The organism is Pseudomonas sp. URMO17WK12:I12 (genome assembly GCF_000514395.1).
Taxonomy (GTDB): domain Bacteria; phylum Pseudomonadota; class Gammaproteobacteria; order Pseudomonadales; family Pseudomonadaceae; genus Aquipseudomonas; species Aquipseudomonas mucoides.
In genome coordinates, this window is sequence record NZ_AZVV01000004.1 from 115344 (window position 1) to 556115 (window position 440772).

The 440772-nt window shown below is 59.8% G+C and carries 382 protein-coding genes, 5 tRNA genes, 1 rRNA gene, 8 pseudogenes and 1 riboswitch (1 of these 397 cut by a window edge); of the genes and pseudogenes, 186 read left to right on the forward strand and 210 right to left on the reverse strand.

Annotation, left to right across the window (positions count from 1 at the left end):
* From urtA to ureC, 11 genes are all read left to right on the forward strand, one after another.
* Positions 1–403, forward strand: the final stretch of a protein-coding gene (gene urtA / locus D882_RS0103380; RefSeq protein WP_027921927.1) for an urea ABC transporter substrate-binding protein. It extends 863 nt beyond the left edge of the window; only the last 403 of its 1266 coding nucleotides appear in the window; the start codon falls outside the window, past its left edge; it ends in the stop codon at positions 401–403.
* 161 nt (positions 404–564) lie between these two features.
* Positions 565–2067, forward strand: coding sequence for an urea ABC transporter permease subunit UrtB (gene urtB / locus D882_RS0103385; RefSeq protein ID WP_027921928.1), 1503 nt, complete (start codon positions 565–567; stop codon positions 2065–2067).
* Complete coding sequence (urtC, locus tag D882_RS0103390) at positions 2067–3146, forward strand: urea ABC transporter permease subunit UrtC (protein ID WP_027921929.1); 1080 nt, start codon at positions 2067–2069, stop codon at positions 3144–3146. The genes urtB and urtC overlap by 1 nt, the downstream gene beginning before the upstream one ends.
* On the forward strand, positions 3143–4012 hold the full coding sequence (gene urtD, locus D882_RS0103395) for an urea ABC transporter ATP-binding protein UrtD (RefSeq protein ID WP_027921930.1): 870 nt from the start codon (positions 3143–3145) through the stop codon (positions 4010–4012). Before urtC ends, urtD begins: the two co-directional genes overlap by 4 nt.
* Positions 4013–4151: 139 nt before the next feature.
* The gene (gene urtE, locus D882_RS0103400) at positions 4152–4850 is read left to right on the forward strand and encodes an urea ABC transporter ATP-binding subunit UrtE (RefSeq protein ID WP_027921931.1); all 699 of its coding nucleotides are present in this window, start codon (positions 4152–4154) and stop codon (positions 4848–4850) included.
* Between the two features lie 43 nt (positions 4851–4893).
* On the forward strand, positions 4894–5733 hold the full coding sequence (locus tag D882_RS0103405) for an urease accessory protein UreD (RefSeq protein WP_027921932.1): 840 nt from the start codon (positions 4894–4896) through the stop codon (positions 5731–5733).
* Positions 5734–5802: 69 nt separating this feature from the next.
* Entirely contained in the window at positions 5803–6105 is a 303-nt protein-coding gene (locus D882_RS0103410) for an urease subunit gamma (protein WP_007945249.1), read from the forward strand.
* 9 nt (positions 6106–6114) lie between these two features.
* Positions 6115–6648: a GNAT family N-acetyltransferase gene (locus tag D882_RS0103415; protein WP_027921933.1), complete on the forward strand. Its 534-nt coding sequence runs from the start codon at positions 6115–6117 to the stop codon at positions 6646–6648.
* A gap of 6 nt (positions 6649–6654) precedes the next feature.
* Positions 6655–7188, forward strand: coding sequence for a GNAT family N-acetyltransferase (locus tag D882_RS0103420; protein ID WP_027921934.1), 534 nt, complete (start codon positions 6655–6657; stop codon positions 7186–7188).
* Complete coding sequence (locus D882_RS0103425) at positions 7188–7496, forward strand: urease subunit beta (protein ID WP_027921935.1); 309 nt, start codon at positions 7188–7190, stop codon at positions 7494–7496. Before D882_RS0103420 ends, D882_RS0103425 begins: the two co-directional genes overlap by 1 nt.
* A gap of 172 nt (positions 7497–7668) precedes the next feature.
* Entirely contained in the window at positions 7669–9369 is a 1701-nt protein-coding gene (gene ureC, locus D882_RS0103430; RefSeq protein WP_027921936.1) for an urease subunit alpha, read from the forward strand.
* A gap of 62 nt (positions 9370–9431) precedes the next feature.
* On the opposite strand, the gene D882_RS0103435 is transcribed toward ureC, so the two are convergent.
* Entirely contained in the window at positions 9432–14717 is a 5286-nt protein-coding gene (locus tag D882_RS0103435) for an NEL-type E3 ubiquitin ligase domain-containing protein (RefSeq protein WP_027921937.1), read from the reverse strand.
* 237 nt (positions 14718–14954) lie between these two features.
* Between D882_RS0103435 and D882_RS0103440 the strand changes: the two genes are divergently transcribed.
* Positions 14955–16082, forward strand: coding sequence for a sensor histidine kinase KdpD (locus D882_RS0103440; RefSeq protein ID WP_027921938.1), 1128 nt, complete (start codon positions 14955–14957; stop codon positions 16080–16082).
* 115 nt (positions 16083–16197) lie between these two features.
* Here D882_RS0103440 and D882_RS0103445 read toward each other — a convergent pair whose 3' ends face one another.
* Positions 16198–16503 (reverse strand): chaperone modulator CbpM, encoded by a 306-nt coding sequence (locus tag D882_RS0103445; protein WP_027921939.1) that lies wholly within the window; start codon positions 16501–16503, stop codon positions 16198–16200.
* A 23-nt stretch (positions 16504–16526) separates the two neighbouring features.
* On the reverse strand, positions 16527–17474 hold the full coding sequence (locus D882_RS0103450; RefSeq protein ID WP_027921940.1) for a DnaJ C-terminal domain-containing protein: 948 nt from the start codon (positions 17472–17474) through the stop codon (positions 16527–16529).
* Positions 17475–17767: 293 nt separating this feature from the next.
* On the opposite strand from D882_RS0103450, the gene D882_RS0103455 reads away from it, so the two are divergent.
* Positions 17768–19042 carry an Hsp70 family protein gene (locus D882_RS0103455; RefSeq protein ID WP_027921941.1) on the forward strand — a complete coding sequence of 425 codons (1275 nt, stop codon included), beginning with the start codon at positions 17768–17770 and terminating at the stop codon, positions 19040–19042.
* A gap of 56 nt (positions 19043–19098) precedes the next feature.
* Here D882_RS0103455 and D882_RS0103460 read toward each other — a convergent pair whose 3' ends face one another.
* The 3 genes from D882_RS0103460 to D882_RS0103470 form a co-directional block, all read right to left on the reverse strand.
* Complete coding sequence (locus D882_RS0103460; protein WP_027921942.1) at positions 19099–20112, reverse strand: AI-2E family transporter; 1014 nt, start codon at positions 20110–20112, stop codon at positions 19099–19101.
* A 239-nt stretch (positions 20113–20351) separates the two neighbouring features.
* Positions 20352–20798, reverse strand: coding sequence for a phosphate starvation-inducible protein PsiF (locus D882_RS0103465; RefSeq protein WP_027921943.1), 447 nt, complete (start codon positions 20796–20798; stop codon positions 20352–20354).
* 64 nt (positions 20799–20862) lie between these two features.
* Positions 20863–21657: a helix-turn-helix transcriptional regulator gene (locus D882_RS0103470; RefSeq protein WP_027921944.1), complete on the reverse strand. Its 795-nt coding sequence runs from the start codon at positions 21655–21657 to the stop codon at positions 20863–20865.
* A gap of 98 nt (positions 21658–21755) precedes the next feature.
* Between D882_RS0103470 and D882_RS0103475 the strand changes: the two genes are divergently transcribed.
* Positions 21756–22643, forward strand: a complete 888-nt coding sequence (locus D882_RS0103475) for a DMT family transporter (protein WP_027921945.1) — start codon at positions 21756–21758, stop codon at positions 22641–22643.
* 33 nt (positions 22644–22676) lie between these two features.
* Here D882_RS0103475 and D882_RS0103480 read toward each other — a convergent pair whose 3' ends face one another.
* The 3 genes from D882_RS0103480 to D882_RS0103490 form a co-directional block, all read right to left on the reverse strand.
* A complete protein-coding gene (locus tag D882_RS0103480) occupies positions 22677–23567 on the reverse strand; it encodes a triacylglycerol lipase (protein WP_027921946.1) in 891 nt (296 codons plus the stop codon).
* Between the two features lie 119 nt (positions 23568–23686).
* On the reverse strand, positions 23687–23992 hold the full coding sequence (locus D882_RS0103485; protein WP_007947555.1) for a multidrug efflux SMR transporter: 306 nt from the start codon (positions 23990–23992) through the stop codon (positions 23687–23689).
* Positions 23993–24631 carry an FMN-dependent NADH-azoreductase gene (locus tag D882_RS0103490; protein ID WP_027921947.1) on the reverse strand — a complete coding sequence of 213 codons (639 nt, stop codon included), beginning with the start codon at positions 24629–24631 and terminating at the stop codon, positions 23993–23995.
* A gap of 120 nt (positions 24632–24751) precedes the next feature.
* On the opposite strand from D882_RS0103490, the gene D882_RS0103495 reads away from it, so the two are divergent.
* Together D882_RS0103495 and D882_RS0103500 are read left to right on the forward strand one after the other, a co-directional pair.
* A complete protein-coding gene (locus D882_RS0103495) occupies positions 24752–25654 on the forward strand; it encodes a LysR substrate-binding domain-containing protein (RefSeq protein ID WP_027921948.1) in 903 nt (300 codons plus the stop codon).
* A gap of 114 nt (positions 25655–25768) precedes the next feature.
* Positions 25769–26299, forward strand: a complete 531-nt coding sequence (locus D882_RS0103500) for a bacterioferritin (protein ID WP_027921949.1) — start codon at positions 25769–25771, stop codon at positions 26297–26299.
* Positions 26300–26356: 57 nt separating this feature from the next.
* Here D882_RS0103500 and D882_RS0103505 read toward each other — a convergent pair whose 3' ends face one another.
* Positions 26357–28432, reverse strand: coding sequence for an AsmA family protein (locus tag D882_RS0103505; RefSeq protein WP_027921950.1), 2076 nt, complete (start codon positions 28430–28432; stop codon positions 26357–26359).
* Positions 28433–28821: 389 nt separating this feature from the next.
* On the opposite strand from D882_RS0103505, the gene D882_RS0103510 reads away from it, so the two are divergent.
* The 7 genes from D882_RS0103510 (at position 28822) to D882_RS0103540 (ending at position 33989) form a co-directional block, all read left to right on the forward strand.
* Positions 28822–29292 carry a hypothetical protein gene (locus D882_RS0103510; RefSeq protein WP_027921951.1) on the forward strand — a complete coding sequence of 157 codons (471 nt, stop codon included), beginning with the start codon at positions 28822–28824 and terminating at the stop codon, positions 29290–29292.
* A 158-nt stretch (positions 29293–29450) separates the two neighbouring features.
* Positions 29451–30083 carry a TetR family transcriptional regulator gene (locus D882_RS0103515; protein WP_027921952.1) on the forward strand — a complete coding sequence of 211 codons (633 nt, stop codon included), beginning with the start codon at positions 29451–29453 and terminating at the stop codon, positions 30081–30083.
* Between the two features lie 198 nt (positions 30084–30281).
* Positions 30282–30782: an urease accessory protein UreE gene (gene ureE / locus D882_RS0103520; RefSeq protein ID WP_027921953.1), complete on the forward strand. Its 501-nt coding sequence runs from the start codon at positions 30282–30284 to the stop codon at positions 30780–30782.
* On the forward strand, positions 30779–31453 hold the full coding sequence (locus tag D882_RS0103525; protein ID WP_027921954.1) for an urease accessory protein UreF: 675 nt from the start codon (positions 30779–30781) through the stop codon (positions 31451–31453). Before ureE ends, D882_RS0103525 begins: the two co-directional genes overlap by 4 nt.
* 23 nt (positions 31454–31476) lie before the next feature.
* Positions 31477–32091 (forward strand): urease accessory protein UreG, encoded by a 615-nt coding sequence (gene ureG, locus D882_RS0103530; protein ID WP_007947546.1) that lies wholly within the window; start codon positions 31477–31479, stop codon positions 32089–32091.
* A gap of 29 nt (positions 32092–32120) precedes the next feature.
* Positions 32121–32693, forward strand: coding sequence for a HupE/UreJ family protein (locus D882_RS0103535; protein ID WP_027921955.1), 573 nt, complete (start codon positions 32121–32123; stop codon positions 32691–32693).
* A 168-nt stretch (positions 32694–32861) separates the two neighbouring features.
* Complete coding sequence (locus D882_RS0103540) at positions 32862–33989, forward strand: AGE family epimerase/isomerase (protein WP_027921956.1); 1128 nt, start codon at positions 32862–32864, stop codon at positions 33987–33989.
* Between the two features lie 94 nt (positions 33990–34083).
* Here D882_RS0103540 and D882_RS0103545 read toward each other — a convergent pair whose 3' ends face one another.
* The 8 genes from D882_RS0103545 to D882_RS0103580 all read right to left on the reverse strand — a co-directional run bounded on the left by D882_RS0103545 (position 34084) and on the right by D882_RS0103580 (position 43929).
* Positions 34084–34851, reverse strand: a complete 768-nt coding sequence (locus tag D882_RS0103545; protein ID WP_027921957.1) for an SDR family oxidoreductase — start codon at positions 34849–34851, stop codon at positions 34084–34086.
* A 759-nt stretch (positions 34852–35610) separates the two neighbouring features.
* Positions 35611–36327: an ABC transporter ATP-binding protein gene (locus D882_RS0103550; protein WP_027921958.1), complete on the reverse strand. Its 717-nt coding sequence runs from the start codon at positions 36325–36327 to the stop codon at positions 35611–35613.
* Entirely contained in the window at positions 36324–37199 is an 876-nt protein-coding gene (locus D882_RS0103555; protein ID WP_027921959.1) for an ABC transporter ATP-binding protein, read from the reverse strand. The genes D882_RS0103550 and D882_RS0103555 overlap by 4 nt, the downstream gene beginning before the upstream one ends.
* Positions 37196–38479 carry a high-affinity branched-chain amino acid ABC transporter permease LivM gene (gene livM / locus D882_RS0103560; RefSeq protein WP_027921960.1) on the reverse strand — a complete coding sequence of 428 codons (1284 nt, stop codon included), beginning with the start codon at positions 38477–38479 and terminating at the stop codon, positions 37196–37198. Before livM ends, D882_RS0103555 begins: the two co-directional genes overlap by 4 nt.
* Positions 38480–38482: 3 nt before the next feature.
* Positions 38483–39397: a branched-chain amino acid ABC transporter permease gene (locus D882_RS0103565; protein WP_027921961.1), complete on the reverse strand. Its 915-nt coding sequence runs from the start codon at positions 39395–39397 to the stop codon at positions 38483–38485.
* A 170-nt stretch (positions 39398–39567) separates the two neighbouring features.
* Entirely contained in the window at positions 39568–40701 is a 1134-nt protein-coding gene (locus D882_RS0103570; RefSeq protein WP_027921962.1) for a branched-chain amino acid ABC transporter substrate-binding protein, read from the reverse strand.
* Positions 40702–41065: 364 nt separating this feature from the next.
* Complete coding sequence (locus D882_RS0103575) at positions 41066–42349, reverse strand: FAD-binding oxidoreductase (protein ID WP_027921963.1); 1284 nt, start codon at positions 42347–42349, stop codon at positions 41066–41068.
* A gap of 89 nt (positions 42350–42438) precedes the next feature.
* Positions 42439–43929, reverse strand: coding sequence for an aldehyde dehydrogenase family protein (locus tag D882_RS0103580; protein ID WP_027921964.1), 1491 nt, complete (start codon positions 43927–43929; stop codon positions 42439–42441).
* Positions 43930–44104: 175 nt separating this feature from the next.
* On the opposite strand from D882_RS0103580, the gene D882_RS0103585 reads away from it, so the two are divergent.
* The 3 genes from D882_RS0103585 to nadE all read left to right on the forward strand — a co-directional run bounded on the left by D882_RS0103585 (position 44105) and on the right by nadE (position 47204).
* The gene (locus D882_RS0103585) at positions 44105–45016 is read left to right on the forward strand and encodes a LysR family transcriptional regulator (RefSeq protein WP_027921965.1); all 912 of its coding nucleotides are present in this window, start codon (positions 44105–44107) and stop codon (positions 45014–45016) included.
* A 129-nt stretch (positions 45017–45145) separates the two neighbouring features.
* Positions 45146–46372: a nicotinate phosphoribosyltransferase gene (gene pncB / locus D882_RS0103590; RefSeq protein ID WP_027921966.1), complete on the forward strand. Its 1227-nt coding sequence runs from the start codon at positions 45146–45148 to the stop codon at positions 46370–46372.
* Between the two features lie 4 nt (positions 46373–46376).
* Complete coding sequence (gene nadE / locus D882_RS0103595; protein WP_027921967.1) at positions 46377–47204, forward strand: ammonia-dependent NAD(+) synthetase; 828 nt, start codon at positions 46377–46379, stop codon at positions 47202–47204.
* A 190-nt stretch (positions 47205–47394) separates the two neighbouring features.
* Here nadE and azu read toward each other — a convergent pair whose 3' ends face one another.
* Complete coding sequence (gene azu / locus D882_RS0103600; protein ID WP_027921968.1) at positions 47395–47841, reverse strand: azurin; 447 nt, start codon at positions 47839–47841, stop codon at positions 47395–47397.
* Positions 47842–48185: 344 nt separating this feature from the next.
* On the opposite strand from azu, the gene D882_RS0103610 reads away from it, so the two are divergent.
* Together D882_RS0103610 and D882_RS0103615 are read left to right on the forward strand one after the other, a co-directional pair.
* Positions 48186–48773 (forward strand): TIGR00730 family Rossman fold protein, encoded by a 588-nt coding sequence (locus D882_RS0103610; RefSeq protein ID WP_027921969.1) that lies wholly within the window; start codon positions 48186–48188, stop codon positions 48771–48773.
* A gap of 68 nt (positions 48774–48841) precedes the next feature.
* Positions 48842–49030 carry a hypothetical protein gene (locus D882_RS0103615; protein ID WP_007947526.1) on the forward strand — a complete coding sequence of 63 codons (189 nt, stop codon included), beginning with the start codon at positions 48842–48844 and terminating at the stop codon, positions 49028–49030.
* Between the two features lie 137 nt (positions 49031–49167).
* On the opposite strand, the gene D882_RS0103620 is transcribed toward D882_RS0103615, so the two are convergent.
* The 11 genes from D882_RS0103620 to rnr form a co-directional block, all read right to left on the reverse strand.
* Positions 49168–50058, reverse strand: a complete 891-nt coding sequence (locus D882_RS0103620; protein WP_027921970.1) for a transglutaminase family protein — start codon at positions 50056–50058, stop codon at positions 49168–49170.
* The gene (locus D882_RS0103625) at positions 50058–52544 is read right to left on the reverse strand and encodes a circularly permuted type 2 ATP-grasp protein (RefSeq protein ID WP_027921971.1); all 2487 of its coding nucleotides are present in this window, start codon (positions 52542–52544) and stop codon (positions 50058–50060) included. Before D882_RS0103625 ends, D882_RS0103620 begins: the two co-directional genes overlap by 1 nt.
* 88 nt (positions 52545–52632) lie before the next feature.
* Positions 52633–55908, reverse strand: a complete 3276-nt coding sequence (locus D882_RS0103630; protein ID WP_027921972.1) for a DUF2126 domain-containing protein — start codon at positions 55906–55908, stop codon at positions 52633–52635.
* Positions 55909–56151: 243 nt separating this feature from the next.
* A complete protein-coding gene (locus D882_RS0103635) occupies positions 56152–58455 on the reverse strand; it encodes a YgiQ family radical SAM protein (RefSeq protein WP_027921973.1) in 2304 nt (767 codons plus the stop codon).
* 187 nt (positions 58456–58642) lie between these two features.
* Positions 58643–60037, reverse strand: coding sequence for a replicative DNA helicase (gene dnaB, locus D882_RS0103640; protein ID WP_007947521.1), 1395 nt, complete (start codon positions 60035–60037; stop codon positions 58643–58645).
* Between the two features lie 122 nt (positions 60038–60159).
* Complete coding sequence (rplI, locus tag D882_RS0103645) at positions 60160–60606, reverse strand: 50S ribosomal protein L9 (RefSeq protein WP_003197251.1); 447 nt, start codon at positions 60604–60606, stop codon at positions 60160–60162.
* Between the two features lie 19 nt (positions 60607–60625).
* On the reverse strand, positions 60626–61519 hold the full coding sequence (locus D882_RS0103650; RefSeq protein ID WP_027921974.1) for a hypothetical protein: 894 nt from the start codon (positions 61517–61519) through the stop codon (positions 60626–60628).
* 36 nt (positions 61520–61555) lie between these two features.
* Entirely contained in the window at positions 61556–61786 is a 231-nt protein-coding gene (gene rpsR / locus D882_RS0103655; protein ID WP_002551829.1) for a 30S ribosomal protein S18, read from the reverse strand.
* Between the two features lie 28 nt (positions 61787–61814).
* Positions 61815–62237, reverse strand: coding sequence for a 30S ribosomal protein S6 (gene rpsF / locus D882_RS0103660; protein ID WP_003217491.1), 423 nt, complete (start codon positions 62235–62237; stop codon positions 61815–61817).
* Between the two features lie 316 nt (positions 62238–62553).
* Entirely contained in the window at positions 62554–63321 is a 768-nt protein-coding gene (gene rlmB, locus D882_RS0103665) for a 23S rRNA (guanosine(2251)-2'-O)-methyltransferase RlmB (RefSeq protein ID WP_027921975.1), read from the reverse strand.
* Positions 63318–65948, reverse strand: a complete 2631-nt coding sequence (gene rnr, locus D882_RS0103670; protein ID WP_027921976.1) for a ribonuclease R — start codon at positions 65946–65948, stop codon at positions 63318–63320. Before rnr ends, rlmB begins: the two co-directional genes overlap by 4 nt.
* Positions 65949–66174: 226 nt before the next feature.
* Between rnr and D882_RS0103675 the strand changes: the two genes are divergently transcribed.
* From D882_RS0103675 to D882_RS0103690, 4 genes are all read left to right on the forward strand, one after another.
* Positions 66175–66261: transfer RNA gene (locus tag D882_RS0103675), tRNA-Leu, on the forward strand.
* A 167-nt stretch (positions 66262–66428) separates the two neighbouring features.
* Positions 66429–66515 (forward strand) — tRNA-Leu (locus D882_RS0103680).
* Between the two features lie 258 nt (positions 66516–66773).
* Positions 66774–67784: an extracellular solute-binding protein gene (locus D882_RS0103685; RefSeq protein ID WP_027921977.1), complete on the forward strand. Its 1011-nt coding sequence runs from the start codon at positions 66774–66776 to the stop codon at positions 67782–67784.
* Positions 67784–69349 (forward strand): iron ABC transporter permease, encoded by a 1566-nt coding sequence (locus D882_RS0103690; RefSeq protein ID WP_027921978.1) that lies wholly within the window; start codon positions 67784–67786, stop codon positions 69347–69349. Before D882_RS0103685 ends, D882_RS0103690 begins: the two co-directional genes overlap by 1 nt.
* A 121-nt stretch (positions 69350–69470) precedes the next feature.
* Here the strand turns inward: D882_RS0103690 and D882_RS0103695 are convergent, their stop codons facing one another.
* The 12 genes from D882_RS0103695 to D882_RS0103750 all read right to left on the reverse strand — a co-directional run bounded on the left by D882_RS0103695 (position 69471) and on the right by D882_RS0103750 (position 84471).
* The gene (locus D882_RS0103695) at positions 69471–71405 is read right to left on the reverse strand and encodes a methyl-accepting chemotaxis protein (RefSeq protein ID WP_027921979.1); all 1935 of its coding nucleotides are present in this window, start codon (positions 71403–71405) and stop codon (positions 69471–69473) included.
* 150 nt (positions 71406–71555) lie between these two features.
* The gene (locus D882_RS0103700) at positions 71556–72845 is read right to left on the reverse strand and encodes an adenylosuccinate synthase (RefSeq protein ID WP_027921980.1); all 1290 of its coding nucleotides are present in this window, start codon (positions 72843–72845) and stop codon (positions 71556–71558) included.
* Between the two features lie 54 nt (positions 72846–72899).
* A complete protein-coding gene (locus D882_RS0103705; protein WP_027921981.1) occupies positions 72900–74087 on the reverse strand; it encodes an ATP phosphoribosyltransferase regulatory subunit in 1188 nt (395 codons plus the stop codon).
* Between the two features lie 299 nt (positions 74088–74386).
* Positions 74387–75256 carry a protease modulator HflC gene (gene hflC, locus D882_RS0103710; protein ID WP_027921982.1) on the reverse strand — a complete coding sequence of 290 codons (870 nt, stop codon included), beginning with the start codon at positions 75254–75256 and terminating at the stop codon, positions 74387–74389.
* Entirely contained in the window at positions 75256–76428 is a 1173-nt protein-coding gene (gene hflK / locus D882_RS0103715) for an FtsH protease activity modulator HflK (RefSeq protein WP_027921983.1), read from the reverse strand. Before hflK ends, hflC begins: the two co-directional genes overlap by 1 nt.
* Before the next feature lie 96 nt (positions 76429–76524).
* Positions 76525–77826 (reverse strand): ribosome rescue GTPase HflX, encoded by a 1302-nt coding sequence (gene hflX, locus D882_RS0103720; RefSeq protein WP_027921984.1) that lies wholly within the window; start codon positions 77824–77826, stop codon positions 76525–76527.
* A gap of 12 nt (positions 77827–77838) precedes the next feature.
* Positions 77839–78099: an RNA chaperone Hfq gene (gene hfq / locus D882_RS0103725; RefSeq protein WP_007902656.1), complete on the reverse strand. Its 261-nt coding sequence runs from the start codon at positions 78097–78099 to the stop codon at positions 77839–77841.
* Positions 78100–78192: 93 nt separating this feature from the next.
* Entirely contained in the window at positions 78193–79164 is a 972-nt protein-coding gene (miaA, locus tag D882_RS0103730; protein WP_027921985.1) for a tRNA (adenosine(37)-N6)-dimethylallyltransferase MiaA, read from the reverse strand.
* Complete coding sequence (gene mutL / locus D882_RS0103735) at positions 79164–81074, reverse strand: DNA mismatch repair endonuclease MutL (RefSeq protein WP_027921986.1); 1911 nt, start codon at positions 81072–81074, stop codon at positions 79164–79166. Before mutL ends, miaA begins: the two co-directional genes overlap by 1 nt.
* Positions 81071–82483, reverse strand: a complete 1413-nt coding sequence (locus D882_RS0103740) for an N-acetylmuramoyl-L-alanine amidase (protein ID WP_371258934.1) — start codon at positions 82481–82483, stop codon at positions 81071–81073. The genes mutL and D882_RS0103740 overlap by 4 nt, the downstream gene beginning before the upstream one ends.
* A gap of 30 nt (positions 82484–82513) precedes the next feature.
* A complete protein-coding gene (tsaE, locus tag D882_RS0103745; RefSeq protein WP_027921988.1) occupies positions 82514–82984 on the reverse strand; it encodes a tRNA (adenosine(37)-N6)-threonylcarbamoyltransferase complex ATPase subunit type 1 TsaE in 471 nt (156 codons plus the stop codon).
* Positions 82972–84471, reverse strand: coding sequence for a bifunctional ADP-dependent NAD(P)H-hydrate dehydratase/NAD(P)H-hydrate epimerase (locus tag D882_RS0103750; RefSeq protein WP_027921989.1), 1500 nt, complete (start codon positions 84469–84471; stop codon positions 82972–82974). The genes tsaE and D882_RS0103750 overlap by 13 nt, the downstream gene beginning before the upstream one ends.
* Positions 84472–84534: 63 nt before the next feature.
* On the opposite strand from D882_RS0103750, the gene queG reads away from it, so the two are divergent.
* Positions 84535–85599 (forward strand): tRNA epoxyqueuosine(34) reductase QueG, encoded by a 1065-nt coding sequence (gene queG / locus D882_RS0103755; protein ID WP_027921990.1) that lies wholly within the window; start codon positions 84535–84537, stop codon positions 85597–85599.
* Between the two features lie 121 nt (positions 85600–85720).
* Here queG and D882_RS0103760 read toward each other — a convergent pair whose 3' ends face one another.
* Positions 85721–86332 (reverse strand): trimeric intracellular cation channel family protein, encoded by a 612-nt coding sequence (locus D882_RS0103760; RefSeq protein ID WP_027921991.1) that lies wholly within the window; start codon positions 86330–86332, stop codon positions 85721–85723.
* 194 nt (positions 86333–86526) lie between these two features.
* Positions 86527–87069, reverse strand: coding sequence for an oligoribonuclease (gene orn / locus D882_RS0103765; RefSeq protein ID WP_007995036.1), 543 nt, complete (start codon positions 87067–87069; stop codon positions 86527–86529).
* Positions 87070–87176: 107 nt separating this feature from the next.
* Here orn and rsgA point away from each other — a divergent pair, with 107 nt between their 5' ends.
* The 4 genes from rsgA (at position 87177) to D882_RS0103785 (ending at position 90275) form a co-directional block, all read left to right on the forward strand.
* Entirely contained in the window at positions 87177–88208 is a 1032-nt protein-coding gene (gene rsgA / locus D882_RS0103770; RefSeq protein ID WP_027921992.1) for a small ribosomal subunit biogenesis GTPase RsgA, read from the forward strand.
* A gap of 212 nt (positions 88209–88420) precedes the next feature.
* On the forward strand, positions 88421–88828 hold the full coding sequence (locus tag D882_RS0103775; protein WP_027921993.1) for a TIR domain-containing protein: 408 nt from the start codon (positions 88421–88423) through the stop codon (positions 88826–88828).
* Between the two features lie 2 nt (positions 88829–88830).
* Complete coding sequence (locus tag D882_RS0103780; protein WP_027921994.1) at positions 88831–89790, forward strand: caspase family protein; 960 nt, start codon at positions 88831–88833, stop codon at positions 89788–89790.
* Entirely contained in the window at positions 89790–90275 is a 486-nt protein-coding gene (locus tag D882_RS0103785; protein WP_027921995.1) for a toll/interleukin-1 receptor domain-containing protein, read from the forward strand. Before D882_RS0103780 ends, D882_RS0103785 begins: the two co-directional genes overlap by 1 nt.
* Positions 90276–90320: 45 nt before the next feature.
* On the opposite strand, the gene motB is transcribed toward D882_RS0103785, so the two are convergent.
* On the reverse strand, positions 90321–91364 hold the full coding sequence (motB, locus tag D882_RS0103790) for a flagellar motor protein MotB (RefSeq protein WP_027921996.1): 1044 nt from the start codon (positions 91362–91364) through the stop codon (positions 90321–90323).
* Between the two features lie 162 nt (positions 91365–91526).
* Entirely contained in the window at positions 91527–92378 is an 852-nt protein-coding gene (gene motA, locus D882_RS0103795; RefSeq protein WP_027921997.1) for a flagellar motor stator protein MotA, read from the reverse strand.
* Positions 92379–92544: 166 nt separating this feature from the next.
* On the opposite strand from motA, the gene D882_RS0103800 reads away from it, so the two are divergent.
* Genes D882_RS0103800 through asd form a run of 3 tightly spaced genes read left to right on the forward strand, consistent with a single transcriptional unit; the run spans position 92545 to position 95818 of the window.
* Positions 92545–94083, forward strand: a complete 1539-nt coding sequence (locus D882_RS0103800) for an HDOD domain-containing protein (RefSeq protein WP_027921998.1) — start codon at positions 92545–92547, stop codon at positions 94081–94083.
* Between the two features lie 42 nt (positions 94084–94125).
* Positions 94126–94941, forward strand: coding sequence for a thiosulfate sulfurtransferase (rhdA, locus tag D882_RS0103805; protein ID WP_027921999.1), 816 nt, complete (start codon positions 94126–94128; stop codon positions 94939–94941).
* A gap of 16 nt (positions 94942–94957) precedes the next feature.
* Positions 94958–95818, forward strand: coding sequence for an archaetidylserine decarboxylase (gene asd, locus D882_RS0103810; protein ID WP_027922000.1), 861 nt, complete (start codon positions 94958–94960; stop codon positions 95816–95818).
* Positions 95819–97312: 1494 nt separating this feature from the next.
* On the opposite strand, the gene D882_RS1000000133425 is transcribed toward asd, so the two are convergent.
* A complete protein-coding gene (locus tag D882_RS1000000133425) occupies positions 97313–97426 on the reverse strand; it encodes a hypothetical protein (RefSeq protein WP_371258935.1) in 114 nt (37 codons plus the stop codon).
* A 340-nt stretch (positions 97427–97766) separates the two neighbouring features.
* Complete coding sequence (gene serB, locus D882_RS0103820) at positions 97767–98981, reverse strand: phosphoserine phosphatase SerB (RefSeq protein ID WP_027922002.1); 1215 nt, start codon at positions 98979–98981, stop codon at positions 97767–97769.
* Between the two features lie 135 nt (positions 98982–99116).
* Between serB and D882_RS0103825 the strand changes: the two genes are divergently transcribed.
* Positions 99117–100649: an AhpA/YtjB family protein gene (locus D882_RS0103825; protein ID WP_027922003.1), complete on the forward strand. Its 1533-nt coding sequence runs from the start codon at positions 99117–99119 to the stop codon at positions 100647–100649.
* A gap of 252 nt (positions 100650–100901) precedes the next feature.
* On the opposite strand, the gene D882_RS0103830 is transcribed toward D882_RS0103825, so the two are convergent.
* From D882_RS0103830 to D882_RS0103870, 9 genes are all read right to left on the reverse strand, one after another.
* Positions 100902–101615, reverse strand: coding sequence for a membrane integrity-associated transporter subunit PqiC (locus tag D882_RS0103830; RefSeq protein WP_027922004.1), 714 nt, complete (start codon positions 101613–101615; stop codon positions 100902–100904).
* Between the two features lie 176 nt (positions 101616–101791).
* The gene (gene parC / locus D882_RS0103835; protein WP_027922005.1) at positions 101792–104059 is read right to left on the reverse strand and encodes a DNA topoisomerase IV subunit A; all 2268 of its coding nucleotides are present in this window, start codon (positions 104057–104059) and stop codon (positions 101792–101794) included.
* Positions 104060–104066: 7 nt separating this feature from the next.
* Complete coding sequence (locus tag D882_RS0103840; protein WP_027922006.1) at positions 104067–104591, reverse strand: TIGR02281 family clan AA aspartic protease; 525 nt, start codon at positions 104589–104591, stop codon at positions 104067–104069.
* Complete coding sequence (locus D882_RS0103845) at positions 104588–105577, reverse strand: esterase-like activity of phytase family protein (protein WP_027922007.1); 990 nt, start codon at positions 105575–105577, stop codon at positions 104588–104590. The genes D882_RS0103840 and D882_RS0103845 overlap by 4 nt, the downstream gene beginning before the upstream one ends.
* Entirely contained in the window at positions 105577–107481 is a 1905-nt protein-coding gene (gene parE, locus D882_RS0103850) for a DNA topoisomerase IV subunit B (RefSeq protein ID WP_027922008.1), read from the reverse strand. The genes D882_RS0103845 and parE overlap by 1 nt, the downstream gene beginning before the upstream one ends.
* Before the next feature lie 54 nt (positions 107482–107535).
* Positions 107536–108144, reverse strand: a complete 609-nt coding sequence (locus D882_RS0103855) for a YqiA/YcfP family alpha/beta fold hydrolase (protein ID WP_027922009.1) — start codon at positions 108142–108144, stop codon at positions 107536–107538.
* A gap of 184 nt (positions 108145–108328) precedes the next feature.
* Positions 108329–109144, reverse strand: coding sequence for a 3',5'-cyclic-AMP phosphodiesterase (cpdA, locus tag D882_RS0103860; RefSeq protein ID WP_027922010.1), 816 nt, complete (start codon positions 109142–109144; stop codon positions 108329–108331).
* Positions 109145–109243: 99 nt separating this feature from the next.
* Positions 109244–109696: a DUF1249 domain-containing protein gene (locus D882_RS0103865; protein ID WP_027922011.1), complete on the reverse strand. Its 453-nt coding sequence runs from the start codon at positions 109694–109696 to the stop codon at positions 109244–109246.
* Positions 109687–110304, reverse strand: a complete 618-nt coding sequence (locus D882_RS0103870) for an NUDIX domain-containing protein (protein ID WP_027922012.1) — start codon at positions 110302–110304, stop codon at positions 109687–109689. The genes D882_RS0103865 and D882_RS0103870 overlap by 10 nt, the downstream gene beginning before the upstream one ends.
* Positions 110305–110532: 228 nt before the next feature.
* Between D882_RS0103870 and D882_RS0103875 the strand changes: the two genes are divergently transcribed.
* Complete coding sequence (locus D882_RS0103875) at positions 110533–111279, forward strand: RsiV family protein (RefSeq protein WP_027922013.1); 747 nt, start codon at positions 110533–110535, stop codon at positions 111277–111279.
* Here D882_RS0103875 and cytX read toward each other — a convergent pair.
* Positions 111248–112540, reverse strand: coding sequence for a putative hydroxymethylpyrimidine transporter CytX (gene cytX / locus D882_RS0103880; RefSeq protein WP_027922014.1), 1293 nt, complete (start codon positions 112538–112540; stop codon positions 111248–111250). The two genes, D882_RS0103875 and cytX, sit on opposite strands and share 32 nt — an antisense overlap.
* Positions 112541–112646: 106 nt before the next feature.
* On the reverse strand, positions 112647–114536 hold the full coding sequence (gene thiC / locus D882_RS0103885; RefSeq protein ID WP_027922015.1) for a phosphomethylpyrimidine synthase ThiC: 1890 nt from the start codon (positions 114534–114536) through the stop codon (positions 112647–112649).
* Between the two features lie 168 nt (positions 114537–114704).
* Positions 114705–114810, reverse strand: a riboswitch (TPP riboswitch).
* Between the two features lie 192 nt (positions 114811–115002).
* Between thiC and D882_RS0103890 the strand changes: the two genes are divergently transcribed.
* Positions 115003–116442 carry a TolC family outer membrane protein gene (locus D882_RS0103890; protein ID WP_027922016.1) on the forward strand — a complete coding sequence of 480 codons (1440 nt, stop codon included), beginning with the start codon at positions 115003–115005 and terminating at the stop codon, positions 116440–116442.
* Positions 116443–116493: 51 nt separating this feature from the next.
* On the opposite strand, the gene waaA is transcribed toward D882_RS0103890, so the two are convergent.
* Together waaA and D882_RS0103900 are read right to left on the reverse strand one after the other, a co-directional pair.
* A complete protein-coding gene (gene waaA, locus D882_RS0103895; protein WP_027922017.1) occupies positions 116494–117777 on the reverse strand; it encodes a lipid IV(A) 3-deoxy-D-manno-octulosonic acid transferase in 1284 nt (427 codons plus the stop codon).
* 11 nt (positions 117778–117788) lie between these two features.
* The gene (locus tag D882_RS0103900) at positions 117789–118685 is read right to left on the reverse strand and encodes a LysR family transcriptional regulator (RefSeq protein WP_027922018.1); all 897 of its coding nucleotides are present in this window, start codon (positions 118683–118685) and stop codon (positions 117789–117791) included.
* A gap of 103 nt (positions 118686–118788) precedes the next feature.
* On the opposite strand from D882_RS0103900, the gene D882_RS0103905 reads away from it, so the two are divergent.
* From D882_RS0103905 to D882_RS0103920, 4 genes are all read left to right on the forward strand, one after another.
* Positions 118789–119121 (forward strand): multidrug efflux SMR transporter, encoded by a 333-nt coding sequence (locus D882_RS0103905; RefSeq protein WP_015093202.1) that lies wholly within the window; start codon positions 118789–118791, stop codon positions 119119–119121.
* Between the two features lie 205 nt (positions 119122–119326).
* Positions 119327–120502, forward strand: coding sequence for an FAD-binding oxidoreductase (locus tag D882_RS0103910; RefSeq protein WP_027922019.1), 1176 nt, complete (start codon positions 119327–119329; stop codon positions 120500–120502).
* Positions 120499–121311: an aldo/keto reductase gene (locus D882_RS0103915; protein ID WP_027922020.1), complete on the forward strand. Its 813-nt coding sequence runs from the start codon at positions 120499–120501 to the stop codon at positions 121309–121311. Before D882_RS0103910 ends, D882_RS0103915 begins: the two co-directional genes overlap by 4 nt.
* 32 nt (positions 121312–121343) lie before the next feature.
* Complete coding sequence (locus D882_RS0103920) at positions 121344–122312, forward strand: hypothetical protein (RefSeq protein WP_027922021.1); 969 nt, start codon at positions 121344–121346, stop codon at positions 122310–122312.
* Between the two features lie 61 nt (positions 122313–122373).
* Here the strand turns inward: D882_RS0103920 and hldE are convergent, their stop codons facing one another.
* The 4 genes from hldE to msbA all read right to left on the reverse strand — a co-directional run bounded on the left by hldE (position 122374) and on the right by msbA (position 127164).
* Positions 122374–123798 (reverse strand): bifunctional D-glycero-beta-D-manno-heptose-7-phosphate kinase/D-glycero-beta-D-manno-heptose 1-phosphate adenylyltransferase HldE, encoded by a 1425-nt coding sequence (gene hldE / locus D882_RS0103925; RefSeq protein WP_027922022.1) that lies wholly within the window; start codon positions 123796–123798, stop codon positions 122374–122376.
* A gap of 102 nt (positions 123799–123900) precedes the next feature.
* Complete coding sequence (cysC, locus tag D882_RS0103930; protein WP_027922023.1) at positions 123901–124506, reverse strand: adenylyl-sulfate kinase; 606 nt, start codon at positions 124504–124506, stop codon at positions 123901–123903.
* Positions 124499–125203, reverse strand: coding sequence for a sulfotransferase family 2 domain-containing protein (locus D882_RS0103935; RefSeq protein ID WP_027922024.1), 705 nt, complete (start codon positions 125201–125203; stop codon positions 124499–124501). Before D882_RS0103935 ends, cysC begins: the two co-directional genes overlap by 8 nt.
* A gap of 158 nt (positions 125204–125361) precedes the next feature.
* Positions 125362–127164 (reverse strand): lipid A export permease/ATP-binding protein MsbA, encoded by a 1803-nt coding sequence (gene msbA / locus D882_RS0103940; protein WP_027922025.1) that lies wholly within the window; start codon positions 127162–127164, stop codon positions 125362–125364.
* A gap of 156 nt (positions 127165–127320) precedes the next feature.
* Between msbA and D882_RS0103945 the strand changes: the two genes are divergently transcribed.
* Both D882_RS0103945 and D882_RS0103950 read left to right on the forward strand, forming a co-directional pair.
* A complete protein-coding gene (locus D882_RS0103945) occupies positions 127321–129183 on the forward strand; it encodes a bifunctional O-antigen ligase/aminoglycoside phosphotransferase family protein (RefSeq protein WP_027922026.1) in 1863 nt (620 codons plus the stop codon).
* The gene (locus tag D882_RS0103950; RefSeq protein ID WP_027922027.1) at positions 129183–130400 is read left to right on the forward strand and encodes an acyltransferase; all 1218 of its coding nucleotides are present in this window, start codon (positions 129183–129185) and stop codon (positions 130398–130400) included. Before D882_RS0103945 ends, D882_RS0103950 begins: the two co-directional genes overlap by 1 nt.
* Before the next feature lie 61 nt (positions 130401–130461).
* On the opposite strand, the gene D882_RS0103955 is transcribed toward D882_RS0103950, so the two are convergent.
* The 15 genes from D882_RS0103955 to glnE all read right to left on the reverse strand — a co-directional run bounded on the left by D882_RS0103955 (position 130462) and on the right by glnE (position 148673).
* Positions 130462–131346 carry a glycosyltransferase gene (locus tag D882_RS0103955; protein WP_027922028.1) on the reverse strand — a complete coding sequence of 295 codons (885 nt, stop codon included), beginning with the start codon at positions 131344–131346 and terminating at the stop codon, positions 130462–130464.
* Positions 131343–132497 carry a glycosyltransferase family 4 protein gene (locus D882_RS0103960; protein ID WP_027922029.1) on the reverse strand — a complete coding sequence of 385 codons (1155 nt, stop codon included), beginning with the start codon at positions 132495–132497 and terminating at the stop codon, positions 131343–131345. The genes D882_RS0103955 and D882_RS0103960 overlap by 4 nt, the downstream gene beginning before the upstream one ends.
* Positions 132494–133936, reverse strand: coding sequence for a PIG-L deacetylase family protein (locus D882_RS0103965; protein WP_027922030.1), 1443 nt, complete (start codon positions 133934–133936; stop codon positions 132494–132496). The genes D882_RS0103960 and D882_RS0103965 overlap by 4 nt, the downstream gene beginning before the upstream one ends.
* A gap of 8 nt (positions 133937–133944) precedes the next feature.
* Positions 133945–134841: an antimicrobial resistance protein Mig-14 gene (locus D882_RS0103970; protein WP_027922031.1), complete on the reverse strand. Its 897-nt coding sequence runs from the start codon at positions 134839–134841 to the stop codon at positions 133945–133947.
* Positions 134841–135971 carry a glycosyltransferase gene (locus tag D882_RS0103975; protein ID WP_027922032.1) on the reverse strand — a complete coding sequence of 377 codons (1131 nt, stop codon included), beginning with the start codon at positions 135969–135971 and terminating at the stop codon, positions 134841–134843. Before D882_RS0103975 ends, D882_RS0103970 begins: the two co-directional genes overlap by 1 nt.
* Positions 135955–137712, reverse strand: coding sequence for a carbamoyltransferase (locus D882_RS0103980; RefSeq protein ID WP_027922033.1), 1758 nt, complete (start codon positions 137710–137712; stop codon positions 135955–135957). Before D882_RS0103980 ends, D882_RS0103975 begins: the two co-directional genes overlap by 17 nt.
* Before the next feature lie 164 nt (positions 137713–137876).
* A complete protein-coding gene (locus D882_RS0103985; protein WP_032833434.1) occupies positions 137877–138212 on the reverse strand; it encodes a YceK/YidQ family lipoprotein in 336 nt (111 codons plus the stop codon).
* Between the two features lie 235 nt (positions 138213–138447).
* Positions 138448–139899 (reverse strand): lipopolysaccharide kinase InaA family protein, encoded by a 1452-nt coding sequence (locus D882_RS0103990; protein WP_027922035.1) that lies wholly within the window; start codon positions 139897–139899, stop codon positions 138448–138450.
* The gene (locus D882_RS0103995; protein ID WP_027922036.1) at positions 139899–140651 is read right to left on the reverse strand and encodes a lipopolysaccharide kinase InaA family protein; all 753 of its coding nucleotides are present in this window, start codon (positions 140649–140651) and stop codon (positions 139899–139901) included. The genes D882_RS0103990 and D882_RS0103995 overlap by 1 nt, the downstream gene beginning before the upstream one ends.
* A complete protein-coding gene (locus D882_RS0104000) occupies positions 140648–141382 on the reverse strand; it encodes a lipopolysaccharide kinase InaA family protein (RefSeq protein ID WP_027922037.1) in 735 nt (244 codons plus the stop codon). The genes D882_RS0103995 and D882_RS0104000 overlap by 4 nt, the downstream gene beginning before the upstream one ends.
* Positions 141382–142188, reverse strand: coding sequence for a lipopolysaccharide core heptose(I) kinase RfaP (gene rfaP, locus D882_RS0104005; protein ID WP_027922038.1), 807 nt, complete (start codon positions 142186–142188; stop codon positions 141382–141384). The genes D882_RS0104000 and rfaP overlap by 1 nt, the downstream gene beginning before the upstream one ends.
* The gene (locus D882_RS0104010; RefSeq protein WP_027922039.1) at positions 142188–143309 is read right to left on the reverse strand and encodes a glycosyltransferase family 4 protein; all 1122 of its coding nucleotides are present in this window, start codon (positions 143307–143309) and stop codon (positions 142188–142190) included. The genes rfaP and D882_RS0104010 overlap by 1 nt, the downstream gene beginning before the upstream one ends.
* Positions 143309–144370, reverse strand: coding sequence for a lipopolysaccharide heptosyltransferase I (waaC, locus tag D882_RS0104015; RefSeq protein ID WP_027922040.1), 1062 nt, complete (start codon positions 144368–144370; stop codon positions 143309–143311). Before waaC ends, D882_RS0104010 begins: the two co-directional genes overlap by 1 nt.
* A 1-nt stretch (position 144371) precedes the next feature.
* The gene (gene waaF / locus D882_RS0104020; RefSeq protein WP_027922041.1) at positions 144372–145406 is read right to left on the reverse strand and encodes a lipopolysaccharide heptosyltransferase II; all 1035 of its coding nucleotides are present in this window, start codon (positions 145404–145406) and stop codon (positions 144372–144374) included.
* Between the two features lie 327 nt (positions 145407–145733).
* The gene (gene glnE, locus D882_RS0104025) at positions 145734–148673 is read right to left on the reverse strand and encodes a bifunctional [glutamate--ammonia ligase]-adenylyl-L-tyrosine phosphorylase/[glutamate--ammonia-ligase] adenylyltransferase (RefSeq protein ID WP_027922042.1); all 2940 of its coding nucleotides are present in this window, start codon (positions 148671–148673) and stop codon (positions 145734–145736) included.
* Between the two features lie 383 nt (positions 148674–149056).
* On the opposite strand from glnE, the gene aceE reads away from it, so the two are divergent.
* From aceE to msrA, 5 genes are all read left to right on the forward strand, one after another.
* Positions 149057–151702 (forward strand): pyruvate dehydrogenase (acetyl-transferring), homodimeric type, encoded by a 2646-nt coding sequence (gene aceE, locus D882_RS0104030; RefSeq protein WP_027922043.1) that lies wholly within the window; start codon positions 149057–149059, stop codon positions 151700–151702.
* Positions 151703–151713: 11 nt separating this feature from the next.
* Complete coding sequence (aceF, locus tag D882_RS0104035) at positions 151714–153690, forward strand: dihydrolipoyllysine-residue acetyltransferase (protein WP_027922044.1); 1977 nt, start codon at positions 151714–151716, stop codon at positions 153688–153690.
* Positions 153691–153961: 271 nt separating this feature from the next.
* Entirely contained in the window at positions 153962–155356 is a 1395-nt protein-coding gene (locus tag D882_RS0104040) for an alkaline phosphatase D family protein (RefSeq protein WP_027922045.1), read from the forward strand.
* A gap of 192 nt (positions 155357–155548) precedes the next feature.
* A complete protein-coding gene (locus D882_RS0104045; RefSeq protein ID WP_027922046.1) occupies positions 155549–158242 on the forward strand; it encodes a bifunctional diguanylate cyclase/phosphodiesterase in 2694 nt (897 codons plus the stop codon).
* Positions 158243–158334: 92 nt separating this feature from the next.
* Positions 158335–158982, forward strand: coding sequence for a peptide-methionine (S)-S-oxide reductase MsrA (gene msrA / locus D882_RS0104050; RefSeq protein WP_027922047.1), 648 nt, complete (start codon positions 158335–158337; stop codon positions 158980–158982).
* Positions 158983–159147: 165 nt separating this feature from the next.
* Here the strand turns inward: msrA and D882_RS0104055 are convergent, their stop codons facing one another.
* The 8 genes from D882_RS0104055 to putP all read right to left on the reverse strand — a co-directional run bounded on the left by D882_RS0104055 (position 159148) and on the right by putP (position 171626).
* The gene (locus tag D882_RS0104055) at positions 159148–159987 is read right to left on the reverse strand and encodes a 23S rRNA (adenine(2030)-N(6))-methyltransferase RlmJ (protein ID WP_027922048.1); all 840 of its coding nucleotides are present in this window, start codon (positions 159985–159987) and stop codon (positions 159148–159150) included.
* A 306-nt stretch (positions 159988–160293) separates the two neighbouring features.
* Complete coding sequence (locus D882_RS0104060; RefSeq protein ID WP_027922049.1) at positions 160294–160617, reverse strand: hypothetical protein; 324 nt, start codon at positions 160615–160617, stop codon at positions 160294–160296.
* Positions 160618–160983: 366 nt separating this feature from the next.
* Positions 160984–161619 carry a hypothetical protein gene (locus tag D882_RS0104065; protein WP_027922050.1) on the reverse strand — a complete coding sequence of 212 codons (636 nt, stop codon included), beginning with the start codon at positions 161617–161619 and terminating at the stop codon, positions 160984–160986.
* Between the two features lie 262 nt (positions 161620–161881).
* Positions 161882–162235, reverse strand: coding sequence for a hypothetical protein (locus D882_RS0104070; RefSeq protein ID WP_027922051.1), 354 nt, complete (start codon positions 162233–162235; stop codon positions 161882–161884).
* Positions 162236–162237: 2 nt separating this feature from the next.
* Positions 162238–167031 carry an RHS repeat-associated core domain-containing protein gene (locus tag D882_RS0104075; RefSeq protein WP_027922052.1) on the reverse strand — a complete coding sequence of 1598 codons (4794 nt, stop codon included), beginning with the start codon at positions 167029–167031 and terminating at the stop codon, positions 162238–162240.
* Positions 167031–167768, reverse strand: coding sequence for a DUF4123 domain-containing protein (locus D882_RS0104080; RefSeq protein WP_027922053.1), 738 nt, complete (start codon positions 167766–167768; stop codon positions 167031–167033). Before D882_RS0104080 ends, D882_RS0104075 begins: the two co-directional genes overlap by 1 nt.
* Positions 167758–169776 (reverse strand): type VI secretion system tip protein VgrG, encoded by a 2019-nt coding sequence (locus D882_RS0104085; RefSeq protein ID WP_027922054.1) that lies wholly within the window; start codon positions 169774–169776, stop codon positions 167758–167760. Before D882_RS0104085 ends, D882_RS0104080 begins: the two co-directional genes overlap by 11 nt.
* A gap of 365 nt (positions 169777–170141) precedes the next feature.
* On the reverse strand, positions 170142–171626 hold the full coding sequence (putP, locus tag D882_RS0104090) for a sodium/proline symporter PutP (protein WP_027922055.1): 1485 nt from the start codon (positions 171624–171626) through the stop codon (positions 170142–170144).
* Positions 171627–172089: 463 nt separating this feature from the next.
* On the opposite strand from putP, the gene putA reads away from it, so the two are divergent.
* On the forward strand, positions 172090–176040 hold the full coding sequence (putA, locus tag D882_RS0104095) for a trifunctional transcriptional regulator/proline dehydrogenase/L-glutamate gamma-semialdehyde dehydrogenase (protein ID WP_027922056.1): 3951 nt from the start codon (positions 172090–172092) through the stop codon (positions 176038–176040).
* 254 nt (positions 176041–176294) lie between these two features.
* Complete coding sequence (locus D882_RS0104100; RefSeq protein WP_027922057.1) at positions 176295–178097, forward strand: acyl-CoA dehydrogenase; 1803 nt, start codon at positions 176295–176297, stop codon at positions 178095–178097.
* A gap of 109 nt (positions 178098–178206) precedes the next feature.
* Here D882_RS0104100 and D882_RS1000000133430 read toward each other — a convergent pair whose 3' ends face one another.
* The 4 genes and pseudogenes from D882_RS1000000133430 to D882_RS0104115 all read right to left on the reverse strand — a co-directional run bounded on the left by D882_RS1000000133430 (position 178207) and on the right by D882_RS0104115 (position 180775).
* The gene (locus D882_RS1000000133430; protein WP_371258936.1) at positions 178207–179052 is read right to left on the reverse strand and encodes a methyl-accepting chemotaxis protein; all 846 of its coding nucleotides are present in this window, start codon (positions 179050–179052) and stop codon (positions 178207–178209) included.
* 18 nt (positions 179053–179070) lie between these two features.
* Positions 179071–180144, reverse strand: a pseudogene (locus tag D882_RS1000000133435) (cache domain-containing protein); the annotation flags it as partial.
* Between the two features lie 101 nt (positions 180145–180245).
* Entirely contained in the window at positions 180246–180548 is a 303-nt protein-coding gene (locus D882_RS0104110) for a cell division protein ZapA (protein WP_027922059.1), read from the reverse strand.
* A complete protein-coding gene (locus D882_RS0104115; protein ID WP_027922060.1) occupies positions 180545–180775 on the reverse strand; it encodes a hypothetical protein in 231 nt (76 codons plus the stop codon). The genes D882_RS0104110 and D882_RS0104115 overlap by 4 nt, the downstream gene beginning before the upstream one ends.
* 291 nt (positions 180776–181066) lie before the next feature.
* On the opposite strand from D882_RS0104115, the pseudogene D882_RS1000000133440 reads away from it, so the two are divergent.
* The 5 genes and pseudogenes from D882_RS1000000133440 to selO all read left to right on the forward strand — a co-directional run.
* Positions 181067–181822: pseudogene (locus D882_RS1000000133440) on the forward strand (MCP four helix bundle domain-containing protein); the annotation flags it as partial.
* Positions 181814–182677: a methyl-accepting chemotaxis protein gene (locus tag D882_RS1000000133445; RefSeq protein ID WP_370741086.1), complete on the forward strand. Its 864-nt coding sequence runs from the start codon at positions 181814–181816 to the stop codon at positions 182675–182677. The pseudogene D882_RS1000000133440 and the gene D882_RS1000000133445, both read left to right, overlap by 9 nt.
* Positions 182678–182953: 276 nt before the next feature.
* Positions 182954–184696 carry a potassium/proton antiporter gene (locus D882_RS0104125; protein ID WP_027922062.1) on the forward strand — a complete coding sequence of 581 codons (1743 nt, stop codon included), beginning with the start codon at positions 182954–182956 and terminating at the stop codon, positions 184694–184696.
* A 34-nt stretch (positions 184697–184730) separates the two neighbouring features.
* Positions 184731–188081 (forward strand): mechanosensitive channel MscK, encoded by a 3351-nt coding sequence (gene mscK, locus D882_RS0104130; RefSeq protein WP_027922063.1) that lies wholly within the window; start codon positions 184731–184733, stop codon positions 188079–188081.
* A gap of 48 nt (positions 188082–188129) precedes the next feature.
* Positions 188130–189593 (forward strand): protein adenylyltransferase SelO, encoded by a 1464-nt coding sequence (gene selO / locus D882_RS0104135; protein WP_027922064.1) that lies wholly within the window; start codon positions 188130–188132, stop codon positions 189591–189593.
* A gap of 6 nt (positions 189594–189599) precedes the next feature.
* Here selO and D882_RS0104140 read toward each other — a convergent pair whose 3' ends face one another.
* Both D882_RS0104140 and D882_RS0104145 read right to left on the reverse strand, forming a co-directional pair.
* On the reverse strand, positions 189600–189962 hold the full coding sequence (locus D882_RS0104140) for a type II toxin-antitoxin system PemK/MazF family toxin (protein ID WP_027922065.1): 363 nt from the start codon (positions 189960–189962) through the stop codon (positions 189600–189602).
* Complete coding sequence (locus D882_RS0104145; protein ID WP_027922066.1) at positions 189962–190231, reverse strand: PbsX family transcriptional regulator; 270 nt, start codon at positions 190229–190231, stop codon at positions 189962–189964. Before D882_RS0104145 ends, D882_RS0104140 begins: the two co-directional genes overlap by 1 nt.
* Positions 190232–190501: 270 nt before the next feature.
* On the opposite strand from D882_RS0104145, the gene trxC reads away from it, so the two are divergent.
* Positions 190502–190936, forward strand: a complete 435-nt coding sequence (gene trxC / locus D882_RS0104150; protein ID WP_027922067.1) for a thioredoxin TrxC — start codon at positions 190502–190504, stop codon at positions 190934–190936.
* 128 nt (positions 190937–191064) lie between these two features.
* On the opposite strand, the gene D882_RS0104155 is transcribed toward trxC, so the two are convergent.
* Positions 191065–191835 (reverse strand): ParA family protein, encoded by a 771-nt coding sequence (locus tag D882_RS0104155; protein WP_027922068.1) that lies wholly within the window; start codon positions 191833–191835, stop codon positions 191065–191067.
* A gap of 355 nt (positions 191836–192190) precedes the next feature.
* Between D882_RS0104155 and D882_RS0104160 the strand changes: the two genes are divergently transcribed.
* The 19 genes from D882_RS0104160 to D882_RS0104250 all read left to right on the forward strand — a co-directional run bounded on the left by D882_RS0104160 (position 192191) and on the right by D882_RS0104250 (position 209805).
* Positions 192191–192916, forward strand: coding sequence for a beta-ketoacyl synthase chain length factor (locus D882_RS0104160; protein ID WP_027922069.1), 726 nt, complete (start codon positions 192191–192193; stop codon positions 192914–192916).
* Positions 192892–193701, forward strand: coding sequence for a 1-acyl-sn-glycerol-3-phosphate acyltransferase (locus D882_RS0104165; RefSeq protein ID WP_027922070.1), 810 nt, complete (start codon positions 192892–192894; stop codon positions 193699–193701). Before D882_RS0104160 ends, D882_RS0104165 begins: the two co-directional genes overlap by 25 nt.
* Positions 193682–193942, forward strand: coding sequence for a phosphopantetheine-binding protein (locus D882_RS0104170; RefSeq protein ID WP_027922071.1), 261 nt, complete (start codon positions 193682–193684; stop codon positions 193940–193942). Before D882_RS0104165 ends, D882_RS0104170 begins: the two co-directional genes overlap by 20 nt.
* Before the next feature lie 9 nt (positions 193943–193951).
* Positions 193952–194206, forward strand: coding sequence for an acyl carrier protein (locus D882_RS0104175; protein WP_007947135.1), 255 nt, complete (start codon positions 193952–193954; stop codon positions 194204–194206).
* Positions 194203–194748 (forward strand): membrane protein, encoded by a 546-nt coding sequence (locus D882_RS0104180; RefSeq protein ID WP_027922072.1) that lies wholly within the window; start codon positions 194203–194205, stop codon positions 194746–194748. The genes D882_RS0104175 and D882_RS0104180 overlap by 4 nt, the downstream gene beginning before the upstream one ends.
* Positions 194745–196424 (forward strand): acyl-CoA synthetase family protein, encoded by a 1680-nt coding sequence (locus D882_RS0104185; RefSeq protein ID WP_027922073.1) that lies wholly within the window; start codon positions 194745–194747, stop codon positions 196422–196424. The genes D882_RS0104180 and D882_RS0104185 overlap by 4 nt, the downstream gene beginning before the upstream one ends.
* Before the next feature lie 162 nt (positions 196425–196586).
* The gene (locus D882_RS0104190) at positions 196587–197321 is read left to right on the forward strand and encodes a glycosyltransferase family 2 protein (RefSeq protein WP_027922074.1); all 735 of its coding nucleotides are present in this window, start codon (positions 196587–196589) and stop codon (positions 197319–197321) included.
* A complete protein-coding gene (locus tag D882_RS0104195; RefSeq protein WP_027922075.1) occupies positions 197318–198265 on the forward strand; it encodes a glycosyl transferase in 948 nt (315 codons plus the stop codon). Before D882_RS0104190 ends, D882_RS0104195 begins: the two co-directional genes overlap by 4 nt.
* Positions 198246–199790 carry a histidine ammonia-lyase gene (gene hutH / locus D882_RS0104200; protein ID WP_027922076.1) on the forward strand — a complete coding sequence of 515 codons (1545 nt, stop codon included), beginning with the start codon at positions 198246–198248 and terminating at the stop codon, positions 199788–199790. The genes D882_RS0104195 and hutH (D882_RS0104200) overlap by 20 nt, the downstream gene beginning before the upstream one ends.
* Positions 199783–200208, forward strand: coding sequence for a thioesterase family protein (locus D882_RS0104205; protein WP_027922077.1), 426 nt, complete (start codon positions 199783–199785; stop codon positions 200206–200208). The genes hutH (D882_RS0104200) and D882_RS0104205 overlap by 8 nt, the downstream gene beginning before the upstream one ends.
* 167 nt (positions 200209–200375) lie before the next feature.
* Entirely contained in the window at positions 200376–200954 is a 579-nt protein-coding gene (locus tag D882_RS0104210) for an outer membrane lipoprotein carrier protein LolA (RefSeq protein ID WP_027922078.1), read from the forward strand.
* Positions 200938–203280 (forward strand): MMPL family transporter, encoded by a 2343-nt coding sequence (locus D882_RS0104215; RefSeq protein ID WP_027922079.1) that lies wholly within the window; start codon positions 200938–200940, stop codon positions 203278–203280. Before D882_RS0104210 ends, D882_RS0104215 begins: the two co-directional genes overlap by 17 nt.
* Positions 203277–204437 (forward strand): hypothetical protein, encoded by a 1161-nt coding sequence (locus D882_RS0104220; RefSeq protein WP_027922080.1) that lies wholly within the window; start codon positions 203277–203279, stop codon positions 204435–204437. The genes D882_RS0104215 and D882_RS0104220 overlap by 4 nt, the downstream gene beginning before the upstream one ends.
* Positions 204424–205671: an NAD(P)/FAD-dependent oxidoreductase gene (locus D882_RS0104225; protein ID WP_027922081.1), complete on the forward strand. Its 1248-nt coding sequence runs from the start codon at positions 204424–204426 to the stop codon at positions 205669–205671. Before D882_RS0104220 ends, D882_RS0104225 begins: the two co-directional genes overlap by 14 nt.
* A gap of 49 nt (positions 205672–205720) precedes the next feature.
* Entirely contained in the window at positions 205721–206203 is a 483-nt protein-coding gene (locus tag D882_RS0104230; RefSeq protein WP_027922082.1) for a hypothetical protein, read from the forward strand.
* A complete protein-coding gene (locus tag D882_RS0104235; protein ID WP_027922083.1) occupies positions 206200–207396 on the forward strand; it encodes a beta-ketoacyl-[acyl-carrier-protein] synthase family protein in 1197 nt (398 codons plus the stop codon). Before D882_RS0104230 ends, D882_RS0104235 begins: the two co-directional genes overlap by 4 nt.
* Positions 207393–207854, forward strand: a complete 462-nt coding sequence (locus tag D882_RS0104240) for a hotdog family protein (protein WP_027922084.1) — start codon at positions 207393–207395, stop codon at positions 207852–207854. Before D882_RS0104235 ends, D882_RS0104240 begins: the two co-directional genes overlap by 4 nt.
* A complete protein-coding gene (fabG, locus tag D882_RS0104245; protein ID WP_027922085.1) occupies positions 207851–208579 on the forward strand; it encodes a 3-oxoacyl-ACP reductase FabG in 729 nt (242 codons plus the stop codon). The genes D882_RS0104240 and fabG overlap by 4 nt, the downstream gene beginning before the upstream one ends.
* On the forward strand, positions 208579–209805 hold the full coding sequence (locus tag D882_RS0104250) for a beta-ketoacyl-ACP synthase (protein ID WP_027922086.1): 1227 nt from the start codon (positions 208579–208581) through the stop codon (positions 209803–209805). Before fabG ends, D882_RS0104250 begins: the two co-directional genes overlap by 1 nt.
* 204 nt (positions 209806–210009) lie before the next feature.
* Here the strand turns inward: D882_RS0104250 and D882_RS0104255 are convergent, their stop codons facing one another.
* Entirely contained in the window at positions 210010–210453 is a 444-nt protein-coding gene (locus D882_RS0104255; protein WP_027922087.1) for a DUF2846 domain-containing protein, read from the reverse strand.
* 399 nt (positions 210454–210852) lie between these two features.
* Complete coding sequence (locus D882_RS0104260; protein ID WP_027922088.1) at positions 210853–211749, reverse strand: LysR family transcriptional regulator; 897 nt, start codon at positions 211747–211749, stop codon at positions 210853–210855.
* 119 nt (positions 211750–211868) lie between these two features.
* On the opposite strand from D882_RS0104260, the gene D882_RS0104265 reads away from it, so the two are divergent.
* Complete coding sequence (locus tag D882_RS0104265) at positions 211869–213143, forward strand: MFS transporter (protein ID WP_027922089.1); 1275 nt, start codon at positions 211869–211871, stop codon at positions 213141–213143.
* 177 nt (positions 213144–213320) lie between these two features.
* Here D882_RS0104265 and hemE read toward each other — a convergent pair whose 3' ends face one another.
* The 11 genes from hemE to D882_RS0104320 form a co-directional block, all read right to left on the reverse strand.
* Positions 213321–214388 (reverse strand): uroporphyrinogen decarboxylase, encoded by a 1068-nt coding sequence (gene hemE, locus D882_RS0104270; RefSeq protein WP_027922090.1) that lies wholly within the window; start codon positions 214386–214388, stop codon positions 213321–213323.
* Between the two features lie 248 nt (positions 214389–214636).
* Complete coding sequence (locus D882_RS0104275) at positions 214637–216055, reverse strand: FAD-dependent oxidoreductase (protein ID WP_027922091.1); 1419 nt, start codon at positions 216053–216055, stop codon at positions 214637–214639.
* Positions 216056–216088: 33 nt separating this feature from the next.
* On the reverse strand, positions 216089–220534 hold the full coding sequence (gene gltB, locus D882_RS0104280; RefSeq protein WP_027922092.1) for a glutamate synthase large subunit: 4446 nt from the start codon (positions 220532–220534) through the stop codon (positions 216089–216091).
* Positions 220535–220883: 349 nt separating this feature from the next.
* A complete protein-coding gene (locus D882_RS0104285) occupies positions 220884–222476 on the reverse strand; it encodes an SPOR domain-containing protein (protein ID WP_027922093.1) in 1593 nt (530 codons plus the stop codon).
* A 10-nt stretch (positions 222477–222486) separates the two neighbouring features.
* Positions 222487–223587 carry a 3-dehydroquinate synthase gene (gene aroB / locus D882_RS0104290; RefSeq protein WP_027922094.1) on the reverse strand — a complete coding sequence of 367 codons (1101 nt, stop codon included), beginning with the start codon at positions 223585–223587 and terminating at the stop codon, positions 222487–222489.
* Positions 223588–223737: 150 nt separating this feature from the next.
* On the reverse strand, positions 223738–224256 hold the full coding sequence (gene aroK / locus D882_RS0104295; RefSeq protein WP_027922095.1) for a shikimate kinase AroK: 519 nt from the start codon (positions 224254–224256) through the stop codon (positions 223738–223740).
* A 4-nt stretch (positions 224257–224260) separates the two neighbouring features.
* A complete protein-coding gene (gene pilQ / locus D882_RS0104300) occupies positions 224261–226327 on the reverse strand; it encodes a type IV pilus secretin PilQ (RefSeq protein WP_027922096.1) in 2067 nt (688 codons plus the stop codon).
* Between the two features lie 13 nt (positions 226328–226340).
* Complete coding sequence (locus D882_RS0104305; protein ID WP_027922097.1) at positions 226341–226868, reverse strand: pilus assembly protein PilP; 528 nt, start codon at positions 226866–226868, stop codon at positions 226341–226343.
* Positions 226865–227482 (reverse strand): type 4a pilus biogenesis protein PilO, encoded by a 618-nt coding sequence (gene pilO, locus D882_RS0104310; protein ID WP_027922098.1) that lies wholly within the window; start codon positions 227480–227482, stop codon positions 226865–226867. The genes D882_RS0104305 and pilO overlap by 4 nt, the downstream gene beginning before the upstream one ends.
* Entirely contained in the window at positions 227479–228045 is a 567-nt protein-coding gene (locus D882_RS0104315) for a PilN domain-containing protein (RefSeq protein ID WP_027922099.1), read from the reverse strand. Before D882_RS0104315 ends, pilO begins: the two co-directional genes overlap by 4 nt.
* The gene (locus D882_RS0104320; protein ID WP_027922100.1) at positions 228045–229109 is read right to left on the reverse strand and encodes a pilus assembly protein PilM; all 1065 of its coding nucleotides are present in this window, start codon (positions 229107–229109) and stop codon (positions 228045–228047) included. Before D882_RS0104320 ends, D882_RS0104315 begins: the two co-directional genes overlap by 1 nt.
* 220 nt (positions 229110–229329) lie before the next feature.
* On the opposite strand from D882_RS0104320, the gene D882_RS0104325 reads away from it, so the two are divergent.
* Positions 229330–231771 (forward strand): penicillin-binding protein 1A, encoded by a 2442-nt coding sequence (locus D882_RS0104325; protein WP_371258937.1) that lies wholly within the window; start codon positions 229330–229332, stop codon positions 231769–231771.
* Between the two features lie 140 nt (positions 231772–231911).
* Here D882_RS0104325 and D882_RS0104330 read toward each other — a convergent pair whose 3' ends face one another.
* From D882_RS0104330 to rpmE, 3 genes are all read right to left on the reverse strand, one after another.
* Complete coding sequence (locus D882_RS0104330; RefSeq protein WP_027922102.1) at positions 231912–233180, reverse strand: malic enzyme-like NAD(P)-binding protein; 1269 nt, start codon at positions 233178–233180, stop codon at positions 231912–231914.
* A gap of 182 nt (positions 233181–233362) precedes the next feature.
* A complete protein-coding gene (locus D882_RS0104335) occupies positions 233363–234163 on the reverse strand; it encodes a thermonuclease family protein (protein WP_032833435.1) in 801 nt (266 codons plus the stop codon).
* Positions 234164–234177: 14 nt separating this feature from the next.
* Positions 234178–234411 carry a 50S ribosomal protein L31 gene (rpmE, locus tag D882_RS0104340; protein WP_027922104.1) on the reverse strand — a complete coding sequence of 78 codons (234 nt, stop codon included), beginning with the start codon at positions 234409–234411 and terminating at the stop codon, positions 234178–234180.
* 293 nt (positions 234412–234704) lie between these two features.
* Between rpmE and D882_RS0104345 the strand changes: the two genes are divergently transcribed.
* Entirely contained in the window at positions 234705–236924 is a 2220-nt protein-coding gene (locus D882_RS0104345) for a primosomal protein N' (protein WP_027922105.1), read from the forward strand.
* 60 nt (positions 236925–236984) lie between these two features.
* Here D882_RS0104345 and D882_RS1000000133085 read toward each other — a convergent pair whose 3' ends face one another.
* Positions 236985–237107 carry a hypothetical protein gene (locus D882_RS1000000133085; protein WP_256218298.1) on the reverse strand — a complete coding sequence of 41 codons (123 nt, stop codon included), beginning with the start codon at positions 237105–237107 and terminating at the stop codon, positions 236985–236987.
* Here D882_RS1000000133085 and argS point away from each other — a divergent pair.
* The 9 genes from argS (at position 237106) to D882_RS0104395 (ending at position 247574) form a co-directional block, all read left to right on the forward strand.
* On the forward strand, positions 237106–238842 hold the full coding sequence (gene argS / locus D882_RS0104355; RefSeq protein WP_027922106.1) for an arginine--tRNA ligase: 1737 nt from the start codon (positions 237106–237108) through the stop codon (positions 238840–238842). The two genes, D882_RS1000000133085 and argS, sit on opposite strands and share 2 nt — an antisense overlap.
* A 1-nt stretch (position 238843) precedes the next feature.
* Positions 238844–239551, forward strand: a complete 708-nt coding sequence (locus D882_RS0104360) for an SPOR domain-containing protein (RefSeq protein ID WP_027922107.1) — start codon at positions 238844–238846, stop codon at positions 239549–239551.
* Between the two features lie 232 nt (positions 239552–239783).
* Positions 239784–240314: an ATP-dependent protease subunit HslV gene (hslV, locus tag D882_RS0104365; protein WP_007899242.1), complete on the forward strand. Its 531-nt coding sequence runs from the start codon at positions 239784–239786 to the stop codon at positions 240312–240314.
* A 55-nt stretch (positions 240315–240369) separates the two neighbouring features.
* Positions 240370–241710 carry an ATP-dependent protease ATPase subunit HslU gene (gene hslU, locus D882_RS0104370; RefSeq protein ID WP_027922108.1) on the forward strand — a complete coding sequence of 447 codons (1341 nt, stop codon included), beginning with the start codon at positions 240370–240372 and terminating at the stop codon, positions 241708–241710.
* Between the two features lie 79 nt (positions 241711–241789).
* Positions 241790–242161, forward strand: coding sequence for a gamma-butyrobetaine hydroxylase-like domain-containing protein (locus D882_RS0104375; protein ID WP_027922109.1), 372 nt, complete (start codon positions 241790–241792; stop codon positions 242159–242161).
* Positions 242162–242418: 257 nt separating this feature from the next.
* A complete protein-coding gene (gene phaC, locus D882_RS0104380) occupies positions 242419–244098 on the forward strand; it encodes a class II poly(R)-hydroxyalkanoic acid synthase (protein WP_027922110.1) in 1680 nt (559 codons plus the stop codon).
* Between the two features lie 147 nt (positions 244099–244245).
* Positions 244246–245100, forward strand: coding sequence for a poly(3-hydroxyalkanoate) depolymerase (gene phaZ / locus D882_RS0104385; RefSeq protein ID WP_027922111.1), 855 nt, complete (start codon positions 244246–244248; stop codon positions 245098–245100).
* A 110-nt stretch (positions 245101–245210) separates the two neighbouring features.
* Positions 245211–246893, forward strand: a complete 1683-nt coding sequence (gene phaC, locus D882_RS0104390) for a class II poly(R)-hydroxyalkanoic acid synthase (RefSeq protein ID WP_027922112.1) — start codon at positions 245211–245213, stop codon at positions 246891–246893.
* A 60-nt stretch (positions 246894–246953) separates the two neighbouring features.
* Positions 246954–247574 (forward strand): TetR/AcrR family transcriptional regulator, encoded by a 621-nt coding sequence (locus D882_RS0104395; RefSeq protein ID WP_027922113.1) that lies wholly within the window; start codon positions 246954–246956, stop codon positions 247572–247574.
* A 107-nt stretch (positions 247575–247681) separates the two neighbouring features.
* Here the strand turns inward: D882_RS0104395 and D882_RS0104400 are convergent, their stop codons facing one another.
* From D882_RS0104400 to D882_RS0104410, 3 genes are all read right to left on the reverse strand, one after another.
* Complete coding sequence (locus D882_RS0104400; protein WP_027922114.1) at positions 247682–248554, reverse strand: phasin family protein; 873 nt, start codon at positions 248552–248554, stop codon at positions 247682–247684.
* Between the two features lie 10 nt (positions 248555–248564).
* Entirely contained in the window at positions 248565–248987 is a 423-nt protein-coding gene (locus D882_RS0104405) for a phasin family protein (RefSeq protein ID WP_027922115.1), read from the reverse strand.
* Positions 248988–249239: 252 nt separating this feature from the next.
* Complete coding sequence (locus D882_RS0104410) at positions 249240–249515, reverse strand: polyhydroxyalkanoic acid system family protein (protein WP_027922116.1); 276 nt, start codon at positions 249513–249515, stop codon at positions 249240–249242.
* Between the two features lie 155 nt (positions 249516–249670).
* Here D882_RS0104410 and ubiE point away from each other — a divergent pair, with 155 nt between their 5' ends.
* From ubiE to D882_RS1000000133455, 11 genes and pseudogenes are all read left to right on the forward strand, one after another.
* Positions 249671–250441: a bifunctional demethylmenaquinone methyltransferase/2-methoxy-6-polyprenyl-1,4-benzoquinol methylase UbiE gene (gene ubiE, locus D882_RS0104415; protein WP_007948968.1), complete on the forward strand. Its 771-nt coding sequence runs from the start codon at positions 249671–249673 to the stop codon at positions 250439–250441.
* A complete protein-coding gene (locus D882_RS0104420; RefSeq protein ID WP_027922117.1) occupies positions 250441–251064 on the forward strand; it encodes an SCP2 domain-containing protein in 624 nt (207 codons plus the stop codon). Before ubiE ends, D882_RS0104420 begins: the two co-directional genes overlap by 1 nt.
* The gene (gene ubiB / locus D882_RS0104425) at positions 251061–252665 is read left to right on the forward strand and encodes a ubiquinone biosynthesis regulatory protein kinase UbiB (RefSeq protein ID WP_027922118.1); all 1605 of its coding nucleotides are present in this window, start codon (positions 251061–251063) and stop codon (positions 252663–252665) included. The genes D882_RS0104420 and ubiB overlap by 4 nt, the downstream gene beginning before the upstream one ends.
* Positions 252666–252745: 80 nt before the next feature.
* Entirely contained in the window at positions 252746–253147 is a 402-nt protein-coding gene (gene hisI / locus D882_RS0104430; protein WP_007989281.1) for a phosphoribosyl-AMP cyclohydrolase, read from the forward strand.
* Positions 253140–253472 (forward strand): phosphoribosyl-ATP diphosphatase, encoded by a 333-nt coding sequence (locus D882_RS0104435; RefSeq protein WP_027922119.1) that lies wholly within the window; start codon positions 253140–253142, stop codon positions 253470–253472. Before hisI ends, D882_RS0104435 begins: the two co-directional genes overlap by 8 nt.
* A 25-nt stretch (positions 253473–253497) precedes the next feature.
* Positions 253498–253776, forward strand: a complete 279-nt coding sequence (locus D882_RS0104440) for a twin-arginine translocase TatA/TatE family subunit (protein WP_010464483.1) — start codon at positions 253498–253500, stop codon at positions 253774–253776.
* Between the two features lie 10 nt (positions 253777–253786).
* Positions 253787–254236 carry a Sec-independent protein translocase protein TatB gene (gene tatB / locus D882_RS0104445; protein ID WP_027922120.1) on the forward strand — a complete coding sequence of 150 codons (450 nt, stop codon included), beginning with the start codon at positions 253787–253789 and terminating at the stop codon, positions 254234–254236.
* Positions 254233–255027, forward strand: a complete 795-nt coding sequence (tatC, locus tag D882_RS0104450) for a twin-arginine translocase subunit TatC (protein ID WP_027922121.1) — start codon at positions 254233–254235, stop codon at positions 255025–255027. The genes tatB and tatC overlap by 4 nt, the downstream gene beginning before the upstream one ends.
* Positions 255024–255731 carry a 16S rRNA (uracil(1498)-N(3))-methyltransferase gene (locus tag D882_RS0104455; RefSeq protein WP_027922122.1) on the forward strand — a complete coding sequence of 236 codons (708 nt, stop codon included), beginning with the start codon at positions 255024–255026 and terminating at the stop codon, positions 255729–255731. Before tatC ends, D882_RS0104455 begins: the two co-directional genes overlap by 4 nt.
* A 139-nt stretch (positions 255732–255870) precedes the next feature.
* Positions 255871–256929, forward strand: a pseudogene (locus D882_RS1000000133450) (methyl-accepting chemotaxis protein); the annotation flags it as partial.
* A 144-nt stretch (positions 256930–257073) separates the two neighbouring features.
* Positions 257074–257787 carry a methyl-accepting chemotaxis protein gene (locus D882_RS1000000133455; RefSeq protein ID WP_371258938.1) on the forward strand — a complete coding sequence of 238 codons (714 nt, stop codon included), beginning with the start codon at positions 257074–257076 and terminating at the stop codon, positions 257785–257787.
* 46 nt (positions 257788–257833) lie between these two features.
* Here the strand turns inward: D882_RS1000000133455 and D882_RS0104465 are convergent, their stop codons facing one another.
* From D882_RS0104465 to D882_RS0104505, 9 genes are all read right to left on the reverse strand, one after another.
* Complete coding sequence (locus tag D882_RS0104465; RefSeq protein ID WP_027922124.1) at positions 257834–258568, reverse strand: amino acid ABC transporter ATP-binding protein; 735 nt, start codon at positions 258566–258568, stop codon at positions 257834–257836.
* Positions 258561–259520: an amino acid ABC transporter permease gene (locus D882_RS0104470; RefSeq protein WP_027922125.1), complete on the reverse strand. Its 960-nt coding sequence runs from the start codon at positions 259518–259520 to the stop codon at positions 258561–258563. Before D882_RS0104470 ends, D882_RS0104465 begins: the two co-directional genes overlap by 8 nt.
* A gap of 175 nt (positions 259521–259695) precedes the next feature.
* Positions 259696–260493, reverse strand: coding sequence for a transporter substrate-binding domain-containing protein (locus D882_RS0104475; protein WP_027922126.1), 798 nt, complete (start codon positions 260491–260493; stop codon positions 259696–259698).
* Between the two features lie 211 nt (positions 260494–260704).
* Positions 260705–263275, reverse strand: a complete 2571-nt coding sequence (gene mdoH / locus D882_RS0104480) for a glucans biosynthesis glucosyltransferase MdoH (protein ID WP_027922127.1) — start codon at positions 263273–263275, stop codon at positions 260705–260707.
* Positions 263268–265082, reverse strand: coding sequence for a glucan biosynthesis protein G (locus D882_RS0104485; protein ID WP_027922128.1), 1815 nt, complete (start codon positions 265080–265082; stop codon positions 263268–263270). Before D882_RS0104485 ends, mdoH begins: the two co-directional genes overlap by 8 nt.
* A gap of 321 nt (positions 265083–265403) precedes the next feature.
* The gene (gene dtd / locus D882_RS0104490; protein ID WP_027922129.1) at positions 265404–265841 is read right to left on the reverse strand and encodes a D-aminoacyl-tRNA deacylase; all 438 of its coding nucleotides are present in this window, start codon (positions 265839–265841) and stop codon (positions 265404–265406) included.
* Positions 265838–266809: a prolyl aminopeptidase gene (gene pip, locus D882_RS0104495; RefSeq protein ID WP_027922130.1), complete on the reverse strand. Its 972-nt coding sequence runs from the start codon at positions 266807–266809 to the stop codon at positions 265838–265840. Before pip ends, dtd begins: the two co-directional genes overlap by 4 nt.
* 105 nt (positions 266810–266914) lie before the next feature.
* A complete protein-coding gene (locus D882_RS0104500) occupies positions 266915–267832 on the reverse strand; it encodes an alpha/beta hydrolase (RefSeq protein ID WP_027922131.1) in 918 nt (305 codons plus the stop codon).
* A gap of 74 nt (positions 267833–267906) precedes the next feature.
* Positions 267907–268854, reverse strand: a complete 948-nt coding sequence (locus D882_RS0104505) for a choline ABC transporter substrate-binding protein (protein WP_027922132.1) — start codon at positions 268852–268854, stop codon at positions 267907–267909.
* A 369-nt stretch (positions 268855–269223) separates the two neighbouring features.
* Between D882_RS0104505 and D882_RS0104510 the strand changes: the two genes are divergently transcribed.
* Positions 269224–269760 carry a hypothetical protein gene (locus tag D882_RS0104510; protein WP_027922133.1) on the forward strand — a complete coding sequence of 179 codons (537 nt, stop codon included), beginning with the start codon at positions 269224–269226 and terminating at the stop codon, positions 269758–269760.
* A 46-nt stretch (positions 269761–269806) separates the two neighbouring features.
* On the opposite strand, the gene hutG is transcribed toward D882_RS0104510, so the two are convergent.
* From hutG to hutC, 12 genes are all read right to left on the reverse strand, one after another.
* Positions 269807–270610, reverse strand: coding sequence for an N-formylglutamate deformylase (gene hutG / locus D882_RS0104515; RefSeq protein ID WP_027922134.1), 804 nt, complete (start codon positions 270608–270610; stop codon positions 269807–269809).
* Positions 270611–270620: 10 nt separating this feature from the next.
* On the reverse strand, positions 270621–271826 hold the full coding sequence (hutI, locus tag D882_RS0104520) for an imidazolonepropionase (RefSeq protein ID WP_027922135.1): 1206 nt from the start codon (positions 271824–271826) through the stop codon (positions 270621–270623).
* A 17-nt stretch (positions 271827–271843) separates the two neighbouring features.
* Entirely contained in the window at positions 271844–273253 is a 1410-nt protein-coding gene (locus D882_RS0104525) for an amino acid permease (RefSeq protein WP_027922136.1), read from the reverse strand.
* A 120-nt stretch (positions 273254–273373) separates the two neighbouring features.
* Complete coding sequence (gene hutH, locus D882_RS0104530) at positions 273374–274906, reverse strand: histidine ammonia-lyase (RefSeq protein WP_027922137.1); 1533 nt, start codon at positions 274904–274906, stop codon at positions 273374–273376.
* A 113-nt stretch (positions 274907–275019) separates the two neighbouring features.
* On the reverse strand, positions 275020–276543 hold the full coding sequence (hutH, locus tag D882_RS0104535; protein ID WP_027922138.1) for a histidine ammonia-lyase: 1524 nt from the start codon (positions 276541–276543) through the stop codon (positions 275020–275022).
* A gap of 170 nt (positions 276544–276713) precedes the next feature.
* On the reverse strand, positions 276714–277544 hold the full coding sequence (locus tag D882_RS01000000130820) for a glycine betaine/L-proline ABC transporter ATP-binding protein (RefSeq protein WP_007948989.1): 831 nt from the start codon (positions 277542–277544) through the stop codon (positions 276714–276716).
* Positions 277541–278392 carry a proline/glycine betaine ABC transporter permease gene (locus D882_RS0104545; protein ID WP_027922139.1) on the reverse strand — a complete coding sequence of 284 codons (852 nt, stop codon included), beginning with the start codon at positions 278390–278392 and terminating at the stop codon, positions 277541–277543. The genes D882_RS01000000130820 and D882_RS0104545 overlap by 4 nt, the downstream gene beginning before the upstream one ends.
* Positions 278393–278462: 70 nt before the next feature.
* A complete protein-coding gene (locus D882_RS0104550; RefSeq protein WP_027922140.1) occupies positions 278463–279431 on the reverse strand; it encodes an ABC transporter substrate-binding protein in 969 nt (322 codons plus the stop codon).
* 69 nt (positions 279432–279500) lie between these two features.
* On the reverse strand, positions 279501–280970 hold the full coding sequence (locus tag D882_RS0104555) for a cytosine permease (protein ID WP_027922141.1): 1470 nt from the start codon (positions 280968–280970) through the stop codon (positions 279501–279503).
* Positions 280971–281124: 154 nt separating this feature from the next.
* Positions 281125–282813: a urocanate hydratase gene (gene hutU, locus D882_RS0104560; RefSeq protein WP_027922142.1), complete on the reverse strand. Its 1689-nt coding sequence runs from the start codon at positions 282811–282813 to the stop codon at positions 281125–281127.
* A gap of 451 nt (positions 282814–283264) precedes the next feature.
* On the reverse strand, positions 283265–283831 hold the full coding sequence (locus tag D882_RS0104565; RefSeq protein ID WP_027922143.1) for a HutD family protein: 567 nt from the start codon (positions 283829–283831) through the stop codon (positions 283265–283267).
* Positions 283828–284538 (reverse strand): histidine utilization repressor, encoded by a 711-nt coding sequence (hutC, locus tag D882_RS0104570; protein ID WP_172825957.1) that lies wholly within the window; start codon positions 284536–284538, stop codon positions 283828–283830. The genes D882_RS0104565 and hutC overlap by 4 nt, the downstream gene beginning before the upstream one ends.
* A 146-nt stretch (positions 284539–284684) precedes the next feature.
* On the opposite strand from hutC, the gene D882_RS0104575 reads away from it, so the two are divergent.
* Complete coding sequence (locus D882_RS0104575; protein ID WP_027922145.1) at positions 284685–286049, forward strand: formimidoylglutamate deiminase; 1365 nt, start codon at positions 284685–284687, stop codon at positions 286047–286049.
* Between the two features lie 120 nt (positions 286050–286169).
* Here the strand turns inward: D882_RS0104575 and D882_RS0104580 are convergent, their stop codons facing one another.
* The gene (locus D882_RS0104580) at positions 286170–286739 is read right to left on the reverse strand and encodes a lipocalin family protein (RefSeq protein ID WP_027922146.1); all 570 of its coding nucleotides are present in this window, start codon (positions 286737–286739) and stop codon (positions 286170–286172) included.
* A gap of 31 nt (positions 286740–286770) precedes the next feature.
* Positions 286771–287025, reverse strand: coding sequence for a hypothetical protein (locus D882_RS0104585; protein WP_027922147.1), 255 nt, complete (start codon positions 287023–287025; stop codon positions 286771–286773).
* A 25-nt stretch (positions 287026–287050) separates the two neighbouring features.
* Between D882_RS0104585 and D882_RS0104590 the strand changes: the two genes are divergently transcribed.
* The 3 genes and pseudogenes from D882_RS0104590 (at position 287051) to D882_RS1000000133465 (ending at position 289200) form a co-directional block, all read left to right on the forward strand.
* A complete protein-coding gene (locus tag D882_RS0104590) occupies positions 287051–287209 on the forward strand; it encodes a hypothetical protein (RefSeq protein ID WP_155953701.1) in 159 nt (52 codons plus the stop codon).
* Between the two features lie 110 nt (positions 287210–287319).
* Positions 287320–288342: pseudogene (locus tag D882_RS1000000133460) on the forward strand (cache domain-containing protein); the annotation flags it as partial.
* Between the two features lie 93 nt (positions 288343–288435).
* Positions 288436–289200, forward strand: coding sequence for a methyl-accepting chemotaxis protein (locus D882_RS1000000133465; RefSeq protein ID WP_370694726.1), 765 nt, complete (start codon positions 288436–288438; stop codon positions 289198–289200).
* 115 nt (positions 289201–289315) lie between these two features.
* Here D882_RS1000000133465 and D882_RS0104600 read toward each other — a convergent pair whose 3' ends face one another.
* The 5 genes from D882_RS0104600 to D882_RS0104620 form a co-directional block, all read right to left on the reverse strand.
* A complete protein-coding gene (locus D882_RS0104600; RefSeq protein WP_027922150.1) occupies positions 289316–289918 on the reverse strand; it encodes a DUF924 family protein in 603 nt (200 codons plus the stop codon).
* 3 nt (positions 289919–289921) lie between these two features.
* Positions 289922–290932, reverse strand: coding sequence for a class 1 fructose-bisphosphatase (locus tag D882_RS0104605; protein WP_027922151.1), 1011 nt, complete (start codon positions 290930–290932; stop codon positions 289922–289924).
* Positions 290933–291180: 248 nt separating this feature from the next.
* Positions 291181–292554, reverse strand: a complete 1374-nt coding sequence (locus tag D882_RS0104610; protein ID WP_027922152.1) for a DUF3999 domain-containing protein — start codon at positions 292552–292554, stop codon at positions 291181–291183.
* The gene (locus D882_RS0104615) at positions 292551–296129 is read right to left on the reverse strand and encodes a DUF2339 domain-containing protein (RefSeq protein ID WP_027922153.1); all 3579 of its coding nucleotides are present in this window, start codon (positions 296127–296129) and stop codon (positions 292551–292553) included. Before D882_RS0104615 ends, D882_RS0104610 begins: the two co-directional genes overlap by 4 nt.
* 221 nt (positions 296130–296350) lie before the next feature.
* Positions 296351–298801, reverse strand: coding sequence for a glycogen/starch/alpha-glucan phosphorylase (locus D882_RS0104620; RefSeq protein ID WP_027922154.1), 2451 nt, complete (start codon positions 298799–298801; stop codon positions 296351–296353).
* 260 nt (positions 298802–299061) lie between these two features.
* On the opposite strand from D882_RS0104620, the gene D882_RS0104625 reads away from it, so the two are divergent.
* The gene (locus D882_RS0104625) at positions 299062–299502 is read left to right on the forward strand and encodes a YkgJ family cysteine cluster protein (RefSeq protein WP_027922155.1); all 441 of its coding nucleotides are present in this window, start codon (positions 299062–299064) and stop codon (positions 299500–299502) included.
* 210 nt (positions 299503–299712) lie between these two features.
* Here D882_RS0104625 and typA read toward each other — a convergent pair whose 3' ends face one another.
* Both typA and thiI read right to left on the reverse strand, forming a co-directional pair.
* Positions 299713–301533 carry a translational GTPase TypA gene (gene typA, locus D882_RS0104630; protein ID WP_027922156.1) on the reverse strand — a complete coding sequence of 607 codons (1821 nt, stop codon included), beginning with the start codon at positions 301531–301533 and terminating at the stop codon, positions 299713–299715.
* 139 nt (positions 301534–301672) lie between these two features.
* On the reverse strand, positions 301673–303127 hold the full coding sequence (gene thiI / locus D882_RS0104635; RefSeq protein WP_027922157.1) for a tRNA uracil 4-sulfurtransferase ThiI: 1455 nt from the start codon (positions 303125–303127) through the stop codon (positions 301673–301675).
* A gap of 330 nt (positions 303128–303457) precedes the next feature.
* Here thiI and glnA point away from each other — a divergent pair, with 330 nt between their 5' ends.
* The 6 genes from glnA to ntrC all read left to right on the forward strand — a co-directional run bounded on the left by glnA (position 303458) and on the right by ntrC (position 309363).
* On the forward strand, positions 303458–304864 hold the full coding sequence (gene glnA, locus D882_RS0104640) for a glutamate--ammonia ligase (RefSeq protein WP_027922158.1): 1407 nt from the start codon (positions 303458–303460) through the stop codon (positions 304862–304864).
* Between the two features lie 180 nt (positions 304865–305044).
* Positions 305045–305461 (forward strand): cupin domain-containing protein, encoded by a 417-nt coding sequence (locus tag D882_RS0104645; protein ID WP_027922159.1) that lies wholly within the window; start codon positions 305045–305047, stop codon positions 305459–305461.
* A 26-nt stretch (positions 305462–305487) separates the two neighbouring features.
* The gene (locus D882_RS0104650; protein WP_027922160.1) at positions 305488–305997 is read left to right on the forward strand and encodes a DUF4124 domain-containing protein; all 510 of its coding nucleotides are present in this window, start codon (positions 305488–305490) and stop codon (positions 305995–305997) included.
* On the forward strand, positions 305994–306614 hold the full coding sequence (locus tag D882_RS0104655; RefSeq protein WP_027922161.1) for a DUF4124 domain-containing protein: 621 nt from the start codon (positions 305994–305996) through the stop codon (positions 306612–306614). Before D882_RS0104650 ends, D882_RS0104655 begins: the two co-directional genes overlap by 4 nt.
* A gap of 230 nt (positions 306615–306844) precedes the next feature.
* The gene (glnL, locus tag D882_RS0104660) at positions 306845–307930 is read left to right on the forward strand and encodes a nitrogen regulation protein NR(II) (protein WP_008024908.1); all 1086 of its coding nucleotides are present in this window, start codon (positions 306845–306847) and stop codon (positions 307928–307930) included.
* The gene (ntrC, locus tag D882_RS0104665) at positions 307927–309363 is read left to right on the forward strand and encodes a nitrogen regulation protein NR(I) (protein ID WP_027922162.1); all 1437 of its coding nucleotides are present in this window, start codon (positions 307927–307929) and stop codon (positions 309361–309363) included. The genes glnL and ntrC overlap by 4 nt, the downstream gene beginning before the upstream one ends.
* Before the next feature lie 582 nt (positions 309364–309945).
* On the opposite strand, the gene D882_RS0104670 is transcribed toward ntrC, so the two are convergent.
* Positions 309946–310386: a hypothetical protein gene (locus D882_RS0104670; protein WP_027922163.1), complete on the reverse strand. Its 441-nt coding sequence runs from the start codon at positions 310384–310386 to the stop codon at positions 309946–309948.
* Here D882_RS0104670 and D882_RS0104675 point away from each other — a divergent pair.
* A complete protein-coding gene (locus tag D882_RS0104675) occupies positions 310385–310840 on the forward strand; it encodes a tRNA (cytidine(34)-2'-O)-methyltransferase (RefSeq protein ID WP_027922164.1) in 456 nt (151 codons plus the stop codon). The genes D882_RS0104670 and D882_RS0104675 overlap by 2 nt on opposite strands.
* A 111-nt stretch (positions 310841–310951) precedes the next feature.
* On the opposite strand, the gene secB is transcribed toward D882_RS0104675, so the two are convergent.
* Genes secB through D882_RS0104690 form a run of 3 tightly spaced genes read right to left on the reverse strand, consistent with a single transcriptional unit; the run spans position 310952 to position 312154 of the window.
* Complete coding sequence (gene secB / locus D882_RS0104680; protein WP_027922165.1) at positions 310952–311443, reverse strand: protein-export chaperone SecB; 492 nt, start codon at positions 311441–311443, stop codon at positions 310952–310954.
* Positions 311444–311484: 41 nt separating this feature from the next.
* Positions 311485–311739, reverse strand: coding sequence for a glutaredoxin 3 (gene grxC / locus D882_RS0104685; RefSeq protein ID WP_027922166.1), 255 nt, complete (start codon positions 311737–311739; stop codon positions 311485–311487).
* Between the two features lies 1 nt (position 311740).
* Positions 311741–312154, reverse strand: a complete 414-nt coding sequence (locus D882_RS0104690) for a rhodanese-like domain-containing protein (protein WP_027922167.1) — start codon at positions 312152–312154, stop codon at positions 311741–311743.
* 419 nt (positions 312155–312573) lie between these two features.
* Here D882_RS0104690 and gpmI point away from each other — a divergent pair, with 419 nt between their 5' ends.
* The 4 genes from gpmI to D882_RS0104710 all read left to right on the forward strand — a co-directional run bounded on the left by gpmI (position 312574) and on the right by D882_RS0104710 (position 317713).
* Entirely contained in the window at positions 312574–314103 is a 1530-nt protein-coding gene (gene gpmI / locus D882_RS0104695; protein ID WP_027922168.1) for a 2,3-bisphosphoglycerate-independent phosphoglycerate mutase, read from the forward strand.
* Between the two features lie 184 nt (positions 314104–314287).
* Complete coding sequence (locus tag D882_RS0104700) at positions 314288–315586, forward strand: murein hydrolase activator EnvC (protein ID WP_027922169.1); 1299 nt, start codon at positions 314288–314290, stop codon at positions 315584–315586.
* A 32-nt stretch (positions 315587–315618) separates the two neighbouring features.
* Complete coding sequence (locus tag D882_RS0104705; protein WP_027922170.1) at positions 315619–316935, forward strand: S41 family peptidase; 1317 nt, start codon at positions 315619–315621, stop codon at positions 316933–316935.
* A 1-nt stretch (position 316936) separates the two neighbouring features.
* Complete coding sequence (locus D882_RS0104710) at positions 316937–317713, forward strand: divergent polysaccharide deacetylase family protein (RefSeq protein ID WP_027922171.1); 777 nt, start codon at positions 316937–316939, stop codon at positions 317711–317713.
* A 39-nt stretch (positions 317714–317752) separates the two neighbouring features.
* Here the strand turns inward: D882_RS0104710 and D882_RS0104715 are convergent, their stop codons facing one another.
* Positions 317753–318508, reverse strand: a complete 756-nt coding sequence (locus tag D882_RS0104715) for an ABC transporter substrate-binding protein (protein ID WP_027922172.1) — start codon at positions 318506–318508, stop codon at positions 317753–317755.
* 215 nt (positions 318509–318723) lie between these two features.
* Here D882_RS0104715 and D882_RS0104720 point away from each other — a divergent pair, with 215 nt between their 5' ends.
* Positions 318724–320253 (forward strand): serine protease, encoded by a 1530-nt coding sequence (locus D882_RS0104720; protein ID WP_027922173.1) that lies wholly within the window; start codon positions 318724–318726, stop codon positions 320251–320253.
* A gap of 36 nt (positions 320254–320289) precedes the next feature.
* Here the strand turns inward: D882_RS0104720 and hisF are convergent, their stop codons facing one another.
* From hisF to D882_RS0104750, 6 genes are all read right to left on the reverse strand, one after another.
* Positions 320290–321060 carry an imidazole glycerol phosphate synthase subunit HisF gene (gene hisF / locus D882_RS0104725; RefSeq protein WP_007972752.1) on the reverse strand — a complete coding sequence of 257 codons (771 nt, stop codon included), beginning with the start codon at positions 321058–321060 and terminating at the stop codon, positions 320290–320292.
* Positions 321061–321069: 9 nt separating this feature from the next.
* On the reverse strand, positions 321070–321807 hold the full coding sequence (gene hisA / locus D882_RS0104730) for a 1-(5-phosphoribosyl)-5-[(5-phosphoribosylamino)methylideneamino]imidazole-4-carboxamide isomerase (protein ID WP_010464588.1): 738 nt from the start codon (positions 321805–321807) through the stop codon (positions 321070–321072).
* A 42-nt stretch (positions 321808–321849) separates the two neighbouring features.
* Positions 321850–322110 carry a DUF2164 domain-containing protein gene (locus tag D882_RS0104735; RefSeq protein WP_027922174.1) on the reverse strand — a complete coding sequence of 87 codons (261 nt, stop codon included), beginning with the start codon at positions 322108–322110 and terminating at the stop codon, positions 321850–321852.
* On the reverse strand, positions 322111–322749 hold the full coding sequence (hisH, locus tag D882_RS0104740) for an imidazole glycerol phosphate synthase subunit HisH (protein WP_027922175.1): 639 nt from the start codon (positions 322747–322749) through the stop codon (positions 322111–322113).
* On the reverse strand, positions 322749–323342 hold the full coding sequence (gene hisB, locus D882_RS0104745) for an imidazoleglycerol-phosphate dehydratase HisB (RefSeq protein ID WP_003218037.1): 594 nt from the start codon (positions 323340–323342) through the stop codon (positions 322749–322751). Before hisB ends, hisH begins: the two co-directional genes overlap by 1 nt.
* A gap of 272 nt (positions 323343–323614) precedes the next feature.
* Positions 323615–325279 (reverse strand): OFA family MFS transporter, encoded by a 1665-nt coding sequence (locus D882_RS0104750; protein ID WP_027922176.1) that lies wholly within the window; start codon positions 325277–325279, stop codon positions 323615–323617.
* 222 nt (positions 325280–325501) lie between these two features.
* Between D882_RS0104750 and D882_RS0104755 the strand changes: the two genes are divergently transcribed.
* From D882_RS0104755 to D882_RS0104780, 6 genes are all read left to right on the forward strand, one after another.
* A complete protein-coding gene (locus tag D882_RS0104755) occupies positions 325502–325906 on the forward strand; it encodes an acetyl-CoA sensor PanZ family protein (protein ID WP_027922177.1) in 405 nt (134 codons plus the stop codon).
* Positions 325907–325985: 79 nt separating this feature from the next.
* Positions 325986–328211, forward strand: coding sequence for an AsmA family protein (locus D882_RS0104760; RefSeq protein ID WP_027922178.1), 2226 nt, complete (start codon positions 325986–325988; stop codon positions 328209–328211).
* On the forward strand, positions 328208–329275 hold the full coding sequence (gene mutY / locus D882_RS0104765; protein WP_027922179.1) for an A/G-specific adenine glycosylase: 1068 nt from the start codon (positions 328208–328210) through the stop codon (positions 329273–329275). The genes D882_RS0104760 and mutY overlap by 4 nt, the downstream gene beginning before the upstream one ends.
* On the forward strand, positions 329272–329544 hold the full coding sequence (locus D882_RS0104770; RefSeq protein ID WP_010464608.1) for an oxidative damage protection protein: 273 nt from the start codon (positions 329272–329274) through the stop codon (positions 329542–329544). Before mutY ends, D882_RS0104770 begins: the two co-directional genes overlap by 4 nt.
* Before the next feature lie 103 nt (positions 329545–329647).
* Positions 329648–329723, forward strand: a tRNA-Phe gene (locus D882_RS0104775).
* A 338-nt stretch (positions 329724–330061) separates the two neighbouring features.
* On the forward strand, positions 330062–330523 hold the full coding sequence (locus D882_RS0104780; protein WP_027922180.1) for a DUF4234 domain-containing protein: 462 nt from the start codon (positions 330062–330064) through the stop codon (positions 330521–330523).
* Positions 330524–330578: 55 nt separating this feature from the next.
* On the opposite strand, the gene D882_RS0104785 is transcribed toward D882_RS0104780, so the two are convergent.
* Positions 330579–331025 (reverse strand): hypothetical protein, encoded by a 447-nt coding sequence (locus D882_RS0104785; protein ID WP_027922181.1) that lies wholly within the window; start codon positions 331023–331025, stop codon positions 330579–330581.
* Positions 331026–331289: 264 nt separating this feature from the next.
* Between D882_RS0104785 and D882_RS01000000130825 the strand changes: the two are divergent.
* The 6 genes and pseudogenes from D882_RS01000000130825 (at position 331290) to vapC (ending at position 334698) form a co-directional block, all read left to right on the forward strand.
* A pseudogene (locus D882_RS01000000130825) lies at positions 331290–331927 on the forward strand (DUF1016 N-terminal domain-containing protein).
* Between the two features lie 69 nt (positions 331928–331996).
* Complete coding sequence (locus tag D882_RS0104795) at positions 331997–332971, forward strand: alpha/beta fold hydrolase (RefSeq protein ID WP_027922182.1); 975 nt, start codon at positions 331997–331999, stop codon at positions 332969–332971.
* Positions 332972–333001: 30 nt separating this feature from the next.
* The gene (locus D882_RS0104800) at positions 333002–333418 is read left to right on the forward strand and encodes a hypothetical protein (protein WP_027922183.1); all 417 of its coding nucleotides are present in this window, start codon (positions 333002–333004) and stop codon (positions 333416–333418) included.
* A 6-nt stretch (positions 333419–333424) separates the two neighbouring features.
* Positions 333425–333877 carry a hypothetical protein gene (locus tag D882_RS0104805; protein ID WP_027922184.1) on the forward strand — a complete coding sequence of 151 codons (453 nt, stop codon included), beginning with the start codon at positions 333425–333427 and terminating at the stop codon, positions 333875–333877.
* 183 nt (positions 333878–334060) lie between these two features.
* A complete protein-coding gene (vapB, locus tag D882_RS0104810) occupies positions 334061–334291 on the forward strand; it encodes a type II toxin-antitoxin system VapB family antitoxin (RefSeq protein ID WP_027922185.1) in 231 nt (76 codons plus the stop codon).
* A complete protein-coding gene (gene vapC, locus D882_RS0104815; RefSeq protein WP_027922186.1) occupies positions 334291–334698 on the forward strand; it encodes a tRNA(fMet)-specific endonuclease VapC in 408 nt (135 codons plus the stop codon). The genes vapB and vapC overlap by 1 nt, the downstream gene beginning before the upstream one ends.
* Before the next feature lie 83 nt (positions 334699–334781).
* On the opposite strand, the gene D882_RS0104820 is transcribed toward vapC, so the two are convergent.
* Both D882_RS0104820 and gabP read right to left on the reverse strand, forming a co-directional pair.
* The gene (locus tag D882_RS0104820; RefSeq protein ID WP_027922187.1) at positions 334782–335108 is read right to left on the reverse strand and encodes a hypothetical protein; all 327 of its coding nucleotides are present in this window, start codon (positions 335106–335108) and stop codon (positions 334782–334784) included.
* Between the two features lie 380 nt (positions 335109–335488).
* Positions 335489–336880, reverse strand: coding sequence for a GABA permease (gabP, locus tag D882_RS0104825; RefSeq protein ID WP_027922188.1), 1392 nt, complete (start codon positions 336878–336880; stop codon positions 335489–335491).
* Between the two features lie 552 nt (positions 336881–337432).
* On the opposite strand from gabP, the gene D882_RS0104830 reads away from it, so the two are divergent.
* From D882_RS0104830 to D882_RS0104865, 8 genes are all read left to right on the forward strand, one after another.
* The gene (locus tag D882_RS0104830) at positions 337433–338206 is read left to right on the forward strand and encodes an ABC transporter ATP-binding protein (protein ID WP_027922189.1); all 774 of its coding nucleotides are present in this window, start codon (positions 337433–337435) and stop codon (positions 338204–338206) included.
* Between the two features lie 13 nt (positions 338207–338219).
* Positions 338220–338966 (forward strand): ABC transporter substrate-binding protein, encoded by a 747-nt coding sequence (locus D882_RS0104835; protein ID WP_027922190.1) that lies wholly within the window; start codon positions 338220–338222, stop codon positions 338964–338966.
* A 78-nt stretch (positions 338967–339044) separates the two neighbouring features.
* Positions 339045–339740, forward strand: a complete 696-nt coding sequence (locus D882_RS0104840) for an ABC transporter permease (protein WP_027922191.1) — start codon at positions 339045–339047, stop codon at positions 339738–339740.
* Complete coding sequence (locus D882_RS0104845) at positions 339737–340426, forward strand: ABC transporter permease (RefSeq protein ID WP_027922192.1); 690 nt, start codon at positions 339737–339739, stop codon at positions 340424–340426. Before D882_RS0104840 ends, D882_RS0104845 begins: the two co-directional genes overlap by 4 nt.
* Complete coding sequence (locus D882_RS0104850; protein ID WP_027922193.1) at positions 340407–341639, forward strand: methyltransferase; 1233 nt, start codon at positions 340407–340409, stop codon at positions 341637–341639. The genes D882_RS0104845 and D882_RS0104850 overlap by 20 nt, the downstream gene beginning before the upstream one ends.
* A gap of 343 nt (positions 341640–341982) precedes the next feature.
* The gene (locus D882_RS0104855; RefSeq protein WP_027922194.1) at positions 341983–342807 is read left to right on the forward strand and encodes an FkbM family methyltransferase; all 825 of its coding nucleotides are present in this window, start codon (positions 341983–341985) and stop codon (positions 342805–342807) included.
* A 77-nt stretch (positions 342808–342884) separates the two neighbouring features.
* Positions 342885–342960 (forward strand) — tRNA-Thr (locus D882_RS0104860).
* A gap of 225 nt (positions 342961–343185) precedes the next feature.
* The gene (locus D882_RS0104865) at positions 343186–343392 is read left to right on the forward strand and encodes a hypothetical protein (RefSeq protein ID WP_027922195.1); all 207 of its coding nucleotides are present in this window, start codon (positions 343186–343188) and stop codon (positions 343390–343392) included.
* 151 nt (positions 343393–343543) lie between these two features.
* Here D882_RS0104865 and D882_RS0104870 read toward each other — a convergent pair whose 3' ends face one another.
* The 4 genes from D882_RS0104870 to D882_RS0104885 form a co-directional block, all read right to left on the reverse strand.
* Entirely contained in the window at positions 343544–344386 is an 843-nt protein-coding gene (locus tag D882_RS0104870; RefSeq protein ID WP_027922196.1) for an oxidoreductase, read from the reverse strand.
* Positions 344387–344452: 66 nt separating this feature from the next.
* Positions 344453–345163: an SDR family NAD(P)-dependent oxidoreductase gene (locus D882_RS0104875; RefSeq protein WP_027922197.1), complete on the reverse strand. Its 711-nt coding sequence runs from the start codon at positions 345161–345163 to the stop codon at positions 344453–344455.
* Positions 345164–345207: 44 nt separating this feature from the next.
* Positions 345208–345864 carry a DsbA family oxidoreductase gene (locus tag D882_RS0104880; protein ID WP_027922198.1) on the reverse strand — a complete coding sequence of 219 codons (657 nt, stop codon included), beginning with the start codon at positions 345862–345864 and terminating at the stop codon, positions 345208–345210.
* Positions 345861–346082 (reverse strand): 4-oxalocrotonate tautomerase family protein, encoded by a 222-nt coding sequence (locus D882_RS0104885; RefSeq protein WP_027922199.1) that lies wholly within the window; start codon positions 346080–346082, stop codon positions 345861–345863. Before D882_RS0104885 ends, D882_RS0104880 begins: the two co-directional genes overlap by 4 nt.
* Positions 346083–346777: 695 nt before the next feature.
* On the opposite strand from D882_RS0104885, the gene D882_RS0104890 reads away from it, so the two are divergent.
* Complete coding sequence (locus D882_RS0104890; protein WP_027922200.1) at positions 346778–347071, forward strand: DUF3077 domain-containing protein; 294 nt, start codon at positions 346778–346780, stop codon at positions 347069–347071.
* Positions 347072–347126: 55 nt separating this feature from the next.
* On the opposite strand, the gene D882_RS0104895 is transcribed toward D882_RS0104890, so the two are convergent.
* A complete protein-coding gene (locus D882_RS0104895) occupies positions 347127–348740 on the reverse strand; it encodes a Fic family protein (protein WP_027922201.1) in 1614 nt (537 codons plus the stop codon).
* Between the two features lie 521 nt (positions 348741–349261).
* On the opposite strand from D882_RS0104895, the gene D882_RS0104900 reads away from it, so the two are divergent.
* Positions 349262–350188 carry a LysR family transcriptional regulator gene (locus D882_RS0104900; RefSeq protein WP_027922202.1) on the forward strand — a complete coding sequence of 309 codons (927 nt, stop codon included), beginning with the start codon at positions 349262–349264 and terminating at the stop codon, positions 350186–350188.
* Here D882_RS0104900 and D882_RS1000000131840 read toward each other — a convergent pair.
* From D882_RS1000000131840 to D882_RS0104945, 10 genes are all read right to left on the reverse strand, one after another.
* Complete coding sequence (locus D882_RS1000000131840; protein WP_081743912.1) at positions 350105–350422, reverse strand: AzlD domain-containing protein; 318 nt, start codon at positions 350420–350422, stop codon at positions 350105–350107. The two genes, D882_RS0104900 and D882_RS1000000131840, sit on opposite strands and share 84 nt — an antisense overlap.
* Entirely contained in the window at positions 350401–351120 is a 720-nt protein-coding gene (locus D882_RS0104905) for an AzlC family ABC transporter permease (protein ID WP_027922203.1), read from the reverse strand. Before D882_RS0104905 ends, D882_RS1000000131840 begins: the two co-directional genes overlap by 22 nt.
* Positions 351117–351530: a GNAT family N-acetyltransferase gene (locus tag D882_RS01000000130830; protein ID WP_172825958.1), complete on the reverse strand. Its 414-nt coding sequence runs from the start codon at positions 351528–351530 to the stop codon at positions 351117–351119. The genes D882_RS0104905 and D882_RS01000000130830 overlap by 4 nt, the downstream gene beginning before the upstream one ends.
* Before the next feature lie 46 nt (positions 351531–351576).
* Positions 351577–352326 (reverse strand): 2OG-Fe dioxygenase family protein, encoded by a 750-nt coding sequence (locus D882_RS0104915; RefSeq protein ID WP_027922205.1) that lies wholly within the window; start codon positions 352324–352326, stop codon positions 351577–351579.
* Positions 352327–352556: 230 nt separating this feature from the next.
* Positions 352557–353843: an OprD family porin gene (locus tag D882_RS0104920; protein ID WP_027922206.1), complete on the reverse strand. Its 1287-nt coding sequence runs from the start codon at positions 353841–353843 to the stop codon at positions 352557–352559.
* Positions 353844–354072: 229 nt separating this feature from the next.
* Positions 354073–354687 (reverse strand): DsbA family protein, encoded by a 615-nt coding sequence (locus tag D882_RS01000000130835; RefSeq protein ID WP_032833436.1) that lies wholly within the window; start codon positions 354685–354687, stop codon positions 354073–354075.
* 214 nt (positions 354688–354901) lie between these two features.
* A complete protein-coding gene (locus D882_RS0104930; RefSeq protein WP_027922207.1) occupies positions 354902–355114 on the reverse strand; it encodes a hypothetical protein in 213 nt (70 codons plus the stop codon).
* A 245-nt stretch (positions 355115–355359) separates the two neighbouring features.
* Entirely contained in the window at positions 355360–356466 is a 1107-nt protein-coding gene (gene aguA, locus D882_RS0104935; protein ID WP_027922208.1) for an agmatine deiminase, read from the reverse strand.
* 5 nt (positions 356467–356471) lie between these two features.
* Positions 356472–357350 carry an N-carbamoylputrescine amidase gene (aguB, locus tag D882_RS0104940; RefSeq protein WP_027922209.1) on the reverse strand — a complete coding sequence of 293 codons (879 nt, stop codon included), beginning with the start codon at positions 357348–357350 and terminating at the stop codon, positions 356472–356474.
* A 211-nt stretch (positions 357351–357561) separates the two neighbouring features.
* Positions 357562–360474: an aminotransferase gene (locus D882_RS0104945; protein WP_027922210.1), complete on the reverse strand. Its 2913-nt coding sequence runs from the start codon at positions 360472–360474 to the stop codon at positions 357562–357564.
* Positions 360475–360671: 197 nt separating this feature from the next.
* Between D882_RS0104945 and rfbC the strand changes: the two genes are divergently transcribed.
* The 4 genes from rfbC (at position 360672) to D882_RS0104965 (ending at position 365013) form a co-directional block, all read left to right on the forward strand.
* Positions 360672–361217, forward strand: coding sequence for a dTDP-4-dehydrorhamnose 3,5-epimerase (gene rfbC / locus D882_RS0104950; protein ID WP_027922211.1), 546 nt, complete (start codon positions 360672–360674; stop codon positions 361215–361217).
* Positions 361218–361320: 103 nt separating this feature from the next.
* Positions 361321–363129, forward strand: coding sequence for an ATP-binding protein (locus tag D882_RS0104955; RefSeq protein WP_027922212.1), 1809 nt, complete (start codon positions 361321–361323; stop codon positions 363127–363129).
* A complete protein-coding gene (locus D882_RS0104960) occupies positions 363126–364517 on the forward strand; it encodes a sigma-54 dependent transcriptional regulator (protein WP_027922213.1) in 1392 nt (463 codons plus the stop codon). The genes D882_RS0104955 and D882_RS0104960 overlap by 4 nt, the downstream gene beginning before the upstream one ends.
* Before the next feature lie 40 nt (positions 364518–364557).
* A complete protein-coding gene (locus tag D882_RS0104965; RefSeq protein WP_027922214.1) occupies positions 364558–365013 on the forward strand; it encodes a thioesterase domain-containing protein in 456 nt (151 codons plus the stop codon).
* A 46-nt stretch (positions 365014–365059) separates the two neighbouring features.
* Here the strand turns inward: D882_RS0104965 and cysQ are convergent, their stop codons facing one another.
* Both cysQ and nudE read right to left on the reverse strand, forming a co-directional pair.
* Positions 365060–365893: a 3'(2'),5'-bisphosphate nucleotidase CysQ gene (cysQ, locus tag D882_RS0104970; protein WP_032833437.1), complete on the reverse strand. Its 834-nt coding sequence runs from the start codon at positions 365891–365893 to the stop codon at positions 365060–365062.
* The gene (gene nudE / locus D882_RS0104975; protein WP_027922216.1) at positions 365890–366456 is read right to left on the reverse strand and encodes an ADP compounds hydrolase NudE; all 567 of its coding nucleotides are present in this window, start codon (positions 366454–366456) and stop codon (positions 365890–365892) included. The genes cysQ and nudE overlap by 4 nt, the downstream gene beginning before the upstream one ends.
* 90 nt (positions 366457–366546) lie before the next feature.
* On the opposite strand from nudE, the gene yrfG reads away from it, so the two are divergent.
* A complete protein-coding gene (gene yrfG, locus D882_RS0104980) occupies positions 366547–367209 on the forward strand; it encodes a GMP/IMP nucleotidase (protein WP_027922217.1) in 663 nt (220 codons plus the stop codon).
* Between the two features lie 100 nt (positions 367210–367309).
* Here the strand turns inward: yrfG and lysM are convergent, their stop codons facing one another.
* Positions 367310–367750: a peptidoglycan-binding protein LysM gene (gene lysM, locus D882_RS0104985; protein WP_027922218.1), complete on the reverse strand. Its 441-nt coding sequence runs from the start codon at positions 367748–367750 to the stop codon at positions 367310–367312.
* 138 nt (positions 367751–367888) lie between these two features.
* Here lysM and D882_RS0104990 point away from each other — a divergent pair, with 138 nt between their 5' ends.
* The 4 genes from D882_RS0104990 (at position 367889) to D882_RS0105005 (ending at position 372881) form a co-directional block, all read left to right on the forward strand.
* The gene (locus D882_RS0104990; protein WP_027922219.1) at positions 367889–368776 is read left to right on the forward strand and encodes a LysR family transcriptional regulator; all 888 of its coding nucleotides are present in this window, start codon (positions 367889–367891) and stop codon (positions 368774–368776) included.
* A gap of 92 nt (positions 368777–368868) precedes the next feature.
* Positions 368869–369708 carry a formate dehydrogenase accessory sulfurtransferase FdhD gene (gene fdhD / locus D882_RS0104995; RefSeq protein WP_027922220.1) on the forward strand — a complete coding sequence of 280 codons (840 nt, stop codon included), beginning with the start codon at positions 368869–368871 and terminating at the stop codon, positions 369706–369708.
* Positions 369705–372053: an FdhF/YdeP family oxidoreductase gene (locus tag D882_RS0105000; protein WP_027922221.1), complete on the forward strand. Its 2349-nt coding sequence runs from the start codon at positions 369705–369707 to the stop codon at positions 372051–372053. Before fdhD ends, D882_RS0105000 begins: the two co-directional genes overlap by 4 nt.
* Before the next feature lie 339 nt (positions 372054–372392).
* On the forward strand, positions 372393–372881 hold the full coding sequence (locus D882_RS0105005) for a glycine zipper domain-containing protein (protein WP_027922222.1): 489 nt from the start codon (positions 372393–372395) through the stop codon (positions 372879–372881).
* A 69-nt stretch (positions 372882–372950) separates the two neighbouring features.
* Here the strand turns inward: D882_RS0105005 and D882_RS0105010 are convergent, their stop codons facing one another.
* From D882_RS0105010 to D882_RS0105020, 3 genes are all read right to left on the reverse strand, one after another.
* A complete protein-coding gene (locus D882_RS0105010; RefSeq protein ID WP_027922223.1) occupies positions 372951–373370 on the reverse strand; it encodes a thioesterase family protein in 420 nt (139 codons plus the stop codon).
* A 30-nt stretch (positions 373371–373400) separates the two neighbouring features.
* A complete protein-coding gene (locus D882_RS0105015; RefSeq protein ID WP_027922224.1) occupies positions 373401–374627 on the reverse strand; it encodes a 3-hydroxyacyl-CoA dehydrogenase in 1227 nt (408 codons plus the stop codon).
* Positions 374628–374730: 103 nt separating this feature from the next.
* The gene (locus D882_RS0105020) at positions 374731–376665 is read right to left on the reverse strand and encodes an ATP-dependent DNA helicase RecQ (RefSeq protein WP_027922225.1); all 1935 of its coding nucleotides are present in this window, start codon (positions 376663–376665) and stop codon (positions 374731–374733) included.
* A 263-nt stretch (positions 376666–376928) separates the two neighbouring features.
* On the opposite strand from D882_RS0105020, the gene D882_RS1000000132840 reads away from it, so the two are divergent.
* The 7 genes from D882_RS1000000132840 (at position 376929) to D882_RS0105060 (ending at position 381930) form a co-directional block, all read left to right on the forward strand.
* On the forward strand, positions 376929–377075 hold the full coding sequence (locus tag D882_RS1000000132840; RefSeq protein WP_177327592.1) for a hypothetical protein: 147 nt from the start codon (positions 376929–376931) through the stop codon (positions 377073–377075).
* A gap of 320 nt (positions 377076–377395) precedes the next feature.
* Entirely contained in the window at positions 377396–377671 is a 276-nt protein-coding gene (locus tag D882_RS0105030; RefSeq protein WP_027922226.1) for a hypothetical protein, read from the forward strand.
* A 274-nt stretch (positions 377672–377945) separates the two neighbouring features.
* On the forward strand, positions 377946–378242 hold the full coding sequence (locus D882_RS0105035; protein ID WP_027922227.1) for a hypothetical protein: 297 nt from the start codon (positions 377946–377948) through the stop codon (positions 378240–378242).
* A 281-nt stretch (positions 378243–378523) separates the two neighbouring features.
* Positions 378524–378889: a DUF1493 family protein gene (locus D882_RS0105040; RefSeq protein ID WP_027922228.1), complete on the forward strand. Its 366-nt coding sequence runs from the start codon at positions 378524–378526 to the stop codon at positions 378887–378889.
* Between the two features lie 202 nt (positions 378890–379091).
* Positions 379092–379562, forward strand: a complete 471-nt coding sequence (locus tag D882_RS0105045) for a helix-turn-helix domain-containing protein (protein WP_027922229.1) — start codon at positions 379092–379094, stop codon at positions 379560–379562.
* Between the two features lie 2 nt (positions 379563–379564).
* Positions 379565–380839: a type II toxin-antitoxin system HipA family toxin gene (locus D882_RS0105050; protein ID WP_027922230.1), complete on the forward strand. Its 1275-nt coding sequence runs from the start codon at positions 379565–379567 to the stop codon at positions 380837–380839.
* A gap of 236 nt (positions 380840–381075) precedes the next feature.
* Positions 381076–381930 (forward strand): EamA family transporter, encoded by an 855-nt coding sequence (locus tag D882_RS0105060; RefSeq protein WP_027922231.1) that lies wholly within the window; start codon positions 381076–381078, stop codon positions 381928–381930.
* 58 nt (positions 381931–381988) lie between these two features.
* On the opposite strand, the gene D882_RS0105065 is transcribed toward D882_RS0105060, so the two are convergent.
* Both D882_RS0105065 and hslO read right to left on the reverse strand, forming a co-directional pair.
* Positions 381989–383530 (reverse strand): phosphoenolpyruvate carboxykinase, encoded by a 1542-nt coding sequence (locus D882_RS0105065; RefSeq protein WP_027922232.1) that lies wholly within the window; start codon positions 383528–383530, stop codon positions 381989–381991.
* Between the two features lie 180 nt (positions 383531–383710).
* Entirely contained in the window at positions 383711–384613 is a 903-nt protein-coding gene (gene hslO / locus D882_RS0105070) for an Hsp33 family molecular chaperone HslO (RefSeq protein ID WP_027922233.1), read from the reverse strand.
* 76 nt (positions 384614–384689) lie between these two features.
* On the opposite strand from hslO, the pseudogene D882_RS1000000133095 reads away from it, so the two are divergent.
* Positions 384690–384897: pseudogene (locus D882_RS1000000133095) on the forward strand (phosphoesterase); the annotation flags it as partial.
* A 132-nt stretch (positions 384898–385029) separates the two neighbouring features.
* Here the strand turns inward: D882_RS1000000133095 and D882_RS0105075 are convergent.
* Complete coding sequence (locus D882_RS0105075) at positions 385030–385437, reverse strand: RNA-binding S4 domain-containing protein (protein WP_027922234.1); 408 nt, start codon at positions 385435–385437, stop codon at positions 385030–385032.
* 234 nt (positions 385438–385671) lie between these two features.
* Between D882_RS0105075 and D882_RS0105080 the strand changes: the two genes are divergently transcribed.
* Positions 385672–386133: an ATP-dependent zinc protease gene (locus D882_RS0105080; RefSeq protein ID WP_172825959.1), complete on the forward strand. Its 462-nt coding sequence runs from the start codon at positions 385672–385674 to the stop codon at positions 386131–386133.
* A complete protein-coding gene (gene rimK, locus D882_RS0105085; RefSeq protein ID WP_007949201.1) occupies positions 386130–387035 on the forward strand; it encodes a 30S ribosomal protein S6--L-glutamate ligase in 906 nt (301 codons plus the stop codon). The genes D882_RS0105080 and rimK overlap by 4 nt, the downstream gene beginning before the upstream one ends.
* A 92-nt stretch (positions 387036–387127) precedes the next feature.
* Here rimK and D882_RS0105090 read toward each other — a convergent pair whose 3' ends face one another.
* The 3 genes from D882_RS0105090 to D882_RS1000000133100 form a co-directional block, all read right to left on the reverse strand.
* Entirely contained in the window at positions 387128–388441 is a 1314-nt protein-coding gene (locus tag D882_RS0105090; RefSeq protein WP_027922236.1) for an ATP-binding protein, read from the reverse strand.
* Between the two features lie 114 nt (positions 388442–388555).
* On the reverse strand, positions 388556–389296 hold the full coding sequence (gene ompR, locus D882_RS0105095; protein WP_027922237.1) for a two-component system response regulator OmpR: 741 nt from the start codon (positions 389294–389296) through the stop codon (positions 388556–388558).
* Positions 389271–389399 (reverse strand): hypothetical protein, encoded by a 129-nt coding sequence (locus tag D882_RS1000000133100; protein ID WP_256218301.1) that lies wholly within the window; start codon positions 389397–389399, stop codon positions 389271–389273. The genes ompR and D882_RS1000000133100 overlap by 26 nt, the downstream gene beginning before the upstream one ends.
* Positions 389400–389657: 258 nt before the next feature.
* On the opposite strand from D882_RS1000000133100, the gene D882_RS0105100 reads away from it, so the two are divergent.
* The 4 genes and pseudogenes from D882_RS0105100 to D882_RS1000000133470 form a co-directional block, all read left to right on the forward strand.
* The gene (locus D882_RS0105100; RefSeq protein ID WP_027922238.1) at positions 389658–391982 is read left to right on the forward strand and encodes a Tex family protein; all 2325 of its coding nucleotides are present in this window, start codon (positions 389658–389660) and stop codon (positions 391980–391982) included.
* Entirely contained in the window at positions 391982–392365 is a 384-nt protein-coding gene (locus tag D882_RS0105105) for a PaaI family thioesterase (protein WP_032833439.1), read from the forward strand. The genes D882_RS0105100 and D882_RS0105105 overlap by 1 nt, the downstream gene beginning before the upstream one ends.
* A gap of 274 nt (positions 392366–392639) precedes the next feature.
* Positions 392640–394223, forward strand: a complete 1584-nt coding sequence (gene gshA, locus D882_RS0105110; RefSeq protein WP_027922240.1) for a glutamate--cysteine ligase — start codon at positions 392640–392642, stop codon at positions 394221–394223.
* Positions 394224–394303: 80 nt separating this feature from the next.
* Positions 394304–394408: pseudogene (locus tag D882_RS1000000133470) on the forward strand (taurine dioxygenase); the annotation flags it as partial.
* Positions 394409–394569: 161 nt separating this feature from the next.
* Here the strand turns inward: D882_RS1000000133470 and mgrA are convergent.
* Both mgrA and D882_RS0105120 read right to left on the reverse strand, forming a co-directional pair.
* Positions 394570–395607 (reverse strand): L-glyceraldehyde 3-phosphate reductase, encoded by a 1038-nt coding sequence (mgrA, locus tag D882_RS0105115; RefSeq protein ID WP_027922241.1) that lies wholly within the window; start codon positions 395605–395607, stop codon positions 394570–394572.
* 236 nt (positions 395608–395843) lie between these two features.
* Positions 395844–396734, reverse strand: a complete 891-nt coding sequence (locus D882_RS0105120; protein WP_027922242.1) for a LysR family transcriptional regulator — start codon at positions 396732–396734, stop codon at positions 395844–395846.
* A 121-nt stretch (positions 396735–396855) separates the two neighbouring features.
* Between D882_RS0105120 and D882_RS0105125 the strand changes: the two genes are divergently transcribed.
* Both D882_RS0105125 and D882_RS0105130 read left to right on the forward strand, forming a co-directional pair.
* The gene (locus tag D882_RS0105125) at positions 396856–397590 is read left to right on the forward strand and encodes an SDR family oxidoreductase (RefSeq protein ID WP_027922243.1); all 735 of its coding nucleotides are present in this window, start codon (positions 396856–396858) and stop codon (positions 397588–397590) included.
* Between the two features lie 80 nt (positions 397591–397670).
* Complete coding sequence (locus D882_RS0105130; RefSeq protein WP_027922244.1) at positions 397671–397931, forward strand: hypothetical protein; 261 nt, start codon at positions 397671–397673, stop codon at positions 397929–397931.
* Positions 397932–397947: 16 nt separating this feature from the next.
* Here D882_RS0105130 and betT read toward each other — a convergent pair whose 3' ends face one another.
* Positions 397948–399903 (reverse strand): choline transporter BetT, encoded by a 1956-nt coding sequence (gene betT, locus D882_RS0105135; RefSeq protein WP_177327593.1) that lies wholly within the window; start codon positions 399901–399903, stop codon positions 397948–397950.
* Positions 399904–400330: 427 nt separating this feature from the next.
* Entirely contained in the window at positions 400331–401257 is a 927-nt protein-coding gene (gene epsC / locus D882_RS0105140) for a serine O-acetyltransferase EpsC (RefSeq protein WP_027922246.1), read from the reverse strand.
* A 194-nt stretch (positions 401258–401451) separates the two neighbouring features.
* On the opposite strand from epsC, the gene D882_RS0105145 reads away from it, so the two are divergent.
* The 12 genes from D882_RS0105145 (at position 401452) to D882_RS0105200 (ending at position 413683) form a co-directional block, all read left to right on the forward strand.
* Entirely contained in the window at positions 401452–402444 is a 993-nt protein-coding gene (locus D882_RS0105145; RefSeq protein ID WP_027922247.1) for a D-cysteine desulfhydrase, read from the forward strand.
* Positions 402445–402672: 228 nt separating this feature from the next.
* Complete coding sequence (gene tcyJ / locus D882_RS0105150; protein WP_027922248.1) at positions 402673–403473, forward strand: cystine ABC transporter substrate-binding protein; 801 nt, start codon at positions 402673–402675, stop codon at positions 403471–403473.
* Positions 403473–404138 carry a cystine ABC transporter permease gene (gene tcyL / locus D882_RS0105155; protein WP_032833441.1) on the forward strand — a complete coding sequence of 222 codons (666 nt, stop codon included), beginning with the start codon at positions 403473–403475 and terminating at the stop codon, positions 404136–404138. The genes tcyJ and tcyL overlap by 1 nt, the downstream gene beginning before the upstream one ends.
* Positions 404139–404141: 3 nt before the next feature.
* The gene (gene tcyN / locus D882_RS0105160; RefSeq protein ID WP_027922250.1) at positions 404142–404894 is read left to right on the forward strand and encodes an L-cystine ABC transporter ATP-binding protein TcyN; all 753 of its coding nucleotides are present in this window, start codon (positions 404142–404144) and stop codon (positions 404892–404894) included.
* A 487-nt stretch (positions 404895–405381) separates the two neighbouring features.
* Positions 405382–406146, forward strand: coding sequence for a hypothetical protein (locus D882_RS0105165; RefSeq protein ID WP_027922251.1), 765 nt, complete (start codon positions 405382–405384; stop codon positions 406144–406146).
* A 298-nt stretch (positions 406147–406444) separates the two neighbouring features.
* On the forward strand, positions 406445–407686 hold the full coding sequence (locus D882_RS0105170; RefSeq protein WP_027922252.1) for an SfnB family sulfur acquisition oxidoreductase: 1242 nt from the start codon (positions 406445–406447) through the stop codon (positions 407684–407686).
* 39 nt (positions 407687–407725) lie between these two features.
* Positions 407726–408919, forward strand: coding sequence for an SfnB family sulfur acquisition oxidoreductase (locus D882_RS0105175; protein WP_027922253.1), 1194 nt, complete (start codon positions 407726–407728; stop codon positions 408917–408919).
* On the forward strand, positions 408919–410277 hold the full coding sequence (locus tag D882_RS0105180; RefSeq protein WP_027922254.1) for an LLM class flavin-dependent oxidoreductase: 1359 nt from the start codon (positions 408919–408921) through the stop codon (positions 410275–410277). Before D882_RS0105175 ends, D882_RS0105180 begins: the two co-directional genes overlap by 1 nt.
* 139 nt (positions 410278–410416) lie before the next feature.
* A complete protein-coding gene (locus tag D882_RS0105185; RefSeq protein ID WP_027922255.1) occupies positions 410417–411226 on the forward strand; it encodes a MetQ/NlpA family ABC transporter substrate-binding protein in 810 nt (269 codons plus the stop codon).
* 2 nt (positions 411227–411228) lie between these two features.
* Complete coding sequence (locus D882_RS0105190; protein ID WP_027922256.1) at positions 411229–412350, forward strand: methionine ABC transporter ATP-binding protein; 1122 nt, start codon at positions 411229–411231, stop codon at positions 412348–412350.
* Entirely contained in the window at positions 412340–412984 is a 645-nt protein-coding gene (locus tag D882_RS0105195) for a methionine ABC transporter permease (protein WP_027922257.1), read from the forward strand. Before D882_RS0105190 ends, D882_RS0105195 begins: the two co-directional genes overlap by 11 nt.
* A 69-nt stretch (positions 412985–413053) precedes the next feature.
* Positions 413054–413683 (forward strand): bifunctional 2-polyprenyl-6-hydroxyphenol methylase/3-demethylubiquinol 3-O-methyltransferase UbiG, encoded by a 630-nt coding sequence (locus tag D882_RS0105200; protein ID WP_027922258.1) that lies wholly within the window; start codon positions 413054–413056, stop codon positions 413681–413683.
* 96 nt (positions 413684–413779) lie between these two features.
* Here D882_RS0105200 and D882_RS0105205 read toward each other — a convergent pair whose 3' ends face one another.
* The 8 genes and pseudogenes from D882_RS0105205 to D882_RS0105240 all read right to left on the reverse strand — a co-directional run bounded on the left by D882_RS0105205 (position 413780) and on the right by D882_RS0105240 (position 423721).
* Positions 413780–416830, reverse strand: a complete 3051-nt coding sequence (locus tag D882_RS0105205) for an efflux RND transporter permease subunit (RefSeq protein WP_027922259.1) — start codon at positions 416828–416830, stop codon at positions 413780–413782.
* The gene (locus tag D882_RS0105210; protein ID WP_027922260.1) at positions 416827–417891 is read right to left on the reverse strand and encodes an efflux RND transporter periplasmic adaptor subunit; all 1065 of its coding nucleotides are present in this window, start codon (positions 417889–417891) and stop codon (positions 416827–416829) included. Before D882_RS0105210 ends, D882_RS0105205 begins: the two co-directional genes overlap by 4 nt.
* Positions 417888–418991 (reverse strand): efflux RND transporter periplasmic adaptor subunit, encoded by a 1104-nt coding sequence (locus D882_RS0105215; RefSeq protein WP_027922261.1) that lies wholly within the window; start codon positions 418989–418991, stop codon positions 417888–417890. The genes D882_RS0105210 and D882_RS0105215 overlap by 4 nt, the downstream gene beginning before the upstream one ends.
* A gap of 237 nt (positions 418992–419228) precedes the next feature.
* Positions 419229–419336: pseudogene (locus D882_RS1000000132615) on the reverse strand (glutamine ABC transporter substrate-binding protein); the annotation flags it as partial.
* Between the two features lie 398 nt (positions 419337–419734).
* On the reverse strand, positions 419735–420517 hold the full coding sequence (locus D882_RS0105225; protein WP_027922262.1) for a MetQ/NlpA family ABC transporter substrate-binding protein: 783 nt from the start codon (positions 420515–420517) through the stop codon (positions 419735–419737).
* A gap of 156 nt (positions 420518–420673) precedes the next feature.
* Complete coding sequence (locus D882_RS0105230; RefSeq protein ID WP_027922263.1) at positions 420674–421609, reverse strand: sigma 54-interacting transcriptional regulator; 936 nt, start codon at positions 421607–421609, stop codon at positions 420674–420676.
* A 58-nt stretch (positions 421610–421667) separates the two neighbouring features.
* Positions 421668–422249 (reverse strand): alpha/beta hydrolase, encoded by a 582-nt coding sequence (locus tag D882_RS0105235; RefSeq protein WP_027922264.1) that lies wholly within the window; start codon positions 422247–422249, stop codon positions 421668–421670.
* A 398-nt stretch (positions 422250–422647) separates the two neighbouring features.
* Entirely contained in the window at positions 422648–423721 is a 1074-nt protein-coding gene (locus tag D882_RS0105240) for a fatty acid desaturase (RefSeq protein WP_027922265.1), read from the reverse strand.
* A 100-nt stretch (positions 423722–423821) separates the two neighbouring features.
* Between D882_RS0105240 and D882_RS0105245 the strand changes: the two genes are divergently transcribed.
* A complete protein-coding gene (locus D882_RS0105245; RefSeq protein ID WP_027922266.1) occupies positions 423822–424826 on the forward strand; it encodes an AraC family transcriptional regulator in 1005 nt (334 codons plus the stop codon).
* A 156-nt stretch (positions 424827–424982) separates the two neighbouring features.
* Here D882_RS0105245 and D882_RS0105250 read toward each other — a convergent pair whose 3' ends face one another.
* Both D882_RS0105250 and D882_RS0105255 read right to left on the reverse strand, forming a co-directional pair.
* Complete coding sequence (locus tag D882_RS0105250) at positions 424983–425348, reverse strand: response regulator (protein ID WP_027922267.1); 366 nt, start codon at positions 425346–425348, stop codon at positions 424983–424985.
* 70 nt (positions 425349–425418) lie between these two features.
* Positions 425419–426105 (reverse strand): Crp/Fnr family transcriptional regulator, encoded by a 687-nt coding sequence (locus D882_RS0105255; protein WP_027922268.1) that lies wholly within the window; start codon positions 426103–426105, stop codon positions 425419–425421.
* Positions 426106–426189: 84 nt separating this feature from the next.
* Here D882_RS0105255 and D882_RS0105260 point away from each other — a divergent pair, with 84 nt between their 5' ends.
* Positions 426190–426708, forward strand: coding sequence for a DUF962 domain-containing protein (locus tag D882_RS0105260; protein WP_027922269.1), 519 nt, complete (start codon positions 426190–426192; stop codon positions 426706–426708).
* A 100-nt stretch (positions 426709–426808) separates the two neighbouring features.
* Here the strand turns inward: D882_RS0105260 and D882_RS0105265 are convergent, their stop codons facing one another.
* From D882_RS0105265 to dibA, 6 genes are all read right to left on the reverse strand, one after another.
* Positions 426809–427798 carry a sulfate/molybdate ABC transporter ATP-binding protein gene (locus D882_RS0105265; RefSeq protein ID WP_027922270.1) on the reverse strand — a complete coding sequence of 330 codons (990 nt, stop codon included), beginning with the start codon at positions 427796–427798 and terminating at the stop codon, positions 426809–426811.
* A 3-nt stretch (positions 427799–427801) separates the two neighbouring features.
* Positions 427802–428674 (reverse strand): sulfate ABC transporter permease subunit CysW, encoded by an 873-nt coding sequence (gene cysW, locus D882_RS0105270; protein WP_027922271.1) that lies wholly within the window; start codon positions 428672–428674, stop codon positions 427802–427804.
* Between the two features lie 13 nt (positions 428675–428687).
* Positions 428688–429506 (reverse strand): sulfate ABC transporter permease subunit CysT, encoded by an 819-nt coding sequence (cysT, locus tag D882_RS0105275; RefSeq protein WP_027922272.1) that lies wholly within the window; start codon positions 429504–429506, stop codon positions 428688–428690.
* Between the two features lie 69 nt (positions 429507–429575).
* On the reverse strand, positions 429576–430589 hold the full coding sequence (locus tag D882_RS0105280) for a sulfate ABC transporter substrate-binding protein (RefSeq protein WP_027922273.1): 1014 nt from the start codon (positions 430587–430589) through the stop codon (positions 429576–429578).
* Between the two features lie 70 nt (positions 430590–430659).
* The gene (gene oscA / locus D882_RS0105285; RefSeq protein ID WP_027922274.1) at positions 430660–430842 is read right to left on the reverse strand and encodes a sulfur starvation response protein OscA; all 183 of its coding nucleotides are present in this window, start codon (positions 430840–430842) and stop codon (positions 430660–430662) included.
* A 168-nt stretch (positions 430843–431010) separates the two neighbouring features.
* The gene (dibA, locus tag D882_RS0105290; RefSeq protein ID WP_027922275.1) at positions 431011–432930 is read right to left on the reverse strand and encodes a phosphodiesterase DibA; all 1920 of its coding nucleotides are present in this window, start codon (positions 432928–432930) and stop codon (positions 431011–431013) included.
* A 147-nt stretch (positions 432931–433077) separates the two neighbouring features.
* On the opposite strand from dibA, the gene desA reads away from it, so the two are divergent.
* Both desA and D882_RS0105300 read left to right on the forward strand, forming a co-directional pair.
* Positions 433078–434262, forward strand: coding sequence for a delta-9 fatty acid desaturase DesA (desA, locus tag D882_RS0105295; RefSeq protein WP_027922276.1), 1185 nt, complete (start codon positions 433078–433080; stop codon positions 434260–434262).
* Positions 434263–434412: 150 nt separating this feature from the next.
* A complete protein-coding gene (locus D882_RS0105300; RefSeq protein WP_027922277.1) occupies positions 434413–435402 on the forward strand; it encodes a sensor domain-containing diguanylate cyclase in 990 nt (329 codons plus the stop codon).
* Between the two features lie 32 nt (positions 435403–435434).
* Here the strand turns inward: D882_RS0105300 and D882_RS0105305 are convergent, their stop codons facing one another.
* The 3 genes from D882_RS0105305 to gabD all read right to left on the reverse strand — a co-directional run bounded on the left by D882_RS0105305 (position 435435) and on the right by gabD (position 439694).
* Entirely contained in the window at positions 435435–436649 is a 1215-nt protein-coding gene (locus D882_RS0105305; protein ID WP_027922278.1) for a response regulator, read from the reverse strand.
* A 141-nt stretch (positions 436650–436790) separates the two neighbouring features.
* A complete protein-coding gene (gene gabT, locus D882_RS0105310; protein WP_027922279.1) occupies positions 436791–438068 on the reverse strand; it encodes a 4-aminobutyrate--2-oxoglutarate transaminase in 1278 nt (425 codons plus the stop codon).
* Between the two features lie 183 nt (positions 438069–438251).
* Entirely contained in the window at positions 438252–439694 is a 1443-nt protein-coding gene (gene gabD / locus D882_RS0105315) for an NADP-dependent succinate-semialdehyde dehydrogenase (RefSeq protein WP_008148203.1), read from the reverse strand.
* A gap of 348 nt (positions 439695–440042) precedes the next feature.
* Here gabD and D882_RS0105320 point away from each other — a divergent pair.
* Positions 440043–440119 (forward strand) — tRNA-Arg (locus D882_RS0105320).
* A 366-nt stretch (positions 440120–440485) separates the two neighbouring features.
* On the opposite strand, the gene rrf is transcribed toward D882_RS0105320, so the two are convergent.
* Positions 440486–440601 (reverse strand): 5S ribosomal RNA (gene rrf / locus D882_RS0105325).
* Positions 440602–440772: the final 171 nt, after the last annotated feature.

A 440772-nucleotide genomic window follows, 5' to 3' on the forward strand; every position in this document is an offset into this window, starting at 1 on the left:
GGTCGAGAACCCGCAGAACGCGAAATTCGTCGCCGACTGGAAAGCCTACGCCAAGAAACACAACCTGCCGGGCGCCGACAAAGCGGTGACCAACGACCCGATGGAAGCCACCTACGTCGGCATTCACATGTGGGCGCAAGCGGCGGAAAAAGCCAAGTCCACCGACGTCGACAAAGTCCGCGAAGCCCTCGCCGGCCAGACCTTTGCCGCGCCGTCCGGCTACACCCTGACCATGGACAAGACCAATCACCACCTGCACAAACCGGTGATGATCGGCGAGATCCAGGCCGATGGTCAGTTCAACGTGGTGTGGCAGACCGAAGGCCCGATCCGCGCCCAGCCGTGGAGCCCGTTTATCGATGGCAACGACAAGAAGCCGGATTATGCGATGAAGAGCAACTAAGCCACTGGATGTCGGGCCTGGGCATGGAGCCCAGGCCCGACATAAATCCCTGTGGGAGCTGGCTTGCCTGCGATGGCATCACCTCGGAGCATCAGACACACCGAGTCGTCTGCATCGCAGGCACGCCAGCTCCCACAATGTCCGTGTCAAGGCGACTACCTATGCCCTCCGCCCTTTATCGTCTGATTCTCGCCATTGCGCTTTTGCTGCCGGCAACCTCCTTTGCCAGCGACACCGAAGACTTCGTCGCCGCCACCCCCGTGCAGCAAGCCAAACTGCTGGAAGCCTGGGCCGCGCAGCCCGACCCGGCCCGTATCGAACTGATCAACGCCCTGCAACAAGGCGAACTGACTGTCGACGGCCAAACCAAAACCCTGCGCCTGAACAATCGCCTGCGCGGCCTGATCGACACCGCACTGGCCAGCCATCAACTGCTCGCCGCCGACCCAAAAACCCGTCTGGCCGCCGCGCAGCAACTGCAGAAAAGCGCCAAACCCGCACAGCTGACATTCCTCGACCAGCAACTGGCCGGCGAAAAAGACGAAAGCGTCCACGCCGCCCTCAGCCTCACCCTGGCCAACCTGCAACTGGTCGACACCGACCCCGCCGTGCGCCTCGCCGCGGTGCGTTTGCTCGGTGAAACCGGCGACCCGCTCGCCCGTACCCGCCTCGAAACCTTGCTCGAACCGGGCGTCGAAGCCGACGTCGCCGTGCGCACCGCCGCCGAAACCAGCCTCGCCCAAGTCAAACGCAAACTGCTGATCGGCGAGTTGCTCGGCCAGGCCTTCAGCGGCATGTCCCTCGGTTCGATCCTGCTGCTCGCCGCCCTCGGTCTGGCGATCACGTTCGGCCTGCTCGGCGTGATCAACATGGCCCACGGCGAGATGCTGATGCTCGGCGCGTACTCGACGTATGTGGTGCAGATGATGTTCCAGCGCTACGCCCCGCAAGCCATCGAGTTCTACCCGCTGATCGCGTTGCCAGTCGCATTCTTCGTCACCGCCGCCATCGGCATGGCGCTGGAGCGCACGGTGATTCGTCACCTCTACGGCCGCCCATTGGAAACCTTGCTCGCCACCTGGGGCATCAGCCTGATGCTGATTCAGCTGGTGCGCCTGGTGTTCGGCGCGCAGAACGTTGAAGTAGCCAACCCGGCGTGGTTGTCGGGCGGGATTCAAGTGCTGCCCAACCTCGTGCTGCCGTACAACCGCATCGTGATCATCGCGTTTGCGCTGTTTGTGGTGGTGCTGACCTGGCTGCTGCTGAACAAGACGCGCCTGGGTTTGAATGTGCGCGCCGTCACCCAGAATCGCAACATGGCCGCCTGCTGTGGCGTGCCGACCGGGCGCGTGGACATGCTCGCCTTCGGTCTCGGCTCGGGCATCGCCGGCCTCGGTGGCGTGGCGCTGAGCCAGATCGGCAACGTCGGCCCGGACCTCGGCCAAAGCTACATCATCGACTCGTTCCTGGTGGTGGTGCTCGGCGGTGTCGGCCAGTTGGCCGGTAGCGTGCTCGCCGCGTTCGGCCTCGGTATCGCCAACAAAATTCTCGAACCGCAGATCGGCGCCGTGCTCGGCAAGATCCTGATCCTCGCGCTGATCATTCTGTTCATCCAGAAGCGTCCGCAAGGCCTCTTCGCACTGAAAGGACGGGTGATCGACTGATGAACCAGCCCCTGCTCGTTACCGCTACACAAAAAGCCGGCCCCACAGTCACGATCGCGGTCGGCGCGGTGATTCTCGCGCTGCTGCTGGCGTTGCCGCTGCTGTCGCTGTTGTCGCCGATCAGTGTGTTTCACGTCTCGGCCTACACCCTGACGCTGGTGGGCAAGATTCTTTGCTACGCCATCGTCGCGCTGGCGCTGGACCTGGTCTGGGGATACGCCGGCCTGCTGTCCCTCGGCCACGGCCTGTTCTTCGCCCTCGGCGGTTACGCGATGGGCATGTACTTGATGCGCCAGGCCTCGGGCGATGGCTTGCCGGCGTTCATGACCTTCCTGTCGTGGACCGAATTGCCGTGGTACTGGACCGGCACCAGCAGCTTCCTCTGGGCCATGTGCCTGGTGGTATTGGCGCCGGGATTGCTGGCGCTGGTGTTCGGCTTCTTCGCCTTCCGCTCGCGGATCAAGGGCGTGTATTTCTCGATCATGACCCAGGCCCTGACCTTCGCTGGAATGCTGCTGTTCTTCCGCAACGAGACCGGGTTTGGCGGCAACAACGGCTTCACCAATTTCCGCACCATTCTCGGTTTCGGCATCACCGAACCCGGCACTCGCGCCGTGCTGTTTTTCGCCACGGTGGTGTTGCTGGTGGCAAGCCTGTTCATCGGCTGGCGCCTGGCGCAGAGCAAGTTCGGCCGGGTGCTGACCGCACTGCGCGATGCGGAAAACCGCCTGATGTTCTGCGGCTACGACCCGCGCGGTTTCAAGCTGTTTGTCTGGGTGTTGAGTGCGGTGTTGTGCGGTCTGGCCGGGGCGTTGTACGTGCCGCAGGTCGGGATCATCAACCCGAGTGAAATGTCGCCGACCAACTCGATTGAAGCGGCGGTCTGGGTGGCCCTTGGTGGTCGCGGCACGCTGATCGGTCCACTGCTGGGTGCCGGCGTGGTCAACGGCATGAAGAGCTGGTTCACCGTGGCGTTCCCGGAGTACTGGCTGTTCTTCCTCGGTGCCCTGTTCATCGTCGTGACCTTGTACCTGCCGAAGGGCGTGATCGGTCTGCTGAAGAAAAGGGGCGAACAATGAGAATCACACCCACGGCGGAATTCATGCTCGAACCAGCCTTTTTTCCCGTAGAGCCAAACAAGGACGCCGGCACCAGCCGCGACGCCATCAGTCACGGCCAACGCGTCGGCCCCGGCCTCGACACCCGCCACGGCACGATCCTGACCCTGGAAGACATCAGCGTCAGCTTCGACGGCTTCAAGGCGCTGAACAACCTGAACCTGTACATCGGCGTCGGCGAGTTGCGCTGCATCATCGGCCCCAATGGCGCGGGCAAGACCACGCTGATGGACGTGATCACCGGCAAGACCCGGCCAAGCCACGGCAAGGCCTGGTTCGGTGAAACCCTGGACCTGACGCAGATGAGCGAAGTGCAGATCGCCCAGGCCGGTATCGGTCGCAAGTTTCAGAAGCCGACGGTGTTCGAAGCGTTGAGCGTGTTCGAGAACCTGGAGCTGGCGCAGAAAACCGACAAATCAGTGTGGGCCAGCCTGCGTGCGCGCCTTACTGGTGAGCAGAAAGATCGCATCACTGACGTGCTGGAAACCATTCGCCTGACCACGTCGGTCAATCGGCCGGCGGGGTTGTTGTCCCACGGTCAGAAGCAGTTTCTGGAGATCGGCATGCTGCTGATGCAAGACCCGCAACTGCTGCTGCTCGACGAGCCGGTGGCGGGCATGACTGACGCTGAAACCGAATTTACCGCGGAACTGTTCAAGACCCTGGCGGGCAAGCATTCGTTGATGGTGGTGGAACACGACATGGGGTTTGTGGGTTCGATTGCCGACCACGTCACCGTGTTGCACCAGGGCAGCGTGCTGGCGGAAGGGTCGCTGGAGCAGGTGCAGGCCGATGAGCGAGTGATCGAGGTGTATCTCGGTCGCTGAACCTGCACACGCAAAACCTGTGGGAGCTGGCTTGCCTGCGATGAGGCCAGCATATCCAACAATGACGTTGACTGTCCCACCCCCATCGCAGGCAAGCCAGCTCCCACAGGGTTCTGTGTGAAACAGAAGGAATTCAGCAATGCTGCAAGTCGACAAGCTGCACCAGTATTACGGCGGTAGCCACATCCTGCGCGGCCTGACGTTTGACGTGAAAGTCGGCGAAGTCACCTGCCTGCTCGGACGCAACGGCGTCGGCAAAACCACCCTGCTCAAATGCCTGATGGGGTTGCTCCCGGCCAAGGAAGGTGCGGTGAACTGGGAAGGCAACCCGATCACAACCTTCAAGCCACATCAACGCGTGCATGCCGGGATCGCCTACGTGCCGCAGGGCCGCGAGATTTTCGGTCGGCTGACCGTCGAAGAAAACCTGCTGATGGGCCTGTCACGCTTCCCTGGCAGCGAAGCCAAGGAAGTCCCGGCGTTCATCTACGAGCTGTTCCCGGTGCTGCTGCAAATGAAGCAACGGCGCGGCGGTGACTTGTCCGGCGGTCAACAACAGCAATTGGCGATCGGCCGGGCGCTGGCCAGCCGTCCTCGCCTGTTGATCCTCGATGAGCCCACCGAAGGCATCCAGCCATCGGTGATCAAGGAAATCGGTGCGGTGATCAAGAAGCTCGCGGCTCGGGGCGACATGGCGATTTTGCTGGTGGAACAGTTCTACGATTTCGCCGCCGAACTGGCCGATCAATACCTGGTGATGTCCCGGGGTGAGATCGTGCAACAGGGTCGCGGTGAACATATGGAAGCCGAAGGTGTGCGCGGTCTAGTCACGATTTAAGGCTACGATCTAATCTGTAGCGTCCTAACGATAATTAGAAACTATGAATGTACCTCTTCCTGCTGTCCTGTTTACCCCGAGCTGGCACGCCGAGCTGGAGCTGGGCTATGCCCGTTTCGGCGACAGCACGCGTCCGGTCCAGCGCCGCCACAAAGGCCCGCTGCGGGTGCAAAAGCACTTGTATGCCGAAGGCCCCGAGGTCTGTCAGCACATCATCGTGCACCCGCCGGGCGGGATTGCAGGCGGTGATCGGCTGGACATTTCGGCCCGTGTCGGCGCGAAGGCCTGGGCGCAAATCACCAGCCCCGGCGCGGCCAAGTGGTACCGCGCGGCAGGCCCGGCCTATCAGCAACTGGATCTGAAAGTCGCGGCTGGCGGAACGCTGGAGTGGTTGCCGCAGGAGACGATTATCTTCAGCGATGCCCAGGCCGAATTGAGCACCTCGATTGAGCTGGAAGGTGACGCGCGGCTGTTCTACTGGGACGTTGTGGCGCTGGGTCGCCCGGCCAGTGGCGAGCGTTTTGACCTCGGGCATTTCCAGGCGCGGCTGGACATTCGCCGCGACGGCCAGTTGCTCTGGCACGAACGCCAGCGCATTGTCGGGAATGACGGGTTGCTGGATTCGCCGATTGGTCTTGATGGTCAACCGGTGTTTGCGACGTTGCTGGTCACCGGGGAGATCGACAGTGAACAGCTGGAAACCTGTCGATCGCTACCCAATGACGTACGCGGGGATTTGACCCAGTTGCCGGGGCTGTTGGTGGCCCGGTGCCTGGCCAGTGAAGCGCTGTTGGCGCGCGGCTGGTTGATTGAATTGTGGCGATTGCTCAGGCCTGCGCTGCTTGGCCGGGAAGCGGTCCCACCGAGAATATGGAGCACCTGAAACACGATCCCACAGGGGATTGGTGTTTACAGATCTGAAATTTTTTATCTGCCCAGATGGATTCCAACGATGGACCTGACACCACGCGAAAAAGACAAGCTGCTGATCTTCACCGCCGGCCTCGTGGCCGAGCGGCGTTTGGCGCGCGGCGTGAAACTCAATTACCCGGAAGCCATGGCCTACATCTCCGCCGCCCTGCTCGAAGGTGCGCGTGACGGCCAGACCGTGGCCGACTTGATGCACTTCGGCACCACGCTGCTGACCCGCGAACAAGTCATGGAAGGGATTCCAGAAATGATCCCGGAGATCCAGGTTGAAGCGACGTTCCCCGACGGCACCAAGCTGGTCACCGTCCACCAACCCATCGCCTGAGGAGCCGCCATGACTTACCACATCCGTGACGCCGTGCATGCCGACTTGCCGGCGATCCGCGACATCTACAACGACGCGGTGCTCAACACCACGGCGATCTGGAATGAACAGGCCGTTGATCTCGGCAATCGCCAGGCCTGGTTCAGCGCCCGGCAAGCCCAGGGTTATCCGATTCTGGTGATTGTCGACGGTGACAACAGCGTGCTGGGCTACGCTTCATTTGGTGACTGGCGGCCTTTCGATGGTTTCCGCCACACCGTCGAGCACTCAGTGTACGTGCGCAGCGATCAGCGCGGTAACGGCCTCGGCCCGAAACTGATGACGGTGCTGATCGAACGCGCCAAAGGTTGCGACAAGCATGTGATGGTCGCTGCCATCGAAAGCGGCAACGCCGCTTCCATTCGTCTGCATGACCGCGTCGGGTTCATCACCACCGGGCAAATGCCCCAAGTGGGCACCAAGTTCGGCCGCTGGCTGGACCTGACCTTCATGCAACTGACCCTCAATCCCGGCGCGCAGCCGCCTGTCGCCAGCAAGGAGTAACGCCCGATGAACGCCGCCCAACTGCGACGCGTCAATGTTGAAAGCTTTGCGCACTACCGCCAGGGTTTGATTGATCTGCTGCTCGACGCCGTGGGTTATGGCGCCAGCGTCGGGTTCATGGCCAATCTGGACGCGACTCAGGCCCGCGCCTATTTCGATGAAGTCCAGGAGAACCTGAACAAGGGCAGCGTGCTGCTGTGGGTGGTGGTTCGCGACGAACAAGTGGAAGCCAGTGTGCAACTGACCCTGTGCCAGAAAGCCAATGGCCTGAACCGCGCCGAAGTGCAAAAACTGCTGGTGCGTGAACACGCGCGTCGTCGTGGTCTGGGCCAACAGTTGATGAGCGCGCTGGAACAGGCCGCGCTCCAGCACAAGCGCGGCATGCTCTACCTCGACACCGAAGCCGGCTCCCCCGCCGAAGATTTCTATAAGGCATTGGGTTATACCCGGGCGGGCGAGATCCCCGACTACGCGTGCGACCCGAGCGGGCGCTACAAACCGACCGCGCTCTACTACAAGATTCTGCAAGGAGCCCATTGATGATTCCCGGTGAATACCAGATCCAGCCCGGCGACATCGAACTCAACGTTGGCCGCCGCACCGTCAGTCTGAAGGTAGCCAACAGCGGCGACCGGCCGATCCAGGTCGGCTCGCATTACCACTTTTTCGAAACCAACGACGCCTTGACCTTCGACCGCACCGCCAGCCGCGGCATGCGCCTGAACATCCCGGCGGGCACCGCGGTGCGTTTTGAGCCGGGACAAAGTCGCGAGGTCGAGCTGGTCGATCTGGCCGGGCATCGCCGGGTGTTCGGGTTTGCCGGCAGGATCATGGGTGACCTCGACTGATTACTGCAGTGCGTCCAAAAAGATCGCAGCCTCGTTTCACTCGACAGCGGCTACAAGACCGCGTGCAACCACAAACGTGTGTGAGCACCTGTAGGAGCTGTCGAGCGCAGCGAGGCTGCGATAGCGAGCTATGCGAGCGGTCTCAAAAACAATCGAATCCCAAGGCAAGCCCATGAAAATTTCTAAACAGGCCTACGCCGACATGTTCGGCCCCACCGTCGGCGACAAGGTTCGCCTCGCCGACACCGAACTGTGGATTGAAGTCGAAAAAGACTTCACCACCTACGGCGAAGAAGTGAAATTCGGCGGCGGCAAAGTCATCCGCGATGGCCAGGGCCAAAGCCAACTGTTGGCCGCAGACGTCGTCGACACGGTGATCACCAACGCGCTGATTATCGACCACTGGGGCATTGTCAAAGCCGACGTCGGCCTCAAGAATGGCCGCGTGGCGGGCATCGGCAAGGCCGGCAACCCGGACGTGCAGCCGAACGTGACCATCGCCATCGGCGCCGGTACCGAAGTCATCGCCGGTGAAGGGATGATTCTCACCGCTGGCGGCATCGACACCCACATCCACTTCATTTGCCCACAGCAAATCGAAGAGGCGCTGATGAGCGGCGTCACCACCATGATCGGCGGCGGCACCGGCCCGGCGACGGGCACCAACGCGACGACCTGCACCTCCGGGCCGTGGCACCTGGCGCGCATGCTTCAGGCCGCCGACGCGTTCCCGATGAACATCGGCCTCACCGGCAAGGGCAACGCCAGCCTGCCGGAGCCCTTGATCGAACAGGTCAAGGCCGGCGCCATCGGCCTCAAACTGCATGAAGACTGGGGCACCACGCCGGCGAGCATCGACAACTGCCTGAGCGTCGCCGACCAGTACGACGTGCAGGTGGCGATCCACACCGACACCCTCAACGAATCCGGCTTCGTCGAAACCACCCTCGCCGCGTTCAAAGGCCGCACCATCCACACCTACCACACTGAAGGTGCGGGCGGCGGTCATGCCCCGGACATCATCAAGGCCTGCGGCTTTGCCAATGTGCTGCCGAGCTCGACCAACCCGACACGGCCGTTCACCCGCAACACCATCGACGAGCACCTCGACATGTTGATGGTCTGCCATCACCTGGACCCGAGCATTGCCGAAGACGTGGCCTTCGCCGAAAGCCGTATCCGCCGCGAGACGATTGCCGCCGAAGACATCCTCCACGACCTCGGCGCGTTCTCGATGATCAGCTCCGACAGCCAGGCCATGGGCCGCGTTGGCGAGGTCATCACGCGCACCTGGCAAACCGCCGACAAGATGAAAAAGCAACGCGGCCCACTACTCGGTGATGGCGAAGGCAACGACAACTTCCGCGCCAAGCGCTACATCGCCAAGTACACCATCAACCCGGCGATCACCCATGGCATCAGCCATGAAGTGGGCTCGGTCGAAGTGGGTAAATGGGCGGATCTGGTGCTGTGGCGGCCGGCGTTTTTTGGCGTCAAGCCGACCTTGATCCTCAAGGGCGGAGCTATTGCGGCCAGCCTGATGGGCGACGCCAATGCGTCAATTCCGACGCCGCAACCGGTGCATTACCGCCCGATGTTTGCCAGCTACGGCGGTTCGTTGCACGCCACCAGCCTGACCTTTATCAGCCAGGCCGCGCAGGAGGCGGGCCTGCCTGAGGCGTTGGGGTTGAAGAAAAAAATCGCAGTGGTCAAAGGGTGCCGCGAGGTGCAGAAAACCGACTTGATTCACAACGATTACCTGCCGACGATCGATGTCGACCCACAGACCTATCAAGTCAAAGCCGACGGCGTGCTGCTCTGGTGTGAGCCCGCGGATGTGCTGCCGATGGCCCAGCGATATTTCCTGTTTTGATCGTTCGATCGGTCTGATCATTCCCGGGGACCTGGCGTACCCGTTCCCCGGGAAAGCAGCAATCAAACGTCCGGCTGTACGACAAACGGGACCTCTACCCTTTGCAGTTTTGCGCGGTCGATCGCCTGTTGGGTGAAGGTTTTGAGCAACTCCTTTTTGTCTTCATCGATTGCATTCAGCTCAGCAGCATAGTCTGCGTCGGTCATGACACGGCCCGGCGCAAAATCGCTTTCCGGTTTGCCCAGTTCAGCGCCAAGCACCCTGAGCTCTTCCTTCAACCGAGCCTTTTGCTCAAGGGAAAGCGTTGTGTCATTCGCACGCTGGTCCAATGCCATATAGAAGTCTGTCGTGACATCGATCCGGCGCCTGAACCCTTTGAAAGCCCGTCGGTTGACCCCTTCGACGTAGGCTGCCCAGAACGGCTGATCGACAAGCAAATCACCGAGCAGCTCACCTTCCTCAAGGTCGAGCACACGCAGGTAAGCATTGTCGATCATCGCCGAGGTGACACCCGCGATCCCTCTGAATTGCATGTTTCGAGACTGCCAGGGCAAGTCCAGCCGTTCGGCAAGATCGGTCATGAACGCCAGGTGAACTTCCACCTCATCGATCGTGCCCATCACCTCCCCCATGGCATTGACACGCCTGAACGCCTCGCCCATCGCCTCGCGTTCGGAAATGGTTTTGCGGGCAATCCTGCTCAGTTCATCCAGACGTGACTTGCCTCGCGCCAGCGTAACCAGCTCACCTTCCACCAGCGAGGGATTGGCCAGTTCATACGCCTCATGAATCAGCACCTCCAGGCCCATGGCATTGAACAGCTGCGCGCCAGCATCGACGCACGCCGTGGGCACGGTGGTCATGGTGAAAAGTTTTTGCCGAAGCTCGGTGTTTTTCGACATCGCTTCGAGCATGCGCCAAACCTTGGCGGTCATATCGACCCGAAATCCGGTGTCGTGCTTGAAATGCCCCGACTCGGTGAGTTTGCGGATCTCGTTGAAAAAACCGACCGATCCGTGCTCATCTTCGACGCTGTTCCAGACCTCCTGTTTCGCCACCCATTCCGACCGTGTCATGCCCGCCTCCCAGTCGAGACTGTCACGCACACCGCGGGGTGGATATGGACGATCCGGGTCCATGCCGACGGATTCGATGGAGTCCCTGAGCGTCTGCAGATTGGCCTCCGCCAACCACTGCGGTTCCCGGCTCAGCAAGGTGCGCGCCAGCAATTCCGCCTGAGCAGAGCCAGGGGGCACTGCCGGAATGTGGGTGATTTCGTTGCGCTGCAAATCCAGGAAAAAATGCCGGAACCGCGGTTGTGCGAACAGCCCCTGCGGCCAGCCATGAATCCCGGTGTCCGCCAGGATCAGCGTGTGCAACCTTCTCATGCTGCCAATGTCCGGGGCTTGCCCCAACGGATTGCCAAACAGGTCCAGGACCTCAAGACGTGTCAGGTTACGCAGGTCCGCAACGCCTTGTGCGTCCAGGACAATACGGTTACCTCGCATGTTGAGTTCCGTCAGCGCGCGCATGCGGCGGATGGCACCGGGAACAGCGGAGAGCGCATTGCCGTTGACGTTGAGCGAACGCAGGCGGGGAAAATGATCGAGGAAGGAACTGTGTGCGTCGGTCAATTCGGTCAGGGTCAAATTGAGGCGCGTGACGTGATCGAAATTGCCTTCCAGGGCAGGCAGGGTGCGCAGATGACGCCCAAGCGGCATGTTTTCCAGGTCGAGCACCATGCCCTGCAAATGACCGAATGAATCCACATGGCGCAACCCGGTGTGCTGCCAGCATTCCCTGACCGCTTTGTACAAGGCGTTTCTGGATTGCCATTCGGCGACGCCGGCAGGGGTGAAGCTGTACGCGTGGGTCGGCGACTTCAACCAGCGTTGAAAGCTGGCATTGAGCCGATCGAATTCCGCTTCGAGTGCGCTGGCCCTCTGCTCCAGACTGAGTTCGCTGCCACTCACCTGCAGATAGGACAAGGCTTCGACCTCCGTCCATCCGGGGCGGACAACCCGCACCCGCTCTTGCGGCGTCATGGGCTCGTTGACTCGGCTTAGCCCATGAGCCACCCCGCGCATGCCGCCACGCAGGCGCATCGTGACGGGGTCATACGTCGGTTTGCGTACAGGGTTATCGCCAAGTAGCGCGCTGAACGTGTCCCGTGGCAATGGCGTTTTTTGAATGGCGATCTTGAGCGTGGCGCCTTGATTGACGTGATACCCCAGTGTGTTTCGTTCGGCATCCGGCAAAGCATGCAACACCGACGCATATAGATCATCGGCCCCGTGCAAATGCAGATCATCGGGATCGCGCGCCTGGTATTGGCCGTCCTCGCTGACCAGGATTCTGCGGTGGGTGGCGTCCGTCGAGCCGATGCTGTCGCGCAACCGCCCGTCGAATGAAAGCTCACGGATTTCGATCCGAACGTTTTCGGGCCACTCCGGCAGCGCTTGAATCGAGTGCAATGCCAGCCGTTCGGTGTCCACACCGAACGGCACGTCGAGAAAGAGCCCTTCATAAGCGCGCGCGGTTCGTATGGCCCGCAAGGCCACTCTCACCCGCTCCCTGAGTTGCAAGGGGATGCGCGACGGCTCGGTGAGGTTGAGCCGGTCTTGCGGCTCGATGTCGGCGAGCAATTCCCGGGCTACGGCCGTGGGGAGCCCATTGAACGCATCCTGAAGCACCTGCACCTGCGGGTTGTCGGTTTGCTGCAAACGGCGACTCAGCGCGTCAAACAGAGCTGCGCGGCGCTGGCTTGCTCGCCCGGCCAACAGGTTTTTCAAGGCTTCGATGCGGATTTGCTCGTCAGACGCAATGCCCTGTCCGAGCATCGCGTGAATGTCCGTCTCGTTCGCAAACTTCACCGCACGCTCCGGCAGTTTCCCTGATCGGACCTCGGCATGGCTGATCTGCAGCGTGTCGGCGGGCAGCGCATCGACGTTGCCCAATTTGATCGAGCGCCCGCTATGCCCGGGGCCGTCAAACAGCTCGATGCTTTTTTGCTCGGGCCATCTGGGCAATTCAACCAGCAACCGGGGCACCTGCTCGACGAACGCCTCCGGAACCTCATCGAGCCTTATCTGCCCGGGCAGTTTTTGCACCTCGGCCCAGGCCTGGAAACGTTCGATCGTGTCGGTCAGCAACGCAGGCGGCGGATCGCCGACGACATGCAACCGACGCAATTGATCCTCTTCCAGCCCACTGACGAGACGAATCTGCTCCAGGGTGTTATCAGAAAAGCCCTCGACCTTCGGTCCCAAGCGCCGCATGAGGGTGGTGGTGTCCCACTCGATGGGGCGGTCGAGTTCGGTCTTCCATGCGCCGGCACCGTTGTGCTCCAGTGTCGGCTGATAAGCCTTTGGCCGGGTCGGATGTTGCAGGCGTGGCTGACCGGTGCGTGGATCGTTGATGACGTCGAAATGTTTGTTGTCATGCTTCAGGATGTCTTTTTCCCTGTGCCGGTACAGGCCCTGCTCGTTTGGCTTCGCCTCGGTGGGCAACACCCTGTCTTGGGCGTAGGGCGAAAGGTCCGGGTTCCATAGGCGCGTCTGACCATCCGCCACTTCAACCTTTTTCAACCGGTCGATAAACGCCGACGGTTTGACAGACGGCGCCGCACCAGACGGCAAGACATGCCCGGCCGCCATAATGGCCAACTGCGCGAAATTGATCATGACACCGGTGAGATGGGCCGCCGCTTCCTCCTTGTCCCCTTTGCTCCAGTCTTCAATGCCTTCCAGGGTTTCGAAAGCCATTTGCCCGGCCATGATGGCCAGCATCGCTTCGCCCAGGCCGGGAACCAGCATGGCGCCAAAGTTGAACACGTTCCAGCCGATGTTCAGATAACTGGTCAGGCGATTCCAGCGGTTGGTGGCGTCTTCATCGCCGGTCGGCACAGCGATTTGCCGCGCGTCCGCAATCGCTTTCTCCCTGCGCCACAGACGGGTCTGCGCCCAGAGATCGCCTGAAAGGGTATGGGTGACAGGTTCTGCGTCGGCATTTTCAACGGCGGTCTCGCGCCACCATGGCCCCATGTCCAGCGGCTCGCGCTGTTTCCAGGTGAATGTCGAGAGGCGCTCGCGAACCCGGGCAAAGAACTTGCCCTGGTCTTTTTGCGCGACGAAACGACTGAAAAACTGTTGATAACCCGGCGAGCGCAATTGGCTCGTCAGTTCCTTCATGAAATCAGTGAAGGACTCGTATTCCTTGAAGGGGTGGTCGGGATCATCGGGGACATACGCAATCAGTGTTCCCTCCAGACGGCTTTGTTGATAAGCATCGTGGCGCTGCAACATGGCCTCGACAAGACCACTGGGGCCATTGGCGAAGAACGCCTGGAGCTGCTTGAACTGTTCAAACTCCTGCCCCGGGAGCAGTGCCAGACTTCGCGACCATTCGAGCATCGTTCGTTGATGCTCTGGAATCAGGGCGTCGTAGACTCTTTTGATTTTAGCGGGATCCGCCACGGCACTGAACAACACAATACCGGACAGCCTGAACCCCATGATCGAGAGCCGATGGCAATGCAGGGGACGACGCCCCATCAAAATGCCTGGTCCGTTGTCACGTATCTGCCGAAGTTTCCCGTAGCCATAGGACGTGACGTCCTTTTTCAGGTACGCGATCAGCGCCGACTCGTGGAACGCGGCTTTTTCACTGGCCGTGCATTGCCGCACGACGTTGGCTCTGGCCGTGACGTCCTCGGGCATCAGTAATGCCGTGAGGTGGCGCTGATATTGCGCACCGATATCGAGCGTCCGGCACAGGGACGCAAATCTTTCGACCGTCAGCGTATGCCGGTGAAGCTCGTTTTCGTCGTCCCTGGTGAAAATGCCCGAGCCACCGCGAAACGCGCCCACCTGCGTTTCGGGGGCCTCGAAATTGTGCAGGGCAGCTTCCAGCAACGACGATTGCCTGAGCCGACTGGCGTTGGTATCGATGCCAATAGCCAGATTGGCGGGGATGTACAGCCGGATCAGCGTCGCGTTGACGTCCAGTTCCAGATTCAACTGCTCTTTCAATGCCTGGACCAGCAAAGGCTCGGCAAAGGCAAGAATGTCCTGCTGCACGTTCTTCAGCGTATTGTCCAATGGCCCCTGAAGGCGCCAGTGCTCGTCGATCAACTCCTTGAGGTACTGGCGATCAATGGCCCTTGAATTGAAATACCACTCAGGAAACTCCGGTTTCGAATGGGCAAAGGCAACAAGGCGCGAGGCGGGTGCGTCTTTGACCAGCGGGGGCAGTTTACCCAGCAGATAATCACGATAAACAGTGCGCTCTGCGTCTCTTGCATGCAGGGCAATGACGGATCGATCCGCAGTGTCTGAACGTTCGTTCATTTCGCAAATCCTTATGCGATGAATTGAACCAACAGATTATTGGCTGGCGACGAAAACAAAAGATCAAAAAACAGCGCTGAAATCAGGCATACCTCAAAGTCGTATTCGATTTAAGAATTAAAAAAACAGGTAATTACCGCCCGGGCGCCAGACGAAAGTGCGCTACCGCGTAATGGTAGTTTTTAGCGGGCAGCAAAGGAGCTAAGATGCGCCAGACTTCCCATCAGGAAACCGGACATGCGCCTACCCGAATTCATCAGGCAACACGTAGACCGTATCGTCGATGAATGGGAGCAGTTCGCCAGTACCATTACCCCGGCGGCCGAGCACATGGACAAGGTCGCCTTGCGCGATCATGCCAAGGCCATTTTGCTGGCCGCGGCGCGGGACATGACCACCGCGCAAACCACCTGCGAACAGATGGCCAAGGCCAAGGGCGAAGGCCCGGAAAAAACCCCGAGCCTGGATGAAGCCGGCGCCAGCCATGGCGAACTGCGCCATACCGTGGGATTTGACCTGGTGCAGATGACCTCGGAATTCCGGCATCTGCGCGCCTGCGTGATCCGTTTGTGGGTCGATACCCTGGAATCACCGGACCTGACCTACTTCCAGGACATGATCCGTTTCAACGAAGCCGTCGACGAAGCCCTCGCCGAGTCCACTGCGGCCTATGCCGATCAGGTCAATCACTCACGGGACATCTTCCTGGCGATTCTCGGGCATGACCTGCGCGCACCGTTGCAAGCGGTGAGCATGTCCACTGAAATGCTGATGCGAAAAGTGGCGCTGGAAGGCGATGCACTCGCCTGCGCGAACAACATAAAGCGTGGCGCACGGCACATGGCGGTGATGGTCAGCGATTTGCTGGAGCTGGTGCGCAGCCGTTTGGGCAAAAGCCTGCCCATCGAGCCGGCGCCCATGGACCTGGCCGATGCCGCGGACGCGGCGATTGCCCAAGCCTGCGCCGGTAACCCGGAGTGCGATCCAACGCTAAAAGTCGTGGGGGACACCCAAGGTGTCTGGGATGCCGGGCGGATCGCTCAACTGTTGCAGAACCTGATCGGCAATGCCTTGCAGCACGGTTTGAACAAACGCGATGTGACCGTCACCGTGAGCGGGGAGCCTCAGGCGGTTCGCCTGACGGTGCACAACTTTGGCGTGCCGATTCCCGAGGAGGCCATTGGCACCGTCTTCGACCCACTGGTGCGCAGTGCCGACGAAGGACTGGGTCAGCCAACGACCAGCCTTGGCCTGGGGTTGTTTATCGTCAAGGAAGTGGTGAATGCCCATGGCGGGACGATAGAGGTCAGTTCGAACAAGACTGACGGGACACTGTTTACGGTGGTGTTGCCCCGGAACGGATAGGCAGGAATACCGCGTTATCGTTCTTCGCGAGCAGGCTCGCTCCCACAATAAACCGAGTTCATCCAGAAGGATGACCGCCCCTGCTCGCGAAAGCGGATTGACAGGCAATCGAGACCTACTCGACCACCAACCGCCCCAACCGTTGCTTCAACATCCGGTTCTCGGCCCGCAACTGCTGAACCTCTTCCAGCAGGTCCAGCGCCAAGGCAACGCCTTCCCACTCCAGCTCCAGGTCGCGCCGCAACTTCGCGGCGCGCTTGGCCAGTGACAGCTCGTAATCGTTGAAACGCCAATCCTTGGGCTGCTTGCCCTGAGGTTCGAGGATGCCGTGTTCGACGATTTCGATCACGTAGACGTCCGACAGGTCGGTCGCCTCACAGAATTCTGCCAGGTCCAGGTGAACGGTCAGGGGGGTGCTCATGATGGGCTACTCCGTCTCTTGGATCAGAAGTTTTCTCTTGGGTTGAACTCGGCTTTTTTCGCCAGTTCCTGCCACAACGCCTTGACCTCATCGTTCGAGGTTTTTGGCATGACCGCCTTCAATTGCACGAACAGGAAGCCACGCTCGCCCGCCTTGTTCAGCAGGCCGTGGCCCTTGGCACGCATGCGCTGGCCGTTCTGGCTGCCGGCCGGGACCTTGAGGTTGATCTTGCCGGTCAGGGTCGGCACCGCCACTTCAGTACCCAGCGCCAGTTCCCACGGTGCCAGCGGCAACGTGATGATCAGGTTCTCGCCTTCAACGTCGAATTTAGGGTGCGGCGCAAAGCGGATGATCAGGAACAGGTCGCCATTGGCGCCGCCACCGATCCCCGGGGCCCCTTGGCCCTTGAGGCGAATGCGCTCGCCGTCGGTCACACCGGCCGGGATCTTTACGTTCAGGCTCTTGGTGGTGTTGCTGACATGCTGGCCGGCCGCGTTGTACTGCGGCACCTGGAAGGTGACCTTCTTCGATTCGTTCGAGAGGCTTTCTTCCAGAAAAATTGCGAGTTCCATTTCCACGTCTTGCCCTCGACGTCCCGCACTGCGACGCGACTCTCCACCGCCAAAACCAGGCCCACGGTTACCGAAGATCGAACTGAAGAAGTCCGAAAAATCGCCCGTGTCCTGACCACCACCGAAACCACCGGCACCACGCCCCTGCCAACCTGGCGGGCCCTGGAACGGCTGGCCGTGCTGGCCGTATTTGCGCAAGTCGTCGTATTCGGCGCGTTTGTCGGCGCTTTTCAGCGCTTCATAGGCTTCCGAGGCGTCCTTGAATTTCGCCTCGGCGTCCTTTTCCTTGCTGACATCAGGGTGATATTTGCGCGCCAGCTTGCGATAGGCAGCCTTGATTGCCTTGTCGTCAGCGGTCGGTTCCACACCGAGAATCTTGTAATAGTCTTTGAAGTCCATCTAAGGATCACCATCCGTTATCAATTCGCGCAGCCACGCACAGCATGCTCCTGTTTGCAGCATTTGGATTGACCGATCTCAACTTTGTGACCGGGCGGCGCGTCAGAAGTTTATCGGCAGCGGGCGGCGGTTCTTGCGACCGCCGGTTGGCTACCAGGCCCATGCCAGCAAGTTTGGGGCAAAGCTGAGTGTTTCAAGCGCTAATGCCTGCGAAATAGCGGATAGTCGGCCTTCGAATATTCGTCGCACTGACATACACTGCGCGGCCGTTTTTTAACCGGAACCTGAAAGTCATGAAAAACGCATCTCCAGCCCGTGCCTGTGGTATCGACTTCGGCACGTCCAACTCCACCGTCGGCTGGCTGCGCCCCGGCATGGAAACGCTGATCGCGCTGGAGGACGACAAGATCACCCTGCCCTCGGTGGTCTTCTTCAACATGGAAGAACGCCGCCCGGTATACGGCCGTCTGGCGCTGCACGAGTACCTGGAAGGCTATGAAGGCCGACTGATGCGCTCGCTCAAGAGCCTGCTGGGCTCCAAGCTGATCAAGCACGACACCAGCGTTCTCGGCACGGCGATGCCGTTCAAGGACCTGCTAGGGCTGTTTATCGGCCAGTTGAAGAAGCGCGCCGAAACCGCCGCTGGTCGGGAGTTCGAGGAAGTGGTGCTGGGTCGCCCGGTGTTTTTCGTCGATGACGATGAAATGGCCGACCAGGAAGCCGAAAACACCTTGGTCGACGTGGCCCGCGCCATTGGCTTCAAGGATGTCTCGTTCCAGTACGAACCGATTGCCGCGGCGTTCGACTATGAGTCGACCATCGAAAAAGAAGAGCTGGTGCTGATCGTCGACATCGGCGGTGGTACCTCCGACTTCTCGCTGGTGCGCCTGTCGCCTGAGCGCCGCAACCACGACAACCGTCACGATGACATCCTCGCCACCGGCGGCGTGCACATCGGCGGGACCGATTTCGACAAGCAGCTGAGCCTGCAGGGCCTGATGCCGCTGTTCGGCTATGGCAGCCGCATGAAGAGCGGCGCCTACATGCCGACCAGCCACCACATGAACCTGGCGACCTGGCACACCATCAACTCGGTGTACTCGCAAAAGTCGACCCTGGCCCTGGGCAGCATGCGCTACGACATCGAAGACACCGGCGGCATCGATCGCCTGTTCAAGCTGATCGACCAGCGCGCCGGGCACTGGCTGGCCATGGAAGTGGAAGAAACCAAGATCCAGCTGACCCATGCCGACAGTCGCCATGTGCCGCTGGACCGGATCGAGCCGGGGCTGAGTGTGGAACTGAGCCGCGCATTGTTCGAATCCGCCATCGAAGCGTTGCTGGAGCGCGTGCGCAACAGCGTGACGCAAATGCTCAACGACGCGAATGTGCGGGTTGATCAGGTGGATACGGTGTTCTTCACCGGCGGTTCGAGCGGGATTCCGGCACTGCGCAACAGCGTTTCGGCGATGTTGCCAAAGGCGCGGCATGTGGAAGGGAACATCTTCGGCAGCATTGGTAGCGGGTTGGCGATTGAAGCGTCGAAGCGTTACGGCACGATGGACTGATCCGAAACCCTGTGGCGAGGGGGCAAGCCCCCTCGCCACAGTAGATCAACAGTCGCTTAGACCATCCCCACCTGCCGCAACTCGCTCTTCAGATACGCGTAATAAATCGGCCCCGCCACTACCCCCGGCAGGCCGAACGCGGCTTCGAACACCAGCATCGCCAGCAGCAACTCCCACGACTTGGCACTGATCTGCCCGCCGACAATCCGCGCGTTGAGGAAGTACTCGAGCTTGTGGATAAAAATCAGGTAACCCAACGCCGCCACTGCGACCCAGATCGACAGTGACAAACCGACAATGGTGATCAGCGTATTCGACATCAGGTTGCCGATCACCGGCAGCAAGCCGAGCAGGAAGGTCAGCACGATCAGGGTTTTGGTCAACGGCAGCTTGATGCCGAACATCGGCAGGATCACCGCCAGGAAGATCCCGGTGAAGAAGGTGTTGAGCAGGGAAATCTTGATCTGCGCAAACACGATGTTACGAAACGCCTGGACCAGCAAATGCAAACGATCAAACAACGCAGCGGCCAGCGGCTTGCGTTTGGTCAGGTCCGGCACGCGCTGCAAGGCAATGATCGCTCCCAGCACCATACCGATCAGCAGCGTCACGAACATGTGCGCCGCATCCTTGCCGACCAGTTGCAAATCGCTCAAGTGCTTGCTGATCCACTCGCCGATGGCCACGCGAAATTCACCGGCGCTGGCGGGCAGATAGGCGTCGATGAACGGCGGCAATTGTCCGCGCGCGCGTTCAACCACGTGCATGAATTTATCGAGGGACGCGCCGGGGTTTTCCGCCTCGTGCAGCAGGAAACTGAAGGCGCCGGCAAAGATCAGCGCCAGCACACTCACCACCAGAGTCCCGAGCAGCGCCACCGCCAGCCAGCGCGCACGCCGCCCTTCGATCAGCCGCTGCAATTGCGGCGTGAGCATATTGACCAGTTCGAACACCAGCAGGCCGGCCAACAGGCTAGGCAGCAAGCGCAGCGGGATCACCAGCAGCAAACCACCAAAAATGATGACCCAACTGATCAGCAGCAAAACGTGGCGTTGAGAAAACGTTGGCATACAGCCTCAAAACGAACGGCGTAAAAAGGATTGGCAGTCTGCCAGCGTTCCGGTGGCAGCACTAGGGATTGTGTCGATCGACTTTGGTCGGGGCTCTGGTGATTTTTTTGCAGCGCGCCGACGGGCCGCTTCGTGAACTGGCTCGCTCCCACATGGGTTCTGCGAACATAGATCTATTGTGGGAGCGAGCCTGCTCGCGAAGAAGCCCTCTCAGCCCCCACCCCCTTCTGGACCAGAACTTATTTTTTCTTCAGGCAATCACTCATGAACGCCTTGCGCTCATCGCCCTTCAGCGCCTTGGTCGTAGCATCGGCGTTGCAGGCTTTCATCTTCTCTTGCTGAGGGGTCATGGCTTTCACGTCAGTGGCCGCCGGCTCGGCTTTCAGGCAGTTACTCATGAACGCCTTGCGCTCATCACCTTTCAACGCCTTGGTGGTGGCGTCGGCGTTGCAGTTTTTCATCTTCTCCTGCTGCGGGGTCATGGCCTTGACTTCAGCGGCGGCCGGAGCGGCCGGCGCTGCTTTGAGGCAGTTGCTCATGAACGTATTGCGCTCATCGCCCTTGAGGCTTTTGGCCGTCGCATCGGCATTGCAGGTCGTCATCTTGTCCTGCTGGGCAGTGGCCGCAAAGCCTTGGGAGCAGAGCAGCAAACCGATCATCAACAAAGGGGCACGCAACATCTTCATGGAGTTTTCTCCTTGTTGCCGCACCGATGGGCACGGCCTCATGCTGGAGTGTAGACAACCCCTGTTACACCTTCCTGTTCTCCAGGTGACTGCGTCGATACTGCTCCGGCGTACACCCGGCCTGACGCTGAAACATTGCGATAAAAGCCGAGCCGGTGCTGTAACCCATGTCGAAGGCGATGTCTTGAACACTGCGCTGGCTGTCCAGCGCCTCGATCGCCGCGAGGAAGCGCAAGCGCTGGCGCCATTCACCGAAGCTCATGCCCAGTTCGCGAACGAACTGCCGTGCCAGGGTGCGTTCGCTGACATGGATCTGCGCAGCCCAGTCGGCCAAGGGCCGGTTATCGCCCGGTTCGGCTTGCAAGGTTTCCAGTATCCCGAGCAACCCCGGACTGCTGGCGTAAGGCAGGTAGCATTCATGCACCGGCGCCAGTTGCAGTTGATCCACCAGCACCTGGCCTAGACGAACGTCCGCCTCGTACTCGGGAATTTTCACATCCCGCGCCGCGAAGTCCTTGAGGATCGCCTTGAGAATGTCGCTGATTGCCAGCGTACAGGCCTGTTGCGGCAACTCGCGGCACAGCGACGGCGCCAGGCACACCGCACGATAGTTGATCGGCTGGTTGCTATAGAAGCTGTGCTCGGTCTCGGGCGGCACCCATACCGCGTATTGCGGCGGCGACATAAAGCGACTGTTGCCGATTTCCATGTGCAACACGCCATTGGCCGAATATTCGAGCGTGCCCCAAGGGTGGCGGTGAGCCGAGGCGTATTCGTGGGTGTTGAAGTCGGCGTAGCGGAAATAAATCGGAGCCGGCAGTTCGCTGAACTCCAGCAGGTCGATGTGTTTACTGGTCATGCTGTCCGTCATCAAGGGCCGATTGTCTGGATCGAAGTATAGGCTTGTATCCAGACAAGGGGATAATTGCCCCTCATTAACGTTCTGGTTTTTTTCCGATGCAATACGCTTATCCCCTGCTGGCCATTTTCATTTGGGCTGGCAACACCGTGATCACCAAAATGTCGGCCGGGGCCATATTCCCCGCCGAGATCGGTTTCTACCGCTGGCTGCTGGCCGGAATGCTGTTCACGCCGTTCATGCTCAAACCGGTGATCGCGCATTGGCCGCAGATTCGTCCGAACCTGGGCAAGATTTTCGTTCTCGGTGTGCTGGGCATGGCGGTCTATCAGAGCCTGGCCTACTTCGCCGCCGCCCTGACCTCGGCCACCAACATGGGGATCATCCTGTCGCTGATGCCGCTGATGTCGCTGGCCATGGCGATTATCAGCCTCGGGCAGCGCCTGACCATCGGCGCATTGGCCGGTGCAGTGCTGTCGTTTGCCGGTGTGTTGGTGGTGGTGTCGTCCGGCAGCCTCGGCGCACTGTTGGAACATGGCGTGAACCTGGGCGACGCGATGATGTTGATCGCCACGCTGGCCTATGCGATTTACAGCACCCTGCTGAAAAAATGGCAGCTGCGTTTGCCGCCGCTGGTGTTGTTGTATTTGCAGGTATGGGTGGCGGTGGTGGTGCTGTTTCCGCTGTTTGCGGCTTCACCGAAGGTCGGGCCGACGCTGCAGAATATTCCGCTGGTGCTTTATGCCTGCCTGCTGGCTTCAATGTTGGCACCGCTGGCGTGGATGCAGGCGGTGGTGCGGTTGGGACCGAGCCGGACCACACTGTTTTTCAACTTGCTGCCGGTGATGACCGCGCTGATTGCGGCGGTGGTGCTGCATGAGCAGTTGGCGATGTACCACCTGGTGGGCGGGCTGTTGACGCTGGGCGGGGTGGTGCTTTCTGAGCGCTGGACCACGGTGATCGGCCGTAAGGTTCGGGTTGCCTGAACTGAAGCCTGCTCGCGAAAAAGGCGACTCGGTCTAGACGCCTGCCTCTTTCAACCGCGCGGCATGCTCGACGAACAACCGAATCGGCTCGGCCCCCTTTCCCACCCACCCCAGCGACTGATTGACGATGTCGAAGTGATCCAGCGGATATTCATCGCCAATCACCGTCCCCAGGTGCGAGCTGTAACGCCCGACCATCCCGTCGCAATGCCCGGCCTCGTTCACAAAGGTTTTGGCAAACAACCGGCAACTGCGATGGGTCCCGTCCAACAGGTTGCGCCCGCGATCCGTAACGCCAGGCTGCAACTTCCCGGACCACGAGTAATAACGCACGCCATTGACCTCCTCCGGCCCGTGCCCGCCCCAGGTTTCAGGCAAGCCCTGTGGATAACGCTGATTGAACAGCGCCACACCTTCGGTGGTGAGTGAATGATGGGAGGCATGGATATCCACCGGCAGCTTCGGCCCGCGATAACCGGTTTCGAGCAGGCTCATCAACGCGGCAATCATCCGCAATAGAAAGGTCAGCAACCGGCCCTTGGCGCTGTCATGCGGGTAGTGTCTGTGCAGGTAATCGGCCAGTTCCGAACCGTGATTCGGCCCGGCCACCGAGGTCACCGACGCCACAAGGTCCGGGCGTTTGGCGGCAGCGTATCGGGCCGTCAGCGAGCCCTGGCTGTGACCGAACAGGTTGACCTTCTCGGCCCCGGTCTCGCGCAGGATTTCCTCGATCCGCGCCAGCAGCTGTTCACCGCGCACTTCACTGGAGTTGAGCGGTGAAACCTGTACCGCGAACACCGTCGCCCCACCCTGGCGCAACGCCGCGACGATGCCGTACCAGTAGGGGTAGAGCACCAGCCGGATAAACCCGAGCATTCCCGGGACCAGCACCAACGGGAAGCGCGTGGCGGAACCTTGTGACATGGGCGAACGTCCGTGTGGTCGATGAGATGAAGCAAGGCGCGATGCAAGACGTCAGCCAAGCATCGTCACCGAATATGACAACTCGACGACCAGTCTATGACAAGCGCCGCACTTGAGCGCTACTTCAACCCGACCACACCCGCCACGATGAGCCCGACCGACACCAGTTTGATCGCCGTCAGGCTTTCACCCAGCAGCGCAAACCCCAGGAATACCGTGCCCAGTGAACCGATGGCGGTCCAGATCGGATACGCGATGCTCACCGGCAACTCGCGCATGGCCAGGGTCAGGAAGTAAATCCCGCCCACGGCGGCCACGACCGTGATCAGCGACGGCCAGAGCCGGGTGAAGCCTTCGGCGTACTTCATGCCCATGGCGAAGGTGACTTCGAACCCGGCGGCGATCAGCAGAAACAACCAGGCCATCTAAAACTCCCGGGCCAGCGCCAACAGGCGCTGCTCGGCCTCGGCGGCGGAGATCCGGAAGGTGCGCTCTTCGGACTCTTCGCCCTCGGCGGCGACCACGGTGATGTCGGTGATGCCGATGAATCCCAGTGCCGTGCGCAGCAACGGATCAGCGTGGTTCATGGCTTCCAGCTCACCGCCCGGGCCGAAGCCGAAGCCGCCACGACTGGTGACGATCAAGGCTTTTTTGCCCCGTACCAACGGCTCGTATTGGGCCACGCCGTTGTCCAGGCTGTGGTTGAACGTCAGGCCGAGCCGCACAACCTGATCGATCCAGGCCTTGAGGCCGCTGGGCACGCTGAAGTTGTGCATCGGCGTGGAAATCACCAGCAGATCGTGGCCGAGCAACTCGCCCACCAATTCGTCGCTGAACGCCAGATCAGCTTGCATCGACAGCGGTCGGGCATCCGGTTCCGGGTAAAACGCAGCGGCTATAAAGGCTTCGTTGACCGGTGGAATCAGCGCCCGGCCAACTTCGCGGCGGGTCAACTGAGTGTGTGGATGGCGCGCCTGCCAGGCCGAAAGAAACACTTCAGCCAAACGGCGGGAGTGAGAGCGGTCGCCACGGGGGCTGGCGTGAATGGCAAGAATTTTACTCATCTGAATCTCCTTGGGATTACACTCGAACGGCGTGTGGATTGCAGCTTGAAGCTCACCGCCAACCACTTCAAATGAGCAGAAATCAGTCAGGATGAATTCATTTCATCCATGGAGCCTTGAATGTTCGCCTCGTTGCCACTGACCGCCCTGCGCGCCTTTGAATCCGCTTCCCGCTTGCTGAGTTTCAAGGCGGCGGCCGAAGAACTCTCGGTAACGCCGACCGCGGTGTCTCATCAGATTCGCTCTTTGGAAACCTGGCTCGGCGTGCCACTGTTCGAGCGACTGCCACGGCAAGTGCGCTTGACCGACGGCGGTGAACGGCTGTTCCGCAGCCTGCACGGTGCCTTTCTGGACGTGGCGCAAAGCGTCGATACCTTGCGCCCGCAACGCAACGGCACCAGCCTGACGGTTTCCACCACGGCAGCCTTCGCGGCGTTGTGGCTGGTGCCGCGCCTCGGGCGCTTTTATGCGCGCCATCCCGGCATCAGTCTGCGCCTGGACACCCACTGCGAAGTCATCGATCTGCATCAGGACGCCAGCGTCGATCTGGTGCTGCGCTACAGCCTCGACACCTACCCCAACCTCTATGGGTTGTGTTTGTTCGATGAGTCCTTCGGTGTCTACGGCTCGCCCGAGCAGGTCGCGTTGGCCGCCACTCGCACGCCGACGCTGATCAGCGTGCACTGGCACAACTCCAAGCTGTACGCCCATGGCTGGGAGGCGTGGTGCGCGCGGTCGGGCGAGTCATGGTGGGCCGGCAAACCGGCGATCCGTGAATACGACGAAGAGCATTACGCCCTGCAAGCAGCGATTGCCGGGCAAGGCCTGGTGCTGGCGAGCAATATTCTGGTGTCGGAAAGCGTGGCCAGCGGGTTGCTGGTGGCGTATCGCGGCGAGATTCAGGTCGATGGCGCCGGCTATAGCGCGCTGTGTGTGCCGGGGCGCGAGCGGCATCCGCCGGTCCGGGCATTTTTTGCGTGGTTGCGCGAGGAGGCGTTGCTGTCCGGGCATGCATTGGCGTGAGGCCGCCGATTACAAATCACATCAAACTTTTCGGCACGCGCATGACTCACAACTTTCGTAGCGATCACTTCTCTAGACGGTGACGCAAACCGGATTAGCCTCCAGGAGAACGAGATGAGTGACATGCATTTGTCTGATGTAACCACCCTTCGTGAACGGGCTCGCCAGAATGTCGAGAATGGCGCGGTCACTGAAAGCTACAGCGCTGACCGCGATGAAGTCTTGCGCCTGCTCAACGCCTCGCTGGCCACTGAACTGGTCTGCGTGTTGCGCTACAAGCGTCACTACTTCATGGCCAACGGCTTGAAAGCCCATGTGGCGGCCGATGAGTTTCTCGAACACGCGACCCAGGAAGCCGAACACGCCGACCGCCTGGCCGAGCGCATCGTGCAGCTGGGCGGTGAACCAGAGTTCAACCCGGATCTGTTGTCGAAGAATTCCCATGCCCAGTATGTGGCGGGGAACAACCTCAAGGAGATGGTCTACGAGGACCTCGTTGCCGAGCGTATTGCCATCGACAGCTATCGCGAGATCATTCAGTACATTGGCGAGAAAGACCCGACTACGCGGCGGATCTTTGAGGACATCCTGGCTCAGGAAGAAGAGCATGCGGATGACATGGCTGACATTCTGAAAGACCTGTAGCGCTGACAGACCGCCTTCGCGAGCAGGCTCGCGAAGGCGTCTTCATTGACGTCGCATTTACCGGGTAGGTTTGACGGTCACCGGCGCCTTGCCCGCCTTCATCTGCTCCAGCAACGGCGCACACTGGTTCGGCTCGCCACCACTGGGCGCCACCAGCGCCAGCAACCCGGCCGCCGGCGCTGCAATCACGCCCAACGCCACCATCCCCGCCCCGCGCAGCATCAGCGGCACCGCTTTCACCCCGGCATCCGGCTTGATGAACTTGCCCCGTACGTACAGCGGCGAGCGTAGAGAGATCAAGCGCCAGCCCTTCGACTCCGGCGTAATGGTGAGGTCCAGTTGTTCGGTCGCCATGTTCGCGGTGCCATCGATGTAGATGATCGCGTTCTCGGTATCGAAGACGAACAGGCGCGTGGTCGCCAGCCCGGTCTTGATGTCGAAGTCGGCCGCCGCGCAATTGATCTTCACTTCCTTGTCGCCGAAGATTTTGCCGACCACGTAGTTACCGACGTTGAGCCCGGCCAGCTCCATCAGCTCGCGGCTGATCGCGCCGTCATTGATCAGCAATTTCAGATTGCCGTTGGCGCTGCCCAGCAGCTTGGCCACCGAGTTGCCGCGCCCCGAGAGGTCGGCATCGCCATTAAGTTCGCCGAAACTGGTTTTCATTGGTTCGAAGGTCGGGAACAGTTGCTTGAGCTTGAACTTGCGCGCAGTGAGTTTGGCCTGCCCTTCCAGCGGTTCAGTCCGGCCATTCAAGCGAATCTGCGCTTCCAGATTGCCGCCCGCCACACCAAAGCGCAGGGGTTCGAGGCTGAGTTGGCCGTCGGTCAACACCAAATGCGTATAGAGGTCGGTGAACGGCAGTTTTTCGCTGTGGACGATGCGCTTGCCGGTGAATTCGACGTCGGCGTCCATGTCGCGCCAGCGCTCGGTCTTGAACGCTTCGACCGGCAAAATTTTGTCCGTCGGCTGCTGGCTGTCGGCGCCACGGGCCTTTTGCTTGGCATTGGAGTCGGCGCCGATCAGCGGTGCGAGGTCGACAAACAGCAGTTGGTTGGAAAGCAGCGAACCACTGAGCTTCGGCCTTGGCCGACTGGCGACATACGCCAGGCTGCCATGAATGTCACTTTCGCCGATCTTGCCGTTGAAGTCTTCATAGCGGAATACCGCGCCACCCGGCTCATGCAGCTTGGCAATCAAGTGCCCGTCGGTGGCGTACGGTGGCGTATCCGGCAGTGTCACACCGGTCAACGGATACAGATTGCCGAGGCTGGTGCCGGCCAGTTTCAGCCGCAGATCCAGCGCGCCGAGGTTCAGGGGATCGGTCAGGGTGCCGGCCAGTTCGACGCCGGTATCGGCAATCTTCACCTGCGCCTGGAGCGGGAACGGCTTGGCCGCGTCCTGCAACGCCAACAAGCCGCCGATCTTGCCGGAGCCCTCGAGTTTCTGCGCGTGGTATTGGCCTTTGACCTTGAGGGCGAAGGCGTAGTCCTGGGGCGCAGCACCCTTCTCAAGCGCGGCTTTCGCGGCCTTGTCACCGACGATGTCGCTGAACGGAATTGGCTTGCCCAGCGGATCGATGAGCACATCGAGCTGCGTCTTCAGGTTCTGGTCGTCAAGGGTAACGTGGCTCTTGTCGAAGCCGATGGCGCCGATATCGACCACCCAGTTCGACGGTTCGGCGTTGGGGTCTTTCGGGTCGAATTTGAAGGTCCAGTTCGCGCGGCCATCAGCCAGGCGTTGGAGCTGGGCGTTCGGTTCGGTCAGGTCGATACGCGGGATGACCACTCGCTGCGCCAGCAGGGCCAGCGGCGAAATACGCAATTCAACGCGCTTGAGGGTGACCATCTGCGGTTGTTTCGACCAGTCCGGGTTGCCGAGACTCAAGTCTTCGGCCACCACATGCGGCCACGGCACCCAGGCCCGCCAGCCACCCTCGTCAGGCTCGCGCTGCCAGACCACCGCGAGGTTGCCATTAATAGCAAATGCTCGGTGCAGCTCTTCGGAGACTTTGGTGTTGATCGTGGGTTTGATCCGGTTCCAATCGAAGAACACGATGATCAGCACGAGTATCGCCAGCAGAACAACCAGGCTGGCAAAGACCCAGGCGAAAATTTTGGGGGTGCGCGTCATTGCACAGGACTCCTGAATACGACTGAGCGCCCTGACTGCGACGCACGTATGAAACGTTAGGCCAGAACCGGCCTGCCATGACAGCTAGGACTGGGAAAAGCCGCGCAGGTTTAACCGAAAAGCCTATTAACGTTCAAATAATCCCCCACGATCACTCTGCGCACTCCAAACGGTGTTACCGCCACCCGCACTGCTGTGCGGCATGAGTGAGTCGAAACTACCCACTCCAGTGCAAAAACACCCGACGGAAAGGCCCGGTTTAGAGCCCTCCAGCAGAACAATCAATTCTGTTGATTATTACCATTGCGTTTATGAACTTTCATATCGACTTATCGAGAGTAGCATTGCCCTCGTACCCACTTTATCGCCCTCCCAAGGAGCACCCCATCATGAAACGCCAATTACTGCTTAGCCTGACCCTCTCGATGCTAGCCAGCACCGCTTTCGCTCTGCCAGCCGCTGATCAGGCCACTCCGCAAGTCAAAGACAGCCACTCGGTGTTCAGCCAAACCGTCGCCGCTGATGGTTCCGACCGCACTCCACAAGGCCAGACCCTTGCCGAAGGCGGTAACGATCGCCTGAAAGAAAAAGGCTTGATCACTCAAGATGGCTCGGATCGCACCCCACAAGGCCAGGCCCTGGCTGCTGACGGTTCCGATCGCACTCCACAAGGTCAAACCCTGGCTGCTGACGGTTCCGACCGTACTCCACAAGGCCAAACCCTGGCTGCTGACGGTTCCGACCGTACCCCACAAGGCCAAACCCTGGCTGCTGACGGTTCCGACCGTACCCCACAAGGCCAAACCCTGGCTGAAGGTGGTGGTGACCGTGTGATCGAACGCAACAGCGCTCTGAGCTAAGCCTCATGGCCGCCCTGAAAAAAAGCCCAATCCCCGGATTGGGCTTTTGACTTATAGAGAAGCCGCGTTTTCCCCCGCCTGCCCCCGATAGTCGTTCGACGCCAGCGAAGCCGATTTGCTAGAGTGCGCCGCTGTCCTGTCCAGAAAACACCCTTGCGATGCTGCCCCGCGCCGAACAGAAACAACAAACCCGCAACGCCCTGATGGACGCTGCCCGTCACCTGATGGAATGCGGCCGAGGATTCGGCAGTCTCAGCCTGCGCGAAGTGGCGAAAACCGCTGGCATCGTGCCCACCGGTTTCTACCGGCATTTCGCCGATATGGATGAACTGGGCCTGGTGCTGGTCAGCGAAGTCGGTCAGACCTTCCGCGAAACCATTCGCCTGGTGCGCCATAACGAATTCGTCATGGGCGGCATTATCGATGCGTCGGTGCGGATCTTTCTCGACGTGGTCAGTGCCAATCGTTCGCAATTTCTGTTTCTTGCCCGTGAGCAATACGGCGGATCGCTGCCCGTGCGGTTGGCGATCGGGCGGTTGCGCGAAGACATCAGCTCGGATCTGGCGGCCGACTTGTCGTTGATGCCAAAGCTGCAGCATCTGGACATTGCCGGGTTGAGCGTGATGGCGGACCTGATTGTAAAAAGCGTGTTCGCGACACTGCCGGACATCATTGACCCGCCCGCCGAAGCGCTACCGGAGCATCTGACGCCGCAAGCGAAAATCACGCAGCAACTGCGCTTCATCTTCATCGGCCTGAAACACTGGCAAGGCCTCGGTAGCACAGAATAATCCCCTACCCCCCCGCTCCCATAACGAGTTGCATCGCTGCAAATTGGTGCGCCACACCCTATCCCCGCACCAATTTCAGCCAAAACCCTGCAACATCCAGAAACACCCACTGCGCTCCGACAGGTATTTCCTACGTATCCCCCGATTGGCAAGCCCCTTGCTCTAGCCTGAGCATTGCCCATTGCTGGAAGCCTACCGATGCTGGTGATTCATCGCAGAATCGACCCTCGACCCGTCTGGGCCGCTGAATTGCACCTGACCTTCGAAGCCCGGAGTAAAAGCCGTTTGCGCTGTTTCAGTGCCGAAGGTGAAGACGTCGGGTTATTTTTGGAGCGCGGTCAGCCGCCCCTGTATGACGGCGAGTGCCTGCAAGCGGAAGACGGGCGCATCGTGCGTGTTTGCGCCCGCCCCGAACAATTGCTGCACGTTACCTGCGCCAACGCCTTCGAATTGACTCGCGCCGCCTATCACCTCGGCAACCGCCATGTCGCCCTGCAGATCGGTGATGGCTGGCTGCGCCTGCTTGACGATTACGTGCTCAAAGCCATGCTCGAACAGCTGGAGGCCAAGGTCGAAAACATCGAAGCGCCGTTCCAGCCGGAACACGGCGCCTATGGTGGCGGCCATCACCATTCGCGGCATGGCGACGAAGACTTCAACTACCCACCGAAACTGCACCAGTTCGGCGTCCGTTTATGAACCCGGCCTGGGCGCTGCTGCGCCTGGCCAGTCCGCAGTTGCCGATTGGCGGCTACAGCTATTCCCAAGGTCTGGAAATGGCGGTGGATAACGGCCGCGTGAGCGATGCAGACGGCGCGCGACGCTGGATCAGCGATCAATTGTTGCTGAACCTGGCGCGGTTCGAAGCACCGCTGTTACTCGCCCATTGCGTGGCCGCCGCGGAGGAAAACTGGGCCGAATTGCAGCAACGCTGCGAAGAACACCGGGCCAGTCGGGAAACCCGCGAATTGCATCAAGAGAGCCGGCAGATGGGCTACTCCTTGCAACAACTGCTCAGCGGTTTGCCGGAACTCGACGCACCCGCCCGCGCCTTCCTCGAACAACGCCCCGAACCGCATCTGGCCCTCGGCTGGGCGCTGGCCGCCCGGGCCTGGGGGATCAGTCCGCAGGATGCGCTGGCCGCGTGGCTCTGGAGCTGGCTGGAAAACCAGTTGGCGGTGCTGATGAAAACCCTGCCGCTGGGCCAGCAAGCCGCGCAACGCCTGACCAGCGAACTGCTGCCGCTGCTGCAACAAGCCCAGCAGGACGCCACCCGAATCAACCCCGAACACTATGGCAGCGCCGCGTTTGGCCTGTCCCTGGCGTGCATGGCCCATGAGCGCCAGTACAGCCGTCTGTTCCGTTCCTAGGGCCTTTTAAGTTGGAGAACCACATGAACACACAACCCCTGCGCGTCGGCATCGGCGGCCCGGTCGGTTCCGGTAAAACCGCGTTGACCCTGGCCCTGTGCCTGGCCCTGCGCGAGCGCTACAACCTGGCCGTCGTCACCAATGACATCTACACCCGCGAAGACGCCGACTTTCTGGTGCGCAACGAAGCCTTGGCGCCGGAGCGGATCATCGGTGTGGAAACCGGCGGCTGCCCGCACACGGCGATCCGCGAAGACGCCTCGATCAACCTCGAAGCCGTGGATCAACTGAACCGCCGCTTCCCGGGGCTGGACCTGATTCTGGTGGAGTCCGGTGGCGACAATCTGTCTGCGACGTTCAGCCCCGAACTGTCCGACCTGACCATCTATGTGATCGACGTTTCGGCCGGCGACAAGTTGCCGCGCAAGGGCGGTCCGGGGATCTGCAAATCCGATCTGCTGGTGATCAACAAAGTCGACCTCGCGCCATTGGTAGGTGCGTCGCTGGAGATGATGGACAGCGACACCAAACGCATGCGCAACGGCAAGCCGTTTGTCTTCAGCAACCAGAAAACCGGTCTGGGCCTTGAAGAAATCATCGCCTTCATCGAACGCCAAGGCCTGCTGACAGCCGCCTGACCACAACTTATCAACAAGGAAGCTAATCCATGACACTGAAACGTATTCTGGGCGCCATGGCCCTGCTGCTGACCCCGGCCATCGCCTTCGCCCATCCGGGACATGGCGACAACGGCCTGATCGCCGGTATCAGCCACCCGATTGGCGGCCTCGATCACTTGCTGGCGATGGTGGCTGTTGGCTTGTGGGCGGCGCAGCAAAAAGGCGCGGCGCGCTGGGCGCTGCCGTGTACGTTTGTCGGCACGATGTTGATTAGCGGGTTGCTGGGGTTTGAAGGGCTGAACCTGCCGGCGCTGGAAGGCGCGATTGCCGCGTCGGTGCTGGCGCTGGGTCTGGCGGTGGCGTTGGCGGTGCGTCCGCCATTGAGCCTCGCGGTGGCGGCGACGGCGTTGTTTGCGCTGTTCCATGGTGTGGCGCATGGGCTGGAGTTGCCGGACATGTCGAGCCCTTGGGCGTATGCGGCCGGGTTCGTGGCAGCGACGGCGGCGTTGCATGGGTTGGGTTATGCGGTCGTTCGGGTGTTGCCGCACGCGGCGGCTCCGCTGGTTCGATTGGCGGGCGCGGCGTCCGCAGCGACTGGCGTGTGGTTGTTGGCGGGCTGATTTCTTTATCGCCGGTAATGGCCTCATCGCGAGCAAGCTCGGCTCCCACAGTGGAATGCGTACTCCTGTGGGAGCCGAGCTTGCTCGCGATGGCGGCCTGACAGACACCGCATCTCTCAGGCCTGCTAACATGTCGCGCAATCAACCCTGCCGTGACGACGCCAGCCAATGCCGCCTGTTTCCCGTTCCGCCTCCCAGCCTGAATTGACCGCCCTGTTCGCCTCGGTGCAACAGCACTTCCAGGACGTGATCGTGCCGCTCTGGCAAGGCCCCGGCTGGAATGCCGACATGGCGCTGCCGTATGAGGCGCTGGACGCGGAGCATCAGCCGCTGCCGCCTCAACGCTATCGGGCCATGGCCTGCGCACGGCAGCTGTATCTTTTCTCAAGCCTGATCGGCCAGGTGTCGGGCGCCGAAGCGCGTGCCGCCGCGCTGTTCCGATCCCTTCAGCAGCACTTCCACGATGCCGAGCACGGCGGCTGGTTCTACAGCATCGACCCGCAAGGCGCGCCACTCGACCCGCGCAAAGACCTCTACACCCACGCATTCATTCTGTTCGCCTGCGCCCATTACTGGGACAAGGTTCGCGAGCCGCTGGTGGAATCGGTACTCAATGCAGCGCTGGAAGTGATCGCTCAGCGTTTCGCGACGGGCGACGGCCTGTACGAAGCCAGCCTCGACCGTGGCTGGTCCTCGCTTGATTCCGGGCCGCTGCAAAATCCCCTGATGCACTTGGCCGAAGCCTTCCTTGCCACCCTGTCGGTGCGTGAAGACGCCGCCGTGCAGCGGGCGCTCGTCGACTTATGCACAGCCATGCAGAAGCGCTTCATCGACCCGCAACAGTGCGTGTTGATGGAGAAGCCGTTGGGTGCTGTGGATAACTGGTTTGAGCCGGGGCATCAGTTCGAATGGTATTTCCTGCTGGAATCTTCGCCGTTACTGCGCGGCTCGGCATTACATGTGTCGCTTGATCATGCATTTACGCTGACCGAGCAGCGGGGTGTTGATCCACAGACGGGTGCCGTTGTCGCGATGCTCGATCTGGAGGGTTCTGCAAAGGATGCCACCCAGCGCATCTGGGCCCAGGCTGAATACCTGCGCGCCCTGACCTTGCGGCCCGCCAGCGAGGCCTCTGTGCAGCGTCAATTGCAGGCGCTGCAACAGCATTTCCTGCATGCGGGCGGTTGGTATGAGTGTCGTGATGAGAAAGGCGACGTGAGCCGCAAGGACATGCCGTCGACGACGCCTTATCACTTGGCGACCTGCTATCGCGGGCTGGTCGAGTTTCTCGGCTAACTGACAGATCGCTATCGCGGGCAAGCCGCGCTCCCACAGGGATCACACTGTACCTGTGTGAGCGTGGCTTGCCCGCGATGGCCGTTACGCGGTCTTACGCCTTGGCATTACGTTCAATCGAGAAACCAGCCCAGGTCTGGCTCACCGGCATCAACTCCAGGCTGTTGATGTTGATGTGCGCCGGCGCATTCATCACCCAGAAAATAGTCTCGGCGATATCCTGCGGCTGGATCGGCTCGGCACCCGCATACGTCGCGTTGTACCGCTCCTGGTCACCGGCGAAACGCACCAGCGAGAACTCGCTCTCACACAGACCCGGCTCAATGTTGCTGACGCGCACGCCAGTGCCTTGCAGGTCGCAACGCAGGTTCAACGAGAACTGCTTAACGAACGCCTTGCTCGCGCCATACACATGGCTGCCCGGATACGGATAGTTGCCAGCGATGGAGCCAAGGTTAACGATGCCGGCGCCACGGCCATGGGCAATCAGGCGCGGTAGCAGCAGACGGGTGCTGTACATCAGGCCTTTGATGTTGGTGTCGACCATGGTGTCCCAATCGTCGAGATCGCACTTGGGTGCCGGGTCCACACCGAGCGCCAGGCCGGCGTTGTTGATCAGCCCGCGCAGCTTGGCGAAGGATGGCGGCAGGTTGGCAATCGCTTCCTCCATGGCTTTGCGATCACGCACGTCGAGCACCAGGCCATGCACCTCGGTCTGCTTCGACAATTCGGCGCACAGGGCATTCAGGCGCTCTTCACGACGGCCTGTCAGCACCAGTTTCCAGCCAGCCTCGGCAAAACGGCGGGCACAGGCTTCACCAAAACCGGAGGTCGCGCCGGTAATAAACAGGGTGTTGGACATCGTGTTCTCCTTGCTTCGGCTGATGGACAGCCCTTGGAATAGAAAATCAGCTGGCAGCATGCCCGGCCTTGCTCACAGCGGCAACCACCGCAAAAGCTGTACGAAAAACAACCAACCCAGCGAACGCCTTACGCCCCGCGGCTTGCAGCCATGTACGCGCACGTTATCCACAGGCCGGTCCACAGTTTCCGGGGGCAAGTGGAAAAGCTGGAAGCCGCTGTGCACAAGGCTTTGCGGGGAGTTTTGAAAGTTTTTTGCTTGACCCTCGAATGCTCGCGGTGTAGCGCAGGGCATTTTGCACGATGGGCCCTACAGAGCAGCGATGGCGCCAAGCCAGTAACTACGGCCCTCAGCCGAGTCTTTCCAGAGTTTAATCACAGACTTATCCACAGGCTTGCCCTACCTGTTTCGCCTCTCTTTTGTCTCCAATAAAAAGGTTGACAACGACGGTTCGCCCCCACGCAAAAACGCCTGATCAAAAAACAACCACAGCGCTACAAGCCACGGATTTAAAGGCGCCCAGCCAGCTACTCCCACGTTATTCACAGCCAGTTCCACAGCAAACGGGGACAAGTCAAAACCGTGACAAAACAACTATTTGCAGCGGCTTTATGTCGCGCTTTCAGAGCTTGTGAATATTGTTTTCCACAATTTCCAGAAAGCACTGTTTTGTGACCTGTAGGGGGTAATGCGGTGAATTGGGGACGTAAAAAAGCCCCGGCGATTGCTCGTCGGGGCTGTGGGTATTTCAGCGAAGAATCAATGACCGCCGAGATACGCGTTACGCACTTCCTCGTTCACCAGCAGCTCCTTGCCGGTGCCCGTGAGGCGGATCTCGCCGTTGACCATCACATACGCCCGGTCCGACAACTTGAGCGCGTGGTTGGCGTTCTGCTCGACCAGGAAGATGGTCATGCCGGTTTTGGCCAGCTCGCGCAAGGTCGCGAAGATCTGTTTCACCACAATCGGCGCCAACCCCAGGCTTGGCTCGTCGAGCAACAGCAGTTTTGGCCGGCTCATCAACGCACGAGCGATGGCGAGCATTTGCTGTTCGCCGCCGGACATGGTCATTGCCCGCTGGTTGCGCCGCTCTTCAAGCCTTGGGAACAACTCGAACATGCGTTGCATGTCTTCCTTGGCGTACTTGTCACCGATAGGGATGGTGCCCATCAGCAGGTTTTCCTCGACAGTCATGTCGGGGAACACCCGCCGCCCTTCCGGCGATTGCGCGATGCCATTGGACGCGATGTAGTGGGACGACTTGTGGGTGATGTCCACACCCTGATAGATGATCTGCCCGTCTGCCGCGCGCGGCTGGCCGAAAATCGACATCAGCAGGGTCGACTTGCCGGCACCATTGGAGCCGATCAGGCTGACTGTTTCACCTTCATTGATGTGCAACGAGACTTTCTTCAAGGCCTGGATCGGCCCGTAAAACACGTCCAGTTCCTTGAGTTCGAGGATCGGTTGACTCATAACACCACTTCCTCTTCATCGGCGCCCAGGTAGGCCGCAATCACTTTCGGGTCGTTGCGGATCGCGTCGGGGCCGCCCTCGGCGATGACGATGCCGTGGTCCAGCACCACGATGTGGTCGGAAATACTCATCACCATGCCCATGTCGTGTTCGATCAGCACCACGGTCAGATCGTGCTCGTCACGCAGCAGCCGGATCATCGCGCTCAATGCTTCGGTTTCCTGAGGGTTGAGGCCGGCGGCCGGTTCGTCGAGGCAGATGATCTGCGGACGGGTGCACATGGCCCGGGCGATTTCCAGGCGGCGCTGTTGGCCGTAGGACAATTCGCCGGCGAGGCGGTTGGCGCAATCCACCAGGTCCACCACTTCCAGCCAGTAGAAAGCATGGTCCAGCGCATCACTTTCAGCCTTGCGGTAGCCCTTGGTGTTGAGGATGCCGGCCAGCATGCTGCGGTTGACCCACATGTGTTGGGCCACCAGCAGGTTTTCCAGCACCGACATTTCCTTGAACAGGCGAATGTTCTGGAAGGTCCGCGCCAGCCCGGCCCGGTTCACCAGGTGGGTGCCGCCAAACATCTTGTAGTACAGACGACTGGCGAAGGATTTAGGCGAGACGAAATCGGTCGGTTTGAACGCTTCGCCCAGCAATTGGATGACATTGGTCTGCTCGCCGCGCACGTTCAGTTCGATCTTGCCGCCGGAGGCCTTGTAGAACCCGGTCAGGCAGTTGAACACCGTGGTCTTGCCAGCGCCGTTGGGGCCGATCAGGGCGAAGATCGAGTTGCGTTTGACCTGCAGGCTGACATCATTCAACGCCTTGATGCCGCCAAAGTGCATCATCAGCTTCTCGACCGAGAGTACGACTTCGCTCATGGCGCTACTCCTTTACGCGGGGTCACACCGGTACGGCTGATCCGAATCAGGCCGCGCGGTCGCCAGATCATCATCAACACCATCAGGATGCCGAACAGCAGCACGCGGTATTCCGCGAAGCCACGCAGCAGCTCCGGGGCGACGGTCAGCACGAAGGCTGCAATCACCACGCCGATGGTCGAGCCCATGCCGCCAAGTACCACGATGGCGAGGATCAGGGCCGATTCAAAGAAGGTAAACGAGGTCGGGTTGACGAAGCCTTGATAGGTGGCGAAGAACACGCCAGCCAGACCGGCCGTCGACGCACCGATGGTGAACGCCGAGAGCTTCACCAGTACATGGTTCAGGCCCATGGAGCGGCAGGCGATCTCGTCTTCACGCAAGGCTTCCCAGGCGCGGCCAACCGGCATACGGGTCAAGCGATGCTTGATGTACAACACCGCCAGCACAACCATGAACAACACCGCGTAGATGAAGTAGTACTTCACGTCGGGGTTGTAGGCGATGCCGAAGAACTCGTGGAACGGTATGCCGCCGTCTTTCGCCCGTTTGCCGAACTCCAGGCCGAAGAACGTCGGCAGCGGTGCCGGCATGCCGTTCGGGCCGCCGGTCAGCGACAGCCAGTTGTTGAGGATCAAGCGGATGATTTCACCGAAACCCAGGGTCACGATGGCCAGGTAGTCACCGTGCAGACGCAACACCGGGAAGCCGAGGATGCACCCGGCAAGCCCGGCAGTGATTGCCGCCAGCGGCAGCACCGTCCAGAAGCCCAGGCCGAGGTACTGGTAACCGAGCGCCAGGCCATAGGCGCCGATGGCATAGAACGCCACGTAACCCAGGTCGAGCAGGCCGGCCAGGCCGACCACGATGTTCAGCCCCAGACCGAGTAGCACGTAGATCAATCCAAGGATGACCACGCCCAGCAGGTAGGAGTTGGAGAAAAACGGAAACACCACGGCAATGACGATCATCAGCGGGATGATCCAGCGCAACCGGGATTTGTAATCGGGCGGCAGTACATGAACTCCGGAGCCGGTGGTTTCAAACCCTTCGAGAATTTTCAGACCCTTGGGTGTTTGCAGGAACAGGCTCAGGGCAAAACGGCCCGCCATGACGATGGCGACAATCCACGCCACGCGTGTTGGTTGCAGGTTGAAGCCATAGCCGTCGAGGACAATGCCGACAATCGGACCAAACACGATGAGCGCTACAAGGCCGGCAAGAATCGCGTCAACCAGGCTTCTTTTGAGATCAATGGTTTTTTTAGTGGTTGAAGACATCGCTTACACCTTCGACACAAGAGGACGGCCGAGCAGGCCTTGAGGCCGAAAGACCAGAACGAGAACGAGCAGCGAGAAGCTGAAAACGTCTTTGTAGTCCGAGTTGACCAGACCAGAGAACAGCGACTCGGAGATCCCGAGAATGATCCCGCCGAGCATCGCACCCGGCAACGAGCCGATCCCGCCGAGTACCGCCGCGGTGAACGCTTTGATACCGATGACGAAACCTGCGTAGAAGTCGAACGTGCCGTAGTTCATGGTGATCAGTACGCCGGCCAGGGCCGCCATCGCTGCACCGATGATGAACACGTAGGAAATCACGCGGTCGGTGTTGATCCCCAGGATCGAGGCCATCTTGCGGTCTTGCTGGGTCGCGCGGCACATGCGGCCGAGCTTGGTGTACTTGATGACGTAGGTCAGCAGGCCCATCCCGACAAACGCGGCGACCAGAATGAAGATCTTGGTGTAGGTCAACTGGACGAAGCCAGTGCCGACTTCAACGCGCCATGCACCGGTCAGCAGTGTCGGAACACCTTGCTGGCGTGCACCTTGGGCGATCTGAGCATAGTTTTGCAGGATCAGGGAAATACCGATGGCGCTGATCAGCGGTGCCAGTCGGGTTGAGTTTCGCAGCGGTTTGTAGGCGACGCGCTCGATGACCCAGCCATACACCGCCGTAACGACGATGGTGAAGACCAGTGTGCCGAGCATCAGCAGCGGGAAGGATTCAATACCGAAGTAAGCCAGCAGAGCCAGACTGATTGCCGCCAGGTAAGCAGAAATCATGTAAACCTCGCCGTGGGCGAAGTTGATCATGCCAATGATGCCATAGACCATTGTGTAGCCGATGGCGATCAGGCCATAGACCGACCCGAGGGTCAGGCCGTTGACCAGTTGCTGCAGGAAAATACCATCCATAACGCAATCTCACGCATTTGAGAGACTGCACAGAAGCCGGGTGCGACGGACCGGGGTTCAGCCGCCGACGCTAACCGGTTGTGTGCAGCTCTACGAGAAAAGACAGGTACTGCACGGACATGTTCTTTGAATGCCCGACGCACAAGGCGCCGGACAATCAGCAGGTCATATCACTTCTGTTTTTCCAGCTGGTGGTATTTGCCGTCCTTATCCCACTGGTAAACCACGTAGTCGGAGACTTTCAGGTCGCCCTTGGCGTCCCAGGTCTTCTCGCCCATCACGGTTTTGACCGGGTTGGCTTTCAGCCATTTGGCAGCGTCTTCGCCCTTGTTGGACTTGGCGCCATTGAAAGCAGCGGCCAGGGTCTGGACCGAAGCGTAAGCGTAGAGGGTGTAGCCTTCAGGCTCGGTACCGGCCTTGCGGAAAGCGTCTACCACGGTCTTGCTGTCTGGCAGCAGGCGTGGGTCGGCGCCGAAGGTCATCAGCACGCCGTCGACGTATTGCGGGCCGCCAGCGGTGGTCACCAGTTCGTCGGTCACGATGCCGTCATCGGACATGAATTTCACGTCTTTCAGGCCTTCGGTACGCAGCTGTTTAACCAGTGGACCCGCCTCTGGGTGCAGGCCGCCGAAGTAGACCACGTCGGCACCGGCCGCACGGATCTTGGTCACCACGGCGCTGAAGTCTTTCTCACCGCGAGTCAGGCCTTCATACAGAACCGGTTTCACACCGCGTTTTTCCAGCTGAGCCTTGGTGGCATCAGCCAGGCCCTGACCGTAGGTGTCCTTGTCGTGCAGCACGGCAACTTTTTTGCCCTTGAGCACGTCGACGATGTAGTCGCCGGCCACGATGCCTTGCTGGTCGTCACGCCCGCACATACGGAACATGGCACTCAGGCCGCGCTCGGTAACAGCCGGGTTGGTGGAACCTGGGGTGATTGCAATGATGCCCGCTTCGTCGTAGATCTCGGAGGCCGGGATGGTCGACGAGGAGCAGAAGTGACCGACCACGCCAGCCACTTTCTGGTTGGTCAGGTCCTTGGCGACCGTCACAGCCTGTTTCGGTTCGCAGGCGTCATCGCCCTTCACCAGTACGATTTTTTCCCCGTTAACGCCGCCCGCCGCGTTGACCGCGTCGGCTGCAGCCTGTGCACCCTTCATGTACTGCTCGCCAAATGCCGCGTTGGCGCCTGTCATCGGGCCCGCCACACCGATTTTCACATCAGCCTGTGCAAACGCAGAAACACCCAGCGCAGCTGCCACTGCGAGGGCCAGAAAGCCTTTCTTGTAAAACGTCTGGGACATGAGGTGGTGCTCCAAGGTTTTTTTTTAGTTGGCACTGCGATTTCACTGATTGCTCAGAGCAAGGGCCGTGCCATCGGTTTTTTATTCTGAAAAAAGTCGCTGCTTTATTGTTTTTTCGACTGTTTCGATCCCATTTTCATTGGGCGTGCAACCGTCTAAACCGCGGAAGGTGAAACCATTTATTTTTAAAGGCGCAACCCGCATGCGCCATCATTGCAACCGCGGCGTTAAACGACGTGCAACCAGCCTGTAACAACGTGCGTCACCGAAGTGCACACTGCTGGTGCGGGACTGCTACAACCCGCACCATTACAGGCTAGTCGCTGCGCCGAAAAGCGCCGCTTCCAGCAACAAATTTCAACAATCAGATGACGATCCGCAAGCACTGGCCTGCGTGATACAGCGAGAATCCAGCCTCGTATAGACAACTGCGCAACCCTACTCCCGCCAGGGGCTGCATCGGTGCGAACGGAATCGGTAGCGCTTGAGGATTTCCGTTACACAAATAATCGGCAAAGGCTTTGCCGACGACTGTCCCCGTGGTCACGCCCCGGCCGTTGTAACCGGTGACTGCCACTAAACCGGGCGCCGGTTCGAACAGACGCATCAAATGATCGGGGGTGAACGCAATGCAGCCGGTCCACGTGCATTCCCACTCCACCGGTTTGAGGTAGGGGAAATAGTGTTGCTGAACGCGGTCAGCCCAGGCTTTGAGGAACCAGGCCGGTTTCTGATTGCCATTACCGAGACTTCCGAGCAACAGACGCCCGTCCTTGTCGCGACGAATGCTGCTGAGCACCTGACGGGTGTCCCAGGAACCCTGGCCGCCAGGCAGAATCTGTTGCGCGGCGTCTTCGGTCAGCGGGACCGAAGCCACTTGGTAGTAATAACCGGGGAAGAAATTGCGCCGCAACTCTGTCCAGTCACCTTCGGTGTAAGCGTTGGAAGCGATCACGACTTTCTCGGCCATGACCGAACCCTGAGCGGTTTGCACCGACCAGCGCTGGCCCTGGCGTTCGAGTCGGGTCACCGGGGAATGATCGAACAGGTGACCGCCGAGGCTGATGGCCGCTTTGGCCAGCCCGGTGGTGTAAGCCATCGGATTGAGGGTGCCCGCACGTCGATCAAGCAAGGCAGCGGCGATTTTCTTGGTACCCGTCGCCTGCTCGCAGGCCTGGCCGGTCAACAGTTCAACCGGCGCTCCGCGACGTTTCCATTGTTCTTCACGACTGCGCAAGTCCGCCTCGCCACGGGCGTTGTGCGCCATGTGCAGCGTGCCTTCGCGGCGTAACTGGCAATCGATGTTGTATTTGTCCACAAGGCTGAACACCAGGGACGGTGCCGCGCCGAGCATGCGGTTGAGCTGGCTGCCCACCGCTTCGCCGAAGCCGGCTTCGATGTCGTCCGGCGGAATCCACATGCCGGCGTTGACCAGGCCGACATTGCGCCCCGAACCGCCATGGCCGGCGCGATGAGCTTCCAGCACACACACCGATTTACCTTGTTCCAGTAGATGCACCGCCGCCGACAGACCGGTGAACCCGGCGCCGATGACGCAGACATCGACTGTCACTTCACCCTTGAGCGCCGCGTTGTCAGGCCTTTGCGGCGTCAGTTTTTCCCACAGACACTCTTCGCGTAACGGCATTGCAAGCTCCTGTCGGAGCAGCTACAAGTCGCAAGCTACAAGCCGCAAGCCAGTTTGCTTGCAGCTGGTAGCTTGTAGCTTGCCGCTGCTTAATCGAATGTAATGCCCTGAGCCAACGGCAATTCCAGCGAGTAGTTCACGGTGTTGGTCTGGCGACGCATGTAGCCGCGCCATGCATCGGAGCCCGATTCACGGCCACCGCCGGTTTCTTTTTCGCCACCAAACGCGCCACCGATTTCTGCGCCGCTCGGGCCGATGTTGACGTTGGCGATGCCGCAGTCGCTGCCGACCGCCGACATGAACTGCTCGGCTTCACGCACGTCGGTGGTGAAGATGCACGAAGACAGGCCTTGTGGCACGGCGTTGTTCAGGCGCAGGGCTTCGTCGAAATCCTTGTAGCCGATCACGTACAGAATCGGTGCGAAGGTTTCGTGGCAGACCACAGGGCTCTGCTCCGGCATTTCAACAATGGCCGGCGCGACGTAGTAGGCGTCAGGGAATTTGTCTTCCAGTTGACGCTTACCGCCGAATACCCGGCCGCCTTCGCTCAACGCCTGCTCCAGCGCGTCCTGCATGTTTTCAAAACTTTGTTTGTCGATCAGCGGACCGATCAGGTTGCCTTCCAGCGGATGGCCGATGCGCACTTTGGAATACGCGGCTTTCAAGCGGGTGACGATTTCTTCCTTCACCGATTCGTGCGCTATCAGGCGACGCAGGGTGGTGCAGCGCTGGCCGGCAGTGCCGACGGCGCTGAACAGGATGGCGCGAACGGCCATGTCCAGGTCGGCGCTAGGGCCGAGGATCATCGCGTTGTTGCCGCCCAGTTCGAGAATGCTGCGAGCGAAACGTGCGGCAATTTTCGGTGCCACTTCGCGGCCCATGCGGGTGCTGCCGGTGGCGCTGATCAGTGCGACACGCGGGTCATCGACCAGCGCTTCGCCAGCGTCGCGGCCGCCGATGATCACTTGGCTCAGGTGCGGTGGTGCGTCGCTGAAGTTTTTCAGTACGCGATCGAACAGCGCCTGGCAGGCCAGCGCGGTCAGCGGGGTTTTCTCGGACGGTTTCCAGATCACCGGGTTGCCGCAGACCAGCGCCAGCGTGGTGTTCCAGGCCCAGACCGCAACCGGGAAGTTGAACGCACTGATGACGCCGACAACGCCCAGCGGGTGCCAGGTTTCACGCATGTGGTGGCCAGGACGCTCGGACGCAATGGTCAGACCGTACAGCTGACGGGACAGACCGACGGCGAAATCGCAGATGTCGATCATTTCCTGAACTTCGCCCAGGCCTTCCTGAGTGATCTTGCCAGCTTCCCAGGAGACCAGTTCGCCAAGATCAGCCTTGTATTCGCGCAGGATGTCGCCCAATTGGCGCACCAGTTCGCCACGGCGCGGTGCCGGGACCTTGCGCCACAATTCGAACGCATGATCGGCACGACTGATGTGCTGCTCGACTTCAGCCGCGCCTTCCCAGTTCACGGCAGCAATCCGGCTGCCATCGATCGGCGAATGCACCGGCACTTTGCCGTTCTGGTACAGGGCCGGGTTTACACCAAGACGATCAAGCAATGCGGCAACCATGGGTCACTCCTCAAGCGAAAAACACAAAGGGTGCAGCCGGAATAATCACGGCTGATCAGACCTGTAGTTTTAGCGCCCCGGAGGTTACCCAACAAACGACCTTTAAGAGAGATATCATTCCGTTTATTCATGCTGCGAATTGCTGGTAAGAAAGAAACAAGAAAAAGGACTACCCATGCTGAATAAACGTTACCTGCCGTCGATCACCGCGCTGCAGTGTTTCGAGGCCGTGACCCGGCATTTGAGCTTCACCCGGGCCGCCGAAGAGCTGAACCTGACCCAGAGCGCGGTCAGTAAACAGGTCGCGCAACTTGAAGAATTGTTGCAGCACTTGTTGTTCCGCCGCGTGCGCCGACGCCTGCAAATGACTCCGGCCGGTGATTTGTACCTGGTGGAAGTCAGAAAAATCCTCACCCAGGTCGAGATGTCGACCCATTACCTGCGCTCCTACGGCGGGGAAACCGAAGTCTTGCGCGTCTCGACTCCGCCAACGTTCGGTGCGCGCTGGTTGGTGCCGCGCCTGAAAGGTTGGCGCCTGCGCCATCCCTCGATCCATCTGGACCTGTGCAGCGAGCAGGAAGCCGACGATTTATTGCAAGGTCGCAGCGATCTGGCGTTCTACTTCGGCCAGGGTTCAAGGCCCGGGACCGAATGCCTGAAGCTGTTCGGCGAAGAACTGGTGCCGGTTTGCGCACCGGGCAGCCTCCCCGACAAGCCGTTCACCGACCCGACACAGCTCACCGACCTGGTCCTGCTGCAAAACGCTTCTCGCCCGCAGGCCTGGCACGACTGGTTCGACAGTCAGGGCTACCACACCGAACACAGCTACCATGGCCCGCGGTTTGAAACCTTCTACATGTGCATTCGCGCCGCCCAGGTCGGCTGCGGCGTGGCGCTGTTGCCAAGGTTTTTGGTGGAAGAGGAATTGGCCGACGGCAAACTGGTCATCCCCTGGAAACACGCGATGCCGAGCACGGACGCCTATTACCTGGCGTATCCCGAGCATTCGGCGGAAGTGCCCAAGGTGCGGGATTTTGTGAAATGGATGCTGGAGCAGATAGATAGCCCGGATGGAGCACAAATCTAAAGTTTCACTCAATCCCTGTGGGAACGAGCTTGCTCGGTCCCACAGGGGTCTGCTGTTGTCCAAAAAATCGCTGGCAATTTTTACCCGTGATATGCGCCACTACCCCCATTCAATGCGGAGAACCCCGTTATGAGCGAGAGCGTGTTTGGCGATCGCATCGTGCAGAACCTGCTCGACACCGACTTCTACAAACTGACGATGATGCAGGCGGTGCTGCACAACTACCCGAACGTCGAAGTCGAATGGGAGTTTCGTTGCCGCAACAGTGAAGATTTGCGCCCGTACCTGGCGGAGATCCGTTTCCAGATCGAGCGTCTGGCAGAGTTGAGCCTGAGCCCTGATCAATTGGGTTTTCTGGAGCGCATCAGTTTTCTGAAGCCGGATTTCCTGCGGTTTCTCGGCTTGTTCCGCTTCAACCTGCGTTACATCCACACCGGCATCGAAAACGGCGAGTTGTTCATCCGCCTGCGCGGGCCGTGGCTGCATGTGATTCTGTTCGAAGTGCCGCTGCTGGCGATTGTCAGTGAAGTGCGCAACCGCTATCGCTACCGGGAGATCGTCCTGGAACAGGCGCGCGAACAGCTGTACCGCAAGTTCGACTGGCTGACCGCCAACGCCAGCAGCGACGAATTGTCCGAGTTGCAGGTCGCCGATTTCGGCACGCGCCGGCGCTTTTCGTACCGCGTGCAAGAAGAAGTGGTCAACGTGCTCAAGCACGACTTCCCCGGGCGTTTCGTCGGCACCAGCAACGTGCACCTGTCCCGGGAACTGGACATGAAACCGTTGGGCACCATGGCCCACGAATGGATCATGGCCCATCAACAGCTCGGTCCACGGCTGATCGACAGTCAAATTGCCGCGCTCGACTGCTGGGTGCGCGAGTACCGTGGCCTGCTGGGGATTGCCCTGACTGACTGCATCACCATGGATGCGTTCCTCGGTGATTTCGATCTGTTCTTCGCCAAGCTTTTCGACGGCCTGCGCCACGACTCGGGTGATCCGGTGGCATGGGCGGAAAAAGCCATCGCTCATTATCACAAGCTCGGCATCGACCCGATGAGCAAGACGCTGACATTCTCCGACAGCCTGACGCTGCCCAAGTCGCTGGAAATATTCCGCGCGCTGCGGGGTCGGATCAATGTCAGCTTTGGCATCGGTACCCACCTGACCTGCGATATTCCAGGTGTCGAACCGATGAGCATCGTGCTTAAAATGACGGCCTGCAACGGCCAGCCCGTGGCGAAGATTTCTGATGAGCCTGGCAAGACTCACTGCAAAGACCCGAATTTCGTCGCCTATTTGCGACACGTTTTCAAAGTACCTGCCGCCCTTTCAAGCACATCTAGCAAGGAGTGAATTCATGCAAGCCGTACAGCGTGAGATTGCTGAGCAGCTCAAGGTTCAACCACCGTTCGCCGACGAGGCCGCCCTTGAGGCAGAAGTCGCCCGGCGGGTGAGTTTCATTCAGGATTGCCTGGTCAATTCCGGGCTCAAGACCCTGGTGCTGGGCATCAGCGGTGGCGTCGACTCCCTGACCGCCGGCCTGCTGGCCCAACGCGCGATGCGTGAACTGCGTCAGCGCACCGGCGACAAGAGTTACAAGTTCATCGCGGTGCGTTTGCCGTACGAGACTCAGTTCGATGAACACGACGCCCAGGCTTCGGTGGACTTCATCGCCCCGGACGAACGCCACACCGTGAACATCGGCCCGGCGGTCAAATCCCTCGCCAATGAAGTCGCGGCCTTCGAAGGCAAGCACGCGGTGTCGGTGGATTTCGTGCTCGGCAACACCAAGGCGCGCATGCGCATGGTTGCTCAGTACACCATCGCCGGCGCGGCCCATGGCCTGGTGATCGGCACCGACCATGCGGCGGAAGCAGTGATGGGTTTCTTCACCAAGTTCGGTGACGGCGCCTGCGACCTCGCCCCGTTGAGTGGGCTGGTGAAGAATCAGGTTCGCGATATTGCTCGCAGCTTTGGTGCACCGGAATCGTTGGTAGAGAAAATCCCTACGGCGGATCTGGAAGACCTGTCGCCGGGTAAGCCGGATGAAGCGTCCCATGGCGTGACCTATGCCGAGATTGATGCGTTCCTGCACGGTGAGCCGGTGCGTGAGGAAGCGTTCAAGATCATTTGTGAGACTTACAAGAAAACTCATCACAAGCGGGTGATGCCGTTTGCGCCATAAGGACGTCGGCGTCTGTATGACGCCTTCGCGGGCAAGCCACGCTCCCACAGATTTTGTGTCGGACGCCGGTAATGGGCACGACGCAAATCCTGTGGGAGCGTGGCTTGCCCGCGATGAACGATGACTCGGTCAAACGTCAGGCACAAAAAAAGCGTCCCAAGCGGACGCTTTTTTTATGAGCTCGATTCGATTACTTCAGGGTAACCGTGCCTTTCATCATCGAGATGTGGCCCGGGAACGAGCAGAAGAAACCGTAATCGGTGCCCGCTGTCAGCTTCGATACATCGATGGTCAGCGTATCCTTCTCTCCGGCTCCGATGATTTTGGTATGAGCAATAACGCGATCATCACCGTCTTTCAGATAGTTTTTGTCGATACCGGCTGCCAGGCCATCGGTAGCGATCGGCTGCATATCTGCCGCTTTACTGATCACCAGGTTATGGCCCATGACATTTTTCGGCAGGCTGCCGGAGTGGGTCAGCTCTACGGTAAACGTCTTACAGCTTTTGTCGATTTCGATGGCCTTGGTGTTGAAGGTCATTTGATCGGTGGAGTCGACAGTGGCCTTGCATTCAGCAGCCATCAGTTGGCTGCTAGCCAGTGTCAGCAGGGATACCGCAACAAGTTTGGCAAACATGGTGAATCTCCAAGGCAGGGTTAACAAGAGTGCGAATGGACAGAAGACTGCCTGAAAACTGCGCAAGTTCCTATGACCTGAATCAAAAATTGTATACAACTTTCGGGCTATGACACCTATCGAAACAATCTACCAGCCAGACGTCTGGCCCGGCCCTATCATCAGGCCGTCATCCCTGATCTGGAGCGCCTGTCATGTCCTTGAATAGCCTGTTGTGCAGTTTGCTTGCCGCCTACGCCTGTGGTGCCAGCGGCACCTATGAAACACCCCAGCGCGAGGTTTAACCCTTGGAGCGTAGCTGACCTGCCTTTATTCTGTGGGCCATCCTGACCCTGGAGTAAGGCATGTCTTTAACGTCTGTTTGTGTATTTTGCGGCGCCAGCACCGGCACCCACCCAGCCTATCGTGAAGCGGCAGTTGCCTTGGGGCGAGCCTTGGCCGAGCGCAAGTTGACCCTGGTCTATGGCGGCGGTGCCGTCGGGCTGATGGGGATTGTGGCCGACGCGGCACTGGCGGCCGGCGGTGAAGTGATCGGGATCATCCCGCAAAGCCTCAAAGACAAGGAAATCGGCCACAGCGGCCTGACGCGCCTGGAAGTGGTCGACGGCATGCATGCGCGCAAGGCGCGGATGGCCGAACTCAGCGACGCGTTTATCGCGCTACCCGGTGGCCTCGGCACCCTGGAAGAACTGTTCGAAGTCTGGACCTGGGGCCAGCTCGGCTATCACGGCAAGCCGCTCGGCCTGCTGGAAGTGAACGGTTTCTACAGCAAATTGACCGGTTTTCTTGATCATATCGTCGGCGAAGGCTTCGTTCGCGCACCGCACCGTGACATGCTGCAAGTGAGCGAATCACCGCAAACCCTGCTCGATGCCCTGGACGCCTGGCAACCGTCGGTCCTGCCAAAATGGACCGATCAAAAACCCAGCTAACGGCTCGGCACCGATACAGGGCAGAATATGCGCCGCTCAACCTCACCTTCGACCCCAGAGGATCGCCCATGGCTAAACCTAATTATTCCTTCGCCAAACGTCAGAGAGACTTGGCCAAGGAGCAGAAGAAAGAGGAAAAGCTTCAGCGCAAGAAAGCTACAGCTGAAGAAGAAGCAGCAGCACTGAACCCGGATGCCGAAGGCGAAGTGGCTACAGACGAAACTGAAGCACCGAAAGATCAGGCGCCCGACGCCTGAGACCCTCAGGGCCGGATGATCTGATCAGGCCCACCGGATCTGTGTCCAGGGTCAGCAGTTGTTTTTGCTGACCCTCACAGTCCCCCTCTGAAATACCCCAATCCATAGAACGCACACACTCCTACAGGGGATCTGTGTTAATCCATTGGCATTACGGTGACGCGGACTTCCGGGTCGTGATTGCCGCCCCCCAGAATCACCCCACGCAATGGCGAAACATCGGAGAAATCCCGGCCCCAGGCCAGGGTGATGTGCTCAAGTGCCGGCTGAACGTTGTTGGTCGGGTCGAAATCGACCCAGCCCAGCACCGGGCAAAACACCGAGACCCAGGCGTGGGACGCGTCCGCCCCGATCAATCGCGGCTGCCCCGGCGGTGGCTGAGTCAGCAGGTAACCGCTGATATAGCGCGCCGCCAGACCACGAGAACGCACGCACGCGAGCATCAGGTGGGCGAAATCCTGGCAGACCCCGCGTCGGCGCTCCAGCACTTCCACCAACGGCGTCGCCACTTGGGTCGCTTCGGCGTCGAAGGTGAACTCGCTGAAGATTTTCTCCATCAGGGCCTGAACGCCCCACAGCAACGGTCGCCCCGCGGGAAAACAGCTCTCGGAGAACTCGACGAAATTGCGCTTCAAATGCACGTAAGGCGATTCGAACCGATACCGGCAGGCTTCGAGTATGTCGGGGGACAGCGGCTGGCTGCTGTAGGTCAACGCACTTCGCGTATCTTCCCAGGGCGGCGACTGTTTGAAGTCCAGCACGGGCCGGGGCAGGACCTCGACGGTCAGGCTGGCATTGACCAGCAATTCATCGTGCGGACGCTCGAAGGCCAGGCGCGTGAGCGGATTGCCAAACACATCCAGCTCATCCCGGCGCGTGGTCGGGTCGGGACTGATCTGCAATTGTCGAGCGGTGCAGCGTTGCCAGGCGCAGGGCCGCGGCCAGAGATGAGCGAGCTGCTGAGCCAAAGAAACCGGGCTGTCATAGTGATAATGGGTGTCGTGGAAAATCTGGTAGTGAGCACTCATCAGACAGACACCGTACGTTGGCTGACGTCATCGACATGAGCAAAATGGCGCAGGGCCAGGCGATCCGAGACCTGGCCACTGGCGTCGGCAATCTCTTGCAGCAAATCGGCCAGCCCATCGAGCGCGGCGCGAACGCTGGCTTCGCCGAACAAGGCGTTTTCCAGGCAGCCCAGATCGAACTGCGCCAGCCGCTCCACCAACAGCGGCAAACCGGCTTCGCGTGGCGCGCCAAAGTCGTCATTCAAGCGTTTCAGGGTTCGCGTCACCAACTTCAACTGGAACAGTACGGCGTGAGGGTTCTGCTCATCGAGCAGCAACAGGTCGAGCACCGGCAGCAATTGCGCCACCGCCAGATACCGCGAGCGGTAGGTGATGCTGCTGTTGCCCAACTCCAGCAGCCATTCCAGCCCGGCCTGATCAAAAGCCCCGGCACCGCGCAGAAACGCTGAAAGGCTGGCGCTGAGAAATTGCAGACGCTCGATCCGTCGGCCGATCATCAGGAAGCGCCAGCCTTCGTCGCGGGTCATGTCGTCCAGGGCGAAACCTGACAGCGCCGCCAGCGACATCACCAGACGGTTGAGGAAATCCAGCAGCTCACCAAAGTCCGGCTCTCCGGTTTCCAGTTCCATGGCTTCGCGCTGCAATTCCACCAGCGCCTGCCAATTTTCCCGCGAGAGTTTGCCGCGCACTTGCGAGGCCGCCCACTGCAGGCGTTGCAGATTGGAACGCAGGCTGAATGGCCAATCGTCACCGAGCAAGGCGGCCAACAAACGCTCCGGCAACTCGCCTTCATCGGGCAAAAGATTCAGCCGTTCACCGAGGTCGACGGCCGCCTGCAAGGCTTGCGGATCATCGCCGTCGACGTAGCGCGCCAGCACGATCCGCAGCAGTCGCGCGCTGTCATCACAACGTTCGCAATAGCGGCCGAACCAAAACAGGTTTTCCACCACCCGCGAGGGCAGATAAGGGTCTCGCCGAACCAGGTCATGCACACCGATCGTGCGCTGGGTTTTCCATTGCTCGCCGCTGGGCGGACGATCCCCTAGTACCCACGTGTCCTTGCTCGCACCGCCGCGCTGCATCGACACCACTTCGGCGTCCGCCTCGGCCGCCACGCGGGTCAGACCGCCGGGTAAAACCCGGTAGCCGTCATGGCTGGCCACGGCGTAGACGCGCATGCCGATGGCACGCGGTTGCAATTGACCGTCTTCGGCCTGCCAGATCGGCGCCTGGGACAACTGGGCCATTTCTTGCGCCACATAGGCATAAGGCCGCGCCTGCATGCGCTCAGCCAGGGCCTGACGCTGTTTTTCACTCAGATCACGGCCAAACACAGGCGCGAAGCTTTGAGACGGGAACGCTGGTTTGATCAGCAACTCTGGCAGTTTTTCCAGCGCTTGAGCCAGCACGGGCGCCTCGCCGCACCACCAGGTTGCGATGGACGGCAGGATCAGTTCTTCGCCGAACAGGAACTGATTGATCTTCGGCAGAAAGCCCAATAACCCCGGCGACTCCAGCACGCCGCTGCCGAGGGCATTCGCCACCAACACCCGCCCTCGCCGCACGGCTTCGAGCAGCCCCGGCACGCCCAGTGCAGAATCGGTGCGCAGCTCCAGCGGGTCGCAGAAATCATCGTCGAGCCGGCGCATGATTGCGTGAACCCGACGCAGGCCGCTCAGGGTTTTCAGGTAGACCGTGGCATCGCGCACCGTGAGGTCGCCGCCCTCCACCAATGGGTAACCGAGCTGACGCGCCAGATACAGGTGTTCGAAATAGCTTTCATTGAAGCGCCCCGGGGTCAGCAACACGATCAGCGGAGCTTCATCATCGCGCGGGGCCTGACGAGCCAGGGTTTCCTGAAGCGTGCGGAAGAACCCGGCCAGATGCTGCACTTTCAAATCGCGATACAGCTCGGGAAAGGCCCGGGACACGATGGTGCGGTTTTCCAGGGCGTAACCGGCGCCGGACGGCGCTTGCGTCCGGTCCGCGGTGACCCACCAGCGGCCATCAGGCGTGCGTGCCAGATCGACGGCATACAGATGCAGAAAAACCCCGTCGGGCGGCGCAATGCCCTGACAGGGCCAGAGGAAGTTGTTATGACCGAACACCAGTTCTGCCGGCAACAGACCTTCGGCGATCAAGCGTTGCGGGCCGTACAGATCCGCCAGCACCGCATTCAACAGACGCGCCCGCTGTGCGATCCCAGCTGACAGCTGCGCCCACTCATCCGCGGCAATCACATGGGGCAACAGATCCAGTTCCCACGGCCGATCCGCGCCTTTTGGATCGGCGTAAACGTTGTAGGTCACGCCGTTTTCCTGGATCTGCCGGGTCAACAAGGCCTGACGCAGCACCAATTGTGCAGGCGTGCTGCGTTGCAATTGGTCGATCAGCCGACGCCAGTGCGGGCGTACGGTGCCGCTGTCGTCGAGCAGTTCGTGATAAGTGCCCGCCGTCAGCGGGTAGCGGTCAAGCAGGTCAGGCATGGAAAGCTCGGCAGACAGCAAAGAACAGTCAGACTAACGCACGCTCATGACGCCCGGATAGACGAAAAATCCGAGCGTCGCGTACGACTTAGAAACGTCGTAAATCGAGCGTCATCGGCAGCTCGTCGTTGATTTCCACAGTCGGTACGGGCAGCTTTCCCGGCGTGTGCCCTATACGGAAAAATCGCGCCATTCGCCGGCTCTCTGCCTCATTGGCGTTCACCGGCAGGCTGTCGTAGTTGCGCCCACCCGGATGGGCCACGTGGTATTGGCAGCCGCCTAGCGAACGCTGCATCCAGGTGTCGAGCAAGTCGAACACCAATGGCGCATGGACCGGGATGGTCGGTTGCAAACAGTTGGCCGGTTGCCAAGCGCGAAAACGCACGCCGGCAACAAACTCCCCAACCCGTCCGGTGGGTTGCAACGGCACCGGAATACCATTGCAGGTCAGCAGATAACGTTGCGGTGGCAGGCCGGTGAGCTTGACCTGCAAACGCTCCAGCGATGAATCCACATACCGCACCGTGCCGCCGACCGCGCCCTCCTCACCCAACACATGCCACGGTTCCAGTGCCTGACGCAATTGCAGTTCAATGCCGCTGACCGCGTAATCACCGACCTTGGGAAAACGGAACTCCAGATGCGCGGCGAACCACTCGGCCCGCACCGGATACCCGGCCGCATTGAGATCGACAATGACGTCAGCGAAATCCTGTTCGATAAAGTGCGGCAACAAGAACCGGTCGTGCAGCTCCGTGCCCCAGCGCGCGAGCTTCGGCGGCGCATAAGGCTCACGCCAGAACCGCGCGACCAGCGCTCGCAGCAACAATTGCTGAGCCAGGCTCATGCGCGCGTGTGGAGGCATTTCAAAAGCACGCAACTCCAGCAAGCCAAGACGTCCGGTGGCACCGTCCGGCGAATAGAGTTTGTCGATGCAGAATTCGGCACGGTGGGTGTTGCCGGTCACGTCGATCAGCAGGTTACGCAGCAACCGATCCACCCGCCATGGCGCGCATTCCTCACCCGGTGCAGGCATTTGGGCGAAGGCGATTTCCAGTTCATACAGCGCATCGTTGCGCGCTTCATCGACGCGCGGTGCCTGGGACGTCGGGCCGATGAACAGCCCGGAAAACAGGTAGGACAGCGACGGATGGTTATGCCAGTAGCTGATCAAGCTGCGCAGCAAGTCGGGACGACGCAGAAACGGCGAGTCGGCCGGGGTCGCGCCGCCGAGCACAAAATGGTTACCGCCCCCCGTGCCTGTGTGCCGCCCGTCAATCATGAATTTTTCGGTGGTCAGTCGGGTCTGGCGCGCTTCTTCGTACAGAAACTCGGTGCGTTCAACCAACTCGTCCCAGGTCGCGGATGGCTGCACGTTGACTTCGATCACGCCCGGATCCGGGGTGATACGAAAGTTGCTCAGACGCGGATCGCTTGGCGGTTCATAGCCTTCCAGCAACACCGGGCAATGCAGCTCTTCGGCAGTGGCCTCGATGGCGGTGACCAGTTCCAGATAATCCTCGACCCGCTCCAGCGGCGGCATGAACAGGTACAACCGCCCTTCCCGGGCTTCAGCGCAGAACGCCGTGCGTGTCAGCCAGTCGGCAGACTCGTCGATTTTCGGCTCGCGCTCAACCGCTTCGGCCGGCGCGCCTGGACTGTTCAACGCCATGGTGTCGGGAAGCGCCGGGAATTCCTGATTCGGGTCGTTGGGATGAATGAACGGATACTCGGCCGCTTTCACCCAAGGCTGCGAGCCGAGCGGCAAGCGATAACCCAGCGGAGAATCCCCCGGCACCAGCCGGCAATGCTCGTCACGCAGATACCAGCGACCGCTTTGCCATTGATCACCCTTGGCGGTGCGCGCCAGCGGCAGGACCTGGCCAATGACTTTATCCAGCCCCTGGCTGAAGACTTTACGCAGACGTGCACGCTCCAGCGGCTCTTCCAGACGTGAGTCTTCGGCGCTGACGTTCTGCGGCAATGTGCCTTCGCGCCATAGGTAATAGAAATTGTCTTCGTAGGCCGGGAACACGAAGCGTGTCGGAAGCTTCAGCCGTTCGGCGACGCTCGCCAGAAACCGACCAGCCAGTGCGCCATCAGCGCCGTAGTCTTCCTGCTCATCGGCGATCAGCCCGCTGTTGTGCCAGATCGGCACGCCATCGCGGCGCCAATAGCAATTCAACGACCAACGTGGCAACTGCTCACCGGGGTACCACTTGCCCTGGCCGAAATGTACGAGGCCTTTGGGCGCGTAGTGTTTGCGCATGCGCTGGAACAGTTCGGCGGACAGTCGACGCTTGTCCGGCCCGAGCGCGGCGGTGTTCCACTCGGCGCCATCCGGGTCATCGATGGAAACGAAGGTCGGCTCGCCGCCCATGGTCAGGCGCACATCGTCTTCCAGCAGGTCGGCATCGATCTGCCGGCCCAGCGCCTGGATCGCCAACCATTGATCGTCGGTATAGGGCCTGGTGACGCGAGGGGCCTCCCAAATCCGTTCCACGGACATTTCGTGGGTGAACTCGCACTCGCACGGCTCCACCAGGCCACTGATCGGCGCCGCAGAGCCCGGATCGGGGCTGCACGCCAACGGAATGTGGCCTTCGCCGGCAAACAGCCCTGAGGTCGCGTCCAGGCCGATCCAGCCGGCACCGGGCAAATAGACTTCGCACCAGGCATGCAGGTCGGTGAAGTCCACGTCAGTGCCGGATGGACCGTCGAGGCTTTTGACGTCGGCGGTCAATTGAATCAGGTAACCGGAAACAAAGCGCGCGGCCAGCCCGAGGTTACGCAGCAGTTGCACCAGCAACCAGGCCGAGTCGCGGCAGGAACCGGAGGCGTGTTCGAGGGTGTGCTCGGGTGTCTGTACGCCCGGTTCCATGCGGATCAGGTAACCGATGTCTTCGCTCAAGCGCTGGTTGAGCGCGACGAGGAAATCCACGCTGGGCAGCGGCGTGCGGTCGATGCCGTCCAGATAGGCCTTGAACTTCGGCGTCAGGGGCAGGGTTTCCAGGTACGGCGCCAGTTCCTTGCGCTCGTCGGCGGCGTAGGTAAACGGGATTTTTTCCGCGTAGGGCTCGAGGAAAAAGTCGAAGGGATTGAAGACCGCCATTTCCGCGAGCAGATCGACTTCGATCCGCAGCTCATCGGTTTTCTCCGGAAACACCAACCGCGCCAGGTAATTGCCCTGCGGGTCTTGTTGCCAGTTGATGAAGTGCTGCTCGGGCGAGACTTTCAGCGCATAGGACAGGATCCGCGTGCGACTGTGGGCGGCCGGGCGCAGGCGAACGATCTGCGGACCGAGTTCGACAGCGCGGTCGTAGCGGTAATGCGTGACGTGGTGCAATGCGACATGAATCGACACGGCGTGCCTCCTGCGAGCCCTAAGCGTTATCGAAAGCGCGCAAGACTTATGCCATCGCGGCATCGCTGGCGCTTTCTCCATTTGCTTGAGGCAGTACAGCACCAAAATCGGGCGATGCGGGAAATTGGTTGGGGGTAGTTGCACGCAAATGTTGCGGTCGGGGCGCCGTCGGCCGGGTTTTCAGTGGCGCACAACGTAAAACGCCAACCCGAAGGTTGGCGTTCTGTTCAGCTCAAGCAAGGCTTAGCGCGGTACAACCGGCTTGCGGGCAGGCTTAGGACCCTTGCCTTTCGCCGCGTCCTTGCGCTCCTTGGCCGCCTGCTGGTTGCGGGCGAACGCCGCCGCCTTGGCCTGTTCACGCTTGTCCCACGGGTTACCGCCATCGCTGGCACGCGGTGGCAGGCCGGTGTGCTGGGTCAGGATCTTGGTGGTCTTTTCCCCTGCAACCTTGTGACTACCAGCCGGTGTCGAGTTCTTGCGACGGGCGCTCTGGTAGCTGTCGGTCGCCGGTTGATGCAGCGGGATCAACTGGTTCTTGCCCGGCCCGATCAGGTCGGCGCGGCCCATGCGGGTCAGCGCTTCACGCAGCATCGGCCAGCCTTTCGGGTCGTGATAACGCAAGAACGCTTTATGCAGGCGACGCTGCTCTTCGCTCTTGACGATGGTCACGGCGTCGCTCTTGTAAGTGACCTTGCGCAGCGGGTTCTTGCCCGAATGGTACATCGCGGTGGCGGTGGCCATCGGCGACGGGTAGAACGCCTGCACCTGGTCGGCGCGGAAGCCGTTGCCCTTGAGCCACAGGGCCAGGTTCATCATGTCTTCGTCGGTGGTGCCCGGGTGGGCGGCGATGAAGTACGGAATCAGGTACTGCTCTTTCCCGGCTTCCTTGGAGTACTTCTCGAACATGCGCTTGAACTTGTCATAGCTGCCAATGCCGGGCTTCATCATCTGGTTGAGCGGACCTTCCTCGGTGTGTTCCGGGGCGATCTTGAGGTAACCACCGACGTGGTGGGTCACCAGCTCCTTGACGTATTCCGGCGACTCGACCGCGAGGTCGTAGCGCAGGCCGGAAGCGATCAAAATTTTCTTCACGCCCGGCAAGGCACGGGCGCTGCGGTAGAGCTGAATCAACGACGAGTGATCGGTGTTCAGGTTCGGGCAGATGCCAGGGAACACGCACGAAGGCTTGCGGCACGCGGATTCGATTTCCGGGCTCTTGCAGGCGATGCGGTACATGTTCGCGGTCGGGCCGCCGAGGTCGGAAATGACGCCGGTGAAACCCGGCACCTTGTCGCGGATCTCTTCGATTTCGCGAATGATCGACTCTTCGGAGCGGTTCTGAATGATCCGGCCTTCGTGCTCGGTGATCGAGCAGAAGGTGCAGCCGCCGAAGCAGCCACGCATGATGTTCACCGAGAAGCGGATCATGTCGTAGGCCGGAATCTTTTCTTTGCCGTACGCCGGGTGCGGGATGCGCGCATAGGGCATGCCGAACACGTAGTCCATTTCTTCAGTGGTCATCGGAATCGGCGGCGGGTTGAACCAGACATCGACGTCGCCATGCTTCTGCACCAGCGCGCGGGCGTTGCCCGGGTTGGTTTCAAGGTGAAGCACGCGGTTGGCGTGAGCGTACAGAACGGCGTCGCCACGGACTTTTTCTACCGACGGCAGACGAATCACGGTCTTGTCGCGGGTCATCTTCGGGCTGGCCAGGATCTGCACGACCTTGGCTTCAGTCGGATCTTCAACCGGCCCTTTTTCCTGCTCGATGGCGCAGGCCTGGGTGTCCTGGGTGTTCACGTACGGGTTGATGATCTTGTCGACCTTGCCCGGACGGTCGATGCGCGTGGAATCGACTTCGTACCAGTCTTTCGGCGTATCACGACGGATGAACGCGGTGCCGCGCACGTCGGTGATGTCTTCGATCTTGTGACCGTAGGACAGACGCTGGGCGACTTCGACGATCGCACGCTCGGCGTTGCCGTAGAGCAGGATGTCGGCACAGGCGTCGATCAGGATCGAGTTGCGCACCCGGTCCTGCCAGTAATCGTAGTGGGCGATGCGGCGCAGGGACGCTTCGATGCCACCGAGCACGATCGGCACGTGGTTGTAGGCTTCCTTGCAGCGCTGGCTGTAAACCAGGCTCGCACGGTCCGGCCGCTTGCCCGCCAGGCCACCGGGGGTGTAGGCGTCGTCAGAGCGGATTTTCTTGTCGGCGGTGTAGCGGTTGATCATCGAGTCCATGTTGCCGGCCGCGACACCGAAGAACAGGTTCGGCTCGCCGAGCTTCATGAAGTCGTCTTTGGACTGCCAGTTCGGCTGGGCAATGATCCCGACGCGGAAGCCTTGCGACTCCAGCAGCCGGCCGATGATCGCCATGCCGAACGACGGATGGTCAACGTACGCATCACCGGTGACGATGATGATGTCGCAGGAATCCCAGCCAAGCTGATCCATCTCCTCCCTGCTCATCGGCAGGAATGGCGCTGGACCGAAACATTCGGCCCAGTACTTGGGATAGTCAAATAACGGCTTGGCTGTTTGCATGACGATGACCGGTGTTGAGATGAAAAATCGCGGGCGCGGAATATAGCACAAAAAATAACCAATTCCGACGGCTATGGTCGGAAATTAGTGTCGACCCAATCGCGAGCAAACCCGCTCCCACAAGAACGTTGAGATCCCTGTGGGAGCGGGCTTGCCCGCGAAGAGGCCCTCTCAGGCACAACACAACTTACTCGTCGTCGAAGTTATAGCTGCCCGGCGCCAGGTTTTCGAAGCGGGTGTACTTGCCGATGAACGCCAGGCGCGACGTGCCGATCGGGCCGTTCCGCTGTTTACCGATAATGATTTCGGCGATGCCTTTGTGCTCGGTTTCCGGGTGATATACCTCATCCCGGTACACGAACATGATGACGTCAGCATCCTGCTCGATCGCTCCCGATTCCCGGAGGTCGGAGTTGATCGGACGTTTGTTTGGTCGTTGCTCCAGGGAGCGGTTGAGCTGAGACAACGCCACCACCGGGCAGTTGAATTCCTTGGCCAGGGCTTTCAAGGAACGGGAGATCTCGGAAATCTCGTTGGTCCGGTTGTCACCGCCGGAACCTGGAATCTGCATCAATTGCAGGTAGTCGATCATGATCAGGGCAACATCGCCGTGCTCACGCACCAATCGACGGGTTCGTGCACGCATCTCCGACGGGCTGATACCGGCCGTATCGTCGATGAACAGTTTGCGGTCGTTGAGCAGGTTGACCGCCGAGGTCAGGCGCGGCCAATCGTCGTCGTCGAGGCGACCGGCCCGGACCTTGGTCTGGTCAATACGGCCCAGGGACGACAACATACGCATGATCAGCGATTCACCTGGCATCTCGAGCGAGTAAACCAGGACGCACTTGTCGCTGCGCAACACGGCGTTTTCCACCAGGTTCATCGCAAAGGTGGTTTTACCCATGGACGGACGGCCGGCGACGATGATCAGGTCGGACGGCTGCAGGCCGCTGGTCTTCTCGTCGAGGTCGGTGTAGCCGGTGGACAGGCCGGTGATGGCGTTGTCGGTGTTGAACAGGGTGTCGATGCGGTCGATGGCCTTGGTCAGCAGGTCATTCACGCTCACCGGGCCGCCGGTTTTGGGCCGGGCCTCGGCGATCTGGAAGATCTGCCGTTCAGCTTCGTCGAGAATCTCTTCAGCCGTGCGGCCTTCCGGATTGAAGGCACTGTCGGCAATCTCGGTAGCGATGCCGATCAGTTGGCGCAATGTCGCCCGCGCACGAACGATCTGTGCGTAAGCCTTGATGTTGGCGACGGACGGCGTGTTTTTCGCCAGTTCGCCAAGGTAACCGAGACCACCGACCTGCGAGGTCTGACCTTCCTTGTCCAATTGCTCGGCAAGGGTCACGACGTCGATCGGGGAGTTCTGGTCGGCGAGCTTGGCGATCGCGCGGAAGATCAGGCGGTGGTCATGTCGATAGAAGTCGCCATCCGACACTTGATCGAGCACGCGTTCCCAGGCGTTGTTGTCCAGCATCAAACCACCGAGCACGGCCTGTTCGGCCTCGATGGAGTGCGGCGGCACCTTCAGGGAAGCGGTTTGCAGATCGTATTGCTCAGGTGCGGAGATATCGTTCATGGCCACTTGAATTGAGTGTGTGAAAATCAGGAACTGCAGAAAGACAAAGGGCACGACCTGTAAACAGGATCGTGCCCGATGTTACCGGCAAGCACCCGAGGGTGCCAGCCGACAAGTACTACTTAAGCTGCTACCACGACAACGCGTACGGTGGCTTCAACTTCAGCGTGCAGGTGCACGGCTACGTCGAATTCGCCTACGTTGCGGATGGTGCCGTTCGGCAGACGAACTTCGCTTTTTGCAACTTCAACGCCAGAGGCGGTCAGTGCATCAGCGATGTCGTGGGTGCCGATCGAACCGAACAGCTTGCCTTCGTCACCAGCGGTGGCAGTGATAGTCACTTCCAGCTCAGCCAGTTGGGCGGCACGGCTTTCAGCCGAAGTTTTACGGTCTGCTGCGGCTTTTTCCAGCTCAGCGCGACGCTCTTCGAACGCGGCCAGGTTGGCAGCGGTCGCAGCGGTAGCTTTGCCGTAAGGCAGCAGGTAGTTACGACCGTAACCAGCCTTAACGTTCACTTTGTCACCCAGGTTGCCCAGGTTGGTGACTTTTTCCAGAAGGATCAGTTGCATGTGAAAATCCTCTTAACTTTTAACCTTCACCGTTCGCGTTATCGGCATCTTTCGGTGCCGAACGACCGCGAAAATCAATCAGGCTGTCGACGATGGCCAAGACCACCAGCAACGGATAGATCAGCTGCATGAACAGCAACAGCGTGACGTACAACCCCACCAGCCAGAACCTGGCCAGTCGCTTTTGCGCCACCAGCCCGTGAATCAGGGCCAGCCCGGCGAACACCAGCGGTACGCTGCACAACGGCGTTAACATGGCCATCTGCGGACCAATGTTCGGCCCCAGAAGCATGCACGCCAGCAGCAACATCGCCGGCAAAAACGGGAATCGGATGGCGCGAAACTCGCGACCAAAACCACCCGGGTTGTACAACAACGCCTGCCAGTAGCGCCCGACAAGCAGGCTCAGCACACTGACGATTTGCAACAAGGCCGCAATCAGGCCGGTCAGGACCGGTGCAATCAGGGACGCAAAATGCGCTTGCTCGTCTACCGACAACTTCTCGTAGACATCACCGAGTAGCGACGGCATGACTTTTATCAAAGCCTGCGCCAGCATCTCGATTTGGGGACCAAACGTCGCCCCCAGCACCACCGAAAACACCACTCCCATCGCTATGCTGACCAGCAGCACGCGGTCCCAGGATTCGCTTGCGCGCAAAACCAACGCAAGGCTCGAAGAACCCAGCAGCACCAGAAGTGCCCGAGGGTCATCCGAGTAAAGCCACCAGATCAACGCCGGCAACATTCCCAGGGCAAGAACGCCAAGGGCGTCCTTCAATCCGCGCCGCAGAAGCACAAGGCATCCCGCGGCAGCACCCAACCAATACAACAACGGCAATGTTACGCATCCAGCCACTACGAGAGTGGCCTGCATGCGGCCGCGCATGATGAACTCAGCTATGGCGCGCATGCATTCAATCCTTTGCTACGTGTCGACTGCCCGGTCTCAGCGGCCGTGGCTGTCGGTGTAGGCCAGCAGGGCCAGGAAGCGGGCGCGCTTGATAGCGGTGGCCAGCTGACGCTGATAACGTGCTTTGGTACCGGTGATGCGGCTTGGAACGATTTTGCCGGTCTCGGATACATAAGCTTTCAGAGTGTTGAGATCTTTGTAATCGATCTCTTTCACGTCTTCAGCGGTGAAGCGGCAGAATTTACGACGACGGAAGAAACGTGCCATGTAATAGGCTCCTCAAAAGGTCCGTGGATTACTCGTCAGCGTTATCGCTGTTGTCGCTGTCATCACTATCAGCGCTTTCAGCGCCTTCGTGCTCAGGACGGTCGCGACGCTCACGGCGCTCACTGCGGTTTTCTTCAGCCTTGAGCATCTCGGATTGGCCGGTAACGGCTTCTTCGCGACGGATGACCAGGTTACGGATCACTGCATCGTTGTAGCGGAAGTTGTCTTCCAGCTCGGCCAGGGCCTTGCCAGTGCATTCAACGTTCAGCATCACGTAGTGAGCCTTGTGAACATTGTTGATTGCGTAGGCCAGTTGACGACGGCCCCAATCTTCCAGACGGTGGATTTTGCCGCCGTCTTCTTCGATCAGCTTGGTGTAACGCTCTACCATGCCGCCGACTTGCTCGCTTTGATCCGGGTGGACCAAAAAGATGATTTCGTAATGACGCATGAATGCTCCTTACGGGTTGTAGCCTGCCGCTCAAAAGCGGTCAGACAAGGAGTGAATGACACTTATGGACTTGCTTGCGATAGACACATGCGTGCCTGCCGTCACAGCAAGGGGCGCAATTGTAGAGAAGGGACAGGAGAGGCGCAAGGCAATTGGTGATTATTTGAACAGTTCGTTCATACCACCAATCTTCGCTCCACCACAAACCACTGTGGGAGCGAGCTTGCTCGCGATGAGGGCTCAACATTCAATATTTATGCTGAATGTTACTCCGTCATCGCGAGCAAGCTCGCTCCCACAGGGGATTTGCAGCAGATCAGGACTTTTTGGCGGTCCCGGCAGCCTTGACGCTGCGCTGACGCTGGGCTTCGAACAGGCAGACGCCCGTCGCCACGGAGACGTTGAGACTGCTGACGCTGCCCGTCATCGGCAAGTGCACCAGGTAGTCACAAAGATCGCGGGTCAGGCGACGCATGCCGCTGCCTTCTGCGCCCATGATCAAGATGGTCGGGCCAGTCATGTCTTGCTGATACAGGCTCTGCTCAGCTTCACCCGCCGTTCCGACAACCCACAAACCACGCTGTTTGAGCTTTTCCAGGGTGCGCGCCAGGTTGGTCACGGCGACCAACGGAATCACTTCCGCCGCACCACAAGCCACTTTACGCACCGTTGGGGTCAGCGTCGCTGATTTGTCCTTGGGTACGATCACTGCCAGCGCACCGGCCGCATCAGCCGAACGCAGGCAGGCGCCGAGGTTGTGCGGATCGGTCACGCCGTCGAGCACCAGCAACAGCGGTGCGCCTTCGGTACGATCCAGCAGCTCGTCGAGCATTGCCTCACCCCAGACCTGGCTCGGACTCACGTCCGCCACCACGCCTTGGTGCACGCCCTCAACCCACGCATCCAGCTCGCGACGCTCGGCATTGCCGACCGCAACGCGGTTTTCGGCGGCGAGCTGGATCAGCGTTTGCACGCGCGGATCACTGCGGCCTTCGGCCAGCCAGATTTGCTTGACGCGTTTCGGGTGGTGGCGCAGCAATGCTTCTACCGCATGCACGCCGTAGATCTTTTCCAACTGACTCATGGTTTAGCCTTAGGTTTACGCGCCCCGCCGCTTCTTCCGGCTGGAGCAGCACCCGCTTTTGGCGGGCCTTTACGATGTTTGCTCGGTTTTGCTGGCTTGCCGCCGGGGGCCTTGTCAGGCGCCGACCGTCCGGTCTTTCCCCCAGACGCCGCTTTACCGCCGCTTTTCGCTTCAGACAGCAACGCCTGTTTCATTTCACGGCTTTTACGCAGCTCGGCGTTTTTTGCCGCAGCATCGCTTGGACGATAGGCTTCGACAGCCTTTTCCTTGGCAGGACGACGACCGGTTTTTGCCGGTGCCGGTTCTGCGGCGGTTTTAGCCGCTGGAGCGGTTGTTTCGGTTCCGCGCTTCTTGCGGCCAATCGGCGCGCTGATGGTTTTTTCAGCCATCTCGAAGTCGATCTTGCGCTCGTCGAGGTCAACACGCATGACGCGCACTTCAACGGTGTCGCCCAGGCGGAAGCTGCGACCGGTACGTTCACCCGCCAAACGGTGGTGAACCGGATCGAAGTGGTAGTAATCGCCCGGCAGCGCGGTGACGTGCACCAGGCCTTCGACGTAGATATCGGTCAGTTCGACGAACAGGCCAAAACCGGTCACGGCGGTGATCACACCCGGGAACGATTCGCCCACGCGGTCTTTCATGAACTCGCACTTGAGCCAGTTCACCACATCGCGGGTCGCTTCGTCGGCGCGGCGTTCGCTCATCGAGCACTGCTCGCCGAGCTGCTCCAGCGCCGCTTCGTCGTACGGATAAATCCGCGCTTTCGGAATGGTCATCGCGCCAGCACGGCGAACGTGCGGGGTGTCCTGCTTGGAATGGATCACACTGCGGATCGCCCGGTGCGTGAGCAAGTCCGGGTAGCGGCGGATCGGCGAGGTAAAGTGGGTATAGGCTTCATAATTCAGGCCAAAGTGGCCCTGGTTGTCAGCGCTGTACACCGCCTGGCTCAACGAACGCAGCATAACGGTCTGGATCAGATGGAAATCCGGACGGTCCTTGATGCTTGCCAGCAAGGCCTGGTAGTCCTTCGGCGAGGGGCCGTCCTTGCCTTTGTGCAGGGACAGGCCGAGCTCGCCGAGGAAGGCGCGCAGTTTTTCCAGACGCTCCGGTGGCGGACCATCGTGGACGCGGTACAGCGCCGGGATTTCGTGCTTTTTCAGGAATTCAGCAGTGGCCACGTTGGCCGCCAGCATACATTCCTCGATCAGCTTGTGAGCATCGTTACGAACGGTCGGACGGATCTCGGCAATTTTGCGCTCGGTCCCGAAGATGATCCGGGTTTCCTGCGTTTCGAAATCGATCGCGCCACGCACGTGACGAGCGGCCAGCAGCACTTTGTACAGCGCATAAAGCTGCTTGAGGTGCGGCAGAACGTCGTTGTACTCGCCGCGAAGCTGACGCGCCTCGGTGAGTTTCGGCGTTTCCAGCATCGCACTGACCTTGTTGTAGGTCAGGCGGGCGTGGGAGTGAATCACTGCTTCATAGAAGCAATAGTCGGTCATTTCGCCGGACTTGGAGATGGTCATCTCGCAAACCATGGCCAGACGGTCGACGTGCGGGTTCAGCGAGCACAGGCCGTTGGACAGCTGCTCAGGCAGCATCGGCACGACGCGCTCGGGGAAGTACACCGAGTTGCCGCGAACCTGGGATTCGTTGTCCAGGGCCGAACCGATCTTCACGTAGCTGGAAACGTCGGCGATCGCCACGTACAACTTCCAGCCACCGGAGAACAGGCGCAGCTTGCCCGGCTTGGACTCGCAGTAAACCGCGTCATCGAAGTCGCGTGCATCTTCACCGTCGATAGTTACGAACGGCAGATGGCGCAGGTCGATGCGCTTCTCTTTGTCTTTCTCTTCGACTTCCGGCTTGAGCTTGGCGGCTTCTTTCAAGACCGCTTCAGGCCAGACGTGAGGAATGTCGTAGGTGCGCAGGGCGACATCGATTTCCATGCCCGGCGCCATGTAGTTGCCCACGACTTCGACCACGTCGCCTTGCGGCTGGAAGCGTGGTGTCGGCCAGTGAGTGATCTTCACTTCGACGAACTGACCGATCTGGGCGTTGGCGTTTCGTCCCGGCGTGACCAGCACTTCTTGCTGGATCTTCGGGTTATCCGCAACGACGAAACCAATGCCGCCTTCTTCGAAGTAACGACCGACGATGGTTTCGTGAGCACGGGAAACCACTTCGACGATCATGCCTTCACGGCGACCGCGACGGTCGAGGCCGGAAACGCGGGCCAGGGCACGGTCGCCGTCAAAGACCAGGCGCATTTGCGCCGGGCTCATGAACAGGTCGTCACTGCCGTCGTCCGGGACCAGGAAGCCGAAACCGTCACGGTGACCGCTGATGCGGCCCAGGATCAGGTCGAGCTTGTCCACCGGCGCATAAGTGCCGCGACGGGTATAGATGAGTTGAGCGTCGCGCTCCATGGCGCGCAGACGGCGACGCAGGGCTTCGATCTGGTCTTCCGTGGTCAGACCAAACTCTTCGACCAGCTGCTCGCGGTTAGCAGGCGAACCTCGATCAGCAAGGTGCTGAAGGATCAGTTCGCGGCTAGGAATAGGGTTTTCGTATTTTTCCGCTTCACGAGCGGCCTCGGGATCGAGGGACTGCCAATCGGCCATTAGAGAGTTTTCACCTTGTCTATATGCGGGTTAGTTTGGCATAGGCGTAATGAAACGGGAAATTTCAAGCTATGACAGCCCTTCTAAAGCCCTTTATCGACATCGCAACGCTGATTTAAAGACCACTGGCGAAATTTTCCAGGTTTTTTTGATGTCGGGGGTTTACAGTTAAAAAGACGCTCCGTATAGTGCGCGCCATCGACGACGCAGACGCGCTGCCGATACTGCCCAGATGGTGAAATTGGTAGACACGCCAGCTTCAGGTGCTGGTGACCGCAAGGTCGTGGAAGTTCGAGTCTTCTTCTGGGCACCAATTTCGAGCTTGAGATTAGATCAATTTCAAGGCTCACACAAAAACCCGCGAAAGCGGGTTTTTTGCATTCCAAGCTTCTGATTTATTAAATCTAAATCAGGGGTTTACAGATCAAAACGCTCTCCGTATAGTGCGCCACATCAACAGCGGCAACGCTGAAGATAAATGCCCAGATGGTGAAATTGGTAGACACGCCAGCTTCAGGTGCTGGTGACCGCAAGGTCGTGGAAGTTCGAGTCTTCTTCTGGGCACCAATTCAAATTCAAGGTTACGACCTTGAATTTCACAAAAACCCGCGAAAGCGGGTTTTTGCGTTTCTGGCATCCGAAAACCTGTCCCCCCTCAAGAAACACATGACCTTGTAGCAGCTGGCGAAGCCTGCGTTCGGCTGCTGCAGGTGTTGGGTCCGCCGCTCTAGCTGGCACTTCCCGACCCAGCAAGGCGCACTTGAGAAACAATATCGTTTATCATTGTTGCAAGTTTTTGCAATGCGACAGTGAGGAACCCTGCGAATGATGTTTCGAAATACCCTACGCCGCGGCCTGACCTTCACCCTGCTCGGCCTGGTACTCGCCACCCCCCTCACCCAGGCGGCCGATCCGGTTTCCCTGACGCTCTATAATGGTCAACACAAGGAAGTCGGCGACGCCATCGCCAAGGCTTTCGAAGCCAAGACCGGCATTCATGTGAATGTGCGCAAAGGCAGCAGTAACCAGCTCGCCAGCCAGATCATGGAAGAAGGTGACCGCTCCCCTGCCGACGTAATCTACACCGAAGAATCACCGCCACTGAACAAACTCGGCGAGCAAGGTTTCCTGGCCAAGACCGACGACGCCACGCTGGCGGTTTTGCCCAAGGATTATGTTGCAGGCAACGGCACCTGGATCGGCATTACCGCCAGGGTCCGGGTGGTGGCATTCAATCCCAAGCTGATCGAGGAGAAGGACCTGCCGAAATCGGTGATGGAGTTCTCCAATCCAAAATGGCAAGGCAAGGTCGGCTTCGTGCCCACCAGTGGCGCTTTCCAGGAACAAGCGGTCGCGATCATCAAAGTGCACGGCATGGACGCAGCCGAAGAGTGGCTGACCGGCCTGCGCGCGTTCGGCAAGACTTACAGCAACAACATGGTCGCCCTGAAGGCTGTGGAAAATGGTGAAGTCGCCACGGTTCTGGTTAACAACTATTACTGGTTCGCCCTGCAACGCGAGAAAGGCCAACTGGACTCGAAACTGCATTACTTCACCGGCGGCGACGTCGGCGGGCTGATCACCGTTTCCAGCGCAGCCGTGCTCAAATCCAGCAAACACGCAAAAGAAGCCCAGGCGTTTCTGGCCTACATGGCGAGCGAAGAAGGCCAGCGCGTGATCACTCAAACCACCGCCGAATACCCGCTGCACAAAGGTATGGAATCGGATCGTGGCCTCAAGCCGTTCAGCGAACTGCAAGCACCCAATGTCACACCGGCCGATCTGGGTAACGCCGAACAAGCCCTGGACCTGGAACGCGACGTTGGCTTGAACTGATGAGCGCTTCGCCAGCCTCCCCCGCCTCACGCGGGGTGTACGTGCCTCGGCGCCAACGGCCGTCGATCTGGCTATTACTGCCAGTCCTGCTGCTGGTTGTGCTCAGTCTGTTGCCGCTGATGTATGTCGGCCTAAAAGCCTGGCAAGCCGGCTGGGCCGAAGCATTGCACCTGCTGTGGCGACCTTATGTGTTTGGGTTGCTGCGCAATACGCTGGCGCTGATGGCCGGGGTAACGCTAGCCTGCGCCTTAATCGGCCTGTCACTGGCCTGGCTGCTGGAACGCAGCAATCTGCCGGGGCGGCGATTGTGGGGCGTCATCCTCTGTTTGCCGTTCGCCGTTCCGGCGTTTGTCAGCAGTTTTACCTGGGTTTCGCTGAGCGCTCACTTTGAAGGTTTGGGCGGGGCGATTTTGGTGATGACGCTGTCCAAGTACCCGCTGATCTTTCTGCCGGTCGCGGCGACCTTGCGCAATCTTGACCCCTCTCTTGAAGAATCTGCCCGGACACTCGGACAGAATCGCTGGGGCGTGTTTTTCAGAATCACGTTGCCGCTGCTCTGGCCATCGTTGCTGGCGGGCTCACTGCTGATCGCACTGCACATGCTGGTGGAGTTCGGCGCGCTGTCGATCATCGGCTTGCAAACCTTTACCACGGCGATTTATCAGCAGTTCGAACTGGAATTCAGCAATGCCAATGCAGCGATGCTGTCAGCGGTGTTGCTGGCGCTGTGCCTGGCGTTGTTATGGCTGGAGCTGCGGGTTCGCGGCAAGGGCCGACATGTTCGTACCGGCCAGGGTGCGGCGCGGCATGCGGAACAGGTTCGATTGGGGCCCTGGGCGGGCATCGGACAGCTTTACTGCCTGGCGCTGGCGATCATCGGCAGTGGCATTCCACTGGGAATGCTGGGGTATTGGCTGGCGGTCGGCTCCTCAGCCGCATTTCCGGTCGCCGCCATCGGCGAAGCGCTGCTCTCATCGCTGGCACTCTCCCTCGGTGGCGCAGCGCTTTGCCTGGTGCTGGCCGTGCCAGTGGGCTTGCTGGTGGTGCGTTACAAAGGCCCACTGGCGATCTGGGCCGAGCGACTGCCGTATCTGCTGCATGCGTTGCCCGGCCTGGTGATTGCGCTGACACTAGTGTATTTCGCCCTGCACTATGTGCCGGTGCTGTACCAGACGTCCGCCTTGCTGCTGATCGCTTATGCGTTGTTGTTTCTGCCGTTGGCTCAGGCGCCGATTCGAACGGCTCTGAACAAGGCTGCACCGCAACTGGAAGAGGCTGCACGCACACTCGGGGCTACGTCGTTCAGTGCGTTTTGCCGGATCACGCTGCCGATAATTTTCCCGGCGCTGGGGGCGGCGTTTGCGCTGGTGTTTCTGGATGCGATGAAGGAGCTGACGGCGACATTGCTATTGAGTCCCACCGGGCTCAACACACTGGCAACAGAGGTGTGGGCGCATACCGCGAATGTGGAGTTTGCGGCGGCGGCGCCTTATGCGGCGTTGTTGATAGTGGTGTCGGGGGTGCCGGTTTATCTACTCACGACTCGGATGTATCTGAGCCGTTGAGAGCGCCTTCGCAAGCAGGCTCACTCCCACACTGGATCTACTGTGAACTCACACTACGTGAACACCAGAGATCAAATGAGGGAGCGAGCCTGCTCGCGAAGGGGCCAGTCCGGACAACCGATTACGCCCTGAACTGCCCCAGACTCGCCTTCAACTGCGCCGCCAACCCATCCAGCACCTTGCCGCTGGCCGTGGTCTCCACCACTGCCTGAGCCGCTTTCTCGGCCTGCGCATGAATGGTTTCAACCCGCCCCCGCACCGCCTGCGCACCTTGCGCCTGATGCGCCGCTGCCTGAGTCGCCAGGCCAATCGCCGCATGCACCTGCTCGACCGATTCCTGCACCGACTGCTGCAACCGCGCACTGTCGCGCAGCACCAGCAAACCTTCACTGGCCTGACGCCCGGCTTGACCAATTGCCGCCACCGCTTCGCGCGCACCTTGCTGCAAGGCAACGATGTGCGCCTGAATGTCGCCGGTCGAACTCTGAGTCTTGCTCGCCAGTGCCCGCACTTCGTCAGCGACCACGGCAAATCCGCGACCGGTCTCGCCCGCACGCGCCGCTTCGATGGCCGCGTTCAGTGCCAACAAATTGGTTTGCTCCGCGATCCCGTGAATCACCGTCAGTACCACTTCGATCTGTTCACTCTGTTGCGCCAGTCGTTCGATGACTTTCGCCCCGGTGTCGACCTGCCCGGCCAGCGCCTCGATCAAGCTGCCGACTTTCGCCGAGGTCCGGGTGTTTTCATCCGTGGCCGAACGAATGTCCACCACCTGTTGCAAAGCTGCCTGCATGGCATGACTTTCAGATTGGGCTTCATCGGCCATTTGCGACAACGCTCGCAGGCTCTCAGCCACTTCATCGCGCTGCATTCCGGCGGCCTTGTCAGCTCCGGCATTACGCAGGGTCATGGCACCGATTTCCACGCCGGTACGCTGGGCCACATCGCCGGCTTCACGCACGATCGGCTGCAACTTATCCACAAAGCGATTGACCGCCGACGCCATGTCGCCGATTTCGTCCTTGCTGTTGATCTGCACACGCTTGGTCAGGTCACCCTCGCCAGCCGCCAGATCATCCATGGCGCTGATCAGCATCTTCAAGCGATTGACCACGCGCCGCCCCAGCACCACGGCCAGCAACAACAGCACGCCGCAACCGACCAGCGCCAGACCCAGACCAATGCGCCAGCGCAAGGTCGCGGCAGCTTCCTGTACGGTACCGGTGGTGTTGGCTTTCATTTCAGACGCCGTGGACTGCGCCGACTGCAAACGTGCACCCATCGCCGCGGCACTGTCGGCGGCCGCGCCTTTGAGGCTGTCGCCCACCAGTTGATCGCTGCTGGCAATCAGCGCCGAGAAACGCTTGTCCAGGGCCGCGAGGTCGGTTTCCACTGACGCGGTGGAGACCCCCATTATTACCTTGCCGATTTCCACACCATTGGGATTGATCGAGGCTTCGAGGTAATAAACCGAAGGATCGTTCTTCGCCGCATCCAGCACTTTGTCGAGCGCTCGCTCGCCCTGGCCTTTTTCAAGGAGGGCCTTGTTGATCGGGTTTTCACGATTGAGGTAGCGCGTCAGATGCTGCCCGGTCGCATCGTCATACACCACGAACAACACATTGGGATTGCGCTGGGCCCGGCGGGCGAATTCGGACAAGGTTGGAACGTCACTGTCCCACATCGCGCGGGGGGCGACCGAGGCCAAGAGCTGCGCCATATCATTGGCGGAGTCCTTCAGGTCTTTTTCCAGCGTCGCACGCAACTGAGCCTGCTCATCCTTCAAACGCGAGGACAAACCGGCCGTAAGGCGCTGACGCGTGCTGGTCGATAGGTTGTCGAGGCTCGACGTGACTTCACGCCCTGCCTGCTCAAGTTCGCCAGAGAGCTTTTGACTGTCGACCCCCAGGCGCACACCCAGATCGGCTTCCAATGCAGTCACTGTGCTCCGGGTCAGAGCAACAGCCACCAGCACTTGCACCAAAAGGGCGATACCGAGGGTAACGAACACGGGCCGCAACAAACGGCTTTGTAACAATGAGAGAACTGCCGACACTTAAAATCCCTCTGCTTTGGCGCCATTAAATTGATGGCGCGCTGGAAGCGATGCTTTTATTCAACATCACAGCAAAGGTCATGCCGTCCAAGAGGCATAAACGACAAAGGGTCCTATTAAGGACCCTTTGTGTTTCACTTCAATGACTTATCAAGCAAACGGATGACGCAGAACGATGGTTTCGTTGCGGTCCGGGCCCGTCGAAATAATGTCGATCGGCGCGCCGATCAACTCTTCAACGCGTTTGATGTAGGCACGAGCGTTAGCTGGCAGCTCTTCCAGGGTTTTGGCACCCACGGTCGATTCGGTCCAGCCCGGCACTTCTTCGTACACAGGCTGAAGGCCTACGTAGCTGTCTGCGTCGGTCGGAGCAACGGCGTTGCCCTGCGCATCTTTGTAGCCGACGCAGATGTTGATGGTTTCCAGGCCGTCGAGTACGTCCAGCTTGGTCAGGCAGATGCCCGAGATGCTGTTCACATCGATTGCGCGACGCAGGATAACGGCGTCGAACCAGCCGCAACGACGGGCACGGCCGGTGGTAGCACCGAACTCGTGACCTTGTTTGGCCAGGTGCGCACCCACTTCATCAAACAGCTCAGTCGGGAATGGGCCCGAACCTACGCGAGTGGTGTAAGCCTTGGTGATGCCCAGGATGTAATCCAGGAACATCGGACCTACGCCCGAACCGGTCGCCACGCCACCGGCGGTGGTGTTGGAGCTGGTCACGTACGGATAGGTGCCGTGGTCGATGTCCAGCAACGAACCCTGGGCGCCTTCGAACATGATGTCTTTGCCGGCGCGGCGCAGGTCGTGCAGCTCGGCCGTCACGTCCAGCATCAACGGCTTGAGCAGCTCTGCATATTCCTTGCACTCGGCCAGCGTCTTTTCGAACTCGATGGCAGGCTCTTTGTAGTAACCCACCAGCATGAAGTTGTGGTAATCCACCAGTTCACGCAGCTTGTCTTCGAAGCGCGGCATGTTGAGCAGGTCGCCAACGCGCAGGCCACGACGTGCAACCTTGTCTTCGTACGCCGGGCCGATGCCGCGACCAGTGGTACCGATCTTCAGCTCGCCACGGGCCTTTTCACGGGCCTGGTCCAGCGCCACGTGGAAGGACAGGATCAGCGGGCAGGACGGGCTGATACGCAGGCGCTCGCGCACCGGTACGCCTTTCTCTTCCAGCTTGGTGATCTCGCGCAGCAGGGCGTCAGGTGCAACCACCACGCCGTTACCGATCAGGCACTGCACGCCTTCGCGCAACACGCCCGACGGGATCAGGTGCAAGACGGTTTTCTCGCCGTCGATCACCAGCGTGTGACCCGCGTTGTGGCCACCCTGGTAGCGCACTACGGCGGCAGCATGTTCGGTCAGCAGATCAACGATCTTGCCTTTGCCCTCATCACCCCATTGGGTGCCCAGGACTACGACATTCTTACCCATAACACTTGTCCTCATTCGCGCAAACTTGGTGCCGGCAGCCGCCGGCGGGAAAACTCAAGAAGCCAGCGGCAATACTTGCCAAAGCCCGTTCTGCTGAATCAATTGCCGGTCGCAGTCCGCTTCACGGGCGGCGGCCAAAGGTTGCCCAGGCAATGCCTGAACGACACGCTGACCCTCACTGCGCAACTGGCAAACCTGCTGCCAGAGTGCCGCATCCGTACTGTCAGGCATCCAGATACCGCCAGACGGTAGCTCGATCTCAGCACGCCCCAGGGTCACCAGGGTTTTCAAGTCGGTAGAGAAGCCGGTGGCCGGACGTGCGCGACCGAAGTCGGCGCCGATGTCGTCGTAACGACCGCCTTGGGCAATGGACTGGCCAACACCCGGCACGAACACCGCGAACACCACACCGGTGTGGTAGTGGTAACCGCGCAACTCGCCAAGGTCGAAGTACAGCGGCAGATCCGGGAAACGCACGGACAGACGCTCGGCAATTGCCAGCAAGTCGTCCAGAGCCGCCAGAACAGGCGCCGGCGCACTCGCCAGACGCTCGCGGGCAGCGCTCAACACTTCACGGCCGCCACACAAATCAACCAACGCGCGCAGCATGCCGGACAAATCGGCAGGCAGGCCTTCGGTCAAGGTAATGACCTCGTCGATGGCCTTGCGTTGCAACGCGTCGAACAATTGTTGCTCGACTTCACCGGACAAACCGGCGGCGCGGGCCAGGCCACGGTAGATGCCTACATGACCGAGGTCCATGTGTACATCCGGCACATCGGCCAGTTGCAGCATAGCCAACATCAGGCTGATGACTTCCACGTCGCTGCTCGGGCTGGCATCGCCGTACAACTCGGCACCCAACTGGATCGGGCTGCGCGAGGACGACAAGGCGCGAGGCTGAGCGTGCAGCACGCTACCGGCATAGCACAGACGGCTCGGCCCTTCACGACGCAGGGTGTGCGCATCAATGCGCGCCACTTGCGGCGTGATGTCGGCGCGGAAACCCATCTGCCGGCCCGATTGCGGGTCGATGACCTTGAAGGTACGCAGGTCGAGGTCAGAGCCCGCGCCGGTCAGCAGGGATTCCAGGTACTCGATATGGGGAGTCACGACAAACTCGTAACCCCAGCTCTGGAACAGATCCAACACCTGACGACGCGCAACTTCAATGCGCGCCGCTTCTGGTGGCAGTACTTCTTCGATGCCATCTGGCAGCAGCCAGCGGTCTACCGTTGCCATTACGCCATTCCCCTATGATCCGGGCGGCAAGCCCTCGGGCGAGCCTTGAGTGAAGCAGAAAATGGTCGGCTCGTACGCAAACCACGCGCATGAACGACATGGCGAAAAGCCTTAAACCGGCTTCGCCAACCACTTTCCTCGAAAAACCTGTTGAGCCTGCATAAAAACAGCAATCAAACGTGCAGACGCAAAAAAGCCGGGAATTTCCCGGCTGCCGCATCATACACACGTTTTCCCAAAGGATCACCCCGCCCGAGGCTTTAGCCGCCAGGCGGGGGATGATTCAGGTCAACGCAGTATCAAGGCTTGGCTTTTTCCAGGTAACGGAAGAAGTCGCTGCTTGGGTCCAGGACCATGACGTCGGATTTGTTCGCGAAGCTTTCACGGTAGGCACGCAGGCTACGGTAGAAACCATAGAACTCCTGATCCTGGCCGTAGGCCTTGGAGTAGATCGCAGAGGCCTGGGCATCACCGTCACCACGAACCTCTTCAGATTCACGATAGGCTTCAGCCAGCAACACGCGGCGCTGACGATCGGCGTCGGCACGAATACCTTCGGCCAGTTCGTTACCCTTGGCGCGGTGCTCGCGAGCTTCACGCTCACGCTCGGAGCTCATGCGCTCGAACACACTGCGGTTCACTTCTTTCGGCAGATCGATAGCCTTGACCCGAACATCGACCACTTCGATACCCAGCTCTTTTTCGGCCATCTTGTTCAGCGAAGCCGTGATGTCGGTCATCAGCGCATCGCGCTCACCGGACACCACTTCGTGCAGCGTGCGCTTACCAAACTGGTCACGCAGGCCCGACTCCAGACGACGGGAAAGACGCTCGTCGGCAATTTGCTTGAGGCCAGACGTTGCGGTGTAGAAGCGCTCGGCATCTTTCACCCGCCACTTGGCGTAGGCATCCACCATGACGGCTTTCTTTTCCAGCGTCAGGAAGCGTTGCGTCGGTGCATCCAGCGTCATCAGGCGTGCGTCGAATTTACGCACCTGGTTAACGTAAGGCACTTTCACATGCAGGCCCGGCTGAACATCGGCCTGGACCACACGACCGAACTGCAGCAACACCGCACGCTCGGTCTGAGCCACGATGTAGAAGCAGTTCCAGGCAGCGATCGCCACGACGACGCCGACAATAAGGGCGATCAGCGATTTATTGCTCATCAGCGACTCTCCCTGGTACGTGCTTGCTGTTGCTGCAGATCAGCTGCTGCACGCGCATTCGCTTCATTGCTGGTGGTTGCTGCACTGGTCACCGGAGCGCTGGTGTTGCGACCACTTTCGACCATCTTGTCCAGCGGCAAGTACAGCAGATTGCTCTGGCCATTCTTGTTGCCGGTCACGAGAACCTTGCTGGTGTTGCTGAAGACTTCCTGCATGGTGTCCAGGTACAGACGCTCGCGGGTGACTTCAGGAGCCTTGCGATACTCGGCAACCAGTTTGGTGAAGCGATCGGCCTCACCCTTGGCGCGCGAGACCGTTTCGTCACGGTAGCCGTTGGCATCTTCGATGATGCGCTGGGCCTGACCACGGGCTTCCGGCACGACGCCGTTGGCATAGGTTTCAGCCTGGTTACGCGAACGCTGCTCGTCTTCACGGGCGCGGATCACGTCATCGAAAGCTTCCTGTACTTCACGCGGTGCGGCTGCGCTCTGTACGTTGACCTGTGTAATGGTGATGCCGGTGCGATAGGTATCCATGAAGCGTTGCAGACGCTCCTTGATTTCGCTGGCCATCAACTCACGACCTTCGGTCAGCACCTGGTCCATCGCAGTGGAACCCACCACATGGCGCAAGGCACTTTCGGTCGCGTGCTGCAGGCTGATTTCCGGTTGATCAACGTTCAGCACGAAGTCCTGCAGGTTGCTGATCTTGTACTGCACGGTCAGTGGCACTTCGACGATGTTTTCGTCTTCAGTCAGCATTTGACCCTGCTTGGTGTAGGCACGCTCACGCGTGACGTTTTCCAGGTACTTGCGATCGATCGGCGGGAAATAGATGTTCAGGCCCGGGCCGACGGTTTCGTAGTACTTGCCGAAGCGCAGCACCACGGCTTGCTCCTGCTCGTCGACAACGTAGACCGCGCTGTACAGCCAAACGGCCGCCAGCACGACAAGGCCGATGCCAAGAATGCCACCGAAGCCGCCGCTCTTGCCCGAACCACCGCCGTCATCACCACGTTTCTTACCACCACCGAACAACCCGTTCAGGCTTTCCTGCAGCTTTCGGAAGGCCTCGTCGAGATCCGGTGGTCCCTTGCGGTCGCCGTTATTGCGGCGCTTGCCACCCCAAGGATCCTGATTATTCGAGTTGCCACCCGGCTCATTCCAAGCCATAGCGCTCTCCATCTGATAAAGCAAAGACGCACCCACGGCGCGCCGACCAATGCTACAGAATGCCTGTCACCACGACACAACCGCTTTCTCAGGCTTTTATTGCAAAGTGTGTTGCTCGATGAAGTCATTCGGCTGCAAACCTTCGCGACTCACCAATCGATTCAACTCGATCCGTGGCAAGCGAACGGCCAGCAAGCTGGTGCCTTCTTCGTCGTGTTCTTCTTTCTGCACCGCGCCAAGTTCGAAAAACTGCGCACGCAGTCGAGCGAAGCGTTGCGGCAAGCGCAAGGTACCGATAAACAAATCACTGCCAAGCAACTCGGCAATGGCTTGCTCAAGCAATTCCAGACCCGTGCCATCACGCGCCGACAGCCAGACCCGCAGGGGTTTACCGCTTTCGTCGCGCTGGATTTGTGGCTCAACGCCCTCAAGCAAATCGAGTTTGTTATACACCTCGAGTATCGGCAAGTCCTGGGCACCAATCTCGCCCAGCACCACCATCACCTGCTCGATCTGCAACATGCGATCCGGTTCGGCCGCATCGATCACGTGCAACAACAGGTCGGAATTGCTCGACTCTTCGAGAGTAGACCGAAATGCCTCGACCAGCTTGTGGGGCAAGTGGCGAATGAAACCTACAGTGTCCGCCAGGACAATCGGCCCCAGGTCGTCCAGATCGAGACGGCGCAGGGTCGGGTCCAGCGTGGCAAACAATTGGTCAGCCGCGTAAACGTCGGATTTCGTCACGTTATTGAAGAGCGTGGATTTACCGGCGTTGGTATACCCCACCAGCGAAACGGTAGGGATATCCGCACGCATACGACCACGTCGCGACTGTTCGCGCTGGCTGCGCACTTTCTCCAGCCGGCCCTTGATCTGTCGCAGGCGAACCCGCAGCAAACGGCGGTCGGTTTCGAGTTGGGTTTCACCCGGGCCACGCATGCCGATACCGCCACCTTGGCGCTCAAGGTGAGTCCAGCCACGAACCAGGCGGGTGCTCATGTGGTCAAGCTGAGCCAGTTCTACCTGGAGCTTGCCTTCATGGGTACGAGCGCGTTGGGCGAAAATATCAAGAATCAGACCGGTGCGGTCGATCACGCGACACTCGAAAACACGTTCGAGGTTACGTTCCTGACTGGGCGTGAGGATGTGATTGAAGATCACCAGATCAGCCTCTTCGGCCTTGACCAGGTCGCGCAGTTCCTCGACCTTGCCACTGCCAATGAGGAATTTGGCGGTTGGCCGATGACGCGGCACGTTAAAAAACGCAACGGTCTCGGCGCCCGCCGAATTAGCCAGTTCCTGAAACTCCTGCGGATCTTCGCGCGCCTCAGGGTCCTGTCCATCCAAGTGAACGAGGATGACTCGCTCACCACCACCGTGGCGCTCAAAGAACAAAGGAGACTCCTATCAGGCGTTACCTGGCTCAGCGTCACCTGCTTCGGATTCGGTTGCGCTTGGCAGACGAATTGGACGAACCGGCACCACTGTCGAGATAGCGTGTTTGTAAACCATTTGGCTAACGGTGTTTTTCAGCAGGATAACGAACTGGTCGAAAGACTCGATCGTGCCTTGCAGTTTGATCCCGTTGACCAGGTAGATAGACACCCCAACTTTCTCTTTACGTAAAGTATTCAAGTAAGGGTCTTGTAGCGAATGCCCTTTTGACATGTGCCGCACTCCTTTAAGGATTCAATATAAAAAATAGGTAAACAGATGGCTTTAGCCGCCACACCCCCAAGGATAGACGGCAATTGCAAGGACTCAGCTCAATATGGAGATGGTCCCCAAGTATTTCAAGGCGCGCGGCAGATTGTCGCAATCGAGACTGTCCAGCCAGTGTAAATCAGCCCAACTGCGCAGCCAGGTGAACTGACGCTTTGCCAATTGGCGCGTGGCAATGATTCCACGTTCCTGCATCTCGGCTTGCGTCAGCTTGCCATCCAGGTAATCCCAAACTTGTCGGTAGCCTACCGCACGTATAGACGGCAACCCGGAATGCAGGTCACTTCTCTTACGCAGGGCTACGACCTCGTCAATGAATCCCTGTTCCAACATATTCGTGAATCTTTGTTTAATTCGCTCGTGCAGTACCTGGCGATTTGCAGGAGCAATGGCCAAGTTCGCGACAGTATAGGGCAATTGTTGCAGTCCCGAAGCGGCTGCTTCGGTACTTTGCACAGATTGTTTCAGCCGCAGCTCGGTCATGCTCTGACCGCTGACGCGATAAACTTCCAGCGCCCGACTGAGTCGCTGCGGATCGTTTGGATGAATACGCGCGGCAGACTCAGGGTCAATTAACGCCAATTGTTCGTGCAGCGCTTGCCAGCCAAGGCGTGCAGCCTCTTCCTCGATCTGCGCCCGAACATCGGGATCGGCCGCTGGCATGTCCGCCAGACCTTCGACCAAAGCCTTGTAATAGAGCATTGTGCCGCCCACCAGCAGCGGGATTTTTCCCCGCGCGGTGATCTCGGCCATCGCCGCCAGGGCATCACGACGAAAATCGGCGGCCGAATAGCTCTCGGCCGGGTCGAGAATGTCGATCAAACGGTGCGGGAATTCGGCCAGGATTTCTTTCGAAGGCTTGGCGGTGCCGATGTCCATGCCCCGATAGACCAGCGCCGAATCGACACTGATCAGCTCGCAGGGCAGAACCTTGGTCAGCTCGATGGCCAGGTCGGTCTTGCCCGCAGCGGTCGGGCCCATCAGGAAAATCGCTGGAGGAAGCTGGCTCATCAACGACCGCGCAAGAACAGTTTGTCCAGATCGTCCAGGCCCAATTGGGTCCAGGTCGGTCGGCCATGGTTGCATTGACCGCTGCGCTCGGTGTTTTCCATGTCGCGCAGCAGACCGTTCATTTCCGGGATCGCCAGGCGCCGATTCGCACGAACCGCGCCGTGGCAAGCCATCGTCCCGAGCAACTCATTCAGATGTGCCTGAATCCGGTCGCTGGTGCCGTATTCCATCAGGTCCGCCAAGACATCACTGACCAGTCGATTGGCTTCCGCCTGCTTGAGCAAGGCCGGGATTTGCCGAATGGCCAGGGATTCAGGTCCCAGACGCTGCAATTCAAAACCCAGACGCTGGAACAACGCCGCGTGCTCTTCGGCGCAATCGGCTTCACGCTGACTGACAGCCAGGGATTCCGGTACCAGCAGCGGCTGGCCGCTCAGGCCTTCGCTGGCCATGGCGATTTTCAGGCGCTCGTACATGATCCGCTCGTGAGCCGCGTGCATGTCCACCAGCACCAGCCCTTGGGCATTTTCCGCCAGGATGTAGATGCCTTTGAGCTGCGCCAGGGCGTAACCCAGCGGCGGAATATCGTCCTGCCCGGCTGGCAGCGCGACCGCGTTGGCCTCGGGCAATGGCGCAAAGAATTCACGGTACGCCGCCTGGGCTTCAGCAACCGGTACGCCGGATTGTGGCCGTGGCGTGTATTGATATTGATAACCGGCGCCAGCGCCCGACCCGGCCGGGGTATTGAACGACGGTTGCGCCTGAGGTTGCTCCAGCAGCGCATTGGCCGCCAGACGCATTTCGCCCTGCGGACCGAATTCGCCGGCATCGAGCCCGGTTGGACGCACGACGGCCGTCACCACCGGTGCGGCCAGATGATCCTCGGGACGCACATCGCCCAAGGCGCGGTGCAAGGTGCCGTAAAGGAAATCGTGAACCATGCGCCCGTCACGGAAGCGAACTTCGTGCTTGGTCGGGTGCACGTTGACGTCGACACCCGCCGGATCCACTTCGAAAAACAGCACGAACGTCGGATGCCGGCCATTGAACAGCACATCGCGATAGGCCTGGCGCACCGCGTGGGCCACCAGTTTGTCGCGAACTGCGCGGCCATTCACGAAGAAATACTGCAAGTCTGCCTGGCTGCGGTTGAACGTCGGCAAGCCGACCCAGCCCCATAAATGCAGGCCATTGCGCTCGATTTCGATCGGCAGCGCCTGCTCGAGGAACCCCGAACCGCAAATCGCCGCCACACGCCGGGCGCGGGCCGCGTCGTCATGGGCTTCGTGCAGGCTGAGGATGGTCTTGCCGTTATGGCGCAGGTGGAACGCGACATCGAAGCGTGCCAGCGCCAGGCGCTTGATCACTTCTTGCAGGTGATCGAATTCGGTTTTTTCAGTCTTGAGAAACTTGCGACGCGCCGGGGTGTTGAAGAACAAGTCCCGCACTTCCACCGAGGTGCCCACCGGATGGGCGGCCGGCTGCACGCGCGGCGCCATGTCCCGGCCTTCGGTTTCGACCTGCCAGGCCTGATCGGCATCGCGAGTGCGGGACGTCAGCGTCAGGCGCGCCACGGAGCTGATCGATGCCAGTGCTTCACCGCGAAACCCGAGGCTCATGACCTGTTCGAGGTCTTCCAGATTGCGGATCTTGCTGGTGGCGTGTCGCGCCAGCGCCAACGGCAGGTCATCGGCAGAAATGCCGCTGCCATCGTCGCGCACGCGCAATAGCTTGACGCCGCCCTGCTCGACATCGACATCGATGCGCTTGGCGCCGGAGTCGAGGCTGTTTTCCAGCAGCTCCTTGATCACCGAAGCCGGGCGCTCGACCACCTCGCCGGCGGCAATCTGGTTCGCCAGTCGCGGGCTGAGCAGCTCGATGCGAGCGCTGTTGATCACGACCTGATTCATTCTTTGGCCGCCAACTCGGTGCCTGGAATGGTCAGGTGCTGACCGACCTTCAGCTCATCACTGGGCAGCTTGTTGACGCTGCGCAGCGTGGCAGGCGACACCTGATAGCGCACGGCAATCATCGCCAGGGTCTCACCCGGGCTGACCCGGTGATCACGCGGGCCTTGAACGATTTTTCCGGAGTCGCGCAGCCAGGCAATGTAAGTGCCCGGTGGCGGGTTTTGCTGGAAGAACTGCCGCACGCCGCTGCTGATCGAACGCGCCAGCGCCTGCTGGTGATTCGAGGAGGCCAGTTTGGACGCTTCGTTAGAGTTGGAGATGAACCCGGTTTCCACCAGGATCGACGGGATATCTGGCGACTTCAGCACCATGAACCCGGCTTGTTCCACACGCTGCTTGTGCAGTGGCGTAACCCGTCCGATGTTGCTCAGGACTTTCTGGCCAACGTTCAGGCTGGACGTCAGCGACGCGGTCATCGACAGGTCAAGCAGCACGCCCGCGAGCATGCGGTCCTTGTCATCAAGGCTGACGTTGCCAGCACCACCGATCAGGTCAGAGCGGTTTTCACTGTCCGCCAGCCAGCGGGCCGTTTCCGAAGTCGCGCCGCGATCAGACAGGGCGAACACCGACGCACCGAAGGCAGCGGCCGACGGCGCGGCGTCGGCGTGGATCGAAACGAACAGGTCGGCGCCTTTCTTACGGGCGATTTCGGTTCGGCCGCGCAGCGGAATGAAGTAGTCGCCCGTACGGGTCAGTTCGGCGCGGAAGCCTTTCATGCCATTGACCTGACGCTGCAGTTCACGGGCGATGGCCAATACCACGTCTTTTTCCTTCTGACCGCGGGAGCCTGAAGCACCCGGGTCTTCACCGCCGTGGCCGGCGTCGATCACCACGAGGATGTCGCGTTTGCCAGGAGGTGCAGGAGGAAGTTTGATCGCAGGCTCAACCGGCGTGACGGGCACTGCCGGCATCGTGGCGACCGAAGGGGTCGGTGTCGGAGTCGGGGCTGGCGACGGCGCGGCATCGGCAGCGTTATCAAACAGGTCGACCACCAACCGGTTGCCGTACTGGGCGTTTGGCGCCAGGGAGAAACTTTTCGGGGTCACGGCCTTTTTCAGGTCGATCACCACCCGCAGGTCAGTCGGCGTGCGTTGAGCCGAGCGCATGGCGGTGATAGGGGTATTGGAAGTGTTGACGTTCAACGGCGCGCCGAGCGTTGCACCATTGATGTCGATCACCAGCCGATCCGGAGCGGTAAGGGTGAACACGCTGTGTTGCACCGGCCCGGTCAGGTCGAACACCAGCCGTGTGTTGTCCGGCGCCCGCCACAGGCGAACACTGTTGACCTTTGCGTCGGCCACAGCGTCGACGGTCACCGCCAAAAACAACAACCCTACGGCAGCTACCATCGCGCGAAAGCGCATACCTGACCCCATCATTTAATTGGATTCCAATGCCAAAGCGGCACACCAGGCCTCGCCACACGAGCCCCGGGATAAAATTTTCAGCGAACGCCCGCTGTCTTGCGGGCTAATGGTAATGGTCAGGTCAGGCTTTGGCAAAAAGCCTGCACCTTTATCGGGCCATTCGATCAGGCACAGCGCGTCGTCGTCGAAATAGTCGCGAATGCCGAGGTACTCCAGCTCTTCCGGATCGACCAAACGGTACAAGTCGAAATGGAAAGCGCGGATGTCGCCGATCTCATAGGGCTCGACCAGGGTGAAGGTCGGACTTTTCACGGCGCCTTCATGCCCCAGGCCGCGGATGATACCCCGCGACAACGTGGTTTTACCTGCCCCCAGGTCCCCTTCCAAAAAAATCAGACCGTGCCCTTCGGTGATTTTTGCGATGCGTGTGCCAAAGGCCGTCATCGCCTCTTCATCAGCCAGGTACAGGGTTACTTCAGACACGGTGCTTGCTCCTCCAACAACTGACGAATGGCCGGAATCAGATCACTGGCCGCCAGCCCGCGGCCATTTTTACCTTGTTGCTCACCCGCATTGGCGTGCAGCCAGACCGCCAGGCACGCGGCGTCGAACGCCTGCATGCCTTGAGCCAGCAGCGCGCCGACCAGACCGGCCAATACATCGCCCAAACCCGCCGTGGCCATGGCCGGATGACCTTGATGACACACGGTGAGACGCCCATCGGGACTGGCGATCAGGCTGCCAGCGCCTTTCAACACCACGACTGCTGTATATTTTTTGCTCAACGCATGCGCCGCCGCCGGGCGATCAGCTTGCACTTGGGCGGTGCTGATCCCGAGCAACCGCGCCGCTTCGCCCGGATGCGGCGTGATCACGCAATCCTTGGGCAAATTCACACATTCTTCGGCCAGCAGGTTCAACGCATCTGCATCCCAGACTTGCGGCAACGGTGCATTGGCGGCCGCTGACAGCAAACTGCGCCCCCAGGACGCCTGCCCCAAGCCAGGGCCGACCACCAATACGGAAACCTTTTGCAGCAAATCCATCAACTGGTTGGCCGACGAAGTGCCCAGCACCATGGCTTCGGGAATTCTCGCCAGCGCGGCCGGTACATGCTCACTGCGGGTTGCCACGGAGACCATGCCGGCACCGCTGCGCAGGGCGCTTTGTGCGCTCAGCAGGATCGCGCCACCCAAGCCGAGATCGCCGCCGATCAACAGCACATGGCCGAATTTGCCTTTGTGCGACGTCGGCGCTCGCGGTGCAGGACGCGGCAAGTTGCCGGGCGTCAGGCGCCGAGCGCTGATCGCCGCGGCCTCGACGAGCTGCGGGTCGGCGTGTAAATCATTGAAAACCAGTTCCCCAACCACATCTGCTGCATCCCCGGTGAACAGCCCCAGTTTCAAACCGATGAAGGTCACTGTCAGGTCGGCATGCACCGCCAGACCGAGGATCCGACCGGTATTGGCGCACAGCCCTGAAGGGATATCCACAGCCACGACCGGCAGCCCGCTGGCATTGATCGTCGCGATAGCGTCAGCGTAAGGCGCACGCACTTCCCCCGTCAGACCGGTGCCGAGCAAAGCATCGAGCACGACGCCGCGCAATCCGGATTGTGCAGACCAGGGTTCGATCAGTACTTTTCCCGACACCGCCTCGGCATACGCCAACGCCGCATCCCCCTGTAAACGTTGGGGATCGCCCACCGCCAACACGCGAACCGACCAACCCGCACGGCTGGCCAGCACTGCCACCAGATAACCGTCGCCCGCGTTATTGCCGTGGCCGGCCAGCACCGTTAATTCATTCGCCGACGGCCATTGCCGGACCAGCGCCCGCCAGGTCGCCCGCGCCGCGCGCTGCATCAACTCGAAGCCCGGCGTGCCGGCCGCGATCAGGCTCGCATCGAGCCCACGGACCTGCGCGGCGCTATACAGCGCGTCGGGTAAATCATCTTTAGTGTGCGGCATGCGTCTTCGGGCTCCGATGTCTGGCAGAATTATACGCACCTCAGCTCCGGTTTCTCTCGCCTCATGCCCGCAATTACCACAGACCTGCCCGCCCTCGCCCAATCCATCAAGGACTGGGGCCGCGAGCTGGGCTTTCAGCAAGTCGGCATCAGCGGCCTGGACCTGGCCGAGCATGAGCAGCACCTGGAGCGCTGGCTCGCCGCCGGCTACCACGGCGAAATGGACTACATGGGCGCCCACGGCAGCAAACGCTCACATCCGGAAGAGCTGGTGCCCGGCACCTTGCGCGTGGTTTCCCTGCGCATGGACTACCTGCCCGGCGACACCCAAATGGCGCAAATGCTGGCCCAGCCGGAAAAAGCCTACGTCTCGCGTTATGCCTTGGGTCGCGATTACCACAAACTAATTCGTAAACGCGTGCAACAACTGGCCGACAAAATTCAGGCACAGATCGGCCCGTTTGGTTTCCGCGCCTTCGTCGACAGCGCCCCGGTGCTGGAAAAAGCCATCGCCGAACAGGCCGGTCTTGGCTGGATCGGCAAAAACACCCTGGTCCTGAATCGCAAGGCCGGCAGCTACTTCTTTCTCAGCGAGTTGTTTGTCGATCTGCCATTGCCGGTCGACCCGCCCCACACCACCGAACATTGCGGCCGCTGCACCGCGTGCCTCGACATCTGCCCGACCAACGCCTTCGTCGGCCCTTACGTTCTGGATGCCAGGCGCTGCATTTCGTACCTGACCATCGAACTGAAAAGCGCAATCCCGGAAGATCTGCGGCCACTGATCGGCAACCGGGTGTTTGGGTGCGATGATTGCCAGATCGTCTGCCCCTGGAACCGCTTTGCCCGTCCGTCCGGCGAAAGCGACTTCAAGCCAAGGCACAACCTGGACAATGCGGAATTGGCCGAGTTGTTCATGTGGGACGAGGATAAATTCCTCAGCAGCACTGAAGGCTCGCCATTACGCCGGGCGGGTTATGAGCGTTGGTTGCGTAACCTGGCGGTGGGGCTGGGCAATGCGCCGTCGAGCATCCCGGTGCTGGAAGCGTTGAAGGCTCGCAGGGATTACCCGTCGGAGTTAGTGCGTGAACATGTCGAATGGGCCCTGAAACAACACGGTCTCCTGTAGCCGCTGCCGAAGGCTCGGGCCGCGTTCGGACGTTCGAGGCCGCAGAACTCGCTTTCCGGATAGACGACTGCTACGCAGCCGGACGCAGCCTTCGGCAGCGGCCACAGGAACCGTGCCAGTCTTAAGCCTCGTCGTTGTAAACGAACTTCGGCATTTCCCAGTGGAAACGAATCGCCAGCAGTCGCAGGAGGAAGCCACCAAACAGCGTGATCAGAATCGCTTGTTCACCGGGTAATTGCAGGTAGATGCAGAGCATGTAGCACCACGCCGCCGCGAACGAGACGCTGGCGTAGAGCTCTCGGCGGAAGATCAGCGGGATGTCGTTGCAGAAGATGTCGCGCAGGATGCCGCCAAATACGCCGGTGATCACGCCGCTGACCGACGCCACCAGCATGCCGTGACCCATTTCCAAAGCGGTCATGCAGCCGATCAGGGTGAACGCCACCAGGCCCACGGCGTCGAGGACCAGGAACAATGAGCGCAGGTGGCGCATCCAGCGCGCAGTGAAGACGGTCACCATGGCGGCGACCGAGGTCAGCACCAGGTATTCCGGGTGTTTGACCCAGGTCAGCGGGTAGTGGCCGAGCAGGACGTCACGCACCGAGCCGCCCCCCAACGCAGTGATGCACGCGATCAGCACCACGCCAAACCAGTCCATGCCGCGACGGCCGGCAGACAGCGCGCCGGTCATGGCTTCGGCGGTGATGGCGATCAGGTAGAGCATCAGCAACATGGCGGCGGTCCTTGCAGAAAGGCGCGCAGTCTACTCACTTCACCGAAGCCCCAAAAGAGGGCATCAGAGAATCTAGCCAATCATCAATGGTGACTGTAAGGACGCCATCGCGAGCAAGCTCGCTCCCACAGGGACGGCGCTGTACCTGTGGGAGCGAGCTTGCTCGCGATGGGGCCAGCACAGAGGCCGCCGAATCAGAACTTGATGAAATGCTTGCGGTAGTGCTGCAGCTCGGCAATCGATTCGCGGATGTCGTCCAGCGCCAAATGAGTGCTACCTTTTTTGAAGCTGTCGCGTACGTCCGGCGCCCAGCGTGCGGCCAACTCTTTGAGAGTCGATACGTCGAGGTTGCGGTAGTGGAAGTAGCTTTCCAGGGACTTCATGTGCGTATAAAGGAAGCGACGGTCCTGGCAGATGCTGTTGCCACAGATCGGCGACTTGCCCTTGGGCACCCATTTCTCCAGGAAGGCGATAGTCTCGGCTTCGGCTTCGGCCATGCTGATGCGGCTGTCGCGAACGCGCTGGGTCAGGCCCGAGCCGCCGTGTTGACGGGTGTTCCACTCGTCCATGCCGGCGAGGATCTCGTCGCTGTGGTGGATGGCGATCACCGGGCCTTCGGCCAAGGTGTTCAAGTCACTGTCGGTGACGATGGTGGCCATTTCGATGATGACGTCGGTATCAGGGTTCAGACCAGTCATTTCCAGGTCGATCCAGATCAGATTCTGCGGGTTTTGCATGTGTCGGCTCCTAGGCAATGCTGCGCAGTTTAGCCTAGGCAACCGGCGGGGCGTGCTAAACTCGCGGCCGTTTTACCTAATCGCTGCATTCTTGATACGGAACACCCATGGCCAAACGCCAACTCAATCGTCGTCAAAACTGGCGCATCGAAAAGATTCAGGGCGAACGCGCTGCCCGCGCCGCCAAACGCGAGTCCTCGGCTGTCGAGGCACTTGAGGGTGGCGACCTGGGCCCGGAACAGACCGGGTTGGTGATCGCGCACTTCGGCGTACAGGTCGAAGTCGAAGCCCTCGAGGGCGAACTGGCCGGTGAAGTGTTCCGTTGTCACTTGCGCGCCAACCTCCCGGCACTGGTGACCGGCGATCAGGTGGTCTGGCGTGCCGGCAACCAGGGCATCGGTGTGATCGTGGCGCAACTGCCACGCAAAACCGAACTCTGCCGTCCGGACAGCCGTGGTCAGCTCAAGCCTGTGGCCGCCAACGTCGACATGATCGTCATCGTCTTTGCCCCGCTGCCCGAGCCTCACGCGAACCTGATCGACCGTTATCTGGTCGCTGCCGAGCACGCCGGTATCCGGCCACTGCTGTTGCTCAACAAATTCGACCTGATCGACGAGCAGAACGCCCCGGCTCTGAATGCCTTGCTGGCGGTCTACCGCACGCTCGGTTACCCGGTGCTGGAAGTCTCGGCGCATCACGGCAATGGCATGGAGCAACTGCAGGAACAGCTGGACGGGCGCATCAGCGTGTTCGTCGGCCAGTCAGGCGTCGGCAAGTCGTCGCTGGTCAACAGCCTGCTGCCGGAAGTCGAAGCCCGCGTCGGCCCGTTGTCCGAGCTGTCCGGCCAGGGCACTCACACCACGACCACCGCGCGGTTGTTCCACTTCCCCGGTGGCGGTGAGTTGATCGACTCCCCGGGTATTCGTGAATTCGGCCTCGGCCACGTCAGCCGCGCCGACGTCGAAGCCGGTTTCATCGAGTTCAACGACCTGATCGGCACCTGCCGCTTCCGCGACTGCAAGCACGACCGCGAACCGGGTTGCGCCCTGCTCAAGGCCCTCGAAGAAGGCCGCGTGCAGCAGCAACGGATGAACAGCTACCGCTCGATCATCGCCAGCCTGCCTGAAACCAGCTACTAAACAGACGCGCCCATCGCCCCGTCACTGACGGGACGGTGGGCCGCTTGTTGCGACCTACACATTTCCCCGCTGATTAAACGTCAGACACCTCTGTAGGACTTCCGCACGCCCGCTGGAAGGATCCGTCTCTTTAACCGCGCAGGCCTTGTTGCGGCCAATCAAGTGCATACATTCAAGCCCTCTTCGCATTCCGGCGATACCGAGGGACGACCATGCAAACCTATCATTTGTTCATCAGCCATTCGTGGAGCTACCCCCACGCCCACGACAATCTCGTGCGCCTGCTCAACGCCAAACCCGGCTTCACCTTCAAAAATTTTTCAGTGCCGACGGACAACCCGATCGTCGACGCGCAGACCGACAAGCAACTGGAAACCGCCATCGAAAACAAAATCCGCCCCTGCTCGGCGGTGCTGATCATGGCGGGGATGTATTCGACCTACAGCAAGTGGATCAACAAGGAAATCGAGATCGCCAAGCGGATGGGCAAGGTGATCATTGCGGTCAAGCCGTTTGGGGCAGAGCGGATTTCCACGGTGGTGCGTGATGCCGCGCACGCCGAATGTGCGTGGAACACCAACAGCATCGTCAACGCCATTCGCCTGCACACGGCGGTGTAAGCATGCGCAAGGGACTGTTCATCGGCATCAACCACTACACCCATGTGTCGCCATTGAGTGGCTGCAACAACGACGCGATGGCCATGGCCTCGGTGCTGGAGCGCCACGCCAACGGGCGTCCGAACTTCAGCAGCAAGGTCCTGACTTCGGCGGAGGAAAACCTCACTCATACGAACCTGAAGCAGCAGATCCAGAGTCTGTTTTCCGGCGATTGCGATGTGGCGCTGCTGTACTTCGCCGGTCACGGCCAATTTGATACCAGCATCGATGAAGGCCTGCTGATCCCTCAGGATTTCGGCCAAGGCGTCGAAGGCATCCGCATCAGCGACATCCTCAACTGGGCGGAAAACGCCCCCCACATCAAGAACAAAATCATCATCCTCGACTGCTGCCAGGCCGGCGCGGCGGCAGCCATGCGCGGGTTGCGCGGTGGTAGCAGCGTGATCAGCGAAGGCCTGACCATTCTCACTGCCTGCAAGAAAGACCAGGTGGCGCTCGAAGGTCGCGGCCACGGCGTGTTTACCGACCTCCTGCTGCAAGCACTGCACGGTGGAGCTGCCAATGTGCTGGGCAAGGTCACGCCGGGTAGCGTGTATTCGTTCGTCGACAACGCGTTAGGGGCATGGGAGCAACGGCCGGTGTTCAAGACCAACGTTTCGCAATTTGTGCCGCTGCGGGAAGTGACGCCGCTGATTGCCGAAGAAACCCTGCGCAAGCTCAAGGACTGGTTCCCCGAACCTAGCTACGTATTCCCGCTGGACCCCAGTTATGAACCGACCGAGGCCGCGTTCGATTCCGACAACGGCGACATCTTCAAGCAACTGCAAAAGTGCAACCGCCACAGCCTGATCGAACCGGTAGACGCCGAGCACATGTACTACGCCGCCCTGCATTCCACCGGCTGCCGCCTGACCGCCCTCGGCGCCTACTACCGCGAACTCGCGATCAAAGGACATTTCTGATGCCTGTGTTTATCAGCTACCGCCATAGCGACCGCCCCCACGCCATCGCCATCAACTCCCGCCTGATTCAGGCCAACATCAAGACCTACTTCGACGTGCTGGATCCGGAATCACAGACCACTGACGACATCACCGGGGTCATCACCCGCAACATCACCGCGTGCACGCATCTGATTGCGGTGGTCTCGGGCAAGACCGCGTTGTCGTGGTGGGTGCCGTTTGAAATCGGTGAAGCGACCATCAGTAATCGACGGATCTGCTCATTCAAGACAGAACCGGCGGAACTGCCGCTGTATCTCGATAAATGGCCCAAGATCAGCACCGACAGGGATCTGGAGTTTTTCATCGATGCCTATCGAGAGGAAGTGGCGACCAAGCGCTCAATGACACTGGATTCAATCAGCGAATCCCTTTATGGCACCTACAAACGCAATGCCGAGCTGTTCCACGACCAGCTCAAGAACCGTATTCAACGGGGTTTCTGACAGGCACAAAAATTAAGCCGACATCGCTGTCGGCTTTTTTGTCGGTCACTGCTTCGGCGGTTCAGCCGGTTTCGGTGCCGGGTTTTCGAAGATATTCAGACGCTCACGAAGCTCATGGGCCGGCAGCGGCTCTTTGTCCGCCGGCAAGGCGTTCGGGTCAACTGGTTTGGCCGGCACTTCGCCCGGACCGCCCTGCCCTTGTGCTGCCGGGGCTGGTGCCGGCTCTGGCGCAGGTTCTGCACCTTGCGAGCCTTCAATGGCCTTTTGGGCTTTCTTGGTCAGTACCACGATGTCGATGCGGCGGTTGACCGGATTGAACGGGTTCTCGCGGTCGAACAGTGCCGACGAGGCATAACCGACCACCCGCGCGACCTGTTGATCCGGATAGCTGCCGGCGACCAGCGCACGGCGAGCGGCGTTGGCACGGTTGGCCGAGAGTTCCCAGTTGCCGAAATCGCCGGTACCCGAGTACGGCTTGGCATCGGTGTGACCGCTGATGCTGATCTTGTTCGGCACCGCTTTGATGGTGTCAGCCATGGCCAGCAGGATGTCTTCGAAGTACGGTTTCAAACGCGCACTGCCGGAGTCGAACATCGGGCGGTTTTCGGCGTCCATGATCTGGATACGCAAACCGTCCTGCGTGATCTCGAACAGGATCTGGTCCTTGAATTTCTGCAGCTGCGGATTTTCATCGACCTTGTTCTGCAATTCTTGCAGCAACAGTTCCAGGCGTTCCTTCTCGACCTGCTCGGCCATGCCTTCGACCTGTTCGGTGTCGACAGTGACGCGGTCTGGCTGCGGCTGGGATTTCACCTCGGGGTTGAGGGTTTTCTCCGGCGCCAGGGTCGGGGAGCCACCCAGATCGATGATGTACGGCGTGCCACTTTCGGTAAAGCCGACCGGGTCTTTGAAGTAACCGGCGATGGCGATCTTCTGTTCCGGGGTGGCGGTGGACAGCAGCCACAGCACCAGGAAGAACGCCATCATCGCCGTCGCGAAGTCCGCGAAAGCGATTTTCCAGGAACCACCGTGATGCCCGCTCGCGTATTTCTTGACGCGCTTGATGATGATCGGCTGGTTATTTTCCATACAGAGTGCTCTGTCTCACAAATACTGTTCCTTTTTGACGGTGCCTGTTGTCGCCATACGGCGTTGCCGCTCCTCGCCATAGCGAGCTATGACTCGTCTCGGCGCCTTGTCTGGCAACAACAGTCACTCGCCAAAAAAGGAACGTATTTGCAAAACAGAGCACTATCGACCGCGAACCGCTTGTTCCAGCTCAGCGAAGCTAGGACGGTGCGCCGGGTACAGAACCTTGCGACCGAATTCCACGGCCAGCGATGGCGGCATGCCGGACGCCGAGGCCACCAGCGAAGCCTTGATGGCCTCGTAGACGTTCAGTTCTTCCTTGGCATCGTGGGCCAGGGCATGAGCCAGCGGGCCAAAGAAACCGTACGCCGCGAGAATACCGAAGAAGGTACCGACCAATGCCGCACCCACGTGTACACCGATCATTTTCTGATCGCTTTCACCCAGGGAGGCCATGGTCACCACGATACCCAGTACCGCCGCGACGATACCGAAACCCGGCATGGCGTCAGCGATGCCATTCACCGCGTGGGACGGGTGATCGAGGTCTTCCTTGAGGCTGGTCAGTTCCATGTCGAACAGGCCTTCCAGCTCATGGGGAGCCATGTTGCCGGAGGACATGATGCGCAGGTAATCGCAGATGTACGCGGTCATGCGGTCATCTTTGAGCACCGCCGGGTACTTGGCGAAAATCGGGCTCGCGGCAGCATCTTCGATGTCGCCTTCGATGGCCATCATGCCTTCGCGGCGGCTCTTGTTGAGGATCTCGTAAATCAGCCCCAGCACTTCAAGGTAAAAGGTGTGGTTGAAGCGCGAGCTGAACATCCCGAAGGCTTTCTTCAGAACGTTTTTGACCATGTGGCCAGGGTTGGCTTGCAGGAATGCGCCAAAGGCTGCACCACCGATAATCATCACCTCGAAAGGCTGGATAAGGGCAGCAATCTTGCCGTGGGAGAGCACGTACCCGCCGAGCACGCTCGCGAATACGACAATGATGCCGAGAATTTTAGCCATAGGTAGGAGAGCACTTACTGAGTCGGGTTCAAGGTCATATTCGGAGGTCGAAAAATCTCTTCTTCTCCTTATCGGCAAAACTGCGCCAGACTATAGGCCGTTCAAGCGAAAAGCTAATTTAGCCTACTCCGGGCATAGGTAATGCAGACGAAGATTGCGTCCAACCATGGCTAACCAGACGAACACTCCCACTCAAAAACCGACCACTCTAGAAGGCTGGGTCAAGCTTCTCGATGGCGTGCGCCTGCCGGTTCCGCAAGACAGCCATGACCGTGTCTGCAGAGCTATCGCCGATAACCGCAGCTCACTGCGTGATATCGCCGAATTGATGCAAGACAGCCCGGCCCTGGCCTTGAGCATCATTCGTGAAGCCAATCGCCATACCCACGGCAGCATGACCGAGCCTGCGGAAAACCTGGAAGTGGCGATCAATCGCCTCGGCTTGAAACGCACCGAAGAACTGCTCGCCCGCCTCCCCGCCGAACCCCAAATGCAGATCCCGCTTGCCTTGCGCCAGTTGCAATTGATCAGCCAGCACGCGACGCAACAGGCCAATGGTTTTTTTGCCAGTCGCCTGGCTCGGCTGTGGCAGGACATTCATTGGGGCAGTCTGCTGTTCCTCTCGCCGCTGTGGCCGATGGCGTTGACCTATCCGCAATTGCTCGAAGAATGGGAACTGCGGGTCATCCATAAAGGTGAGTCGGCGCGCAAGGTCGAAAAGCAGTTGTTCGGGGTGCGCCTGCTGGATATTTGCCAGGCCCTGGTGACCATCTGGCGCCTGCCGATCTGGGTAGAACAGGGTTATCGCCTGCTGCTGACCGAGCAGCGCGAACTGGTCAAAGTGCTGCGCATTGCCCGCGATAGTGATCATCCGTTGCGCCAGCAAAACCGCCTCGATGACGATCCGACCCTGCGGCGCTGGCTCAATCAGCCGGCCAATACCGTGCTGCTGGCCAACGGTCTGGCACTGTCGGCGCAACAGGCGTGGGACAGCCCGCACAGCGAGCGCTGGCAATACCTGACCAGCCTTTACCTGCAAATGCCCATGGCCGACGTGCAGCAACAATTGCACCAACAGGCCGCCAACAGCGCCCGACTGCATGCCATGCCGGACCTCTGGCACCCCGCTGTTTCGCTGCTTTGGCCGTGGGGCATGAACCGGGTCCACGCCGCCTTGCTGCCGGCCCCGGCGCCGACCACCGAAGACCTGGCGAAGTGGCGCAGCCAATGCGCCGAGTTGCTGGTGGAGCCAAGCCCCTTCACCAACGCGATGCACTTGACCACCTCCGCCCGGGACGCTCTGGTCGCGTGCGGCATGCGTCGCGTCATGATCTTGATGGCTGATCGCACGCACGCCAATCTGCGGGTGCATCAGGTTGCCGGTTTGTCAGCAGAAGCGGCCGGGCTGAATTTCGCGGTGAGCCAAAGCTCTGTGCTACAACGTTTGCTCTCGCAACAGGCCCAAGTGCGCCTGACACCGGCCAACACCGCGCAGTTCTCGGCGTTGTTGCCTGGCAACCTGCGCGCGCAGTTCCGTGGCGAACACTTGATCCTGCGCTCACTGGTCAATAATGGTCGGGTGATCATGGTGGTGGTGGCGGATCAGGGCGGCGGGCCGTTCTCGGAAATCACCGTGCAAGCCTTCGGCAAAACCGCGCAGTGCATTGAGAAAGCCTTGAACACCTTTAGCCACCGCGGCCAATGACGCTGCGCTACAATCCACCCTTTTGTGCCCTGGAGACCTCACATGTCTGACTTCTCTGGCTTGCCGCTGGTGATCGAGCCGAGCGACTTGCTCCCTCGCCTCGAGGCCCGCGATCTGATTCTGGTGGACCTGACCAGCAGTGCCCGCTATGCCGAAGGGCATATTCCCGGCGCGCGTTTTGTCGATCCGAAACGCACGCAACTCGGTCAGGCGCCGGCACCGGGATTGATGCCGCCGCAAGCGGCACTTGAAGCGCTGTTTGGCGAGTTGGGCCACAACCCCGATGCGGTGTACGTGGTGTATGACGACGAAGGTGGTGGCTGGGCCGGGCGTTTTATCTGGCTGCTGGACGTCATCGGCCACCGTAAATATCACTACGTCGACGGCGGTCTGACGGCCTGGCTGGCAGAAGGCATGCCGATGTCGATCCAGATCCCGGCCCCCGTTGGCGGCCCGGTGAAATTGACCCTGCACGACGAACCCACCGCGACCCGCGAGTACCTGCAAAGCCGACTCGGCGCCGCCGACCTGGCGATCTGGGACGCGCGCGGGCCGCTGGAGTACTCCGGCGAGAAAGTGCTGGCGGCCAAGGCCGGGCACATTCCGGGCGCCGTCAATTTCGAGTGGACTGCCGGCATGGACAAGGCGCGTAACCTGCGCATCCGCACGGACATGCCGCAGATCCTCGAACAGCTAGGGATCAGCAAAGACAAAGAAGTCATTACTCACTGCCAGACTCACCACCGTTCTGGCTTCACTTATCTGGTGGCCAAATCCCTCGGTTATCCGCGGGTCAAAGGCTACGCCGGTTCCTGGGGCGAATGGGGCAACCACCCCGACACCCCCGTAGAGATTTAAGGTTTAAGGACAGTTAATGAACAAGCGTCTGTTTATCCTCAGCCAATACCTGCTGCCCCATCACTTGCTCTCGCGACTGGCCGGCTGCATTGCCGAATGCCGCGTGCGCTGGTTCAAGAACGCCTTTACCGCCTGGTTCGCCAAGCGTTATCAGGTGGACATGTCCCAGGCGCTGGTCGAAGACCTGACTGCCTACGAACACTTCAACGCGTTCTTCACCCGCGCCTTGAAGGACGGCGCTCGTCCGCTCGACGAAACCCCGGGGGCGATCCTCAGCCCGGCCGATGGCGCAGTCAGCCAGCTCGGTCCGATCGAACACGGTCGAGTGTTCCAGGCCAAGGGCCACAGCTTCAGCGTGCTGGAGTTGCTGGGCGGTGACGCGGCCAACGCCGCGCCGTTCATGGGCGGTGATTTCGCGACTATCTACCTGTCGCCGAAGGACTACCACCGCGTGCACATGCCGCTGGCCGGCACCCTGCGCGAGATGGTCTACATCCCGGGCCGGATTTTCTCGGTCAACCAGACCACCGCCGAAAACGTGCCGGAGCTGTTTGCCCGCAACGAACGTGTGGCGTGCATTTTCGACACTGAGCGCGGGCCGATGGCCGTGGTGCTGGTGGGCGCGATGATCGTTGCGTCGATCGAAACCGTCTGGGCCGGGCTGGTCACGCCGCCGAAACGCGAATTGAAAACCTTCCGCTACGACGAAGCCGCGCGCGCGCCCATTCATCTGGAGAAAGGTGCGGAACTGGGTCGCTTCAAACTGGGTTCGACCGCTGTCGTGCTGTTCGGGCCAGACCAGGTCAAATGGGCCGAAGAACTGGCGGCCGGTTCGCCGGTACAGATGGGCCAGGGCATGGGTCTGCCTAAGGCATGATCCGCTGATCCGCTCTTGCGAACATCTTCGGAGGGGCGGATACACACCCGGTGGCGACCGCTCTGGTTGTCCCGCGCTGATGGACATAGCTGCTACAGTCAGGTCATTCACTGCCCATTGACCGGCTGGAGTTTTTCCACGGCATGAATGAAACCAGTCCCCACCTGCTGCTAAGCGCCCCGCTCCCCGCGCAATTGCGCCTGACTTTCTGCGAAGCCACCCCACGCGACCTCAAGCGCTGGATCGCCGCCCTGCCCAAAGCCAACATCGGCGAAACCGCGCGCCAGCTCTATCAAGCCTTGGGTGAACTCAACCAACTGCTGACACCGAGTGCCAATCGCCTGCCCATGCTCGAGCTGCTCAGGCCCGAGGTGTATTACGTCTGCAGACACCTGGAGCGGCATTTCCTGCACCAGGCGATTGTTCTCGACGAGCGTTCGCGCAAGATCGCCAACCTTTGCCAGGCCCTGCAAAGTCATTTGGCGATCGGCTACAAACAGATCGTCATCCGAATCACGCCTCGTTTCAGCAAAGACCGTGCGCCACTGCTGGCGCAAGCGTTGCAACGGGCACTCCATTGCCTGAACGGTCAGTTGATCCGCGCCACTCAGCTCTACTGCCCAGTGCCGGACGGTGTGTGGCTGGAATTGCATCAGTTGTACCGGATCGGCTGCGAACACCGGTTGCAACACCTGAGCCTGCGCGATGAACTGGCCAGCCAGACGCACTCCCTGAGCATCGAACAGACTTACGCCGTCGCCCTGCTGCTGGGTGCGTCACGCTGCAATCAATTGCGCCAGAACCAGATCGCCCGCCTCGCCGAAGCGCTGGAAGCCTGGAGTCATCGGGTCAAACTACCAGCCGATGGATTGTTCGCCGTCGCGCCGGACCTCGACACTGGCCCGCGTTACCGCAACAAGTTCCGGGCCGGGCAGCAAGCCGGTTTGCTGGGGTTTGATCCGCAGCCACTGGTCGACACCATCGAAACACACTTGCAAGGCAATAAAGACGCCTTGCCCGTACCCACAGGTCTTAGCGTGGACACGCTGCAGCACCTGCACGCCGCCTGGGGCCAAGCGGCCGAGCGCAGTTTTCAGCGAACGGCCGGTCAAGGTACGTTGACGCTGTGCGTGGGGATGAGCGCACTGCACTTTTATCTGGGCGGGCAGCGCTCATTCAGCGACCTGTTGAAAAACCCTGGCCACCGGCCCGCGCAGTTTTCGGCAATGCCTGCGGCCAGTCGGGACAGCGACCCCTGGCATCAGGCGTTCGATGCCGCGTCACAGGGCACTGCCGATGCCTTGCTGCCCTACGAAGAAATTGAATACCCGCAACTGCAAAATGACGACAGCAAAGAGGCCGACAGCAACCGGCATTTTCCGACCTATGCTCTGCCCGTCATCAATCACAGTCCAGGCGGTTATTGCCTGGCCTGGCCCAACGCGGTGCCCGCCGAGTTACAGGCCGGTGAGATGGTCGGGATTGAGGATTCAGTCAATAAAGGCTGGAGCATTGCGGTCGTGCGCTGGATTCGTCAGGTGCGCGGTGGCGGTACGCAAATGGGCATTGAGCAGGTTGCGCCCTTCGCCGAGCCTTGCGGGCTGCAATTGGTGCGCAACCGGGATGACCACAGCCAGTACTTGCGCGGGTTGTTGCTACCGCAGATCAGTGCCATCGACCTGCCCGCCACCGTGCTCGCCCCGCGTTTGCCGTTTCAGGAAGGCAGCAAGGTGCTGATCAACACCAACGGCCAGGAACGCCGGGCCGGGCTGGATCGGCGGGTGGCGAGTACCCACAGTTTTAATCAGTTTGCGTATCGGTCGCTGGAGACAAGTAGAAACGACAACGCCGCAGGGAGCGGCGTTGGGGAGGTGTTTGATTCGTTGTGGCCTTCGCTGTGAGTGTGGCCTGAAAGACCGCGATGAGGCCAGTTCAGACCGTGACGACCTCAGAGCTGCCCGTCACGGTCCCGAAAACCCAACAGGTACAGCACGCCATCCAGCCCAAGCGTAGAAATCGCCTGTTTCGCCGACTGTTTCACCAACGGCTTGGCCCGGAACGCCACGCCCAATCCGGCAATCGCCAGCATCGGCAGATCGTTGGCGCCGTCGCCGACCGCGATGGTCTGCTCCAGACGCAAACCTTCCTTATGCGCCAGCTCACGCAGCAGATCCGCCTTGCGCTGCGCATCGACAATCGGCTCGACCGCCACACCGGTCACCTTGCCGTCGACCACTTCCAGTTCGTTGGCAAACACGTAGTCGATACCCAGCTTTGCCTGCAACTGCTTGGCAAAGTAGGTAAAGCCACCCGACAGAATGGCGGTCTTGTAGCCCAGGCGCTTGAGTTCGGCGAACAGGGTTTCGGCACCTTCGGTCAGGCGCAGGGACGCGCCAATCGAGTCCAGCACGCTGACGTCCAGGCCTTTGAGCAGCGCCAGGCGCTCTTTGAAGCTTGCGCGGAAATCCAGTTCGCCGGCCATCGCCCGCTCGGTGATTTCAGACACCTGATCGCCGACGCCGGCTGCCTTGGCCAGTTCGTCGATGACTTCGGCTTCGATCAGGGTCGAATCCATGTCGAACACCGCCAGCCGACGGTTACGACGGAACAGTGAATCTTCCTGGAAGGCGATGTCGACGTTCAATTCCTGCGCAACGCTGAGGAACTCGGCCCGCAGCGCCTGCGGATCGGCCGCTTCGCCCCGCACGGAAAACTCGATGCAGCCCTTGCCCTTGTCGGCCGGGGTGTCCAGCGGCATGCGCCCGGACAAGCGATCGATGTGATCGATGTTCAGGCCATATTTCGCGGTGATCGAACTCACGGCCTGCAATTGCCCGGCGGTCACTTTGCGGGTCAATAGCGTCACGATGTGGCGCTTTTTGCCCTGGTTGCCGACCCACTGCTGGTAATCCTCTTCGGACACCGGCGTGAAACGCACCTGCTGGTCGAGCTCGTAGCCCTTGAACAGGATGTCCTTGAGCACCGACTTGCCTTGCTCGGTATCCGGAATTTCAACCAGGATGCCGAACGACAGGGTGTCGTGGATCACCGCCTGACCGATGTCGAGAATGTTCACACCACCCTGGGCCAGAACGCCGGTAATGGCCGCAGTCAGACCCGGACGGTCGACTCCCGTGATGTTTATCAGGACGATTTCGCGCAAGGCGCACCCCCGCAAGTGGAAAAAAACCGCATTCTACCCACTTTCAGTGACCATCGGGCACCGTGAGCGCTTTGCCGGTCTAGGGCCTGTCGCTATACTGCGCGTCAACTTCACGGACAAAAGAGCCGAGCTCAAGTGAACCGGCCCACGCCAGTAAAAACCGATAACTTCTTTCTGCTGATCTTCCGGGCACTGCGCCATCGCCGTGTACCGATTGCATTGCGCATCGCCAGCCATAACGTGATCCTGGTCGCTCTGGCCCTGGTGATCTACGCCTGCGTGATGGGTTTGCAGTTCAAGCAGGCCATGCACGAGCAGGCCGATGCGCTGGGCGAAAGCCTGACCACGCAGACCGCCACGTCCGCCACGGAGCTGTTGGTGTCCAACGACATCCTCAGCCTCAACGTGCTGCTCAACAACCTGACCAAGAATAAACTGGTGGCCCACGCCGCCATTTATAGCGTGGATAACCGCATCCTCGCCGAAGCCGGTCAGCGCCCCAAGCACAGCCTGTTGGGCGAAGCCGAGGGCATGTACCAGAGCAAGATCACGTTCCAGGACGTGACCGCCGGGCAACTGCGCATCAGCCTGGACATGGATCAGTTCCAGCAGCCGATGACCATCAGCCTGCAAAGCATGGGCATTTTGAGTGCGATACTGCTGGCCCTGTCCCTGGCCTTGAGCCTGCGCCTGGGTCGGCACATCTCCACGCCGCTGCTGCAATTGCGCGTGTGGCTGCGCAATATCGACGAATACACCCCGGCCACCGAGCGCCAGGATGAAATCGGCGACCTTGCCCGTCAGCTGCACGCCAATTTCGCACCAGAGCCGGCCGAACCCGAGCCAGCGCCAGAACCCGAGTACGACGAGAGCGACTACGAAGACGCGGACGACAACGAACCGACCTTCGAAGTGCGCAACTTGCGTGACCCGAGTTTTGACGAAACCAAGCCTGTGGCAGCCCTCAAACCGGCGCCACGGCACATTGTCAGCACCGCTGAAGACGATGACGACGATGATGCGTTTGCCGATCTGCGTGACGAGTCGGTCGCCAGCGCGCCGAAACCGGCGGCAAAACCGGTGATCTCGAACGTGCCGCAACACAGTGCGGTCCTGGCCGTGCAACTGGGCGCCCAGGATCAACTGCGTCGCCTGCCTCGCACACGCCTGGAAGAATTGCTGAAACGCTATCGCGACTGCCTCGATCAGGCCGCTTCGCTCTACCAGAGCGAACTGCATACCCTGAACGATGGCAGCACGCTGATGCTGTTCCACACCGAAGACAGCGGCGACGACTACCTGACCAACGCCATCTGCTGCGGTGAGCTGCTGCGAGCGCTGGGCCATCAGTTGCAGATCGAAGTCGCGGACAGCGGCATCACCCTGCAATTGCAGCTGGGTCTGACGCTGGGTGAAGAGTTGTTCGGTATGAGTCAGATCGACTTGCTGCTGACCGAGTCCGCCCAGGACGCCCTGGCCCTGTCGCAACACAGCCGCAACCTGCTGCTGGTGGAACGCAAGATCAGTGACGATGCACTGATCCGTCAGCGCGCACGGATTCGTCCGATTGCCAGCCCTGAGGGGGCTTGCTGTGTGGAGCGGCTGATGGAGCCTTATCCGTCGATGCTGGAGCGGCAGTTGGCGCGGATGCATGAGCGTCGGGCGTAAGCACTAGCCCCCGCTGTAAAAAAACCCGCAGATGAGTGATTGTCTGCGGGTTTTTTGTTGTCTGTTCTGGCCTCATCGCGAGCAAGCTCGCTCCCACAGGGATCTGTTGTGGACGCCGCCTCTGTGAACGCCAGAGACCCCCTGTGGGAGTGAGCTTGCTCGCGATGAGGCCGTCAGCAGCGCCGTAGACCTCCAACCTGCAGAAACAACAAAGCCCGCACAAGGCGGGCTTTGCTTTGGATCAGTCCAGGCTTAGAACCTGAACACTTCCATATCGGTCCGGATCGGTGACGCCATCGGGATCTTCGGTTGTTTCTCTTGCTCTGTCGCCGGTGCTACAGGCTTGGCAGCTGATTTCTTTGGCGCCTCAGCAATCGGTGGCTGGTTGGCCAATGGTTTCAACGCCACCGACAATTGCTCCGCCAGACGCTGCAACAACACCCCCTGAGCCTGAACCTGCGCCGCTGTGCCGCCCGCGTGCTGTTCCTGCAAATGAATGATGCGGTTGTCGCGAACCTGGCCACGACGATCAATCAAACGCCATTGCGCATCGAGGATGGCCGGTTGCGACTCACCGGAGTCCAGGCGAGTAATCGTCAGCAGCACCTGAACATCCGGCGTGAAACCGAGGGTCGCGGGCGCCAGCACAACACGCTGACTGTCCAGACGACCGGCTACCTGACGCAGCAACAACTGATCGATGTCCGAAGACAGGCTCCCGGCCCATCGACCGTCGGTCGACGCCTGAAGGCTGCCATCGGGCTGACGCTGCAACAGGGTTTCACGTTGCAGGTAATCAGCGACGGTTACCGGGCCCAACAATACGGCCATGCCCGCGCTTTGCGCAGGCGCAACCGGACTTCCACTGTCCAGTTGATACAGCGACACCGGCTGGTGAACGCTGCAACCCGCCAGGCCTAAAACGCCAGCGAGCATCAAAATAAAAGGAAGGCGCAGAGCAGTCATCGTCCCATCCAGGTGGCCGCCACAAGGCTGACCACAGTGAAAATACTCAATAAATGTGAAGAACGCTCGGCCACGCCGGCGCTTGAAAGGCCATATCATCCGTGAATATGCGTTCCGACTCCAGCGCCAATGCGTCGATCTACGCGTTAAATCGTAGATCGAGCGGTCTAGGACGCCTAATTGAGGTTTTCGACGAGCAGCGCATCGACCCGCTGGAAGCCACGTGGCAATTTGTTACCACGACGTCCACGCTCACCTTTGTAGTGTTCGAGGTCGTCTGCTTTCAGCGACAAGGTACGTTTCCCGGCCTGCAACACCAAAGTGGCACCCTCCGGCAGCACGGCGATGTCCGTGACATATTCTTCGCGATTGGCCACGCGTTCACCGGTGATGCCGATGATCTTGTTGCCTTTGCCCTTACCTAATTGTGGCAGGTCGCTGATCTTGAAGATCAGCAGGCGACCTTCGGTCGTGACCGAGGCCAGCCAGTTGCTCTCGCGATCGGCGACCGGGCGCGGAAGAATGACTTTCGAGTTGCTCGGCAGGCTCAGCAACGCCTTGCCGGCCTTGTTCTTGGCCTGGAAATCTTCACCTTTGACCACAAAGCCATACCCGGCGTCGGAGGCGATCACGTACAGCGAATCGTCTTCCGGCATCAACACGCATTCGAAGCTCGCGCCTGGCGGTGGCGTCAGACGACCGGTCAACGGCTCGCCCTGGCCACGGGCCGAAGGCAACGTGTGCGCCGCCACCGAATAACTGCGACCGGTGGAGTCGATAAACACCGCAAACTGGTTGGAGCGCCCGGCTGCGAGGGCCTTGAAGCCGTCACCGGCCTTGTAGGAAAGCCCGGTGGCGTCGATTTCGTGACCTTTGGCTGAACGGACCCAGCCTTTTTCCGACAGCACGACCGTCACTTTCTCGTTCGGCAGCAGGTCGTGCTCGGTCAGGGCCTTGGCCTCGGCGCGCTCGACAATCGGCGAACGACGGTCGTCGCCATAAGTTTCGGCGTCCTTGATCAGCTCGGTGCGCACCAGTTTTTTCAGCTTGGCTTCGCTGCTCAGCAGCGCTTGCAGCTTGGCTTGTTCCTTGAGCAGTTCATCCTGCTCGGCACGCAGTTTCATTTCTTCCAGTCGCGCCAACTGACGCAAACGGGTGTCGAGGATGTAGTCGGCCTGGATTTCGCTCAGGGCGAAACGCGCGATCAGGGCGGCTTTTGGGTGCTCCTCGGTACGGATGATGTGAATCACTTCATCCAGGTTGAGGTAGGCAATCAACAAACCGTCCAACAGGTGCAGGCGACGCTCGACCTTATCGAGGCGGAATTGCAGGCGGCGACGCACGGTCTGCACCCGGAATTCCAGCCATTCGACCAGCAGCGCCCGCAGGTTTTTCAGCTGCGGCTTGCCGTCCAGGCCGATGATGTTGATGTTGACCCGGTAGCTCGACTCCAGCTCGGTGCTGGCGAACAGGTGCGTCATCAGTGCATCGTGGTCAAAGTTTTTGCGCGCCCCCGGGATGATCACGATGCGGCACGGGTTTTCGTGGTCGGATTCGTCGCGCAAGTCAGCAATTTGCGGCGCCTTGGACGGCTTGGCCTGCATCATCGCGGCGATCTGTTCCAGCACCTTGGCACCGGACACCTGGTGCGGCAGCGCGGTGACAATAATGTCGCCGTCTTCGATGTGGTACACGGCGCGCATACGCACCGAGCCCTTGCCGGTCTCGTACATTTTCAGCAGGTCGGCGCGCGGGGTGATGATTTCCGCTTCGGTCGGGTAATCCGGGCCCTGGATGTGTTCACAGAGCTGTTCGACCGTGGCTTTGGGCTCATCAAGCAAACGCACGCACGCCGTCGCGACTTCGCGCAGGTTGTGCGGCGGCACGTCGGTGGCCATGCCCACGGCGATGCCGGTGGTGCCGTTGAGCAGGATGTTCGGCAAACGTGCCGGCAACACCAACGGTTCGTCGAGGGTGCCGTCAAAGTTCGGGCCCCAGTCCGCCGTGCCCTGGCCCAGTTCGCTGAGCAGCACTTCGGAATAACGCGACAGCCGCGCTTCGGTGTAACGCATGGCGGCGAAGGACTTGGGATCATCCGGCGCACCCCAGTTACCCTGACCGTCGACCAGCGTGTAGCGGTAGCTGAACGGCTGGGCCATCAGGACCATGGCTTCGTAGCAGGCCGAGTCGCCGTGCGGGTGGAACTTGCCGAGCACGTCACCAACGGTACGCGCCGATTTCTTGTGCTTGGAATCGGCGTCCAGCCCCAACTCGCTCATCGCGTAGATGATGCGTCGCTGTACCGGTTTCAGGCCGTCGCCGATATGCGGCAAGGCACGGTCCATGATCACGTACATGGAGTAGTTGAGGTAGGCATTTTCGGTGAAGTCAGCCAGTGACCGGCGTTCTACACCGTCCAGGCTGAGATCAAGGGAGTCGCTCATGCGGGCCTCATCGGTTCGTTGTCTGGCGCAGCAGCATGGTGCCACCGCGCTGGGTAAATTCAAGTTTGTTCAGTGCGCTCATGCCGAGCAGCACCTGCTTACCTTCCAGGCCAGGGGCGACCAGCGCGCGAACATCACGCAACACAATGTCGCCCAGTTGCAGCCGGTCGATGCGGGTTCGATAGCCCTCGCTCAGACCGTTGGCCGTGCTCAGGGTCACCCCGAAGCCTTGTTCCAGTTTCAATCCCTCGGCCACACTGGCCGGAATTGACACATCCGTCGCCCCGGTATCGAGCATGAAATCCACCGGGTGGCCGTTGATCGCGCCGCTGGCGACAAAATGCCCCTGAACGTTGCTGACCAGCTTCACTTCGATAAACCCATCGCCCTGCTCGGAACTGACCACCCCATTCGGGTTTTGCTGCCGCTCTTCCCACTGCCCGAAAAACCGCGTGGCCAGAAACAGCGCCGCGCACCAGGCCAGCACCATCAACACACGACCGGCGCGCTTGCCCGGCGGTTGTTGACTCACGGCTTGGCGCTCCAGCCACCTTCAGGCGCGGCGAAGCGCCAGACAACCGGGCGAACTTCACCATCGGTACGGGGCCCGAAATTGTTGTCGACGCCAATCCAGGCACCGTCAGCGTCAATGATCAACGCCTCTTCCAGACCGTAGTTCTGCGAATAACGGCGGTTTTCCTGCAACAACTCGGCCGCATACGACCAGCAGCGTTCGACCTTGGCCGTCTGCGGGTCGCGGCGACAGATCTGATAGGCGTTGCGCTCAAGGGTAAACAACTTGCCCTCGAACAATGACAGGTCGGAGAAATCCCGGTTAACCGGTTTGGCATGAGGGAACTGCGGCGGCTGCATTTCCATGCCCGCTTCGCTCAGCAGCACACAGCCACCGTCGCAATCCCATACGGTCTGTTTGCGCTTGATCGTCAACAAGCCGCGGCTTTGACGTTCGGCAGCGAACCATATTTGATCGCCCGCCGGATTGATCGCCAGCCCCTCGAACAGCGCATTGAACTGCAACAGCATGCCGCTGGCACGCGCTTCGCGAACCAGCATTGGCGAGATTTTCAACCAGCTCGCCGGCCCTGTAGGGGGTACCAGGAGGACGGCCGCATGGCCTTCGCTGACAATGTAGCGATTGCCGGCGCTGTCACAGGTAATGCCTTCGAAATCCAGATCGCCGCCACGCACGAACGACGCCGCCCAGGTTCGCGCACGCAACCCCCAGGGCAATCCGTTGTCCGGCACCGGAGGTACGCCGAGGCCCACGCTTTCGGCCTGCCAGGTCGCGTTGCTGGTATCAAGGCGGTAAATCTGATCGTCGTCGCGATCCGAGACCGTCCACAGGTCCTTGCCGCACTGGGCCAGTCCCGACAGGTTGCCGCCGCGCATACCGTCAACGGGATGCTCGGAGACCACGCGCAATTCTGGTGCCGGTTCAGCAAAGGCCAGAACCGGGGTCAGAAGCAACGCACACGCCAGGGCAAAGCCAAGCCGCATCAACCAAGAACCTCGGCCAGGTTGCCCTTGGATTCCAGCCAGGACTTGCGGTCACCGGCACGTTTCTTCGCCAGCAGCATGTCCATCATTTCCGAGGTCGCAGCGAAATCGTCCAGGGTCAACTGCACCAGACGCCGGGTGTTCGGGTCCATGGTGGTTTCGCGCAGTTGCGGCGGGTTCATTTCACCCAGGCCTTTAAATCGGGTGACCTGCGGCTTGCCGCGTTTCTTCTCGGCGACCAGACGATCGAGAATGCCATCGCGCTCGGCTTCGTCCAGGGCGTAGTAAATCTCCTTGCCCAAGTCGATGCGGTACAGCGGCGGCATCGCGACGTAGACGTGACCGGCATCCACCAACGGGCGGAAGTGCTGGACGAACAACGCGCACAGCAGCGTGGCAATGTGCAGACCGTCGGAGTCGGCGTCGGCGAGGATGCAGATCTTGCCGTAACGCAGCTGGCTCATGTCCGCCGCACCCGGATCGACACCGATGGCCACGGCGATGTTGTGCACTTCCTGGCTGGCCAGCACTTCGCTGCCATCGACTTCCCAGGTGTTCAGAATCTTGCCGCGCAACGGCAGGATCGCTTGAAACTCTTTGTCTCGTGCTTGCTTGGCGGAACCGCCGGCGGAATCACCTTCCACGAGGAACAGCTCGGAACGCATCGGTTCCTGCCCGGCGCAATCGGCGAGTTTGCCCGGCAGCGCCGGTCCTGCGGTGACGCGCTTGCGCTCGACCTTCTTGCTCGCCTTGAGGCGGCGGCCGGCGTTGTTGATCGCCAATTCCGCCAGGAGCATGCCGGTTTCCGGGTTGGCGTTGAGCCACAGGCTGAACGCGTCCTTGACCACACCGGAAACAAACGCCGCCGCTTCACGGGACGACAAACGCTCTTTGGTCTGGCCGGAGAATTGCGGCTCCTGCATTTTCATCGACAGGACGAAGGCGATGCGTTCCCAGACGTCTTCCGGCGCCAGCTTCACGCCGCGTGGCAGCAGGCTGCGGAATTCACAGAATTCGCGCATCGCATCGAGCAAACCCTGACGCAAACCGTTGACGTGTGTACCACCCTGGGCCGTCGGGATCAGGTTGACGTAGCTTTCCTGAACCGCGTCGCCCCCTTCCGGCAGCCACAACAGCGCCCAGTCGACCGCTTCTTTATTACCGGCCAGGCTGCCGCAGAACGGCTCGTCCGGCAGGCGTTCGAATTCGCTGACGGCGTCGACCAGATAGGAACGCAGGCCGTCTTCGTAATGCCATTCGACTTTCTCGCCGGTGGCTTTGTCTTCAAAACTGACCAGCAGCCCCGGGCAGAGAACGGCCTTGGCCTTGAGCACGTGCTTGAGGCGGCTGATGGAGAATTTCGGCGAATCGAAGTACTTCGGGTCCGGCGCAAAGAACACGCTGGTGCCGGTGTTGCGCTTGCCGACGGTGCCGACCACTTCCAGTTCGGTTTTCTTGTAACCGTCGGCGAACGTCATCTGGTATTCGTTGCCGTCACGCTTGACGCGCACCCGGACTTCGGTCGACAAGGCGTTGACCACGGAAATACCCACCCCGTGCAGACCGCCGGAGAACTGGTAGTTCTTGTTGGAAAACTTGCCGCCCGCATGGAGCTTGGTGAGGATCAGTTCGACCCCGGACACGCCCTCTTCCGGGTGAATGTCCACCGGCATGCCACGGCCGTCATCGCTGACTTCCAGGGAGTGATCGGCGTGCAGGATGACCTGCACCGAAGTCGCATGCCCGGCCAAGGCTTCGTCGACGCTGTTGTCGATGACTTCCTGGGCAAGGTGGTTCGGCCGACTGGTGTCGGTGTACATACCGGGGCGTTTACGCACCGGGTCGAGGCCCGAGAGGACTTCGATGGCGTCTGCGTTATAAGAGCTAGCGCTGGGAGTGGCCATGGGGTCTCGTCGTCCGCCTGTAAAAAGAGTGTTCGTTTAATAAGGGGCGAGGGTTCACAGTGCAGTGAAATCGATCGCCTGATACAAATCTGCGCCGATGCCGGCAAAACTCAGCATCGCCGGCAATTGCGCGGCGAAGCCCTGGAAACCATGGTCGCCACCGGCCTGGATGCGCAAGGCGCAGGCCCGGTAATACTGCTGGGCGAGGCGATAGTCCAGCGTTTCGTCACCGGTCTGCAACCACACCTGATACCGCTGCGGGTCCCGGGGCGCCGGCACTTCCAGTTCGGCCAAAGCTGTCACGTGGTCGTGGGTCAATTCCCAGGCTTCATCGGTATACAGGTTTTTCTGCGTTCCCAGGTACCCGTCGAACATCCGGTGCGGACTGACGGCCGGGTTGATCAGCAAAGCCTTGAGGCCATGACGCTCGGCCAAGTGAGTCGCATAGTAGCCGCCGAGTGAGCTGCCGACCAGCAGTGGCCGCCCCAGCACTTCAATCGCCTGCTCCAGCTGACCGATGGCCTCGCGCGGGTGGTGATGCAAGGCCGGAACGCGCAGTTGATCGCTCAGGCCGAGTCGGTCCATCACCTGCATCAACTGCGTAGCCTTTTTCGACGAAGGCGCGCTGTTGAAACCGTGGATATAAAGGATCGAACCTGACATTTGAGCTCCCTGTGCGCCGGGTAAAGAGGCGCAGTTTACAGGGAGTCGGGGGGATCGGGGATATCCTTGAAATTCGTGGTGCCTTTGAGGGCGCCATCGCGAGCAGGCTCACGCCTACAGGGGTATGCATTCCAATGCAGGAGTGAGCCTGCTCACGATGGCCGCCCCCGGTCTTACTGAATACTCAATAGCCGTTAGAGCCGTAATCAACCTCAAAATCAAACCCGGTGACTCGTTCCACCCCGGTTTCAATCTGCCCATCCGGCAACAACCGCAACCAGCGATACCCCGGCGCCTGCTCCCCGACCTTGAAATCATCGCTGCCCGGCTCGAACTGAATGCAGGTCGACGGCGAGGCGATCAAACGAACGCCATTACGCAGCTGATCAATCTCCTGATGCACATGCCCCCACAAAACCGCCCGCACCTGCGGAAAACGATCCAGCACTGCAAACAGCGCCTCAGGATTGCGCAAGCCGATCGGCTCCATCCAGGCACAGCCAATCGACACCGGGTGATGGTGAAAACATACCAGATGATGCCGCTCCGGCGCCTCGCTCAGCGATCGAACCAACAGCTGCAACTGCTCATCCTGCAAGTACCCCGGCACCGAACCCGGCACGGCGGAATCAAGCAAGGTGACTCGCCAGTTGCCGACATCCACCACCGGTTCCAGCAATGCGCTTTTCACCGCGGCCTCGGCCATGATCTGTGGCTCATCGTGATTGCCGGGAATCCAGCGCGCCGGCGTATCGAGTTGCCCGGTCAGGTCGCGAAACTGTTGGTAGGACTCCAGCGTCCCGTCCTGAGACAGGTCGCCGCTGGCAATGATCAGATCGATATTCGGCTGCTGAAGCTGCACCAGTTCGATGACTTTTTGCAGGCTGTCCCGCGTGTTCATACCCAGCAACGTCCCGTCCGCTTCGGCGAACAGATGGCTGTCGGAGAGTTGCACCAGCAACGCCGGATCGGCGGTGGTCAATGTGGATACGCTCGGCAAGGCGTTCTCCCAAGGCAGAATCACGGGGGTGGATAGGTGCCGCAATTATGCTGGGGGACGCTCAAAAGGGGAAACCTGTGAACCTGACGCAGTTCACAACTACCGCACAACGGCGTACTCGTGGCCGCACGCCAGGCAATGGCTCAGCCACTCACCCAGAAACATATTCAGCTGGGCCTTTTCGTCCGGCTGGTGCATCGAGGCGTTCGGGTAAGGATAGATGCCGCGAAAACGCCGCGCATGTTCGGCGCTGACCACTTCGGCCATGCAGGCGTCGTGGTAGACCTGCACTTCCAGCTGCGGAATCGGCAGCCACGGCAGGCTGTGCTCCTGACGCACTTGCAGGGTCGTGGTGTACGGACAGACCTGCAACACTTCCAGCGCCAGCACGCCAAGCATCTGTTCGCCATGCGTTACGGCAATGCGCCGCGCCGCCGGCTCGTCGCGCATGTCCGGCAACAGTCGCATCAAGCGCGCGTAGTTCGCCTCACAGGAAGCTTGCAGCCCCGCAAGGTCCACCCGATAGCGATCGCGCAGCTTGTTTACGACCATAACCCCCTCACTTCAGCGCGGTTTAAAGCTAACCATTGCAAGGCAATGATGCTGGCCGCGTTGGCAATTCGTCCGTCGCGCACGGCCTGCAAGGCATCTTCTAACGCCCAGACCGTGACGCGGATATCTTCAGCTTCTTCCTCCAGCCCATGCAGGCCGCCAACCCCGGTAGAGTCGCAACGCCCCAGGAACAGGTGCACGAACTCATTGCTGCCGCCCGGCGACGGGAAATATTTGATCATCGGCCAGAGCGCCCCGAACACAAGCCCAGCTTCCTCCTGCCCTTCGCGGTGAGCAACTTCTTCCGGCACTTCTTCCTTGTCGATCAGACCAGCGACCAGCTCGATCAGCCAGGGGTTGTCGGTCTTGCCCATGGCGCCGACGCGAAACTGTTCGATCAGCACCACTTCGTCACGCTGCGGATCGTAAGGCAACACACACACGGCGTCGTGGCGCACGAACACTTCACGATTGATTTCACGACTCATGCCGCCGGCGAACAACTCGTGGCGCAAGTGCACACGGTGGAGCTTGTAAAAGCCCTCGTAACACATTTCGCGCCGAACGATATCAACGGTGGTCGGAATGGCGTTGGCAAAATCAGTCATGACAATCCTCTTTACTGCAAATCCGTTACGAGGCTCCTTTTTGTTACCTGCAACCTCGACTTCGCGCCATCCTAACGCGCCTGCGACATTTGATGCAGCCCCTTTCCCGTCAGCGGGATAGACGGTGAGGGCGAAACCAACTCTAATTAGCTTAGTGGCGAACTGACTGCTTCGTTGAGAGTCGAAGCGGATAACTTTTTGCCTTTCCCTGTTTTACAAAGGACGCCCATGTCGCTTTTTAAAATCGCCTCCGTGGCCGCAATCGCCCTGACGCTGGGCGCCTGCCAGAGTCTGTTTCAGCCCAACTACCGGGCGCCGCTGGAAACTACCCGCGACGCTACCGAAACCCTGAAACCGGGTTGCACCACACCCGATTGTCCGCTGGTGAACATCGATACATTGCGCTTCCCCGCCGAACCGCAGCTGGACGGCATCGTCGAAAAACGCCTGCTGCAAATGACCCGCACCACACCGGAGGCCCCGGTGGCTCCGACGCTGACGGCCTATCGCGATGAGTTTTTGCGCACCGCCGGGCCGCGCTACAGCAGTTACCTGCAAGCCAAGGTACGTGAGCAGCATGACGGCTTGGTGATCGTCGAATTTTCCAGCTACCTGGACACCGGCGGCGCTCATGGCACACCGGGCCGCAGCTTTATCAACTATTCACGCCAGCAGCACAAAGTGCTGACGCTGTCGGACATGTTGGTGCCGGGTCAGGAAGAAGCGTTCTGGAAGGCGGCGCAAGTGGCGCACAACAGCTGGCTGATCAGCACCAAGCTCGATCAGGAACCGGAGTTCGTGAAGAGCTGGCCGTTCCAGAAAACCCAGAACGTGGCGCTGACCTACGGTGGGGTGATCCTCAAGTACGAAACCAGCACCATCGCGCCATACGCGCTGGGCCATGTCGAACTGAAGATCCCCTACCCTCGCCTGAATGGCATCATCAAGCCCGAGCTGTTTCCCGGCCGTAACTGAAAGCCCGGCCCAGCACCAGCTGCAGCAGCCCTGCCAGAATCAACGACGGCAGGGTTGCGCCGATGTCCGGATACAGATTGGCCAGCAAGTGATAGGTGCTCACCCCGCCCAACCAGGCGAGCAACGCCGGCCAGCGCAATGCGGCTGACGCCACCTGAGCCGAACGCTTGCGCAGAATGAAGTGATCCACCAGCACCACGCCGAACAGCGGCGCAAACACCGAACCGATCAACAGCAGGAAGTTCTGGTACTGGGCCAATGGCGCCAGGCACGCGATCAGTGTGCAAATCACGCCGATGGCCAACGCCAGATGCTCGACTTTCAAGCGCAACAGAATCCCGCTGGAAACGGCCGCCGAGTGAATGTCGGCGAAGGCGTTTTCCGACTCGTCCAACAGGATCAGCAACAGCGGAATGCCCAGGCCTGCACCCGCCAGCGCCAGCAACAAGGCATTCACTTCACCGCTCGGCGCGAACGCCAGGGTGTAGGCCACGCCCAGGCTCATCAGCCAGAAATTACCGATAAAGAAGCCCAGCGCGGTGCCGCCGAAGACGTTTTTCGCACGCTTGCCGAAACGCGAGTAGTCGGCAATCAGCGGCAGCCACGACAGCGGCATCGCGATAGCAATGTCGAAGCCGACAGCGAACGGCATCGAACCATCACCGGCCTGCGCCCACAAGGCAGCCAGATCGGCTTTGGCGAACAGGTTCCAGGTCAGCCAGATGCACGCGGCCAGCAACAGCCAGATGCCCCACTTGCGCAGGATCTGCCGCACGAATGTCAGAGGACCGCTGACGGCCAGCAACGTTGCCAGACCACCGAAGACAATGGTCCAGAGCAGCGGATTCGACAGCAGGCTGCCTTCGCTGAACGCCCGCGCGCCGAGCAGGCTGGCGGCATCACGCATGACGATGATTTCGAACGAGCCCCAACCGATCAGTTGCAGCAGGTTCAACACGGCCGGCAGGCTCGCGCCACGTTTGCCGAGGCTGAGTTTGAGCGCGGCCATCGACGACAGGCCGGTATCACTGCCGATCACGCCGACGGCGGCCAGCAGCAGAACGCCGACCAGGGTGCCGAGGAAGATCGCCAGCAGTGAGCCGGACAGGCCCAGGCCTGGCGCGAGCAAGGCGCCGGTCTGCAGCACCATCAAGCCGATGCCGAGGGAGAACCACAGGGAAAACAGATCACGACCGCCGAAAACGCGTTTGTCGGTTGGCACGGCGATGCCAGGGGAATAAGTACTCGGTTGAATGCTCAAGGGTGTTATCTCAAATAAGAGCAGAGGCAAGTTCAAGCGGCAAGCTACAAGTTAGAAGCAATCCGCAATCCGCTTCTTCTTGCAGCTTGTCGCTTGTCGCTCGTGGCTAGATTTTCTTGTACAGCTGACTGCCTTCCTGCTTGAACCGTTCAGCCTGATCCGCCAATCCCTGGGCGACCTCGGCATCCACGGTTTCGATCCGCTGGTTGGCCGCGTACTCACGGACTTCCTGAGTGATCTTCATCGAGCAGAATTTCGGCCCGCACATGGAGCAGAAGTGCGCGACCTTGGCCGAATCCTTCGGCAGGGTTTCATCGTGATACGAACGGGCGGTGTCTGGATCCAGGCCAAGGTTGAACTGGTCTTCCCAACGGAATTCGAACCGCGCCTTGCTCAAGGCATTGTCGCGAATCTGCGCGCCCGGATGCCCCTTCGCCAGATCGGCGGCATGCGCGGCGATCTTGTAGGTGATGATCCCGGTCTTCACATCATCCTTGTTCGGCAGGCCCAAGTGTTCCTTCGGCGTCACGTAGCAGAGCATCGCGCAACCGAACCAGCCGATCATCGCTGCACCGATCCCGGAGGTGATGTGGTCGTAACCCGGCGCGATGTCGGTGGTCAGCGGGCCGAGGGTGTAGAACGGCGCCTCGTCACAGCACTCGAGCTGCTTGTCCATGTTTTCTTTGATCAACTGCATCGGCACATGGCCCGGGCCTTCGATCATGCACTGCACGTCGTGCTTCCAGGCGATCTTGGTCAGCTCGCCGAGGGTTTCCAGCTCACCGAATTGTGCGGCGTCATTGGCGTCGGCAATCGAGCCCGGACGCAGGCCATCGCCCAGCGAGAAGCTGACGTCGTAGGCCTTCATGATTTCGCAGATGTCTTCGAAATGGGTGTAGAGGAAGTTTTCCTTGTGGTGCGCCAGGCACCACTTGGCCATGATCGAACCGCCACGGGAAACGATACCGGTCACGCGCTTGGCGGTCAGCGGCACATAACGCAGCAACACGCCGGCGTGGATGGTGAAGTAGTCGACGCCCTGCTCGGCCTGTTCGATCAGCGTGTCGCGGAACAACTCCCAGGTCAGGTCTTCAGCGGCGCCGCCGACTTTTTCCAGGGCCTGATAAATCGGCACCGTACCGATCGGCACCGGCGAGTTGCGGATGATCCACTCACGGGTTTCGTGAATGTGTTTGCCGGTGGACAAATCCATGACCGTGTCCGAACCCCAGCGAATACCCCAGGTCAGTTTCGCCACTTCTTCTTCGATGGACGAACCCAGGGCGCTGTTGCCGATGTTGCCGTTGATCTTCACCAGGAAGTTACGGCCGATGATCATCGGTTCCAGTTCGGTGTGGTTGATGTTGGCCGGGATGATCGCGCGGCCACGGGCGATTTCGTCACGGACGAATTCGGGGGTGATGATCTTCGGCACGCTGGCGCCGAAGCTGTGGCCGGCGTGTTGCTGGTCCAGCAGGCCAGCGGCGCGAGCCACTTCCAGCTTCATGTTTTCGCGGATGGCGACGTATTCCATCTCGGCGGTGATGATGCCTTGGCGGGCATAGTGCATCTGGTTGACGTTGGCCCCGGCCTTGGCGCGGCGCGGGTTGTTGACGTGGGCGAAGCGCAGTTTGGTCAGTTCGGCATCGGCGAGGCGTTCCTGGCCGAAATTGGAGCTCAGGCCCGGCAGGCGTTCAGTGTCGCCACGGGACTCGATCCACGCAGAACGCACATCGGCCAGGCCTTTGCGCACGTCGATGATGACATTGGGGTCGGTGTACGGGCCCGAGGTGTCGTACACCACCACCGGTGCATTGATCTCGCCGCCAAAGTCGGTCGGCGTTACATCCAGGCTGATTTCGCGCATGGGCACGAGGATGTCGGGGCGCGAGCCCTGGACATAGATTTTTTGCGAGCGGGTAAACGGTTGAACCGACTGTTGATCGACTTGGGCCGAATCACTCAGGTTCATCGTATTTTTTGGTTTTATCGTCATCACGGGCTCTCCAGACAGCATCCAGGCAGTGGAATTTTGTCGGAGCGAACCTGTAACGAATGGACGCGACCAATCAGCAATAACAAAGCTGTTGGTGCTGTGCTCAGTGCTCGAGGGGTGTTCGATTGTCGAACAACATCCCGGACGAAGCACAAGAGGACTCGCCGGGTGACGAGAAATCTTGTTCCCTACGCAGGCGCTAACCTGATCAGGTTCAACGGGATCCGAAATTATTCGATCTCAGCCTCATAGCAAGGCACCCCGACAAGAACCCGGCCAGTCTAGACACAACTGACAAAGAACGCCAACACCGCGCAAACACCTCGATGAATGGCAGAATCAGGATTGTTGCCGCCCCATTGCACAACTACACTCGCTACGCCAAGCCATGCATTGACGTGGTACGTGCCGCGCCTTAGCCTTGGCGCTCAAATTACTTGTGTAATATTAATTCTAGGGAACGCCTATGCTGCGCAAACTTTCACTGGCCCTTGCCGTGTCTTGTGCGTCTTATGGAACGGGCTGGGCAGCAGAAGCGCCCTTATCGACCAAGAACGACCTGGTCAGCGTTTACCAGGAAGCAAAGGCCAACAACGCCGACCTCGCGGCGGCCATCGCGCAATATGGCGCGCAGAAAGAAGTCGTGCCTCAGGCTCGCGCCGGCCTGCTGCCCAATCTGTCAGGGGGGGCCGAAGTCGCCAGCGTGCGCACCGCGATCGACCAGCCTTCATCGACGGCCAATCGCAGCGCAAATTCGTATCAGGCTACCCTGGCGCAGCCGCTGTTCCGTGCTGATCGCTGGTTCCAGTTCCAGGCCGCCAAGGACGTCAACGAACAGGCGGCCCTGCAACTCTCGGCCACCGAGCAAAACCTGATCCTGCAATCGGCTGAAAGCTACTTCAACGTGCTGCGCACCCAGGACAACCTGGCGTCGACCAAGGCTGAAGAAGCCGCATTCAAACGCCAGCTCGACCAGTCCAACGAGCGTTTCGACGTCGGCCTGTCGGACAAGACCGACGTGCTCAACTCACAAGCCAGTTACGACACCGCACGCGCCAATCGGATCGTTGCGCAACGCCAGGTCGATGACGCGTTTGAAGCGCTGATCACCCTGACCAACCGTCAGTACAACTCAATTTGGGGCGTCGTCCATAGCCTGCCGATCCTGCCGCCGGCGCCGAACGACGCTAAAGCCTGGGTCGATACGGCCGCCCGCCAGAACCTGAATCTGCTGGCCAGCAACTACGCGGTCAGTGCCGCCGAAGAAACCCTCAAGCAGCGTAAGTCCGGTCACTTGCCGACGGTCGACGCGGTGGCGAAATACGAAAAAGGTGATAACGACGCACTGGGCTTCAGTAACCCGAACGCCTTTGGCCAACCGTACAGTGGCAACGTCGAGCAAACGACAGTGGGCCTGCAACTGAATATCCCGATCTACAGCGGCGGCCTGACCACCTCCCAGGTGCGTCAATCGTATGCGCAACTGGATCAGACCGAGCAGCAACGCGAAGCGCTGCGTCGGCAGATCGTCGAAAGCACCCGCAACCTGCACCGCGCGGTCAACACCGATGTGGATCAGGTACAGGCGCGCAAGCAGTCGATCATCTCCAACCAGAGTGCGGTGGAAGCGACTGAAATCGGCTATCAGGTAGGGACACGCAACATCGTCGACGTACTGGATGCGCAGCGCTCGCTGTACAACTCGGTACGCGACTACAACAACACCCGCTACGACTACATCCTCGACAACCTGCGCCTGAAGCAGCAGGCCGGCACGTTGAGCCCGGGGGATCTGGAAGACCTGAAGCGCTACCTCAAGGCCGACTACAACCCGGACAAGGACTTCCTGCCGCCGGATCTGGCGAAGGCTGCGGCTGCCCAGCTCAAGGCAAGACCCGGCGAGTAATACGTCATTATTCTGATGAGGGGGCTTGCCCCCTCTTCAGAAATGTCAGGCTCAGATCGGTCGGTTGATCAACCGCCCCAGCCCATCCAGCAATCGCTGCAACGCCCCCTGATTGCTGCGCATCACCTTCAGCCCCGCCTCAGCCATCCGCTGTGCATCGCGCGGCAATTCGAACAGCCGCTGCACCGCCAGCGCCAGACCTTCGGCATCCTCCACTTCCTGCAACGCCCCGGCACTGCGCAGCTGCGCGGCGATTTCGAGGAAGTTGAACAGGTGCGGGCCACTCAGTACCGGCTTGGCCAACGCGGCCGGTTCCAGCAGGTTATGCCCACCGTTCGGCACCAGGCTGCCCCCCACGAAAGCGGTATCTGCCAAGGCGTAGAGAAACAGCAACTCGCCCATGGTGTCGCCCACCAGCACCGACGTGGCCGAGGTCACCGGCTCGCTTGTGGAACGACGCAGCGTGGCGAAACCCTGCTGCTGACACAGCTCGAACACCGTGTTGAAACGCTCCGGATGGCGCGGCACCAGGATCAGCAACGCATCGGGATGATTGGCCAGTAACTGACGATGGGCCGCGAGGACCACTTCGTCTTCACCTTCATGGGTACTGGCGGCGATCCACACCGGCCGCTCAAGCGTCTGCCATTGCGTGCGCAGCTCGACGGCGCGTTGCAGCAATTGCGGGTCGATGGTCAGGTCGAACTTGATTGAGCCGGTGACTTCCACGGTTTCCGGACGCGCTCCCAAGTCACGAAAGCGCTGGGCCTCAGCCTCGGTCTGAACCGCGAACAGGCTCATCTCGGCGAGCATCGGCTGCGTCAGTTTGCGGAAGCGGCCATAACCCTTGGCCGAGCGCTCGGACAGTCGCGCATTGGCCAGCGCCACGGGAATCCCGCGCCTGGCGCATTGGTGAATATGGTTAGGCCAGAGTTCGGTTTCCATGATCACCGCCAGCGTTGGCCGGACCCGGTCGAGAAAACGCGCAGCGGCGCAGGGCAAATCGTAAGGCAGATAGCAGTGCTGAATGCGCGGTTCATTGGCGAACAACGCCTGGATGCGCTCGGACCCGGTCGGGGTCATGCAGGTCACGGTAATCGGCAGCTGTGGATAACGTTGCAGCAAGGCGCGGATCATCGGCGCCGCCGCGATGCTTTCGCCCACCGACACCGCGTGCACCCAGATACCGCCCGGCTTCATTACCGGCAGTGCGAGGGAGAACCGCTCGCCAATGCGTTTGGCATACGCCGGCGCCTTACGCGCCCGCAGCCACAGACGAATCGCTACCAGTGGCAGCCCCAGATAAAACAGCGCGGTATAGAGAGTTCTATTCATGGCGGCGGAGTTTATCGGCTTTTCTCGCCGATCGCCTGCAAGTGCTCGGCAAAACGTTCCGCCAGCCAACGAGCCGCCGGGCCCGGCGGTTCATCGCGACGCCACACCAACTCCACCACCAGCGCCGGCGGGGTCCATTCGCTGTCCAGTTCGACCATCAGGCCCTGGTACGCCGGGTATTGCACCACGTGCCGGGGCAACCAGGCCCAACCGAGGCCGCGCACCAGCCATTCGGCCATCACGTAGAAACTGTCGGCCCGCCAGACTTGCGGGCTGGCGGGCTCGCTGCCGGGGTAAACGCTGGACTGGGTCGACATCAGCAACTGCCGATGCTGCGCCAGCGCCTGACAATCAACGTGAGCCTGCTTCGCCAGTGGATGCCCGACGCCGCACACCGTGAGCATCTCGACGCTGCCCACCACTCGCCGCTCAAGGGCCTCGGGAATCTGGTCGTGATAAAACAGCAGCCCCAGATCAGCACGGCGCTCCACCAGTTTGCGCGCGACATCGCCCTGGGCGGCGCTGGTCAGCTGCACTTCGAGGCTGGGAAATTTTTCCGCCAGGGCTTCGAAGCTTTCGATGATCGGCTGATAGGGCATGGCTTCATCCTGAGCCACACGCAATCGAGCTTCCTGGCCGCGCATCATGGCCAGCGCGCGACCGTTGAGGCGCTCGCACTGGCGCAGCACTTCTCGCGCCTCTTCCAGCAAGGCATTACCGGCCTCGGTGAGTTTCGGCTGACGGCCGCTACTGCGATCGAACAGACTCACGCCCAGATCTTCTTCGAGCAGCGCAATCGAACTGCTGACCGCTGACTGCGCCTTGCGCTGATCACGTGCCACCGCAGAAAACGAACGATGCTCCGCTACGCTGACAAACAACCGCAGTTGCTCAAGATTCCATTGCATAGGCCAACCCATCTTTTTAGCAGATAGGTAATGACTTTACCGCATCTGAAGAGTCTCTAAAATGCCGACCTCAGAAAGCAACACTTCACACGAGGATGCACCCATGACCGCTTACTACTATCTGGCCATCGCCATCTGCGCCGAAGTGATCGCAACTGTTTCGATGAAAGCCGTCAAAGGTTTCAGCACGCCGCTGCCGCTGGTTCTGGTGATCGTCGGTTACGGCATTGCCTTCTGGATGCTGACCCTGGTAGTGCGCAGCGTTCCGGTGGGAGTTGCCTACGCAGTGTGGGCCGGCATGGGAATCGTGATGGTCAGCGTCGCGGCGCTGTTTATCTACGGGCAGAAGCTGGATGTGCCGGCGATGCTGGGGATGGCGTTGATCGTACTGGGTGTCGTGGTCATCCAACTGTTCTCAAAAACTGCCGGGCACTGATGCACCGCTTTTTGTAGCAGCTGCCGAAGGCTGCGTCCGACTGCGAAGCAGTTGTAAAAACTGACAATAGACATCTCAGACAGATCGAAGGCGAGGACTTCGGTCGAGCGCGACCCCGGCTCGAACGCAGCCTTCGGCAGCTGCTACATAGCGCTTGGCATGAATCTGTATACTGCGCCCTCGTCTTGAACACTGAGGTCGCCGCATGCCATCCGTTATTTCCACCGACGTTCTAATTGTCGGCGCTGGTGTCGCCGGCCTCTGGCTGAATGCGCGCCTGCGCCGCCAGGGTTTTTCGACCGTGCTGGTGGAAAGCGCCAGCCTCGGCGGCGGGCAGAGTGTGAAATCCCAGGGCATCATCCACGGCGGCGCCAAGTACGCGTTGCACGGCGCCCTGACCGGGGCATCGGAAGCGATTGCCGACATGCCGCGCCGCTGGCGTGAAGCGCTGGCGGGCGATGGCGAACTGGACCTGTCCGGCGTACGCCTGTTGTCCGAAGCGCACTATCTCTGGTCCCCCGGCACGCTCGCCGGCAACCTCACCAGTTTCTTCGCGAGCAAGGCCGTGCGCGGCCGTGTCGATCAGGTCAAGGGCGAGCAACTGCCGCCGGCCCTGCAAGACAAACGCTTCAAGGGCAAGGTTTATCGCCTGGCGGAATTGGTGGTCGACGTGCCAAGCCTGATCCAGCGCCTGGCCGTTCTGGCCGGTGATGGCCTGCTCGCCGCGCAGAAGATCGAGCCGCTGCTGGAAGGCAACGTGCTGGTCGGCCTGAAGGTCGATGAGCGCGAGATTCGTGCCCAGCGCATCGTCCTCAGCGCCGGTGCTGGCACCGCGGCATTGCTCGAAGCGCTGGGGTTGAGCCAGCCCGCCATGCAGCGTCGGCCGTTGCATATGATCATCGCCAAAGGCCCGGGCCTCAAACCGCTTTACGCCCATTGCCTGGGCGGCGGCACCAAACCGCGCCTGACCGTGACCACTCACCCGGCCGCCGACGGTCAGTGGGTCTGGTACATGGGGGGCGACATTGCCGAGGCTGAAGGCGTTGCCCGCGAACCTGCCGAGCAAATCGCCACGGCCCAGCAAGAGCTCGGGCAGTTGCTGCCATGGATCGACCTGAGCACCGCGCAATGGGCCACCTTGCGCGTGGACCGCGCCGAGCCGTTGCAATCGGGGCTCACCCGTCCCGACAACGCCTTCCTCGCCGAACAAGGTCGCCTGCTGGTGGGCTGGCCGACCAAACTGGCGCTGGCACCGGACTTCGCCGACCGGGTCATCGCCAGCCTGACGCGTGACGGCATCCAGCCGAGCCATCCAGAGCCTCTGCCGGAACTACCGAAACCGCCAATGGGCGTGCCGGCCTGGGAGCAACTGCTGCCATGAGCCAACCAACCCTGCACGATCTGCACCGCCCATTGGGCAGCACCGGCCTGCTGGTGTCGCCGCTGGGCCTGGGCACGGTCAAACTCGGCCGTGACCAGGGCGTGAAATATCCCAATGGTTTTCAGATTCCCGACGACGATGATGCACGCCGGTTGCTCAAACTCGCCCGCGACATGGGCATCAACCTGATCGACACCGCCCCGGCCTATGGCCGCAGCGAAGAACGCCTCGGCCCGCTATTGTGCGGCCAGCGTCAGGACTGGGTGATTGTCAGCAAGGTCGGCGAAGAGTTTTCCAATGGCCAGTCGAGCCACGATTTCAGTGCCGCCCACACCCGTCTTTCAGTGGAGCGCAGCCTGCAACGTCTGGAAACGGATTTTATCGACCTGGTGCTGGTGCACTCCGACGGCAACGATATGGCGATCCTCAATGACAGCGAGGTCTACGCGACCCTCGCCACGCTCAAGGCCGAAGGCAAGATTCGCGGTTTCGGTTTTTCCGGCAAAACCGTCGAAGGTGGTTTGAAGGCTCTGGAGCAAGGTGATTGCGCCATGGTCACCTACAATCTGAACGATCAGAACGAGAAGCCTGTCATTGACTATGCTGCTGCTCACGGCAAAGCCATTCTGGTCAAAAAAGCCCTCGCCAGCGGTCATGTGTGCCTGAGTCCAGGCGTGGACCCGGTGCGCGCCAGCTTCGAGTTGTTGTTTGAACATCCGGGTGTGGCCAGTGCTATTGTCGGGACCATTAATCCGCTGCACCTCGCCCACAACGTTGCGACCGTTGCCCAGGTCCTCCGTAGAAACTGATGCCGCCCACGCGGCCTTAAGCAGGAGCCGACATGCCGCGTACGCTCATTAGAAAGAACCCGAGCAACTTCAAGACCCTGCCGTTGTACGTCGAAGCGACTCCCGAAGGCTTGAGCTACCAGAGCGTCGGGATGCCGCTCAACTTTTCCCAGACCCTGCAACGTCGCCGTCCTGTGACGGTAGCCAGCACCGAGCGGTTTGCGCTGGAACTGGCCAACCTCGGGGTCTCGGTGCGCCTGACCCTGCATTGGCAGAATCGCGATTACTGGGTGTTGGTGCGCCAGCGTCGGCAAGACCGTGGCGACGTGGTGCTCAAGCTGATCTCCGGGTACGTACCGGCCCATGAACTGAACCTGCCGCTGCACACGGCGATTCAGGAAATTGCCGAAGAGTGCCTGCTGGAAACCCCGGAAGGCTGGCTCGGCGGGCGTTTTAATGACACGTGGTTGCCTGCGCCCTATGCCAGTGCCCTGCACTACCGCGAGGCGCTACCGTTTCGCCTGACGCCGTTGTCCGGTTCGGCGCGGCCGGTGCGGTGCGCCAACCTGCAACTGATCGAACGGCCACGGGCTTACGTGCATTTGCCCACCGCGTCGTTGCAACTGATCTATGACCTGCGCCTGGACGTGCCCAAGGAAGCCAAATCCCTGAGCCTGTTTCATGTCGATGAGCGCCTGGAAGGCGATCAACTGGTGGCCCGCCTCGACCGCAAGCGCCCGGATTTGTACCTGATGCCCTTGCAGGACGGCCAGCCGATGGCCGAGCTGTATACCTTGAAGAAGGATCAGCTCTACCCCGCGAGCACGCGCGGCTTGTTCCTGGCAGAGAGTTTTGCCCAACAGGAAGGCTGGGTGGTGCGTGATGAGCGGATTCGCTGGAAAGATTGGGTGCGCCAGCAGGGGCTGAGCCCGCCGGGGAAGGATTCGGGTCTGGCGCGATTACGCGGGAAGGCAAAGCAATTGCTGAAGAAAATCGTGCCGCATAAAAAAGTCAGCTCTTGATCGTTCCCACATTCTGCGTCCGTTGATCATTCCCACGCAGAGCGTGGGAATGATCAACGTCTCACTCGGATTGACGGATCTTATCGACAATCGCCGTTGTAGAGCTGTTCGCTACCAGCCCCAGCACTTTCACCGTCCCGCCATAAGCCGTCACGATGTCTGCGCCGACCACTTGGTCGATCCCGTAATCACCCCCCTTCACCAACACGTCCGGCTTGACCTCGCGCAACAGATTTTCCGGGGTGCCTTCAGGGAAGCTGATCACCCAATCCACTGCGCCCAAACCGGCCAGTACGGCCATGCGACGGTCGACGCTGTTGATCGGACGACCCGGCCCTTTCAGGCGGCTGACCGAAGCATCGTCATTGACCGCAACGATCAATCGATCGCCCTGGGCCCGTGCCTGCTCGAGGTAAGTCACGTGGCCGGCATGCAGAATGTCGAAGCAGCCATTGGTGAAGACAATCTTCTCTTTGTGCGCACGCGCATCGGCGACGGCCAGCAAGAGCTGCTCAAGGCCCAACACACCGCGCTCGGAACCCTCTTCGCGCTGGATGGCGCGGCGTAGTTCCGGGGCGCTGATGGCTGCGGTACCGAGTTTACCGACCACAATGCCCGCTGCCAGGTTGGCCAGGGCCACCGCATGGGGCAATTCTTCACCCGCGGCAATCGCCGCTGCCAAGGTAGAAATCACGGTATCGCCAGCACCGGTCACGTCGAACACTTCACGGGCACGGGCCGGCAGGTGCAGCGCCGGATGATCCGGACGCAGCAAGGTCATGCCGTGTTCGCCACGGGTCACCAGCAAGGCGCCGAGGTCGAGGTCGTGCATCAGCTGCGCGCCTTTGCTCACCAGTTCGTGCTCATCGGCGCAGCCACCGACGATGGTTTCGAACTCGCTGAGGTTCGGGGTGATCAGGCTCGCGCCACGGTAGATCGAGAAATCCTTGCCCTTGGGATCCGCCAGCACTGGAATGCCACGGGAACGGGCGGCCTGGATCAGCACCTGATGGTTTTTCAGGGCGCCTTTGCCGTAGTCGGACAGCACCAGCACCTTGATGCCTTCGAGCAGTTCATCGACTTGCTCGCCAAGCGCCAACGCGTCGGTGGCGAAGGGTTCTTCGAAGTCGATACGCAGCAATTGCTGGTGACGACTCATGACCCGCAGCTTGACGATGGTCGGCTGGTGCGCAATGCGCTGGAAAATAGCCCGGACGCCTGCGCCCTGGAGGCTATTGGCCAGGCTGTCGGCCGCTTCGTCGTCGCCGGTCACACCGACCAGCGAGGCAGGAGCACCGAGCGCGGCAATGTTCAACGCAACGTTGGCGGCACCGCCCGGGCGGTCCTCGATTTGCTCGACCTTGACCACCGGCACCGGCGCCTCAGGGGAAATCCGTGAGGTACCACCATGCCAGTAACGGTCGAGCATGACATCGCCGACCACCAAGACAGGGGCTTGATCGAATCGCGGCATGGACAACTTCATGGAGCAACCCACATACAAAATGAACAGGGGCGCGATATTACCACAGGGTTGGCGCTGGCTTGCGTGACGGCTGCAACGGGATGATTTGCCGGGTAAAACTGTTCATTTATTGAGCAGAAATGCCGATAACTGCCAGCAGGCGTCGGCCAGCCCCGTTTCGTCGGTGTCGATCTCACATTCGGCAGACAGCGGCGCCTCGTACGGGCTGTCGATGCCGGTGAAGTCCTTGACCCGCCCCTGCCGGGCCGCTTGATACAAGCCTTTGGGGTCGCGCTGCGCACACACTGCGAACGGCGTGCTCACATACACCTCAATGAAATCGCCTTCGGCGAACAAACGCCGGGCGGTTTCGCGCTCGGTACGAAAAGGCGAGATCGCCGCAACGATCACTATCAGCCCCGCATCCACCATCAATCGTGCCACCTCGGCCATGCGTCGGATATTTTCCCGGCGACAGTCAGCCCCCATCCCCAGATCACGGCACAAGCCGCCACGCAGGTTGTCACCATCCAGCAGAAAGGTGTGCAGCCCACGCTGATTGAGCTGAAGTTCAAGGGCATTGGCCAGCGTCGACTTGCCCGCCCCGGACAACCCGGTCAACCACAAGCAACGCGGCCGCTGGCATTTGATTGAGGCACGCGCCTCGTTCGACAGCGCCAGCGAGTAAGGCCTGACATCGGCAACTGACATCAACTGCGCTTTATTCATAGCCGAGCATCTCGTAGTCGCGCTGGTACGCCCGGCGTACCAACCGACGGGTACGCGCCGAGCAGAAATCACGGGCGCGCATCGGCTGTCGTTGCCGGGAGCTGTTAACGTGAGGCAGCACCAGCGAACACCCCAACTGCTCGCAGACCAGTTGAAAGTCCCGTTCCAGATGCTCCTGATACCCAACGAAGTCCAACGCCAGATGCCCCAGGGAGTCGGTGAGAAAATCCGTTTGCGCGGCGAAATGCAATTGCCGCTGGATCGTTTCCGGGTGCAGCCAGCGACCGACGAAATCGTCGAAGTCGCGGTAGTGGCTGACCAGTTTTTGCGCCGCATGATCGCGCCGGCCCAACTCGTTGCCCCGCAGAAACGCGTAGGCCGAATAAGCCCTTTCCAGAGGATCACGCACAAAGGCGAATTTGAAACTGGCCGCAAACTGCTCGGAAAACTGCTGCTCGTACCAGTACAACGGCAAGTGACCGGGGCTCCAATTGTCGAACATCGCTGCGCAGATGCTGCTCCCGGCACATTTGGGGACATGAATGTACAGACAGGAAAGCTGCTCGAAGGCTTGGGGAAAACGCACATTGGCCGACATCGATTTGTTCACCACCTGGCGGTCTACCACCGACAGGCGTCCCAGCAAAAATGCCCGCTGCGACTTGGGTAACAGCTTCCAGAGATAACGTTGCAGCATGGCAGTACCCGCGCGATGGGGATGGCCCCATCGATTGAAGTCAAAGGTCGTTCAGGAACCTTAACAAGCGAGTCGCACAGATTTATGCAGGTTTGGTCAAGAAGGGTAAAGGTCTGGATACAAATCGCCGGGCGCATTGCGCGCCCGGCGAGCGAAGATCAGGCGATGTCTTCAGCCGGGGCATCGAGGCCCATGGCGTTCAGGCGGGCGTAGTATCCGTTGTGCGCCAGCAGCTCGGCATGGGTACCGCGCTCGACGATCCGGCCCTGATCCATAACCAGAATCAGGTCAGCCTTTTCGATGGTCGACAGTCGGTGAGCGATCACCAGCGTGGTCCGGCCTTTCATCACTTGATCGAGTGCCGCCTGAATGTGGCGCTCAGATTCAGTGTCGAGCGCCGAGGTGGCCTCGTCGAGAATCAGCAACGGCGCGTTCTTCAACAGGGCTCGCGCAATCGCCAGACGCTGACGCTGACCGCCGGACAGCAGCACGCCGTTCTCGCCGACCTGGGTGTCCAGGCCTTCGGGTAATTGCGCGATGAAATCCATGGCGTAAGCGTCTCGCGCCGCTTTCTCGATGTCTTCACGCGGCGCGCCGGCGAGATCGCCATAGGCAATGTTGTTGGCCACGGTGTCGCTGAACAACGTCACATGCTGGGTCACCTGGGCGATGTGCTTGCGCAGGTTCAGCAGCTTGTACTGCTCCACTTCAACACCGTCGATCAGGATCTCGCCCTTGTCGTGGTGATAGAAGCGCGGAATCAGGTTGGCCAAGGTCGACTTGCCACTGCCTGAGCGTCCGACCAGTGCCACCATTTGCCCCGGTTCGACCGAGAACGTGATGTCATTGAGCACCTGGCGATCGGTGTCCGGGTAGGTGAAGCTCAGGTTACGTACGTCCAGACGACCGGTGACAGCATCGCGTTCGACGGTGCCGGTATCGACTTCAGGCGCAACGTCCAGTTGTTCGAAAATGCTCTCGGCACCGGCCACGCCTTTCTGGATGGTCGAGCTGACTTCGGACAGCTGGCGGATCGGCTTGGGCAACAGGCCGGCCAGGGTGATATAGGCAACCATGTCACCAGCCGAAGCATCGCCACGCAGGTACAGCACCAGGAACATCAGCACCGCCATGGCGGTGTAAATCACCAATTGCAGCAGCGGCGTGTAGATGGCACCGGTGCGGGTCATGCGCAGTTGCTTGTCGGTATTGCCCTGGCTGGCGTCGAAAAAGCGTTTTTCTTCGTAGACTTCGCCACCGAAGCTGCGCACCACGCGATAGCCCTGAATGGTTTCCGACGCCACGTGCGTCACGTCACCCATGGCCAACTGGATTTTCTTGCTTTGCTTGCGGAATTTCTTGCTCGCGGTGCGCACCATGACGGCGATCAACGGCAGGATGGCGACCATGACCAGCGTCAGGCGCCAGTTCATGAACAGCAGCGAGGCAAACAGGAAGATCACCGTCATGCCCTCACGGATTACGACCTTGATCGCATCTGTGGCCGCCCCGGTGACCATCGTCACGTTGAAGGTGATACGCGAAATCAGATGACCCGAGTTATGCTTGTCGAAATACCGGTTGGGCAGAACCAACAGGTTATTGAACAGCTGTACTCGCAGATCATGGACTAGACCCAGAGAAACTTTGGCTAGAAAGTAGTTGCCCAGATAAGATCCCAGCCCTTGCCACGCGGCGATCAGGATGATCAGCAGCGGCACCGCCTGCAGCAGTTGCAGGTCGCGCAGGTAAGGCACCGTCGGGAAGAGCGCGGCCTCAGGATTGGACAGGCCATCGACAAAGTACTTGAGGATATAGCCGAGCATTGGCTGGGTCGAAGCGAAAATCAGAAAGCCGACGATGCTGATCAGAAACAGACTGATGTACGGCCGGACATAGCCAAGCAGGCGGAAGTAGATTTTCAAGCTCGATGGGCTTGCGGAGAGACTGGAGTCGGTCATATCACGCGTTTGTCGATAAAAAGGACGCTGACTTTAGCACAGCTTCTTCAGGGTTCTGGCAATCGCATAAAGGCTGTTATTGTTAGACGTCGAATCAAGCATCAAATAGCCATCACCCCGAAATGGCCGATCAACTTCAGGATTGAATCTCTCAGCATGCAACTCAGCGGTTTCAATAGTGCGTCAAATCGAGTTTTCGATTTCATTTGCCTCTGGATTCTTCCACTCGGCTATCTCTTGCTCCTGTGTGCCCTGTTCTTCCTGCCGGGCCGAAGTTTGCACCACAAGCTTTTTTATGGCTTGTTCAGCATTCCAGCGCTGATCGCCCTGTGCCTGCGTCCCCGGGAACTCAAGGAAATGATTCGTGAACCGGTGTTCGTCGCCGTGTTGGTGTTCGCGGCCTGGGCGCTATTGAGTTTGTGCTGGGGACCGGACAAGGGGGGCTTCGTCGGCCAGTTCAAACCACCGCTGCATACCTTGTTGTTGTTTGTCGGTTGCTATTTTCTGGTGCGCTATCGCAGCGAAATCATCCAGCCTTTGCTATTCACCGCGGCAATAGTCGGACTGATCGGTACCACCCACGATCTGTTCCTGTTCGCCCGCGTGTACCAGCCCGGCCTGCGATTGATCGGTGGTGGCGCGTTCGACAATCCGCTGCTGAGCTCTCACATGTACGGTTTTTACGCAGCCTACTGGATGAGCATGAGCATGATCTGCAAGCGCCGCCGGATGCTCTGGCTGAGCTTCCCGGCGCTGGCAATCATGTTCGCCGCCGTGATCGCCACGGGCTCCAGGACACCGCTGGTTGCACTGACGATGGCAGCACTCTGGCTGGGCTTCATTTGCTGGAACCGTCGCTCCGTCGTATTGCTAGGTGCGTTGGTTGCCGGCGGCGCTACGGTTTATGGGCTGTTTGCGCGAATGATCATTCTACGAGGCGACTCTTACCGCCTCGAAATCTGGCAACTGGCCTTGCAGAAAATTGCCGACCACCCCTGGATCGGTCATGGTTATAACGCCAATCTGGCCATCGACCCTGGCATTGGCGTCAACTATCAGGAGCCTCACAGTTTTGTCCTCGGCGTGCTCTATTACGTCGGCATTCTGGGTTTGCTGCCTTGGTTGTTTGCCCAGCTATGGGGACTGTTCAGCAGTTGGCGCAATCGTCTGCAACCGCTGTTTATCATGGCCTCGACCTGGCTGATATTCGGTATCGGCGCAGGCCTGACCGAGGGCGGCGGCATCATCTCCCGACCCAAGGAGCATTGGTTCCTGCTGTGGATCCCGCTGGCTTTGATCGTCGCGCTCAGCATCAACCAGCGCGCCAGACGCTTGCTGACGATGCCCGTCAAGACACTGGCGCCGATCGCCCAGCAACAACTGACTGCCAATGCGCAGGTGATCGAAGAAGATGGCCTGGGCCCTAAAGTCCTGCGCCTGCTCGATGGCAGCTTCCTCAAGCTGTTTCGTGGCCGCCGCTGGTACACCTCGGGCAGTTTCAACCCCTACTCCGAACGCTTTGCCGTCAACAGCGAGCAATTGCGCAACCTGGGGATCCCTACCCCGCCTATTCTTGCCCTTTATCGCCTCGCAGACGGCAGCAGTGCCGTGCACTATTCGCCGCTGCCCGGCAATACGCTGCGCCAGGTCCTGCAAGGCATTACCGCGCCGGCGGTGCGTCAAGCGCTGGTGGAGCGTTTCGGCAAGTTCATGGCCCAACTGCATGAACAAGGCGTTTATTTCCGCTCACTGCACTTGGGCAATGTGCTGGTGCTCGAGGATGGAGAGTTTGGTTTGATCGATGTGGCCGACCTGCGCATTTACCCTTCTTCCTTGAGCCTGGCGCTGCGTCAGCGCAATCTGCGCCATATGCAGCGCTACACGGTGGACCGGCGCTGGTTGTTCGAAGAACACTTCGAGGCGCTGCTTCAGGGCTACGCCATGACGGCACCCAAGTCCGCTGTCGAGAATCTGCACCGGCAAGTGCTGGCCGGGAGCACCCCGGCCCGGGCTCATTGATGACTGAAACCAACCCACTCATTGCGCTGGCAGCTTATCTGCTAGCCATTGCGACTTCGGCCCTGTTGTTGCGCGCAGTGCCGAAAATCGCCCGACACATCGAACATTCCGGTGAAAGCCGCTATGCCAGCATTGATGGGCTGCGCGGTTATCTGGCGTTCGGCGTGTTCGTGCACCACTCGATCATTACCTTGATCTTCCTGCGCACGGGCGTGATTGATTTTCCGCCCAGCAATCTCTACTCACAGCTCGGACAGGGCAGTGTCGCGCTGTTTTTCATGATCACCGGCTTCCTGTTCTGGAACCGATTGCTCACCCAGGGACGCCAGCACGACTGGCTGGCCTTCGCCATATCGCGGTTTTTTCGCCTCTACCCGCTGTACTTGCCGCTGATGCTGATCGTGTTTATCACGGTGTTCTACCTGCAGAACTGGGAGCTCAAGGACTCCGGCATGCGCTTTTTCGGCCAGATCCTGGCCTGGCTGACCTTCGACCGCCCGGACGTCAACCAATACCACCAAACCGGCATGCTGATCTCCAATGTCACCTGGACCCTGGGCTACGAGGTGTTTTTCTATATGGCACTGCCCCTTGCCGGCATGGTGTTTATCTACCGGGGCAGTTGGTTGCAAGTGGTGTTGTGCCTGATCGGCATTGTCGCCCTGTACAAAGTGATTGGCCTGGAGCACTCGCTGAAGAAACACTTTATGGCGAGTTTTCTCGGCGGTATCGGCGCTGCGTACTGGATTCGCAGGCCGCAACTGGTGGCCTGGAGTCAGACGCGAATGGCGGGGATTATCGCGCTGCTGGCATTGGCGATTGCCTTCACGGCATTCAACCGTGCCTTCAGCGTGAGGCCAATACTGCTCATGTCATTGTTTTTCGTGATTGTGGCGTCCGGCAACACCCTGTTCGGCGCGCTGAAACCACGCAGCATTCGCTGGCTCGGTGAAATCAGCTACAGCACCTATTTGCTGCACGGCTTCGTACTGTGGGTGTTGATCCAGCGCCTGCCGATGGCGCTTGATCTGGACGCTCGCGATATCTGGACCTTCCTGCCGCTGCTGGCTGTCTGCAGTTGCCTGTTGATCATCATCAGCAGCCTGACGTTCCTGTACATCGAGAAGCCGGGCATCACGGCCGGCAGGAAAGTGTTGCAGTGGCTGCGTCAACGCAAAAAAGCCGACAAGGCTCTGGCAGAGAAAGTCGCTCGCTGAAGCAACGCACATCCTTGTTGCAGCTGGCGAAGCCAGCTGCAACGTGTGCATCAATGCGGGGTCAGTCTTTTTCCAGCGGTGAAAAGTACAGCCGCCCCAGACCACGCCAGGTTTTCTTGTTCCAGGCCTTCAACGGGATCTGCGCCAGCAGTTCGCGGGCCAGCTTGCGATCGCGGTTGGCGGTCTTGAGAAACATCGAGCTGAGAAACTTGTAGCGAACCTCGTCGTACAGCGGATGATCGCTGAACAGCGCATAGGAACGCAGGATGTTATCGATCATGAAGCGGTGATTTTTATAGGAGTTGGTGGGGTGCTTGCGATAGCGCGCCATCAACACATTCAGGCCGTCGATAAAGTACCCGGCGTGGGTCACCTTCAGTTCGATCAGCAGGTCTTCCAGGCGAATGTTCGGATCGAACCCGCCGACCTTGTCCAGCGCTTCTCGACGGATCATCAGGGTCGGGGCCGGTGGATAAGGTTTACGCTCCAGGAACATGTCATCGAAGTCCAGACGGCGAAACGGCACATCACGGCGCTGACGCTTCTCCGGGTACAGATTGCCGTCGGCGTCGATCAGCTCGATGTTGCCGGCGCAGATACCCACCTCGGGCTTGCCATCCATGTACTCAACCTGAATAGCGATGCGTTCCGGCAGCATGATGTCGTCGGAGCCGAATGGCGCGATCAAACTGCCGTTTGAGCGCGCGATGGCAGCGTTGAGCGTGTTCGTCAGGCCCTGATTCTGTTGAACCCGAAAATCGAATCCATATTGCGCCTGCAGCGCACTGATGCGTTCGACGCTGTCGTCTTTGGAGCCGTCGTCAACCACCAGCAGTTCGATGTTTTTGTAGGTCTGATTGAGGACGCTGAGAATGCTTTGCTCAATATAGGGACCGTGGTTGTACGACGCGATGATGACCGTGACGAGAGGTTGCGTGGTACTCATGGCTGCTCCTTGCGGGCTTGATCCAAACCGGAGTCGATCAGGTTCAGGTACTCCTGGCGGAACACCTCGATGTCATGTTGTTCCTGCAGATAACGGTAGGCCTGCTCGCCCTTGGCCTTGAGCTCGTCATCCGACAACCCGAGGTAGGTATCCAGCGCCGCGACCAGGCTCGGCACATCCTTGGGCGTAATCGCCAGCCCGCCTGCCCCTTCAATCAGCGGCAGCATGGCCGGCACGTTGGAGGCGATCACCGGCAGATGCCCGCTCATGCCTTCGAGCAGCGCCAACCCAAGGCCTTCCGCCAGGGATGGCATGGTCCAGATGTCGAAAGCGCGGATGTACTGCAAGGCGATTTCCTTGAAACCCAGCAGGTGCGCGCGCCCGGACAGGCCCAGGCGTTCGATCTCGGCCTTCAGGCGCGACTCTTCACGACCGGCACCGATGATCGCCAATTGAGTGTTCGGGTATTTGTCCTTGAGCGCGGCAAACGCCTGCAACAGATAGGTGTGGCCCTTTACCGGCACCAGACGCCCCAATGCGCCAATCAGGCGCACCGACGGATCGATGCCCAGCATTTCGCGGGCGCGCTCGCGGCTGTGCTGCAAACCTTCGGCCTGCTCGATGTCGATGGCATTGGTGATCGCGTAGGTGTTCTGGTCGGTGAAACCGCAATCGCAGTCCAGCAGGTACTGCTTGACCGCTGGGGACACACCGACAAAACGCCAGTGACGATCGATCAGGCGCTGGGTCTGGCGGCGCCGGTAAAACCGGTCGTACTCGCCGAAACCGTGGGAAATGCCGATGCACAGCGGTACTTTCAACCAGCGGTTAAGCGTCAGCATCATGTTCACGGGTTTGAAGCGGTTACAGATCACCACGTCGAACTTTTCCGCACGGCAAAACTTGTACAGCGTCCACATCGCCCGCAGGCGCATGCCCTTGAGGGATTTGTCGGAAAACTCGAAATACACCGAACGGTCGGCCCGGCTTATCGCCTCACCCGGCCCGGGTTTGCCGCGCAGGAACGCCGCCGTTACTTCGTAGCGCTCGTTCGGCAAGGCCTTGACGATCTGCTCCGCGAGGTCGGCAAAATCATGGGCTTTGACGTTGTAGTCAGGCTGCAATTGCAGAACCTTTAGCCGCTGGCTCATAACTCTCCCCGCTGCGAAGCGTTTATTGGTGTGTGCTTGAGTATCCACAAGAGCTCGTGACGTCGAACCGCCTTGCGAAAGAATTCGTTCTCGCCGTAGGCCGGCGGTTTGCGCCTGGCCAACAGCCGCTGGATCAATCGGCGCAGACGACGCTTGAACGGCATCGGCGGTTGCAGGTCATGCATCATGCCCAACGCCATGGCTTTATCGCGCTGAAGCTCCAGCGACAATGGCAGGCAGCAAGGCTGCATCGGCATGGCCGGGTCAAAGGCTGGCGGCAACGCGACACCATGACCGGCGTCGCCCATTGGCCAGCGGTCGTTGTCGTGCAGATGGTTGGCATAACCAAGCAATGTGGTCGGCTGCCATTCCAGGCCTTTCAAGGCTTCGAGGACCGCTTGTTGCGCACAGATATGATCGGGGTGCGGATCGAGGGTCGGGTGCGGTAGCACGATCACTTCGGGACGTGCTCGCAGTAATAATTCACGCAGGTCGGCCAGCAAGTTATTCCAGGTCGGCGCTCCGTCGGTATCGCCCGGCAGGGCAAACGGGTTCAACTGGCGAAACAGCCGCGTGTCGCTCAGGTCCGCTTCCCGCGACGCGATCGGTTGCGTCGGCGTGGCCTGCATCGCCGCCAGTTGCAGACAGAAATAACCCAGCTGCACGCAATGCGCTTGCGGCACGCCAGCCCAGCGCGGCACCGCGATGCTGTCCCAAGCCCGCAAACGTCCCTTGAGGCGCGCGGCCTCGACCTTGTTCAGACCGATCTGTTGATAATGCTCGGCTTCGATTTCACCGGCGGTCAGGGTGACGATCCAGGCTTCATCGGCCTGGCTGTACAAACCGTAGGCGGCCAGTTCGGCATCGTCGGCGTGTGGCGCAATCACCATCACCCGTTGACGACGGAAGTCGGGTTGCTCCAACGCCCACAGCACCGGCTCGCCGAGCAGGCGGCAGAAGCGCCCACGCAGACGCAACTCGCCGCGCGACAGTACTTGCGCCTGACCACTGAGGTTCAGGTAGCGCAGGCCGTTAACGCCACGCTCGAAGGTTTGGCAGTCCGGGTTATCGCCACCCGACAACGCCACCACTGGATCGAAAAAGCGTCCCAGCCAGCTGCTTTTTACTCGCAGCGCCAACACCAGTGTGGCGTCGTCGACGAGCATTACGCCGTCATCCAGCCGCAAACGCTCACCGTCCAGGTGCACCTTGGGTTGCGGGGTGTAGGCCGGGAAGCTGTAGTGGTAATCGTCTTGGGGGGAGTAAAACAGGTGGTCGGCGAACCAGGCCTCATGGGCAATCCAGCCCAGCACGGCAAGCACCAACGGCAGCCACCAGGCCACCAGCACGCCAAGGGCAATCAACAGCACCAGCGCAATCAACAGGCTGATGCGTTTGTTGCGCCGATGGCGCTTGAGCAGTTGCTGTTTGCGGCTCATGGGTTCACTCACACGGTAAAAACCGGCACAGGATTGCACCAGCGGTCCTTGTATTCCCGGTCGGCGCGGCCGAAGGAAAACCGCAAAGGCTTGTCGAGGGCGCGAGCGTGTTCCCAGGCACTTTGCGTGTTGAGGAAACTCAGTACACTGCCAGGGCTGAACTCGCGGGTTTCGGGATCGACGCCACCGTTGATGTACTCGACGCTGATCCATTCCGGCGCTTCGACGCGGTACACCAGTTGAATCGCTATCGGTGCATCGTTGAGGAAAATCACCGAGCCGATCAGCAAGTCGCGCAGCAGCTCGACCACCTCGCCCATGCGCTCTGCACCCGTGGCCGGGAAGCCCCAGCGGCGCTGGAAAAGGTCGCAATAAATCGCGGCCAGCTCGGCACTGGAAAATTCGGAGACAGGACGCACAACGCCACCGGCTTCTTCCAGCAGGCGCAATTCACGGCGCTGGTTGTAGCGGAATTTTTTCGACAGTTCTTCGGGCGTGCGCGCCATGGCCAGTTGTTCGGCCTGTAGCTTGATATCGCTGAAACGGCCTTCGTTGAGGGCCGACAGATAACGCCCGCGATGGCGCAGCGGTGCGTGTGCATCTGCGGCCGCCGGCAGGATCACCTCGGCATTGCCGAGGTCGAACAAGCCTTTTTTGCCACAGCGCTTGAGCACGTCTTTGGACAGCGCCAGGTCGCGCCCCCAGGTCGGGATGGCGGCTTTCACTTCACCGTTTTGCTCCCAGGCCAGGTAGCGCACCGGGATGTCGGCCAACTGCGCCAGGCGTTCAACCACCATGGGATGCGTCGCGACGCTACCGCCAAAACGTTGCCACGCCTGTGCATAAGTCGGGGCGTCGATCACCGTCCAGCCACGTTCGCGCCAGCCTTGAAATCGGTTGAGCATCAGCCCCTCGGTGCCAGTTCTGTGACGTGTGGCATATGCCAGAAAGCCTCGCGCACGGCGCGGTCGGAGAATCGCTCACGCAAGCGGTCGAGCATCAACTCGGCACACTGGTGACGCTGCTGCTCGTCCATCGCGGCCAGATGGTGCAGCCCTTGAGCCAGGCGCTCGGCATCGCCCAACGGGAACAGGATGCCGACCCCTTCAACGACTTCCCTCGCGCCACCGCACGCGGTCGCGATCAACGGCACGCCCGCGGCCATGGCTTCGAGCAGCACCATGCCGAACGGTTCGTGATCGGAGCTCAGGGCGAACACATCGAAGGCACGGAAGTAGCGACGAGCATCCGGTACTTGACCGAGAAACAGCACCCGATCGCCTATACCCAGTTCCCGGGCCAGTTCCTTGAGGTCCTGTTCCAGTCGACCTTTACCGAGAATCACCAGTTGGCTGTTGGCCGGCAACTGCGGTAATGCCAAGGCAAAACCATGCAGCAGCGTGTTCTGGTCCTTGTCCGGATGCAGTCGTCCGACGTTACCGACAATCCAGGCATCCGCCGCCAGGCCCAGGGTTTCCCGAGCCTCGCGAACCGACACCTGGCTGGTCTGTAACGCCGGGACATCGATCCGGTTATAGAGCGTCTGAATTCGCCCGGCCGGCCATTTCGGCAGGCAGCTGCGCATGTCGTCACGCACCGAGTCGGAGATTCCGAGCAGGCTGAGGCGCTTGCGGAAGATATGAGCGAACAGCTTGCGAGTGCCGCGCTTGTAATCGCCATACCCGTGATGCACACCGATGACCGGCAGCGAAGTCCCAAGCAGCGCGATGTAGATCGGCTTGAAGCGGTGGGCAATGCAGAAACTGAAATTGCGCGAAGCGGCGATCTTGCGCAGATCGCCGATGGCGCCCAGCTTCAGGCCACGAATGGCCTTGGAGCTGTATTCCATGAACAGCACTTCATCGGAAGCGCAGCCCGCAGCGACTTCACTGTCGGCGGCCCCGGTCAGAAAGACCGTGGTCACTCGATAGCCGGTCCCCGCGAACAGGCTGGCGTACTGCCGAGCGCAGTCCAGAAACGGGCCGTCATAGCCGTGACAGAACTGCAACACATGGCGTTCAGCCGAGCGAGTCATATGCGTCAGCGCCCTCTTTAACCACCAGGATGTCTTCCATGATCAGATACTGTAGGTCAGAGCCGAAGAACATGTTCAGGGCATCGGTCGGCGAGCAGATCATCGGCTCGCCACGACGGTTGAGCGAGGTGTTCAGCGACACGCCGTTGCCGGTCAGCACTTCCAGCGCTTTCATCATGTCGTAGTAGCGCGGGTTGTACTCGCGCTTGAGCACCTGGGCCCGGGACGTACCGTCTTCGTGGACGACTTCCGGCACGCGGGTCTTCCACTCTTCAGCCACTTCAAAGGTGAAGGTCATGAAAGGCGCCGGGTGATCGATCTTGATCATCTGCGGGGCCACGGTGTCGAGCATCGACGGGCAGAAAGGCCTCCAGCGCTCGCGGAACTTGATCTGGTGGTTGATACGGTCAGCCACGCCAACGGCGCTCGGGCAACCGATGATCGAACGACCGCCCAAGGCACGCGGACCGAACTCCATGCGCCCCTGGAACCAGGCCACCGGGTTGCCGTCGACCATGATTTTGGCGATGTTTTCCGGCATGTTGGCGAGCTTGCGCCAGACCGGTTTGCTCGGGTGACGGGCACAGGCAGCGAGCACGTCTTCGTTGGTGTACGACGGGCCGAGGTAGACGTGTTCCATCTTCTCGACCGGCACGCCACGAGCGTTAGACACATAAGCCGCCGCACCGACCGCCGTACCGGCATCACCGGATGCAGGCTGTACGAACAGCTCTTTGACGTCATCGCGAGCGATGATTTTCTGGTTGAGCTTGACGTTCAACGCACAGCCACCGGCGTAGGCCAGCTTGCCGGTTTCCTTGAGCACGTCGCCCAGGTAGTAGTCGATCATCTGCAGCGCGATTTTTTCGAACAGCGCTTGAATGCTCGCGGCATAGTGGATGTACGGCTCGTCGGCGATGTCGCCTTCGCGCTTCGGTCCCAGCCACTCGATCAGCTTCGGCGAGAAGTAGTAGCCTTTGCCCTTCTCTTTGTAGCGACGCAGGCCGATGACGTTGGCGTAGTCGGTGTTGATCACCAGCTCGCCGTTTTCGAACGAAGCCAGGCGCGAGAAATCGTATTTGCTGGCGTCGCCGTACGGCGCCATGCCCATGACCTTGAACTCGCCGTCGAGCATATCGAAACCGAGGAACTCGGTGATCGCGCCATACAGGCCACCGAGGGAGTCCGGATCGAAGAATTCCTTGATCTTGTGGATCTTGCCGTTCTCGCCGTAACCGAAGAAGGTCGTGGCGTACTCACCCTTGCCGTCGATCCCCAGGATCGCGGTTTTCTCCTTGAAACCGGAGCAGTGGTAAGCACTGGAGGCGTGGGCCAGATGGTGCTCGACCGGCTCGATCTTGATTTTCTTCGGATCGAAGCCCAGTTGCTCGAGGCACCAGACAATCTTGTTGCGATAACGCTTGTAGCGACGGTTGCCCATCAGGATCGCGTCAAGCGCGCGGTCCGGGGCGTACCAGTAACGCTTGGCGTACTGCCAGCGAGCCTTGCCGAAAATACTGATCGGTGCGAATGGAATCGCCACCACATCAACGTCGGATGGCTTGATGCCCGCCTGTTCCAGGCAGAACTTCGCCGACTCGTAGGGCATGCGGTTCTTTGCATGTTTATCGCGCACAAAGCGCTCTTCTTCAGCCGCCGCGACCAGCTTGCCGTCGATGTACAAGGCTGCGGAAGGATCATGGCTAAGGGCGCCGGACAGGCCAAGAATCGTCAATGCCACAGGGGTCTAGCCTCTTTAGTCTGCATGCAGGCGACAAGCGCCTCAAAAATTAATGTGCCCTCGCAAGCGGCGAGAGACAGCTAAAGGGCGGGATTATAGCGTAAACATGGCGGGAATGACCCAGCGCTTATTGTCCTACAAGGGAGGAAAGCATGACGCCCCGCTTATCCTCGGCCCGGGCGCCAGTAAATGCTGAGATTGCCATCTGTAGCCTGGCGGTAGATCGTATACGGCAAGGACACGGTATCGAAGACACCCGACAGGCCCAGGTCCAGCAGCACGAACGGCACGAGGAAGCCGGTGGGATCCGGCGGGGCATTCAACACACAAAAGTCATAGGCCAGGCCGCTATAAATGCGGGGAATGGATTGACAGTAGGTTTTTTGTTTCCTGAGACTGCGGGCTGCGTCCTCATCAGCTTGCAACACCGTCATCGTGGTCCCGCAGCCGGTCAGTGCGAGCGAGAAAGCAGCCAACATAACAGCCATTTTTATGGTCAAGATTTGCCCTCCGTGAACGTCAGGCAAATTAGCATCGCGGCTATTCAGGGCACAGTTCATGGGGTCTGTAGATCACGTAGGACAATTCATCAGAACTCGTCCTCTAGATCTCAGGCGGCGGGTCTGGCCGTCGTCGGAACGCCGCCCGGAGCAGGCTCACTCCTACACTGGATCTGCGTCGTGCACAAAACCACTGTGGGAGCGAGCCTGCTCCCGATAGGACCGAAGGTCCGATTCAGGCGGCGCCGGAGATATCCTTGGGAAGACGCTGATCAATGACCTGATACAGCGCGCTGCTCTCAGGCCAATTGCGCATGAACCGTGCCCGATCCCGCGCATAGGCCGGGGCAAAGCTGCCCACCGAGCCATGCTGACACATCGAATCCAGGTCAATCAGCGCCCAGCGATCTTCCTGCCAGAACAGGTTGTGGCCCTTGAAGTCACCATGGCTGATGCGCGCGCCGATCAGTTCGGCGAACAAATGATCCAGCGCCAGCAACTCCGCCTCCGGCGCATGGCCGTTTTCAACGTAGGGCGCAAAACGCTCGATGATGTCCGGACCCGGCAAATACTCAGTCACCAGATAGGCCCGACTGCGCAACCAGAGAAACCGCGTCTCCAGCAGCGCCAACGGCTTGGGCGTGGCAATGCCGAGGAATGCCAGGCGATTGCCTTCACGCCACGAATGCCACGCACGGCTCGGACGCCAGAAGCGTTTGAGCCAATGGGCAAAGCCTTTGATGTTGTAGCGCTTGATCACCAGCGTCCGACCATCAATATCGACTTTTCCTACACTCGCCGCGCCGCCGGTCTTGTACAAATGGCCTTGATCGAGCAGGGCATCGGCCTGCCCCAGCACCGGCAGCATCGCGGCCTCTTCCTCGCGACGAATCGCCCGCAGCCCGAACGCCCCGCGCTGGACGCTGAACAGCGTGCAATCGCGGCCGACCTTGATCAGAAAGTCTTTCAAACGCCAGGCGCGAACCTTATCGATCTGCTTCTGCAAGGCTTCCATCGGCAAGGCGTGCTCGCCGTTGCTCAACAGGTAATACACCAGCAGTTCTTCGATGAACGGCTCCAGCGTCTTGGGCAACTGCGCAAAAAATACGCCGAGGTTTTCCAGGACTTTGTTGCGCGACAGCGGTTGGCCCGGCGTTTCAGCACAGACACCGCCGCCATCGATCAAATACAAGCGGCCGCGCTGACGCAGCAGGTTGTCCAAGTGCAGGTCTTCTTGCCAGAGTCCCTTGCGATGCATTTGGCCGATTGCGCCCAATGCCTCGGCAATCACGGCCCCTTGCATGTCCGCCAACACGGGCAAGTGTTCGACTTTTTTCCAGGTCTCCCCCAGGCTCTCGGCGCCTTCGAGGAAATCGAACAGCAGCCAGCCACCCTCGCCTTCCTTTAGCCCATCCGCCAGCAGTTGCGGTGTGGTCAGGCCTTGATCGGCCAGCAAACGCACGCCGGCCAGTTCACGCTGAAAATGCCGCGCCGCTTTGCTGCCGACCAATAATTTGGCCAGCACCGGACGGCCACGCCAGACACCGGCACCCACATAACGCTGCCCCGGCAAGACCCGCAGCAAGCTCAACAATTGCAAATCGGCGGGGCCTGCGGCGTCGGCCAGAGGAATGCTCATGGGCAGGCTCGGGGTGCGGCCGGCGTTCTTCAGTTCGGACAAGCGCATCAGCGGGTCTCCTTACGACTGCGCCGCGCAGTCAGACGTGACACCCAACTGTCCACCAACGCACTGTCCCGAGGCTGATCGACATAGACCGCCAGCAATTCGCGCAACTGCGCGTCGGTCCACTCCGGCGCGCGACGCAGCAACGGTTCCAGATCCTTGACCCGGTCACGTTGACCGAACAACAGCGGCCGGGTCTTTTCCAGGTCGATCAACTGAGCCAGATAGCCGTCGCCGCTCGCCTGAAGAAAAATATGTTTGGGGTAGAAACAACCATGAACCTGACGCACGCCGTGCAGGCGCCGCGCCAGTTCGCCACAGGCTTTGAGGATGGCCGAATGTTGCGCCTCGCTCAGGTCCGACCAACGCTGCAACAGCGAATCCAGGTCATCCCAGCCGTCCAGCGCGCGAGTCAGCAGCACCGCGCGGACTTCACCGTTGATTTTACGCTCACCAAAAAACACCGCCTTCAGCGCCGGAATACCGAGTTTTTCATAGCGGCTGATGTTGCGAAATTCGCGGGCGAAGCTCGGCTCGCCGAAAGGCGCGTGGAAGGTACGCGTCAGGTAGTTGCTCTGGCGCTTGAGGTAAAAACCACGCCCCTCCAGATCCAGCCGAAACACACTGCTCCAGCCACCACCCGCGGTATTGGGCTCGTCCACGGCCTCGAGCTGTTTGGCCCAAAGCGCATCGAACGTGCCGAGGCCATGGCGCTCAAGCAGCGCACGGTCTTCAGCGGCCAGGAAATCAGTCATTCGCGTCCCTCGAAAAATCTCACCACGTGCCGGATGCGTTTCTTGTCGGCGGCATTCAGCCGGTCACGCTGGCGGTATTGCAGATAAAAGCGCAGGCGCTGGGTCGCCGACAGGTGGTATTTGGCCACCTTGTCGAGGCAGGCCAGGTCTTTGGTGATGCGGTACTTAAGCCAGAAGCCGTGCCAGAAATCGCCATTGGGGCAATCGATCAGGAACAGGCGGGCTTGATCATCGACCAGCAGGTTGCGCCACTTCAAATCGTTATGGGTAAAGCGATTGTCGTGCATGGTCCGGGTGTAACCGGCCAGCTGCCGACTGATCGCATCGACCCAGGCGCGGTCCGCCAACTTGGGATCACGCCGATCAGCGAGGGCCGACAAGTCTTCGGTGTTGGGCAACTCGCGGGTGATCATCGCCCCGCGGTCGTATGCCGCGCCGCGTCGCTCCAGGCCCCAGGCCACCACTTCGGCGGTAGGAATGCCCCACTTGGCGAAGCGCTTGAGGTTCTGCCATTCGGCTTTCACCCGGGGTTTGCCCAGGTAACGGCGCAGGCCTTTGCCGGCGCCGACGTAGCGTTTGACGTAGTAATTAATACCGTTGCGATTGACGCGAATGACCTCGGACAACAGGTCGCGAGTCAGCCGCTCACCTTGCAGCGCGAACACCGCTTCAAGGCTGCCAAAATCTTCTGCCAGATCGCTGTAAGCGGGCTCCAGTTTCCAACCCGCCATCAGAGCGCATCCCCATATCGCTGTTTACGGTCATAGAGTTTATTGGCCTTGCCCTCAAGCCAGGCGAGCAATGACGCTTCCTCGGCCAGAATCTGGCGCAGCGGCTGTTGGAAGTAGCCCTTGAGGAAACGCAATTTGTCACGCCGGGTCAGGCCAATGTCCAGGGCCGAAAAGTACAGTGCCGCCAGATCCTTGTTGCGCCAGCGCTGGGTGATCGCCGGGCGGGTCTGGGCACGGTGCAGGTCGATCACCGAGAGTTTGAAATCGTCAGCCGTCACCGGTTTATCGGTGTGCAGCAGGAAGTGGCAGATGTAGCAGTCGCGATGGTTGACCCCGGCGCGGTGCATCATGCCGGTCATGCGCGCGACTTCGGCGATCAGCGCACGCTTGAGCGCAGGCGCAGGCGGATGCTTGATCCAGTCGATGCTGAAGTCTTCGAGGCTGACGGTCGGCGCCAGTTCTTCGGTAACGATGAACGAGTGTTGATCTGCCGGGTTGCTGCCCTTCTCGCCGTAAGCCACGGCGGTCATGGTCGGCACGCCGACTTCTTGCAGGCGCTGAATGGCTTTCCATTCCTGACCCGCGCCGAGGACCGGCAGCTTGGCCGTCAGCAGGTTCTTGAAGATCTCGCCCCAGCCAATACCACGGTGGATCTTCACGAAAAAACCGTTGCCGTTCACTTCAGTGCGCAACGTCCGGCGCGCTTCCAGCTCACGGTAAACCTCGCCCTCGAGGCCTTCGACTTCGGTGAACGCATCGCGTCCGGCCCAAAGGCTCTTGAACGGTTCAGCCAGCATCAACTTCATTAAGCGTGCTCCGCCAGAATCACATCGGCCGCGTGTTGCGGCATGCTGTAGAGGTCGGCCGTCTCGGCAAAGGCCAGACCGTTGCGGCTCCAGGCCGCCCGTGCTTGAGCGTCGTTCAACATGCCCCTCAGGTACTGCGTCAGTTGGGCCTGCTCGAAGGGTTCGTCCAGCACCAGCCCGGCGTCGGCCTCGGCGATGTAATGGGCGTAACCACACACTGCGCTCACCAATACCGGCAACCCGGCCACCAGGGCTTCGAGCAACACGGTCCCGGTGTTTTCGTTGTACGCCGGGTGGATCAACAGGTCGGCACCGAGCAGGAAACGCGGGATATCGCTGCGCCCCTTGAGGAACGTCACGTTGTCGCCCAGCCCCAAAGCAGCGCTCTGCATCTGGAATAATTTGGGGTCATCTTGGCCAATTACAAACAGCCGGGTGCGCTTCTTCAGATCGGCGGGCAATGCGGCCAGCGCCTTGAGGCTACGATCCACGCCCTTGGTCTTGAACCCCGAGCCGATTTGCACCAGCAGCAGTTCATCGTCTTTCAGGTTGAACTCGGCACGGAAACCGGCACGAATTTCGGCCGCATTGGGCGGCGCGCGACGGTCCTGGGAAATTCCCGGTGGCAGCAGGTGAAAACGCTCCAGCGGCGTGTCGTAATGCTTGATGAACAGCGGCTGCTGCACTTCGGAAATCATCAGCACTTCGGTCTTGGCGTCCCTGGCGAACACCGCGCGCTCATACTCGGCAAAGTGTCGGTAACGGCCCCAACGCCGGTACAACGAGTGCCGCAGGTTCTGCGCCTTGTCTTCGAAGCAGCCGTCGGCGGCGTAGTAAACGTCCAGGCCCGGCATCTTGTTGAAACCGATCAAGCGGTCCACGGGGCGTTTGGCCAGGTCCGCTTCCATCCACTCACTGAGTTTTTCGTTACGGCGATGATTGAACAGCGCCTTGACCGGTGCCACCAGCACTTCGAAACCCGGCGGAACGTCGCCCTCCCAGATCAGCGTGTAGACACGGATCTGATGGCCACGCTGCTGACATTCAAGGGCGATGCGCATGAAGTCACGCTGCAGCCCTCCGAACGGAAAATACTTGTACAAGACGAATGCCAATTGCATCAGCGCAGCTCCTCAGCCAGTAACAACGTGCTCAGTCGGGTCGCGACACGCTCGGGATTCAGACGCGTGAAGCACAGCGGCCACTCGCGTTTCAGGTTGAACTGACGGGCATCCTGTTCCGTCGGTTGATACGTGCATTTCTTTTGCAGGCACGGTGCGCAGGGGAAGTCGCTGGCGATGTGAATCTGCGCTTTACCGTAGGCGCCGGTCAGGCCCGGGTTGGTCGGGCCGAACAGCGACAGGGTCGGGACGTCGAGCGCGGCGGCCAGATGACCAAGGCCGGTGTCCACGGCAACACAGGCCTGCGCGCTGGCCAGCACTTTGCCGACACCGGCCAGGTTCAGTTTGGGCAGCACTTCGACATGGCGGAACCCGGCGGCGATGCGCTCGGCCCGGGCTTTCTCGATCGGGTTGCCCCACGGCAGTTTCACGCCGACGCCCAGATAACCAACGCGTTCGGCCAGCTCACGCCAGTAGGCTTCCGGCCAGTGTTTGGTGTCCCACGTGGTGCCATGCAGGAACAGCACATACGGATTCTTGCGTGGCAGTTCGACCAGGCGTTCGACGTTCAGGCCGTAATCGCCCAGGCCTTTGGGCAAGTCGTAGCCCAACGCCAGGGCGAACAATTGACGCACCCGCTCCACCGCGTGCTGTCCACGGCCCACCGCCAGGCGGCGGGAGTAGAAGCGTGCAGCCACCGGCTCGCGCGCCGAATCCTTGTCCAGCCCGGCGACCGGCGCCTTGACGTAGCGTGTCAGCCAGGCGCTCTTCAGCAGGCCTTGGGCGTCGATCACCAGATCATATTTTTCGGCACGAATGCTTTGTTTGAAGCGCTTCCACTCGCCACTCTTGATGGTTTGCCAGAGGTTCTTGCGCCAGCGACGGATCGCCACCGGGATCACCTTGCCCACGGCCGGGTGCCAGGTCGGAATCTCGGCGAAGCCTTCTTCCACCACCCAGTCGAACGTGATGCCGGGGATCGCCCGCGCCGCATCGGTCAGCGCCGGCAACGCGTGAATCACGTCGCCCAGCGAAGAAGTCTTGATCAGCAGAACCCGCAAACTATTTGACCTCGACCACAGTGCCCTGCAACCGCTGCAAGGCTTCGTTCACGGCTTGCGGCATCAGCTGGCGCAAGCAGTTGTAATGACCGAAACGGCACGTGCGATCGAAGCACGGACTGCATTCGATGCCCAGGCGTACCACTTCGACATGCTCGGCCAGCGGCGGGGTAAAGCCCGGCGATGTCGAGCCATAGACGGCCACCAGCGGGCGGTTCAACGCGGCGGCGACGTGCATCAGGCCGGAGTCGTTGGACACCACCGCGTCAGCGCAGGACATCAGGTCGATGGCTTCCGCCAGCGAGGTGCCACCGCTGAGGTTGACCGACTCTTCACGCAGGCCGGGAATCAGCCGCGCACGGATGTCTTCGCCCACCGCGTGATCGTTTTTCGAACCGAACAGCCAGACTTGCCAGCCTTCGCGAATCTTCGCTTCGGCGACCTTGGCGTAATGCTCGGATGGCCAGCGCTTGGCCTCGCCGAACTCGGCGCCGGGGCACAGGACCAGCACCGGACGGTCGAGGGTCAGGTCGAATTTGGTCAGCGTCGTATCGCGGGTGACCGGGTCGATCTGCAAGCTCGGGCGAGGATAAGGGGTCGGCAGTTCGGCGCCGGGCTCAAACGCCAGGGCCATGAAGCGCTCGATCATCAACGGATAACGTTCTTTATCCAGCGTGCGCACGTCATTGAGCAGGCCGTAGCGGAACTCGCCACGCCAGCCAGTGCGTTTGGGGATGCCGGCGAAGAACGGCACCAGCGCCGACTTCAGCGAATTGGGCAGCAAAATCGCCTGGTCGTACTGGCCGGCCAGGGATTTGCCGATGCGCCGACGGGTCGCCAGCTCCAAGGCACCGTGGCCGAGCGGAAAGCTCAAGGCCTGCCGGACTTCGGGCATGCGCTCCAGGATCGGCCGGCTCCACTCGGGGGCCAGGACGTCGATTTCGCATTGCGGGTGGCGTTGCTTGAGGCACTGAAACAGTGTCTGCGCCATCACCATGTCACCGACCCAACTGGGCCCAACGATCAGAATTTTCATGTGGCTTCCAAAAACGAACCGGGGAGGCCTACGCCTCCCCGCCTCGAGAATTCTACAAAACACTGCAGATCTACTGTGGGAGCAAGCCTGCACACGAGAGGGGCGTTACATCCAACATCAACGTCGCCTGAGACTCCGCAATCGCGGGCAAGCCCACTCCCACAGGGTTTTGCGCTCTGTCCTGCTTCTGCAATTCACCGCAGATCACTGTGGGACGGGCTTGCCCGCGATTGCGCAGTGACAGTCAGCATAAATGTTGTATGTGACGGCCCTCTCGCGAGCAAGCCCGCTCCCACATGGGGTATCCAGCGTTACAACTATCCTGTTTCAGCTTAACCCCAGCTCGCGCCAGATCCGCACTACCTGCCGGCGTTCATCGACAAACTGATCGCCTGGTATCACCCCGGCGTCCTTCTGCAAGGCCTGCCGGTGAGCGGCGGAGCGGTAGGCTTTATAGGCCTCGCGCAACAAGTTGGCGTCTTCGACGGGCATCAGCCCTTCGTGCTCCAGCTCTTCCAGAATGCGGATGTTGTCGGTCCAGCGCAGCAATGGCGGGTGTGTTTCGGACCACGCCAGGGCCGCGTATTGCACCATAAATTCAATATCGACGATACCTCCGGCGTCCTGCTTGAGATCGAACGGCGCCGTGGCCTCGAAGGCATTTGCCCCGGTGCCGGCCGCGGTGCTCTTGCTGCCAAGGTTGTCGCGCATCTTGGCGCGCATCTCGCTGACCTCCTGACGCAAGGTCGACAGGTCCCGCGCCTTGCCCAATATCGCCGCGCGCACTTTCTCGAACGCCTGGCCGACATCCTGACTGCCCACTAGTACCCGCGCTCGCACCAACGCCTGATGCTCCCAGGTCCAGGCTTCATTTTCCTGATAGCGGGCAAACGCCCCCAGCGAACTGACCAACAACCCCGATGCACCGGACGGTCGCAGGCGCATGTCCACTTCATACAGCTGGCCGGAGTTGGTCTGCGCCGTCAGCAAGTGAATGATCCGCTGCCCCAACCGAGTAAAAAATTGCGCGCCATCAATCGGTTTAGGCCCGTCGGTTTCTGCTTGCGGATCGCCGTCGTGGATAAACACCAGGTCAAGGTCCGAACCATGCCCCAATTCCAGTCCGCCGACTTTCCCATAACCGACAATGATGAAGCCGGGATCGCACAACGTGCCGTCGGTGCGCAGCGGCGTGCCGTACTTGGCCACAGTCTGGCGCCAGGCCAGGGCCAGCACTTGTTCCAGGATCGCTTCAGCGAGCCAGGTCAGGTAATCGCTGACTTTCATCAACGGCAGGCTGCCGGCAATTTCCGAGGCGGCGACGCGCAAGCGATGCGCCAGTTTGAAATGGCGCAGGGCTTCCATTTGCTGTTCGAGGTCGTCCTCGGGAATCCGCGTCAGGCGCTCGCGCAACTCGGCGGCCAGTTCCGGCGCCAGCGGCGGCTTGAATAGCCGGCCCTCGTTGAGCAATTCGTCGAGCAGCAGCGGGAAACGGGTGATCTGTTCAGCGATCCACGGGCTCGCAGCGCACAAGGTCAGCAAGCGGCGCAGCGCACCGGGGTTTTCGGTCAGCAACACCAGATACGCGGAGCGACGAGCCACGGCTTCCACCAGCGGCAGCACGCGCTCCAGCACCAGATCCGGATTGGCATGTTCAACGGCCTGAGCCAGCAAACGGGGAATAAAGGCATCAAGGCGTTCTCGGCCCAAGCGCTGCATCGCTCGCAATTGCGGGCTGCTGCGCAAACCGGCCAAGGCTTTCAGGGCTTTGGTGGCGTCCTTGAAGCCGCCCTCCTCCAACTGACGGCAGGCCGCCTCTTCGTCCTGAGCCTCTTCCCACAGCGGCAGCCATTCGCCGCCGACCACCACTTCGCTTTCAGTGCCCTCCTCTTCATCGGGATCGGCAATCACCTGAGCGAAGTGCCAGGCCACACGACCACGCCAATACATCAGTTGCTCGTGGAAAGCGTCCCAGTCGGCGAAGCCCAACATAAAGGCAATACGCGCCTGATCCTGCGCGCCGTCAGGCAGCATCTGGGTCTGGCGGTCGGCAATCGCCTGGATCGCGTGCTCGGTGTAACGCAGGAATTCGTAGCCTTCGCGCAACTCGCTGATCACCGCCGGTGGCAGATAACCCTGACCTTCCAGCGTGCTCAGTACTTTTAATAGAGGGCGTTGTTGCAGGCTCAGGTCGCGGCCGCCGTGGATCAGCTGAAACGCCTGGGCAATAAATTCGACTTCACGGATGCCGCCGGAACCGAGCTTGATGTTGTCGGCCATGCCCTTGCGCCGCACTTCCTGCTGGATCAGCTGCTTCATGGTGCGCAGCGCTTCGATGGCCGAGAAATCCAGGTAACGCCGGTAAACGAACGGGCGCAGCATCTCCTGCAATTGCGCGCCGGCCACTTGATCGCCGGCCACCACCCGCGATTTGATCATCGCGTAGCGTTCCCAGTCGCGGCCCTGATCCTGGTAATACTGCTCCAGCGCATTGAAGCTCAAGACCAATGCACCGGCCGAACCGTATGGCCGCAAGCGCATGTCGACGCGGAACACGAAGCCGTCGACGGTCATCGGGTCCAGCGCCTTGATCAGGCGTTGGCCGAGACGGATGAAGAATTCCTGGTTATCCAGCGAGCGTTTCACCCCGACGGTTTCGCCGCCCTCGGGGTAGGCGAAGATCAGGTCGATGTCCGACGACAGATTGAGCTCCACGGCGCCGAGCTTGCCCATGCCGAGGATGACCATCTGCTGCGGCTCGCCACTGCGGCGGCCAGTCGGCACGCCGAATTGCTGGCAATGACGCGAATATAACCACTGATAGGCTTGATCGATGCTCGCATCGGCCATGTCCGAGAGGTCGCGGCAGGTCTGGACCAGATCGGCCTGACGGGTCAGGTCGCGCCAGATGATTCGCACTTGATGACGGGTGCGCTGGCGACGCAGGACGCGGCCGAGCTCGTCTTCGGTTTGCGCTGCATTCACCGCCGCCGCAATCTGCGCGCACAGCTCGCCGGGCGCGAAGCTGCGGTCCAGTTCGCCGGACTGCACCAGGGCCAGCAACATCAAAGGGTCACGCACACTCTGTTCAATCACAAAGTCGCTGGCCGCCGCGACACGGGCGAATTGCGCCCAGCGTTCCGGCGTCCAGGTCGACAGGCCATGGTCATCTTCAAGTGCCGCAACGGCGGCACGGAACGACTGCTCGGCACGGGTGACAAACGGCTGGAGAATGGCGGGCAGTTCGGCAAGCGCGGGAAGGCTCATGGTCTATCCTTGATCGGCGTAGAACGGGTTGCATGTAGTGAATTTTCATATTGCACTACGTGGAGGACTGTCGAACAAAAGTTAGAAATAGCTGAAAATTCTTTATTTTTGGCAGTGAACATCAAGCTTTCACCTTTTGTGGTTGGTAAAAGACCAACCTTAACGATTATTCTCACAACGCAGCCGGAGGCCACAAGCCATTCATCTGTAGTTTTACTACTCGTATATACATTCGAAAGGCTGAAATGCCCGAAGATTTGTAGTAAAACTACACGCCGCCGGAACAACCTCTCGGCAATCCAAGAATTTATATCGTCTGCCCACAAGGCCAGTCGCAAACTCAGGCAACCGATTCTGGAAGCCTTTCCGCCCTGGAGCAAGCCATGCAAGACCTCGATCCCGTCGAAACCCAGGAATGGCTGGACGCCCTGGAATCGGTTCTCGACAAAGAAGGCGAAGACCGCGCTCACTATCTGATGACCCGTATGGGCGAATTGGCGACCCGCAGCGGTTCGCAACTGCCTTACGCCATCACCACGCCATACCGCAACACCATTCCCGTTACCCACGAAGCACGCATGCCTGGCGACCTGTTCATGGAACGCCGCATTCGCTCGTTGGTACGCTGGAACGCGATGGCCATGGTGATGCGTACGAACCTGAAAGATTCTGACCTGGGCGGTCACATCTCCAGCTTCGCCTCCAGCGCCACCCTGTATGACATCGGCTTCAACTATTTCTTCCAGGCCCCGACCGACGAACACGGCGGCGACCTGATCTACTTCCAGGGCCACACCTCGCCAGGCGTTTACGCCCGTGCATTCATGGAAGGCCGCATCACCGAAGACCAGATGAACAACTTCCGCCAGGAAGTCGACGGTCACGGTTTGTCGTCCTACCCGCACCCTTGGCTGATGCCTGACTTCTGGCAGTTCCCGACCGTATCCATGGGTCTGGGCCCGATCCAGGCGATCTACCAGGCACGTTTCATGAAGTACCTGGAAGCCCGTGGCTTCATCCCGGAAGGCAAGCAGAAGGTCTGGTGCTTCCTGGGCGACGGCGAGTGTGACGAGCCGGAATCCCTGGGCGCGATCTCGCTGGCTGGCCGCGAGAAGCTCGACAACCTGATCTTCGTCATTAACTGCAACCTGCAGCGCCTCGACGGCCCGGTTCGCGGCAACGGCAAGATCATCCAGGAACTCGAAGGCGTTTTCCGCGGTGCTCAGTGGAACGTGACCAAAGTCATCTGGGGCCGTTTCTGGGACCCACTGCTGGCCAAGGACGTCGACGGTATCCTGCAACGTCGCATGGACGAAGTCATCGACGGCGAGTACCAGAACTACAAAGCCAAAGACGGCGCGTTCGTGCGTGAACACTTCTTCAACTCGCCAGAACTCAAGGCGATGGTTGCTGATCTGTCCGACGACGAGATCTGGAAACTCAACCGTGGCGGCCACGACCCGTACAAGGTCTATGCGGCGTACCACGAAGCGGTCAACCACAAAGAACAACCGACTGTCATCCTGGCCAAGACCATCAAGGGTTATGGCACCGGTGCCGGCGAAGCGAAGAACACCGCGCACAACACCAAGAAGGTTGATGTTGAAAGCCTGAAGCTGTTCCGCGATCGTTTCGACATCCCGGTCAAGGACGAAGAGCTGGAAAACCTGCCGTTCTTCAAGCCAGAGCCAAACAGCGCCGAAGCCCGCTACCTGAGCGAGCGCCGCACTGCACTGGGCGGTTTCGTACCACAGCGCCGCGCGCAGAGCTTCAGCGTGCCAACGCCGCCACTCGATACCCTCAAGGCAATCCTTGATGGCTCGGGCGACCGTGAGATTTCCACCACCATGGCGTTCGTGCGGATCCTCGCGCAACTGGTCAAGGACAAGGAAATCGGCTCGCGCATCGTTCCGATCATCCCGGACGAAGCCCGTACCTTCGGTATGGAAGGCATGTTCCGTCAGTTGGGCATCTACTCCTCCGTCGGCCAGCTCTACGAGCCAGTCGATAAAGACCAGGTGATGTTCTACAAGGAAGACAAGAAGGGCCAGATCCTCGAAGAAGGCATCAACGAAGCAGGCGCCATGAGCTCCTTCATCGCTGCCGGTACTTCGTACTCCAGCCACAACCAGCCAATGCTGCCGTTCTACATCTTCTACTCGATGTTCGGCTTCCAGCGTATCGGCGACCTCGCCTGGGCCGCTGGCGACAGCCGTACCCGTGGCTTCCTGATCGGCGGCACCGCCGGCCGGACCACACTGAACGGCGAAGGCCTGCAACACGAAGATGGTCACAGCCACATCCTGGCCGGCACCATCCCGAACTGCCGCACCTTTGATCCAACCTACGGCTATGAGCTGGCGGTGATCATCCAGGACGGCATGAAGAAGATGACCGAAGAGCAGCAGGACGTTTTCTACTACATCACCGTGATGAACGAGTCCTACCAGCAGCCAGCCATGCCGGCCGGTGTCGAGGAAGGCATCATCAAGGGCATGTACCTGCTCGAAGAAGACACCCGCGAAGCGGCACACCACGTTCAGCTGATGGGCTCCGGCACCATCCTGCGTGAAGTCCGTGAAGCGGCGAAGATTCTGCGTGAAGAGTTCAACGTCGGCGCTGACGTATGGAGCGTTACCAGCTTCAACGAACTGCGTCGCGATGGCCTGGCCGTCGAGCGCAGCAACCGCCTGCACCCGGGCCAGAAGCCTAAGCTGAGCTACGTCGAAGAGTGCCTGAACGGCCGTAAAGGTCCGGTCATCGCCTCTACCGACTACATGAAGTTGTTCGCTGAGCAAATTCGTCAGTGGGTCCCGTCCAAGGAATTCAAAGTCCTGGGCACCGACGGTTTCGGCCGCAGCGACAGCCGCAAGAAACTGCGTCATTTCTTCGAAGTCGACCGTCATTTCGTGGTGTTGGCAGCCCTGGAAGCATTGGCTGACCGTGGTGACATCGAACCTAAGGTTGTGGCTGAAGCCATCACCAAGTTCGGTATCAACCCGGAAAAACTCAACCCACTGGACTGCTGAGGAGAGATTCTGTGAGCGAACTCATTCGCGTACCTGACATCGGCAGCGGTGAAGGTGAAGTAATTGAACTGTTTGTGAAGGTCGGCGACCGTGTCGAAGCCGACCAGAGCATCCTGACGCTGGAATCGGACAAGGCGAGCATGGAAATTCCTGCGCCTAAAGCCGGCATCGTCAAAAGCATTAAAGTGAAGCTGGGCGATCGCCTGAAAGAAGGCGACGAACTGCTCGAGCTGGAAGTCGAAGGTGCCGCTGCTGCGGCCCCTGCGGCTGCCGCTGCGCCGGCTGCAAAAGCTGAAGCGAAACCGGCTGCGGCTCCTGCTGCCGCCGCCGCGCCAGCTGCTGCGCCGGCTGCCGCTTCGATTCAGAAAGTGCACGTGCCGGACATCGGTTCGGCGGGCAAGGCCCAGATCATCGAGATCCAGGTCAAGGTCGGCGACACCGTCGAGGCTGATCAATCCTTGATCACCCTGGAATCCGACAAGGCGAGCATGGAAATCCCATCGCCCGCCGCTGGCGTGATCAAGGCCATCAGCGTCAAGCTCAACGACGAAGTCGGCACCGGCGACCTGATTCTGGACCTGGAAGTGGCGGGTGCTGCGGCCCCTGCTGCTGCTCCAGCTCAGGCTGCTGCACCTGCCGCCGCGGCTCCAGCGCCAGCCGCTGCAGCTCCGGCTGCTCCAGTGGCCGACAGCGTTCAGGACATCCACGTTCCGGACATCGGTTCGGCGGGCAAGGCCAAGATCATCGAAGTCCTGGTCAAGGCCGGCGACACCGTTGAAGCCGACCAGTCGCTGATCACCCTGGAATCCGACAAGGCGAGCATGGAAATCCCATCGCCTGCCGCTGGCGTGGTGGAAAGCGTTTCCATCAAGCTGGATGACGAAGTCGGTACCGGCGACCTGATCCTCAAGCTGAAAGTCAAAGGCGCTGCGCCTGCTGCTGCCCCGGCTCCGGCCGCCGCTGCTGCACCGAGTGCTCCGGCGCCAGCCGCTGCTGCACCTGCCGCCGCCGCACCGGCTGCCGCCGCACCGGCTGCCGCCCCGGTTGCTGCTCCAGCCAAGCCTGGCGCCAAAGTTCACGCCGGCCCGGCCGTGCGTCAACTGGCTCGCGAGTTCGGCGTCGAGCTGAACGCCGTCGGCGCCAGTGGCCCGCACGGTCGCATCCTCAAAGAAGACGTGCAGGTTTACGTCAAAGCGATGATGCAGAAGGCCAAGGAAGCACCGGCCGCTGCTGCCGGCGCAACCGGCGGCGCGGGCATCCCGCCAATTCCGGTCGTGGACTTCAGCCGCTTCGGTGAAACCGAAGAAGTGCCGATGACTCGCCTGATGCAAATCGGCGCGTCGAGCCTGCATCGCAGCTGGCTGAACATTCCGCACGTGACTCAGTTCGATTCGGCTGATATCACCGAACTGGAAGCGTTCCGTATCGCTCAGAAAGCCGTTGCAGAGAAGGCCGGTGTCAAGCTGACCATCCTGCCGCTGCTGCTCAAGTCCTGCGCGCATTTGCTCAAGGAACTGCCGGACTTCAACAGTTCGCTGGCACCCAGCGGCAAAGCGATCATCCGCAAGAAGTACGTGAACATCGGCTTCGCCGTCGACACCCCTGAAGGCCTGCTGGTACCGGTCATCAAGAACGTCGACCAGAAGAGCCTGTTGCAACTGGCAGCCGAAGCCGCTGCGCTGGCCGCCAAAGCCCGCGACAAAAAGCTCACCGCTGACGACATGCAAGGCGCCTGCTTCACCATTTCCAGCCTCGGCCACATTGGCGGCACCGGCTTCACGCCGATCGTCAACGCGCCGGAAGTGGCGATCCTCGGTGTTTCCAAGGCAACCATCCAGCCAGTTTGGGACGGCAAAGCCTTCCAGCCGAAACTGATGCTGCCACTGTCGCTGTCCTACGATCACCGCGTGATCAACGGCGCCGCTGCTGCACGCTTCACCCAGCGTCTGAGCAGCCTGCTGGCGGACATCCGCACCATCCTGCTGTAACACCGAGCGGCCCTCCTTCACCGGAGGGCCGCTCGCGTTCCACGTTTTCCGAGCGCCACGCTCGTACCTCAACCCCGCCAATTTGGCGGGGCTTTTTTTGCCCTGAATAAAGCTTCTTCCTACAGCAGCGGCTTACATTGCCCACAACTCAAGTCCACTTCCTCCCGATATTTTCTTCGAAGCAGCAACTAGTCTTAGTTGCACTGAAACTTAATAAAACCACATCAGCTACTTCCTGCTTCGCTAGCAATTACTTCGAATGGAATCGAACATGTTCAAACCGACTGTCGGCCCGATTATGGGCCACACTACAACTAATCACGCGCGCATTTTTCTGCGTGGAGAACTTCAAGATAATGCATTGGCATTTGCAGGGGTTCGTTATCGGCGCCAAGGCGAAGCCCATTGGTCCCGAGGCGAATTTGTTAAGTTGACGCGCTTGCGCGACATGGCCGATGTGATTGCGCTCAATGAGCTGGCCAGCGACACCGAGTACGAATATCAGGCCGGCTGGTTCAGCCCGATGAGCCCGGTGCATACCGTGGAAACGGTCCAGGAACTGCCACTGCAATGGCCACGGGAGATTTACCGGTTCCGCACTCGCTCCAGCAAGACCACCACGCCACGAGCTTACGTGGTCGGCTCTTGCCGCTATCTACGCATGACGGCAGGCATTGCGTCGGCGCCGAAACGGGGTGACCGGATTTTTGCCTCGATTGCCGATTTGACGCAGCAGGTTGACCCGCCTGTCAGCGCGATGCTGATGACCGGCGACCAAATCTATGTCGATGACCTGAACCTCGTTGCTCCCGACCGGGAATACAAGGAAATACTCAATAAGTATCGTGCAGCTTTTTCCCAACCGAACATATCCAGATTAATGTCCAATTTGCCGACCTACATGATCCTCGACGACCATGAAATAGAAGACAACTGGCCTGCCAACAAAAGCAAGGGCGATGCTTACTTATATAAAAACGCCATCGCGGCTTATGAGCTCTATCAAGCCAGCCACAGTCCGGCACATGAACTTCTGACCAACGGACAGATAAACAGAAAACTAGAACGTTATTGGTATCAGTTCACCGACGGTGATATTGAATGGTTTGTCACCGACAGCCGTACTCGCCGCAACCTGTCCGCCGATGATCGCCGTATCCTTGATGAAGAACAGGAACAAACACTGCTCAAATGGCTGATCCACAGCCCGGCCCGGGTCAAATTCGTGGTCACTAGCGTGATGTTCTACCCCGACCGCAAACGCCATGGCGATGACGCCTGGAAGGCCTTTCCAGAACAACGCCTGCGGTTGCTGGAGACGATTCGCACGCACCGCATCAAGAACGTCATCTTCGTGTCGGGCGATGTCCACGGCTCCTTGACCAGTCGCCTGACCCACAGCGCAAACCCGGACTTCGAGGTGCACACCGTTGTCTCTTCGCCGCTGTGCAACAGCAAACTGCTGCCATACGCCAAGGCCTCCACCTTCATTCTGGATCAGCCGCTGGCGCAAACGGCGGCGGGGGACTATCGGCATGAACTGACCAGCCAAGTCGTCAGCGAGGACAACTTCGCCCATCTGATCGTTGATGGCGAGCAGGTTCAGGTCAATTACCACGACCGGGACGGCAAACGATTACAAACGGTAAACATCCCGCTGCACTAAGGTCATGAAGGCCAAATGCATTAGTTTTGAGCCCGGGCTGAAGAAAACTTCGCGCCGGCCGACATATTCTTATAGCACTTGGCCTTCATGTCTCTTGTCAGTCGGGGCCGCAATGATGCAACCTTGCCGCAGACAACAGTTAAGAGGGCGAGAGCCCGGCGCGATCAGCACATTCGAAGCGAGTTTCCCTCAATGAAAAGCCAACCCGATGCCGCCAGCCGTATGGTGGCCGAGGTAGTGACGCAGTTGCCTGTGCCCTCGCGGCTCGGCATGCTGCGTTTCGAACGGCTGAATGAGCCTAGCTGGGCGCTGCTGTTTCTCGATCCTAATTGCGAACGCCATTTCGGCCTGCCGGCCGTCGACCTGTGTGCGCTGGTCGACTCCCCCTACGCCAGCCTGATGGAGCCCGAAGCGCGCTATCAGCTGCATGACGCGGTCCAGCAGCAACTCACCGACAGTCCGAACTACCAGATCCGCTACACCTTGCACACCGCCTCGGGCGCCTTGAACCTGCTGGAACTGGGCGAAGCCTATAAACAGCACAATCGGCACCTGTTGCGCGGCTATCTGCTGGTGGTCGATGACCTGTTCGAGGGCTTTCAGCTTCAGCCCGCGCAGGATCTGGAAACCCAGAACTCGCGGCTGCAAATTGCCTTGGAGCTCAACCAGCGCGCCCAGCAGGAACAATTGCAGCATCTGGACCGGGTGCGCGCCCAGCAGGACCTGATCCTGTTACTGACCCGCCAGCGCTACAGCACCAACAATTCCCTGCAAGAAGCCGCCGAACTGATCACCCGCAGCGCCTGCGACATCTACGAAATCGACTGTGCCAGCCTGTGGAACCTCGAAGGCTCGATGTTGGTACCGATATCGGCCTATCACCGCGCCAGCAGTGAATACCAACTGCCGGAACCGATCGACGTCAGCGGCTTCCCCGATTACCTCGAAGCCTTGCACAGCAGCCGCGCCATCGATGCCCACAACGCCATGCGTGATCCGCGCACCCGGGACATGGCCGAGAGCCTGCGCCCCCGCGATGTGAACGCGATGCTCGACGCCAGCATCCGCGTCGACGGCCAGGTGGTCGGCGTGCTGTGCCTGGAACAGACGGGGGCGACCCGCGCCTGGCAGTCTGACGAAATCGCTTTCGCCGGCGAGCTGGCCGATCAGTTCGCCCAGGTCATCAACAACCACAACCGCCGCACCGCCACCAGCGCCCTGCACCTGTTCCAGCGTGCGGTCGAGCAAAGCGCCAACGCCTTTTTGCTGGTCAATTGCGACGGCGTGGTGGAATACGTCAACCCGAGCTTCACCGCGATCACCCAGTACAGCACCGAAGAAGTCCACGGCCAGCGGCTGTCGGAACTGCCGGCGCTGGAGAACCTCAGCGAACTGCTGTTCGACGCGCCCTCGGCGCTGGCCAAGAGCAACAGTTGGCAGGGTGAATTCAAGAGCCGACGTAAAAACCTCGAACCGTACTGGGGCCAGCTGTCGATCTCCAAGGTCTATGGCGACAACCGCGAGCTGACGCATTACATCGGCATTTACGAAGACATCACCCAAACCAAACTCGCCCAGCAGCGCATCGAGCGCCTGGCCTACACCGACAATCTGACCAACCTCGGCAACCGCCCGGCATTCATCCGCAACCTCGATGAACGCTTCGCCCGCGACACCGACACACCGATCAGCCTGTTGCTGGTGGACATCGACAACTTCAAGCGGATCAACGACAGCCTCGGTCACCAGACTGGCGACAAACTGCTGATCAGCCTGGCCCGACGCCTGCGCAACAGCCTGAGCCCGAGCGGCAGCCTGGCGCGTTTCGCCAGTAACGAATTCGCCGTGTTGCTGGACAACACCGACCTGCGCACCGGCCAACAGGTCGCCCATCAGTTGTTGATGACCCTCGACAAGCCGATGTTCGTCGACAACCAATTGATCAGCGTCACCGGCTCCGTGGGCCTGGCCTGTGCGCCGCTGCACGGTCGCGACCCGCAAACCCTGATGCGCAACGCCGGCCTGGCGCTGCACAAGGCCAAGGCCAACGGCAAGCATCAGGTCCAGGTTTTCACTGAAGCACTGAATGCCGAGGCCAGTTACAAGCTGTTCGTCGAGAACAACCTGCGCCGCGCCCTGACTCAGAACGAACTGGACGTGTTCTACCAGCCCAAGCTCTGCCTGCGCAGCGGCCGCCTGCTGGGCATGGAAGCGCTGCTGCGCTGGAACCACCCGGACAAAGGCATGATCCGCCCGGATCAGTTCATCAGCGTCGCTGAAGAAACCGGCCTGATCATCCCGATCGGCAAATGGATCGCGCGCCAGGCCTGTCGCATGAGCAAGGAACTGAGCGCCGCTGGCCTGGGCAATCTTCAAGTGGCGATCAACCTGTCGCCCAAGCAGTTCTCCGACCCGGACCTGGTCTCGTCCATCGCCAACATCCTTAAGGAAGAAGCGCTGCCGGCGAACCTGCTGGAGCTGGAACTGACCGAAGGCCTGCTGCTGGAAGCCACCGAAGACACCCACTTGCAGCTCGACCAACTCAAGCGCCTGGGCCTGACCCTGGCCATGGACGATTTCGGCACCGGTTACTCGTCGCTCAGCTACCTGAAAAAATTCCCGATCGACATCATCAAGATCGATCGCAGCTTCATCCACGAAATCCCGGACAACCAGGACGACATGGAAATCACCTCCGCAGTAATCGCCATGGCCCACAACCTGAAACTCAAGGTCGTGGCGGAAGGCATCGAGACCGCCGAGCAACTGGCGTTCTTGCGCCGCCACCGCTGCGACGTCGGTCAGGGCTACTTGTTCGACCGGCCGATCCCCGGCGCCGAGCTGATCGAAAAGCTCAAGCGCTACCCGCGCGGCCCTCTCGTCTGACCCCACTCCTACAGGGGTAGTGCGTAACGGGAAGGGTTTGGGCACACTGGCGGTCTGATTCCTACATCCCAACCTGACTGAGAGGACTGATCATGGTCTTGCGCTCGGAAATCCTGGTGAACAAAAACGTGCTTCCAACCAAAGAACAAGCTCTACCCGGCCGTGAAACCCCGATGAACCTGCCGGAAAAACATTTCGTCCACGACTCCCCGCTGCTCGGCCCGTTCGTCACCAACGTCGACTTTGCCATCTTCGGCCTGGGTTGCTTCTGGGGCGCGGAACGTCGTTTCTGGCAGCGTGAAGGCGTGGTCAGCACAGTCGTGGGTTACGCCGGCGGCTTCACGCCGAACCCGACCTATGAAGAAGTCTGCTCAGGCCTGACCGGCCACAGCGAAGTGGTGCTGGTGGTCTACGAGCCGGAAAAAGTCAGCTACGACGAGCTGCTGAAGATGTTCTGGGAACTGCATAACCCGACTCAGGGCATGCGTCAGGGCAACGACATCGGCACCCAGTACCGCTCGGTGATCTATGCGACCAACCCGGAGCAACTAGCAGCCGCCAAACACAGCAGGAACGTGTTCCAGGCTGAATTGACCAAGGCCGGGAAAGGCGAAATCACTACCGAAATCGCCGAAGCGCCGACGGTCTACTTCGCCGAGGCGTATCACCAGCAGTACCTGGCGAAAAACCCTGAAGGCTATTGCGGGATTGGCGGCACAGGCGTGACCTGCCCGATCTGATTTTTCGGGCCTCAAAAGCATCGCAGGCAAGTCGAATCGTCGCACCGCCGCTCCCACATGGGTTTTGTGTCCGACCACAATTTTGTAATCGACATATATCCCTGTGGGAGCGGGCTTGCCCGCGATGGCGTCCTCTCAGACGCCATCAATGCATCTGATCAGCCATCAACTCTCAGCAATCAACCAATCCATCTGCCACCCACCCTGGGTCTGCCCCAACTTCTTGGACAGCCACGGCAGCAACTCACGCAATTCCTCTTCCAGCCCCCACGGCGGATTCGCAATCGCCAACCCGGACCCGTTCAGACTGTTCGGCGTATCCAACGGATGCACCAGCAACTCCACACGCAACAACTTCGGCGCGCCCGAGCCCGCCAGATCCTGATAGAAACGACGCAACAGGCGCTGGTCCTTCACCGGGTACCAGATCGCCGCCACGGTCTGACGCATCCGGCCAACCGCTTCTTTCAGCGACGCCGCACAGCGCTGCATCTCATCGAGCTGTTCAAACGGCGGATCAATCAACATCACCGCCCGCTTCTCCTGCACCGGCAACATCGCGCGCGGCACATGCCAACCTTCGCCCAGATGCACCTTCACCCGACGATCACCGGCCATGTTGTCCTTGAGCAGCAAACCGTCTTCGGGGTGCTTCTCGTTGAGCATCACCCGATCCTGCGGCCGCGTCAGACGCCGCGCCAGCTCCGGCGACCCCGGGTAATAGCGCAACTGGCCATCCGGGTTCATGTCGTGCAGCACGTTCATGTAATCGGCGGTCAGCGCCGGCAGGTCCGGCTGATCCCACAGACGCGCAATACCTTCCAGGTACTCACCGGTACGGCTCGCCTGATCACCCTGCAGGTCATACAGACCAATGCCGGCGTGAGTGTCGAGATAGGCAAACGGCTGCTCCTTGCGCGACATCAGGGCGATGAGGCGGGTCAAGGTCAGGTGTTTGAACACATCGGCGTGATTGCCGGCATGGAAGGCGTGACGATAATTCATGATTGCTCCTGCGAAGGCCGGGAAGTTTACCTTGTACCGAGGCGAACGTCAGGGCCTCGCAGCCGAGCGGGCACTTGCAGGCCCACAAACCTGCGGTGAGGGGGCTTGCCCCGTCGGGCTGCACAACAGCCCCAAAATATCCCAGTACCCACAAGACCCTGTGGCGAGGGGGCTTGCTCCCGCTCGACTGCGTAGCAGTCGCCAAACCAAACCCCTCGGAACAACTGACATAACCGAGTTGCAGGTTTTGGGGCCGCTACGCAGCCCAGCGGGAGCAAGCTCCCTCGCCACAAAAGCAGCCAGTCGCTATTGCGAAGGCATCGCCCGCAATCGCCGTCCAATCACATCCAGCACATCACACCCATCCCGCAACGGAATGGCGCACAGCAACGCAAAATCACTAAGAATGAACGACTCACACTCAACCGAACCGCGCATCGAAATGTTCTCCAACACCTGCGTGACGGCGCGAATTCGATAGTTGGCAGCCTCGTATAAAACATCGAGCGGCGCGTGGGTATCGACGAACAGCGTGGGCATGTCGGTGCAGTTGCTGGTGAGGGCCATGAAGCGGTTTTTGGGGTGGGGGATTGGTTTTTCGTAGGGTGGATCTGGCGTTAGCGTTGTCATTTGTAAATTCCATGAGTATGAAAATGAGCTGCCAAACGCACCCTCCTACAGGTTTGGGTGGCAGCCATGCGCAGGAGTAGGAGTACCGAGCACTCATGAACCTCGGTCACGCCGAAGCGTGTCCCGCGCACAGCCGCCGCGAACGATCATATGGACACGAGTTAAGTGCCGCAATCAAACGACAGAGCTGTTGCATCATGAGTGAGGGCTCCTACACCCTGCCACCACTTGCGCGGTGACAGCCAAAGACTATCCCTGCAACCCATAGCCCACCAGTTCATGGAAGCCGTCACAACTTGAAGGAAACTTCCGATGAGCTTGCCCGGAAAATTCGTTACCACCACGAAAATATTAAACAGATTTTAATTAGTCTGTTGTGCTGGCAATCAGTGCGCTGAGAGTTCGACGTTTGGGATTCCAGATCGTCAAACACCACACCCCCCACCACTCCAAACCTTCGTTGAAGTAATCACTCCACGATTCGCGCCCTGGAATTGCATCAGAGTTATTGACCCATTCTCGCTTAAATCCCTTAACCCAATTTATTACTACAACATCATCTTGCTCTTCGAGGCCTAGAGCCTGACACCACTCACGGAATAGTGCCTGAGCCTCAAGTTCTCCTCCTTTGAATTCAGTTCTATAAGGTGGCTCACGAAAAGAACCGTAAAACGCCAACGGTCCTCGCTCATAATCTTCGACCAAAATGAGATTATGTATTTCTTTCCGACTCAAAACAGTAGCCACAGCCTTCTCTAGGTCCCAACTGATAGCAGGATCTACTGGATTTATATACTCGGGATTTTTTATCAAATCGTTATGCCAATCCCACAAATCTTTCATGAGCTTTTCGTGAAGCCTGATCAAAGCTTGCCGATGAATTGATTCGTCGACTGTCACATTTATCTCAGGGCGGAGCACGACAAAATTGAAAACGCAGCCAGCGTCATCCATCCGATCAACAAGCGATTTATTTTTTTCTTCATCAATTACTTTCAACACTAAAAATATACCCTTCAGAAACAGATAAAATTCTTCTTCGCTATCAATACTCGAAAACAAAATTCACAAGAAAGGAGAAATAAGTAAAAGAGGACAGATTTAGATATCCTATGCCCGCAATTCTCGCAACTCCTGTCAGAAAGACACGTCTATTCGATCTACCTGAATTTTTGCCAATCGCCAGATTAGGATGGTCGTTGTGAATTTGCTGATCCGAGAAATCAACAAAAATAGAAACACGCCCCTGCAAAACGGGATAGATTTATTTACTCTCCTCACGCTGATAGCGCATTAAGCACAGATACAAAATCCGCATAAATTCACGACCATCGACAACCTCATCAGAAAATAAAAAACTACGCTTCTCAAGTACAGACTTAAAACTCTCACCTTTATCAAGAAAATGCCGAAGTGTATTCACATGCCATTGTTGCTCATCCTCCAAAAACCTTTGATATGTAGGCTTTAGAACTAGATCCATAATCCTCGACAGCGCTATGGGATCATTGACATCCGTAGAGCAAATCTCATCCAGCACGGACTCTTCGTGAGGGTAGTCAATATCAAAAACGAAGAGCAACCCAGGTAAAATCGACACATCAGGCTCAAACTTCATAACTAATACTCCGCATACGCAGTTATAAGCTTCCCGAACTCATTCATAATTACCACCGTCTTGGTAGGCTCGATATACACAAGCCCATCACTTTTATAACCTTCACCAACCTTCCGGTGCATCTCCACAGGTCGACTAGACAATGTTAAGTTTCCAGTTCTTTTGAAAATCAATTGCGCGCGATTTATCGCATTCAATTGGTCTTTATGACTAATGAAACGTGTTGCGGCCCTAGGAATGCTCGGTTCGTCTAATTTTGTTTTCCTATTCTTCCGCATTTCTATTTTCCCAGTGGTCGGATTTCGGGCCGTGTCAGCACGTTCAAATTGAGACGCTAAAGTAGTCTGAGCACCATGCTTATCCAAAAAGTGAGCCTTAGGTTGATGGGCTTTTTGAATTTTCTTCAGTTCCTTGAAAGCAATATTCTCAGTGAGTTCATCAATCCGCGCCCTCCGCTGATCACCCGTCAGCTTCGGCAGCGCCGGCTCACCTTCATCTACCCTAGCGCCAGTCGTATCATCCGGCGCCCCACACCCAGGCTTATTCGGTGGCGGACAATTCCCGCTCAACCCCAACGGATCAACCCACCCCGTCGGATTCAGCGTGTATTGATACTGGTTCAGCCCACCCGCCAACTTGATCGGGTCCGGCGTCAGGTATCGGCCAATCTTCGGATCATAGTACCGATGCCGGTTGTAGTGCAGACCGCTCTCGGCATCAAAGTACTGCCCCTGAAAGCGCAGCGGCTGCTCAAGCTGCTCGCCCCCGCCGAACGCCTGCTGCGTAACCTTGCCGTAGGCGTTGTACTTCGCCGACCAGACGATCTCGCCACCAAAATCGGTCAGTTCTTGCGGTGTGCCGAGGTGGTCGAGTTGGTAGTAGAACGGGCAGGCTTTGCGCAGGCCTTTGCCGTCGAGCATGGCTAGCGGGCGGAAGCTGCCGGGTTCGTAGAGGTAGCTGCGGTAGTGTTCGCGACTGCTTTCGGCGACGAGGTTGTCGCCTTGCCAGAAGAATTCGGTGGTGTGGCCGTCGACGGTTTTGGCGATGCGGCGGCCGAAGGCGTCATAGCGGTAAGTGGCGGTGCGACCGTCCGGGGTGGTGACGCCGATCAAGCGGTGTTGGCAGTCGTAGCGGTAGTCGGTGACGAGCTTTTGCCCGGTGCCGCGGCGTTCGCGGATGAGGTTGCCGAAGGCGTCGTAGTCGTAGTGGCGGTCGCCTTGCATCAGCAGGCGATTGCCCAGCACTTTCGCGGCGCCGGGGCGGTCCTGCATCAGCAGGTTGCCGGCCGGGTCGTGGGCGAAGCTTTCCGCTGAGGTGTCGCGGGTGTGGCGCACGCGGGTCAGGCGGTTGAGCGGGTCGTAGGTGTAGTTGCGTTGGCCGTGGCGGGTGTCGGCGATATGGTCGAGATTGCCGTTGGCGCTGTAGGCATAGTCGCGGCGATACAGCGGTTGTTGCTGTTGGCTGACAGCATGGGCTTTCAGACGCCCCTGATCGTCGTAGGCAAAGTCGCTGAGCAACTGGCCTTGCTGTCGTTGTTGTTCGCGACCGAAGGTAAATTGGTGGCTAGTGAGCTGCGCACCATTGAGGTCGATGGCGGTGAGCGCGCCGCCCTTGGCATGGTGGTAGTCGAGTTTGCTGCCGTCCGGCAGGCGCAGGCGATTAAGTTGGCCGCAGGCGTCGTAGCCATAACGCAGCGTGCCCCAGCCCTGATGCTCGGTGATCAGTCGGTCCTGTTGGTCGTATTCGAATTCCAGCGGATGGTCGTGGCCGTCGTCGACGCCGATCAGCCGGCCGAAGCTGTCGTAGCGGTATTCGACCTTGAGCCCGTCGGGCAGGGTTTTGACCAGCAGTCGCCCGGCTGAATCCCGCTCGTAAGCGGTGATCAGCTGCGAACCGTCAGCGCCAAACTCAGTTTTCGCCAGTAACTGGCCATTGAGGTCGTAGGCATACGCCGTGCGTTGGCCGTCGAAGCCGGTTTCCTGTCGGATCAGTCCGCCGGCGGTGTAGTCCAGCTGATATTTTTCGCCGGATTCGTTTTCGATTTCCGTGAGCAACAGCTGCGCGTTGTCGTAGCGATACTTCAGCTGGGAGCCGTCGGCATTGAGCCGACGGCTGACCAGGTGCAGGTCGTCGAGGTATTCGTAGCGCGTGATGCGACCGAGTTCGTCGCGTTCGGCGGTGATTTTTCCGTAGGCGTTGTAGCTGTAGGCGCGACTGGCACCGGTAGGAAGAATCGTCTGGATCAGTCGGCCAACGGCGTCCCATTGCGACTGAGTGACTGCACCATGCTCGTCCTGACGGGTAATCTGTCTGCCGAGCGAGTCGTAGGAAAACCGCCGTACACCACCGTCCGGTAGCGTTTCCTCGACCAGTTGCCCCAAACCGTTCCAGACGAACACATGCCGACTGGTGTCCGGATAGCGAATCGACAGCAACTGACCTTTTTCGTCGTAGTGGTAATGGGTGATCTGGCCGTCGGGATCGGTCGCTTCGGTAACGTCACCCTGGGCATTGCGCCGATACTTCCACACGGCTTTACCGCGATAGCGGGCGTGCAGGAAACCGTTGCGGTATTCGTAGGCCGTTGGCTCGTCTTCCGGTGGAATCAGCGCCACCAGGCGTCCGACTTCGTCGTATCGGTATTCGGTGACGGCGCCGAGCGGGTCCTGCTCGGCAATCAGCCGGCCTTCTTCGTCATAGGCCTTGAGCTGTTCACCGCCATCCAGTTCGACCTTGCGCACCAGCCGCGCCCGCTCGTCGTGGACGTAAACCTCTTCGCTGCCGTCGACGTTGTGCACGGTGACGCTGCCGGCGTCATCCCACACGTAGCGCGCATCCATCTGTGCGAATGAGGCCCAGTGGCGGACACAGCGTGCCGCTTTTCCGGACCTTTCCCACGCCCAGAAGAAACTCGCCCCACCGGCCAGTTGCCGCTGGAGGATGACGTGCTGGTCGTCGTAGTCGTAGCGTTCGCTTTCACCGGCGGCGTTGCTGGCTTCGATCAGGTGTGCGCGTTCGTCGTAGGTGTAACTGACCAGGGTTTGCTCGGTCTTCCAGGACTCATCGAGGGTCTCGGCCGGGACAAATACCTGGTAGTCGACGGCGACCAAATGGCTGCGCTCATAACGCAAGCGCAAGGCGCGGCCGGCGCCGTTGTCGAGACGCTGGATGCGGTCCTGACGGTCGCGGGTGATGCGCAGGCGGTTGTCGTATCCGTCGCTGATCGCGGTCAAAAAACCATTTTGAAAGTGGTAAAAGCGCGTTTCGTCACCGGCCTGGGCGAGGATCAGTTCTTCGGGTTCAGCCCCGAGATAAATCGCCGCGCGCGACAGGCTGTTGTGAATCGCCGGGCGTTCAGCGGTCGGCAGCGGGAATGGGGTGCGACGGTTTTCGTGGTCGATCCAGATGACGCTGTCGCCGTCGATCTCCAGTCGATGGGAGAGCGAATGACTCCAGCCGAAGCCGAGGCCGCAATCGATTTCGGCAGCACTGGTGCGATAGAGCCGGGTGAAGTCAAACGGCAGAATGCCGTCCAGCGCACCGTCGGTGAGGGTCAGCAGTTCTTCGCCGGTGACCATCGACACCGGGCACTTGTTGGTGGCGGTTTTGTTGGCGGAATCGGCAGCGTCGCCGTTGGGGTTTTTCGCCTGATCCGGGGCGTTGTCGTGGTGTTCGTTTTGCTTGAGGGTGGTGTTGCGTTTGGCATCCCAGCGCAGTTGCATGCGCCCCTTGTTTAGTCCCGCTGCAACGCCGCGCGCGGCGACTGTTTTGTAGCGGTCTACGTACTCCATAAAGTTGTCGATGATCGTGACCATCGACTTCACGAAGCCCATCACGGCCTGAAAAATCTGCGCGCTGTACTTGGCCAGTCGCACTGTCAGCCAGGCAATACCGACGCCGACCACGCTCAACACCAAGCCAATCAATACGTCGATGACCAGGCCAACCACACCTTTGGAAATGGCCTCAGCCGACGTCCCGGCCAATTGCGATGGCGGCAATGCTTCGAGCCATAACATTGCGGTGCGCATCAGCAAACACAACGCCGCCTCGTCGCTGGCCAGCAACAGGGCTTTTTCCATTTTGTCTGGGGCGCTTACAGCGAGACTTGCCAGTTCCCCTGCGCTTTCACCCAGTTTCTCGGCAAAGGCGTCAGGGTCTTTCAGAATGTCGGTTAGTTCACCGATACCATCCCAAACAGCCTGAACGGCCGCCCAACCTCCTGCGAGCATTCCATTGCCCACGGCGGCCAACGAGGCCGACATCGTTTGCTGCGACCACTGCGGTTTAAACCCCTGCCACTCGTTGCGCAGCCAGCCTTCCAGCTCCGTGGTCAGGCCTTTGTAAGAATCAAAAAGCTTGTCGATCTGCTTCGGTGTAACTTCACTCTGAACATGAACACGGTAGAACTTGCCAGGTATCCCTTCGAACTGCCCCTTACCGTTTTCATCGAGCTTGACCGATTTGATCTCGCCGCCATCCCGGGCAATCACATCAACTGAAATATTCCCCAACGGAATGTCATAAACCGATTCAAACTTGCTCTCGATTTCCAGAATCCCACTTGCCGGACACTGAGCAACACCCGAGAAAAAATCATCATCGCCACCGCTCACCGCTGTCGTGGTGCTCCCAAGTTTTACCAGTCGCTCCATGTCCATCAGCGAAGGCAAATCCATCGCCCGGCTGACCCTGTCCGTATTCCGCCCCAAGAAGCTGCCAAGTTGCTGGCGATACACAACCAGCGTGTCTTTAAACCCGTCGAGCTCCTGCTCGATCCGCACGATCTGATCCATCAGTCCAGCTCCGTCATCAGGTAATCCACCAAGGCTGATTTCGGTGCTTGAGGCAGGTCCGGCGTCTGCAAGAAGAGCGCGACTTTGTGCCGCAATACGCTCGGCGAAAACGCTTCATAAAGATCAGGTCGGTCCTCGCTCAACCACATCAGCAAGTTGTTGATGCGAGTCGTCGCGGACTCGCCAGCGAGGTACTTGAGTAGCGACTCGGAAACTTCCCACCACGGAAAAACCCTGGTGGTTTTCAGCGCACTGCCGCCGATATCCAGCGGCTGACCATTGATCAAACAACGGTCGATCACAGGCATTAACTGCGTGGCATTCACTTCGCCGGACTGAAGAATCGGCAGCACATAACGCCCGTCCCAGAAGCGGAAAAACACCGCATGTCCGTTGGGCAAAAGTACCTGGGTAAGGCTGCGCAGATGCTCGACCAGCCCCTCTTGAGACGCAGAAGAAACCGCTAACCAACCCCAATCGCGAGACTCGGTGGCAGCGACCCACTCGAGAAACTCACTGCCTGCCTCAATGATTCCCACAAAAGGCATCACCGGTTCCCACTCGGCGTAGGCGGTATCGACCCAGATCGGGTGCGGCGCGTGAACGGTGGTCGATTGCTGCCAGACTTTGAACGGCTCAGCCGTGCTGGCATTACTGAAAATCGCAAAGAGTTGTTCCGACGGTTTCAGCGGCTGCCGGGCTAGCCAGTCGCGAGGCGTTAAATGATCAGGCCGCACAGACACCGTCCTTGCAGCGCTCACACTCCTCACAAAACGGCGCGTCGCTTTTCAGGCTCATGATTTGTGCAGCACTCAACAACGCTGCCGGCGCAGCGGCGAGTTTCAACGGCGTATTCGGCGCCGTCGGCGCAGCCGCCATCGGCGGCATCAACGCCCCGCCCACCTGAATCGGCACGCTGCTGAAAATCCCCCCAGGACCGATATTGATCCACTGCCCGCCCGCCTGAATCGTCGCGCTGGCGCCACCGTCGATCACCACTTGCTGGCCGGCGCTGACGTGGAATTGCTGACTGGCGTTGAGCGCCTGGCTGGTCACGCGAATGTGCCGATCACCCATCACCACCAAGTGATCGTCGAGCTTCACTTCGGCCTGGCGCTGGCCATGGGTGATGCGCTGCTCGTCGGCCTTCAACTCGTGGCGAGCGGTGCCGGTGACGACGATGCTGCGCTGGTTATCGACCTGCACGTGCTGATCGTTCAACACATGCTGGGTCCAGTTTCGCTGGGCGCGCAGGTAGATTTCCTCGGCGCCTTTGCGATCCTCGATGCGCAGTTCGTTGTACCCCCCGCCTCCCGGACTGCTCTGGCTGCGGAAAATGCTGCGGGTCTTGTCGGCGGGCAGGTCCAGCGGAACGGGCGTCGCCGCGTTCGGCAGGCAACCCATCACCAGCGGCTTGTCGGCATCAGCGTCGATGAAGCCGACCAGCACTTCCATGCCGACGCGCGGGATCAGCACGCTGCCATAACGGTCATGCGCCCAGCCCGTGGCCACGCGCAGCCAGCAACTGGAGTGTTCGTTGAGTTGTCCATCGCGGTCCCAGGCGAGCTGAACCTTGACCCGACCGAACTCGTCGCAATGGATTTCGCTGTCAGTCGGCCCAGTGACCACGGCCGGTTGATAGCCGAGCATGCGGGGCTTTTGCGGCCCCAGTGGCGGACGAAACGAAACGTCCCACGGCGTCGCCAGAAACGTATTGCGATAACCCTGAAAGTCGTCCGGGTCGTCACTGGTGGCCGATTCCTCCAGCACTTGTGGCTGGCGGCCGCGATGTTCGATTTGAGTGATCAGCCACAGGTCGTTCCATGCCTGACGCGGATGCTCGGCGAGGTGCAGGAAATGCCCGCAAACCAGCGACGAATCGTCGCCTTTACCTTCAGCCAGACGAAAGTCGGCATTGTGGCGTTCGAGTGCACGGTGGGTCAGTTGCTTGCCATGTTCGCGATCAATGAACTGGCCGGGGAAATGGTAATCCTCCAGCACCGGGCGCTGTTCGCTGTCGAGACGGGTTTCGAGTTGCAGGCGAGGTTTTTGAAAGTCGTAGTCGCGACGCGCGACCGCGGTCGTGCGGGTTTCCAGACGCACGTTGAAGCGTTTGATGGCCGGCGCAACCGCCGCCATTCCGCTGCCCGGCAGATACAGCGCCGACTCGGGCAGACGAGGAAAAACCGTCTGGTCATCACCGAACACCAGCAGATGCCCGTCGGGGCTGTGTTGGAAGTGGTAGTGAATGCCGATCTCGGCACACAACCGCTGGATGAACGCCAGATCGCTTTCGGCGTACTGCACGCAGTACTCGCGAGGTGCGTAGTCGCTGCCGAGCTGAAACTCGAACGCATCGCGCTGGATGCCATGGTCCTTGAGGACCTGAGCGATGATCGTTGGCACACTTTTGTGCTGGAAGATGCGCTGGTTGATGCGCTGACCGAGGTAAGCCAGGCGCGGCACGAGGCTGATCTGATAACCCGTCAGACGTTTGCCGGAGTCGCTTTGGCCGACGAGAAAAATCTGACCGTGGATACCGGAACCTTGTGCATCGAAACTCAGAAACGCCTGACGGTGCAGCAGGCTTTCCAGTTCTATGTCTGGCCGTTCACTGACCAGTTCCAGGTCAAAACGGTAGGGTTGGCTGATGGCTTCCGTGCCCGTGAACTCAAGGACTTTGAGCTCATTCTGGACGCCGTCGAGGGTCAACGTGAAACGCGGTTGATTAGCAGGCGCGAACATCCGATGTGTCTCTGCAGAATGAAGGCGGGCGATTCTGCATGAGCGACAAGGGGGGTTGAGGGAGGGACAAGGAAATCAGATTCCCCCTACTTTTAAAGAGATTTGTCCTTCACGAATCAGTGCGTTTGGCTACAGACATCTCCCTCAAAACCACCACCAATCCCCTGTAGGAGTGAGCCTGCTCGCGATAACGGTTAATCATTCAACTTGATGTCGACTGACCCGGCTATCGCGAGCAGGCTCACTCCTACAGGAATATGTACAGGGATTCGAGATTTATACAGGCCAAAAAAAACGGCCCGCCTCCATCAGGAAGCGGGCCGTTTTCATGTTCGGCGAGAGATCAGCGCCTCAGCTCATCCCCATCACTTGTTCAGACGGAAATCTGCCTCGGCCGCAGCAAAACGCTGGAGCATGCCGTGAGTCGGCGAACCCAGCTTGCTGACGATGTAGATCGCCAGGCTGGCGAAGATGAAACCAGGGATGATTTCGTACAGGCCCAGCAGTTCGAAGTGTTTCCACACGATCACGGTGATCGCGCCGACCAGGATGCCGGCCAGTGCGCCGTTGCGGGTCATGTCTTTCCAGATCACGGAGATCAGCACAACCGGACCGAACGCAGCACCGAAACCGGCCCAGGCGTAGCTGACCAGACCCAGTACGCGGTTTTCCGGGTTGGCGGCCAACGCGATGGCGATCAGGGCAACCAGCAGCACCATGGCGCGACCGACCCAGACCAGTTCCACCTGGGAAGCGGATTTACGCAGGAAGGTTTTGTAGAAGTCTTCGGTCAGGGCGCTGGAGCACACCAGCAACTGGCAGCTCAGGGTGCTCATCACGGCAGCCAGGATGGCCGACAGCAATACACCGGCAACCCATGGGTTGAAGAGGATTTTCGCCAGTTCGATGAACACACGTTCGTGGTTTTCAGTGACCGGACCGGCCAAATCAGGGTTCGCCGAGAAGTAAGCGATACCAAAGAAACCTACCGCAACGGTGCCGCCCAGGCACAGGATCATCCAGGTCATGGAGATGCGACGGGCGTTGGCAATCGACTTGACCGAATCCGCCGCCATGAAACGCGCGAGGATGTGCGGCTGGCCGAAGTAGCCCAGACCCCAGCCCATCAGCGAAATGATGCCGATGAAGGTGGTGTTTTTCAGCATGTCGAAGTTGCTGGCGTCTTGCGCTTCGATGGCCAGAAACGTGGTGTCGACGCCACCGGTGGCGAGCAGCACGATGATTGGCGTCAGCAACAGCGCGAAGATCATCAGTGTGGCTTGTACGGTATCGGTCCAGCTTACGGCGAGGAAACCGCCGACGAAGGTGTAGGCAATCGTCGCCGCAGCACCGGCCCACAGCGCGGTCTCGTAGGACATGCCGAAGGTGCTTTCAAACAGACGGGCGCCAGCGACGATGCCGGAAGCGCAGTAAATGGTGAAGAACACCAGGATTACCACCGCAGAAATGATCCGCAGCAGGCCGCTTTTGTCTTCGAAACGGCTGGCGAAGTAATCCGGCAGGGTCAGGGCATCGCCGTTGTGCTCGGTCTGCACGCGCAGACGGCCAGCGACGAACAGCCAGTTCAGGTAAGCACCGATGATCAGACCAATGGCGATCCAGCTTTCGGACAGGCCAGACATGTAGATGGCGCCCGGTAGGCCCATCAACAACCAGCCACTCATGTCGGATGCGCCGGCGGACAAGGCCGTGACGACGCTGCCCAGGCTGCGACCGCCCAAAATGTAGTCAGAAAGGTTGTTGGTGGAGCGATAGGCCATCAAGCCGATCAGCACCATTGCTGCGATGTAGATCACGAACGTGATCAGGGTTGGATTGCTTACGCTCATTCTGTGATGCCCTGGCTTTGTTTTTATGTGGCGCCAGCGTGTGAACCCGCCGACAAACGACAACGTTTGTTTAGACGATTTCAAAGCCCGCGCATTTAAGACTGATGTTTCCCCAGGAAAGCCATCAGCCGGCGAACCGATTTTTCATCCGGTTGCACCTTGGGGCGCGAATCCTATTCAACAATCCAAATAAGGTGCAACCCATTTCGTGAGAATTAGTTGCACCCAAACTGTTTTCCGTGAAACCGAGCGGTTTTTGCTCCCTTTTAGCGCAGTCATGCGATGTTTCTAGAAGTAAAAGCACCAAGCAGAAGCGGTACGTTCGTACCGGAATTTAATTCCTGACGAGCTGCTTATTATTCCGACAAAAAAAGGGTTGCACCCGGTTGCACCTCGACGGTTGCACGGCTAATCTTGCCGCCAGCTGATGCCACGCGGTCGTGGCAAACATGAGGATAAAAAAATGGCTACCACCACCCTTGGGGTCAAACTTGACGACCCGACCCGCGAGCGCCTCAAGGCTGCCGCGACCTCGATTGATCGCACGCCGCACTGGCTGATCAAGCAGGCAATTTTCAATTACCTGGAAAAACTCGAGGGTGGTGCAACCCTGACCGAGCTGAGCGGTTTGACCAAGGATTCCGACGACGCCGTCGATGCGCCTCTGGATCACGCTCACCAGTGCTTCCTCGAATTCGCCGAAAGCATCCTGCCGCAATCGGTGCTGCGCGCTTCGATCACCGCCGCTTACCGTCGCCCTGAGCCGGAAGTGGTGCCGATGCTGATCGAGCAGGCGCGTCTGCCGGCAGCGATGGCTGAAGCCACCAACAAACTGGCCTCATCGATTGCCGAGAAGCTGCGCAATCAGAAAAGTGCCGGTGGCCGTGCCGGGATTGTTCAGGGCCTGTTGCAGGAATTTTCCCTGTCATCCCAAGAAGGCGTAGCGCTGATGTGCCTGGCCGAAGCGCTGCTGCGCATCCCGGACAAAGGCACCCGCGACGCACTGATTCGCGACAAGATCAGCACCGGTAACTGGCACCCGCACTTGGGCAACAGCCCGTCGCTGTTCGTCAACGCGGCCACTTGGGGCCTGCTGCTGACCGGCAAACTGGTCGCCACGCATAACGAAGCAGGTTTGACTTCGTCCCTGAGCCGCATCATCGGCAAGAGCGGCGAGCCGATGATCCGCAAGGGCGTCGACATGGCCATGCGCCTGATGGGCGAGCAGTTCGTCACCGGCGAAACCATCGCCGAAGCCTTGGCCAATGCGAGCAAGTTCGAAGCCAAGGGTTTCCGTTATTCCTACGACATGCTGGGTGAAGCGGCACTCACCGAGCACGATGCGCAGAAGTACCTGGCCTCGTACGAACAAGCCATTCACTCGATCGGCAAAGCGTCCCACGGTCGTGGGATTTATGAAGGCCCGGGCATTTCGATCAAGCTCTCGGCACTGCACCCGCGTTACAGCCGCGCGCAGTACGAGCGTGTGATGGACGAGTTGTACCCGCGCCTGTTGTCGCTGACCTTGCTGGCCAAGCAGTACGACATCGGTTTGAACATCGACGCCGAAGAAGCCGACCGTCTCGAGCTGTCGCTGGATCTGCTCGAACGCCTGTGCTTCGAGCCGCAACTGACCGGCTGGAACGGCATCGGTTTCGTGATCCAGGCGTATCAGAAGCGTTGCCCGTACGTGATCGACTACGTAATTGACCTGGCTCGCCGCAGCCGTCACCGCCTGATGATCCGTCTGGTGAAAGGCGCGTACTGGGACAGCGAAATCAAGCGCGCCCAAGTCGAAGGCCTGGAAGGCTATCCGGTCTACACCCGCAAGGTGTACACCGACGTTTCCTACATCGCCTGCGCCCGCAAGTTGCTGTCGGTGCCGGAAGTGATCTATCCGCAATTCGCCACGCACAACGCCCACACCCTGTCGGCCATTTATCACATCGCCGGTCAGAACTATTACCCGGGTCAGTACGAGTTCCAGTGCCTGCACGGCATGGGTGAACCGCTGTACGAACAAGTTGTAGGCAAAGTTTCCGAAGGCAAGCTGAACCGTCCGTGCCGCGTGTACGCTCCGGTTGGTACGCACGAAACGCTGTTGGCTTACCTGGTACGGCGCCTGCTGGAAAACGGCGCGAACACTTCGTTCGTCAACCGCATCGCCGACCAATCGATTTCGATCCAGGAGCTGGTGGCCGATCCAGTGGCCAGCATCGAGCAGATGGCGACGCTGGAAGGCGGCTTCGGCCTGCCGCACCCGCGTATCCCGCTGCCGCGTGATCTTTATGGTGCCGAGCGCGCCAACTCCAGCGGCATCGACATGGCCAACGAACATCGTTTGGCTTCGCTGTCCTGCGCCCTGCTGGCCACGGCTCACAACCACTGGAAAGCCGCGCCGATGCTCGGTTGCGCCTCCAGCACTGAACCCCCTGCGCCTGTGCTGAACCCGTCCGATTTGCGTGACGTGGTTGGCCATGTGCAGGAAGCCACCGTCGAAGACGTCGACAACGCGATCCAGTGCGCCCTGAACGCCGCACCGATCTGGCAGGCCACCCCGCCCGCCGAACGCGCCGCGATTCTGGAACGTGCCGCCGATTTGATGGAAGGCGAGATCCAGCCGCTGATGGGCCTGTTGGCTCGTGAAGCCGGCAAGACTTTCGCCAACGCCATCGCAGAAGTGCGTGAAGCCATGGACTTCCTGCGTTATTACGCAGTGCAGGCGCGCAACGATTTCACCAACGACGCCCACCGCCCACTGGGTCCGGTGGTGTGCATCAGCCCGTGGAACTTCCCGCTGGCGATCTTCAGTGGCCAAGTCGCGGCAGCACTGGCGGCCGGTAACCCGGTTTTGGCCAAGCCTGCGGAACAAACCCCGCTGGTCGCCGCTCAAGCCGTGCGTCTGCTGCTCGAAGCCGGGATTCCGGAAGGCGTTCTGCAACTGCTGCCGGGCCGTGGCGAAACCGTGGGTGCCGGGCTGGTCGGTGACGAGCGCGTTAAAGGCGTGATGTTCACCGGCTCCACCGAAGTCGCTCGTTTGCTGCAACGTAACATCGCCGGTCGCCTGGATGCCCAGGGCCGTCCGATCCCGCTGATCGCCGAAACCGGTGGTCAGAACGCGATGATCGTCGACTCTTCGGCACTGACCGAACAGGTCGTGATCGACGTCGTGTCGTCGGCCTTCGACAGCGCCGGCCAACGTTGCTCGGCACTGCGCGTCCTGTGCTTGCAGGAAGATTCCGCTGACCGTGTCATCGAAATGCTCAAGGGCGCCATGGCTGAATGCCGTCTCGGCAATCCTGAGCGCCTGTCCGTGGACATCGGCCCGGTGATCGACGCCGAAGCCAAGGCGGGCATCGAGAAGCACATCCAGGCCATGCGCGACAAAGGTCGCAACGTGTACCAGGTGGCTATCGCCAACAGCGAAGAAGTCAAACGCGGCACCTTCGTGATGCCGACCCTGATCGAACTGGAAAGCTTCGACGAACTGCAACGGGAGATCTTCGGCCCGGTGCTGCACGTGGTTCGCTACAAGCGCAAAGACATCGATCAACTGATCGGTCAGATCAATGCTTCCGGTTATGGCCTGACCCTGGGCGTGCATACCCGTATCGACGAGACCATCGCCAAGGTGATTGACAACGTCAACGCCGGCAACGTCTACGTAAACCGCAACATTGTTGGCGCTGTAGTTGGCGTGCAGCCGTTCGGTGGCGAAGGCTTGTCGGGTACGGGTCCGAAGGCGGGTGGTCCGCTGTACCTGTACCGCCTGCTGTCGACACGTCCTACCGATGCGATCGAACAATCCTTCGCTCGCGGTGACGCTATCGCCGCGCCGGACGTTCGTCTGCGTGACGCCATGAGCAAGCCGCTGACGGCCCTGAAAGCCTGGGCCGACAGCAACAAGCTTACCGACCTGAGCCCCCTGTGCGTGCAGTTCTCGGCGCAATCGCAAAGTGGGATAACCCGTGTTCTGGCGGGCCCGACCGGCGAGCGCAACAGCTACGCCATCCTGCCGCGTGAGCACGTGCTGTGTCTGGCCGAGGTTGAAGGCGATCTGTTGACCCAACTGGCAGCGGTGTTGGCTGTCGGTGGTTCGGCGGTGTGGCCGGAATCTGACGTGAGCAAGGCGTTGTTCGCACGCCTGCCGAAGGAAGTTCAGGCACGCATCAAGCTGGTGTCCGACTGGAACAAAGACGAAGTGGTGTTTGATGCGGTTCTGCATCATGGCCATTCGGACCAATTGCGTGCGGTGTGCCAGCAAGTGGCCAAGCGTGCGGGCGCCATTGTCGGTGTTCATGGTTTGTCGCAAGGCGAGACCAACATTGCGTTGGAGCGTCTGGTGATTGAGCGGGCGTTGAGCGTGAACACCGCTGCGGCGGGTGGTAATGCGAGCTTGATGACCATCGGCTAAACCCGAACCGGGCACCTGCAACGGGGCCTGGCTTGGCAATAATCACTGTGGGAGCGGGCTTGCCCGCGACAGCGATGTGTCAGTCACTATTAATGTTGACTGATCTGCCGCTATCGCGGGCAAGCCTGCTCCCACAGGGGTTTGTGGTGTTTGCTAAGTTTCTGCGCGGCTCTACCATCACGCTCATCAATCATCCTGTTCAGCCTTTATTCCCACGCCTAGACTCGGTCCATTCCAAAAAAAGGTAGGCCGCCATGTCCGAGACGTTGCTCAGTTCCCGCAATCTGGCTTTCGAGCTGTATGAAGTCCTCGATGCCGAGGGCCTGACCCAGCGTGAGCGTTTCGCCGAGCACAATCGCGAGACCTTCGATGCCGCCATCGGTACCGCCCGCAACATCGCCGAAAAGTTCTTCGCCCCGCACAACCGCAAGGGCGACGAGAACGAGCCGCGCTATGAGGATGGTCAGGCGATTCTGATTCCGGAAGTGAAGCCGGCAGTGGATGCGTTCCTCGAAGCCGGTTTCCTCAACGCCGCGCGCAGTTTCGACGCGGGCGGCATGCAACTGCCGACGCTGTTGTCCCAGGCGTGCTTCGCGCATTTTCAATCGGCCAACGCGGCCTCCACTTCATACCCGTTCTTGACCATGGGCGCAGCGAACCTGATTGAAAGCTTCGGCACCGAGGAGCAGAAACAGCGCTTCCTGCAACCGATGATCGACGGGCGTTTCTTCGGCACCATGGCCCTGACCGAACCGCATGCCGGCTCGTCGCTGTCGGATATTCGTACGCGCGCCGAACCTGCGTCTGACGGCACTTATCGCCTCAAGGGCAACAAGATTTTCATCTCCGGCGGCGATCACCCGCTGTCGGAAAATATCGTGCACATGGTGTTGGCCAAGCTGCCGGACGCACCGGCCGGGGTGAAGGGTATTTCGCTGTTCATCGTGCCCAAATTCCTGGTCAACGAGGACGGCAGCCTCGGCAAGCGCAACGATGTGTTGCTGGCCGGGTTGTTCCACAAGATGGGCTGGCGCGGCACCACGTCAACCGCGCTGAATTTCGGCGATAACGGCGAGTGTGTCGGCTACCTGGTGGGCAAGCCGCATCACGGTTTGAGCTACATGTTCCAGATGATGAACGAAGCGCGGATCGGCGTCGGCATGGGCGCGGTGATGCTCGGTTATGCCGGGTATTTGTACTCGCTGGAATACGCCCGGGAACGTCCACAAGGTCGCGTGCCGGACAGCAAGGACCCGAACACCGCGCCGGTGGCGATCATCCAACACGCCGACGTCAAGCGCATGTTGCTGACGCAGAAAGCCTATGTCGAAGGTTCGTTCGACCTCGGCTTGTACGCGGCGCGATTGTTCGATGACACCACCACGCTTGAAACCGAAGCCGAGCGCAAACAAGCCCATGAGTTGCTGGATTTGCTGACGCCCATCGTCAAATCCTGGCCGTCGGAGTTTTGCCTCAAGGCCAACGAACTGGCGATTCAGATTCTCGGCGGCCACGGCTACACCCGCGAATACCCGGTGGAGCAGTACTACCGCGACAACCGTCTGAACCCGATTCATGAAGGGACACACGGCATTCAGTCGCTGGACTTGCTCGGGCGCAAACTGGCGCAGAACGGTGGTGCGGGGCTCAAGCAATTGATCCGGCTGATCGCCGACACAGGCGCGCGGGCGCAGGCGTATGAATCCTTGACCGCATTGCGTGAACCGCTGGAGAAACTGGTGGCGCGCCTGCAAACGGTGACCATCGGCCTGCTGACTGATCTGGCGCAGGGCAAGGTCAACAGCAGCCTGGCGAACTCGGCGTTGTACCTGAAAGTGTTCGGGCACACGGTGATTGGCTGGCGCTGGCTGGAACAGGCGATTCGGGCCGAGGAAGGGTTGGCCAAGGGTCATGCGGCGGATGTGAGCTTTTATAAGGGCAAGCTGCAGGCGGCACGGTATTTCCTGACGTGGGAAGTGCCGGGTTGCCACCATGAACTGACGATTCTTGAGGCGCGGGATGATGTGTGTCTGAACATGCAGGATGAGTGGTTCTGATTCTTTGGTGTTGCTGAAGGCCAATCGCGAGCAGGCTCACTCCTACAGTTGAAATGCGATCAACTGTAGGAGTGAGCCTGCTCGCGATAGCGTCAGCGCAGACAACTCATCAGCTCAGTTTGAAGCTGCTCATCTGCCGCGCCAAATCATCCGCCAACCGCTGCAACGTCTGACAGTCCTCACGGCATGCTCTCACTTCTCCAGCCGTAGCCCGCGCCAAATCCGAAATCCCCTGCACGTTGCGGTTGATCTCCTCGGTCACCGCCGACTGCTCTTCCGTCGCCGTCGCCACCTGATGATTCATGTCGCTGATCCGTTCCACCTGCCCAGTAATCGCCGTCAACGACGCGCCAGTGCGCTGGCTCGATTCAACACCGGTGCCCGTCGCCGCTTGTCCGCTGTGCATCGACGACACCGCATTCTCCGCACCCTGCTTGAGGCTGCCGATCATCTGCTGAATCTCATCGGTCGACGACTGCGTGCGGCGCGCCAAGGTGCGCACTTCATCCGCGACTACCGCAAATCCACGGCCCATGTCCCCGGCTCGCGCCGCTTCGATGGCGGCGTTGAGCGCCAGCAAGTTGGTCTGCTCGGAAATCCCGCGAATCACCGCCAACACCTGATCGATAGAGGCGACCTGATGAGCCAACTCGCCCACCGCCGTCGCCGCAAGGCCGATTTCATCCGACATGCTTTCTATATGTCGAATCGATCCGCCGACCACTTCCCGCGCCTGCATCGCCTCATCGCGAGCATTTTGCGAAGCAACCGCCGCGTTGCCGGCGTTCTGGGCGATTTCCTGCACGGTCAACCCCATCTCATGAACGGCCGTGGCGACCATGTCAGTCATTTCCTGCTGCCGACCAGAACGCTGGGCCGTGTTGTCCACCACCTTCGCCACCTGGCCGACGGCGGTGCGCAAGCGTTCGCTGGTGGTCAGCACTTCGCCGATCATTTCACGCTGGCTATCGAGGAACCGATTGAAGCCGCGCGCCAGGTCACCCAGTTCATCGGCGCGACTGGAATCTAACCGGTGGGTCAAATCTCCACCGCCGCTACCGATGGCTACCAATGCCGCTGTTACCTGACGGATCGGGCGCACCAAACCACGGGCCAGCAACACCACCAGCATCAGGCAAACCAGCGCCACGGCAAGGCCGATGCCGCTGCTCATCCACATGGCGCGGCGGGCTTCGGCGTAGATCTGCGATTGTGGCACTTCGGCCACCAGCGTCCAGCCCAGGTCTCGCAGCGGCAGGCTCAAGGCGAGGAAGTCTTCACCGTCTCTTACGAAGCTGCTGTTTGTGGCGGTTTTTTGACCCATGACGGCTTGCGCCGCCGGAGCACCGATTTGCTCGGCCAAGGTGCGTTTTCCGCTGAATTCCGCTTCGGGATGCACCTGGATCAAACCGTCAGAACGCACGAGATAGACCTTGCCGCGCGCCCCGAAGGCGAAGTTGTGGATCAGCTCCGACAGCTCTTTCATGCTCAGCCCCAGGCCGGCAACGCCCACGACTTTACCGGCAGCCTGGACCTTAAGGTCGATGAACAGCGCCAATTCTCCGGTCGCGGTGTCATTGTCGATATTAAGGGTGCGCGGCTGATTGCTGTCGAGGAAGGAGTAGAACCAGGCGTCTTTGGGATTGGAACGGCTGAGGGTCCGGTCCAGACCTTTTTCGGTCAAATAGTGATTTGAAGCGGTGCCGATAATCAGCGCGGTGAAGGCTTTGTGTTCAGCACGGATGCCTTCCAGGTATTGCGCAAATTCAGCCGTCCGGCCGCTGTCTTCACCCGCGGCCAACCAGTCTCGCACCATGCTATTGCTGGCGATGTCCTTGGCGGCTGTGAGGGGTTGAACGAGGATTCGCTCGATGTCGTTGCGCATCGCTTCGATGCTCGACGGCAGGGCCTGTTCGACCAGATAGCTCTGGGCGAGACGGTTAACCACGAGGGTATAAATGCCCACTACGATCAGGATACTGACCAGCAGGGCGGTGCCCATGCTCAAGATCAACTGCCATTGAATACTGCGTCGCCAGAACTGCATGGTGCACCCCCAAAGAATAAGAGGCTGAAACACTGCAACAGCCGTGCCGATTGTATACAACACTTATCGACAATTTATTCTTTGGTTGTGCGCAAAGCCGATCAGGCCTGATTGATCGTCTTGGAGATCACTTCAACCGTGGCGCTGACTTGCTCTTGGTAACGGTCGAGTTCCTGCTTGTGCTGCTTTTTCATTTCGATTTGCTGCGAGCACAGATTCATCGCGGCCAGCACCAGCAGGCGGTCACCGATCAGGGTCGGGTACTTCCGTTTGGTGTCGGCCAAAGCAGCTTTCAACATCATCGCGGCGTCCAGCAGGGTTTGCTCTTCCCCGGCCGGCGCCTTGATCGAATAGTCCTCCCCCAGGATCGAGACGACTTTTACCCCTGCGGCGCCGTGATTCATGCGCTGACCGGACCGGCGCTGACGCGCTCAACCAAGGCTTGAATGCGTGCGGCGGTGGCGCCTTGTTTCTCTTCCTGCTCCATCAGGCTCAGTTGCAGGCTTTCGTTTTCATCCTTGGCCTGAGCCAGTTCTGCGCTCAGGGTCTGGTTAGTGCCCAGCAGTGCCTGGTTCTGTTGCACCAGATCATTTACCAGTTGTTCCAATTGGCTTAGGGATGCTTCCAACATTTTGATTTTCCGAGCATTTTCAAAGGGCGCGTACGATAAAGAAAAGTCACCACGGATGCCAGGGTTATTGGGGCCTAAAGCCTTGATTTTCCTGGCGGGCGACCTTTCTCGCGAGCAGTAGAGACTGTGATTGGCGGATCCGGTTCCTGCACTTCGTCGCCAGGGGGGCTTGTGCGACAAAAACGCGCAGGGACTCAAGACTTTAGTCGCATGACCGATAAGTCACTCATACGTCAGCTTCAGCGCCGCACGGGTGCGCTCACTTCGGTAAACACAATGTCCCTTCGTAATATGAATATCGCTCCACGGGCGTTCCTCGGTTTTGCCCTGATTGGCAGCTTGATGCTGATCCTGGGCGTGTTCGCCTTGAACCAGATGAGCAAGATTCGCGGTGCCGCCGAGGAGATCACCCTGAGCAGCGTGCCGAGCATTAAAAGCCTCGACGAATTCACTCAGCTGACCCTGCGTCTGCGCGTTCTGTCTTATCGCTTGCTGGTCAACCGCGAGCCGGACGTGCAGCAGAAAACCATGGACCTGCTGGAAACCCGTAATCAGCAGATCCGTACCGCCCAGACGACCTACGAAAAACTGATCAGCAGCCCGCAGGAACGTGCGGCTTATGATCAATACGTGCAGTTACTGGGTCAGTACCGCCAGATCGAAGACCGCATGAAGAGCCTGTCACGCAACAATCAGGTCGATGAACTGCGCACGTTGCTCAACACCGACTTGCTGACCAACTCCGAAGCGGTCAACACCGTGCTCAACCGTTTGCTGGAGATCAACACACAGCAGACCCTCGACACCAACCAGCAGGCAGCCGACCAGTATTCCTCGGCATTCAACCTGGTGATCACCCTGCTGGTCGTCGCCACCGGCCTGACTTTGCTGTTCGCCTGGTTACTGACCAACAGCATCACCAAGCCGATCGCCAACGCACTGAGCGCTGCCGAGGAAATTGCCGAAGGCAACCTGACGCGCCCGATCACCGTCGATGGTGAAGACGAAGCCGGTCGCTTGCTGCTGGCGATGTCGAAGATGCAGGACAAGTTGCGCGACACCCTGCAACGGATTTCCGGCTCGGCCACGCAACTGGCATCCGCCGCTGAAGAGCTCAACAGCGTCACCGACGAAAGCGCTCGTGGCCTGACTCAGCAGAACAACGAAATCGAACAGGCGGCCACTGCGGTCAACGAAATGACCAGCGCCGTGGAAGAAGTCGCACGTAACGCCGTGAGCACCTCCGAAGCCTCGAAAAATGCCACGACGTCGGCCGGTGATGGCCGTGATCTGGTGCAGGAAACCGTCAGCGCCATCGAACGCATGAGCGCCGATGTGCAGAGCACCGCGACGCTGATCGGCGACCTGGCCAACGAATCCCGCGATATCGGCAAAGTGTTGGACGTGATTCGCGGTCTGGCCGACCAGACCAACCTGCTGGCCCTGAACGCGGCCATCGAAGCGGCTCGCGCCGGTGAGGCCGGTCGCGGTTTTGCGGTGGTGGCGGATGAGGTTCGTGCCCTGGCGCATCGCACTCAGCAGTCGACCAGCGAGATCGAACGCATGATCGGCAGCATCCAGAGCGGCACCGAGCACGCCGTGGATTCGATGCGCAACAGCACCGAGCGCGCCGAGTCGACGCTGAACATTGCTCGTGGCGCCGGCCTGTCGCTGGACACTATCAACAGCGCCATCGTCGAAATCAACGAACGCAACCTGGTCATCGCCAGCGCCGCCGAAGAGCAGGCGCAAGTGGCCCGCGAAGTGGATCGCAACCTGGTGAACATTCGTGATTTGTCGGTGCAATCGGCGACCGGGGCGAATCAGACCAGTGCGGCGAGCAATGAGCTGTCGCGATTGGCGCTGGACCTGAACAACATGGTTGGGCGGTTCAGCCTCTGACACCCATCACACCGCCCCTGTAGCAGCTGGCGCAGCCTGCGTTCGGCTGCGCAGCAGTCGTCAAATAGTCATTCGCTGTATGTCAGACAAATCCGGTACATAGGAATCGCGACTGCTGCGCAGCCGAACGCAGGCTGCTACAGGGCGGGTATTGCCATCGCGGTGTATCAATGCAAAAACCTTTTTGACAGCATCACATTTCAACAGGTTAGAATCGCTGGCACGCAGACTGCATGGTCAGTTTGTGCCCGCCTTTCGTTTTCTGGAGTACTGCCTTTGAATGCAATCACCATCAACAGCCTGTTTCTGATCGGCGCGTTGCTGGTAGGTGCGAGCATTCTGGTGAGCTCACTTTCGTCCCGCCTCGGCATCCCGATCCTGGTGATTATCCTGGCCGTGGGCATGGCTGCCGGCGTCGACGGTGGCGGCATTATTTTCGATAACTACCCCACGGCTTATCTGGTCGGCAACCTCGCATTGGCGGTAATCCTGCTCGACGGTGGCTTGCGCACCCGGGTCGCGAGTTTCCGCGTTGCACTGTGGCCGGCGCTGTCGCTGGCCACGGTCGGGGTGTTAATTACCACGGCGTTGACCGGCATGGTCGCCGCTTGGCTGTTCAACCTGAGCATTATTCAGGGCCTGCTGATCGGCGCGATTGTCGGCTCGACCGACGCCGCAGCGGTGTTCTCGCTGCTGGGTGGCAAAGGCCTGAACGAACGGGTCACCGCCAGCCTCGAAATCGAATCCGGCAGCAACGACCCGATGGCGGTGTTCCTCACCGTCACCTTGATCGACATGCTCGCCAGCGGCGAGACCGGCCTGCACTGGAGCTTGCTCGGGCACTTCGTGCGTGAGTTCGGTATCGGCGCCGTCGTCGGCCTCAGCGGCGGCTGGCTGATGCTGCAACTGGTCAACCGGATCAACCTGGCCAACGGCCTCTACCCGATTCTGGTGATTGCCGGCGGTCTGGTGGTGTTTGCCCTGACCAACGCCCTGCACGGCAGCGGCTTCCTCGCGGTGTACCTGTGCGGTCTGGTCATCGGCAACCGGCCGGTGCGTAGCCGTCACGGCATTCTGCACATGCTCGACGGCATGGCCTGGCTGGCGCAGATCGGGATGTTCCTGGTGCTGGGTCTGCTGGTTACCCCGCATGACTTGCTGCCGATCGCCCTGCCCGCGCTGGGCCTGGCGCTGTGGATGATTCTGGTCGCGCGGCCGCTGTCGGTGGTGGCCGGACTGCTGCCGTTCAAGGCATTCCATGGCCGCGAAAAAGCGTTCATTTCCTGGGTCGGCCTGCGCGGCGCGGTCCCGATCATTTTGGCGGTGTTCCCGCTCATGGCCGGTTTGCCCCACGCCCAGCTCTATTTCAATCTCGCCTTCTTTATTGTGCTGGTGTCGCTGCTGGTGCAGGGCACAAGTCTGCCTTGGGTGGCCAAACTGCTGAAAGTGACGGTGCCGCCGGAGCCCGCGCCGATCTCGCGGTCTGCACTGGAAGTGCATGTCACCAGTGAGTGGGAACTGTTCATTTATCGCCTCGGTGCCGAGAAATGGTGCATCGGCTCGCCCCTCCGCGAGCTGAAAATGCCCGAAGGTACGCGCATCGCAGCCCTGTTTCGTGGCCAGCAATTGCTCCATCCGTCGGGTAGTACGGTGCTGGAAGTCGATGATTTGCTGTGTGTTATCGGCCATGAACACAACCTGCCGGCGCTCGGAAAACTCTTCAGCCAGGCACCGCAGCGGGGTCTGGATTTGCGCTTCTTCGGCGACTTCGTACTCGAAGGAGACGCCCAGCTGGGCGCGGTTGCTTCGCTGTACGGGTTGAAAGTCGAAGGCATCGATCCGGACATGACGCTCGGCCACTTCATCGCCCAGAAAGTCGGGGGTGCACCCGTGGTCGGCGACCAGGTGGAGTGGAACAACACCATTTGGACCGTGGCGGTCATGGAAGGGAACAAGATCGGCAAAGTGGGCGTCAGATTCCCCGAAGGAAGTCGCCCGGGTCCGGGCTTGTTCCTCTAAACTCCACTCTTCGTCTCGTTTTCGATCGGTCTCTATGTCAACCCTGCGCACCTTTTTCGTCATGGCCCTGCTGGGCTTGAGCCTCTCCATCGGCACGCTGCAAGCGGCCGAACCGCCGTCCAGCGAAGCCGTGCAGGCAAGCCTGGACAAGATCGCCGACCGCAAGCTGCCGGAAGCCGACCAGAAAGCGCTGCAAGCCATCCTGCAGAACACGCTGACCCAGCTCAACAACGCGCGTGACTACGAGCAGAAACTCGCCGACCTCAAACAGCAACTGGCCACCGCGCCCAAGCAGAACATCGAGAACCAGCGTGAACTGGCGCGCCTCAAGGCGACCAAGGCGCAGCCGGTGGGGCAGCGCTACGCCAACCTGTCGATCCCGCAGCTCGAGCAAATGCTCACCGAGCGTTCGACTCAGCAAAGCGATCTGCAAAAAGCCCTGGCCGATGCCAACAGTCTGGTGATTACCGCCCAGACCCGACCAGAGCGCGCCCAAGCGGAAATTTCGACCAGCCAGACGCGCATTCAACAAATCAACAACACCCTCAAGACGGGCAAAGATGCCGGCAAAACCTTGAGTGGTGAACAGCGCGACTTGCTCAATGCTGAGCTCGCCGCCCTGAATGCACTGATCCCGTTGCGCCGTCAGGAACTGGCCGGCAACAGTCAGTTGCAGGACTTGGGCAGCGGCCAGCACGATTTGCTCTCGGAAAAATCCGATCGCCTGGATCAGGAGATCCAGGAGCTGCAAACCCTGATCAACCAGAAACGCCTGGCCCAGTCCCAGGAAACGGTGACCCAGCAGTCCATCGAGGCGCAGAAGTCCGGTGGCAGCGCCCTGTTGGCCACCGAAAGCGCGGCCAACCTGAAGCTGTCCGACTACCTGCTCAAAAGCACCGACCGCCTCAACGAAGTCACCCAGCAAAACCTGCAAACCAAGCAGCAACTGGACAACGTCACCCAGAGCGATTCAGCGCTGGACGAGCAAATCAACGTGCTCAAGGGCAGCCTGCTGCTGTCCAAGATTCTCTACAAACAGAAGCAGTCTCTGCCGCGCTTGAGGCTCGACCGCGACCTGGCCGACCAGATCGCCGACATTCGCCTCTATCAGTTTGAAGTCAGCCAGCAACGCGAACTGCTGAGTAATCCGGCCACTTACGTCGACAATCTGCTGTCGACCCAGCCGCCGGATCAAGTCACCCCGCAACTGCGCAAGAGCCTGCTGGAACTGGCCACGACCCGCGCCGACCTGCTGGAGCGACTGAACCGCGAATTGAGCGCCGTGCTCAACGAATCCATCACCCTGCAACTCAATCAGAAGCAACTGCTGAGCACCGCGCAAAGCCTGCGCGCGACCCTCGACGAGCAAATGTTCTGGATCCCCAGCAATAAGCCACTGGACCTGGAATGGATTCACGCCGTGCCGGAACGCTTGCAGCGCCAGGTCACCACCTTGCCGTGGTTTTCCAGCCTGAGTGAGTTGAGCGATGGCCTGATTCAACGTCCGCTGCTGTTTCTGCCGCTGGTGCTGCTGATCGGCGCCCTGCTGTGGCGACGCAAAAGCCTGTATGCCCGACTGAACAAGGTTCACAAGGACATCGGCCACTTCAAGCGCGACAGCCAGTGGCACACGCCTCAGGCCATTCTGATCAATATTTTGCTGGCGATGCCGGTCGCGCTCGGCCTGGCCTTGTGCGGCCTCGCCTTGCAGATCGACGCCCGCGGGCAAAACGCCAACATGGGTGCCGCGCTGCTGCAAATGGCCCAGGCGTGGCTGGTGTTCTACACCGCCTATCGGATCCTCGCGCCGGGTGGCGTGGCGGAACTGCATTTCCGTTGGGAAAAGCCTCAGGTCGAATTCCTTCAAGGCTGGGTCCGTCGACTCGGTCTGGTGGTCATGGCGCTGGTGGCGGTAGTGGCGGTCGCCGAACTGCAACCGGCAACGCTCGCCGATGATGTACTGGGCATGCCGGTGGTGTTGACCTGCTATGCCTTGATGGCCTGGCTGCTCAGCCGCTTACTGATGCGCAGCCCGACGCACGAGAACACTTCGCTGTTCCGCAAAATTGTAGGGATCCTGTTTACCGCCCTGCCAATCGCGCTGTTCGTGGCCGTGTGCTTCGGCTACTACTACACGGCGCTCAAGCTCAGTGATCGACTGATCAACACCCTTTACCTGCTGATGTTCTGGCTGGTGATCGAAGCCACCTTTGTCCGCGGCCTCAGCGTGGCGGCGCGCCGCCTGGCGTACCAGCGAGCCCTGGCCAAACGTCAGGCTGCGAAAGAGGCCGGTGATGGCGAAGCAGTCATCGAGGAACCGACGCTGGACATCGAGAAGGTCAACGAACAGTCCTTGCGCCTGATTCGCCTGGCGCTGCTCGGCGGCTTCATGGCCGCGCTGTACTGGGCCTGGTCCGACCTGATTTCGGTGTTCTCGTACCTGGACAACATCACCCTCTACGAATACACCAGCGGCACGGGCGCCACCATGAGCATGGTGCCGATCAGCATCGGCGACATGCTCGGCGCGCTGATCATCATCGGCATCACTTTCGCCCTCGCCCGCAACTTGCCGGGCCTGCTGGAAGTCTTGGTGCTGTCCAAACTCAACCTGGCGCAGGGCAGCGCCTACGCCACGACCACGCTGCTGTCCTACGTGATCGCCGGCGTCGGTTTTGTCTCGACCCTGTCGACCCTCGGCGTGAGCTGGGACAAGTTGCAATGGCTGGTAGCGGCGCTGTCGGTCGGTCTCGGTTTCGGGATGCAGGAAATCTTTGCGAACTTCATCTCCGGCATCATGATTCTGTTCGAGCGCCCGGTACGAATCGGCGACACCATCACCATCGGCAACCTGTCGGGTACGGTGAGCAAGATCCGCATCCGCGCCACGACCATCACCGACTTTGACCGCAAGGACATCATTGTCCCGAACAAGACGTTCATCACCGGGCAACTGATCAACTGGTCCCTCACCGACACCATCACCCGGGTGACCCTCAAGCTCGGCGTCGATTACGGCTCGGACCTGGACCTGGTGAAAGAGCTGCTGCTCAAGGCGGCCCGCGATAACCCGCGCGTGCTCAAGGACCCGGAACCGCACGTTTACTTCCTGAACTTCGGCGAAAGCACCCTCGACCACGAGTTGCGCATGCACGTGCGCGACCTCGGTGACCGCAACCCGGTGCTCGATGAGGTCAACCGCTTCATCAACCGCGAATTCAAGAAGCAGCACATCAACATCTCGTTCCGGCAGATGGAGGTCTACCTCAAGAACCTTCAGGGTCAGGAATACAAAATGGTGCCGATCGAGCCGGAAAGTAAAACCATCGTGCCGATGGCCGATGGCAAACCCGTGCAAGAGCCGCCATCCGCCAAGCTCGACTAACCGCCCTATCCCCAGCAGAATGCTTGGACATTCTGCTGGAGATGGCCGGTGAAAGCCCTCGACGAACTGACCTTCGATAATCGTTTTGCCCGTCTGGGCGATACGTTTTCCGCCCATGTGCTGCCCGAGCCCATCGATAACCCGCGCCTGGTGGTGGCCAGCCCTGCGGCCATGGCATTGCTGGACCTGGACCCGACCGTTGCTGAAACCCCGGAGTTCGCCGAGCTGTTCAGCGGCCACAAGCTCTGGGCCGACGCGGTACCGAGGGCGATGGTCTATTCCGGGCACCAGTTCGGTTCCTACAACCCGCAGCTGGGTGATGGACGCGGCTTGTTGCTGGGCGAGGTCTACAACGAGGCCGGTGAACACTGGGACTTGCACCTCAAGGGCGCCGGCCAGACGCCTTTTTCACGCATGGGCGATGGCCGCGCGGTGTTGCGCTCCTCGATCCGCGAGTTTCTCGCCTCTGAGGCGCTGCATGCCCTGAACATTCCGACCACCCGAGCGCTGTGCGTGATTGGCTCCGATACGCCGGTCTGGCGCGAGAAGCAGGAACGCGCGGCGATGGTCCTGCGTATGGCGCCGAGTCACGTGCGCTTCGGGCATTTCGAGTATTTCTACTACACCAAACGCCCCGAGAAGCAGAAAGAACTCGGCGAGCACGTGCTGGCCATGCATTTCCCCGAATGCCTGGAACAACCGGAACCGTATCTGGCGATGTTCCGCGAAATCGTCGAGCGTAACGCCGAGCTGATTGCCAAGTGGCAGGCCTATGGCTTCTGCCACGGAGTGATGAACACCGACAACATGTCGATCCTCGGCATCACCTTCGACTACGGCCCATTTGCCTTCCTCGACGACTTCGACGCCCACTTCATCTGCAATCACTCCGACGATCAGGGCCGGTACTCCTTCAGCAACCAGGTGCCGATCGGCCAATGGAACCTTAGCGCCCTCGCCCAGGCTTTGACGCCGTTCATCAGCGTCGAAGCCCTGCGCGAAGCCCTCGGGCTTTACCTGCCGCTGTACCAGGCCCACTACCTGGACCTGATGCGCCGTCGCCTCGGCCTCACCACCGCTGAAGACGATGACCAGAAACTGCTGGAACAGCTGCTGCAACTGATGCAGAACAGTGGCGTCGATTACAGCCTGTTCTTCCGTCGTCTCGGAGATAAGTCACCGGAAATGGCTGTCGCCCGCTTGCGTGATGACTTTGTCGACATCAAGGGCTTCGACGCCTGGGGCGAGCTCTACGTTGCCCGGGTGGCTCGCGAAGGCGCGGTTGACCAAGCACAGCGCCAGCAACGGATGCACGCGGTCAATCCGCTGTACATCCTGCGTAACTACTTGGCGCAGAAGGCTATCGATGCGGCGGAGAGCGGGGATTATTCAGAGGTTCGGCGGCTGCACGCGGTGCTGAGCAATCCGTTCGAGGAACAGCCGGGGATGGAGAGTTACGCCGAGCGGCCGCCGGAGTGGGGCAAGCATTTGGAGATTAGTTGTTCGTCGTGATGCTGGCTAATCCAGTGGATCGATGGAACTGACGACTCGAGCAACGATGTCGGCCATTGTCACGTCATCAAGACGCTCGATAAATTTGGCAGAGCCATCACGGACGCGCTGTTCAATATCAAAACTGCGCACCTGATTACACACCGCGACCCCAGTCGTGTCATGTCCTGATACGACAACCGCAAGGCCCGAGTTTCGACTGAAGCTGCCGCCGCTGGTGATAGGGACCGTCATGCTGACACCCAGAGCATTGATTTCCCTTGGCGTTATCACCACGAAGCGATGCCGATTCATCATCTCTCGTCCAGCAACCGGATTGGGGTCAACCCAATAGACGTCGCCCCGCTGCGGGGCCTGCCCACGCACCATCAACCCAACTCCCGGCCAACTGGATCACCTTCGCAGGCAGACGATGTCAGCGCATTCAATTCAGCTATTTCTTCAGCGCCTTCAAGCAACTCAGTCAAGCTGTAGCGTTTACGAGAAGACGGCACAACGGGGCGAGCAATCAACTCACCATTAACCACGTTGAGCTCCAACTGTGCCCCTACCTCCAGATGCAAGAGTTTCAATAAGGTAGGTGGGAGAGTTATCACGGCGGCTCCACCTTGACGGCGGATTTTGGAAGTCACGGACATGGGAGTACTCCTATCCGGAAAGTGAAAAACATCGAGAAGTCGATAAGTGCAACAAAAGTAGCACGCAGTTGAAAGCAAAGCGATCTCCTTGACTGAAGATAAGTCGTGTTGAGTTGCCCGCAGCGTAGCTACCGTTTCAGCACTGCCCCTCCGGAAACTGTGTGCAATTGCGACGGCTGTGAATTCGATTCAGTCGTTTTATCAACTTGATAAATCCTGCCTTCGACTCCAAATCAGCGAGTCTGATTGCTCAATTTTTTGGAGCCCAAAATGACCGACCCTCTCCTCATCCCCTGCCCGCACTGCAACGGCCTCAACCGCATCCCCGCCGAGCGCCTCAACGACCATCCAAAATGCGGGCGCTGCAAGGCCGAGGTCTTGCTGAGCAAGCCGTTCGAATTGAAGCAAGGCGATTACGCCAGCCAGATCAAAGGCGATCTGCCGTTGCTGGTGGACGTGTGGGCGGACTGGTGCGGGCCGTGCAAGTCTTTTGCACCGGTGTTCGAGCAGGCGGCCATTCAGTTGGCGGGCAAGTGCCGGTTGGCGAAACTGGACAGCGAGGCGAACCAGCAGTTGTCGGCGCAGTTGGGGATTCGCTCGATCCCGAGTCTGATTCTGTTCAAGAACGGCCGGGAAGTGGCGCGCCAGAGCGGGGCGTTTCCGTTACCGCAGTTGATGAGTTGGCTGCGTAGCCAAGGTATTTAAGACCACCGCCAATCAAATGTAGGAGTGAGCCTGCTCGCGATAGCGGTATAACAGTCAAATTGATGTCGACTGACACTCCGCTCTCGCGAGCAGGCTCACGCCTACAGGGGGTCGGTGGTTACGCAGGATCAGGCATTTTCCAGCAGATTGTGCAGTTCGACGAATTGCTGGGTCAGCTTGTGCCGTGGGTCGAGGTGGATCAGCGGCGTGTTCGCCTGGTGAGATTCGCGCATACGCACAGAACTGGCCAGGTACACCGGCAACACCGGCAACCCTTCTGCGATCAACTCGTCGAGGATCTGTTGGGGCAGGCTGGCGCGAGCCTGGAACTGGTTGACCACAATGCCTTCGACTTCCAGGCCTTCGTTGTGGTCTTCCTTCAATTCCTCGATTTCAGCCAGCAGGCCGTACAACGCCTGACGCGAGAAGCTGTCGCAGTCGAAGGGGATCAGCACACGATCCGCAGCAATCAACGCCGATACCGCGTAGAAGTTCAGCGCGGGCGGTGTATCCAGGTAAATCCGGTCGTAATCTTCCCCCAACTCGTCAAGCAGCTTACGCAGCTTGTTGATCTTGTGTTTGGCTTCAAGTTTGGGCTGCAAATCCGCCAGTTCAGCCGTGGCAGTGATCACATGCAGGTTGTCGAAGGGCGTTTCGTAGATGTCGACCTGGTTCTTCTTCGAGAACGGGCCGGAGGAAAGGGTTTGTTTGAAGAAATCGGCGATGCCCATCGGGATGTCATTGCCGGTGAGGCCCGTCAGGTATTGAGTGGAGTTGGCCTGGGCATCGAGATCCACCAATAGGGTGCGATAGCCCTCGCTGGCGCTGACCGCCGCCAGATTGCAGGCAATACTGGATTTGCCCACGCCACCTTTTTGATTAAATACCACGCGCCGCATGTCAGACCTCCGTGTATCAAAGAATGACCGAGTGTAGTAGTCCACGGCATCGCTTAGCTACCTCCTTGGGACAGGGACTACACGGTCATGTCCTGTTTCCCCATTGATAGGAGGCAATCTCATTCACTGATTCGGGTAACGGGCCGACAGACGCGCACATGCTGATGTGGATAATGGCCAACAGACAGCTTTTCGCGAACCGGACGGTACATTTCCTTGCGCAAAATGTAACCAGCATTTGCTACGCACCCGTAGCACCCGGATAATGCGCGCCACTCGGCGTTACGCGCCACGTAAGGTCTGTCGCTGTTTTTGCGACTCACCGCGTCACGTTAGCCCTGCAGGGGCGGGATGTATGTCTGTGATCAACTTCAACATCGCCCAATGGCGCGCGTGGGCTCCCGGGCTCGAAAGCGTGGACGACTGGCAGGCATGGTGCCGACAACCGGTCGTGCTTGCGAGCAGCGATGCCGCTCCCGACGTGTCGTTTCTGCCCGCCATGCAGCGCCGGCGACTCAGCCGTTTGGCGCGAATGGCCTTCAGTGTCGGCTGGCCCTTGGCCGATGGTCGCACTGACCTACCGTTGGTCTTTATATCCCGCCACGGCGAAACGCCGCGCACGTTCGAAATCCTCAGGGATCTGGCGGCCGACCAACCGTTGTCACCCACTCAATTCAGCTTGTCCGTCCACAACGCCGTTATTGGTCTATGGTCGATCATGCGTGGCGAAACCAGCGAAATGACGGCGCTCGCCGCCGCCGGTGACGGGCTTGAACACGGCATGCTAGAGGCTGCGGCGATGCTGGACGAAGGCGCGCCTGCCGTCCTGCTGATTGTCGCCGAAGAACAACCGCCCGACGCCTACGAGACCTGGATCGACGATGTGCCGTTTCCCTATGCCGTGGCTTTGTTGCTGACCCCCGGTACCGACTGGCAGTTGTCCTTGAACAGCTCGACGCAAAGCTTGTCCAAAGCCCACTGGCCCCATGCCCTGAATCTGTTGCGTACCCTGCTCGGCCAGCAAACCACTTGCCAACATGCCTGGAAGAATCGTGTATGGACCTGGCATCGCACCCCGTAACCGGAAAAAACCGCGACGCCTATTACTGGCGCCTGCTGGCCACTGCCGCAAGCTTCACCCTGTTCGGGTTAGGCGGCCTGTGCCTGCGGCTGGTGGTTTTCCCGCTGCTGGGTTGCCTGCCCGGTGATGCCAGAACCCACCGCCTGCGCGCACGAAAAACCGTCAGTCGTTGCTTCTGGTTTTTTGTCCGGTTCATGGCCCGTACCGGTGTCCTGACCTACGACATCCAGGGCGCGGAAAAACTCGGTCGCCCCGGGCAAATGATCCTGGCCAATCACCCCTCGCTGATTGATGTCGTGTTTCTGATTGGCCTGGTGCCTCATGCCAATTGCGTGGTGAAACAAAGCCTCTGGGACAACCCCTTTACCCGCGCCCCGCTACGCCGTACCGAATACATCAGCAACGACGGCAGCATGGACATGCTGGACGCGGCTGCCGATGCGCTGAAAGACGGTCAGACCTTGATCATTTTTCCCGAAGGCACGCGCACTCAGCCTGGCGAGGCGCCAGCCTTTCATCGGGGGGGCGCGGCGATCGCCCTGCGCGGTGCGAAAATCCTCACCCCGGTGATTATCAAGGTCAGCCCGACGACATTGACCAAGGCCGAGCCCTGGTATCGGATCCCGAAACGCCGCGTGCACTTCAGTTTTCGCGTTGGGGCCGATATAGACCCACAGTCTTTCGCAACGCTAGGCCCGCCCCCGCAGGCTTCGCGCAAGCTCAACGAATATTTGCATACTTACTTTATTAAGGAGCTCGCCGAAGATGAGCGATCTACACCGTGAAATCAAAGATCTGATCATCGACGCCCTCGGCCTCGAAGACATCAGCGCCGACGACATTGACAACGAACAGACATTGTTTGGCGAAGGCCTGGGCCTGGATTCGGTGGACGCTCTGGAGCTCGGCCTGGCGATTCAGAAAAAATATGGCATCAAAATCGACGCCGACGCCAAGGACACCCGTAATCACTTCACCAACGTGGCGAGCCTTGCGGCGTTCGTCACTGCAAAACAGGCAGCTTGAGACCGGACCATGCAAACTCGTGACGACATTTTCAACACCCTGCGCGATGCCTTGGTCGAACTCTTCGAGCTGGACCCGGCGCGCGTGAGCCTCGAATCAAACCTGTATCAGGATCTGGAAATCGACAGCATCGACGCCGTCGACCTGATCGATCACATCAAGCGTCAGACCGGCAAGAAAATCGCCGCCGAAGAATTCAAATCGGTGCGGACTGTCAGCGACGTGGTCGAGGCGGTGTATCGCCTGGTTCAACCGGCAGCATGAGCCGACTGATCGGCCTTGGCCTGCTGCTCGCGGGCCTGTTGTACCCCTTTGCGGTGTATTTCGGCATGGAACATTTTGCTCCGTGGCAGTTCGGCCTGCTCTTGGGCAGCCTGTGGCTGGCTCGGGCGCTGCTCGGTGCGCGGCGTCCCGGCAGCCTGTGGATGGCGACCATCGCCATCGCTTTTTGCCTGTTGCTGGCACTGTTCGACAGCCCGCAGTTGCTGCGCTGGTACCCGGTACTGATCAGCGCGTTCATGCTCGGGCTGTTTGGACTGAGCCTCAAAGTCGGCCCGCCGATGGTCGAACGCCTGGCGCGCCTGCGTGAACCGCACCTGCCGCCAAAGGCCATTATTTATACGCGTCAGGTGACAATTGCCTGGTGTGTGTTTTTCATCTTTAACGGCGTGCTCGCCGCCGCCCTGACCCTTTGGGCGCCGCTGAGCTGGTGGATGTTGTACACCGGCCTGATTTCCTACGGATTGATGGGCCTGCTGTTTGCCATTGAATGGCTGATACGACAACGGGTACGAGGCCACTCATGAATTGGATAACACTTGAGCAGCTGTTGCTCAAGGCTCAGCCGGAGCGTGCCGTCACGGCCGAACCGGCGTTGAATCATGCACAACTGTGCGAACAGGCCCTGCGTTTGGCAGCCGGCCTGCAAGCCCAAGGTGTGCAGCGCATTGCCGTCCACCTGGAAGACGCCGCCGACCTGGCCATTGCCCTGCTCGGTGCCTGGCGTGCCGGCGTCAGCGTGCTGCTGCCCGCCGATTTGCAACAGCAGACTCGCCAGCGCTGGTCCGCCGATGTCGACCTGTGGCTGACCAATCTGGCCGATGACGCTCATCTGAGCGATTACCGTCACCCGCCTCTCCCCGGTGCCGTGCTGGATTTAGACGCCTGCCAGTTGAGCCTCTGCACTTCCGGCTCCAGCGGCGAGCCCAAGCGCATCGACAAAACCCTGCGCCAACTGGCCAATGAAGTTCAGGCGCTGGAACAGCTCTGGGGCGCAGACCTGGGCGAGGCATGCATCATCGGCAGCGTCGCCACTCAACATATCTATGGCTTGCTGTTTCGGGTGCTGTGGCCGTTGTGCGCCGGGCGGACATTTGTACGCAAGCAACTGGCGTTTCCCGAAGACTTGCAGCGCGCCAGCCGTGAACACCCGGCCTTCGCCTGGGTCGCCAGCCCGGCGCTGCTCAAACGCATGGGAGACAACCTCGACTGGCCTGCCTTGAGCGCCGTGCGACGAGTGTTTTCCTCAGGTGGTGCGTTGCCCGCCGAGGCCGCGCAGCGCCTGCACCAGTGTCTGGAACAATGGCCGACAGAAATCCTCGGCAGCTCGGAAACCGGTGGAATCGCCTGGCGACAAGGGGACGATCTCTGGCAGCCGTTTGCGGAGGTCGAACTGAGCCAGGACAGTGACGGCGCGCTGCTGATCCAATCGCCCTATTTGCCGGCCGGCCACACCGAACACACTGCTGACGCCGCACGCATTACGGCCAACGGCCGTTTCGAATTGCTCGGCCGGCTGGACCGGATCGTCAAACTGGAAGAAAAACGTATCTCGCTGCCCATGCTGGAAAAGGCTCTGATGGACCACCACTGGGTCGCGGAAGCGCGCCTCGGTGTGGTCCAGGAAAACCGCGCCTCGCTGGGTGCGCTATTGGTGTTGAGCGAATCGGGCCTGCACGCCTTGCGCAATCAGGGGCGACGCACCCTCACGCAGGAATTGCGTCAGCACCTGACTCAGCACTGCGAAACCCTCGCCCTGCCCCGACGCTGGCGATTGCTGCGGCAAATGCCACTGAACGCTCAGGGCAAGTTGCCTCAGGCCGATGTCGAAGCCTTGCTGCTGGCGCCCCGCGTCAAGGCGCCGGAAGTGCTCGAACAGGTCGAAGTCGACGGCGAGTGGAGCCTGCAACTGGCAGTCCCGCCGGACCTCGCTTACTTCAGCGGCCACTTCCCGCAAACGCCGGTACTGCCCGGCGTGGTGCAGGTGGAATGGGCGCTGAACCTAGGCCAGCAATTGATGGACCTGCCGGCGAAATTCGCGGGCATGGAAGTGCTGAAATTCCAGCAACTGGTGCGCCCCGGTGACGAAATCCAGCTGCACCTGCGCTTTGACCCGGAACGCAGCAAATTGTATTTCGCCTATCGCAATGAAACTGCCACCTGCTCCAGTGGGCGGATTTTGCTGGAGGCCGCTTGTGGATAAGTTGAAGCCCCCTGTAGCAGCTACCGAAGGCTGCGTCCGAGTGCGAAGCGCTCGCATCGACACCACCCCCTATATCCCGGAAAACCGCACATACCGGTTTACGACCGCTTCGCGGCCGGACGCAGGCTTAGCCAGCAGCTACAAGGTTGAGGTGTGATTGGTATGCATAGCCCCTGCGCCGTAATTCCGGTCTACAACCACGAAACCGCCATCACCACGGTGGTTGACGCGGTGATTGCCAGTGGCCTGCCGTGCATTCTGGTGGACGATGCCAGCGATCAAGCCTGCGCCAGAGTGCTCGACCGATTGGCGCAGCGCGAGATGGTCAACCTGATCCGCCTTACTGCCAACCAAGGCAAGGGCGGCGCCGTCATGACCGGCCTGCGCGAAGCCTCACGCCTGGGTTTCAGCCACGCGCTGCAAGTCGATGCCGACGGACAGCACGACCTGCAGGACGTGCCGCTCTTCATCGAGCAGTCACGCGCCCACCCGGATGCGGTGATCTGCGGTTACCCGCAATACGACGCCAGCGTGCCTAAAGGTCGTTTGTATGCCCGCTACCTGACGCACGTCATGGTGTGGATCAATACGCTGTCCTTGCAGATTCGCGATTCCATGTGCGGCTTTCGCGTCTATCCATTGCCGCCGACTCTGGAGCTGATCGACTCGGCGAAGATCGGCAAACGGATGGACTTTGATTCCGACATTCTGGTGCGCCTGGCCTGGCGCAACCTGCCGATGCAATGGTTGCCGACCCGGGTTCATTACCCGCTCGACGGCGTCTCGCATTTCCGCCTGTTCCACGACAATGTGCTGATCTCCAGCATGCACACACGGCTGTTTTTCGGCATGTTGCTGCGGGCACCGGTGATCCTCTGGCGACGGTGGCGGGCATGAGCAGTGACGTAGATAAAAAGCACTGGGCCGATCGCCAGGAGCGAGGCAGCTTCTGGCTGATGAAGCTCACCGCGTTCGGCGCCAAAGTGCTGGGCCGGCGGCTGTTGAGCCCGATTTTGTACGGCATCGTCCTGTACTTTTTCCTGTTCGGACGCAGCGCGCGCCACAGCGCCTGGCAGTACCAGCAACGTCTCGTCGACTGGAGCGGTCGCGCGGAACTGCGCCCCACCCATTGGCGCGTGTTCGGCCAGTTCATGGCGTTCGCCGACTCCATGCTCGACAAGCTCGACGTGTGGAACGGCAAGCTGAGCATCGACCAGATCGAAATCATCGACTCGGCGCTGCTGCGCAATCAACTGCGCGGCACTCGTGGGCAAATGCTGGTGGGCGCGCATCTGGGCAATCTCGAAGTCTGCCGCGCACTCGCGGAAATCGGCGAAAAAGTCACGATGAACGTGCTGGTCCACACCAAGCACGCCGAGCAGTTCAACCGCTTGCTCGGCGAGGCCGGTGCAACCAATTTGCGACTGATACAGGTCAGCGAGCTGGACCCGGTGATCATGCTGCAATTGCATGAGCGGCTCGAGCGTGGCGAATGGCTGGCGATTGCCGGCGACCGCGTGCCGCTGCACGGCGGACGCAGTGTGACCGTGGATTTTCTCGGCCACCCGGCGGCGTTCCCTCAGGGGCCGTGGCTGCTCGCCGGTTTGCTGAAATGCCCGATCAATCTGCTGATGTGCCTGAAAAAACCATCGGGCCAATATCGCGTGACCCTCGAACCGTTTGCCGAGGCCGTGGTGTGGAAACGCAGCGATCGCGAACAGGTCATTCATCAGTGGGCGTCCCGCTACGCCGAGCGCCTGGGTCACTATTGCCTCGAAGCGCCCCAACAATGGTTCAACTTTTACCCTTTCTGGAAGACCGATGACGACGCCAACGCATGAGCCGGTAACCTTCGGCGAACTCCCTTTGCGCATCGAAGACGTGCTGGCCCTGGCCAACCGTCAGGTGCCGACGCAGTTGCAGGGCGATCCCGCGTACCGCGAGCGTATCGCCAAGGGCGCGCGATTCCTCGATTCCCTGCTGGACAAGGAAGGCGTGATCTATGGCGTGACCACTGGTTATGGGGACTCCTGCGTGGTCGCGGTGCCGCTGCATCACGTCGAGGCGCTGCCCCGTCATCTGTATACCTTTCACGGCTGTGGCCTGGGCAAACTGCTCGACGAACAAGCCACCCGAGCGGTGCTCGCCGCGCGTTTGCAGTCGCTGTGCCATGGCGTATCCGGGGTGCGCGTGGAACTGCTGGAACGCCTGCAAGCGTTCCTCGAACACGACATCCTGCCACTGATCCCGGAAGAAGGTTCGGTCGGTGCCAGCGGTGATCTGACGCCGTTGTCCTACGTTGCCGCAACGCTGTCCGGTGAACGCGAAGTGATGTTCCGAGGTGAACGCCGACAAGCCGCCGACGTGCATCGTGAACTGGGCTGGCAGCCGTTGGTACTGCGACCGAAAGAGGCACTGGCGTTGATGAACGGCACCGCCGTGATGACCGGCCTCGCCTGCCTGGCCTTCGCCCGCGCCGATTACCTGCTGCAACTGGCTACCCGCATCACCGCACTGAACGTGGTGGCGTTGCAGGGCAACCCGGAACACTTCGACGAGCGCCTGTTCGCCGCCAAACCGCACCCGGGGCAGATGCAAGTTGCCGCGTGGCTGCGCAAGGATCTGGCGATCGACGCGCCGACCGCGCCACTGCACCGCCTGCAAGACCGTTATTCCCTGCGTTGCGCGCCCCACGTCCTCGGCGTGTTGGCGGACAGCCTGAACTGGCTGCGCTCGTTCATCGAAATTGAACTCAACAGCGCCAACGACAATCCGATCATCGACGCTGAAGCCGAGCGCGTTTTGCACGGCGGGCATTTCTACGGCGGCCACATCGCGTTCGCCATGGACAGCCTGAAAAACCTGGTGGCCAACGTGGCCGACTTGCTGGATCGGCAACTCGCGTTGCTGGTGGACGAGCGTTACAACCATGGCTTGCCGAGCAATCTGTCCGGCGCCAGCGCTGACCGGGCGATGCTCAACCACGGCTTCAAGGCCGTGCAGATCGGCACCAGCGCCTGGACCGCCGAAGCACTGAAAAACACCATGCCTGCCAGCGTTTTCTCGCGCTCTACCGAGTGTCACAACCAGGACAAAGTGAGCATGGGCACCATTGCCGCCCGCGATGCGATTCGTGTGCTGGAGCTGACCGAACAGGTCGCCGCCGCGACTTTGCTCGCAGCCAATCAGGGCGTGTGGCTGCGCAGCAAGGCCGAGGATGCTCGCCCATTGCCGCCAGCCCTGGCCGCCATGCACGAGGAACTGGCCAAGGACTTCCCGCCGGTCATCGAAGATCGCGCACTGGAAGGCGAATTGCGCCTGTGCCTGAAACGAATTGCCGAGCAACACTGGAGGCTGCATGCGTAGCAAGGGAGTGCTTCACACCGATACGGAAATCCAGGTGCCGTTCTTTGACGTCGACACCATGCACGTGGTCTGGCATGGCCATTACGTCAAATATCTGGAAGTCGCCCGTTGCGCGTTGCTGGACAAGATCGGCCATAACTACACGGCGATGTCCGAGTCGGGTTACGCCTGGCCGGTGATCGACCTGCAACTGCGCTACGTGCGTGGCGCAGTGTTCGGCCAGAAACTGAACGTGCGGGCAAATCTGGTGGAGTGGGAGAACCGGTTGAAGATCAATTACCTGATCAGTGACCTGGAAACCGGCGAACGCCTGACCCGCGCCAGCTCCGTGCAAGTCGCCGTCGACATGGCCAGCCGCGAAATGCAGCTGGCCTCACCGAAGGTCTTTACCGACGCTGTCGAAAGGACGCTGGCATGAATCTGCTTACGACTCTCTATAGCAGCCTGCGTTCGATCTGTAGCAGCTGGCGAAGCCTGCGTTCGGCTGCGCAGCAGTCGCCCTGCGTTTTTGCTGAAGCACCGCATGTGCAGGTTTTACGACGGCTTCGCCGCCGGACGCAGCCTCGCGGGCTCAGCAGCTGCTACATGTTTGTGGTGATGCTCGGTTTCTCTTCACTTGCGCAGGCATTTGATTCGCAGCAGTTGAGCGATCAACTGGCCAAACCCGATGTCATCCACGGTAACTTCATCCAGGAAAAACACCTGCGCGCCCTGCCCCAACCGCTGACCAGCAAGGGCACGTTCGTTCTCGCAAAAAATCATGGCCTGCTGTGGCTGCTGAAAACCCCGCTGCAACAGGATTACCGGATCACCGCCAACGGCATCGCCCGACGCGACGCCAGCGGTTGGCAAATGCTGCCGGACAAGAGCGCCGGCGCCGAGCAGAACCGCTTGTTCCTCGCCGTGCTGCAAGGCGACAGCAGCGGTTTGCAGCGTGACTTCGAGCTGTCATTGAGCGGCGACGCGCAGAACTGGAAGTTGACGTTGATCCCGCGCTCGCTGCTGCTCAAGCAAGTGTTCAAGCAGATCAACATCACCGGCAGTGAATTGGTGAGCACCATCGAACTGCTGGAAACCCAAGGCGACAGCACCCTGTTACGCATGCAGGACAGCACCAGCGCCCAACCCTTGAGCACTGCGGAGCAACATGACTTTGCCGAGTGAACGCAGGCTGCCATGGCTATTCCTGATCCTGCTGCTGGCAGTGCTCGCGCTCGCCGGTTGGCAATGGCGCGATGGCGCGCCGCTGTCGGCCAACCTGATGGAACTGGTGCCGGGCACGGCGCCGGATGCGCTGGAACTGCGCGCCGAACAACGCATGCAAGCACCGCTGAACCGCGAAATGCTGGTGTTGGTCGGCCACAAGGATCGCGAGCAAGCCATCGCCATGGCGCAGAAACTCGGCGAGCAATGGCAGGCCAGCGGTCTGTTCGAGAAGGTGCAGTGGACGTTACAAGCCGACTTGCCCGCACTGCGCACGCAACTGCTGCAAGGCCGATTGGCAATGCTGTCCGAGGCGGATCGACAGCAACTGATCGAGCATCCAGACGTCTTCATCCAGCAACGGGTTCAGGCGCTGTTCGACCCGTTTACCGGCTTCAGTCTGGTGCCGAGCCAGGATGACTGGTTGGGCCTGACCGGACGCATTCAGAACAGCCAACCGCAACACGGCGCCGTGCAACTGGACATTGGCAGCGGCGCGTTGATCGCCGACGCCGACGGCAAGAGCTGGGTGATGCTGCGGGCAAAAACCACCGGCAATGCGTTCGACATGAGCCTGCCGCTGCAAGTGGCCGACCTGCTGAAACATAGCCGCGAACAAGCGGCGCAGTCTGACGTGCAATTGCTGGCAGCCAGCGGATTGCTCTACGCCGCGAGCGGTCAGCAACAAGCCACCCGCGAGATGACATGGGTCGGCGGCGGCGCCACGCTGGGGATATTGGCGTTGCTGTTGCTGGCCTTCCGGCGATGGCGGGTATTGCTCGCGTTCGTTCCGGTGCTGGTGGGCATGCTGTTTGGCGCGGTGGCCTGCGTGGCGTTGTTCGGCCATATGCATGTGATGACGCTGGTGCTCGGCTCCAGCCTGATCGGTGTGGCCGTCGACTATCCGCTGCATTACCTGTCGAAAAGCTGGAGCCTGAAACCCTGGCACAGCTGGCCCGCGTTGCGCCTGACGCTGCCGGGCCTGACGCTGAGCCTGATCACCAGTTGCATCGGTTACCTGGCGCTGGCGTGGACACCGTTCCCGGCCCTGACCCAGATCGCCGTGTTCTCCGCCGCCGGTTTGCTGGGTGCCTATCTGTCCGCCGTTTGTCTGTTGCCGGCACTGCTCAAGGGCGCCGATATCCGTCCAGCACAATGGCCACTGCGCCTCTGCGAATGTTTGCTGAGCCTGCGTGACGCGCTGCTCAAACAGGCCAGCACCCCGGTGTTGCTGGCCCTGCTGATTGCCTTCTGCGTGGGCGGTCTGCTGAAACTCGACAGCAAAAACGACATCCGCCAATGGATCGGCGCACCGCAGCAATTGACTGACGAAGCCAAGACCATTGCGCGCATCACGGGTTTTCAACCGACCAGCCAGTTCTTCCTGGTGCGCGGCGCCAATCAGCAAGAACTGCTGGAGCGTCAGACCGCGTTGAGCGAACGGCTGAATCAGTTGGTGAACCTGGAAAAACTTCAGGGTTACCTGTCGCTGAATCAGCTCGTGAGCCAGCCAAGTGAACAGCAGCAAGTGCGTAATGCACTGAGTAAACTGCCGCAGTTCTGGCAACCACTGCTCGCCGTCGGCGTACCGGCCGAAGCGCTGAATGCCGAGCTGACGAAATTGCAGGCGTTGCCCACCGAAGACATCGATGCCGCACTGCTCGGGCCGCTGGCTGAACCTTATCGTCCACTGTGGCTGGGGCCGACCGATGACGGTGGCGTGGCAGCGATGGTCAGCCTGCAAGGGCTCAACGACCCGACCCTGTTACGCGTTCAGGCGTTGGACTTGCCCGGCGTCAAACTGGTCGACCGCCTCGGTGAATTGAACAGCGTTTTCGCCGCGACACAGATCAGCGCAGCAGAGCTCAAACTCGCCTCCTGCGCACTGATCGTGCTGGTGTTGATGCTACCATTCGGTTTCGGCGGTGCCCTGCGCATCGTCGCCCTGCCACTGCTCGCCGCGCTGTGCAGCCTGGCCAGTCTCGGCTGGCTGGGGCAACCGTTGACGCTGTTCAGCCTGTTCGGCCTGCTGCTGGTGACGGCGATCAGCGTCGATTACGCAATCCTCATGCGCGAACAGGTCGGCGGCGCCGCTGTGAGCCTGCTCGGCACCTTGCTGGCAGCGCTGACCACTTGGCTGTCGTTCGGTCTGCTCGCCGTATCAAGTACCCCGGCCGTGAGCAATTTTGGATTGTCAGTGAGCCTGGGGCTGGCTTTCAGTTTCATCCTGGCGCCATGGGCGGGCCGACATCTGCACACGGCTCCGGTTGCGGAGTCAGCCGCATGATGATCGCCCTGTTCTGGCTGATGGCCCTCGCGCTGTTCGCCGTGGCCACCCGTGTCGGTCGTCATTTTGGCCTGATCCCGATCGTCAGCCAGTTGCTGCTGGCGACCTTCGGCCTGCCGCTGCTGATGTACCTCTGGATCGAGCCCGGCTGGCAGCTCAGCGGCGCTGAACTGATCTCGCCGACATGGCTGAAAAACCTCTACAGCCTGAGCTTTGCCTTGCTGCTGGGGCACATTCTCAGCGACGTGATCGACCTGCGGCTGGACCGCCAGAGCCTGAAAATCGCCCTGCCGAGTTTTTGCGTTCCGTTCGCGGGCGGGTTGGCGACGGCGGTGTGGTTGCTGCCCGCGCAATCGTGGATCAGTTCATTGGCGGTGGGCCTGGTGTTCGCCATCACCGCGATTCCGGTGCTGTATTTGTACCTGCGCCACATCAACTACCCGCCCGACGCCACCCGGCGCCTGGTGCAGACCGCGATCCTCATCGACCTGGCGTGCTGGACGCTGTTCGGCTTCGCCCAAGGCAGCCTGCACCTGAGCAGTTTGCTCCTGCCGCTGGCTGGCGCCTGCCTGCCGGTGCTGTTGCGTGTGCTCGGTCTGCGTCAGCCGTTGCTGCACAGCGGCTGTTTTTTCGCGCTGCTGGTGGTCGCCGAGCACTTCAAGCTCAATGCGCTGATTTTCGGCATCGGTTATCTGCTGTGCATGGCCGCGCTGAAAGTACCGCTGGTGTGGCCAATGTCCGCAGTGTGGATGACCCGTCTGCAAACCTGGATCGCCATTCCGCTGATCCTCACGTTCGGCATTGTGCAGATCAACGTTCACGCCGCCATGACCAGCCTGAGCTGGCTACAACTGGCCGCATTGCTGCTGTTGCCGATTGCCAGCAAACTGCTGGGCAACTGGCTGGGTCTCGGCTGGGCCGGCGCCTCCTTTGAAGGCGCCAGTCGCTGGCGGGAAAGCTTGCTGCTGAACATTCGTGGCTTGAGCGAGATCGTTTTTCTCAACCTGCTGCTGCAACAACAGCTCATCAGCCCGGCGCTGTACTTTGCGCTGATGGTGATGGGCCTGATCGCGACGCTGCTGCCGGCACTGGCCGGCATGCACAGCCCCCCTTTGAACATCGCCGCCCCGGCAAGGAGCCCCCGTGCCAACAGTTGAAATGCAACGTCGCCAGGTCGTCGTCATCGGCGCGGGGCCCTCGGGCGCCATCGCTGCCGCGCTGCTCAAGCGTAACGGTCATGATGTGCTGATGATCGAGCGCCAGCACTTCCCACGGTTCTCCATCGGCGAGAGCCTGTTATCGCATTGCCTGGATTTCGTTGAAGAAGCCGGCATGCTCGAGGCCGTGAACGCTGCAGGTTTCCAGCTTAAAAACGGCGCCGCCTTCGCCTGGGGCGAGCAGTACAGCGCCTTCGATTTTGGCGACACGTTCAGCCATGGCAAGCCGACCACGTTCCAGGTGCAACGGGCCGATTTCGACAAGCTGCTGGCCGATCAGGCTGCGCTGCAAGGCGTAGAGGTGCGTTATGGCGAAGCCATCGTCAGCGTCGATTTCGACTTGCCCAAGCCGCAGCTCGAGGTGCTGCGCGAAGACGGCAGCCAGTACCGCGTCGAAGCGGATTTCGTGCTCGACGCCAGCGGCTACGGTCGTGTGCTGCCGCGCCTGCTGGACCTTGAAGCGCCGTCGAATTTTCCGGTGCGCCAGGCCGTGTTTACCCATATCGAAGACCACATCGACAGCCCGTCTTTCGAGCGGGAAAAGATCCTGATTACGACCCACCCCATCCATCGCGACATCTGGTTCTGGACCATCCCGTTCAGCAACGGTCGATGTTCGGTGGGCGTGGTCGCGGCCGCTGAACATTTCGAAGGCCGCATGGAGAATCTGGACGAGTGCCTGCGCGGGTTCATCGCTGAAACCCCAAGCCTGGCTGGCGTACTGAAAAATGCCGTGTGGGACACGCCCGCACGCACCATCGGCGGCTACTCGGCCAACGTCAAAACCTTGCACGGCCCGGGCTTTGCGCTGCTCGGCAACGCCGCGGAATTCCTCGACCCGGTGTTCTCCTCCGGCGTGACCATCGCCATGCGCTCGGCGAGCATGGCCGCGGGCGTGTTGCATCGCCAACTGCAAGGGCAAAGCGTGGACTGGCAGAGCGAGTTCGCCGAACCGCTCAAGCGTGGCGTCGACACCTTCCGTTGCTACGTCGAGGGCTGGTACGCCGGGACCTTCCAGGATGTGATCTTCCACACAGGCGGCTCACCGGATATCCGCCGCATGATCAGCGCCATTCTCGCCGGTTATGCCTGGGACGAACGCAACCCGTTCGTCAGTGAACCCAAGCGTCGGCTGCGCATGTTGTCAGAACTCTGCGCCAGAGATGTCACATGAATGACAGGACCGCCTGTTTGCGGTGCAACTCCCTTGAAGGTAATGCCTGATGATCCGTTTTCTGCTCCTGGGCTGCCTGCTGTTGCTGAGCGCTTGCGCCAGCCAGGCACCGCTGCCCGAGCACATCCCGAAGCTGTCGTTGCCGCTGCAACTGCACATCCAGCGCCTGGAAGCCGCGCAACGTCAGGACTGGGTATTGGTGATCCAGCAGGAAGAGGTGGGGCTTCGCTGGTCGATGATGGATCTGCTGGGCATTCCACAAGCGCGGCAGAAACTGATCGATGGCAAATGGCACGCCGATGGTCTGTTGCCGCCCAACCCGGAAGCCCGGGAGCTGTTCGCCGCGTTGCTGTTTGCCCTGACCCCCAAGGACGAACTGTCGGGTAATTACCCCACTGCCTGGCAGCACGGCAGGCAACGCTCGCTGCCAACACACTGGGACGTCTTATATTCACAGCCCATGACCTTTGAATTGAACCTGCCCAAGGGGCCCCGGTATGAAGTCACGCCGCTGAGCGGGGAAGCACCATGACAGCCTACTTGAATGCCCTCGGGGTGATCTGCGCATTGGGTCGTGGCAAACACGAGGTTGCCGCCAATCTGTTTGCCGGCGATTGCTCGGGCCTGCGCGTCGAAACCGGCTGGGTGCCAGAGCGCGCCTTGCCGGTAGCGGCAGTGAGCGGCGAACTGCCGTCGATTCCGCTTGAGTTGAAAGTGCAAGACACTCGCAACAACCAATTGCTGATGGACGCCGCACTGCAAATTCGCGACGAGATTGATCAGGCGGTCCAGACCTACGGCCGTGATCGGATCGGCGTGATTCTGGGCACCAGCACCTCGGGTATCGATGAGGCCAGCCGTGGGTTGGCCCATTACATCCGTGAACATCAATTCCCTGCCGAGTACGACTATCAGCAACAGGAACTCGGCGCGCCGGCCAGCTTCCTCGCCGACTGGCTGCAATTGAGCGGTCCGGCCTATGTGATTTCCACCGCCTGCACCTCCAGCGCCCGGGCGCTGATGAGTGCCCAGCGCCTGCTGGACCTGGGCCTGTGCGACGCGGTGTTGTGCGGCGGCGTCGACAGCTTGTGCAAACTGACCCTCAACGGCTTCTCGGCCCTGGAAGCGGTGTCCGGACAACGCTGCAATCCGTTTTCAGTCAACCGCAACGGCATCAACATCGGCGAAGCCGCCGTGTTGTTTCTGATGAGCAAAAACGCAGGAGATGGCCAGGCCATTGCCTTGCTCGGCAGCGGCGCCAGCTCCGATGCGCACCATATCTCCGCGCCGGAACCGACCGGTCGTGGTGCACTGCAAGCCATGAGCAAAGCCCTGAACCGGGCAAACCTGCAACCGCAGCAGATCCATTACCTGAACCTGCACGGCACCGCAACCCAGCATAACGACGCCATGGAAAGCCTCGCCGTGGCGACGCTGTTCCCGCAAGGCGTACCCTGCTCATCGACCAAGCCGATGACCGGTCACACCCTCGGCGCTGCCGGCGCTCTGGAAGCCGCGTTCTGTTGGCTGAGCCTGAGCCCGGACAATCGCGACCACGCCCTCGCGCCTCATCTCTGGGACGGCCAGCCCGACCCGCTCCTGCCCGCGCTGCATTGGGTGACCCCGGCCGATCGCCTGACGTCCATTGCACCTCGCTATTTGATGAGCAATTCCTTTGCCTTCGGTGGCAACAACGTCAGCCTGATTATCGGAGATGCACCATGATTGACTGGCCGCTCGCCGAGTTGCTGCCCCACGCTGGCGACATGATCCTCATCGAGCAGATCCTGGCGTTCGATGACGAGCAGATTCACACCCGCCTCACCGTCAGACCCGGCGGCCTGTTCAACCGTCCCGACGGCAGCCTGCCGGCCTGGGTCGGCATCGAGATAATGGCCCAGAGTGTTGCCGCCTACGCCGGTTGCCATGCGCGCCAGCGCGGTGATGCGGTGGCGCTGGGCTTTCTGCTGGGCAGCCGTAAATTCGAGTGCAACGTCGAGCACTTTCCGGCGGGTACGGAACTGACCATCCACGGCCTGCGCTCGCTGGAAGACGACAATGGCATGGGCGTGTTCGAATGCCATATCAACGCCCCGGGCATCCACGCCAGCGCGCGCCTGAACGTGTTTCGTCCGCCTCAGGCCGCTCAATATCTACATGAACCCGAAGGAGTCCAGTCATGACTGAACCTGTACTGGTCACCGGTTCCAGCCGTGGTATCGGCCGCGCCATCGCCTTGCGCCTGGCTCAGGCCGGGCACGACATCGTGCTGCATTGCCGCAGCGGCCTCGCGGACGCCATCGCGGTAAAAGGCGAAATCGAAGCCTTGGGCCGCCATGCACGCGTCCTGCAGTTCGACGTTTCCGACCGTGCCAGCTGCAAAGCCATTCTCGAAGCCGACGTCGAAGCCCACGGCGCCTATTACGGCGTGGTGCTCAACGCCGGCCTGACCCGCGACGGTGCTTTTCCGGCGCTGAGCGAGGATGATTGGGATGTGGTGATGCGCACCAACCTCGACGGTTTCTACAACGTGCTGCACCCGGTGATGATGCCGATGATCCGTCGTCGCGCCGCCGGGCGAATTGTCTGTATCACTTCGGTGTCGGGGTTGATCGGCAACCGTGGCCAGGTCAACTACAGCGCCTCCAAGGCCGGCCTCATCGGCGCAGCCAAGGCGCTGGCGATTGAATTGGGCAAGCGTAAAATCACCGTCAACTGTGTCGCGCCCGGCCTGATCGACACCGCCATGCTCGACGAAAACGTGCCCGTGGAAGAACTGATGAAAATGATCCCCGCACAACGCATGGGCACCCCGGAAGAGGTGGCTGGCGCGGTGAATTTCCTGATGTCGGCGGAAGCCTCGTACATCACCCGGCAGGTTCTGGCCGTCAATGGAGGCCTGTGCTGATGAAGCGCGTTGTCGTCACCGGCATGGCCGGCATCACTTCACTGGGCAGCGACTGGGACACCATCGCAGGGCACTTTGCGGCCAATCGCAGCGGCATTCGGCGCATGGACGAGTGGGATCGCTTTACCGAACTCAACACGCGCCTGGCCGGCCCGATCGATGACTTCAAGATCCCGAGCCACTGGACCCGCAAGCAATTGCGCAGCATGGGCCGGGTGTCGCGGCTTGCGGTGGGCGCGGCCGAGCAAGCGCTGGCCGATGCCGGATTGCTGGGCGACGAGTCGATCAAGGACGGGCGCATGGGCGTCGCGTGCGGCTCGTCCACCGGCAGCACCGACGAGATCAAGGCATTCGGCAACATGCTGCTCAACTCGGTGGCCGAAGGCCTGAACGCCAACTCCTACGTGCGGATGATGCCGCACACCACAGCTGCGAATATCAGCATTTTCTTCGGCCTCACCGGCCGTTTGATCCCGACGTCGAGTGCCTGTACCAGCGGTAGCCAGGGCATCGGTTACGCCTATGAGTCGATCAAATTCGGCCGCCTGCCGCTGATGCTGGCGGGCGGCGCCGAAGAGCTGTGCCCGACCGAAGCCATGGTCTTCGATGCGCTGTACGCCACCAGCCTGAAAAACGACGCCCCGCAATCCACCCCTCGTCCTTATGACAAGGGTCGCGACGGTCTGGTGATCGGTGAAGGCGGCGGCATGCTGGTGCTTGAAGAACTGGAACACGCACTGGCTCGCGGCGCGCGCATCCACGCCGAACTCGTCGGCTTCGGAAGCAACGCCGACGGTCAGCACACCACCCGTCCCGAGCAACTGACCATGCGCCGGGCCATGGAGCTCGCGCTGGAAGACGCCGGACTGCAACCGTCGGACATCGGCTACGTGAACGGCCACGGCACCGCAACCGAACAAGGCGACATTGCCGAAACACTGGCCACCAGCGCGTTGTTTGGCGAACACATGCCGATCAGTTCGCAGAAAAGCTTCCTCGGTCATACGCTAGGCGCCTGCGGTGCACTGGAGTCATGGTTCAGCATCGAAATGATGAACCGCGATTTGTATGCCCACACGTTGAACCTCGACGAGGTCGATCCGCATTGCGGCAAGCTCGACTACTTGCGCGGGGAGTTTCGGCAGATGAGTAATGAATACGTGATGAACAACAACTTCGCGTTTGGTGGCGTCAACACCTCGTTGATCTTCCGTCGTTGGCGCTGACCTGAACCACGTTTGGAGTAAAAGGAATGACTCTTTTGCGTTGTTTGTCATGGCCGGTGCTGGACCGCCACATAAGCGAAAGCGAGCGCTATCAGGATCTACTCAAGAAGGGAGTGTGGCGTGGCGATGGGGGATGAGTTAGCGCGACGGGTGTGATGTTGCTTGGTACGGCCCCTGCACTGGATGCAGGGACCGTCCCGATACTTACTGAGCTTGAATCAACTTGCTTTCAGCAACGCCAGCACGACCGGTCTGGTCATCAACCACTTGCAGGTTGTTGCGTGCCTTGATGAAGCCCACTTTCACTTCCTGCCAGACAAAGTAGTTCTTGCCGGCTTCTGCGGTGAGTTTCAGTTCGGAATCGTTTTCCGCCGAGGACACCAGGGTCTGCTGACCAGCCGGGACGGCCAACATCAGGTACGACTTGGCGACGGTCTGGCCGACCGGTTTACCGTTCAGCGTCACCGGCATTTTCACCCCAGCGCCCATGCTCTCGTTGCGATAAACGTAGATGTTGGCTTTGTCCGGGGCGACCTGGAAGGTCTTCGCCTGAGCGTCCTGAGTGTCATCCGCCATTTTTACCGAAGCACAACCACCGGTCAGCGCCATCATGGCCAGCAACGCGGTAAAAGTTAATTGCTTGAACATCCTGTATCTCCATTGTTTGTGATGAGTCCGAAACCGTTATCGGCTGATCAGAAAAAAGGCGAAGGGATGTATCAAAAAAACATGGCAAGCCCCAAGGCGCGAGTTTGCGCGCCATCAGAAGTGCTGAAGGCGATAGCGTCCGGGGTGGTGTTGCGTGGGGATCAGGTACAGATTGACTGAGATGGGTCATGCTAAAACGACAAAGGGCGCCTTTCGGCGCCCCTTCACAAACAGGCCGGCTTGTCATCGCCCTGTACCTGTCTGGCTCTGCGATGGCTGGTTGCCCAGGATCCTCAGAGTCTCACAAGCCCCTTTCGGGAACGGCGCGAGTATTGCGCGAAACAGAACTCAGGGCAACGACTGGCCATTCGCCTCGCTAGGCCTGAAGTGTCCCCACGCTTAAGTCCCTTCAACCTTACGCGTCAACAACTCGACAAACGCCTTGGCCATCGGCGATTTCTGATCCTTGCGCTGCACCAGCCACACCGCCGACACCGCCGCGGGGTCCAGCAACGGTCGATACACCACGCCATCGATGCGCATCCGCTGATACGACGCCGGCAGCACCGACACCCCAAGCCCCGCTGCTACCAGGCCGATAATGGTCATCGCCTCGCCCGCCTCTTGCGCAAAGTGCGGACTGAAACCCGCATCGCGGGCCAGGCTGAGCAATTGTGCGTAGAGACCGCTGCCATAGCTGCGTGGGAAAAAGACGAAAGGCTCGAGGGCCAGTGCTGACAGAAACAGTCCATCTTCGCTGCCATTGACCAAGGGGTGCTTGGAGCTGAGCACCGCCACCAGTGGCTCGCGCATCAGCTCCACGACGCTGAGGGAATCCGGCAACCCCAACGGTCGCATGATGCCGACCTCGATCGACTCGTCGACCAGCGCATCGGCGACCTGGGTGCTGCTCAGCTCCCGCAAATTAAGGTGCACCGCCGGGAAGCGCTGGCGGAACGAAAAAATCGCCTGAGGAATGGTCGAGTTGAACGGTGCAGAGGACGTGAAACCGATCTTCAGTTCACCGAGTTCACCCAGTTGCGCACGCCGCGCCACGTCGGCGGCTTTGTCGACTTGCGCCAGCGCCAATCGCGCCTCTTGCAGAAACAACCGACCGGCTTCGCTGAGCTCGACCCGACGATTGGTTCGCTCGAACAAGCGTGCGCCAACCTCGGCCTCCAGTGCCTGAATCTGTTGGCTCAGCGGCGGCTGAGAGATGCCCAGCACCTGAGCGGCGCGGCCAAAGTGCAGTTCTTCGGCGACGGCGATGAAGTAGCGCAGGTGACGCAATTCCATGAAAACCCCATTAGGTCGTAAAAGCTCTCAAACAGGTCGAACAATATATTGGATTGAATCATTAGGCAGCTATATGATTTTTTCATTGCCTGCCCGGCTGCGTCCCTCCGAGGTTCAACGTGAAAACTGCTGTCGCTCCACTCGCCCATGAAGTTCCGCCCGCCGTGGCGGACGATGTCGTCGCCGAGCTGAAGGAGATTTACATCGAAAAAGGCACGCCGATGTTCATGCGCACCGTGCTGGCGCTGTTCTCCGGCGGCTTCGCGACCTTCGCGTTGCTCTATTGCGTGCAACCGATGATGCCGCTGCTGTCCCACGAGTACTCGATCAACGCGGCGCAGAGCAGCCTGATCCTGTCGGTCGCGACCGGCATGCTCGCCATCGGCCTGCTGATCACCGGCCCGATCTCCGACCGTGTTGGCCGCAAACCGGTGATGGTTGCCGCATTGTTCGCCGCCGCGCTGTGCACCATGGCCAGCGCGATGATGCCGAGCTGGCACGGCGTGCTGGTGATGCGCGCACTGATCGGTTTGTCATTGAGCGGCCTGGCAGCGGTCGCCATGACGTACCTGAGCGAAGAGATTCACCCACAGCACATCGGCCTGGCCATGGGTTTGTACATCGGCGGCAACGCGATTGGCGGGATGAGCGGGCGCTTGATCACCGGCGTGTTGATCGACTTCGTCAGCTGGCACACGGCGATGCTGGTGATCGGCGGCCTGGCGCTGATCGCCGCAGCGGTGTTCTGGAAAATCCTTCCCGAATCCCGTAACTTTCGCGCCCGCTCGCTGCACCCGCGCAGCTTGCTCGACGGCTTCACCATGCACTTTCGCGATGCCGGTTTACCGTTGTTGTTCCTCGAAGCCTTTGTGTTGATGGGCGCGTTCGTCACGCTGTTCAACTACATCGGCTACCGCTTGCTGGCCGAGCCGTATCACATGGAGCAAACCTTCGTCGGACTGCTCTCGGTGGTGTACCTCTCGGGGATCTACAGCTCGGCGAAGATCGGTTCGCTGGCTGACAAGCTGGGTCGCCGCAAAGTGCTCTGGGCGACGATTGTGCTGATGCTCGCCGGCCTGGCGCTGACCCTGTTCACACCGCTGCCGGTAGTGATCATTGGCATGCTTATCTTTACCTTCGGCTTCTTTGCCGCGCACTCCGTGGCGAGCAGCTGGATCGGCCGTCGGGCGATCAAGGCCAAGGGGCAGGCGTCTTCACTGTATCTGTTCAGCTATTACGCCGGGTCGAGCATTGCGGGTACTGCCGGGGGCGTGTTCTGGCATTTGGGTGGCTGGAACGGAATCGGGTTGTTCATTGGCGGGTTGCTGGTGATTGCGCTGCTAGTGGCGTTGAAACTGGCGAAGTTGCCGCCCCTGGGCGGAGTGAAAGCCTGACGCATAACCCATGCAGGAGTGAACCTGCTCGCGATAGCGGAGTGTCAGCCAATACATTCAGCGACTGATTTACCGCTATCGCGAGCAGGCTCACTCCTATATTTGATCCGCGCCCGACATTGGATCGTGCAAACAAAAACGCCCGGCATTAGCCGGGCGTTTTTTATTGGACGACGATCACTCGTGATACTGCGCCGACAACTCATGCACCGCGCGCAAGAACGCACCCGCGTGTTCCGGATCAACTTCCGGGGTGATGCCATGACCCAGGTTGAACACGTGGCCGCTGCCTTTGCCGTAGCTGGCGAGGATGCGCCCGACTTCGGTGCGAATGGCTTCCGGTTTGGCGTACAGCACGGTCGGGTCCATGTTGCCTTGCAGCGCGACTTTGTTGCCGACGCGATCACGGGCGCTGCCGATGTCGCAGGTCCAGTCCAGCCCCAAGGCATCAGCGCCAGCGTCGGCGATGCTTTCCAGCCACAAACCGCCGCCCTTGGTGAACAGGATCACCGGCACCTTGCGGCCTTCGTGTTCGCGGATCAGGCCGCTGACGATCTTTTTCATGTAGGCCAGGGAGAATTCCTGGTACGCCGCCGCCGAGAGGCTGCCGCCCCAGCTATCGAAAATCTGCACGGCTTGCGCACCGGCCATGATCTGGCCGTTGAGGTAGCTGGTGACCGTCTGCGCGAGTTTGTCTAGCAGCAGGTGCAAGGCTTGCGGGTTGTCGTACAGCATGGTTTTGGTCTTGCGGTAGTCTTTCGACGAGCCGCCTTCAACCATGTAGGTGGCCAGGGTCCATGGGCTACCGGAGAAGCCGATCAACGGCACACGACCGTTCAGTTCGCGGCGGATGGTGCTGACCGCGTCCATGACGTAGCCGAGGTCTTTGTGCGGATCAGGAATCGGCAGGGCTTCGATGTCGGCCAGGGTGCTGACGACTTTCTTGAAGCGCGGGCCTTCACCGGTTTCGAAGTACAGGCCCTGGCCCATGGCATCGGGGATGGTCAGGATGTCGGAGAACAGGATCGCCGCGTCCAGTTGCGGATAGCGGTCGAGCGGTTGCATCGTGACTTCGCAAGCGAACTCCGGGTTCATGCACAGGCTCATGAAGTCACCGGCCTTGGCACGGCTGGCGCGGTATTCAGGCAGGTAGCGACCGGCCTGACGCATCATCCACACAGGGGTGACGTCTACGGGTTGCTTGAGCAGGGCGCGAAGGAAACGGTCGTTCTTCAGGGCAGTCATGTCGGCATCCGGAAAAAAAGTGCGGGCATTTTCTCAGAGCGCGACGCAAAAGGCACGGTTGCAGGTCAGCCTTTTGTCTATCGGGTCAATTTGTCGCGGTGAAACCCGGTTTTCGCAACACCACAAACCATTGTGGGAGCTGGCTTGCCTGCGATGCAGACACCTCGGTTTGTCAGTTAGACCGAGGTGATGCTATCGCTGGCAAGCCAGCTCCCACAGGTATTGCATTTCAATCAGGTGAAACGGGTTTAGACGCCCAGGTAATCCAGGATCCCTTCAGCCGCATTGCGGCCTTCGAAGATCGCGGTCACCACCAGGTCAGAACCGCGAACCATGTCGCCACCGGCGAAGATTTTCGGGTTGCTGGTCTGGTGCTTGAACTTGCCTTGTTCCGGGGCCACTACGCGGCCCTGGCTGTCGGTCTGGATGTCGAACTGTTCGAACCACGGCGCCGGGCTTGGGCGGAAACCGAAGGCGATGACCACGGCGTCGGCCGGGATGATCTCTTCGGAGCCCGGGATCGGCTCAGGGCTGCGACGGCCACGGGCGTCCGGTGCGCCGAGACGGGTCTCGACCACTTTCACGCCTTCGACGCGGTCTTCACCGACGATCGCAATTGGCTGGCGGTTGTAGAGGAATTTCACCCCTTCTTCCTTGGCGTTCTTCACTTCTTTGCGCGAGCCCGGCATGTTCGCTTCGTCACGACGGTACGCACAGGTCACCGACTTGGCGCCCTGACGGATCGACGTACGGTTGCAGTCCATCGCCGTGTCGCCACCGCCGAGTACCACGACCTTCTTGCCTTTCATGTCGACGAAATCTTCCGGCGACTTTTCAAAGCCCAGGTTGCGGTTGACGTTGGCGATCAGGTAGTCGAGCGCATCGTGCACGCCCGGCAGGTCCTCACCGGCAAAGCCGCCCTTCATGTAGGTGTAGGTGCCCATGCCCATGAACACGGCATCGTATTCTTCGAGCAGTTGCTCGACGGTCACGTCCTTGCCCACTTCGGTGTTCAGGCGGAACTCGATGCCCATGCCGGTGAAGACTTCGCGACGATTGCTCAGCACGGTCTTTTCCAGCTTGAACTCGGGGATGCCGAAGGTCAGCAAGCCACCGATTTCCGGGTTCTTGTCGAACACCACCGGGGTCACGCCGCCACGTACCAGCACGTCGGCACAGCCCAGGCCTGCAGGACCGGCCCCGATGATCGCGACACGCTTGCCGGTCGGCTTGACCTTGGACATGTCCGGGCGCCAGCCCATGGCGAACGCGGTGTCAGTGATGTACTTCTCGACCGAACCGATGGTTACCGCGCCGAAGCCGTCGTTGAGGGTGCAGGCACCCTCGCACAGACGATCCTGCGGGCACACCCGGCCGCACACTTCCGGCAGGGTGTTGGTCTGGTGCGACAGCTCGGCGGCCTGGAGGATGTTGCCCTCGGCCACCAGCTTCAGCCAGTTCGGAATGAAGTTGTGCACCGGGCACTTCCATTCGCAATACGGGTTACCGCAACCCAGGCAGCGGTGGGCCTGATCAGCCGAATGCTGGGGTTTGAAGGGTTCGTAGATCTCCACGAACTCTTTCTTGCGTTGACGCAACAGTTTCTTCTTCGGATCTTTGCGCCCGACATCGATGAACTGGAAGTCGTTATTCAGACGTTCAGCCATTGTTAAAACCTCATCAAACTCTTCAGGCGCATATCACTGCGGGTTGGCACGGGTGCTGGAAAGCAACGATTTCAGGTTGGCAGCCTTGGGCTTGACCAGCCAGAAACGACGCAGGTAGTCGTCGAGGTTTTCAGCGAGGTTACGACCCCATTCGCTGTCGGTTTCCTCGACGTATTCGTTCAGCACGCGTTGCAAGTGGCTGCGATAGGCTTCCATCGCCTCACCGCTGATCCGCTGGATTTCCACCAGTTCGTGGTTGACCCGGTCAACAAAGGTGTTGTCCTGGTCGAGCACGTAGGCGAAACCGCCGGTCATGCCTGAGCCGAAGTTGTAACCGGTCTTGCCCAAGACGCAGACGAAACCACCGGTCATGTACTCGCAGCAGTGATCGCCAGTGCCTTCCACAACCGTGTGGGCGCCGGAGTTACGCACGGCAAAACGCTCGCCTGCGGTGCCGGCGGCGAACAACTTGCCCCCAGTGGCGCCGTACAGGCAGGTGTTGCCGATGATGGCACTGTCCTGAGTCTTGTAGACGCTGCCCTTCGGCGGAACGATGACCAGTTTGCCGCCGGTCATGCCTTTGCCGACGTAGTCGTTGGCGTCGCCTTCCAGGTACATGTTCAGGCCGCCGGCGTTCCACACACCGAAGCTCTGACCGGCCGTCCCTTTGAAACGGAAGGTGATCGGCGCGTTCGCCATGCCTTGGTTGCCGTGCTTGCGCGCGATTTCACCGGAGATCCGTGCGCCGATCGAACGGTCGCAGTTGCAGATATCCAGGGCGAAATCGGCGCCGCTCATGTCGTTGATGGCCGAGGTGGCCATGTCGACCATTTTCTCGGCCAGCAGGCCTTTGTCGAACGGCGGGTTGCGGTCCACCTGGCAGAATTGAGGCTTGTCTGCCGGGATGTGATCGCTGCCCAGCAACGGCGTCAGGTCCAGGTGTTGCTGCTTGGCGGTCTGGCCTTCGAGGACTTCCAGCAGATCGGTACGACCGATCAGCTCTTCGAGGGAGCGCACGCCCAGCTTGGCCAGCCACTCACGGGTTTCTTCGGCGACGTAGGTGAAGAAATTCACCACCATGTCGACGGTGCCGATGTAGTGATCCTTGCGCAGCTTCTCGTTCTGAGTCGCGACGCCGGTGGCGCAGTTGTTCAGGTGGCAGATGCGCAGGTATTTGCAGCCCAGTGCGATCATTGGCGCGGTGCCGAAGCCAAAGCTTTCAGCGCCGAGGATCGCAGCCTTGATCACGTCGAGGCCGGTTTTCAGGCCGCCGTCGGTTTGTACCCGCACTTTGCCGCGCAAGTCGTTGCCGCGCAGGGTCTGGTGGGTTTCAGCCAGGCCGAGTTCCCACGGAGCACCCGCGTATTTGATCGAAGTCAGCGGCGATGCGCCGGTGCCGCCGTCGTAGCCGGAGATGGTGATCAAGTCCGCGTAGGCCTTGGCCACACCGGCAGCGATGGTGCCGACGCCCGCTTCTGCTACCAGCTTCACCGAGACCAGCGCCTTCGGGTTGACTTGTTTCAGGTCGAAAATCAGCTGCGACAAGTCTTCGATCGAATAGATGTCGTGGTGCGGCGGCGGCGAAATCAGGGTCACGCCCGGCACTGCGTAACGCAGCTTGGCGATCAGACCGTTGACCTTGCCACCCGGCAACTGACCACCTTCGCCGGGCTTGGCGCCCTGAGCGACTTTGATCTGCAGTACTTCAGCGTTGACCAGGTATTCCGGGGTCACACCAAAGCGGCCAGTCGCAACCTGCTTGATTTTCGAGCTCTTGATGGTGCCGTAACGCGCCGGGTCTTCGCCGCCTTCGCCGGAGTTGGAACGCGCACCGAGACGGTTCATGGCTTCGGCCAGGGCTTCATGGGCTTCCGGCGACAGGGCGCCCAACGAGATACCGGCGGAGTCGAAGCGCTTGAGCACCGATTCCAGCGGTTCGATTTCGCTGATGTCCAGCGGCGTGTCGAGGGTTTTGACCTTGAACATGTCGCGGATCATCGACACCGGACGGTTGTCCACCAGCGCCGTGTATTCCTTGAACTTGCTGTAGTCGCCCTGCTGCACAGCCGCTTGCAGGGTGTTGACCACGTCCGGGTTGTAGGCGTGATATTCGCCACCGTGGACGAACTTCAGCAGGCCGCCTTGCTGGATCGGCTTGCGCGGGCTCCAGGCTTCGGCGGCGAGTGCTTTCTGCTCGGCTTCGATGTCGACGAAACGCGCACCCTTGATGCGGCTCGGCACACCACGGAAGCTCAGCTCGCAAACTTCTTCGGACAGACCGATGGCTTCGAACAACTGCGCGCCGCGATACGACGTGATGGTCGAAATACCCATCTTCGACAGGATCTTCAGCAGGCCTTTGGTGATGCCTTTGCGGTAGTTCTTGAACACCTCATAGAGGTCGCCCAGCACTTCACCGGTACGGATCAGGTCGCCCAGCACTTCGTACGCCAGGAACGGATAAACGGCGGAGGCGCCGAAACCGATCAGCACGGCGAAGTGATGCGGGTCGCGAGCGGTCGCGGTTTCCACGAGGATGTTGGAGTCGCAACGCAGGCCTTTTTCGGTCAGGCGATGGTGCACCGCGCCAGTGGCGAGCGAAGCATGGATTGGCAACTTGCCCGGAGCAATGTGCCGGTCACTCAACACCACCTGGGTACGACCGGCGCGCACGGCTTCTTCAGCCTGATCGGCAACGTTGCGGATCGCCGCTTCGAGACCGACGCTTTCGTCGTAGTTGAGGTCGATGATCGCGCGCTCGAAGCCCGGACGATCGAGGTTCATCAGCGAACGCCACTTGGCCGGGGAAATGACCGGCGAGCTGAGGATCACGCGCGAGGCGTGCTCTGGCGATTCCTGGAAAATGTTGCGCTCGGCACCGAGGCAGATCTCCAGCGACATGACGATGGCTTCACGCAGCGGGTCGATCGGCGGGTTGGTGACCTGCGCGAACTGCTGGCGGAAATAGTCGTACGGCGTGCGCACGCGCTGGGACAGCACGGCCATCGGCGTATCGTCGCCCATCGAGCCCACGGCTTCGTAGCCTTGCTCGCCGAGCGGACGCAGCACCTGATCACGTTCTTCGAAAGTGACCTGGTACATCTTCATGTATTGCTTGAGCTGATCGACGTCGTAGAACGCCGAACCATGGTCGTTGTCTTCCATGGTCGCCTGAATGCGCAGGGCATTCTTGCGCAGCCATTGCTTGTACGGGTGACGGGACTTCAGGCGGTTGTCGATTGCATCGGTGTCGAGGATCTGACCGGTTTCGGTGTCCACGGCAAAGATCTGGCCCGGACCCACGCGGCCCTTGGCGATCACGTCTTCAGGCTGGTAGTTCCAGACACCGATTTCCGAAGCCAGGGTGATGAAACCGTTCTTGGTGGTGACCCAACGCGCCGGACGCAGACCGTTACGGTCGAGCAGGCACACCGCGTAGCGACCGTCGGTCATGACCACGCCGGCCGGGCCGTCCCACGGTTCCATGTGCATCGAGTTGTATTCGTAGAACGCACGCAGATCCGGGTCCATGGTTTCGACGTTCTGCCACGCAGGCGGAATGATCATCCGCACGCCACGGAACAGGTCGATGCCACCGGTGACCATAAGCTCCAGCATGTTGTCCATGCTGGAGGAGTCGGAACCGACGCGGTTGACCAGCGGGCCGAGCTCTTCCAGGTCCATCAGATCGTTGGTGAACTTGGTGCGACGGGCCACGGCCCAGTTGCGGTTGCCGGTGATGGTGTTGATCTCGCCGTTGTGCGCCAGGAAGCGGAACGGTTGAGCCAGCGGCCATTTCGGCAGGGTGTTGGTGGAGAAGCGCTGGTGGAACACGCAAATCGACGTTTGCAGGCGCTCATCGCTCAGGTCTGGATAGAAGGCGGTCAAGTCCGCCGGCATCATCAGGCCTTTATAAATGATGGTCTTGTGCGAAAAGCTGCAGACGTAGTGGTCGGTATCGGCGGCATTGGACACGGACGAGCGACGACGGGACGTGAACAGCTTGACGGCCATGTCCTGATCGCTCAGGCCTTCACCGCCGATGAACACTTGTTCGATCTGTGGCAAGCGCTCAAGGGCCAGGCGGCCGAGGACGCTGGTGTCGATCGGCACTTTGCGCCAGCCGACGAGGGTCAGGCCGGCCGCCAGGATCTCGCGGTTCATGTTCTCGCGAGCGGCTTCGGCTTTTACCGGGTCCTGGTTGAAGAAGACCATGCCCACAGCATATTGCTTGGGCAGTGTGACGCCGAAGGTTTCCTGGGCGATGGCACGCAGGAACACGTCCGGCTTTTGAATCAGCAGACCGCAACCGTCACCGGTCTTGCCGTCGGCATTAATCCCACCGCGGTGGGTCATGCAGGTCAGGGCCTCAATGGCCGTTTGCAAAAGGGTATGACTGGGCTCGCCCTGCATATGGGCTATCAGGCCGAAACCGCAGTTATCCTTGAATTCATCTGGTTGGTACAGACCTGCTTTCATAGACACTTTCTCACCAGGCTGCCTCTTGTCGAGGCAAATTTCTTTTCAATTCAACCACTTGCCATCCACGCCGAACGTTCGTCAGCTTTGCGGGAGCAAAAGGGAGGTCATTGTACACACCGACACTTACGCTCACAAATTTGACGACGAACTGTCGCAAATCTATGTCGCATTTGTGAAAGGTTTAAAGCGATCTGCTGTGCTAGTCAAAACTTTTTTAATTTTGACCGCACGACTCAAAGACTACTGTGACGCAGACACCACAAGGCACGCGGCCTGTAGAGGCGGCATGCACTTGTAGAAATTTTGAGGTGCCGGGAGAGGCGGCCTGGGTAAGGCCGCCGAATCTTCAGCGAGTTGTAGCCAGTTCCTGTTGGACGCTGGCGACAGTGCGAGGCCAAGGTTTACCAGCCTGAACCTTCGCTGGCAAGGCCTTGATGGCGGTAACGGCTGCATCGCGGCTGGCGAAGTTACCGTAGGTGATGACGTAAAGCGGCTTGCCGTTGAGGACTTTCTTGAAATAACGGTACTCGCCGCCCTGCTCTTTCACGAAGTTTTGTGCAGTCGTTTCGGAGCTGGTGCCGAGAATCTGCACCACGTAGTTGCTGGTCGGCTGACCGGCGTACCAGGTGCCACCCGCGGCCTTGGCGGCAGGGGCTGGCTTCTCGGCAGGCTTGGCGGCAGCCACAGCGGCTGGCTTGGCTGGCGCGGGAGCCGGCTTCACGGCCGGCGCAGTCGGGGCTGGCTTGGCGGTGGCGACCTGAGTCGGTGCTGGAACCGGTTTAGCGGCTGGCGTCGGCGCAGGACCCGGCTGAATGCCCGCTGGCGGCGCGACAGTGGTCACGGTTGGCGGTGTCGCGCTGGAACCCTCGACCGGCACGCCATCGTCGCCCTCGGTGATGCCACCGGCCGCTTCAGCCAACGGACCGCGCATGACCGGTTGCGAGTTGCCGACCAGCGGCAATGGCATCGGCTGCGAGTTACCGGCGAATTCGACGGAAGGTGCACCGCCGTTAGGCTGTGGCGAACCCTGTCCGAGCGGCAGTTGTGCCTGTTCGTTGGCAGGTGCGCCGGTGGTCGGTGCTTTGCTGCGACCCGGCATCAACCAGGCGGCGGCTACCGCGACCACGACTACGGCGGAAATCGCCAATACGTGTTTCTTCGGCATGTTAAACCCCATACTTGGACGCTTCACCGCTGAGCGGCTGGCAATCATGGCTTCGATCATTGCATCGCGGGCGACCTGGTTGATGTTGCCAGGCCAACCGTCGGAGCTTTCGTGAATATCAGAGATCTGATCCGCGGTGAAAAGTTCGATACCCCGACCGGCACCTTCGAGGCGCTGATCCAGATATTCGCGAGTTTCTTCTTCGGTGTAAGGCTGCAGCTCGATCACGTGGAAGCGCTCTTCCTCAAGGCTCAGCGCCTCAAGCTGAGCGATCAGCGACGACTCGCCAAACAGGAACACGTGCGGGCGACCTTCCGGTGCGCCGGCCGCCAGAGCCATGAGGGCTTCCAGCGCGGACTCGTCGAGCTGCTCGGCGTCATCCACCAGCAAATAGACTTCCTGACCGGTCAACGCCAGTTGCACCACTTGCGCCAGAATCGCGCCGATCTCGGCCTGTTCGACGTTCAGCGATTGAGCGACCTGGCGCAAGATGCCGGCCGAATCGCCCGCCCCGCGAGCGGAAACCACCACGCTCTGCACCGACTGCTTGTTGGTGCTGGCTACCAGAGCCTGGCGCAACAGGGTCTTGCCACTGCCTTGCGGGCCCGTGACCACCAGCAGCAGCTGGCTATAACGCGCCAGGTGATGCAGTTGCCCCAGCACCGGTTTGCGCTGGGCCGGGAAAAATTTGAAGCCAGGTACCCGTGGAGCAAAAGGGTCATGACTTAACTGGTAATGGCCGAGGAAAGCCTCGTCGGCATGCAAACTAGTCATCGGGATCTTATTAACCTTTCAGCTGAGCCAGGGCGCGGTAATCCGCTCCCAGCGTGGCCTGTAAAATCTCTTTCGGATAATCGTCGGTCACCACCGCTTCGCCCATGTGGCGCAGCAGCACCAGGCGCAAACGACCGTCGATCACTTTCTTGTCAATTGCCATGTGTTCAAGGAAATCGGCTTCGGTCATCTCTTCTGGCGGGATGACCGGCAGGCCGGCACGCTGGAACAGGCGAATACCGCGATCACGTTCTTGCTCACTGATCCAGCCCAGTCGCGCCGACATCTCCAAAGCCATCACGGTGCCAGCAGCGACGGCTTCACCGTGAAGCCAGACACCATAGCCCATGTGGGTTTCGATGGCGTGGCCAAACGTATGACCGAGGTTCAATGTGGCGCGAACACCGGTCTCTTTTTCGTCGGCGCCGACCACTGCAGCCTTGGCGGCGCAGGAGCGTTCGATGGCATAGGTCAGGGCGACCTGATCCAGGGCACGCAGGCGATCAACGTTTTCTTCGAGCCAGGTCAGGAACGGCTCATCGCAGATCAGTCCGTACTTGATGACTTCAGCCAGGCCAGCGGACAGTTCGCGGGCCGGCAGGGTATTGAGGGTCGCGGTATCGATCAGCACCACGTTGGGCTGATAGAACGCGCCGACCATGTTCTTGCCCAGCGGATGGTTGATACCGGTCTTGCCGCCCACCGAAGAGTCGACTTGCGACAGCAACGTGGTCGGCACTTGAATGAAATCAACGCCACGCTGGTAACAGGCGGCAGCAAACCCGGCCATGTCACCCATCACGCCGCCACCGAGGGCGATCACGGTGGTGCGGCGGTCGTGCCGTGCGGTCAGCAGGCCGTCGAAAATCAGTTGCAGGGTTTCCCAGGTCTTGAAGGCTTCGCCGTCAGGCAGGACAACGGAAATCACCGAGTACTGCGCCAGGCTGCGGGTCAGACGTTCGAGGTAGAGCGGTGCAACGGTCTCGTTGGAGATGATCGCTACTTGCCGTCCGCGAATATGCGGGGCCAGCAGCTCAGGCTGATCCAACAAACCTTCGCCAATGTGAATCGGGTAGCTGCGCTCGCCTAGATCGACCTTGAGTGTCTGCATGTGTCCCCACAGTGAAGATGAATCAGGCGTCCTGCCTTGAGTTATCGAATGTCCACGGCACCCGTTGGTGTGACGCCGTTCGGTAGCCATCTGCCATAACCTGGAGCGGTCATGGCAGGACGCCGAGGATAGCGCATTTCGCGCTGCGCATTAACGGGGCGGTAGCTGCTGCAAGCGTTCGAGGATGTCGAGCACCACCATTCGCGGCGGCCGCTCATCGGTTTCAACCACCAGGTCGGCGATTTCCCGATACAGCGGATCGCGGATTGCCAGCAGATCCCGCAGAGTCTTGGCCGGATCAGCGGTACGCAACAGGGGGCGATTGCGGTCACGGGCAGTTCGGCCGACTTGCTGTTCGACAGAAGCATGCAAGTAGACCACCCGACCACCGGCATGCAGCGCCCGACGATTGGCTTCGCGCATGACTGCGCCCCCACCGGTTGCCAATACCACGCCATCGCAGCCGCACAGCTCGGCAATCATCGCCTGCTCGCGGTCACGAAAGCCCGGTTCGCCTTCTTTATCGAAAATCCACGGGATATTGGCGCCCGTGCGCAATTCAATTTCCTTATCGGAATCTTTGAACGGCAGGCGCAGCTCTTTGGCCAGCAACCGGCCGATGGTGCTTTTACCAGCGCCCATCGGTCCAACAAGAATCAAATTTCGCACAGAATCAATGACTCACAGCAATCGCCTGGTTGTTCATGATACGCGGAGTGAGAAATACCAGCAGCTCGGATTTTTTCTCCGAAACCACGTCACGCCGGAAAAGGCGGCCAAGATACGGCACATCGCCGAGAAATGGCACCTTATCTACAACCTTGCTTTGAGTATTTGAGAAAACCCCGCCAATCACGATGGTCTCGCCATCGTTGACCAGGACCTTGGCGTTGACCTCGTTTTTCTTGATCGGCGGTACATCCTGCACCTTGTTCAGGTAGTCCGGCTCATCCTTGGTGACCTTGACCTCCATGATAATCCGGTTGTCCGGGGTGATCTGTGGTGTCACTTCCAGCGACAGCGAGGCTTCCTTGAAAGACACCGAAGTCGCGCCACTGGAGCTGGCTTCCTGGTAGGGAATCTCCGTGCCCTTGAGGATTTTTGCGGTTTCCTTGTCGGACGTGACCACCTTGGGCTGCGAGACGATTTCGCCGTTGCCGGTTTTCTCCATCGCCGTCAGTTCCAGGTCCAGCAACACGTTGTCGGTGATGAAGGCGATGCCGATGCCCGAGGTGCTGCCTGCTGCGCCCATGTCGACAAACGACGAGTTGGTACTGGTACTTTCCGGTGTGCCGATGGTCCTCCCATCGCTGGCCCCGGACGTATTCCAGTTGCCCTTGTTCCGCACCGAACCACCCCAGCGCACGCCGAGGCTTTTGTCGTAATCGACGTTGGCTTCGACGATTCGCGCTTCGATCATCACCTGGCGAACCGGGATGTCCAGTTGCGTGACGATGCGGCGAAGCTCATCGAGACGGTCCTGGGGCTGGTAAGCAATGATGTTGTTGGTGCGCTCATCAACGGTGATCGACCCCCGCTCGTCGGCTTTCGCCTCGGCACTGGTCACTGAAGTGAACAACTTGGCAATGTCCGCCGCCTTGGCGTAGTTGACCTGCAACAGCTCGCGACGCAGCGGCGCCAGTTCGGAGATCTGCTTCTGCGATTCCAGTTCCTGGCGTTCCCGAGCGGCGATTTCATCGGCCGGCGCCACTAACAGCACGTTACCGATCTTGCGCTTGTCCAGGCCCTTGGTTTTCAGCACCAGGTCCAGTGCCTGATCCCATGGCACGTTTTGCAACCGCAACGTGATGCCGCCCTGCACGGTGTCGCTGGCCACCAGATTGAGGTTGGTGAAATCGGCGATCAGTTGCAGCACCGAGCGCACGTCGATGTCCTGGAAATTCAGCGAGAGTTTTTCGCCGGTGTAGGCGAAGCGCTCTGCGTTGCGCTTTTGCAGATCGTCGACCGTCATCGGCCGGATGCTGACGGTCAGCTTGTTGTCGGTCTGATAGGTCGAATAGTCGAACGCGCCGCCAGGCTCGATGGTGATCGTGGCACGGTCGCCAGTGGCGACGGCGTTGACGAATTGCACCGGAGTGGCGAAATCCTTGACGTCGAGGCGCACACGCAACTTTTCGGGCAATTGGGTCCTGGCAAAACCGAGGATGATCTTGCCTTCGTGTTCCTGGATGTCTGGTGCGATGGACGGATCCGACAGGTCGATGACCACATTGCCTTCACCCTGGGTACCCCGCTGGAAGTCGACGCCGCGAATGGCCTTGCTCGAAGGGGCGTAGGTTTTAGCCGGCGCCGGTGTTGCTACCGCGGCGCGAGCCGCCGGTTTCGACGCCTTGCTGTTGGCCCCCTGCCCGACCACCACCAACAGGTTGTTGCCTTCGACCCTCGCGTTATACGGCGTCAACTGCGTCAGGTTAATGATCAATCGCGTGCGGTCGTTGGCCTCGACCACCGTGGCACTGCGGGCATTGCCGCCACCGAGGTCGCGCGTCTTGTTCTTCAGCTGACTGACCACGCCGGGCAGGTCCAGTGCAATCCGCGCCGGCTGTTCGGTCGTGTAACCGTCGGGCACCGGTGGCGGCCCATCGAAAGACAACTTCAACTCGACGCGATCACCCGGCAGCGCGGCAACATCCAGCGCTTTGAGGTTGCTCGCCAGCACCATCGGAGACACCAACGCTATCCATAGCGAAATGCCGAGGGTTGAGAAAGTCCTGTTCATTATTCGAGTTCCACTATGAGTGCTCTTTCAAAGGAAGGGTCCGTGGTCGCTCCAGCCAGGCACCCTCGCCATCGGGAACGATTTCGACCACATCAACTTGTGAGCCGCTGATGGCGACGATCCGCCCATCGTTACGCCCCAGGTAATCACCGACTTTCAGCCGATGCACCCCGCCCGCCCCGCGCAACAGTGCAAAGGAGCCAGAGGCATTGGAGATCGTGCCGACCATTTCAAACTGCTCGATGTTGAATCCTTCGAGGTACTGCTTGATCCGATTGGGGTCGGGTTTGACGTTGCGCGAGCCGCGTTTCTGGCCTGCCAGGTCCACTCTGACCTGCCGGGAAAACGGGCTGCGCAGGTTGGCGGCGTTGTAGGTGAACGTTGGGTAAGACCGAAACGTCGGCGTTGGTTCAATTTTGCCCGGAGCCCGCAGGCGCACTTCGTTCATGTAGGCATCCAGGTCGCCGAGGTCGTTATCGCTGCCACACGCGGCCAGGCTGGCGAACAACACCACCATCGATACACAACGAAGCGGACTCATTTCTGCGCCCCGTTGTAGCGATAGGTCTTGGCAAGGATGCTCATGCGCAACTTCGGACCACCTTCAGGGCTGGCCGGCGCGATGTCGAAATCATGCAGTGTCACGATCCGGGGCAGCCCGGCCACGCCACTGACGAAGGTCGCCAGGTCGTGATAGGCACCAGTCACCGTGATCTGGATCGGCAGTTCGATGTAGAACGGCTGGGTGACTTCCGGCAGCAGTTTGATCTCTTCAAACTCCAGTCCGCTGCCCAGCCCCGTGCGGGTGATGTCCTCCAGCAGGCCGGGAACCTCGGTGTCGCTGGGCAATTGCCGCAGCAGCATGCCAAAGGACGTTTCCATCTCCTTCATTTGCTGGGTGTACAGCTCCAGATTTGCCGCCATGTGGGCCTTGGTCGCGAACTGTTCCTTGAGGGTCGACTCTTCCTCGCGCTTCAGGTTGAGCTGGTCTTCGAGATCACAGAGGTAAAAGGTGTACCCCAGCGCCAACACCAACAGCATGAGCAAAACAGCCACCACGGCCTTGATCGCTGGCGGCCAGGAACCCATGTTGCTGGTGTCCAGATCGTTGAGATCAACATTGCGCAACCCTTCCAGCCATTGAGACGGACTCATTTATCCTCCTCCACGGCAGCGGGCTGGGTCTGACGAACGGTCAGCTGAAAGACATTGGCCTGATCCAGCTGACCGGCGGTCGTCGCCTTGACCTCGGTAAGACTGGGGGCATCGAACCAGTCGGACGCATCCAGGTTGCGCATCAGGTCCGACACGCGATTGTTCGACTCCGCCGCGCCGGTGATGGACAGGGTTTTGCCGACCATTTTCACTTCAGTGAAATACACACCGTCCGGCAGCGTGCGCGCCAATTGATCGAAGATCCGGCCGCTGATCGGCCGGTTGCCTTGCAGGTCCTGGATAATGCGCATGCGCTCGACCAGTTGCTGGCGTCGGGCTTTCAGATCACTGATCTGTGCGATCCGCTCGTCGACCACTGCGATCTGCTTGCCGATGTAGGCGTTACGGGCAGCCTGCCGATCAATGGCTCCACTGATGAACTGGTCCGCGACCAGTACGCCCCCCACGGAACACAGCAGCACGCCGACCAACGTCAGCAAAAAGCGTTTGCGGCGTTCTTCCCGCAGCTCTTCGCGCCAAGGTAAAAGATTGATCCGCGCCATCAGTCGAAACTCCTGAGGGCGAGCCCGCACGCGATCATCAAGGCTGGCGCATCGCTAGCCAGCGCGCCGGCGTTGACCTTGCTGCTCAAGGCCATGTTGGCGAACGGGTTGGCCACCTGAGTCGGCGTATCCAGGCGCTGTTCGATCAACCGGTCCAGCCCCGACACCGACGCCGTGCCACCGGCCAGCAGAATGTGATCGACCGCGTTGTACTGGCCAGAGGCAAAGAAGAACTGCAACGAGCGCGAAACCTGCTGTACCAGCGCCTCGCGAAACGGTTGCAAGACTTCGTTGACGTAGTCGTCTGGCAATCCGCCCTGCTTCTTCGCCAGCCCGGCCTGCTCGACCGTCAGGCCATACCGGCGCTGAATTTCCTCGGTCAGCTGCCGCCCCCCGAACAATTGCTCGCGGGTATAAATGATCTTGCCGTTGTGCAGCACGCTGAGGGTGGTCATGGTCGCGCCAATGTCCACCACCGCAACCGTCAGGCGCTCCTGGGTGGCGGCCAGTTGTGTCGAGAGCAAGCCGAAGGAACGCTCCAGCGCGTAAGCCTCGACATCGACCACGCGCGCAGTCAGGCCGGCCAAGGCCAGAGCCGCCTCTCGGACTTCGACATTTTCCTTGCGACAGGCGGCCAGCAACACATTGACCCGCTCCGGGTTACGCGCGGACACGCCCTGGACTTCGAAGTCGATGGCGACTTCATCCAAAGGGTAGGGAATGTACTGATCGGCCTCGATCTTGAGCTGGTTTTCCATCTCGTCGTCGGAAAGACCACCGTCCATCTCGATGGTCTTGGTGATCACCGCCGAACCGGCCACTGCCACCGCCACGCTCTTGAGGCTGGTTCTGGCCTTGAGCAGCACACGAGAGAGCGCCTGCCCGACACCCTCGAGCTCAGCGATGTTTTTTTCGACTACCGCATTGGCCGGCAACGGCTCTACCGCGTACGCCTCGACCCGATAACGGTCACCCTGACGACTCAGTTCCAGAAGCTTTACCGACGTGGAACTGATGTCGATCCCCAACAGCGAGTTGGCTTTTTTATTGAAGAGTCCTAGCACTACCCATTCCCTATGACTATCCGTGTCTTACGGACTCTGTAATATCCGTTGCGTTCATTACCTCCCGTCTTGACAGAAGCGCCCATGACGCTCCCTGCGGAAAAATGCTTATAATGCCCAGCGTTTTTTTTCCGGTTTTTACTTCAAGCGCGGGTCGTTCCCTGTTTATCCGAACCCTGATGCCTCATTCATTCTTTGCCCTGGATGTCCAAAAGCCTTGATTCGTCTGCTGAAATTTTTCGGTTGGTCCATCGTCGCCGTTTTCTGCGGACTGCTTCTGGGTCTGAGTGGCGCCTTTCTTTACCTTAGTCCCGGATTACCGTCCGTGGAGGCGCTGAGAAGCATCCAGTTGCAGATTCCTTTGCGGGTCTACAGCAGCGATAACAAGTTGATCGCAGAGTTTGGCGAAATGCGCCGTACTCCGATCCGTTTCGCCGACATTCCCCCCAATTTCATTAATGCGTTACTAAGTGCTGAAGACGACAATTTCGCCAACCACTACGGCGTCGACCCCAGCAGCCTGATGCGTGCGGCGACCCAATTGGTCAAGAGCGGGCACATTCAATCCGGCGGCAGCACCATCACCATGCAGGTCGCGAAAAACTTCTTCCTGACCAGCGAACGCAGCTTCTCGCGCAAAACCACCGAAATTCTCCTGGCCCTGCAGATCGAACGACAGCTGACCAAGGACGAGATCCTTGAGCTGTACGTCAACAAGATCTACCTGGGCAACCGCGCCTACGGCATCGAAGCCGCCGCGCAGGTTTACTACGGCAAATCGATTCGTGACGTCAGCCTCGCCCAGATGGCGATGATCGCCGGCCTGCCAAAAGCCCCGTCGCGCTTCAACCCGCTGGCCAACCCGGCCCGCAGCAAAGAGCGCCGCGACTGGATTCTGGGGCGCATGTACAAGCTCGGGAAAATCACCGAAGCCGACTACACCACGGCGATCAACGAACCCCTGAACGCCAGCTATCACGTGCCGACGCCGGAAGTGAATGCACCGTACATCGCCGAAATGGCCCGGGCCGAGATGGTCGGGCGTTATGGCAGCGACGCCTATACCGAAGGGTTCCGCGTGACCACGACTGTGCCGAGCAATCTGCAGGAAATGGCCAACACCGCGGTTCACGAAGGCTTGATGACGTATGACCAGCGCCATGGTTATCGCGGCCCCGAGTCGCGCCTGCCGGGCAAGACGCGCGAGGCCTGGGCTACCGAGCTGACCAAGCAACGCACCATCAGCAGCCTTGAACCCGCCATCGTGACTCAGGTCGACAAAAACGGCCTGCAAGTGATGACCCGCACCGGTGACGAACACGTCGGCTGGGATAGCATGAAGTGGGCGCGTCCGTTCCTGAACACCAACAGCATGGGCGCCAATCCGAAGCAGCCTTCGGATGTGGCTCAAGTCGGCGATCTGATTCGCGTGCAGCGTCAGCCGGACAACTCGCTGAAATTCAGCCAGATTCCGCAGGCGCAGGGCGCACTGGTATCCCTTGATCCGCAGAACGGCGCCATTCGTTCGCTGGTCGGCGGTTTTGCGTTCGAGCAGAGCAACTACAACCGCGCCTTGCAGGCCAAGCGCCAGCCAGGCTCGAGCTTCAAACCGTTCGTCTACAGTGCGGCGCTGGACAACGGCTACACCGCCTCCAGCCTGGTGAACGACGCGCCGATCGTGTTTGTCGACGAATACCTGGACAAGGTCTGGCGCCCGAAGAACGACACCAACACCTTCCTCGGCCCGATCCGTCTGCGCGAGGCGCTGTACAAGTCGCGTAACCTGGTGTCGATCCGCTTGCTGCAAGCGATGGGCGTCGGCAGGACAATCGACTACATCACCCGCTTCGGTTTCAACAAGCAGGACCTGCCGCCCAACCTGTCCCTGGCACTGGGCACCGCGACCCTGACCCCGATGGAGATCGCCACGGGCTGGAGCACCTTCGCCAACGGCGGCTTCAAGATCACCCCGTACATCATCGACAAGATCGAAAGTCGCAACGGCGACACGCTGTTCGTCGCCAACCCGCCGAGCGTTCCTCAGGGCGACGCAGCGTCCAGCGGCATTGCTGCCCCGGCCGCGCAGACCTTTACAGTCAACGCGACACCGGGTGAGGCGCCAGCCGCTCCGGGCACCGCGCCGCAAACGCCGGCCGTTGCCGAACGCATCGTCGATGGCCGCACGACCTACATCCTCAACAGCATGCTGGAGGACGTGATCAAGCTCGGCACCGGCCGTCGCGCACTGGCCTTGGGACGTGGCGACATTGCGGGCAAGACCGGTACGACCAACGAATCCAAGGACGCGTGGTTCTCCGGCTATAACGCCGACTACGTGACGACGGTCTGGACCGGTTTCGACCAGCCTGAAAGCCTCGGCCGCAAGGAGTTCGGCGGCACCGTCGCGCTGCCGATCTGGATGAGCTACATGGGCGCCGCCCTCAAAGACAAGCCGCCGCATACGCAGCCAGAGCCGGAAGGCATCCTGAGCCTGCGGGTCGACCCGGTCAGCGGTCGTGCCGCCAGCCCGGGCACGCCAGGCGCGTACTTTGAACTGTTCAAGGCCGAAGACACGCCACCGTCGGTGAATGAGCTGGGCAACGGCACAGCGCCGGGCAGCCCGCTGCCAGCGGATGAAGCGGCACCGATCGATTTGTTCTAGAGAGACAGCTACAGGTTTCAAGCTGCAAGCCACACGCTGAAGCAAGAGCCGCATCGCTTTTAACTTGCAGCTTGTAGCTTGCCGCTTCAAGCCCATAAAAAAACCCAGCACTTGGCTGGGTTTTTTATGGGCGGCTGCTTTTATCCGTTGAACACGTCATCCACGCTTTTCAGCGGGTAGTTCTTCGGATATGGCAGGGTCGCTACGCCGGTCTCGATGGCAGCCTTGGCCACCGCATCGGAGATCAGGGTGATCAGGCGGGCATCCATTGGTTTCGGAATGATGTACTCACGGCCGAATTCCAGTTTGATACCGCCGTAGGCGTCGCACACTTCCTGAGGAACCGGCAGCTTGGCCAGTTCACGCAGGGCGTTGGCCGCAGCCACTTTCATTTCTTCGTTGATGCGCTTGGCGCGAACGTCCAGGGCACCACGGAAGATGAACGGGAAGCCCAGCACGTTGTTGACCTGGTTCGGGTAGTCCGAACGGCCGGTGGCCATGATCACGTCGTCACGGGTGGCGTGAGCCAGTTCCGGGGAGATTTCCGGGTCCGGGTTGGAGCACGCGAACACGATCGGGTTGGCCGCCATGGATTTCAGGCCTTCAGCGCTCAGCAAGTTCGGACCGGACAGGCCAACGAACACGTCTGCGCCTTGCAGGGCGTCTGCCAGGGTGCGCTTGTCGGTCGCGTGAGCGAAGACAGCCTTGTACTGGTTCAGGTCGTCACGGCCGGAGTGGATCACGCCGGTACGGTCAACCATGAAGATGTTTTCGATGTTGGCGCCCATGCTCACCAGCAATTTCATGCAGGAGATGGCCGCCGCACCGGCGCCCAGGCAGACGATCTTGGCGTCAGCGAGGGTTTTGCCGGCGATTTCCAGGGCGTTGATCATGCCGGCCGCGGTAACGATCGCGGTGCCGTGCTGGTCATCATGGAACACTGGAATGTCACACTGCTCGATCAGAGCGCGTTCGATTTCAAAACACTCCGGTGCCTTGATGTCTTCCAGGTTGATGCCACCGAAGGTGATGGAGATGCGCTTGACGGTGTCGATGAAGGCTTGCGGGCTTTCGGAGTCGACTTCGATGTCGAAAACGTCGATGCCGGCGAAGCGCTTGAACAGCACGCCTTTACCTTCCATCACAGGCTTGGAAGCCAATGGGCCGAGGTTACCCAGGCCGAGAATCGCGGTGCCATCGGAAATGACTGCAACCAGGTTGCCTTTGCCGGTGTATTTGTAGGCCAGCTCAGGATCGCGGGCGATTTCGCGTACTGGTTCGGCTACGCCGGGGCTGTAGGCCAGCGACAGGTCGCGGGCAGTAGCGGTGGCCTTGGTGAGCTCGACGCTCAGCTTACCTGGACGAGGATGGGCATGATATTCGAGAGCGGCAGTTTTCAAATCAGACATGGGGGCATTCCGCTTTTACTGTTGGACAGACTGGTCAGCGAGGATACGCGCCTCGCAAAATCCCCACAAGACTGACCGGTCACCCCTGTCAAGCGCCCTGCCCTACGACTTTGGGCCAAGAGCCGCGGAACACAAGGGATGGACTGTTCACAATCGACAGCAAAAATGTCTACAATTTTTTCTTAGCGCGCGATTTGCAGCATCGACGGATCGGTGAGCGGCAGAAGCCAGCGCGCCTGTCCGGATTTCAACCCACCGCGACGGGAACGATCCACTACCCAGCCACGCGCCTCGATCTGCTTGCCTTCCAGGTTTTCCAGCGCCGGGACATCGAACTGCCCGAGTAAATTGGGTGCAACACGCAATACAACTGAATCCTGCAACTCGATCCAAATCCCACCGCGATTGCGCTGAACCTTGCTCACACGTCCACTGAGCACGGCGAAACCGGAAGCGTTGATCTGCTCTGCTTTCAGTACAGGTGATTGCCGCCACAGGCCAAGGCCGGCCTGACGGGCACTGCGTTCGGCGGATTGCTGGCAGCCGACCAAATCGACATTCGGCGCGACTGCCACTTGGAAACCGAGCCCTTCTGCGAGCATCTGCGCTTCGAGATTGGCGCCATCGGCGCTATAGACATGAGCCAGAGTGCGACCGTAATGGTCCTTGCTCTCCTTGCCGGGCAACAAGCCGACCCGTCCATCGCTGGCGGCCACCAACGCTTCCAGGCGTTTGCGCGCGGCCACGGCGAACGGCTCGTCGGAACGCCCCTTTTTGCCCAGCTCCGGGGTGTTCAGACCGATCATGCGCACACTGCGGCCATCGTCGAGGCGCAAGGTGTCGCCATCCACCACTCGCTGCACCATGACCGACTCCAGTGCGCTCGGCGTCGGACAAAAGGCGTGGGCGCCGGACAGCCAAATCGCGGACACAAAAAAGGCGCCCGCGAGGGACGCCTTTTTCAACAGCAAGGAAAAGCCCATCGGGCCCTTCAACCTTACTCTGCAGCAGCTGGTGCTTTGGTTTTGCCAAAAGCGCCAAAACGGTCTGCGAAGCGCTGTACACGACCGCCAGTATCCAGAGTCTTCTGCTTACCGGTGTAGAACGGGTGGCACTCGTTGCATACGTCGATCGCCAGAGGCTTGGCCAGGTTCGAACGGGTTTCGAACTTGTTGCCACAGCTGCAGGTAACTGCGGTGACTTCGTATGTTGGATGGATATCGGCTTTCATGGTGTCTTCCTCGGGCTAGCGTGCCGCCACTCAACACTATTGTTGAATACCGCACGTAATTAGGCCGCGGATTCTACCAGACATTGCCAATCGCGCAAGCTGTCGCTGAGACCGACCGTCTGCTAGGCTCCCGACCCAAAGCGCCGTCCCGTGCAGGAGCGAGCCTGCTCGCGAAGAGGGTGTGTCAGCCCAGCATTTGTGGTGCCTGACACACCGCCATCGCGAGCAAGCTCGCTCCCACAGGGTATGCGCCCGGTTTTTCATTTATTGCCCGCCCAAAGAGAATCCCCCGCGTGCCCGACGCCATTTTGCGCCTCGCCCTGCCTTCGCCGCTGCGCCGCCTGTTCGATTACCGTGCCCCGGCCGGAGTCCTGCGTGCCCAGCTGCAACCGGGCATGCGCCTGCGGGTGCCGTTCGGTCGACGGGAAATGATCGGAATTCTGGTGGAGGTCACCGACACCAGCGAAGTCCCGGTAGAAAAGCTCAAACCGGCGATCGCCCTGCTCGACGCCACGCCGCCACTGCCGCCCGCACTATTCAAGCTGTGCCTGTGGACGTCCCAGTATTATCAGCACAGCCTCGGCGACACCTTGAGCTGGGCGCTGCCGGTGTTGCTGCGTCAGGGCGAACTGGCCGAAGCGCGCCAGGAACGCTTCTGGTCCGCCGCACCGGGCGCCAGCCTGGATGACCCGCGCATTGCCCGCGCGCCCCGCCAGCGCGAAGCCCTGGCGACACTGGCCCAGCATCCCCACGGCGTGGCGCATCAGTTGCTGAGCAAACTGATGCTGAGCAAGGACAGCCTGGATTTGTTGCTGGCCAAAGACCTGGTCCAGGTCGAAATCCGCAAACACGCCCCCGGCGCACGCCACGAGCACTGGCTGGCGCAACCGGAATTGCCACTCAACCCGGAACAACGCGCCGCGTATGAAGCGATTCGCGCCGGGTTCGACAGCTATCATGCGTTTCTGCTGGCCGGCGTCACCGGCAGCGGCAAGACGGAAGTCTATTTACAGCTGATCCGCGAAACCCTCGAGGCCGGCAAGCAGGCGCTGGTGCTGATCCCGGAGATCAACCTCGGCCCGCAGACCCTGGCGCGTTTCGAGCAGCGCTTCAATGCGCGCATCGCGCTGATTCACTCGGCGGTTAACGACCGAGAACGCCTCGAAGCCTGGCTTGCCGCGCGGGACGGTGACGCCGACATCATTATCGGCACCCGCTCGGCGCTGTTCACGCCGATGAAAAACCCCGGTCTGATCATCATCGATGAAGAGCATGACGGCTCCTATAAACAGCAGGAAGGCTTGCGTTACCACGCCCGCGATCTGGCACTGGTCCGCGCCCGCCAGGAAAACATCCCGATTGTCCTCGGCTCCGCCACACCCTCACTGGAAAGTCTGCACAACGCCTACACCGGCCGTTACGGCCTCCTGCGGCTGAACGAGCGAGCCGGCGGCGCCAAGCAGCCACGCTTCCTGCGCCTGGATGTCAAAAGCCGCCCGCTGGACAGCGGCATTTCCGGGCCGATGCAGCAAGCGATCGGCCAGACTTTGGCCGCTGGCCAGCAAGTATTGGTGTTCCTCAACCGTCGCGGTTTTGCGCCGACGCTGTTGTGTCACGACTGCGGCTGGATGTCCGAATGCCAGCGCTGTGATGCGCGGATGACCGTGCACCAACGCTCCGGCGAACTGCGCTGCCATCATTGCGGCTACGTCGAGCGCGTGCCTCGGCGTTGCCCGAAATGCAGCAAAGTCGATTTGCGCCCCGTGGGTGCTGGCACCGAGCGCGCCGAGGAACGGCTGGCGATTCTGTTCCCGGACGTCCCGGTGTTGCGGGTCGACCGTGACAGCACATCGCGCAAGGACGCGATGAATCAGCTGTTCGCCACCATTCAGAAAGGCCAGCCGTGCATATTGGTCGGCACGCAAATGCTTGCCAAAGGGCATCACTTTCCGCGGGTGACGCTGGTGTCGATTCTCGACGCCGACGGCGGCCTGTTCTCCGGCGACTTCCGCGCCAGCGAGCGCATGGCGCAGTTGATCGTTCAAGTGGCCGGCCGCGCCGGACGGGCGGAAGAGCCGGGCAGAGTGATTATCCAAACGCACCTGGCAGACCATCCGCTGCTGGTGCAACTGACCGAGCAAGGATATTTCGCCTTTGCCGAGCAGGCGTTGAGCGAACGTCGCTCCGCTGGACTGCCACCGTTTGCGCATTTGGCGCTGCTGCGGGCTGAAGCGCATAAACCGGGGCAGGCTGAAGGCTTCCTGGATGAAGCATGCAGCGAGGCCGAACGCTTGCTGGCCGAGCAGAATCTGGGTGGGATCGAGTTGCTGGGGCCAGTGCCCGCGCCGATGGAGCGTCGCGCCGGGCGCTATCGCGCACAGCTGTTGTTGCAGGCCACGGCCCGGGCGCCGCTGCATCGGTTGTTGAGCAGCTGGTTGCTGGTGCTGGAGCAGATGCCGAGCGGGCGGGCGGTGCGCTGGTCCCTTGATGTCGATCCCGTGGATTTGTATTGAATTAGAGATCGCCTTCGCGAGCAGGCTCCGGGCGGCGTTCCGACGAAGGCTGACTATTTGTCACCACATATCCATAACCTGCCCGCTATAGTTGGCAAGCCCGTCTTCGCAACGGATAATGCCCAGTTTTTCCACCAGCGCATCGAAGCGCGCACCGCGCTTGCGGTCGAAAGAGACCACCATGAAAGACACCATTCGCCAGCTGATCCAACAAGCCATCACCCAACTCGTCAACGAAGGTGTGTTGCCTGAAGGCCTGTCGCCGGCGATCCAGGTGGAAAACTCCCGCGACAAAAAGAACGGCGACTTCGCCAGCAACATCGCGATGATGCTGGCCAAACCGGCTGGCATGAAGCCGCGTGACTTGGCCGAGAAGATCATCGCTGCGCTGCCGGCTGATGAAAACGTCAGCAAAACCGAAATCGCCGGCCCGGGCTTCCTGAATTTCTTCCAGAACACTGATGCCCTGGCCACTCGCCTGGATGCCGCCCTCGCCGACGACCACATCGGCGTGCGCAAAGCTGGCCCGGTGCAGCGCACTGTGGTCGACCTGTCGGCACCGAACCTCGCCAAAGAAATGCACGTCGGCCATTTGCGCTCGACCATCATCGGTGACGGCGTGGCGCGCGTTCTGGAGTTCCTCGGCGACGACGTGATCCGTCAGAACCACGTCGGCGACTGGGGCACCCAGTTCGGAATGCTGATGGCGTACCTGCAAGAAAACCCGATCACCAGCGACGAGCTGTCGGACCTGGAAAATTTCTACCGTGCGGCCAAGCAGCGCTTTGACGAATCCGAAGAGTTTGCCGATCGTGCCCGTGGCCTGGTGGTCAAGCTGCAAGCCGGCGACCCGGACTGCCTGGCCCTGTGGACCAAGTTCAAGGACATCTCGCTGTCGCACTGCCAGAAAATCTACGAACTGCTGAACGTCAAACTGACCATGGCCGACGTGATGGGCGAAAGTGCCTACAACGACGACCTGATCAACGTGGTCAACGACCTCAAGGCCGCCGGCATGCTGGTCGAGAGCAATGGCGCCCAGTGCGTGTTCCTCGACGAGTTCAAAAACGCCGACGGCGACCCGTTGCCGGTGATCATCGTCAAGGCAGATGGCGGCTACCTCTACGCCACCACCGACCTGGCGGCCGTGCGTTACCGCAGCGGCAAGCTCAAGGCTGATCGCGCGCTGTACTTCGTCGACCAGCGTCAGGCCCTGCACTTCCAGCAAGTGTTCGCCGTGGCGCGCAAGGCCGGCTTCGTGACGCACCCGATGGAAATGGAACACATGGGCTTCGGCACCATGAACGGCGCCGATGGCCGTCCGTTCAAGACCCGTGACGGCGGCACCGTGAAGTTGATCGACTTGCTGACCGAAGCTCAGGAACGTGCCTACACCCTGGTGAAGGACAAGAATCCGGAACTGGCCGAAGCCGAGTTGCGCAATATCGCCAGGGTGGTGGGCATTGGCGCGGTGAAATACGCCGACCTGTCCAAGCACCGCACCAGCGACTACAGCTTCAACTTCGACCTGATGCTCAACTTCGAAGGCAACACCGCGCCGTACTTGCTGTACGCCTACACCCGCGTCGCTGGCGTGTTCCGCAAACTGGGCAAGGACTTCACCGAAGTCGAAGGCCAGATCGTGCTGGAAGCGGCACACGAACACGAACTGGCGGCGAAACTGGCGCAGTTCGGTGAAATCCTCAACAACGTGTCCGATAAAGGCACGCCGCACATCCTCTGCACCTACCTGTACGATGTGGCTGGACTGTTCTCCAGTTTCTACGAGAACTGCCCGATCCTCGGCGCCGACACCCCGGCGCAAATGCAAAGCCGTCTGCGCCTCGCCGCGCTGACCGGCCGCACTCTCAAGCAAGGCCTGGAACTCTTGGGTCTGGAAACTCTGGAGCGTATGTAAGTTGGCTGCCAAGAAAAAACCTGCACCCAAGCGTGGCGCCAGCCGTTACCAAGCTCCTGCAAAACAGCCGATCCCGGGCTGGCTGTGGATGGCCATCGGCCTGACGGTTGGCGCGTTCATCGTCTTCCTGATGAAACTGGAGCCCGGCAAGGGCAGCGACACGGTCAAGCGCGAGAAGGTGGAACAGCAACAGAAAGCCAAGATCGCCGAGGCCAACAAGACCCCGCCGAGCCCGACGCAACCGGTGAAGCCGAAGTACGACTTCTACACCTTGCTGCCGGAATCGGAAGTGATCGTGCCGCCGGATGCCGTGCCGGAGAAGACGCTGCCAACGCCACAAGTGCCAGCCATTCCGACCACGCCGGTGACACCAGCCGAAGCGGCGAAGATCGACACGGCGCGGGCTCAGGCCGCTCTGGCCGGGATTACGCCACCACCGGCGCCACCCGTTTCCAAAGCGGCGCCGGTGACCAAGTTCTTCCTGCAGGCCGGTTCGTTCCGCAAGGAAACTGACGCGGACAAGGTTCGCGCGCAGATCATTCTGCTGGGGCAGGCCGTGGCAGTTGAGTCAGGCACGGTGAAGGATGAAACCTGGTATCGCGTGCTGGTCGGGCCGTTCAGCAATCGCGAACAACTGACCACGGCGCAGAAACAATTGGCCGGCGCAGGGTTTAGCAACCTGTTGTTACAACAACGCCAAAGCCGCTGACTTCACGGCAGGACCGCCGCGTCATCGTTCATCGCGAGCAAGCTCGTTCCCACAGGATATGCGCCAACCCTGTGGGAACGAGCTTGCTCGCGATGGCGTCGTGATAGACACCCAATTCCCTCACAGACTCACACCGCTCGTCTCCCGCCCCATCCCGCAGTTGAAAAACGCTCCACCACCCCCATATGAGTTGGCATAAGGCATTTTCGCCCCGCTGCGTGGAGACTCTCCCTTGACCACCATCGTTTCAGTTCGCCGCCACGGCAAAGTCGTCATGGGCGGCGACGGCCAGGTTTCTCTCGGCAATACCGTGATGAAAGGCAACGCGAAGAAAGTTCGCCGCCTGTACCACGGCCAGGTTATCGCCGGTTTTGCCGGGGCCACCGCTGACGCCTTCACCCTCTTCGAACGTTTCGAAGGCCAGCTTGAGAAACACCAAGGTCACCTGGTTCGCGCTGCCGTCGAACTCGCCAAAGAATGGCGCACCGACCGCTCCCTCAGCCGCCTCGAAGCCATGCTCGCAGTCGCCAACAAAGACGCCTCCCTGATCATCACCGGCAATGGCGATGTGGTTGAGCCTGAAGAAGGCCTGATCGCCATGGGTTCCGGCGGCGGCTACGCCCAGGCCGCTGCCAGCGCACTGCTGAAGAAGACCGATCTGTCGGCCCGGGAAATCGTCGAAACCGCCCTCGGCATCGCCGGCGACATCTGTGTATTCACCAACCACACCTTCACCATTGAGGAGCAGGACCTCGCTGAGTAAGCCTGTTTTGGCCACCACGCCACGGCTCACTTTTACCTGAGGACCGCCAATTACTATGTCCATGACTCCCCGTGAAATCGTCCACGAACTCAATCGCCATATCATCGGCCAGGACGATGCCAAGCGCGCCGTCGCCATCGCGCTGCGTAACCGCTGGCGCCGGATGCAGCTGCCTGAAGAGCTGCGCGTTGAAGTAACCCCCAAGAACATCCTGATGATCGGCCCGACCGGTGTCGGTAAAACCGAGATCGCTCGCCGCCTGGCCAAGCTCGCCAACGCGCCGTTCATCAAAGTCGAAGCGACCAAGTTCACCGAAGTCGGCTACGTAGGCCGCGACGTTGAATCGATCATTCGGGACCTGGCGGATGCGGCGATCAAGCTGCTGCGCGAACAGGAAATGACCAAGGTTCGCCATCGCGCCGAAGACGCCGCCGAAGACCGTATCCTCGACGCCCTGCTGCCACCGGCTCGCATGGGTTTCAGTAACGAAGACGCCGGATCGGCCACCGATTCCAACACCCGCCAACTGTTCCGCAAGCGCCTGCGCGAAGGTCAGCTGGATGACAAGGAGATCGAAATCGAAGTCGCCGATGTAGCCGGCGTCGACATCTCCGCGCCACCGGGCATGGAAGAAATGACCAACCAGTTGCAGAGCCTGTTTGCCAACATGGGCAAGGGCAAAAAGAAAAGCCGCAAGCTCAAGGTCAAGGAAGCACTGAAACTGGTGCGTGATGAAGAAGCCGGCCGCCTGGTCAATGAAGAAGAGTTGAAGGCCAAGGCGCTGGAAGCGGTCGAGCAGCACGGCATCGTGTTCATCGACGAAATCGACAAGGTCGCCAAGCGCGGCAACTCCGGCGGCGTCGACGTATCCCGTGAAGGCGTACAGCGCGACTTGCTGCCGCTGATCGAAGGCTGCACCGTCAACACCAAGCTGGGTATGGTCAAGACCGACCACATCCTGTTCATCGCCTCCGGTGCATTCCACCTGAGCAAGCCGAGCGACCTGGTGCCTGAACTGCAAGGCCGTCTGCCGATTCGTGTCGAGCTCAAGGCGCTGACGCCGGAAGACTTCGAGCGCATTCTCAGCGAGCCACATGCCTCGCTCACCGAGCAATATTGCGCACTGCTGAAAACCGAAGGCCTGGGCATCGAGTTCCAGCCGGACGGCATCAAGCGCATTGCCGAGATTGCCTGGCAGGTCAACGAGAAGACCGAGAACATCGGTGCCCGTCGCCTGCACACCTTGCTCGAGCGCCTGCTTGAAGAGGTGTCGTTCAGCGCCGGTGACCTGGCCAGCGTCCATGACGGCAAGGTGATCATGATCGACGCTGACTACGTCAACAGCCACTTGGGCGAATTGGCGCAGAACGAAGACCTGTCCCGCTACATTCTGTAAGCCTCAAGTTGCAAGCTACAAGCGTCAAGCTTATCGAGTTAAGCTTGCAGCTTGTAGCTTTCCTCCCGAGGCTCTTCCTATGCTCCCCACCGACATCAAACTGCACAAAGCCTCGAAAACCCTGTCGCTGAAATACGCGTCCGGCGAGGAATATCACCTGCCCGCCGAGTTCCTGCGCGTGCACTCTCCCTCCGCCGAGGTCCAGGGCCACGGCAAACCCATTCTGCAATTTGGCAAGAAGAATGTCGGCCTGACCAAGGTAGAACCGGCCGGTCAGTACGCACTGAAGTTGACCTTCGACGACGGCCACGACAGCGGCCTGTTCACCTGGGAATACCTCTATGAGCTGGCGCGACGTTATGACGCACTTTGGGATGACTATCTTGCCGAGCTCAAAGCCGCTGGAAAAACCCGCGACCCAAACGAATCCGTCGTCAAGCTGATGCTCTAAGTCAGGCCTCTTGCTCTTTAGAGGGCATTTTCTAATTTCATCTGTTTGAATGCTCCGCCTCAGGGCCAATGATTGGCCCGCTTGCGAAAAAAATTAAACTCGGGTAACCAATGGATCTGGCAAGTTCCCTGCAGGCTCTCTGAACTAAAAAGCAGCGATGCAGTATTAACGGTCACCCGAGCAGTAGTACCTGGCATTGGCTGTGTGACTACCCAGTCAGGCTCAGGTACTCGTCTCAGGACAATGGAGCGTCGTAGATGAGTAACAAGAATAACGATGACTTGAAATATCAAGCCTCGGAAAACACTTTAGGGCTGAATCCTGTCGTTGGGCTGCGTGGTAAAGATCTACTGGCTTCTGCTCGCATGGTGCTCAGGCAGGCCATCAAACAACCGGTCCACAGTGCCAAGCATGTTGCCCATTTCGGCCTTGAACTGAAGAACGTGTTGTTCGGTAAATCCGAACTGCTTCCGACCCCCGAAGACCGTCGCTTCGCCGATCCGGCGTGGAGTCAGAACCCGCTCTATAAACGTTATCTGCAAACTTACCTGGCGTGGCGCAAGGAGCTCCACGACTGGATCGACGAGAGTAACCTGGCGCCCAAGGATGTCGCGCGCGGGCATTTCGTGATCAACCTCATGACCGAAGCCATGGCCCCGACCAACACGGCGGCCAACCCGGCGGCAGTCAAGCGCTTCTTCGAAACCGGCGGCAAAAGCCTCCTCGATGGCCTTTCGCATCTGGCCAAGGACATGGTGCACAACGGCGGCATGCCGAGCCAGGTCAACATGGGCGCATTCGAAGTCGGCAAGAGCCTGGGTGTGACCGAAGGCGCTGTCGTGTTCCGCAACGACGTGCTGGAACTGATTCAGTACAAGCCGACCACCGAACAAGTCTTGGAGCGCCCTCTGCTGGTGGTGCCGCCACAGATCAACAAATTTTACGTATTCGACTTGAGCCCGGAAAAGAGCCTGGCGCGCTACTGCCTGCGCAGCAATGTGCAGACCTTTATCGTCAGCTGGCGCAACCCGACCAAGGAACAGCGCGAGTGGGGCCTGTCGACCTACATTGAAGCGCTCAAGGAAGCGGTCGATGTGGTTAGCGCCATCACTGGCAGCAAAGACATCAACATGCTCGGCGCCTGCTCCGGCGGTATCACCTGCACCGCGCTGCTGGGCCATTACGCGGCACTCGGCGAGAAAAAGGTCAACGCCCTGACACTGCTGGTCAGCGTGCTGGACACCACTCTGGACAGTGACGTCGCCCTGTTCGTCGACGAGCAAACCCTGGAATCCGCCAAGCGCCAGTCCTATCAGGCCGGTGTGCTGGAAGGCCGCGACATGGCGAAAGTCTTCGCCTGGATGCGCCCCAACGATTTGATCTGGAACTACTGGGTCAACAACTACCTGCTGGGTAACGAACCGCCGGTGTTCGACATCCTGTTCTGGAACAATGACACCACCCGATTGCCTGCCGCGTTCCACGGCGACCTGATCGAGATGTTCAAAAGTAATCCACTGATCCGTCCCGATGCACTGGAAGTGTGCGGCACGCCAATCGACCTGAAACAAGTCACCGCAGACATTTATAGCCTGGCTGGCACCACCGACCACATCACCCCGTGGAAGTCCTGCTACAAGTCGGCGCAACTGTTTGGCGGCAAGGTCGAATTCGTGCTGTCGAGCAGCGGACATATCCAGAGCATTCTGAACCCGCCGGGCAACCCGAAATCGCGCTACATGACCAGCAGTGAAATGCCGGCCAAGGCCGAAGACTGGCAAGAAAACTCCACCAAGCACACCGATTCCTGGTGGCTGCACTGGCAGACATGGCTGGCCGAACGTTCGGGCAAACTGAAGAAGGCCCCAACGGTTTATGGCAACAAAACCTTCACCGCCGGCGAAGCAGCACCGGGTACTTATGTGCATGAGCGGTAACTGACACACCCCACCCTCCTGCAGGAGTCGAGCTTGCTCGCGAAGGCGGCGGCACAGTCAATGTAACTGCGTCTGCCTCACCGCTATCGCGAGCAAGCTCGCCACCTACAGGGGATCGGGGATGAATTAACCCACAGGGCCTGAAGCATGCCGCAACCGTTTATATTCCGTACCGTCGACCTGGATGGCCAGACCCTCCGCACGGCAGTACGCCCCGGCAAGCCTCACTTGACGCCCTTGCTCATTTTCAACGGCATCGGCGCCAACCTGGAGCTGGTGTTTCCGTTCGTCGCGGCATTGGACCCGGACCTGGAAGTCATTGCGTTCGACGTACCCGGTGTCGGCGGCTCGTCGACGCCGAATCGGCCGTACCGCTTTCCGGGCCTGGCAAAACTCACAGCACGGATGCTCGATTATCTCGACTACGGACAAGTCAACGTGATCGGCGTGTCCTGGGGCGGCGCCCTCGCCCAGCAATTTGCGTATGACTACCCCGAGCGCTGCAAAAAACTTGTGTTGGCGGCCACGGCGGCTGGAGCCGTCATGGTGCCGGGCAAACCGAAAGTGCTGTGGATGATGGCCAGCCCACGACGCTACATCCAGCCGTCGCACGTGATCCGCATTGCACCGATGATCTATGGCGGCGCCTTCCGTCGCGACCCCACCCTGGCGGCCAGCCACGCAGCGAAAGTCCGTTCGGCGGGCAAGCTCGGTTATTACTGGCAGTTGTTTGCCGGCCTGGGCTGGACCAGCATTCACTGGTTGCACAAGATCAACCAGCCGACGCTGGTACTGGCCGGTGACGACGACCCGTTGATCCCGTTGGTCAACATGCGCCTGCTGGCCTGGCGAATTCCCAATGCCCAGCTGCACATCATCGATGATGGGCATCTGTTCCTGATCACCCGTGCCGAAGCCGTGGCACCGATCATCATGAAATTCCTCGAGGAAGAACGCCAGCGCGCCGTGATGCATCCGCACCCGACGCCGTTGGGCAGTTAGTCGCTTCATCGGCCGGCAGGACGCCGCGCCGCGCAACAACCCACAACAGCGTCTATGGTGATCTGGTTCAGTGAGTTTGTTTTTGGCTTGAAACGAAGGAGTGTTGAGACATGCGCGACAAACCAGCGAGAGACGCTTTACCCACTCCCGCCGCGTTCATCAACGCACAGAGTGCAATTACCGGCCTGCGCGGCCGGGACCTGATTTCGACCCTGCGCAACGTGGCGGCCCACGGCTTGCGCAACCCGGTGCACAGCGCCCGACACGCCTTGAAACTGGGCGGTCAGTTGGGCCGTGTCTTATTGGGTGAAACCTTGCACGCGACCAACCCGCAGGACAGTCGTTTCACCGATCCGGCGTGGAGTCTCAACCCGTTTTATCGTCGCAGCCTGCAGGCCTATCTGAGCTGGCAGAAACAGGTTAAAAGCTGGATCGACGACAGCGCCATGTCCCCCGACGATCGCGCCCGCGCGCACTTTGCGTTTGCCTTGCTCAATGACGCCGTGTCGCCGTCCAATACCCTGCTCAATCCGCTGGCGATCAAGGAAATCTTCAATTCTGGCGGCAACAGTCTGGTGCGCGGTATCAGCCATCTGGTCGACGACTTCCTGCACAACGACGGCCTGCCCCGGCAAGTCACCAAGCAAGCATTCGAAGTGGGTAAAACCGTCGCCACCACGACCGGCTCGGTGGTGTTTCGCAACGAGCTGCTGGAGCTGATCCAGTACAAGCCAATGAGCGAAAAACAGTATTCAAAACCGCTGCTGGTGGTACCGCCGCAGATCAACAAGTACTACATTTTCGACCTGAGCCCGCATAACAGCTTCGTCCAGTTCGCCCTCAAGAACGGCCTGCAGACGTTCATGATCAGTTGGCGCAATCCCGATGTGCGCCATCGCGAATGGGGGCTGTCGACCTACGTCGAAGCCGTGGAAGAAGCGATGAATGTCTGCCGGGCGATCACCGGCGCGCGCGAAGTGAACCTGATGGGCGCCTGCGCTGGCGGGCTGACCATCGCCGCGCTGCAAGGTCACTTGCAGGCCAAGCGACAGCTGCGGCGGGTGTCGAGCGCGACCTACCTGGTGAGCCTGCTCGACAGTCAGATGGACTCCCCGGCAACGCTGTTCGCAGACGAACAGACCCTTGAAGCGGCCAAGCGCAAGTCCTATCAGAAAGGTGTGCTGGATGGTCGTGACATGGCCAAGGTGTTCGCCTGGATGCGCCCCAACGACTTGATCTGGAGTTATTTCGTCAATAACTACCTGCTCGGCAAAGAGCCGCCCGCGTTCGACATCCTCTACTGGAACAACGACAACACGCGGCTGCCGGCGGCCTTTCACGGCGATCTGCTGGACTTCTTCAAACACAACCCGCTGAGCCACCCGGGCGGCCTTGAAGTGTGCGGCACGCCCATCGACTTGCAGAAAGTCACCGTCGACAGCTTCAGCGTCGCAGGCATCAATGACCACATCACGCCGTGGGACGCGGTGTACCGCTCGACTCTGTTGCTGGGTGGTGAACGACGCTTCGTGCTGTCCAACAGCGGCCACGTGCAGAGCATCCTCAACCCGCCGAGCAACCCGAAAGCCAACTACGTCGAAGGCGCAAAATTGAGCAGCGACCCACGCGCCTGGTATTACGACGCCAAGCAAGTCGACGGCAGCTGGTGGACGCAATGGCTGGAGTGGATTCAGCAACGTTCCGGCGCGCTGAAAGAAACCCACATGGCCCTCGGCAATCAGAACTATCCACCGCAAGAGGCAGCACCCGGTACTTACGTGCGTGTGCGCTGACGTTCAACCCTCCACGGCCGGCGTTGGCCGTGGCACTGACTCGATCATTAAGAAGACTGGATGAAAACCCGCGACCGGATTCTCGAATGTGCTTTGCAGTTGTTCAATCAGAAAGGCGAACCGAACGTCTCCACCATGGAAGTTGCCAACGAGATGGGCATCAGCCCTGGCAACCTCTACTACCACTTTCACGGCAAGGAGCCGCTGATTCTCGGGCTGTTCGAGCGCTTCCAGTCTGAACTGGCGCCGCTGCTCGACCCTCCTGCCGATGTGGAACTGGCACCGGACGATTACTGGCTGTTCCTGCACTTGATCGTCGAACGGCTGTCGCATTACCGGTTTCTGTTCCAGGACCTGTCGAACCTCGCCGGACGCCTGCCAAAGCTGGCCAAGGGCATACGCAACCTGCTCAATGCGCTGAAGCGCACACTGGCGTCATTGCTCGCGCAGTTGAAGGCTCAGGGGCAATTGGTCAGTGATACGCAGGCGTTGGGGCAGTTGGTGGAGCAGATCACAATGACGCTGCTGTTCTCGCTGGACTACCAACGGATTCTTGATCGTGAGGGTGAGGTGAGGCTGGTGGTGTACCAGATCATGATGCTGGTGGCGCCGCACTTGCTGCCGCCGATCAAGGTGGCGACGGAGCAGATGGCGCTCCAATATCTGGAAGAACACGAGTAAACCTGAGACCGCCGCTCCCACATTGGATTGGCGGTGTTCTGGAGAATGGGTTCACCAACAAAAACGCCCGACCTTGGCAGGCCGGGCGTTTTTTTGAGCCCTGAAAATCAGGACTGACTGGTTGGCGTCGTTGCTGGCGCTACAGTCGGGGTTACGGCAGGGGTCGGCGCGGTTGCAGAGTTCGATGCGCTGACCGGGGCGGCCGGGGTTGCCGGTTTGGCAACAGCAGCCACTGCTGGTTTTGGTGCGGCGGCTTTCGGCGCTGCCGGTTTTTTCACCGCTGGCTTCTTCGCTGCAGCAGGTTTTGCTGCTGGCTTGGCGGCCGGTTTGGCAGCTGCGGTTTTGGCAGCTGGTTTAGCCGCTGGCTTGGCGGCTGCTTTAGCGGCAACCGGTTTAGCCGCTGGCTTGGCAGCAGCAGGTTTTGCTGCGGCAGTTTTGGCAGCAGGCTTGGCCGCTGCTTTCGCAGCAGGTTTGGCAGCCGGTTTAGCGGCGGCTTTGGCCAGTGGCTTGGCAGCGGTTTTAGCCGCTGGCTTGGCCGCTGCGGTTTTCGCCGCAACAGGCGCAACCTTGGCACCGGTGAGTTTTTCGATTTGCTTGGTCAGGGTATCGACCTTGCTGTGCAGTGCTTTCACTTCGTTGCGGCTCGGGACACCGAGGCGCGAAATGGCACTGTTCAGGCGCTTGTCGAAAGCCCCTTCCAGCTCATCCCATTTGCCCAGCGCGCGATCTTTAACGCCAGTGATGCGCGACTTGGCCGACGAAGCAGAATCCTTGGCGGCGTCGACTTTCTTGCCAACAGCGTTCTTGGTGAGCTTCTCGGCTTTCTCGCCGTCTTTGACCAATGTATCGAAGAGCTTGCTGCCGTCAGTGTCGATCTTCGAGTACACGCCTAAACCAGCCAGCCAGATTTTGCGGGAGTAGTCTTCGACTTTCCCGATCCACGAGCTGCCTTCTTTTTCGGTGTTCTTTTTAACAGCCATCCCGTTCTCCTTAAGATTTACGCGCGACGCGTTCGAGCAATGCCGTCAGCTCATCGAGCTTAGCAGAGAGTGTCTCAACGTCATGTTTAGACGGAATGCCGATACGATTCAAGGCACTTGCGACACGCGAGTCAAAAGCCTTCTCGACCTTGTCGAGTTGAACTTCGACCTTGCCTTTGAAAGTACTCACTTCACTCTTGGCTTCAACGATCTCGGCGTTAGCGGCTTCAAGCTTTTCAGCCACTACTTTTTTGCCTTTCTTTTCAACAGTTTGACCCGCCTTGATCAACTCTTGAAAGTACTCGCTACCCTCTTGCCCGACCTTGGCGTAGGCACCCAGGCCAGCCAGCCAGATCTTGCGGGCATAGGATTTGACGTCGCCCAGAGCGGTGGTCGATGCGTCGATTTTTTTCTTCAAAATAACTTTGGCCATGGTGCACCTCACGCGCAGAAGGTTTGAGGAACTGCCCGGACAAGTGTCGGGCTCAGGCACAAAGTAGGGAGAAAAATTAGAAACGGCACCCTAACAACTGACATAAACAAGTAGTCGGAACGCCAACCAACCTGTGGGAGCGGGCTTGCCCGCGAAGACGATGGATCAACCACAAAATGTATTGCGGATGTTCCGGCCTCTTCGCGGGCAAGCCCGCTCCCACAGGGATCGTGTTTCACAGAAAGAACCGGATCAGACCAACGCTTTATCGAGGGCCTTTTCGATTTCAGATTTGATCATGCCGCTCATGGCCGACATCATCAGGCCCAACTCCACATCGACGCGGATCGAATCTTCGCTGACATGCACCGCGCCTTTCACTCCGGAGCGCTTGAGGTTCAGCGTGTCACCGGACCACTGCGGCTCCAGGCCGTATTGATCGGACAGTTTCTGCGCCAGCTTGTCGGCCTTCTCGCGGGCCGCTTCCTTGCCCAGGCCGTGGGCACGTTCAACACTAATACGGGCCATCGAATGACTCCTGCTTTATGGATACTTTCCTGAAGCATCTTGACCATGACTGCGTCAAAACGTCCCGGTGGTTGCCCATCTTACCTTCAGCCTTGCCAAGACAAAGCATGCCTTGGGGATTAGAATGTCCCGCATTCTCTTCTGGTGACAGCGATATGACTGATCAGCGCAAAGGCAGCGATGCCGAACCCACCACTCACTTTGGTTTCAAAAACGTTCCGGAAAGCCAAAAAGCGGAAAAAGTCGCTGAGGTTTTCCATTCGGTAGCCGCCAAGTACGACTTGATGAATGACCTCCTGTCGGGCGGCATGCACCGTTTGTGGAAGCGTTTCGCAATCGAGCTTTCGGGCGTGCGCACCGGCAATCGCGTGCTGGACATCGCCGGCGGCACGGGCGACCTGACCAAGAAATTCTCACACCTCGTCGGCCCGACCGGCCAGGTGGTGTTGGCCGACATCAACGAATCCATGCTCAAGGTCGGTCGTGACCGCCTGCTGGACCTCGGTGTGGCCGGCAACGTCGAATTCGTTCAGGCCGACGCTGAAAAGCTGCCGTTCCCGGACAACCATTTCGACTGCGTGACCATCGCCTTCGGCCTGCGCAACGTGACGCACAAGGAAGACGCCCTGCGTTCGATGCTGCGCGTGCTCAAGCCTGGCGGTCGCCTGTTGGTGCTGGAGTTTTCCAAGCCAACCAACGCGCTGATGTCCAAGGCCTACGACGCCTACTCGTTCGCCTTCATGCCACTGATGGGCAAGCTGATCACCAACGACTCGGAAAGCTATCGCTACCTGGCCGAGTCGATCCGCATGCACCCGAATCAGGAAACCCTGAAGTCGATGATGGTCGAGGCCGGTTTCGACCGCGTGACCTACCACAACATGACCGCAGGCATCGTCGCCCTGCACCGCGGCATCAAACCCTGATGTTGCTGGCCGGCCTGCTCGCCAGCGTTGAACTCGGCCTGAACCGGGTGCTGCGTCTCGACAGCACCGCGCTGCCGCGGCTGGCGCATTTGAGCGGCCGGGTGATTGCCGTCGACTGCCGCAGCCCGGCATTGCAGCTGTTCATCCTGCCCAGCGATGAAGGCCTGATGCTCGCTTCCCACTGGGAAACCGGCGCCGACTGCACCCTGCGAGCACCGGCTTCGAGCCTGTTGAAACTGGCGATGAGCAAGGACAAGACTTCGGTCCTGCATGGCCCTGAAGTCGAACTCGACGGTGACAGCGGCGTGCTGCTGGAACTGGCGGCGATCCTTCAGGACCTCGAACTGGACTGGGAGTACGAACTCTCGCGCTGGCTGGGGCCGGTGGCCACACAACTGGTTGGCGGTCACCTGCGCAGTCGCGCCCGCTGGTATCAGCAAGGGTTCGCCAGCCTGGGGCAGAACCTCGGCGAATACCTGGCTGAAGAGTCGCGCACCCTTGTCGGTCAGCGCGAAGCCGAAGCCCGATTCAGTGAACTGGACCAGATCAAACTCGATCTGGAACGACTCGAGGCGCGCTTCGAGCGCCTTTCCCGATCCCTCGACCCAAGCGATAACGCATGAAGCTGCTTGCCGTCCGCCGTTTGTTGCGCATCCAGCGCGTTGTGATTCGTTACCGCCTCGATGACCTGCTGTTTGCCCTGCCGCTGCCGTGGTTTCTGCTGGCACTGCGTTACGCGCTGCCGTGGCGCTGGTTCCCGCGCAAGACGCTGGACCTGAGCCGTGGCGCGCGATTGCGCCTGGCGTTGCAGGACCTGGGGCCTATCTTCATCAAGTTCGGGCAGATCCTGTCCACCCGCCGCGACCTGTTGCCGGAAGACATCGCCGACGAGCTGATGAAACTGCAGGACCGTGTGCCGCCGTTCGACTCGCAAGTGTCGGTCAAGCTGATCGAAGAGCAGCTCGGCAAGAAAATCAGTGAAGTGTTCAGCCGTTTCGACGTCGAGCCGCTGGCGTCCGCTTCGGTGGCGCAGGTGCATGCCGCGCAGTTGAAAACCGGCGAAGAAGTGGTGGTCAAGGTGATCCGCCCGGGCCTCAAACCGATCATCGCCCAGGATCTGGCGTGGCTGTTCATTCTGGCCCGCGCTGCTGAAAAGCTCTCGGCCGACGCGCGCCTGCTGCACCCGGTGGACGTGGTCAGCGACTACGAAAAAACCATCTACGACGAACTCGACCTGCTGCGCGAAGCGGCCAACGCCAGCCAGCTGAAGCGCAACTTCGAAGGCTCGCCGCTGCTCTACGTGCCACAAGTCTATTGGGACTGGTGCCGCCCGAAAGTGTTGGTGATGGAGCGCATCTACGGCATCCAGGTCACCGACCTGACCACCCTGGCCGACCAGCGCACCGACATGAAAATGCTCGCCGAACGCGGCGTGGAGATCTTCTTCACCCAGGTGTTCCGCGACAGTTTTTTCCACGCCGACATGCACCCCGGCAATATCTTCGTCAGCACCGTCAACCCGTGGAGCCCGCAGTACATTGCGATCGACTGCGGTATCGTCGGCAGCCTGACCCCGGAAGACCAGGACTACCTGGCCCGCAACCTGTTCGCCTTCTTCAAGCGTGATTACCGGCGTGTGGCGCAATTGCACATCGATTCGGGCTGGGTGCCGGCGGAAACCAAACTCAACGAATTCGAAGCAGCGATCCGCACCGTGTGCGAGCCGATCTTTGAAAAACCGTTAAAAGATATTTCCTTCGGCCAAGTTCTGATGCGCCTTTTCCAGACCGCTCGACGCTTCAACATGGAAGTTCAGCCGCAGCTCGTGCTGTTGCAAAAAACCCTGTTGAACATCGAAGGCCTGGGCCGTCAGCTGTACCCGGACCTGGACTTGTGGAACACCGCGCAGCCGTTCCTTGAACGCTGGATGCGCGAGCGCGTCAGCCCCAAAGCCTTGCTCGGCAACGTGCAGAGCCAGTTCGAACAGCTGCCGCACCTGGCCAACATGGCCCGCGACCTGCTCGAACGCATGTCCCAACCCCACGCCTACGACCCGCCACCACCGTGGCATAAACGCAAGGATGACTGGTTCTTGCGCCTGCTCGGCTGCGCCCACCTGGCGGGCGGCGTTATTCTGCTGGCCGGTGGACCACTGAACGAACTGGGTCATTGGCCCGGGGGAATCATGGTGGCCGTTGGTTTGTATCTGGTCGTTCGCCGATAGCCAGTTGTGTGATCCACTGGCACACTGTTTGAACGTTGGGCCAGGCTAATGAAGTGCGAAGCCCGCTGTCGGAGTGGAAGATGAAAAACTGGCTGGACGAGATCAAGTGGGACGCTGATGGCCTGGTGCCGGCGATTGCCCAGGATCACAAGACCGGGCGCGTCCTGATGATGGCCTGGATGAACCGTGAAGCGCTGGAACTGACTGCTGCCGAGAACCGTGCCATTTACTGGTCGCGTTCGCGTGGCAAGCTGTGGCGCAAGGGCGAAGAGTCCGGCCACGTGCAAACCCTGCATGAGATGCGCCTGGACTGCGACGCCGACGTGATCATCCTGATGGTCGAGCAGATCGGCGACATCGCCTGTCATACCGGCCGCCAAAGCTGCTTCTACCGCGTCTATGAGAACGGCGACTGGACAACGGTCGACCCGGTCCTGAAAGATCCGCACGCCATCTATTCCGCAGGACACAAACATGAGTGACACTCTGACCCGCCTGGCCGCAGTGCTGGAAGAGCGCAAAGGCGCCGCTGCCGACAGCTCGTATGTCGCCAGCCTGTACCATAAGGGCTTGAACAAGATTCTGGAAAAAGTCGGCGAAGAGTCGGTCGAAACCATCATTGCCGCCAAGGACGCCGCCATCAGCGGCGACTGCAGCGATGTGATCTACGAGACCGCCGATTTGTGGTTCCACAGCATGGTCATGCTCGCCCAACTGGGGCAGCATCCGCAGGCTGTACTTGATGAACTGGACCGTCGCTTCGGTCTGTCCGGACACGCCGAGAAAGCCTCGCGCCCGTCCGCCTGAACAATTATTAGAGAGGAGCAGCAACATGGGCATTTTTGACTGGAAACACTGGATCGTCATCCTGGTTGTTGTCGTATTGGTATTCGGCACCAAGAAACTGAAAAACCTCGGCACGGACGTGGGCGAGTCGATCAAGGGCTTCAAGAAAGCCATGAACGACGACGAAAAACCGGCCGATCCGACCGTGACCCCGGCGCAACCGGTTCCACCTGTTCAGCCACAGACTACGCAGTCCGTGAACCAGCCGCACACCATCGACGTGCAGGCACAAAAAGTCGAAGAGCCGATCCGCAAAGACGTGTGAGCACTGACTAATGTTTGGTATCAGCTTCTCTGAACTGTTGCTCGTCGGCCTAGTGGCCCTGCTGGTGCTGGGGCCTGAGCGCTTGCCGGGTGCTGCGCGCACCGCCGGCCTGTGGGTCGGGCGCTTGAAGCGCAGCTTCAACGCGATCAAACAGGAAGTTGAACGTGAAATCGGTGCCGACGAGATTCGTCGGCAGCTGCACAACGAGCACATTCTGTCGCTGGAGCAGGAGGCGCGGAAGATTTTCTCGCCGACCCAGCAGGAGCCGACGCCGGTGGAGCATGTGGGGGAACAGACGATTCACGCGCCTGTCGCCGCCACTGAACCAACGCCTGCGCCAGCACCTGTTGTAGCGACTGCGCAACCTGAGTCCGTTGTATCAGCACCACCGGTTGCTCCTGCCGCCGCGCCGACAGCGCCGGCCCCTCATGACCCAACACTGCCGCCGCGAGCCCCATGAGCGATCTCCCCGAAAACGACCAGCACATGCCGCTGGTTTCGCACCTCACCGAGTTGCGTACCCGTCTGCTGCGCTGCGTAGCGGCGATTTTCATCATCTTCGCCGGGTTGTTTGCCTTTACCCAGCAGATATACACCTTCGTCTCCACGCCGCTGCGCGCGTACCTGCCCGCCGGCGCGACGATGATCGCCACCGACGTGTCGTCACCCTTCCTGACGCCGCTGAAGCTGACCATGATGGTCTCGCTGTTCCTGGCGATCCCGGTGATCCTGCACCAGATCTGGGGCTTCATCGCACCGGGCCTGTACAAGCATGAAAAGCGCATCGCGGTGCCGCTGCTGATGTCCAGCATCGTGCTGTTCTACACCGGCATGGCGTTCGCCTATTACCTGGTGTTCCCGTTGATCTTCAAGTTCTTCGCCGCCGCCACCCCGGCCGGCGTGGAAATGATGACCGACATCACCAGCTACCTCGATTTCGTCATGACGCTGTTCTTCGCCTTTGGCGTGGCGTTCGAAATTCCGGTGGCCGTGGTGCTGCTGGTGTGGATCGGCGTGGTCGACGTCAAATACCTGAAGAAAATCCGCCCGTACGTGGTCATCGGCTGCTTCGTGGTCGGCATGATCCTGACGCCGCCGGACATCTTCTCGCAGACGCTGTTGGCGGTACCGATGTGGCTGCTGTTCGAGATCGGCATCCTGTTTGGCAGCCTGATCAGCAAACGTGGCGAGCATCCGGACGACCAACCGGTTGACGATCACAACGACCAGCCGCCAGCGACCCAACCGTGAACCTGCTGCTGCTCGAAGAAGCCGATTTCATTGCGGCCGACCGGGTGATCCTGCGTGATCGCCGGTTGACGCACATGCAGGAAGTTCACCGCTGCGAAGTCGGTGACAGCCTGCGTGTCGGTCGGATCGGCGGATTGATGGGCGCGGCCGAGGTGTTGCGCCTGGACGCCGCTGAAGCCGAATTGCGCGTCACCCTCGACCAACCGCCCCCGAACAAGCTGCCGTTGACCCTGGTGTTGGCCCTGCCGCGCCCGAAAATGCTGCGCAGGGTGTTTCAGACCGTGGCCGCCATGGGTGTGCCGCGCGTCGTGCTGGTGAACAGCTATCGCGTCGAGAAGAGCTTCTGGCAAACCCCGTTCCTGGAACCCGAGGCGATTCGCGAACAATTGATCCTCGGCCTCGAACAGGCCCGGGACAGTGTGCTGCCCGAGATCGTTATCGAGAAGCGCTTCAAGCCCTTCGTTGAGGACCGTCTGCCGGCGATCACCGAGGGCACCCTCGGCCTGGTCGGACATCCCGGAAACTACCCGCCTTGCCCCCGCGGCCTCGACGAACCGGTGACCCTGGCCATCGGCCCCGAAGGTGGCTGGATCCCTTACGAGATCGACCTGCTGGGCAAGTCCGGCCTGCAACCGGTGCAGCTCGGCGAGCGCATCCTGCGCGTCGAGACCGCCGTCACCGCCCTGCTCGCCCGCCTGTTCTAACACGGCCCCTTGTAGCAGCTGGCGAAGCCTGCTGCTACAAGGGATGTGATCGTCGCCAGTCTTTTTCCGCCCTACAGAACCGGCTTTGCCTGCCGATACAGTTCCCACAAAACCAATCAGTGGTCCAGGGAGTTGTAGCATGTACCAATGGCTAGCCGAGAATCTGGGGAACATCAGCGTCAATCGCAAACTGGGAATCGGTTTCGGTCTGGTGCTGTTGCTTACCCTGTTGATCACCTTCACCGGCTGGACTGGCCTGAGCGACGTGACGAGCCGTGGCGACAAGCTCGGGTTCATCGCCAGCCTCAATGACCTGACCAAAGACCTGCGCCTGGCCCGTCTGGACTATGAAATGCGCCGGGGCGAACAAGGCCCGGGGGCGGTCAACGACAAGCTGGCGCAACTCGATGCGGGCCTGCAAACCGCTCGCAAACTGATTGAGCAACCGGCCGACGCGGCAATGGTTGACCAGCAATTGGCCGCCGTCAGCCAGTACAAACAAGCGTTCAGCGCGATGATCCAGGCCGGTGCCAACCGCGAAGACGCGCGCAGCAAACTCGGGGCCACGGCCGACAACGCCGTCGCCCGCGTCGCCGAAGTCGAGAAATCCCTGCTGCAAGGCGACAACGTCGCCCAGTTCAATAGCGTGATCGATTTGAGCAAATTGATTCAGCAAGCGCGCTTCCAGGTTCGCGGCTACACCTACAGCGCCAAGCCCGAAGCCGAACAACCGGCGCTGGACGCCATCGACAACGCCCTGAAAAACCTCGAAAGCCTGCCGTCCAAACTGCCGGAAGAACACACCGCCAACCTGCAACAGGCGACCGATTCGCTCAAGGCCTACCGTGCCGCCGTCAGCCAGTACCGTGACTCCCAGGTCGCCAGTGCTGCCGCACTCGTGCGCATGGCCGAGCAAGGCGATATCCTGCTCGACGTCAGCAAAAAACTCACCGTGTCGCAAACCATCGTCCGCGACACCGATGCGGCTCACGCCAAGAACATGCTGCTGATGGCCACCGCCCTGGCCCTGGCCTTCGGCATAGTCGCAGCCTGGGCGATCACTCGCCAGATCGTCATCCCGCTGAACCAGACCCTGAAAGTGGCTGAACGTGTGGCCGCCGGCGACCTGACTCACAACCTGACCTCCAAGCGTCGCGACGAACTCGGCCAGCTTCAGCGTGCCATGCAGAGCATGACCCTGGGCCTGCGGGAACTGATCGGCGGCATCAGCGACGGCGTTACACAAATCGCCAGCGCCGCCGAAGAGTTGTCGGCGGTCACCGAGCAGACCAGTGCCGGGGTCAACAGCCAGAAAGTCGAGACCGATCAGGTAGCGACCGCAATGAACGAAATGACCGCGACCGTGCAAGAAGTCGCACGCAATGCCGAAGAAGCCTCCGAAGCCGCCGTCGCCGCCGATCAGCAAGCCCGCGAAGGTGACAAAGTGGTCGGCGAAGCCATCGCCCAGATCGAACGCCTGGCCCTCGAAGTTGGCAATTCCACCGCCGCGATGGGCGATCTCAAACGCGAAAGCGACAAGATCGGCAGCGTGCTCGACGTCATCAAATCCGTGGCCCAGCAAACCAATCTGCTGGCCCTCAACGCCGCCATCGAAGCCGCCCGTGCCGGTGAAGCCGGACGCGGTTTTGCGGTGGTGGCCGATGAAGTTCGCAGCCTGGCGCAACGCACCCAGAAGTCCACCGAAGAAATCGAAGAGCTGATCGTCGGCTTGCAAAACGGCACCCAGCAAGTCGCCACGATCATGGACAACAGCCGCGTCCTGACCGACAGCAGCGTCGAACTGACCCGCCGCGCCGGGGGCTCACTGGAAAGCATCACCCGCACCGTGTCGGCGATTCAGTCGATGAATCAACAGATCGCCGCCGCTGCCGAGCAGCAAACGGCAGTGGCCGAGGAGATCAACCGTAGCGTGCTGAACGTGCGTGACGTGTCCGAGCAGACCTCGGCAGCCAGTGAAGAGACGGCGGCATCCAGTATTGAGCTGGCGCGGCTGGGAACGCATCTGCAGATGCTGGTGGGCAGGTTCAAGGTTTGAGGTGATGCGGACTGATCGTTCCCACGCAGAGCGTGGGAACGGTCGACTAGAGAACCTGACGCAAAAACGCCTGCGCCCGCGCATCCTTCGGCGCATCAAAGAACTCCGCCGGTGACGCATCTTCCAGCAATTTGCCGTGATCGAAGAACAACACCCGATCCGCCACTTCCCGCGCAAAGCCCATTTCATGGGTGACGCAAACCATGGTCATGCCTTCCACGGCCAGGGTTTTCATCACGTCCAGCACTTCGCCGACCATTTCCGGGTCCAGCGCCGAGGTCGGCTCATCGAACAACATGACCTTCGGCTCCATGGCCAACGCCCGGGCAATCGCCACGCGCTGTTGCTGGCCGCCGGACAGACGCGACGGAAACTCGTGGGCTTTCTGTGCAATGCCGACCTTTTCCAGCAACGCCAGGGCCTTGGCCTCGCGCTCTTTCTTGCCGCGTTTGCGCACGACTTTCTGCGCCAGGCAGAGGTTTTCCAGCACGGTCATATGCGGGAACAGGTTGAAGTGCTGAAACACCATGCCGACCTCGCGCCGGTAGGCGTTGACGTCGGTTTTCGGGTCGGCCAGTTGCAGACCGTCAATGCTCACCGAACCCGAGTCGAATGCTTCCAGGCCATTAAGGCAGCGCAGGAAGGTCGATTTGCCGGAGCCGGACGGGCCGATCACCACCAGCACTTCACCCTTGGCCACGTGCGTGGTGACGTTATCCACCGCGCGAACCACCTGGCCGCGGGTATCGAAGACTTTTACCAGATCGCGAACTTCAATCACTTTGCGCGAGCCTCCGCTCAAGCCGGCTGGCAATTTTCGACAGCGGCAGGTTGATCAACAGGTACAACCCGGCCACGCAGAACAGGATTTCGAATGGCGAGAACGAGGTGGTGATGACTTCACGACCGCTTTTCAACAGTTCGGTAATTGCGATGACCGAAACCAGCGACGTGTCCTTGACCAGGCTGATGAATTGCCCGGCCAGGGGCGGCAATACCCGCTTCAAGGCTTGAGGCATCACCACGTGGCGCATCGACTGGCCAGCGCTCAGCCCCAACGAACGCGCGGCTTCGTTCTGGCCGCGGGCGATGGACTGCACGCCGGAACGGATGATTTCCGCGACGTAGGCGCCCGTGAACAGCGACAACGCCGCGATCCCGGCGAATTCCCGGGACAGGTTCATCACGGTGCCGATGAAGAAATAGAAAATGAAGATCTGTACCAGCAGCGGTGTGCCACGGACCAGTTCGACGTAAATGGTCGAGAGGTCGCGCAGGGTCGGGTTGCTCGACAGCCGGCACAAACCGGTGACGAGACCGATCAACAGACCGAGTACGCCAGACACCACGGACAACCACAACGTGGTCCACAGCCCCCAAAGCAGTGGACCGGCGGCCCAATGGCGTGTCACGCCGATCACATCGCCTTCGGCCACATCATCGCCTTGGGCGACTTGCAGGCTGTTGTCGTCGACGGTCACGCGCTGCTCATCACCCGCGTCGTTGCGCAGGGTGACTTCGGCTTTATCGCCCGTGCGCACCAGTTCGCTGACGGTGGAGATGTCGGCGGCGCGCTGGGATTCTTCGGCGTGGTAGGCGAAGTATTGCGGCACTCGGTTCCAGCGCCATTCGTAGGACATCAGCGAGGTGGCGTAATACAACGCGCCGGCCAGGCCGATCAGCACCAGCACGGTTAAAACGTGCCAGGGCCATTGGATTTTTTTTTGTTTCATTTGCTTTGAAGCTTCCGAATTCTGTGTCGCCGGGAAGGCCGTCATCGCGGGCAAGCCTGCTCCCACAAGGTTCTGCGCCGGACACAAAATTTGTGTTCACCCAGATCACTGTGGGAGCGGGCTTGCCCGCGATTGGGGCGGCGCGGTCTAACTGACCGAACGCCGCTTGTCAGCGTTACTCCATGTCCTTGAGCCAAGCGGTGTCTTTGAACCACTTGTCATGGATGCGATCGTAGGTGCCGTCTTCGTGGATCTGGTGCAGGAAGTTGTTGATGAAGTTGATGCTGTCGTAGTCACCCTTCTTCAGGCCGAAGGCCAGCGGCTCGTACGTGAACGGCTTGTCGAGGAACACCAGTTTGCCGGCGCCAACCTTGCTCACCGCCACCACGTTGTACGGCGCGTCGTAGATGAAGGCATCAGCCTTGCCATTGACCACGTCCAGCACCGCTTCCTGTTCATTGTCATAGCCGTGGTATTTGGCTTTGGAGATCAGCTTCTTGGCGACCATCTCGCCGGTGGTGCCGAGCTTGGAGGTGATGCGGTAGTCGGCGGTGTTCAAGTCCTTATAGGACTTGATGGTGCCTTCCAGCTCTTTGCGGATCAGCAGGGTCTGACCGACGACGATAAACGGTTCGCTGAAGTTCAGGCGCAGGTTGCGTTCCTGGGTCAGGGTCATCCCGCTGCCGATCATGTCGAACTTGTCGGTCATCAGGGCCGGGATGATGCCGTCGTAGGCGGTGGACACCAGCTCCAGCTTGACGCCCATGGCTTTGGACATGGCTTTGAGGATGTCGACTTCGAAACCGATGATCTCGCCGCGCTTGTTGGTCATCTCGAACGGCATGTAGGTCGGGTCCATGCCGACTTTCAGCGTGCCGCGCTTGACCGCGTCATCGATGGCACCGGCCTGCGCCGCGCTGACTGCAACCAATGCCGTGACGCCGACCAGCAGCATCGAGAGATACTTCTTCATCATCATGTCCCCAAAACCATTGCGGTGTGAGGCGCGCAAAAACGGCGGCTTCCCTCAGGAAACGCCCCCATACGGACAAAAATTATCCGGGCGCACCAATTCGGGGACGGATCCTAAACTACTCGCCCGTTTGCACAAGGGCTGAAACAGGATTTGTTGGCTGACGCCGATCAGGCAAAAAAAAACCCCGCTGGATGAGCGGGGTTTTCTATTACGCCAACTGAGGCTGTGCGCTCAGCGGTTTGAGCGGCAGCAACGGCGCGTGGGGATCGGCTTTCACCGATTGACGCCAGGCTTGCAGCCATTCGGGGTGACCTTCACTCCAGACCTGCTCATGCAGACGACCCAATGCCACCGGGTCACTCAGCAATTGCACACGCTCATTGTTGTTCAGGCCATCAGGCCCGACCTTCAAGGCGTGACGAACCCGTTCGACACGCAGCCACTCGATTGGCTCGGCCTGACCGTGACGAGAAGTCGCCAGCGAGCACGCCAGGGCGTTCTGCTGCGGATCGACCACCGCCCGGATGAAGCCGTCGTTCAGTGCGTGATAACGGTTTTCGTGGGTGTACTGGTCGGTGGCCAGCAGCGCCTGCGGCGGATTGTATTCCTCAGGGATCAGGAACAGGCTTTCGTCACGGGACTTCAAGCCCAGACCGACACGGCTGGAAATCACCGACACCGGAATCGACAGCATCAACGAACCGACAATCGGCACCAGCCACCACAGGAAGCTCGGGTTCAGCCAGATCACCAGCAAGGCCCAGAAGAAGCCCAGCAAGGTCTGCGGACCGTGGCGCTTGACCGCTTCGCTCCATGGCGTGGAATCGTCGTCACGTTGTGGCGAGTTCCAGGTCGCGGCCCAGCCGAGGAACGCGGCCAGTACGAAACGGGTGTGGAAAATCATCCGCACCGGCGCCAGCAGCATGGAGAACAATACCTCCAGCAGCATCGACATCGTCACCTTGAACTTGCCACCGAACTCTTTCGCACCTTTGGCCCAGATCAGGAGGATGCTCAACAGCTTCGGCAGGAACAGCAGCACGATGGTCGTGGAGAACAGCGCCACAGCCTTGTCCGGGTGCCATTGCGGCCACAGCGGATACAGCTGTCGCGGCTCCATGAAGTATTGCGGTTCCATCAGCGTGTTGACCGCCAGCAGCGCCGTCGACAGCACGAGGAAGAAGAACCACAACGGCGCCGACAGGTAAGACATCACGCCGGTCAGGAACACCGCCCGGTGAACCGGGTGCATGCCCTTGACCAGGAACAGGCGGAAGTTCATCAGGTTACCGTGGCACCAGCGACGGTCACGCTTGAGTTCGTCCAGCAGGTTCGGCGGCAGTTCTTCGTAGCTGCCCGGCAAATCGTAGGCAATCCACACGCCCCAGCCGGCACGGCGCATCAGCGCGGCTTCAACGAAGTCGTGGGACAGGATCGCACCGGCGAATGCGCCTTTACCCGGCAATGGCGCCAGGGCGCAGTGCTCGATGAACGGCTTCATGCGGATAATCGCGTTGTGGCCCCAGTAGTGGGATTCACCCAACTGCCAGAAGTGCAGACCGGCGGTAAACAACGGACCGTACACGCGAGTCGCAAACTGCTGCATCCGTGCATACAAGGTGTCCATGCCCGACGCACGCGGCGCGGTCTGGATGATCCCGGCGTCCGGTGTGGCTTCCATCAAGCGCACCAGGCTGGTCAGGCATTCACCGCTCATCACGGAGTCCGCGTCGAGCACGACCATGTACTTGTAGTCACCGCCCCAACGACGGCAGAAGTCGTCGAGGTTGCCGCTTTTACGTTTCACGCGACGGCGACGGCGGCGATAGAAGATCTTGCCGAAGCCACCGGCTTCGCGGCAGACGTCCAGCCAGGCTTGCTGCTCGGCAACGCAGATGTCGGCGTCGTTACTGTCGCTGAGGACGAAGAAGTCGAAGCGATCCAGGTCACCCGTGGCCGCTACCGATTCAAACGTCGCCCGCAGACCGGCAAATACACGCGGCACGTCTTCGTTGCAGATCGGCATCACCAGTGCGGTGCGCGCGTCCTTTGGAATCGGCTCATTACCGGCACTTTTACCGGAGATGCGGTATTTATCGTGCCCTGTGAGCAACTCGAGGAAGCCCATCAGCGCGGTCCAGAAACCGGCCGACACCCAGCAGAACAGAATCCCGAACAGGATCAGGATGCTGGTTTGTAATGCGTATGGCAGCACTTGTGTGGCGGTTTGCAGCAGCGGTTGATGCAGCACTTCGTTGAGGTCGACGAACGACCAGCCCTGGTACGGCATGATGCCTTTCATGTACCAGCCGGCGACGATGGTCTGGCCGAGCATCAATACCAGCAGAATGTAGCGACGGATCGAACCCACAGTGCGCCAGCGAGCGGCCGGCAGCACACGTTCATCTTTCGGCGGAGCCGGCGGATTGGTGCGACCGGTCAGGCGGCGCCAGCCACGTACCAGAATGTTGGTGCGCCACGGCTCCGGCACGACTTTGGTCCGACGGATCGGCGGGGTCGCTTTGAGGCAAACCCGACCGCTGGCGTCGACCACCAGCATTTCCGCTTCTTCCAGTTCTTCAGCCGTGTTCAAGGTCAAACGACGGCCCACCGAGGCTTGGGCAGCCTCGGTCGGAGCGTCGAACGTCTGCGACGACAGACGCTGGTGCAATTCGCTGAAGGACTGGCAGCCCGCGAGTTCCGCGCGCTGCTCGTCGGTCATCGGTAGATGCGCTAGATACTCGGCAAGCGTCTCTGGCTGTATTTGAGAATTACTCATCGGCAGACAACTGATAGCTCCAGGTCTCGGTCAGGACTTCTTCAGTCGATGCCGATTCCGGTGTGGCTGGGGCCGCGTCGGCAGCGACTGGCTGCTTGGCGTCTTTATTAGCCTTGTCCTTGGCATCTGCAACCGGCTTGGCATCGGCCTGCTTGGCCTCTGCTTGCTTGGCTTCCTTGTCGGCTTTTTCCTGTTGCTTGGCGGCAACCTTGTCGGCTTTGGCGACAGACGAATTCGAGGCTGGAACCGACGTCTTGGCCAGGTCTGCCGGCACGATGTTCTGAACCAGGGCCGCGCGCATTTCGGTGGCTTTGCTCGCATCCTTGATCTTCATGCGCAGCGTCAGGCGCCAGCCCTTGGTTTCAGGGTTGTAACGCACGCTGTTCTCGACCAGTTCAGCGTTGTCGCCCACGCTGACCTGGCTGCGAACGTCCGCATCCGGTGGCAATGCCGCCAGGGACGGGCCTTCGAAGTCCACCAGATAAGCAACGCTACCGTCCGGCTGACGGATCAGGTTGGACTGTTTAACGTCACCGGTGGAGCGCAGGGTCTGTTTGACCCAGGCACTGTCAGGCGCGTGGATGGAAGCTTCGTCCATGGTCCAGTGCATGCGATAGGCAACATCGAGCGGCTGGCCAGGCTCTGGCAGTTTTTCCGGGTTCCAGAAAGCCACGATATTATCGTTGGTTTCATCGGCGGTCGGAATCTCGACCAGATCCACGGTACCCTTGCCCCAGTCACCCTTCGGCTCGATCCAGGCGCTTGGGCGCTTGTCGTAGCGATCGTCGAGGTCTTCATAGTGGCTGAAATCGCGGCCACGTTGCAGCAGACCGAAACCACGCGGGTTCTCGACCGAGAAGTTGCTCACCGACAGGTGTTTCGGGTTGTTCAACGGACGCCAGATCCATTCGCCGTTGCCGGCATGGATCGCCAGGCCGCTGGAATCGTGCAGCTCACGACGGTAGTTCAGCACTTTCGAAGGCTGGTTGGCGCCGAACAGGTACATGCTGGTCAATGGAGCAATACCCAGCTTGCCGACCTTGTCGCGCAGGAACATCTGCGCCTTGACGTCGACAATGGTGTCGCTGCCCGGACGCAGGGTCAGGCGATAGGCACCTGTCGCACGCGGCGAATCCAGCAACGCGAAAATCACCAGGTGCTTGTCACCCGGCTTCGGCTGTTGAATCCAGAACTCGGTGAAACGCGGGAATTCTTCGCCGGATGGCAATGCGGTATCAATCGCCATACCCCGGGCAGACAAACCATAAACGTGGCCCTTGCCGACGACGCGGAAGTAGCTGGCGCCGAGCATGGTCATGATTTCGTCTTGCTTGTCAGCCTTGTTGATCGGGTACAGCACCCGGAAACCGGCATAACCCAGTTGTTCGGTGGCCTTAGGATCGAACTTCACGTCGCCGAAATCGAAACGACTCGGGTCATATTTGATTTCTTCGACGGAATTAGCCGTGATTTCGTTGATTTTCACCGGTGTATCGAAATGCATACCCTGGTGATAGAACGACAGCTTGAACGGGGTTTTCTGATCCGCCCACTCGGCCTTCTCGGTCAGGAAACGAATTTTCTGATAGTCCGCGAATTTCATCTCGCGGAACTCGGTTGGCAGGTTACTGCGCGGAGCTTCGTATTTTTGCGCGGCCAGCTCTTTTGCCTTGACCGACACATCCTCCAGACTGAATGCCCAAAGCTGGCCGGCGCTGAATAGGCAGAGCAGTGCAGAGCCCGCTACCAGAGCGCTTCGGAACCGTTTGGCAGTCAATTTTGGTGCATTACAGGGACTAACAATCACGAGCAACCCTCGCCGAAAACAGATCAAAAAACCAACGGCCAGTTGAAGGGTTCGCACGGTCAACGGCATGAAAAAACCGACCTTGCAAACCACTCTTGCCAAGTTGGCGAGCATTGTTCCGACTCCGATGGGGCTAAATGATTCCCCAAACGGTTCAGGACAAGTCTCTACCTAAGTCAAAATGGACCAACGAACGCCGATCCCCGTAGCGCGCGATTATCTAGTAGGCCGCGTTACAACGCATCAGGCGCAACAAAGTATTTCTCGCGAAAAACGCCTGTTTACAGTCGAAAAGCTCTTAAAAAGTTGTTTCAAGCGCTTTCAGGTCTGTAACAGGAAGGTTACCGGACCATCGTTGACCAGGTGCACCTGCATATCCGCGCCGAATCTACCTGATGCCACAGTGCCATGCACCTGTTTCGCTTTGCCTAATAGATAGTCGAAAAGCTCCTCACCCAACGCAGGAGGGGCCGCGGTCGAAAAACTCGGACGCAGCCCGCTTTTAGTGTCAGCAGCCAGGGTGAACTGTGAGACCAGCAGCAACCCGCCACCGACATCCGCCAGGGACAGATTCATCTTGCCCTCAGCGTCGCTGAATACCCGATAGTTAAGCAGCTTATTGAGAAGTTTGTCGGCGCTGGCCCGAGTATCCTCGGGCTCGACGGCGACCAGTACCAGCAACCCTTGGTCGATCACCCCCACCACTTCCCCCGCGACCTCGACTCGCGCACCCCGTACGCGTTGCAACAACCCCTTCATGCTTCTTCGGGCGGCAGATCGAGCAAGCGGCGCGCCATCTGGCCGGCGGCCCGTACCAACGCATCGGTGATGCCCGGTTCGGCCGCTGCATGGCCGGCGTCACGGATGATCTGCAGCTCACTGTTCGGCCAGTTCTGGTGCAATTCCCAGGCGTTATCCAGCGGGCAAATCACATCGTAGCGACCGTGGATAATTACACCGGGCAAATGGGCAATCTTGCCCATGTCACGGATGAGCTGGTTGGGCTCAAGGAAGGCGTTGTTGGTGAAGTAGTGACATTCGATGCGTGCAATCGACAACGCGCGCTGAGGTTCCGAGAAGCGATCGACCACCAGCGGATTCGGACGCAACGTTGCGGTCCGGCCTTCCCACGTGGACCAGGCCTTGGCCGCATGCATCTGGGCAATCTGGTCGTTGCCGATCAGGCGCTTGTGGAAAGCGCTGAGCAAGTCGTCGCGCTCGTCCAGCGGGATCGGCGCAATGTAGTCCTGCCAGTAATCGGGGAACAGACGGCTGGCGCCTGCCTGGTAGAACCACTCGATTTCCTGCGGACGGCAGAGAAAGATCCCGCGCAGGATCAGGCCGTGGACACGCTCCGGGTGGGTTTGCGCGTAGGCCAGCGCCAGGGTTGAACCCCAGGAGCCGCCAAACAGCACCCATTTGTCGATGCCCAGATGCTTGCGAATTCGCTCAAGGTCGGCGACCAGATCCCAGGTGGTGTTGTTTTCGAGGCTGGCGTGGGGGGTGGAGCGACCGCAACCACGCTGGTCAAAGGTGACAATGCGATACAGGTTTGGATCGAAATACCGACGGCTCTGGGCATCACACCCGGCGCCGGGGCCGCCGTGGATGAACACCACCGGCAAACCTTCCGGTGAACCGCTTTCGTCGACGTAGAGCGTATGGGTGTCATCGACGGCCAGATCGTGCCGGGCGTGGGGTTTGATCTGTGGGTACAAAGTCTGCATTGCGCGCTCCGTAAGGGGTCGAGGTCATCCCTGGGGGGACTTCTATTATTCTGCCGTCCGGCATCATAAACCCGAATTACGTCAATGAGCATGCCCCTTGCTGCGTCAGAGTCTGTCAGCCAAAAACCCGAGCAGCGTTTCATAGAGTTCGTCCACCTCGGCGACCTGGCCGCGCGCGCGCAAACAGCCGTGAACCAGCCCTTCGCCATAGTACAACGTAGTGTCCACGCCAGCGGCTTCCAGTTGTTCGGCGTAGACCACACCGTCATCGCGCAGAGGATCGAATTGCGCGACGGCAATCAAGGCCGGCGGCAGTCCACCGAAATGCCCGGCGAGCAATGGCATGGCATAAGCGCCCGGCTGTCGGCTGCCGCGCAAGTACAAGGCGTGATAGCAATCGACATCGCTGCTGCTGAGTAACGGCGCGTCGATGCATTCGCTGCGCGATGGCGACTGCTGATCGCCGCCCAGGCCCGGATAGATCAGGACCTGCGCAGCGGGCAGTGGTTCGTGGGCATCGCGTAACGCCAGGCACAACGCCGCGGCCAGATTGCCGCCAGCACTGTCCCCCATCACCAGCGTCCGCGCTGGATCAAGTCGGAACGGCCCGGCACGCAACGCGCGCCAGACCTTGAGACAGTCATCGAATCCCGCCGGATATGGATGTTCGGGCGCCAGACGGTAATCAACGGCAATCACCAACACGCCGAGTGTCGAGGCGAGCTCGGCGCAGATGAAGTCGTGGGAATCCAGATCGCCGACCACCCATCCGCCACCGTGCAGATACACGATGCACGGGCACGTATCGGACGATGGCGAGGCGTGTGGCTGATACGACCTGACGGCCACACCGGCCAAATCGAAATCGACGACATAGAGCCCTTCAGGACGCGGCGGGGTAAACGCCTGGCACATCTCGCTGTAGGCCAGGCGCAAACCGGCGAGGCTGGTGTCGGTGCTGTTGAAGCTGACGGTTTTCTCGACGAAGGCCGTCATCTGTTCGGAAAGCAGGTAGGGAGTCATGAGCCAGTGTCAGTCCGTCAGAATTTCGTGAACAGGGCCTTTGTGGCGAGGGGGCACTCGTCATTACCGATGGGTCAGTTTTTCAAACTGGCCTGTACGGTTGCGAGGCCGTCCTTGCCATCAAAACTGGACACGCCCGCCAGCCAGCGCTGCAAATCTTCCGGGTGATCGCGCAACCATTGCCTGGCCACGTCCTGCGGCGTCTTGCGTTCCATGATCGGCACCATCAACTGGCTTTCCTGGGACGCGGTAAACGTCAGGTTTTCCAGCAGACGATTGACGTTCGGGCAACGCTGGGCGTAATCCGGCGCGGTGACGGTGGAAACGGTGGCCGCGCCTTCGTTCGGCCCATACACGTCTTCACTGCCCGTCAGGTAGGCGATCTTCATGTTGATGTTCATCGGGTGCGGCGTCCAGCCGACGAACACCACGAATTCCTTGCGATTCACCGCGCGTTGCACTGCGGCAAGCATGCCGGCCTCACCGGACTCGATCAGTTTGAAATCCTTCAAGCCAAAGTGATTGGTCTCGATCATGGTTTTGATTGTGGTGTTGGCGCCGCTACCCGGCTCGATGCCATAAATCTTGCCACCGAGCTGGTCCTTGAATTTTGCGATATCGGCGAAGGTTTTCAGTCCGGCGGCGGCCACGTAATCCGGCACCGCGAGCGTCGCCTGGGCATCGGCCAGGCTCGGTTTGTCCATGACCTTCACTTGATTGGCGGCCACGAACGGCGCGATGTTTTTGTCCATCGCCGGTTTCCAGTAACCAAGGAAGATGTCGAGCCGCTTGTCGCGGATGCCGGCGAAGATGATTTGCTGCACGGCGCTGGTTTGCTTGCTTTCGTAGCCCAGGCCATTGAGCAGCACATCGGCCATGCCGCTGGTGGCGATGACGTCGGTCCAGTTGACCACGCCCATGCGCACGGCTTTGCAGGAAGCATCGTCACTGGCCAGGACGCTGGTGCTCAAAAGAGCCGTGCCGCAGAGGATTGAGAGACAGCGGGTGAACAGTCTTTTCATCGTGAGAGTCTCGTGCGGCAGATTATTGTGAGGGCCGGTGTCTTCGTGCACCGTGCTCAGCACATTACGCAGCAGCGAGAGGGTAAAAGCGAACTGTGGCGACCGAGATTTGCACGGTGGCGACAGTCTGGCGAGATCGTTCCCTTGCTCCGCGTGGGCGCGTGGGAATGCAGCGAGGGATGCTCTGCGTCTCAAAGGCGGATGCCGTAGCCTAATAAAGCAACGACAACGTAAATAGACAGCACACTATAACCAAACAATATAAAAAACTGTCAGAAGTGCCAGCTGACAACCCACATTGAAAAATATTAAATCAACAAGAAAGCAATACACCAGCAAAAGATAATACTTCAATCCGGAGAAAATATTATGGACACACCGTCTACATCACAAGGCCTCGATGAAGAATTCAATGCAACCATAAAATTCGCATCTGGAAATTTCGCATTCAAGGCGAATAAGATCAGCATAAAAGAGAGCGTTGATTCATTAGGAAATAAATGCTGGCGAGTACAGGCCTTCCAAGATATTTATAAGGACTTCCCCCCCAAACCAGGTTTAGCTGGCATCAAAGAGGTTATCGCCATTCATCTCTATATCGGAGAGGAACTCAGCGGAACAAATGAAGCACTGGTTCCCGCAATCCAGCCGCCCAACGCGATAAAAAACAGTGGCAACCTGTTCAAGATTGTCGACAAAAAACCTGACAAGGACGACGTTATAGATACAGCCGAAACTTACCCAGGCACCGAAGGCATAGCAAGTTACGAGTGGAATCAAGAAAGAACACGCATCAAAGGCACTTTTCGCCTCCTGGTAATGGACTGCGATAACCCTGGCCCCGAAACAGATATAAACATATATGGTAACTTCAACCTATTAAACAGTGGCGACCATAGAATTTAATGCCAATCCCAAATTAAGAAGCGATTTTCAAAAATCGCTCTCAACTTTACTTCAAGAAATTTTTAGCCCCCCAACTCAACAAACCTTGCAGCAACTCCTTGAGCACCCCTTGCGTTGGCGCAGCCAGATCCTGGCGATAGCGGAACGGCTCGAACTCTTCCATGTAGGTGCACTGCCCCAACTCCAGTTGCACCGCATGGATGTTTTCGGCCGGGTTGCCGTAATGCCGGGTGATGTGGCCGCCCTTGAAACGACCGTTCAGCACATGGCTGTAGTCGCCGTGACGCGCGCAGATGGCTTCCAGCTGAGTGGCCAACTGCGGATCGCAACTGGCGCCATTGAAGGTGCCAAGATTGAAGTCCGGTAGTTTGCCGTCGAACAGGTGCGGGATGATCGAGCGGATCGAGTGCGCGTCGAACAGCAACGCATAGCCGAACTCGGCTTTCAGTCGCGCCAGCTCGTTTTGCAAGGTCGTGTGATACGGCGTCCAGATCTGCTCCAGATAGGTCGCGCGCTCCTCTTTCGACGGCTCCAGCCCTTCACGGAACAATGGAATGCCGTCGAACAGCGTCGCCGGGTACAGACCGGTGGTCGCGCCGACATACAAAGGCTTGTCGTCGGATGGCCGGTTCAGGTCGATCACGAATCGCGAATACTCGGCTGCCAACGTACTCGCGCCCAACTCTGCAGCAAACGCGTAAAGCTGCGGAATGTGCCAGTCGGTGTCCGGCAGGCTGCGGGCGTCGGGGATCAACCCGGCTTCGACCGCCGGGGTCAGGCGCAGGCCGGCGTGGGGCATGCTGATCAGCAGCGGCACGCGGCCTTGTTTGAAGTTCAGAACCTTATCCACAATTGCTCTCCTAAACGCTTGTCTCGACGCCGTGACGCACGACGCGTTTTTCCAGGTCACCGCCCAGCCAGTACGACAGGTCGGCCGGACGATCGATTTGCCAGGCGACAAAATCCGCGACCTTGCCAGCTTCCAGCGAACCGTGGGTGTCGGCCATGCCCAGCGCGGTGGCGGCATGAATCGTTGCACCGGCCAGTGCTTCTTCCGGGGTCATGCGGAAACAGGTGCAGGCCATGTTCAGCATCAAGCGCAACGACAGCGCCGGCGAGGTGCCGGGGTTGAGGTCGCTGGCGATGGCGATTTTCACCCCGTGCTTGCGCAGGGCTTCCATGGGCGGCAACTGGGTTTCGCGCAGAAAGTAGAACGCGCCCGGCAGCAGCACGGCGACGGTGCCGGACTTGGCCATGGCGATGGCGTCGTCCTCGGTCATGAACTCCAGGTGATCCGCCGACAGTGCGTGATAACGCGCCGCCAGACTCGAACCGTGCAGCGACGACAGTTGTTCGGCGTGCAGCTTCACCGGCAAACCGAGCTCCTGTGCGGTGACGAACACGCGCTCGACCTGCGCCGGCGAGAACGCCAGGTATTCGCAGAAGGCATCCACGGCATCCACCAGCCCTTCGGCGGCCAGGGCCGGGAGCATGTCGGCGCAGATGTGATCGATGTAGTCGTCGGCGCGATCGGCGTATTCCGGCGGCAAGGCGTGAGCGGCCAGGCAGGTGCTGCGCACGCTCACCGGCAGTTCGGCGCCGAGACGGCGGATCACGCGAAGGATTTTGCGTTCGCTGGCCAGGTCGAGGCCGTAGCCGGATTTCATCTCGACGGTGGTCACGCCGTCGCGCATCAAGCTCTTCAGACGCTTGGCGGCACTGGCGAACAGTTCGTCTTCGGTCGCCGCACGAGTAGCGCGCACGGTGCTGGCGATGCCACCACCGGCCGCGGCGATTTCCGCGTAGCTGACGCCTTGCAGACGCTGTTCGAATTCACCGCTGCGGTTACCGCCAAACACCGTGTGGGTATGGCAGTCGATCAGGCCCGGAGTCACCCAGGCCCCTTTAAGATCATTGACTGCCGGGTACTCGCCCGACGGCAGTTCAGCGCGTGGGCCGATCCACTCAATGTGCGCACCTGACGTCACGATGGCCGCATCCTCGATGATCGAGTAGACGCCTTGCGCCATGGTTGCGACGTGGCAGTGTTGCCAGAGAGTTTTCATCCGTGGCCTCCGTTAGGTTATCGATGAGAAAAAGAAGGTTCCCGCTCTACCGGTACTGCCTTCCCTGCCGCCGGTTTTACCCACGTCAGGTAGGCCAGCACCAGCAATACAATCCAGACCACGCCGACGATCAGAGCCGCCTGGGTGTCCGGGAAATAGCCCAGCACGCCGAAAATGAACAGCATGAAGGCAATCGCTGCCATCGGCGCATAGGGCCAGAACGGCACCGGGAATTTCAGTTCGGCGACCTGTTCGCGGCTCATGGAACGACGCATGGCCACCTGGGTGAACAGAATCATCAACCAGACCCAGACCGTTGCGAAGGTGGCAATGGAGGCGATCAACAGAAACACGTTTTCCGGAATCAGGTAGTTGAGCAGCACGCCCAGCAGCAGCGCGGCACTCATGACCACCACGGTCATCCATGGCACACCGTTGCGCGACAAGCGGGCAAAGCCTTTGGGTGCGTGCCCTTGCTGGGCCAGACCGTACATCATGCGGCCCGCCCCGAAGATGTCACTGTTGATCGCCGACACCGCCGCCGAGATCACCACGATATTGAGAATGGTTGCCGCCGAGCTGATCCCCAGACTGTCGAAAATCTGCACGAACGGGCTGCCCTGGCTGCCGATCTGCTGCCATGGAAAAATCGACATCAGTACGAACATCGTCAGCACGTAAAACAGCAGGATACGCAACGGTACGGCATTGATCGCCCGGGGCAGCACGTGCTGCGGGTCTTTGGCTTCGCCGGCCGTCACACCGATGATTTCGATGCCGCCAAACGCAAACATCACCACCGCAAACGAAGCGATCAGGCCGCCCACGCCATTGGGCATGAATCCGCCATGGCTCCAGAGATTGCTGATGTCGGTCGCCTGAGCACCGGGTGCCGTGCTGATGCCGAACAGCATGATGCCAAAGCCGCCAAGGATCATCGCAACGATAGCTGCCACTTTGAGCAGCGACAGCCAGAACTCCATTTCACCGAAGACTTTGACGTTGCACAGGTTCAAGCCGCCGACCACCGAAACGATGCCCAGCACCCAGATCCAGCGGGCGACTTCCGGAAACCAGAAGCCCATGTAAATACCGAACGCGGTGACGTCGGCCATGCCGACGATGACCATTTCAAACGCGTAGGTCCAACCGAGGATGAAGCCCGCCATCGGCCCCAGATAGGTGCTGGCGTAGTGGCCAAAAGAGCCGGCCACCGGATTGTGCACCGCCATCTCGCCGAGGGCGCGCATGACCATGAACACCGCCGCGCCACCAATCAGGTATGCGAGCAGTACCGCAGGCCCGGCCATTTGAATGGCCGAGGCAGAACCGTAAAACAGCCCGGTGCCGATCGCCGACCCCAGTGCCATGAAGCGAATATGTCGGGCAGAGAGCCCGCGTTTCAAACCTTTTGCTGGCTGTTGCATTTCTCGTCCTTAATTATTCTTATTCGACTCAAAATCGTATCGCGAGCAGGCTCGCTCCCACAGGGGTTGTGTGAACACTGGAGATCCACTGTGGGAGCGGGCTTGCTCGCGAAGAGGCCATTACAGGCTAGGCAGCAACTTCACCGACAACAGCTCGTTCAGGCAACGGGTCGCCAACAACTCGGTTGCGGCATTGATGTCCGGTGCAAAGAAGCGATCCTTCTCATAGAACGGCACTTCTTTACGCAAGATGGCACGCGCCTTTTCCAGTTTCGCCGAAGTCTTCAAACCATTGCGCAAGTCCAGGCCCTGAGCCGCCGCCAGCCATTCCACCGCCAGCACGCCACGGGTGTTTTCAGCCATTTCCCACAGACGCTTGCCTGCCGCCGGAGCCATGGACACGTGGTCTTCCTGGTTCGCCGAAGTCGGCAGGCTGTCCACCGAATGCGGATGCGCCAAGGCCTTGTTCTCACTGGCCAGTGCCGCCGCCGTCACCTGAGCGATCATGAACCCGGAGTTCACGCCACCGTTAGCCACCAGGAACGGGGGCAGTTGCGACATGTGTTTGTCCATCATCAGCGAGATACGACGTTCGCTCAGGGAACCGATTTCAGCGATGGCCAACGCCATGTTATCGGCGGCCATGGCCACCGGTTCGGCGTGGAAGTTACCGCCGGAAATCACATCACCTTCAGCAGCGAATACCAGCGGATTATCCGACACAGCGTTGGCTTCGATCGCCAACACTTCGGCAGCCTGACGGAACTGGGTCAGGCAGGCGCCCATGACTTGTGGCTGGCAGCGCAGGGAGTACGGGTCCTGGACCTTTTCGCAGTTTTCATGCGAGTCGGACACTTCGCTGCGCTCGCCCAGCAGATCACGGTAAGCGGCAGCGGCGTCGATCTGGCCTTTCTGGCCACGGGCAGCGTGGATGCGTGCGTCGAACGGCGAGCGCGAGCCCAATACCGCTTCAACGGTCAGCGCGCCCAGCGCGACAGCGCCAGCGAACAGGTCTTCACCCTCGAACAGACCGCGCAAGGCGTAAGCAGTCGATACCTGAGTGCCGTTCAGCAGCGCCAGGCCTTCTTTTGCGGCCAGGGTCAGCGGGGTCAGGCCAGCGATTTTCAGCGCTTCGGTGGCTTCCATCCATTCGCCCTTGTAGCGCGCCTTGCCTTCGCCCAGCAGCACCAGCGACATGTGCGCCAGAGGCGCCAAATCGCCGGAAGCACCGACCGAACCTTTCAATGGAATGTGCGGGTAAACCTCGGCGTTGATCAGGGCGATCAGCGCGTCGATGACCACGCGACGAATCCCGGAAAAACCACGGCTCAGGCTGTTGACCTTGAGCACCATGACCAGGCGTACCAGCGCGTCGCTGATCGGCTCGCCGACACCGGCGGCGTGGGACAAAACGAGCGAGCGCTGGAGGTTTTCCAGGTCTTCGCTGGCGATACGGGTCGAGGCCAGCAGGCCGAAACCGGTGTTGATGCCATAAGCGGTGCGGTTCTCGGCGAGGATCTGTTCCACGCAGGCCACGCTGGCTTCGATCTGGGCCGAGGCGCTGTTGTCGAGGGTGATTTTGACCGGTTGCTGATAAACATCACGCAGTTGGGCAAGGCTCAGTTGGCCGGGAATCAAATTAAGCGCAGTCACATCATTCTCCTTTTGAGAGTTTTTATTAACTCACCAGACGCTCCGGAGATTTCCGTTGTCCGTCGCGTCTCGCTTTTGGGGAGACGCGCCTTGGCACGCTGGTGTTATGGAAATCAGTTCAGGTTCGGCAACGCGTTGTGCAGCAAAATCGGGTCTTTCAACACACCGGCAGCGGCGGCGATGTCCGGTGCAAGCCAGCGGTCCTGGTCGTAGGCCGGAACCCGCTCGCGCAGCAGACGCCACGCGACATCGGTGCCAGCGCCAAAGCGTTGCTCTTTCAAGAATTCAAACGCCTGAGCCGCCAGCAAGTACTCGATGGCAAGGATCTGCGTGCAGTTTTCCAGCGCACGATGCAGCTTCAGCGCGGCGTTTGTGCCCAGGCTCAAGTGGTCTTCCTGCAGGCCCGACGTAACGTAGTTGTCGAGCACGGCGGGTTGCGCCAATTGCCGGTTTTCCGCGCACAGGGACGCGGCGACGTACTGAACGATCATCATCCCGGAGTTAACACCCGGATTGGCCACCAGAAACGCTGGCAGACCGCTGACGTGCGGGTTGATCAGGCGATCGAGGCGACGTTCGGCGATGGAGCCGATTTCAGCCATGGCGATGGCCAGCAGGTCCGCTGCCATCGCTACGGACTGGCCGTGCGGATTGGCTTGGGAAACGACGCGGTAGTTGTCCGGCGTGCCCAGCACCAACGGGTTATCGGTGGCGCCGTTGAGTTCGTTTTCGATTTGTTGAGTCGCGTGAACCAGCTGGTCACGGGCAGCGCCGTGGACCTGCGGGATCGAGCGAATGCTCAGGGCGTCCTGGGTACGAATACCTTTGCTGCTGGCGATCACTTCGCTGCCATCGAGCACCGCGCGCAGGTTGACGCCGACTTGCTGCATGCCTGGGTGCGGCTTGAGCGCAATGATCTCGACGTCGAACGCATCGATCTGACCGCGCTGGGCTTCAAAACTCATGGCGCCGATCACATCGGCCCATTGCAGCAAATGCGCGGCGTCGGCAATCGCCAGGCAGCTGAGGCCGGTCATGCACGGCGTACCGTTGACCAGGCACAAACCGTCCTTGGCGCCGAGCTTGACCGGTTGCAGGCCTTCTTCGGCCAGGGCTTGCTGAGCGGAAACGATTTGCCCGCGATAGCTGACATTGCCAACACCCAGCAGCGCAATGCCGATGTGAGCCATGTGCGTCAGGTAGCCCACAGAACCCTGGGACGGCACTTGCGGGGTGATGCCACGGTTGAGCAGCGCCAGCAGGGCTTCGACCACTTGGCGGTGCAGGCCGGATTTGCCGTGACTGTAGTTGACGACGGCGGCGCACATGATGGCGCGCGTCTGCTCGTTGGTCAGCGGCGCGCCCACGCCACAGGCGTGGCTGAGCAGGGTGTTGCGCGACAACTGGCTGAGTTGTTCATCTTGCAGGGAGACGTTGCACAACGCGCCCAGCCCGGTGTTGATGCCATAGGCACGCTCGCCGCTGGTGACGATGCGCTGGACGATGCCCTGGGCGTTTTCAATGCGTGCCCAGACCGGCGCCGACAGCTCAAGCTGCGCGCCATGACGGGCAACGGCGACCACATCCTGCCAGCGGACCTGCGCTTCGGTGATAACGATTTTTTCAGCCTGGGACATCTTTGACCTCGTGCGTAAAACCTGAATATTGATGCAGCTTTACCGGCCCCATCGCGGGCAAGCCCGCTCCCACAGTGTTCTGTTGTGTGAAGAAAATTTATGCAACACAACCAATCCCTGTGGGAGCGGGCTTGCCCGCGATGAGGCCGGCAAAAGTCACCGCAAATCTTTTAAACCACTGCAGCCCGACGTTGCACAAACCGGTCGACATACTCATCCGCCGGCGAATGCAGGATCTCGCGCGGGGTGCCGACCTGAATCAGGCGGCCGTCCTTGAGGATCGCGATGCGGTTGCCGATGCGCACGGCCTCGTCGAGGTCGTGGGTGATGAAGACGATGGTCTTGTGCAGGGTCTTTTGCAGTTCAAGCAACTGGTCCTGCATCTCGGCGCGAATCAACGGGTCAAGGGCACTGAACGCTTCGTCCATCAGGATGATGTCGGTGTCGGCGGCCAAGGCGCGGGCCAGGCCCACACGCTGACGCATGCCGCCCGAGAGCTGATGCGGGTATTTGTTTTCGTAGCCCTTGAGGCCCACGGTGTTGATCCAGTGCAGCGCGCGCTCGGAGCACATTTGCTTGCTCTCGCCGCGCACTTTCAGGCCGTAGGCGACGTTGTCCACCACAGTCTTGTGCGGCAGCAGGCCGAAGCTCTGGAACACCATGCTGATCTTGTGCCGGCGAAATTCGCGCAGGGCTTCCATGTCGTATTGCAGGATGTCCACGCCGTCCACCAGGATCGCGCCGCTGGTCGGGTCGATCAGGCGGTTGAAGTGACGCACCAGAGTCGATTTGCCGGAACCCGACAGGCCCATGATCACGAAGATCTCGCCCGTGCCGATGCTCAGGGACAGATCGTTCACGCCGACTACGCAGCCGGTTTCGGACAGCACCTGGTCTTTGGTCTTGCCCTGGCCAATCATCGCCAGCGCATCCTTGGAGCGGTTGCCGAAAATCTTGAAGACGTTTTTGACTTCAATCTTGCTTACGGTCGCGTTGTTCATTTGCTCACCTCATGCCGTGCCCGACCGTACGCCTGAGTAATGCGGTCGATCACCACAGCCAGAATCACGATCGCCAGACCGGCTTCCAGGCCACGTCCGACGTTGAGGGTCTGAATCCCCACCAGTACGTCTTCGCCCAAGCCACGGGCACCAATCATCGAGGCAATCACGACCATCGACAGCGCCATCATGGTGGTCTGGTTGATCCCGGCCATGATGCTCGGCAGGGCCAGGGGCAGTTGCACGCCAAACAGTTGCTGCCAGCGGTTCGCACCGAAAGCGTTGATCGCCTCCATCACTTCACCATCAACCTGGCGAATGCCCAGGTCGGTCAAGCGAATCAGCGGGGGGGCGGCGTAGATCACGGTGGCGAAAATCGCCGGGACCTTGCCCAGACCGAACAGCATCAGCACCGGGATCAGGTACACGAAGCTCGGCATGGTTTGCATGATGTCGAGCAACGGCATCAGCACCGAACGCAGGCGATTGCTACGTGCCGAGAGAATGCCCAGCGGAATGCCGATCAGCACCGAAATGATCGTCGCGACCATCATCAGCGCCAGGGTTTGCATCAGCTTGTCCCAGAGGCCGACCGCACCCACCAGGAACAACAACCCGACAATCACGGCCGTGGTCACGACTTTGCGCGTGGCGTGCCAGGCAATGCCCGCGACGATGGCGAGCATCAACCACCAAGGCGCCGCACGCAGCAGGCCTTCAAGGTTGACGATGGCCCACAGCAGCGTGTCAGAGATCTGCCGGAACACGTCGCCGTAGTTGGTGACCAGCGAATCGACCCAACCGTTGACCCAGTCGGCGATGGAAAAGGTAAAGCTTTCGGGAAACATAGGAGACTCTCAATCAAGGGGTTGCGATCAAGCGTCCGACTGCCGCTACCGGCAGTCGGAGAGGCTCAACCTACAAGGCCGCGTCGATTTTCTTGGCTGCGTCTTCGCTCACCCACGCGTGCCAGACTTCAGGATGTTCCTTCAAGAAGATCTTCGCCAGTTTTGGCGACTCGATCCGCTCTTTGGTCATGCGCCCAAGGTTCTGGTTGAGGATGTCGATTGGCACGTTGACCTTTTCCAGCACGGCCACCAGTTCCGGGGCCTGTTCGTGGAAAGTCTTGGACAGGCCGACCTTGATATCCACGGTCTTGTTCACGCCTGGTTTCTCTTCGAGTTTCACCGCGTCGATCTGGCCCATCAGTGGGGTTGGCGACCAGTAGTAGAACAGGATCGGCTCGCCACGCTTGTAGCTCGACAGCACGGCCGCATCCAGCGCCGGGCCGGTGCCTGGGCGGAAGTTGGTGTAGGTGCTTTCCAGGCCGTAGCTCTTCAGCATTTCGCTGTTGTCCAGCTCGCAGGTCCAGCCGGCCGGGCAGTTGTAGAAACGGCCCTTGGAGGGCTCTTCAGCGTCCTTGAAAATCGCCGAGTATTTGCCCAGGTCGGCAATGTTTTTCAGGTCGGGAGCTTTGGCTTCCAGCTTGCGCTTGGCATCGCCTTCGATGACGTAACGCGGCACGTACCAGCCTTCGATAGCGCCCACCACAGGTGCGCCGACACCGACGACCTTGCCGGCCTTCTCGGCCTTGTTCCAGACTTCGCTGCGACCGACCCACTCTTCGGCAAACACCTGAATGTCGTTGCTGCTCAGGGCGTTTTCCATGGTGATGGAGTTGCCCGGCAGGCTGTCGGTCTTGCAGTCGTAGCCCTTCTCCAACACGACTTGCATCACGTCGGTCAGCAGCATCGCGCTTTCCCAGTTCAGGCCGGCAAATTTCACCGGTTTGCCCGACTCGCACCAACCAGCCGCCTGAGTGGCGCCAGCACTGGCCAGCAGGCCCATGGAAAGCAATGTGGTCAGCAGGGTCTTGTTCGATTTCATTGTTGTGACGCTCCTAATCATGAATTGGCTTACGGCAGTCAAGAGGCATCCAGCCCTGTCCACGTCCAATCAGGCCTGCGTCGCAACGCGACCGGTCCCGTTTGTTTTAGGTTGTACAACACTGTCCTGCTCGATCGGCAGAATCAGTTGATCGGGCACGGTGCCGTGCCATTTTTTCGCACACACGTAATACAGGGCCGCGGGAATCACCAGACCGATGATCCAGGAGATATCCACATCACCCAGGGCCGCCACCAGCGGACCGGTATAGAACTTGGTGGAGATGAACGGCAACTGCACCAGCACACCGAAGACATAGACGCTGATACCGAGGGCGTTCCAACGGCCGTAGCGACCGTTAGGATCGGCCAGTGCCGGCACGTCATAGCGCTCGCGGGTGATGCAGTAGTAATCCACCAGGTTGATCGCGCTCCATGGCGTGAAGAACGCCAGCAGGAACAGGATGAAGGACTTGAACGCACCGAGGAACGAGTGCTGGCCGAGCAACGCCATCAGGGTCGCAGCACCAACGATCACCAGCACGAAGACCAGACGCTGCAGGCGCGATACTTTCAGGTCACCGCGGAAACCGCTGATGATGGTCGCAATGCACATGAAGCTGCCGTAGGAGTTCAGCGTGGAGATGGTGACCTTGCCGAACGCGATGCTGAAATACAGCAGCGCAGCGGTGGCACCGGTACCGCCCAGACCAACGATGTAGGCGACTTCATGCCCAGCGAATTGGCCGTTGGCCGATGCAGCAGCGAACACGCCGAGGACCATCGCGACCTGCGCACCAATGACCGAACCTGCGCCTGCGGCAAAAAAAGTTTTCACCGAAGAAATCTTGCTCGGCAGGTAGCGCGAGTAGTCAGCCACATAAGGGCCGAAAGCGATCTGCCAGGAGGCCGCGAGCGATACCGCAAGCAAGAAACTGCTCCAGCTGAAGTGGCGGATTTGCAACAGTGCGCCCACATCAACCTGGCTCATCAGACGGCTGAACAGATAAACAAAGGCAATCACGCCAATGACACTGGCCACACGGCCGATCCAATGGATCACCCGATAACCGAGCACCGTGACCAGCACGATGACACTGGCGAAAATAAGGATGCCGACGCTGTCGCTGACGCCAAACAACTGGCCCAGCGCCTGACCGGAAAGCACGGTACCTGTTGCGGTGAAGCCCAGGTACATCAAGCAGACCAGCACGATCGGGATGGCCGCGCCATACACGCCGAACTGGACCCGACTGGAAATCATCTGCGGCAGGCCCAGCTTGGGACCTTGCGCCGCATGCAACGCCATGACCCCGCCGCCGAGCAGTTGACCAATCAACAGACCGATCAACGACCAGAACACATCACCGCCCAACACCACGGCCAGGGCCCCGGTGACAATCGCGGTGATTTGCAGGTTGGCACCCATCCACAGGGTGAACTGGCTAAATAGACGACCGTGTCTTTCCGCTTCCGGGATGTAGTCGATCGAGCGCTTCTCGATCAACGGTTTGTTGCCTGCACGTTCGCTGACAGCCATGGTTCAACCTCTGTGGATTGTTTTGTAGGTTTACGCAATCCCTGTAGCAGCTGCCGCAGGCTGCGTTGGGTTGCGAAGCGACCCCGGCATTCCAATGTGGAACGAAGGTCCTTCGGCCCTTAACGCAGCCTTCGGCAGCTGCTACTCGGGTTGTTTATTTGCCGGTAATCATCGGCAGGTTCAGCCCTTGTTCCTTGGCGCAGTCGATCGCGATCTGGTAACCCGCATCGGCGTGACGCATAACGCCGGTCGCCGGGTCGTTATGCAGCACGCGAGCAATACGCTCGGCCGCTTCGTCCGTACCGTCGCAGACAATCACCATGCCCGAGTGCTGTGAGAAGCCCATGCCGACACCGCCGCCGTGGTGCAGGGACACCCAGGTCGCGCCGCTCGCCGTGTTCAGCAGAGCGTTGAGCAGTGGCCAGTCGGACACGGCATCGGAACCGTCTTGCATGGATTCGGTTTCGCGGTTCGGGCTGGCGACCGAACCGGAGTCCAGGTGGTCGCGACCGATCACGATCGGCGCGGACAATTCACCGCTGCGCACCATTTCGTTGAAGGCCAGGCCGAGCTTGGCGCGCAGACCCAGGCCAACCCAGCAGATACGCGCCGGCAGACCCTGGAAGCTGATGCGCTCGCGGGCCATGTCCAGCCAGTTGTGCAGGTGGGCGTCGTCCGGGATCAGCTCTTTTACCTTGGCGTCGGTCTTGTAGATGTCTTCGGCGTTGCCCGACAGTGCAGCCCAACGGAATGGGCCGATGCCGCGGCAGAACAGTGGACGGATGTAAGCCGGTACGAAGCCTGGGAAGTCGAATGCGTTTTCCACGCCTTCTTCCTGGGCCATCTGACGGATGTTGTTGCCGTAGTCGAAGGTCGGGATGCCCATTTTCTGGAAATCCAGCATCGCTTTAACGTGCACGGCCATCGATTGCTTGGCGGCTTTGACCACAGCAGCAGGCTCGGTCTTGGCGCGAGCGCGGTACTCTTCCCAGGTCCAGCCGGCCGGCAGGTAACCGTTGAGCGGGTCGTGGGCGCTGGTCTGGTCAGTGACCATGTCCGGGCGTACGCCACGACGAACCAGTTCCGGCAGGATTTCAGCGGCGTTACCCAGCAGTGCGATGGAAATCGCTTTGCCTTCTTTGGTGTATTTTTCGATGCGCGCCAGTGCGTCGTCGAGGTCTTTGGCCTGTTCGTCGACGTAGCGGCTGTTCAAACGGAAATCGATGCTGACCTGTTGGCATTCGATGTTCAGCGAGCAAGCGCCAGCCAGAGTGGCGGCCAGAGGCTGGGCGCCGCCCATGCCGCCCAGACCGGCGGTCAGGACCCAACGACCTTTCAGGTCATCGTTGTAGTGTTGGCGACCGGCTTCGACGAAGGTTTCGTAGGTGCCCTGGACGATGCCCTGGCTGCCGATATAGATCCAGCTGCCGGCGGTCATCTGGCCGTACATGGCCAGGCCTTTGGCGTCCAGTTCGTTGAAGTGTTCCCAGCTCGCCCAGTGTGGCACCAGGTTGGAGTTGGCGATCAGTACGCGCGGTGCATTGGTGTGAGTCTTGAACACGCCGACCGGCTTGCCGGATTGCACCAGCAGCGTCTCGTCGTCGTTCAGGTTGGTCAGGCTTTCGACGATCTTGTCGTAGCACTCCCAGTTACGTGCCGCACGTCCGATACCACCGTAAACCACCAGTTCTTTAGGGTTCTCGGCGACTTCCGGGTCGAGGTTGTTCATCAGCATCCGCAGCGGCGCTTCGGTCAGCCAGCTCTTGGCGGTCAGCTTGTTACCGCGTGCGGCACGGATTTCAACGTTACGAAACTTGGTAGGTTTCTGGGTATTGTCAGTCACGAAAAAGACTCCTCAGCGATCAATTCAAACCAACCCTGGCAGTGGGCAAGCCAGCCTGTGCGCATCGTTGCGCCACAAGCGAATCAGTGGACGCTGCGGAGAGTCTCGGTCGACTCATACGCATACGTCTTTACTTGTACATACAAGCATATGCAATCAAGCGGCCAACTTGTTTGATGGGTGTTCAAGAAAGTTTTTGGATGGGCTGGAACGCTTGTAGATCAAGGGTTCAGGTAGAGATGAAATTTTTCGGGGGGATTGTTGCAGAAGGGTGACGGCTGTTACTTGAGCGAGGTTTTGCGCCACGCTGGGGCGTTCGGTAACAAGATGGTGCGCGCAGGGGAACAGTTTTTGCGAGGCAAAAAGCATCGCGGGCAAGCCCGCTCCCACAGGGAAATCATCGTACCTGTGGGAGCGGGCTTGCCCGCGATAGAGGCGACTTGATATTGAATCAGTGCGCAGTCAGTTCGATCACACAGCATGGGCCATTGCTGGAGACTTCCAACAACCCAGTGTTACCGTCCAGTTGCAGGCAATCATGGCGACCCAGTTGCGAAACGCTGTTACCGGCTTTCACCTCCAATGCGTCGGCGATGCTGAACACCAACACGGTCCCCGCCGAACTGAAAAACCGCTGTTCACCCGCCAGCCACTGCAACCGCGCGCTGTAACGTTGCGGCGCATAAATCAGGTTGAAATCGCGGATCGGCCCGCCGAGCAGTGTGCAGGACACTTCGCTCTCACCACTGAAGGCAAACGGGTGCAGCGGTAACAACGGATGCGTGTCCTGGCCATCCACCCGCAAGGTCATGCCGTCACCTTGCAGCACAGTGATGACCCGCTCGTAACCGGTGAATGTCGAGAAACCACCCGACTCGCCGATGTCGGCAATCGACAGGCGCCAGCCGAAACCCTCAAGGCCAACGCCCGCATCGCGGGTGATTTCTTCAGTGCTGCCGCCGCCGTTTTTCCACGGCATGCGCGGGTAATCTTTGGCGCGTAAAACCATTGTTCTCATTTATGAAACCGACCTTCCAGACGATGACGGGAACCGGGGTGGATCAAACGGGCGGCGGTCACGGGCTGACGGCCGGACCAGGTGCGGCGACGAATCAGCAGGCACGGCTCGCCCTTTTCAATCTGCAGCAATTTGCACTCCGACGCCTCGGCCAGAATCGCCTCGACCACGTGCTCACCTTCGGTCAGCGGCGCGACCTGGTTCAAGTAGGCATAAGGCGTTTGGAGGGTGAAATCCTGCTTGAGGTACTCCGGGGCGACCAGCGCGTTGACGAAACGGTCTTCGATTTGCACCGGGATATCGTTTTCGAAATGCACGATCAGCGAATGGAAAACCTTCTGCCCTTCGCGCATATCCAGCGCCAAAGCGCGCTCGGAGCCGGCGGCCTCTTCTTCAAGGGTGATCACCTTGCAGGTATGGCGATGGCCACGGGAGGCGATCTCGTCGGCGATGTTGTGCACTTCAAACAGCGCGGACTGGCTTTTCGGCTCGGCGACGAACGTACCCACGCCTTGCATGCGCACCAACAGACCGTCGGCGGTCATCTCGCGCAGGGCACGGTTGATGGTCATGCGGCTGAAGCCGAGCTGGCTGACCAGCTCGCTTTCCGACGGAACGCGGTAGTGCGGCGGCCAGTTTCCACTGTCGATTTGCTGGGTAATCATCTGTTTGACGCGGGCGTACAAGGGCGCCGGACTGTCGCCCATGTTCGCGGCCAACGGTGACACTGGGGGCGGAGTCGGCACGGTTAATCCTTGTTCGTTTGAGAAGAGTTGCTAGCTTGCCGGAGTTTACCGAGCAGGCAAACGTCTGTATATGTATATACAAATAACACACGATGGGGTGCTGAACCATGTCCGCCTTCTTTGCCGAACGCGCGCTGCTGCCTAGTGGATGGGCCAACAATGTACGTCTTGAGGTCAACGCCGAGGGCGTATTGACCCATATCCAGGCCGATTCCCATGCAGATGGCGCCGAACGGCTAAGCGGTCCGCTGCTGCCGGGGATGCCGAATCTGCACTCCCATGCCTTCCAGCGAGCGATGGCCGGTTTGGCGGAAGTGGCGGGTAATCCGAACGACAGTTTCTGGACCTGGCGCGATTTGATGTATCGCCTCGTCGGAAAAATCAGCCCGGATCAACTCGGCGTCATCGCCCGTCAGCTCTACATCGAAATGCTCAAGGCTGGTTACACCTCGGTCGCGGAATTTCATTACGTGCACCACGACACCAATGGCCAGCCTTACGCCGACCCGGCCGAACTGGCGCTGCGTATCAGCCAGGCGGCGAGTTCCGCCGGTATCGGCCTGACCCTGCTGCCGGTGCTCTACAGCCATTCCGGTTTCGGTGGCCAGACGCCCAACGAAGGCCAGCGCCGCTTTATCAACAGCACCGAGAACTACCTGAAACTTCAGTCGCGCTTGCAGCCGATCCTGGCGCAGCAACCGGCGCAGTCGCTGGGCTTGTGCTTCCATTCGCTACGCGCAGTAACCCCGCAGCAGATCAGCGAAGTGCTGGCCGCCAGCGACAAACAATGCCCGGTGCACATTCACATTGCCGAACAACAGAAGGAAGTCGACGACTGTTTGACCTGGAGCGGTCGTCGTCCGCTGCAATGGCTGTACGAAAACAATGAGGTCGATCAGCGCTGGTGCCTGGTTCACGCCACCCACGCCAACGCGGAAGAAGTCACGCTGATGTCCAAGAGTCGCGCCATTGCCGGTTTATGCCTGACCACCGAAGCCAACCTTGGCGACGGAATTTTCCCGGCGGTGGATTTCCTCGCTCAGGGCGGACGCATGGGTATTGGTTCCGACAGTCATGTGTCGTTGAGCGTGGTGGAAGAATTGCGCTGGCTGGAATACGGCCAGCGTCTGCGAGATCAGCGGCGTAATCGTTTGTATGGCGCGGAGCAGCCGATGGTGGGTCGCACGCTGTACGACGCAGCACTGGATGGCGGCGCTCAGGCGTTGGGTCAGCCGATTGGCGCATTGGAAGTCGGTAAGCGTGCGGATTGGCTGGTACTGGACGGCAACGATCCGTACCTGGCGACGGCCAGTGGCGACGGGATTTTGAATCGCTGGTTGTTTGCCGGTGGTGATCGTCAGGTGCGTGATGTGCTGGTCAATGGCCAGTGGGTCGTGCGTGACGGGCGTCATGCGGGAGAAGAAGAAAGCAATCGCGCCTTCACCCAGGTCCTGCGCGATCTTCTGGGCTAACCCCAAACAAAATGTGGGAGCGAGCCTGCTCGCGAAGGGGCCATCAGATTCAACAGAGATGTTGACTGACAGTCCGCCTTCGCGAGCAGGCTCGCTCCCACATTGGGTTTCTGCAAACAGTTAGTTCGAGGTCTTGGCCATCTGCGTATCCGTCGCACGCCAGATCAGCCGCGTGGTGTCGTAACCTTGCTGACGCGCCTTGCTCAGCAATTCCTCTCGAACCACGCCATTGACCGTCGGGGTCCGCGACAGCAGCCACAGGTACTTGCGACTCGGGTCGCCCACAATGGCTGTCTTGTAGTCATCGCTGACGTACAACACCCAGTATTCGCCCTTCGCCGTACCGGGCAGCAGACGAGAAAACCAGGTATCGAACTCGACCCACAGTTTGTCGAATTTACCCGACACCTGTGGATAAGCCGTGCCCTTGACCTCTTCCCACTGCCACTGCGGTGTCAGGCAGCGGTTCAACACCGCCATGTTGCCGTCAGGCTTGAGGCTGTAATGGGCTTCGGACTGCGCGCAGTCGCGCTGGAAATACATCGGCAGGCGAGCCAACTCGTACCAGGTTCCCTGGTAACGCTTGAGGTTGACGCTGTTGACCGTTTTTGGCGCCAACGAATCATGGCCAGAAGTGGCGCAGCCAGCCAATACCAGGCCGGCAAAAAGTACGAACAGGAACCGCTTCATTGTTTTTCTCCCGTGGGCGCAACGCCCCGGTTTACTTCAGGCCTTGGCCGGAAAACATCAATACTTTGTCACCGGCGTACTGCACGCTGATAAAGCTGTTTTTGTCGCCCCAGGTGCAACTGGACATACCGAGCGCGCCCGAGCAATCAGCAGGTTGACCCAACAACGTTTCGACCTCGGCCTTAGGCATGCCGGTCGACAGTTTCGAGTAGTTTTCCTGATTGACCTTGCTGCATGCGGCCAACAACACGCAGAACGAGAGCAAGGCGATAGATCGCAGCGACATGGTGAAACTCCTGGAGCGAAGGGGAATGGCATGGCTGCCAAGCAGAAGCTTAGAAGAGAAAACCCTCTTCTGGTTCCCCGACCGTCACGCTATTTATCAGGCCACTCGTCTGCCTTTTTTCGAAAAATCAGCCACTTTCTTACGCAAATGGGTATTTCGTCAGTTTTTGCAAAAAGACGCCTAATCTTTGGCGCTGGCCAGTCGACACAGAGGGATCCCACAGCCCTGACTGTGGCAAATTGACGCCCCCAGTTGATCAGCCCCTCCGCGGTAGCTCATTTAATGACCAGAAACATGAAGTTCAGCCACAAGATCTTGTTGGCTGCCGCCCTCGTGGTGGCCGTTGCATTCGCTTGTTTCATCCTGTTCAACGACTACCGCCAGCGCCAGACCCTGCGCAGCAGTACCGAATCTTCGATGCAGGAACTCGGCAGCCTGACCACCAGCAACATCCAGACCTGGCTGGAAAGCCGCATTCAGTTGCTGCAATCGTTGTCCCAGCAGATCGCCATGGATGGCAGCGCCCCCGCCAGCCTGAAACGCGCCATCGACCTGCCGGCTTACACCAGCAACTTCCAGCTGAGCTATTTCGGCGGCACTGACGGGGTGATGTTCTCGGTCCCGGCCGGCAATCGCGCCGCCGACTACGACCCTCGCGCTCGCGGCTGGTACAAGGCGGCCAACAGCGCGCAACAGACCATCGTCACCGAACCGTACATCGCTGCGTCCTCGGGCAAATTGGTAATCACCGTCGCCACGCCCGTGAAGAATCAGGGCCAGATGATCGGTGTCGCCGGTGCGGACATCGACCTGTCCAGCGTCAGCGCAATCATCAACTCGCTGAATTTCGGCGGCCACGGCCATGCATTCATCGTCAGCGCCGACGGCAAGATCCTGATCCACCCGGACAGCAAACTGGTGCTCAAAGGACTGGCCGATGCCTACCCGAACGGCGCGCCGAAAGTCAGCCCGGGCATGAAAGAAGTCGAGTTCGACGGCAAGACCCAGTTCATCTCCTTCACCCACGTCAACGGCGTGCCGTCGGCGGACTGGTATGTGGCGCTGGTGCTGGATCAGGACACCGCGTTCTCGATGCTCAGCGAATTCCGCACCTCGGCGATCATCGCCATGGTCATCGCCGTGGTGATCATCATCGCGTTGCTGGGCATGTTGATCAGCTTCCTGATGCAGCCGCTGCTGACCATGGGCCGCGCGATGCATGACATCGCCGAAGGCGAAGGTGACCTGACCAAACGCCTGACCATCCACGGCCAGGACGAATTCGGCGCACTGGGCACCTCGTTCAACCGTTTTGTAGAACGTATTCACACCTCGATTCGCGAAGTGTCCTCGGCCACCGGCCAGGTCAACGAAGTCGCCCTGCGTGTGGTGGCCGCGTCCAACTCGTCGATGTTCAACTCCGACCAGCAAGCCTCGCGCACCAGCAGCGTGGCCGCCGCGATCAACGAACTGGGGGCCGCCGCCCAGGAAATCGCCCAGAACGCCGCCCTCGCCTCGCAGCATTCGAGCGACGCCCGCGCCCTCGCCGAGGACGGTCAGCAAGTGGTGGATAAAACCATCGCTGCGATGCAGCAGCTGTCGGCGAAGATCAGCGATTCGTGCGGCAACATCGAAACACTCAACAGCAACACCGTGAACATCGGGCAGATTCTGGAAGTGATCACCAGCATCTCCCAGCAGACCAACTTGCTGGCCCTGAACGCGGCCATCGAAGCAGCCCGTGCCGGTGAAGCCGGTCGTGGCTTTGCCGTGGTGGCGGACGAGGTGCGCAACCTCGCCCACCGCACTCAGGATTCGGCGCAGCAAGTGCAGAAGATGATCGAGGAGCTGCAAGTCGGCGCCCGTGAAGCGGTCAGCACCATGACCGACAGCCAGCGCCAGAGCGAAAGCAGCGTCGGCATCGCCAACCAGGCCGGTGAACGCCTGGGCAGCGTGACGCAGCGCATTGGTGAAATCGACGGGATGAACCAGTCAGTGGCGACGGCGACGGAAGAACAGACCGCGGTGGTGGAGTCGATCAACGTCGACATTACCGAGATCAACACCTTGAACCAGGAAGGGGTGGAGAACTTGCAGTCGACCTTGCGTGCGTGTGCGGATCTTGAGCAGCAGGCGGCGCGATTGAAGCAGTTGGTGGGTAGCTTCAGAATCTAAGGCGCTCTTACTGGCCTCTTCGCGGGCAAGCCCGCTCCCACAGGGATCTTCGGTGGACAGAGATCATTGTGGGAGCGGGCTTGCCCGCGATGGCGGCATTAGCAAAAAAGAAGCATCAGAACCGAGATCCAGGCCCCGAAAGAAACTCTATTTCCTCAGCCGTAGACGCCCGCCCCAACACCGCATTGCGATGCGGAAACCGTCCAAACCGCGCAATCACGTCCCGATGCCGCTCGGCATAATCCAGGTTATCGGCAAACACCGCCCGATCAGCCTCCGGCTGCTGCGCCACCAATTCGATGAACCGCGAAACAGCTTCGTTCTGCACCGCCAGATGCTCGCAATGCTCCAGCACCAGGTAAATAAACACCCGCTGAATCGGCTGCAGCTGCCGATCAAAATCCGCAGCAATGCCTTGCGCCACCAGAGCCTGAGCCCTGAGATCGCCGGAAAAGGATTTGGGAGTGTCGCGGTAGATCATTCGCGGGAGTTGATCGAGCAGCAGCACCAGAGCCAGCCAACCTTCGGGGCGTTGCGCCCAGTCAGTCAATCCGCCGACCAGTGCCTGCTCGACCCAGTCCCCGAAACGCGTTTGCGCTTCGAGGTCCTGGCTGTTGCGCTTGCCGAACCATAACTTGCCCTTGGCGGCCGCTGTTTCGTTCGCTGATCCGGAAGAACCGAACCACCAATCGAGCAACGGCTGCCAGGGCGCGGTCATGGTTTAGGCCCTGTGGTAAGCCGTGACGCGTTCGACTTCTTCTTTCGAACCGAGGAACACCGCGACACGCTGGTGCAGGCCGTCCGGCTTGATGTCGAGAATGCGCTGATGGCCATCGGTGGAAGCGCCGCCGGCCTGTTCAACCAGGAACGACATCGGGTTGGCTTCGTACATCAGACGCAGCTTGCCCGGCTTGGACGGCTCGCGGCTGTCGCGCGGGTACATGAACAGACCGCCACGGGTCAGGATGCGGTGCACGTCCGCGACCATCGCGGCGACCCAACGCATGTTGTAGTTCTTTTTCAGCGGGCCTTCTTCGCCAGCCAGCAATTCGCCGACGTAACGTTGTACCGGGGCTTCCCAGTGACGCTGGTTGGAGGCGTTGATCGCGAATTCCTGAGTGGAGGTCGGGATCTTGATGTCTTCGTGGGTCAGCACGAAGCTGCCCATTTCACGGTCCAGGGTGAAGCCTTTAACGCCATCACCCAGGGTCAGGATCAACATGGTCTGTGGACCGTAGATCGCGTAACCGGCAGCCACTTGCTCGGTGCCTGGCTGCAGGAAGGCCTTCTCGTTCAAAGGCTCGTTCTGGCTCAGGTATTCGTTCGGGCAACGCAGCACCGAGAAGATCGTACCGACCGGTGCGTTGATGTCGATGTTCGACGAACCGTCCAGCGGGTCGAATACCAGCAGGTACGCGCCTTTCGGGTATTTGCCCGGGATCTGGTAGGCATTGTCCATTTCTTCGGACGCCATGCCGGCCAGGTGACCACCCCATTCGTTGGCTTCGAGCAGGATCTCGTTGGAGATCACGTCGAGTTTTTTCTGCACTTCACCTTGGACGTTTTCAGTGCCCATGCTGCCCAGAACACCACCCAATGCGCCTTTGGACACGGCGTGGTTGATCTCTTTGCAAGCACGCGCCACCACTTCGATCAGGAAACGCAGATCGGCAGGGGTGTTGTTGCTACGGGTCTGCTCAATCAAATAGCGACTCAGGGTAACGCGGGACATGGAAGGCTCCGGTGGAATGGGGGGCTAAAAACCCGCGCAGTTTAACGCGAGTCGAGGCGCATTTCCTCCTATCAGACGTGATACGCCCAAGAGAGTTCATGCACCGGGATGAGCGTAGTTCGAAACGGGCATTTTTACCGGCCGATAAACCGCTATCGCGAGCAGGCTCACGCCCACTTGGATCCTATGAACACGGGAGATCCACTGCGGGAACGCGCCTGCTCGCGATGGGGGCGCAACACCCGCTTTCAGGGTTTGACAGGGGGCTTGCGCAGCAAGCTGAACGCCATCGCTGCCAGGAACAGCACACTCAGCAACAACACCGCCCACAACCCGATTTTTTTCCAGCTCGTGCCCGCCGTTGCCGTCGTGATCACCGTCGATGTCGGCGTCACCACCGCCCCGCCGTCCACCGTTGCCTTGCCCAATGTCGCCAGTTTCTGCGCGCTGTAATCCGGAATCAGCGTCGACAACGGCAAGCTCGCCGCTTTCACCGTCGCACTCCCCAGCGCCAGCATGTAAGGCCCGGGGCCGCGTGCCAGGAACACCAGTTGCGTCGAGCGCACAGCGAACTTCAGCGTCGGCGCTTCGGCACCCAGGCCGCCGCCACGCTCGTCCACCACCAGCTTCAACTGCTGCACGGTTTGCCCCGACAACTGCAATTCGTTTTGCACCACGTCCTGGCCACTCTGGGTCAGGCGATACAGCAAACCGCTGCCCAGCGGCTGCCACGGCAAACTGCTCTCGCGGCGACCCGACAACGTCACCGGCGCCAGACTATTGGGCTGACTCAGATCGACCTGCACCCGTTCGACATTCAGCCCCATCGGCAACTGCCAAGTGTATTCACCGACCTTCGCGCTGCTGCCGGCCAACGCTTGAGACCAGACCAACGGCAGCGGCAAGCTGCGGGTGCTGGCGCTTTCCAGCTGCGCCGAGGTCAGCGCTGGCGCCGATTGCGGCGAATTCCACAGCAAGCGCAGATAGCGCGCCGATTGCCCCGGCAACCCGACTTCATGCTGCTCGACCTGTTCGTCGGCAAACGTCAGCCGTGCGACCTGCCCTTCGCCCCACGATTGCCAATGCTGCAAGTCGTCGCTGGCTTCTATGCTGAATCGCTGGAAGCCGTCACGCTCGCTGGTCCAGTCGAGGACCAATTGCTGCAACGGCGCCTTGATGCCACTGGCATCGAGCAACCAGCCGCGCAGGACTTCTTCGCCCGCCTCCAACTGACTGGACGGCTGCACTTCGACCAGGGTGCCGTTGGCACTCGATTGCACCCGCACGCTGGGCGCGCGCTCGGTGGAATCCGCCGAGTTGTACAGCGGGAACCACTTCACGTCGGTCAGCGTGCGATCTTTGCGGGTCTGGGCCGATTCCCGCGCCAGGGCATACGCCTGAACCTGACCGGCGGCGTTGAACACACGCACATCACTCAGGTCGGTTTGCCGCGCATTCAACTGCACGCTCAACGGCAATTCGAGGCGATACCACGGGCCTTCGCCGCTCACGGACAACGGCACTTGAGTGGTGAAATCCGCCGGTTGCTCCTGGGCGCTGACTGACAACGTCACACCCAGCGCAACGGCACCCAACCATCCCAGGTTCAGCTTCTGACTCAAGACGACACTCCTTCGGTTTCCGGGGCCGGTTTTTCAGATTCCGGCACAGCCTCGGCACGCTTGGGCGGCAGCGGCGCGAAATAGCCCACCACCAGTAGCAGCACACCCACGCCGATAAACGACACGATCCGCGCGAGCCCGCCGCGGTTACTCAATTCCACAAAGAACAGCTTGGCCACCACCACGCCAATCAACGCCGCACCGATCAGCCAGACCTCGCGACGATGGCGCAAATGGCCACCGATCATCAGGCTCAGCGCCATCAGGGTCCAGACGATGGACAGGCCGGCCTGCACCAGCATCGATTCCAGCAAGGCATCGAATTCGAACGGCACACCGCCCCATTGGTGCGCGGTGCGCATCACCAACGCAGTGAAGAACACGAACAGCGAAACCCCGGCGATCAATTGCGTGGCGTGTTCGGCGTAATCCTTGCGGACCGCCAGCTGCGTCACCGCGCTGCGCGACCAGACGTAGACGCCGAACAGCGCACATAGCAGGCCCAATTCCAGCGGGTTGATCAGCGGCACATAAGGCAGCGGTTCGGCGGTGCCGTCGCTGACCACGTTCGCCAGCCAGAACCAGCCGAGCATCAGCAGCGCCAACGGTGCCGCCGCATACAGTCGGTACTCGCGGGGATACGCCGACACCGGCCACGGCCAAGTGCGCGGCGCCGCCATCAGCACCAGGTACAGACTCGGCAGAATCGCCCAGCCCAACCAGCGCCAGGCGTTGTACTGCTCGGACAACAACAGCAAGCCGTAACGCAGTTCCAGCGCCAGCACACCGATCAACAACCAGCAGCCAAGCACATGCGCGGTGCTGAGCGCGCGCACCCGCAACATCGGCGCCAGTCGTTTCAGCGAAACGAAATGCACGACAAACACCGCCGCCCAGGCCAACCAGCCAAAACTGGCCGCCGGGTGATAACGCGAATGCCACGCCGCGAGCAACACCACGCCGGCCGCGGGTATCAGCAAGGTGCAGAGCAAACCCAGCGAAGACCATTTCAAGCGCAGTGCCAACAGTGTCCACAGCGCCACACTAATGGCCGCCACCGCCAGCAGCAGCGGCGCTTGCAGATTCACCGGCGCAAAGCGCAGCACTTCACTGACCCACGCCAGCGCCCACCAACCTGCACCCCACACCAGCAGCACTTCGGACAAACGCTGCAAGCTCAACACATCGAACGCCGAAGCATGGTTGCCCAGCTGCAATCGCCAGGCCCCGACCAGCGCCGCCAAGCCCAGTACCAACGGCGTCCAGAAACCGCTGTGCGCCAGTGGCTTCAGTCCTTCGCTGGCCAACGGTCCGAGCAGGTCCGGCCCGGCAAACAGGAACGCCGCGCCGCCAATCACCTGCAACAGCAAACCGAAGACAAAACTCACGCGCTGCTTGAGATACAGGCTCAACCAGATGATGAACAAACCACTGGCCGCCCACACCGCACTCGCGGTCTGCCATGGCAGCACGAACAGCACCGCCAGATTGATCAGCACCAGGCCGGCCAGCAACACCACCGACAAACCGCGCAGCAGTCGCACGTCGCTGCGCACCATGTCATCACGGGCCGCCAGCAGCATGCCGGCGATCAACGCCAGGCCGATCAGCGAGGCACTGAGCAAACCGCTCCAGCCGGCACTGAACACCGCCGCCGATTCACCGCCAGCACCTTGCAGACGCAGCAGGAACAACGCGCCACCGAGCAATTGCACAGCAAACGCGGTGAACAGGAACGTGCGCGATTGCAGGCGCAGACCGACAAACAACGTCGCCAGCCCGGCCAGCGCCCAACTGATCGCCGTACCGTGGGTGAAGAAAAACAACGGCGCCAATAGGTAAAGGAACATCAGGCCGAGGCAAGCCAGTACCGGCAGCCCTTTGCGTTCCCATTGCGCCGTGTGCTCCGGCGAGGCTTGGCGCAATTGGTAGAAGCTGAACAACAACGCCACGCCGAGCATCAACGCACCCAACGGTGCGCCGTCGAGCAGGCTGCTTTCGCCGATCCGCAGCTCGCTGAGAAACGCCAGCGCCGAACCCAGTTGCAGCAACAAGGCAAAGGCCCTGGCCAACGGGCGTTGCTGACGCAAGCCGAGCCAGAAAATCCCGGCACCTTCGACGGCCCAGGCCGCCGACGTCCAGCGCGCATCCAGCCCCAATGGAATCGCCAGACTGGCGAAAATCACACCCAGTGCCAGACAGGTTTCTGCCACCAACAACGCGCGGCCGCCCATCAGCAATCGGGCCAGCCCCATGTAAATCATGCCCAGCGCCAATGCGCTGAACGCGGCGGCAAACTCAAGGTGCTGGACCAGCGCGAACTGCAAGCCGAAGCCCACCAACGGCGGGCCAAACAGCATCGTGCCGTCGACGTAATCACCTTTACGCGCCGACCAGCGCAGCAACGCCTCGCGACTGTCGTCCTCGGGCGCATCGCTCATTTCCAGTAACTTGCGCCGGGCGAACAGCAGGCCGATGGCCAGGTACATCAGGAAAAACAGGATCAGGAACGGCTCGGTGCTCCACAGCAACTCTGGCGTGTAGGAACGCAGGCCCCAGGCGAAACCGATACCGAAGGTGCCGACGAAGCCAATCAAGTTGAGCAATCGCCAGGCCTTGAACCAGGCGATGGCGAGGATGCCGGCGTTGAGCAACGCAAAGTAGCTGAACAGCGCGACGTGATTGCCGGCGCCAGTGGACGTGAGAATCGGCGCGGCAAAACCGCCCAGCGCGGCGACGCAGGCCAACGCCAGGGAGTCCTGGGTGATCGCCAGAATGGCCGAGAACACCGTCACCGCCACCAGCAAGCCAAGCGCTGCGGTGGGATCAAGCAACGGATGCAAACGCATGGCGGCGAACACCGTCAGGTACAGCACGGCAATGCCGGTGCCTTGCAGCATCAATGCGTAATGGGTGTTGCGATGACGCAGCCACCAGCCCAGTCCGAGCAGGCCCAATGCTGCCGCCGCAACCCCGGCGTAACGCAGTTCAATCGGCACCACCATGCCTTCGGTTGCGTAGCGCAGCAGAAAGGCCAGACCGAGGAACAACAGCACCACACCGACCCGCAGCACAGTGTTGCCACCGAACAGCCAGGCGCGGGCGCCACTGATGGCGCGATCGATAAAGTTAGGGCCGCGCGGGATGGCAGGTTCGCGGGCAACCGGCTCGGGTTTCCAGACATCGGCCGGCAGTGGCTGACTGGACTCAGTCGCCGCAGTGGTGATCGGTTCGAGTTCGGCAGGGAGGTCCCAGATCAGTTCCGGGCTGTCGGCAGGGATTTCGTCGAGCGTAAATTCAGGAGGCGCAACGGACTCGCTGGCGATCGGTTCGCCGGTTTCAGACGCCTTGACGCCGGACACTTCGAGCAAGGTCAGTCGTTGCTGCACGGCATTCAGCGCAACTTGCGTCTGCTCCAGCAAAAGGTGCTGCTCGGCCGCTTTTGAACCTAAACGGGCGATGTGAATGGCTTGGCCAATACCCAAGCCGAGCAATGCGCCCAACAGCGCATCACTGAACGACTCATCGAGTATCCAGCCGAGCACCAGCCCAATCAGCATGAAAATCCATTGCATGGTCGATATCCCTAAGCGGCTCATTGCCTTGTGGCGTCTGCACTGACGTCATCGCGGGCAAGTCACGCTCCCACAGGATTTTCATGAGCCGAAAGAACGACGATGACCTGTGGGAGCGTGACTTGCCCGCGATTGAGCGCGCAGCGCTCACTGAAACTGGTGCTTAGTATATCGGCCAGGCCCAACAACCGTCGGGCCTTGCACGCAATTATTGCGAAAAGTTACTCCAGTGCCTTCCAGATGTCCGTCGCGTACTCACGAATAGTCCGGTCCGAGGAGAACCAGCCCATCCGCGAGGTGTTCAACACCGCCGAACGCCACCATTCCTTGGAGTCGTGCCAATGGGCTTCAACGCGCATCTGCGCGTCCCAATAAGAGTCGAAGTCGGCACAGACCAGGAAGCGGTCGTAGTCCACCAGCGAATCGATCAACCCGGTATAACGGGACGGATCATCCGGCGAGAACACCCCGCCACGAATCGCTTGCAGCACGTCGCTCAGCCGATGGGACGCTGCGATATCCGGCGTCGCGTTGAACTCATGGTTCTGTTTGCGTGCTTCAACCTGCTGCGCACTGAGGCCGAAGATGAACATGTGCTCGGCGCCGATGCGTTCGCACATTTCGACGTTGGCCCCGTCCAGGGTGCCAATAGTCAATGCACCGTTGAGGCCGAACTTCATGTTGCTGGTGCCAGAGGCTTCGAAGCCTGCGGTGGAAATCTGCTCCGACAAATCCGCCGCCGGAATAATGCTCTCCGCCAGGCTGACGTTGTAGTTGGGCAGGAACACCACTTTGAGCAGACCGCGCACGGTCGGGTCGTTATTCACCACCCGGGCAATGTCGTTGGTCAATTTGATGATCAGCTTGGCCTGGTGATAACTGGCGGCGGCCTTGCCGGCGAAGATCTTCACGCGCGGCACCCAGTCGACTTCCGGTTCGGCCCGAATCGCCTGATACAACGCTACGGTGTGCATCAGGTTGAGCAACTGGCGTTTGTACTCGTGGATCCGTTTGACCTGCACGTCGAACATCGCCGCCGGGTTGACTGCCACGCCCAGCCGCTCGTGAATCAGGTACGCCAGGGCTTTTTTACTGTGCAGACGCTGATCGGCGAAGGCTTTTCGGAACGCGGATTTCTCGGCGAACGGTTCCAGATCGAGCAAGCGCTCTTCGGGGTTATCGAGCAAATCAGGCCCGAGGGCATCGACCATCATCGACGTCAGTTCAGGGTTGGCCTGGTACAGCCAGCGGCGGAAGGTGATGCCGTTGGTCTTGTTGTTGATCCGGTCGGGGTAGAGTTTGTGCAGTTCGGAGAATACGGTTTTACGCATTAACTGCGTGTGCAGCCCGGAGACACCGTTGACGCTGTGCGAACCAAGGAACGCGAGGTTGCCCATGCGCACACGGCGGCCATTGTCTTCTTCGATCAGCGACACCGCGCGCAACACGTCGAAGTCGTGAATCCCTTTGGCCCGCAGCGAATCGATGTGTTGGGCGTTGATCAGGTAAATGATCTGCATGTGCCGCGGCAACATCCGCTCCATCAAGCCGACCGGCCAGGTTTCCAGCGCTTCCGGCAGCAGCGTGTGGTTGGTGTACGACAGCGTGTCCACGGTGACTTGCCATGCTGCATCCCAGGCGACGTCGTAGACATCGACCAGTTGGCGCATCAATTCGGCCACGGCAATCGAGGGGTGCGTGTCGTTGAGCTGGATCGCCGCGTGGTCGCCCAGGGTCAGGACCGAGGTGTGCATGTTGCGGTGACGGCGCAGCAAATCCTGCAATGAGGCAGCGACGAAGAAATATTCCTGGCGCAGGCGCAGTTCCTGCCCGGCTTCGGTGCTGTCCGCGGGATAAAGCACGCGGGAAATACTTTCGGCCCGGGCGACTTCGGCCACGGCACCCAAGTGGTCACCGGCGTTGAAGCGTTCCAGGTGCAAATCTTCCATCGCGCGCGCGCGCCACAGACGCAAGGTATTGACGCTCGCCCCGCGCCAGCCGACCACCGGCGTGTCGTAAGCAATCGCGCGGACGGTTTCCACCGGGGTCCAGACTTGCTTGGTCTTGCCGTTTTCATCGGTGACGGTTTCGACGCCGCCGCCGAAGCCGATCGGGTAAACGACTTCTGGGCGCTCGAATTCCCACGGGTTGCCGAAGTCCAGCCAGTGTTCGGTCTGTTCCTGCTGCCAGCCGTCGACGATGGCCTGGCGGAACAAACCGTGTTCATAACGAATGCCGTAGCCGTGGCCGGCGATGCCCAGGGTCGACATGCTTTCCATGAAGCAGGCGGCCAGACGACCGAGGCCACCGTTGCCCAGCGCCGCGTCGGGCTCCAGCAGGCGAATGCGTTCGAGGTCGACACCGAGTTCGGTCAGCGCTTCGCGGGCGACGTCGAGCAAGCCCAGGTTGCTCAGGCTGTCGTAGAGCAGCCGGCCGATAAGAAATTCGAGGGAGAGGTAATAAACCCGTTTCTGTCCTTTGCGGTAGATCTGCCGGGTGTGGTCCATCCAGTGCTCGACCATGTGATCCCGCGCCGCCAGGGCGATGGCTTCGAACCAGTCGTGGTCGAAGGCGTGATCCGGGTCTTTACCCACCGCATAGGTGAGTTTGGTCAAGACGGCGTCGCGGAATGCGGCCACCTCTGCTTCGCGAACAAGTGGTTCTTGAGTCATCGATAGGACCTCGAGCGAGCGTGGAGTTGTTGAGCCTAGACGGTCTGACAGACGGTGAGGGCTCTGGTTCGGCAGTTTTTCCTGATAGTGCGAGATAGGTCGGCATTACCTTGTCGTGTGCCTGAATCAATGCAGGGGCCGTGCCGGATTAACGGTGCTTTTTGGGTGATACAGAAAAAATCTGGCGAAAGGTTGTTCAAAAATCCACCAGTCCCGGTATGATCGCGCGCCCTGATGCACGTAGCTGGTAACAACCGATGATGAAGCCCAACCTGATCGCCGCCGCTGAGATCGATCGCCTCGATACCTGGGCCAAGTACTCTGCGCCGATGTGCGGTTCCTGCGTGTCCAGCTGCTGCACGCTGCCGGTCGAGGTCAAGATCAAGGATCTGATCCGTATCGGCATCGTCGACGAGTTCGAACGCGGCGAGCCGGCGAAGAACATCGCCAAGCGCCTGCAGAAGGAAGGAATCGTCGAACGCTACAGCCAGAAGACCGAGATCTTCACCCTCCAGCGCATGAGCAACAACGATTGCCTGTACCTGGATCGTAAGAGCCGTCTGTGCACTATTTATGAAAAGCGCCCGGATACCTGCCGCAATCACCCGAAAATCGGGCCACGGCCGGGGTATTGCGCTTACAAGCCAAAGGAAGTGGCGCGCGAGACCAGCAGTAGCCGTCGTACCCTCGAAAAATTCTGATCCTCAGCCTGTGAACTGTGGCGAGGGAGCTTGCTCCCGCCTGAGTGCATAGCACTCAGAAAATCAGCTAGCTGCAAAAATCTGGGGCCGCTACGCAGCCCAGCGCGAGCAAGCTCGCTCGCCACAGTTACCGCACAAACCCCAGACAAACAAAAACGCCCCCGACCTTGCGGTCGGGGGCGTTTTTTTAAGCGTTAACTAAGTCGAAACTCAGTTGCCGCTTTTCTTGGCAGCGCGGGTACGCTCGCTTTCGCCCAGGATCTTCTTACGAAGACGGATGGACTTAGGAGTGACTTCGCACAATTCGTCTTCTTGAACGAATTCCAGAGCCTGCTCCAGAGTGAAGCGGATAGGCGGAACCAGAGCGATGGTTTCGTCTTTACCCGAAGCACGCATGTTGTCGAGCTTCTTGCCTTTGGTTGGGTTGACGCCCAGGTCGTTGTCGCGGCTGTTGATGCCGACGATTTGACCTTCGTACACGTCTTCACCGTGACCCAGGAACAGTTTGCCGCGAGCTTGCAGGGTTTCCAGCGAGTAAGTCAGTGCCTTACCGGTAGCAACCGACACCAGCACGCCGTTCTGACGGCCGGACATGTCGCCGGACTTCATCACGTCGTAACGGTCGAAGATCGAGGTCAGGATGCCTGCACCGGAGGTCAGGGTCAGGAACTCGTTACGGAAACCGATCAGGCCACGGGCCGGGATGTTGTACTCAAGGCGCACACGGCCCTTGCCATCCGGAACCATGTTGGTCAGGTCGCCCTTACGGATACCGATCTGTTCCATGATCGAACCTTGCGATTCTTCCGGCAGGTCGATGGTCACGTTTTCGTACGGTTCGTGCTTGACGCCATCAACCATGCGGATGATCACTTCCGGACGACCAACACCCATTTCGAAGCCTTCGCGACGCATGGTTTCGATCAGTACCGAGAGGTGCAGCTCACCACGGCCGGAGACTTTGAACTTGTCGGCGGTGTCGCCTTCTTCAACGCGCAGGGCAACGTTGTAGAGCAGTTCTTTGTCCAGACGTTCCTTGATGTTACGGGAAGTCACGAACTTGCCTTCTTTACCGCAGAAAGGCGAGTCGTTTACCTGGAAGGTCATGGAAACGGTTGGTTCGTCAACGGTCAGCGGCTTCATCGCTTCGACGTTCAGTGGGTCGCACAGAGTGTCGGAGATGAACAGCTGGTCGAAGCCGCTGATGCAGACGATGTCGCCGGCAGCTGCTTCGTCAACGTCGATACGGTGCAGACCGTGGTGACCCATCAGCTTCAGGATACGACCGTTACGCTTCTTGCCGTCGGCGTCGATAGCGACAACCGGAGTGTTCGGCTTGATGCGGCCACGAGCGATACGGCCAACGCCGATAACACCCAGGAAGCTGTTGTAGTCCAGAGCGGAGATTTGCATCTGGAACGGACCATCGCGGTCGACTTTCGGCGCAGGTACGTTGTCGACGATCGACTGGTACAGCGGGGTCATGTCTTCAGCCATGTCGGTGTGTTCCAGACCGGCAATGCCGTTCAGGGCCGAGGCGTAGACGACTTTGAAGTCCAGCTGTTCTTCGGTAGCACCGAGGTTGTCGAACAGGTCGAAGATCTGGTCCAGAACCCAGTCCGGACGCGCGCCTGGACGGTCAACCTTGTTGATGACCACGATTGGACGCAGGCCGGCTTCGAAAGCCTTCTTGGTCACGAAACGGGTTTGCGGCATAGGGCCGTCTTGAGCGTCAACCAGCAGCAGAACGGAGTCAACCATCGACATTACGCGTTCAACTTCGCCGCCGAAGTCGGCGTGGCCCGGGGTGTCCACGATGTTGATGTGGTAGCCGTTCCAGTTGATGGCGGTGTTTTTCGCCAGAATGGTAATACCGCGCTCTTTCTCCTGGTCGTTGGAGTCCATCACGCGCTCGTCGTTGAGCTCGTTGCGCTCCAGGGTGCCGGATTGACGCAAGAGTTTGTCTACCAGGGTGGTTTTACCATGGTCAACGTGAGCAATGATGGCGATGTTGCGTAGATTTTCGATCACTTGTGTATCTCGATCAGAGGATTCGGTGTGCTGACAAGTCTTGGCAGCGATTAACAGTAGAGTCAGGCCTTGCCGTTACAGCTTGACGGCAGAGTCGGGGGGCCGGTGACGCAGGCCACAGGCATACAGCCCCGGGCTCTTAGCTCGGTCGATAAACGCGCACATTGGCATGCCCCTCACTGAGCAAATGGTGGGCATGCAGGCGACTCATCACGCCTTTGTCGCAATACAGCAGGTACTGGCGAGTAGGGTCCAGTTCCTTGAAACGAGCGTTCAATGCATAGAAAGGCATCGCTTGTACCTCGATACCAGCCAGGGCCAGCGGATCATCTTCAGCGGCATCCGGGTGACGGATGTCGATGATGATTTGCCCCGCCAGCGCTTCGCTGACTTCTTCAATCTGCAAGTCCTGGCCCAATTCGTCGATTACGCGATCGATCGGGACCAGTTTGGCGTTCTCGAGCGCACGCTCAAGGACCGCCATGTCGAATTCTTTCTCTTCATGCTCCACGCGCGGACGCTTGGCGTGGGTCTTTGGGTTCACCGAGATGACCCCGCAGTATTCCGGCATGTGCTTGGCGAAGTCGGCAGTCCCGATTTCGTTGGCCAGGTCGATGATGTCCTGCTTGTGACTGGCGATCAGCGGACGCAAGACCAGCTTGTCGGTCACGCAGTCGATCACGGACAGGTTCGGCAACGTCTGGCTCGACACCTGGGAAATCGCTTCACCGGTGACCAGCGCTTCAATGTCCAGCCGATCAGCAATACGGGAAGCAGCGCGCAACATCATACGCTTCAAAACTACACCCATATGACTGTTATCGACTTTCCCGAGAATTTCTCCCAGAACTTCCTCGAACGGCACACTGACAAATAACACGCGTTGGGAGCTTCCGTACTTCTTCCAGATGAAGTGCGCGACTTCCATGACGCCCAGTTCATGGGCCCTTCCGCCCAGATTGAAGAAGCAGAAATGGCTCATCAGGCCACGACGCATGATCTGGTACGCCGCCACGGTGGAGTCGAAGCCACCGGACATCAGCACAAGCGTCTGCTCCAGTGCACCCAGCGGATAACCGCCGATGCTGTTGTGCTGGCTGTGGATCACAAACAACCGTTTGTCGCGAATTTCGATGCGAACTTCGATTTCCGGCTCTTTCAGCGAGATTCCGGCGGCGCCGCACTGACGACGCAGTTGGCTGCCGACGTATTTTTCGACGTCCATCGAGCTGAATTCGTGCTTGCCGGCACGCTTGCAGCGCACCGAGAAGATCTTGCCGGCCAGGGACTCACCGAAGTGCTGCTTGCACTTGGCGACGATGTCGTCGAAATCGCCCAACGGGTATTCATCGACCTGCAGGAAATGCGCGATGCCCGGCATGCAGCTCAGGCGCTCGGTCATCTCCTTCAGGGCTTTGGGCTCGCTGACGCGGGTTTCCAGCTCGAGATTGTCCCACACACCGTTCACCACCACGGCCGGGTCCAGGTCGCGGAGCACGGTGCGGATGTTTTTAGCCAATTGGCGGATGAAACGCATCCGTACCGGGCGGCTCTTGATGGTGATCTCGGGGAAGACTTTTACGATTAGTTTCATGAAAACAGCGCGCGCTGGGCCAGCCGAAAAAGGGGGGCGCGGATTATAGCGGAAATTGCTCAAGGTTTAACCAGTTAATGTGCAGAAGGTTTTGCGCGCACCAAAACAGGTCATTTATGGATTTTAACGCTACATTGTAGGGCGAGATTTTTCACCTGAAGACGCTTTGTGCCTTTATAAGCGTGAAATTGGGGCAAAAAACCCATGGTGGGGCACTGGCATGCAATTTGCTCCCTTGTGAGGCAGGTTGCCTTGGCAGAGTATTCGCGCCGGCATCACCCACATTCCAAGGGCATCCACTACTAAGCCCGAAGCCACCCGGAGGACACTATGTCGAAGTCGGTTCAACTCATCAAAGATCATGACGTCAAGTGGATTGATCTGCGCTTCACGGACACCAAAGGCACTCAGCACCACGTGACCATGCCGGCTCGCGACGCGCTGGATGACGCTTTCTTCGAAGAAGGCAAAATGTTCGACGGCTCCTCCATTGCTGGCTGGAAAGGCATCGAAGCCTCCGACATGATCCTGATGCCGGACGACAGCACTGCCGTACTCGACCCGTTCACCGAAGAGCCGACCCTGATCCTGGTTTGCGACGTGATCGAGCCTTCGACCATGCAAGGCTACGACCGCGACCCACGTGCGATCGCCAAGCGTGCCGAGGAATACCTGAAGTCGACCGGTATCGGTGACACCGTATTTGTGGGTCCGGAGCCTGAGTTCTTCATCTTCGACGAAGTGAAGTTCAAGTCCGACATCTCTGGCTCGATGTTCAAAATCTTCTCCGAACAAGGTTCGTGGATGTCCGACCAGGACGTGGAAGGCGGCAACCGTGGCCACCGTCCAGGCGTCAAAGGCGGCTACTTCCCTGTTCCGCCATTCGACCACGACCACGAAATCCGTACCTCCATGTGCAACGCCATGGAAGAAATGGGCCTGGTCATCGAAGTTCACCACCACGAAGTGGCGACTGCTGGCCAGAACGAAATCGGCGTGAAGTTCAACACCCTGGTTGCCAAGGCTGACGAAGTTCAAACCCTGAAGTACTGCGTACACAACGTTGCTGATGCATACGGCCGCACCGCGACCTTCATGCCTAAGCCTCTGTACGGCGACAACGGTTCGGGTATGCACGTTCACCTGTCCATCGCCAAAGATGGCAAGAACACCTTCGCTGGCGAAGGCTATGCCGGCCTGTCCGACACCGCCCTGTACTTCATCGGCGGTATCATCAAGCACGGTAAGGCACTGAACGGCTTTACCAACCCGTCGACCAACTCCTACAAGCGTCTGGTCCCAGGTTTCGAAGCACCGGTAATGCTGGCCTACTCGGCTCGCAACCGTTCCGCTTCGATCCGTATTCCTTACGTGTCCAGCCCTCGCGCTCGCCGTATCGAAGCCCGCTTCCCGGATCCAGCAGCCAACCCGTACCTGGGCTTCGCTGCACTGTTGATGGCTGGCCTGGACGGCATCCAGAACAAGATCCACCCTGGCGATGCTGCTGACAAAAACCTGTACGACCTGCCGCCTGAAGAGGCGAAAGAGATCCCACAAGTTTGCGGCAGCCTGAAAGAAGCCCTGGAAGAGCTGGACAAAGGTCGTGCGTTCCTGACCAAAGGCGGCGTGTTCTCCGATGACTTCATCGACGCTTACATCGCTCTGAAAAGCGAAGAAGAAATCAAGGTCCGCACCTTCGTACACCCACTGGAATATGAGCTGTACTACAGCTGCTGATCCGGTAGCGCTGCGACACGCAGCGTGACAAAAAGAGGCCTCCTTCGGGAGGCCTTTTTTGTTGGGGCAATTTCCCACAATGAAATTCGCCATCTCCTCGGGCGCACGCAGCATCGTCCGGCATCAACCACTTTTAATGACTCGTAGCCTGTCCTCTGCCCGAACTCAAAGGATGGATCGATGAAAACCCTTACGCTAAAGACATCACTGGTCGCTCTCTGCGCCCTCGCCCTTCAAAGCTGCACCACAACCACCATGGAAATCGAACGAGAAGTCCTGCTCAAAAGCAGCCGATCGTGGGATGACACACCTTACGCTCGCTACCCGGATGCGACACCCGAGCTGACAGTGCTCAGACTCAAGATACCCGCCAACACCCAACTGCCTTGGCACACCCACGCCATGCCCAATACGGGCTATGTCCTCTCCGGCGAGCTGATGATCGAGAACAAGGACAACGGCCAGACCAGACGCGTCAAACAAGGTGAAGCCGTGGCGGAAATGGTCGATATCGCCCATCGCGGGGTCACCGGTGATGAACCGGTAGAGCTGATTGTGTTCTATGCTGGCAGCGAAGGTATTCCACTGTCGGAGTAAATCCTTGCTGCTCACAGGGAGTCTGAATGCAGCCACTTTTAATGCTTTTGCTGCTGTCCTTCGTTTTTCCCGTGATGGCCCAAATCTACAAATACACCGACGCCGACGGCAACACTGCCTACAGCAATCAACCGCCCGATGGCGTCACGGCCCAACCGGTAGAACTGCCGCCGCTCAATAATATTGAGCACCCGCCGCTTCCCGCACCGCCTACCGATACCGTTAACCATCAGCAGCCACACCGCACCTATGAGGTACTGCAACTGACCGGCCTGCCCACCGAAGAGGCCCTGCGTGCCAACAATGGCACTTTCACCGTCAGCGTCCTGATCAAACCGCGCCTGAAAGCGCCGCACCTGCTGAGATTGCTGCTGGATGGACAACCGTATGGACAATCAAGCAATGTGCCGATCCTGCAACTGGTGAACATCGACCGCGGCGAGCACAGCCTGGCGGTACAGGTGGTTGATGGCGAGGATGCCCTTCAGCAAAGTCCGACCGTGACATTCACCGTGCAACGGGTGCACAAGCCGTGAGGCTGTGGCTGCTGATCGCCAGCTTGATCGCCTTCCCTGCGACAGCAGAGGTATTCACTTATCTCGACGCACAAGGCAATCGCGCATTCACCGACCAGCCGCAGCACGGCAACGCCAAACGCGTACCGCTGCCGACCAGCAATCGCATGGCTGCCCAGCCCACGGCTGCGAAGCCGCTGATTGCCGCGAATCCGCCCGAAGAGCAACCGCTGTTTCACTACGACTTGTTGCGCATACTGGTGCCAGAACCAGACGCGACAATCCGCAGCAATGCCGGCGAAATTATCGTCAGCGTCACCAACGAACCCCGCCTGCAACCGGGTCATCGCTACCGCCTGCTACTCGACGGCCAACCCACCGCCGAACCTGGCCTGAGTCCTGTATTTCCCCTGACCAATATCGATCGCGGCAGCCACAACCTGTCAGTGGAAATCCTCGACGAACAAGGCCGCACCGTCGAACGCACCGCCAACCAGCCCTTCCACATGCTGCGCACCTCACTCGCGCAACAACGCCGGGTCAAACCCTGCACCCTCGCCGACTACGGCCAACGGCCGGAATGCCCCCTCGAAGACAAACCGGAAGAAGAAAAAAATCCGTTCCTGCGTTTGTTCTAACGCCGTTCAGGTTTGCGCACTATATTGGTGCAATAGGGTGCACCGTACCCACATCGCAACCCATTTTGGTTCGAAAGTACCCGGGAAAGCTGGCAGAACGCCACGCAAACGAGCGTCAAACGCCCGTTTCAGGCCTTAATTGCTTCTTTTCGGAGCCTTGGTTTGGTTTTTGCATTTTCCCCGCATCAGCGCTTGTTTCTCGCGCATGCTCCGCTCCAAAAGAGGTCCTGATGACCATTAGCGACGCACTACACCGCTTGCTACTCGACAACCTGACCACCGCCACCATCCTGCTCGACGCCGAATTGCGCCTCGAGTACATGAACCCGGCGGCGGAAATGCTGCTGGCCATCAGCGGCCAGCGCAGCCATGGGCAGTTCATCAGTGAGTTGTTCACCGAATCCACCGAGGCGCTGAATTCCCTGCGCCAGGCGGTCGAGCAGGCGCACCCGTTCACCAAACGCGAAGCGATGCTCACGGCCCTCACCGGCCAGACCCTGACTGTCGATTACGCGGTCACGCCGATCCTGGCCAACGGCGCCACCATGCTGTTGCTGGAAGTCCATCCCCGTGACCGCCTGCTGCGGATCACCAAGGAAGAGGCGCAGTTGTCGAAGCAGGAAACCAGCAAGATGCTGGTCCGCGGGCTCGCCCACGAGATCAAGAATCCGCTGGGCGGGATTCGCGGCGCGGCGCAACTGCTCGCCCGCGAACTGCCGGAAGAAAGCCTGCGCGATTACACCAACGTCATCATTGAAGAAGCCGATCGCCTGCGAAACCTCGTCGACCGCATGCTCGGCTCCAACAAATTGCCGTCGCTGGCCATGTGCAACGTCCACGAAGTGCTGGAGCGCGTCTGCCATCTGGTGGAAGCGGAAAGCCAGGGCTGCATCACCTTGGTGCGCGATTACGACCCGAGCATTCCAGACGTGCTGATCGACCGCGAACAAATGATTCAGGCGGTGCTGAACATCGTGCGCAACGCGATGCAGGCCATCAGCAGCCAGAACGAATTGCGCCTGGGCCGCATCAGCCTGCGCACCCGCGCCATGCGCCAGTTCACCATCGGCCACGTGCGCCATCGCCTGGTGACCAAGATCGAAATCATCGACAACGGTCCGGGCATTCCTGCGGAACTTCAGGAAACCATCTTCTTTCCCATGGTCAGCGGTCGCCCGGACGGTACCGGGCTGGGCCTGGCCATTACCCAGAACATCATCAGCCAGCACCAGGGCTTGATCGAATGTGACAGCCACCCAGGCCACACCACTTTCTCGATCTTTCTGCCACTGGAACAAGGAGCCACATCGACATGAGCCGTAGTGAAACCGTGTGGATCGTCGATGACGACCGTTCTATCCGTTGGGTCCTGGAAAAAGCCTTGCAGCAGGAAGGCATGACCACGCAAAGCTTCGACAGCGCCGATGGCGTGATGAGCCGCCTGGCGCGCCAGCAACCGGACGTGATCATCTCCGACATCCGCATGCCGGGCGCCAGCGGCCTGGACCTCCTGGCACGGATTCGCGAACAGCACCCACGGTTGCCGGTCATCATCATGACCGCTCACTCCGATCTGGACAGCGCTGTCGCGTCCTATCAGGGCGGCGCGTTTGAGTACCTTCCCAAGCCGTTCGATGTCGATGAAGCCGTCTCCCTGGTCAAGCGCGCCAATCAGCACGCTCAGGAACAGCAAGGCCTGGAAGTCCCGGTCGCCCTGACCCGTACTCCGGAAATCATCGGCGAAGCACCGGCGATGCAGGAAGTGTTTCGCGCCATCGGGCGCTTGAGCCACTCCAACATCACGGTGCTGATCAACGGCGAATCCGGGACCGGTAAAGAACTGGTGGCTCACGCCCTGCACCGCCACAGCCCACGGGCGGCCTCGCCGTTCATCGCGCTGAACATGGCGGCAATTCCGAAAGATTTGATGGAATCCGAGCTGTTCGGCCACGAAAAAGGCGCGTTCACCGGCGCGGCCAACCTGCGTCGCGGTCGCTTTGAGCAAGCGGATGGCGGCACGCTGTTCCTTGATGAAATCGGCGACATGCCGGCCGACACCCAGACCCGTTTGCTGCGGGTACTGGCCGACGGCGAGTTCTACCGCGTTGGCGGTCATGTGCCGGTGAAGGTCGATGTGCGAATCATCGCCGCCACTCACCAGAACCTGGAAACCCTGGTGCACGCCGGGAAGTTCCGTGAGGACTTGTTCCACCGCCTCAATGTGATCCGCATCCACATTCCGCGCCTGTCGGACCGTCGCGAAGACATCCCGACACTCGCCAAGCACTTCCTCAGCCGCGCCGCGCAAGAACTGGCGGTCGAGCCGAAGCTGCTGAAAAGCGAAACCGAGGAATACCTGAAGAACTTGCCGTGGGGCGGCAACGTCCGTCAGCTGGAGAACACGTGCCGCTGGATCACGGTGATGGCATCGGGTCGCGAAGTACACATCAGCGACCTGCCGCCTGAACTGCTGAGCCTGCCACAGGATTCGGCGCCGGTGACCAACTGGGAACAAGCACTGCGCCAGTGGGCCGATCAGGCGTTGGCGCGGGGTCAGTCGAGCCTGCTGGACACCGCCGTGCCGGCTTTCGAACGGATCATGATCGAGACCGCCCTCAAACACACCGCCGGCCGCCGCCGCGATGCTGCGGTCTTGTTGGGTTGGGGGCGTAATACCCTGACGCGCAAGATCAAGGAACTGGGGATGAAGGTGGATGGTGGGGATGATGATGAGGGGGATGAGGGCTAAACCCTTCACCTGATCGTTCCCACGCTCCCGCGTGGGAATGCCTCAATAGACGCTCTGCGTCCACTTCAACTGGGGACGCGGAGCATCCCGGGCTGCATTCCCACGCAGAGCGTGGGAACGATCAACAGCCAAATCCAATCGCGAGCAGGCTGACTCCTACATTTAGAGCTCTGTGCACCGACTGAATGCACCGTGAACCGCAATCGCGCACAAACACTGATCCATCACCCCATCACTTTTCGCAATCGAACCCCTATCGAAAAAACACGAAAGCCCCGGAATACGGGGCTTTCGACGTTTCAGCGCGGCTTTCTGTTTCAACTTGTTAAAAACTGGCACGCCCCCTGCAATAGTCCATTCAGTGATTCAGTTCACTACCCGGTTTCGGGGACCTTGGTACAGGCAGGCCGGGGATTCCCCTCTTTACATCGGGCTCACACCGCACAAGCGACGAGCCCACCCGTTTTGGGGCCCTTGATACAGGCAGGTCAGGGGTTCCTTCTTTACACCGGGCTCACGACGCAATGCGCGAGCCCCGCCGTTTTGGGAACCTTGGTACAGGCAGGCCGGGGATTCCCTCTTTTATTGCTCCCGGAGATGGATCTCCAGTCGCCAGCGGTCATTGACCTCGCTTCCGGCCCACTCGCCTTGCAGTGGCCGGGCCGCCACCACCGACAGCAACAACCCCCCATCACTCAAACGAACTCGCCAGTTGACGTTTTTATCGTCGAGTCTGAGCTGACCTTTCTGCGCCTTGCCTTCAGCCTCGAACAGCAGCGCGAGGCTACCGTCGACAAACTCGCCGTGGCTTTTGGGTTCGTTGTTGAACCACACCACCAGGCCGTCGCTGGTGACCTCCACTTGCTGCAAGACCGTCGGGTCTGGCGCGGTCAGGCGACCAATCATCAGCCCCACCATCATCCCGACAATCGCCAACGAACCGAGCACACGCGGGAATAGTTTCGAACGGGGGTCCTTTGGCGGCGTAGAATGCCCGTCATCTTTATCTTCGGAGCCGTGCATGTTTCACGTCATCCTTTTTCAACCAGAAATTCCGCCGAATACCGGCAACGTTATCAGGCTGTGCGCCAACAGTGGCTGCCACCTGCATTTGATCGAGCCGCTGGGCTTCGAGATGGATGACAAGCGCCTGCGCCGGGCCGGCCTCGACTACCACGAATACGCCACCCTGCAGCGCCACGCCGACCTCGCCAGCTGCCTGGAAAGCCTTGGCCATCCCCGGTTGTTCGCCTTCACCACCAAGGGTTCGCGACCGTTCCACGATGCCAGCTTCGCCGAGGGCGATGCCTTCCTGTTCGGTCCGGAAAGCCGAGGCCTGCCGGCTGACGTGCTCGACGCCCTGCCCGGCGACCAGCGCCTGCGTTTGCCGATGCGTGAAGGCTGTCGCAGCCTGAACCTGTCGAACACCGTGGCCGTCGCCGTTTATGAAGGCTGGCGTCAACTCGGGTTCAAGTAATAATCCGGCCATCATTTTTGCCTGACAGAAACAATCGCGGGCAAGCCCGCTCTCACAGGTTTTGCACAATCCTGTGGGAGCGGGCTCGCCCGCAATTTTCAGCAGCGCAGCTTATTGAACGGTCGGAGTCTCGCCAGCCGCCTGCATGCGTTGCAGTTCTTGTGCGTACAGCGCGTCGAAGTTCACCGGTGCCAGCATCAGGGCCGGGAACGAACCACGGGTGACCAGGCTGTCCAGGGTTTCGCGAGCGTACGGGAACAGGATGTTCGGGCAGAACGCGCCAAGGGTGTGGCTCATCGAAGCGTCGTCCAGGTTCTTGATCAGGAAGATCCCGGCCTGTTGCACTTCAGCGATGAACGCCACTTCGCCGTTTTCACCGTTTTTCACGGTCACGGACAAGGTCAGCACGACTTCGTGGAAATCGCCTTCCAGAGCCTTTTGACGGGTGTTCAGATCCAGACCGACGCTCGGCTCCCACTGCTGGCGGAAAATCGCCGGGCTTTTCGGGGCTTCAAAGGACAAGTCACGTACGTAGATGCGCTGCAAGGAGAATTGCGGTGCGGTTTCTTCTTCGCTAGCTGCAGTGTTCTGTTGGTCAGTCATCTCAGATCCTTTCTGATCTTGGGGTCTTATAGGGAAGGTATTCAGGCCTTGAGCATGGCGTCGAGCTTACCGGCGCGCTCAAGGGCAAACAAATCATCACAACCACCCACGTGGGTGCTGCCGATCCAGATCTGCGGCACGGACGTACGTCCGGCTTTCTGAGCCATGGCGGCGCGCACCTGCGGCTTGCCATCGACCTTGATCTCTTCGAAGGCCACGCCTTTGTTCTCGAGCAGACACTTGGCTCGCGAGCAGTAGGGGCAGTAATCGCTGGAATAGACGACGACGTTGCTCATATCACTTCACCAACGGCAGGTTGTCGCCCTTCCAGCTGGAAATACCACCGGAGAGCTTGGCGGCGGTGAAGCCGGATTTCATCAGTTCGCGGGCATGGGTACCGGCGGTCTGGCCCAGGGCGTCGACCAGAATGATGGTCTTGGCCTTGTGCTTTTCCAGTTCGCCGATGCGCGCGGTCAGTTTGTCGTGAGGAATGTTCAACGCGCCAACGATGTGACCGGCGGCGAAGTCCTTGTTCGAACGGATGTCGATCACGACGCCTGCGTCCTTGTTGACCAGCCCGGTCAATTCACCGGTACTCAGGCTACGGCCGCCGCCTTGCATTTGATAGGCAATCAGCGCCGCCAGCAGTACGACGAAGATACCGACAAGAATGTAGTGGTTAGTGGCAAATTCAATCAGGTGAGCAACCATCGAAGGAGGTTCCAGGGCGTTAAAATGTCGGCCAGTATACACAGCCACTATGGTGGGCCAAACCCCGTCCGGCGGTGACGTGGCCGGAACTTGGCTGTAGGGCGTGTTGACCCTCAATTGCGAGTCGCGCCGCGCCCCGTAAATCGCAAGACTAGGCATGAGGAGTGAGGTTTGGCGTTTCAAATGAACGACGAATAACGACGGATTGCGCTTTACGGGGCGTGACCCTCCGGGTTTGCCCTGTGAGCGCGCCATGCTGCGTTGCGGGACTCGGCAACGAAACAACCCTTACCCACGTCCCGCGCCTTGCCTGGCACGCTCACAGGGCAAACGCGACTCGCAATTGAGGGTCAACACGTCCTAAACTTGCCACTCCCTTTTTAATCGCCCTCTTTTAACCTCAGCCACGAGTGGAATCCATGACTACCACGCCTAAACCTTTGGTCCTGATTATTCTCGATGGCTTCGGTCACAGTGAGAGCCCTGAATCCAACGCCATCTTTGCCGCGAAGAAGCCCGTACTGGACCGTTTGTGGGCTACCGTACCGAATGGCCTGATCTCCGGCAGCGGCATGGATGTCGGCCTGCCGGACGGCCAGATGGGCAACTCTGAAGTCGGCCACATGAACCTCGGCGCCGGCCGTGTGGTGTATCAGGACTTCACCCGCGTGACCAAATCGATCCGCGATGGCGAGTTTTTCGAGAACCCGACCATTTGCGCCGCCGTGGATAAAGCCGTTGCCGCCGGCAAAGCCGTGCATTTCATGGGCCTGCTGTCCGATGGCGGCGTTCACAGCCACCAGGACCACCTGATCGCCATGGCGGAACTGGCGTTCAAGCGCGGCGCTGAAAAAATCTACCTGCACGCCTTCCTTGATGGCCGCGACACGCCGCCAAAAAGCGCTCAGTCGTCCATCGAACTGCTCGACGCGACCTTCCAGGCGCTGGGCAAAGGCCGGATCGCCAGCATCATCGGCCGTTACTTCGCCATGGACCGCGACAACCGTTGGGACCGCGTGTCCCAGGCCTATAACCTGATTGTCGACGGCAAAGGCGAGTTCAACGCCGCCACCGCCCAGGAAGGTCTGGAAGCCGCCTACGCCCGTGGCGAGAGCGACGAGTTTGTCACAGCCACCTCCATCGGCGAGCCGGTCAAGGTCGAAGACGGCGATGCCGTGGTGTTCATGAACTTCCGCGCCGACCGCGCCCGAGAGCTGACTCGCGTGTTCGTCGAAGACGGTTTCAAGGAATTCGAACGCAGCCGTCAGCCGAAACTGGCCGGTTTCGTCATGCTGACCCAATACGCCGCGAGCATTCCCGCGCCATCGGCCTTCGCCGCCGGCAGCCTGGAAAACGTGCTCGGCGATTACCTGGCGAAAAACGGCAAGACGCAACTGCGCATCGCCGAAACCGAAAAATACGCCCACGTGACCTTCTTCTTCTCCGGCGGTCGTGAAGAACCGTTCCCGGGCGAAGAACGCATCCTGATCCCGTCGCCGAAAGTCGCTACCTATGATTTGCAGCCCGAGATGAGCGCGCCGGAAGTGACCGATCGCATCGTTGATGCCATTGAACACCAGCGTTACGACGTGATCGTGGTCAACTACGCCAACGGCGACATGGTCGGCCACAGCGGCGTGTTTGATGCCGCGGTGAAAGCGGTTGAATGCCTGGACCGGTGCGTCGGGCGTATCGTCGAAGCCCTGGAAAAGGTCGGTGGCGAAGCGCTGATCACTGCCGACCATGGCAACGTCGAGCAGATGGCTGATGAAGCCACCGGTCAGGCGCACACCGCGCACACTACCGAGCCGGTGCCGTTCATCTATGTCGGCAAGCGTGACCTCAAGGTCCGTGCAGGCGGCGTACTGGCGGATGTGGCACCGACCATGCTGATGCTGATGGGCCTGGAAAAACCGGCGGAAATGACCGGGACATCGATTCTGGTGTAACCCGCTCGCTCGAACACAACCGAAACCCTGTGGGAGCGAGCAAGTCGAATCGTCGCATCGCCGCTCCCACATTGGTTTTGGGGTGTTTTTTTGTCCAGTTATCACACAGTCCCAATTGGGCATTTTTTTTGCCACGCTTGGCGGGCATACTAGGCCGTCCCTTTCCCTGGTGTCGCCCGCCTCTATGCTCCGCGTCCTGATAGCCCTTGCACTGACTTGCCTGCTCCAACCGGCTTTTGCTGACGAGCGCGAGCAAACCCAACAACAGTTGGACGCCACGCGTCAGGACATTGCCGAGCTGAAAAAACTGCTGGGCAAGCTCCAGGAAGAAAAATCCGGTGTGCAGAAAGAACTCAAAGGCACCGAGACCGAAATGGGCAAGCTCGAGAAGCAGGTCGATGCCCTGCAAAAAGAACTGAAGAAAAGCGAATCCGAGCTGCAGCGACTCGATGCAGAGAAAAAAAAACTCCAGAGCGCGCGCACTGAACAGCAACGACTGATCGCCATTCAGGCCCGGGCGGCCTATCAGAACGGCCGTGAGGAATACCTGAAGCTGCTGCTCAATCAGCAGAACCCGGAAAAATTCGCCCGCACCCTCACCTATTACGACTACCTGAGCCAGGCCCGCCTGGAGCAGCTAAAGAATTTCAACGAAACCCTGCGCCAACTGACCAATGTCGAAAAAGACATCGACGCCCAACAGGCGCAGTTGCTGGTGCAGAAGAGCAGCCTCGACACCCAGCGCGATGAGCTCGATAAAGTCCGCAAGGAACGCCAGCAAGTCCTGGCCAAGCTCAACGACGACGTAAAGGCGCGCGACCAGAAACTGGCATCCCGCGAGCAGGATCAGGCAGACCTGTCTAAAGTCCTTAAAACCATTGAAGAAACCTTGGCTCGCCAGGCCCGTGAGGCAGAAGAAGCGCGGAAAAAAGCGCTGATCGCCCAGCAGGAAGCCGAAAAAAAGCGTTTACGTGAGGCCCAGGCGGCTGCAGACGCAGAGAACACCGACGCCCCACGCAAACCGGTTAAATCGACACCTGGCGCCCTGGTTTCAAGTTCCGGCGAGACCTTTGGCGGCCCTTTCGCGTCAACCCGGGGAAAACTTCCCTGGCCGGTTGATGGTCGACTGTTGGCACGCTTCGGCGAATCCCGTGGCGACGATGCCCGCACCAAGTGGGACGGCGTGATGATCAGCGCCTCCGCCGGCAGCCAGGTGCATGCCGTGCATGGTGGTCGCGTGGTGTTTGCAGACTGGTTGCGTGGCGCCGGGCTGCTGGTGATTCTCGACCACGGCAACGGTTTTTTGAGTCTTTATGGTCACAACCAGACGCTGCTCAAGTCTGCGGGTGACGTGGTAAAAGCCGGTGAGTCCATCTCCACTGTCGGTAACAGCGGCGGGCAGGACACACCAGCGCTGTATTTCGCAATTCGTCAGCAGGGTCACCCGAGTGATCCGGCGCAATGGTGTCGCGCGCAAGGATAAGCACGCTACCTAATTTCAGGAGTTCGTTAGACATGCTGCATTTGTCCCGCCTTACCTCGCTGGCCCTGACGATCGCCCTGGTGATCGGCGCGCCTCTGGCGTTCGCCGCTCAACCGGCCCCGGCAGTCGCGCCTGCGGGCACTGCCGCGACGACCAAGGCGCCGTTGCCGCTGGAAGAATTGCGCACCTTTGCCGAGGTCATGGACCGGATCAAAGCCGCTTATGTCGAGCCGGTGGACGACAAGACCCTGCTGGAAAACGCCATCAAAGGCATGCTCAGCAACCTCGATCCGCACTCCGCCTACCTGGGCCCGGAAGATTTCGCCGAACTGCAGGAAAGCACCAGCGGTGAATTCGGCGGCCTGGGCATCGAAGTCGGCGCCGAAGACGGTTTCATCAAGGTGGTTTCGCCGATCGATGACACCCCCGCCTCCAAGGCAGGTATTCAAGCCGGCGACTTCATCGTCAAGATCAACGGCCAGCCGACTCGCGGCCAGAGCATGACCGAAGCCGTGGACAAGATGCGCGGCAAGATCGGCCAGAAAATCACCCTGACCCTGGTGCGCGATGGCGGCACGCCGTTCGACGTCACCCTGGCCCGCGCCATCATTCAAGTGAAGAGCGTGAAGTCGCAATTGCTGGAATCCGGGTACGGCTACATCCGCATCACGCAATTCCAGGTCAAGACCGGCGAAGAGGTCTCCCAGGCCCTCGCCAAGCTGCGCAAGGAAAACGGCAAGAAGCTCAACGGCATCATCCTCGACCTGCGTAACAACCCTGGCGGCGTGCTGCAGGCCGCGGTGGAAGTGGTCGACCACTTCATCAAGAAGGGCCTGATCGTCTACACCAAGGGCCGTATCGCCAACTCCGAGCTGCGCTTCTCCGCGACCGGCAAGGACGAAAGCGAAGCCGTGCCAATGGTCGTGCTGATCAACGGCGGCAGTGCCTCGGCGTCCGAGATTGTCGCCGGTGCCTTGCAGGATCAGAAACGCGCTGTGCTGATGGGCACCACCAGTTTCGGCAAGGGCTCGGTGCAAACCGTACTGCCACTGAACAACGATCGCGCGCTGAAGATCACGACGGCGTTGTATTTCACGCCGAACGGCCGCTCGATTCAGGCCCAGGGCATTGTTCCGGACATCGAAGTGCGCAAGGCAAAGATCACCAACGAGCAGGACGGCGAGTACTTCAAGGAAGCCGACCTGCAAGGCCACTTGGGCAATGGCAACGGCGGCGCCGACAAGCCGACCAGTTCCAGCAAAGCCAAGGCCATGCCACAGGATGATGATTACCAGTTGGCCCAGGCCTTGAGCCTGCTCAAAGGGTTGAGCATCACGTCCGGCCGCTGAGATGTTCCAGCGGTTTATCCTGGGTTTATTGCTCTGCCTGACGGGTGTTGCTCACGCAGCCCCCGTCGAGACGGCCCCTCAAAAAGCGTATCTCAGCCTGATCATCGATGACCTGGGGCAGAACCTGCCCCAGGATCGCCGCGTGCTGGCCCTGCCCGGCCCGGTGACCACGGCGATCATGCCCGACACGCCCCACGCCACCGAGTTCGCCCGCGAAGCCCATCGCGCCGGCAAGATCGTCATCCTGCACATGCCGATGGACCCGGCCACGGGGCCGTTCGCCTGGCATCCCGATCTGCCCATCGAAGAACTTGAGAGGCGCCTCGACGCGGCATTCAAGGTCGTGCCCTACACCGCGGGCATCAACAATCACATGGGCAGCCGCATGACCGCACAGCAACCGGCCATGGTCTGGTTGATGGCGGACTTGCAGCAACGGCACAAGTTCTTCGTCGACAGCCGTACCAGCGCGCAAACCGTTGCTGCCGCCGAGGCGCAGAAGATCGGGTTGGCGAGTGTTTCGCGGGATGTGTTTCTGGATGATGAGCGCACCGAGGCGGCAATCTTCACGCAGCTACAGACAGCGATCAGCCTGGCGCGCAAGCAGGGTTCGGCGGTGATGATCGGGCATCCGTATCCGCAGACACTGGCGGTACTGGAACGCGAGCTGCCGAAGCTGAAGGCGCAGGGGATTGAGTGGATTGATATCAAGCAGATGATCAGCGTGCGGGGTAACCGCGCGACGGCCGCCCATGGCAAGGATGGCGTTTACCGGTAATCCGTCACACCGCCGCTCCCCCATTTTGATCACTGGGTCTTAGAGATACCGCGCCATGATCTCGTCCACCTTGCCTTCCTTGCGCAGCTGATCCAGCGCGGCCTGAAGCTTGGCGACCATTTCGTCCGGCACGTCTTTGTTCAATGCCAGATACAGTTCGGCGCTGTTGAAACGCAGTATCGTTTTCAGACCATTCACGCCTTCCTGCCGCGCCAGATAACGCCCGGCCGGGTCGCCCGTGGCCCACAGATCAATCTGGCCATTGACCAGCTTCTTCGCGTTGTCCTGGTCGCGCAGCACAACGATCGGATTCAACCCCTGCTTGCCCAGCGTCTCGGCAATCGCATCACCCTTGTACGCGCCAATCTTGTATTTGCGCGCGTCATCCAGCGTTTCAAGGCTGATCTTGCTGTCAGCCTTGGCCAGCATGATCCAGTCATCCGGACCAATCGGGCCAACCCATTTGAAGAGCTTCTCGCGGTCGGGCAAACGCGCCATCACGAACACGCCATAACCGGGTTTTTCCAGCGCGAGTTTGTAGATGCGCTCCCAGGGGAAACGCAGGGTCAGGCTGTAGGTGATGTCGGCACGTTTGAACATCTCGCGGACGATGTCCACGGCGATGCCATTAATGTTCTCGTCCTGAGCGAAGTTTTTGCCGTTCTTCGCCATGTTGTACGGCGGGAAGTTTTCCGTCAGCAACACCAGGTCGGTGTCGGGACTTTCTTCGGCGCGCACCCCATTGATGAGCAATAGAGAAGCGCTGGCGAGGATAAGAAGAAGGCGTTTAAGCATGTCTGGCTACCGAAATCCATGGCGTACCCAAGAGTGCCTTGAGCTCGCCACACTGTCTACTGGCCTTTTAATAACAGCCTTATCGACATCGCAAACAAAATGAGTGTCACAGTCACTGTGGTAGATAGTTACCGCCCTTCACCCAGCCTCACCTGATTAATTGCTAATACCCGGCGACAGGCCGGTTTTACATAATTAATCAGAGGCACCATTCAATGAATTCGATCCCCGTACTTTTTATCAGCGCATTGTGTTCGCTATGTCTACCGTGCTTCGCTGATACCAGAGATTATGGAGAAAACCTGCAAAATCTCGCTGCTTCCAGGGTTCTTAAAAACATCGATGGTTCGCAGGACCACTGGCAAGGTATCGGACGCCTGGAAATCAATGGTGCCAGATGCACCGCAACGCTTCTGGACACGCGCGATGAACTGGCATCCCCACCGACTCCCGCTTACGTGCTCACCGCTGGACACTGCATCGAATTGACCAACGGAAACATCGTAACGGACAAGCCGGTAAGCGGAACCATGCAGTTCAATTTCTTCGCCGACATTCCCGGATTCAAATCTTATCCGTTGAAAGCGGTGGTATGGCGGAGCATGCAAGGCGTTGATCTGGCTATCGTTGAACTGGAAGTCAGCCTTCAAAAGCTCATCGATGAGGGCATACAACCGTTGAAACTGGCCCGGGATACACCGGCGAACGACACCGATGTGTTGATCGTGGGCGCCCCTACAGGCTTTGAGGACGTCATATTGCGCATGGCCGCCTGCACCTTACAACCCGCTCTGGAGATTGTTGAAGGTGCATGGGTATGGCGAAACACGTTTATGACTCGCTGTCAGGATATCCGGGGAGGCAGCTCTGGAAGCCCCTTACTGGATCGATACTCCAATGAGATCGTAGGCGTCATAGGAACGGGGAACTTTGATGACAGCATCATTCCATGCCGCGATCATGCCCCCTGCACACCTGTTGGAAATGTCTATCTGGCTGTGCCGGGGAATGTGTACGGCAACCCGACGGCATTTCTCAACGGGTGCTTCTTGCAGGGCCGCATTGCTAAAAACCCACCGTCGTCTTGCCAGCTCTATCCGGCGTTCACCGTCGACACGGACGCGAATAAGCTGGAAAGATACAAAAGGGTCAAACAGCAGGATAACGGTTCGATTGCCATCCCTACGTGGAACTATCGATTTTCAATAAGTACTGCTTTTTACCGTCATAAAAGCGTCCGCACGGCAATGGACTGTGAGAGCCCCCATCACTACAGCGATGCCGTAAGCTCAATTGATACCTTCATCAATTCCGAGATAGGCACGGAGCCCGGATTCTATTTTCTTTGCATTCTCGGTGTTGATTCCTTGGCGCAAGAACCTGAATCAGGGCTTCTGAAAAATGCGCTGTCCCTGCCGGTCGAGGTTCTGGAGAACAAGCCAACCTCGCCACCCGATTTATCGATCAAGGGCGACGTCAATGTGACACTGGCGAAAACAGCAGAGCCCTATAGGACCTATTCCATCAAATTTGGTCCAGCAGCAACAACAGACTGTCATCAACCTGAGAAATACGTCGACGACATGGACATGGACTTCTGGATTGATAGCGAGGAGCTTCCAGGGAAGCTCTGCTCCATTGCTTATGACAAATCGGGACAGGCTTCCGAACCGAGGACCGACTTACTGAGCCCCGTGACAGGGATTCATAAGGCTGCGTCATCCAACGCCCAGATTAATCCATAACATAGGCCCGGAACATCTTCTCCGGGCCACGGGCCTTCACCGCATCACGATGCCGCGATGGGCCATGTAAGCCTTGGCTTCCTGCACGGTGTATTCGCCGAAGTGGAAAATACTCGCGGCCAGAACTGCACTGGCGTGACCTTCGATAATGCCGTCGGCCAAATGCTGCAGGTTGCCGACGCCGCCGGAGGCGATCACCGGAATACCCAACGCATCGCTGATAGCGCGAGTCACGCCAAGGTCGAAGCCGTTTTTCATGCCGTCCTGATCCATGCTGGTCAGCAGGATTTCACCGGCACCCAGGCCTTCCATCTTCTTCGCCCACTCGACGGCATCGAGGCCGGTAGGCTTGCGGCCACCGTGGGTGAAGATTTCCCAGCGCGGGGTTTCGCCCGGGCCGGAGACCTTCTTCGCATCGATGGCAACCACGATGCACTGCGAACCGAAATGTTGCGCCGCCTCGCCCACAAATTCCGGATTGAACACTGCAGCGGTGTTGATCGAGACCTTGTCCGCACCGGCATTCAGCAGGTTGCGGATGTCTTGCACGGTACGCACGCCACCGCCCACGGTCAGCGGGATGAACACCTGGCTGGCCATGCGCTCCACGGTATGCAGCGTGGTATCGCGACCGTCGACGCTGGCGGTGATGTCGAGGAAGGTAATCTCGTCAGCACCCTGCTCGTCATAGCGACGAGCGATTTCCACCGGGTCACCGGCGTCGCGAATATTCTCGAACTTCACACCTTTGACGACCCGGCCGTTGTCCACGTCCAGGCAAGGGATGATGCGTTTGGCCAGCGCCATGGTCAGTCCTCAGCCTTTGTACGAATCGCAGAAAGCTTGCGCTTCAGCGACGTCGAGGGTGCCTTCGTAGATCGCCCGGCCGGTGATCGCGCCGATGATGCCGGGCGCCTTGGCGTCGAGCAGCGACTTGATATCGCCGAGGTTGTGAATACCACCGGACGCGATCACCGGAATGCGCGTGGCAGCGGCCAGCGCGGCGGTGAACGGTACGTTGCAGCCCTGCATCATGCCGTCTTTGGCGATGTCGGTATAAACGATCGCGGACACGCCATCGGCTTCGAATTGCTTGGCCAGGTCGATCACTTGAATGGTGCTGATTTCCGCCCAACCGTCAGTGGCGACGAAACCGTCTTTGGCGTCCAGACCGACGATCACTTTGCCTGGGAATGCACGGCAGGCTTCAGCCACGAAAGCCGGATCTTTCACAGCTTTGGTGCCGATGATCACGTAGCTCACGCCCGCTTTCACGTAGTGCTCGATGGTTTCCAGGGAACGGATACCGCCACCGATCTGGATCGGCAGGTTCGGGTAGCGCTTGGCAATCGCGGTGACCACTTCGCCGTTGACCGGCTGGCCTTCGAAGGCGCCGTTCAGGTCGACCAGATGCAGACGACGGCAACCGCCCTCCACCCACTTGGCAGCCATGCTCACCGGGTCATCGGAGAACACCGTGGAATCTTCCATGCGGCCCTGGCGCAGACGAACACAGGCACCGTCTTTGAGATCGATAGCGGGAATAATCAGCATCTGGCAAACCTTCAAATTCGAGTGTTCAGCTTCGCTCGGAAATCAGTTTTTCTCGAGCGCCCACAAGTCGCTTTCGATGCTTTCGAACCTCTCTTTGAGGTGCGTCTGCACATCGAAAATCGCCCTGTTGTAATAATGCGGAGCAATTTCACGGGTAAACAGTTCAAGGATTTCGGCCGCTTCGAACGAACCCAGGTCCAGTTCGAAGCGATCCTCCATGAAGCGTTTGATCTTCTGGTTGGCCTCGTTCTCCTGTTCAGGAGTGAGGGTCAGGATCGGTGGCTTCGTTTTCTTGACGGCCATTTACCAGCGACCATCCCACGCGGCGAAGTTCTGCAGCAATTGTAGGCCATGGGTATGGCTCTTCTCCGGGTGGAACTGCACGGCGAAACGCGAACCATCGGCCAGCGCCGCGGCGAAATCGACACCGTAGTGACCGCCACCGACCACCTGCCGTGCATTGCCGGCGGCGATGTAGTAGCTGTGCACGAAGTAGAAACGCGCCAGGTCCGGAATGTCGTGCCACAGCGGGTGACTCACCTTCTGTTTCACTTCGTTCCAGCCCATGTGCGGGACTTTCAGGTGTTCGCCACCTTCATGCAGGTCCTTGCCGAAGAACTTCACCGCGCCCGGGAACAGGCCGATGCAGTCGACGCCGTCGTTCTCTTCACTGCTGTCGAGCAAGGCTTGCATGCCCACGCAGATGCCGAGGAACGGGCGGTCCTGGCTGACTTCACGCACCAGCGAATCGAAGCCCAAGCGACGAATTTCCGCCATGCAATCGCGAATCGCGCCGACGCCGGGAAACACCACCCGGTCAGCTTCGCGAATCACGTCGGCATCGCTGGTGATCAAGACCTTGCCGGCACCGACGTGCTCGAGGGCCTTGGCCACCGAGTGCAGGTTGCCCATGCCGTAATCGATAACCGCGACCGTCTGCATTACAGAACGCCTTTGGTCGATGGCATCTGACCGGCCATGCGGTCATCGAGCTCGACGGCCATGCGCAGGGCGCGGCCGAAAGCCTTGAACACGGTTTCGATCTGGTGGTGGGTGTTGGTGCCACGCAGGTTGTCGATGTGCAGGCTGACGAGGGCGTGGTTGACGAAGCCCTGGAAGAATTCCTGGAACAGGTCAACGTCGAAACCACCGACGGTAGCGCGGGTATACGGCACGTGCATCTGCAGGCCGGGGCGGCCGGAGAAGTCGATCACCACGCGCGACAGCGCTTCATCCAGCGGCACATAGGCGTGGCCGTAGCGACGGATGCCTTTCTTGTCGCCGATGGCTTTGGCGAAGGCCTGACCCAGGGTGATACCGACGTCTTCCACCGTGTGGTGGTCGTCGATATGCAGGTCGCCCTTGCTGACAATATCCAGGTCGATCAGCCCGTGACGGGCGATCTGGTCCAGCATGTGCTCAAGAAAAGGAACACCGATATCAAATCGGGCCTTTCCGGTGCCATCCAGGTTGATCGAGGCTTTGATCTGGGTTTCCAGAGTGTCGCGCTCGACTGACGCCTTACGTTCGGCCATCACCAGCTCCGCAAAATCATTGGGCGAAAAAGGCAGCCATTATAGGGGCGCGGGGCCGAAACAGAAACACGAGACGTGATATGGCTGACGGATAGAATCCCGTGCTGTCGGGGATAGACATGTCCATACAAGCCATTTTGGACACCCCAAAACAACTGTAGGAGTGAGACCGGCTTGCCGGCGATAGGGCCCTCACATTCAACATTTCTGTCGACTGTCAGACCGCTATCGCCGGCAAGCCGGCCTCACTCCTACAGGGGTACTGCGTTTACTTAGTGGAAGAGGACTGCAGTTTTCTGCAAGGTCACCCAAACACCCCACGCCAACGGAATACCCACCACCAGCCATGCAGCAATCGCCAAAGGCTTGGAGCCCGGCGCAGCTTTCCACTCCAGCACGGTGCTGCTGTCAGCGCCCTTGTCGTGGCCCAGCGCCTGTTCGGCAGCCAGTTCAGCGTCGGTCATGAAGTACTTGTCGGCCACTGGACGCACCAGCAGGTTGCACAGGAAACCCAGCACCAGCAGGCCCGCGAGGATGTACAAGGTGATGTCGTAAGCGGCGGCACGTTCAACGCCGATGCTCAGCTGATACTCACGCAGGTAGTTCACCAACACCGGACCCAACACGCCCGCCGCGGCCCATGCCGTCAGCAGACGACCGTGGATTGCACCGACCATTTGCGTACCGAACAGATCCGCCAGATACGCCGGGACCGTCGCAAAACCACCGCCGTACATCGACAGGATGATGCAGAACGCGGCCACGAACAGCGCAACGTTGCCCAGATGACCGAGGTTCGGGATCAACGCGTACAGCGCGAAACCGAGGGCGAAGAACACGAAATAGGTGTTTTTGCGACCCAGGTAGTCCGAGAACGAGGCCCAGAAGAACCGGCCACCGATATTGAACAGGCTCAGCAAACCGGTGAAACCGGCAGCAATCGCCGCAATCGAAGCCAATTGCCCGGCGTCCAGTTGACCGAATGGCAGGTCCACACCGATCAATTTACCGCCGAACACTTCCTGCAACAGCGGCGACGCCATGCCAAGAATGCCGATGCCGGCGGATACGTTCAGGCACAGCACCAGCCACACCAGACGGAACTGCGGAGTTTTCCACGCCACATTCACGTGAACGTGACGGTGAGTGATCATCGCATTCGAGGCTTTTTTCGCCGGAGCGGTCCAGCCCTCAGGCTTCCAGCCGGTTGGCGGAACGCGGTAGGACAGTGCGCCACCGATCATGAACACGAAGTAGATCGCGGCCATCACCAGGAAGCTTTGCCACACGCCCACGCTTTCTGCCGAAGCGAAATGGCCCATCAGGGCTGCGGCCAGCGGAGCACCGACCATCGCGCCACCACCGAACCCCATGATCGCCATGCCGGTCGCCATGCCACGCTTGTCCGGGAACCACTTGATCAACGTCGACACTGGTGAGATATAGCCCAACCCCAGGCCGATACCGCCAATGACCCCGGAGCCGACCCACATCAGCCAGATCTGGTGGGTATAGATCCCCAGCGCAGAAATCAGCAGACCACCGCACCAGCACAGCGCCGATACAACGCCCGCCTTGCGCGGCCCGGCGTGTTCCAGCCAGCCGCCCCAGATCGCTGCCGAGCAGCCGAGGAAGATGAAGAACAGGGTGTAGATCCAGCCGAGCATCGAGATCGGCCAGTCGCATTGCGACGAGAATACTTGCGAGATAAAGCTCATGTCCGGCGCACAAGCCACCGGTTTGGTCACACCCAAGGCTTTGGACAGTGGCAACCAGAACACCGAAAAGCCGTAGGCCATGCCGATGCAAAGGTGGATGGCCAACGCGGCCGGTGGTACCAGCCAGCGGTTGAAACCGGGCTTGGCGATGATGCGTTCCTTGGACAGGAACGCAGGCTGGCCGGCGTAGAGGCCGTCCGCCGCGAGGCTTGTAGTCATTGTGTATCCCCCAATTATTAGTAGGGTTCGCCAGCCACTCCTCACCCCCGGCCTTTATGCGCACGCATGACCGTTTTGTTGAGTGAAGTGCCTTTTTGTGCGACATCGGGTCGCAGCGGGACGGACGAACGGGCAAAGGTTACCATTTGCACGTGACAGAAAAACCAAACTGATATCACCTTTTGTAAGTCATCTGTTCTCGTACCTCTTTAAGGAGACGCCATGCCGATCATTGTCGAACCGCTGAACGAGGTCACTTATCAGGATCAGCAAGATCTGCAGAAGATTTACCGCGACGCTCCGGACTGGCTGTACGCCCCGTTTTCCGGGGATGTACAGCTGATCGAAAGCTGTTTGCGGGACGGTTCGCTGATCGCCGGACGCTTCAATGATCGACTGCTGGGCGCAGCGCGTTTGCAACGGCACCAGGACGTTTGGCACTTGTCCCAACTTTGCGTACGAAAAATTACCCGACGCCGTGGTGTCGCCGAGCGGCTGGTGAGCGAAGCGCAGAAATTGGCCTCTGATTCGGGCGCCACCCTGCGCCTGCTGGCTCCCGCCGGGCATCTCGAAGCCCAGGCGCTGGCGGCCAAGCTGAAACTGCCGCTGGATGTGTTACCAGCGTGATCGCCTGACCGGTCGTCCGCATTGGAGCGCTATACTCCCCGGCTAAATTTCGAATTTGACTAACTACAAGGACTCGCCCATGAAAGCGTTCGGCAAAATCCTGGGTCTGGTACTTCTCGGGCTGTTGCTGATCATTGTGGCGCTGGGCTTTGCCCTGACCCACCTCTTCGATCCCAACGACTATAAAGACGAGATTCGCCAGATTGCCCGCGACAAGGCCCACATCGAGCTGACGCTCAATGGCGACATCGGCTGGAGCCTGTTCCCGTGGCTGGGCCTGGAGTTGCACGACGCCAGTGTTGCGACCCTGGTCAAACCGACAGAGCCGTTTGCCGACTTGCAGATGCTCGGCCTGTCGGTGCGCGTGTTGCCGCTGCTGCGCCGCGAAGTGCAAATGAGCGATGTCCGCGTCGAAGGCCTGAACCTGCGCCTGACCCGCGACAAGGACGGCCATGGCAACTGGCAGGACGTCGGCAAGGTCCCGGCGCCAGCCACTGCGGCCACGACACCGGCCACTCCTGGCGAACCGGCACCGGAAACCACCGTTCAAGTGGAAAAACCGGCCCAGCCCGTTCGTCTGGACATCGACAGCCTGACCGTCAACAACGCCCGCGTTGAGTACAACGACGAGCAGACGGGCAAGCAGTTCAGCGCCGAGAGCATTCAGCTCAGCACCGGTCCGGTCCACGACTCGACCAATATTCCCGTCAAACTCACCGCGTTCCTGGGCACCAACCAACCGGTTCTGCGAGTGCGCACCGAGCTCAATGGCGAGCTGCGTTTCGAACGCGCCTTGCAGCGCTACAAGTTTGAAGACATGAAACTGTCCGGCGAAGTCGCAGGGGATCCGCTGCAGGGCAAGACCATGACCTTCGCGGCGCAAGGGCAATTGCTGCTGGATAAGGCGGCGAACGTCGCCGAATGGACCGGCATCAAGATTTCCGCCAACCAACTGCGCGCACTGGGTGAGCTCAAGGTCAACGACCTCGACAAGACCCCACAGATCAGTGGCGGCATTTCGATTGCCCAGTTCGACCTGGCGAAATTTGTCGACAGCATCGGCCAGAAACTGCCAGCGATGGCCGAAGGCAGCCTGAGCAAAGTCGAACTGGTCAGCCGTGTGGCCGGCACGCCGACCAGCGTGTCGTTCGACAACATCAACCTGAAAATCGATGACAGCACCTTCAGCGGCCGAATCGCTGTCGAAGACTTCGCCAAGCAATCGCTGCGCGCGGCCCTCAAGGCGGACACGTTCAACGTCGACCGCTATCTGCCACCCAAATCCGCCGAAGCCAACAGCGCGACACAAGTGCGTCAGGCCGAAGTCGCCAGCACCGAGGCCGACGCCATGGCCGGCGCGGGCAGCACACCGCTGCCGGAGTCGCCGACCAAGACAGCCTGGAGCACCGAACGCCTGCTGCCGGTCGAGCGCTTGAGCAAGCTCGACGTGGACGCCGACCTGACCTTTGGCCAGTTGACCCTCGACAAGCTGCCGATCAACAACGCGGCGCTCAAGGCCTCCGGCCAGGGCGGCCTGCTGACCCTGGAGAACCTGCGCGGCGATCTGTACGAAGGCAACTTCGAAGCCAAGGGCACCCTCGATGTGCGCCAGCAGGTTCCTGCGCTGAACATGCAGACGCGCATCAGCAAAGTGCCAGTGGAAAAAATCCTCGAAAGCCAGGGCAAGAATCCACCGGTCAAAGGCCTGGTGACGCTCAACAGTGCGCTGACCGGCAGCGGTAACAGCCAGAAAGCGCTGATCGACAGCCTCAACGGCACCGCCAGTTTCGTCATCAACAACGGCGTGCTGCTCAATGCCAACCTTGAGCAACAGCTGTGCAAAGGCATCGCCACCCTGAATCGCAAAACCCTCAGCGGCGAGCCTCGGGGCAAGGACACGCCGTTCCAGGAACTCAAGGGCAACCTGACCTTCCGTAACGGCGTGGCCAGCAACCCGGACCTGAAAGTACGCATCCCGGGCATGACCGTGAATGGCGACGGTGACGTCGACCTGCGCGTGCTGGGCATGGATTACCGCGTGGGCATCATCGTCGAAGGCGACACCAGCGCCATGCCGGACCCGGCTTGCCAGGTCGGCGACAAGTTTGTCGGTGTCGAGTGGCCACTGCGTTGCCGGGGTCCGCTGGAACTTGGTGCCAAGGCCTGCCGTCTGGATAACGAACGCATGGGTCAGGTCGCGAGCAAAATGGCGGGCGACAAGATCAGCGAAAAAATCGACGAGAAGCTGGGCGACAAGGTCAGTCCCGAACTGAAAAACGCATTGAAGGGGCTGTTCAAGCGATGAAAGCCGAGCAGTTTTCAACGGCGGTGCTGGATTGGTACGACCGCCACGGCCGCCACGATTTGCCCTGGCAACAGGGCATCACCCCGTATCGGGTGTGGGTCTCGGAAATCATGTTGCAGCAAACCCAGGTCAGCACCGTGTTGAATTACTTCGACCGCTTCATGGCTTCGTTGCCGACGGTCGAAGCCCTGGCCGCAGCGCCGGAAGACGAAGTGCTGCACCTGTGGACCGGCCTGGGTTACTACACTCGCGCACGCAATCTGCAGAAGACCGCGAAGATTGTTGTCGCTGACTACGCTGGCGAGTTTCCCCGCGACGTTGAAAAACTGGTTGAATTGCCCGGCATCGGCCTGTCGACGGCGGGTGCCATCGCCAGCCTGAGCATGGGCCTGCGGGCGCCGATCCTCGATGGCAACGTCAAACGCGTCCTGGCGCGCTTTACTGCGCAAGAGGGTTACCCGGGGGAGCCGAAGGTCGCCAAACAGCTATGGGCGAACGCTGAGCGCTTTACGCCGCATGATCGGGTCAACGCCTACACCCAGGCGATGATGGACCTGGGCGCCACGCTGTGTACGCGCAGCAAACCGAGTTGCCTGCTCTGCCCGCTGGAAAAGGGCTGCGAAGCGCACATGCTCGGCCTGGAAACCCGCTACCCCATCCCCAAACCGCGTAAAACCGTGCCACAGAAGCGCACGCTGATGCCGATGCTCGCCAACGGCGAAGGCGCGGTTCTGCTTTACCGGCGGCCTTCCACGGGCCTGTGGGGCGGTCTCTGGAGTTTGCCGGAGCTCGATGACCTCGACGACCTGCACCATCTGGCCGCGCAACACTCGCTGGAACTGGGCATCCAACAGGCGCTACCGAGCCTGGTGCACACGTTCAGCCATTTTCAATTGTCCATCGAACCCTGGCTGGTCCATGTCCAGGAGGCCGGCCATCACGTGGCCGAGGCCGACTGGCTCTGGTATAACCTCGCCACCCCGCCGCGCCTGGGCCTTGCCGCCCCGGTCAAAACCTTGCTCGAACGCGCGGCCGCCGTATTGAACGCAGGAGAATTGTCATGACCCGCACCATCATGTGCCGCAAGTACAAAGAAGAATTGCCCGCCCTGGAACGCGCTCCCTTCCCGGGCGCAAAAGGCCAAGACATTTTTGACCATGTCTCGGCCAAGGCCTGGGCCGACTGGCAAAAGCACCAGACCCTGCTGATCAACGAAAAACGCCTGAACATGATGAACGCCGAAGACCGCAAATATCTTCAGGGCGAGATGGACAAGTACTTCTCCGGCGAGGAATACGCCAAGGCTGACGGCTACGTGCCGCCGGCTGAATAATCCCGATTTCTCGGGGGGCGGATCGTAAGCGACGGTAATAATTAAATTTTTTTTGAAAAGTTTGTTGACGACCCCCTGAAAAACCAGTTTAATGCGCCCCGTTGCCCAGATAGCTCAGTCGGTAGAGCAGGGGATTGAAAATCCCCGTGTCGGCGGTTCGATTCCGTCTCTGGGCACCAAATACCGAAAACCCTGAATCGCAAGATTCAGGGTTTTTTTATGCCTGCGATTTGATAACCGCCTGAAACCTGCAGCGCATACCCCCCTGAAAAACAAATCCTTCCTTATTGCTCTAGCCCAATGATGGCTCCGTGCTATTATTTTTCCGTTACATGGAAGACGACCTACATTGGTGCCGATGCCCCCCGCATCCGAATCAGTCGATACAGGATCGAGACAGCGCATGGAGTGCGTGCTTTTTACCCCCTCCCCGCAAAACACTGACCTCCCCTGTTGGACCTGTGTAGCCAGTCTTGCAAGCACGCTCTCCTCTCGAAATCCTGAACATGGAACAGTTATGTCTGACATCAATGAACTCAAAGACAAGATCAACACTAAAACCTTGAATATGGTTTTGCTGTCGGCCGCAACCGTTGGGCTGTACCTGTTGCTGTGGCTGGTCAGAACCAATCAGAAAATCAGCGAAACCACCAAAATCAAACTGGTCGATAACACCTACATCATCTGGCTGGCCGTCTGCCTTGGCTGGAGCGGCGCTTTGTCCAATTCGGGTGAAGTACTGTTCGATGCACTGTCTGGCATTCTGATCATTGCAACCAACGCGCTGTACATCGTCTGGGCGTTCAAAGCCAAGAATGCACTGTCGGAATACGCCCTCAGCGAACACAAAATCGATCTGCGGATGAACGCGTTCTACACGTTCTTCCTGAATGTTTTCTACATCAACTACTGCATCAACGACCTGCCTGAAGAGCAACGCAAGCAACTGATCCTGCGTGGCTCGACGACACAAGCCTGATTCAGGGTAATGGGCGGGCAGCCCCAGTGGCTGCCCGTCTAATCTGCAGCCTCCCTCATTCGCTACTGTTCCAGTGGAACACCAGATTCCTCGCGCCAGCACTGCCGATATCCGTCGTGTCACGTTTCGCTTCACCGTTGCGCGTTGCCACGACCGTGTACTTGCCGGCAGGTAATTGGACATAAACCAGAGGACCCGCCTGACTCAGCGTCAGCACCGGCCCTTTAGCGTTCTGAACCAGCAACTGCACGTCCGGAATGTATTCGTCTTGCGGACCGACCGAGAAGGTCATGTGCAGGTTGTAGCCCGTCGTTTGCTGGATGGCTTTCGCCTCATCCTCGCCGATACCGCCGGAGAGGTAAGAAATCCCGTTTTGTTCCTGCCGTTGAACTTGCACGCCAGTAGCATCAACAGGGTCAAGGCTGGCGGCATTCAACATCGCCGGAAACGCTAGGACACCGACAGCAACAAAGGACAACATGAAGGCATGGACGTATTTCATGATGACGACTCCCGGGCTCCTCAGAACCCTCTCATTCCCTTGAGTTTTGATTTCCTGGACGCGGTTCCGGTTTTAGATTGATTCGATCTTGGGTTCACTGCGAAACGGACTACACCCTGTATTCCACAAACACGTCCCGTCATCGGCTTGGTCCTGCAAAACGTATCGGGTATTTCCTTCCGGATTGGCAGCAGCGTACTGCATCGCTACCCCATGCACGCTTGGCATCCTCTTTCGCCTGCTTCTCCAGCCGCGGAAGACTTCATGACCCTCGTCAAACCCGATAACACTCAAGATTCGCCACTCACCTCATTGGTGGACAACCTTGGCGAACTGATCCGCCAGGCACGCCTGAAAGCGTTGCGAGCGGTCGATACGGCGCAAGTGCAAACCTGTTGGCAGATCGGGCGGCATATCGTTGAGTTCGAGCAGGAGGGGGCTCGTAGGGCGGGTATGGGAAGCAGTTGTTGGCGTCGTTGGCCAAAGCCCTAACCGCCAAGTTTGGGAAAGGTTTTGACGCATCCAACCTCCGCTACATGCGCCAGTTCTATCAAGCCTTCCCGATTTGTGACGCACTGCGTCACGAATTGAGCTGGACCCATTACCGAAGGCTTCTGCGCGTCGACAACGACCATGCCCGTCAGTGGTACATGAACGAATCAGCCCACCAGAACTGGTCAAGCCGCGCCCTTGAGCGTCAGATCAACACGCTGTATTACGAACGTCTGCTGGCGAGTCGTGATCGGTCCACTGTCAGGGAGCGCTTTTCGGTACTGGAGGGCCATGAGCAACTGTTCGCCAGCAAGTACAAACGAGTGCTGCCGAGTGAAGAGGAACTTCGAGTGGAGCTGGATCGGGAACGGGTCCTGCTTGAGGATCGGCTGGTCAAGAAACGCCGATAAAAATGGGTGGATTGTCCGAAACCGTCATGAAGTCTATCGTTGGCAGCTACGCGCAAAGGTACGTCATCGATGAATTTCAAGGACACGCCTGCACTGGCGCCTGCTCAGATCGAGCGGCCATTGCCTGCCACCCCACCCGGCGCCCCCTTCAAGGAGACCGCCGCAGACGGCTTCATCCTCGGTGGCTTCACCTGGCGGCACACCGCGCAAGACCCGGCCCGACCCGTCGTGATCATCAACGCCGCCACCTCGGTGCGCTGCCGCCATTACTCGCGTTTTGCCGATTACCTGTTCGCCAACGGGTTCGATGTCATTACCTACGATTACCGGGGCATCGGCGAATCTCGTCCCGCCTCGCTGAAAAACCTCGACGCCTCATGGACCGACTGGGGTGCGCTGGACTTTGAGGCGATGCTCAAGCGCGCTGAGCGTGAATTCCCCGGCCAGCCCATCGATGTCATCGGCCACAGCTTTGGCGGCTGTGCAGCGGGCCTGGGAGCGTCCGGGCATGTCATTCGACGGATGGTGACGGTCGGCGCGCAATTCGCTTACTGGCGCGACTATGCGCCCGCCCATCGCTGGCGGATGTTCGGCAAATGGCACGTGGTGATGCCGTTGATGACGATGTTTCACGGCTACTTCCCCGGCAAACGCCTCGGCTGGCTGGAAGACACGCCCGCCGGCGTGGTTCGTGACTGGAGCACACCGACCGACCGCTTTGAAACACGCCCCAGCGGTCGGCGCCTGCATCTCGGAAGCGGTCGATTACCCTTCGAACGCGTCGGCGCAAATATCCTCGCGATCAGCGTCAGCGACGATCCTTACGGTACGATTTCGGCCATCGAACGCCTACTCGGCTACTTCACTCAAAGCACCCGCACCCATCTGCGAATCACCCCGCAAGACATCGGCGAAGAAGAAGTCGGACATTTCGCCTTTTTTCGCAGCGCATACCAAGCCACACTATGGCCCATTGCATTGTACTGGCTGCAAAACGCCGAACTGGCCCCCGACACACCCGGGCGGCGAGTCCCGCGCAGCTGAGCCCTCTCAAAAAATTACGGAACGACGTCCATGGCCTCCGCCAACAAGCAAAACAAACGCGCCTCCCGCGCCAAAGCCAAGGCCAAGCAGAACCGCACCCAGCGTGCCGCCGCGCCGGTCGAGCTGGACCCGAACGACGATCGCATCGACTTCGAATCGGTGGACCTGACCGAGCTGTTCAAGAAAATGATCGACGCCGAAAAGACCAGCCAGCAAGCAATGTGCCTGGCGTTCCTGGAAGACCCGCTGCTGGAATTGGTCTATGAACAGGAAGGCGAAGAAGGTGCGATGGACTTCATTCTCGCCGCGCTGATCGAGTACCGCCAATGGTCGACCGAAGTCGACGAGGCCGGTGCCCTGGCGTGGATCGAATCACCAGCCTTCCAGGCTGACTATGTCGCGGCGTCCGATAGCATCGCCGCGCAAACCCAACAGAAAGCAAACTGAGCTCCCATGGCATCCCTGAACAAGCAACAAAAACGCGCCAAGCGCGCAAAGGCCAAAGCCAAGCAAATCAACATCCACGGCCGCAAACCTGCCGCGCTGGACGATGACCTGGACGAAATCGGCGAGCCGATCCCGGAATACACCCTGGCGATGTTCAGCAAGATGCACGACGCCGAAGCCACCAGCCGCAGCGACATGCTTCAGGTCCTGCTGTCGGACCTCGCCGGCATCATCAGCGACCATCCAGACTTGCTGGACATGGAAAACGCCGACAACGAAGCCATGGCCGCCACCCACCTGGCCGCCGACATGCTGCTCGACTACCGCATGTGGGCTGATGGCATGGACCGGGAAACCGCTCAGGCCTGGCTGACTGAGCCGCAGTTCATCACCGACTTCGGTCATGCGCTGGACAGCTATCGTCAGGCGCTGGATGCGCAGGAAGAAAAGAGCGAATAAACGCTTGGCAGAAACAAAAAACGGCCGCTCGTCATCACTGACAGCGGCCGTTTTTTATGGAAACCATTCCAAAAGGACCCGCCCGCTACCTCTCATCAGCGGATCGGTATATCCCATTGACATATCCCTTTTTAAATCTATTCTTTGGACTCACAACACACCCAAAAAAGCCGGAGGCCAAAAATGGAACAGACCACCCTTTTCATGAGTAATCGAAGCCAGGCTGTCCGTCTTCCGAAAGCTGTAGCCATGCCAAGCGATGTAAAACGAGTCAACGTAATTGCCATCGGCAGGGCCCGCATCATCACCCCAGCGGACGAAACTTGGGATAGCTGGTTCGATGGAGATAGCGTAAGCGCAGACTTTATGACTGACCGCGACCAACCCTTCGAACAGGAGCGTGAGTCGTTCTGATGATCAAGTTCATGCTCGATACCAACATCTGCATCTTCACCATCAAAAACAAACCGCAAATCGTAAGAGAAGCTTTCAACCTTCACGACGGGCAGTTGTGCATCAGTGCAGTCACGTTGATGGAGTTGATCTACGGTGCCGAAAAATCTGCGGCTCCCGAAAAGAATCTGGCGGTGGTCGAGAGCTTCGCTGCACGCCTTGAGGTCTTGCCTTTCGACAATGACGCAGCCGCGCACACAGGAATGATTCGGTCAGAGCTGGCAAGGGCGGGCACACCCATTGGCCCGTACGACTCTATGATTTCGGGACATGCCCGTTCACGCGGGCTCATTGTTGTAACAAACAACCTGCGCGAGTTAGAACGGGTCCCAGGACTGCGTGTAGAAGACTGGGTTCACCCCGCTTGAGCCGGACACAGCCACTCAAACAAAAAACGGCCGCTCGTCATCACTGACAGCGGCCGTTTTTTTTCACGCCTTCAAATCAACAATCAGGCAGCAACACCTTCCAGACGCGGGATATCAAAGCCAAGCTTGGCACTGGCATAGCCCAGTTCGCCTTTGGCGATTGACTGAGCCTTGTAACCGTCATTGATCAGGTCCTTCACGTACAGCTTGTTGTAGATGAACATGAACACGAGGTTGCTGAGGCTGAAGGTGAAGCAGGCCACGACGAACATGATCGCTGCCCACTTGAAGTCACCACGGAACAAGGCCGGGAAAAAGCCAAAGAAAAATACGGTCCACGAGAAGCCGATTGGCGCTTCTTTCATGGCACCGGTATTCGGGTTTTTAAACACAACCGATGTAAACGCCATGCCTGTCTCCTTGATGCCCCAATGGGTTGGCTGAATGGCCGGGCTAGCTCCATGCAGCGCTGATTCCGATCTACCGCTTGAACGGCAGGCACACGCAAATGCATCTGTGAACACACCGCAGATGAAGGAGCAGGCAAGAAAAGGTCGGGGGGCTTTTAGCCGGGAAGGCTGAGGGCGTCGAACAATCCGTGTCCTGAAACTCCATCGCATCCCGTAACAGCGGGATACACATTCGGTGCAAAGGCTACTATCTAGCCATCATCGTGTCTATCCGCTTGCTACCCAATAAAGCATCTGAATGAAAGGCAAAAAAAACGACCGCGATCATCTCTGATGGCGGTCGTTTCGGTGCTTCAACAACAATTGGCGTGAGTCAGATCTCAGCGCGCCAAGGCTGCGCTCAGCTTCTCATTGTGACGACGGCGTGCAACCAGCACGCCTGCCGCGACGACCAATAGCGCCAACAGGCCGGTCGCGAGAATCTCCACGCGATGCGCTTCCTGGAACAACATGATGGTCAGGGCCGCCACGATGAAAATGATCACCGCGTAGGTCAGGCCCGGGAACAGCCACATGCTGAAGGCGATTTTTTCACCGCGAGCCATGCGCTGTTTGCGCATGCGCAGTTGCGAAATGGCGATCACCAGGTACACCAGCAACGCGATGGCGCCGGAGCTGGCCAGCAGGAATTCGAACACCGCGGCCGGGGCCACGTAGTTGGCGAATACCGCAAGGAACGCAGCGCCGGTGGACAGCATGACGGCCCAGTACGGGGTGCCGCTCTTGTTGGTGCGCTGGGAAACGGCCGGTGCATCACCGCGCTTGCCCAGGGAGAACATCATGCGCGAAGCGGTGTACAGCGCCGAGTTAAGGCAGCTGGTCACAGCAACCAGCACCACGATGTCGACGATCAGCTTGGCATTCGGGATGCCCATGCGCTCCAGCACAGTCTGGTACGAACCAACGCTGGCCAGGATCGGGTCGTTCCATGGCACCAGGGCCACCACGATGAAAATCGATACGAGGTAGAACAAGCCGATCCGCCAGATCACCGAATTGGTGGCCTTGGAGATTTGCTGGCCCGGGTTCTTCGATTCCGCGGCCGCGATGGTCACGATCTCGGTGCCCATGAAGGAGAACATGGTGGTCAGGATCGCGCCCAGTACCGCGCCCATGCCGTTTGGCAGGAAGCCCTGGGTGTCGAACAGGTGCGAAACGCCGCTGACCTGGCTGCTCGGCAAGAAGCCGAAGATCGCCATTACGCCGAGGGCGATGAAACCGATGATCGCCACGACCTTGATCAGGGCGAACCAGAATTCGAACTCACCGTAGTTTTTTACGCTGAACAGGTTAGTCACCGTCAGCAGCAAGGTGATGATCAGCGTGAACGCCCAGATCGCCACGTTCGGGAACCAGGCGTGCAGGATGGTCGCGGCGGCGTTGGCTTCCAACGGGATTACCAATACCCAGAACCACCAGTACAACCAGCCGATGGTGAAACCGGCCCAGTGACCGATCGCGCGATCGGCATATGTCGAGAAGGAACCGGTGTCCGGCGAGGCAACAGCCATTTCGCCGAGCATGCGCATCACCAGCACGACCAGCATACCGGCGGCGGCGTAAGCCAACAGCACGGCCGGGCCTGCGGCGGCGATGGCGTGACCCGAGCCTACGAACAAGCCGGCGCCGATTACCCCGGCAATCGACAGCATGGTCACATGACGCGGTTTGAGCCCCTGTTCGAGGCCATTGGAGCTTGGGGTACTGCTCATTGAAACTACCTTTGTAAGGAAAAGCGAATGCGTGCATCCCGCCTCGATTTCTCTCTCGTAAAAAGAAACCAACGGGGCGTTCTGGATTCTGTACGCAATAATTGCGCCAAAATGTTTCAACACCGTCTATCACGGTGATCTCGTCCAGACCGGACAGTCATCGCAACCCATTGAAAATAATGGCACTTTGCCAAGGCGTTACCCTGCGACTCACTTTCAAGGACGAATCCGCGCACCGGAAACACCCCAGGAAAATGCTCGACGCACAATAAAAGTGCAGATCAGGAACGTTTGGCCGGTTAGCGCTTCCAACCCCCCGCCAAAGCTGGCAACATCGCGCCCTTTTTTACGCGACACCCGCCGGGTATCTGGTTCAAACGGCTGTTCGGTTGATAGCAGCGCGACAGTCTGCTGTAGCGATGCGACAACCTGCCACGTCACGTCCGTTTACCGCCCGCAGCGCTGTTGGCTGCCATTCGAACGCTATGCTAGCTTGGCCGCCTCGCCAGGAAGGCCGCCAACAGCAGGAGCGAAACACTATGAGGAACGCACATGGCTGAGGCCACGCCCGCGCTTGAAATCCGCAACTTGCACAAACGCTACGGACAGCTTGAGGTGCTCAAAGGCATCTCGCTGACCGCCCGCGACGGCGACGTGATCTCGATCCTGGGTTCTTCCGGTTCCGGCAAGTCCACGTTCCTGCGTTGCATCAACCTGCTGGAAAACCCGCACCAGGGCCAGATCCTGGTGGCCGGCGAAGAACTCAAACTCAAAGCCGCGAAGAATGGCGAACTGGTCGCTGCCGATGGCAAGCAGATCAACCGCCTGCGCAGCGAGATTGGTTTTGTGTTTCAAAACTTTAATCTCTGGCCGCACATGAGCGTGCTCGACAACATCATCGAAGCGCCGCGTCGCGTCCTCGGTCAAAGCAAAGCCGAAGCCATCGAAGTCGCCGAAGCCCTGCTGGCCAAGGTCGGTATCGCCGACAAGCGCCATGCCTACCCGGCGCAATTGTCCGGCGGCCAGCAACAACGCGCGGCCATCGCCCGCACGTTGGCGATGCAACCCAAGGTGATCCTGTTTGACGAGCCGACTTCCGCCCTTGACCCGGAAATGGTCCAGGAAGTACTTAATGTCATCCGCGCCCTGGCCGAAGAAGGCCGTACCATGCTGCTCGTGACCCATGAAATGGGCTTTGCCCGTCAGGTCTCCAGCGAAGTGGTGTTCCTCCACCAGGGCCTGGTAGAAGAACAAGGATCGCCACAGCAGGTGTTCGACAACCCGCTTTCGGCACGCTGCAAACAATTCATGTCCAGCAACCGCTAACGGAGCTACCCGCATGCAGAACTTCAAAAAAGTCTTCCTGGCGGCCGCCGTCACCCTGGCGTTCAGCGCCGGTGCCATGGCCGAAACCCTGAAGATGGGCATCGAAGCGGCCTACCCGCCGTTCAACAATAAAGATGCCAGTGGCAATGTCGTCGGCTTCGACAAGGAAATCGGCGACGCTCTGTGCGCCAAGATGAAAGTCGAGTGCACCGTGGTGACCTCCGACTGGGACGGCATCATCCCGGCCCTGAACGCCAAGAAGTTCGACTTCCTGATCTCCTCGATGTCGATCACCGACGAGCGCAAGCAAGCGGTCGACTTCACCGCCCCGTACTACTCGAACAAGCTGCAGTTCATCGCACCTAAAGACAAAGAGTTCAAAACCGACAAGGCTTCCCTGCAAGGCAAAGTGATCGGCGCACAACGTGCGACCCTCGCCGGCACCTGGATGGAAGACAACATGGACGGCGTCCAAGTCAAACTCTACGACACCCAGGAAAACGCTTACCTGGACCTGACCTCCGGTCGTCTGGACGGCATCCTGGCGGACAAGTACGTCAACTACGAATGGCTGAAAAGCGACGCCGGCCGGTCCTACGAATTCAAGGGTGATCCGGTAGAAGAAAGCGACAAGATCGGTATCGCGGTACGTAAAGGCGACCCGATCCTCGCGAAGCTGAACCTCGCCCTGAAGGAAATCGTCGAAGACGGCACCTACAAGAAAATCAACGACAAGTACTTCCCGTTCAGCATCTATTGATTCTGACCTGCCGGACCGGCGCCGTTCGCTAACGGCGCCAGTCCATGGCATTGCCTGCCGCGATTTGAAAAGAAACCCATGACTATCGATCTCTACGGATTCGGCCCGGCGCTCGCCGCTGGCGCGCTGATGACTGTGAAACTGGCACTCTCGGCCTTGTGTCTGGGGCTGGTGCTCGGTTTGCTCGGCGCCTTGGCCAAGACATCCCCGTACAAGCCGTTGCAATGGCTTGGCGGCACTTATTCGACACTGGTTCGCGGCATCCCGGAATTGCTCTGGGTGCTGTTGATCTACTTCGGCACGGTCAACCTGATGCGTGCCCTGGGCGAGTTTTTCGGCAATCCCGATCTCGAACTCAATGCCTTCGCCGCCGGCGTGATCGCGCTGGGCCTGTGCTTTGGCGCCTACGCCACCGAAGTGTTTCGCGGCGCGATCCTGGCGATTCCCAAAGGTCACCGTGAAGCCGGCGTGGCGTTGGGCCTGTCGAAATTCCGCATCTTTACCAAACTGATCATGCCGCAGATGTGGCGCATCGCCCTGCCGGGCCTTGGCAACCTGTTCATGATTCTGATGAAAGACACCGCGCTGGTGTCGGTCATCGGCCTGGAAGAAATCATGCGCCACGCGCAAATCGGCGTGACCGTGTCCAAGCAACCGTTCACCTTCTATATGGTGGCCGCGTTCATGTACCTGGGCCTGACCGTGCTCGCCATGAGCGGCATGCACTTGATGGAACGACGTGCCGCGCGCGGCTTCGCGAGGAGCACCCAATGAACTGGGAAGTCATCATCAAGTGGCTGCCGAAACTGGCCCAAGGCGCAACGCTGACCCTGGAACTGGTGGCCATCGCCGTGATCGCCGGTTTGCTGCTGGCGATTCCGTTGGGCATCGCGCGTTCGTCGCGGCTCTGGTACGTGCGGGCATTTCCCTACGGCTACATCTTCTTTTTCCGTGGCACGCCGTTGCTGGTCCAGCTGTTCCTTGTCTATTACGGCCTGGCTCAGTTCGACGCAATTCGTAACAGCCCGATGTGGCCGTACCTGCGCGATCCGTTCTGGTGCGCCACCGCGACCATGACCCTGCACACGGCGGCCTACATCGCCGAGATCCTGCGCGGCGCGATCCAGGCGATTCCGCCGGGTGAAATCGAAGCGGCGCGCGCGTTGGGCATGTCCCGCGCCAAAGCGCTGTTCTACATCATCCTGCCGCGAGCCGCGCGCATCGGCCTGCCGGCCTACAGCAACGAAGTGATCCTGATGCTCAAGGCCAGCGCCCTGGCCAGTACCGTGACCCTGCTGGAGTTGACCGGCATGGCCCGCACCATCATTGCCCGGACCTACCTGCCGGTGGAGATCTTCTTCGCCGCGGGCATGTTCTATCTGTTGATGGCTTACGTACTGGTTCGTGGCTTCAAGCTGCTGGAGCGCTGGTTGCGCGTCGATGCCTGCCAAGGGCGTTGATTCCTCCCGCGTGCTGACGGGCGAGGCCCTGCTCGCCCGCTTCACCGCGCTGGATGCTTTCCTGATCGAGCATCAAGCGCTGTGGAAACCGCGTCCGTTTACTCATCTGCATCTGCCTTGGGAAACGTCCTACCCGGAGTTGGCACTTTGGCTACGGGGACGGTCGCTGGACGACGCAGAACTTGCGCATAACCAACCTTGTTTGCTGCATGCGCCGGAGCCGTTTGCTTCATTGGCGGCGTTGTCCCTTGAATTGAGTTCTGTGGGTGAATTACCGGCGCATTCGCTGCAAGCGGCCGGGCATCGGCTGAACGTCGATGTACCGGGACGCAAGTGGCAACAAATCGAGGCGTTCGCCAGTCGCCTGTCGTTTGCGGCAGCGCCGAAGCATTGGCTGGATTGGTGTTCGGGCAAGGGCCACTTGGGTCGGCGTTTGCTGCACACCGGGCAACAACTGACCTGTCTGGAATACGACCCGGCCCTGGTGGCCAGCGGACAGGCACTCAGCCAGCGTCATCAATTGCGGGCGCTGCACGTCGAACAGGATGTGCTCGCGCCTGACACCGCGAATTTATTGACTGTTGATCACACACCGGTGGCGCTGCACGCCTGCGGTGATTTGCATGTGCGGTTGATCCAGCTCGCCAGCGCGGCGGGGTGCAAACAATTGGCCATCGCGCCGTGCTGTTATAACCGGATCAATCTTCCGGCCTATCAGCCGCTTTCCTCGGTCGGTTTGCGATCCGACCTACAGCTGTCCCTCGACGATCTCGCCCTGCCCATGAGCGAAACCGTCACCGCTGGCGCTCGCGTACGACGTCAACGCGACACCTCCATGGCCCGGCGCCTGGGTTTCGACGTGCTGCAACGGCAATTGCGCGGCGTCGATGAATACCTGCCCACCCCTTCCCTGCCGAGTGCCTGGCTGGACAAGTCCTTCGCCGAGTACTGCCATCATCTGGCCGCACTGAAAGACTTATCCACAGTCGGTTCGCAAGATTGGTCCGCTGTCGAAGCTGCTGGATGGCAACGCTTGGCGCACGTGCGCAATCTGGAGCTGCTGCGCGGACTTTTCCGACGTCCGTTGGAGCTTTGGCTGGTCCTCGATCGCGCCCTTTTCCTTGCCGATCAGGGTTACACCGTTCGCCTCGGGACCTTCTGCGAAACCCCGCTGACGCCGCGTAATGTCCTGCTCTTGGCGGAACGCCCATAAAAGCCACAGCCTGTGGATAACTCTGTTGATGAAATTATCATGGATCCAATATCTACGGCTGTTTCAGAGGTGAAACGCAACTGTTCATTTTTCGTACACTCACGAAAAAATCCAGAAAAACAGGGATTTGCGCACCAATGAGAACAGGTCCACAAAAACACCGGTGAGCGCAGAATGCCACCGCCGCCGTTGTGCATAAGCATTCAATGCAAAGGACATAAGCGCCTAAACCCGGACCTCACGCGGGGAAAATTGCACCGCCTCCCGACTCTTGTTATACAAACACGCAAGGACGCCGTCAGCGCGACCACGAACAAGAAAATTCGACCGACAGGATGCGACCGTGACGTTCATTTCCTACGCACAGAACTTCGAAGACATACGCCTGTGGCGCGCCCTCAAAACCGTCGAGAACGGCTTCTATATCGACGTCGGCGCCAACGATCCGACCCATGACTCGGTCACCAAAGCGTTCTACGACCACGGCTGGAGCGGCATCAACGTCGAACCGATGCCCAACTACTACGAAGCCCTGTGCCAGCAGCGTCCCAAAGACACCAACCTGCAATGCGTGGCCGGCGAAAGCGCCGACAGCCTGACCTTCTATGGCATCGCCGGCACCGGCCTCTCGACCGTCGACCCGGCCATGGCGCAAATGCACAAAGACGCCGGCATGGACGTGCGCAGCCAAACCGTCCAGTCCCGCACCCTGACGTCCATCTGCGAAGAACACGCCCAGGGCCGCCCGATCCACTTCCTGAAAATCGACGTCGAAGGCCACGAAGAAACCGTCCTGCGCGGCATGGACTTCACCCGGTGGCGGCCATGGGTCATCCTCATCGAAACCCCGTGGGACCGCGACCAGACCTGGGAAACCCTCGTCACCGGCGCCGGCTACCACTCCATCCTGTTCGACGGCATCAACACCTACTACCTCGCCGAAGAACACCTGAACCTCAAACCCGCCTTCGACATCCCGCCGTGCAACCTGGATGAATTCCAGTTCTGCAAAGGCCACAACTTCAGCCACCCCATCGGCGATGCCGAACAGCAACTCGCCACCGCCCTGCAACGCGCCGAACAGGCCGAAGCACAGCTGCGCGCAATGCAAAACAGCCGCACCTGGCAAGCCATCCAGAAACTCAAGAAAACCCTGCTACGCGCCTGACCTGACGCCTGCGCAAAAATAGTCTGAATTCAGGGGTTTACAGAACCAACCCAATCGCTATAATCGTCGCCCAACACGCCGGTATAGCTCAGTTGGTAGAGCAACTGACTTGTAATCAGTAGGTCCCGGGTTCGACTCCTGGTGCCGGCACCATACGCAATATCGAAAAAGGCTCACCGAAAGGTGGGCCTTTTTCGTTTGTGGGTCTTACGCTCGCCCCTTTCGCTGAAGGATGGCGAACCGACGCATCCAATTCTGGTACCGCGCATCTACATCCCTCCCCGAAACGATGAGCGGTTACGGTCGAAAAGCTGTGAGACGGCATAATGACAGCAGTGCTTATGCACAACCCTCTCCGCCGTTGCGAGCCGCTTTGTAATGAACACCGAACGACGTTACTCGATCATCTTGGAGCGCAGCGCCGAGGTGCTGCTTGAACATGCACCCATGTCACAGATAGAGGCATTTTGGGACGCCAACGATACCCGCTACTTCGGGTTGCGCATGGAGGACGAGCACAGTGCACACGCACGAGTGATTGTTACGGACGAAGTCCCCGACGACGAAGATGTGGCGCTTTTCTGACTGTAGCGAATGGAATCACTCGCCTCCTACGAGAGGAGAGGGGCGCCAAATGATTTTCAGATCTATTGCCGACACCACAAAACAAAGCCCTCGTAGAAATACGGGGGCTTTGTTGTTTCTGGGTTCTGGATTTTTATACACCGGCCATCAATCACTCAAACTCCGTAGAAACCGAAAAATGCTCCCAAGCATCAATCTCCCCCTGCAACCGCGCAATCTTTTCACGCACCAACCTCACCGCATCCTTACCCAGCAACAGATGAACCGGCGGCTTTTCAGCGGCGACCAAGGTCATCAACGCCTGCGCAGCTTTGTGCGGATCACCAGCCTGCTTGCCACTCTTCTCTTCCCGCGCCTTGCGCACCGAATCGAACACCGGGTCATAGTCACTCAAGGTGCGGCCGGATCGGATCATCGAGCGCCCCGCCCATTCGGTGCGAAATGAGCCAGGTGCCACGGCGGTCACGTGGATGCCCAGGCTTTCGACTTCTTTGGCCAGCGCTTCGCTGATGCCTTCAAGGGCGAATTTGCTGCCGCTGTAGTAAGCGATGCCCGGTAAGGTGATGAAGCCGGCCATGGAGGTGATGTTGACGATATGCCCGCTGCGCCGTTCACGCATGCCGGGCAGGACTGCTTTGATCATTGCCACCGCGCCAAACACGTTGACGTCGAACTGGCGCTGCATTTCAGTCAGCGGCGATTCCTCGAGAATGCCTTCGTGCCCATAGCCGGCGTTGTTCACCAGCACGTCGATCTGCCCCACCTCGCGCAGGATGTCAGCCACCAGTGGTTCGACGGCTGGGAAATCGGTGACGTCGAGCACGAACGCTTTAGCGCGATGGGCGTCCAGCGCGTCGAACGCGGCGCACTCGGATTCGCGCCGCACCGTGCCAACCACCGTGTGTCCCGCCGCCAGCGCTGCTTGCGAAAAGGCCAGGCCGAGACCTGAACTGACGCCGGTGATCAGGAAAACCTTGTGAGCGTGGGTGTTCATGCTGCGTTCTCCAATAAAAACGCCGTCGATAGTGATCGACGGCGCTGTGGACAAGTCAACGAGGTCTTAGTGACCGGCGCTCTGACCGCCATCGACGTGCAGGATTTCGCCAGTGACGAAGTTGGCGCTATCCAGATAAACAACCGCCTGAGCAATGTCACCGATCTCACCCATATGCCCAACCGGGTGCAGATTCCCCAGCGCTTCATGCGTTTCCTCACCATGCATCGGCGTCTTGATGATGCCTGGCGAAACCGCATTCACCCGAATCCCGCGCTTGGCGTACTCAATCGCCAGGGACTTGGTCGCCGCGTTCAAGCCACCTTTGGTCAGCGAAGCCAACACCGATGGCACACCATCAACCGCGTGGTCCGTCAGACTGGTGGTGATGTTGACCACATGGCCTTTGCCTTGTTTTTCCATCTCGTTGATCGCGAGTTGGGTGATGTAGAAGAAGCCGTTCAGGTTCACCGACAACACATTGGCGTAGTCTTCAGCGGTGTATGCGGTGAACGGTTTGGCGATAAAGATCCCGGCGTTGTTGACCAACGTATCGATGCGGCCAAAACGTGCGATCGCTTCACGGATCACTTGCTGCGCAACCGCCGGGTCGCCGATGTCGCCCGCCACGGTGAGGATGTCCGGGTCGGTGGACGGTTTGATCGAACGCGAAGTGGCGACAACCTTGTAATCCAGGTCACGGAACGCTTTGACCATGCCTGCGCCGAGGCCTTGGGACGCGCCGGTAATGACGATGACTTTTTTCGAATTGCTCATGATGAACCTCTGCTAATTAAAAAATGATTTAAAAAAGTAAGTAATCAGGCTTCGGCGGGGGCCTTGGCCATTTGTCTCAGCATTTGTTCGTAGTACTCGACCGACTGCGAACCGGACACCAGGTGACGACCGTTGAGGATCATGGCCGGGACCGAGTTGATCCCGTGCTGGCGGTAGAACGCCTCAAGCTCGCGCACTTCTTTTGCGAACGCTCCGGAGGCCAACACCTCTTGCGCAGCGGCCACATCCAGTCCCGCTTCCCCGGCCAGACGAGCCAGGGTTTCGCGGTTGCTCGGGTTCTGGCCGTCAGTGAAGTAAGCGCGCAACAGGATCTTCTTCAGCTCGATCTGCCGCCCTTCCTGCAACGCCCACAACAGCAATCGGTGCGCATCAAACGTGTTGTAGAAGTGCGTGCGCTTCTCCAGATCGAAGGTGAAACCGATGGCCTCGCCACGAGCGATTTGCATCGCTTTGCCGGCGGCAACGTCTGCGGCGGTGCGTCCATATTTGCGCATCAAATGCTCAACCGCTTTTTCGCCGACTGCCGGCATGTCCGGGTTCAGTTCGAAAGGCTTGTAGGTCAGCTCCACCGAAATCTCACCGGCCACGTTCTCGATCGCTTGCTCCAGCGCCGTCGCACCCAATGCACACCACGGGCACACCACGTCGGAGATGAAGTCGATGGAGACGGACGCGGTCATGACTTGCCCTCCGCCTCAGCCAGTTGCTTTCGATACTTTGTGGTGGTGATGCCGGCGTAGCCCCAGTTATCCGTGTCGACTTCTTCGATCACGATGTGGGTCAGGTGCGGATCCTTTTTGAGGACGCGTTCCAGGGTTTCTGTGATTTCGGCGATCACCTGAGCTTTCTGCTCTGAGGTAACGCCATCGCGGGTAATGCGAACGCTGACAAAAGGCATGAGGGAATCTCCAAGTGACCTGCCCTTCGGAATGAATGGGTAGGCGTTGGAGCTCAATGTAGGGCGTTAGCTGGAGGGGAAAAAGGTGGGGGCGGGAACATCATTAGTTACTTGGTGTAATTAGTAAGATATCGCAGGTGTCCGATTTTGCAGTAGGACCCAGCCGCTTCTGATGTAGTCCGCCTTTTGACGTGTCGCTTTTTTTCACTTTCAGCGACACGTTATTAGAACGTGTCGCTGGAGACGACATGTGCGCGTCGATGTGTTCCTTCGTTTAACTGTTGCTCAGCCATAAAAATCACTAAACCGCCCTCCACGCCACCACCTAGCCACGATTGCGCAGTCGTCCCTCTCAAGCTACCTTCAGGTCGTCGCTGCCAATTCAGCGACCGGGCCTGAGAACCCGAGTAAGATACAGGCGCACAAGCGCCCATAATCACGATTGTTGGCGTTTTTTTGTGCCTGCATTTCCGTGTAATGGCGGCTGTGCGTGGGAGACCTTCGGGTCTGCCGGGTTCCTGTATCTCCGGTTTCTCAGCCCGCGCACAGCTGCCACCCATTCGCCTGAGAACGAACGTGGTAGCTCAAACTTTGATTCAGGAGTTTTTGCTAATGCCCGCTACCGGTCCGTCCAAAATTTGCGCTACCGCTCCACCGGTCATCCTCCACCACCGCCCAAACACCGGAGGTGCCCAATGACCAACCCTCAAGACCTCAAAACCATCGGCCTCACCCCTTTCTCCTACCACGCCAACGAACCGCTCTTCCGCATCAACGCCGGCGTCCCGGTCATTGCAGCCCTCTCCCACGCCTCCGATCTGCTCCACGTCGCCAAGCTTCTCGCATCCGATGCCGCGATGGTTCGCGATACCGACCGGCATGCCTGGGCGTCTCATTATTTGCAGGATATGAGTAAGGCGATCATTGATGATGTGGTGAAGGTGCTAGCCGCGCCGTGTAACAACCGAACCAGTAACGTCGCGCCATAAACAAATCGCACGCATGAAAAAGCCCCGAATCAATCGGGGCTTTTGCGTAAGTCGGTCATCTACCCACTGGCTGATTCAGGTGATATCGATCACTCACGCCACTGTCGATCGGTTCTTCCCCCCGCATCGACTGAGCCACCGCTTCGGTAATGGCGTCCCAAATGTCCGGCCTTGTCAGCACCGGCATTTCCTTTGCCAGTACGTTGCTCAGCTTCCCTTCGTTCTGCTCAATGGATCGCAGGAGTCGGTCAGCCTGTTGATCCGGCATTTCAACGATTTCCTTGATCGCCTGCCTGGCCCTTATGTGGCTGCGTAAATACCGCGACTCTTCACGCATCTGTTCGGTGATCGTGCGGCGGATGACGTTCGAGATGAACACGACGTGTGGCCCCAGGTTTGGATATCGCCACACCGGGCGTGCCTGTTCCTGCCCCGTGAATTCAATGTTCGAGACCACGCCGTCAGGGTATTGCGTGCGAGTACTGGCGAACGTTACCTGGTCTCGTATGCCCTGCATGAGCGGTTTTGAAACCTGATCCAGCACGCTGTCATACAGGCGCCGCTCGGCCGAGTCGTCGGTGATAACCGCTGAAATCGGGAGAATCACCGGATCTGGAATGGCTCCATCACGACGCAAAATGTCGTTGATCAGGAAGCGATGGACCCGGCCGTTGCCATCAGCCAGCGGATGGATATAGACGAAAGCAAACGCCGCCACAGCGCTGCGCATGACCGGGGATTGCCCTTGAGTGCGATTCAGAAAGACGCGAATCCCTTCTAACATCCGCTCCAGATCACTTTCCGGTGGCGCGACATAATGGACGATCTCCTGATAGCGAACCGTCTCTCCAACAAACACCGGCGATTGCCGAATTCCCAGGCGGGTCAGGGTGGTCACTGCGCCAAGGATCTCTTCCTGCATCTCAGCCAGTGCCGCATCGGTGAGCGGCAATTCGCCCTGACCGGTTCGTCGCGCCAACACATCTGCAAATCGCTGGATACGCGTAGAGCGATCCGCCTCCCCTTCAATGGCGAAACTGGCTTTGCTTTCCCGCAGCGTCATCCATGCCGCGGCGCGCAGCAGAAGCGCCTCGCCAAATTCTGCGGTCAGTTGACCAAAGAGGTGAGGCACATCGAGGTCCGCTGCTGACTGGACTGCTGCTGTCTTGACGACGACTGGGCAGAAGTAGCGCGTGCCTGGCAGGTTGTCAGTCACTCGCCAACGCGGCACTTTCACCGCCTCTTCGGGTGACGCCGCCACCATCAGATCGGCGTTGATGGCGTCGACATACTTACCGCCTATGGGCTCGGGTGCTTGCAATTGCTCGCCGGTGAGCCACTCAAACAGGAACGCTGCCCGGCGTGCATATTGGCCAGTGGGCTCAACATTTAACCAGTCTTGCACCGGTGCCGGACCCACCTTGGTAAACAGCCGACTCAAGAATTCAAGGTTCGGGACTTCATGCCGCAGATGAAATTGCAGATGGGATGAGAGGTCCGGATCGGGGCGCATATTCTCCGTATACGTCTCAAGACGAAACCCGTCTTCGACTTGAGTTAACCGCCGGCTACCCACCTGACTCAACACGGGTAGCCGCGCCATCGGCAGCACGCCGAATGTCGTCGCTAGCCAGGCAGCACCGATGGGGTCTACGGGAAACTCGCTCACGGTCACACTCCTTTGAACAGCTCGGCTGAAATCAAAAATGCCTACAAATGGAGAGTAACGATCAAAATCAGGTTTTGCTGCATAAAAACGATTATTTTTTGATGGGTTTGCATAAAAACGAACATTTCAGACGCGTCAGATTGATCCGGCCCTGACCCTAAACGCATAAAAACGAGTTTCGGTGCTCAAAAACGATCATAAATCCGTACTTTTGCATAAAAACGTTTCGAGACCGGCCGCCTTTCGAAGTCCCAGCAGCACGAAACCCGCACTGACAACCCCGTTCCCACCCCAAAAAAAATGCCCAAACCTCCCGGTCCGAGCATTCTTTGACCCCGATCACCCACCCTCCCCCAGAAACCCGCGATCCTGCGCAACCCTCCAACCATCGGACGCCAGCATCAATTCGCTACTAAACTCGGGACAAGCGGGTTCAGGTGCAGGATTATAGCCAGCACGTATCGCCCAACCGACGGCCAGGTACTCAACAATAGCCAGCCCACTTTAGAGGGCATTACCCAATGGATAGCAGAACCCTACGCAACTTGATGCGCATTGTGCAGACCGGCTCATTGTCGGCGGCGGCAGAGCATTCCTGTTTAACGGTGCAGGCATTGGCTGCGCAGTTGAACAAGGTCGAAGAGCAGTTTGGTTTTCGGTTGTTTCGTCGCTCCAACAAGGGGTTGACCCTGACCACGCAGGGCACGGAACTCACGCCTTTCATGGACAAGGTGTTAGTGGCCACGCGACAACTCGAAGAAAAAGTCGCGGCGTTGAAAGAGCCTGGGCAGCGCACGCTCAGGGTGGCGCTGAACACGACGCTTTCGTCTGACTTCAATCGGCGAATGATCGGACGCCTGATTGAGGTGTTTCCCGACTATCAGCTGGAATTCAGCTACGCCGAGTCGATGGAAAATCTCAGCAAGCTGAAGAACGAAGACTTCGACCTGGCGGTGTTGATCGGCCCGCAGCAGCCGGGATTACCGAGCATTATCCTGCCCGAGGTTCAGGTGCAGGTGGTCGGTGCCCATTGCGGCCAGGAACATGATCCGCTGGTCATGCTCGGCAACAAGTTTCAGGTGCGTCCGGCTGACGATTGTCCGTATTCCCACAGCTTCCTGCGCTTTCTCGACGCCGGTCTTGGCAATTACGAGTCGAACAAGCGGATAGTCTACTCCTGCAGTGAAACGCTGACGCTGTCGCTGATCACGCAAATGGATGGCCTCGGCATGGTGTCCCGCGATGCGGCCCAACGTAACGGCTTGACCATTTTTCCTGGCTTCGAGGATGCCCTCGAAGTGCGGTTGGCGGTCAATAACCCTGAGTTGTCGGGCCAGGCATTGCACGATGTGGTCGACTTGCCGCTACATGAAAGAACCGAGCGCAATGTACGCAGCCGTTCCCACCGCAACGGAGAGAAAGAGGTTTTTGCTGAAGTACGCACATAACAACGTCGGAATCGCGGCATAAAATTCCGGGCGATCGAGCTGCACGTGCTGATCCTTGATCAACAACGGCGTGACGCTGATGGCAGCGACGATCGCCACCGGCAAGTATTCCAGCGCACGGGCGACGAAGGGCGGCCAATGGTCGGTGTTCACTTGTAGCGGCAACGCACGCGGCAGGAAGGTCACGGCCATCATCAGGACGACGACCAGAATCAGGAACGTTTGGTCAGGCATACACCCACCCCGCAGCCCACAAAGGTGGCGATGAATACGTTGAACGGAGAACTGCCGGCCAGACTCAATGCGCCCATGCAGGCGACAGCGGCCAGTGCGGCGATGAGTTTGTTACGCGTATTGCACAGCGACACCAGCACGTAGAGCATCATCGCCGTCAGTGCGTAGTCGAGCTGGTACTTGATCAAGTGCGCCGCGTACTGCGCGCAAATCGCCCCGAGTAAACCGCCGAGCACCCACGACGTGTGGCAATACAGATTGAAGCCGATCAGGTAACGCACATTGACTGGCGCGCCCTTGCCCAGTTTGACGCTGTGGAAGGCGAACGACTCATCGGTCAAACCACCCGCATAACACCAACGCTCAAGACGACTGAGCCCCATGGCCTGCAACGCCTTGGCCATGTAGACCGACATCAGCATGTGCCGCGCGTTGATCAAAAATGTGGTGAGGACAATGGTGGTCAGCGACGCGCCACTGGTAATCAGTGCCAGCGCGGCGAACTGCGAAGCACCGGCGTAGACAAACAGGCACATCGCGACTGGCAACCACACGGGCATCCCGGCATTGACCGCCATCAGGCCGAACACGAACGACACCGTGAAATAACCGGCCACCACCGGGCTGGCTTCTGCAAAGGTGCGCGAACGTTGTTGTGGCCCGACCATCAGCGGCCGGCTGCTGGACGTCTCATTCATAGATCCCTCTCAAATGTTCTTTCGCCACGCGGTTCGCAAAAACCCTGGGCACTCCAAAAACGTTTCCCGGCGAGGTTGGCATCGTCGACAAACAGAAACATGCGCAGCACGCCCACGCGTTTCATGTCCGCCGAAGCCGCTTCAACCAGCCGTTGACCCACGCCTTGGCTGCGATACAACGGGCTCACCGCCAAATGGTTGATCGTGCCACGACTGCCCAGCATGCCGCCGAGCACCGCGCCGACGATTTCGCCGCGGGTGTCCAGCGCGATGAACGCGGTGGTGGTCTTCTGCACCAATACACCACGCAGGCACTTGGCGTCCTGCCATTCGCAGAAAGACACCTCTTCGAATTGCCGGAAGAAGCGCTCCAGGCGCTGGGCATCCTTGGCTGTCGTACGCCTCAACATCACCGGTGCAGGGCACTCGGCGAGGCTGATCGCGGCGTTGTACTGTTCAGCGAACAATGTCGAAAGCGGTCCCGGGCCGCGAGAAGGAAATCGCCAGAATTTGCCGATAGGCCATGGCATGGGAATGGGTGTTGCGCGCCGGCGTGACGTAGTGGCGCATGTCCCGATCCAGGAAGTAAGTGGTGTCGAGAATGTCCGTGTAAGTCGTCGACGCCAGATGCTCTTGTTCATGGGCACTGTACAAGCGGCTTTCCGCGCCCTCCACGTTATTGCGTCCCCAGAAATGCACGCCGCTGAACGGGTAACCGTCGCAGTGAATACCTTCCGGGGTGATCTCCAGTTGCTTGCCTGGTTTGATCTCGATCCGGATCTGGTGAATCTGGCATTGCCAGATTTCGTCGTGCAGTTCCGGCGGCAGAACGTTTTTGTACACTTCGAAATCCGTGTCGATCAGGCTGCGCATCACCGGCGAATGAATGATTTCATCGGAGAAATCCTGGAAGTGCCGGACCATTCCGCCCACGTAGGCGTTGTTGGCCTTGGACTGGACGTAGGCGCGGTGCTCAAGCTGCGTCAGTTCGCGCGTCACCGGGTTGTATTCGAAATCGCTGTAGCGTCGGTACCGATTGCCCGCCTCGGCCTGACCGTAGTAACTGTCGGGCTCCATGTTTTCCCAACTTCTGGTCAATCTGATGAAGTCGGAGAAGTGACCGAACAGATTGAAGTCACTACTTTTGACGTTGACGTATTTGTCGCGCCGTAGCGATTCGCCCACTTCTTTGTTCAAAACGAGCATTTTCAAAATCTCCGTGCATTTAGCAACCTAATCTAGAGAGCACAGGATTTGCGTCCATGAGAAAGAATTTCAGGCATATCAAGCGTTGCTTGAAACGGAGTTTGAAGTTGCTTCAATTTGACGTTTTGCGACTGAAAACAGCGGTTTTTAGCGCTTTTTAACCGTCACCAGGCAAAAAAATCCCCCGAGCCAGTCGAGGGATTTACGATTTTTTTACGCTTAATCGATCATCAGAAGACGTTGATCGGGTAATCCACGAACACACGCAGTTCGTTACCGCTGACGTTGTACTCGCTGGACTTCTGCGACACACGCAGCACCGAACTGCGCAGCTTCACGCTCAGGTCTTTGGCCGGGCCGCTTTGCACGACGTATTTGAACTGGTTGAAGATTTCGCGCTCGGTGCCGCCTTCGCTGGTGGACGTGGTGATGTTGTCACCGCGCACATACGCAACGTTGTACGTCAGACCCGGAACGCCGAACGCGCTGAAGTCCAGGCCGTAGCCCAACTGCCAGCTGCGTTCGTCTTCGGCGTTGAAGTCGGACCAGTAGGAGTTCGCCAGGTAGATGGTGTTGCCACCGTCGCCCACACGCCCTTGGTCTTTCTGGTAGCCGCCGTAGGCGTAGCCGAGGTTGCTGTCGCCCGTGCTGCGCTGGTGCGCGAGGGTGAACGAGTGCGGGCCGGTGACGAAGGTCGCGGCCAGGCTCCAGATCTTGTTGTCGTCGCCGGTGATACCGTTTTCGCGGACGTAGGCATCGTCCAGCTTGGTGCGGTAGCCGTTGAAGTCCAGGGTCAGGGACTGATCCTTGTCGATCGGGAAAATGTAGTTGGCATTCACGTATTGCTTCTTCAACACGTCTTCGACGTCGGAAGCGTACAGCGCGCCTTTGAATTGTTCGGTGAACTGGTAGCTACCGCCCAAGACGTTGATCGACTTCAGGCCACCGCTATCACGACCTTCAGCGCTTTTACGCGATTCGGCGGTGAAACGACCGGCGTCCAGCTGCAGGCCTTTGATCTCTTTGGACGTGATCAAGGTGCCAGTGTAGCTTTCTGGCAGCAGGCGCGAGTTGTCGTAATTCAACACCGGCAGGGCCGGCATCTGGTCGCCGTAGGTCAGCGTGGTGCTGGACAGGCGGAACTTGATCGCGGCGCCACCCTTGGACAGGTCGTCAGCCGGCTGGCCACTGTCGCCCTTTTTGAAGAAATCGATGCCTTGCGCGCCGCTACGGTCTTCGCTGCGCTCCAGATTGAGGGCGTACAGACCGAAAGCGTCGACTCCGACACCCACGGTGCCTTGGGTGAAGCCGGACGAGAACGTGCCGATGGCCGCTTGGCCCCACTCGGATTTATCCGGGTTGCCGTCTTTGTAATCACGATTGATGTAGGCGTTGCGCAACAGCACTTTGAGGCTGCTGTCTTCAACAAAACCCTTGGACTCGGCCTGGTCGTTAGCCATGGCCTGTGTAGCACTCAACATCCCCAGAGCGATCAGGCTGATTCGCTTGTTCAACATTTTGTTTTCCTTATTTCGGGTTGAAACGCGCTGTGTCGAACGGCTGAAACGGCGCTATCGCACTCTTTTTTCACCCCAAAACAAAAAGGTCCGCGCACGAAAAAATCGTGGCGGACCTTTTATTATTTTGTGAGTCGTGGCGGTTAGCCACAGGCGTTGGGCGGGATCCTAGTCGCGCCCATAATGCTGTGTCAATTTGATGAATTGACTATAGATAGACGAAAAACGTCTAAGCGAGCTGAGCCAGCCAGGCCGCAAACGCCTCGGGCTTGCCGAGCCAAGGGCTGACATCGACCAGCGTGAACTGGCCATTTCGCTCAAGCGCCAGTGTCGGAAAACCTTGTCCGCCGACCTTGGCCAACAGGGCGCGACTGTCTTTGATGTGCTGTTCGGTATTGGCACTGTGAAAGGCCGTTTCGAAGGCCAGGGGTTCCAGGCCGATCTCTGCTGCCAATTCAAGCAGCACCGATTGATCGGCGATGCGCCGACCTTCAACGTAATGCGCGGTCTGCAAACGCCCCAACAACTCAATCCCACGCCCGGCAATTTGCTCGGCTGCCAGCACGGCCGCAATTGGCGGAGCGGAATCAAACACCGCCGTTTCATCGCGCAGCAGACCTTCAAAATATGCTTCGCCAAAAGGCTGCCCGCTGTATTCGGCAATGCGTCGATCGTGGGGCATCACGTAATTGCGCAGTTGTGGTGAAACGGCTTTGCGGTTGGCGCCCGTCATCATGCCGCCACCGTGGGCGATTACCGGCAACACGCCTTGGGCTGCTTGCACCAATGGTTTGGCGCCATAGCACCAGCCGCACAACGGGTCATAAATGTAATGAAGGATCATCGAAAGGCTCAGGCAATAAAGTAGGAAAATTCACTGCCGGCAGACTAATCCTCAGGTGGTTGCGGAAAAACGCTGGAATGGCTTTCAGTCTGTTTCGTGGATCGGTCGAATAATGCCGGCCGACCTCTGACCTGGAGTAAGCCTGAAAAAACCATCGCCCATAAAAAAGCGCCGCCATCCCGGCAGCGCTTTATCAATCCTTTGTTTATTCTTCTTATCCTTCCATCACATCCCACAACGCTTCCAGTTCCGCTTCGCTGAACAAGCCAGCGGGGTAGCGCTCGATCATCATCCGGCGCGGATCAGGTTCACTGATCTGACGCGTTCCATTGGACTTGAACCACTGCGCAAGGACCTGGAGCGATTCGCTATTAATTGCCAGGGGATGCAACGCCCGCTCGCTCACTACGTTCACTTCGGCGTTCATTTCAGCGCTCTCTCCTGGTTCGTGAGCGGCTAACTTATCCAAGGTTTATGACAGAACATCGCAGTTCTCCCCCTCCCTGTTTCACGCGGTGACAGATACAAGAGCTGTGCCAATGTGTCTGTGCTGTCGACAAGCGGATACAAAAAAGCCCGCAGTCCATAAGGGCTGCGGGCTTTTCAGGGTGTGGAGAGGGTTAACCGTAGCTCAGCTGATTGTGCAATCGACTCAGGCTGTTACAACCCCACTCACTCCTTGTGCGGCGCGGGTTGCTGTTGAGTAAGGCAGTGAATGTTACCGCCTCCCAGTAACAGTTCCCGGCCTGGCACCATCACCACTTCGTGTTGCGGGAACAGGGTCTGCAAAATTTCCTTTGCCGGCTCGTCCAGCGGGTCATCGAAGCTTGGCGCGATGATGCCGCCGTTGACGATCAGGAAGTTCACGTAGGAACCCGCCAGACGAACGGTCGGATTTCGTTCCTGAGTGCCGTCCACCGGGTCGACGCCCGCGCACTCTTCTTCGGTCGCATACAGCGGACCCGGAATCGGCATCTTGTGCACCGTGAAAGGGCGACCTTTCGCGTCGGTGCTACTTTGCAGGACCTTCATGGCCGCCTGGCAGCGCGGGTAGTTCGGGTCTTGCGGGTCATCGGTCCAGGCCAGCAATACTTCACCCGGGCGCACGTAGCAGCAGAAGTTATCCACATGGCCGTCGGTTTCGTCGTTGAACAAACCGTCCGGCAACCAGATGATTTTATCCACAGCCAGATTCGCGCTGAGCACTGCTTCGATCTCTGCACGATCAAGGTGCGGATTGCGATTGCGGTTGAGCAGGCATTCTTCGGTGGTGATCAGGGTGCCTTCGCCATCGACGTGAATCGAACCGCCTTCGAGCACGAAGCCCTCGGTGCGGTAACGCTGGCTGCGCTCGATCTCGAGGATCTTGCCGCCGACCTGCGAGTCACGGTTCCATGGCGAATACAGGCCACCGTCGAAACCGCCCCACGAGTTGAAGTCCCAGTTCACGCCACGGACTTCGCCACGGTTGTTGATGACGAATGTCGGACCGGTGTCGCGCACCCACGCGTCATCGCTGGACATTTCCACCACACGAATATTCGGCACATCGAGGCGGGCGCGGGCGTTTTCGTACTGGCCTGCGGAAACCGCGACGGTCACCGGTTCGAAACGTGCGATGGCTTTGGCCACCGCCACGTGTGCGGCTTGCGCCGGTTTGCCACCCAGGCGCCAGTTGTCCGGGCGCTCGGGCCAAATCATCCAGGTCTGGGTTTGTGGCGCCCATTCGGCCGGCATGTAAAAGCCGTCGGCGCGAGGCGTGGTGTGCAAAGTGGTCATGAGAATCAGGACTCCAGGGAACCGTCGAGAGTTTTCAGTGCGCCGTACAGGTTCGGGCGACGATCACGGAACGAACCCCACGCGCTGCGAATGTGCTCCAGCTCGTCGAGGTCGAAAGTGTGCACAAGAATACCTTCTTCGGTTTTGTTGAGCTCCTGAACTTTTTCGCCGAACTGGTTGGCGATGAAGGAAGAGCCGTAGAAGGTAATGTCGTAGCCGTCCTGCTCTTCGTTGCCGATGCGGTTGCTGGCGATCAGCGGCATCAGGTTGGCGCCGGCATGGCCCTGTTGCACGCGCTGCCAGTGATCACGGGACGAGATGGTCTTGTCGTGCGGTTCGCTGCCGATGGCGGTCGGGTAGAACAGGATTTCCGCGCCTTGCAACGCCATGCTGCGGGCGCACTCCGGGAACCACTGGTCCCAGCAGATGCCCACGCCGATTTTCGCGTAACGGGTGTTCCACACTTTGAAACCGGTATCGCCCGGGTTGAAGTAGTACTTCTCATGGTAACCGGGGCCGTCCGGGATGTGGCTTTTACGATAAATCCCGAGGTTGGAGCCGTCGGCATCGATGATCGCGATGCTGTTGAAGCGCGCACGACCGGCCAATTCGTAGAAGCTGATCGGCAGCACCACTTGCAGCTCTTTGGCGACTTTCTGGAAGTGCTTGATCGCGACGTTGTCTTCAACGGCTGTGGCCAGTTGCAGGTAATCCGCGTTCGGCTTCTGGCAGAAGTATGGGGCTTCGAACAGTTCCTGGATCAGGATGATCTGCGCGCCTTTGGCTGCCGCCTCACGAACCAGCTTCTCGGCGGTTTCGATATTGGCTTCAAGGTCCCAGGAACAGGCCATCTGGGTAGCGGCGACGGTAACGATACGGCTCATGAATCGGCTCCTGAGCAAAGGCTTGGGGTCGACTGTGGCATCGACCCGTGACAGAAATGGGAAGCGCTGGGCATGGATCGTCCACAGCGAGGCAGCGGTGACTTTATAGCCGATAAATATCGGCTTTAGAAGCCACCTACAAACCTTCTGTCATATTTTTTTGCTAAAAAGCAGATATCTATCGAATTAACACGCCTGCAGGGTTATGGGTTTACAGGCCTTCCGCGAGCACCTTCGAGAGCATGTCGACGAAGAAATCCACGCTCTGGCGCGACGTCACCATCGGCGGTTTGATCTTCAGGACGTTAAGGAAATCACCGGTCGGCTGCATGAAAATCCCCAGCTCGCGCAGGCGATCACACAGCGCCGTGGTTTCTTCGGTCGCCGGTTCCAGCGTGTCGCGATTGCGGATCAGCTCGACGCCCAGATAAAACCCGGAACCGTGTACCGCGCCTACCAGCGGATGAATATCGATCAGCGCTTCCAGGCGCTCCTTGAAGTACCCGCCCACCACCTGAGCGTTGTCCCAGAGCTTTTCTTCTTCCATCACATCCAGCACCGCCATGCCGATCTGGCAACTGACCGGACTGCCGCCCGCCGACGAGAAGAAATAACCTTCGGCCTCCAGCGCTTCGGCAATTTCCCGACGGGTGATCACCGCGCCCAACGGCTGACCGTTACCCATGCCTTTGGCCATGGTGATGATGTCCGGGACCACACCCTGCTCTTCAAAACCCCAGAAGAAATGGCCCATGCGCCCGTAACCGACCTGCACTTCATCGGCGATGCATACACCGCCCTGGGCGCGGACCCTGGCGTAGACCTGCTGCAAATAGCCCGGTGGCAACGAGATTCCGCCGGCATTGCCGTACACCGGTTCACAAATGAAACCGGCCAGTTTGCGTCCTTGTGCAGCGACTTTTGCCAGGTTGTGTTCGACGCTGCGCACGTAGTCCGGCGCGCTGTCCGGGCCACGAAATTCCCCGCGATACGTGTTCGGCGCAACGACGGGATGCACCCAGTCCGGGCGGCTGCTCAAGGCCTTGGGGTTGTCGGCAATCGACGTCGACACCGCATCGGCGCCTACCGTCCAGCCGTGATAGGCCTCCAGCACGCTGAGCATGTCGCGCCCGCCGCTGTAGGCCCACGCCAGGCGAATGGCCAGGTCGTTGGCCTCGCTGCCGCTGTTGACCAGGAATACCCGGTCCATGGAGTCCGGCGCCAACTTCAGCAAACGCTCGGAAAACTCGGCGACCGCCGCATAATTGAAACGCGAGTTGGTGTTGAGCAGCGACCACTGACGACCGGCGACCGCCGCCATGCGCGGATGACCATGGCCGAGCACCGCGACGTTGTTGAGCATGTCGAGGTAAGAGCGGCCTTGCATGTCGATGAGGTGGTTGCGCCAGCCGCGCTCAATGCGCGGCGGATCGACGTAATAGTGCTTTTGGGTCCGGGCGAAACTGGCGCTGCGGCGTGCCAGCAGTGTCTGCGAATCCAGTTCTTCTTCAGCGTCACAGGCCAGCCCCAGCAATGCCGCTGGCGACGGGCACAAGGCTTGCCAGGCCAGGGCACGCGATGGCGTGCAAAACAGCGGCGCATTGAACGCCGTGCCTCGGCACAACTGCACGATCAACGGCCCGCTGACCGAGCCCAGTACCTGGCCTTTGACCAGCGCCGCGCCGACGTGCAGCGACGGGGTCACGCCCCACAGTCGTACGCTCAGTTGCGGACCGTCGAGTTGCAGTACACCCGCCGAGGGCTGATGAACCACACCGGCAAACGGCGATTCGACTGCCGTGCCGTGGGGCACTCGCAATTCGACGTGCAACGGGCAGGTGTCCGGCTCGTCCGCCGTGTCTGGCCGGGTTCGCGACAACCGGTATTGTCCATAGCGACTGGCCGCCAGGCCGTGGGTCGCAGCAGCTTCCGTCAGGAGTCGCTGATCGATGCCTTCTTGCTCCCAGTTGCCCGCCTCGAAATGCGGGCTGAGGACGCCCAGATCGATCAGCGCAAACTCGCGCCCCACCAGGCTTGGCAACAACGGTGCAAACCCTTCGCTGCCGATGCTCGGCAGACTCTGGCCAACACACGCCAGGATCGCCGCTTCCATCAGTTCCAGCGGCACCGAGGTGGCCACGCGGAAAATTTCCCACTCATGGGTCAGGTTGTCACGGCTGTATTGGTTGCCCGGATCAATGCTCACTTGCTGCTCGCCACTGAGCACCAGCACCGCCGCACGCGCGACGATCAGTGGCCAGAGCGCCAGCAGCTCTTCACGCTGCAAAGGATTGACCGCGTGATAGGCCTCGATGGCCGGCAAAATGTAGAACGGATCGCCGTTGGCGTGGTGCAGCAGCGCGGCGCACGTCACCGAAAGATCGGTGATGCGCCAGGTGCGGACCAGGTCGCCGAAATCGATCACGCCCTGCAATTGCCACTGGCGTTGCGCATCGCGCTGCCAGACCACGTTGTCGTCCGTGATGTCCATATGAATGGCCTGCACCGGCAACTTGTCCACCAGCGGTTGCAGATGACGCTCGGCGCGTTCGGCGGCCTCGGCGATCAACCGGCGTTGCGCGTCATCCTTGATCACCGGCAGCAGATGACCAATCAATGCGTTGGCGTGACGGGCGTCCCACTGCAACGTGCGCTCAAGGCCCGGATGGTCGAACGCCGCCAAGGCCAGGTCCATTTCGCCGCACAGTTGACCGAAACCCGCCACCACGGCACCCGGCAGGTGATCCAGATGGGTAAGCGACTGACCTTCGATGTAGTCGAGCAGGCGCACGTGCACCGATTGACCCGCGACATCCAGCGTGAGCAGATCAGCACCATTTTTGGCCGGGATCACTCGCGGCACCTTCACGCCGGACTGCTCCCGTAAATGCTTGAGCCCCGCGTGCTGGGCTTGCAGTTCCAGCGCCGAATACTCACCACGGCAGATTTTCAGGACGAAACGCCCCCGGTCGCTGTCGACGCGAAAGTTGAGATCCTGCTGGCTGCCCAGGGTCTGCAACGTTCCGCTCAGTCCGTAATGCCCTTCCAGCAGCTCTAACGCTTGCTGCGCAGACACTTGCGGGCTGGGCAAACTGGCGCGGTGAATCAACGTGGCGAGCGGCATACAACGACCCCTGAAATTTTATTAGGCGCTTATATCGCCACTGCCAGACGCGATACGCAACCCCCTTTTGATCGCCTGACCGGCCCTGACACTCGACATGACCAGTGAACGGGTCAGGAAAAATCAAGTCGTACTCGCCTCACTCGGCACTTTGCGCAAGAATGTCCCCCATCAACGCCCATTACTGGAGAAGCACCATGAATGTAGTCACCACCGACCTGCCCGGTGTTCTGATCATCGAACCCAAGGTTTTTGGTGACGAACGCGGCTTCTTCTATGAGAGCTTCAATGCCAAGGCCTTCGAAGAAGCGACGGGGCTGGACACACAGTTTGTCCAGGACAACCATTCCCGTTCGCAAAAAGGTGTACTGCGCGGCCTGCATTACCAACTGCAAAATACCCAAGGCAAACTGGTCCGCGTGACGGCCGGTGAAGTGCTGGATGTGGCGGTGGATATTCGTCGTAGCTCACCCCATTTCGGCAAATGGGTAGCGGTGCGTCTGTCCGCCGACAACCATCGCCAACTTTGGGTCCCGGAAGGTTTCGCCCACGGATTCGTAGTGCTGAGCGAGTTCGCCGAATTCCTCTACAAAACCACTGACTACTACACCCCCTCCGCCGAGCGCAGCATTCGCTGGGACGACCCGGACCTGGCGATCGATTGGCAACTGGAGGCAGCACCACAACTGTCCGGCAAAGACCAGGCAGCCGCGTTCTTCAAGGACGCTGAAGTCTTTTCCTGAAACCTGTCTGCATCTTCGTTGCAACCACGACTTGACCAAGGCGCGCAGACTGCGCCATCAAGCCTAGGCATAATGCGCCTGTACCCACAGGCGCCCGATGCTCATGACTCCGACCCTACCTCGCAGACCCCGCTGGCGCAGCCTCGCCCTGCTGGCGCTGTGCCTGGCGCCGCTGCTGTGGCCGCTGGAGCATTTGGCCGAGCGCTATTACCGCAGCGAATTGGCCGGGCAGAACCGTCAGACTCTCGACTTGTACGTCGCCAACCTGCTGGGCACGTTGCACCGTTATGAAGTCTTGCCGCAGATCCTCGGCGACCTGCCGGCGCTGCGCGCCGTACTCGGTGCGCCAGACGATAGCGTCACCCAGGGCAACGCCAACCGCTTGTTGAAAAACATCAGCACCCAAACGGGTGCCGAAGTCATGTACCTGATGGACACCCGTGGCAAGACACTGGCGGCGTCCAATTGGGACAAACACGACAGCTTCGTCGGGCGTAATTTTTCCTTCCGGCCTTATTTCAGCGAAGCCATGGCCGGGCGGCTGGGACGGTTTTTCGGCCTGGGCACGACCTCGGCCAAACGCGGCTACTTCTTCGCCGCGGCGGTACGCGAGGGCGAAAAAGTCATCGGCGTGCTGGTGGTCAAAGTCGACCTGGACCACACCGAAAGCCTCTGGGGCAAAACCCCGGAACAACTGCTGCTGACCGACCACAACGGCGTGGTCATTCTCACGTCGCGGCCGGAGTGGCGCTTTCGCTCGACTCGCCCGTTGAGCGATGAAGAAAACCAGGCCATTACCGCGATCCAACCGTATCCGACCCGCGATCCGAAGCCGCTGAATCTCAATCCCAATGCCTGGGTGACGCAGACCCAGCAGATCGCAGAAACCGGCTGGAACGTCAGCATCCTTGCCCCGCGCACCCTCATCGATCGCCCCGTGCGCACGGTGGTCGCCGTCGGCGGCGCAACATTGTTGGTGGTGATGCTGCTGCTCGGGCTGATGATGCAGCGCCGGCGCCATTACCTTGAAAGGATCGCCTTCGAAGCCAAGGCCCGGCGCGAACTCGAAGGCCGGGTCGCCGAGCGCACCAGCGATCTCGAAGGCCTCAACCGCCGATTGAAACAGGAAGTACTGGAGCGCGAGCATGCCCAGCAGGAACTGGTTCGCGCCCAGGATGATCTGGTCCAGGCCGGCAAATTGTCGGCACTCGGCACGATGTCGGCGAGCATCAGCCACGAACTCAATCAACCGCTGGCGGCGATTCGCAGCTATGCGGAAAACGCCGAAGTGCTGCTCGATCATCAACGCACTGACGATGCGCGTGGCAACCTCAAATTGATCAGCGAATTGACCGGGCGCATGGCCTCGATCATCGCTCACCTGCGCGCCTTCGCCCGACGTGATCGGCACGCGCCGGAAAGCGTGGCCCTACAACCGGCGCTGGATGACGCGCTGGCGTTGCTGGCCAAGCGCCGCCGCAGCATGGAAGTCGAATTGATCCGCGACCTGCCTGCCGCCACGCTGTGGGTCGAGGCCGGGGAAACCCGTCTGCGTCAGGTGCTCGGCAACCTGTTGGCCAACGCCCTCGATGCGCTGACCGAAAAAGGGCCGCCGCGTAAACTCTGGTTGAGTGCCCAATCCACCGCGGACGGCGTCACTTTGTACATTCGCGATAACGGTCCCGGCTTTTGCATGGAAGCCCTGGGACGTGCGAGCGAGCCCTTCTACACCACCAAGACCCGCACACAAGGGCTTGGGCTGGGGCTGGCGATTTGCGAAACCCTGATGCGTGCCTTCGGTGGTGAACTGTCGTTCGCCAACCACAAGGAAGGTGGCGCCCTGATTACCCTGAAGCTGCGCGCTGGCGCACCGGGCGTGAGCCTGCAACCGTCCGAGGACCGAAGTGCATGACCATCGACAATCGCATTCAGGTCGTGTTGATCGACGACGATCCCCACCTGCGTCAGGCCTTGAGTCAGACGCTGGACCTGGCCGGCCTGAAAATCCTGCCGCTGGCCGAAGCCAAAGGCCTGGCCGCGCAACTGGAGCGCGACTGGCCGGGCGTGGTAGTCAGCGACATTCGCATGCCGGGCATGGACGGTCTCGAATTGCTGACCGAACTGCATGCCCAGGACCCGGAGCTGCCGGTGCTGCTGATCACCGGCCACGGCGATGTGCCGCTGGCGGTGCAAGCCATGCGCGCCGGGGCTTATGACTTCCTCGAAAAACCGTTCGCCAGCGACGCCCTGCTCGACAGCGTGCGCCGCGCCCTGGCCTTGCGCCGGTTGGTGCTGGATAACCGCAGCCTGCGTCTGGCCCTGAGTGATCGCAATGAACTGAGCACTCGACTGGTCGGGCAATCGGCGCCGATGCTGCGCCTGCGTGAGCAGATTGGCGCACTGGCCGCGACCAAGGCTGACGTGTTGATCCTCGGTGAAACCGGCGCGGGTAAAGAAGTCGTGGCCCGTGCGCTGCACGATTTGTCGAACCGTCGTAACGGTCCGTTCGTGGCGATCAACGCTGGCGCACTGGCCGAGTCGGTGGTGGAAAGCGAGTTGTTCGGCCATGAGCCGGGGGCGTTCACCGGCGCGCAAAAACGTCGCATCGGCAAGTTCGAATTCGCCAACGGCGGCACGCTGTTTCTCGATGAAATCGAAAGCATGAGCCTGGACGTGCAGGTGAAATTGCTGCGCTTGCTGCAAGAGCGCGTCGTCGAGCGTTTGGGCGGCAATCAGTTGATCCCGCTGGACATCCGCATCATCGCCGCGACCAAGGAAGACCTGCGCCAGTCCGCCGATCAAGGACGTTTCCGCGCTGACTTGTATTACCGCCTGAACGTCGCACCGCTACGCATTCCCCCCCTGCGCGAGCGTGGCGAGGATGCGTTGATGTTGTTCCAGCATTTCGCCGACGAAGCCAGCGCCCGCCACGGTTTACCGCCCCATGAATTGCAACCGGGGCAACGCGCCCTGTTGCTGCGCCACACCTGGCCCGGCAATGTACGGGAACTGCAAAACGCCGCCGAACGCTTTGCACTGGGCCTGGAACTGGCGCTGGACAACAACACGCCGGATGGCGCAAGCAGTACACCGGTCGAAGGGGTCAGCGGCGGTTTGAGCGAGCAAGTGGAAAATTTCGAAAAGAGCCTGATCGCCGCCGAACTGGCGCGCTCTCACAGCTCCGTGCGCAGCCTCGCCGAAGCGCTAGGCATCCCGCGCAAAACCTTGCACGACAAGCTGCGCAAACACGGGCTGAACTTCGCGGGTGGCGCCAGCGGTACGAGCGACGATCTCGATTGAGCGACCGTTAAATCATCACTTTCAAACAAGAGGCCTGTGCATGAACCGCGACAGTCGTCACCTGGAATCGATTCTCCATCACGACATCCCCCTGACGCAGGCGATGGGCGTCAAAGTGCTCGACTGGCACGACCAGCAACTGCGCCTGTACTTGCCGCTGGAAGCCAACGTCAACCACAAAAGCACCATGTTCGGCGGCAGCCTGTATTGCGGCGCGGTGTTGGCGGGTTGGGGCTGGCTGCATTTGCGCTTGCGCGAGGAAGGGATTGAAGACGGGCACATCGTGATTCAGGAAGGGCAGATCAACTATCCACTGCCGGTGACCATGGACGCGACGGCAATTTGCCAGGCGCCGAGTGCGGCGGTGTGGAAGAAGTTTCTGGCGATGTATCAGCGCTATGGGCGGGCGCGGTTGACGCTTCATTCAAGGATCGTGAATGTCGACAGCGATGAGGATGCGGTGAGGTTTACCGGGCAGTACGTCCTCCACCGCTGAGTAGAGGCCAGCACAAAACCCTGTAGGAACGAGCCCTTACCCGCGGTCAGGAACGGGCGAGTTCCAGCAGCTTTTCGCGCCACGCAGCCTTCGCCGGCAGCGCCAAAAAGAATGCATTCAACAACGATTCCCGCGCCGGATAGCAAAACGGCGCACCGCTCAAATCCAGCACCTCACCGCCGGCGCCTTCCAGCACGCCTTGCGCCGCGGCCGTGTCCCACTGCGACGTCGGTGCCAGGCGCGGATAACAATCCGCCGCCCCTTCCGCCAACAGGCAAAACTTCAGCGAACTGCCAATGTTGGCCAATTGCAATTCACCCAGGCTGTCGCTCAACCCAGCCAGCAAGCGCTCCTGCTCCGGGCTCGAATGCCGGCGGCTGGCGACCACGGTAAACGCTTCCCCCGCCGCAGGCACTTCGCGAACCTGGATCGGCAATGGCGAGCTGCCCTTGTCGCCACGCCAGGCGCCCAAACCGGCACCACCGACGTAAAAGCGGCCGTTGGTCGGCATCGACACCACGCCAAACACCACCTGTCCCCGCTCGATCAACGCAATGTTGACGGTGAACTCCTCACTGCCGGAAATGAATTCCTTGGTGCCGTCCAACGGGTCGACCAGCCACCAGCGATGCCAACTAGCGCGCACGCTTTGCGGGATGTTGGCGTCCTCTTCGGACAGCACCGGAATGCTGGGGTCCAACGCGGTCAACCCGGCCAGAATCAAGTGGTGAGCTGCCAGATCGGCAGCGGTCACCGGAGAATCGTCAGCCTTGGCCGTCACGGCGGTACCGGTGCGCCAGAACGGCAAAATCGCGTCGCCCGCCTTCAACGCCAGCTCAACCACAGGCGCCATCAACGGATGGGGGAAACTCAAATTCATGGCAAAAACACCCCACGCTGGGTCAGTAAGTCACGGGCCAGATACAGCGCCGCCAAGGCACGACCCTCAGTGAAACGCGGGTTCTGAGCCAGCGCGGACAACTCGCGCAAGTTGATCCTTTCCACGCCCATTGGCTCGGGCTCGTCACCCTCAAGGCTTTCTTCATACAGATCGGTGGCCAGCACCACCTGGATCTTCTGGCTCATGTAACCGGGCGACAGCGACAACTCGGTCAGATGCTCCAGCTGCCGCGCGCCATACCCGGCTTCTTCCTTGAGCTCTCGCTCGGCCGCCGCCAGCACGTCTTCACCCGGCTCGACCAAGCCTTTGGGCAATGACAGCTCGTATTCATCGGTGCCGCCGCAATATTCCTCGACCAATACCGCGTGATCGGCATCGAGCATCGCCACGATCATCACCGCGCCATAACCCGCGCCCTTGCCGACCAAACGCTCGTAGGTGCGCTCCACGCCATTGGAAAAGCGCAGTTTGAGCTCTTCGACACAAAACAAACGGCTGGTGGCGACGATCTCGCGGGCGAGTACGGTGGGTTTCTGGCGCATGAAAAGCTCCTGGGCGTGAACGCGTTACTATACCCGGCCTATCCTGATTGTTGACTTCGGATATCTCTTTTAACGCTGGAGAAGTTTTTTATGTCCCTGCTGCCCTGGCGCGACATCGACACCGTTCTGCTGGACATGGACGGCACGCTGCTGGACCTGCATTACGACAACCATTTCTGGATGGAGCACTTGCCACAGCGTTACGCCGAGTTGCACGGGGTGAGCCGGGCCATGGCCGAGATGGAATTGCAGCCGCTGTTCGAACGCAATGCCGGCCAGTTGCAGTGGTACTGCCTGGATTTCTGGAGCGCCGAATTGAAACTGCCGGTGCGCGAACTGAAACTGGAAACCGCGCACCTGATCGCCTTGCGCCCGGATGCGGATACGTTTCTGGCGGCGATCAAACAAGCAGGCAAGCGGGTGGTGATGATCACCAATGCGCACCGCGATTCGCTGTCATTGAAGCTGGAAAGGATTGAACTGGCGCCGTATTTCGAGCGATTGATCAGCTCGCATGATTACGGGTTTCCCAAGGAGAATCCGCAGTTCTGGGAGGCGTTGCAGGCCGACATCGGCTTCGACCCCACGCGCAGTCTGTTTATCGACGATACGCTGCCGATCCTGCGCAGTGCCCGCCGTTTTGGCGTAGCGCACCTGTTGGCGGTGAGTGAGCCGGACAGTCGAAAAGGGGCCAAGGACACGGCGGAGTTTGCGGCGGTGGGGGATTATCGAGAGCTTATTGCAGGGCTTTAGACCTTATCGACGGCATCGCGGGCAAGCCACGCGCCCACAGAAGATACAAAACCTGTGGGAGCGTGACTTGCCCGCAATGGCCATCACACGGTCTTGAGGATTACTCAGGAATCCGCAATGTTTGCCCCGGATAGATCTTGTTCACATCCTTGAGCATCGGCTTGTTGGCCTCAAAGATTTTCTGATACTTGTTGGCGTCATGGTAAACGCGTAACGAAATCGCACTTAAGGTATCGCCCTTCTCAACCACGACGAATCGCGCGGCCACAGCCACCGGGCCGGTCACTGTGATCTGGTCATCCACGCTGCCCACGCCGGCAATATTGCCCACCGCCAGCAGAATCTTTTCCTTCTCTTCCTGACTGCCGACTTCCCCGGTCACGGTCACTTTGTCGCCATCCACCGTGGCCTGCACATTCGGGTTACCCAAGCCGACCTTGCTGATGTGCTCCTTCAACTGTTCGCTGGCATTGGCGTTGCCGGGGGTCAGCAAATCGAGCAGTTTTTCGCCTGCTTCTTTCACAAAGCTCAATAGACTCATGGTGCACTCTCCTTAGGTTTCAGGTTCCAGACGCAAAAGACTAGACCAAGCTTGTCATCCCCGGTTCCAACCCGACCAATGACGTTGATCCGGCGCAAGCGCTAGAATCCCCCTCCTTCACCGCGCCCTGGAGCGAAGATGGACATCAAGCAGCTCAAATTCCTCATCGCCCTCGACGAAACCCGGCACTTCGGCCAGGCCGCTGCGCGCTGCCACATCACCCAGCCGACCCTGTCCATGCGCTTGCGCAGTCTCGAAGAAGAACTTGATTTGCCGCTGGTCAATCGCGGTCAGCGCTTTGAAGGTTTCACGGCACCAGGTGAACGGGTGCTGGCGTGGGCGCGCACGGTTTTGGCCGCTTACGACGGTTTGCAGGCCGAAGCCGCGGCGTGTCGCGGCAATCTGGTCGGTACGTTGCGGTTGGGTGTGGTGCCGTTGTCGAGTTTCGATCCGCTGCCCTTGATGCAACGCCTGCATGCCGAACACCCGAACCTGCGTTTCGAACTCTCGGCGCTCAGCTCCGAGCAAATCCTCGAACAACTGGCGAACAACCGTCTCGACCTTGGCGTGTCCTATCTGGAACGCCTGGACGGCGAGCGTTTCGATTCGCTGGCCTTCAGCGAAACCCGCATGGGCCTGCTCTACGATCGTCGTTTCTTCAGTTTCGGCGAAGCGCCGCTCACATGGGAATCGCTGATCGAGTTGCCCCTGGGCATGCTCACCAGCGGCATGCACTTTCGTCAGTCCATCGACCACAACTTCCACAGCCGCGGCCTCACACCCCAACCCCTGCTGCAAACCGATGCCGTCCACCAATTGTTACAAGCGGTGCACGGTGGCCTTTGCTGCGCGGTGATGCCGTTGGACGGTGGCCTGGAAAACCTCACCGATCACTTGCGCCTGCAACCCATCGAAAAAGCGCAAACCCTCGCCCGGCTGGGGCTGATCATGCGTCGAAGCGCGCCGCGTTCGGCCTTGGCGGAAGCCTGTTTCGCGATCTATCAGAAATCACCGACGGACTCTTGATCGACGTCATCTATCGGTAGATCAGTAATAGCGATTAGACGCGACCTATTGACGCGCCTAGGCTTAAGCCTGACCCAACCGTCGGTGATGCCATGAACGCCAAGCGCCCTTCCTGCGCGGCGCCAGCCCTAGAAACGCCCGCGCCAGACGCAAGCCAGACCTACAGCTATAGCGACCTCCAATACACCGAATCAGCCAGCACCGCGCTCGCTGAGGAAGTGGCGTTGGCGATCGCCTACAACGGCATCAGTCAGGCGGTGATGCTGGTCACGCCGACTGACCTTGAAGACTTCATCGTCGGATTCAGCCTGGGCAGCGGCATCATCGAAGACGCCACCGACATCTATGACCTGCAACTCAGCGGCTCGGGGTCGGCGCAGTACGCGCAAGTGACCATCGCCAATCGCGCCTTCTGGAACCTCAAGCAGCAGCGTCGACAACTGGCCGGCACCAGCGGTTGCGGGCTGTGTGGTGTGGAAGCGGTCGAGCAGGCATTGCCCGACCTCAAGGTATTGCCGGGCGCGCCACTGCCGCCCGCCGAATGGCTCGACGGCCTGCGCCAGCGCATCGGCGCCTTCCAGCCGCTCGGTCAGCACTGCGGTGCGGTGCACGCGGCGGTGTTCATGAACGGTCAGGGCGAATTGCTACTGGGCCGTGAAGACATCGGCCGCCATAACGCCCTCGACAAGCTGATTGGCGGACTGATCCGCCAGAAAATCCCGACCACTGGCGGCCTGGCGATTGTCACCAGCCGCTGCAGCCTCGAATTGATCCAGAAAGTATTACGCGCCGGCATCCAGACACTGGTCAGCCTGTCGTCGCCCACGGGCCTTGCCGTGCAATGGGCCCGTCGTCACAACCTCAACCTCATCCATCTGCCCCAGAAGAATGCGCCACGGGTCTACAGCCCGGCTTTGGAGAATCAAGCGTGAGTCAACACCGTCAAGCCGACCAGACACCTGTTCCTCGTTACAAGCCTTACAAAGGTCCGGCCGGTGGTTGGGGCGCGCTGGCCAGCGTTGCCCGGGCCTGGTTAACCAGCGACAACGCGCTGAAAAACCTGCGCATGATGCTCAAGACCAACAAGAACGGTGGGTTCGACTGCCCGGGTTGCGCCTGGGGCGATTCCAAGGAAGCCGGCATGGTGGCGTTCTGCGAGAACGGCGCCAAAGCGGTGAACTGGGAAGCGACCAAACGCCGTGTCGATGGTGCGTTTTTCGCCAAGCACAGCGTCAGTTCGTTGCTGGAACAAAGTGATTACTGGCTCGAGTACCAGGGCCGTTTGACCGAGCCGATGTGCTACGACGCCGACACCGATCGCTACAAGCCGATCAGTTGGGAAGCCGCGTTCGCCTTGATCGCCAAGCATTTGCAGGGCCTGTCGAGCCCGAACCAGGCCGAGTTCTACACCTCGGGCCGCGCCAGCAACGAAGCGGCGTACCTCTATCAATTGTTCGTGCGCACTTACGGCACCAACAACTTCCCCGACTGCTCGAACATGTGCCACGAGGCCAGCGGTGTGGCATTGGCGCAGAGCGTTGGCGTCGGCAAAGGCACCGTGACCTTCGACGACTTCGAACATGCCGATGCAATTTTCGTCTGGGGCCAGAACCCCGGCACCAACCACCCGCGTATGCTCGAACCACTGCGCGAAGCGGTGAAACGCGGTGCGCAGGTGGTGTGTATCAACCCGCTCAAAGAGCGCGGCCTGGAGCGCTTCCAGCATCCGCAACACCCGATCGAAATGCTCACCAACGGCGACAAACCAACCAATACCGCGTACTTCCGTCCGGCATTGGGCGGCGATATGGCAATCATGCGCGGCATGGCGAAGTTTCTGCTGCAGTGGGAACGCGATGCGCAGAAGGCCGGTGAGCCTGCAGTGTTCGACCACGACTTCCTCAACGAACACAGCGCCAATGTCCTGGAATACCTGGCCGCCGTCGACGATACGCCGTGGGAGCAGATCGTCGAACAGTCCGGCCTGCCCCTGGTGGAGATCGAGCAAGCGGCGCGTATGTACGTCAAGGCCAAGAACGTGATCATGTGCTGGGCGATGGGCATCACCCAGCACCGCCATTCGGTGGCGACCATCCAGGAAATCGCCAACCTGATGCTGCTGCGCGGCAACATCGGCCGACCGGGCGCCGGTCTGTGCCCGGTGCGTGGCCACAGTAACGTGCAGGGCGACCGGACCATGGGCATCAACGAGCGTCCGCCGGTGGCGTTCCTCGATTCGCTGGAGCGTCGCTTCCGGTTCAAGGTGCCGCGTGACAATGGCCACAACGTCGTCGAAGCGATTCACGCCATGGCCGACGGTCGCTCCAAAGTGTTCATCGGCCTGGGTGGCAACTTCGCCCAGGCCACGCCGGACAGCTCGCGCACTTTCCAGGCGTTGAGCAATTGCGACCTGACCGTGCAAATCAGCACCAAGCTTAACCGCAGCCATTTGGCCCACGGCAAAGAGGCGCTGATCCTGCCGTGCCTGGGCCGTACCGACATCGACATCCAGACCGAAGGCCCGCAAGCGGTGACCGTGGAAGACTCGTTCAGCATGGTCCACGCCTCCAACGGCCAGTTGCAGGCGCTGTCGAACCAGATGCGCTCGGAGCCGTCGATCATTGCCGGCATCGCCGCCGCCACGCTGGGCAGCAAACCGGTGGACTGGAACTGGCTGGTGGCCGATTACGACCGTATCCGCGACCTGATCGCCGACACGATCCCGGGCTTCCGGGACTTCAACGAGAAGATCAAGAATCCGGGCGGTTTCTACCTCGGCAACAGTGCCGGTGCACGCAAGTGGAATACCCCGTCGGGGCGCGCGAATTTCCGTCCCAACGTCTTGCCCAAAGACCTGGTGCACGAACGCACCCGCGCGACGGGCGTGTTGCCGGATCTGATCATGCAGTCGATGCGTTCCCACGATCAGTACAACACCACGATTTATGGTCTTGATGACCGTTACCGTGGCGTAAAGGGTCAGCGCGATGTGTTGTTTGTGAACGAAGCCGACATCATTCGCCTGGGTTTCAAGCCGGGGCAGAAGGCTGACATCGTTTCGATCTGGGATGACGGGCGTGAGCGGCGCGTGAAGGGTTTCACGTTGTTGGCGTTTGATATTCCGGCGGGGCAAGCGGCCGCTTACTACCCGGAAGTGAACCCGCTAGTGCCGCTGGAAAGCATCGGGGATGGCAGCCATACGCCAACGTCGAAGTTTGTGGCGATCCGGTTGGAAATGGCGAGTGAGACTGGATTGATCTTGGCCAAGTCGGCTTAACGTTTCGTCTGTTCTACCGCTATCGCGAGCAGGCTCACTTCTACAGGGGAATTTGTGTTCAACACAGATCCATCGCAGGATGTGAGCCTGCTCGCGGTGGCGATCTCAAACTAAATACATATTCCGGACCAACCACTTTCCAATCGCCCACAAAAAAGGCCGTTTCTATAAAGAAACGGCCTGCCCGAAGTAACTAAAGACCGGCGAAAAACAGTTAAGTTCCGTCTAAAAAACAGTAACTTATAGAAATGTGCTGAAGTCGTGTTACTCGTCGGATTTCGATTGTCACCGCCCCGACACAGCCTCAGGATCGCGCCGTCATCCCCTTGAGGTTCCTCCATGAAGTTCTCCTCGATTCTCTTGTTGTCCCTTGGCTTGTTCAGTGGCCTTGCTTCTGCTGGCGGCACCACCGAAGCAGGTGTGGGCGGCGCATTGGGCGGGGTTCTTGGCTCGGTCGTCGGTCAATCGCTGGGCGGTAATACTGGTTCCACCATCGGCGCGGCGCTGGGCGGCGCGGGTGGTAGCGCCGTCGGCGCAAACAAACACAGCCGTGGCGAAGCCGCCATCGGTGGTGCGCTGGGCGCAGCAGGCGGTAACGTGGTCGGCCGCAGCATGGGCGGCACCACCGGCAGCCTGATCGGCTCCGCAGCAGGTGGCGGCGCCGGTGGCGCGCTGGGTAACTACATGGGCAACAAATACGATGATGAGGGCGACAACGATAGTCGCTCCTATCGTGGTCATGGTGATCGTGGCTACTACCGTGACGGCCACCCAGGCCGCGGTCATGCCTATGGCCACCGTAAGCATCACCATCGCTATCGCGACTGAGGCTTCCATCGCCTCGTTGGCCGGTACATAAAAATCGCAGCCCTAGGGCTGCGATTTTTTTTGCCTGGTTTACACCACCAGGCGCTCCAGCGCCTCACGCAATCCTGACGGAATCGATACAGGCTGAGTCGAAGCACGATCGACAAACACGTGCACGAAGCGCCCGGCCGCGCAGGCTTCGTCTTCCCCTTGCTTGAACACCGCCAATTCGTATTGCACTGAACTGTTGCCGAGCTTGCCGACCCGCAGGCCGATCTCGATCCGGTCCGGAAAGGCGATGGATGCAAAGTAATCGCACGCTGAACTCACGACAAAACCCACCACCTCGCCGTTATGGATATCCAGACCACCGACGTCGATCAGGTAGGTGTTCACCGCCGTGTCGAAGAAGCTGTAGTAGGTGACGTTGTTGACGTGACCGTAAGCGTCGTTGTCGTGCCAGCGCGTGGTGATCGGCTGGAAGTGCGGATAGTCGGTGCGTTGGTTCATGCGCAGCTCTCGTCTGGAAGTGGCTGAAGTCTACCGATCCGCAAAGCCTTTACCCACCGCTGCCAGCTCACCGATCAAGCGTGCCGGCTTCCAGTGGTCGCCCTGCCGGGTTTCCAGGGCCATCAAGCGCTGGTGGATGTCTGCCAGGCCTTGCTGATCCGCCCAGGCCATTGGCCCGCCCTTCGCCGCCGGGAAGCCGTAGCCGTTGAGGTACACCAGATCGATATCGTGCGCTGACTGCGCAATGCCTTCCTGAAGGATCTTCGCCCCTTCGTTGACCAGTGCCAGCAAGCAACGCTCCAAAATCTCCTCAGCGCTGATCTCACGACGCTGGAAGCCCAATCCTTCGCTGACCTGCAGCACCAGCGCATCGACTTCCACATCGTGCTCGGCCTGACGGCTGCCGGGCTCGTAGTGGTAATAACCGTTGCCACTCTTCTGACCGAAACGCCCGAGTTCGCACAGCCGGTTGTCCACTTGAACCTCCGGTGCATCCTGGCCTGTACCCGCCAGTTCCCGAGCGCGCCACCCGAGGTCGACGCCCACCACGTCGTACATGCGAAACGGCCCCATCGCGAAACCAAACCCTTGCAGCGCCGCATCCACTTGATACGGATAAGCGCCCTCCAGCAGCATTTTGCGTGCTTCGAGCACATAGGTATTGAGCATGCGGTTGCCGATGAAACCGTCGCAGTTGCCCGCCACCACGCTGACCTTGCCCATGCGCTTGCCTAGCGCCAATGCCGCATCAAGCACCGCCGGTGCAGTCTGGGCGCCACGGACGACTTCCAGCAGCTTCATGATGTGGGCCGGGCTGAAGAAGTGCAGGCCCAGCACTTGCTGCGGACGGCGAGTGGCGGCGGCAATGGCGTCGATATCCAGCGCCGATGTATTACTCGCCAGAATCGCTTCGGGTTTGAGCAGACCGTCCAGCTCGCGGAAAATTTTCTGTTTCAGCTCTAGGTTTTCGTACACCGCCTCGATCACCAGATCGACCCCGCGGATCGCTGCGTAATCCGCCGCTGCGGTCACACGCGCAGTGCGAGCATCGGCCTCGGCCTGATCGATACGCCCTTGTCGCACATTGTGAGCGTTGGTTTCGGCCACGGTGGCCAGCGCCTGTTCAAGCATCTGCGGATTGTTATCCACCCACTGCACCGGCACCCCGGCGTTGGCCAGGCACATGGCAATGCCACGGCCCATGGTGCCCGCTCCGATGACGGCGGCGCGCTGAATATTGAATGGCGTCTGGCTCATGATGTGCTCTCTTGTTGGCGACCCAAAGACAGCCCCCACCATAGTCAGCCATCGCGGTTTTTTGAAATTTATTCCTGTGATGAGCAACATTCAGCGGATGGATCTACGCCGGCAAATGCACCTCGACCCAACTGCGCACCTCGGCATACGGATAATCTTCCAGCGCCGCAAACCCGGAAATCGCCCGAGCCTTCATCTTGGTAAACAGCGGCACGCTGATCCCGCACAGGAAACGCGTCACCCGTTCCGCCGAAGGAACGTTGCCGGTGTGTTGTTCGTGCCTGTGGATAAAATCACCGCACAGCACTTCGAAATTTTTATCCACAAGCGCCGGCAATTCCGGCGGCGCAGGCAACCGCGCCACATCACCGTGACACACCGAGCAATGCCCGCATTGCCGAGGCGCGTTTTCGTCGCCGAAATACTCGGCCAGGCGATAACCCAGGCAGTGATCTGTGGCGAACAGATTCAGCATGGCGTGAATCCGGGCGATCTCGGTACGTTCATGCTGGGTGAAATAAGCATGCAGTTCGGCACTGAGGGCCTGACTGTCGAAGCTCGTTTGCAGCAGGCTGTAGACCTCGGTCATCTGCTTGCTTTCAAGCTCGACCCAACCCTTCTCCTGGAAATAATCCAGTGCCTTGACCACCCGATCGCGCTCCGCCTGATGCTGCTCGTACAGCGCATCGAAGTTCACCGTGGCCCAGGTTCGCGCGCGACTGGAGGTCTGGATAATCGCGGCGACGAAGTCCTTGCGCTCACCTTCGAAGCGCGCGAGCAAGGCTTCCGGTTCTTGCAAATACTTGAACCGGTATTCGGCGTAGTAGGCGTAGCGCGGGGCAATCAAACCGCGCAGTTCCAGTTGGACCAGCAAGGTCTTGAGCGGCAATTGGCGAATGTTGCTTTGATCGGCTAACGGCCCCAATAAAAACTCCCACTGCCCCTCAGGCGCGGCGGCGAGCATTTCATCGAGCACACAGTGGATCCCGTCCAGCTCGGGCGTGTCACCGTAGACGAAGTTTTCCAGCACGTTGAGGCTGTCGCGGTTAGCCAGCACCAGGCAATCGGAGGGCTGCCCGTCGCGCCCGGCGCGGCCGATCTCCTGACTGTAGTTTTCGATGGATTTGGGCAGGTCGAAATGCACCACGTTGCGGATGTCGCTTTTATCGATCCCCATGCCAAACGCAATGGTGGCAACGATGCAATTGGACTGCCCGGCCATGAAGCGCTTTTGTATGCCTTCCCGCTGATCGTGAGGCAAACCGGCGTGATAGGCCTCAGCCTGAATGCCGTTGCGCCCCAAGTGTTCGGCGATGTGCTCAGCGGTTTTTTGCAAGGTGACATAGACGATGCTCGGCTGATGGGGGCGTTCGCTCATCCATTCAACCAGGCGTCGGCGTTTGTCCTGACCGCGTACGGGCTCGACTAACAAATTGAGGTTTGGCCGGTAGAAACCCGTGGTCACGACATCGTCCGGGGCAATGGCGAATTTGGCCTGCATGTCGGCGATTACCTTGGGCGTCGCAGTCGCGGTCAGCAGCAGTGCCTGCGGGATATTGAACTGACGCTGGTAGTCGGGCAGCTTGAGGTAGTCGGGGCGGAAGTTGTGGCCCCACTCCGAAATGCAGTGCGCCTCGTCCACCACCAGCAGCGAGATGGGGACTTGCTGCAGGAAGTTGCGGAAGCGCTCGTTCTTCAGGCGCTCCACGGAAATCATCAAGATCTTCAACTCGCCGGACTTGGCCCGAGCCATCACATCGCTGGCGTCATCGCGACTCTGCGCCGAATCGATACTGCCCGCCGCAATACCGTGGCGTTGCAGGAACGCCAGTTGATCCTGCATCAACGCCAGCAACGGAGACACCACCAGCGTGAGGTGCGGCAGCAACAAGGCTGGCAGCTGATAGCAAAGAGATTTGCCCGAGCCGGTGGGAAAAATCGCCGCTGCCGAGCGCCCGGCCAACACCGCGCTGACTGCCGCCTCCTGACCGGGACGAAACTGTGGATAACCGAAAACCTGTTCCAGGGTGTTGTGCATAAGCTGTCACTCCGTTGACCGCTGCGAAGCCCAAAGCCTAGCCGGCAAACGCAGCGAGTCGAGAAAAGGTCGGGACCAAAACGGTACGGGATGATACAGCGTCACCCTATGGGGCTTGGCCACAGAATGAAACAAACGAAACACTTTGTTCCTCGCCGTGCCGTTCGCTCTGACGGTAAGGTCTTTCTCGCAAAACAACTGTCCGCGCACTTCACATCACGGCAGGACGCCTGATGGGCGCGGCACTTGAACAAGGAATGACCATGCTCCAAAAATCGACTTTTGCCATTGCGCTGATCCTGACTTCCCTGCTGCTGAGTGCCTGCGATGGACCACCTGTGGAGCCACCGTTGCTCGCTACGTGCGACACCCTGGAATGTTCGGCCCAACAGGCCTGGCGAACTTCCTGACCACTGCCGGTCAAGTGCCCCGGCTTTTGCTCGCCCACGCAGCATGAGCCGGGCTGATTCCCCTTAAGCGTTGCACAGTCGTTTTCGAAAAGTCCTACAGATTCTGACGAAGTCCCTACCGAGGCTCGAAGCGCTTCGCCTGACAAACCCGTAGGAAATTCGCGTCCAAGGGTATTGCTGAAAAAAACCTCGGCCCGCACGTAGGCAAAAGGCGACACCCACAGTAAATCCCCTACAAACCCTGTCCATTTGCGCGGTATTGCGAGGCCTGGATGCACGCCCCTATAGTTTGCCGCGCCGCTGAAAACAGGACGGACCTCATGCAAGACCGCTATCGCCCACTCAAAACCAGTTACAGCGAAACGCCCGTGTTGGTCATCGACACTGACGCAGATCCCCACGAAATACTCGACGCTGCCCGCCAACGCATCCGCGCCGCCAGCGGCCTGCTCGAAACCCTTTATTGCCTGTGCTTTAAACAGGCTGATACAGGCGACATCCCCAACATCGTCAATGCGTTGTACCTGCTGACCCAAGACGGCAACGAACTGCTGGAAATTGCCCGGCAACGCCTGCCGAAAATTACCGCGGGTTAATGCCCGGATAAAAATCCCTGTGAGAGCCGGGCTTGCCCGCGAGGAACGATAACGCGGTGCACCTGAATGCCACCAAACGATAGATATTTCGGCTGGGGATAAGTCCGTAGGCAATGCCCTATCAAAGCTTCATCCCGGTCCTACAGCTTCAGATCCCTTGTCGTCTATCGCTGCCCGGTGGCTCACATCTATAGTCTGACCGTCGCTGGCAAATCAGCGGCTCGGGCTTGGTCACCCGACAAAGAGAGCTCACATTACATATAGGTGTTCTTCAGTGACAACGTTAAATCCTCTTTTTGATCGCTACCGCCCGCTGCAATCCAACCTCACCGATTCCCCGGCCCTTATCATCGACACAGAGGCCAACCCCCAGGACATCTTCGAAGCTGCCATGCAGCGCATCCGAGCCTCCAGCGACCTCCTGAAAACCCTGCACTGCATCTGCTTCAAACACGGCGACGTCGAAGACATCCCCCACATTACCCACGCGCTTTACCTGCTGACGCAGGACGGCCTCGACCTGATGCAAGTTGCCCAACAACGCATGATGGGCTGGAAAGCGCCTGCCTGACGCTGTGTAAATAGATCGTTCTCACGCTCGATGTGGGAACGATCATTGAAAACTGGAAATAACCTTGAGCCAATTTTTTGATGAACTGATAGAAAGCGTGCAACAGATGAACAAAATCATGCGAGCGGAGCGCCAGCCTTCCCGCGAATTTCATGTCGATGCGTTCCACGTTAAAGAGATCCCCAATCGATCCGCCCTCTGCGACAGAACAACAGATCCATGCTTCCCCCAAAACCAGACGCCCAATAAGACCCGCGCAAGCCCGACCGGACACCCTCACCATGAACCTCGCCCCTAACTTCCCTGATGACCACACCATGCACCTGCTCATGCAGCTGCTGCACGAAGAGCTCGGTCTGCCCGAACGCAAATCTATCAGCCTCACCACCTCGATCAATTTCGACCTAGGCTGTGACGGTGCCGATGCGCAGCATTTGATGGAAACGCTTGAAGAACAGTTCGCCATCGATTTCATCGACTACGACGCCTATCGCTACTTTCAACCCGAAGGGTTTGACGTATTCCTCAAGCGCCGCGCAAAGGGTCGCGGCGATAAAGTCCCCCTGACCATCGACATGCTTTACCAAGCAATCAAATCGCAACGATGGGAGACAAAAGAAATAGAAGGCATTCAACCGAACTCATAAGTGCCATTATTCTGCCTGTTTATGGCATTTATAGATGGAATAATCGCAGTTTTAATAATTACTCTCCCGTTCATACCTCGTCCAAGTAAGCCGCTGAATAGGACAAAACTGGATCTTGCGCCTCATCATCCAGCCCAGCAAAGAATTGAATAAGTGCTATTATTCTGGCAGTTAAGGCCAAATAATGTAGGAATAATGGTACATGGCAAAGAAGACAGCGCCCCTATTGCCGGCTGCGTCCAAGCTGCTTGCCGAGTTTGGCGAACGACTGAAACTCGCTCGGCTGCGTCGCAGGCTGACAGCCAAGCAAGTCGCCGAGAGAGCAGGCATGTCGCTAACGACGTTGCGCTCTCTTGAGTCCGGCGGATCAGGCGTGACGATGGGCGCTTATTTGTCAGTGATGCAGGTGCTGGGGCTGGAAAAAGACTTGAGCAAGGTCGCCGCAGCGGATGAGTTGGGGCGCCAACTGCAAGACGCGCAATTAGGCCCCGTAAAACGCCAACGAGCACGCAGCTTGCCCCTCGCGAAGGCGTCGCCGCCTATTCGTGAAACAGAGACGGAAGCCTTGGAAACACCGATATCCAAATCAGATCTTGCCGTTGACTTCCCTTTGAACACCCACTCTTTATCCAGATTGCTGACGAAGAAAAAATCTAAACCTACGACGGATTAAAAATGACACTGATCGCGGTGTATGCCGACTGGGAATCCTTGAACGGACCCCGACGCCTGGGATTTCTACATGCCAGAAAGGCTCGCACCAGCAATGTGTTCGAGTTTGAGTACGATGCCGCCGCCTTAGCCGATCCCGAGTTGAACTTCACGTCGCTGGATCCCCGCATCGGCCTCTTTCAAGGGCGACAGTTTCCGGGTCAACATCAGTCACGGTTCGGCGTTTTTGCCGACTCAAGCCCGGATCGATGGGGTCAATTGTTGATGAAGCGGCGACTGGAGCGAGATATCCGTGACGGGGCGGCTCCGGTAGGCACCAAGCTATACGAATCGGATTTCCTCCTGGGCGTTCATGACCTCTATCGAGTCGGGGCAATTCGATACAAGCTCAACGACGAAGGCAATTTTCTGGATGATTCTGATGGCTTGGCGGCCCCACCTTTTGTGGAATTGCGCGCATTGGAGGAGGCAAGTCGTGCGTTGGAGAACGATCCAGATAACACCTCTCCCGATGGGCGCGAGTGGTTAAGGATGCTGATAGCACCCGGTGGTTCACTGGGGGGCGCCAGACCCAAGGCCAGCGTTGCCGACGAGCATGGTCATTTATGGATTGCGAAGTTCCCCAGCACTCGTGATGACTACGATGTCGGAGGCTGGGAAATGGTGGTGAATGCCTTGGCGAATCATTGCGGGTTGCGTGTCGTAACCGGCAGAGCTCGTCGCTTCGCAAGCGATCATCACTGTTTCATGGTCAAGCGCTTCGACCGTACCGAAACGGGTGGCCGACTACATTTCGCCTCAGCCATGACCATGACAGACCGTGTGGACGGTGACGATGCATCGGTAGGCGCCAGCTACCTTGAGTTGGCAGAAGTGCTCATGGAACACGGTTCAGAACCCAACACAGATTTGCGCGAGCTGTGGTCACGTATCGTGTTCAACATCCTGGTCTCCAATACGGACGACCACATGCGCAACCATGGCTTTCTCCTTGACCCCGGGCGGGGCTGGCGTTTGTCTGATGCCTATGACATGAACCCTGTCGCACACTCCGATGGATTGAAGCTCAACATCACAGACGCCGACAACGCACTGGACCTTGAACTCGCTCGAGAAGTGGCCGAATACTTTCGAGTCAACCGTGCGGATGCGGAAGAAATCATTGAGAGTTTCCAAGAGGCCGTCAGCCAATGGCCAACACTGGCCAGCGCATTGGGACTGTCGAGGCGCGAACAAGACAACATGGCGCCAGCGTTTCGCCTCTCAGGCAATCGCTGAGGAGAGGCGTGCACATCCAGTCGCCCTGGTCTTCGAGCAATTCGGCTATCGCTACTTCCAGCCCGAAGGCTACGATGTGTCCCTCAAACGCAAAGCCAAGGGACGTGGCGTCAAACTGCCGCTGACCATCGCAATGCTCTATCAGGCCATCAAGGCCCAACGCTGGGACACTCAGACGCTAGAAGACCTCTAACGTCCGCAGCGCACACCTATAAGGACATAGCGTGGACGTATTGATGGGTTTACTGGCTGCCTTGCTGTGGGGCGGTACGGATTTTCTGGTGGGTTTGAACGCCCGTGCGGTCGGCGTTAAACGCGCGGTGTACTTCGGTCAGGCGTTGGGTTTCAGCATCATGAGCGTGCTGTTGATTGCCTTTCCTGCCTTTATTCTCAAATCGTTGTCGGCATCGCTCGACGTCTGGTTGTTCGGCATTGTCGCCGCTGTGCTCACCGTGTCCGGCGCCTTGGCGTTGTCCAAGGCATTCGCCCTCGGCAAAGCATCTATCGTCGCGCCGCTGGTGACCTCCTACGGCGTAGTCACTACGCTGCTGTCCTGGGCCGCGGGTGAACAGATCAATCTGATCCAGTCATTGTGCATCGCGCTCTGCGTGATCGGGGTCATCCTTTCCAGCATCCACGCCGATTCAAAGCTTCCACACAACCCTCAGGCCAGCAGCTCGATTGCCTATGCACTTCTGGCGGCGGTTTTTTATGGCACCAGTTTTTGGCTGCAAGGCCACTTCGTTCTTCCGGTGCTTGGACCGGTGACGATGCTTTGGCTTGCCTATCTGGTGGGGCTGGTCGTGCTGGTATTGATGGTGTTGAAGATCAAGGACGGCTTGAAAATTCCGCCGTTGAAAAACTGCATGACCTTGACCGGTGCCAGCCTGATGAACCTCGGCGGATTCTTCTCTTTCGCCTGGGGCGCAGTGGCGGGGTCGGTTTCGGTGGTGACGGTGATCAGCACACTGTCCGGTGGAATTGCCGCCATTCTGGGCTATGTGTTCTTCAAGGAAAGACTGGCGAAGGTGCAGGTGCTGGGTGTCGTGTTGGTCCTGGTTGGCGCGTTCGTGCTGCATCTGAAAACCTGAAACAGCGCCCACAAAAAAGCCGCCCCAGAGGGCGGCTTTCTTATTATCAAACCAACACTTACAACTTAGGCCCGGCAGCCTTGATCGCGTCGCTCACTTCAAACTTCTTGAAGTTCTCGACAAACAATCCAGCCAGTGCTTTAGCGGCTTCATCGTAAGCAGCCTTGTCAGCCCAGGTGTTACGTGGGTTCAACAGGCCAGTCTCAACGCCCGGTACAACCAACGGCACGTCGAGGTTGATGGTGTCGAGGTGTTCGGTTTCAGCACCGATCAACGCGCCGCTCTGGATCGCTGCAATCACGCCACGGGTGGTCGGGATGTTGAAGCGCTTGCCAACGCCGTAGCCGCCACCGGTCCAGCCAGTGTTGACCAGGTAAACCTTGGAGCCGAAGCCGCGGATGCGCTTGATCAGCAGCTCAGCGTATTCGCCAGCCGGACGCGGGAAGAACGGTGCGCCGAAGCAGGTGGAGAAGGTCGACTTGATGCCGCTGCCGGAACCCATTTCGGTCGAGCCCACCAGTGCGGTGTAGCCGGACAGGAAGTGGTAGGCCGCTTGTTCTTCGCTGAGGATCGACACTGGCGGCAGCACGCCGGTCAGGTCGCAGGTCAGGAAGATCACAGCGTTTGGCTCGCCACCGAGGTTCTTCTCGGAACGCTTGGCAACGTGCTCCAGCGGATAGGCTGCGCGGCTGTTCTGGGTCAGGCTGACGTCAGCGTAGTCGGCGTGCTTGGCGTCATCGATAACGACGTTTTCCAGGACTGCGCCGTGCTTGATGGCTTTCCAGATGACCGGCTCGTTCTTCTCGGACAAGTCGATGCACTTGGCATAGCAACCGCCTTCGATGTTGAACACCACGCCCTCGCCCCAGCCGTGCTCGTCGTCACCGATCAGGTAACGGCTTTCGTCGGCCGACAGGGTGGTTTTACCGGTCCCGGACAGACCGAAGAACAGGGTCACGTCGCCTGCTTCGCCGATGTTGGCAGCGCAGTGCATTGGCAGCACGTCGGAAGCCGGCAGCAGGAAGTTCTGCACGGAGAACATGGCTTTCTTCATTTCACCGGCGTAACGCATGCCGGCGATCAGCACTTTCTTCTGTGCGAAGTTGATGATCACGCAACCATCGGAGTTGGTGCCGTCACGCTCAGGCACGCATTCGAAGTTGGCGACGTTGAGCACCTGCCACTCATCACGGCCAGCCGGGTTGTACTGGGCCGGGTTGATGAACAGGCAACGACCGAACAGGTTCTGCCAGGCAGTCTGGGTGGTCATTTTCACGGCCAGGTAGTGATCGGCCGATGCGCCTACATGCACGTGGGAAACGAAATGCTCTTGCGCGTTGTTGAACGCCTCGACGCGGTCCCACAGGGCATCGAACTTGTCGGCCGGGAACTTGCGGTTGATCGGGCCCCAGGCGATAGCGGCCTGAGTGGTCGGCTCGTCAACGATGAAACGGTCGACTGGCGAACGGCCGGTACGGTGACCGGTGCGAACAACCAGCGCGCCGGTATCGGCAAGCTCGCCTTCACCGCGATTCAGGGCTTCTTTAACCAGATCATCAACACTCAGATCGGTGTACACGGCGTTATTGGCTTGCGTCATGAGGTTCCCCATCGGCCAGTGGCCGAGTGCTCCAAACGTTTTGTAGTAGAAAGTCGTGCACTACTACCGCGAGAAAAAGTGGGCCGGATTATGCCAGAAAAGCCCAAAAAGAGTAGGGCCCTCCCGTCGTAACGGCGTAATACCGGCGCTAACCAGTGAATTTACCTGCGCTGAACCGTTTTAGTGACGGGTATCTGACGGCGTGTCGACGCCCGCTCCGGCGAATAATTGAGCGATATCGGCGGCATCGAACAGGTAGCGCTGATTGCAAAACTGACAATCGATCTCGATGTTGCCACCGTGTTCGACGACCAGGTTTTGCGCATCCTCCACCCCCAGACTGACCAGGGCATTGGCGGAACGTTCGCGGGAGCAGCTGCAACGGAAGCGCAGTTTCTGCACGTCGAACAGGCGCACCTGCTCTTCGTGGTAGAGGCGATGGAGCACGGTTTCGTTGTCCAGGCTCAGCAGTTCATCCGCGGTCAGGGTGCTACCCAGCGCGGTGATGTGCTGCCAGCTGGCGGCGCGTTCTTCTTCATCTTTCAAACGGTCTGCGGGCAATTGCTGCAACAGCAGGCCACGGGCACGGCGGCCATCGGCGTACAGCCAGAAGCGCGTACCGACCTGTTGGGACATGACGAAATAATTGGTGAAGCACTCGGACAGGGTTTCGCCGTCGAGGTCGACGATGCCTTGGTAGCGCTGACCGTGGGTCGGGTCGACCGTCAGCGCCAGGACGCCGTTCGGCATCAGGTCGGCGAGCGTCGCGTCAGGGGCGATCTGGTCAGCTTCGTAACGGGCCAGGCCGCGAATATCGCGCTCACTGGAGCACTCGATCATCAGCAGCGGGATCGGGCCGTCGGAACGGGCCTGAAGGATCAGCAAGCCATCGAACTTCAGCGCGCCGACCAGCAGCGAGGCGGCCGCCATCAGTTCGCCGAGCAGTTGCTGGACCGGTTCCGGATAGGCGTGCTTGGCCAGGACTTCGGCGTAGCTGAGCTCCAACGAGACCAGCTCGCCACGGGTGTCGCTGTCATCGAAGATGAAGCGTTGGGTGAAGTCGTTATCCGGTAGGTCGGTCATAGGTCTGGGTATCTGAATGGGTGAAGATGGGGTTCAACGGTCAAAAATCGCGTGTGCTCGGCATGGCCGGTATTTTATGAACAATCCGGGGGTAGTTCCAAGCAAGGTGGAACGTCCGCCGGTATGGGCTCTCGCGATTTTGCGTCTCTGGCACTGCTGACCTTCTGGTTATGGCCTACAGGTCAGAGGCTGTGTGTGATTTTCGACGAGCGGCTGTTTGTCCGCTCGATGCGCCGCTGGCGAGTCACCCGATATGGTTACTCGATCAGGTAATTGCAAGTCTTGCCTGTGGATAAGCTGGCCTCAGGCGAGTGCTGCGCACTCGATCGCGGGCAAGTCGAATCGTCGCACCGCACGCTCCCACAGTAGACTGCATATCCCTGTGGGAGCGGGTTTGCCCGCGATGGCTGTATAACTCACTCGTCGTTGCTGCTGCCCCGAAACTTGAACAGATCCCGGCGCTGTTTCTTGCTCGGCTTGCCATCGGTGGTCATCCCCAACGCACCCGCCTTGCGCTGGGCCGCGGCGTTTTCGCGCTTGGCGATGCTGGCCTCGGTTTCGGCATACAGTGTCTGGGCCTCCGGCGCGCCACGGCGAACGATCGACAAGGCCTGAACCACTACCGTGCGCTCTTCGAAACCTGCGCGAATCACAAATTCGTCGCCTACTCTTGGCTCCTTGCCCGGCTTGCAGCGCTCGCCGCGGCAATGCACCTTGCCGCTTTCAATCGCAGCCTTGGCCAAGGCTCGGGTTTTGTAAAAACGCGCGGCCCACAACCATTTATCGAGACGGACTTTGTCGTCCTCTTCGTTTTTTTGTGCCATGGGATTTCCTCATTCTGAAATATTGGTGAACTGTACTACTGTTTCAGTCGCACCAAGAATTGCACCGGCGCGGATTACAATGCATGCATTCCAGAACCTCCTCGGAGGGCTGGAAATCCGGGCCGTAGATATCTGTCGCCTTTTAACCATTATTCTGCGTGAATACCGCGAATTCGGCCGCTTGCGGGCCGTGCGGTTTCTACCGGTTGAGCAACTTTGAAGACATTTGATCATTTGACCGTTGTCGGTCTGCGCGAGTGGGTGGCGCTCCCTGATTTGGGAGTCGCGGGCCTGCGGGCAAAAATCGACACCGGTGCCAGTACCTCCAGCCTGCATGCCACCGACATCGAGCCGTTCGAGCGCGATGGCGAGCAGTGGGTTCGCTTCACCGCGCACTTGGGCACGGTGGTGCAATTGCGTCATCGACGCTGTGAAGCACCGCTGGTGACGATGAAAACCATTAAAAGCTCCAACGGCCACGCGCAGAAGCGCTACGTGGTCAGTACCACCCTGGCCCTCGGTGATCGGGTCTGGAAAGTTGAGTTCACGCTCGCCTGCCGCAAATCCATGCGTTATCGCCTGTTACTCGGTTCCAAAGCCCTGATTCACGGCCAACTGGTGGTCAATCCGGGCATCAAGTACGTACAAGACAAGCCGGTGTTCCCGGTATCTACCTCTTCCACAGGTGTTGCATGAAGATCGCTGTGCTGTCGCGGAATCCGCGTCTGTATTCCACTCGTCGTCTGGTTGAAGCCGGTACCGAGCGTGGCCACGAAATGGTGGTGATCGACACCCTGCGCGCCTACATGAACATTGCCAGCCACAAGCCGCAGATCCACTACCGCGGCAAGCCGCTGGAAGGGTTCGATGCGGTGATCCCCCGGATCGGTGCGTCGGTAACGTTCTATGGCTGCGCGGTGTTGCGTCAGTTTGAAATGATGGGCGTGTTTCCGCTCAATGAATCGGTGGCCATTGCCCGCTCGCGGGACAAACTGCGCTCGCTGCAATTGCTGTCACGTCGCGGGATCGGTTTGCCGGTAACCGGGTTCGCGCACTCCCCGGATGACATTCCCGACCTGATCGACATGGTCAACGGCGCTCCGCTGGTGATCAAGGTGCTGGAAGGCACCCAAGGCATTGGCGTGGTGTTGTGTGAAACCGCGACGGCGGCGGAGTCGGTGATCGAAGCGTTCATGGGCCTGAAGCAGAACATCATGGTCCAGGAATACATCAAGGAAGCCGGCGGCGCGGACATCCGTTGTTTCGTGGTCGGTGACAAGGTGATTGCGGCGATGAAGCGCCAGGCCAAGCCTGGGGAGTTTCGCTCCAACCTGCATCGGGGTGGCAGCGCCAGCCTGATCAAGATCACCCCGGAAGAACGTATGACTGCATTGCGTGCGGCGAAGGTGATGGGCCTGGCGGTGGCGGGTGTGGATATCTTGCGTTCGAATCACGGGCCGCTGGTGATGGAAGTGAATTCGTCACCGGGTCTGGAAGGGATCGAGACCACCACCGGGAAGAATGTGGCGGGGATCATCATTGAGCATCTGGAGAAGAATGGTGGGCCGAATATGACGCGCACCAAAGGCAAGGGATAAAAAAGCAGCTTTAAGCGGCAAGTTTCAAGCTGCAAGTAAAAAGCGGATTTGCTTTTCGCTTGAAGCTTGAAGCTTGAAGCTTGAAGCTGCTGCTATACCGCATCTCGAGGCAACATCAACCCCAGCGGCAACCGCACCCGCGCTTCCAGCCCGCCACCGGAACGGTTGCGCAGCTCTACATTCCCGCCATGCATCGAAGCGATCCGCTTCACGATCGCCAAACCCAATCCAGTCCCCTTGCCACCCCGGGCACGATCCCCCCGGGTGAACGGATTGAAGATCGCTTCCAGCTCGGAAGGATCAATCCCCGCCCCACGGTCCATGACACTCAGTACCACATACGGTGCGCTGGTATCGCCGGAGACATAGGCTGCCACCTCAACGCCACTGCCCGCGTGATGCAAGGCATTGCCGATCAGGTTGTTCAACAGGCGTTTCATCGACACCCGACGCAATGGAAACGGCTGAATCGGCTCCAGGCGCAGACGGACCTTTTCTTCACTCTGGTTGTACGGCGCAGCGACTTCACGAACCAGGTCGCTGAGGTCCACCTCTTCCACCGACTCGTCACGGCCATCGCGAATAAACGCCAGAAACTGGTCGAGAATCGCGTCCATGTCCTCAATGTCGCGCACCATGTCGTCGGTGAGGTCGGTGCGATCCCCCATCAGCTCCAGAGACAGCCGCAAGCGGGTCAAGGGCGTACGCAGGTCGTGGGACACTCCCGCCAGCATCAATTCGCGCTCACGCCCGGCCTGCTCGACGTCTTCGGCCATCTGGTTGAAGGCGCGGTAAACCTCAGTCATTTCGCTGGGCGTATCACTGATCGGCAGTCGCACGCTGCGTCCCTGGCCAAGTTGCCTGGCGGCATACACCAGACGTTTCAATGGTTGATTGAGCTGACTGACGAAAATCCACGCCGACGCAGTCGACAGCAAGCCAATGGCGAGGAACCAGCCGAGCACGTTCCAGATTTTCTGGCCACGCAACGGATGGGGATACAGCGGCACTTTCAGCCAGCCATCGCCCAGGCTCGGCGCCCGGACCCACAGCGCCGGTGGTGAGTGCATGCGCAATCGAACTTCAGTGTCGGCGCCCAGTTCGGCCTGCATCTGCCGCTGGTAAATCTCGCTGTACGGCCAATGCTGTTCACCCTCCGGTACACCCGCACCCACGACCCGGATCAGGGTGGCGGCATCGGCAATTTTCGCGCGGTTTTCTTCATCAGCAGCCCAATAGGCGCGCAGCGTCAGGGCGACGCCGTGGCTGTATTGGCGGTCCACCAGCACGTCTTCGTTCATCAACAGATAAACCAGGGTCAGCGCCTTGGAAAACAGGACGACGATCAGCACCAGCCAAAGGGTGCGGGAGAAGAAACTCTGGGGGAACCAAACGGGGGTTTTCATGGATAACCGCTACACACTTGCAGGAGCGAGCGATGCTCGCATATTGCGGATCGCGAGTCTGCGGACAAAGTCGTCTGACCGTTGCCCGCAAGACCCGCTCCTACAAATCGCCGATCACTTGGTGGCGGCGCCATCCGGAACGAACACGTAGCCCACGCCCCAGACAGTCTGGATGTAACGCGGCTTGGACGGATCGGGTTCGATCATCCGGCGCAGACGGGAAATCTGCACGTCGATGGAACGCTCCAGGGCATCCCACTCGCGGCCACGGGCCAGGTTCATCAGTTTGTCGCGGGTCAATGGCTGACGCGCGTTCATGACCAATGCCTTGAGGACCGCAAACTCACCGGTGGTGAGCATGTGCACTTCGTCACCGCGCTTGAGCTCGCGGGTCGCCAGCGACAGTTCGTAATCACCGAACGTCACGCTTTCGTCTTCGCTGCCCGGTGCACCTGGCACAGGCGTCGACTGACGACGCAGGACCGCTTTGACGCGGGCCATCAACTCGTCCGGGTTGAACGGCTTGGCCAGGTAATCGTCGGCGCCCAGTTCAAGGCCCTTGATACGGCTCAGCTCGTCGCCCTTGGCGGTCAGCATGATGATCGGAATCTGATTGTTCGCCGTGCGCAGGCGGCGGCACGCGGTCAGGCCGTCTTCGCCAGGCAGCATCAGGTCGAGGACGACCAGGTTGAACACTTCACGCGCCAGCAGGCGGTCCATTTGCTCGGTGTTCGGTACGGCGCGGGCGCGGTAGCCCTTGCTGACGAAAAAGCGTTCCAGCAGGCTGCTCAGCCCTGGATCGTCGTCAACAATAAGAATTTTTTCGCCTTCAGCAATGTTTGCAGTGCTGCTCATTAGATGCTCCTTTTAGCTCGGCGCGCATTATGGCGTAGCTGCCGTTATACGCACCGTGTGCATTGTTAGCAGATTTTTCCTCCACCGCCAGCAAACCGGCCATTGCCCCTCCAGTCTGCGATGCCCCCGAACGGCCGAACGCTGGTTATAATGCGCGGCCTTTTGTGTCAGGCAACATCAGACAGGTACGACAGAGCGGCGCCATTTATTTCCCGGGCGTGCGCAGTAATTGTTCGATTTCACGGGTCAATGGGGTGCCCTTTGATCCAGGCAGCGGCGCAGGCCAGGCCGCTCAACCAGACTCGCAGAGCCTTTAATTCTGCGCCTGCGAGCCTGCTTTCACAATTTGTCAGGTGGTTTTATGGACAGCATCAACAGCCGCATCGCCGAGGAACTCGGTGTACGCCCACAACAGGTCGAAGCGGCCGTCGCGCTACTCGATGAAGGCTCTACCGTTCCCTTCATCGCCCGTTACCGGAAAGAAGTGACCGGCAGCCTCGATGACATCCAGTTGCGGCATCTGGAAGAGCGTCTGCGCTACCTGCGAGAACTCGACGAACGGCGCATCAGCATCCTCGCCAGCATCGAAGAGCAAGGCAAGCTGACCCCGCAACTTGAGCGCGACATCAAACTCGCCGACACCAAGACCCGCCTCGAAGACTTGTACCTGCCGTACAAGCAGAAGCGCCGCACCAAGGGCCAGATCGCCCTGGAAGCCGGCCTCGGCGAACTGGCCGACGGCCTGTTCAACGACCCGACCCTGACCCCGGACACCGAAGCCGCACGCTTCATCAACGCCGAAAAAGGCGTGGCCGATGTCAAGGCAGCCCTCGAAGGCGCCAAGTACATCCTCATGGAACGCTTCGCCGAAGATGCCGGTTTGCTGGACAAACTGCGCAGCTACCTGAAGCAGGAAGCCACCCTCAGTGCCCGCGTCATTGCCGGCAAGGAAGAGGAAGGCGCCAAGTTCCGCGACTATTTCGAACACGACGAACCGCTGAAAAGCATGCCATCGCACCGCGCGCTCGCCATTTTCCGTGGCCGTAACGAAGGCATTCTGAGTTCGGCGCTGAAAGTCGGCGACGAGCTGCCGGGCACCATGCACCCGTGCGAAGGCATGATCGGCCAGCAATTCGGCATCCAGAACCAGAATCGCGCCGCCGACAAATGGTTGGGCGAGGTGGTGCGCTGGACCTGGAAGGTCAAGCTTTACACCCACCTCGAAACCGATTTGCTGGGTGAACTGCGCGATGGCGCGGAAACCGAAGCGATCAACGTGTTCGCGCACAACCTGCACGATTTGCTGCTGTCGGCCCCGGCCGGCCCACGCGCCACCCTGGGTCTCGACCCGGGCCTGCGCACCGGTTGCAAGGTCGCCGTGGTCGACGCCACCGGCAAGCTGCTGGATCACGCCACGGTTTACCCGCACGTGCCGCACAACAAGTGGGACCAGACCCTCGCCGTTCTGGCCGCCCTGTGCGCCAAGCACTCGGTCGACCTGATCGCCATCGGCAACGGCACCGCCAGCCGCGAAACCGACAAGCTGGCTGCTGAGCTGATCAAAAAATACCCGGCGATGAAAATGACCAAGGTCATGGTCTCCGAGGCCGGCGCATCGGTTTACTCGGCGTCGGAACTGGCGTCGAAAGAATTCCCGGATCTGGACGTGTCGATCCGTGGCGCGGTGTCGATTGCCCGTCGCTTGCAGGATCCACTGGCCGAGCTGGTGAAGATTGATCCGAAATCCATCGGCGTCGGCCAGTACCAGCACGACGTGTCGCAGCTGAAACTGGCCCGCGGCCTGGACGCGGTAGTCGAGGACTGCGTGAACGCCGTGGGCGTCGACGTCAACACCGCCTCCGTGGCGCTGCTGGCCCGCATTTCCGGCCTCAACGCGACCCTGGCGCAGAACATCGTCAGCCACCGTGACGAGCACGGCGCGTTCAAAACCCGCGCCGCGTTGAAGAAAGTCGCGCGTCTGGGCGAAAAAACCTTCGAACAAGCCGCAGGCTTCCTGCGGGTGATGAACGGCGATAACCCGCTGGATTCGTCGGCCGTTCACCCGGAAGCCTATCCGCTTGTACAGCGCATTGCCGCTGAAACCGACCGCGACATCCGCTCGCTGATCGGCGACGCCAGCTTCCTCAAGCGTCTTGATCCGAAGAAGTACACCGACGAAACCTTCGGTCTGCCAACGGTCACCGACATCCTGCAAGAGCTGGAAAAACCGGGGCGTGACCCGCGTCCAGAGTTCAAGACCGCCGAGTTCCAGGAAGGCGTCGAAGACCTCAAGGACCTCGAACTGGGCATGATCCTCGAAGGCGTGGTGACCAACGTGACCAACTTTGGCGCGTTCGTCGACATCGGCGTGCATCAGGACGGTTTGGTGCACATCTCTGCGCTTTCGGAGAAGTTCATCAAGGATCCACGTGAAGCGGTGAAGGCCGGTGATGTGGTGAAGGTGAAGGTCATGGAAGTCGACATCCCGCGCAAACGCGTGGGTCTGTCGATGCGCATGAGCGACACCCCGGGCGAGAAGATCGACGGTGCGCGCGGCGCACGTCCGGGGTCGGCACCACGCCAGTCCCAGAACACCGCACCGCGCAAGGAAACCACAGCGCCAGCCCCGAGCAACAACGCGATGGCGTCGCTGTTCGCCAACGCCAAGCAGTTGAAGAAACGCTGATGGACATCCCTGCCGGGTACACCGAAAGCGCCTTTTTCAAGCTGCTGGGGTGTCGCTTGCACAGCCTGGAAACCGGGGTGGCGCACGTCGCCCTGGCACTGGAGCCAGAGCTGCGCAATCGCGGCGGAAAGCTGCACGGCGGGGCTTTGTTCAGTCTGGTGGACATTGCCATGGGGCTGGCCTGCTCCAGCACCCACGGCTTTGACCAGCAGAGCGCGACCATCGAATGCAAGATCAACTACATCCGTGCTGTTTCAGACGGTGAAGTGATGTGCACGGCGCGGGTGATCCACCCGGGCCGCCGCACGCTGGTGGTCGAGGCCGATGTGATGCAAGGCGACAAACTGGTCGCAAAAGCACAAGGCACGTTCGCTGTCCTGTAGCTAGATGTCATCGATTTGAGTTAATTTCGGCGCAATGCAACCTGTGGGCGCGAGCTTGCTCGCGATGGCGGTGTGTCAGACGACATCAATGTTGACTGACAATCCCTCATCGCGAGCAAGCTCGCTCCCACGGGGTTTGTGCAATTCCTGACTGACCGGCATTAGGCCTGTGCGGCTCGAAAAAACCAGGCGAAAACGCCAGTTTTAACTTCACCCTTGTAGACCGTCTTGCCCACCCCCATATTGGGGCGACTGACGCGTGAAGGAATCCAACTTGAGCGAACTTCTCAACCGCCGCCTGGCCCTGCTCGGCGAGCGCGCTAACCTCTCTCTGCTCGAACAGTGCCTTCACGGCATCGAACGTGAATGCCTGCGCGTGACCGGCGAAGGTCGCCTGGCGCAAACGCCGCACCCGGAAGAATTGGGTTCCGCGCTGACCAACGAACAAATCACCACCGACTATTCCGAGTCGCTGCTGGAGTTCATCACGCCCGCCCTGCCCGATCCGGCGGATACGCTGGCGAGCCTGGACAAGATCCATCGCTTTGCCTACAGCAAGCTCGGCAACGAGTTTCTGTGGAGCCCCTCGATGCCGTGCCCGTTGCCGGCCGAGGAAGACATCCCGATTGCCTACTACGGCACGTCCAACATCGGTCAGCTCAAGTATGTGTATCGCAAGGGCCTGGCCCTGCGCTACGGCAAGACCATGCAATGCATCGCCGGGATTCACTACAACTTTTCCCTGCCGGAAAAGCTCTGGCCGTTACTCAAGGAGTCGGAAGGCTTTGTCGGCACCGACCGCGACTATCAGTCCTCGGCCTACATCGCACTGATCCGAAACTTTCGCCGCTACAGCTGGCTGCTGATGTACCTGTTTGGCGCCTCGCCTGCGCTGGACGCCGGCTTCCTGCGGGGGCGTTCGCACCAGTTGGAACAACTGGACCCGGACACCTTGTACTTGCCGTACGCCACCAGCCTGCGCATGAGCGACCTGGGTTACCAGAGCAATGCCCAGGCCGGTCTGACGCCGTGCTACAACGACCTGTCGAGCTACACCGATAGCCTGCGCAAAGCGGTCGCCACGCCGTATGCGCCGTATGTCGAAATCGGCACGCATCAGGACGGTGAGTGGGTTCAGCTCAACACCAATATTTTGCAGATCGAAAACGAGTACTACTCCAACATCCGTCCGAAACGTGTGACCTATACCGGTGAACGGCCGATTCAGGCGCTGGTGGCCCGTGGCATTCAGTACGTTGAAGTGCGTTGCCTGGACATCAACCCGTTCCTGCCGATGGGCATCGACCTCACCGAGTCGCGCTTCCTCGACGCGTTCCTGCTGTATTGCGCCCTGAACGACAGTCCGCTGTTGACCAATACGTCCTGCAGCAACGCCACCTCGAACTTCCTCAGCGTGGTCAAGGAAGGTCGCCGCCCGGGCCTGCAATTGCACCGCGACGGGCAGCCGGTGGACCTCAAGGAGTGGGCCAGCGAGTTGCTGGAGCAGATTGCTCCGTTGGCCGCGATGCTCGATCAAAGCCATGGTGGCGATGCTCATAGCAAGGCGCTGGATACGCAGTTGGCCAAGGTCAAGGATCCGTCGTTGACGCCTTCTGCCCAAGTGCTGGCGGCGATGGCGGAACACGAGGAAAGTTTTGCTCAGTTCTCTTTGCGTCAGAGCCGGACACATGCGGAGTTTTTCCGCAGCGAGCCTTTGAGTGAGGAAGACCAGGCGAAATTTGAATCGCTGGCGCGTTCGTCGCTGGCGGCTCAGGTTGAGCTGGAGCAGAACGAAGTCGGCGATTTCGATGTGTTTGTCGGGTCGTATCAGGCGAGTATTCTGGCGATCAGTAACTGACCAGCCAAGGCAGATCCCTTGTTCATTGATCGCTCCCACGCTCTGCGTGGGAACGATCAGGGGGAGGCATAGCGTTTTCCACACATAACCGCGTGACCCAGCACTACGCGGTGGATGACTACCGGCCGGCGCGGCGGGTGATGCAACGGGCGACGGTGTTGGGGGATGTGCCGTTTTTCCGGTAACCCCGGACTCTTCAGCGTCTGGTCTGGCCCCATCGCGAGCAAGCTCGCTCCCACAGGGTTAATGCTTGGCCACAAAAATTGGCCACCACCCATCCACTGTGGCAGCGAGCTTGCTCGCGATGGCGGTGTAACAGACGCCGGAAAAATCCGGCGCCAAACGGTTACTCAGCCGTCGAAGGTTTCTCCCAAAGATTAATTCCGCCTTCCTGGGCAAACCGGTCAATCTCCGCCAATTCTTCAGCACTGAAGCTCAAATTCTTCAACGCCCCGACGTTCTCGATAATCTGCTCCGGCCGACTCGCACCGATCAGCGCTGAGGTCACTCGCGGATCGCGCAGCGTCCAGGCCAGCGCCAGTTGCGCCAGACTCTGCCCACGGCGCTTGGCAATCTCATTGAGCCCACGCACATGCGCAATGTTGGCCTCGGACAGGTGCGAGGACTGCAACGAACCACCGCCCGGACGATTGACCCGCGCATCCTTCGGAATACCGTTGAGGTACTTATCGGTCAGCAACCCCTGCGCCAACGGCGTGAAAGCAATCACGCCAGTGCCGAGTTCGTCGGTGACGTCCAGCAGGTCTTTTTCCACCCAACGATTGAGCAGGTTGTAGGCCGGCTGATGAATCAGCAGTGGCACTTTCCACTCTTTCAACAGCGCCGCCATCTCACGGGTTTTCACCCCGGAATACGACGAGATCCCGATGTACAAGGCCTTGCCTTGCTGTACGGCGGTGGCCAGCGCGCTGGCAGTTTCTTCCAGTGGGGTGTCCGGGTCGAAGCGGTGCGAATAGAAAATATCCACATAATCCAGGCCCAGACGCTGCAGGCTCTGATCCAGGCTGGCCAGCACGTATTTGCGCGAACCACCGCCCTGCCCGTAAGGACCGGGCCACATGTCCCAGCCAGCCTTGCTGGAGATGATCAGCTCATCGCGGTACTGCTTGAAATCTTCGCGCAGCAGACGGCCAAAGTTGATCTCGGCACTGCCATACGGCGGGCCATAGTTGTTGGCCAGGTCAAAGTGGTTGATGCCCAGGTCGAACGCCGTGCGCAACAACGCGCGCTGGGTATCGATCGGCGTGCTGTCACCGAAGTTGTGCCACAGGCCCAGGGACAGTGCCGGCAGCACCAGACCGCTGCGACCCACGCGGCGGTAAGGAATGGAATCGTAGCGGTTTTCGGCAGCGGTGTAGGTCATCGAATCCTCTCTTGTCGGTCTTGAATGTGGTATCGACTGCTTCGCAAGTTGCCCAGCATACGCCCAGACAAACGCCGATAAACCTCGGACTCGAGAAAATGCTGAAACGTTTCACAAATGATCGTTCCTACGCTCTGCGTGGGGATGCTGCCGGGAACGCTCTGCGTTCCGTTTTTTGAAGTGACGCAGAGCGTCACGGGATGCATTCCCACATGGAGCATGGGAAAGATCTGCTCTCAAATGGCCCCCGCAAACACCTCCTCCAACCAATCCACAAACACTCGAACCCGTGGCGACATGTGGCGGTTATGCGGATACAGCACCGATACCGGCATCGGCGGTGGTGGCGTGTCGGTGAGAACTTCCTGCACCAGCCCTTGGGCAATCAGGGTCTCCATCCGGTAATGCGGGCACTGGATCAGCCCGAGTCCGGCAATCGCCGAGGCGGCGTAGATTTGCGCGCCGAACACTGAAAGCGCGCCGTCGATGGCGACTTCCTTCAGTTCACCATTCACCATGAATTCGAACGGAAACAACTTGGCGGTGGTGCGCGAGACGTAGTTCACCGCGCGGTGATGCTTGAGGTCGTCGAGGGTTTTCGGTTCGCCGTATTTGCGCAAGTACGCGGGGCTGGCGCAGGTGATCTGGCGCAGGTGGGCGATGCGTTTTCCGATCAGGGCCGAATCACTCAACGTGCCCGCGCGCAGTACGCAGTCGACGCCTTCGGCGATCAAGTCGACAAAGCGGTCGGACTCGCTGATGGACAGTTCGATCTGCGGGTAGCGTTCCATGAACTGCGGCAAGGCGGGGATCACAAAGCTTTTCGCCAACGTGCCGTGCAGGTCGACGCGCAGCCGGCCTTTCGGTGCGCAGCCGCGAAACGCCAGTTCGGCCTCTTCCAGTTCCGCCAGCAGTTGCACGCAGCGCAGGTAATACGCCTCGCCATCCAGCGTCGGGCGCACCTTGCGCGTACTACGCTCCAGCAATCGCGTGCCGAGCCAGGCTTCGAACTGGTTCAGGGTGTGCGTCAACGTGGCGCGCGGCAGGTTCAGGTCGTCGGCCGCCAGGGTGAAGCTGCTGCGCTCGTAAATCCGCACGAACACCTTCATCGCTTTGACTTGATCCATGCCGACCTCCGATTGTTGGCGATTCTTGAACAGTCAAGGCAACTCTCGTGCATTTATCGACCTGAGTAAACATGTGAGTCTGGCTTCACACCGAGCCCACCCCTGATCAGGAATCAACACCATGAGTATTCAGAAAGTTGCCATCGTCACCGGCGCCTCGCGCGGCATCGGCGCTGTGATCGCCAGACAATTGGCCCGCGACGGTTTCGCCGTCGCCATCAATTACGCCAGCAGCGCCACTGAAGCGTCGGCCCTGGTGGTGGAGTTGCGTCAGGCCCGCCATCAAGCCATAGCGATCAAGGCTGACGTGGCCAACGCCGACGACGTGCGTCGGATGTTCGACGAGACCGAAACGCAACTGGGGAAAGTCGATGTACTGATCAATAACGCCGGCATCCTCAAAGTGCTGCCGCTGGCGCAACACACCGATGAATTGTTCGAGCAGACGTTCAACATTCACGCACGCGGCACGTTCAACACCTTGCGTGAAGCGGCGACGCGCTTGAACAGCGGCGGGCGGATCGTCAACTTTTCCAGCAGCACCGTCGGCCTTAACCTGCCAGGTTACGCGGTGTACATTGCCAGCAAAGCGGCGGTGGAATCGCTGACCCAGGTGTTTGCCAAGGAAATGCGCGGGCGCAATATCACCGTGAATGCCGTGGCGCCGGGGCCGGTGGCCACTGAGTTGTTTTTGCACGGCAAGAGTGAAGAGCAGATTCAGAATTTCGCGAAGATGCCTCCGCTGGAACGGCTGGGTCAGCCGGAGGATATTGCTCGGGTGGTGTCGTTTCTGGTGGGGCCGGACTCGGCCTGGGTCAACGGGCAGATTTTGCGCGCTAATGGTGGGTTGGTTTAACTATGCTCAATCCAAGACCCTAGTGACCCTTTCGCGAGCAGGCTTACCAGGAAACAAATCTCTAAAGGGCAAAACCCACCATGCACACCGCCATCATCATCACCTTCGGCCTGGCCCTCCTCGCCCTGATGCTGTTCATCGGCGAGAAAATCGGCTTCAGCCGCCAGACACTGACCTACAGCTTTGTAGTCCTGTGGCTGGCGCTGACAGTGATCAACGGCGCCATCGGCGTGGTCACTGCCGGCCAGTCCTTGAGCTCGGAGCTGGGGATCGGCACGGTGGTGTTCAGTGTGCCGGTGGCGGCGCTGGTGTTGTTCATGGTGTTGAGCGCCGAGGCCTGAAACAGGCCCCGCGTTACTAACGCACCAAATGCAAAAACTGCAGATGCCGTTCGTACTGGTCAAGGATGTCGTTGATGATCTGGTCCTTGGTGTAACCCACCAGATCGTAGTCCTGACTGCCCTCGCTCAAATGCACTTCGGCCCGGTAATAACGACGGTTATTGAGCTGCTTGGAGCCCATGCCGCCACGGGCAAAGGATGGCGTGAAGTAACCGCGCATCTGCACCTGATAAATAAACGGATGCTCTTCACCGTGACCGATTTCCAGGCTGACACTGTCGTTGACCGGGTCCGGTTGCGTGATCACATTCAAACCCTTCTCGACGAACACCGCCGACACTTCCTCGATCGCCGGGCGCACCGTGGTATCGAGAAAACGATACACCTCATCCCGGGACGGGAAGTGCACCGCCTGACTCAAGCGCTGACGCCAGCCACCGCGCCGTGAGCCGGCCACCGGTGCCAGGGAATGCAGTTGCGCAATCTGCTTCTGCGACTCCAGGTAGAACGCCTTGTGCAGCCCCCACATCATCAACAGCAGGATCAGCGAGAACGGCAGCGACGTCAGCACCACCGCCGACTTCAACGCATCGATGCTGCCGGAGAACAGCAGCGCACTGGTCACCAGTGCGGTCATCGCGCCCCAGAACACCCGCAGCCATTTCGGCCCGTCTTCATCCGGGTTGCCGCCCTTGGCGGACAACGTCGACAACACCACCGTGCCGGAGTCAGCCGAGGTGACGAAGAACACGAAGCTGATGAACACCGTCACGGCGATCACCGTTTTGCTCCACGGGTAGGTTTCCAGCAGCAAGTAGAGGGTCATCGACGGGTTGTCGATGGCCGACATGCCGAGCGCACTCATGCCGTGGTTGAGCACTTGATCGATGGCGCTGTTGCCGAAGATCGACATCCACGCCAGGGTGAAACCGAGCGGGATCAGCAGCACGCCGAAGACGAATTCGCGGATGGTGCGGCCACGGGAAATCCGCGCGATGAACAGGCCCACAAACGGTGACCATGCGATCCACCAGGCCCAGTAAAACACCGTCCAGCCGCCGAGCCAGTCGCTGGGTTTGTCATAGGCGTACAGGTCGAAACTCTTCATCGGCAAGGCGCCGAGGTAGTCGCCGATGTTTTGGATCAGGGTGTTCAACAGGTGCTGCGTGGGGCCGGCGAACAGCACGAACAGCAGCAGTGCGCAGGCCAGCAGCATGTTGATGTCGGACATCACCCGCACGCCTTTATCGACGCCAGACACTGCGACGATGATCGCCGCGCCCATCATCAGCGTAATCAGGCCGACCTGAATCCACTGGGTGTGGGCGATGCCGAACAAGTAATCCAGACCGGAGTTAAGGTGCAGCACACCAAAACCCATGTCGGCACCGAGGCCGAACACCGTGGCGATGATGCCGAAGCCGTCCACCGCGTAACCGATGGGGCCGTTGATACGCTTGCCGATCAGCGGGTACAGCGCCGAGCGCAGGGCCAGCGGCAGGTTGTGACGGTAGGCGAAGTAGGCCAGCGCCATGCCGACAAAAGCGAACACGCCCCAGCCGTGCAGGCCCCAGTGCAGAAACAGAATCTGCATCGCCTGACGCGCAGCCTCCGGTGTACCGGCCGTGCCTTGGGGCGGTTGCGCCAAGTGGGTCAGCGGTTCGGACACACAAAAGAAAAACAGCGTGATGCTGATCCCGGCGGCGAACAGCATGCCGGCCCAGGACAGGTAACTGAACTCGGGTTCGTCGTGGTCGGCACCGAGCTTGATCTTGCCGTAGCCGGACAAGGCGGTGACCACCACGAAGACCAGATACAGGGTCATCGCGAGCATGTAGTACCAGCCGACCGTATTGGCCGCCCAGTTTTGCGCCGCCAGCAACCAGGCACCGGCTTGCTCGGGCATGGCGATGACGACAATGCCGAAGAGCAGAATGAAGCTCGCCGAGAAGTAGAACACCGGCGGGTTCATGCGGACCAGGCCGCTGGGTGGGATAGACGATGCACTCATGAAACGTGCACCTCTAAGGGGTAAAACGTGGCTGTAGAAATCAGACTCAGCAAAGGCAAGCCTCCTGTTGTGAGCGGGCAGCAAACTGCCGGTTTAACTTGAATGAGCGTTCAAGTTAAACATGGATAGGGGGCTAAGGACTAATCCCTGGGCTCGGCGGTACTGTTCGTACGCTAGCTCAAGGATGGGTAAGAGGAGGGATTTTGAGGATTCGTTCAGTTGAGATTTAGCTGAATGCCGTTGTCTCGGCACGGCTTGAAATCCAATCGCGAGCAAGCTCGCTCCCACAGTGGATTTGGGTCAGTCCACGCTATTGTGAACACCACAAAACCCTGTGGGAGCGAGCTTGCTCGCGATGAGGCCGGATCAGTCAATCGAGATTCCGGACCTACTTCTGCGTCCCATCATCATGCTGCAAATTCGCCTGCGTCAGGTTGCACCCCGCCGGCACGCTGCGGGTCAGCCACACATTGCCGCCAATGGTCGAGCCCTTGCCAATCGTGATCCGCCCCAAAATCGTCGCCCCGGCATAAATCACCACGTCGTCTTCAACAATCGGATGCCGCGGATGGCCCTTCTGCAACTGACCGTCTTCATCGGACGGGAAGCGCTTGGCGCCCAGCGTGACCGCCTGATAAATCCGCACGCGCTCACCGATAATCGCGGTCTCGCCGATCACCACGCCCGTCCCGTGATCAATGAAAAAGCTGCGGCCGATCTGCGCGCCAGGGTGAATGTCGATTCCGGTGGCCGAGTGGGCGATCTCCGAACTGATCCGCGCCAGCAATGGCAACCCGGCGCGGTACAAATGGTGCGCCAGGCGATGGTGAATCACCGCCAGAATGCCCGGATAGCAAAGCAACACTTCGTCGACGCTGCGCGCCGCCGGGTCGCCGTGGTAGGCAGCCAGCACATCGCTGTCCAGCAAACTGCGCAGTCCCGGCAAGGCGAGCGCGAAGTCCTGAATGATCTGAATGGTTTTCGCCTCGATGTCGGCCTCCGCCTGCTGGCTGTGGCGAGCGGCATAGTGCAATTCGAGTCGTGCCTGGGCCAGCAACGCATTGAGCGCCACATCGAGGGTATGGCCGACGTAGAAGTCTTCACTCTCCTCGCGCAAATCCACCGGCCCCAGGCGCATCGGGAACAACGCCCCGCAGAGTGCTTCAAGGATCTCCGCCATGGCCGCTCGCGACGGCAATTCGCGCCCGCCCTGCTCGGTGCTGGCACGCCCATTTTGTGCACGCCACTGCGAACGCGCCGTGCGCAGTTGGCTGACGATGGTCTGCAGTTGCCAATGACTGGAACGCTCGCTCACGGTAAAAACTCCTCACGGGCGGGCGGCCGGACTGTCTGGCCGCGCTGACGGCGTTTACTTTACGGCATGGTCTTGAGGCCGAATTAAGAACCAATTGTGCAGAGCTCAGAATCTTTGGCTATAAGCGATTGGCGGTTGCCCAGGCAAATGGGCGTGCCTATAGTCCTGTCATCTTTCTCCGCCAGTACGGACCCATGATCAAACAACAGCTCGCTCGTTTTAACCGTCTCGATTTACTCGGCCACCCCACTGCCCTGGAAAAACTTGAACGCTTGTCGACCTGGCTGGGCCGCGATGTGTACGTCAAACGCGATGACCTGACGCCACTGGCCATGGGCGGCAACAAACTGCGCAAGCTCGAATACCTCGCCGCCGATGCTCTGGCACAAGGCGCCGACACGCTCATCACCGCCGGTGCGCTGCAGTCCAACCACGTGCGCCAGACCGCAGCCATTGCCGCCAAACTGGGCCTGAGTTGCGTCGCGCTGCTGGAAAACCCTTTGGGCACTGACGACGCCAACTATCTCGGCAACGGCAATCGCCTGTTGCTGGACCTGTTCGATACCAAGGTCGAGCGGGTGGAAAACCTCGACAACGCCGACGAGCAATTGCAGGCCCTGGCCGATCGCCTGCGCAATAACGGCAAGAAGCCGTACCTGGTGCCGATTGGTGGTTCGAATGCGCTGGGCGCGTTGGGTTATGTGCGCGCCGGGTTGGAGTTGGCCGAGCAAATCAAGGACACCGGTTTGAATTTCGCCGCCGTGGTCCTGGCCTCGGGCAGTGCCGGCACCCACAGCGGGCTGGCGTTGGCGCTGAGTGAAGCGCTGCCGGATTTGCCAGTTATTGGCGTCACGGTTTCCCGTAGTGATGAAGACCAGCGACCGAAAGTCCAGGGCCTCGCCGAACGTACGGCCGAACTGCTCGGCGTGCAGTTGCCAGCGAGTTTCAAAATTGAACTGTGGGACGAATATTTCGGGCCGCGCTATGGCGAGCCGAACGCCGGAACACTGTCAGCAGTGAAGCTGCTGGCGAGTCAGGAAGGCTTGCTGCTGGACCCGGTGTATACCGGCAAGGCCATGGCCGGGTTGCTGGACGGGATCGGACGCGGTCGATTCGATGAGGGGCCGATTATCTTCCTGCACACCGGTGGGGCACCGGCGTTGTTCGCCTACAAAGACTTTTTGTGATCGATGGTTCCCATGCTCTGCATGGGAACCCTCTTAATATGCAATTATTGAATAACCAGATCAATATTTAATATTTTCCAATCTATAGGCGTCATCATATAGTCGCGCCGCAGGCGAATTTGCAGCGAGACGCATATGCTGCTTTAGGGCAGGATATCGCAGTCGTCCAAATCCCGGATTTGCCAACATTCCTAAAGCGTCTTCCATAAGAAAACACAGGGGCTTGTCATGAATTTTTCCGCACTACGTCGAAACCTGCTGGTTGGTTCGCTGGGCCTGGCGCTGAGCGCCGGTTTGCTCGGCCAGGCCGTTGCCGGTGAGCAACTGCAAAAAATCAAGGACGCGGGCGTGATCAACGTCGGTCTGGAAGGCACTTATCCTCCGTTCAGTTTCGTTGACGCCGACGGCAAACTGGCCGGCTTCGAAGTCGAGCTTTCCGAAGCACTGGCTAAAAAGCTGGGCGTCAAAGCCAAGATTCAGCCAACCAAGTGGGACGGTATTCTTGCTGCTCTGGAATCCAAGCGCCTGGACGTAGTGGTCAATCAGGTCACCATCTCCGACGAGCGCAAGAAGAAGTATGACTTCTCCGAACCGTACACCATCTCCGGGATTCAGGCGCTGGTACTGAAGGACAAGGAAGCCGCGCTGAACATCAAGACCGCCGCTGACCTGTCCGGCAAGAAAGTCGGTGTAGGCCTGGGCACCAACTACGAACAATGGGTCCGCGCCAACGTGCCGGGCGCTGACGTGCGCACCTACGACGATGATCCGACCAAGTTTGCCGACCTGAACAATGGCCGTACCGATGCCATCCTGATCGACCGCCTGGCCGCACTCGAATACGCCAAGAAAGCACCGAAAACAGTCGCTGCCGGTCAAGCGTTCTCCCGTCAGGAGTCCGGTATTGCCCTGCGCAAAGGTGAGCCAGAACTGCTGGCAGCCGTGAACAAGGCCCTCGACGAGCTGCGTGCCGATGGCACCCTGGCCAAGATCTCGGAAAAATACTTCCAAGCTGACGTCACCAAATAATGGAAGAAGCTTTCCAACTCGCACTGGACTCCGCGCCCTTTCTGCTCAAGGGCGCGTACTTCACAGTAATCCTCAGCCTCGGCGGGATGTTCTTCGGCCTGGTGATGGGTTTCGGCCTGGCACTCATGCGCCTGTCGCGTTTCAAGCTGGTGAGCTGGATCGCCCGCATCTACGTGTCGTTCTTTCGCGGCACGCCGTTGCTGGTGCAACTGTTCGTGATCTATTACGGCTTGCCGCAACTGGGTATCGAACTTGATCCGCTGCCGGCGGCCCTGATCGGCTTCTCGCTGAACATGGCGGCCTACGCCTGCGAAATCCTCCGTGCCGCGATCAGCTCCATCGAGCGCGGCCAGTGGGAAGCTGCCGCAAGTATCGGCATGACCCGCGCGCAAACCCTGCGCCGGGCCATCCTGCCACAAGCGATGCGCACGGCCTTGCCGCCGCTGGGCAACAGCTTCATTTCGCTGGTCAAGGACACGGCACTGGCCGCCACCATTCAGGTGCCGGAGCTGTTCCGTCAGGCACAACTGATTACCGCCCGGACTTTCGAAGTCTTCACCATGTATCTTGCCGCCGCGCTGATCTACTGGATTCTGGCCACGGTGCTGTCGCACCTGCAGAACACGTTGGAAGCGCGGGTCAATCGGCACGACCAGGAGTCCTGACCCATGATTGTCGTGGAAAAACTGACAAAGCAGTTCAAGGGTCAAGTCGTGCTCAACGGCATCGATCTTGAAGTGAAGGAAGGCGAGGTCGTGGCGATCATCGGGCCTAGCGGCTCGGGCAAGACCACGTTCCTGCGGTGCCTGAATTTTCTGGAAGAACCCACCAGCGGCCGGATCAAGGTCGGTGACATCGAGATCGATGGCAGCCGCCCGCTGAACCAGCAGCAAGGTCTGGTACGACGCCTGCGCCAACACGTCGGCTTCGTGTTTCAGAACTTCAACCTGTTCCCGCACCGTACTGCTCTGGAAAACGTCATCGAAGGCCCGATCATCGTGAAGAAGATCCCGCACGCCGAAGCCGTTGCCCTGGGCAAAAAGCTCTTGGCCAGGGTTGGCCTGGCGGGCAAGGAAGATGCTTACCCGCGGCGCCTTTCCGGTGGTCAGCAACAGCGCGTGGCGATTGCCCGGGCGCTGGCGATGGAGCCGGAAGTGATCCTGTTCGATGAGCCGACCTCGGCGCTCGATCCGGAACTGGTCGGTGAGGTGCTGGCGGCCATCCGCAGCCTCGCCGAGGAGAAGCGCACCATGGTCATCGTTACTCATGAAATGGGTTTTGCCCGGGACGTGGCCAATCGCGTGGTGTTTTTCGACAAGGGCGTGATCGTTGAACAAGGCGAAGCAAAAGCGTTGTTTGCCAACCCGAAAGAAGAACGGACAAAACAGTTTCTCAGTAAGTTCTTGAACAACACCCACTGAAGTATCGCCTCGCCACTTGTTAACTTCCATGGATGGAAGTGACAACTAATTCTTCAACAAAACTCCTTCCCGCCTACTTCCCCCCTACTTTAAATAATTCAGCCCCCTCCTGGTGCGGTACATATATATGTCCTGCAACAGATCTTTCTCGCCTAAAGTTTGCCTAACCCAGCGTTCGACAACATGCGACCCTTGGCCACCGCCGGCGTGATGTCACACCTAAAAACGTAGCCATGTTCGACAGCTCGCCGCAGCTTATTAACTTCAGCACGTAGGATTATTCTGAATAACAGGTGATCCAGCACTTAACTAGCCAACTCTATTGACACCTATTCAAGCGCACTCTTATCTAGTCGCCAACAGGCGCCAACCTTTGCACTTCAGCCTTATTCAACTTCCAAGTAATAAGGCGATTTGTTGCCGGGTAATGCACGCCTTTGAACTTTCAGAAACGGAACTTCGCTGCAAGGTTTCAAGGAGAAAAACCATGACAAGCACTTTGAACACACCCGAACTTGCGGCCCCGACCCTGGCGCAATCGCACAAGGCCGGGGTCAACATGATCTCGGCGGCTCATCTCATGATCGACGTGGCGCCCTACCCCGGCATGGACGCAGGCGACCTGATCGAACTGTTCTGGGACGACTGCTACGTCGCATCACGCGTGCTGGGCGCCGACGACGTCGGTGCAGTCGTTGGCCTGCGGGTGCCGGAAAGCTTCATTGCCAACGGCTGCGCACGCATTCATTACAAGGTCATGCAGGTTGGGCAAGGGCCGGCGTTATCACCGGCGACACGGGTCCAGATCAAGCTGGACTGCCCTGGTGGCTCGTTATCGGCCCAGTGCGGCGACGAAAACCAAAGCCTGGCACCCGTGGGCCTGCCCGAGACCATTCGCCGCCAAGGGGTCAATCCGAACCAGATCAAGCGTGGCGTACCACTGACCATCGAGCCCTACCTGAACATGGCCGCCGACGACGAAATAACAGTGCGCTGGGGCGATGTGCGCATGGACCTGCCCAAGCTCAAGGCCGACGAGGTGGGCCAGCCGATTCAGGTCTGGGTGCCGCCGGCAATCATTCTCGAAGCCGGCGAAGACCTGCGGTTGGAAGTGACCTATTGCATCCTCGACCGCGTGGGTAACAACTCGCGTTGGGCGCCACCGCGCTGGCTGAACATCGGTTGCGCCAATCCCTATCTGAAGGTACGGCAGAAGGAGATGTTGATGGCGGCCGAACCGCGTAAACGCTGAGCCCCCGTTGACACTGGGCGAACTCAATCGTGTAGCAGCTGGCGAAGCCTGCTGCTACAGGGGTATGCGCACACTCATCAAATGGGTGTAGGCCACCCCTTCTATGTATATTCCTAAAAGTTAGTTTATTAATTTTTTATACACGCCTAGGGTATATGCACCGGACCACCGGACATTCTTGATTTTATTCGTCGCCACTACGCGACGATCCCATGAGATGTGAGGTAGGTATGGTCCGGAACACAATCACCCCAGTGCAGATCGCCAGGGCATTGCGTGCAGCCAAGGAGCGGCACTGATGTCCAGTCTGGCAGATGCAATCGTTCAGAGTGATCTGGACATCGCCCCCCTGTTGTTGCCCGCGCAAGTCTTGCGCAACGACGCACAAGCCATCAAAGCCGCCCATGAGCTGGCGCAAGTCGCTCGTCTGCACGCGGCCAAACGCGACCGCCAGCGCAAGTTGCCCTGGTCGGAAATCGAACAGTTCACCCGCAGCGGTTTAGGCAGCATTGCCATCCCCCGCGAGTACGGTGGTCCACAGGTTTCTTTCGTCACCGTCGCCGAGGTATTCGCGATCATTTCCGCGGCAGACCCGGCATTGGGACAGATCCCGCAGAACCAGTTTGGCATTCTCAACCTGGTACTCGGCAGCGCCACTGAAGCGCAGAAAAAACAGCTGTTCAAAAGCGTGCTCGACGGTTGGCGCATCGGCAATGCCGGGCCTGAACGCGGTACAAAAAACACCTTGGAACTCAAGGCGCGCATCACCGCCGACGGCGACGGTTTTGTCCTCAATGGGCAGAAGTTTTACTCCACCGGCGCACTGTTCGCCCACTGGGTTGCGGTCAAAGCGTTGAACGACAATGGCAAACAAGTGCTGGCCTTCGTCCGTCGCGGCACGCCGGGGCTGCGCATCGTGGATGACTGGTCAGGCTTCGGTCAGCGCACCACCGCCAGCGGCACCCTCTTGCTCAACAACGTGCGTGTCGACGCCGAGCTGGTGGTGGACAACTGGAAGATAAACGAGCAGCCGAACCTCCAGGGCGCCGTGTCGCAACTGATTCAAGCCGCCATCGACGCGGGGATTGCCCGAGGTGCCATCGACGACGCCATCGAGTTCGTGAAAACCCGCGCGCGTCCATGGATCGACGCCAAGGTCGAACGGGCCAGCGATGACCTGTACGTGATTGCGGATATCGGCAAGTTGAAAATCGAATTGCACGCCGCCGAAGCGCTGCTGCGCAAGGCCGGGCAAGTGCTCGATCAGGTCAACGCCGCCCCCGTCACAGCCGAGTCGGCCGCCCGCGCCTCGATTGCCGTGGCCGAAGCCAAAGTGCTGACCACCGAGATCTCGCTGCAGGCCAGCGAGAAGCTTTTCGAACTGGCCGGCAGCCGCGCCACCCTCGCCGAATTCAACCTCGACCGCCATTGGCGCAACGCCCGCGTGCACACGCTGCACGACCCGGTGCGCTGGAAGTATTACGCCGTCGGCACTTATCACCTCAACGGCACGCTGCCGGCGCGGCATTCCTGGATCTGACGACCCGTACCCTTTTTGACCAGATCTCCGGAGAAACACATGACTTATTCCCACCACGTCGCGGTCATAACCAGCGACGAGCAAGCCCTGGTCGTCGCCAGTGATCTGGCCGACGACTTCAAACGCGACAGCGCACTGCGTGACCGCGAACGTCGTTTGCCGACCCCGGAACTCGAAGTGTTTTCCCGCTCGGGCCTGTGGGGCATCAGTGTACCCAAGGAGTACGGCGGCGCCGGGGTGTCCAACGTGACGCTGGCCAAAGTGATCGCCTTGATTGCCCAGGCTGACGGCTCGCTCGGGCAAATCCCGCAGAACCATTTTTACGCCCTCGAAGTGCTGCGTGTGAATGGCAGCGAAGCGCAGAAACAACGCCTGTACGCCGAAGTCCTGGCCGGCCAGCGCTTCGGTAATGCGCTCGCCGAACTTGGCACCAAAACCGCTCACGACCGCGTCACCAGCCTTAAGCGCGACGGTGACGGCTATCGCATCAACGGTCGCAAGTTCTACGCAACCGGCGCGATTTACGCGCAACGCATCCCGACCTCGGTGGTCGATGAACACGGCGTACAGCAACTGGCGTTCGTCCCTCGCGACAGCCAAGGCCTGACCGTCATCGACGACTGGAGCGGCTTTGGCCAGCGCACCACCGGCAGCGGTTCGGTAGTGTTCGAAGACGTGTACGTGGCGGCCGAGGACGTGGTCCCGTTTCAAAGCGCGTTCGAACGCCCGACCACCGTCGGCCCGCTCGCGCAAATCCTTCACGCCGCCATCGACACCGGCATCGCTCGCGCCGCCTATGAAGATGCGCTGCATTTTGTGCGCACCAAAACCCGGCCATGGATCGACGCCACCCATGAAAAAGCCACCGATGATCCGCTGACGATCAAGAGTTTCGGGCACTTGAGCATTCGCCTGCACGCCACCGAAGCCCTGCTGGAACGCTCCGGCGAATTCCTCGACAAGGCTCAAGCCGACACCAACGCCGAGACCGTCGCCGCCGCCTCGATTGCCGTCGCCGAAGCCCGGGCCATCAGCACTGAAATTTCCCTCGCCGCCGGCAGCACGCTGTTCGAACTGGCTGGCAGCCAGGCGACCCTGATCGAACATGGCCTGGACCGGCACTGGCGCAACGCCCGCGTGCATACGCTGCACGACCCGGTGCGCTGGAAGTATCACGCAGTGGGCAACTACTACCTCAACGATGAAAACCCTCCGCTACGAGGGACCATCTGATGGCCGACGCCAAAAAGAAGATCCTGCTCAATGCGTTCAACATGAACTGCATCGGGCACATTAACCACGGCTTGTGGACCCATCCGCGGGACAACTCCACGCAGTACAAGACCCTCGAATACTGGACCGAACTGGCGCAACTGCTGGAGCGCGGGCTGTTCGACGGACTGTTCATCGCCGACATCGTCGGCGTGTACGACGTCTACCAGAACTCGGTGGACGTGCCGCTGAAAGAGTCGATCCAGCTGCCGGTCAACGACCCGCTGCTGCTGGTGTCGGCCATGGCCGCCGTGACCAAAAATCTCGGCTTCGGCCTGACCGCCAACCTCACTTACGAACCGCCATACCTGTTCGCCCGGCGCATGTCGACGCTCGATCACCTGAGCCGTGGCCGGGTCGGCTGGAACATCGTCACCGGCTACCTCGACAGCGCCGCCAAGGCCATGGGCCTGAGCGAACAGGTCGAGCATGACCGTCGTTACGACCAGGCCGATGAGTACCTGGAAGTGCTCTACAAACTCTGGGAAGGCAGCTGGGAAAACGGCGCGGTGCTCAACGACCGCGAGCAACGGATCTACGCGCAGCCGGAGAAAGTGCACAAGGTCGAGCACCAGGGCGAGTTCTATCAGGTCGAGGGTTATCACCTGTGTGAGCCATCACCGCAACGCACGCCGGTGCTGTTCCAGGCTGGCAGTTCGGATCGCGGCTTGCTGTTCGCCGGGCGCCATGCCGAGTGTGTGTTCATCAGCGGCCAGAACAAACCGTCGACCAAAATCCAGGTGGACAAGGTTCGCGCCAGCGCCGTCGAGGCCGGACGTAACCCCGAGGACATCAAGGTGTTCATGGGGCTGAACGTGATTGTCGGCGCCACTGAAGAGCTGGCCTGGGCCAAGCACGCTGAGTACCTGAGCTATGCCAGTGCCGAGGCCGGCGTCGCGCATTTTTCGGCGTCGACCGGGATCGATTTTTCCGAATACGCCATCGACGAACCGATCCAGTACGTGAAGAGCAACGCGATCCAGTCGGCGACCAAAAACCTGCAAAACAACGACTGGACCCGGCGCAAATTGCTCGAGCAACACGCCCTCGGCGGCCGCTATATCACGGTGGTCGGTTCACCGGAACACGTGGCGGATGAACTGGAATCGTGGATCGCCGAAACCGGCCTGGACGGCTTCAACCTGACACGGATTGTCACCCCGGAAAGCTATGTGGATTTCATTGAACTGGTGATTCCGGAGTTGCAGCGTCGAGGGTCGTACAAGACGGCTTATGACCAGGGCAGCTTGCGGGAGAAGCTGTTTCAGGGTGAGGCGCATTTGCCTGAGCAACACACCGGCTCTACCTACCGCCATTGAATTCTGTGGGCGCGGGCTTGCCCACGATAGCGGAGTGTCAGCAGCCACTACTTCAACTGACCCACCGCTATCGCAGGCAAGCCAGCTCCCACAGTTGATCTGTGCTGTTCCCAAAATAACTTATGACTGGAAATTCCACATGAAAAAAACATTTCTGATCCACCCAGTCAAAGCACTGGCCCTGGCCCTCGGCCTGTTCAGCTCGGCGGTGTTCGCCGCCGACGCACCGTTGAAAATCGGCACCACCGCCGCCTTCGCCATCCCCCTCGAAGCCGCCGTCGAAGAGGCCTCCAAACAAGGCCTGAAAGTCGAACTGGTGGAGTTCAGCGACTGGATCGCCCCGAACGTCAGCCTCGCCGCCGGCGACATCGACGTGAACTATTTCCAGCACATCCCGTTCCTGGAAAACGCCAAGGCCGCTTCCGGTTTTGACTTGGTGCCGTTCGCGCCGGGGATCATCAACAACGTCGGTCTCTACTCGAAGAAATACAAAAGCTTCGACGAACTCCCGCAAGGCGCCAGCGTGGCCATCGCCAACGACCCGATCAACAGCGGACGCGGCCTGCAATTGCTGGCCAAGGCTGGCCTGATCACGCTCAAACCCGGCGTCGGCTACAAAGCCACCGAAGACGACATCATCGCCAACCCGAAGCAGATCAAAATCCTCCAGGTCGAAGCCGTGCAACTGGTGCGCGCCTACGACGATGCTGATCTGGTCCAGGGCTACCCGGCCTACATCCGTCTTTCGAAGACCTTCGATGCCGGTTCCGCGCTGCTGTTCGACGGCCTCGACCACAAGGAATACGTGATCCAGTTCGTGATCCAGCCGAAGAGCAAAACCGACCCGCGCCTGATCAAATTCGTCGACATCTACCAGCATTCGCCGGCCGTTCGTGCAGCCCTGGACAAGGCCCACGGCAAGCTCTACCAAGCCGGTTGGGAAAGCTGAGAATGACGGCCGCCACCCCACTGCGACTGGAGAGTCCAGCGCTCAAAAACGCTCAACGCACCGAACTGCACCCGGAGCTCAATCGGGCTCATGTGCGCTTCGTCGGCCTGGGCAAAACCTACAACGGCCAGCAGGGTCCGGTGGCGGCGTTGCAGGGCATCGACCTGGCGATCCAGCACGGCGAAGTGTTCGGCATCATCGGCCGCAGCGGTGCCGGCAAATCATCGCTGATCCGCACCATCAACCGGCTGGAGCAACCGAGCACCGGCCGCGTGCTGATCGATCAGGTGGACATCGGCGAGTTCGATGAAGACCGCTTGGTGGCGCTGCGTCGACGGATCGGCATGATCTTCCAGCACTTCAACCTGATGTCGGCCAAAACGGTGTGGCAGAACGTCGAGCTGCCGCTGAAAGTCGCCGGGGTGTCCAAGGACAAACGCGAGCGAAAGGTTCGCGAACTGCTTGAACTGGTGGGCCTGCAAGGCAAGCACAACGCGTATCCGGCGCAGCTGTCTGGCGGGCAGAAACAGCGCGTCGGCATCGCCCGCGCGTTGGTGCATGACCCGGCAATTCTGCTGTGTGACGAAGCCACTTCAGCGCTGGACCCGGAGACCACCCAATCGATCCTCGGCCTGCTACGCGAGATCAACCAGCGCCTGGGTTTGACCATCGTCCTGATCACCCACGAGATGGCGGTGATCCGCGATATTTGCGACCGCGTCGTGGTGCTCGAACACGGCAAAATCGTCGAGCAAGGACCGGTCTGGGAAGTTTTCGGCAACCCGCAGCATGAGGTCAGCAAGACCTTGCTCGCCCCATTGCAACACGCCCTGCCGGAAGAACTGCAAAGCCGTTTGCGCCCACTGCCGCTTTCTTCGGAAACGGCGGTGGTGCTGCGCTTGCAGTTCACCGGCAGTGCCACCGACGAGCCGGACCTGGCCGCCTTGTTCAGCGCCCTCGGGGGGCGCGTGCGCTTGCTGCAGGGTGGCGTGGAACGGATTCAGGGCCATGCGCTGGGGCAGTTGTTATTGGCGGTCACCGGCTCGCCGTTTGATGCCGAAGACGTGTGCCAACGCGCCAGCCAATGGGCGCAACAGGTGGAGGTGCTGGGTTATGTGGTTTGATCGCTTGCTGCAAGGCTTTATCGACACCTTCCTGATGGTCGGCGTGTCGTCATTGATCGCGCTGTTGGTGGGTATTCCGCTGGCGGTGTTTCTGGTCACCAGTTCCAAGGGCGGCATCTACGAAGCACCGACACTGAACCGCGCCTTGGGGGCGTTCGTGAACCTGTTCCGCTCGATTCCATTCTTGATTTTGATGGTGGCGCTGATTCCGTTTACCCGGCTGATTGTCGGCACCACGTATGGCGTCTGGGCGGCCGTGGTGCCGCTGACCATCGCTGCAACGCCGTTCTTTGCACGGATTGCCGAGGTCAGCTTGCGCGAGGTCGATTTCGGCTTGATCGAAGCCGCGCAAGCGATGGGTTGCCGGCGTTGGCACATTGTCTGGCATGTGCTGCTGCCGGAAGCGCTGCCGGGGATCGTCGGGGGGTTCACAATTACGCTGGTGACGATGATCAACTCGTCGGCCATGGCCGGGGCGATTGGCGCCGGCGGGTTGGGCGACATTGCGTACCGGTATGGGTATCAGCGTTTTGACAGCCAGATCATGTTGACGGTGATTGTGTTGCTGGTGGTGTTGGTGGCAATCATTCAGCTCGGTGGGGATCGGTTGGCTCGGGGGCTCAACAAGCGCTAATCGAGAGGGGCATACACCTTGTAGCATGGCGTATATTCGGCAAACCCCAATTGCCTGCGCAGCCTCCTCATGAAACAGACTCCCGACGACCTCCAGCAGATCACAGCTACCACCCTGGGCCATTACAACTCGGTGGCCGAAGGTTTCCGTGAAGGCACGCGCGATCACGACGTCAGCCAGAACATCGATGCCCTGTTGCGGCACATTCAAAGCGAGGCGCCGTTCGACATTCTCGACTTCGGCTGCGGTCCTGGCCGAGATCTGCAAACGTTCACGCGCATGGGGCATACCGCCGTCGGCCTCGACGGGTCGGAAAAGTTTGCGCAGATGGCGCGTGAGGACAGCGGTTGTGAAGTCTGGCAGCAGGATTTTTTGAAGCTGGATTTACCAGCCGAGCGCTTCGACGGGATTTTTGCCAATGCGGTGCTGTTTCACATCCCGCGACAGGAACTGCCTCGAGTGTTGAAGGAATTGCGGGGGGCGTTGAAACCGGGTGGGGTGTTGTTCAGCTCCAATCCACGTGGGGAGAATCAGGAAGGCTGGAACGGTCCGCGTTATGGGGCTTATCACGATCTTGCGGCATGGCGACAACTGCTGACCGAGGCGGGGTTTGTGGAGCTGGAGCATTACTACCGGCCAGCGGGGCTGCCGCGGGAGCAGCAGCCTTGGTTGGCGAGTGTTTGGCTTAAGGCTATTTAGGCTGGTCGGTCGCCATCGCGAGCAAGCTCGCTCCCACAGGGAATTTGTGAACGCCACAGATCCAATGTGGGAGCGGAGCGCGAAGCGCTCGATTTTTTAAGTCGCCTCTTTCTTCGGTTCGCGAATCTTGTACCAGGCCACATAAAGCGCCGGCAAAAACAGCAGCGTCAGCAACGTCGCGATGATGATCCCGCCAATCATCGCGTACGCCATCGGCCCCCAGAACACTTCCCGGGCAATCGGGATCATCCCCAGGCTCGCCGCCGCAGCCGTCAGCAAGATCGGCCGGCGTCGATGCTCGGTGGCCTGGACCACCGCGTCCCACGGCGCAAAGCCTTTCTTCTCGTATTCATCGATCTGGGTCACCAGAATCACCGAGTTACGAATGATGATGCCGATCAGCGCCAGAATCCCGAGGATAGCGACGAAGCCCATCGGCGTGCCCGTCGGCACCAGCGCGATCACCACGCCGATCAGGCCCAACGGTGCGACGCTGGCCACGAGGAACAGCTTCTGCACGCTGTGCAACTGGATCATCAGGAAGGTCGCCATCAAGAACAGCATCAACGGCACGACCTTGGCAATCGGCCCCTGGGCCTTGCCGCTCTCTTCCACCGTACCGCCGGTGGCGACCTTGTAACCTGCCGGCAACGTGGCGGCGAAGGCGTCGATGGACGGTTTCAGCAGCCGCACCAGGTCCGTCGGCTGAATCTCGTCACGCACCGCAGCCTTGATGGTGATCGTCGGTAGACGGTCGCGACGCCACACCAGCGGCTGCTCCAGTTCGTAACGCACGGTCGCAAATGCCAGCAACGGAATCGACGTTCCATTGGGCGAAACGATCTGCAGGTTCTGCAGCGTTTCCGGCGTGCCCCGTTCGGAATCCACCGCACGGCCAACCACGTTGATCAGGTAAATATCGTCATCGACCTGGGTCACGGGCGCGCCACTGACGATGCCGTTCATCAACTCCGCCACGTCTTCGGAAGACAGCCCCAGTTGCCGCGCCTTGTCCTGGGCGATGTCGATGCGCAGCACTTTGCCCGGCTCGTTCCAGTCGTAAATGATCTCGCCGATGTGCGGGTTTTTATCCAGCTCGGTGGCCAGGTCGATGGCATGACGACGAACCTGGTCGATGTCTTTGCCGCTGACCCGGTACTGGATCGGACGGCCTACCGGCGGGCCCATTTCCAGGGCCTGGACGTAACCGCCAATGCCGACGAAGTCCTTGCGCAAGATGTCGCGAATCCGCTGGCTCAAGGCTTCACGGGTTTTGCCCTTGCTGACGATCACCAGCTGCGCGTAGTAGGGGTTTTGCAGTTGTTGATCGAGTGGCAGGTAGAAACGGATCGCACCCTGACCGATGTAGGTGCTCCAGCGCACGATGTCCGGGTCGTCCTTGAGCTCGGCCTCAAGGCGATCGACCGCTTTGCGGGTTTCGTCGATCGAGGCGTTTTGCGGCAGGTTCAGGTCCACCAGGATTTCCGGTCGATCCGAAGACGGAAAGAACTGGTTCTGCACGAAACGCATGCTGAACACCGCCAACGCAAAGCACAGCACGGTGATGCCAATGGCCCACCAGCGATTGCGCAGGCACCACAGCAAGCCGCCATTAAAGGCTTTGCCGACGCGACCGGGTTCGCCTTCGTGCGGTTTCACGTTGGTGCTGAGGATGTGCACGCCGATCACCGGCGCAAACAGCACCGCCACCACCCACGACACCAACATGGCGCAGGCAATCACCGCAAACAGCGTGTAGGTGTATTCGCCGGCAGAACTGGCGTTCAGGCCGATAGGCACAAAACCCGCCACTGTCACCAGCGTACCGGTGAGCATCGGGAACGCGGTGGAGGTGTAGGCGAACGTGGCCGCCTGCTCCTTGGTCTCGCCCATTTCCAGGCGCGTGACCATCATCTCCACGGTGATCATCGCGTCGTCCACCAACAGGCCGAGGGCAATGATCAGCGCACCCAGGGAGATCCGCTGCATGGTGATGCCGCTGTACTCCATGTACACAAACACCATCGCCAGCACCAGCGGGATCGAGCACGCCACCACCAGCCCGGCACGCACGCCAAGACTGATGAAGCTGACCACCAGCACGATGATCACCGCCTCGAACAGCGCACTGGTGAAACCGCCTACAGCTTCTTCCACCACCACCGCCTGATCGGACACGTTGTGCACACCGACACCCACCGGCAAGTCGGCAGTCAGTTGGTTGATCCGTTCATGCAAAGCCTTACCGAATGCCTGGACGTTGCCGCCCTTCTGCATGGCAATCGCCAGGCCGATGGCCGGTTGGCCGTTGAAGCGGAATTCCGGGGACGCCGGATCGACGTAGCCGCGACTGATTTCGGCAATGTCGGCCAACCGATAGAAACGGTCGTTGAGCTTGAGGTTGACCTCGGCGAGGTCTTTCTCCGAGGCAAACTGCCCCGAGGTCCGTACCGAAATCCGCTCCGGCCCGGCCTCGATCACCCCCGCCGGGGTCACGGCGTTCTGCGATTGCAGGCTCTGCACCACCTGACGCTGATCAATGCCCAGCGCCGCGAGTTTGCGCGTGGAAAAGTTCAGGTACAGCACTTCGTCCTGCTGGCCGACCATCTCGATCTTGCCCAGCCCCGGCACGTCGCGAATCTCGGCGCGGGCCTGCTCCACGTAGTCACGCAACTGGCGCATGGTCAGGCCATCGGCGGTGAAGGCGTAGATCGAACCGAACACATCACCAAATTCGTCGTTGAACCCGGGGCCCTGCATGCCTTGGGGGAACTGGCCGCGAATATCGTTGATCTTCTTGCGCACCTGGTACCAGATTTCCGGAATGTCCTTGGCACTGGTGGTGTCGCGCAGGTACACGTAGACCGTGGATTCGCCGGGCCGCGTGTAGCTTTTTACGTAGTCGAGAGAATCAAGTTCTTCGAGTTTTTTCTCGATGCGGTCGGTGATTTGCTTGAGGGTTTCCTCCTGGGTCGCGCCCGGCCATTTGCTCTGGATCACCATGGTCTTGATGGTGAACGAAGGGTCTTCTTCGCGCCCCAGGTTGAAGTACGAGAACACCCCCATCAGCAACGCGACGAACATCAGGTACCAGACGAACGACTGGTGCTTGAGGGCCCATTCGGAGAGGTTGAAAGGCCCTTTCATTGACTGTCCTCGTCAAATTTCACTGGTTGCCCCGGTTTGAGGCTGTTTACGCCGGCCGTGATGACGCGCTCACCGTTTTTGACGCCACCGGCCAGCACCACGGTGCTGTCGGTGCGGCTGATGACCTTGACGTCCCTGGGTGCCACGGTCTTGTTCTGTGTATCAAGGACCCAGATACGGGGTTTGCCGTCGACCTCCTGCAACGCGGTGAGCGGCAGTTCGATGCGCGGCTTGATCGCCGAACTCAGAGTGACGCTGATCGCAGTCCCCAAACGAAAGCCCGGCGGCGTTTCAGTCAGAGTGAGGCGCGCACGACGGGTACGGGTGGCACTCTGCGCCTGGGGCTCGATTTCACGGATGGTCGCGGTGGTGTTGGTGTTCGGGTCGAGTTGAGCAGCGACCTGGAACACCACGTCATCAGGCAGTTGATCGACCAGGGTATCGGGCAGGTCGATCACCGCTTCCTTGATGTCCGGTTGCGCCAGGGTCACCACTTGCTGGCCGGCGGTCACCACTTGGCCGGCCTCGGCATTCCACGCGGTAACCACGGCTTTATGGTCGGAGCGCAATTCGGTGTAGCCGAGTTGATCCTTGCTCTGGCTGACCGCCGCCTGGGCCTGATCGAGGGACGCCTGGGTGGTTTTCAACTGAGTCAGGGCATCGTCCAGTTGCGCCTGCGCGCCAACCCCGCGATCAAACAACGACTGCTGACGCTGCGCGTTGGCTTGCGCGTTGATCAGTTGCGCCTGGACTTTCGCCAGATCGCCCTGGGCTGAGCGCAACTGGTTTTGCTGGTCGGAAGGATCAAGGGTGGCCAGCAGCGTATCCTTGGTCACCTCGGCCCCGACATTGACGTTACGACTGGCGATGCGCCCGGCCACGCGAAAGCCGGTATTGCTTTCATAGCGCGCCTGAATGCTGCCGGCAAACCGGCCCAGATCCTCTTCTTTCAAGGCCTGGACCTTGATCGACAACACCGGACGTATCGGCTCCGGCGGTGGCTCGTTTTTGGAGCAGGCGCTCAGCACCAGCCCGATGGACAACGCCCATAAAGGCTTCATGGCTTGGCTCCCCCACCCAGATCCTTGTAAGTATTTTCGGCAATCTCGACTTCCATGCCCGGGTGCAGCAATTGCCCACCGGCGATCACGACTTTCTCCCCACCGGTGAGCCCTTTGCTGATGATGACTTTGCCCGTCAGGTAGCGGCCTACCGTGACCGAATGCAACTGGGCCTGGCCCTTTTCGTCGATCAACCAGACGGCGGGTTGACTGATGTTCTTGGTCAGGGCAGACCACGGCAACTCCACCGAGGATTTGCCCGCGCCCTTGGCCGTGGCGCTCACCACCGACCCGAGCTGCATGCCCGGCGGCAGACTGTCCAGGCCCACCTTGACCTGTATTGTGCCGGACTGGGCGGACACCGCCGGGGTCACTTCGCGTACCTTGCCGGTGGTTTTGATCTCGGGGTTGTCGAGCAGGCTGAGGACAATGGCGTCATCCGTTGGCTTCTCGGCCAGCAGCGCTTCATAGACGTTGAATACCGCATCCCGATCGCCATCGCGGGCCAGGCTGAACACCGGCATTGTCGCCTGCACCACCTGGCCGACTTCGGCCTGACGCGCGGTAATGATGCCCGGCGCATCGGCAATCAGTGCGGTGTAGCTCAGTTGATCGCGGGCATTGGCCAACTGCGCCTGGGCCGCGCTCAGGGCGCTCTGACTGCTGCGCAACGCCGCCTGCGCCGAGTCGTACTCGCTCTGGCTGGTATAGCCCTTGGGCAGGAGTTTTTCCTGGCGCACGAACGCCGCGGCATTCTGTTTGACCAGCGCCTGTTGGGCGACCACTTGGGCCTGCGCCGAATCGACACTGGTCTGCAAATCCTTGGGATCGAGGCGGGCCAGCACTTGTTTGGCCGTCACCCGGTCACCGACGTCTACCGATCGCTGGATGATCTTGCCGCCCACGCGAAACGACAGCTCGGTCTGGACCCGGGCCTGGATATCGCCGGTGAGGGTGACCGCGGCGGCGTAATCCGCCGGTTTGACGACTTGTATGAACACCCTCGGCAGGTATTCCTTGATGGGTTCTTTTTTATCGCACGCCGTCAGCAGAGTGACGACGCTCAAGGCCATGATGACTTTCAATCCGGTGACCGCCATGCAAACTCCTAGGCCTTTTTTATGGGCAATACGACAGAGAGCTTAGAACAGCGTTCAAAGCTTGCACACCCGGCTTATGAAGAAAAAAACCGTGATGGATGGCGCTGAAAACGCCTGTCGTAGAGGCTGCGAGTGCCTGATGAGGGCATTGGCCGAACTTATCGGAGACTTCTAAACCGCCTCGACAATCACGCTCTCAGGCTTGGTGTCATCGCTCGGTTCCTTGCGAACATATTAGTCGTACAGCTTGAGCAGGTACTTCTTCGCCGCTGGCGAAATCGGTGCTTCGGCACCCAGAGTCAACACGCGGTAGCCCGGGTTTTATTTGGCCCAACTGAACAGCACCCACCGACTTTAAACGCAAGAATCTAAATACCGTTAAAGCATATAGATATCACGCAAAAAACCAGTCGCAGATTTGCTGTCGCAATGGATGACGACTACTTTCCTTTGCGCTGTAGGAGGGATCTTTTTTTCGAAATGCCCCTCCAAGGACGGACAGTTTTTGGCCAGACTCCCTCGGCCGAACCCTCACAAGGAAGAGAAAATGGCAGACGTAAAAGTGCCAGAGCGACTGGATCCGCAAGACTTCGTGAAGTTATTGGTGGCGTTGCGCAGGGCGTTGAAGGCCGGGGTGGCCTGAGAGGGTTGATCGTTCCCACGCGGAGCGTGGGAATGACCACGCCGACGCTTTATCAGCCGTCGGCGATTGAAACCTTGAAGAGTTTTGTTGCTGCGTCGAATCAGAACGCCGGCAGAACCGCGCCGCTGTACTTCTTCTCGATGAAGGCTTTCACTTCAGGACTGGTCAAAGCCTTGGCCAGTTTCTGAATGGCAACGCTGTCCTTGTTGTCCGGACGAGCCACCAGGAAGTTCACATAAGGCGAATCTGCACCTTCGATCACCAGCGCGTCTTTAGCCGGGTTCAGGCCTGCTTCCAGCGCGTAGTTGGTGTTGATCATGTCCAGGTCAACCTGATCCAGCACACGCGGCAGCATGGCCGATTCCAGTTCCTTGAACTTGAAGTTGTGCGGGTTCTTGGCGATGTCTTTCGGCGTAGCCAGCGCGTTTTTCGGGTCTTTCAGTTCGATCAGGCCAGCCTTCTGCAGCAGGATCAGGGCACGGCCGCTGTTGCTGCCTTCGTTAGGGATGGCAATGGTCGCGCCATCTTTGAGCTCAGCCAGGGTTTTGACTTTCTTCGAGTAGCCGCCAAACGGTTCGACGTGTACGCCGATCACAGTCACCAGGTTGGTGCCTTTGCCTTCGTTGAAGCTTTTCAGGTACGGCAGGGTCTGGAAATAGTTGGCGTCCAGACGCTTCTGGTCAACCTGTACGTTTGGCTGAACGTAGTCGGTGAAGACTTTGATTTCCAGGTCCACGCCTTCTTTGGCGAGGGTTGGCTTGATCAGCTCAAGAATCTCGGCGTGTGGAATCGGGGTCGCCGCAACCACAAGTTTCTCGCCAGCCTGGGCCAGGCCAGCAGTCAGGGCAGCCGCCAGTGCGGTGAACAACAGAACCTTTTTCATGCAGTGTCCTTATCGAAAATCTCGGTCGTCGTCGACGACGGCTAAATACAAGTGCCATTGAAGTGCTATCGCTGGCGTGAAGCGGACAATACCCGGATTTTTTATTCCCGAATAATATCTTTTATTCACTTTCATATTCCATTTTGTTCATAAAGATCATTGTAGCGTCTGCGTCAGGCTTTCCAGTAAACGCTTGAGCGCGGAACGCTCCGTGGCGGTGCCGTTTTTGATCAGATGAATCGCCTGCTGCTCGATCTGCGCCAGCGATACGGGCGTCTCCAGCAAATTCAGATGCTCGGGCAAAATCTCGTCGCCGGTGCTCACCAGCAATGCGAAATGAATGACGTTTTCCAGCTCTCGGGTATTGCCCGGCCAACCGTGCCGCTCCAGCACCAGCTGCGCGGCCTCACTGATCAGCGGGACGGGCAGGTCGAGACGCTGGCTGTAGATGCCAAGAAAGTACTCCGCCAGTGAGAGGATATCGCCCACACGGTCACGCAATGCCGGCAGCTCAAGGTGTCCTTCGCTGAGGTAGTGATAAAGCCGCTCATGAAATTTCCCGGCGGCCACTGCCTGGGCCAGATCAATGCTGGTGGCCGCCACCAGACGCACGTCCACCGGGCTCGGTTGATGTGCACCCACCCGGGTGACTTCGTGATTCTCAAGTGCGGACAGCAATTTGATCTGGATTGGCAGCGGCAAATCACCGATCTCATCCAGATAGAGCGTGCCGCCGTTGGCCGAACCAAACCACCCGGCACGACTGCTCGCCGAGCCGCTGAAGCTGCCCGCCGCATAACCGAACAATTCAGCATCGGCGTAGGTTGGGCTGATCGCGCCGCAATTGACCGAAACGAACAACCCGCCGCGATCACTGGCGCGGTGGATATGTCGCGCGAGCAATTCCTTGCCGCTGCCGGTTTCACCGCGAATCAACACCGAGATTGAACGCGGGGCCAGTTGTTCCAGTTCCTGGCGCAATTGCCGCGAACGTGGATCGACAAACACCAGCGCTTTGGCGCGGATGCTCAGGGGACTTTTTTCTGCATCGGGAAAGGTCAGCAGCGGCTGACCGAAGTGTTCAAGACTCATGGCTGACTCCCGCCCAAAACCGCCGGGAGACGGGGGCGATTCTAAAAGGAAAAAAGGTTCAAGCGCGGCGCAGGGCGTGAAGTTCCATGCGGTTCTGCAGGCGATAGAGGTAGGCAAAACCCTGCTCCCAGCGCTGGTGACCGGACTTCACATTGATGTGCCCGGCCCCCGATAAAATCCCCGCCTCGGCACCCCAGTTGCGCGCCAGTTCAAGGGCTCGCGGCGCACTCACGGCGCTGTCGTTATCGGAACTGACGACCTGGCATGGGAACGGCAACAAGTCGGTGGGAATCGGCGCAAAGTTGCGCAACGCCGGCGCGCATGCCGGGCGCTCGACATCCGCAGGCGCGACCAGCAAGGCACCGCGCACCTGACGCAGAAACTGTACGGGCGCAGCGGCGGCCCAATGGGCGACGGTGATGCAACCCAGGCTGTGAGCGATCAGGATCACCGGCGTGCTGTCGGCGGCAATCGCCTCGGCCAGCGCCGCAACCCAGTCTTCACGACGCGGCGTCAGCCAATCTGCCTGCTCCACCCGCGCGCTGTTCGGCAGACTGTTCTGCCAGTGGCTTTGCCAATGATCTTCCGACGACCCTTGCCAGCCCGGCACAATCAGGTAGCGAATTGATTCGTTGCGCATGGGGGGAGCTCTCCTGCTGCGTGTCTGTTCCTGATCGAGTATAGGGAGGGGATTTATATTCGTTAAGGAATAAGAAGCTATGTATTAAGATCCGCATAGAATAAGCAAATCCCACTGTTTCATCGCCAAGGCATTTTTCAGAGCAAAAAAAAGGACCGCACCCTGCCAAGGAGACGGCCCCGGAAACTCAAAATCTCTGAAGCGATGATTGGTTAAAACGATTATCTTATAAAGGAATATTTAATTGCTTTATAAGATCTAAAACGCATATAGCCATCAGCGAAACGTTGACGGCCCCACCTCCTGCTTGTGCCTTAACGTATCGCCTCTTTGGGTCAAATTGATGACGGGCGCCTTTGCCATCGCTTACATCGTGTTTGAGTTTTCGATTTCATCCTTCATACCTGAGCAGCACGAACCTCCCGAGGTTGTGCAGCGTCTTTACGTTCAAACCGGTTCGCCCGTCCAAACGTCCCGAAATCATTGAACCGCACGCCCATCTCACGCATCACTTTATGCGCCACCGGCACGGTCATCTGGCGGATGTAAAACGGTTCCTTCACCACAAAGTGATGGATGCCATGGCTGCTGCCGAAGTTGAAGCAGAACGCCTGCAACGGCCACAGCCACCCGGCGTTCAGCACCTGACATTGCTGCATCACATTGCCCGGCTCGATGTCACCGTAGTAGTGCATGTTCGAGCTGATGAAGTGCAGGCAGAACGTACGCAACACGTTCGGGCCGATGATCACCACCGCCGCGATATCAATCACCTGCATCACCGACAACGTCGTCGCCGACCACTCGATTGGCGCGCCCATCAAGAACGCGATGCCGTTGATCGCATGGAAGCCGAGGAACACGTACCACGCGCCCCAATGCACCAACGCCAGCGGTGCGTAGACCTTGAGCGTGCGCTGGACGATGCTGAATTTATGCGCCCAGGTCTTGGCTCGCAGCATGCGGATGAAGGACGACATCATGTTGTCACCAACCATCAGCAACCGCGCAAATCCCCAGGGTTCGCCGTTGGTGATGGCGCGTTCTTCCATATCGGTTTCAGTGCCCGATACCTTGTGGTGATTGAGGTGCAGATGCCGACGGATCCACGGATTGATCGTGCTCGGCCGCGCCAGCCACACCAGCCCCATCATCAGGTTGTGCGGCACGCGCTGTTTGCGAAAGTACATGCTGTGAATCAGGTCGTGTTCCAGTTCGTGGGTCAACGAGGCGAAAAACGCGTTGAGCAACAAGCACGCCCACCAGGCCATGTGGCCAGTCATGTACAGCGCCGCCGAACCGATCATCCCGGCCAGGGCAAAGGCCAGAATGCCGGCGCCGAGGGCGTCCTGATGATTGAGAATCGGGTAGCGCTGACGCAGCTCGACGCCCTTGGCCAGCACCACTTCACGAATATGTGCTGATCGCTGCGCTGCATTCAATCGCTGGGGACTTGCAGAAGTACCGTGCATGCTTCCATCCTCTGGTTATTGATGTTCGCATCCTGCCTTGCGAATGTTTACAAGGTGGTAGCCATGAACGCCAACCTGTTGACCGGAAGCGCCAATCAGCATGACTGAACCGACCTCCCTCGCCAGCTGGACCCGCGCCCTGCGCAAGCAGCTCGATGCGCTGGGCCTCGACAGCACCGCCCTGTGCCAGCAGGCGGGGCTCGACCCGCGATTGATGGACGACCCGAACGCCCGTTACCCGTTGTCCGGCACCACGCGCCTGTGGGAAATCGCCGTGCAGGTCAGTGGCGATCCGGCAATCGGCCTGCGCGTATCGCGTTTCGTCAGCCCCACCACGTTTCATGCGCTCGGTTATGCGCTGGTGGCCAGCGGCAGTTTGCGCGAGGTGTTCGAACGCATCGTGCGTTATCACCAGGTGGTCAGCGATGCCCTGGAACTGGAGCTGACCCGCACCGAGGACCGCTACCGCTTTCGCCTGAAAATTCCTGTGGGCAACCCGGCACCTGCGTTCGAAGCCATCGACGCCTTCACGGCGATTTACGTACGCACCTGCCGCAATCGCCTCGGTCGGGACTATGCACCGCTGGCGGTGTACCTGCGCCGCCCGGAACCCGCCGATGCCCACCAATGGCACAAAGTCTTCCGTTCACCGGTGTATTTTTCGGCAGAAGAAGACCGCGTGGAGTTTTCCCTGGTGGATTTCGACAGCCACCTCGATGACGCCAACCCGGAACTGGCTGAACACAACGAAACCGTGCTCGACCGCGCCTTGGCACAGCTCAAACCGCTGACCTGGGAGCGCAAGGTCCGTGACGCCATCGAAGAGCAATTGCCCGAAGGCGAACCCAGCGCCGAACACATCGCCAAGGCCCTGCACCTGAGCTTGCGCAGCCTGCAACGGCATTTGGCGGATGAGGGGTGTCGGTTCGATACGCTGCTCAATGAAAGTCGCGAAAACCTGGCGCTGCTGCACCTGCGCGACCCGCAATGCTCGTTGAGTGAGGTCAGTTACTTGCTGGGGTTTGCCGATACCAGCAGCTTCAGCCGCGCGTTCAAGCGCTGGACGGGGATGACGCCGGGGCAGTTTCGGGATGGGTTGCGCTGACCGGCCCAGACATTGGGTCGCCTCGCCCGGCCTCATCGCGAGCAGGCTCGCTCCCACAGTGGTTCTGCATTTTTATGGGATTTTGAGTTCTCTGAAGATCAATTGTGGGAACGAGCCTGCTCGCGATGAGTCCGGATCAGACACCACAAAAAAGCTTCAGCGCCCGCGATCCCGCCGCAACAACTTGCGCACCCGCGCCACCAACTCGCTCACCGCAAACGGCTTGAGCAAATAATCGTCCTCATGCAACTCCAATCCGCGCAGGCGATCCTCGATGCCGTCCTTGGTGGTCAGGAACAGTACCGGCGTCTCTCCGAGCTTGCGGATCTGTTGCTGCAACTGCCAGCCGTTGAGCCCCGGCAGCATTACGTCGAGGATGATCAGCGAGTATTCGCCGGTCTCGATGAAACGCCGGCCGTCCATGCCGTTGAGCGCGACATCCACCGAATAGCTCGCCTCGTTCAGGCCGTTGGCCAGGAGTTTGGCGGTCTCCGATTCGTCTTCTACTAGCAGTACACGCATGGCACACCTCGATTATCGTCGTCACAGGCTAGGCGCCTTCGCGGGCAAAGCCCACCAATAACGTCGCGCGTTAAAAAATCGCCAGTGCCCGCAACCGCTCGGCATCGACAATTTCGATCTCGCCGTACTTGAGATTCAGGATTCCCTGGCCCTGCAAATCCTTGAGCAACTGATTGGTGGTCTGGCGCGACAACGACAGCAGCGACGCCAACTGCTCCTGTGGCAATTGCAGCACCCGGCGGGGTGGATCGATTTCGCCGTAGCCTGCAGCGATCATCAGCAAGCGATGGGCGAGACGCGCCGGGGCGGGCATCAGGCTCAGTTGTTCGAGGTTGATGAAGGTCAGGCGCAACTTGTGGCTCATCAGCAACGCCAGTTGCCGCCAGTACACCGGTTGTTCGTCGAGCAACTTCAGCAGTGCCGCTTGCGGGATGTGCAACAGGGTACACGTCCCCACAGCGAAGGCGTCGTGGGTCCGCGCCTGACCGTCGAACAGGCAGATTTCACCAAACCAGTGCGGCGGTTCCACCAGGCTCAGCAGCGCTTCCTTGCCTTGCTCACTGACCGCGCCGATGCGCACCGAGCCTTCAAGCACCGCATACAACCCGCACGGCGGATCGCCGCGTTTGAACAGCAATTGCCCGGACGACAGGCGCCGCAGCCGGGCCGCGGCCAGCAGACTATCCTGAAAGGGAACAGGTAGATGACTGAACCACTGGCCGCTCATCAAGCGCGAGCGCCAAACCTGCATGTCCATGGAAACTCCTGGAAATTGTCGCCTGCCTGACAGAGCGGAAAGTGAACCCGGGGCATGATCAATCACCCTACAGGAGGAATAACAATGAAAAGCCTCGTTGACCATCTCAGTCAATACGCCGCCTACCACCGTGATCCGCGCAACATCGCCAGCCACTTTATCGGTATTCCGTTGATTGTGGTGGCCGTTGCTGTACTGCTGTCGCGGCCGCAATGGGCCGGAGGCTGGCTTTCGCCGGCGGTGCTGGTGTCGTTGGCGTCGGCGTGGTTTTACCTGCGCCTGGAGTTGCGCCTTGGGGTGCTGATGACCGTGTTGCTGGGGCTGTCGGTTTGGGCGGGCCAGGTGTTGGCGCAGCAAAGCATGCTGGTCTGGCTATCGAGCGGAATCGGGATGTTTGTGGTGGGCTGGGCGATTCAGTTTGTCGGGCATCACTATGAAGGGCGTAAGCCGGCCTTTGTCGATGACGTGACCGGGTTGATTGTCGGGCCGTTGTTTGTGGTGGCGGAGTTGGCGTTTTTGTTGGGGTTGCGGCATGACCTGAAAGAGCAGATCGAGGCGCGGGCCGGGGGTGTAAGAATCAATCCGAATCGCGCTGCGGCATAAGACGCCTTCGCGAGCAGGCTCCCACAGAGTTTCTATGTACACCATAGATCCAATGTGGGAGCGGGCTTGCTCCGGGCGGCGTTCCGACGATGCTTTTGCTTTAGAGGTTGGCGAGTTTCTGCCAGACCTTGGGCTTGAAGAACAGCGTTTCGCCCTTCGTCAGCCCGATCAGGCTGTCATGGTCCTTCACCACTTCCGCCTCTATCAATTCGCTCTGACCTTCAACTTTCAGCGTCACCCGGGTCGTCGCGCCCAACGGACGGATATCGCGCACTTCAGCCGCATGGTGATCTTCCAGTTCATGCCGTGACAGCGACACTTCATGCGGACGGAACAGCACGTGATTGTCTTCGCCCAGATGCAGACGGTTCGAATCGCCGAGGAAGTGATAAACGAAATCGCTGGCCGGGTTTTCGTAGACATCGCCCGGTGAGCCGATCTGCTCGATCACGCCTTTGTTCATCACCACGATACGGTCGGCGACTTCCATGGCTTCTTCCTGGTCGTGGGTCACGAATACCGAGGTCAGGTTGATGTCTTCATGCAGCCGCGCCAACCAGCGGCGCAGTTCTTTGCGGACCTTGGCGTCGAGGGCGCCGAAGGGTTCATCGAGCAGCAGCACTTTCGGCTCGACCGCCAAGGCGCGAGCCAGGGCGATACGCTGACGCTGACCACCGGAGAGTTGCTCCGGGTAGCGATCCGCCAGCCAGTCCAGTTGCACCATGTTCAGCAGTTCGTGGACTTTTACCGCGATCTGGCTTTCGCTCGGGCGCTGTTTTTTTGGCTTCATGCGCAGGCCGAACGCGACGTTGTCGAACACGGTCATGTGGCGGAACAAGGCGTAGTGCTGGAACACGAAGCCAACGTTGCGATCACGCACGTCGTGGCCGGAGACGTCTTCACCGTGGAACACGATGTTGCCCTGATCCGGGGTTTCCAGGCCGGCGATGATTCGCAGCAGCGTGGTTTTACCGCACCCCGACGGGCCGAGCAGCGCCACGAGTTCACCGCTCTGGATGTCCAGGCTAATGTTGTCCAGCGCCTTGAACGCATTGAAATTCTTGCTGACGTTACGCACTTCGATCGACATGAATTATTCCTCCGCGGCGCTGGCGCGCAGGCGGTTAATACGGTTTTCGCTCCACTGCTTCAGCAGCAGGATGAAGAGCGCCATGATCAGCAACAGGCTCGCTACCGCGAACGCGGCCACGTGGTTGTATTCGTTGTAGAGGATCTCGACGTGCAGCGGCAGGGTGTTGGTCACCCCGCGAATGTGCCCGGAAACCACCGACACCGCACCGAACTCACCCATCGCCCGCGCGGTACACAGCACCACACCGTAGATCAGGCCCCATTTGATATTGGGAACGGTGACGTGCCAGAACATCTGCCAGCCATTGGCGCCCAACAGGCGCGCGGCCTCTTCCTCTTGCGTGCCCTGTTCCTGCATCAGCGGGATCAGCTCACGCGCCACGAACGGCACGGTGACGAAAATCGTCGCCAGCACGATGCCCGGCAAGGCGAAGACGATCTGGATGTCGTGATCCTGCAGCCACGGCCCGAACAGGCCCTGGGCACCGAACATCAGCACGTAGACCAGGCCGGCGATCACCGGCGACACCGAGAACGGCAGGTCGATCAGCGTGACCAGCATGCTCTTGCCGCGGAACGAGTACTTGCTCACGCACCACGCGGCGCTGACGCCGAACACCAGGTTCAACGGCACCGAAATCAGCACGGCGATCACCGTGAGTTTCAGCGCCGACAACGCATCCGGTTCGAAGATCGCGGTGAAGAACGCACCCAGGCCGAGCTTCAGACCCTGGGACACCACGATGAACAGTGGCAACAGCAGAAACAGCGCAAAAATCAGCCAGCCAAGGCCGATCAGGATTCTTCGCGAAGTGGCACTGCCACGGCGCGCAGCGTTGGCCGAAGAGGCGGCCGCAATAGACGATTGGGACATGGTTCGCGCCTCCTTATGGGGTTTCGATGCGACGTTGCAGCAAGTTGATCAGCAGCAACAGGACGAAGGAAACCACCAGCATCAGTACACCAATGGACGTGGCGCCGGTGTAATCGTACTGGTCGAGCTTGACCATGATCAGCAGCGGCAGGATCTCGGTTTTCATTGGCATATTGCCGGCGATGAAAATCACCGACCCGTACTCGCCGACCCCGCGGGCAAAGGCCAACGCGAACCCCGTCAGCCATGCCGGGAGCAATGCGGGCACCAGAATGTAACGGAACACCTGTAACGGTTTTGCCCCGAGACACGCCGCCGCTTCTTCCACTTCACGCGGGATATCAGCCAATACTGGCTGTACGGTACGTACTACGAATGGAAGTGTCACAAAAGTGAGGGCAAGGGTGATGCCGAGGGGGGTATACGCAATCTTGAAACCCAGGTCCGCTGCAAACTGACCGACCAAACCGGTGGGGGTGTACAACGCCGTCAGCGCGATACCGGCCACCGCCGTCGGCAACGCGAAGGGCAAGTCGATCATTGCGTCGATGACTTTGCGACCGGGGAAGGTATAGCGCACCAGCACCCAGGCGAGCAGCGTGCCGATCACGCCGTTGATGATCGCGGCATAGAGCGCGGTGCCGAAGCTCAGCTTCAACGCCGCCAGCACCCGAGGCGCCGAGATAATTGCCCAGAACTGATCCCAGGTAAGTTGGGCGGCATGCACGAACATCGCCGCCAGTGGAATGAGCACAATCAGGCTGAGGTACACCAAGGTGTAGCCCAGCGTCAGCCCGAAGCCGGGTATGACGGGGGAGATACGACGCGACATAAAAGTCCTTGGTTGAGAACGCGCAAAGCCCCGACGGCTAAATCGGGGCTCGTTGATGGCTATTTAAGACTACTGCGCCTGATAAATCTGGTCGAACACGCCACCGTCATTGAAGAACTTCGGTTGCGCGGTTTTCCAGCCGCCGAAGTCTTTGTCGATGGTCACCAGGTCCAGGGTCGGGAACTGCTTGGCGTACTTGGCAGCCACGTCCTTATCACGTGGACGATAGAAGTTTTTCGCGGCAATTTCCTGACCGGCCGGGCTGTACAGGTGCTTGAGGTACGCTTCGGCGATCTGCTCGTTGCCCTTTTTCTCGGCGTTCTTGTCGACCACGGCCACTGGCGGCTCGGCAAGAATCGACAGCGAAGGCACGACGATTTCAAACTTGTCGGCGCCGCCGTCTTCTTTCAGCGCCAGAAACGCTTCGTTTTCCCAGGCCAGCAACACGTCGCCCTGACCGTTGTTGACGAAGGTGATGGTCGAACCGCGAGCGCCGGTGTCCAGCACAGGCACGTGTTTGAACAGGGTCTGGATGTAGTCCTTGGCCTTGGCTTCGTCACCGCCGTTGACTTTCAGGCCATAGGCCCAGGCCGCGAGGAAGTTCCAGCGGGCGCCGCCGGAGGTTTTCGGGTTCGGGGTGATGACCGAGACATCGTTCTTGACCAGGTCGCCCCAGTCCTTGATGCCTTTCGGGTTGCCTTTGCGCACCAGGAACACGATGGTCGAGGTGTACGGCGTGCTCGCTTCTGGCAGACGCTTCTGCCAGTCAGCCGGAAGGGTCTTGCCGAGTTTGGCGATTTCGTCGATGTCACCCGCCAGGGCCAGGGTCACGACGTCGGCACGCAGACCGTCGATCACCGCGCGGCCCTGCTTGCCCGAACCACCATGGGATTGCTGGATTTTTACAGTGTCGCCGGCGTGATCCGCCTGCCAGTACTTGATGAACTCGGCGTTGTAGTCCTGGTACAGCTCACGCGTCGGGTCGTACGACACATTGAGCAGCTCGTAATCCTTGGCAACCGCGGATCCCGCAAAAAGGGCGCTGGCCAGGGCGGCCAAAGCGAAATGACGAATCGACGACATGGTGAAAGCTCCTGGAATTCTGTTTGTGTTGGCTTTTTTTTATGGAGGCGGGAAGCGGATTGCCGGTTGCTTAGCTCGGCTTGTTGCTCGGGTTCTGCAGACGGAATTTCTCTTTGCGTTCGATCTGGACGACCTGGGCGTTATGCACAGTGATCTCCACAGCCCCAAAGCGCAGATCGCGCAATGCGCTCTGGATCTCACGCAAAATGGCTGCTTCGTCTTGGCCATCAACACTACGTAGGGATGCGCTCATGGTGCTGCTCCTTCAACTGAGAGGTTGCCTGGCAGTGGCGGCACTGCTTGCGGCGTGAGACCAATAGTAGTGAGGAGTAGATATTCTTAAAAAGACTATTTAAGAATGTTTATATAACTTAAAGACTGATCGTTCCCACACAGCACGTGGGAATGATCGAACACGGGCTTAGCGAATAATGGGCGCGCACATCCAATCCAGCTGCTCTGCCGGCACCGGTCGCCCAAACCAGTAGCCTTGCCCCAGATCGCATTCATGCTCGAGCAGGAATCCGGCCTGCTCGACCTGCTCGATCCCCTCGGCATGCACTTGCATCCCCATGCTCTGCGCCAGGGCAATGATCACTCGCACAATCGCCGCGTCATCTTCATCACACGGCAACCCGGCGACGAAGCCCTGGTCGATCTTGAGTTTCTGCACCGGCAATCGCTTGAGCCGCAGCAGCGACGAATATCCCGTGCCGAAATCGTCGATGGCCAGCCGCACACCCAACTCGCGCAGGCGATGCATCTGCTCCAGCGCCACCTCCGGATCCTCCATCACTGCACTTTCGGTCACTTCCAGCTCCAGATACGCCGGATCAAGCCCCGTCGAATCAAGCACCTGAGCCACATGCTGATACAGCTCGCGTCGGGCAAACAGTCGCGATGAGACATTTACCGCCACAAACGCCAACCCCACACCCGCCGCTCGCCACTGACACATTTGCTGACAGGCCTGCTGCATAACCCAGGCATCAATCTCGGCAATCAGCCCGGTACGCTCGGCGATGGGGATGAACTCTGCCGGCGACACCAGCCCGCGCTGCGGATGCGCCCAACGCACCAGTGCTTCGACGCCGATCAGGCGACTGGTTTTGAGGTCATGCACGGGTTGGTAATAGACGCGCAGCTCTTGCTGCTGGAGCGCGCGGCGCAGCTCAAAGGCCATTTCGACCCGCTGCTGGGCATGGGCGGTCAATTCTTCGGTATAGAGCGCGTAGCCATCCCGGCCCGCACTCTTGGCCTTGAACAAGGCCGAATCGGCGTTGCGCAACATTTGCTCGGCACTCAAGGCATCACTCGGAAACTGACTGATGCCGACACTGGCGTTGATAAACAGTCGATGCCCATCAATGTGGAACGGCTCCCGCAGGCCATCGATGATTCGCTGAGCCAGCGCCGCGGCTTGTGCCACTTGCGGACAGCTTTCGGCGAGCACCGCAAATTCGTCACCGCCCAGACGCGCCAGGGTCATGCCTGGGCCGAACATGGCATTCAAATGCTCGGCCACCGCCTTCAGCAGTTGATCACCGACGGTATGCCCGAGGCTGTCGTTAATCATCTTGAAGTGATCCAGGTCGATCATCAGCAACGCGCAGCCCCGTTTATGGATTTGCGCCGATGCCAGTGCCTGTTCGACACGGTCGGTGAACAGCAGTCGATTGGGCAGATCGGTCAGCGGATCGTGGTGAGCCAGATGCTTGAGTTCGTGCTCGGAATTTTTGATCGCACTGATATCGGAAAACACCGCCACGTAGTGGCTACGCAGGCCCTGATCGTCATGGATGATGCGGATGGTTTGCCATTGCGGGTAGATTTCACCGCTTTTACGGCGATTCCAGATCTCCCCGCTCCACTCACCGGTGCTGTTGAGTGTCGCGAACATCGACTGGTAAAACGCTGGCGGATGATGGCCGGATTTGAACAGGCTGGGTTGCCGGCCCAGCACCTCATCACACTGATAACCGGTGATCGCCATGAAGGCCCGGTTCACATGGACAATCAGCCCGTTGCTATCGGTGACCAACACGCCCTCACGGGTGCAATCGAACACGGCGGCGGCCTGGCGCAAACGCTCACGGTCGGCATGGCGCTCGCGCAGCCTGGCGCCGATCCCCAGGCATTTGAACAGTCGGGCCCGGGCAAGGAAGATCAAACCGGCACTGAGCACCACCCAGAAATAACCGTTGATCAGTTGCCATCGCAATAGCTCGGCAGAGCTATCGAAGAAACTGTTCAATACATAGCCGCTGACGGCCATCCAGGCGACTGAAAGCAACAGGTAAAGCAGCGCTGCACGCAAGGCGTCGCGATAGGTGGCAGACATTAGAACGTCCATGTCCCTACAGAAAGGTTGGAATTATAGGCCAAGGACACATCCAGCCACTCTTATCTGAAAGGGCGACTGGTTTTATCCGTGGGCTTAGTGATAATGCAACGGCTGTTTTTTTCTTTATCGAGGGCCCTACAGCCTATGTGGTACGAAGGTTTACTCGGCTTGTCGCCCTGGTCACTGGTGGCAGTCACCCTGCTGATGACCCACGTCACGATCGTTGGCGTCACGGTCTATCTCCATCGTTATTCAGCCCATCGCTCGCTTGAGCTCAATGCCGGCCTGAAACATTTCTTCCGCTTCTGGCTGTGGTTGACCACGGCGCAGAACACCCGCGAGTGGACCGCTATCCACCGCAAGCATCACGCCAAATGCGAAACCGTCGATGATCCGCACAGCCCGGTCGTCAAAGGTCTTTCCACCGTTTTGCGCAAAGGTGCCGAGTTGTACCGCGCCGAAGCGGAAAACCCGGAGACCCTGCGCATCTACGGCAAGAACTGCCCCGAAGACTGGATCGAACGTAATCTCTACAGCCGATTCCCGCTGTTGGGTGTGGCGATCATGGGTGTCATCGACCTGCTGCTGTTCGGCACCATCGGCATCACCATCTGGGCCATCCAGATGATGTGGATCCCTGTGTGGGCCGCCGGCGTGGTCAATGGCCTTGGCCATGCCATCGGCTACCGCAACTTCGAATGCCGCGATGCCGCCACCAATCTGGTGCCTTGGGGCATCCTGATCGGCGGTGAAGAGCTGCATAACAACCATCACACCTACCCTAACTCGGCAAAATTGTCGGTGAAGAAGTGGGAGTTCGACCTCGGTTGGGCCTGGATCCAGGTCTTCAGTTTCTTCCGTCTGGCCAAGGTCCAGCGGGTCGCCCCGATCGCGCACCGGGTTGAAGGCAAAGGCAGCCTGGACATGGACACTGCCATGGCCATCCTCAACAACCGCTTCCAGATCATGGCCCAGTACCGCAAATTGGTGATCGCGCCTCTGGTCAAGCAAGAACTGGAAAAGGTCGATCACTCGGTCCGCCATCAATTCCATCGCGCCAAGCGCCTGCTTTCGCGGGAAACCAGCCTGCTGGACGAAAAACACCACGTTCGCATCCAGACCATGCTCGAACACAGCCAGGCGCTGAAGGTAATTTACGAAAAACGCCTGGCCTTGCAGCAGATCTGGGTCAAGACCAGCTCAAATGGTCACGACATGCTCGCCGCCATCAAGGATTGGGTGCATGAAGCTGAGGCCAGCGGGATTCAATCCCTGCGTGACTTCGCCGACCAGTTGAAGACCTACTCCCTGCGCCCTGCCGCTGTCTGATGCCGTTGATCGGTGCGCCCCGCCAGCGGGCGCACCCTTCGGAACTAAGCTCCAAATCCCCTATCTCAAAGACACTTCGCCACCCCTGGCGGGTTTCGTTGTCGCCGCTTTCGAGTCCAGAACAGCGCACGCCCTTTGAGATTTGTCCCTATGGTCCCAAAAAACCTGCACGACTCATCCTTTGCGCAATCGCCCGACACAGCTCAAACCCTGATGGCGCTGATGCATGCCCAAAGTGAAGTGGCGCGCCTGAGCGAACGCGAACAGCTGTTCAGTTCGCTGCTGGTGAGTGTCAACGCGGTGTTGTGGGCATTCAACTGGGAAACCCGGCAGGTGCTTTACGTCAGCCCGGCTTATGAGCGAATTTTCGGCCGCTCCGCCGGCAGTTTGCTGTCCGACTACAACGAATGGCGCGACAGCATTTACCCCGACGACCTGGACTATGCCGAGCGCAGCCTGGCCGACGTGCTGGTCAAAGGTGCGGTTGAAGACCGCGAATACCGCATCATCGATGCCGATGGGCAGGTGCGTTGGCTCAGCGACAAATGCTTCATCAATCGTCAGGCGGAACCCGGCCAACCCGTGATCATTGTCGGCATTGCCGAAGACATCACCGAAAAGAAGCAGATGGAAGCCGAACTGCAACGCCTGGCCACCACTGACGTGCTGACTCAAAGCAGCAATCGCCGGCACTTCTTCGAATGCGCGCAAAAGGAGTTTGCACAGGCACGCAAGCAAGGCACACCGCTGGCGTTTCTGCTGCTGGACATCGATGATTTCAAAGGGGTCAACGACACGTACGGTCATCCACAAGGTGACGTAGTGCTGCAACAGATCGCAGAGAGCGGTCGCGCGGCGCTTCGCCGAGGCGATGTGTTCGGACGGATCGGTGGTGAAGAGTTTGCGGCGGTGTTTCCTGGCTGTGCGCCGGACATGGCCCTGCAAGTGGCGGAAAGATTGCAACGGCAGATTCAGCAATTGAGCTTTAGCCATGACGACCAGACGTTTGGCATTACTGTCAGCCAGGGGCTGACCAGTCTCACCAACGAGGACGAAAGCCTCGACAGCCTGTTTGCCAGGGCAGATGCGGCGATGTATGAAGCCAAGCGGCAGGGCAAGAACCGGATCATTTCCGGTTAATCCGCCGAACTCCTCCAGGGATTGTGTATGGATTACTTTTTGCGTAATCGCATCAGTTCCGGCAAACCGATTTTGAGCAACCGCGCTGTTCGGCTTTTCGCCAATGCTTCCACGTCCTCATGCTCGGTCAGGCGCGCCAATTGCGCCGCCATGTTCATCACCAGCGCCTCGCGTGAGTAAACCCCGCCACCGAGCTGATAGACCGACGCAATCAACTCTCTCAACTCCAGCGGCAGACGCCAGCGGGTGCGCAGTGCCGAACCGTAGGCCGCGCCGAACTCGGCCAGCGCATCGCCGACTTCCTCCCACTCGTCCAGATCACCTCCGCCCTGCTTCCACTCTTGTAAACATCGCAGCAGAGCCAGGTCACCAAGACGATGCAGCATGCCTGCGCAGTAACAGCGCTCTTGTTCCAGATCCAGCAAGCGTGCCAGCGTGCGGGCGTACTCGGCGGTGTGCAGGGACAACTCCCAGTTACGTTCGGCATAGTCCGCCAGTAGCGGATCGTCGAGCCGCGCACTGCGCTTAAGGGCCAACCCCAGAATGAGATTCATGCTTTGTCCGGAGCCTAAACGGTGCAAGGCCTGGGACAGGGTTTGCACGGGATCGCCAAGGTGATGCGCCGCGCTGTTCGCGGCGGCAATCAGCACAGCGGTAATCTGCGGATCGGTGCGAATCTCGTCCTCCAGTCGTTTCAGATCGAGACCGCTCGGATTGAGGCTGCGCTGGACTGCTATCTGTACATCAGTCATCAACGGCGCACCGTCCGTCAGGTCTCGCCGTCGCTCCAGGTACACCGATAACGTCATGCCCGGCGCCAACCTTGGCACCTCGCAGGAAACCTCTTCACCGGCGTTCAGCAGCAACTCCTGCAGACGCTGGGTCAGGTTTTCCATGTTCAGGGGTTTGGTCAGGTACGCCGTGGGCGCCAAAGGCAAAGCCTCGTGCACGCTGCCACTGTCGTTGCGGCTGCTCATCAGAATGAACGGCAGCGGTGGATTGCGTCGGCGCTGACGCACGTTACGCAAGACATTCAAGCCATCGACACCGGGCAACTCCCAGTCAACGATCGCCAGGTCGTAGGGAATTTCCGCCAGCCGGTCGATTGCCTGTTGGCCATCGGCGCACAGGTCTACTCGCGCATCGCAGCGCACTTTCAATAACACCTGCATGAGCAAGTCTCGAGACCACGGGTCGGCCTCGGCAATCAACACCCTCGGTGCAGCGGGTAAATCAACGACAGTCATGCAGCACGCTCCCTCGCAATGCTATGAACCATAGTCAACACTGGCGATTCGAGACAAATCAAATGACCTGAATGTGTTTCAAGAGGCGTAAAAAAACCCGCCGAAGCGGGTTTTTTGTCGATCAGGTCACACACTAGGTGGTCACAGCTCGGAGAAGCACTCTTCGATGATCGCCAGACCTTTGTCCAGTTGCTCGTCCGGCGCAGTCAGCGGTACCAGGACGCGCAGAACGTTGCCGTAGGTGCCGCAGGACAGCAGGATCAGGCCTTTGTCGCGAGCCTTGGCCACAACCGAGGCTACCGCAGCAGCGTTTGGCTTGTGGCTGTCGCCGTTTTCGAACAGCTCGACAGCGATCATCGCGCCCAGGGCACGGACTTCGCCGATCACCGGGTACTTGGCCTGGATAGCCTTGAGGCCAGTCACCAGACGCTCGCCAACAGCTTTACAACGGTCCAGCAGGTGTTCTTCTTCGAACACTTCCATCACGGCCAGGGCCGCAGCGCAAGCGATCGGGCTACCGGCGTAGGTGCCGCCCAGGCCGCCTGGAGCGATGGCGTCCATGTATTCGGCCTTGCCGCACACACCGGCCAACGGGAAGCCGCCAGCGATGGATTTGGCGAAGGTGGTCAGGTCGGCGGACACGCCCATCTGTTCCATGGCGAAGAAGGTGCCGGTACGGCCAGCGCCGGTTTGCACTTCGTCAGCGATCAACAGGATGCCGTGCTGGTCGCACAGGGCGCGCAGACGCTTCATGAACTCTTTAGGCGCGACGTAGAAACCGCCTTCGCCCTGAACTGGTTCGATGATGATGGCAGCGATGTCACGCGGCTCAGCGTCGTTCTTGAAGATGCGTTCGATGCTGGCGATCGAGTCGTCGACGCTCACACCGTGCAGTTCATTCGGGTACAGCGCGCGGAAGATGCCGCCTGGCATCAAGCCCATGCCGGCCGAGTAAGGCACGACTTTACCGGTCAGGCCCAGGGTCATCATGGTGCGACCGTGGTAAGCGCCGGTGAAGGCGATCACGCCAGCGCGGCCAGTGGCGGCACGAGCGATTTTCACGGCGTTTTCCACCGCTTCGGAACCGGTAGTGACCAGCAAGGTTTTCTTGGCGAAATCACCAGGTACCTTGGCGTTGATTTTTTCGCACAGCTCTACGTACGGTTCGTAGGCCAGTACCTGGAAGCACGTGTGGGTCAGCTTGTTCAACTGCTCGGTGACGGCGGCGATGATTTTCGGGTGTACGTGACCGGTGTTCAGCACGGCGATACCGCCGGCGAAGTCGATGAACTCGCGACCTTCAACGTCGGTCACGGTGGCGTTCTTCGCGTGGTCGGCGAAGATCGGGTGAATCTGGCCAACACCGCGCGGTACAGCGGCTTCGCGGCGTTTCATCAGGGATGCGTTTGTCTTGCTCATAAAGTCCTCATTCACCGCTCATCGGGCGGCGTGGTTCAAGGAAAATGCGGCGGGGAGGCAACTACGGCAGCATGCGATGATCGACTGCCACAGCTTTCCCGGCCACAGAGAAAATTCCGTGTGAAGCGCAGAAAGGGACAGCGCTCTCGTGCCCTTTCCGCTTGAAGCAATGCCTTGCCGGGCTTAGATGCCCAGGCAGAGGTATTTGATTTCCAGGTAATCTTCGATGCCGTACTTGGAGCCTTCACGGCCCAGGCCCGACGCCTTGATGCCGCCGAACGGCGCGACTTCGTTGGAGATCAACCCGGTGTTGACGCCGACCATGCCGTATTCCAGGGCTTCAGCCACACGGAACACACGACCCAGGTCGCGCGCATAGAAGTAGGAAGCCAGACCGAACTCGGTGTCGTTGGACATCGCAATCACTTCGGCTTCGTCTTTGAAACGGAACAGCGGCGCCAATGGACCGAAGGTTTCTTCCTTGGCCACAGCAGCGTTTTTCGGCACGTTGGTCAGGATGGTTGGCTCGAAGAAGTTGCCTTCCATGACCTTGCCACCGGCCAGAACGGTTGCGCCTTTGCTGATCGCGTCAGCAATGTGCTCTTGAACCTTGGCCACGGCTTTTTCGTCGATCAGCGGGCCAGTGGTGGTGCCTTCTTCCAGACCGTTGCCGATCTTGAGTTTGGCCACGGCCACTTTCAGCTTCTCGGCAAACGCGTCGTAGACCGAATCCTGAATGTACAGGCGGTTGGCACAGACGCAGGTCTGGCCGTTGTTGCGGTACTTGGAAATGATCGCGCCTTCGACGGCCTTATCCAGGTCCGCGTCGTCGAACACGATGAACGGTGCGTTGCCGCCCAGTTCCAGGGATACTTTCTTGATGTCCTTGGCGCATTCAGCCATGAGCTGGCGACCGATTTCGGTCGAGCCGGTGAAGGACAGTTTGCGAACGATCGGGTTGCTGGTCAGCTCGCTACCGATGTCGCCGGCGCTGCCGGAAACAACGCTGAACACACCAGCTGGAATGCCAGCGCGCTGAGCCAGTTCAGCCAGGGCGAACGCGGAGAACGGAGTTTGCGAAGCAGGCTTGAGCACCATGGTGCAACCGGCAGCCAGGGCTGGGCCGGCTTTACGGGTGATCATTGCGGCCGGGAAGTTCCACGGGGTGATTGCAGCGGTCACGCCGATTGGCTGCTTGATCACGATCAGACGCTTGTCTGGCTGGTGGCCCGGTATCACGTCACCGTAGACGCGCTTGGCTTCTTCGGCGAACCATTCAATGAAGGAAGCGGCGTAAACGATTTCGCCCTTGGCTTCGGCCAATGGCTTGCCCTGCTCAAGGGTCATCAGGCGAGCCAGGTCATCCTGGTTCTCGATAATCAGTTCGAACCAACGACGCAGCTTGTTCGCGCGGTCCTTGGCGGTCAGTGCACGCCAGGCCGGCAGCGCTTTGTCAGCGGCTTCGATCGCACGGCGGGTTTCGGCAGCGCCCATTTTCGGCACGGTGCCCAGAATTTCGCCGGTGGCCGGGTTGTTCACTTTGATCGTCTGACCATTGTCCGCGTCGACCCAAGCGCCATCGATAAAGGCTTGCTGGCGGAACAACTGGGTGTCTTTAAGCTGCATGTCGGCTTTCCTTAACAGCACCGCGGCAGGCGCGGAGCAAATTATGATTGTAGAAAGGCGCCCTATAGGCTGCCGTCAGGGAAATCATTCACTGGGCTGAAGCACATAAATAGCGCACTGATTGATACCGTGCGGTTCAGCACCCAGACAAGAGCGTTTGAAATCTCAAACGAATCCTAGGATCAAAGGGGGTAAAGGACAATAGCCTGTTCGAAAAAAAGAACGAAAACGCCGCATTTGCCTAATTTTTCTGATCAACGTAGCAAACGCAGGTTACGCTTTCAAAAAACACAGGCGATTCAGCAGCATGGACGCACGCAGCACATATGAGTATCATGGCGCCCGCTTGCACCAGTAGCTCAGCTGGATAGAGTACTGCCCTCCGAAGGCAGGGGTCGTGGGTTCGAATCCCGCCTGGTGCACCATACGCTGCAAATGAAAAAGCCTCAGACCTTAGGGTCTGGGGCTTTTTTGTGGGTGACGATTTTTCAACTTCGGACAATGACGTTGTTTTTGGCGTGAACTGAGGGGCTGTGCATCCGCTCGCTATCTGAGGCTTGCGAGAGCGTCAGGGGCAGTGTGTCGCCACGCGAGCCCTGAATCGAGTCTCAGGGGCTGCCACGCGGCTTGGAAGCCATGGTCAGAGCCTTGAACAGGCGGCTCGCCATCAGAACCTCCCTTTAAAGCATGAGGCTCACACCCCAATTGAAATAGAGCACTACGGTATGAACTTTCCTGCGGGCAAAACAAAACCCCTACCTGCATACGCAGATAGGGGTTTCGGAATTTAATCTTGACGATGACCTACTCTCACATGGGGAAACCCCACACTACCATCGGCGATGCATCGTTTCACTGCTGAGTTCGGGATGGGATCAGGTGGTTCCAATGCTCTATGGTCGTCAAGAAATTCGGTAGCCAGGTCGTTTTCTCTTGCGAGATCACGCTCCAGCGAATGGGTATGCAATAGATTTGTGTGTTTCGTTTCGAATTTTCGACTTTGTATCGTCTTCACACACCGCAATCTGGCCTTTCGACGCAAATTGCTTGGGTGTTATATGGTCAAGCCTCACGGGCA

Excerpts from the sequence above, each read along its gene's own strand:
- urtB (WP_027921928.1), top strand. The coding sequence starts at position 565 with ATGCCCTCCGCCCTTTATCGTCTGATTCTCGCCATTGCGCTTTTGCTG.
- urtC (WP_027921929.1), top strand. The coding sequence starts at position 2,067 with ATGAACCAGCCCCTGCTCGTTACCGCTACACAAAAAGCCGGCCCCACA.
- urtD (WP_027921930.1), top strand. The coding sequence starts at position 3,143 with ATGAGAATCACACCCACGGCGGAATTCATGCTCGAACCAGCCTTTTTT.
- urtE (WP_027921931.1), top strand. The coding sequence starts at position 4,152 with ATGCTGCAAGTCGACAAGCTGCACCAGTATTACGGCGGTAGCCACATC.
- D882_RS0103405 (WP_027921932.1), top strand. The coding sequence starts at position 4,894 with ATGAATGTACCTCTTCCTGCTGTCCTGTTTACCCCGAGCTGGCACGCC.
- D882_RS0103410 (WP_007945249.1), top strand. The coding sequence starts at position 5,803 with ATGGACCTGACACCACGCGAAAAAGACAAGCTGCTGATCTTCACCGCC.
- D882_RS0103415 (WP_027921933.1), top strand. The coding sequence starts at position 6,115 with ATGACTTACCACATCCGTGACGCCGTGCATGCCGACTTGCCGGCGATC.
- D882_RS0103420 (WP_027921934.1), top strand. The coding sequence starts at position 6,655 with ATGAACGCCGCCCAACTGCGACGCGTCAATGTTGAAAGCTTTGCGCAC.
- D882_RS0103425 (WP_027921935.1), top strand. The coding sequence starts at position 7,188 with ATGATTCCCGGTGAATACCAGATCCAGCCCGGCGACATCGAACTCAAC.
- ureC (WP_027921936.1), top strand. The coding sequence starts at position 7,669 with ATGAAAATTTCTAAACAGGCCTACGCCGACATGTTCGGCCCCACCGTC.
- D882_RS0103435 (WP_027921937.1), bottom strand. The coding sequence starts at position 14,717 with ATGAACGAACGTTCAGACACTGCGGATCGATCCGTCATTGCCCTGCAT.
- D882_RS0103440 (WP_027921938.1), top strand. The coding sequence starts at position 14,955 with ATGCGCCTACCCGAATTCATCAGGCAACACGTAGACCGTATCGTCGAT.
- D882_RS0103445 (WP_027921939.1), bottom strand. The coding sequence starts at position 16,503 with ATGAGCACCCCCCTGACCGTTCACCTGGACCTGGCAGAATTCTGTGAG.
- D882_RS0103450 (WP_027921940.1), bottom strand. The coding sequence starts at position 17,474 with ATGGACTTCAAAGACTATTACAAGATTCTCGGTGTGGAACCGACCGCT.
- D882_RS0103455 (WP_027921941.1), top strand. The coding sequence starts at position 17,768 with ATGAAAAACGCATCTCCAGCCCGTGCCTGTGGTATCGACTTCGGCACG.
- D882_RS0103460 (WP_027921942.1), bottom strand. The coding sequence starts at position 20,112 with ATGCCAACGTTTTCTCAACGCCACGTTTTGCTGCTGATCAGTTGGGTC.
- D882_RS0103465 (WP_027921943.1), bottom strand. The coding sequence starts at position 20,798 with ATGAAGATGTTGCGTGCCCCTTTGTTGATGATCGGTTTGCTGCTCTGC.
- D882_RS0103470 (WP_027921944.1), bottom strand. The coding sequence starts at position 21,657 with ATGACCAGTAAACACATCGACCTGCTGGAGTTCAGCGAACTGCCGGCT.
- D882_RS0103475 (WP_027921945.1), top strand. The coding sequence starts at position 21,756 with ATGCAATACGCTTATCCCCTGCTGGCCATTTTCATTTGGGCTGGCAAC.
- D882_RS0103480 (WP_027921946.1), bottom strand. The coding sequence starts at position 23,567 with ATGTCACAAGGTTCCGCCACGCGCTTCCCGTTGGTGCTGGTCCCGGGA.
- D882_RS0103485 (WP_007947555.1), bottom strand. The coding sequence starts at position 23,992 with ATGGCCTGGTTGTTTCTGCTGATCGCCGCCGGGTTCGAAGTCACCTTC.
- D882_RS0103490 (WP_027921947.1), bottom strand. The coding sequence starts at position 24,631 with ATGAGTAAAATTCTTGCCATTCACGCCAGCCCCCGTGGCGACCGCTCT.
- D882_RS0103495 (WP_027921948.1), top strand. The coding sequence starts at position 24,752 with ATGTTCGCCTCGTTGCCACTGACCGCCCTGCGCGCCTTTGAATCCGCT.
- D882_RS0103500 (WP_027921949.1), top strand. The coding sequence starts at position 25,769 with ATGAGTGACATGCATTTGTCTGATGTAACCACCCTTCGTGAACGGGCT.
- D882_RS0103505 (WP_027921950.1), bottom strand. The coding sequence starts at position 28,432 with ATGACGCGCACCCCCAAAATTTTCGCCTGGGTCTTTGCCAGCCTGGTT.
- D882_RS0103510 (WP_027921951.1), top strand. The coding sequence starts at position 28,822 with ATGAAACGCCAATTACTGCTTAGCCTGACCCTCTCGATGCTAGCCAGC.
- D882_RS0103515 (WP_027921952.1), top strand. The coding sequence starts at position 29,451 with ATGCTGCCCCGCGCCGAACAGAAACAACAAACCCGCAACGCCCTGATG.
- ureE (WP_027921953.1), top strand. The coding sequence starts at position 30,282 with ATGCTGGTGATTCATCGCAGAATCGACCCTCGACCCGTCTGGGCCGCT.
- D882_RS0103525 (WP_027921954.1), top strand. The coding sequence starts at position 30,779 with ATGAACCCGGCCTGGGCGCTGCTGCGCCTGGCCAGTCCGCAGTTGCCG.
- ureG (WP_007947546.1), top strand. The coding sequence starts at position 31,477 with ATGAACACACAACCCCTGCGCGTCGGCATCGGCGGCCCGGTCGGTTCC.
- D882_RS0103535 (WP_027921955.1), top strand. The coding sequence starts at position 32,121 with ATGACACTGAAACGTATTCTGGGCGCCATGGCCCTGCTGCTGACCCCG.
- D882_RS0103540 (WP_027921956.1), top strand. The coding sequence starts at position 32,862 with ATGCCGCCTGTTTCCCGTTCCGCCTCCCAGCCTGAATTGACCGCCCTG.
- D882_RS0103545 (WP_027921957.1), bottom strand. The coding sequence starts at position 34,851 with ATGTCCAACACCCTGTTTATTACCGGCGCGACCTCCGGTTTTGGTGAA.
- D882_RS0103550 (WP_027921958.1), bottom strand. The coding sequence starts at position 36,327 with ATGAGTCAACCGATCCTCGAACTCAAGGAACTGGACGTGTTTTACGGG.
- D882_RS0103555 (WP_027921959.1), bottom strand. The coding sequence starts at position 37,199 with ATGAGCGAAGTCGTACTCTCGGTCGAGAAGCTGATGATGCACTTTGGC.
- livM (WP_027921960.1), bottom strand. The coding sequence starts at position 38,479 with ATGTCTTCAACCACTAAAAAAACCATTGATCTCAAAAGAAGCCTGGTT.
- D882_RS0103565 (WP_027921961.1), bottom strand. The coding sequence starts at position 39,397 with ATGGATGGTATTTTCCTGCAGCAACTGGTCAACGGCCTGACCCTCGGG.
- D882_RS0103570 (WP_027921962.1), bottom strand. The coding sequence starts at position 40,701 with ATGTCCCAGACGTTTTACAAGAAAGGCTTTCTGGCCCTCGCAGTGGCA.
- D882_RS0103575 (WP_027921963.1), bottom strand. The coding sequence starts at position 42,349 with ATGCCGTTACGCGAAGAGTGTCTGTGGGAAAAACTGACGCCGCAAAGG.
- D882_RS0103580 (WP_027921964.1), bottom strand. The coding sequence starts at position 43,929 with ATGGTTGCCGCATTGCTTGATCGTCTTGGTGTAAACCCGGCCCTGTAC.
- D882_RS0103585 (WP_027921965.1), top strand. The coding sequence starts at position 44,105 with ATGCTGAATAAACGTTACCTGCCGTCGATCACCGCGCTGCAGTGTTTC.
- pncB (WP_027921966.1), top strand. The coding sequence starts at position 45,146 with ATGAGCGAGAGCGTGTTTGGCGATCGCATCGTGCAGAACCTGCTCGAC.
- nadE (WP_027921967.1), top strand. The coding sequence starts at position 46,377 with ATGCAAGCCGTACAGCGTGAGATTGCTGAGCAGCTCAAGGTTCAACCA.
- azu (WP_027921968.1), bottom strand. The coding sequence starts at position 47,841 with ATGTTTGCCAAACTTGTTGCGGTATCCCTGCTGACACTGGCTAGCAGC.
- D882_RS0103610 (WP_027921969.1), top strand. The coding sequence starts at position 48,186 with ATGTCTTTAACGTCTGTTTGTGTATTTTGCGGCGCCAGCACCGGCACC.
- D882_RS0103615 (WP_007947526.1), top strand. The coding sequence starts at position 48,842 with ATGGCTAAACCTAATTATTCCTTCGCCAAACGTCAGAGAGACTTGGCC.
- D882_RS0103620 (WP_027921970.1), bottom strand. The coding sequence starts at position 50,058 with ATGAGTGCTCACTACCAGATTTTCCACGACACCCATTATCACTATGAC.
- D882_RS0103625 (WP_027921971.1), bottom strand. The coding sequence starts at position 52,544 with ATGCCTGACCTGCTTGACCGCTACCCGCTGACGGCGGGCACTTATCAC.
- D882_RS0103635 (WP_027921973.1), bottom strand. The coding sequence starts at position 58,455 with ATGCAAACAGCCAAGCCGTTATTTGACTATCCCAAGTACTGGGCCGAA.
- dnaB (WP_007947521.1), bottom strand. The coding sequence starts at position 60,037 with ATGAACGATATCTCCGCACCTGAGCAATACGATCTGCAAACCGCTTCC.
- rplI (WP_003197251.1), bottom strand. The coding sequence starts at position 60,606 with ATGCAACTGATCCTTCTGGAAAAAGTCACCAACCTGGGCAACCTGGGT.
- D882_RS0103650 (WP_027921974.1), bottom strand. The coding sequence starts at position 61,519 with ATGCGCGCCATAGCTGAGTTCATCATGCGCGGCCGCATGCAGGCCACT.
- rpsR (WP_002551829.1), bottom strand. The coding sequence starts at position 61,786 with ATGGCACGTTTCTTCCGTCGTCGTAAATTCTGCCGCTTCACCGCTGAA.
- rpsF (WP_003217491.1), bottom strand. The coding sequence starts at position 62,237 with ATGCGTCATTACGAAATCATCTTTTTGGTCCACCCGGATCAAAGCGAG.
- rlmB (WP_027921975.1), bottom strand. The coding sequence starts at position 63,321 with ATGAGTCAGTTGGAAAAGATCTACGGCGTGCATGCGGTAGAAGCATTG.
- rnr (WP_027921976.1), bottom strand. The coding sequence starts at position 65,948 with ATGGCCGATTGGCAGTCCCTCGATCCCGAGGCCGCTCGTGAAGCGGAA.
- D882_RS0103685 (WP_027921977.1), top strand. The coding sequence starts at position 66,774 with ATGATGTTTCGAAATACCCTACGCCGCGGCCTGACCTTCACCCTGCTC.
- D882_RS0103690 (WP_027921978.1), top strand. The coding sequence starts at position 67,784 with ATGAGCGCTTCGCCAGCCTCCCCCGCCTCACGCGGGGTGTACGTGCCT.
- D882_RS0103700 (WP_027921980.1), bottom strand. The coding sequence starts at position 72,845 with ATGGGTAAGAATGTCGTAGTCCTGGGCACCCAATGGGGTGATGAGGGC.
- D882_RS0103705 (WP_027921981.1), bottom strand. The coding sequence starts at position 74,087 with ATGGCAACGGTAGACCGCTGGCTGCTGCCAGATGGCATCGAAGAAGTA.
- hflC (WP_027921982.1), bottom strand. The coding sequence starts at position 75,256 with ATGAGCAATAAATCGCTGATCGCCCTTATTGTCGGCGTCGTCGTGGCG.
- hflK (WP_027921983.1), bottom strand. The coding sequence starts at position 76,428 with ATGGCTTGGAATGAGCCGGGTGGCAACTCGAATAATCAGGATCCTTGG.
- hfq (WP_007902656.1), bottom strand. The coding sequence starts at position 78,099 with ATGTCAAAAGGGCATTCGCTACAAGACCCTTACTTGAATACTTTACGT.
- miaA (WP_027921985.1), bottom strand. The coding sequence starts at position 79,164 with ATGAGCCAGCTTCCTCCAGCGATTTTCCTGATGGGCCCGACCGCTGCG.
- mutL (WP_027921986.1), bottom strand. The coding sequence starts at position 81,074 with ATGAATCAGGTCGTGATCAACAGCGCTCGCATCGAGCTGCTCAGCCCG.
- D882_RS0103740 (WP_371258934.1), bottom strand. The coding sequence starts at position 82,483 with ATGGTAGCTGCCGTAGGGTTGTTGTTTTTGGCGGTGACCGTCGACGCT.
- D882_RS0103750 (WP_027921989.1), bottom strand. The coding sequence starts at position 84,471 with ATGCCGCACACTAAAGATGATTTACCCGACGCGCTGTATAGCGCCGCG.
- queG (WP_027921990.1), top strand. The coding sequence starts at position 84,535 with ATGCCCGCAATTACCACAGACCTGCCCGCCCTCGCCCAATCCATCAAG.
- D882_RS0103760 (WP_027921991.1), bottom strand. The coding sequence starts at position 86,332 with ATGTTGCTGATGCTCTACCTGATCGCCATCACCGCCGAAGCCATGACC.
- orn (WP_007995036.1), bottom strand. The coding sequence starts at position 87,069 with ATGCAAAACCCGCAGAATCTGATCTGGATCGACCTGGAAATGACTGGT.
- rsgA (WP_027921992.1), top strand. The coding sequence starts at position 87,177 with ATGGCCAAACGCCAACTCAATCGTCGTCAAAACTGGCGCATCGAAAAG.
- D882_RS0103775 (WP_027921993.1), top strand. The coding sequence starts at position 88,421 with ATGCAAACCTATCATTTGTTCATCAGCCATTCGTGGAGCTACCCCCAC.
- D882_RS0103780 (WP_027921994.1), top strand. The coding sequence starts at position 88,831 with ATGCGCAAGGGACTGTTCATCGGCATCAACCACTACACCCATGTGTCG.
- D882_RS0103785 (WP_027921995.1), top strand. The coding sequence starts at position 89,790 with ATGCCTGTGTTTATCAGCTACCGCCATAGCGACCGCCCCCACGCCATC.
- motB (WP_027921996.1), bottom strand. The coding sequence starts at position 91,364 with ATGGAAAATAACCAGCCGATCATCATCAAGCGCGTCAAGAAATACGCG.
- motA (WP_027921997.1), bottom strand. The coding sequence starts at position 92,378 with ATGGCTAAAATTCTCGGCATCATTGTCGTATTCGCGAGCGTGCTCGGC.
- D882_RS0103800 (WP_027921998.1), top strand. The coding sequence starts at position 92,545 with ATGGCTAACCAGACGAACACTCCCACTCAAAAACCGACCACTCTAGAA.
- rhdA (WP_027921999.1), top strand. The coding sequence starts at position 94,126 with ATGTCTGACTTCTCTGGCTTGCCGCTGGTGATCGAGCCGAGCGACTTG.
- asd (WP_027922000.1), top strand. The coding sequence starts at position 94,958 with ATGAACAAGCGTCTGTTTATCCTCAGCCAATACCTGCTGCCCCATCAC.
- D882_RS0103830 (WP_027922004.1), bottom strand. The coding sequence starts at position 101,615 with ATGACTGCTCTGCGCCTTCCTTTTATTTTGATGCTCGCTGGCGTTTTA.
- parC (WP_027922005.1), bottom strand. The coding sequence starts at position 104,059 with ATGAGCGACTCCCTTGATCTCAGCCTGGACGGTGTAGAACGCCGGTCA.
- D882_RS0103845 (WP_027922007.1), bottom strand. The coding sequence starts at position 105,577 with ATGCGGCTTGGCTTTGCCCTGGCGTGTGCGTTGCTTCTGACCCCGGTT.
- parE (WP_027922008.1), bottom strand. The coding sequence starts at position 107,481 with ATGGCCACTCCCAGCGCTAGCTCTTATAACGCAGACGCCATCGAAGTC.
- D882_RS0103855 (WP_027922009.1), bottom strand. The coding sequence starts at position 108,144 with ATGTCAGGTTCGATCCTTTATATCCACGGTTTCAACAGCGCGCCTTCG.
- D882_RS0103865 (WP_027922011.1), bottom strand. The coding sequence starts at position 109,696 with ATGGTCGTAAACAAGCTGCGCGATCGCTATCGGGTGGACCTTGCGGGG.
- D882_RS0103870 (WP_027922012.1), bottom strand. The coding sequence starts at position 110,304 with ATGACTGATTTTGCCAACGCCATTCCGACCACCGTTGATATCGTTCGG.
- D882_RS0103875 (WP_027922013.1), top strand. The coding sequence starts at position 110,533 with ATGTCGCTTTTTAAAATCGCCTCCGTGGCCGCAATCGCCCTGACGCTG.
- thiC (WP_027922015.1), bottom strand. The coding sequence starts at position 114,536 with ATGACGATAAAACCAAAAAATACGATGAACCTGAGTGATTCGGCCCAA.
- D882_RS0103890 (WP_027922016.1), top strand. The coding sequence starts at position 115,003 with ATGCTGCGCAAACTTTCACTGGCCCTTGCCGTGTCTTGTGCGTCTTAT.
- waaA (WP_027922017.1), bottom strand. The coding sequence starts at position 117,777 with ATGAATAGAACTCTCTATACCGCGCTGTTTTATCTGGGGCTGCCACTG.
- D882_RS0103900 (WP_027922018.1), bottom strand. The coding sequence starts at position 118,685 with ATGCAATGGAATCTTGAGCAACTGCGGTTGTTTGTCAGCGTAGCGGAG.
- D882_RS0103905 (WP_015093202.1), top strand. The coding sequence starts at position 118,789 with ATGACCGCTTACTACTATCTGGCCATCGCCATCTGCGCCGAAGTGATC.
- D882_RS0103910 (WP_027922019.1), top strand. The coding sequence starts at position 119,327 with ATGCCATCCGTTATTTCCACCGACGTTCTAATTGTCGGCGCTGGTGTC.
- D882_RS0103915 (WP_027922020.1), top strand. The coding sequence starts at position 120,499 with ATGAGCCAACCAACCCTGCACGATCTGCACCGCCCATTGGGCAGCACC.
- D882_RS0103920 (WP_027922021.1), top strand. The coding sequence starts at position 121,344 with ATGCCGCGTACGCTCATTAGAAAGAACCCGAGCAACTTCAAGACCCTG.
- hldE (WP_027922022.1), bottom strand. The coding sequence starts at position 123,798 with ATGAAGTTGTCCATGCCGCGATTCGATCAAGCCCCTGTCTTGGTGGTC.
- cysC (WP_027922023.1), bottom strand. The coding sequence starts at position 124,506 with ATGAATAAAGCGCAGTTGATGTCAGTTGCCGATGTCAGGCCTTACTCG.
- D882_RS0103935 (WP_027922024.1), bottom strand. The coding sequence starts at position 125,203 with ATGCTGCAACGTTATCTCTGGAAGCTGTTACCCAAGTCGCAGCGGGCA.
- msbA (WP_027922025.1), bottom strand. The coding sequence starts at position 127,164 with ATGACCGACTCCAGTCTCTCCGCAAGCCCATCGAGCTTGAAAATCTAC.
- D882_RS0103945 (WP_027922026.1), top strand. The coding sequence starts at position 127,321 with ATGCAACTCAGCGGTTTCAATAGTGCGTCAAATCGAGTTTTCGATTTC.
- D882_RS0103950 (WP_027922027.1), top strand. The coding sequence starts at position 129,183 with ATGACTGAAACCAACCCACTCATTGCGCTGGCAGCTTATCTGCTAGCC.
- D882_RS0103955 (WP_027922028.1), bottom strand. The coding sequence starts at position 131,346 with ATGAGTACCACGCAACCTCTCGTCACGGTCATCATCGCGTCGTACAAC.
- D882_RS0103960 (WP_027922029.1), bottom strand. The coding sequence starts at position 132,497 with ATGAGCCAGCGGCTAAAGGTTCTGCAATTGCAGCCTGACTACAACGTC.
- D882_RS0103965 (WP_027922030.1), bottom strand. The coding sequence starts at position 133,936 with ATGAGCCGCAAACAGCAACTGCTCAAGCGCCATCGGCGCAACAAACGC.
- D882_RS0103970 (WP_027922031.1), bottom strand. The coding sequence starts at position 134,841 with ATGCTCAACCGATTTCAAGGCTGGCGCGAACGTGGCTGGACGGTGATC.
- D882_RS0103975 (WP_027922032.1), bottom strand. The coding sequence starts at position 135,971 with ATGACTCGCTCGGCTGAACGCCATGTGTTGCAGTTCTGTCACGGCTAT.
- D882_RS0103990 (WP_027922035.1), bottom strand. The coding sequence starts at position 139,899 with ATGCGCTTGTCCGAACTGAAGAACGCCGGCCGCACCCCGAGCCTGCCC.
- D882_RS0103995 (WP_027922036.1), bottom strand. The coding sequence starts at position 140,651 with ATGACTGATTTCCTGGCCGCTGAAGACCGTGCGCTGCTTGAGCGCCAT.
- D882_RS0104000 (WP_027922037.1), bottom strand. The coding sequence starts at position 141,382 with ATGGCGGGTTGGAAACTGGAGCCCGCTTACAGCGATCTGGCAGAAGAT.
- rfaP (WP_027922038.1), bottom strand. The coding sequence starts at position 142,188 with ATGAAGTTGATGCTGGCTGAACCGTTCAAGAGCCTTTGGGCCGGACGC.
- D882_RS0104010 (WP_027922039.1), bottom strand. The coding sequence starts at position 143,309 with ATGCAATTGGCATTCGTCTTGTACAAGTATTTTCCGTTCGGAGGGCTG.
- waaF (WP_027922041.1), bottom strand. The coding sequence starts at position 145,406 with ATGAAAATTCTGATCGTTGGGCCCAGTTGGGTCGGTGACATGGTGATG.
- glnE (WP_027922042.1), bottom strand. The coding sequence starts at position 148,673 with ATGAGCCTTCCCGCGCTTGCCGAACTGCCCGCCATTCTCCAGCCGTTT.
- aceE (WP_027922043.1), top strand. The coding sequence starts at position 149,057 with ATGCAAGACCTCGATCCCGTCGAAACCCAGGAATGGCTGGACGCCCTG.
- D882_RS0104040 (WP_027922045.1), top strand. The coding sequence starts at position 153,962 with ATGTTCAAACCGACTGTCGGCCCGATTATGGGCCACACTACAACTAAT.
- D882_RS0104045 (WP_027922046.1), top strand. The coding sequence starts at position 155,549 with ATGAAAAGCCAACCCGATGCCGCCAGCCGTATGGTGGCCGAGGTAGTG.
- msrA (WP_027922047.1), top strand. The coding sequence starts at position 158,335 with ATGGTCTTGCGCTCGGAAATCCTGGTGAACAAAAACGTGCTTCCAACC.
- D882_RS0104055 (WP_027922048.1), bottom strand. The coding sequence starts at position 159,987 with ATGAATTATCGTCACGCCTTCCATGCCGGCAATCACGCCGATGTGTTC.
- D882_RS0104060 (WP_027922049.1), bottom strand. The coding sequence starts at position 160,617 with ATGACAACGCTAACGCCAGATCCACCCTACGAAAAACCAATCCCCCAC.
- D882_RS0104070 (WP_027922051.1), bottom strand. The coding sequence starts at position 162,235 with ATGAAGTTTGAGCCTGATGTGTCGATTTTACCTGGGTTGCTCTTCGTT.
- D882_RS0104075 (WP_027922052.1), bottom strand. The coding sequence starts at position 167,031 with ATGGATCAGATCGTGCGGATCGAGCAGGAGCTCGACGGGTTTAAAGAC.
- D882_RS0104085 (WP_027922054.1), bottom strand. The coding sequence starts at position 169,776 with ATGTTCGCGCCTGCTAATCAACCGCGTTTCACGTTGACCCTCGACGGC.
- putP (WP_027922055.1), bottom strand. The coding sequence starts at position 171,626 with ATGAGCGTAAGCAATCCAACCCTGATCACGTTCGTGATCTACATCGCA.
- putA (WP_027922056.1), top strand. The coding sequence starts at position 172,090 with ATGGCTACCACCACCCTTGGGGTCAAACTTGACGACCCGACCCGCGAG.
- D882_RS0104100 (WP_027922057.1), top strand. The coding sequence starts at position 176,295 with ATGTCCGAGACGTTGCTCAGTTCCCGCAATCTGGCTTTCGAGCTGTAT.
- D882_RS1000000133430 (WP_371258936.1), bottom strand. The coding sequence starts at position 179,052 with ATGATCGGCGAAGTGCTGACCACCAGCGAACGCTTGCGCACCGCCGTC.
- D882_RS0104110 (WP_027922059.1), bottom strand. The coding sequence starts at position 180,548 with ATGAATCACGGCGCCGCAGGGGTAAAAGTCGTCTCGATCCTGGGGGAG.
- D882_RS0104115 (WP_027922060.1), bottom strand. The coding sequence starts at position 180,775 with ATGTTGGAAGCATCCCTAAGCCAATTGGAACAACTGGTAAATGATCTG.
- D882_RS1000000133445 (WP_370741086.1), top strand. The coding sequence starts at position 181,814 with ATGCAGGACAAGTTGCGCGACACCCTGCAACGGATTTCCGGCTCGGCC.
- mscK (WP_027922063.1), top strand. The coding sequence starts at position 184,731 with ATGTCAACCCTGCGCACCTTTTTCGTCATGGCCCTGCTGGGCTTGAGC.
- D882_RS0104140 (WP_027922065.1), bottom strand. The coding sequence starts at position 189,962 with ATGGTGCGTGGGCAGGCCCCGCAGCGGGGCGACGTCTATTGGGTTGAC.
- D882_RS0104145 (WP_027922066.1), bottom strand. The coding sequence starts at position 190,231 with ATGTCCGTGACTTCCAAAATCCGCCGTCAAGGTGGAGCCGCCGTGATA.
- trxC (WP_027922067.1), top strand. The coding sequence starts at position 190,502 with ATGACCGACCCTCTCCTCATCCCCTGCCCGCACTGCAACGGCCTCAAC.
- D882_RS0104155 (WP_027922068.1), bottom strand. The coding sequence starts at position 191,835 with ATGCGGCGCGTGGTATTTAATCAAAAAGGTGGCGTGGGCAAATCCAGT.
- D882_RS0104160 (WP_027922069.1), top strand. The coding sequence starts at position 192,191 with ATGTCTGTGATCAACTTCAACATCGCCCAATGGCGCGCGTGGGCTCCC.
- D882_RS0104165 (WP_027922070.1), top strand. The coding sequence starts at position 192,892 with ATGGACCTGGCATCGCACCCCGTAACCGGAAAAAACCGCGACGCCTAT.
- D882_RS0104170 (WP_027922071.1), top strand. The coding sequence starts at position 193,682 with ATGAGCGATCTACACCGTGAAATCAAAGATCTGATCATCGACGCCCTC.
- D882_RS0104175 (WP_007947135.1), top strand. The coding sequence starts at position 193,952 with ATGCAAACTCGTGACGACATTTTCAACACCCTGCGCGATGCCTTGGTC.
- D882_RS0104180 (WP_027922072.1), top strand. The coding sequence starts at position 194,203 with ATGAGCCGACTGATCGGCCTTGGCCTGCTGCTCGCGGGCCTGTTGTAC.
- D882_RS0104185 (WP_027922073.1), top strand. The coding sequence starts at position 194,745 with ATGAATTGGATAACACTTGAGCAGCTGTTGCTCAAGGCTCAGCCGGAG.
- D882_RS0104190 (WP_027922074.1), top strand. The coding sequence starts at position 196,587 with ATGCATAGCCCCTGCGCCGTAATTCCGGTCTACAACCACGAAACCGCC.
- D882_RS0104195 (WP_027922075.1), top strand. The coding sequence starts at position 197,318 with ATGAGCAGTGACGTAGATAAAAAGCACTGGGCCGATCGCCAGGAGCGA.
- hutH (WP_027922076.1), top strand. The coding sequence starts at position 198,246 with ATGACGACGCCAACGCATGAGCCGGTAACCTTCGGCGAACTCCCTTTG.
- D882_RS0104205 (WP_027922077.1), top strand. The coding sequence starts at position 199,783 with ATGCGTAGCAAGGGAGTGCTTCACACCGATACGGAAATCCAGGTGCCG.
- D882_RS0104210 (WP_027922078.1), top strand. The coding sequence starts at position 200,376 with ATGTTTGTGGTGATGCTCGGTTTCTCTTCACTTGCGCAGGCATTTGAT.
- D882_RS0104215 (WP_027922079.1), top strand. The coding sequence starts at position 200,938 with ATGACTTTGCCGAGTGAACGCAGGCTGCCATGGCTATTCCTGATCCTG.
- D882_RS0104220 (WP_027922080.1), top strand. The coding sequence starts at position 203,277 with ATGATGATCGCCCTGTTCTGGCTGATGGCCCTCGCGCTGTTCGCCGTG.
- D882_RS0104230 (WP_027922082.1), top strand. The coding sequence starts at position 205,721 with ATGATCCGTTTTCTGCTCCTGGGCTGCCTGCTGTTGCTGAGCGCTTGC.
- D882_RS0104235 (WP_027922083.1), top strand. The coding sequence starts at position 206,200 with ATGACAGCCTACTTGAATGCCCTCGGGGTGATCTGCGCATTGGGTCGT.
- D882_RS0104240 (WP_027922084.1), top strand. The coding sequence starts at position 207,393 with ATGATTGACTGGCCGCTCGCCGAGTTGCTGCCCCACGCTGGCGACATG.
- fabG (WP_027922085.1), top strand. The coding sequence starts at position 207,851 with ATGACTGAACCTGTACTGGTCACCGGTTCCAGCCGTGGTATCGGCCGC.
- D882_RS0104250 (WP_027922086.1), top strand. The coding sequence starts at position 208,579 with ATGAAGCGCGTTGTCGTCACCGGCATGGCCGGCATCACTTCACTGGGC.
- D882_RS0104255 (WP_027922087.1), bottom strand. The coding sequence starts at position 210,453 with ATGTTCAAGCAATTAACTTTTACCGCGTTGCTGGCCATGATGGCGCTG.
- D882_RS0104260 (WP_027922088.1), bottom strand. The coding sequence starts at position 211,749 with ATGGAATTGCGTCACCTGCGCTACTTCATCGCCGTCGCCGAAGAACTG.
- hemE (WP_027922090.1), bottom strand. The coding sequence starts at position 214,388 with ATGACTGCCCTGAAGAACGACCGTTTCCTTCGCGCCCTGCTCAAGCAA.
- D882_RS0104275 (WP_027922091.1), bottom strand. The coding sequence starts at position 216,055 with ATGGCTGAACGTCTGAATAACGACTTCCAGTTCATCGATGTCGGGCGC.
- gltB (WP_027922092.1), bottom strand. The coding sequence starts at position 220,534 with ATGAAAGCAGGTCTGTACCAACCAGATGAATTCAAGGATAACTGCGGT.
- D882_RS0104285 (WP_027922093.1), bottom strand. The coding sequence starts at position 222,476 with ATGACTAGTTTGCATGCCGACGAGGCTTTCCTCGGCCATTACCAGTTA.
- aroB (WP_027922094.1), bottom strand. The coding sequence starts at position 223,587 with ATGCAGACACTCAAGGTCGATCTAGGCGAGCGCAGCTACCCGATTCAC.
- pilQ (WP_027922096.1), bottom strand. The coding sequence starts at position 226,327 with ATGAACAGGACTTTCTCAACCCTCGGCATTTCGCTATGGATAGCGTTG.
- D882_RS0104305 (WP_027922097.1), bottom strand. The coding sequence starts at position 226,868 with ATGAGTCCGCTTCGTTGTGTATCGATGGTGGTGTTGTTCGCCAGCCTG.
- pilO (WP_027922098.1), bottom strand. The coding sequence starts at position 227,482 with ATGAGTCCGTCTCAATGGCTGGAAGGGTTGCGCAATGTTGATCTCAAC.
- D882_RS0104315 (WP_027922099.1), bottom strand. The coding sequence starts at position 228,045 with ATGGCGCGGATCAATCTTTTACCTTGGCGCGAAGAGCTGCGGGAAGAA.
- D882_RS0104330 (WP_027922102.1), bottom strand. The coding sequence starts at position 233,180 with ATGTCTGATTTGAAAACTGCCGCTCTCGAATATCATGCCCATCCTCGT.
- D882_RS0104335 (WP_032833435.1), bottom strand. The coding sequence starts at position 234,163 with ATGGGCTTTTCCTTGCTGTTGAAAAAGGCGTCCCTCGCGGGCGCCTTT.
- rpmE (WP_027922104.1), bottom strand. The coding sequence starts at position 234,411 with ATGAAAGCCGATATCCATCCAACATACGAAGTCACCGCAGTTACCTGC.
- argS (WP_027922106.1), top strand. The coding sequence starts at position 237,106 with ATGAAAGACACCATTCGCCAGCTGATCCAACAAGCCATCACCCAACTC.
- D882_RS1000000133085 (WP_256218298.1), bottom strand. The coding sequence starts at position 237,107 with ATGGTGGTCTCTTTCGACCGCAAGCGCGGTGCGCGCTTCGATGCGCTG.
- hslU (WP_027922108.1), top strand. The coding sequence starts at position 240,370 with ATGTCCATGACTCCCCGTGAAATCGTCCACGAACTCAATCGCCATATC.
- D882_RS0104375 (WP_027922109.1), top strand. The coding sequence starts at position 241,790 with ATGCTCCCCACCGACATCAAACTGCACAAAGCCTCGAAAACCCTGTCG.
- phaC (WP_027922110.1), top strand. The coding sequence starts at position 242,419 with ATGAGTAACAAGAATAACGATGACTTGAAATATCAAGCCTCGGAAAAC.
- phaZ (WP_027922111.1), top strand. The coding sequence starts at position 244,246 with ATGCCGCAACCGTTTATATTCCGTACCGTCGACCTGGATGGCCAGACC.
- phaC (WP_027922112.1), top strand. The coding sequence starts at position 245,211 with ATGCGCGACAAACCAGCGAGAGACGCTTTACCCACTCCCGCCGCGTTC.
- D882_RS0104395 (WP_027922113.1), top strand. The coding sequence starts at position 246,954 with ATGAAAACCCGCGACCGGATTCTCGAATGTGCTTTGCAGTTGTTCAAT.
- D882_RS0104400 (WP_027922114.1), bottom strand. The coding sequence starts at position 248,554 with ATGGCTGTTAAAAAGAACACCGAAAAAGAAGGCAGCTCGTGGATCGGG.
- D882_RS0104405 (WP_027922115.1), bottom strand. The coding sequence starts at position 248,987 with ATGGCCAAAGTTATTTTGAAGAAAAAAATCGACGCATCGACCACCGCT.
- D882_RS0104410 (WP_027922116.1), bottom strand. The coding sequence starts at position 249,515 with ATGGCCCGTATTAGTGTTGAACGTGCCCACGGCCTGGGCAAGGAAGCG.
- ubiE (WP_007948968.1), top strand. The coding sequence starts at position 249,671 with ATGACTGATCAGCGCAAAGGCAGCGATGCCGAACCCACCACTCACTTT.
- D882_RS0104420 (WP_027922117.1), top strand. The coding sequence starts at position 250,441 with ATGTTGCTGGCCGGCCTGCTCGCCAGCGTTGAACTCGGCCTGAACCGG.
- ubiB (WP_027922118.1), top strand. The coding sequence starts at position 251,061 with ATGAAGCTGCTTGCCGTCCGCCGTTTGTTGCGCATCCAGCGCGTTGTG.
- hisI (WP_007989281.1), top strand. The coding sequence starts at position 252,746 with ATGAAAAACTGGCTGGACGAGATCAAGTGGGACGCTGATGGCCTGGTG.
- D882_RS0104435 (WP_027922119.1), top strand. The coding sequence starts at position 253,140 with ATGAGTGACACTCTGACCCGCCTGGCCGCAGTGCTGGAAGAGCGCAAA.
- D882_RS0104440 (WP_010464483.1), top strand. The coding sequence starts at position 253,498 with ATGGGCATTTTTGACTGGAAACACTGGATCGTCATCCTGGTTGTTGTC.
- tatB (WP_027922120.1), top strand. The coding sequence starts at position 253,787 with ATGTTTGGTATCAGCTTCTCTGAACTGTTGCTCGTCGGCCTAGTGGCC.
- tatC (WP_027922121.1), top strand. The coding sequence starts at position 254,233 with ATGAGCGATCTCCCCGAAAACGACCAGCACATGCCGCTGGTTTCGCAC.
- D882_RS1000000133455 (WP_371258938.1), top strand. The coding sequence starts at position 257,074 with ATGAACGAAATGACCGCGACCGTGCAAGAAGTCGCACGCAATGCCGAA.
- D882_RS0104470 (WP_027922125.1), bottom strand. The coding sequence starts at position 259,520 with ATGAAACAAAAAAAAATCCAATGGCCCTGGCACGTTTTAACCGTGCTG.
- D882_RS0104475 (WP_027922126.1), bottom strand. The coding sequence starts at position 260,493 with ATGAAGAAGTATCTCTCGATGCTGCTGGTCGGCGTCACGGCATTGGTT.
- mdoH (WP_027922127.1), bottom strand. The coding sequence starts at position 263,275 with ATGAGTAATTCTCAAATACAGCCAGAGACGCTTGCCGAGTATCTAGCG.
- dtd (WP_027922129.1), bottom strand. The coding sequence starts at position 265,841 with ATGAAGGGGTTGTTGCAACGCGTACGGGGTGCGCGAGTCGAGGTCGCG.
- pip (WP_027922130.1), bottom strand. The coding sequence starts at position 266,809 with ATGCAGACTTTGTACCCACAGATCAAACCCCACGCCCGGCACGATCTG.
- D882_RS0104500 (WP_027922131.1), bottom strand. The coding sequence starts at position 267,832 with ATGACTCCCTACCTGCTTTCCGAACAGATGACGGCCTTCGTCGAGAAA.
- D882_RS0104505 (WP_027922132.1), bottom strand. The coding sequence starts at position 268,854 with ATGAAAAGACTGTTCACCCGCTGTCTCTCAATCCTCTGCGGCACGGCT.
- D882_RS0104510 (WP_027922133.1), top strand. The coding sequence starts at position 269,224 with ATGGACACACCGTCTACATCACAAGGCCTCGATGAAGAATTCAATGCA.
- hutI (WP_027922135.1), bottom strand. The coding sequence starts at position 271,826 with ATGAAAACTCTCTGGCAACACTGCCACGTCGCAACCATGGCGCAAGGC.
- D882_RS0104525 (WP_027922136.1), bottom strand. The coding sequence starts at position 273,253 with ATGCAACAGCCAGCAAAAGGTTTGAAACGCGGGCTCTCTGCCCGACAT.
- hutH (WP_027922138.1), bottom strand. The coding sequence starts at position 276,543 with ATGTCCCAGGCTGAAAAAATCGTTATCACCGAAGCGCAGGTCCGCTGG.
- D882_RS01000000130820 (WP_007948989.1), bottom strand. The coding sequence starts at position 277,544 with ATGAACAACGCGACCGTAAGCAAGATTGAAGTCAAAAACGTCTTCAAG.
- D882_RS0104545 (WP_027922139.1), bottom strand. The coding sequence starts at position 278,392 with ATGTTTCCCGAAAGCTTTACCTTTTCCATCGCCGACTGGGTCAACGGT.
- D882_RS0104550 (WP_027922140.1), bottom strand. The coding sequence starts at position 279,431 with ATGAAATCGAACAAGACCCTGCTGACCACATTGCTTTCCATGGGCCTG.
- D882_RS0104555 (WP_027922141.1), bottom strand. The coding sequence starts at position 280,970 with ATGGCTGTCAGCGAACGTGCAGGCAACAAACCGTTGATCGAGAAGCGC.
- D882_RS0104565 (WP_027922143.1), bottom strand. The coding sequence starts at position 283,831 with ATGAGAACAATGGTTTTACGCGCCAAAGATTACCCGCGCATGCCGTGG.
- hutC (WP_172825957.1), bottom strand. The coding sequence starts at position 284,538 with ATGGGCGACAGTCCGGCGCCCTTGTACGCCCGCGTCAAACAGATGATT.
- D882_RS0104575 (WP_027922145.1), top strand. The coding sequence starts at position 284,685 with ATGTCCGCCTTCTTTGCCGAACGCGCGCTGCTGCCTAGTGGATGGGCC.
- D882_RS0104580 (WP_027922146.1), bottom strand. The coding sequence starts at position 286,739 with ATGAAGCGGTTCCTGTTCGTACTTTTTGCCGGCCTGGTATTGGCTGGC.
- D882_RS0104585 (WP_027922147.1), bottom strand. The coding sequence starts at position 287,025 with ATGTCGCTGCGATCTATCGCCTTGCTCTCGTTCTGCGTGTTGTTGGCC.
- D882_RS0104590 (WP_155953701.1), top strand. The coding sequence starts at position 287,051 with ATGGCATGGCTGCCAAGCAGAAGCTTAGAAGAGAAAACCCTCTTCTGG.
- D882_RS1000000133465 (WP_370694726.1), top strand. The coding sequence starts at position 288,436 with ATGTTCAACTCCGACCAGCAAGCCTCGCGCACCAGCAGCGTGGCCGCC.
- D882_RS0104600 (WP_027922150.1), bottom strand. The coding sequence starts at position 289,918 with ATGACCGCGCCCTGGCAGCCGTTGCTCGATTGGTGGTTCGGTTCTTCC.
- D882_RS0104605 (WP_027922151.1), bottom strand. The coding sequence starts at position 290,932 with ATGTCCCGCGTTACCCTGAGTCGCTATTTGATTGAGCAGACCCGTAGC.
- D882_RS0104615 (WP_027922153.1), bottom strand. The coding sequence starts at position 296,129 with ATGCAATGGATTTTCATGCTGATTGGGCTGGTGCTCGGCTGGATACTC.
- D882_RS0104620 (WP_027922154.1), bottom strand. The coding sequence starts at position 298,801 with ATGACTCAAGAACCACTTGTTCGCGAAGCAGAGGTGGCCGCATTCCGC.
- D882_RS0104625 (WP_027922155.1), top strand. The coding sequence starts at position 299,062 with ATGAAGCCCAACCTGATCGCCGCCGCTGAGATCGATCGCCTCGATACC.
- thiI (WP_027922157.1), bottom strand. The coding sequence starts at position 303,127 with ATGAAACTAATCGTAAAAGTCTTCCCCGAGATCACCATCAAGAGCCGC.
- glnA (WP_027922158.1), top strand. The coding sequence starts at position 303,458 with ATGTCGAAGTCGGTTCAACTCATCAAAGATCATGACGTCAAGTGGATT.
- D882_RS0104645 (WP_027922159.1), top strand. The coding sequence starts at position 305,045 with ATGAAAACCCTTACGCTAAAGACATCACTGGTCGCTCTCTGCGCCCTC.
- D882_RS0104650 (WP_027922160.1), top strand. The coding sequence starts at position 305,488 with ATGCAGCCACTTTTAATGCTTTTGCTGCTGTCCTTCGTTTTTCCCGTG.
- glnL (WP_008024908.1), top strand. The coding sequence starts at position 306,845 with ATGACCATTAGCGACGCACTACACCGCTTGCTACTCGACAACCTGACC.
- ntrC (WP_027922162.1), top strand. The coding sequence starts at position 307,927 with ATGAGCCGTAGTGAAACCGTGTGGATCGTCGATGACGACCGTTCTATC.
- D882_RS0104675 (WP_027922164.1), top strand. The coding sequence starts at position 310,385 with ATGTTTCACGTCATCCTTTTTCAACCAGAAATTCCGCCGAATACCGGC.
- D882_RS0104670 (WP_027922163.1), bottom strand. The coding sequence starts at position 310,386 with ATGCACGGCTCCGAAGATAAAGATGACGGGCATTCTACGCCGCCAAAG.
- secB (WP_027922165.1), bottom strand. The coding sequence starts at position 311,443 with ATGACTGACCAACAGAACACTGCAGCTAGCGAAGAAGAAACCGCACCG.
- grxC (WP_027922166.1), bottom strand. The coding sequence starts at position 311,739 with ATGAGCAACGTCGTCGTCTATTCCAGCGATTACTGCCCCTACTGCTCG.
- D882_RS0104690 (WP_027922167.1), bottom strand. The coding sequence starts at position 312,154 with ATGGTTGCTCACCTGATTGAATTTGCCACTAACCACTACATTCTTGTC.
- gpmI (WP_027922168.1), top strand. The coding sequence starts at position 312,574 with ATGACTACCACGCCTAAACCTTTGGTCCTGATTATTCTCGATGGCTTC.
- D882_RS0104700 (WP_027922169.1), top strand. The coding sequence starts at position 314,288 with ATGCTCCGCGTCCTGATAGCCCTTGCACTGACTTGCCTGCTCCAACCG.
- D882_RS0104705 (WP_027922170.1), top strand. The coding sequence starts at position 315,619 with ATGCTGCATTTGTCCCGCCTTACCTCGCTGGCCCTGACGATCGCCCTG.
- D882_RS0104710 (WP_027922171.1), top strand. The coding sequence starts at position 316,937 with ATGTTCCAGCGGTTTATCCTGGGTTTATTGCTCTGCCTGACGGGTGTT.
- D882_RS0104715 (WP_027922172.1), bottom strand. The coding sequence starts at position 318,508 with ATGCTTAAACGCCTTCTTCTTATCCTCGCCAGCGCTTCTCTATTGCTC.
- D882_RS0104720 (WP_027922173.1), top strand. The coding sequence starts at position 318,724 with ATGAATTCGATCCCCGTACTTTTTATCAGCGCATTGTGTTCGCTATGT.
- hisF (WP_007972752.1), bottom strand. The coding sequence starts at position 321,060 with ATGGCGCTGGCCAAACGCATCATCCCTTGCCTGGACGTGGACAACGGC.
- hisA (WP_010464588.1), bottom strand. The coding sequence starts at position 321,807 with ATGCTGATTATTCCCGCTATCGATCTCAAAGACGGTGCCTGTGTTCGT.
- D882_RS0104735 (WP_027922174.1), bottom strand. The coding sequence starts at position 322,110 with ATGGCCGTCAAGAAAACGAAGCCACCGATCCTGACCCTCACTCCTGAA.
- hisH (WP_027922175.1), bottom strand. The coding sequence starts at position 322,749 with ATGCAGACGGTCGCGGTTATCGATTACGGCATGGGCAACCTGCACTCG.
- hisB (WP_003218037.1), bottom strand. The coding sequence starts at position 323,342 with ATGGCCGAACGTAAGGCGTCAGTCGAGCGCGACACTCTGGAAACCCAG.
- D882_RS0104750 (WP_027922176.1), bottom strand. The coding sequence starts at position 325,279 with ATGACTACAAGCCTCGCGGCGGACGGCCTCTACGCCGGCCAGCCTGCG.
- D882_RS0104755 (WP_027922177.1), top strand. The coding sequence starts at position 325,502 with ATGCCGATCATTGTCGAACCGCTGAACGAGGTCACTTATCAGGATCAG.
- D882_RS0104760 (WP_027922178.1), top strand. The coding sequence starts at position 325,986 with ATGAAAGCGTTCGGCAAAATCCTGGGTCTGGTACTTCTCGGGCTGTTG.
- mutY (WP_027922179.1), top strand. The coding sequence starts at position 328,208 with ATGAAAGCCGAGCAGTTTTCAACGGCGGTGCTGGATTGGTACGACCGC.
- D882_RS0104770 (WP_010464608.1), top strand. The coding sequence starts at position 329,272 with ATGACCCGCACCATCATGTGCCGCAAGTACAAAGAAGAATTGCCCGCC.
- D882_RS0104780 (WP_027922180.1), top strand. The coding sequence starts at position 330,062 with ATGTCTGACATCAATGAACTCAAAGACAAGATCAACACTAAAACCTTG.
- D882_RS0104785 (WP_027922181.1), bottom strand. The coding sequence starts at position 331,025 with ATGAAATACGTCCATGCCTTCATGTTGTCCTTTGTTGCTGTCGGTGTC.
- D882_RS0104795 (WP_027922182.1), top strand. The coding sequence starts at position 331,997 with ATGAATTTCAAGGACACGCCTGCACTGGCGCCTGCTCAGATCGAGCGG.
- D882_RS0104800 (WP_027922183.1), top strand. The coding sequence starts at position 333,002 with ATGGCCTCCGCCAACAAGCAAAACAAACGCGCCTCCCGCGCCAAAGCC.
- D882_RS0104805 (WP_027922184.1), top strand. The coding sequence starts at position 333,425 with ATGGCATCCCTGAACAAGCAACAAAAACGCGCCAAGCGCGCAAAGGCC.
- vapB (WP_027922185.1), top strand. The coding sequence starts at position 334,061 with ATGGAACAGACCACCCTTTTCATGAGTAATCGAAGCCAGGCTGTCCGT.
- vapC (WP_027922186.1), top strand. The coding sequence starts at position 334,291 with ATGATCAAGTTCATGCTCGATACCAACATCTGCATCTTCACCATCAAA.
- D882_RS0104820 (WP_027922187.1), bottom strand. The coding sequence starts at position 335,108 with ATGGCGTTTACATCGGTTGTGTTTAAAAACCCGAATACCGGTGCCATG.
- gabP (WP_027922188.1), bottom strand. The coding sequence starts at position 336,880 with ATGAGCAGTACCCCAAGCTCCAATGGCCTCGAACAGGGGCTCAAACCG.
- D882_RS0104830 (WP_027922189.1), top strand. The coding sequence starts at position 337,433 with ATGGCTGAGGCCACGCCCGCGCTTGAAATCCGCAACTTGCACAAACGC.
- D882_RS0104835 (WP_027922190.1), top strand. The coding sequence starts at position 338,220 with ATGCAGAACTTCAAAAAAGTCTTCCTGGCGGCCGCCGTCACCCTGGCG.
- D882_RS0104840 (WP_027922191.1), top strand. The coding sequence starts at position 339,045 with ATGACTATCGATCTCTACGGATTCGGCCCGGCGCTCGCCGCTGGCGCG.
- D882_RS0104845 (WP_027922192.1), top strand. The coding sequence starts at position 339,737 with ATGAACTGGGAAGTCATCATCAAGTGGCTGCCGAAACTGGCCCAAGGC.
- D882_RS0104850 (WP_027922193.1), top strand. The coding sequence starts at position 340,407 with ATGCCTGCCAAGGGCGTTGATTCCTCCCGCGTGCTGACGGGCGAGGCC.
- D882_RS0104865 (WP_027922195.1), top strand. The coding sequence starts at position 343,186 with ATGAACACCGAACGACGTTACTCGATCATCTTGGAGCGCAGCGCCGAG.
- D882_RS0104870 (WP_027922196.1), bottom strand. The coding sequence starts at position 344,386 with ATGAACACCCACGCTCACAAGGTTTTCCTGATCACCGGCGTCAGTTCA.
- D882_RS0104875 (WP_027922197.1), bottom strand. The coding sequence starts at position 345,163 with ATGAGCAATTCGAAAAAAGTCATCGTCATTACCGGCGCGTCCCAAGGC.
- D882_RS0104880 (WP_027922198.1), bottom strand. The coding sequence starts at position 345,864 with ATGACCGCGTCCGTCTCCATCGACTTCATCTCCGACGTGGTGTGCCCG.
- D882_RS0104885 (WP_027922199.1), bottom strand. The coding sequence starts at position 346,082 with ATGCCTTTTGTCAGCGTTCGCATTACCCGCGATGGCGTTACCTCAGAG.
- D882_RS0104890 (WP_027922200.1), top strand. The coding sequence starts at position 346,778 with ATGACCAACCCTCAAGACCTCAAAACCATCGGCCTCACCCCTTTCTCC.
- D882_RS0104900 (WP_027922202.1), top strand. The coding sequence starts at position 349,262 with ATGGATAGCAGAACCCTACGCAACTTGATGCGCATTGTGCAGACCGGC.
- D882_RS1000000131840 (WP_081743912.1), bottom strand. The coding sequence starts at position 350,422 with ATGCCTGACCAAACGTTCCTGATTCTGGTCGTCGTCCTGATGATGGCC.
- D882_RS0104905 (WP_027922203.1), bottom strand. The coding sequence starts at position 351,120 with ATGAATGAGACGTCCAGCAGCCGGCCGCTGATGGTCGGGCCACAACAA.
- D882_RS01000000130830 (WP_172825958.1), bottom strand. The coding sequence starts at position 351,530 with ATGTTGAGGCGTACGACAGCCAAGGATGCCCAGCGCCTGGAGCGCTTC.
- D882_RS0104915 (WP_027922205.1), bottom strand. The coding sequence starts at position 352,326 with ATGCTCGTTTTGAACAAAGAAGTGGGCGAATCGCTACGGCGCGACAAA.
- D882_RS0104920 (WP_027922206.1), bottom strand. The coding sequence starts at position 353,843 with ATGTTGAACAAGCGAATCAGCCTGATCGCTCTGGGGATGTTGAGTGCT.
- D882_RS01000000130835 (WP_032833436.1), bottom strand. The coding sequence starts at position 354,687 with ATGATCCTTCATTACATTTATGACCCGTTGTGCGGCTGGTGCTATGGC.
- D882_RS0104930 (WP_027922207.1), bottom strand. The coding sequence starts at position 355,114 with ATGAACGCCGAAGTGAACGTAGTGAGCGAGCGGGCGTTGCATCCCCTG.
- aguA (WP_027922208.1), bottom strand. The coding sequence starts at position 356,466 with ATGACCACTTTGCACACCACGCCTCGCGCCGACGGCTTTTACATGCCG.
- aguB (WP_027922209.1), bottom strand. The coding sequence starts at position 357,350 with ATGAGCCGTATCGTTACCGTCGCCGCTACCCAGATGGCCTGTTCCTGG.
- D882_RS0104945 (WP_027922210.1), bottom strand. The coding sequence starts at position 360,474 with ATGCCGCTCGCCACGTTGATTCACCGCGCCAGTTTGCCCAGCCCGCAA.
- rfbC (WP_027922211.1), top strand. The coding sequence starts at position 360,672 with ATGAATGTAGTCACCACCGACCTGCCCGGTGTTCTGATCATCGAACCC.
- D882_RS0104955 (WP_027922212.1), top strand. The coding sequence starts at position 361,321 with ATGACTCCGACCCTACCTCGCAGACCCCGCTGGCGCAGCCTCGCCCTG.
- D882_RS0104960 (WP_027922213.1), top strand. The coding sequence starts at position 363,126 with ATGACCATCGACAATCGCATTCAGGTCGTGTTGATCGACGACGATCCC.
- D882_RS0104965 (WP_027922214.1), top strand. The coding sequence starts at position 364,558 with ATGAACCGCGACAGTCGTCACCTGGAATCGATTCTCCATCACGACATC.
- cysQ (WP_032833437.1), bottom strand. The coding sequence starts at position 365,893 with ATGAATTTGAGTTTCCCCCATCCGTTGATGGCGCCTGTGGTTGAGCTG.
- nudE (WP_027922216.1), bottom strand. The coding sequence starts at position 366,456 with ATGCGCCAGAAACCCACCGTACTCGCCCGCGAGATCGTCGCCACCAGC.
- yrfG (WP_027922217.1), top strand. The coding sequence starts at position 366,547 with ATGTCCCTGCTGCCCTGGCGCGACATCGACACCGTTCTGCTGGACATG.
- lysM (WP_027922218.1), bottom strand. The coding sequence starts at position 367,750 with ATGAGTCTATTGAGCTTTGTGAAAGAAGCAGGCGAAAAACTGCTCGAT.
- D882_RS0104990 (WP_027922219.1), top strand. The coding sequence starts at position 367,889 with ATGGACATCAAGCAGCTCAAATTCCTCATCGCCCTCGACGAAACCCGG.
- fdhD (WP_027922220.1), top strand. The coding sequence starts at position 368,869 with ATGAACGCCAAGCGCCCTTCCTGCGCGGCGCCAGCCCTAGAAACGCCC.
- D882_RS0105005 (WP_027922222.1), top strand. The coding sequence starts at position 372,393 with ATGAAGTTCTCCTCGATTCTCTTGTTGTCCCTTGGCTTGTTCAGTGGC.
- D882_RS0105010 (WP_027922223.1), bottom strand. The coding sequence starts at position 373,370 with ATGAACCAACGCACCGACTATCCGCACTTCCAGCCGATCACCACGCGC.
- D882_RS0105015 (WP_027922224.1), bottom strand. The coding sequence starts at position 374,627 with ATGAGCCAGACGCCATTCAATATTCAGCGCGCCGCCGTCATCGGAGCG.
- D882_RS0105020 (WP_027922225.1), bottom strand. The coding sequence starts at position 376,665 with ATGCACAACACCCTGGAACAGGTTTTCGGTTATCCACAGTTTCGTCCC.
- D882_RS1000000132840 (WP_177327592.1), top strand. The coding sequence starts at position 376,929 with ATGCTCCAAAAATCGACTTTTGCCATTGCGCTGATCCTGACTTCCCTG.
- D882_RS0105030 (WP_027922226.1), top strand. The coding sequence starts at position 377,396 with ATGCAAGACCGCTATCGCCCACTCAAAACCAGTTACAGCGAAACGCCC.
- D882_RS0105040 (WP_027922228.1), top strand. The coding sequence starts at position 378,524 with ATGAACCTCGCCCCTAACTTCCCTGATGACCACACCATGCACCTGCTC.
- D882_RS0105045 (WP_027922229.1), top strand. The coding sequence starts at position 379,092 with ATGGCAAAGAAGACAGCGCCCCTATTGCCGGCTGCGTCCAAGCTGCTT.
- D882_RS0105050 (WP_027922230.1), top strand. The coding sequence starts at position 379,565 with ATGACACTGATCGCGGTGTATGCCGACTGGGAATCCTTGAACGGACCC.
- D882_RS0105060 (WP_027922231.1), top strand. The coding sequence starts at position 381,076 with ATGGGTTTACTGGCTGCCTTGCTGTGGGGCGGTACGGATTTTCTGGTG.
- D882_RS0105065 (WP_027922232.1), bottom strand. The coding sequence starts at position 383,530 with ATGACGCAAGCCAATAACGCCGTGTACACCGATCTGAGTGTTGATGAT.
- hslO (WP_027922233.1), bottom strand. The coding sequence starts at position 384,613 with ATGACCGACCTACCGGATAACGACTTCACCCAACGCTTCATCTTCGAT.
- D882_RS0105075 (WP_027922234.1), bottom strand. The coding sequence starts at position 385,437 with ATGGCACAAAAAAACGAAGAGGACGACAAAGTCCGTCTCGATAAATGG.
- rimK (WP_007949201.1), top strand. The coding sequence starts at position 386,130 with ATGAAGATCGCTGTGCTGTCGCGGAATCCGCGTCTGTATTCCACTCGT.
- D882_RS0105090 (WP_027922236.1), bottom strand. The coding sequence starts at position 388,441 with ATGAAAACCCCCGTTTGGTTCCCCCAGAGTTTCTTCTCCCGCACCCTT.
- ompR (WP_027922237.1), bottom strand. The coding sequence starts at position 389,296 with ATGAGCAGCACTGCAAACATTGCTGAAGGCGAAAAAATTCTTATTGTT.
- D882_RS1000000133100 (WP_256218301.1), bottom strand. The coding sequence starts at position 389,399 with ATGGCCGGTTTGCTGGCGGTGGAGGAAAAATCTGCTAACAATGCACAC.
- D882_RS0105100 (WP_027922238.1), top strand. The coding sequence starts at position 389,658 with ATGGACAGCATCAACAGCCGCATCGCCGAGGAACTCGGTGTACGCCCA.
- D882_RS0105105 (WP_032833439.1), top strand. The coding sequence starts at position 391,982 with ATGGACATCCCTGCCGGGTACACCGAAAGCGCCTTTTTCAAGCTGCTG.
- mgrA (WP_027922241.1), bottom strand. The coding sequence starts at position 395,607 with ATGACCTACACCGCTGCCGAAAACCGCTACGATTCCATTCCTTACCGC.
- D882_RS0105120 (WP_027922242.1), bottom strand. The coding sequence starts at position 396,734 with ATGGATCAAGTCAAAGCGATGAAGGTGTTCGTGCGGATTTACGAGCGC.
- D882_RS0105125 (WP_027922243.1), top strand. The coding sequence starts at position 396,856 with ATGAGTATTCAGAAAGTTGCCATCGTCACCGGCGCCTCGCGCGGCATC.
- D882_RS0105130 (WP_027922244.1), top strand. The coding sequence starts at position 397,671 with ATGCACACCGCCATCATCATCACCTTCGGCCTGGCCCTCCTCGCCCTG.
- betT (WP_177327593.1), bottom strand. The coding sequence starts at position 399,903 with ATGAACCCGCCGGTGTTCTACTTCTCGGCGAGCTTCATTCTGCTCTTC.
- D882_RS0105145 (WP_027922247.1), top strand. The coding sequence starts at position 401,452 with ATGATCAAACAACAGCTCGCTCGTTTTAACCGTCTCGATTTACTCGGC.
- tcyJ (WP_027922248.1), top strand. The coding sequence starts at position 402,673 with ATGAATTTTTCCGCACTACGTCGAAACCTGCTGGTTGGTTCGCTGGGC.
- tcyL (WP_032833441.1), top strand. The coding sequence starts at position 403,473 with ATGGAAGAAGCTTTCCAACTCGCACTGGACTCCGCGCCCTTTCTGCTC.
- tcyN (WP_027922250.1), top strand. The coding sequence starts at position 404,142 with ATGATTGTCGTGGAAAAACTGACAAAGCAGTTCAAGGGTCAAGTCGTG.
- D882_RS0105165 (WP_027922251.1), top strand. The coding sequence starts at position 405,382 with ATGACAAGCACTTTGAACACACCCGAACTTGCGGCCCCGACCCTGGCG.
- D882_RS0105170 (WP_027922252.1), top strand. The coding sequence starts at position 406,445 with ATGTCCAGTCTGGCAGATGCAATCGTTCAGAGTGATCTGGACATCGCC.
- D882_RS0105175 (WP_027922253.1), top strand. The coding sequence starts at position 407,726 with ATGACTTATTCCCACCACGTCGCGGTCATAACCAGCGACGAGCAAGCC.
- D882_RS0105180 (WP_027922254.1), top strand. The coding sequence starts at position 408,919 with ATGGCCGACGCCAAAAAGAAGATCCTGCTCAATGCGTTCAACATGAAC.
- D882_RS0105185 (WP_027922255.1), top strand. The coding sequence starts at position 410,417 with ATGAAAAAAACATTTCTGATCCACCCAGTCAAAGCACTGGCCCTGGCC.
- D882_RS0105190 (WP_027922256.1), top strand. The coding sequence starts at position 411,229 with ATGACGGCCGCCACCCCACTGCGACTGGAGAGTCCAGCGCTCAAAAAC.
- D882_RS0105195 (WP_027922257.1), top strand. The coding sequence starts at position 412,340 with ATGTGGTTTGATCGCTTGCTGCAAGGCTTTATCGACACCTTCCTGATG.
- D882_RS0105200 (WP_027922258.1), top strand. The coding sequence starts at position 413,054 with ATGAAACAGACTCCCGACGACCTCCAGCAGATCACAGCTACCACCCTG.
- D882_RS0105205 (WP_027922259.1), bottom strand. The coding sequence starts at position 416,830 with ATGAAAGGGCCTTTCAACCTCTCCGAATGGGCCCTCAAGCACCAGTCG.
- D882_RS0105210 (WP_027922260.1), bottom strand. The coding sequence starts at position 417,891 with ATGAAGCCTTTATGGGCGTTGTCCATCGGGCTGGTGCTGAGCGCCTGC.
- D882_RS0105215 (WP_027922261.1), bottom strand. The coding sequence starts at position 418,991 with ATGGCGGTCACCGGATTGAAAGTCATCATGGCCTTGAGCGTCGTCACT.
- D882_RS0105225 (WP_027922262.1), bottom strand. The coding sequence starts at position 420,517 with ATGAAAAAGGTTCTGTTGTTCACCGCACTGGCGGCTGCCCTGACTGCT.
- D882_RS0105230 (WP_027922263.1), bottom strand. The coding sequence starts at position 421,609 with ATGAGTCTTGAACACTTCGGTCAGCCGCTGCTGACCTTTCCCGATGCA.
- D882_RS0105235 (WP_027922264.1), bottom strand. The coding sequence starts at position 422,249 with ATGCGCAACGAATCAATTCGCTACCTGATTGTGCCGGGCTGGCAAGGG.
- D882_RS0105240 (WP_027922265.1), bottom strand. The coding sequence starts at position 423,721 with ATGCACGGTACTTCTGCAAGTCCCCAGCGATTGAATGCAGCGCAGCGA.
- D882_RS0105245 (WP_027922266.1), top strand. The coding sequence starts at position 423,822 with ATGACTGAACCGACCTCCCTCGCCAGCTGGACCCGCGCCCTGCGCAAG.
- D882_RS0105250 (WP_027922267.1), bottom strand. The coding sequence starts at position 425,348 with ATGCGTGTACTGCTAGTAGAAGACGAATCGGAGACCGCCAAACTCCTG.
- D882_RS0105255 (WP_027922268.1), bottom strand. The coding sequence starts at position 426,105 with ATGGACATGCAGGTTTGGCGCTCGCGCTTGATGAGCGGCCAGTGGTTC.
- D882_RS0105260 (WP_027922269.1), top strand. The coding sequence starts at position 426,190 with ATGAAAAGCCTCGTTGACCATCTCAGTCAATACGCCGCCTACCACCGT.
- D882_RS0105265 (WP_027922270.1), bottom strand. The coding sequence starts at position 427,798 with ATGTCGATCGAAGTGCGTAACGTCAGCAAGAATTTCAATGCGTTCAAG.
- cysW (WP_027922271.1), bottom strand. The coding sequence starts at position 428,674 with ATGTCCCAATCGTCTATTGCGGCCGCCTCTTCGGCCAACGCTGCGCGC.
- cysT (WP_027922272.1), bottom strand. The coding sequence starts at position 429,506 with ATGTCGCGTCGTATCTCCCCCGTCATACCCGGCTTCGGGCTGACGCTG.
- D882_RS0105280 (WP_027922273.1), bottom strand. The coding sequence starts at position 430,589 with ATGTCGTCGATTCGTCATTTCGCTTTGGCCGCCCTGGCCAGCGCCCTT.
- oscA (WP_027922274.1), bottom strand. The coding sequence starts at position 430,842 with ATGAGCGCATCCCTACGTAGTGTTGATGGCCAAGACGAAGCAGCCATT.
- dibA (WP_027922275.1), bottom strand. The coding sequence starts at position 432,930 with ATGTCTGCCACCTATCGCGACGCCTTGCGTGCAGCGCTGCTTTACCTG.
- desA (WP_027922276.1), top strand. The coding sequence starts at position 433,078 with ATGTGGTACGAAGGTTTACTCGGCTTGTCGCCCTGGTCACTGGTGGCA.
- D882_RS0105300 (WP_027922277.1), top strand. The coding sequence starts at position 434,413 with ATGGTCCCAAAAAACCTGCACGACTCATCCTTTGCGCAATCGCCCGAC.
- D882_RS0105305 (WP_027922278.1), bottom strand. The coding sequence starts at position 436,649 with ATGACTGTCGTTGATTTACCCGCTGCACCGAGGGTGTTGATTGCCGAG.
- gabT (WP_027922279.1), bottom strand. The coding sequence starts at position 438,068 with ATGAGCAAGACAAACGCATCCCTGATGAAACGCCGCGAAGCCGCTGTA.
- gabD (WP_008148203.1), bottom strand. The coding sequence starts at position 439,694 with ATGCAGCTTAAAGACACCCAGTTGTTCCGCCAGCAAGCCTTTATCGAT.